Source organism: Variovorax sp. NFACC27, assembly GCF_048301545.1.
Taxonomy (GTDB): Bacteria; Pseudomonadota; Gammaproteobacteria; order Burkholderiales; family Burkholderiaceae_C; genus Variovorax; species Variovorax gossypii.
The window spans coordinates 3,812,341-4,266,206 of the sequence record NZ_CP157613.1 but is presented as its reverse complement, the minus strand read 5'-3'; the positions used below and the strand labels follow the sequence as shown (position 1 = coordinate 4,266,206).

Here is a 453,866-nt window from a genome sequence, read left to right as displayed (position 1 = left end):
ACGAGGCCTACGCCCGCACCACGCCTTTCGGCACCCGCGTGGCCCACGGCCTCTTCGGCCTTTCGATCGCCGACGGCCTGAAGACCAGGAGCGACATGCGCTTCGTGCCCGGCATGTCGCTGGGCTGGGAATGGAGCTTCGTCGTGCCCATCAAGCTCGGCGACACGGTGCGGGTGAGATTCCGCGTCGAGTCCAAGCGCGAATCGAAGAGCAAGCCCGGCTGGGGCATCCTGGTGCTGCCGTCCGAGCTGATCAACCAGCGCGACGAAGTCGTGCAGAAGGGCGAGCATCGCGTGATGGTGCCCAGGAGGCCGGCATGAACGCGGCGGCACGGCAGGCATTGCCGCTGGCGGGAATCCGCGTCATCGACTACAGCCACTTCCTCGCCGGGCCCTATGTGGGCCGGTGCCTGGCCGCGCTGGGCGCCGAAGTCATCAAGGTGGAGCGCCCCGGCTCCGGCGATGCGGGGCGTCAGCACGCCTGGTTCGTCGGCGACCACAGCGGCTACTTCCTGCAGCAGAACATGGGCAAGAAGGGCCTGTCGGTCAACACCAAGGACCCGCGCGGCCGTGCCCTGATGAAGAAGCTGGTCGACAGCGCCGATGTGTTCGTCGAGAACTATCGCCCCGGTGCGTTGGACAAGCTGGGCCTGGGCTATGCGGAGCTGGCCGAGACCAATCCAGGCCTCGTCTACTGCTCGATCTCCGCGTACGGCCATACGGGGCCGGACTCGCACCGCGCCGGCTTCGGTCTCATTGCCGAGGCCAAGAGCGGCATCATGCAGATGGTCGGCAATCCCGGCGAGGCGCCGCCGCTGCTGCGCATCTCGCTCGGCGACATGTACACCGGCATCCACGCCGTGGCGGCGATCAACGCCGCGCTGCTGGGCCGCGTGAGGTCGGGCCGCGGGCAGCACATCGACATGGCGCTGTACGACACGCTGGTGTCGATGCACGAATACGCGGTGCAGTGCTACACGCTGTCGGGCGGCAAGGAAGTGCCGGTGCAGACCGGCCACGACATGCCCAATTCGACCCTGTACGGCGTGTTCCGTGCACAGGACGGCGACCTGGTCATCGCCGCGCAGGTCGACGATGCATGGAAACGCTTCGCCGCCCTGGTCGAGCGCAACGGCGGACCCGCCGGCTTCGGAGGCGACACGCGCCTGCACGATGCGGCCGGGCGCAACGCGAGACGCCTGGAAATCCTCGAGGTGGTCCGCCCGTGGGTGGCGCAGCGCCCCGTGGCCGAGATCCTGGGGATGCTCGACGGCATCGACGTGCCCTGCGCCAAGGTGCAGCGCATCGACGAAGTGCTGGCCGACCCGCAGATCCAGGCGCGCGGCATGGTGGTGGAGCAGGAGCACCCGGTGCTGGGCAAGATCCGCCTGCCCAACCTGCCTTTCCGCATGTCGAGCTGCGACACCTCGATCACGCAGGTGGCGCCCGAGCTCGGCGAGCACAACGCCGAGATCGCCGCGAGCCTGGGCTACGACGCCGCCCAGATCGCCGAGATGCAGGCCGACGGCGTTCTCTACAGCGCATGAGGAGGAGGGCCGCATGAGCGATCGCTACGCCGTCATCGGCAATCCCATCGGCCACACCAAGTCGCCGCTGATCCACCGCAGCTTTGCGAAGGCGACTGGCCAGGACATCGAATACGGCGCCATCGAAGGCTCGCTCGAGCGCTTCTCGGACGACGTGCACGCGTTTCGCAAGGCGGGCGGGCTGGGCCTGAACGTGACGGCGCCGTTCAAGCTGCAGGCGCTGGCCCTGGCGACCGAGCGGCTGGAACGTGCCGAGTTGGCCGGTGCCACCAATGCGCTCAAGTTCGAGGGCGACCGCATCATTGCCGACAACTTTGACGGCGTGGGGTTGACCAGGGACATTCAGAGCAACCTGGGTTTCTCGCTGAAGGGCGCGCGCATGCTGGTCCTCGGCTCGGGCGGTGCGGTGCGCGGAGCCCTGTTGCCCTTTCTGGCACAGCAGCCGGCAGAACTGGTGCTCGCGAACCGCACCTTGTCGAAGGCGGACGATCTGGCTGCGCAGTTCGCGGTGCATGGCCCCCTGCGCGCCTGCGCCTACGCAGACCTGGCCGGGGAGCGATTCGACATCGTGATCAACGGCACCTCGGCCAGCCTGAAGGCCGAACTGCCGCCGGTGCCGGCGGAGGCCCTCCAGAACGCGACGCTCGCCTATGAACTGGCCTACGGCAAGGGCCTGACGCCCTTCTTGCGCCTGGCGCAGAACGCCGGCGTGCCCAAGCTTGCCGACGGCGTGGGCATGCTGGTCGAGCAGGCGGCGGAAGCCTTCCTGTGGTGGCGCGGCGTGAGGCCCGACACCCGTGCGGTCATCGAGCGCATGACCATCCCGCTGGCTTGAGGCCGCGACAAGAAGGAAAGATCCCATGAAGATCCTCATGCTCCACGGCATCAACCACAACATGTTCGGCAAGCGCGATCCGAAGCAGTACGCCACCACGACGCTCGCCGAGATCAACGCGAAGCTGCAGGCGCTGGGCATGGAACTCGACGCGGAGGTCGAGTGCTTCCAGACCAATAGCGAAAGCGCCATGTGCGAGCGCATCCATCAGGGTTTCGCGGATGGCGTCGACGCGGTCCTGATCAACGCCGGCGCATGGACGCACTACAGCTACGGCATCCGGGATGCGCTGGCGATCCTCACGGTACCAGTGATCGAACTGCACATGTCCAACATCCACGCGCGCGAGGAGTTCCGGCATCACTCGGTGTTCGCGGACCTCGTGAAGGGCCAGATCTGCGGCTTCGGGCTGGACAGCTACCTGCTCGCCTTGCGTGCTGCCGTGTCGGCAGTACGGGGTGCTGGCTAGCGAGACGTCCATGCCGCTTGCGAAACATGAGGCGGGCGGTTGCGAAGAACCGGGGTCGGCAGTGACCCGGGCGGGCAAGAAGACGCGGTGTCTCTGATCGCTGCATGCCCATCTTTCGATGTCATGGCGAGCGTCGTCGCTGCAACGCCGATCGCAAGAAGACGATGCCGTGGCCAGCGAAAGCATCGGCATCGCCGCGCCGTGGAGATGGCATCAACGAAAGCAAGTTGCAGTGCTTTCGGTCATTTGAAAAATGAAATTCAGTCGCTCATTTTTAGAGGCAATTCAACGCTCGTTGTCGCCTCAGTACAGGTCACACTCATGAGTCCTGCCCTGTCGTGCAGCCCGAATCCGTGGAGGCATGGCACAGGGCCGTGACATTCAATGTCGTGTCGCCGGCGTCTCATGTGACAACGAATGTCACTTCTTGCCACTGCGTGTCCCTCGCAACGTGCGCAATGCATCCATCGGTTTTACCGATTTCATTTCATCGAACCATCGAAGCGAATGGCACGCAGCTTGCGGAATCATTTATTTACACATTTGCGATAAATGACACATTCATCGAACGACGACAAGAATGCAGCTCTGCTGGATCGCCGCACCTTCTTCATCGGCACCGCGAGCGCATTGGCCCTTGGCACGACGGCTTGCGGTGGTGGTAGCGGCGGAGGCTTTTCGCCGATAGGGGGATCCACCGCGCAGCAGACACCGGGTGCCACGCCTGATGCTGCCGCCGGTGTCGATACGCCCGCCACCCCGGCGCCCGAGCCGACCGCTCCCGAGCCTGAAGTACGCAAGATCACGCACCCCGGCCTGCTCGTCACCGAGGCCGACCTGCAGCGCATCCGGGACAAGTTGGCCGCCAATGCGGAGCCCTGGGTGGGCGGCTTGAACATGATGCTCAAGACGAACAACACCAACCTCGATGCGAAGCCGCGCCCCCTGGCGTTGGTAACGCGAGGCGTCGATGGCGAGAACTACTGGCAGATGGTCGGCGACATGGTGCGCGCCCTTCACCTCGCATTGCGCTGGAAGATCTCCAACGACGAGAGCTATGCGAAGAAGGCGGTGGAGTTCCTCAACGCGTGGTCGTCGACCTTGACCGAGCTGGGCGGCAACTCCAACGTCTTCCTCGCCTCGGGCCTCTACGGCAACCAGTGGGCCAACGCCGCGGAACTGATGCGGACCTACTCCGGCTGGGCGAAGGAAGACGTCGCGCGCTTCCAGACCATGCTGTTGAACGTGTTCTATCCGAAGGCCCACGACTTCCTGGTCAACCACAACGGCACGGAGACCAGAAAGGTCACCCACTACTGGGCCAACTGGGACCTGGCCAACATTTGCGCCGTCTACGCGATCGGCGTGTTCTGCGACCGGCCCGACCTGGTCGCCGAAGCGAGCAACTATTACAAGAGCGGCCGCGGCTGCGGCGCGAGTGCCAACAACGTCTACTACGTGCATCCCGGTTACCTGGGGCAGTGGCAGGAGAGCCATCGCGACCAGGGCCACTCGACCCTCGGCATCTCGCTGGCGGGGATGCTGTGCCAGATGGCCTGGAACCAGGGCGAGGACCTCTTCGGCTACTGGAACAACCGGCTGCTGGCCGGTGCAGAGTACGTGGCCAAGACGAACCTCGCGGATGCCAACGGCAACGCGCTGTACACGATGCCGTTCGCTCCTTACGAGGGTGTCCATGGAGCGGGGACCGCTGCCGCGGGCACGAACAGCCTGCGACCCAACTGGGACCTCATCTACAGCCACTATGTGAGCCGCAAGGGACTCTCGGCCCCCTGGACCAAGGCGATGCTCGACAAGATCCGGCCCGAGCGCGTCGATGGCGGCGACCAGCCCGGCATCGGCACGCTGCTCTATGCGCGCGATCCGGTTCCCGCCGCCAGGCCCAGCGGTCTGAGCGCATTCCTGAACGAGGGAAAGGTGCAGCTGTCGTGGTGGGGCACCGCAGGCGCTTCCCAGTACCTCGTGCAGCGGGCAGCTTCGCTGAACGGTCCGTTCACGACCCTCGCGCCGGTCACCGAACCGCGCACCTACACCGACGACCCCGACCAGGGCACCTGGTACTACCGGATCGATGCGGTGACCGACGCCGGGGAGATGACCGGCGCAGATACCCTGCGCGTGGCAGTCCCGGGCGAGCTGTGGCTGCACCTGCCGCTCAACGGCGATGCCAACGACGCCAGCGGCCGCGGCCTGCATGCGCAATTGACGGGCGGCACGAGTTGGGGTGAAGGACGCAATGGCGGAAGCGCCGTGCAGCTTGATGGCCGCAGCGGTCACGTCCAGTTGCCAGACGGGGCTGTGTCGGCCTTGGGCGATTTCACTATCGCTGTGTGGGTCTATTGGGATACCGCGTCGGTCATCGCGCGCGTTTTCGACTTCGGTTCCAACGACGTGGCCTACATGATCCTGATCCTTCGCGACGGCAACAAACAGCTGCGTTTCTCAGGTTCTCGCAATCAGTTCTGGAAGGAAGAGTCGGTGGCCGGCGGAGAGACACCCACCGGGCGCTGGGTGCACCTGGCGGTCACGCTCTCGGGCACCGTGGGCACGCTCTACATGGACGGCGCGCAGGTGGCCACCGCGGACGGCATTTGGATCAATCCTTTCCAGCTGGGCAACACCACCCGGACCTGGCTGGGCCGCTCCCAGTACGGCGGCGATCCGTACTTCAAGGGGCGCATGCAGGACTTCCGCATCTACAGCGGTGCGAAGGACGCGGCCTTCATCGCGGACCTCGCACGCTGAGTGCCATCGGGGCATCAGCGCTGTCCGGACCACCCTGAACCCGAACCGGCGCGCGCATGCACAGGCGCGCCGGTGTTTGTTTGACTTCGACCTCTCTCGGACCTCTCTCATGGACATTCTTTCTCGGCGATGCGTTTCCGCGCTGATGGCCTCTTTGCTGCTCTTCGGTTGTGGCGGAGGAGGTGGCGGCGGCGGAGGTACCGGCATTCCGCTGGTTGGCAACCCGACGGGCCAGGCCGGCACCGGCGGTCAATTCGATGCTGGCCAGAACAACGGCGACCAAACGGCCGGCAACACCTCCGGTAGCGGGACCCAGGGCGGAACCGGTGGCAGCGCGCCTGTGCCGGCCACCGTCGCCATGGCCAACAAGCTTGGCAAACCCTCGCGTGTGCTGGTCGGGCTGGGCGCGACCTCCATCGACGACATGAAGAGCCAGGACATCCATCCCGACATCGTCGAGCGCTATCTGGTGGGTGTCGGCCCGGGGTCCTGGCCTACGTGGAACAGCCCCGATGGGGCCTATGTCACCTTCACCGCGCAGGCTGCCGACGCCTATGGTGCAGTTCCCATGTTCACGCTCTACCAGATGACCGCGAACGGCGAGGGCAATCTCAGCGGCATCAGCGATGCGACCTTCATGAGCAAGTACTGGGGGCAGGTCCGGCTGATGTACCAGCGCATCGCGGAGCTGGACAAGCCTGCCCTGGTTAATGTGGAGCCGGACTTCTGGGGCTTCGCCGCGTCGCAGGCGCCTGGCCGCGATCTGACGAAGATGGCCGCCGCAGTGAGCGGCCAGCCCGAATGCGCCACGCTGCCCGACACCGTCGCGGGCCTTGGCCAGTGCTTCGTGCAGATGGGCCGCAAGGTCGCGCCGAAGGCGCTGATCGGGTTTCCGCCCGCCTTCTGGAACGGCACGCCCGTCGAAGTCGCCGCGATGATGCGTGCTGCCGGCGCGAACCAGGCAGACTTCATCGTCGCCCAGACCAGCGACCGCGATGCGGGCTGCCGCGAAGCTGCATCGCCCCCCCCGGAGTGCCAGAACGGAAGCGCCCCGTTCTACTGGGACGCAAGCAACAAGACCAGTCCGAACTTCCACGACAACCAGAAGCAGTATTCGGACTACCGCACGGCGCTCGGCAACGGCCTTCCGATCCTGTGGTGGCAGACGCCGATGGGCGTGCCCTCCGACACGCCCGGCGGCACCGACCAGCACTACCGCGACAACCACGTCGACTACATGCTGACCAACACCCAGGAGTACGGCGACATGCACACCATCGGGATCGTTTTCAGCGCGGGAGCGGGCAGCCAGACCTCGATCAGCACGGACGGAGGCCAGTTCGCGCGCCTCTCGGCGCAGTACCTCGCGCGAGGCGGCGCCGCGTTGAAGTAGCGGTCATGTGCCTTCGCTACCGCGCGGACGCCCCCCATCGACGGGGATGACCGCGCCGGTCATATAGCTGGAAGACGCCGCGCAAGTACGCCTGCCGATGGATCGAGTGGCCCGCTCAGTTTTTCCGATCCAGCACGATGCGATGGATCTGGATCTTCTCGGGCAGCTCGATCAAGAGCTCCTTGTCCCGCGGCAGGTGGTGAACCGCCTGCGGGTCGCCTTTCGTGAACGCGGTCATCGAATCCATGTCCGCCCAATAGGAGATTGTCGTGAACCAGGTTTCGTCTTCCCGGTCCTCCCGCAGGAGCTGGACGCCGAGCGCTGTCTTTTCCAAGGGCGGCACGCCTTCGGCCAGGTTGTAGGCTTCGTATTCGTCGGCGACCTCCGGCCGCGTGCGGCCTCGCCATATGCGTGCGATGGTGGGCTTGGTGGTCATGATGGTTTGGGTTCTCCGTCAACGCAGGGTTCGGGAAAGGAAGTCCTGCACCAGGGCAAGCGCTTCTTCGAAGTGCGTCTCCAGCAGCCAGTGGCCGGCATCCGGGAGGATGTGGAGTTCCGCACCGGGCAGGTCGCGCAGGTAGGCTTGTGCCGCCGCTCGCGGCATGTAGTCGTCCTGCGGGCCCCATACGATCAGCGTCGGGGGCCGGTGCTCGCGAAGGTAGGCCTGGTACCGGGGGAACCAGCCGAGATTGGCCTCCAGCCCCTCCATCAAGCCGACCGCAATGCGGGTCCGCGCCGGCGTGTTCATCAGCGGCCAGTGCAGCTTCCAGAGATCGGGCGGGATGCGGGCCGCCACCTCTTCGGATACCTCGCCCACGAACTCGTCCCGGAATCCTTTCTCACTCACTGCCTCGACCAGCGGCTTGTGCGTGTCAGGTGTTTTCTCGGCCCAGTAGGCCTTGATGTTCTTGTATTTTGGCCCGAGCGCATCTTCATAGATATCGCCGTTCTGGATGATGAGCGCGGAAATCGCCTCGGGTCGCTGGATCGCATGACGCAGGCCGATCTGCGAACCGTAGTCATGGAGCCATAGCGCGTAGCGCTTCAATCCGAAGCTGTCGACAACCCCCGCAAGGATCGACGCATAGGCATCGAAGTCGTAGCCGAACTCGGACGGCTCCGGGGTATCGCTCAAGCCGAAGCCCGGCCAGTCGACGGCGATGGTGCGCCAACGGTAGGCGAGCGCCGGCATCAGTCGGCGAAACTGGAACGACGAACAGGGATAGCCGTGCGGCAGAAGGAGTACGGGCGCATCTCGCGGCCCGGCTTCCCGAACGAAGAGGTCGATGCCGGCGATGGTCCGTATCCGGTGGGTCGTGGCGAGCATGGCGGTGCAGTCTCCTCGCACTGGTTGCTGCTGCTGGTTGCGCGATCCTGCGCATGAGCATCGCTATATCCATGGCACGCCCTGCGTAGGACGACTTTGCATGCCTGTGAAGGAACACCGAGTCCATGGATCGAAGCGGAATCCACTCGCGCATGGTTTTTCTGCACAGCAGTGCCGCGGCGAAGAAGCGCGTCAAGGCCAGCGGGCAGACGCGAAAGACAAGCAGCAGGTCGAACCCAAAGGCGTCATCGATTGACGACTGTCGCTCGCGGCAGGGCGCGCTCACGGAAGCGGTCTACTCATCCGAATAGAACCAGACATTGCGGATAAGCCTATCGCACACTTCATAGAGTGCGATGCCTTCAACCTCCGACTCGCGGATGCCGGTGATCCGTTCGTGATCCACCACCTTGTTACCGACGACCATGCGTTGAAGGGGGGCGGATATTCCGAAGTTGAATTTCAGGCGCTCAATTCCAGAGGCAATTCGATGAGCGTTGCCGCCTCTGTGCGTGTCATCGCGGCGATGCCGTACGCCTCATGGTCAATAGGTGATGCAGATAGATCGATCCTGGCGGCAGGACCAGCCACCAAGCTGGACACTTTCAAAGGTGTCCGGCCTTTTCTCCTTTAGAGAGGGCCATTCGCTGGCGGCCTTCAGCGTACCAGGTCCTGAAAGCGGTAGTAGGCGCCCACGATGGGAAGAAACCACGGCTCGCCGAAATGGCCGGGGATCGCCGGCCAGTCGAAGTCGCGCCATGGATTGAGGTCCGCTCGGCCGCCGCTCAAGTTCGCCCGAGCGCCTCCAGGTGCCTTCTGAGCCCATGGCGATGTCCGTCGGCCGGGAATCAACCAGGGCCGTCGCTCGCAGCCGCGAGGAGCGGCACCAGAACGTCGCTGATGGGTGTGGGAATGCCGTGAGCCCGGCCGCGACGTGAGACCACACCGTTGCGAACGTCCCATTCGAGCGGCCTGCAGGCTTCGCGATCCGTGAGGATGGATGTGCCCATGTCGGCGGGAGACGCCTGGAACTTGTCGAGGATCGCCTGTGGTACTTCGTCGCCAAGTTCGGCGCCCTCGGCACGGGCCACCGCCAGGCACTCCTGCAGATAGCCCAGGGCAAGCCTGGAGATGTCGGGGCGGCCGAACATGCCCGAGCGACGATGCGTGAGCGCCATGAGTCCGGCCGCCGCGTTCTGCAGCAGCTTGCGCCAGGCCAGGGATTCGAAATTGCCTGCCAGCTCGACGAAACAGCGGGTGCCTTGCAGCGCCTCGGCGATCGCGCGGGACTCCGGCGTGTCCGGCAGGCTGAGGCGAGCGTCGCCACGCAGGCGCACTGAGCCGTTGGGCTGCGCCTGCGCAGGAAACCACACGATGGCGGGCACGATCCGCCCCCTTCGGCAATGTGGAGCGACCTTGTCCAACTGCTCGACGCCGTTTTGCAGAACGCACACGACGGTTTCGGGGCCGGTCAACGCACCAAGCCATGCTGCGGCTGCCTCGATCTGTGTCGCCTTGACGGCGAGAAAGACGATATCGACCGGGCGATCGAACTGGGTGGGATCGGTCCGGACCGGACCGGCAATGGTGATGAGGCGATCGCCATCGTGCAGCGCCAGATGATCGCGGGACGTGCGGCCGCACAGCAACGGCGTGCGGTCGATCTCGTGCAGCAGCGCCGCGATCGTGGTGCCGATGGCACCCGGACCCACGATGGCCACGGATGGACTGCTTTCTGGACTCATGCAACGGGACTCCTGCGACTTGTTGCAGAGCACCTGCTCACGCGAGGTTGTCTGCTCTGAATGAGGTGTGTAATATATTCCAAATGAAAGATGAAATTGGTAATGGAGTTTCTTCCGATGAAGGGCGGCTCGGGCAATGGATAGGGAGCATCCAGGCCCGTTGCGGCGATCTGGCCGCCAGCGAAGCGAAGGTCGTGGCTCTGCTGCTCGCTGACCCCTTGTTCGTCGGCGCCAGCACGACCGCGCAGGTTGCCGCTCGTGCCGGCGTTTCGCCACCGAGCGTGGTCCGCGCCGCGCGTGCGATCGGGTTCACCGGGTTCACCGAACTCAAGATCGAGATCGCTCGTGCCCGAGGCACGACCCGGTTCTTCGCGCCTCCCGAAGTGCTTGCTGCGGATGCGACATCGGCCGCGGTGCTCGAAACGTCCATCCGCGCAGGCACCGACGCACTGACCGCGCTCGGCGGGGCCGTTGAACTCCCTGCGCTCGACGAAGCGGTCCGCTCGATCCAGTCGGCGCGACAGGTCATCGCATTCGGTGCCGGCCCGTCGGCGGCAGTCGCCGCCGACGCGGTCTTCCGTCTGCGCGCGGTCGGCGTGACGACCATCGGCATCCCGGACTACTTGTCGGCGATGATCGCGACGCGCCTCCTGGACACCGGCGATGTCGTGATCGCCGTCAGTTCGACCGGACGCACTTCAACCACGCTCGCCATCGCCGATGCAGCGTTGGCCGCCGGGGCCTCGCTCATTGCCATCACCAATCAGTACGGCACACCACTGGCCACCCTCGCGGATACCGCGCTGGTCGTCGGCGGTGCACCACTGCCGGCGCAGATGGCCGCAGCAGGGAGCCGGCTGGCCCAACTCGTCGTGATCGACGCGCTGGTCGCGACGCTCGCCCTGCGCGATCCGGAGCGCAGCCGACGCGCAGAGCGCGCAGGCATCGACCTGCCCGACATCTGCTGATGCACCCCGGCACCGTGGCGCTCGTCCTCGCCGCGGCGGCAGCCCATGCGCTGTGGAACATCGCCTCGAAATACAAGCGCGGAGACACCCTTCTTTTCGTCTGGGCCTATACCTGCGCCTCGGCGCTGCTGTGCGTGCCGATCGGCATGGCCTTCATGGTCACGGGGCAGCAGGCGATCGATTGGCGGCTCGCGGTGGGTTCCGCCGTTTCGGCCGCATTGCACATCGCATACTCCCTGACGTTGCAGGCCGGCTACGACCGCGCGGAGCTGGGCGTGGTCTATTCGGTCGCCCGCGGCACGGGTCCCGTGCTGACGATGCTGTTCGCGGTTCTCCTGTTGGGGGAACGGCTCACCGCGGTCGCGATGCTCGGAGCGTTGCTCATCGTCGCGGGCATCCTCGTCGTTGTCGGCAATCTGTTCAGAAGCGGCAGCGGCCGTCCCGTGCCGGGGATCCTCTGGGGGGGCGCGACAGGTGCCACCATCGCCACATACACCCTCTGGGACAGCTACTCGGTCACCTCGTGGCACTTGGCGCCCGTGAGCTACTACGCAGGCACACTCCTGTTGCAAGGCCTGATCCTGACACCCATCGCGCTGCTGCGGCGGCATCGGATCCCCGGTGTCCTTCGCGCTGACGCCGTGCCGATCCTCATCGTGGCCGTGTTGTCCCCGCTGGCCTACATCCTCGTTCTCACGGCCATGCTGAGTGCGCCGGTGGCTCTGATCGCGCCCCTGCGCGAGTCATCCATCGTCATCGGCGCTTTCCTCGCGTGCTGGCTCTTTCGTGAGGACCATCTCGCACGCCGCATTGCTGGGGGAGTGATCGTGCTGGTGGGAATCGCGGCCATCAGTCTCTGATATTTCGTCGGGCCGGCACTACCGATTCGATCTGCTACGACAAGCCATGTCCGCTCGCCTCCGGCAATGTGAAGCCAAGCGCGGGAACCTCCTGAGGAAAGTCGTGATGCAAAGCGAGCGCACGTCTTGCGTCGGTTGCCTGCGTCGGGCCAGCGGACGTGTCCGATGGCCGGGTGTTCGGTCCGATGTTGTCGTTCGATATGTCGCGCAGGCTTCGCCAGAGGGCGCCAATGCTCAGCGGCCGTTGCCAGTACGGGAGAGCCGCCGGCTTGACGTCGTCGCGCGAGGGGGAGGGCGCTGGTCCTTGCTTCAGAAGGATTCGAGCGCCAGCGCGGTCACGCTCTCCGCGCCGTCGACGATGCTGTCGCGGATGCCCGGCACCTTGTTGAGGATGTGCTCGGCATAGAAGCGCGCGGTGGCGATCTTGGCCAGCATGAAGTCGGTGTCGAAGCTGCGCGAGGCGAGGTCCTGCGCAATGATCAGCGAGCGCGCCAGCTGCCAGCCGGCCACGAGATTGCCCGCGAGCATCAGGTAGGGCACGCTGCCCGCGAACACGGCGTTGGGCGAGGCCTTGGTCTGTCCCGCCACGAAATCGACCACCTCGACGAAGGCAACGCGCGCGGCCTTCAGGCGCTTGAGCACGGCCGCGGCAGCGGGGTTGTCGCTCTTGGCCAGCTCGGCCTCGGTCTTCTCGATCTGCGCGGCGATCGCCTTCGCAGTCTGGCCGCCGTCGCGCGCCGTCTTGCGGCCCACGAGATCGTTGGCCTGGATGGCGGTGGTGCCTTCGTAGATCGTCAGGATCTTCGCATCGCGGTAGTACTGCGCCGCGCCGGTTTCCTCGATGAAGCCCATGCCGCCGTGCACCTGCACGCCGAGCGAAGCCACTTCCAGGCTCATCTCGGTGCTGTAGCCCTTCACCAGCGGCACCATGAACTCGTAGAAGGCCTGGTTCTGCTTGCGTGCGTCCGAGTCGGGATGATGGTGCGCCGCGTCGTAGGCAGCCGCGGCCACACTGGACATCGCGCGGCAACCCTCGGTGTAGGCGCGCATCGTCATCAGCATGCGCTTGACGTCGGGGTGATGAATGATCGGCGCGCTGGTGTTGATGGAGCCGTCCACCGGGCGGCTCTGCACACGCTCCTTGGCATAGGCCACCGCGTGCTGGTAGGCACGTTCGGCGATCGCGATGCCCTGCATGCCCACAGCGTAGCGGGCCGAGTTCATCATGATGAACATGTACTCGAGGCCGCGGTTCTCCTGGCCCACGAGATAGCCGATGGCACCGCCATGGTCGCCGTACTGCAGCACGGCCGTCGGCGAGGCCTTGATGCCCATCTTGTGCTCGATGCTCACGCAGTGCACGTCGTTGCGCTCGCCGAGAGAGCCGTCCTTGTTCACGAGGAACTTCGGCACGACGAACAGGCTGATGCCCTTCACCCCTTCCGGCGCACCGGCCACGCGGGCCAGCACGAGGTGCACGATGTTCTCGGCCATGTCGTGCTCGCCGTAGGTGATGAAGATCTTGGTGCCGAACACCTTGTAGGTGCCGTCGGGCTGCGGCTCGGCGCGGCTGCGCACCATGGCGAGGTCGCTGCCGGCCTGCGGCTCGGTGAGGTTCATCGTGCCGGTCCACTGGCCGCTCACGAGCTTCTCGAGATAGGTGGCCTTGAGCTCGTCGGAGCCGGCCGTGAGCAGCGCCTCGATGGCGCCGTCGCTCAGCAGCGGGCACAGCGCGAAGCTCATGTTGGCCGAGTTGAGCATTTCGCCGCAGGCCGCGCCGATGGTCTTGGGCAGGCCCTGGCCGCCGAAGTCCGCCGGATGCTGCAGCCCCTGCCACCCGCCCGCCACGTACTGCGCGAAGGCTTCCTTGAAGCCCGGCGTGGTGGTGACGGCGCCGTCCTTGAGCGACGAGGGATTGCGATCGCCCGGCACGTTCAGCGGCGCGACCACGTCCTGATTGAAGCGCGCGCACTCTTCGAGCACGGCCTGTGCGGTTTCCAGGCCGGCGTCCTCGAAGCCCGGCAGCTTCGCGATCTCGCCGATGTTGGCCAGGTGTTCGATGTCGAACAGCATGTCCTTGATGGGGGCGGTGTAGCTCATCTCGATTTTTCTTTCGAAGCAGATCCAAGGTAAATGAAAAATTCGGCTCGGCCGGACAGGGGCGCCAGGCAGCCGGCGGGACGAGGCGAAGGTTCAAGCCAGACGGGCTAGCCCTGCTTCTCCATCTTCTCGTGGGCATCCACGAGCTGAGCCAGCAGCTTCATGAAGACGGCGCGATCCTCGGGTGACAGCGGCTCTATCAAGAGTTCCTGCGAGCGGTGGATGCTGTCCTGCAGGTCGTTGATCAGGTTCAGTCCGTCCTTGGTGATCACCGACAGCCTCGACCGGCGATCGTCCGGATTGACGCGGGTCTCGACCAGCCCCTTGTCGACCAGGCGCTTGACCACTTCGGCCGTCGTCGTTCGATCCAGTGAAAGCTCGCGGCCGAGGGCCTTCTGATCGAGCCACGGGTTCATCGAAAGCGCGGTCAACATGCCGATCTGCAGCGGCGTGATGCTCTCGGACTTGCACAGATCGAAGAAGATCGCCTGCCCGATCTGAGTGAGCCGGCGGATCAGGAAGCCCGGACGCCGCCACATGACTTCGCGCAGCGGATTGAATGGCTCTGGACCCTTGGGCTTTGCCGCCTCCACCTCGGTGGTGCCACCTGTCTTCTTCCGGGCGGGAGAACGCTTTGTCATCATCTCGAGATCGCCAATAGTGTCAGCCGGCGAGTGTATCGGCTCCCCCATATGCAAAAGGAACGAGGACGCCAGCCGCTACAGCAGGCCGACCTCGAGGTACTCGCCCAACAGGCGGTGGAAATCCAGCTCGTCGTCCCACGGGATCATGTGGCCGGCGTCGCGGGCCGTGCACTGCCTCAGGTGGGGTGCGAGGGCTTCGATCTCCGCCAGGTCTTCGGCGAGCACCACGCCGCCGCGCCCCGCCGTCATGAGCAGCCCGGGCGTCTGCAACCTCGCCAGATCGGCGTGGATGTCGTCGCCGTGGAAACCTGCATGCGCCTGGACCACCGCCTCCTCGCTGCACGTGTGGAGCCACTCGGCCCGTAGCTGCAACTGCTCGTCCGTCCAGGTCGGCGCGTAGGGACGCAGCCCGTCGGCCGTGATGCCCTGGGTGGCCATCCGGATGGAATCCACATACCACGACAGCGGCACGGGATAGGGGCGGCGGCCGGGGCCTGAGACGGGCGGATCGATCAGCAGCAACTTGTCGAGGCGGCGCGCGTCGCGCGACGCGGCGCGGATCGCGACGCGTGCCCCCATGGAGTGCCCCAGCAGCGTGACGGACGACCACCCCTGCACCTCCAGCAGGTCGAGCACGTCGCCCGCCATGGCATCGAGGCTGGCGTCGATGCCGGGCACGCTGGAGGACAGGCCCCGCCCGCGGAAGTCCAGAACATGAACGTCGAAGTGGCGGGCCAGTCGCTCGGCGACGAAGCCCCATGTGATGGCCGGGCTCGTGATGCCGGGCAACAGGAGCATGCGCGGGCCCTGCCCGCCATAGCGCAGCAGGTGCAGCCGAACCCCGTTGGCGCGCACGTGGTAGCCATGAAGAAATGAACTCAATTGCGACTCCGTGGTGTTTCATTCACCAGCCGCTCCCGCCCCGACTGGCGGCGCAAACGGCATCGACACGAACCTTCGCCGTTGCGCTGGAAGCGATGCGGCACCCGGCACGAACAGTCTCAGGACTGCGACGGCCTCCCGAACCAGCCTCGAATGCGGTTCCATAACACGCTCCACATCATTGCGGCCATGGAGACCGTGGGTTGCGGCTCGTCGACCGAAGCCGCCTGCCCGCTCAGCCGACGCGAGATCTGCTTGCCGAAGTCCGCCACCATGCGGCGTACGAAGTCCTTCACGAGCCCCGAGCGCGAAAACTGCGCGAGCGGCCCCTGAAGCGCGTAGACCATGTCCACGTGGACCCGGGTGTTGTCGGCGGCCAGCGCTTCGAGCCGATAGGTGATGTCGCCCTGGGTGCGCGACTTGCTGAGGCTGTCCTGGCCCGCGCCTCGAAGGACGGCGCGCCTGGCGGCATCGTCGCGTTCCAGCCGCGCCGCGCCGGCGAAGGCTGCGGACATCGGCCCGAACTTGATGGCGATCGTGCCCTTGACCCTTTCACCCTCGTGCGAGTCGATGGTCGCGCCGGGCAGGCACGACGCCACCGCAGGCAGGTCCCCCATGAATGCCCACACCCGGTCGATCGGATGAGGCACGTCGAAATGGACCTCGATGGCGTTGCCTTTCGCCTTGGCCTTGGCCATCGCCACGGGATCGACCTCTGCCATGTCCGCCGCGGCGGCCGGATCGGATGCCGCGGTCCTGCCAGGCGACGGTACCGGCGATTCGGCGGGCGTCGCCGCGGCGACGCGTTTCAGCGCGACCGTTCGCGGTGCGACGAGTCTCTGGCGCAGCTTCTCGAACTGCGCGTCGGGGGTGTCGCGTTGCTGCTGGAGCACGTCCAGGATGGCGTCGACGATGCCCTGGTAACCCGTGCAGCGGCACAGGTTGCCCGACAACTCGAGGCGCACGCGCGCTTCGTCGGCATCGGGCAAGCGAAGCACGATGTCGCGCGCCGTGGTCAGCATTCCCGGCGTGCAGAAACCGCACTGCAGCGCATGGTGGCGCGTGAATGCCTGCCGCAGCCGCTGCATCGCCGCGTCGTCGTCGTAGCCCTCGATGGTGGTGACCTCCCGGCCTTCGCATGCCACGGCGAATGTGATGCACGAGCGCGTGGGCTGGCCGTCGACGAGCACCGTGCAGGCACCGCACACGCCGTGCTCGCAGCCGAGGTGCGTTCCGGTGAGGCGCAGTTCGTCGCGCAGGAAATCGCCCAGATGCACCCTGGGCTCGGCCGGTCGGCAGATGCTGCGACCGTTCACTTGAATGGAAATGGGGTCCAAGTCTTTTTACTCCGCGTGTTTGGCACCGGCCAGGACGCCGGACTGCTCAAGTGCGCGCTCCAGGCAGGCGGTGAAGAGCTTCTGGTCGATGGCGTCGCGTTCAGGGAGCGCGGCGCGTACGGCCGCCCGCAGCGACTCGCGGCCGGCCGCGCCGGCACCGTTGTGCGCGATCTCGGCTGCGAGCGGATGCAGCAGAAGGGGAGGGCCGTCGGCAGCCCCGAGGACGATGCGCGCACGCTCGCGCGAAGCGTCGAAATACACCGCCGCACTGGCCTCCGCGAACTCGCCCGGCTTGCGGCAGACCTTGTGATATCCCCAATGCATGGAGGATGTCTCCGAAGGCACGGCGACCGACACGATCAGTTCATCGGACTCGAGCACGGTGGTGTAGGCGCCGAGCATGAATGTGTCGGCGTCGATCGTGCGTTCGCCGCGCGGCGAACGGGCCACCACGCGCGCGCCGAGTGCCGCCAGTACCACCACCCAATCGGCCGCGGGATCGGCATGCGCCAGGCTGCCACCGATGGTGCCTCGGGTCCGGATCGCGCGGTAGGCGATCCCGCCTGCGACTGGGCGCATGGGGTGCGCGGCCAGCGGCGGGTGCGTGCCGTCCTCGATCTCCGCATGGGTGACGGCGGCGCCGATCTCGATCCAGTCGGCCTTGTGGCTGACAGTGCGCAGGCTGGGAATCTGCGCGACGTCGACCACCTGAGCAGGCCGCGCCAGCCTCAGGTTGAGCATCGGGCCGAGGGACTGGCTCCCGCTCATGGCCTTCGCGGCGCCTGCGCCTGCCGCCAGTGCAGCGATCGCCTCGCCGACATCGAGGACGCGCGTGTATGCGAATTTCGGCGCTTTCATCGGGCGTGCTCCTGTTCGCGATTCGCGCTTTCGAGGGCCGTGAGCAAGCGGCGTGGCGTCAGCGGCGTCATGAGCACCTCGGCAGCACCGGTGCCGCGCAGGGCGTCGTTCACCGCGTTGAAGATCACCGCCGGCGGCGCAATCGCGCCACCTTCGCCGACGCCCTTGGCTCCGAATTCGGTGTGCGGCGACGGTGTCTCGAAATGGTCGATGCGGATGCGCGGCACCTCGGTGGCACCCGGCAGGATGTAGTCCGCCAGGGTGGAAGCCAGCGGCTGGCCCTGTTCGTCGTACGGACTCTCCTCATACATCGCGGTGCCGATGCCCTGTGCGATGCCGCCGATGGTCTGGCCCTCCACGATCATGGGATTGACCATGGTCCCGCAGTCCTCCACGACCACATAGTCGAGGATCTCGACCTCGCCGGTTTCGGTGTCGACGGCCACCACCACCGCATGCGTTGCATAGGTGAAGGTGCCTGTATCGACGTTGGGCTTGTACGCACGGGACACCTCCAGGCCGCCGAGATGAACGTCGGCAGGCAGGTCCTGCGGCGTGAGGTACCACGCGCCCCCGACTTCCGACAGCGGGATTGACTTGTCGCCGGACACGGCGCGTCCCTCGATCAATGCGACGGTCTGCGCATCCACGCCCATGAGGTAGCCTGCGATCGACTGGATCCGCGGCAGCAGTTCCTTGCACGCGACCGAGATGGCGCCTCCCGACATGACGGTGGCGCGCGAGGCGTAGGTGCCCGAAGAAAACGGCGTGAGTGCCGTGTCCCCGTGCACCACCCGGATCCGTGCCACCGGAATGCCCAGCACGTCGTTGGCGATCTGCGCGAAGCTGGTCTCCATGCCCTGGCCGTGCGAGTGCACGCCTACACGCACTTCGAGCCCGCCGTCCGCGGTCATCCTGACGACCGCCTGGTCGAAGCCGGGCACCACTGGCAGGCCCCAGTTCGCGAACACCGTCGTGCCGTGGGCGGACTGCTCGGTGTAGGTGGCGGTGCCGAAGCCGATCAGCCGCCCGTCAGGCTCGCCGCGCGCCTGGCGCTCGCGCACGGCCTGCAGTCCGATCATCTCCACGGCGCGGCGCAGGCTTGCCGGAAAGTCGCCGCTGTCGAAGTGTTTGTTGGCCACGTTCACATAGGGCATGGCCGAGGCCGGAACCAGGTTCTCCAGCCGTACCTCCCACGGCTCACGCCCCACCTCGCGGGCCACGGCGTCCATGAGCAGCTCGATCGCGAAGCAGACGCCGGTGCGCGCGACGCCACGGTAGGCCATGAAGCCGGGCTTGTTGGTCGCAACGCACAGGGTCTCGCACCGATAGCCGCGGAAGCTGTAGGGCCCGGGCAGATTGCCGATCGCCTGGCCAGGCTCCAGGCCGACGAAGAAGGGATAGTAGGAATAGGCGCCGCCGTCGATGGTGATGACGGCATCCAGCGCCAGAAGCCTGCCCGTGCGGTCCGCATAGGCCGTGAGCCGGTAGTGATGCTGGCGCGTGTTGGCGCCGACGATCAGGTGCTCGCGCCGATCCTCGAGGTAGCGAAACGGCGTGCGATACGTCTTGGCCAGCCAGGCGACGCAGAGGTCCTCGGGATAGAGCTGTCCCTTGTAGCCGAAGGCGCCGCCGACGTCCGGGGACACGACCCGCACGGCTTCCTCGTTCATCGCGAGGTGCTGGGCGATGCCCACGCGCAGCAGATGCGGGACCTGGGTGGCGCTGACGACCACGAGCTGGTCGGTCTGGAAATCCCAGTAGGCCAGGACAGATTTGCCCTCCAGCGGCACGATGCATTGGCGCGACAGCTCGACCGTGCGGCTGACCTTCACCTCGGCCTTCGCGGCGAGTGCTTCGAAGTCGCGATCAGTCCGCAGCGTGAGAAAGACGTTGTCCTTCCAGTCAGGGTGCATGAACTCCCCCGTGGCCGCGAGCGCGGAATCCGCGCTGTGGTACACGGGCAGTTCGTCGTACGAGACCTCCACTTCCTCCAGCAGGTCTTCCGCCATGGCGCGCGTCGGTGCCACCGCCATCGCGATGGCCTCGCCGACGTGGCGGACCTTGCCCGAAGCCAGCGGCGGCAGCGCCGAGTACTGATAGGTGGGCACCGAAGACGGCGATCCGATGTCCGCCGCATCCGACATCATCTCGCGCAGGAACACCTTCCCCGCGAGCGCCTCTGGAATGTCGACGCCGGTGACCACCGCGTGCGCGAGCGGGCTGCGCAGGAACGCGACCTCCTGGAGGCCAGGCAGCACGAAGTCGCCCACGAAGTTGCCCTTTCCCACGAGGTGGCGCGCGTCCTCCTTGCGAGGCACCCGGGCGCCGATGCCCTCGCGCTTCAACAGCCTCGCCGGAATGTCTGCTCGGTCCATGCGTTTCCTTTTCCTTGACTGGTTTCCTGGTGCCGGACTCCATCGAGTCCGCCCATGCCCGGCAATGCCCAGGTGATCGGCGCGCAAGAACAAGTCTCTTCGCCGTACCCCGCACAAGGGCTTGATCGCCAACGTGCATTTCGACATTTGATTCGCACGATATGACAGTTCACTTTCACAAGTATATGACCGATGCTGGCGCGATGGAAGCAGCCTGCCGTCGATGCAAACCCTAACTAAGAAACATCTCGAAAGTGGTGCATCTGCATTGGCATAAATCGCTTCTGTGGCGTTATTTGTCCGCCTTTCGGATCCAATCTGGTGCAACGTCGGACAGTAAAAACCCGTACTTGAAATCACATATGAGTCCAACTAATATGACAGTTCACTGACTAATTTTGAAGGGTCCGGAAAATCCCCGGATGGAGCCATGAACTGGATCAAAGTCGCTTCGGCGCGAGAGCTGAAAAACGATGAAGCGAAAACCGTCAACGTCGCGGGCCACGGCGTCGCGCTGTTTCGTATCGACGACGAGTTCTTCGCCACGGACAGCATGTGCACGCATGCCACCGCGCTGCTGTCGGAGGGCTATGTCGAGGACGGCTGTGTCGAATGCCCGCTGCACCAGGGCCGCTTCGACATCCGCACGGGCAGGGCGATGTGCGCGCCGGTCACCGTGGACCTGCGCACTCACGCCGTGAAGCAGGAAGGCGATGACATCTACGTGATGTCGTCGGCCGCGAAATGACTTCGCCCGGCGTCGTCATCGTTGGTGCGGGCCAGGCTGCGGCGGTCGCCGCCCATGCGCTGCGCGAACACGGCTACCGCGGACGCATCACGATGCTGGGGAGGGAGCGCCACAAGCCGTATGAGCGGCCCCCGCTGTCCAAGGCCGTGCTGGTGGCGGCCGAGGAGCCGAGCCTCGGCGTCTTTTCGCAGGACGCATGGGAACTTGGCGACATCGATCTTCGAAGCAGCAGCGATGCGGTGGCCCTGGATCTCTCGAAGCGGCAGGTTCGCCTTGCCGGCGGCCAGGTGCTCCCGTACGAGATGTGCCTGCTCGCCACGGGCGGCGAGGCCCGCACGCTGGCGTCCGCACCGGCGGGCCGACCGCACGTGCACTACGTGCGCACCCTCGACGACGCGCGACGGCTGCGCGCCGCCCTCCAGGGCAAGCCGCGGGTCGCGATCCTGGGTGGCGGCTTTCTTGGCCTCGAGATCGCCAGCTCCGCGTTGTCGGCCGGTGCGGCGGTGAGCGTGGTCGAGCGCGCGAAGTCCTTGCTCGATCGATTTCTTCCGCCGGAAGCGTCGGCGTGGCTCGAATCCGGTCTGCGGCAGGCAGGCGCGCGGCTCCTGCTCGGCACCGCCCTCGAAGGCGTCGACCCTCTGCCCGATGGCCGCATGCGCCTGTCGACCCATGCCGGTGACCTGGAGGCGGACGAGATCGTCGTGGCCATCGGCCTCTCGCCCAACGACGCATTGGCCCGCGATGCGGGCCTGGAGATCGCGGCGGGCGGTGGCGTTCTGGTCGACGCGCAGTGCCGCACCAGCGACGAGCACGTGTTCGCGTGCGGCGACTGCACCAGCCAGCAACGCCCGGGGCACGCGACGCCGACGCGCCTGGAATCCTGGCAGAACGCCAACGAGCAGGCCCGCACCGCCGCGGCCGCCATGCTCGGTGCGACCAGCCCGGCACCGGCGGTGCCCTGGTTCTGGACCGACCAGGGCCGGCACAACATCCAGATGCTGGGCCTGCCGGCCCCCGGTCTCGAATACGTGCGCCGAGGCGATCCGGCCACCGGCAAGGTGCTGTGGATCGGCCATCGCGGTGCCGTTCCGCTGCACGGCGTGGCCATCAACGCCGGTGCCGATCTGCGCGCCATTCGGCCCCTCTTCGAGCAGCGCCAGCCGGTGCTGCTCGACGAATTCCAGCGGGACGCCACCGATCTGCGCGCATGGGCCAAGCAGATGCGAGGCGGCGCCCCTTCCACCGTTCAACCACACCTCAGAGCCTAAGGAGCTTTCATGTATCAATCGCAGGCGGTCATCGGCATCACGAATGCCCGAAAGAACCCGCCCCTGGAACAGTGCGTCTGGCCCGCGGACGCGCTCAACAACATTCCGGACTGGGTCTACACCAGCCAGGCCATCTACGACCAGGAGATCGAGCGCATCTTCCGGGGCGACACCTGGAACTTCGTCGCGCTGGAAGCCGAGATCCCGAATCCCGGCGACTACAAGCGAGGCTACGTGGGCGCAACGGCCGTGGTGATCGTTCGCGCGGAAGACCACACGATCTCCGTCTTCGAGAACCGCTGCGCCCACCGCGGCGCCGAATTCTGTCGCTCCAGCCACGGCAACGCCAAGGAGTTCGTCTGCCCCTACCACCAGTGGTCGTACGACCTCAAGGGCAACCTGCAGGGCGTTCCGTTCAAGCGCGGCATCAACAAGGTCGGCGGCATGCCGACGGACTTCAAGAACGCGGAGCACGGTACCCGGCAGCTGCGCGTGGCCACGCGCAACGGCGTGGTGTTCGCCACCTACTCCGACAAGACGCCGCCACTGGAAGAGTACATGACCAAGGAGATCGTCCAGGAGTTCGACGTTCCGTTCTCGGGCCGCAAGCTCAGGATCCTGGGCTACTGCCGCAACGAGCTTCCGTGCAACTGGAAGATGTACCACGAGAACCTCAAGGACCCATACCACGCAACGCTGCTGCATTCGTTCCTCGTGGTGTTCGGCCTCCTGGTGCCTGGCATCAAGTCGATCGTCTTCGCCGACAAGGAACATGGCCGCCACGGCTACATGGCGTCGTCCAAGCCCGACCAGGTCTATGCCACGGTCGACGCCGACGACAAGGCGCAGATGCGGTCGTTCAGCGACAAGCTCCGGCTGCGCGACGAGCGGTTTCTGGACTACGTGCGCGAGTTCGATTCGCCCTGGTCCGCCAACATGATGACCATGTGGCCGAACCTGATCGTGCAGCGCCAGATGAACACGATGGGTGTGCGCCAGATCATTCCGAACGGCCCGAACAGCATGGTGATGCAGTGGACCATGTTCGGCTACGAGGACGATACGCCCGAGATGACGCGGCACCGCCTTCGGCAGGGCAACCTGATGGGCCCCTCCGGCTTCCTGGGCCTCGAAGACAACGAGGCATTGAAGTTCGTGCAGGAAGGCATCCGCAATTCGTCCACGGACAACAACGTCGTCAAGCTCGATGCAGGCCACCAGGGAACGGCGCGCAACCTGATCTCGGAGTCGTGCATCCGGTCGCTCTACCAGTACTACCGGGACGTCATGGGCATCCGTGTCGCGGAGGTGGCAGCATGAAAGAGCGGCTCGCCTACGCCAGATCCACGATCTCGCCGCGCCGCGCGGCCGAGCTGCGCGCAGAGGTCGACTCCTTCCACGTCGAGTACTGCGCCGCCCTCGATGCCAACGACATCGAGCGCTGGCCCGAGTTCTTCAGCAAGGACGCGACCTACCGGATCACCTCGCGCCAGAACGCGCTGCTGGACATGCCCGTGGGCCTCGTCTACTGCGAGGGCCTGGACATGATCACCGACCGCGCGCTCGCCGTGGCGCATTCGCAGATGTTCGCGCCACGGCACATGCTGCATGTGCTGGGGATCACGCGCGTGCTGCAAGAGACGGGCGAGACGATCAGCTCGCAGACCCCCTTCATCCTGATGCAGACGCTGGTCGAGGGGCCTTCCACCGTGCATCTCGCGGGCATCTACCACGACCGCTTTGTGCGCGACGGCGAACGGCTGCTCATCGCCAGCCGCGAAGTGGTGCACGACACGGAAATTCTCGACACGGCCCTGGCGTACCCGGCCTGAATCCAATGAGGACGACAATGAATCAAACCCCCAAGATCGCGCTCGAAGAGCACTTCTCCGCCCCCGGCTTCGATGCGTACTCCGCCAAATACACGCGCGCGCTGCCGGCCGACTTCGTGGCGCGGCTCGATGCCAGGCTCAGCGATTTCGACGACCAGCGCCTGGCCGAGATGGACGCCGCAAACATCGAGTACGCCGTGCTGTCGCAGACGATGCCCGGCGTGCAGGCCGAGGCGGACGGCGCCGCCGCCGTGCGGCGCGCACGCGAGAACAACGAGTTCCTCGCCGAGCGCGTGGCGCGCCATCCGCAGCGCTTCGGCGCCTTCGCGCACGTCGCGCTCCAGGACCCGGCGGCCGCAGCCCGAGAACTCGAGCGCACCGTCGTCGAGTGCGGCTTCAAGGGCGCGCTGATCAACGGCCACACTCTGGGCCGCTACTACGAAGGCAGCGAGTTCGACGTGTTCTGGGAGCGCGCGGAGGCACTCGGCGTGCCCATCTACCTGCACCCCAACGCGTTCAGCCAGCCGCCGGCGTTGCTGGAGGGCATGCCGGTGCTCCAGGGAGCCACCTGGGGCTGGGGCGTGGAGACGGCGGGGCATGCACTGCGCCTGCTGTTCGGCGGGGTGTTCGACCGCTTCCCGCGGCTGACCCTGCTGCTGGGCCACATGGGCGAGGCCCTGCCGTATCAACGCTGGCGCATCGACAGCCGCTTCGCCGCCTACCCCTCGGGCATCAAGCTGGCACGCAAGCCCAGCGAGTACCTTGGCAGCAACATCCTGATCACGACGTCCGGCGTGTGCTCCGCGCCGGCGCTGCTGGGCGCCATCGGCGAGCTCGGCGCCCAGGCCGTGCTCTTCTCCGTGGACTACCCCTACGAGTCCACCGCCGAGGCCTGCGCCTTCATCGAACAGGCGCCGCTCGACGCGCGCACCCGCGAGCAGGTGTGCCACGGCAATGCCCGCCGGCTCTTCAAGCTGGGCAGCCCGCAGGACCTTGCGCTCCTGCAGATCTGACACTTTCAAACAAAGGACGAAAAATGCCAGTCAGCGATTATCAAATGGTCAAGGCCTGGGACGAGGTTCTGAAGCTCAGCAAGGTGGAGCGCGGACAGAAGGTCTCGATCCTGTGCGGACCCCACACCCATCCGCAGACGTTGCAGACCGCGACGATCGCGGCGCAGGCCGCGGGCGCGGTCGTCACCAGGATCGAGCTGCAGCCCATCAACGCGGAGAAGGCCCCCAGCCGCGACCTGATGAACTACCTGGGGGAGACGCCCCTCACCAACAACCCTGTCGCGCTCGCGGCGATGAAGAACAGCGACATCGTCCTGGACCTGATGCTGCTGCTGTTCTCGCCCGAGCAGATGGAGATCCTCGAGTCGGGGACGAAGATCCTCCTGGCCGTCGAGCCGCCCGAGGTGCTGGTGCGGGCGGTGCCCACCGAGGCCGATCGCGAACGCGTGCTCGCCGCATCGAAGCTGCTCAAGGCCGCCAGGAAGATGCATGTGACCTCGCCGGCCGGCACGGACGTGACTTTCAAGCTCGGCGACTACCCGACCATCTCCGAGTACGGCTTCTGCGAGGAGCCCGGGCGCTGGGACCATTGGCCCAGCGGCTTCCTCTTCACCTTCGCCAACGAAGGCGGCAGCGACGGCACCATCGTGATCGACCGCGGCGACATCCTGCTGCCGCAGAAGAACTACGTCTCGGACAGGATCACCATGCATCTGCGCGAAGGCTTCGTGCGCAGCATCGAAGGTGACATCGACGCCGCCTTGCTGCGCGAGTTCATGGAGGCCTACAAGGACCCCGAGGCCTACGCGATCGCGCACATCGGCTGGGGGATGCAGCCGCGCTGCTACTGGCACACGCTGTCGCTGGTGGACCGCGAAGCCACGTCCGGGCAGGACGCGCGTGCGTTCGAAGGCAACTTCCTGTTCTCGCTGGGCCCGAACAACGAGGCCGGAGGGCCTCGCACCACGCCTTGCCACCTGGACATTCCCTTGCGCAACTGCACGGTGAAGCTCGACGACGTCGTCGTGGTTCGCGACGGCAAGGTCATCGACGAGGCCTTCCAATGAACGCCGATCCGGACATCTACCAGAAGCAGGGCTTCGGCAACGCCGTCGCACCGAAGGCGCCGTACGGCCTGCTGATCATCGATTTCGTCAACGGATTCGCCGATCCGCTCACGTTCGGCGGCGGCAACATCGAGCCGGCCATCGAATGCACGCGCGGCCTGCTGGCTGCCGCACGCGAGCGCCGATGGCCCATCGTCCACACGCGCGTCGTGTACCAGGACGATGGCGCCGACGCCAACATCTTCGCGCTCAAGGTGCCGTCCATCCTGGCCCTGCGGGAGGACGCGCCGCAAAGCCAGGTCGTCGCGCAGCTGCAGCCGCGCAGCGGCGAGCTGGTGCTGCGCAAGATCCATCCCTCGGCCTTCTTCGGCACTTCGCTGGCTTCCTGGTTGTCCCAGCGCGGCGTGCAGACACTGCTGATCGCGGGATGCACCACCAGCGGGTGTGTCCGCGCCAGCGTGGTCGATGCCATGTGTCACGGCTTTCGCCCCCTGGTCGTCACGGACTGCGTGGGCGACCGGTCGCTGCAGGCGCACGAGGCCAACCTCTTCGACATGGACCAGAAGTACGCGACCCTGATGCCCCGCGACGCCGCCCTGCAGGCGACCGAAGCAGCGCAGTCGCACGGCGTCCCGGCCTGAAGCCAGGCCGTGCCCCACGATTCCCGACCCACCTCTCGTCAAAACCCGGGCGCATGCCCCGCCAGCGACCCCACTACCTGGAGAAGAAGATGACCCTCAGACTCATTGCCGCGATCGCGGTCTCACTCGCGACGCTGGCCTTGCAAAGCCGCGCCGACGTCGTCAAGGTGGGTGTGATCGCACCCATGTCCGGACCGTTCTCCGCGGTGGGGCAGACCTGGGAAGGAGCGACCAAGGCCTACCAGAAGCTCAACGGCACCACTGCGGGCGGACACACGATCGAAGTCATCTACCGCGACCTGCCGGACATCAATCCCGCGCAGGCCAAGGCATTGGCCCAGGAGCTCATCATCAAGGAAGGCGCCCAGTACATCGCAGGCCTGTATTTCACGCCCGATACGCTGGCTGTCGCCGCGCTCGCACAGGAGGCGAAGGTGCCTGTCGTGATCTTCAATGCGTCGACCTCCTCGCTTCTCGAGAAGTCCGACTACCTGCTGCGCACCTCCTACACGCTGCCGCAGATGGCCGTGCCGGTGGCCAAGTACGCGCTCGAGAAGAACATCAGGAACGTCGTGTCGCTGGTCAGCGACTTCGGTCCCGGCCTCGACGCCGAGAAGGCCTTCAACACCGCTTTCGTCGCCGGAGGCGGCAAGCTGCTCGAGGCCATCCGCGCGCCGCTGAAGACGACGGACTTCGGCCCCCTGATGCAGCGCGTGAAGGCGCTCAAGCCCGATGCGCTCTACGTCTTCGGTCCTGGAGGGCCGGCCACCTACGCAATGATCAAGGCCTACAACGAAGCGGGATTGAGGGCCGCGGGCGTGCGCTTCCTGGGCACGGGCGAGACGGATGAAGACCAACTTCGCGCGATCGGCCCCGAGCTGCTGGGAATCGAGACTGGCATGTTCTATTCGGCGACGCACAACTCGCCGCTGAACCATGCCGCGGTCAAGGCCCTGGCCGAAGTGGCGCCCAAGGCCATCCCGACCGTCCAGCTCGCGAATGCGTTCGACGGCCTGCATGTGATCTATCACATGGTCAAGGCGACGGACAGCAAGCGCGACGGGCCCAGGGCTCTTGCCGCCGCCAAGGGCTTTTCCTGGGAGAGCCCGCGCGGTCCGGTGAAGATCGATCCGGCCTCCCGCGAGTTCGTGCAGAACGTCTACATGCGGGTGGTCGAGAAGGATTCCTCGGGGCGCTTCGTCAACCGCGAGTTCCGGACCTTCGAGATGCAGCCCGACTACGGACGCATCCAGGGCGCGGCCAAGTAACGCAGGGACTGCAGCATGTCCTTTGCGCTTCTCAGCAGCATCCTGGTCGACGGCGTCACGTACGCCATGATCCTGTTCATGATCACCGTGGGCCTGTCGATGACCATGGGCCTGATGCGTGTGGTGAACCTGGCCCATGGCGCCTTCGCGATGCTCGGCGGTTTTCTCGCGGCGAGCATTCCTCAGCGCCTGGGCGTGCCCGTCGGGCTGGGCTTCGTCCTAGCGATCGCCGTCGTGGCCTTGGTGGCGGTGCTTTTCGAGCGCACCCTGCTGCGCCGCTTCTACCGCCGCGACGATCTCGACCAGATGCTGGTGACGATCGGACTGATGTTCGTCGCGACCGCGGCGGTCAACCTGATGTTCGGATCGTCGGTGACATCCGTCGCGCTTCCCGAGGCATTCGGCGGCTCGGTGGACCTGGGGTTTCGCTCCATTCCCCGGCACCGGCTCATCGTCGTCGCCTGCGGGCTGGTGGTCGTCTCCGTCCTGTGGCTCGCCGTGGACCGGTCGTCCTTCGGCATCCGGGTGCGCGCCGCGGTCGACAACGCGCCGATCGCCCGGGCCATCGGCATCGACACGACCAGGATCTATGCGGCCACCTTCGCGATCGGTGCGGCGCTCGCGGCGCTGGGCGGCATCGCCGGTGCCGAGATGCTGCCGATGGAGCCGACCTACGCCTCCAAGTACCTGGTGATCCTCCTGGCGGTCGTGGCCGTGGGCGGCAACGGAAATCTGTTCGGCTCTTTCTTCGCAGCGTTGCTGCTCGGCATCGTGGAGACCTCGATGAAATACATGGTTCCGCAGCTCGCATCGGCTGCCTTCTTCCTGACGATGATCGTCGTCCTGCTGTTCCGCCCGCAGGGGCTGTTCGGGAGGCAGGCATGAGCGCGGTGATTCCGCCCATGGCGATGGCTGCGCCGCCCCGTGCTCGCCCGTGGAAGCAGTTGCGCGCCGAGATCGTCCTGACGCTCGCGGGGCTGCTGGCCTTCTTGGTGTTCCCGCAGGACCTCGGGTTGCTGACCAACATGGCGACGATGTCGATCTTTGCACTGTCGCTGAGCCTCGTGCTCGGACAGGCGGGCATCGCGACACTTGGCCAGGCCGCACTGTATGGCGCCGGCGCCTACGTCGCGGGATGGACCGCGCTGTACCTGACGACCGATCCCGTCGCCGGGCTGCTGCTCGGCGGCCTGGGCGGAGGGCTGATCGCGCTGCTCAGCGGTGCCGTCATGCTGCGCTCGACCAAGCTCACGCTGGTCATGCTCACCATCGCCGTGGCGCAGTTGCTGCTCGAGCTCGCCAACTGGGCCAGATGGCTCACCGGCGGCGACGACGGACTTGCCGGCTTCGAGGTCGCCCCATTGTTCGGCCTCTGGGAGTTCAACTTCATGGGGCACACCGGCTATTTCTACGCGCTGGGCGCGCTGGTGCTGGTGTACTTCCTCGTGCGCAACCTGGTCGAGTCGCCCTTCGGCCTGACGGCCAGGGCGATCCGGCAGGACCCGGGGCGCGTCCAGGCACTCGGCGGGCGCGTGTACCTGCACCTGCTGGCCGTCTACACCGTCGGCGGCGTCGTGGCGGGGCTGGCGGGCGCACTGGCGGCACAGACCAGCAAGGTGGCCAATCTCTTCATGCTGGACTTCACGACGTCCGCGGGTGTGGTGGTCATGATCGTCCTGGGCGGCACGCGCCGCCTGGCGGGTGCGGTGCTCGGCACCGTCGCGTACATGACCATCCACCACATCGCGTCGACTTTGAACCCGTATCACTGGCTGTTCGTCATCGGGTCGATGCTGATCGTCGTGCTCATCGTCCTGCCCGAAGGTCTGATCGGGCTCCTGGACCGGGCCGCGGCATACGCCAGGCGTCTGGGCGGCAACGGAGGAGCCCGATGACTCCCCGTCTGCAAACCCGCAACCTGTGCCACTCCTTCGGCGGCCTGGCCGTCACGCAGAACGTCACGCTGTCCCTCCCGCAGGGCGCCCGCACGGCGCTGATCGGGCCCAACGGCGCGGGCAAGACCACGCTGGTCAACCTGCTCAGCGGAGCGATTCGTCCGAAGTCCGGCGACATCCAGCTCGACGGCCGCTCGATCGTGCAGCTGCCGCAGTACGCACGCGTGCGCAGCGGCATCGTTCGCACCTTCCAGATCAGCCGCCTGTTCAAGGACCTGAGCGTGGCGGACAACGTCAGGGTCGCGGTGCTCCAGCGGCTGCGCGCCTCCATGCAGTGGTGGCCTTCGCCGGCGCGTTCCGCGCGCGTGCACGACGAGGTCCACGAGACCCTCGGCATGCTGGGCCTGAACCCCTATGCGAACCGGGTGGTCGGGCGGCTGGCGCTCGGCGAGCAGCGGCTTGCGGAGATCGCGCTCGCGCTCGCCATGAAGCCCGAGGTGCTGCTGCTGGACGAGCCCGGCGCGGGCGTGCCGCAGGGAGAAGGCGGCCGCATCATGAGCGCCATCGAGGGCCTGCCGAAGGATCTGTCGGTCCTGCTCATCGAGCACGACATGGACCTGGTGTTCCGCTTCGCCTCGCACATCATCGTCCTGGTTGCCGGCGCGGTGATGGTGGAGGGGTCGCCGCAGGAAGTCGCGGCCAACGAACAAGTCAAACAAATCTACTTCGGACGAGACGCTCACCATGCCCAGCCCTCCCATTGAACTTCGGTTCGACGACGTCACGACCGGCTACGCCGGCGTGCCAGTCGTCGAGCATCTGAGCTTCAGCGTGCGCGAAGGCGAACGCCTGGGCCTCATCGGGCGCAACGGCGCCGGCAAGACCACCACGCTGGCAACCGCGATCGGCCTGGCGGACCTGATGCAGGGCCGCATCCACTTCGGCGGCAACGACATCGGCGGCGCCACCACGTACGCACGGGCACGGGCAGGGCTCGGCTACGTGCCGCAGGGCCGGGACATCTTTCCTTCGCTGACGGTGGAGGAGAACCTGCTGTCGGGCCTGCAGGGGCGCTCGGCCGGCGTGGCCCTGCCGCCGGTCTATGCACTGTTCCCGCGGCTCAAGGAGCGGCGGCGAAACGGTGGCACGCAGCTGTCGGGCGGCGAGCAGCAGATGCTGTCTGTGGCACGGGCACTCGTTGGCCAGCCGCGCATTCTGCTGCTCGACGAGCCGCTGGAGGGCCTCGCTCCCATGGTGCGCGAGGAACTGATGGACGCCATCGTCCGGATGAGCGACCAGCTCGGAGTCGGCTGCGTCCTCGTGGAGCAGCACGTCGACGTCGTTCTCGACTTCTCCACGAATGTCATCGTGCTGGAGCGGGGCGTTGCCGCTTATGCCGGCTCGGCAGCCGCGCTGCGTGAGGACGAGGAACTCCTGAACCGCACCATCGGCATTCAGAAATGTTGAAGCCGATGTGTGCGAGTGCCGAGGCAGGCAGCTGTCTCTTCAGCCAGCACTGAGTTCTCCGGAAATCTCATCCTGTCATGCAGAACCTTCGCGCGCTCCTGAGCCCGCTGCGGGCGTTCGATGCGGTGTATCGGGCCAAGGGGGTATCGCGAGCCGCCCAGTTGCTCCACGTCACTCCCGGTGCCGTGAGCCAGCAGATCAAGCTGCTGGAAGCGGGGCTGGGCGTGCAACTGTTCCAGAGGGCCGGTCGCGAGATCGAACTCACCGCGGTGGGCGAACGACTCGCCACGCGCGTCTGCGACGCCTTCGATCGCCTGCACGACGCGCTGGGCGACCTGGCCGACAGCCAGCGGGAGAAACGGCTGCGCCTCAAGGTGCCTCCGAGCATTGCCATCCGCTGGCTGGTTCCCCGCCTGAACGGCTTCCATGCGCTTCATCCCGACATCGCCCTGGAGATCGCAACGATCGCACTCGCGGATGACGTCCGGCTCGAAGGCGCCGACTGCGCGATACGGCACGGCATGGGCGAGTGGGCCGATGTCGAGCTCGACCACCTGTTCGACGACGAGTTCGTCCCGGTCTGCGCACCCGCCCTGGCGGGTCAGTTCCAGGTGCCCGGCGATCTGCTGCGGGCCGACCTGCTGCATTCCATGATGCGGCCACAAGCCTGGCCGCTGTGGCTCGGCTCGGCCGGCCTGGCGGACACCCCATGCCTGCCGGGAATCGCGTTGGCGAATGCCGCGTTGTGCTACCAGGCCGCAGCGGACGGCCTGGGCGTGGCAATGGCGCAGCGGGCGTACGTGCAGGAGGACCTGCGCACCGGGCGCCTCGTGGTGGCGGTGGACCACGTCGCCAGGACGGAGCTCGGCTACTACCTCGTCTGCGACCCTTTGAAGGCGGCCACGGCGCCGGTCCGGCTCTTTCGGGACTGGATCCGCTCGGTGCGCTAGGCGGAGCGCGAGGAGCACGTCATCGCGTCATCGCGCTAGTCGGCCTTGAATCCCGAGGCCTTGACGACCGGCTCCCAGAACACGCGCATCTCGCCGAACCTGGCGCGTGCTTCGGCGGGCGAGCTTCCCGTGTTCATGAAGCCGAGCATGCGGACCTTGCTCGCGAACTGCTCTGTGGCTGCCGCCTTGCGCACGGCAGCGCTCCATTCGGAGACGACGGCCGCAGGCGTGCCGGGGGCCATGCAGATGGCCAGCACGCCGACTGCGGTGAGTTCCTTGCGGCCGAGTTCGCCGAAGGTCGGCACGTCCGGCAGCAGCGGCGAGCGTCGTGCGGAGGTGACGGCCAGCACGCGCAGCTTGCCGGCGTTGTGGTGCTGCGCGAAGTCCCCGACCGTGGAGGTGCCCGCCGCGACATTGGCGCCCGTCAGATTCACGATCATCGGCGCTGCGCCCTGGAAAGGGATGTCCTGCAGCGGTGTGCCGATGATCCTGGCGATCTGAAGTCCCAGGAAGTGCGTCGGGCCGCCCGATGCCGCATGGCCGAAGTTGGCTTTCTCCGGATGCGCGCGCACCCATTGGGCGTATTCGCCGAAGGTCTTGACGGGCGAGGAGGAGGGCACGGCCAGTGCCATCGGGAACTCGACCACCGTTGACACCGGCAGGATGTCCCGCTGCGGGTCGTAGTTGAGCTTGTTGAAGACGAAGGGGTAGATCGATGCGAGGAAGTCGGGACACAGCATGGCCACGCTGCCGTCGGCGGGAGCGGAGCGCATCGCATCGATCGCGATCTTCCCGCCGGCGCCCGGCTTGTTCTCCACCACCACGGTGCGATCGAGCGGGCCATGCAATTGATCGGCAAGCGCGCGTGTCACCACGTCGAGCGTGCCACCGGGCGAGAAGCCGACCAGGATCCTGGCGGGTGGGCGGCCGGCTTGCTGCCCGATGGCCGGCGATGCGCCGACGAACGCGGCAACGATGAGTGCGAGGGTGTTCAGCCAGGCGGCAGGCGATTTCTTCACGGGATGCTCCAGGGGAAGGCTCACATCGCTTGTTCGAGCGTCGACTCGTGCGTGCGAGCAGATCGAAGGCTCGCCCGCAAGACGCATCCGTCTTCCGGGCGAGGCATTTCAGCGGCCGCGAAATACCGGAGGACGCTTCTCGGCGAAGGCGCGGCGCCCCTCCAGCCGGTCTTCGCTGTCCCTGAGCAGCCCGAAGGCCTGGCGCTCAAGGGCCAGCCCGCCCGCCAGCGGCAGTTCGCGTCCGTTCATCGCGAGGCGCTTGGCGGCGGTCATCGCCAGCGGGGCATTGGCTGCCATCGCGCCTGCGAGTTGCAGGGCTGCCTGCTTCAGTTCGGAGAAGGGAACCACCTTGCTGACCAATCCGATCCGCAGCGCCTCCGCGGCATCGATGCGTTCACCGGTCAGCAGCATCCACATCGCGTCCGACTGGCCGACTGCGCGGATCAGGCGCTGCGTGCCGCCGGCGCCCGGGATGCTGCCGACCCGCACCTCCGGCAAGCCGAAGCGGGCGTTGTCGGAGCAGATGCGAATGTCCGCCAGCAAGGCCAGCTCCAGCCCGCCGCCCAGGGCGTAGCCATTGATGGCGGCGATGACGGGCTTGTCGGTCTGCAGCGTGCCGAAGTTGAAATGCCCGGTTCCGCAGCGAAAGACCTGCCGCGCCGCGCTGTCGGCGGGCGGCATGGTCTTCTTGAGGTCCGCGCCTGTGCAGAAGGCGCGCTCGCCTGCACCCGTGAGGACGAGCACGCGGATGTCCTCGTCGTTCGACACCTCGTCCCAGATCGCGAGCAGTTGCTCGTTCGACTCCGGGTCGATGGAGTTCATGGCCTCGGGCCGATTCAGGGTGACGACGGCGACGCCGTTCTGGACTGTCTTGACGATGGGCATGGTTGTGCTTCAGTTCTGGGAAGGGCTGGGCGCGATCACCGAATCGATGGCCGCGGCCGGCATGCCGAGCTCGGCCAGCACCTCCCGGGTGTGCTGGCCCAGCGTGGGGGCCGGGCGTCGCGCCCGGGGCCGCTCGCCGACCGCGCCGAGCACGCTGCGTGGCAGCGTCATCGGCCCGGCGACCGGATGCTGCAGCTGCTCCGCGAGCGCCGCTTCGAGGAAGGGCGCGGACTGCGCCACCTCCGCATAGTTGTTGATGGGGCCGCAGATGATGTCCACGGCCGCGAACTTCTCCAGCCAGAAGGCGCGGGGATGCGCGAGCATGCGCGCTTCGAGCAGGCGCAGCAGCGTCTCGCGGTGCTGGAGCCGGCTCTTGTTGTCGGCGAAGCGCGGATCGCAGGCCAGTTCCGGCGCGCCTGTGGCGGCACACAGGGCCTGCCAACGTGCGGGGTGGTAGGCCGCCACCATGATCCATCCGTCGGCGCAGCGCAGGGCCTCGTTCGGGGTCGAATACGGCGCGGCATGCCCCTGCGGCCCTGGCACCTGGGCGTCAGCGAAGTAGGACGCGAAGCTCACGTGCTGAAGCGCGATGGCGCTCGCGAACATGCTGGCTTCGACGTGCTGCCCCAGGCCCGTGCGTTGCCGGTCCGAGAGGGCGGCCAGGACCGCGATGGTTGCCAGCGACCCCGTGACCAGGTCGACCACCGGCACCGGCACCTTGCACGGTTCCCCGTCGCGCGCGCCGGTGACGCTCATCAGGCCGCTCACGGCCTGGAGCACGCCGTCGACTCCGGGAAGATCCCTGCTGGCGCCGTGCTGGCCATACGCCGAGACCGAGCAGTAGATGAGCCGCGGATTGCCCGCGGACACCGCGGCGTAGTCCAGCCCGAGGCGTGCCATCACGCCCGGGCGGAAGCTCTCCACCAGCACATCCGCCTGCGCGACCAGCGCCTGCGCCGCCTGCAGGTGCTCGGGGTGCTTGAGGTCGAGCACGACGCTGCGCTTGTTGCGATTGAGCGCCATGAAGGCCACCCCCTCGCCCTGCACCCAGGGCGAAAGGGCCCGCGAGAGATCGCCGGCAGGCGCTTCGATCTTCACGACGTCGGCGCCCAGGTCGGCCATGCACAGCGTGCAGGTCGGACCGGCCATCACCTGCGTGAAGTCGATCACTTTCAAACCGCTCAATGCGTTGGCGAGCATGCGATCTTCAGTCTTGTTGGATTGCACATGTCGTGAGTTCGACGCGCTATACCGAGGGGCTGCCGAGGCTGCGCCCGCCGCAGACGTACAGGAGCTGGCCGGTCACGTAGCTGGAGCCGGGTTCCGCGAAGAACCGGACTGCACGGCCGATGTCCTGCGGCTGGCCGATGCGTTCCATCGGCACGGTCTTGTGAAGCCCCTGGCGGACCTCCTCGGTCAGCGTCTCGAACAGCGGCGTCTCCACGATGCCGGGTGCGATGGCATTCACGGTGATGCCCTTGCGCGCATATTCGAGCGCCAGCGAGCGCGTCAGGCTCACCACGGCGCCCTTGGAGGCGGAGTAGGCCGCCTGGCCGCGGTTGCCCAGCCATGCGCGCGAGCCGATGTTGATGATGCGGCCGAACCGGTTCTGCGCCATCTGTGCCAAAACCGCCTTGGAGCAGATGAACTGCGAATGGAGGTTGACCTCGATCACTCGGGTCCAGAACGCGAGATCCATCTTGGAGACCAGCTTGTCGCCGCCGATGCCTGCGTTGTTGACCAGGATGTCGATGCGACCATGAGACGCGAGAAGCCGGGCCACGGTCGCCTCCACCTGTTCCACCGAGCTGACGTCGACCTGGAAGGTCCGCACGTCGAAGCCTTCGTCCGAAAGGGTCTGCTCGGCTGCCTGCAGCGCCGCCTCGTCGAAGTCCCACAGCGCGATGCGGCATCCGGCCTGCGCGAGTTCGCGGGCGATGCCCAGGCCGATGCCCTTGGCGCCACCGGTCACGACGGCAACGAGGCCGTGCAGCGAGGCCGGCGTGGTTGTGCTTGTCTGGTTCATGGTGCTTGCAATCAAAGCGAAAGAATGTTGATGGAGCAGGCGGCGTGGTCCACGCCCCAGATGCCGCCGCCGGTCACCTGCGTGAGGCCGATGCGCGCTCCGCGCACCTGCCGTGCGCCGGCGCGGCCTTGCAGCTGCTCGCAGACCTCCACGACCTGCGCGACGCCCGTCGCTCCGGGCGGATGTCCCTTGGCGATCAGTCCGCCGCTGGGGTTGACCGGCACGCGCCCGCCCAGCGTGGTCGCGCCGCTTTGCAGGAGGCTTGCCGCCTCGCCCCGGCTGCATAGACCGAGCGCCTCGTAATAGAGCAGCTCGGAAATGGTGAACGCGTCGTGCACCTCCAGCAGGCTCAGATCCTGCGGTCCGATGCCGGCCTGTTCATAGGCCAGCCTGGCGGCACGCGCGGTGATCTCGGCCTCGGTCATGTCGACCGGTGCGGTCTCGAACAGGCCCGACTGCACCACCGATGCCAGGACACGGACCGGCTTTGCAACGCCCTTGGCAGGCTTGGTGCTGAGCACCAGCGCCGCTGCCCCGTCGACCACCGCTGGGCAGCACTGGAGCAGCGTGAGCGGCTCGGCCACCGGGCGGGACGCCAGAACCTCCTCGCGGCCCGCCAGCTTGGCGAACTTGGCGATGGGATTCAGGACGCCGTGCTTTCGATTCTTGACGGAGATGTCCGCCAGCGTCTCCAGCGTGAGGCCGTGGTCGTGCATGTATCGCCTGGCGCGCATGGCATACAGGGCGGGCATGATCATTCCACGCCGGTTGTTCCAGTCCTTCTGGCTGAGCTGCAGCGGGCCGCCGCCGAGGCTGCTCAGGTGGTCCATGCCGAACACCACCACGGTGTCGTACTGGCCGACCTTGAGCGCCTGCAGCGCGAGATTCAACGCAGTGGCGCCGCTGGAGCAGGCGTTGTCCACGTTGTAGACCGCGCCGCCCTCGGCATGCAGCTCGCGCAATGCACGCTGGCCGGGCAGCATGGCTCCGAGCGCGTTGCCGCAGTAGAACGCCTGCACCTGCGAGAGCTGCGTGCCGGCATCGGCCAGGGCATCGAGAATCGCTGCCTGGGCCATGGCCTCTTCGGTCAGTTCGGGAAAGCGGCCGAAGTCCGTGATGCCGACCCCGGTGATCAGTGGTTGGTTCATCTCGCATCACTCCTGGAAGGCATAGTCGGGCGTGCCGTCCGGCAACGCGAAGGGCACCACCCTCAGGCGGCTGCCGATGGCAGGCGCCTCGGTGCCGAACAGCAGCCGCCCGAACGCACGAACGCCAGGCGCGAAGTCGACCATGGCCAGGCCGTAGGGCTGCTTCTCCTTGCCGGGGTGGACGATCGTGAAGCTGTAGAGGGAGCCGGTCGGACCGAGCTCGATCTCCTCGACCTTCTGGTCGTCGTGAACGAATTCGATCGGCGGGAACTGGGGTGGCTGGCTGGCCACGCGTGTGGCGACAAGCACCATGCCGCCGGGGGTGTCACGGAAGGGGGTTTCCGTTCGCTTGATGATCTTCAAAAGGTGTCTCCTGTTCGTGTGGAGCGGGCCACAGCGACAGCAAGTATCGAGACGCACCTCCTCGTGGTCATTGGATTTCTGCTCGGCATTCTTTAGCTGCGCTAAAGCATGCGAAGCATGCAGCCAGGCTAAAGAGAGGCCAGCCAAACTGAAAGGACGGCGACCCGGGTGCAACCGCATACTGGGCCGATGAAAGAACAAATCAACGTACCGGTCACCTTGATGCGCGGTGGCACGAGCAAGGCCGTTTTCCTCTCGCAGCAGCACGTGCCCGCCGATGCCGAGGCGCGCCTTCGATTCCTGCTGGCCCTGTTCGGCAGCCCGGATGTGCGGCAGATCGATGGGCTCGGCGGCGCAGACATCCTGACGAGCAAGTGCGCCATCATCGGGCCGCCGTCGCGCCCGGATGCGGACATCGACTACACCTTCGTGCAGATCGGCATCGACCAGCCCACGGCCAGCTTCGAGATCGTCTGCGGCAACATTTCGTCGGCCACGGGGGTGTATGCGTTGCAGGAGAAGCTGGTTCCGGTGCAGGAACCCGTCACCACCGTTCGGGTGCACAACACGAACACCGGAAAGATCCTCCGGATGGCCGTGCAATGCGCCGACGGCGAGCCACGCGTGGAGGGCAACAGCGAAGTGGACGGCGTGCCGGGCACCGGTGCAGAGGTGGCACTGGATTACTCCGACACCAGCGGCTCCACGACCGGCAAGCTGCTGCCCACGGGGCAGGCGCGCGATTGGGTCCACGTGTCGAAGCTCGGCCGCGAAATACCGGTGTCGGTGGTCGACGTCGGCACGGCGTGCGTGTTCATCCGCGCGGCGGACCTGGGCATCACCGGCACGCAACTGCCGGGCCAGCTCGGCCCCGAGATCTACGAGATGGCCGAGGAGGTGAGGCGCTGGGTCGTCGAGCGCTGCAATCTTCCGTCGTCGGGAATCCTGACGCCGTACCAGATCCTGATCAGCGAAGCGCAGGACTACCGGACCATTGCCGGCGACCGCGTCGTGCAGTCATCGGAAATCGACTTCGTCGCGCGCATGGTGCTCAACGGTGGCGCCATGCACAAGGCATTCCCCGGTGGCGGCTCGGTCTGCCTCTCGGTCGCGGCGCAGATCGCGGGAACCATTCCAGCCGAAGCGCGGGGCACGCATGCCGGTCCGGCGCGCATCCGCATCGGCCATCCGAGCGGGGTGCTCAAGATCTTCGCGAATGTCGAGCATGCGGGCGAAAACGAATGGACGGTGCGCGAAGTGCACTTCACGCGCACGGCGCGGCGCCTGTTCGACGGAACGGCCTATGTGCGGCGAGCGCGTCTCGAGCTGCCCGCAGAAGAAGGCACGTCCGTGCGTGCGGGTACCGCGGTGACGTCGCCATGAGTGCCCAGGATCTTTTCTCGCTGCAGGGCCGCACGGCGCTCATCACCGGTGGCTCGCGAGGCATCGGCCGCATGATCGCCGAGGGGTTCCTGGCGCACGGCGCACGCGTCTACATCAGCGCGCGCAAGGCCGAGGCCTGCGACCTGGCCGCGCGGGAACTCGCGGGCACGGGCCACTGCGTATCGCTGCCGCACGACGTGTCCACGGTCGCGGGCTGCCAGGCGATGGCCGACGCCTACGCCCGCCATGAGTCGACGCTGGACATCCTGGTCAACAACGCCGGGGCTGCATGGGGAGACGACTTCGACGCTTTTCCGGAGAGCGGCTGGGACAAGGTGGTCGACCTGAACCTGAAGACGCCTTTCTTCCTGACGAAGGCGCTTGCCGGACCGCTGCGCGCGGCGGCCAGGGCACGTGTGGGGAAGATCATCAACATCGCTTCCACCGACGGCATCGGGCTCAACCCACAGGAGAACTACTCCTACGTTGCGAGCAAGGCCGGACTGGTTCACCTGACGCGGCGCATGGCGATGCGGCTGGCGCAGGACAACATCGCGGTCAGCGCTATTGCGCCGGGCGCATTTCCCTCCGAGATGAACCGCAATGCCCGCGACCATGGGCAGGCGCTGTCGGGGCACATTCCCGCCCGGCGCATCGGCACGCCGCAGGACATCGCAGGTGCGGCCATATTCCTGGCCTCGCGCGCGGGAGACTACGTGATGGGTGCCACCCTGGTGGTGGACGGCGGCGTGACCCACGCGCGCCCCTACCGGTAAAGGCTTGAAGCGGACGCCCCTCATCCCCCGGCCATCAGCCGGTCATTGATGTACGTGGCGGGAGGCTTGCCGAACGCCTTCTTGAACATCGTGATGAAGGCCGAGGGCGACTCATAGCCGAGGTCGTAGGCGACCTGCTGCACGGTCGCTCCTCCGGACAGTTCCCGAAGCGCGACCATCATGTGCAGTTGGCGTCGCCAGCGTCCGAAGCTCAGGCCGGTCGAGGCCGTGCACAGCCGGTTCAGCGTCCGCTCGCTCATGCCCAGCTGGTGGGCCCAGTCCTTCTGCGTACGGCGGTCGGACGGGTCGCGCATCATGGCGCGCGACACCTTTCGCAGCCGCGCATCCTCGGGCATGGGCAGGGAAACCTCCTCCTTCGGCATGGCGCAGAGCTGGTCCAGCAGCACATGGGCGAGCCGATCGGTTGACCCGCCGGGCTCGTAGGAGGGTGGTTGTTCCGCCAGGTACTGGATCATCTCGCCGAGCATCGGGCTGATGCGCAAGGTGCAGCAGCTGGCGGGCAGGGGCGCGGCATCGCGCGCAACGAACAGGTAGAAGATCACGGCGTTCGCCGTGCTGTGGTTGCTGTGCGGCGTGCCGCCCGGAATCCACACGCCCGCTTGGGGCGGAACCATCCACATCGCACCGGGCACGTCGCAGGAGACCGCCCCGCGCAGGGCCATCACCAGCTGGCCCGATCGATGCACGTGAATCGGGACCTCGCGCTCGCGCTCCTCGACATCCACGCGATGCGCCATGACGGGCACCGACGGCTCGTAGTCCAGGTCGAGGCTGGCGCGAGACGTCGCACGGACGGAACGGTTCATCCGGGATGACCGAAAAGAGAAATCATTTGTCCAAGTTTACGATTCTTGCCTTGCATGCAGATGCCTAGCATCGATGCATGCAAATGATTCGCAACAAGTTTGAGACCGGATCGACGCCTTCGAGCCCGATCTCCAGGGGCGCCGCATGATCGCGCGGCCTCGTTTCTCCAGGCAGGAGTGGCTCTTTTCGCTCAAGAGCTTTTTCGCGGCCATGCTCGCGCTGTACCTGTCCAGCCGTTTCGGGCTGCCCCGGCCCTTCTGGTCCATGATGACCGCGTACATCGTGGCCCATCCCCTGGCGGGCCATGTGCGCTCGAAGTCGCTCTACCGCCTGTGCGGCACCGTGCTGGGATGCGCGGCCACCGTGGTGCTGATCCCGTCGCTGTCGGGGTCGCCCGTGCTTCTGTCGCTCGCGCTGGCGCTGTGGGTGGGCTCGTGCCTCTACCTGTCGCTGATGGACCGAAGCGCGCGCTCCTATGCCTTCATGCTCGGAGGCTACTCTGCGGCACTGATCGGCTTTCCGCTGGTGGACGCGCCCGCGGCGATGTTCGACACCGCCGTCGCCCGAACCGAGGAGATCGCGCTGGGCATCGTCTGCGCGAGCCTCGTGCACAGCATCGTCCTGCCCGCCAGCCTCGCGCCTTCACTCCTCGGACTGATCGACCGCACATTGGGCGATGTACGCCGATGGGCCGGCGACCTGATGAGCCCTGGTGCCGACGATGAGACAGGCAACCGGCTGGCACAGGACAGGCGGCGCATCGCCACCGACATCACCCAGTTGCGCCTGCTGGCCACCCACGTGCCCTTCGATACCGGCGGCCTGCGTTGGACCCGACATGCCGTGGGCGACCTGCACGACGGCCTTGCGGCACTGACGCCTTCGCTTTCGGCCCTGGAGGACCGGCTGGCAGCCTTGCGCGATGCAACAGGCGGTGTGCCCGACCCGGTCGCCCGAGTCATGGCACAAGGCTGCGCCTGCCTCGATGCCGATGCGCCGCCCGGCGCCTTGGACGGCGTTCGCGCCGCTGCCCGGGCGGAGGGCGCGGACCGGCGGAACTCGTCCTGGGTGCGTGCGCTGAATATCGACGTTGCCGCCCATGTCGACGAACTGGTCGCCGGATGGCGCCGGTGCAACGCGCTTCGCGTCGACATCGCCGCCGGGCTGGCCGGCCACGCGCCGCCTCCGAAGCGGGGAGAGGCTTCGCGACCCGTCCTCCACGTGGACAGGGGCCTGGCGCTGCGCTCCGCATTCACGGTCGTGCTTTCCACCTGCATCGCATGCGCGGCGTGGATATTCAGTGGTTGGCGGGCGGGCTCGTCGATGGCCATGGCGGCGGCGGTCTTCTGCAGCTTCTTCGCCACCATGGACGACCCCGTGCCGGGCATGCACAAGTTCCTGGTCGCTTTGCTGTGGTCGATGCCGGTGTCTGCCTTTTACATCCTCGGCGTCATGCCGCTGGCGCACGACTTCGGCATGCTGGTGCTGTGTATCGCGCCCTTGTTCCTGGTCGTGGGCGGCTACCTCGCTCGTCCGGCAAGCAGCCTCACGGCACTGGGCATGTTTTTCGGCGTGGCCGGCACGCTGGCCCTGCACGACATTGCCAGCGCCGACTGGGTCAGCTTTCTCGAGGGCAATCTGGCCCTCTTCGCCGGTGCCCTGATTGCCGCGCGCGCCACCGCCATCGTGCGCAGCGTGAGCAGCGAATGGAGCGCGCAGCGCATCCACCGGGCCACCTGGCGCGATCTTTCCGAGATGGCAACACGCCCGAAGCGCGCGCTGGCGCGCGACGCGTTCACAGGCCGCATGCTGGACCGCATCGCGCTGCTGGTCCCGCGCACCGCTGGCGGCCCCGCAGACCAGGGTGGCGAGGCGGCGCCGCTCGCCATGCGCGAACTTCGTATGGGCGCCAGCATTGGCGCTCTTCAGCAGCATCGCCACCTGCTGCCCGAAATGCCTGTGCGCGAGCTGCTGGCCGCGCTCGAACGAGCCTTCCTCGCCCGAGCCACGGAATCGCCGCCGCGGCTCGACGCGCTGTTGCCGCAGATCGACCGGCTGCTGGCCCTTTGCCTCGCAAGCACCGCGTGCGAGCCCGCTGTCTCGGCCCTCGTGGGGTTGCGCAGGGATCTCTTTCCTTCTGCGCCTTCGGACCTGCAACCATGATCGAAACAAGCTTCTTCGGCCTCTACGTTCCCGGCCTGCTCCTGCTCGCAGGAGGCGCGATGGCTTGCGCCTGGTGGATTCGCCGCTTGCTGTCGCTGCTCGGTGTCTACCGGTGGGTGTGGCATCCACCGCTCTTCGATCTGGGGCTGTATCTCCTGTCGCTCTATGCGTTGGTCCGGCTGACCGGCGCCATCTCCTCCTGAACTGACCCGTTGTCCCGCTGCTCGACCATGAATACCAAATCCGTCCGTCTTCCCGCCTGGCTGCCGCGCCCGGTACCCTCCCTCTTTCGCATGCTGCTGACCGCGCTGATCGCCGCGGCCGCCTGCTGGGCAGCCCTGCAACTCTGGGACCACTATGAACTGGCACCCTGGACACGCAACGGCCGGGTGCGGGCCGACGTCGTCCAGGTGGCGCCTGATGTTTCCGGCATGGTGGCCGCCGTGGCGGTGCGCGACAACCAGCCGGTCGCGGCGGGCGAGTTGCTCTTCTCGATCGACGCAGCCCGCTTCACGCTGGCGCTGCAGCAGGCCGAGGCTGCAGTCGCCGCCCAGCGGATCGTCATCGGCAATCAACAGGTCGCGCTGGCCCAGGCGCAGCGCGAGCGCCGCCGCAACGACGAACTGGAGGGGCTTGTCGCGCAGGAGGTGCGCGAGCAGTCGCGCCTGCGCGTCGAGCAGGCCAGAGGTGCGCTGCTGGCTGCCGAAACGGCTCTGCGCCAGGCGCAGGTGGCGCTCGAGGTGGCGCGCCTGAACCTGCAGCGCTCAGGAGTGCGCGCGCCCGCGGCGGGACGTGTCACCAATCTCGATCTGCGCCAGGGCGCCTATGCGACCGCAGGCCACCCCGCATTGGCGCTCGTGGCTGACGATTCGATCTACGTCGAGGGTTACTTCGAGGAAAACAAGCTGGCGCGCATCCGGTTGGGCGACCGGGTGCGTGTGACCCCCATGGACGCGCCCGCCCTTGAAGGCGAGGTAGAGAGCATCTCTGCAGGCATCGGCGACCGCGACCGCAGCACCGGTGCCAACCTGCTGCCCAGCGTGAATCCCACATTCAACTGGGTGCGGCTCGCGCAGCGCGTTCCGGTGCGGGTAAAGCTCGACCCGCTGCCGGCCAATGTTCGCCTGGTCGTCGGGCAGACCGTCTCCGTCGAGGTGATGGAGGACCGGGCAGCTTCTGCCGCCGCCGCGGCTCGCGTTCAGGAGCCGCGGTCATGAAGCCGCCTCGCGTCCTCGCTCTCGCAACCGCTGCCGTATGTGCGCTGCTGGCTGGCTGTGCCCATGGTCCCGTCGGCCCCGACTACGTCGCTCCGGCCGCGCTCACCGCAGCGCAGTCTGCTTCGGCCGGGCCGTTCCTCTCCGGCGGCGCGGCCGCATCGGACGCAACGATGCCTGTGCACTGGTGGCGCCTTTTCGACGACCCGCAGCTCGACGGCCTGATCGCCCAGGCCCTGGCGCACAACACCGATCTGCGGCAAGCCCTGGCCACCTTCGAGCGTGCCGTGGCCCTCGAGGCCGAGGCGCACGGGAGCGAACAGCCATCGGTCACTCTCCAGGGCGGCCCGAGTTTCGGTCACGTCTCGGGCTTGTCTGTGCTGCAGCCCGACCATGTGCCACCGAGCCGTCACAACTACAGCATGGGCATGGCCGTGTCCTATCAATTGGATCTCTTTGGCCAGTTGCGCCGCGCCGTCGAAGCCGCCGAAGCGGATGCCGGCGCTGCAGGCGCCGCGGTGGACCTGGTGCGCGTGAGCGTTGCCGGCGGGACGGTGCAGGCATATGGTTCGGTGTGTTCCGCCGGCCTGCAGTTGCGCGTGGCACAGGCGTCGATGCGCCTGCAGGAGGATGCGCTCGGGCTGGCGCTGCGGCTGCAGCGTGCGGGCAGGGCCGGCACCATGGATGCCGCGCGTGCGCGCGCCCAGCTCGAGACCCTGCGCGCCGCGATCCCTGCGCTGGAAGCCCGGCGCCAGCAGGCGTTGTACCGGCTCGCCACGCTCACGGGTGCCGCGCCGCGCGACTTTCCGGAAGCCATCAGCCATTGCGAGCAGCCTCCACGCGTGGCCGGACTGCTGCCCGTGGGCGACGGCGCTGCGCTGCTCGCCCGGCGCCCCGACGTGCGGCAGGCCGAGCGAAGCCTGGCCTCCGCGACGGCGCGAATCGGTGTCGCGACGGGCGATCTCTATCCCAAGGTGACGCTGGGCCTCTCATCGGCGTCCGCCGGCTTTGTCGAACGGTTCGCCAACCGAGAGACTTTCAGCTACAGCGTGGGGCCGCTGATCAGCTGGTCCTTTCCCAACACGGGTGTCGCGCGAGCGCGCATCACCCAGGCTGAAGCAACCGCTCGCGGCGCGCTCGCGCGATTCGAAGGCATCGTGCTGAATGCGCTGCGAGAAGCCGAAGCCGCGTTGGATGCCTATGCCCGGGAGCTCGACCGCCATGCGGCGCTCGCTGCCGCACGCGACCAGAGTCTGACCGTGGCCGATCAGGCGCGGGCGCTGCTGATCAGCGGAAAGGTTGGCCAGTTCGATGCGCTGGACGCCCAACGCACCCTGGCCTCGCACGAAGCCGCGCTGGCTGAGTCCGACGCCCGGTTGGCGGAGTACCAAGTCGGGGTATTCATGGCCCTGGGGGGCGGATGGGAGAGCGGTTCCACTGCGTCGCCCCCGTGAGGGCGAAGGGCAGTCATCTGCAATGGGCCACTTCGCGAGTGACAGGATGAAAGATGGACGGATTCGAGCTCCTCAGGACCTTTGCAGAAGTCGCCTTCCAGGGCAGTTTCTCGCGCGCAGCGGGCAGGCTTGGTATCTCGAAGGCCAGCGTGAGCAAGCACGTCGCGGCGCTGGAGGCTCGCTTCAACGTGCGTTTGCTCAACCGTTCGACGCGTTCGGTCTCCCTCACGGACGCGGGCCGCTTGCTGCAGGCGCGATGTGCGCCGCTGATGGAGATGATCGAGCAGACCACGAGCGAACTGCAGGCACGGGGCTCGCACCCGAGCGGCCGCTTGCTGATCACGGCACCGCACGGGATGGTTCAGACCGCGTTTCCGCGTCTGCTGGGAGACTTCCTCACAAGCCATCCCGACGTGCAGGTGGACCTGAAGCTGAGCAACCGCGTGATCGACCTGGTTGAAGAGGGGGTGGACATGGCCTTGCGGTTCGGGCGGATCGGCGACGAGAACCTGATCGTACGGCGCCTGCGCCGGATGGGACTGACCCTTTGCGCCACACCGCGTTACTGGGCGCGGCGCGGCATTCCGGTACATCCCGATGACATGCGAAAGCACGATGTCCTCGCCTACTCGGTCGTGCCCGGGCCGCCACAGATTGCGTTTGAGGTGGACGGTCGGCCCTATAACGTCCCCGTTCGGGGACGCATGGACGCCAACGACGCGAGTGCGTTGATCGGCGCAGCGCTGGCGGACATTGGTGCGGTATGTGTTCCCGAGCTGCTCGCGCAACCCTACGTGGAAGGCGCCCATCTGGTGCCGGTTCTTCAGGACTTCATGCCCGGCGACATCTGGCTCTATGCAGCCTACGCACAGCGCCGCCAGAACAGCGCCGCGCTGCGCGCACTGCTCGCGATGCTGGAAGTTCGTATGCGGGACAGCGTGCCTTCCCTTGCGGTCTTGACAGGTGCTGCACCTCCTGCATGAGGTAAGGCGCCGAAGTGATAGTCATGCACGCCTCGTGCAGACAGGAGGTACTTCTGAAGCTTGTAGTCCTGACCCTCGACCGACTCTTCAATCAGCTCAATGCGGTTGATCTCGGCGACGTTGTCATGCGACGAGCTTGCCCCCAGGTGGCCTCGCCGATTCGCTTCACCAGTGCCACGCTCGCATCCGAGTACGAGCTCGGCAGACGCAATTCGCCCAGGAGCCTCGCATTCTTGATCTGCAAGAGAAAAGTCTCGAGGCGGGCGATGTTTCCCGCATGCAATACGGCAAGACCAAGTCCTGCAGGAGGTGAAGGTATTCGTGGATGAACGTCGATTCGTTCTGAGCCAGCAGATCTTCAGGCGCCTGGTCGGCATCGATGCGGATGATAAAAAATGCTGGCTCGTAGGCGCTGCCGGTGTTCTTTAGAAACATGGATGCAGTTCCCTCCTGCTCGGGCCAGCGCATCGCTGTGTGCCCGCTCGATGTAGCCTAAAAGTATGTCGCGATATTGCGATTGTCAGTCAGTTCCTACTCAGGTATCTTGATGTTTCAAAAGAACACTCGAGGGATCCCAAATGGGAGTGCTGGAGGCGGCTGTACAGCCGCAGGGGGAGGAAGGGGCACGGCCGCAAGAAGCACCTGATGCAGGGGGTGCTGCAAACCCGTCTCTCGTCGCGCTGTGCACCCTCGCCCGCTTCCACCAGATCGCGGCCGATGCCTCGCTGCTGTCGCATCAACTGGGCCTTGCATCTTCCGAGGTTGTCGACACCGCCACGCTGCTGCGCGCAGCCAAACACCTGGGCCTGAAGGCCAAGTCCTCCCGCACAACACTTGATCGCCTGTCCCTGACGCCGCTGCCGGCATTGGCAGTGCTTCGTGGCGAGGATGGCTCCGAACGCTTCGTCATCCTCGCCCAGTGCGACGCCCAACGCGTCCTGCTCCAAGACCCTTCCTCTTCGAATGGTCGCCCGGTCATCGAACCCCTGGAAGTCTTCGCCTCGCACTGGAGCGGCGAACTCATCCTCATCACCAGCCGCGCAAGCCTGGCGGGTGAACTCGCCAGGTTCGACTTCTCCTGGTTCATCCCCAGCCTCGTCAAGCACAGGAAGCTGCTGGGCGAAGTGCTCTTCATCTCCTTCATCCTGCAGCTGTTCGCGCTGGTCAGCCCGCTGTTCTTCCAGGTCGTCATGGACAAGGTGCTCGTGCACCGCGGCCTCACGACGCTCGATGTGCTCGTCATCGGCTTGCTGGTCGTCGTTATCTTCGAGTCGCTGCTCAATGGCCTGCGCAGCTACGTCTTCAGCCACACCACGAACCGCATCGATGTCGAGCTCGGGGCAAGGCTGTTCCGGCATCTGGTCCAGTTGCCCCTGGCCTACTTCCAGGCCCGGCGCGTGGGCGATTCGGTCGCCCGCGTGCGCGAACTCGAGAACATCCGCAGCTTCCTGACCGGCAACGCCTTGACGGTGCTGCTGGACGTCGTCTTCTCCATCGTCTTCGTGGCGGTCATGCTGTTCTACAGCGTGCCGCTGACGCTCATCGTGCTGGCGAGCATGCCGCTGTACTTCGGGCTGAGCCTGGCGGTGGTGCCCATCCTGCGCCGGCGCCTGGACGAGAAGTTCGCGCGCGGCGCGGAGAACCAGGCCATGCTGGTGGAGACCGTCAGCGCAGTGCAGACCGTCAAGGCCACCGCGCTCGAGCCCGCCTTCGCCCGGCGCTGGGATAACCAGCTCGCGGCCTACGTCTCCGCCAGCTTCCGCACCCAGAACCTCGCGAGCTGGGCGCACGAAGGCGTCAACCTCATCGGCAAGCTCGTCAATGCCGCCACGCTCTGGTACGGCGCGCACCTTGTCATGAACAACGACCTGACGGTCGGCCAGTTCGTTGCCTTCAACATGTTCGCCCAGCGCGTGTCGCAGCCCATCATGCGCATGGCCCAGCTGTGGACCGACTTCCAGCAGACCGGCATCTCCATGGCCCGGCTCGGGGACATCCTCAACACCCGCACCGAGGTGCCGCCGAGCACCGCCGCCCAGCTCCCGGCCCTCAAGGGCCGCGTCACGCTGGACAACCTCACTTTCCGCTACCGCCCCGAGGCAGCGCCTGTGCTCAATGGCGTCAGCCTCGATGTGCGCCCCGGCGAAGTCATCGGCATCGTCGGGCGCTCGGGCTCGGGCAAGAGCACGCTGACCAAGCTCGTCCAGCGCCTGTACACCCCCGAGCAAGGACGCTTGCTGGTCGACGGCATCGACATCAGCCTGATCGATGCGGCGCAGCTCAGAAGACAGGTGGGCGTGGTGCTGCAGGAGAACACCCTCTTCAACCGCAGCGTGCGCGAGAACATCGCCATCGTCGATCCGGCAGCGCCGCTGGATGCGGTGATCCAGGCGGCGCAGCTGGCAGGCGCCCATGAGTTCATCAGCGAGTTGCCCGAGGGCTACGACACCATGGTCGGCGAGCAGGGTGCAAGCCTCTCGGGCGGGCAGCGCCAGCGCATCGCCATCGCCCGGGCCCTGTTCACCCACCCGCGCATCCTGATCTTCGACGAGGCGACCAGTGCGCTGGACTACGAGAGCGAGGCCATCGTGCAGCGCAACATGGCGCACATCTGCAAGGGGCGAACCGTCTTCATCATCGCCCACCGCCTGAGTGCGGTGCGACATGCGAACCGCATCATCGTGATGGACAAGGGCCGGATTGTCGAAGGTGGCACGCACGAGAGCCTGCTGAGCAGGCCCAAGGGCATCTATGCGCACCTGTGGGGCATGCAGGGCGGTGAGCAGCCGACGGAAGCGGAAGGCTCGAAGGGCATGGGAACTCCAGCATGACGCCCGAAGTGTCTACAACGGCTCCTGCGGCCAATGCGCCCAGCGTTCGGCATCCGGTGTTTGAGCTGCTGGGGCGCTACCGTGCGGTCTTCAAGGCGGCTTGGAAGCACCGCCACGAGCTGGCTGGCCCGAAGCGGCTGACTGATGAAGCAGCCTTCCTGCCGGCGGCCCTGAGCCTGCAAGACACCCCCGTGCATCCCGCGCCCAGGCGGCTGGCCTATGCGCTGATCGTGCTGTTCCTCATTGCATTGATCTGGGCCATCTTCGGGCAGGTCGACATCGTGGCGGTGGCGCCGGGCAAGATCATCGTGAGCGAGCGCACCAAGATCATCCAGCCGCTGGAGGTGAGCGTGGTCAAGCGGGTGCTGGTGAGGGATGGGGATCATGTCGAGGCAGGCCAACCGCTGGTCGAGCTCGATCCCACGATGGCCACGGCTGACAGGACGAACGTCAACGAGCAGCTGAAGGCGGCGCAGTCCGAAGTCATGCGTACCCGGGCGTTGCTGAAGGCACTGAATGCCGCGGATGCACATGCGCCGGATCTGGGCAAGGCCACTCCGGCAGGCTGGACCGATGAGGACCTGAGTTCAGCCCGCGCGGAGCTGAATGACGAATGGAGCGACATCACGGCCAAGCTGGCCAGGGCGGCCGCGGAGATCAACCGGCGTCAGGCGGAGATCGCGACTGCGCGCGAGGTGGTCACCAAGCTGGAGACCACGCTTCCCATCGCAAGACAAAGAGAAGCCGACTTCCGCCAACTGGCCGACCAGGGCTTCATGTCCAGCCATGCGAACCAGGATCGCACACGGGAGCGCATCGAGATGGAGCGGGACCTGGCGACGCAGCGAGCGAAGCTGGCGGAAGCCAACGCCACGCTGAGGGAAAGCGAGAACACGAGAACTGCCTATATCGCGGAGACGAAGCACAGCCTGAGGACAAGAGAGACAGCTGCTGAGCTCAAGCGCCAGCAAGGCACGCAGGACCTGGCGAAGGCAGGCCAGCGAGAGCGGCTCACCACGTTGAAGGCCCCAGTGGCGGGCACCGTACAGCAGCTCGCCGCACACACCGAAGGCGGCGTGGTCACGGAGGCTCAGCCCCTGATGGTGATCGTGCCCGATGGGGCGCAGGTGACGGCCGAGGTGACGCTGGAGAACAAGGACATCGGTTTCGTGAGTCCGGCGCAGGAAGCGGCGATCAAGCTGGAGACGTTTCCGTACACCCGCTATGGGACGGTGAACGCGACCGTGAAGACGGTGACGGCCGATGCGGTCAATGACGAGAAGCGCGGGGCGATCTTCCCTGTGACGCTCAGCCTGAGTTCCACCACCATCGATGTGGATGGCATGCCGATCAAGCTCAGCCCGGGGATGAACCTCACGGCGGAGATCAAGACGGGGAAGCGGCGAATCATCGAGTTCCTGCTCAGCCCCGTTCAGAAGGCCACCAGCGAGAGCCTGAGAGAGAGATGACGCCGCGTTCGTCGCGGGCGACTTGCAGAGGACCATGTGCTTGGTGCTGAGATATTGAGAGCGAAAGCAACCGATTGCAAATACTTAAGAGGAGATTGATTCAATGAATTCGAGGATTCCCAAGTCTGGAGGTCGCTGTCTTCGAACCTCCTTAATTTTATTGGCAAGCCTGTTTGCGGCGTCGTTTTTTTTTATTTCAGCTCACGCTTCTTCTACTGCTGCAACCATTGCAACGCCCTGTGAAATGGAGTGGGAGGCGCAGAAGTATGCGCAGCCACAATTGCCGCAAAAAAATGCAAGGCAAAGAGCCTTGGCTGAGCGAGGTGATGCTGACGCACAGTATTTCATGGGTCTGACATCACTCAATGAAGAAGAGCGGATGGCTTGGCTCAAGAAGGCAATTGCCGGCGGATCCAAAGGCGCAGCCGCATACTATGCCTATGAATTAGATGATCGCTGGAAAACACAGCCGATTGATCCTTCGAAACCAAACGGCCCGTATCAACCGGTAAATCGAATATTGCTCGAGAACTTGCTAAAGCCCGTAATTGACGCGGCACAGGCAGGTGACCCGCAAGCAGCAACTCATTTGATGCAGATGACCCGCCAACGATGGGACTATGCGGCACACGGAAATCACCCTTTTCTAAAACTCACGGATATTCCTAAATGGGCCTCTATTGCCGCGCGGGGGGGCAATCCAGCGGCGGCAGAGCTGTTGTGCGTCGCGCACGACCGAGACCATCTCAGTCTCGATGGTCTGGAAAAAAGCGACGAGCAGGCCTTCTATTGGTGCTCGATGGCTGCTCCGAGAACTTGCTCCGTCGCCGCGAAAAGTATCTTGTCAAAGCTATATGCAAGAGGAGTTGGCACACAAAAAAATGAAGGACTAGCGAAGTATTGGTCCGATAGGTTCAAAAAATCTTCTGATGGAATTTTGACGGAGCGCTTGGAAACGACGCCTCTGCCCATGTCGACACGCTAATAACCGAAGGATTGTCATGACTGAAGAAGTGGTTCCAACTTTCGATGAAATTCGAGCTGAAATCATTCGGCTAAGCCCTACTCGACAAGGTATTTCCCCCAATGCAAATATAAAAATCTGCATCTTGACCGATAGCCTGATCGAAGGGCTCTATGAAATTGGGACATTCGAAGAATGGAAGGCCAAGTACTATCCGTTGGGGAATATCTCGGACAAAGAGATTCGAGAAAACTACGAAGATGCAAAAAGCATCAATGCCAGCGTCAGTCGGTCTGCGCTAGATGCCAATGGACAGCCAGTGAAGGTTGCATTTACGGAGGCCGAGAAGGAGATCATCAAGGCGCAAGTCGTGAAGCTTTGGGGCGATGTCACCAACCTAACTTTCACATTTGTTGACGACCCCAGCGAGGCAGATATTCGAATTGGAATCTACGGGGAACGAGCCCCTGGGACTTCGGTCACACCTGTCTCCATGAACTTCGTACCGGGAGGAGGCCGAGCAGATTCCGGATACTCAGGTCCCCAGCGGCCGAATGACGTGTTTCTGCAAGGCTTCAACGCGCTCAACGGCATGGATGCGCGCAATATCAATGATCTTGCGCATGAATTTGGGCACGCCCTGGGGTTGTCTCATCCTGCTCGCGGCCGCCAATCGGATGGAACCATCGATGGGGCACTGGCAAAGAAGTACGACTCGCTTCAATGGGCGCTGATGAGTTACAGCAACAACAGCGGCGGTCGCTTGCAAAGTACCACGCCAATGCTGTTTGACGCTGTCGGGTTGGAGGCGCTGGGGTTGCTTCGCAGTGACATCAACTTGGGTGACACGGAGCACATCATCGATGCTGTCAACGGCGCCAAGATCATCATGGATTCTGGCGGGACCGATACCTTGGCGGCCAAGTACAAGGCTGCCGATGGAAGCATCCAGGTCAGCGACCTTTCTGCGGTCATCGATCTGCGAGCGACAAATTTTGCAGAAGGAAAAACCTATCTCAGTTCAATTCCCACCATCGGTGAGCACTTCAATAACGTTGCAATCTACCAGGGCGTACTTATTGAAAACGCCGTTGGCGGCAATGGCAATGACATGCTGATCGGCAACGATGCCGCGAACAAGCTTGATGGTGGCAAAGGAAACGACAGATTGGAGGGGGGCGCAGGTGCTGATACCTATGTCTTTGGAGCGAACTGGGGGAAAGACACGATCATTGACTCCGACGGTCTCGGCAGCATCCAGATCAACGGTCAGCCATTCGGCGGCCTGGCCAAGGCGAGTGGCGGGGGATGGGTCCTGAAGCTGGGTACAGGCACGTATCGGCTGAAGATCAGAGTGGCGCCGAATGACACAGAACCACAACTGGTCGTTACAAAGGACGGGGATCCCAAGAACAGCCTCGTCATTGAAAAATTCAAACTGGCGGACGCTCTAGGAAATGGCTATCTGGGCATCAAGCTTGCCAAGGGAGTCGTCGTCGCCATGGAGGGAGCAGGTGCCAATCCGCTCGAGGATCCTGACTTCGATCCGGCTACGGTGGCAGGCAGCAGCATCGTTCAAGAAGGCGCGGGCAAGACGGTCTCCTTCTACCTGGGGCGCCCTGCTCGCGCGGGTGAGACGCTGACGCTTTCACTCTCGGAGCTCGCGAGCCAGTTCCAGGTCGTGTTGGGCGACAGTACGGTCCCGATTGGCGACGCGATCATCGTGCTCAAGGAGGGGCAGACCTCGGTTTCTGTTGCACTGATCCAAGTCGGCGACGTCGACGAGGATGGCAGCGGCAATCTCACCGCGACCCTGCACGGACTCGATGGCGATGTCACCTCCAATGTCTGGGGCATTGAGTTGCGTGACGGCGGCGATGCCACCAAGACATACAACGGCGACCAACGGGCCTTGATCAGCGGCATCGAAGCAGACTTCAACGTGCACCCGGGTGATCCTGCTTTCAACACCTACAACTGGGGGGCCACGCAGTGGGCGCCCGATGGAACGCTGATTGGCGGGATCGCGGAGGAGGACTTCAACGACGTCATCTATGGCAGCGACGGCAAGGACCGGATGAACGGCTTGGGCGGCAACGACGCGCTGGATGGCCGAGCCGGTGACGACGTGCTGGACGGTGGCGTGGGCGATGATTTGCTCGCTGGCGGAGCGGGCAGTGACACGATCCGGGGCGGGGCAGGCAAGGATGTGATCCTGAGCGCCACGGGACTGAGTGCTTTTGCTCGTCAGCCAGATGACGAGTGGGCGCCACCGGGTGGTTCGACCGCCTGGACCCAGGGCAGCAACTGGGGCGTCTACTCCAGCGGTGGCAGTGGTCGAACGATCGAGGGCGGCGGTTCCATCTTCATGGACACCGCCGGAGACGTTGTGGACGCGGGCGACGGCGACGACATCGTCATTGCAGGGCGCGGCAACGATCACATCCAGGGCGGCGACGGTGACGATGCGCTCTGGGGACACGGCGGTGATGACGTTGTCCTGGGCGGGGACGGTGCCGACGCGCTCAATGGCGACGGGATCAAGGATTCTGGCTACTACCAGACAGTGGCGGACGCCGAGCACGGCAACGACTTTCTCGATGGTGGCGCGGGGGATGACGACATCACGGGCGGTGGTGCCAACGACGTGCTCTACGGTGGGCTGGGGGCGGACCTGCTTTGGGGTGATACCCGCAGCGAGGACGAGCTCGCTGGCGAGTTCCATGGGGAGGACTATCTGGACGGGGAGGCCGGAGACGACCAACTCGTCGGCGGCGGCAAGGACGACACCCTCTTTGGTGGCATCGGCAATGACAACCTGTGGGGCGACAACGACTCCGAAGAAAAGCTGGCCGGCGAGTTCCACGGGGACGACTACCTGGACGGCGAAGACGGCAATGACCAGCTGATAGGTGGTGGGGGGAACGACACGTTGCTCGGCGGAGCTGGCGCGGACGTCATGTTGGGCGACGACGATGCCAGCCAGCTGGAAGGCAGGTTCCATGGCGTGGACTATCTCGATGGCGAGGATGGGGACGACGAATTGACCGGCGGAGGCTCGGACGACACCCTGCTCGGCGGAGCCGGAGATGACGCGTTGCTGGGCGATTCATACAACGAGACCGACCTGGCGTCTGAGTTCCACGGGGACGACTACCTCGACGGCGGTGCGGGGGATGACCAACTGGTCGGCGGTGGCAAGGACGACGTCCTCTATGGCGGGGCGGGAAAAGACCGCATGTGGGGCGACCACGACAGCACGCAGAAGCTGGCCGGGGCCGCGCACGGCAATGACTACCTGGATGGCGGCGCCGACGATGACCTGTTGTTCGGCGGCGGAAAGGATGACACGCTCATTGGCGGCGACGGTGCCGACGAGCTTGTCGGCGATCTGGTCGAGGCGCAACTGGCCGGCGAGTTCCACGGGAACGACACGCTGGACGGCGGAGAAGGCGACGACCGTTTGTTCGGGTTGGGGAAGAATGACACTCTGCGTGGCGGTACCGGCAACGACCTGCTGATGGGCGACGGGCAAGTGTCGGAGCTCGCTGCGCAGTTCCACGGCAACGACTATCTCGATGGCGGTGACGGGAACGATGCTCTCTTCGGTGGCGGCGGCGACGACGTGCTGATCGGTGGTGCCGGGGATGACTTCCTCTCCGGGGAAGACCAGCAGAGCACGTTCTCGACAACAACGCTGACAGGCAACGATGCTCTCTATGGAGGTGATGGCAACGACACTTTGGTTGCGGGAGCAGGCAACAACTATCTGTCTGGCGATGCAGGCGACGACTATCTGTGGGGGAGCGGGGGAGACGACGTCCTGCTCGGTGGAAGTGGCAACGACTTCATCCGTTCGGGGGCCGGCAACGACACGCTGAACGGCGGAGAGGGCGCGGACTTCTACTATGTCGCCCTGGGCAGCGGTGCGAAGCACATCTCCGATGTGGATGACGACTCGCACAATGTGCTGGTGCTCGAAGGCGGGTTCAACTTCGGGCTTGTCCGACTCTCGCTCGGCTCGCTCGTGATCGGCGATGCTACGGGCACCACCGAGATTCATCTCGATGGTGTCGACTACGACGATCTGGCCGGGACTTCGCCTGTCCAGGAAATCAGGTTCTCCGATGGCGTGACGATGTCCATCGCGCAACTGATCGATGCCGTGCCTGTCGATATCCCGACGACCGAGTTCGCAGACACGGTGCGCGGTACTTCAGGCCGAGAGGTCATCCACGCCCTGGCCGGGGACGACGTGGTCGACGGCCGGGGCGGCAATGATTCCCTCGATCTTGGCGAGGGCAATGACATCGGCCGCGGCGGTGACGGCGACGACATCGTTCTCGGCGCGGGTGGCAACGACCAGCTCTACGGCGATGCCGGAAAGGACCGCTTGGAGGGCGGTGTCGGCGACGATCTGCTGGATGGCGGCTCGGACGACGACAGCCTGATCGGCGGAAGCGGTGATGACACACTCCTTGGCGCAGCTGGCAACGACGAACTGCTGGGCGAAGATGGCATCGATATCCTGAATGGCGGCGACGGCAACGACAGCCTGAGCGGTGGCACGGGCGACGATGCGCTGGAGGGCGGCACAGGAGATGACGTGCTGCTCGGAGGCGCTGGCGCCGACCAGTTGAACGGAGGCGAGGGTGCCGATCGCCTCGACGGAGGCCTGGGTGCCGACGCCATGGTCGGCGGCGCGGGCGATGACGAGTACCACGTCGACGATGCCGGCGACACCGTCAGCGAGGCACAAGGAGAGGGCCGCGATGCCATCTTCACCAGCATCGACTATGTTCTGGCCGAGAACATCGAAGACCTGCGCATCGTCCAGGGCTCCCTGGCCACGCACGCGACCGGCAATGCCGCGGACAACGCCATCGTGGGCAACAACCTCCTTGGCAGCACGCTGCGCGGCATGGCGGGCAACGACACCATCGATGGCGGCGCGGGCAACGACCTGCTGGACGGCGGCGAAGGCGCTGATCTGATGGCTGGTTTTACCGGCGACGATGAGTACCTCGTGGACGACGCCGGGGACCAGGTCAACGAAGCGTTCGCAAGCGGCGTCGACTCGGTCTTCGCCACCGTGAGCCATACGCTCTGGAGCAATGTCGAGAATCTGACGCTGGTGGGCCTCAATGCCCTGGATGGCGCCGGCAATGAACTGGCCAACGTTATCACCGGAAACGCGCTCGACAACACGCTCCGTGGCGAAGGCGGCAATGACACCCTTGTAGGCGGCGCGGGCAACGACGTCCTTGACGGCGGCAGTGGTGTCGACACGCTGGACGGTGGAGATGGCGACGACGTGTACAAGGTCGACAGCGCGCAGGACGTCATCGTGGAGGCTGCCGGCGGAGGCACCGACACGGTCATGAGCACGATCAGCTACGTGCTGGGGGCCGGTCTGGAGAATCTCACGCTGATCGGCCAGGATGGCCGCAACGGCACCGGGAATACCGGTGACAACGTCATCGTGGGCAACGAGTACGAAAACCGGCTGGATGGGGGCGGGGGCGAAGACCATCTGGAGGGCGGCGCGGGTGACGACACCTACGTGATCGACAGCGCCGGCGATGTCGTGGTCGAGCTCGAGGGCGAAGGCCGCGACACGGTGGAGATTGGGCGGAGCTTCTCGGTCTCGGAGATCGCGAACATCGAGAACGTGACGCTGACCGGCACGCTGAACATCAATGCCACGGGGGACGATGGCGACAACATCCTGATCGGTAATGCTGGTGACAACGTGCTCGACGGAGGCCTCGGGGACGACGTCATGGCGGGCGGTGCGGGCAACGACACCTACATCGTCGACGAGTACGACAACCGAGTCACGGAGCATCAGGATGAAGGCACCGACACCATCATCCGCAATTTCGACACGACCTACGTGCTTGAAGGCAACGTCGAAAACCTGACGCTCGCAGGCACCGTCTACCGGGGCAACGGCAACGAACTCGACAACGTCATCACCGGCAACGACGCCGACAACAACCTGCTGGGGCTGGGCGGCAACGACACGCTGATCGGCGGCGGCGGAGACGACGCGCTGTTCGGCTCCGAAGGCCAGGACACGCTGATCGGTGGCACCGGGGACGACTACTACGAGATCGATGACGCGGGCGACACCATTGTCGAGAACGTGGGCGAAGGCGATGACTTCGTTCGCTCCTCCATCAGCTGGACCTTGGGCGCCAATGTCGAGCGGTTGGCGCTGGATGGAACGGACGACCTCTATGCCACGGGCAACAACCTGGCCAACGGCCTTTGGGGCAACGACGGCAACAACCTGCTCACGGGCGGCCAGGGCAATGACTTCCTCTCGGGCGGGGCCGGCGACGACGTCTACGTGTTCAACGCAGGCGATGGCCAGGACACCATCGACAACACCGACGCAATCGATGCGCTCGACACGCTGCGCTTCGGTGCGGGCATTGGCGAGAACGATGTGTTGGCCTTCCAATCGGGAAGCCATATCTTCTTCAAGATCAAGGGAACCTCCGATCAGATCGCGTTCCTCGACTACTACGGCGCGAACACCCAGAGCGGCGGCGTCACGATGGACCACAAGATCGACCGTGTCGAGTTCGCCAACGGCACGGTGTGGGACCAGGCCATGATCCAGACGGTGGTGGACCGGGCCAACAACAATCACGCGCCGACCGTCAACAGCAACCTGCCGACCTTGCGGGCAAGCCAGGGCACCCTGTTCACCTATGTGGTGCCGCTCAACACCATCACCGACCCGGACGCGTGGGACTCGGTGATCTACAGCGCGACCATGCCCAACGGCGATCCGCTGCCGTCCTGGCTGTCCTTCGATGCACAGACGCGCACGTTCTCCGGGACGCCGACATCGGCCAACCTCGGCAGCCTGCAGTTCGTGCTCTGGGGCACCGACAACTACGGCTCCGGCACGGGTTTCTATGTCAACCTGAGCGTCACGCCGCCCAACCAGAGCCCGGTCATCGTCACGCCATTGGCCGACCAGAGCGTGGCCGAGGGCACCGCGATCAACTACACCATACCGTCTGGCTCCTTCACGGACCCGGACGCGGGCGACAGCCTGAGCTATGTGGCCACGCTCGCAGATGGTTCGGCGCTGCCTTCGTGGCTCAGCTTCAATGCCAGCACGCGCAGATTCACCGGCACGGTGCCCATCGGCTCGCTGCAGCCTTTGAGCGTGCGGGTGACGGCAACGGACCAGGGCGGGCTCGCCGTTCAGGACGTGTTCAACATTGCCGTGACGGTGCAGAACCTCACGCTCAATGGCACCACGTCGGCCGAAACGCTGACTGGCCGCTCGGGCAACGACACCCTCAATGGCAGCGGTGGAAACGACACGCTGATCGGCAACGCAGGTAACGACAGACTGAACGGTGGTACTGGCAACGACACGATGAGCGGCGGCACGGGAGACGACACCTACGTGGCGGACTCGACTTCAGACGTCGTGAACGAGAACGCCGGCGAGGGCACGGATACCGTGGAGTCGAGCGTGACGTGGACGTTGGGTGCCAATGTCGAGAGGCTGACGCTCACGGGTACGACGGCAATCAACGGCACCGGGAATGCACTGGACAACCTGCTGACCGGCAACAGCGCCGCGAACACGCTGACCGGCAACGCCGGCAATGACGTGCTCGATGGCTTGGCCGGCGCGGACACGATGAAGGGAGGGACCGGAGACGATACCTACTATGTCGACAACGCCTCCGATGTGGTGACCGAACTGGCGGGCGAGGGCACCGACACGGTGATCTCGACCATCACGCACACGCTGGCCGCCAATGTCGAGAACCTGCGCTTGAGCGCTACGGGTGCCGTCAACGGCACCGGCAACACGCTCGACAATATCTTGTATGCCGGTGCCGGGAACAACACGCTGAACGGGTTGGGGGGAACGGATACGGCTTCGTATCTCTACGCGGCCTCCGCTGTCACAGTCAGTCTGGCCGTCACCACGGCGCAGGCCACCGGCGGCTCGGGTAGCGATACGCTGCAGAACATCGAGAACCTGGAGGGCAGTGCCTTCAATGACACCCTCGCAGGCAACGCAGCTGCCAACGTGCTGGAGGGTGGTGCAGGCAATGACACCCTGACAGGCGGGGCCGGCAACGACACCTACCGCATGGAGAGAGGCCAGGGAAGCGACACGATCGTCGAGAACGATGCCACGGCGGGAAATGCCGATGTGGCCCTGTTCGGCGCCGACATCGCGACGGACCAGCTGTGGTTCCGCCAGGTCGGCAACAACCTCGAGGTGAGCGTGATCGGGTCTTCCGATCAGTTCACCTTGAACAACTGGTACCTGGGCAGCCAATACCACGTAGAGCAGTTCCGGACCAGCGACGGCCGCGTGCTGAGCGACAGCAACGTGCAGAACCTCGTGCAGGCGATGGCGAGCTTCTCTCCGCCGGCGGCGGGGCAGACTACGCTGCCGCCGAACTACCAAAGCAGCCTGAACGCCGTGATTGTTGCCAACTGGCAGTGATGGGCGTGCCTCGGGTGCATCCTTGTGTACCCGGGGCGCTGTTTTCAGGGACTGCTTCGCGCTGTCGCGATTCCGCTGGTTGAGGCAAGCGCAGCAGACCACGATCCGTGGCGGATCGGGATTTTCTGTCCGGTCGCCATGATGCGCTACCGGCACATGGACTGGCGTCTCGCAACTGGCTCAACCTGTTCGTGGAGCTCTACCTGGTGAAGCTGATGCCGGAGGTCAAACTGTATGTGACCTTCCAGCAGGCACGGCTCGCGTTTCTGTACTTTCTGTCAGAAATGGTCAGCTACCGCCGCGGCCCGAAGGCGGTCACAGCAGGACAGGAGGCTCGCTGCTGTCCTGCTGTGACGGTACTGCCGCATCGAGGCCATCCATGCTGGAGGCTTCCGTATCTGTCGGTGATGGTCATGCTGCGCGAGTAGCGCCATGTCGCAGAGACGTCACTGAACACACTGCCCGTGCCAGTGTCCGCTGCAGTACCTGGATGTCTGTTCATCTGAAGGCGGCAAGTGACCGAGGCGCGCTCCTATATTCAAGGGATGTGAACGTGCCCGGGCTCCTCTAGCATCCGGGTGCGTTGATCGGAGGAGAACGTGCCAGGAACAAGGACATATGCCATGCCAGCTTCACGGCTTCTTGGAGCGGTGCTGCTGGCATTCGCTGCCGCGACCGCTCAGGCGGAGACCACGCGCTACGTCGGCATGTGCGACGCGTCGGCGGCCGTCGGCCTCGGCTCCGATCATTTCGTCGTGGGCGACGACGAAAAGCACGTCTTGAATGTGTACCGTGTCGGCGAGCCTGCCGCTGTGAGCCAGGTGGACCTTGGGGCCTATCTCGGTGCCATCACGAGTTCTGGGGAGGCCGAGGAGATCGATATCGAGGGTGCTGCCCGGATAGGCGATCGGATCTACTGGATCGCCTCTCACGGCAGCAACGCAAAGGGGCAGCCGCAGCCTGCACGGCGCAGGTTCTTCGCGACAGCCGCGGTCGAGCACGTCTCGGTGCCGACCGCTCGGCCGCTCGGGACGCCACCCTACGCCCACCTGCTGGACAAAGCGCTGGCAGATCCCAGGATCGCGCCGCTGCTTGAGCGTGCGTCCAGGCTCGACCCTGAATCGGAGGAGGGGTTGAGCATCGAGGGTCTGGCGGCGGCACCGGGCGGAGGGTTGATGATCGGCTTGCGCAACCCCCGACCCCACGGGCAGGCGCTTGTCCTGCCTTTGCGCAACCCTGCAGCAGTGCTGGACAACGGGGCGGATCCCGTGTTCGGCGACGTGATCCGGCTGGATCTCGGCAAGCGCGGCATCCGCAGCCTGGAGTGGAGCGGCACCGAGTATCTGATCGTGGGCGGGCCGCACGGAGACCGCAGCAAGGACCCCAACGCTCTGAGCTTCGAACTCTTCAGATGGAGCGGCCCCGGGGCGCAACCGGTGCTGGTGCCGCAGCGCAAGTTTGCCGACCTTCATCCCGAGGCGCTGTTCAGGGTCAACGGCAATGGCCGCTGGTACGTGCTCAGCGACGACGGCGATATTCCCGTGGGAGACAGGAAATGCAAGAGCAAGAAGGTGCCGGACGAGAAGAAGGGCTTTCGGGGAACTTATCTGGACTGACCCGCGGCCCCCGTCACGGCTGGTGTATCGGCTCTGGGTATCGACATGCAGGAAGGACGGACATCATGAAACCACATCGCCTGACAGGCGCTTTCTTGCTGGCACTGTGCGTGGGCGCCGCTGTGGCTGGTCTTACGGATGCGGCCCACGCCGGCGAATTCGATCGGCCGTGGCGGGAGGAGAGCACCGCGCTGGTCATCGATCCCTATGCGGACAATCCCATCGTGTGGGACAAGCTGCAGACGGAAAAGCGCGTCGTCGCCATCATTCACAAGTCGACCATCGGGACCTCCCGCATCGATGGCAAGTACTTCGCCCGCAAGGCAGAGGCCAAGCAAAGAGGGTACCTCTGGGGCTCCTACCACTGGGGGCTGGCGGGTGACCCCGAGCGGCAGGCCGAGCACTACATCAACACCGTCAAGCCGGGGCCCGACGAACTGATTGCGCTGGACCTCGAGGATGCAACGTCTCACACGTTGATGAATGCGGACGAGGCACTGAGGTTCATTCGTCGCGTCAAGCAGTTAACCGGGCGCTATCCGGTTCTCTACACGAATCATGCGAGTGCCAAGCTCATCTCGAGCAAGTTCAAGAGCACCGAGTTTGCGCAGACTCCGCTCTGGTATGCGCGCTTCAAGGCGAGCGTCACCGATTTTCCCAAGGGGGTCTGGCCCACCTATGCGCTGTGGCAGTTTTCCAGTGAGATCCTGCCGCAGTTCCCGGTCAAGGGAACCAAGTCGGACATGGACGTCAATGTCTACAACGGAACCATCGAGGAACTGAAGGCCAGGTGGCCGCTCACCAAGGCCGTTCCATGAGTACTGTGCAGCTTGAGGGTTGCTTCCGGCGGGCCAGGTCGGAAGTGCCGGAGGAGGGGCGCGCCTGCGGTCCTCGGCCTGTGAGTGCGGCAGGGCTTTGGCGGCGGCACCATCTGGGTGACGAGGGCAGCTACGGTCCGCGGGAGTAAAGGAAAAAGATGCAGCACAACCTGGTCGGTGTCTTGCGCGAACTGAAGCCGCGCAGGGCGCTTTTCACGACCTACACGTTCAATCCGGCCTTCTTCGAAGCCACCATCCTGCAAGCTGCGTTCCGGCCCGACGGATGTCAAATCCATGTGCTGGTCGACGACGGACCGCTGGCGGCATCGGCTATTGGCTCGTATGCGCAGCACATCGGCTCGCGCTATGCCGTGGCGCCCGTGCGCGCTCCCGGCGGCGGAATCTTTCATCCCAAGATCGCACTGCTGGAGAACGATGACCGCCAGGTGCTGTGCGTCGGCAGCGGCAATCTCACCGCCTCTGGTCTGGCGCATCAGCTGGAATGCCTCGACATCACGGATCTTGCCGCGGAGCCCGTCGTTGCTGGGCAACTCCGGTCTTTCCTGCGAGCGCTTGCCGAGCGCTGCGGCTCGACGTCCCCGCGTGCGGCCGACATGCTGGTCTCGGCAGCGGATTCGGTGCGTGGCGAAGAGCCCCCGAGTGACCGGTTGCGACGAGGTGCGACCTTGATCCATACACTGGAGCGTACTGCCGCTGTGCAAATGGAAGAACTGCTGCGCCGTGATGGGCAACGAGCCCGCGTGCTCACCGTCCTGGCGCCGTTCCACTCCAAGGATGGCGCAGCGGTGCGCGCGCTCCGTCAGGCGGTAGACGCTCCCGAGCTGCACATTGCCCACCTGGGCACGGTCGCCTGCAACGCGCAAGCCTATGGCGATGCCGCCTCCTATGTGGTGCCGCGCGATCACCGAAAGGGTTCACCGCTTCATGCCAAGGTGTTCGAATTCGAGACGGACGACGGTGCGCTGGTGGTCAGCGGTTCCGTCAACGCGACCCGCCAGAGCCTTCAATCCACGCAGAACGTCGAAGTCAGCCTCGCGCGCTGGACAACCGTTTCTCCCTTCGAGTGGCAGCCCTGCGAGCCTGACCAGTTCGTGCCGCAGGTGCAGGTCTTCGAGCCGCGCCGCGTCTGGACGATGGAGGCCGTGCTGCTGGGCAGCAGCCGGCTGGAGGCGCTCGTTCTGGGCCAAGGCGCGACACAGGCGCAGGTCGATTGGGTGCTGGCGAGAGCCTCCGGCGAAGTCGAGCGCGGCTGTGCGACGCTGGATGCCAAGGGCCTGCTGAGGATGGATCTCTCGGCGCCTGTCGGAGCGGCTCACGAGGGCCTGACGCTGCATGTACGCGGATCGTCGGGCATCGAGGCGCGTGCCTGGGTGAACGACCAGCGCGCGCTGCGGGCCGTTCGCAACGGCGTCCGGCTCGGCGGGCGCGCTCCGGGTGGCGAGCCAGCGGCTTCCGACTATCGCTTCGCCACCGAGCTGATCCTGCGTGCGCTGGGGGGCCAGCCCATCCACGGGCCGGTGCGCACCGGCGCCAGGCAGCCGGAAGCTGCACAGGTGCAGGGTGAAGCACTCGATGAAGCGTTCAACTACGAGGACTGGCTGCGGTCAGGCCGGCTGCGAACAGCACCCGGCGCAACGCTGGGCCGACGCACGGGCGCATTCCTCGCCCGGGTGCTCGACCTTCTGTTTCCTCATCCCGTCAGCGGGAGCGAGAACGAAAGCGGCGACGCGGAGGCCAACGGCATTGCACTGGACGATGCAAACCCGGCCGATGAAGACGGCGAGCGACGCCAGGGCCAGATGCCATCGCCTCCAAGGCCGCAGCCGGCGCGCACACCGCAGGCTGAGGCGGAGCGGGCGCAGCTGCTCAAGGCCTGCCAGGCTGTGCGGGAGGCGTTCGAAGAAGGGCGCGAAGGAATCGGCTCGGCGGATTTGCTTGTCCTGGCAGTTTGCTCGCTGGACATGGAGCGTGCCCAGCAGCAGTTTCTGATGCATGCCGCTGGAGAGCCAAGCGCATTCGACGGGCATCGCGTCCTGCTGCTCTGGCTGGACTGCGTCAGCCGCTACGACTTTGCGACTGAGATTCGAGAGGACTTGCTGCCGGTGGCATGCGCTGTCGCCGCCGCCGCTGCCGCCATTCCGCCGCGTGCCGATCCCCTGGAGCGCCATCTGTCGCAGCTGCGCGATGCCGTCTGTCGCCTGGCGGCCCGGCCGCTTGCGCATGACGAGGTGCAGGAACTCGTGGCACGGGGCATGCGCGAGGAACTCATGCTGCGGATGGACCGCCGTTTCCGTGCAGCAGCGATGGCGAGCACGGCGGACGTGGCGCAAGCCGAGCCGCTCGACGGGCTGTTGCTGCGTGCGATCGGACTGCCTGCCGACCCGCTCGTGCCGGCGTCCATGGCGCCCATGCTTTCGGCGCTGGACCGGTGGTCCGATCGTTCGCGTGGCTTCGAGGTGCTGAGGCCGGCCCAGGTGCGCGCGGGCGGATGTCCCATCTGCTACCTACAGTTCAATCGCACGGAGCGCAGAGACCTCGCGTACCGGCGCTGGATGCTGCACGGAAAGGAGCGGCAACATGTGCTGCTCTATCCCGACGACGTCGACCGGTTCCGCCAGACCAGCGAGAGGACAAAGCCATGATCGAATGGAACGGCACCCGCTATGCCGAACCACTGGAACTCATGCACGGCCAGGGTGATCCCCTGGACCTCGCTTCCACGAACGAGAGGCTCTACAACACAGTGTTCCCTGGTTTCAACAACGTGGTGCGCTACATCTGCGTGTATTCAGCGCTGTGCTGGATGGCGCTGCAGGTGCAGCGGCACCTGGAGTCCGCACTGGGCCTGAGCAAGCCGGCGGCCGAGGAACTCCAACTGCTGGCCATGGAGAAGATGGAGCTGGCGCTGCTCTGGGCCAACGGTCTGGAGGCGGAGCTGGCAGGAAAGACCCGGCCCTTCGCCGCGAACGGCAAGCTCCAGAAGCTGACCATGGACCAGTGGGACATGAACGCGCGCCTCATGTCGGCGCCTCAGTACCTGCCCAGCATGACCAACGGCCTGAAGTTTCTGGACGACCAGTGGATCTGCACGGACCGGGGACGGTTGCTGGCCGATGCCTTCGAGCAAAAGATGGGCGGGCCCCAGGCCCACCGGTGGCTGCGGGACGTGACCTGCCTAGAGGCCAAGGCGGAGCAGGTCGGTCGCGCCGAGCCGGCGCTGTCGGTGCTCACACAACCTAGCCACCAAGAGCAGCAGGCCTTCCTGGCATCGTTCTTCCCCGAAGATCCACGCAAAACCGGGAAGATCCGGGACCCGCGGGACCTGCAGCGGTGGGAAAGTCTGCATCTGGTGCTGCATACCCTTGGGCAGCTCGCTGGAGGTGGCCATGCTCTGGATGAGCAGTCTCTGCGCGCCGCGATGACAAGTGGTGTGACACCCGCGGGTCAAGCCGTGACGCGGCCTGGCCTGGAGAAATGCCAGGCCCTCTGGGCCGTTTTGCAGGTCCGTCTGCTGCAGCGGATGGCGCTCGAAACCCTGCTCGCCTTCGTCATCGATTGGGTCAGCGCGCATGATCGCTCGGGCCGTCGCGTGACCGACTGCGCCGATGCCGTCGGCCTCGTGGTGGGGCAGAGCTTCGCCGAAGCCGGATTTGTCACGTGCGGGGATCTGCACGCAAGCTTGATGCGCTCGCAGGGCGGTCGGGCGACGCTTTCGCTCGCGGCCGCGACCACGGGAGACGACGCGTCGGACCTGTTCTTCTACCTTGGGGAACTGGCAAAGCTCAAAGCCGCCCTGTGGCACGAACGTCCCGGCGACTGGCTGCGGCTTGCGGTCACGGCCTTGGCGGTCTGTGCCGTCGAGACCGAAAACTTCCTTCAGCCGCAGCTCGCGCATGCCGCTGCACTGCGTTCAGTCCCGTCCGAACGGACCTCCCTTGTGGCGCTGCATGCGTCGTTCGCACGCTTCCAGAATCAACCCTTGTCCAGCTGGACTCGCGAGCTGGTCACGGACTGGGTGTTCTCGCGATATGGCGAAGCGGCCTCGCAGCGCGCCATGGCAAACGGCGGAAAGCTGCGGTTCGACTTCATCGAAGGAGAGTACGGTCTGGAGCTCGGCCCACCGCGTACGCGGCCGTTTCAGGCGACGTGGCAGGCCGACAAGCTGTACACGGCGCTCGTGCTGCTGGAGCAGTGCGGTCTGATCCATCGCGGTGCGGCAGGCTGGCAACTGACATCGGCCGGTCAGCGCCGCTTGCAGCGGTACCGTGGCTCTTCGATGGCCTGAGATCCAGCCTTCCGGGAGATCCAGGACCATGCGGCTGTATGACCATGTCGTCCCGCCCTCGCGACCTCGGACGCGTCATGCGATATCGGTTGTCGCGCAATCGCTGGCGGCATGCACACCGGCATCACCGCATGTGTGATGCGCTTGCCATCATCGCGCCGACCTGCCGGCGCGAGCCGCATCCGTTGAATCCGTACGCGGAGCACGAGGAATTCGACGGGAAATGCCGAGCGACGGACTTGGAGCGCAGCCTCGGGCCGGCTGTCATTGCGATGCAAGGGCACCGCGCCGCGACGACTGCATTGTAAGAAGCGGAGCAACCTCTCAGTCACGTCCTCGAGCCTCGCTGCAGACACAGGGTGGAAAAAGGCTCATGGCATCCTGGGGACTGCACCCATTGCCCCTGGGCAGTGAAACACCGTGCCCGTGTCTACGGGGGCTTCGGGCCACCGCTGCACAGGGAGCCCGTGAAAATTGATGCGGACCATGGCTTCGTCCTCGATGGCAGAAGATAGCAATGGATCCAGGCGGTCATACGGAATGCACCATTCGGGCGGCTCATCCAGAACGAAGAAGAAGCTCAAGGGATAGAACTTCAGCAGGCTGAATACTGCGAAGGCATTCCAATAGTGCAAGCTCAGTCCTGCACCCTTCACGAGCACTTGGTCGTTGTAGGGGTAGATCCAGTAATACAGCTTGAGACCGGCCGGGAATGCCGTACTTTCGTCGAGAAAGTAGTTCGTCAGCTCATCCATCATGGTGCCGGCTCTGTGTTCGCCGACGCCGTGCGCCAGGAGATGCCCCACGACACTTCTGACCAGCCGATTCACCTTCGATGGGACGTACATCGTCGGGGGAAGATGCAAGGCCGATTCAAGATACGAGCGAATCTCCCGGGTAAACGAAATGAGTGTCGGGTCGTAGTGGATTCCGAGGCGTTCGTTGTTGCACTTGGCGCAAAGGGTGCGGAATTTCACCCCGTTCTGGGAAATGCGTCCTGACTTCTTGGGCCTCTCGACGCCGAGCAGGTCGGTGAGGTTGAGCATCACGACCTGGCTCAGTCGGGACACACCTTTGGGTGGAATGTGATCTTCGGTCAACGCTTGCGTGATTCCGCAGATGTTGCATGGACCAATCCTCGCTCCTCGGGTGATGATGCGCATCCGCCCAGTGTCCCCCAGAATTGCCTCGGGCTGCGTCGTCGGTGCAAGGAGCGATGCGCGCATCGGTGCGCCCGGGATGCCGCAAGCATGGGGGGTTGGCACTGCTCCCTTCATCGCCAGAACATGGGATGGCGGAAGAGTAACCAAAGATTACATTCAACCGCATGAAGCTGCTCCTCCAACCCCGGTTCGTGCTCGTGCTCTGCGCCATCATGCTGACGACCGCCTGCGGGCGGGCGACGCTCCCGGCGCTACCTTACCCAGCGGTCCAAAGCTCCAGCCTGTTGAATCAGTATCTGCTTGCGCTGCGTGCGGCAGAGAAAAGGCAGATCGCCTACCCCGACGAGCCGCTGTGGCTGCGCGACGAAGGCGGCAGGAGCGTCGACACGGTCCTGAATGCGGACAATGCGGCAATGGTGTTTTACGGGCTCTCTCACGGCGCCGGCAACGAGCGCATCATGAGCGAAGTCCTGAACTCGCTGGCGCCGATGCTTCAGCGCTACGAAGCGGCTTTCGCAAAGAGTCAGGGCAAGTGGTACCAGGACGAGTATGTCGAGACGATCGGCGTGCAGCTCGCTATGTTGTCTGCATTCCAGCCAAGGCTCACGAGCATCCTGCCCGGTCCGCAAGAGATGGTTCCCACGAGTCTGTCCACGCCCGTTCCTGCCGCGGTTTCGGACAGCGCTCAGCAACTCCTGCAGTTCTACAAGGCGTCGCAAGTCGCATTCAAAGACAAGATCATCGCGAGTGCCACCGAGCTCGCAAACTCGGATCGGCTGAAGGCACCGTCAAGACAGAGACTCAAAGTGCTTCTCGACAGATATCGCTAGTGGCTCGCCATAGTGGCGGGGCAGCACGGGAAAGATGGATCGCTGCTTCCAGCAGTGGTGCTTGTGCCCATTGCAGGCCCCGCCTGCACCGGGCGATCTCTCGAGTAGGCAGTTGCTCACGCAATACCCAACGTCTAATGATACTCAGTGTTGCCACGTCAATCACTCCTGTGTTCCTGCCGCTAAAAGCAGCAGGTTAGGGTTACTACGTGGGTCAGTTTTAGATGGAAATTGGAGTGAACCCCTGCGGCTGGACCACCGAGAGTCAGATCTAAGCCGCTTGCTGGACCAGTTGATCTTCGAACGCGTTGGGTGGTACGCGGTCAATTAATCACGCCCTTGTTCAGTGAACGATGAGCTGTGAGGCTACGTGCCCATGTAGAGCAACATGGACATGTAGACATGACAGAGCAGTACGCAGAGTTGAGAGGCCGGCTGGTTGTGGGGCGCAAGAGTGACGGTCGCAGCGTCTACGACGAGGCCGCCAAGAAGGAGTTGATCGTTGCCTGCCTGAAGCAAGGAGTTTCGGTGGCACGCATGGCGATGGAGCACGGTGTCAACACGAACTTGCTGAGAACGTGGATCACGGCCTACCAGCGACGAAGCGCTCAGGTATCAGCGGGCGACATCGCGCGAGCGCAGGATGCGCCATTCGTTGCCGTACACGTAGAGGGCGAACAAGATCCGAGTGAACGAGTGCCTCAGCGCGAGTGTGCGGTGACGGTTCCCGCGGTCGCCCACACACCAGCTACGGCGGTGGCGGTGATCTCGGATGAAGGCCCCTTGGCAGCACCGCCCCCGATGGTCGGATTGCAGGTGCGACTGCCCAACGGCGTGCAGCTCGATCTCGGTGAGACGACTTTGAAGGAATTGCCCACGCTCGTGCAGATGCTGAGCCGACTGCCATGTTCCGCTTCGACGAAGGGCTGAAGGTCTACCTGCACCGCGAGCCCGTGGACTTCCGGCTGAACATCAACGGCCTGGCCGTGTTGGTGGAGCAGGCGCTGGGCTTGGACCCGTTCGCCTCCTGCGCATATGTATTCAGCAATCGCCGACGCGACCGAGTGAAGATCCTGGGTTGGGAGCGCAACGGCTTCTGGCTGTTGCTCAAACGCCTGGAGAAGGACAGATTCATCTGGCCCTCGGCCGAGGCGGTTCCCACGCTGACGCCCGAGCAGCTGCACTGGTTGCTGGAAGGCATCGACATCGCGGTGGTGCGACGCCACCATCATCGGCGCTACACCAGCGTGGCCTGAAGGAACGATGATGAGGCATGCCGATCCAATCGGGCGTGTCGTCGCCTGCCACCATCACCGCTGAAGAACTCGCCGCGCTCATTGCTGAGCGCGATGCGTTGGCCGGCGCGCTTCGAGTGGCGACTACCGAGCGCGACCTCGCGCTGGAGCGGCTGAAGGCGCTGCAGCGTCAGCTGTTCGCGGCCAAGAGCGAAGCCCGCGGCACGGACCAGAAGGACCTGTTCCTCAACGAGGCCGAGGCACTCGCCCCCACCGATCAGACGCCGCAGGCCGAGGTCGAAGACATCGACGAAGAGGAGTCGACACCGGTCGCTGGGCATCAGCGCAAGAAGCGTGGACGCAAGCCACTGGACCCCGCGCTGCCGCGCGAGATCGTGCGCCACGAGCTGCCCGAGGCCGAGCGTGTGTGCGCACATGACGGGCACGCGCTGGTGGAGATCGGCGCCGAGATCAGCGAACAGATGGACGTCATACCCGAGCAGGTGCGCGTGCTGCAGCACCACCGCATCAAGTACGCCTGTCCCTGCTGCGATCAGAGCCTGAAGGTTGCACCGACGCCGGCGCGCATCATCCCGCGCGGGCTGCTCACCGAGCAGGCGCAGGCCTGGGTCATCACCGGCAAGTACCAGTTCGGCATGCCGCTGTATCGCACGGCCGTATTGCTACGCCGCTTCGGGGGCGACATCGCGAGCAACACGCTGGCTTCGGGCATCGTGCGCGTCGGCCAGGCTGTGCAGCCGGTCATCAACCTGCTGCGCGACCACCTGCTCGACTCGGACCTGATCTACGGCGATGAGACCACGGTCCAGGTGCTCAAGGAGCCGGGACGCAAGGCCCAGACGAAGAGTTTTATGTGGGCGCAGATGAACGGCACCGGTCCACCAGTGCGGCTGTTCGCCTACGCGCCGGGGCGCGGCGCCGTGCATGCCGAGAAGCTGTATGCCGGCATCCGCCCCGGGACCACGCTCATGAGCGATGGCTACGAGGTCTACAACGGCATCGCGAAGGCCGGCGGTCTTACGCATCTGGGATGCTGGGTTCATGCACGTCGACCGCTGATCAAGGCCGAGGACGCTATCCCGAAGGCGGCGCGCTCGCCTGATCAGATCGCGACCCGGCTCGTGCGGCTGATTGCCAAGCTGTATCGTGCGGAGACCTTGGCCAAGGACTGGACGCCCGCGCGCCGGCTGCGGCTGCGCTCGCGCTACAGCGCCGCCGTTGTGCGCGAGATCGAACGGCTGCTGCTCACGCACCTGCACGCCGTTGCACCATCGAGCCTGCTGGGCGAAGCGCTGCACTACCTGCACGGGCAGTGGCCCAAGCTCGTGCGGTTCCTGGACAACGGCACCTGGCCGCTGGACTCCAACCCGGTGGAGAACGCGATCCGCCCCTTCGTTGTTGGAAGGAAGGCATGGTTGTTCGCCGACACCGTCGGCGGCGCCAATGCGAGCGCCAATCTCTACTCGCTGATCGAAACGGCCAAGGCCAACAACGTCGAGCCCTACCGCTACCTCGTCGCCTTGTTCAAGAAACTGCCGCTGGCGCAGACGGTCGACGACTACGAGGCGCTGCTGCCCTGGAACATCGAGCTCGACGCACTTTAGACCGCGCTGCGCACGTCGCTTCCGGCACCACGCGCAAGGGCGTGGTTTATTGACGGCTTACGGTCGGACGGCATGAGCCGGCGGCGCGTTTTGTGATCGTTGCGTCGGATGGTGACTACGATCCGGCGATCGTGCATGCGCGATCGAAAGGTCAGCGGGTCGAGCGCGTGGAGGACTTGGGGCCAACGCCCGCCCGAGCCCGATCCCTGTCTGCTCAGCAGACGCCGTCATTGCCGTCGAAGATCGCGACGGACTCTCCGGTTGTCGAATCTGCTCGGTCTGCCACGAGGAACAAGAAATCGAAATCGATCGACCAGATCTATTTGGAGATCCTCAAGGACTTCAAAAACGCAGGGAAACCCAAGACGTTGACCTCATTAGAGAAGAGAATTCAATGGCGCTTTGGACCTGAACCCGCGCCGGAGAAAGTGGCCGATGTGTTGGCGGCTCTCGAAAGGGAGGGGGAAATCAAGATTGCCGAGGGGACGATACAGTACCGGGATTGCGTAGTTCTGAACTGAGAGGCCGGTGTAGACTGATCACAGACGGTCAAGCCCTACGGTTGTCTGACAGCTAGTGTGCACAGAGCGGACGGTCATGCCACGGGTGGGCTCGCACGCAATGCCTTTTATCGACGCGTGTCGATGACAGCATGCCTTGTCAACTAGTGCATGGCGAACGAGTTCCTAACGCTTCCAGACTTGCATGTCCGCCTCTGAGTGGAGTCAAGTCCGACCCGGCGTGTGTGCGACTTGAAGTGCCGCCAAGATGATTGCCGCCTCTGCGACAGGTAATGTCCTCAAGTAGCTAAGAACACGGGATCTCGCGGGTTTCCAGAGTCTGGCAAACCACTCGGCCGGCTCTTTCGCGTCATCAACCTCGTCGAACCATACTTCGGCTTCGCTCTCTTGAATAAACTGGGGAATACGGTCAAGGTATACCCGCAACGATATCGACTCCACCACTGCTGGGAGGGGCAGGGCTACCATAGCGTCTGCCATTGATACCACTATCCTGGTCGGAAAGCTTTGATCTTGGAGTCCGGCCAAACGGCGCAACACCGAGTCGACCAGCGTCCTCGCATAGACATCGAACGGCGAAAGATTCGCATCCAAAATTGCTAAAGCTGTTGGAGCTCCGCCAAGAGCAGCTCGAACGGTGTAGTCATCGGTCTCACCAAAACCACATTCGAGCACCGTACCGGGTTGCTCTCCCTCGCCAACCCACGCCTCAGCGGCTATTCTTCCCGCAAGACCATTGACAATCAGCATGAGCCCGCATTCGCGAGCCATCACTCCCACCGCTTCAATCGCGCGCGCCGCTTTCGGCATTATCCCAAAAGCTCGTAGCGTCTCTGTTATCGGTCCATGCCCACCAATCGATGGACGAACGATGGATGCTGCGCACCGGCGGTCTGTGGGGCTTAGCCTTGATGAGGCAACTTCGGCCACCGGTGATGGAGCCGGCCGTTCGATTAGTTCATCTATCAGTGTTTTAAATACAGCTACTTCCCCGAGCGTGCCCACCGCATCAGCCCGTGCCCTATCAAAAGCGCCACGAATCGTCTTTGCGATCGTTGGAGCAATTGCCTTTTGCTCCTTTTCCGCCTGCCGCCGCAGTTCCAAAAGTTCGGCCTGCTTCTGTTCCAGTTGCTGAACGCTTTTGCGGAGCTGCTCCTTCTGCGCAACGAGCACATCCACCTTCGCTTCCACCAGCTTGTCGACCTGTGCGCCGATCCGCGGATCGCGCATGATCTCTTCCAGCAAAACAGACATTGCCCCTTCGTGCTCTTCGATGGTGGCAAGTTCCGCACGCAATCGTGCTGCGCGCTCGGAACCAAGCTTTGGACTGCCGGATGCGATCAGATCCTGCAGCTTTCTTGTCAGCGCTCTTGTGGGCTTGTCGGTATCCCAGTATTCACCCGCAAATAGCTTGCGCAGACTCGACGCAAGCGCTTCGCACTCATACAACTCAGATGGTGGCAGCGGCCCCGGAACAAAGGCTCGCCCTTCGAAACGAAATGCCGATAGCGTGCGCCAGCAAGGTAGGCCGGCGTCGAATCCCTCGTCCCGAGCCAAGTCCTTGCCCGGGGGACAACCGATGATCAGTTGATCGCGCAGCAGGAATAGCAAAGGCATGACGACCATTCCGCGTTCCCCGAACGCGTGCTTTATGTACTCCCGAACCGCATCGTGGTTGGATGAGTCGAAAGGTACATCGCGGACTTCATAGACCGGGGTTTTTTCAGACGCGATGTGGAAGTTCGTGCGATGCCCTGTGTTGGAGCCCTTGTTTTCGGCAACCCGCCAGATGCCAATTTCGCCGCGCTTGGGCTGCCGCGGGATGTCTCGCACCCCTGGGAAGGCTATCAGGTCGCCTGACGAATAGAAGAGCTTTTCGCGATATGCGTTGCTTGACAGGTCAAGCCAGGATCCATCTGCCGCTCGAATCGCGGACGGATGCAAGAAAACCTTCGTCTCCGGAAAGTCTCGTGTGCAGACGGCGAGAACCTCATCTCGATCAAAATCGAAGCTGAAGGCATCGTCGGGACGAGTGAAGTTCAGCATCTGCAGACCGCTCGCCGCTCCGCTGGAGCGCGCGGAGTTTCTCCGGGTAACGTATTCGGCGAGCAAGGCTCGCGCTGCTTGCTGATGATCAAGGGCCTCCATCGCTACCCGGGCATCTTCGTAGCGGTCACTGCGCACCGCCTGAACACCGGCTACGAATGCTGCCGTCGGTGGGGGTAAGGACGATAAGAACTCATCCGGATCTCGTCCTTCGGCGAGGGCTACGATCGTCCGGCCAAGGGCCTCCGAGAGAGCATCGCAACTCTGCACGCTCGCCGATGGAGTCGACGCTTCCTTTACTTCAGGCGGTTCGACCGCTGCTCCTGCTTGCGCAGGGCGGAGGAACGACATGAGATCGGCAGGCTGAGTACTTGAAAAAAGGTGCACGAGGCACGAGCGAGCGAGCCGTTTCGCCTCGTCCTCCGGTGGGCTCTCTCCCGCCTCTTCGTACAGCCTCAAATCCTCCAGCAACTTCTCGACTGGCTTCGGATCGAGCATCTTCAGATTTTCGCTAAACCACTTTTGGACAACTCGATCGGTCGCTTCAGGCATTCCCTGAGCCAGCATTCGAATACGTGCAGGCTTGCCATGTGGAGGATTCTGTACTTTGGCACCCTTCTGAACCAGTTGTAGCCGAGTCTCCGCGAAAAAGCGCCGAAGCTCGTCGTCATCGGCGCCCCATTCGAGCAACTGCGCGAATCGTCTTCTATCTATCCCCAGATAGGTCATAGCTCTTCGTCTCCCTCCGTCCGATTGCGCTGTTGATGCCTGGCCGCCCGGATGTAAGGTATCAGGCGGCTCGTCATGATGGGCCCGAGGCGATACAAGTTTTCCGGGCTGGGGTTGGAGAGATAGCGCTTGACGTTACCAGCTCCTTCGGCGCCGTAGTCTCGAACTACCAATTGCTCAATCCAGCGATTTACGCTGATCGGACGCGTTTGGCGTGCCGCAGGCTTAGCGACGACGTTCTCTTCGGATGTTTGCAGCGAAGCGGGCACGATGCCACGAAGTTCCCCAAAACTTCCCGCGTACAGGTGTTTTGCTGATCCGCCTGGTAGCGAAAGCCGTGTCTCTTCAAGGACCCAACCATCGTTCAAGTGCGCGAGATGTGCCGCGATCCGAGCACTGCCGCAGTCGACGTTGACAGTGCGTGCAGCGAGTGTTTGTGCGTCAAGCGGCGCATCGGCACAAAGGTCCCACGAGAGATCCTCGCTAACAACACTGACTCCGGCGGGACAAAACAACTCGCAGGGTTCGACCCGGAAGATCACCTGCTCCCTCCCGTCGATCGCGATGGTGTATTCACATGCGTCCGCCCACAGCCCCTCCGCCCGGACCCATTCATCCCCGTGCCTGCTGATGTCTGTTGCCACCGTACCGGTTGATGTCGTCACGGAGATTTCACCGCTTCCGCTTCTGCGAAGGAGCAGTGACTCAGGTGGCACGGGGTACACATATGCCCCACCGATTTCGACGTGGTGTGGCAGGGGGTCAACCACATAGAGCCGCGGTCGCGGGCTGCGAATGCGATGCCCCAAGAACTCGGCAATCCCTCTAGGTAAGTCTGGCTTCGATCCAACGAAGGCCGAGGGCAGCGCAAGTTCGTAACTGTGCCAGCCGCCGAATTTTCCTTCCGGCTTCCAACTTAGAACCAAACCGAGCTCCAGCGGTGGAGCGATTTCAAGCAGCGAGAGCAGGCGATAGCGTGCTCCCCACTCCAACTGTTCGTCGCTGAAGATGAAGCGTCCACCCTTCTCGTCGGCATAGAAGAGATTGCGATCCGCGGCAAATGCGCCGACTTGTCCCGCGAGCTCGGCAGCAAGCGGCAGGAGATCTCCAAACCCGGCGATGGTCGCCAATGGGACCTGCGGCACCATAGGTACGAGGCGCGCAGCGGAGAGATCGGTAAGCTGGTAGGTGCGGTGCCCGAGGCCCGACTGGACTTCCACCCGCCCCACGGCGGTTTCCCCAAGATTCATGGGGGGGATTCGCAGCCATAGCGTCAGCGATGTCCGTCCCGCCTCAGCGGCCAGGAACAGTCCACAGCTCAATGACTCCCTCTTCCATTGGCTTGGCGGCACTTGGACGCCCGTCCCCAATCCCATCAGGCCAGCACTGCCTTGGGTAGGAAAGTAGTTGTCGCAGTTGGGGTTGGCGCGATGACTGTAGTGCGCAAAGTGCGGCCGGCGCTCTCCGCCTGCGCGCCGACGCACGGGCTCGCCGCAGGATGGGCATGTCAAACCGAACCCCGACATGCCGCCTCGCCATGCCGGCACATCATTGCCCAGATGATCGCGTGCCCAGTCCACTATGCGACCTGTTCGCTGCGCTTGCGCTTGAGATGCGCATCGGTGCCGTCGAGCTCCCGAAGAAACTGCTCACTGCGCCACGCCCGAAACTCAGGCATTCGCTCTGCTCGTGGAATGACCCAGCGCTCCTTAGCGGCCTCTCCCATCTGCTCTACCGTCGGTAAGCCATCGTACCTAGCGCGCTTGTGCTCTCCCCGGAGAAACTGGAGGGCGTTGCTTGCGAGCGAGCAGAAGAACACCTCTCGCACGAGGCCATGCTTTGCCATGTCTGGGTCAAGACCCAGAAGTCCGAGCGCTTTGCGTATTAGCCTAAGCCGATAGTTAGGCCCTTGCCCGTAACCGTGCGAGTCGGCGTAGTGATGGCCGACCGACCGGAGATGCTCCCGCAAGTCATCGAACAGTTCGTCAGAAATATGGAAATGACCCCAGCCCGAGGTCGAACCGATTGGGCTGAAGATCGGCTGGTGGTCGATTTTCAGGCGGTTATACAAAGACGAGCGCCCGAGTGCTGAAGTCGTCGTGACCGCGACGAGCTTGGCATGCTTGGTTTGCCCCGAGATCACGCCAACGGAGTCGTGGTACTTAGCTTTAAAGGTGTCGACGACATCCTGGCTACGAATAAGTGACGCGACTACCTTGCCGCCGAGCAACATGTTGTATGGCGGCACAGCTCCGAGCGCGTAGGCATCCATGAGGTTCACCATCGCGTCTACCCGACGATGATGGTCCCAGCCGATGAATTCATCCCGGGCTCGCAGGTTAAACACGGCGTCTCCCAATGCGAACAAACCGATGAGTTTCTGGTGATGCTCATCCCAGACCAAGAATCTCAACCGCCGGCCGTAGCCTTCGGAGATCGGTATCCTCCAGTAGTAGCTTGCGAATCGAAAAAGATCGCTTTGCCATGTGCCGGAGCGGACGACTTCAATGCGTGGACGAATGCGGTCGACATTTAGTTCAGCCCCTGAAGCGAAGTGCTGGCTCAGGTGCTTAGATCGCTCGACGATCCATTTGCGATTTTCTTCAAGGCGAGAGTCCCGCTGATGCGCATGCATATCGCGGTAGCTCTGTTTGTCAAGTTTGGGAGGTATCAGCGTACCGTCGGCGGCCTTCAAAAATCCGAGCCGCTTGAAATGAGCACGAATCTTCCGCTTTAGCCGAGCCTCTTCACCCGGAATCGCTATGACTACGCCCTTCTTCACGCGATCTCTCCATAGGCACCAGGCAAGTCACGCCCAAGTTCAAACGCCGAGAACGCAAAGCGCCGTGCTCCCGGCGCGAAGCCGTAGTGAGCCGGATGGACCAGTGACGGGAATGAGAAGAGCAGCGCGCTTCGACCCTGATGTGTGAACGTATAGGGAGCTTCACGCGAAGGATCTTCAGACCAGCCTGCGAGCAGCATCATGTCCTTCAATGGCTGTAGCGTGGCCCGTTGCTCATCATGTGATGGCACTGCCGGTACGATTCCATCGCGCGCGTAGCGCAGCAGGTCAAGCGCCAGGCGCCGATCCAGTATCGAGTGATGGAAACGATTCGCATAGTGACGCAGGCACTTGTCGCAAGAGGCCGAGCACGTGCAATGGCTCAGCAGAGCCTCAGCTCTCGTCATAACCGTCTCAAAGATTTCCCCTGCCTGGGTCGCATAGCCAGCACCGCCGGACAGCGTGTCGTACACGAAGATGTCGGCAAAATGCTCATCACGCACGCGTGCGAACCGGAAGCCTGCGTTGATTTCGCGGATGTCGATGTCCAGTTCCTGGCTTATGCCAAGCACGAAGGCCTCGGCGAGCGATTGCAGCGCGCCTGAAATGGGCTCGCGTTCGGTCGTTCGTATGGGGTCGAAACGGAGCGGCCTCGACAAAGGAAGCCGCACGATCAGCACATCGGATGCGAAGCCATAGCCAAGGTACACCTGTTCGAACTGTCCCGTGCAGCGTCCTGTCCCGCGCGTCGAAAGGTAGTAGTCGCGCTCATGCGGGCCGACGCGCTGCGGATCGGATGCCGCTTTTCCGCAACGATTGCAAATTAGGAAGCCAGGATACTGGCCGGCATCTTCTTCTCCCTTATTGACCATCACGAGCTGCTGATCGCGTGCGAACCCTATTTCGCAGTTTTCACCCAACTTCCGCAGGTCGAACGCAGGGCTTCCAGCCGGCACGGACAGTTGTGCGCTCGTGGCATTCGTGAAGGTCTGCTCATCGTCGAACTCATCGACCTCCCCGCGCCCTTCGGGAAAGACGACCTGCGGTTCGATGACCGATGCAGCCTGCAGCACGGCAGTGCCGCAAAGTGGGCATTGCTCATTTGCCTGAGTCGTTATGCTGAAGCCGGAGGTGTACTCGCATTCCGGGCAATGAACGTAGTAACGGCGCTCGTCGAACAGTCGCTCAGCCCGATCGACGACGGCGGTCGAGCCGTTTGCGGCGACCGTTCCAACGCGGTAGGTCTTCTTGTCGACAACGACAAGGCGACCGGGTGCATATTCAGACAGCGCGACATGCAGCCCTTGTTGAGGGCGCTGAAGGATCTTCGGCTGCGTGAAGTTTCCGCGTCTCTCCAGCCCTTCGATTTGCAGTGCGCACAAGTCGCGTGGGAAGGCATAGGACGGCAGGAAGCCCTTGGCAAAGAGGAACTCAATTAGCCTCTCCTCTGCGGGGTCCAACTCATGGACATCTTTTGGTTGCACTCTCTGCAGCCCTGCGATGAATTCGCTCGCTACATCAACAGGCGACTTGCTGAACGATGCCGGCAACCACTGACCCATGGCGGTGTAACAAGCTTGTGCCGCCTGAGAACCTGAAAGCCACTCGGCGAACGCAGGCAGGCTGAACGGGCCTGTGCCGCCATAGAAATCCATCGTCTCACCCAGTACCGAAAACACGTCTCCACTCGCGGAGTTCAACGGCTGCGAGTGGAAATACGCTTGAATGAGTTGGGCACGGATGTGCCGCTCAACGATTTTGGGATTCGCGATATCGATACCAGGCAGAGTCGGCTCACCGGAGATGATCGGCTCGGGATTTCCGAAATAGTGGTTGTCGTGAGGACTGTTCTGAGCATAGGTGACGACAGTCGATACGGCCGAGCCCCTTCGCCCAGCGCGTCCGGCGCGCTGTTGGTAGTTTTGTCGCAGCGGCGGCACGTTGCGCAGCCCCACCGCGACCAGGGAGCCGATGTCGATGCCGACCTCCATCGTTGTCGTGCTGCTGAGCACGTCAATTGACGTGTCGCTGCGCTCGACCAGAATGTCCCGGAAGCGGCGCTCGAATTCCTCGATCGTTGTCGTGGAATCGTCCACGTCCCGGTAAGAGAGCTGAGCAGTATGTTCTTCCACCGATAGGTTAAATGGGCTCGCCTTTCCCTCCAGGATGTCGTTAACCGGATCTCGGAAGAACGCCTTGCGGGCGCGCAGATACTGGGTCGCCCCGGGGCGAACGGCGGTCACTCCATCAGCTAGACAGTTGGGACAGTGTCCCCACCACTCGACCGGCGATACAGTGGCGCATCGCCCGCATTGATACCAATCGTGCTGTTCCGACGCGAGTTCGAGGGCGAGTCGTCCCGGGACGACGAAGAAGCCGGGACGCCCCGGATGAGCCTGGCAAAGGGCTGCAGTCAGCGTATCGAAGATCAGGTCAAGGTCCGGCAAGCGGGCACGCAAGAACGCCTGCTGTCTCGCCGAGAAGCCGCCGTTCCGGTCCAGGCCTCCGCCGATAGGATAGCCTGCGGCCTGTGACCTGACGCCTTGGGGCAGGTCCGCATCCACTGCGAAGTCGCTTGCAAAGCTTTGAATCCATGCAGTCCACACGGCACGCAAGCGCGCCTCGTCGATGCCTGGCAGCTCCGCGAGAATCTGCCGACGTACCCGACTGATGGGAATGACATGCGCCAGCGTCAGCGCACTCAGTGAGTAAAACGGCGACCCCAGATGTCGCAGAAGGAGCGAGGAGAATCGCGGCGGTTTGGCCGGGGGTGACTCTTCGAGCGCATCGCGAAGCTCTCCCAGATAGTGGCGACGATGATCAAGCACATCTCGCTGCAACCGCTCGCGGTCGGCGCCGTCGAACAACAGTAAAGCGTTCTTGGCAAGCACGTGCAGGAGGGCAACGTATATGTGATCGCCGAGCGTGGCTTCGCGCCCGAGTGCGCGCAGTTCCCTGGAGGCGAGGAGCAGCAACTGCCGGAACACATCGTTCTCAATTTCGCGCGGGATGTCTCGCGCCAGGCGTGCTGCCTTTTGCCGTCCGTCGGAGAAGAGCAGCGATTTGCGGCCGCCATTGGGGGAGCTATCGGTTTTTCGCTGCGTAATTGGCTGTAGTTCGACCTGCGTGCGGATCAACTGTGCGAACGGTGCTTCACCCTTCGTCGCCAGATCCATGATCTTGGTCGAGCCGGCCCGCCAACGGCGCGTGCACACAGGGCACTCGCGGTTGAAGGACAGCGCCTGCTGTCCAGAAATCGGCACGGGACCGTCTGGCCGGACGAGCGCAAGGTATTGGTCAAGTTCCGCTTCGGCAGGCGGTGCCTGAACGAGTCTCCCAGTGGTCGTGTGTAGCCACATTTGAGAGCCTTCCATTCGCCCCGTTGTACCGGCTGCGCGGCGGTCAACTTCAACCAGGAAATGCGCCTCCATCAGCCCGCCCGCTCCCCATAGGCCGCTGGAGGGCTGGTGCCAGAGGAACATTCCGAACTGGTCCTGAACGTATCCTCGAATGAATGCCGCTCCGCAATCGCGATGCGTCAGCACCTCGTACACGCGAGCGCCGCACTCGCATCGGAGCATCGGCTCCGAATAGAGCTTTCCGAGCCGCCCCGAAGAAACCGAAGAATCCCTTGCACTGCAGCGCGCATCGGCGCAGGCATAGATGCCCGCGATCCCGCGGAAGAACAAGTGGGCGCGCACTGGGGCGAACACGCGTCCACTATCTCGCTCTTTGGCGAACGACATGAGGGCCAGCGTTGCCTCTATTGCCCCCTCGGCATCGAGCGCTCCGGGAAACGCCAAGGTTGCGACGGCCCGCAGCTTCTGCGGATGTGCCGTCGCCAAGTTCGCAACGAGTGCGGCCGGGCCAAACGACTGGAGCCATTGATAAACGGCCTGTCGAAGTGCAGCCTGATTGCCCCCGGGGGGCTTCTCAGCTTCTTGACCCAGTGCAACTAGCAGCGCGCCGACCCCCTCTATCGCCTTGCTCGGATTGATCGCGGAATCGTGCAGGGCCGCGATGTCGAATCGTGCCAAGGCGGCCGCTTCTTCTCGCGTGGCCGGTCTTTCCCCTGACTTCGTCAGTTGCTCGCCTCGGATGAGCGTGAACTCGCGCTGACCGGCGTTAAGACCGCTCAGATCGGCGGCGAAAGACTTCATCCGTGTGATCGCCTCGGCCGACTTGCCAAGGCTTGCGCTGGTCAGGATGTACCGCACTCGGTCCCGACCGACACCAAGGCGCGAATGAAGCCTCCGAAGGAGGTACGCAACTTCGGCGCCCCCCGAGCCGCGATACATGTGAGCCTCGTCGAGCACGACGGTGAAATAGTTCGATTGGTCGGCAGCCAGCCACGCCGCCGTTTGATCAAACATGCTCCGCTCGATCGGCCGCAGCAGCATGTACTCCAACATCGAGTAGTTGGTGACGAGCAGGTCAGGGCAACGGGCCTGCATCTCGCCGCGCGACAGCATTTCCGAGTCATTGGCGCCTGTAGCGAAGGAGGAAGCCACGAAGGCATCAAGATCCTTGACCGGCCACTTGCCTTCCCGGTCGAGCCGCTCCCTGGCCTCCGGGGGAAGGTCGACATAAGCATGCTGTACCAATGGCCGCAGGCGCGATTGATCGCGTGCCCTGCTCGTCACGCCGGGATACGGGGTTCGGCTCGTGTACATCCCGAACGTTGCGCGGCCGGGCCGCCTGCCGCGAATGTGTTCAGCAACGTCTTGCTGGCCCATTAGACGCCGCAGCCGCGAAAGCTGATCGTTGACCAGTGCATTCATCGGATAGAGCAGCAGCGCCCGGCAGCCGGGCTTCAGCCACGAATCTGGCCGCTCGGAGGACTCGACGGCGAGCGATCCGAGGATGGGCATGAGAAAACACTCGGTCTTGCCGGAGCCGGTGCCGGTGGCGACGATGATCTCTTCACCACGACCAAGGAACGATTCAAGCGCGTCCGCTTGGTGTTTGTAGGGCCGCTCGGGAATTCCGGTTCCGGCCTGCCCGGCAGCAAGCTCGAGCACGGCCTTGGCTGTCGCAGGAATCTGCATCTCGGCGTAAGTGTTCCCCGCGACGTAGAAGGGTGTCGCCTCGATACGGGGCTCCTGAAATGTGACGCCCTCGGCCTCCAGAAGCCGTTTTCGTCCTTCAATCAGACTTTCATTCCAGATGTGATACTGCGCTTCCAAATACCGATGCAATGTCCCCTTCATCCCATCAAAGACAGCGCGGGCAGAGTAAGTCTTGGGGTCACTCATGGTGTTTTGTCTCGCAACTGAGTTCTTGTAGGGCTTCTAGTAGTATCGGCACATAGGCCGGGACACAACATGTCCAGACGCGCCCGAACGATCTTGGATCTGCTTCGCAGAGCGCGACGAGCAGGCGTCTCACGGATCGTGGCGGAGCCACCGGCAAGGAAATCGAAGTCGTACCCGGGATAGCTGTAATGGTGGCCGTCAATGGCTGGCTCTGCAGAGCGGCGAGTCCGCATTGAACCCGGGCCGCGTCGAGGACCGCGGGTCCCTCCAGAAACTCCGTGCCCGCCTCGTGCTTCCCCAGGAAATAGCGATAGCGCGTCGCGCCAGTTCGTGCACGGAAAAGCCCGACGCCGCGCCATTCGCATGGAGGACTGTTCCCCACCGAAACCCAGACCGGCTCGCGACGCCTTCCGCCAGCCTGCCGGACAGCGAAAACCTGCAAGTTGTCAGCGACAACCGACGGCGCAAGTTGCTTCATTGCCGAATTGATGGCGGACTGCGTCCACGCGCGTGCATCGCTTCCGTCGCTACCCCGCCAAGCCGCCTGCGATTGCCTGGGCAACGCCGCAGTGCTGGCACGATTTATCACGCGTCCCGCCCCGGCCCGCCGCAAGCCGGCAAAGTGCCGCTGTAGCTCCGATGTGGGTTGAGGTCCGACCAAGAGATGGCAATCGGGGGCGAGCTCAACAGCGCGGACGGGAGCAGCCGTCCAATATCCGCCGCCCAATGGCTCGGCCTCGCGCAGGAACTGCATGGTTCCGAGGGCGACCTCCATTGACGGCGCCAAGCCCGCTCGCTCGAACAAGCTGTGAAGCTTCGCAACGTGCGTTTCGCGCGCGGCGTCAGCAGCCATGAAGGTCGCCGCGCAAAGCGCGCCACGGGCAAACTCAAGCGGATCGAGTGCTGGCACAACGGGCAGGCTCGAATTGAGGGACGTGGAGGTCGCGCGAACGTTCATGGGTGTCCCTGATCGTAAGGGAAGGTATCAACGGTATTCTGATGACCTTGAGATGATCTGCAAAGCCAGTTTGCATCTAAGTCGCGGCTGAGCTCTTGTCAGCGCTCACTCGATTGTTCGATGGCAGAGGGCTTCCACATCGGCTACCAGGGCGAGTTCACGAATCGCGGAGAACGGCTTGGCCTCCCGGTACTTTCGATGGGAAAGCGCGGAGACGCATGTCGTCCAGCCGCCCCTCAGAGGAAAGTCTGGTGGGCTCCTTCGCTTAGTCTCACCGGTCGCTCGCCCTTGGACGACTACATGAACAGCCGGTACGGATAGACGCTTTTCGGCAGGTCAGGTACGTTTGCGATGGTGCGAGCGAGACGTTGCGAGTACCTGATGCTGACGGGCACCGGGTCGTATAGCGCGTCGTTGTTCCAGTCCATCTTGGTCAGCGCTAGCGCCTCATGGGCGATGAGCTCCAGCGACCCCTTGCCCGCATGCCGGATGAGTTGCAGTGGCTTCGGAATGCTCTTGCCACCCTGGTAGTAATCGCCCTTTGTTGAGGCCCCCGGCGCATTGCCAGCCACCCACACCAGGACTGAGCTGCCCGAACGGATCACGGTGGTGCCCCGCGGCACTGGGTACATCGCAGGCTTGTAGGGCGGGTTCCCGCGCCCAGACTCAATGAGCCAGACGCCCCGCCAGCATGTCGCCGCGCCCACCTCGATGCATTCAATCTCGGGTACACCGCTCAGCGCGTCGAATGCGCCGTCGATTTCCCCCTGCTTGAACGCCGTGGTCTTGTGGATCACTAGGCGCTTCGGCAGCACACCGCCATTGCGACTTTGATAGAGCTCCAGACTTCGAGCCAGGACCGCGCGCATGTCATCGCGGCTGAGGAACGGGTTGTGCTTCGCCTCTGCGACATCCTCGACCGGATCACGGGCTTCGAACGCCACGAACTGCATACCGCCGCCGTCGATATCGAACACCTGCGAACAGCACGTCACGTAGTGGGCGTTTCGGGCATCACCGCGCAGCGCGTATGCGAGGCCGATGTACGCCGTGCCATCGGGCACGCCCTTCAGCGGGGCAAGCTTCCAGGGTGTTCCTGCGGCCTTCACGTAGAGCGCTGTCGAGAGCCGCCAGGCGAGCGACGCAGCATGACCGAACGTGAACACGCGGTCGTTCAATACCTGCGTCGGAATGTTGTACTTGGCCCCGAGCGCCTTCAAGGTGTCATGGGCGTCGAAGTGCTTGCCGCGAGTCGCGGGCTCCCACGCATCGGGGAAATGCACTAGCACCACGTCGAACTCGCCGCGCATGGTGTCCAGGCGCCGCAAAGCCCCCTCCATTGCATGGAACAGACGCTGGTGGATGTCGCCGTCCCCGGGAAGGTCATTCACGCGGTCTGGCCACCGCACATGCGCCGCCGCAACTGCCGATTCGAGCTTCACGCGATACAAGGCCTCGAAGCCCGGATACAGCGGTACATATTCGGATTTGTCCTGCGGCCGGTGCTGGTCGCGCAGCGAGGCCATCAGAACGCCGCGGCGCCTGAAGGCGCTAATTGGGCCGATCGTAGCGATGCGGATGGAGGACGTGTAGCCGCCGAAGGACCCTTTCGAAAACGGGCCATGAGACAGCAGGCCGCGCAGCGGATGTATCGACGTCTGCTTAAGGTCTGAAGGCGAGAATGCCAGCAGCGGCTCCTCGAGCAGTTCGAAAGGAGGCAGTTTTGACGACGCCATCACTTGGTCCTTTCGAAGTAGGTGTGGTGATGGCCAGGTCGGCTCCATCCGGTCTGCGTGGAAATCGTGAACGAGGCGTCGACGCCCACCTGGTCATCTATTCCAAATGCGCGCACAGTGCCGTCTCTGGTCGAGGTCAGCATCGCGGCCCAGGCGTCGATGATGGCGGCCCAATGCTTGTTGTACTTGGTCGCCCAGTGCTCCCGGCGCCAGTCACCTGCCGGATCGCCTCCACGGCGCCCGTACTGCACCCCCAGGGCCTCCTGAACACTCGCTGCCTCCCTGGTAGGCGCCTGGTCCAGTTGTTCTCGGGGCACGTCCACGAAGGTGTACGGCTCAAAACCGCACCACCAGCGGTCCTCGATCTGTTCCAGCTTCAAGTAGACACCCTCGTGGAACGGGAAGCCGAGCTTCTGCACCTGGCCGGTCAGGTTGGCCTCGTATGCAGCGCGGAGCCGCGCGAGGTCCTGAGCGCGTTTGCGAGCCCAGTCTTGGTCCTCGCCTTCCCTCGGCCCGGCAACCAGAAGCGAATGACCCGAGCGCTTGTACCGTGGGATCAGCGGCCTGTGCCGCGACAACGCCTTCGTCAGTGCGTCATACAGTAGGCCCAGCGCCCAGCTGTCCTGCTTCGGGTTCAGGTCCACCGTGCCGGCGAGCTGCCCTCCGACCGATACGAGAGCCGCCATTACCTCCTCGTCTCTGCCAAACACGGCCAGTTCGCGGCCGTAGGATGCGACAACCGCCTTGCAGTGCTGTTCCCTCAGAAGCCCACGAGCCACCGGCGTCGTCAGCGGCTGGGCCAATGTCACCCTGCGCGCCATCCGCGGCATCGATTCGATGAGCAGCGCCGAGAACCGAAGCATCGGGTACTGCCGGGTCGTGTTCGAAGGAAGCTCCACGGGCACAAGGCGGGGCGTAGGTCGCCCTTGGGTGACCATGTTGAAGAGCGGCGCTGGAAGGTCTATCTCCTTTATCAGGTCCGCCGCCACCTCGTCAAAGGTTGAGCACTCGACCACCGCGACATCCACGCCGGCATGATGGGCGATGGTCAAGAACTCGGTGACTGCGGGTAGCAGCTTGGAGGCCGAACTGGTGACCCAATACAGCCCGTTCGGGAACGGCGTTTTCTCCTTCAAAACCGAGGTCAGCGCCTCCATGACGGACTCGTCGCGGCCGCTATAGCCAATGAACACCATCCCAAAGCGCTGGCTCGCCTCAACCAGGACGTGCCGCATGGTTTCGTCCTGCTTCTCCAGTTCGGACCCGGTGTTCTTGATCCGCATGGAACGGTAGTCACCGTGGAGCTTGGCCACCAGTGGCCAGCTCGACTCCTTCAGGCAGAGCATGGCGCGCTCACCCGAGTCGATGGCCGCAACGGTGGGGCGCTTCTGGTCCACCACCTGCAGCAACCCGTTGGCGGACAGCGCGGTGTCCTCGATCAGCGTGTCGAAGTTTGTGGTGAACACGCAGTCCACCTTGCCGGCCGCCATCAACGCGGAGAGCACTTTGTGACCAAAGCAGGGAACGCCGTTCTTAACCGCATCTTCGATGTACTGGCGGCGATGGCGTTCCTGCGGGTAGACCATCTCGAAGGCCGCCGCGTATTCGTTCGGATGGCCATCGGGCGGCAGCATGGACGTTCGCAAGAAGAAGTCATTCATCCGGTCGACCCAAACTTGGTCGCCGGCGTCGATTTCGCGGCGCGGGATGTCGTTTTGGGCGCAGAAAATCTTGGTTTTGAAGTCCCGGATCATGGCGTAGCCTGTCGGGATGTTCGAGGCGGCCGAGGCGCCAGCGCCCAGGAACCAGCTCACCAGGTTCGGCCTCAGGGCAAGCGCCGTCGCGAACGCCCGCGACGTCATCGTCGGAATGGATTGCGTCACAATGCTCCCTCGTGTGCTAGGTGTGCGCTTTTCCGCGCTGTACTTGTACTTCTTACATCTCGGGTGAAGCTCCAATATAGCGCGACCCCGGAGCCCGAATCGGTAGCAGCTGTTGGCATCCCGCCAATCCCAGGTTCAGCCGAAGGGCGTCACGCCTATGCCAAGCGTCCAATGCGCGCAAGGAGGCAGTGAAGATGGCAAAGGAAGAATTCGACGACACCTGGACTCGGGAGTTGAAGATGCATGTCGCTCAACGCCCCATCGTCATCCTGAAGCTGCAGGACCGAGAGCTTCAGGGACTGAAGGAGACCAAAGATGGGGTGCGGCAGTTCTCGCTGACGCGGGCGCACGACGAAGCCAGGGGAACACCCACGCCATGCATCTGCCTGTTCTTCGCAGAGAAGTCACGGCCGGTCGGACACCAGGTGGATCCACCCGCGGCCTACGCTGCGATCTTCAAGTCTAAGGCTGCGGCGGCGACGTTCGATTCCCGTCTGACCTTGCGCCGTGGCGTGGAAATCCAGCCAAGCACGCCGTCGGGCATGGTTGAGCTCTTCAAAGGCGAGAAGTTCGAACAGGACATCAGGAAGCGCCTGGATAAGGCCGCCTCGCTCGTCCGCCTTGGCCCCAAGGAGAGCATCAGACTGATCGAGAAACTCCTGAACGTAGAGGCCAACCGCGGGCCATTGCGCACCTTGACGGGCGGGTTGACCAAGCCCAAGCCGGAATCCAATGAGCGGCTCCAACTGGACGCGTTCAAGTTGGCGCTGCGTGCGTTCGGCCTTCAAGAGGAAGCGCCGGCCGCGACGATGAATCTGGCGCGCGGCTCGAAGACCGGTCTCACTAGGTTAAACGTGCACGAGGATGGCGTCATTGAGCACGATGCGCGCGTGGTGCCCGGGTACGAGTTCATTTCCAGCCACGTCCGCGGCCAAGCCACGTTTCGCAAGGGTGAGCAGACATTGGAGGTCTACACAGCGAATCGACGCAAACTCGAGGAGGCGTTCGGTGTTGACCTCATTTACTTGAACCTTTTCCATCGCAACGCGGTACTCGTTCAGTACAAGATGCTTGAACCTCGGGGTAGCAGGGACGAACCTACGGATTGGGTGTACAGCGAGGACGACCACCTCCACAAGCAATTGACGACCATGCGCCTCTTCCGCCCGCGCGGCAAGAAGCACGACGGTTTTAGGCTGAGTAGAGAGGCGTTCTATTTCAAGTTCGTGAGGCGGCACGAGCCGGAGGCTTCGAAGAATGTCCTGCTGCCGCTTGGGCACTTCGAGGAGCTCTTGAACGACAAGAAACATCGAACCGCCAAGGGCAACGTCCGCGTGGGCTACAAGGGGCTCGATGGCAGATACATGCGTCAGACGGCGTTCATCGATCTGCTTCGGGCAGGCTACATCGGCAGCGACGCGTCGACTACCGAGAACTTGCGCACGCTGATCGCCAGCGTTCTGACCGGGAATGAATCGCTGGTTGTCGCGGTGCAGCGCCTAACCCACCCGCACGAGAAGGAGAGCGACGATCAGCGCCGGATGCGCGAATGGGAGGTGGGCACCATGCTGCCCCTCTAGCAGCCGACCTTCAATGCTTTCGGCTGTGCCGTGGGGCTGCTCAATGGAAGCCAGCGTCCATTGGACCCACGCAGGCGAGCGACCGGAATCGCTGCGAAGCGGACTTTGACGCTTAGAAGCAGCTATCCGTGATGAGCTTGAGTACGGCGTGCGGCGGTTCCTTTCAGGTAACCCTTAGTCGCGAACGTGGCGTAGCTGCACGACGCGTGCTTCGTGGCTAGGATGTGGAGATTTGCGCAGCAGAAAGGATGGGAGATGCGTCTGTTGATCGCCTTGATTTTGCCGTGGCTGGTGTTCTTCACAATCGGTCGACCGATCGCCGCCATCATCTGCTTGATTCTCCAGCTCACCTTGATTGGATGGTTGCCGGCGACGATATGGGCGGTGTACGCGTTGGGTCAGTACAAGACCGACAAGAAGATTGAGAAAGCACTCGGCCAAAGGGGATGACGGAGGCGGTTAGCGCGGAGGGCGGTCCGTACTCATTCAGCGCTGGCCGTACATGTTGCCTGAAACTTGATCAGTACACGGCTGGCCTGTAGCAAGTCCTGTGTTCCCAGGCCATTGCCCGTAGTCCTGCTGGTGGAGCGCTTCTGCGTTGGCGGTGCGATGCCACTCTCACTTCCTCCCCTGATGTTCGGCATGCCGAACATCAGGAAATTGCGCGCGGGAATCCGTGCCTTTCACTACGGTGGTGGACGACTTCAGCAGCGAGTGCGTGAAAATTGCAGTGGCCCACGGCATGGGCGCTAGTCCCGTCGTGCGCTTGCTGGACCAGGAAGCGCAGTTTCGCGGTTACCTGCGAGTGATCCGCACCGACCAGAGGCCGCTAGGCTCCAGCCTTGGTCAAAGCCATGATCGCGGCCTCAGGCGGCTGCTTGCAAGCGCGGCACCAGTCTAAATAAAACAGGATGTCCATGTATCGTTCGCCACGTTCGACCTTGGATACATGGGACTGGTCGACCTTAAGTCGGACTCCGAGTTCTGCCTGCGTCAGTCCAACCGACCGCCGAAGGGTACGCAGGTGCTTTCTGAGCACCTCGTATCGGCGGTGGTGGATGGACGGCGGCATCCTTCGATGCTCCGAGATGAGTAAATAAAGGCCATTTCGGCCTTTCAACGCGTATCATCGGCCGTGGAGAAAATGCCGTTTCGGCCTTTGTTGAGGAATCCTTGGCTGCCAGATCCACATGACGCGTCGACAAGTTGCTTCGCCGCTTCCAATGCCCCGGCCACTGCGTTTGCCGATCTCGGTGACGCGTGTGCGGCCGCGGCGGCCAGCGCCCGTCGCTCGAAGCTCGTCTGCGTCGCGCATCGGTGCGCAGGTGAGGGCGCTGCGCATGGCAGCAGGAATGTCTGCCGGTGCGCTGGCGCTGTTATCGGGCATCTCTGCTTCAATGCTCTCGCGGATTGAGCGCGGGCTGGTCTCGCCCTCGGTGGAGACGCTGGAGCGGCTCGCGCACGGGCTGCACGTGCCGGTGTCGCGCTTCTTCGGCGATCAGGCCCGGCGAACGGACTTCTGCCACGTGCGCGCAGGGCAGGGGCTCGTGGTCGACCGGATTGGGGCTGTGGCGGACTACCGCTACGAGTTGCTGGGGCACTCGCTGTCGGGCAACCTGTTTGTGGAGCCCTATCTGGTGACGTTGCTGCCGGAGGCCGGGCCGTACGTGACCTTCCAGCATCCGGGGCTCAAGTTCCTGTACTTTCTGTCAGGGTCGGTCACCTATCGCTACGGCGCGAAGGTGGTCGAGGTGGGGGCAGGGGACACGCTGCTGTTCGACGCCACGGCGTTGCATGGCATCGAGGCCATCCATTCGGGGCCGGTGTCGTACCTCTCGGTGGTTTTCACGCTGAGGGAGTAGGGGCGCTGGCTGTCCTCCTGGCGAAGGCGGCATGCGCCTTGTGTCGGCTGCGGGGGGGCGTGTGGACATCTGCTTTCGGGGGGCTTCTTGGCCGACGCATCGCGCGCTTCGGGGCGCGGTCGGTTTGAGGGAGAGCGGGACTACTCTCGGGCTTCAAGCCTTCGAGAAACTCGTCGAGCGCGGCGTTGAATCTCCGTGGCGCTTCGAGCGCCGGCAGGTGTGCGGTGCCCGTGAGGATGGCGGACCGGGCACCAGGGATGCGGTCTGCGAGCGCCTTGCATCGTTCCTGCAGGTGCGGCAGGTCGAGATCGCCCCACATGACGAGCGTCGGGACCCGGATCTGTTCGAGGCGTTCCCATGCCGACGGCTCCTCCAGCGACGGGCCCGGGTCGATGGCGCGCAGCGCGGTGTCGTTCATCGCCAGGAAGAGCTGGCGCGTTTCCCCTCCCACCCGTCCGGGTGCACTCGCTAGCCCATCCAGCCACAGGCGCGCCCGGAGCTCCTTCACTCCTTCGAGGTCGCCCAAGGTCGAAGCAGCGTCGATGGCGTCCATCAGCGTCTTCACCGGGCCGTCAGGTTGCGCGGGCAGTGCACCGCTCACGCCGGGGGTGACGACCACCAGCCCGCTGACCCTGTCGGGCTGCGCGAGGGCAGCATCGATCGCGACCCGGCCTCCCAAAGAGCAGCCGACCAGCACCGCCCGGTCGCACTGCCAAACATCCATCGCCGCCCAGAGGTCGGCCACGCGCGAATGCGGCGTCGCGGCGATCGGTCGCGATTCACCGAAGCCCCGGCGGTCGTAGCTCAGCACCGGGTGCCGTGTGACCAGTGCATCTTGCTGGCCCCGCCACATGCGCCGGTCGGCGACGTTGGCGTGCAGGAAAAGAAGTGACGGGCCGCTCGCGCCGTCGGTCGCTTCGTACTCCGCCGCCAATGCGGCTCCTGCGACATCGATCCATTTCATGGCTTGCATGCTTCACCTCTTGAGCGGTCATGAGAATCGAAGGCCCGTCGTGTCCGGTCCGAGTCCCATGGCTGAGAACTTCCGGTCAGGGGGCGCCGCCCTTCCTGCGCTTTGGCGTCTGCAGCTGCGGTGTCTTCTTCTTCGTCTTCGCTATCGCGGTTGTTGTCGTTGCAGCCGTGGGGTCGGACGCCGCTTCCGGCGCGCTCAGGGCATAGAACTCGTGCAGCTTCTCGGCGAGCATGCGCTTGTCCGGCAGCTGCATCTGGTACTGGGCCACGAGCGCGGGCGAAAGCGAGCGGCTCAGCGCGTACTCCACCACCTCGGCGTCCTTGCTCGCGCACAGCAGCAGGCCGATGGCCGGGTTCTCGTGCGGCTTCTTCACCTGGCGGTCGAGCGCCTCGAGGTAGAAGTTCAGCTTGCCCAGGTGCTCGGGTTCGAAGGCGGTGACCTTGAGCTCGATGGCCACGAGGCAATTCAGGCCGCGGTGAAAAAACAGCAGGTCGAGCGCGAAGTCCTGGCCGCCCACCTGCACGGGGTACTCGCTGCCGATGTAGCAGAAGTCGCGTCCCAGCTCGGTGAGGAAGCGCCCCAGGTTCATCAGCAGGCTGCGGTGCAGCTCGGCTTCGGAGTGCGGCTCGGGCAGGGCCAGGAAGTCCAGCAGGTAGGCGTCCTTGAAGTGCTGCGCGGCCTGGGGCTGCATGTCTCGCAGCGCCGTCGAGACCTTGGGCGGCTGGAGCAGGGCGCGCTCGAACAGGCCGCTGTCGATCTGCCGGGCCACCTCGCGCACCTGCCAGCCCTGCTGCGCCGTCATGCGCAGGTAGAACTCGCGCTCCTCTTCGCGCTTGGCGCGGCTGAGGATGTGCAGGTGCGAGGACCACGGGACTTCTCTCAACAGTGTTGAGAGTTTCGAGTCCGGCGGATAGGCCAGGAAGAACTGCCGCATACGCCACAGGTTCTGGGCCGAGAAGCCGCGCCGGCCCGGCTCTCGACGGGCGATGTAGGCGGCGAGCTGCTCCACGGTGCCCATGGCCCAGCCATCGGCCTCGATGCGCCGGTGCAGGTACTCGCCGATGCGCCAGTAGAGTTCGATCACTTCGGCGTTGGCCACCCGGGCCACGCGCTGGCGTGCGCCCTGGATCAGCGCGAGCACTTCGCCGAAGGCGGCTTCCGAGGTCGTTGTTGCCGCTGCTGCGCGGCGTGCCGGTCCGACGGTCTTGCTCATGCCTGGTCCCTGTTCATCTGGAGGGCGGGGCGTGCGCTGGTCGTTTTCCGCGCAGGCCGTGCGAGAAGGTCCTGCGCGGTGCAGCTCTCGCGAACCTGGCGCATGCGCCAGGGGCTCGCGGCGCCAGCTTCGCGAGATCGGGGGCAGGGCGCCTGGGGATGGCACTTCAGCTGGTCGACCACCGCAGTGCCGCGGCCGCGGCGTGCCTGTAGCGCGCGGATGGGCTGTCCGATGTTCCGGGACCGAACCATCGGTTCGCGGTTGATGGCGTGCGCGACCGGCCGCTGCTTGCCGTCGACTCGGGGTTTCAGGTCCTTGGTGAAGCGCAGGTCATGGAGCAGGGTGGGGGTGATGGAGGCAGGCACCGGGCAAATGTAGTGCCTCGATGGTGCTTGCCCGTCCCACGGTCGCCGCTGCGCGGCATCCGGGCCCGGCCGTCCGAATCGAGCCGCGCGGCAGCCCGGCGCGTGTCCGTGGGTTTCCGGTTCTTTCTCTCAACGGCGTTGAGAGTTTCGCGCCCGCCGGACTGGCAGGGCAGACAGGCCCTTGCAGACCGCCTCGGCTCCGTGTCGTCGTGTTCATGCAGTTCTTGTCGCTCGGATATACCTTTTTGACCCTGCGGTTTTCATGCGGGTTCGGCATTGGAAATGCAATACGAATTACCGAGGGCACGGAAATTCTGAGGCGATGTCTTGCCGCTTCGGGTCGATTTTAGATCGTCGATCGCTGTAATTTTGGAGCTGGCCTCGGCAATTCGAATTAACCAGTCTTCGGGATTGACTTCAGCGAATTGGTCCTTCCGTTTTCAAATTAAAAGCCCCAAAAATCAAGATCGACGTGCAGCTGCACCATGCTGGTGAAAACCGCCCTCCGCAGCCCGCTGCGGCGCGGTCCCGGTGCCTTGTGATGCGAAGGGATTAATCCAAAGATTCTGCTTCGGTGGTCGGTATTGGTTGTAATGCCGTGAAATTGATTTTTCCTGAATTAATGGATTCTGGATGTCTTCATTTTTTGGCCTAAAAGGGAAATTAATTCCTTGTGCCTAATTGAAAAATTAATTCGCCAAATCCGTTGGCGCTGGCGAAATAAATTGATAGGCTGCGCGGGCCGGTTGCATGCAGTTACAGCAAATAACCGGCGCATTCCATGGCCAGCTTTTGCGGGCGATGAATCACAGCCCGCTCGAGATGGTTTCCAGCTTCCCCAAGGAGAGAACCATGTTCACAGGACTTACAGGACACCCGCCGCGCGGGCATGCCCGGCGCCCGTCGGGCGCCGCCCGGCCTTCCGCGGCTGCGTCCCTGCCCGGCCACTTCGCCCTGGCGCTGCAAAGCGAGGAGAGCGCGGCCGCCATCCAGGAAGCGCTCGCGCGCTGCGACGCGGCGCGCGACATCGCGCCGGTGTCGCTGAGCGTCGAGCGCGGCCAGCAGCGCGTGCTCAGCAGCGACCCCGCCGATGCGTCGGCGGTGGCTCCGCTCATGCTCACGACCACGGATGTCGATCTCTTCAAGCGCTGGATCGGCGCGCCCGACGAGAGCTGCCGCGCGCATGCCGCGACCCACCAGTACTGGCCACTGCCCACGCGGGCGTGGTCCGGGCGCTCCGTGTCCTCGCGCCGCGACTTCACCGCCGAGGAGGCCGCCGACATCGAGCGCGCGGGCCGCGTCTACCTGTTCGGCGATTCGACCCTGGTGCGCGACTACCGCGATGTCATCGGGCTGTACCACGGCACCTTCGAGGCCGCCATCTACGCGATGGACGAACTCAGCGTCATGCCCGGCGCGCGCCTGAGCGTGGTCGGCGCCCCCGCGGTCCTCCTGTGCAGCAAGTTCGATCTGCACGCGCCCGGCCAGCTCGTGCTGCACACGCCCTGCCACGCCCATTTCGGCAGCGTGCGCAAGTTCTGCGGCGCCCCCTCGCTCAACTGAACGGAAGGACCCGCCATGGCAACCAAGACCCCCCAATCCCAGCCCGCCGGGATGACCGATTTCGCCGAAGGCGATGTGCGCATCGTGACGCCGGACAACCCGCTGGTCGTGAACGAGGACCCGGCGAACTTCGGCGCCGTGCAGATCGCGGGCGGCGAGGTCATCGTGCAGGTGAAGTCGACCGTGACCTTCGCTTCGCTCGAGAAGACGAGCTGAGCCCACATCCCACGCAAGCACGCAAGGAGTACACACATGTTGATCGACGACGTCCCCCTGGGCGATATCGTGGTGCTCGGCTACTCGGGCACCAAGGGCACGGCCGGCACGGCCGGCCCCAAAGGCAGCGACGGCTCCAACGGCCGCAACTGCGACTGCAACTGGGCCAGCGGCTGCCGTGACAGCACCGCCGGCGGCAACGGCGACACCGGCGGCAACGGCAGCAACGGCACCGACGGCGCCGACGGCAAGCAGGCCTTCCCGGCGACCATCACCGTCACCAAGCTGCTGGGCGACGCCAGCCACAACATCGTCGTCTTCAGCGCGGGCGGCAATGGCGGCTCGGGCGGCGACGGCGGCGGCGGCGGCGATGGCGGCTCGGGCGGCCAGGGCGGCAAGTCGGACAAGGACGGCGCCTACAAGTGCACCGGCAGCGGCGGTGGCAACGGCGGCACGGGTGGCAACGGCGCGAACGGCGGCTATGGCGGCAACGGCGGCGACGGCACCACGGTCACCGTCCGGTACTCGCTCGACAGCGGCGCCTCCGCCGCCATGGTCGGGCGCACCGCGCAGTCGCAGCCGGGCGAGGGCGGCGGCGCCGGCGGCGCCGGCGGTCCGGGGGCGGCGGGCAGCCCGGGGGGCAGCGCCGGCAAGAGCGGCAGCCCGGGGCGCGCGGGCAACCGCGGCAGCAAGTCGGGGGCGACCTCGACCTTCTCGATCACCAAGGTCTGAGCGCCCGGGCGCCGATCCGCATGACGAACGTGCAGCAGTCCGCGCTGCGCACAGGCGTCGAGCGCCTGTGGCAGGAGGGCGCGCGCCTGGCCGGCCTCGACGCCCGCGAGGTGGCCGCCACCGGCTGGGCGCTGCTGTCGCCGCCCTCAGGCGGCGACGGCCGCCGGGGCGGGTTTTCCGAGCTCAACAACGACGGCAGCCCGGCCCAGCTGTGCCTGTCGCAATCGCGCGAGGGCACGGGGCTGCGCATGCTGGTCGACCCGGCATGGCACCTCGCCGACGCACCGGCGCGGCTGGTCGCGAGCCGCGAGGCGCTGGCCCTGGCGCTCGAGCGCGGCGGCGCCGGCGATCTCGCACCCGCGTGCGAGGCGCTGCTGGATGCGCTGTTGCTGGAAGAGCCGGCGCTGCACGCCTACCCGAGCAGCCTGCTGTGGATCGGCACGGGCCTGGGCCAGCCCGGCTGCGCGGTGTACGTGGACGTGCGGCCGCTGGGCGACGCGGTCTGGACGCGCACGCGCGACTGGCTGCACGGGGTCCTGCCCGATGCCGCGGAAGCCCTCGGCACGCTGGAGCGCCTGCGCCCGCATGTGCAGCTCTCGAGCATCGGCATCGAAGGCCTCTCCCGCCAGCGCGCGCGGGCCAAGCTGTACTGGCGCCTGCGCACGCCCGTGGGCCTTGCGGCCCTCGGGCTGCCGCTGCTGGACGATCCCGGGCTGGCGGCCTTCCTGGCCACGGCCGTCGGGCTGCGCGAGTTCCCGCTGTCGGGGCTGGTGATGAGCGCGGGCTTCGACTTCGCCTCGGGGGCCCTCGAGGACACCAAGATCGACCTGTGCGGGCACTGCATGCCGCAGCCGGCCGCGTCCTGGCTGGACCTGGTGGCGCGCGTGTCGCACGGGCTGGGCCTGCCGGTGCCACCCGTGCAGGCGGCCCTGGACGCGCAGCACTGCGAGGTGGCTTTCCTGGGCGCCGGCGTCGACCGGCGCGGCCAGCATCGCCTGAACATCTACCTCAAGCCGTCGGGCCCGGACCTGCCGGGCGCACTCGACCGCCGCGCGCTGCGCGCGTGCATCGCCTCGGCCTGCGCCTACCTGTGCGACCTGCAGGCCGCCGACGGCGGCTTCGCCGACTACCGGCTGCCCGTGGGCGCCTCGACCCAGTGGGTGAGCGCCTTCGCCGGCCTCGCGCTGGCCGAGGCCGCGTGGGTCGCGGACCTGCCCTGGGCCTTCGCGGCCGCTGGGCGGACCGCCGACCGGCTCACGCGGGACCGGCCCTATGCCGCGGGCTGGGGCTACAACGAGACGACGGGCATCGACGCGGACTCCACCGGCTTCGCGATCCGCCTGCTGCGCGCCCTCGGCCGCGAGGTGGCCCCGGCGGACCGGCGCAGCCTCCTGCGGCACTGGCGGGAGGAGGGCGGTTTCGCCACCTACGACGATGGCCCGCAGGCCTGGGGGCAGGCGCATCCCTGCGTGACGGCCGCCGCCGGCCTGGCGCTCGACGACGAGGCCCGCCGGGCGCTGTCGAGCGCGCTGCAGGCCTGCGTCGCGCGCACCGCCCTGGCCGACGGCAACTGGCCGGCCTACTGGTGGCGCACGCACCACTACAGCACCTGGCACCACCTGCTGCTGCTGCGCCGCCTGGGGCAGGGCACGCGCGGCGCGGCGCCGGCACAGGTGGGCATGGGTGCGGGCACCGGCGTGGGCGCGGGTGCGGGCAAGGGTTCGGGGGGCGTCCATCCGTCTCCGGGGGCCTTCGAGCTCGCCTATGCCGCGGGCATCGCGCATTTCCGCGACCCCGGCTCGGCCGAGGCCGACCGGCTGCTGCGCGACCTGCTGTGCGCCCAGCGCGTGGACGGCGGGTGGACCGGCGGCTTCAACCTGCGCGTGACCGACCCCGCCTGCACGGCGCCCTGGCAGCGGCCCGCGGGCGAGTTGTACCGGGACCAGGCCGGCACCATCACCACCGCCAGCGCGCTGTTCGTGCTCACGGAGGTCCTGCGTGGATAGCGCGCTGCTGCACGGCCGGCGCGCCGCCTTGCTGTTCTTCAAGCGCCAGTGCCCGCCCTGTGTGGTCCTGTCCAGGCTGGCGGTGGTCCTGTCGCTCGGGGCCGTGCGCCGCGTGCCGCTGGACGCCGCGCAGGCGCGGGACTTCTACGCGCAGCACCCGGCGCTTGAGGGCATGCCCGTGCTGGTCCACGGCGAGCGCGTGGCCGCGGGGCCGGCGGTCTTCCTGGCCCTGCCGCGCGTGGTGGCCGCGCGTGCGTGGCAGCGCCTGCGCGCGCTGGGCGGGGCGCGCGACGGCCGCAGGCCGACCGGGCCATGACGGGCGCACCCGCCGGGTCGCCGCCGCGCGCGGCGGCGACCGTGACCCTGAGCGATGCCCGCGCCGAGGCGGACTTCGCGCGCGACGGCTACGCGGTGGTCGGGCTGCTGTCGCCTGCCGAGCTGGACCGCCTGCAGGCGGCCTTCGCCCGGCATGCCGTCCTGCACGAAGGCCCCTTCGCGGCCAGCCTGCTGATCCCCGATGCCGCTGCGCGCGGCGCGGTCCACCACGCCGTGCAGGCGGTGCTCGCGCCCGCGCTGGCGCGCGTGCTGGCCGGCTACCGGTCGGTGTTCTGCGGCTTTGCCGTCAAGGCGCCGTGCACCGACGGCGGTGAGATGCCGCTGCACCAGGACATCAGCTTCTCGCGTCCCGAGGGTCGGCCCGCCGTGAGCGTGTGGGCGCCGCTGGTCGACGTCTCGGGTCTCAACGGCTGCCTCGTGCTCGTGCCGGGCAGCCACCGCGTGAACACCGGCGCGCGTGCGCCCGGCTCGACGCCGGCGGCCGACAGCCTGCAGGCCTACGCGCAGGCGGGCCTGCTGCGCGAGCTGCCCATGCGCCGCGGCGAGGCCGTGGTGATGGACCAGCGGCTGCTGCATGCCTCGCCGGGCAACCGCTCGCAGGCGGTGCGCGCCGTCGCGACGGCCGTGGCCGTCCCTGCCGAGGAGGGCCTGCGCTACTACCACCGCAGCGTCGTCGACGGCGTGGCCCTGCTCGAGGGCTTCGCCGTGGAGGACGACTTCCATCTCGGCCACCCGCTGGGCAGCCGCCCCGCGCGCGGCGCGCGCCTGGGCGTGGCGCCCGAGCGCGTCGACTTCATCCACCCGCGGACCCTGGCCCCCCGGCCGGGGTCCGCCTGCGCAGTCCCTTGATCGAGGAACCTTCCATGTCCGGCTCCAACACCACCGACACCCAGGGCCTCGGCGCCCAGGCCCAGACGCCCGCGGAGCGCGTCTTCCAGATCGACCCCAGCGGCCTGGGCGGCATCGCCCAGAGCGTGAACCTGTTTCGCGGCGACGTGAGCGTGCCGCTGAGCGTGGTGTCGCTCGCCAGCCGCAGCGGCATCGACGCGAGCCTGGCGCTGATCTACAACAGCAACACCGGCGAGCAGGTCGACACCTGGAACCTGACGGCGCCCACCGGCCCCGTGGGGATGGGATGGTCGCTGGGCTACGAGTTCATCGCGCGCGACGCGGCGCTCGCGGCCAAGCCCATCGACGGGGTGTGCTACCTGGTGGCCGGCGGCAGCTCCAACCGGCTCTTCCGCACCGCGGTCACGTCCACCTACTGGGAGTACGAGGCCGAGAACTACCTGTTCTGGCGCATCCGCTACTACCCGCAGAAGGAGCAGTGGGAGCTGGTGCAGGAAGACGGCACGCGCCGCCTGTACGGCGGCGACGACGGCCCCGTGCAGTACGGCGTCAAGTGGGTCGGCGCCGAAGGCAACTGGAGCGATGCCACGGTGGTGAGCTCCGGCCAGAGCCGCTACGCGGTGGGCTGGAACCTCGCGGCCATCGTGCCGCCCTGGGGCGACGGCGTGCGCATGGAGTACGAGAACACCCTCGCCGTCATCGGCGACAACGCGGGGCTGGCCTACACCGTGTCCTCGCGCCTGAAGCGCGTGGTGGTGCCGATGGTGCGCACCCTCGTCTTCAACTACGCGCCCAAGCGCAACGACGACACGGCGCGCGAGTACCAGGTGCCGCACCTCGACCCGAACACGCCCTCGCTGCACGCCTACCAGGACCGCTACGAGACGCACTTCCTCGCCTCGGTGGAGGTGCGCAACGCCGACGACGCGCCGTCCGCGCCTGGGGCGCTGATCCAGCGCGTGGGCTTCGAGTACGCGCTGGTCAACATGTCGCTGAACCACCAGGACGACCCCGACTACGTCAAGCGCTACCTCACGGCCGTGACCTACATCACGCCGCAGGGGCTGGCGATGCCCGACGTGCGCTTCGACTACTACAACGACCCGTCGCAGCAGCTGAGCGCCGACTTCAACCGCGGCGCCCTGCGCAGCATCCTCTACCCGCAGGGCGGACGCATCAGCTACACCTACCGCCACACGCTGCTGGCCGGCACCGACCGCGCGCTGCCCGTGGCCTCGCGCGGCACGCCGCGCGTGTGGTTCGGCGCGGACTACGCGGTGCTCGTGAACTACGAGGGCGCGAGCAGCGGCCTGGACGTGCGGATCTTCTCGTGGAACGGGCAGTGGGTGGAGGCCCCCAGCACCTACAACCTGTCGCAGGACATCGACCTGGCGACGCTGCAGGTGTCGGTGCAGCCCGAGTTCTTCGCGCTGGCGTGCCGCACCGCGGGCACCAGCGCCGACTTCCTCGTGCTGCTGTTCCACAAGCAGAAGGGGCGCTACGGCCAGTGGATCGCCGAGCAGGGCTTCACGAGCCTGCCGCTGCAAAACGGCGAGCAGGCCCAGCTCGCCACCGGCACGGACTTCGCCGTGGCGCTGAGCTCGGGCCCGAACCTCATGGCCAAGGTGTGGGACGAGCGCACCGGCCGCTGGATCGACGAATCGGGGGCCTTCGCCGTGCCCTCGAACGCGAGCTACGCGCTTTGCGCGAGCGCGGACTACGTGGCCCTGGCGTCGGCCGATGCCGCGTCGCGCCGCGTCTCGCTGCAGCTGTGGTATCGCGTGCGCCAGGGCTCGGGCTTCGCCGCCGCGCAGATCGACCAGAGCACCCTCAGCGATGTCGACTGGCAGTCCGACAGCACGCCCTCGAACTTCTGGAGCCTGGGCTCGTGCTTCGCCTCGATGACCTACGTCAACGGCGGGGACGACCGCACGATCCGCTACACGGTCAAGGTGCTGCAGTGGGACGACAGCTTCTACGCGCGCACCGTGCTCGACGAGCGCCTCACGATCGACGCGGACACCGAGCTGCCCTACGCGCAGTCGGTGGTCAGCGGCAGCGTGCTGGGCAACGTGGCGAACCTGTTTCGCTACGACGGGCAGACCTGGCAGCCGGGTGCGCTGCCGGTGCCCGGCGGTACAGGCGACCCGCCGCGCTTCGTCTACGGCAGCGACGTCGCGGTGGTCTCGGGCAAGGAGGAGGCGGCCATCGCGCTGTTCAACCCCTACCAGCCGAGCTGGGAGGCGGCCGTCCAGATCCCGATCTCGCAGCTGGGCATCACGCCCACCGCGAACGGCGACTACGTGTCGGTCGACCGGCAGGTCTACTACCGCGACCCGGCGAACGTCCTGCAGCCCGTGTACGTGCTGGACTCGAACATGGTCGCGCAGAGCCTGGTCAACCGCGCGCCGTACTTCATCGCCTACGAGGACCAGAGCGGCAACACGCACGTGCTGCCGCTGAGCAACGGCACGGTCGACGCGGCCGCGGAGGTGGTGCTGGCGAACGAGCGCATCCATGTGCCCGACGGCGGCCAGGGCACCTCGCTCGCGGGGCCGAGCGCCCTGATGACCTACCAGGGCAGCTTCGACAACCCCAGCGCGCTCAAGCTCTACCAGTTCGTGCAGCACGGCATCGAGGGCCAGGTCGGCGGCTACCCGGTGGAGGCCCTGCGCATCGACGACGGCTACCCCGACGACTGGGGCGGCGTGTGGGCGGCGGCAAGCAAATGCTCGCGCTTCTACTACGACTGCGACAACGTCACCGTCTCGCCCGAGGGCACCGTCACCGAATTCGCGGCCGCCACCGTCGTCTATGGCGCGGACGCAGGCACCGCGGGCGTGGCCTACCCGCCCCCGGTCGACACCCTGTTCGGGCGCTCCGAGTACCGCTTCCACAACAACCGTTCGCCGCGCACGAGCGGCCTGGTGCCGGACGACGCGATGCTCGATCCGTCGGCGACCACGTACTACAGCTTCCTCAACGGCATGCTGTTCGACCAGACGGACTACGACGCCGAGGGCATGCCGGTGGAGCGCACCTACAACGTCTACGACGTGCGCACCGAGATCGCCTCGATCGACGACGCCTCGACGCGCCTGCCGATCATCGGCGGCTACGTGAAGCGCCCGCGCACCGAGATCAGCCAGTACGAGCAGGCGATCGAGGTGCCGCAGGCCGGCCTCGCGCTCGCATCCGTCTCCGCGTCCTCGTCCGCTTCCTCGTCTGCCTCCACCCGCGGCCGCGCGCCGCAGCCCGTGGCCGTTCCGCCCGCGCTGGTCCGGGCGCTCGGCGAACGCGACGTGGCGCTGCCTGCCGAGGCCCTGCTGGTGCCGGCGCGCGACGGGGGCCACTGGCGCCTGCATCCCGATCCGGCCTCCCCGCGCTACCTGCCCGTGGCGGTGCGCGACGGCAACCTGGTCGCCTCGGTGGCGGTCACGCGGCAGGTGGGCTCCGACTACTCGTGGCAGACCGGCCTGCTGGGCAGCGACTTCGTCGACAACTACAACAGCCAGGGCAAGCACGAGATCCTGTCGCGCGCGGTCTACTACGCGTGGCAGGTGAGCGCGTACGCGCAGCTCAAGGCCGCGCACATCTGGGCGCCGGTGGCTGTCTCGATCCGCTTCTGGCGCGAGGACGGCATGGCCGAACCCGGCCTGCCGCAGACCGTCTCGCTCAACACGCTGGCGCCGTGGTTCGACGACCCCGAGGGCGCGGGCGAGCGCTGGGCGCCCAGGCGCAGTTTCGTGGCCGCAAGCGCATCGGTCTATGACCCCACGCTGCCGATTCCCGTGCGCTTCGACGCATGGGACAACGCCGCGCTGCCTTCGGACGACCTGTGGCGCCTGAGCGGCGAGGTCACCGTGCGCGACAGCGGCGGCACCACGATCGAGGCGCGCGATGCCTTCGGCCGGCCCACGGCCACGCTGCTCAACCGCTGCGGCACCGCGCGCGTCGCCGAGTTCGCCAACGCGACGACGGCGGAAACGCTCTACAGCGGCTTCGAAAGCTACGAGGACCTCGCGCGCTGGCGCCTCGGCGGCCAGCCGCTGCCCGGCGACCTCGTGGTGCCCGGCGACGCGCACACCGGCAGCCGCGCGCTGCGCCTGGCGGGCGACGCCTCGCAGGTGCTGTCGACCGGGCTGTCGCTGGAGGGCGGCAAGACCTACATCCTCGCCTGCTGGGTCAAGACGCCGGCCGGATTCGACGGCGTGGCCGGCAAGGCGCAATGGCAGGTCGTGGCCGGCGGCCAGGCGACGCTGAGCCTGGAGATCGCGGGCTCGGACGGCGCCTGGGCCTACCGCCACTGGCCGGTGGTGTGGCCGGCCGGCGGTGGAAGCAGTGGAGGCGGTGGTGCGTCGGCGAACGCGGTGTCGCTGCAGCTGTGCAACGCCAAGTCGGGCGCACAGGGCGTGCTGCTGCTGGACGACGTGATGTTCGCGCCGCTGGTGGGCAGCGTCGGCGTGAGCGTGTACGACGAGCTCTACGGCGCCGAGACGGCCACGCTGGCGCTCAACGGCAACACCGCGCGCAGCGTCTTCGACAGCCGCCAGCGCGTGGCGGCGCAGGCGGGCGCGAGCGGCCAGGTGCACGGCGGCGGCATGGCCTACCTGGTGCGCGAGAACGATCCGCGCGCCGACTTCGTGTTCGCGCCCACCGATCCCAATGCCGTGACGCAGGTGGCGTCGGCCGGCGGCGGCGTTCTTGCCGACTTCATGCAGGGCAGCGACTGGACATCGCAGTGGGACATCGCGAACACCGCGGCCTGGCAGGTGATCGACGGCGTGCTGACCCATGCCGGCAGCGGCACCGACAGCATCGCATTCCGTCCCTCGAACGACCTCGCGGACTACGGCGTGATCGTCACCGTCCGCCTGCCGCAGGACACGGACGGCGCGCCGATCCCGCCGGCGGGCGCGACGGGGGTGGACATCGGCGCCGACCTGAGCGTGCGCTGGGAGCCGGCCACCGGCTGGCGCCTGACGCTGGCGGGCACGACCCACGATCTCGGCGCGGCCCGCTTCGCCAACGACTGGGCGCTGTTCGTGCCGGTGGATCCGGCCAGCGGCACGAACTCGGTGCACTTCTACGCCGGGGGGCGCCTGCTGTTCGCGCAGACCGGCGGCGCGCTCGTGCGCGGCGCGGCCAGCCTCGTGCTCACGGGCACGGGTGTCGGCGTCTCGGCGCTGGCGATGCTGCGCGCGCCGGCGCTCTCGGCGGTGTTCCTCGACGGCTCGGGCAAGGAACGCCAGCAGCAGTCGTTCACGGGAGAGGGCAGTATCGTCTCGGGCTCGCTGTACGACCCGATCGGGCGCGCCGCGATCGGCGTGAAACCCGCGAACGCGCCGGGCCGGGGCCTCGCCTACGACGCGGACTACGTGCTGAGCTTCGATCCGACCAGCGGCGTCATGACGGGGCGCGCCGCGTCGGCCTACCCCGACGACGAAGGCTTCCCGTACGTGCGCACCGAGTACTTCCGCACCGCGCAGTCGCTCGCCTCGCGCCAGGGCGCGCCGGGCAAGGCGCTGGCGATCGCCTACGGCACAGGCGGCACCGGCGCAGGCGTCGACCTCAACCCGCACATCCAGCAGTTCAGCTACGGCACCAACGTGCAAGGGCAGTTCGGCGGCGACACCTGGCCGTCGAACCAGTACTTCGTCAAGAAGATCACGGACCCCAACGGCAACCCGGGCTTCACGCTCACGAGCCAGACCGACCAGGCGCTGGCCAGCCTGAGCCTGACGGACGACGGCGGCCTCGCCGTCACCCAGTACTTCTACGACGGCAGCGGCCGCCTCGTGAAGACGCTGCCGCCCGCGGGCGTCGATGCGCAGCGCGCGGGCGACCCGGATGCCGGGCGCTGGGCGAGCACCACCACCTACAACTTCCTGGGCGAGGGCATCGAGTCGAGCGAACCCGATGCGGGCCTCACGCGCTCGGTGTTCGGCCCCGGCAGCCAGCTGCGCTTCGCGGCCGGTCCCGACGACAAGGATGGCCTGGCGACCATCCGCTACGTGAAGTACGACGCCATCGGCCGCGACATCGAGGCCGGCGTCGTGCGCACCGAGTGGAACCGCGAGGCGCTGCAGCGCATCGCGCTGGACGACCCGGCCTGGCCGGGCGCCGCGCAGGGCGCGGTCGTGAACCGCAGCTACGCCTACGACGGCGACGGCAGCGATCCGACGCAGTTCGGCCGCCTCGTGCGCAGCACCGAGCAGGCGCCGGACGGGCTCACGCAGGTCGATCAGCGCTATGCCTACGACACGGGGGGCCTGGTGCGCGAGGAGACGCAGACCGCCACGGCCTTCGACGCCACCGCGCGCACGACGCGCTATGCCTACGATGCGCTGGGCCGCGTGGTGGGCCTGACCTACCCGCAGGACAGCGAGATCGCGCAGATCAGCTATGCCTACACGCGCCTGGGCCAGGTCTTCGAGGTCGGCACGCCGCAGCAGCCGGACGCCTTCGCCACCTTCTCGTACAACGCGGCGGGCCAGGTCGAGCGCTCGGTGGTCCGGCTGGCCGCGGCCCTGGACCTGCTGAGCCAGTGTCGCTACGGCCCGCCGGGATGGCTGCAGGGCACCACCACGACCACGAGTGCGGGCACCACCATCTGGGAAGAAGGGCTGAGCTACACCGAGGGCGGCTACCAGGACGCGGGCTACTTCGACGGCAAGATCGCGAGCGTGGAAACCGTCTCGGATGCCGGCGACGCACAGCGCTTCGCGTACGCCTACGACACGCAGTCGCGCCTTCTCATGGCGCAGCGCAGCGAGAACGGCCAGGACAGCACCGACGCGGCCCTGAGCTACGACGCCAACGGGAACTTCGCCACGCTGGAAACACTCGGCGTGTCCCGGACCTACGCCTACCAGCCGTACACCGACCGCGTCGACACCGTGGACGCTGTAGGCACCACGCTCGACGCCTTCCGTTACAACGCGCAGGGCGCGGCCATCGCGGCGCAGCGTCTGGGCCTGAGCGACATCGCGTACAGCCCGTCGACCGGCATGACCGACACCATCACGCTGGACAACGGGCACAAGGTGATCTTCGGCTACGACGCCAGCCAGGCGCGCAGCGTGAAGCGGCTCACCGATGCCGCGGGCGCCGAGATCAGCGCCAAGCAGTACCTGCGCGACAGCAGCGGCAACCCGCTGCTGGAGCTCAGCCGCACGGCGGGTGCCGAGGACACCAGGGCGCAGTACCTCTACGGCCCTTCGGGGCTGATCGGGATGCAGCTCGGCGGGCAGCGCTACGCGGTGGTGCGCGACCACCTCGGCTCCGTGCGCTGCGTGGTCGACGCCACCGGCGCGGTGGTGGCGCAGTACGACTACACCGCCTTCGGCGTGACGGTCACGCGCGCCGGCTCCAGCCGGCCGGACATCCTGTTCTACCGCTACACGGGCCAGGAGTTCGACGCCGAGACGGGCCTGTACAACTACCAGGCGCGCTTCTACGACCCGGAGCTGGGCCGCTTCGTCGCCGTCGACCCGCGGCGCCAGGGATCGTCGCCCTACGTCTACGTGCTGAACAACCCCATCGGCCTCGTGGACCCGGACGGCGAGGAGGCGCTGACGGCCTTCCTCATCGCCGTGATCGTCAGCGCGATCATCGGTGCCGTGGTCGGCGCGGTGACCTACGCCGTCACGCACGAGGGCAACTTCGATGTCGGCAAGTTCTTCCTCTACGCGGCCGCCGGCCTGGTCGCGGGGGCGGCGGGGGGCGCCGCGGCGTTCGGCGGGGGCCTGATGGCCACCGCCGCGCTCGGCGCCATCGGGGTGTCGACCTCCACCTCCATCGGCAGCGGCATCGTGGTGGGGGCCGTGGCGGGTGCTGCGGACGGGGTGGTGGCCGGGACCATGAACCAGGTGGGCGTGAACCTCATCGAAGGCCGACCGCTGAACGAGGGCGTGGGCCAGGCCGCGTGGATGGGCGCGGCGATCGGCGCTGCGTCCGGCGCGGTGCTGGGAGGCATCACGGGCGCGGTCAACTACCGAACCGCCTCCCGGCTCGCCCGGCCGAGCAGGGTCATCACCAATCGGCCTACCGGGCGCCTGAATGCAACCCTGCATGGCGCCACTGTCGTGAGCGAAGGCAACATCGGCCCTGGCGTGGCGGGCATTGGCCGGCGCGACGTGGTGGGGCTGAACGCGCATGGGGGCGCGCGCAACACCAGGCTGGATTTCACCAACGGACCTGTGGGCCCGGTCGGGCAGGGATTGCCCAACCAGGACATTTCGCATGTGATCGCCGACCTGGGTGGGGCGAACTTCGCCGGCGGTGGCCTGGACCTGTCGGGGGTTTGCTACGCGGGCACATCCGGCGTGGCCCGGACGGCGGCGCGTGACCTGGGGCAGCCGGTGCGTGCCGCGACCGGATCGACCTGGACCGCCGGTAACGACTTTCCCAGGCGAGGGTTTCGGATCGTACCTGCAGGCGAGAACTTTCTTCGGGTCTCGCAGTCGCTGCAGGGCATCACCTTCCGGACCTACTACCCGAGCCAGTTGCGCACCGGCTGGAACTACCTCTTCGGCTATTGATGGCGATGGACGCGACCTTGCTCGATCCGTTCTCGCCGCAGGCGCTGGCCGATCCCTACCCGGTCTACCGGCGCCTGCGCGAACAGTCGCCCGTGCACCCGGTGGCGCCCGGGCGCTGGATCGTCTCGCGCCATGCCGATGTGCTGGCCCTGTTGCGCGATCCGCGCTGCGCGCACTGGGGCCACGCGCCCGAGCTCGATGCCTTGCGCTCGCCGCACGAGCGGGCGCTGGCGCAGGCCCTGCGCCTGTTCGCGCCGTCCGACCCGCCCGGTGCGCTGCGCCGCCAGATGAGTGCCGTGTTCAACACCCAGGTGCTGGAGCGCATGCCGCAGCGCCTCGCGCCGCTGGCCGACCGGCTGCTCGACGGGCTTGGTGGACACGGCGGAGGCGGCGGACTCGATGGACTCGATGGACTCGGAGAAGGCCGCAGCCACGACGTGCTGGCCGCCTATGCGCACCCGCTCACCATGCAGGCGGTGGGCGACATGCTGGGTCTTTCGGATGCGCAGACGCTGGCACTTGCGCAGGCGATGGGCGGCCTGGACGGCTCGCTGTTCGAGGGCCTGCGCGGCGCGGGCATCGCGGCGCCCGCTTCGGGGCCGGTCGCCCGGTTGCAGGGCTGCATGGATGCGCTCATCGACCAGGCGCAGGACAGGCCCGACGCGCTGATCTCGGGCCTGCACGCGGCCGTCGACGCGCAGGGCCCTGCGGCGGATCGACGCGACCGGCTGCTCAACGCCTTGCTCGTGCTGGTCTACGCCGGGCACCACAACATGCTCAACTTCATCGGCAACGGATTGCTGGCGCTGGCGATGCATCCGCAGGCGCAGGCCCGGCTGCGCCAGGAGCCGGCGCTGGCCGACCGGGCGATGCTGGAGCTGCTGCGCCACGACAGTCCGCTGCAGTACATCGTGCTCGTGGCGAGCGAGCCGCTCGCGCTGCACGGGCGCGAGATCGCGCGCGGCGACGAGGTCCTCGTGTGCACGGGGTCGGCCAACCGCGACGAGACCGTCTTCGAGGATCCCGACGGCCTGGACTTCGCGCGGGCCAACCCCATGGACTCCCTGTCCTTCGGCAGCGGTGCGTGGCGCTGCATCGGTGCGCGCCTGGCGCTGCGCATCGGGGCCACGGCGTTCTCGAAGATCGTGGCGCGCGGCTTCGCGCTCCCCGCGAACATGCCGGCCCTGCGCCGGGTCCGGGGGCCCCTTGTGCAGCGGGGACTGGCCGCCCTGCCGCTCATGCTGCTGAGCCAGGAGGAGGGGCGCCATGGGTGACGCCGCATTCGTCGAGCGCTACGACCGCATGATCCTCGACGCGCAGATGCGCGCGTTCTACGGTGGCGGCGACTACTACAACGTCGGCCACTGGGACGCCGCGACCGGCAGCCTCGCGCAGGCCTGCGCCGCGCTGGTACGGCGCGTGGCCGCGCCGGCCGTCCCGGTGGGCGCGCGCGCCCTGTGCCGCCCGGGAGACCTCGTGCTGGACGTCGGCTGCGGCCTGGGCGCTTCCACCGCGCAGCTCGCGGCCCTGTTGGCGCCGTCGCGCGTGATCGGGGTGAACCTGTCGCCCGCGCAGCTCGCGCATGCGCGGCAGCGGCATGACGGTCCGACCTTCTGCGCGATGGACGCCACGCGGCTGGGCTTTGCGGATGCGAGCGTGCGATGCGTCGTCTCGGTCGAAGCGGCGTTCCATTTCCGGTCGCGCTTCGATTTCCTGGTGGAGGCCGCCCGCGTGCTGCAGCCGGGCGGCATGCTGCTGATGAGCGACATGCTCTTCAATCCCGTGGTGGAACCGCCGTGGTGGGTCCCCCCGGAAAACGCCCGGCAGGACGCGGCGGGCTACCTGCGCGACTGCCATGCCGCCGGCTTCGTCGTCGAAGCGATGGACGACCTCACGGCCACGACGCTCGAGCCGTTCTGCGAGCACCTGACGAAGCGCTATCCCGCCACGGGCGTTGCGCAGGCGTTGCGCGAGGAGGTCGATGCTTACGTCCTGGTCGCCCTGAGGAAGGCCTGAGCGGCATGCGCGTCACCGAGCACGAGGCCGGTCGCCACGACTGAGCCTCGTGAACGGCGTGGGCATCGACACCCTCGTCGATCTCTACGAGAGCGACGGGGCGAAGCTCTTCGAGCCCAACGGCTGGCTGCTGGATGCGCAGTCCAAGCAGCAGGACCGGGCGCCGGCGCAGTCGCCCGAGGAACTGCTGGGCAGCGGTCCGGGCATCTTCAAGTGCCAGTACGTCAACACCGGCCTGCAGTCGGTCGCCGAGACGCTGGTCGGCAACGGCGCGCTGTCCTCGGCGAGCCGCTTCGTGGCGGTCAACTCCGCGCGGCTGTGGGACGCGAGCCAGAACAGCTGGGAGCCGTGCACCATCTCCAACGGCCCGAGCAACGCCTATCGCGGCATCAGCATGGTGGAGGCCGCGCTGGCCACCTCGGCTGCGCCGACCTACTTCCCGCCTTACCAGGTGGGCGACTTCGGCTACTTCGCCGACGGCGGCACCTTCGCCAACAACCCTTCGATGACGGCGATCGTGGAAGCCATTTACCAGGGCTACGCCAGCGCCACGTCGGACATCGTGATGCTGTCGCTGGGCACCGGCGCCAACCCGGTGGGCGTGCCGACCAGCGCCGTGCCGAATCCGCTCGACTGGGGCGTCACGCATTGGCTCTGGCCGTTCAGCAATGGCGTGGTGCCGGCCACGGCACTGCTCAATCTCACGATGGACGCCACCGCGGAACTGGCGGCGACCCAGGCCGCCCAGCTGCTCGGCGACAACTACATGCGCGCCAACCTGCCGCTCGCCCAGCCGTTCGGCCTGGACGACTACAAGAACGTGGGCGAGCTGGTGAATGCGACGCAGGACTACATCGAGAACTCGCTCGAGTGGGCCGCGGTGCGCAGCTGGGTGGGGACGAACTGGACGTGAGCGAGGGGCGGCGTGGATGTCGATCCGGTTCGGGCCGATGGCCGGGGGTGGCGCTGATCGCGGCCTTGCGTGTGGCCGGCATCTATGGCGGCAGGCTCTGAGCCCTCCCGGTGTTCACAGACGCTGCGCGGGTCCTTCCGTACGCGGCTTGTCCGTGCTCCGCGGCGCGCGGTCCGGACTCACCTCATCGATGGAAGTCAGGGGGCTCCGGCGTCGGCGGGGGCGTCAGTTGCTCAATGACCCGAATACGGCGGACCACCAGCTCGTCAATCTCCAGCCGGCGGATTCGAGCCCGGCCCACAAAGAGTCGACCGATGGCCAAGGCCCCGAAGGCCATGGCGCCCAAGGCCGCTGCGCCCATCAGGATGGAGCCGAACGCGGCCGTCCCGATGGCGTGCGCGCCCGTCGCGACCGCCGGCAGGGCACGTGCAGACTTGGATGGCCTCCAGTTCATCGAAACTCCTGGTGGAATCGTGAGCTCGCTCTGAGCGGGCAATTATGTGCCCGCTTCTAGTCGAGACACTGGTCGTCCTGCACCGTCGATGCCCGGACGGTGCGCGAGCGTGCGAGCACCGCATCCCGCCCTGCCTGCTGGTGAGGTAGCACCTTATCCGATTGGATTTCACTTCACTTGAATAAAAGTAGTGTGAATATTAAACTCGGTGCCCGATGAACCAGTCTGATCACATCCTCGAACTGGCCGGGCACCGACACGTGCTGCGGGCGGCGGATGTGCGCGAGCACGGTTGGTCGCCGCAGCTTTTGATCCGGCTGCACCAAGCCGGTAAATTGCAACGATTTGCCCGCGGTCTGTACGGGCTGCCCGGTGCCGAGGTCACCGAGCACCAGACGCTGATCGAGGTTTGTCAGCGTGTGCCAAAGGCAGTGCTGTGCCTGCTGAGCGCGCTGCAATTCCACGAGATCGGCACGCAAATGCCTCATGAAGTCTGGATTGCACTGCCCGAGGCGACGCAAACCCCGACGCTGAGCTACCCGGCGCTACGGATCGCTCGCCTGCGCGGCGCTGCATACAGCGATGGCATTCAGACGGTGACCGACCACGGCGCACCCATCCGCGTATACAGCCCCGCCAAGACAGTGACCGACTGCTTCAAGTTTCGCAACAAAATTGGCCTGGACGTGGCGCTGGAGGCGCTCAAAGATGCTTGGCGCAATCGCAAGGTCACGATGGCTGAACTGGGTCACTTCGCCAGGATCAACCGTGTCGAACGTGTCATGCAGCCCTACCTCGAGGCGGTGACGCAATGACCAGCAATCTCTCCGCATCCATCCTGAACCGGCTGCTGACGCTCGCCAAGCAACGGGGCGACGACTACAACCTGTTGCTCAATCAATTCGGAATGGAGCGTCTGCTGGCGCGCGTCAGCCTCTCATCGCATGCTGGCCGCTTCTTGCTCAAGGGCGCGCTGCTCTTTGCACTGTGGTACGACACCCCACATCGCCCGACGCGTGATGTGGACTTGCTGGGATTTGGCCCCGACGATCAGGCGAACCTGATCGCCACGTTCCGGGAGGTCGCGGCCATGGACTTGGGTGACGGCATCGTGTTTGACCCCGAGTCCGTGAAAGCCGAGGCCATTCGCGAAGACAACATCTACGGCGGGATCCGTATCACGCTGATCGCACGCATAGGTTCCGCGCGTTGCGCGCTGCAGATCGATGTGGGCTTTGGTGACGCGGTGACTCCTGGGCCACAAACCGTGGCCTATCCCACCTTGCTGAGCGACTTCCAGCCCCCCACGCTGCGGGTGTACCCGGTCTATACCGTGATCGCCGAGAAGTACCAAGCCATGGTGATGTTGGGGCAAGCGAACAGTCGCATGAAGGATTTCTTTGACCTCGCAGTGATTGCACGGCGCACGGAAGTCGATGGTGCCATGCTTGCTACAGCCATTGCCGCCACCTTTGCCCGGCGCCAGACCGCGCTGCCTGCCGAGCGGCCTTTGGCCCTGACGAAGCAGTTCAGCGAAGATGCAGCCAAGCTGCGCCAGTGGCAGGCCTTCTTGAACAAAAACCGCATTGAAGCTGCCAGCCTGGGTGCCACCGTGGCGCTTCTGGACGACCTGTTGTGGCCGCCCACGCAGGTGGCGGCTAGCAGAAGTCAAGCGACGGCGACTTGGCGCCCAGGTTCTTTGCAGTGGGTTTGAACAGCATTCTTTGCATCCGCAAACCGGATCCGCGATGAGTCGCCTCAGGCTCACCCAGCACAGGAAGGATCACCTTACTCACCTGAGCGGCGAGCCCGGCATCGGCAGAGCCACCCCACAGGCCCGCCAACCCCGACTCGCGATCTGCTGCTGTCTCCAAGTTCAAAGCCCAGAGCGCGGCTTGGCCGGTCGATCTGGTATTTCTTGATGCAGATGTCGTGGTCCGTGCGCTATCGCCATGACCCAGCGCATGTCTGGGCGCACCTCAGGCGAAGCGTGCTGGTGCCGCCGGAGCGTGCCACGCAAAACAACCTTGTGCCGGTCAAAAAGCGTGACTCACGCATTCCGAGTAAGCGTACGGTCTGGGCCGGATTGCAATGAGGGCTTGAACAGGCGAGCACGTGTCCGCAATATTGAACAGCGGACGCACCCCTGAGTGGACGGCCCGACCGTGGAGCGGGCCAGCTGCGTCTGGGGTAAGGGGAGGCTCGCCCTGAATCCAGGTTACGCAACAGCGCCCATCAGCGATGCTTGCTCAAAGCGGGTCTGCGATTCAGGTCAGATGCTTCCCGCGGCCCGCGCCTCAGGCAAGGACGGCCTTCGCCGGACTATTACAGAGTTTCGCGCCAGCCGAACAGAGGAAGGGGCGGGAGGGTAGGCAGGCCGTTGCGGACCGCCTCGGCATATCGGCACAGCGTCGTCGTGCGAGTCGCTCCTGCAGCGAGCGCCCCAGGGTTTCACCGGCGTCAGGTTCGTGCAACACGCAGTCGCCGTGTCGCAAGGCACGTCGACTGCGAAGTGCAGCGCAAACGTCAAGCTCTGACCGAGCGTTAAGGTGGCCCCGGTCTTTGGCTTTCGTCAGCGCTGCAGATAGGCACTGAGCTTGTCGATGATCTCGCGGCTGCCTCGCTCCCGGCTGCCGTTGTCATCGAAGCCATCGAGGAATGCGCCCTGTTCCGTCATGATCAGTTGGGTCCCCGTACCCGATGCCTTGAACTCGAGGGTGGCCAGCGAGATCGAGATCTTGCGTCCGTCGAGGTGCATCTCGTAGGCGTAGACGATCCGCTCTCCAGGAATGATGTCGAAGTAGGTCGCGTCGAACTCGGTCACCATGCCGGTTTTCCATTTGCCCTTCAGTCGCTCGCGGCCGCCGACCTTGAAATCCATGGTCCGCTCGACGATGTCCCAGTTGTCATTGGGCGCAGTGAACCAGCCGTTCTTGCCCTCGATGCTCGCGAATGCGTCGAACACCCGCTGCGGCCTCACGTCCGCATAGGTGCGTTCGATGGTGAAGACCCCGTGGGACACGCTGCGGTTTTGTTCGGTCTGATTTGTCAATTTGATTCTCCGTCTGGGAAGTGCTTGAGGTGTTCGCCGAGGCGGTCGAGACGCTGGTCCCACTCCGCCCGACGCCGGTTGAACCACAGCTCGGCAAGGCTGAGCGTGGCGGTATCTATGCGGCAGGTGCGTACCCGTCCGATCTTCTCGGAGCGCACCAGGCCGCTGGCCTCCAGCAGCGCCAGGTGCTGGACGACGGCCGGCAGCGACATCGCGTAGGGTTCGGCGATCTCGCTGACAGTGGCCTGGCCGCGCGACAAGCGCTCCACGATGTCGCGCCGCGTCGGGTCCGCGAGCGCCTGGAACGTCAGGTCGAGATTGGCGGTCGCGTGTGGCATCAGCCGTTCCTCAGGGGGAAGTACTGGAAGTAGGGTTCGGCCTCGGCCAGCACGCGGGCCACGCTGGGTCGCGCCTTCAGGCGACCGAGGTAGGCCGCGAGTTCGGGCCATTCGGTCAGGCCGACGGCGTAGTCGGCGTAGAACAGCGCCGGCAGCGCCGCGCAGTCGGCCATGGTGAAGGACTCGCCCATGGCCCAGGGCCCGCTGCCGCTGATCATGGGGGCGACGAGGTCATAGCCCGCTCGGATCTGGCGACGCGCCTGTTCGACGCCGAAAGGATCGTGCTGACCATCGGGGCGCAACCGTTCGGCAACGACCTGTTGGAATGGCGCGTGGATGTAGCTGTCGATGAGTCGATCGAGCAGGCGGGTCTGCATCGCCAACTCGGGATCGCCCGGCACCAGGGACGCGGCGCGGGGCTCGGTGCGCGCCAGGTAGTCGATGATGACGCTCGACTCCGGGATCGTCTTGCCTCGCGTGTTGTCGCGCAGCACGGGGAACTTGGCCAGCGGCCAGATCGCCTGGAAGGCGGCACGGTCGGCTGGATCGCCGAGATTCACCAGCCGCGCCTCGAAGGCGATGTCGGCTTCATAGAGCGCGATCAGCGCTTTCCAGCAGAAAGAAGACAGCGGGTGGTAGTAGAGGGCAAAGGACATCGCCGGTCTAAAACTTAAGAAGATGCTTAAGTATCTGGGCTGGCCGGCGAAGCGTCAAGCGGTTTGCGGGTGGCACAGAACGGGCCAGCATGTTCCGTGGCCTGGTGTGCCTGGTCGCGGACGTGGCTGCGTCTCCACGGCTGAGAGGGCGGTGCCGGCTCTCCACCGGATGTGGATGAAGTTGCACTCGGGATGTGGGACACCCGAACTAGCATGTGCCGAGGTGGTGACCGTACGGGCACCACCGATGCGTCGTCGCCAGATCGTTGCGACTCCAGCGCGCCCATTCGGCGTGAGGGGTGTAGGGCCCTCTCTCAACATGCGCACACAGGAGTGCGACTCGTTGAGAGGGCGCTTGCCACCGCGCCAAGCCGGCAATTCTCCAAAGCAGGAATCTTGCGATTCGCGTTCATAGCGTGTGTCTGACTGGTCGGTACCCACAGGTTCTCGTTGGCCTTGGCTCTGGCGAGCCATGGGCTCACCAACGAACAACGACATCGACGGGCGCTCTGCAGTCGGGATATCGAACGCGACATCGAAAGAGTTGGCGCCGGGCCTCACCGGCCGTCGTGGCGGCGTTCGAGGCGGACTGGCTGCAGGCTGAAGGAGCGGGGCAGGCTGGACTCTTTCGTCGTTTCAGCGGCAGACACGCATCCACCCTGGCGGCGTGCAGCACCGAAATGGCGGCACGCAACCTTTGCCTCTGACGAGGCCCATCCAAAGAGAAGTCCCATTCAAGGAGGTTCGAAGATATGAAGTTGAAACTGGTTCTTACCGCTGTCGCGGCCGCGGTCCTCGTCGCTTGCGGTGGCGGGGGAGGAGGCGGCGGCGGATTTTCCTCACTGCCCATGGGATCCGTTGCGCCGCCGGATTCTGGCAGTACGCCAGCGCCTTCTCCGGCGCCGTCTCCCGCCCCCGCACCTGCTGCGGCAGCACGCACGTACATGTACGAGGCGCTGTCGCCCGCTGCCGACAAGGATGCGTTCCTCGGTCATCTCAATGCCGAGGGCGCACGGAGCTTTCGCTTTCTCACATCCCTGGCTTTTGTGTCCGGGCAGAACGTCAGTACCGTCGAGACCTATGTGAAGGATGGGAGTGCAAGCTACGTCTACGAATTGCTGGATACCACCACCAATCGCAGCGCGTTCCAGGCGCAGCTCGATGCACAAGGCGCACGGGGATTCCGCTGGGCCGGCTCCTATGCGGTGGGCGGTGCGAGCGTCACGCTCTACAGAAAGGACGACGCCGGCACCTATTCGTATGTTCTCACCACCGCTTCCTCGAGCAGTGCGGGCTTTCTTCAGGAGGCCAATGCACAGGGGGCAAACGGCTACCTGAACTTGGCGCCGGGCTTCATGGTCGGCACGGAAACCGTGGCCATCTACGAGAAGGGCAGCGCCGGCGGTGCGCGCTACGCCTACGAATTTCCCTCCTCGCCAGGCAGCGATGCGGATCTGTTGGCCCAGCTCAATGGGCAGGGCGCACGTGGCTTCCGGTTCCGTTCTCCGTACAGCTTCTCAGACCGCAGCGGCCTGCTGTATGTGCAAGACGGCAGCCAGTCGTCCACTTTCAGCTTCTCTGCGCTGGATCCGGCTGAGGCCAGTGCCAAGTGGATGGAGCAGGTCAATGCGCAGGGGGCGCAGGGCCATGGACTGATCGGGGACTACATGATGCCAAGTGGTCAGGCCAAGAACCTTTTTTTTGCGGCCGCCAATTGCGCCGGCGAACTTTGCAATTCGACTTCTCTTTTTGGTCGATAGGCTCAGCCAAGTGATTCCTGGGGAGCGCGCCTTCCCAGGCATCGGCGGGGCGATCCCTCTGCTGCCGGTGGTGTGATTTCCATCCAAAACTGACCCACGTCGTAACCCCGGCCTGCCGCTTTCAGCGGCGGGAGCACAGGAGTGATTGACGTGGCGACACTGAGTGTCATCAGACGTTGGGCCTTGCTGGGCCACGGCGTTGTTGAGCTCGCGCACTGGGCGGCTGCTGCCCTTTTGGGGATTTGGGGTGACCTGGGAAATGACAACGCCCTTCAGGTGTTCGTATGCCAGCCGTTGCGACAGTTGCTCGATGCCCGCTCCCGAGTACGCGAAGAGCGGCGCGGTGCCGCCGCTGATGCGATTGGCCTCGACGAAAGCATCTGTTGGAGCGCCGAGGCGATCAGCGCAAAGACGCACAGCGTCATCGCGGAGGCGCCGCCCCACGGAGCGTCGATGGCCGCGGACGTCATCAGGCGCTCGCCTGGTCTACCGCATCTAGCTTCCCTTGGCCTTGCGACCGCGCGCGGTCGACTTCACGGGGACGCTCTTTCCATGCTCGTTCCACCAGGCCGTGAGCGCCTGCATCGTCGGACCGAGTCCCCGGGCCTTCGATGTGATCTCGTATTCGACGCGGGGCGGCACTTCCGCGAAGACGGTGCGCGACACCAGGCCATCCGCCTCGAGCTCGCGAAGCTGCGCCGTCAGCATGTGTTGAGTGATGCCGGGAATCGCCTTTCGCAGTTCCCCGAAGCGGTAGATGCGCTGATTGAGCAGCCACATGATTTCCAGCTTCCATTTGCCCGAGAGCAGCGCGAACGCGCGGCGCATTTCCTCGTGCATGTTGATCTCGGCATTTCCCTTGGTCTGCTTTTCCATACTAGGCATCACTTTTTCATCCTACTTGTGGTTTTCGATGTTAGGCGACATCCTTGCTGCGGATCGATGCAATGACGCTCGATCAGGAAAACCTCATGACTGGAAACTACACATACTGGATCAGCACCGCGTTGCTGTCGCTTCTCTATCTGGCTTCTGCCGCCGCCTACGTAGCCAAGAGGGACTGGGTTCGCCAAGCGCTGGCCGATCTTGGCTACCCTGGCTATCTCGTGCCGGTCCTCACTGTCGTGAAGATCCTGGCTGTGGCCGCGATCCTGTCGCGCATCAGCGTACCGCTGAGCGATCTCGCCTACGCGGGCATGTTCTATCACCTGCTGCTCTCCGGGCTTGCGCACATTGGTGTGCGCAAGCCCGGCGGCGCCCTGCCTGCAGCGGTGGGCCTCGTGTTGCTCGTCGCTTCGTTCGCAACGCAGAACCTTGCCCGCGATATCCCGTCGCCTGATGCCCTGGCCATGGCGGCGCAGCAAGCAACCCTCAACTGATGGAATTCATCATGACTCGACTGAATGGAAAAGTTGCCCTCGTCACCGGCGCCGGTCGCGGCATCGGCCGCGCCACCGCGAAGCTGTTTGCGGCCGAAGGCGCGAAGGTGGCCGTTGTTTCACGCACTGCCGAAAACGTCGATCGTGTCGTCTCCGAGATCCGGGCGGCAGGCGGCGTTGCGCTTGGCGTGGTCTGCGACATTGCCGACCCCGATCAGGTCAAGGCCTCAATCGACAAGGTGGCGGCCACGTACGGCGGGATCGACATCCTCGTGAACAACGCCTTCGATCCGTCGTCCGTCTCGTCATCGATCCTCGAGTTGTCAATCGAGCAACTGCAGCGCAATTTCGAGATGGGCCCGATTGCCTATCTGCGCACGATGCAAGCCTGCTATCCCCACCTCAAGGCCAGCGGTGAAGGCCGCGTCATCAACTTCGCCTCGTTGGCTGGCGTCCTTGGCTCGGTGGGCTATGGCCCTTACAACATGGCGAAGGAAGCCGTGCGCGCTTTGACCCGTTCTGCCGCACGCGAGTGGGGTGCCGACAAGATCACCGTGAACAACGTGCTGCCGATCGCGGACACCTGGGGCGCGGCGAACGTTCCTCCGCCGGCCAATGCGCTGGCCCGCTACGGATCGCCGGAGGAAGACGTCGCGCCGGTCGTCCTGTTCCTTGCCAGCAAGGATGCACAGTACCTGACAGGGTACAGCCTGACGCCTGACGGTGGCCAGATCATCGACAGCGCCCGTTGAACCCATTCATTCAAAATCGATCTTCAGGGCGGGAGTTCCCGGCTTCGTCTTGCGAAGGACCGGTCCGCGCAACGCCGATGATGGACTTCCGTGTCTCCTCCCTGCACGCACGCCTGTGCGTGACGGCGCAAGGCTTTTCCGCTCGGCCCCTGGAGGTCGAGCGGATTTCCTTCAATCTCTGCTCTTTCCTTTCAGGGATTCATGAGGCAACTCGCTCGGCCTGTGATCGCGTCTGGAGGCGTCCAGCATTCTTCATGACGACCGTCAAAAAACCATTTCCTCAGCGTCTGAATTGGTGCGTTCGGAACTTGCGGGTATGTTCATCCCTGCCTGTGCCCACACCGAGCCATTGATGCGGGATCGCGCGCCCGCGCAGAGTCACGAGGTGTGTCATGAATGAACAGACTTTTATTCACGAAACCCGCTCGGGGCCATGGACCTGCACCATCTATCTATTGAAAAGCAACGAGGGCGACTTCTCCGCAGTGGGGGACATTGCCTTGCGCGGTCGGCATCGATGCAAGCTCGTGCTTTGCCGTCCCGACATTTCCACCAAAGCAGGCATCGCCATCCTGAAGCAGCAATGTATCTCCTGGATAGAGCAGACCGAGCAGGCAGGCAAGCCGACGCCTCCGGCGTCTCCTGAGCAGATCAGGAAGTCCTCTCCAACCGACCAGCCGTGAAGCCGGCCCAGTGCTCCCGGATCACCGCCTTCAACGTGCGCATGCCTTCCGGATCGCCCTGCCACAGCGCCGAGGAACAGGCCCTGGCTTGCGCCAGCGAGACATCGGGTAGCACCGCAGCATCGGTCACCATCTCGAGAGCAGCATCGGCCTGTCGGCGGCAAAGGCCACAGTCGCCAACTCGGCCACAAGCGGAAGTCCAACGCGACGGGCCATGGGCGAGCGGTGAGCGGCGTATTCACCCGAACTCAATGTTCATCCAGCCACTCGCCGGGTGGCCAGCCTTGTTGTGCTTCTTCGATGAGGTGTCGGCCGGACATCGGTGCTCCGAAAAAGAAAACGAAAGCAGTTTCTTGCCCGTTGGAAGCCCTCTGCATGCGGGAGCAGACTGACCTCGAATATCGTCCCGGGCTTGCGTAGAGGGCGCGTGAACAGGTGCCGCCCGGTGTGTCATGTTGGGCGCACTCGGACGAGAGCGAATGAGCCCGGTCTATGCCGCCGTCCGCACTGGTTCCCCGAGCGCCTCGCGAGGCAACTCGTAAAGGAAAAAGGGTGGCGCGTCGGGCCGCGTGCGCTGCAGCAGCGGCCTGGCGACGTTGTAGACCGGCACGTCGTTGATGGTGCGCGCCTCGAAGGTGCCGCGGTGCGCATGGCCGTGGAAGACCGCGTCCATCGGATAGCGCAGCAGAGGCTCTTCCAGCCGGCTGCTGCCCAGGAACGGGAAGATTTCCGCCGGCTCGCCTTGCACCGTGCCGACGACCGGCGAGTAGTGCAGCAGCGCGATCCGGCGCCGGGTGCGCAGCTTGGCCAGCGCCGACTCCAGCTTCATCGCCTCGTTGAGCGCCTCCTGCACGAACAGCTTGATCGCCGGCTCGCCCCAGGCGCCCAGCGACCCGCGTCCGAAGCCCTTGACGCCGGCGATGCCCACACCCTCGATCTCGCAGATGGAGCCATCGAGCACGCGAACACCCGCCTGGTTGAGCGCCGAGACCACCAGCTCGGGCGTGCCGGACTCGAAGTCATGATTGCCCAGCACGGCCACGACGGGGATCGATACGACGCTCAGCTCCTCGGCCAGGACCTTGGCTTCCTCCGCGGTGCCGTAGTCGGTCAGGTCGCCGCACAGCAGCAGCGCGTCGGCCTGGTCGGCAGCCTGCGCGAAGAAGTCGTGCAACTGGCCGGCGGCGTCGCTTTGGACATGGAGGTCGCCGACCGCGGCAAACCGGATGTGGGAAGAGGATTTCGGCTGGGGCATGGTGATCCGGTGGTCCGAAGGAAAAAAGGCACAGCCAGACTGCGCCCCTGCGCGATTGGCCGTCATCGGCTTCATCCCGCTGCGGCTGTAGGCGCCAACCGACGCCCGATGAGGCCGTTTGCGCCGGCCCGAGGCTCGCCCGCCGAACCTACGCTGCGCGCATGAGGCCTTCCACCGTTCTTTCCGATCTCGCGCCTTCGCTGGAAAAGGAAGTCGAGCCTCGTGTCGCCGCCTTCTACAGGAAGACCCTGCGCGCACTGAACGGCGCGGACATCCCGTTTCTCGTGGGCGGCGCCTTCGCCCAGGCTTGCTACACCGGCATCCGCCGCGCGACCAAGGACTTGGACCTGTTCATCCGGCGCGAAGACTACGAGCGCATTGCACGGCTGATGCGCCGGCACGGCTGGCATGTCGAGCTGAGTCATCCGCACTGGCTGGCCAAGGTGCATGACGGCGAGGAATTCATCGACCTCATCTTCAATTCGGGCAACGGCCTTTCGCCTGTGGACGAGCGCTGGTTTCGCGGCAACTGCCGTGCGGAGATCCTGGGCGTGCCGGTGCTCGTCGCCAATGCCGAGGACTGCGTGCTGTCCAAGGCCTTCATCATGGAGCGCGAGCGCGAGCGCTACGACGGCGGCGACATCGCGCATCTGCTGCTGGCCCGCGCCGAGCGGATGGACTGGGCCGACCTGCTGGAGCGCTTCGGCCCGCACTGGCGGGTGCTGCTGGCCCATGTGACGCTGTTCGGGTACGTCTACCCCGGCGAGCGCCATCGCATCCCCGGCTGGCTGCTCGCTTGCCTGATCGATCGACTGGCCGGCGAGATGCGCGAGGCGCCTCATCCGGAGGGCCATGTGTGCGCGGGAACCTTGCTGTCGCGAGAGCAGTACCTGCACGACGTCGAGAAGATGGGCTACGTGGACGGGCGGCTTACGCCGGTGAGCGGGATGACCAGGCAGGACGTGGTCGCGTGGACCGAGGACATTCAGGCCAGCAAGCCGAAGGAGCGGGGCGGCTAGGGCATGCCGGCCGCGGCTTGGCTCATGGCGTGCTCTTCGTGGGTGGTTGTCCCTTGGGGACGGCGCGCAGAGACGCATCGATGTCGGCCATGCCCTTCGTTCTTTCTGCTTCTGCCTGTGCCGTGCAGGCGGACTTCCGAGCGTCCTTCAGGGGGTCGCATCTCTTCATGGCGGCGGCGTAGTTTGCCTCGACCTTCGCTTCGGCTGCCTTGCGCGCGGTGTCGTTGGCCGTCGGCTCGTCCTTCACGGCCCCGTGGGCCGAACCCGTTGCATCGATCTCCGCCGGCAACGGCAGCGACACCTGCGTTCCTGCCTGCACTGCGAGCAGGCAGCCTGCGACAAAGGTCGCGGCCTTCAGGATTCTGAGAAGAGGTCGTGGCATGGTGCTGTCCCCGACGCCTGCGGCTCGCGGGCTCCAGCGGCGCTTTCGTGCGCAGCGCTTCGGCGCCCTCAGCCGTGGCGCTTGAAGTACTGCACCTCGCGCTCGTGCTGTTGCGCCTGTTCCCGCGAGCTGAATGTGCCGAGGTTGCGGCGCTTGCCGGTTCTCGGATCGGTCTTGCGCGAATAGAGGCGGTATTCCCCCGAGGCGAGTTTTCGGATCATCGCAGCCTCCTTTCCTAGGGAAGGTCTGATCAAGTCGTAAATTGGCTTGATGGCGAGCGCGCGTATTTGGTCGTTGCGCTCACAGGCTCGTCTCACCGAGCATCCCATGCGTTTGAGAGGCCCTGCGGCCCTTCATGCCGTCTGCAGACGCACCTGTCCCAGCATCGCGATCAGTTTCTTCCTGGCCATCCACAGGTTCGACAGTGCAAACAGCGTGATCACATGCGCCGTGTTCTTGGCCAGCCCCCTGAACCTCACCTTCGCCAAGCCGAACTGCCGCTTGATCACCCGGAACGGATGCTCCACCTTTGCCCGGATGCTGGCCTTCTGGTATTCCTGCTTGCGCGCTCTGGCTTTGGCTCGGCCCTCGGGCATCTTCGCCATGTCGCTGGGCCTGCCTGCAATGTGCCACTGCACGCTGCGCTTCACCCGACTCTGTGCTCCGCGATAGCCCGAGTCTGCCCACACCTCGCTCTCCTTGCCGTGCAGCAGGTCGCTCACCTGCTCCACGTCTGCCTCGTTGGCGGCCGTGGTCGTCACCGTGTGCACCAGCCCCGAGTCCGCGTCCACGCCGATGTGCGCCTTCATCCCGAAGTGCCACTGGTTGCCCTTCTTCGTCTGGTGCATCTCCGGATCTCGCTCGCCGCTCTCGTTCTTTGTCGAACTGGGCGCCGCGATGATCGTGGCGTCCACGATGGAGCCTCTCTTCAGAAGCAGCCCCTTCCTGGCCAGGTGGGCGTTGACCTGCTTGAAGATGTCCTCCGCCAGATCGCTGGCCTCCAGCAAGTGGCGGAAGTTCAGGATCGTCGTCTCATCGGGAATCGACTCCATGCCCAGGCCTGCGAACGTGCGCAGCGAGGTGATCTCGTACAGGGCTTCCTCCATCGCCGGATCGCTCAACGCGAACCAGTTCTGCATCAAGTGCACACGAAGCATCGCTTCGAGCGGATACGGTCGGCGTCCTCGCCCCGCCACCGGGTAGTGTGGTTCGATGACTTTGAGTAGCGCCTTCCAAGGCACGACCAGTTCCATCTCGGCAAGGAAGACTTCCCGGCGCGTCTTCTTCCTCTTGCCTGCATGCTCGGCATCCGAAAAACTGATCTGGCTCATCGTTGGTCCTCCTTCAGCGTGCGTGTTCAACGTTCAGAGCGGCCATCCGTGGACTTGATCAGACCTTCCCTAGGGCTTGGGTGTTGGCAGAAGAGCTTCACTCTCGGCCGCAACCGCGAGAGAGCATGTCGGACGATTTCACTTCGCGCTGACAGAGCCAGAATTGGAGCCAGAATTCCGAAGGAGTTCAGGTCATCTTCCCGGAGCGGGAAGATCTCCTGCAGAACGAGACTGCCGCAACCGATTCGTGCGTTTGGTGCCATGCACGAAACAGACGAATCCAGGCGGACGGCGATGGAATCCGTGGCGCCGGCAGTCAGCACCTTTGAGAAAGTCGACGCCTGGTGGCGCGCTGCCAACTCCCTGTCCGTCGGACAAATCCATCTGTTCGGCAACCCGCTGCTGCACGAGCCGCTATCACTCGCGCACAGCAAGCCGCGCCTGGTGGGTCATCGGGGAACCACGCCCGGGCTGAACTTCATCTGCGCCCACATGAGTCGCGCACATGAAATGAATCGCGTGATCATGGACAGAAGTCCCTCTTGTCGCCACCGGATTCCGGTCCGCGCGAGCCGAAGCCCCGCACAGGCCCCCGGGGCTTGGTGCTGCCGAGAACGCTGTCTCGCCGTCTCTGTCTATTTGTTCGATGGGGCTGCGGGCACCTCGCCGCCGGGAGCACTCTGCGCAGGCGGCATCTCAATCGGCACTTCGAAGCGCTGCTGGAGCGCATGGAAGTATGCAAGTGCGCCAAGCAAGACGACGACGACCGCCGGGATGCCCTATGTGAAGGCATGGCGGCTGTCATCCCGCTCGTCGCTCCGGGCCTGCTGCTCCTTCATGGTCGAGTTTCCTTTTTTCGGTTCCTCGACCTACTTCTTCATCGCCTTGACCTCGGCCTTGCCCTTCTCTTCGTCCGCCTTGGCCTGCTTCATGCAGGCGGATTTGGCATCGCCCTTCTGGTCGTCGCACTTTTCCTTCGCGATGGAGTAGGCGACGTCCACCTTGGCTTCCGCGACCTTGCGGGCGTTGCCGTCGCTGGGCTTCAGCTTCTGGTCGAGTTCGGCCTTGGCGATCTTTTCCTTGCCCTTGGCCTCTTCGACGCACACGTCCTTGGCGTTGTCCTTCATGGCGTCGCAAGCTGCCCGATCGGCCTTGTAGTCGGCCGCAATCTTGTCGCGCCCAGCCTTGAGTTCGGCGACGGCCGGGTCGACGGTCGCCGCAGGCGGAGCCATCTGCGCATGAGCCGACAGCATCGTGAGAGAGGATGCGACGGCGCAGGTCCATATAAGCTTCTGCATGGTCATCTCCTTTGGGGGGCGCCGAGGACTTTCGTTGCACAAGATGTCCCGCGCCTGTCACCCAGACTAGGAGCCACGGCTGGAGCGTCGATAGGACGGTGCACGAACCGGCCGTAAGTGCATGCCGACGCCGTTGCGGCGGATGCTCGGGCGCACGGACTTGGCCGGGATGAAAGGTGTGCAGGAGGGCCCGTGAGGCCTCAGCCGGCCGTCTCGCCGTGCAGCAGGGCACGCCGGGCCAGCAGAAGGGCCGCGGCATTCCAGCTCTGTCCGGCCATGCCCATGGGTGCCAGCGTCCGCCCGTGGAACCACTCGGTGAAGCGCCAGTCGTCGAGTGCGTTGACCTGCGCGAGTTGCACGAGCTCGGACCAGGCCAGCTCGCGCGCACCCAGCCTGGCGAGCGCCATCACCCAGAAGCCGTCGACGAAGGGCCAGATGCCGCGTTTGTGATATCGATGCACGATGTTCTCTGCTTGTGGTGGCCCATGTAGGCCCGCCACACGGCGGGCTGGCGCGGGCCAGGCTTGCCGGTGGCGCTGACCAGCGGTCATAGCCACGTGCTTGCGAACGACCGCAGCCGGGAATTCGAGCTTCTGTACAAGCCATATCCTGCGCTGGAGCTTCAGGCGTCGTTCGACCGGGCGTTGAAAACAACAGGACGGTGCGAACAGGTCGAGCGGGCATCGGTACAGCCGTCGTAGCCGGGTCGTAGGAAGCAACTGACCCTAACTCTGCGGGTGACCTTGCATCACGGAGTCTGTTGCGACGCGATCGTTGCCCTCCCCAAAATACCAGGAGACGTACGTGCAAGACAACAGCCGCGAGCTCTTCGCTCTTGAAAAGAAATTCTGGCAGTCGATGGTGGACACCGACACGGACACGGCCATCGAGTTGCTGTGTGAACCAGCCTTCATGGTGAGCTCCCATGGCTCGATGAAGTTCGACCACGCTGGCTATCGAAAGATGGCAGAGCAAGGGGCCATGACAATCGAGTCGTTCGAGCTGAGCGATATGGAGGCCACCTTCCCCGGCGATAGCACCGCCGTGCTGAGCTACAAGGTCCATCAGATTCTGTCGCCGAGAGGAAAATCGGACAGGGTGGAGCAGCACATGGCGGACACGTCCACGTGGGTCCGTGACGGTGGCGCTTGGCGCTGTGTCATGCACACCGAAGCGCCTGTGTCAGGGTAACGATGACGCGGGTCAGCGGATGCCCTCGCGCTCAGCCACCGAGCGGCCATCGCGTGTCCAGACCTGGAGCACGAAATCTGCTTCCTCATGGAACGCCAGGCGCGCCAGGCCGAGCGAAGCCAGCGCGTCGTGTACCTCCTGTGTGGGGAGCCTGCGCTGTGCGAAGTCTGGCCGCCAGTCGCAGGCCACCAGAGCGCCGTCGGCCGCCAGCGTGTCCTGGCAGCAGGCGGCCAGCAGGTGCATGTCGTTGCGGTCGAGGAAGTAGCCCAGCTCGCTCAGCACGACGAGGTCGAAGCAGCCGGCCTCGCGCGGCCAGTCGGCGGGGAGCACGTGGTGCGCGACGTGCACATGGGTGAGCCCACTGGTGCGCTTGCGTGCAATGTCCACAGCATGTGCTGAGAAGTCGCTTGCCAGCAGATGGTCGCAGCGTTGCGAAAGGGCAAGCGTGAGTTCGCCGGCTCCGCAGCCGGGCTCGTAGGCACTCCGGAAGCGCTCTCGCGGCAACGCGGCCAGCAGCAGTGCCCGTTTGCGCGCCTCGTACCAGCGGTGGCGCAGTGCGTAGGGGTCTTCGCTCGCCGCATAGAGCGATTCGAAATAAGGCCGCTGGTCATTCATTGCCGCTGCTCAAAGGAAGGCCACTTCGAAGGGGCGCGCCGCGCGCTGGACGGTGGTGGCGCGAAGCACCGGGCCCGAGCCGGTGGACGCATCGCGCCGCAACTGGCTGGTGAATGCCTTGACTGCCATGCGCTTGCGCCGCACGGCCTCTTCGCTCAGCGGGAGCCGAAAGGCGCGCTGCCAGGGCATGCACGCATCGCCGGGACGGGACCAGTGCCAACCCCAGACGGGCACTTCCACCAAGCGGGCGCCCGTGCTCGCAGCCGCCAGCGCGCAGGCCTCGCCGGTCGCCTCGTGGTCGGGGTGGCCGTCCTGGCGCCATGTGGTGAACACCACGTCACCGGGCAGGAGCAAGGAGACGAGCTCGGCCGTGAGCATGGCGCGCAGTTCCTTCAGGCCGCCGTCGGGCAGGCCCAGTCTTGCGGGCTCGATGGCCAGGCCCAGGCAGTGCAGGGCCTTTCGGCTTTCCCGTGGCCGGGTGCGCGCGAGCCGTTCGACGGGCCATTCGGTCGAGCCCCGATGACTGGCAGTGCCGTCGGTGACGGCGATCACTTCAACGGGCCTGCCGCAGTCGGCCAGCAGCGCGAGAAGGCCACCAACCGAGAGCACCTCGTCGTCGGGATGCGGCGCGACAACCACGGCGCGGGCACCCGCCGGAACCAGCTCTTGCGGCTCGATCACAGGCAGTCGCGCGATGCCGGGCCAGCGGCTCCACTCGATCTCGGTCGTGCCTTCACCCCGGATGGCGCGGCGCGCTACAGCGTCCATGACGAAGGCTCTTCTTTCTCGTTCGCGGCGAGCTGGCCCAGCGCCGCAAGATCGCGCTCGGCGTGGCTCTGGCGAAGGAACACGGGCAGATCCGCCATCGCGTGGGCGAAGTGCGGGTCGCGGCACAGCGGGCCGGCGCCGACCGCGCGGCCGGCGTGGTGCATGACGTCGTTGGCCGCCTGCTCGACGGCGAGGCGCGCGCGCAAGGCGATGCGCTGTGCGTTGTCTTGGGGGTGCCGGTCGATCCAGGCTGCGGCCTCTCGCAGTTGCGCGGCGGCCGCGGTCAAAGCCACTTCGATGGCACCAATGTGCGCGAGGCGATGGGCGTCCGGTGCCGGTCCCGCGCGTTGATGAGCCGCGCGCGCAATGCCGAATGCACCGCCGAACCAGCATGCCGCAATGCCGGCACCACCCTGCCAGAAGCCGGCGCGGTTCACGTAGTCGCCGGGCCGCCCGATCTGCGTGGCCACCGCGCGGTCGAAGCGCACATCGACACTGGCGCTCGCTGCCATGCCGACGGCATGCCAGCCATTGCCGGTCACTCGTACACCGGGCTGATCCATGGCGACAGCCGCAAGGCACGGTTCGCCGGCCGCGTTCCAGCAGCTCACGACGGCGTGAGTCACGCTCGCGGCGCCCGAGCACCAGGCCTTGGTGCCGGTGAGACGAACGCGGTGGCCTTCTGTCGCGTCGAGCATCACGCGCGCGTCGGGCGGCTCCGCGCACCAGGTGCCCCAGCGCGCAAGCGCAGGTGCGGCCGGCGCAGCGCCGAGTTCGGCAAGGATGGCGAGCGCATCGGTGTGCCCTTCGAACAGCTTCACCAATGAAAGGTCATGGGCCGCCACATCGGCCAGCACACGCCAGCGCGCCAGGGTCCGGCCGGCGCCCGGCTTTGGAAGCGCGTCGATGCCCGCGTCGACCAGGTGCTTCAGCGCGAGGTCGCAACCGTAGCGAAGCTGCAGTTGCCGCAAGGCATCGGCGAGCGCGGGTTCGGACATGTGAAGCAGCGGCTGTCGCGCGGGCCCCTTGGCACCACCAGCCGGCGTCAGGCAGTCACCGGCGAAGCGGCGACCAGGTGCTCGGTCAGGAACCACACCTGCAGTTCGTTGGTGCGAAGCACGTTGCTGACGAACACGTCGTTGCTGCCGGCGTCCCCGGACTTGTCGACCTGCTCAGCCGCATCACGCGCCGAGATGATGATCTGCTCATGCGCCTCGGCCAGTCGGCGCAACTGCACGGCAGCCGGTTCGCGTCCACGGGGCGGTCGTGCGATCTGCGTGGTCTCGGCGATGTCGGGCGCCATGGCGAGCGCGACACCGCCAAGCAGCTGAATTCGTTCGGCGACGATGTCCACCAGCAGCACTTGGCCTTCGTAGTGCTGGTCGTACATGAGGTGCAACTGGTTAAAGGTCGGCCCCACCACCTGCCAGTGGTGCTTCTTGTACATGTCGCGCAGCGTGATCGTGTCGGCCAGGCACTGGTTCAGCAGCGCCACGCTTTGCTTGCAGACCTTCTCCGAGAGTCCATTCGGAAGCTTGATGATCTCGCCGTACCGTTGCGTCTCGTGGCTCTGCTGATGCAGGTTCGGCTTCACCTCCTTTATCGACGACGACGGTGAGGTAGAGGCCGACTTTGACTTGCCGTCTTTCGATGCTGCCATGGGCGTGCTCCTGAGTTTGGAAGTTCAACTCTTCTAGCACCCGTGCCGTGACCCGCGCGTAGTCCATGCGGCCGCGTCGCCCGGGTGTTTTCCTTTCCCTGGATGCCAATCGCCTACAGGGCCCCCGCGCGTCGCCTGACGCGGCATAGCGGGGCCGATCTCTATCTTGGGTACTTGGCAATCCGACCCCGAAACGCACTACGGCAAGAAGGCTCCACCATGCTAGGTATCGTCATCCCGGCGCACAACGAAGAACAACTGATCCGCGGATGCCTGTCCTCGGTGCGCCTCGCATCGCAGCACGCCGCACTGATGGGCGAGCCCGTCGAGACGATCGTGGTGCTGGACGATTGCACGGACGCCACCGGCATCCTGGCGGCCAGTTGCGGCGTCATGACCGTGACCATCCGCGCACGAAACGTCGGCATGGCACGCGCCGTGGGTGCGAAGGCGCTGCTGGCAAGAGGGGCGAGGTGGCTGGCTTTCACGGATGCCGATACGCTGGTTTCCGAAGACTGGCTGGCGGCTCAACTCTCTCTTCAGACAGAGGTCGTGTGCGGAACGGTGTCCGTGCGGGACTGGTCGCCTCACGGCCGCCACGCGGCATTGCTCCAGGCGCATTTCCAGGAGACCTATTCGGACTGCGAATCCCACACCCACGTGCATGGCGCGAACCTTGGCGTCTCGGCTGCGGCGTACCGCCGCGTCGGCGGGTTCCGGCATCTCGCGTGCAGCGAAGACGTTGCGCTGGTGAAAGCGCTGGTCGACGCGGGCTGCAGCGTTTCATGGAGTTCGTTGCCACGGGTTGTGACCAGCGCTCGCACCGATGCCAGGGCGCGCGGCGGCTTTGCGGGCGCCCTGCTGAATGCCGTGGCGCAACGCCTGGCCGAGTCGGCGGGTGCGGCGGCGATGCAACCGGCGATTGCTGCCGGCGCGTGACGCCATGGGCGAAGTCCTTGATCTCGTTCAATGGCCGGCGTTCGTTGCCTCCCTCTCCGCGGCTTGGTTGATCGCATCAAGCGCGAAGCCGCGCAGGAACGTGGGCTTCTGGACTTTCCTGCTCAGCAATGTGCTGTGGACCGTCTGGGCCTTGCACACTTCCGCCACGGCCCTCGTTGCCCTCCAGGTCTGCTTGGCCGCGCTCAACGTTCGGGGCCTTTTCAAGACGGAACCACCGCCTTAGGCCGGCCAGTTTCCGACCTTGGCGCAATCCCGGTAGCGGCGGCTTCCCCGCCTACCCGGCAAAAGCTTCACCGCCGACCCACGGGGCGTCTGCCGCTGCGCAGTGTGTTGCCTTATTTCAGGAACAGGAGAAAGCAATGGCCGAACTGACCGATCCTCTGCGCCGCAGTCCATTGGGGTCCGTATCCCTCGACGACGAGGCGTTTGCAGTGCGAGCCGCAAGCGGCGTCTCGTGGGGGGCGATCTTCGCGGGCGCAGTCGGCGCATGTGCGCTGTCGCTGATCCTGTTGCTGCTTGGCACCGGACTGGGTATGTCTTCGGTGTCTCCCTGGTCCGGGCAAGGCGCGAGCGCCACGGCCATTGGTATCTCGGCCATTGCCTGGATCACTTTCACGCAAATTGCCTCCTCCGGCATGGGCGGCTATCTGGCGGGCCGGTTGCGAACCAAGTGGGCCGGCGTGCACACCGACGAGGTGTACTTCAGGGACACGGCGCACGGCTTTCTCGCGTGGGCCGTGGCCACGCTGATCACGGCAGCGCTGCTCACTTCGACGATCGGAGCGATCCTGGGCACCGGAGCGCAAGCGGGGGCCACGGTCGCGGGAGGGGCTGCGTCCGCAGCCACCTCCGCCATGACAGGAACCCCTGGCGCTGGCGCAGGGAGGGAAGAGTCGGCTGGTAGGAGTGCCTACTTCATCGACGCGCTGTTCCGCAAGGATCCGAACGCCGCGGCGGCGCCGGCCGACGGCGCGGCCGCAGCGCAGCAGGCCACGACGGAGCGATCCGGTACCGCCGCGTCGGTGGAGGTGGGGCGCATCTTCGCGAACGGCATCCGCGCCGGCAGCCTTCCGCCCGAAGACACGCGCTATGCCGGCCAGCTGGTGGCGCAGCGCACCGGCTTGAGCCAGCAGGATGCGGAGAAGCGCGTGAACGACACCTTCACCCGGGCCCAGGCCGGGCTCAAGGATGCGGAAGACAAGGCAAGGGCGGCCGCCGACACCGCCCGCAAGGCGTCCGCGTACAGCACGCTGTGGATCTTCATCTCGCTGCTGATCGGTGCCTTCGTGGCCAGCTTGAGTGCCACCTACGGCGGTCGTCGCCGTGACCTCTGAACCTCTTCTCACCCCAAACGGAGATGAACCATGCGCTCACTGCTTCTGTTTTTCCTCGGCGTGCCAATTCCCATCATCATCCTGATTGCCGTGCTCTTCCATTGATGGTTTCGCACGGGCGCGATCCCTAGCCGGAATGATCCTCCGCTCGGGCGGCGCAATAGGTCAGGAATTCGTTGACTTCGGCCGCCTTGTCGAAGACCGCATCGGCGCCGAGGCGCAGGCACTCTTCCCGGTTGTCTTGCGAGGCCGCGTTGGTCAGCGCCACCACCGTGCCCTTTTGCGGGCAGTGGGCCAGCGATGCGAGCACGCCAAGCCCGGACCCTTGCGCAAGCAGCAGGTCCACCACGAGCAGGTGCCAGCCTCCTTCGTGCGCCTGAAGCCAGGTAACGGCCTCGGCCTCTGTCTGGACCGCCCCGATCACCTCGGCGCGCAGAAAGCCTTCGATCACGACCTTGAGACTGTCCTGTACCTGAGGCTCGTCCTCCACCAGGAAAACGCCAAACGTCATGGTTGCTCGGTCCTGCGGATGTTGAGATCTGCAGACGGTCTCCTGTCGGCACGGTCGCCGCTGTAGGCCGACATCGTGTCGTCGTGTTCGACAAGAAGTATTTGTGGGCGGCTGGCGCATTGGCTTCGGCTGCCAGGCAGGAAGCGGCCGGTGTGCGTGTGCGCGAACGCCGCCTCGTCGGACAACCGGCTGCGCGCAGGGAGGAATTGCTTGAAGAGCTTGGCACCACGACCTGAGTTTCCGTCGATCAAGGTTGGCAAGGCGGCAGCAAAGAGGCGTGGCCCCCACGGTATCGAATCTGCTGCGGCGTCCTACAAGAGGGGGCGGTGTCGAGCTTTACGTTCTGCCTCTCCTCGAACCAACCCGGATGAGAGACCATGGCCAAACAACCCGGTACGAGCGCCCAAGCTTCCTCCGTGCTCGTGGATAAGGCGGGTGACTTGGCGCCGCCCGATGCAACGCAAGAGGAGGAACCGTCCACGCAATACAAGCAGGCGTTCTGGAACAAGCTCGGCCCCGGCCTCATCACCGGCGCGGCCGACGACGACCCGAGCGGCATCGCCACCTATTCGCAGGCGGGCTCGAAGTTCGGCTACGACATGGGGTGGACGCTGCTGCTGACCTATCCACTCATGGTCGGTATACAGCTCGCCAGCGCGCGCATCGGCCGTGTCAGCGGCCGCGGCCTGACGGAAGCCTTCCTGCGGCTGTGGCCCCGCTGGGTGGTGTGGCTGCTCGTGGGCTCGCTGGTTGTCGCCAACGTCATCAACCTGGGTGCTGACCTCAACGCGATGGCCGACGTCGCCGCGCTGGTGGCGGGAGGCCCCAAGGTGGGCTATGCCATCGGTTTCGGAGTGCTGTCGCTGGTACTGCAGATATGGCTGCCCTACGAGCGCTACGTGCGCGTGCTCAAATGGCTCACACTGTCCTTGCTTTCCTACGTGGCGGTCGCTTTCACGGCGCACGTCGACTGGGCCGCTGCGGCCAAAGGGGCGCTGCTGCCGCACCTGCAGTGGAACAAGGAGTTCATCACCACCGGGGTCGCGATCCTGGGCACCACCATCAGCCCGTACCTCTTCTTCTGGCAGGCCTCGCAGGAGGTGGAGGAGATCAGGCGCGTGCCGCAGGACCAGGCGCTCAGGCGCGCCCCCGCCCAAGTCCCGGGACAGCTGCGCCGCCTGAAGATCGACACGTGGGTGGGGATGGGCTTTTCCAACGCCATCGCCTTCTTCATGATCCTCGCCACGGCTGCCACCTTGCACGCGCATGGACAGACTTCCATCGAGACGACCGCGCAGGCGGCCCAGGCGCTCAAGCCGGTCGCGGGGGAGGCCGCTTTCGTGCTGTTCGGCATGGGCATCGTGGGTACGGGCCTGCTCGCGCTGCCGGTGCTGGCCGGGTCGGCCGCCTACGCGCTCGCCAGCCTGCTCGGCGTGCGCAAGGGGCTGGACCGAGCGCCGGGCAAGGCGCCGGCCTTCTACGCCATCCTCGCCGCCGCGATGCTGATCGGGTTGGTCATCGATCGGGTTGGTCATCGGCCTGTCGGGCATCAGCCCGATGACGGCGCTGGTCTATGCCGCCATCATCAACGCGCTGGCGTCGGTGCCGATCATGGTCGGTGTGATGCTGGCGGCGGCCAGCCGCAAGGTGATGGGCGAACTGGTGATCGCGCGCCGGCTGAAGGTCGTGGGCTGGGCGGCCACCGCCGTGATGCTGATGGCGGCCGTCGCGACGCTCGTGACGGCCTGGTCCTGAGCCGATCGGGGAGTGCCGCTGCGCCGTCGGCGCCTGTCTTGGCCTCAGGCCATCACTTCCATCTCCGCCATCAGCTCTTCCTTGCGCTGCGCGAGCTGCTGGCGCATGGCGACGAGGTCGAGCCCGCGTGCCGCGCGTGCCTTCACGAAGATCTCGTTGCGCTCTTCCTTCACGTGATGGTCGATGTATTCGCCGAGCACTTTCACCTTGGCATCGAATTTCTCGTCGATCTCGGTGGCGTCCTGGAGCTGCGCAATCAGATCCTTGGCGCTGGCGTGCTCCACCTCGGCTTCATCGAGCAGATCGGTCTCCTTGATGGCTTCTCGCAAGGCCGGATAAAAGATTTCTTCCTCGAGCCGTGTGTGCACCTGCAGCTCCGTGCAGATCTGCATTGCGAGCTCGCGCTTCCTGTCCGGCGCGCTCGCGGCCCGGGAGTGGGCGAACTCGTCGTAGGCCGTGAAAAGCTTCTTGACGTTCTTGTGGTCGGTGTCGAGAAGGCTGCAGGCATCGGGTGTGGCGCGATGGGTTGTTGGCATCGTGGGCTCCATGGTGTTGGACAGGGTTGAAGAAAAGGAAGAAGGGAGTCCGGAAGATGGAATGCGCGCCACTCGCGCGGCGTAGGAAAGCATCGGGCTCAGCTGGCGGCGCATGTCCACCTGCGCAACAAGCTGCAACACCCGGCTGCACCGAAGCACCGACCGGGAGGGGAATCGACCCGACGCGGCGCTTGAACGGTCAGTGGGTCGTCAAGGTCGGACGGCCGTCAGGCAAGTCGCTCTCCCACAAGGAAGCTTCCCGCTCGGGCAGAGAAAGAAGATCTCTTCAATCAACACGCAAGGATTCACCATGCAAGACGCAAGCCAATCACCGGACAACGACAAGCTGCTGGACCACCAGCGCACGCCGACTCCCACGCCCCAGGACGTGAAGCGTAAGGCCCCTGGGCAGCGACGCGACCGTCAGCCCGATGCGGGGCGCGCCCCCCACACGCAGCACCAACGCGGGACGGGCGAATGATGCCCAGGACCGATCACGGGCGTGACTTGGCGCACTGTGCCTCGCAGTCGCCGGCCGTTCGGGATGGTCGGATTTGGAATGGGCGGATTTCCTACACCCCTGCGGTACCGCAACTGATGCCCATGTGTTCGCACCGGAGGGAAACCCGCTGCCTGGGCTTTGCAAACAGACGTCGGCGTTTTCCCAGCGATGCCGGCAAGGATGATTCATCATGCAATCCACTTCCATTGCCAACGTGATCTCGTCGGATCGCGTTGAAGGGACCAAGGTCTACAACCCCTCCGGTGACAAGCTCGGCACGATCGACGACCTCATGATCGACAAGCTCACCGGCCAGGTGCGCTACGCAGTCATGGAGTTCGGCGGTTTTCTCGGCATGGGCACCGATCGCTACCCCATTCCCTGGAACCTGCTCAAGTACGACACCTCGCAGGATGGCTATGTCGTTCCGATCGACAAGACCATGCTCGAAGGCGCACCGCGCTACGCGCAAGACCAGATTCCGGACTACGACGACCGTTACAGTACGACCATCAACAAATACTACGGACTCTGAGGTGCGGGGGCCGCTTAGGTCGGATCACATGCCGGACACCTCAACAGCAAAGCGTGGCGTGCAGCAAGCGTCAGGAAATCCCGGTTCCAGCATTCCCGCTTCCCCCAGCGACACCGACCTCGACAACGTGGCCGAGCGGCTTCTGACCTTTGTCTACCGCGGCTGGCTGGTTTCCTGTGGCACCCGTCGACTGAACGGAGGGTGCCACGAACCTGTCGTGTCCTGCCGGCCGAGCAATTCGGACGGGCAGAGCACCAGGTTGCCCGCCGACACCGACAACTCCGCTTACGCAACCGAAGCGGAAGCGTTGCGCCATGCCGAGCAGCAAGGCATGCGATGGGTTCAGGAGCGCACCGACCGGCAAAGCGATTTCTGATCGCGTCCAGAACGCGCTGCATGCGTCTGACGCAATGTCTTGACGCTAAGGTCGCGTGTGGACGAAGCAGAGCTTGTGGCCTTCCGGATCTCGGCAGTAGGCTGCGTAGAAGTCCGAGGCGTAACAGGGCCGCAAACCTGGTGGGCCTTCATCGCTGCCGCCCAGGGCCATGGCGGTGTTCCACGCGGCCTCGACTGTGGCGCGCCGATCAGCCAGAAAGCTTACCTGTGAGCCGTTGCCGACGGTGGCCTCCCGGCCGTCAAACGGGTGGTTGATCACGAACTGGGGCCAACGCTGTCCCGGCCGGCGCCAGTACACGCCTGCAGGTCCCACCTTTTCCAGCGCCGTGATTCGCTCCAGACCGAAGTGAACGAGCACACGGTCGTAGAAGTCGCACATGAGGACCAGGTTGCGAACGCCGAGTTGAATGTGTGCGTACATGGTTGGATGCCTGCCGAGGCTCCGTCACTCAGATGAAGGGAACGCCTCCGGTCACAGCCACGGTGGCTCCGGAGATGTAGCTCGCCTGATCGGAGGCGAGCAGCACGTACACCGCCTGCAGCTCCGCCGGCTGGCCGGGCCGCTTCATCGGCGTTTGCATGCCGAAGTTCTTCACCTTGTCGGGCGGCAGGGTCGAGGGGATCAGGGGCGTCCAGAATGGGCCCGGCGCCACGCAGTTCACGCGGATGCCTTTCTCAGCCAGCAGCTGCGCCATGCTGCCCGACATGTTCTGGATCGCGCCCTTGGTAGCGGCATAGGCCACGAGCGTGGCGTTGGGCTTGTCGGCATTGACCGACGCGGTGCTGATGATCGCGCTGCCCGGCTTCATGCATGCGGCGGCCGCCTTGCAGAGGAAGAAATTAGCGTACACGTTGGTGCGGAAGGTGCGGTCGAACTCTTCCGCCGTGATCTCTGCCAGTTCCTTGTGCGCCATCTGGAAGGCCGCGTTGTTCACCAGGATGTCGAGCTTGCCGAAGCGCTCCATCGCGGAGGCCACCAGTTGCCTGCAGTGCGATTCCTCACGGATGTCGCCGGCCACGGCGACGCAGGTGCGACCTTCTTTCTCGATGAGTTGCGCGGTGCGCTGTGCGTCGGATTCCTCCTCGCCAAGGTACGAGATCAGCACATCCGCGCCCTCGCGCGCGAAGGCCAGTGCCACGGCGCGGCCGATGCCGCTGTCTCCGCCGGTGATGAGCGCGGCCTTTCCGATGAGCTTGCCGCTGCCGACGTATGAGGATTCGCCGAAGTCCGGCGGTGGCTCCATTCGTGATTCGAGACCCGGCGGGTTTTGCCCGGGCGTGTTGAAGGGGGGGCGCGGGGTGGCCGTAGTGGGATGTGTCATGGGTTTCTCCAAACAAGGGAACAAGCAGGAACAGGGATGGATCAGGACCTGTGCGCCCCCGCGGCGGGCAGGCGGATGCGCGAGCCTGAAGTGGTCGCGATGCCGAAGACCGTCGCGCACTGCTCGAGCAGCATCGCGTGGCGCCGTGCCGTCTGCGTGGCGGTGCAGTCCTTCGGAAGCACCACCTCGAAGTCGCGCATGCGGGCATCGGTGGCCGTGCTCAGCACGCACTGGTCGCTCGCCACGCCGGTCACGATGAGCCGGCGTGCCTGCAGCACGCCCAGCAGTTGCTCGAGCGGGGTGGCGACGAAGGCCGACTGCTGAGGTTTGAGCACGAAGTAGTCGTCATGGTCCGGCGCGAGGCTGGCCGTGACTTCCGGACCCTGACCGCCCCCGGTCATGGACAGGTCGACCAGCGCGCTGAAGTCGGAACGCCAGCGCCCGCGGTTGTCGTTGGCGTAGATCACCGGCACACCCCTTGCCTTGCACCGCCGCTTCAGCGCGGCGATGGGCGAGGCGACCTCCACTGCCGCGGGCAGCAGCTTGTCGGCGTCGGGAAAGTCCCAGCAGCTGATCATGTCGATGATGAGCAGGGCGGTTTCGCCATTGGCCGCCTCGACGGCCAGCGCGCCGCGCGGTGACGACGAACTGACGGAGAGGCGACGGGGCACAGCCATGCCGAAAAAAAGGGATCGTTCAGCCCTGGCCGGGTTCGCGATGGGTCTGGGGCGTGAGGTCCTCGGTCAAGCCGAAGGGCGCGGAGTCGTCGTGCTTCGTGGCCGCCACGTCCTTTTTCTTGTCCTGCATGCGTTCGCGTGGCGCGGGGCCTGCGACGTCTTCGCCGGCATTGGTCTTGCGCGCGGTGAAGGACTCGGCGCCGCCGATGTTGTCCACACCGCCGCTGGTGGTGGGTCGGCTGCCGTCTCCAGTGCTGGCGATGCGGGTGTTGCTGCTCATTGCGTTCTCCTTGCCTTGGGATGAGAGGGAAGTCGGCAAGGCCTAGAGTGCTCTCGGTGGTTGCCTCCGCGAGTGAAGCAATCGCCGTTGCTGCGGGTCGGCGCTTTCTTACGCGGGAACGGAGAAAGGAGGCTCAGTCAGGGCCGCCGCTTGACGATGCTCAGCTTGCCGTCGCGCTCGAGTACTGCGCGCTCCACCTCGTCCAGCGGCACGCCGCCGGCCTGCTGGCGCAAGGCCTCGTCGAGGTCCTTGGGGGACACCAGCGCGTGGCGCATGGCGTTCTTGTCCATCCGGCCGTCGCGCACCAGCGTGATCTCGTGGCCGTTGACCAGGTCTTCGAAGCCTTGCCAACGCATGCTGGCCAGGGCTACCAGCCGGTGCGTGACGACAAGCGCCGCACCGGCGGCCATGGTGCTCCAGAAGGGCGATGCACCGACTACCGCGCGGCTCAGCACCGCGCCAAGGAGTACCGTGATGCAGGTGTCGAACGGACTCTGCTGCCCGAAGGAGCGACGCCCCGATGCGCGAATCATCACCAGCGCGAGGAAGAAGACCGCCAGCGCCCGTGCGGCCATCTGCCAGGGAGCGAGTTCCGACCCCTCGCCGAAGAGCCAGTCGATGAACTGCATCGGCGTTGTCATCATTGGGCTGGCGGCTTGGAGGCCTTGGGTGGCTGATGGCGGTCGGAGGCTTGCTCCTTCTTCTCTTTCTTAAACACGCTGAGCGTCCCGTCGCTCTCCAGCCGCGCGATGCGCACCTCCGAGAAGTCTGCGATGCCTTGCTCGCGCAGCTTGCCGCGCAGTTCGTCCGTCTTGATCATCTCGCGCCTCAGCGCACGGCGGTTCAGCCTGCCATTGCGGATGAGCACCTCGGGGCGAGGCTCCAGGAAGCGGGCGACGCAGTCGAAACGAAAGCTCAGCCAGTCGAGCGCGAAGTTCCACGCGACCAGGGTTGCGAGCAGCACGAGGCCGTCGTCGACGGACTTGTATTCGCCCTGCATCGCATTGCTCGATGCATCGGCGACCAGCACCACGAAGAGCAGGTCGGCCACGCCCATGGAGCCGATGTCGCGCCGCAGCACGAAGCGGAACACGAGGAGCAGAAACCAGTACACGACCGTGCCGCGCACCACCATGTGCCACACGGGGAATTCACGGGCGAAAAGATTCGCGACTTCGCTCATGGCTGCTCGTTGACTTGGGAATCGATGCTCAACCTAGAGCCAACCGCATCGGCGCTATGTCAGCAAGGACTTCAGAGGCCTGTAGGCGCCAGAGATGCAAGCGACCGACTAACAGGGCCTTGTGCATGCATCTTCGAGCAGCGTCAGGACATGCGCCGGCCGAAAAAACACCACCGCGCCTGGCTCTGCCTACGCGACACGACAAGGATATCCAGCAAGGCCAGTCCGGGCTGCCGCTTTAAGGTTGAAAGCTGTTGTCCGGGATCGGGTCTATTCTTCGCGAATGAGCACCGAGTTGAAGGCTATCAATTTGCCCGAAGGATGGACTTGTTTTATGGAGGTGAAACCGACGGCCGAAGGAACGTTCTCTGGCAGGGTCCAAATACACCAAGGGCACCATACCCGGTGTGTACTGATCCTGACCCAGTGCCCGACAAGGGAAGCTTTGGTTGACCTCTTTCAGCATCGGGTGGAAGGGTACATTGCCAGCTTGAATGGCCCGCGAGGCAACGATGTTTCGCAGCCATGAATGAGCTGCCTCAAAGGGGTTGCCGTGCTGCGAGTCTGCGCAGTCGCGCAAGCAACGTGAGAAGCTCGGGTCGGAGCTGGCGCGTTGAACAAGTGACGAACGACCCCTGCGCTCAGCATGCGCGAGTCGCTCTCACGGAGCCTTCGTCATGAAAAAACCGCCCGAAGTCGGCCTTTTTCTCCCACGCCGTAGCCAACCTAACGGCGCCGCCAGGGAGAAAGGGTGATCAGCACTATCAGTGCTTCAACCCGATAGAAAAATTTCCATCTTGAAATCGGCGAAGCATCGCCTATCTTCTCCTCCGTCGGAAACTGGTCGACCGAAAAGGAGGTACTGCAATGACCATGAACTTGCTCAAGCAAATCGCCGGCTCTCGCCTACCTGTCACGTTCTATCGCAGCGGGGACATTGATCAGGTCCGGATACTTCGGGCCGCCGGGCTTGTCGTAGCCCTGGTGCCATCGCCCTCGGATCCGCTGTCCATGTCCGGTTCCGCCTCGGCCGCGCAAGTGCTGGCCATCACCCAGAAGGGGCGTGAGGAACTGGCGAAATTCAACTATCCGGAATCGCGACCTCCGCGCTGGCGATACCGCTCGCCGCGCTTCACGGCACGGGCTCGCTCCTACGCGAGCGGGCCTCCACAGTCGAGCAGTTCGCAACATCTGCCCCATTAAGGACCTCGGTCCGTTTTCAGGTCGTATTCGTTCCAGATATTTGGAGGCTTAGCCATGTACCGATCTTTCTTCCCGCGCGACATGCTCGCGGAAATGGATCGCCTGCAGCGGGACATGCAGCAGGCGTTCGACCTGGCCCCCACCATCCGGGGCTTCGGCAGCAACGGTTTCCCGGCACTGAATGTCGGCGCGACTGCTCAGGCTGTGGAAATCTATGCCTTTGCGCCTGGCGTCGACCCGGCCACCCTGGAGGTCCACCTCGAGCGCGGTCTGCTGACGATCGCCGGCGAGCGCAAGAGCGTGCTGCCCGGGGCGGACGCGAAGGCAGCCGTGCACATCAACGAGCGCTTCGAGGGAGCGTTCCGCCGCATGCTCACGCTGCCCGACGACGCAGACCCCGAAGCGGTCGACGCCAAGCTGCGCGACGGCGTACTGCACATCACCGTTCGCCGCCGCGCGTCGGCGCAGCCGCGACGCATCACCGTCCAGTGAAATCAAGGAGATGAACACCATGAACAACGACATCCAGACTCGTTCTTCCGGTGCTCCGGCCAGCACCGATCCCCGGCAGAAGGCGTCGCGCTACGGCAACGCCGCACTCACGCCTCCCGTCGACGTGGTCGAGGACGCGGGCGGTATCACCCTCTATGCCGACCTTCCGGGCGTCTCGCGCGAGAACCTGAGCCTGCATGTGGAAGCGGAGACCCTGACCATCGAAGCGGAGTCGAGCCTGACCGTGCCCGATGGCCTGAAGACCAGCCACACCGAGGTCGGGCTCGGGCGTTTCCAGCGCGTCTTCACGCTCAGCAAGGAACTGGACACCGAGAAGGTGGCCGCTGAACTGGTGCAAGGTGTGCTCAAGCTGCGGATACCCAAGGCCGAGCACGCGAAGCCGAGGCGGATCAACGTCGAAGTGGCCTGAGCGGCATCAGCGCCGAGGCGCATAGATGCGCTTCGGCGCTGGTTAGCACCGGATGCCTCAGACCTCGTCCCGACGGCCGTGTCTGCACCTGGCCGGGGCGAATCCCGACGTAGCTTGTCACCACGACGAAAGCGAAACGCTCAACGACATTTCGCCCCGGGGGAAGTCTCGCGCGCTCAAAAGACGGCAATGTCGACCTTTGCTGCGCGAGTTGATGGGCGTTCCGGGCCAACGAAAAGACCGTCCCCGATGCGCAACGCGGACGTGACCGGGTCATGCTCTGGCCTGTCTACCTCGGGATCGAACATCTTCGGCGTCTGTTTCACGTCGAAGGTAGGCCGGACGCGCGGATTGATTTGTCAGTAGGCGGTCAGCCGCCACGAACATCCCGACGCGCGTGGTTGAGGAATCGGCAGGCCATCGGATGACTCAACCGGACCTCGGCTCCTGCAGAAGCAGTTCATGACGGACGGCTTGCGCCAAGCCGAGAAGCGCCGGTCCCAGGTCCTGCGCGATCGCAGCAATCGACTCCCGGGTCGAAAGGCTGACGTTCAGTACGTAGATGGTGCCTTCCACCTGCAGCGGCGTGGCCAGCGCGACGACCTCGGGTTGCCAGGCCGCGGCGCAAAAGCCTTTGGTGCGCACATCGGCGCACGCTTGCCCGATCTCGGTCTCGATTTGCTTCCAGCGCACGCGGCGTTGTGAAAGAAGCCGCATGAGCTGGGCCCTGTGCTGCGGCGCGAGCACAGCCAGGTATGCGCGTCCGAGCGAAGTCAGTTCCATCGGCACGCGTTGGCCGGAGACCACGTGGCGCAGCGCCGCACGCTTGGCATAGCGAATGGATTCCAGGTAAACCATTTCCTCCCTGTCGGGCGCGGCCAGTCCTACGTTGATATGGCGATGCCTGGCCAACTCCAGCATGAGCGGGGCCGCTGCCTGCAAGACGCGCGACGCGGTCCGCATCGCATGAGAAAGGCTCAGGACCGCTGGCGCCAACCGGTAGGCCCGTTCGGCTTTGTCGAGTTGCAGCATGCCGCTGCCCACCAGCGTTTGCGTGAGCCTGCTCACCGTGGCCTTGGACAGGCCGGTGCGCTCGGCCAGTTCGCCATTGCCCAGCAACTCGGAGCCGGGACGGAATGCGCGAAGGATCTCTATTCCCCGTTCCAGCGAGCGGTTCGTGGGTGATCGACCGGGCTTTTGGTCGAGGAAATGGCGAGCTTGGTCAGTCATGTCGTGAGATGCAGCGGCTTTGCGAGGCCGGCTCATGCCCCGCTCTCCTTGATCACATGGTTCCGAGCCGAGCGAGCTCTTTCCGGCGTGGGCCATCTTAGGATAATTCCAACCAGTGGAATTGGGCTGCCCTGAATGAATCACTTCCTCCTAAAGTTCATGAACCCACCCGCGGCGTAGCCAAGAACGCTCGCGACCACAAGGGATTCATTGCTTGGCTCTGGAGACATCAGATCATGGTTGCCTATGGCTTGCGCCGACTGCGCGCGCTTTTCTTTCTTTTCCTCGGCCTCGCCGCGTTCGGCGTGGCATTCGCCTATCCGGACAAGCCCATCCGCATGGTCGTGCCCTTCGCGCCGGGCGGAGGAACCGACCTGATCGCCCGGACGCTGGGTGCGGAGATGTCCAAGGATCTCGGCCAGCCCGTGATCGTCGACAACAAGCCGGGCGCCGGAACGCTGATCGGTACGGACAACGTGGCCAAGAGTGCGCCTGACGGCTACAGCGTCGTGGTCGCCTCGTTCGCCCATGCCGTCAACCCGGCGCTGCAGCCCAGGCTTCCCTATGGCAGCAACAATGCCTTCGCGCCCGTCCTCCTCATCGGTCGCGGACCCAACGTGCTGGTGGTGCGCCCCGACAGCCCCTACAAGTCCGTGGCCGACCTGCTCGCCGCCGCGAAGGCCAATCCCGGCAAGCTGACCTTCGCATCGCAGGGCGCTGGCACCTCCGCCCACCTGGCCGGCGAGATGTTCGCCAACCTCGCGAAGGTCAAGCTCTCGCACATTCCCTACCGGGGCGCGGGTCCCGCACTGACCGATCTGCTGGGCGGGCAGGTCGACATGATGTTCGCCACCGCGGCGGCGGTGTCCACCTTCGTCGACACCGGCAAGCTGCGCGCGCTGGGCGTGACCACGGCCGAGCCGTCGCCGGCATTCAAGGGCGTTCCGGCCATCGCCGCCAGCGTGCCTGGCTACCTGGTGGAGAGCTGGTACGGCCTGTACGTGCCGGCCGGTACGCCGCCCGCGGTCATCGAGCGCCTCAACGCAGCCGGCCGCAAGGCCGCCCGCGCACCCGACTTCGTGCGGAAGATCGAGCACGAAGGTCTTGCGATCAATGCCGGAGCGCCGGCGGAACTCGACAGCTACGTGCGAACCGAGGAAGAGCGGTGGGCGCGCGTCATCAAGGAAAACGGCATCAAGCCCGATTGAACGGCTGACTCGGCCAGCCCAGGAAAACAGCAAATGACCTACACCCTCATCGACTTCCAGGTGACGGACGCCATCGCGACCGTGACATTCAACCGCCCGGACAAGCGCAACGCCATGAGCGACGACATGCGCACCGAATTCATCGACGTGCTGGAGCGCGTGACCGCCGACAAGGCCATCCGGGCGATGGTGCTGACCGGCGCGGGCAAGGGCTTCTGCGCCGGCGGCGACATCAGCGGGATGCAGAAGCGCATGAACGCGCCGGCGGGCGAGGTTGGTTTCAACGGCTGGCATCGCCAGCAGCGCGTGCACCATGTGCAGGCACTGCTCCACACCATGCCCAAGCCGGTGATCGCGGCAGTCAACGGCGCTGCTTCCGGGCTTGGGGCGGACACCGCGATGGCCTGCGACTTCGTCATTGCCAGCGAGTGGGCCAGCTTCGCCTGGAGCTATGTGCTGCGCGGCATCATTCCCGATGGCGGCGGCATGTACTTCCTGCCGCGCCGCGTGGGCCTGCCCAAGGCGAAGGAACTGATTTTCACCGGCCGGCAGGTGAAGGTGGACGAAGCCCTCGCGCTGGGCATCGTCGATCGCAAGACCAGCGGCGAGACCCTGCTGGCCGACGCGCAGGCATGGGCGCGCGAACTGTCGTCCGCGTCCTCCACCGCGCTGGCGCTGACGAAGACCATCCTGAACCAGAGCTTCGAGCTCTCCTCGCACGACGTGTTCGCGCAGGGCAGCCAGGCGCAGGGCATCTGCTACACCAGCAGCGAGCACCGCGCGTCGGTCGAGGCCTTCCTGGCCAGGACGGCTTCGAAGGAGTGAGGCCATGAACGAAGCCATCGCCAAACTGCTTTCCCCGCGCAGCGTCGCCGTCATCGGCGCCTCGGCCGATCCCAAGAAGACCACGGGCCGGCCCGTGGCCTACCTGCAGAAGCACGGCTTCGCGGGGCGGATCATGCCGGTGAACCCCAAGGTCGAGCGCATCGGCGAGCTGCCGTGCTATCCCGACATCGCGTCGCTGCCGGAAGTGCCGGACGTCGCCGTCGTGCTGCTCGGCGCCGAGCGCGCGCACCTGGCGGTGAAGGAGTTATCGCAGCGCGGCTGCGCCGCGGCCATCGTGCTGGCCAGCGGCTACACCGAGACCGGCGAGGAGGGCGCGCGGCGCCAGCAGCAGCTGGTCGAGGCGGCGGGGCCGATGCGCATCCTGGGGCCCAATACCATCGGGCTCGTCAACCTCACGGACAACATCGTCCTGTCGCCGTCCGGTGCGCTGGAGATGGACGAGTTCCAGGCCGGCGGCATCGGCGTGGTTTCGCAAAGCGGAGGCATCCTGGGCTCGCTGCTGTCGCGTGCCGCGGCGCGCGGCATCGGCCTGTCGAAGCTGATCTCCACGAGCAACGAAGTCGACCTCGAACTGGCCGATTTCATCGACCACCTGGCCGAGGATCCGGCCACGAAGGTGATCGCGCTCTATGTCGAAACCGTGCGCGACCCCGGCAGGTTCCGCGCCGCATGCCTGAAGGCCGCGCGACTCGGCAAGCCGGTGGTGGCCTTCAAGATCGGTCGCTCGGAAGCGGGCGCCAAGGCCGCCGTGTCGCACACCGGCGCGATGGCGGGCGCCGACAGCATGTACGACGCGCTGTTCAGGCAGGTCGGCGTGATCAGGGCGCAGAGCTTTTCCGACCTGCTGGATATTCCGGCTGCGCTGTGCACGGGCCGCAAGCTGCGCGGCAGGCGCGTCGCCATCCTTACTTCCACCGGCGGCGCCGGCACGCTGGTGTCGGACGACCTGGGCGTGGCGGGTTTCGACACGCCCGCGCCCGACGTTGCCACCGCCGATACGCTGCGCGCGCTGCAGACCGGCAGCGAGGCCGTGCTGGACCGCAACCCCATCGACGTGACGCTCGCCGGCCTGCGACCCGACCTGCTGCGCGGCGCCATCGATGCGCTGCTGTCGAGCCCGAGCTACGACGCGCTGGTGATCATCGTCGGCTCCTCCAGCCTGGCCATGCCCGAACTGCTGGCCGGCGCCATCCAGGAGTGCCTGCCGAACTCCGACAAGCCGGTGATGGCCTACGTGAGCCCGCATGCGCCCGAAGTGGGCGCACTGCTCACGCGGCGCGGCGTGCCGGCATTCACCGCCGCCGAGAGCTGCACCGCCGCTCTGGCGGGCATGCTGCGCGTGCAGCGCTTCGTGGCGTCCATGGAAGACGTCGCGGCCCTGCCGCCGGTGGAGGCCGGTGAGCTGCTCTTGGGTTCGCTCGACGAGGCGCAGGCCAAGCAATTGTTCTCGCGCTTCGGCGTACCGTGCGCCGCGGAACGCGTGATCGCTTCGCCCGCCGAGGCGCAAGCCGCCGCGCGCGAGCTGGGCGGGCGCGTCGTGCTCAAGATCCTGTCGTCGGAGATCACGCACAAGAGCGACGTGGGCGGCGTCGCGGTCGGGCTGACCGGCGACACCATCGGCGAGCGCATCGGCCGCATGGCGGCCGAGGTGAAGGCCCGCACCGGCGTGCATCCGCAGCGCTTCCTCGTGCAGGAAATGGTGTCGGGCGGCACGGAGCTGATCCTGGGCATGCACCGCGATGCGCTGGGCACCGCCATTCTGTTGGGCATGGGCGGCGTGACGGCGGAGCTTTTCAAGGACACCACCATGCGGCTGCTGCCGCAGGACGCGCAGGGGCTGAAGCCGCTGGGCCGCGCCGAGGCGCTGTCGATGGCGCACGACCTCAAGACCTGGCCGCTGCTGGATGGCTTTCGGGGCAGGCCGAAGGCCGACGTCGAGGCGTTGGTCGATGCGATCGTCGCCTTCTCGGGGATGGCGGCGCAGCTTGGCGAGCGCCTGGTCGAGGCCGAGATCAATCCCGTCTTCGTGCTGCCGCAGGGGCAGGGCGTGCGCGCCGCCGACGGCGTGGTCGTGCTGGCCTGAGCGGCAGGCCGGCAGCGTGCGCCGCTACTTTCCCCTCTTCCTTTTCTCTTCTTCTCGAACCGATCGGACATCCCGTGTACGTCACCGAAGTATTCGCCCGCTACGCCACCGAATTCCGCCAGGCCCGGCTGGACGACGAGGTGCTGCATCACGCCAAGCGCGCGGTGATCGACTGGCATGCCGCGCTGTTCCCCGGCCTGGAAGTGGCGCCCATGCCGCAGCTTCGCGCGCTGCTTGCCGACGACATCGGCCGTGGGCGCGCCCGCCTGCCCGACGGCCGCCTCGCGACACCTCGCGCGGCCGCCCTGCTCAACGGCACCGCCGCCCACGCAGCCGAGGTGGACGACAGTTTCCGCGATGCCATGTACCACCCCGGCGCGGCCACGGTGGCGGCCGCGCTGGCCATCGCGCAGGATCGAGGCGCCAGCGGCCTTGAATTCCTGCGGGGCGTGGTGCTCGGCTACGAGGTCTCGACCCGCATTGGCGTGGCGATGGGGCGGGCGCACTATCGCCATTGGCACAACACCGGCACCGTGGGCACCTTGGGCGCGGCCGCTTCGGCTGCCGGCCTGCTGGGGCTGCACGGCGCGTCCTTCGCCCATGCGCTGGCCACGGCCGCCACCTTCGCGGCGGGGCTGCAGCAGGCTTTCCGCATGGATTCGATGTCCAAGCCTCTGCATGCGGGGCGCGCTGCCGAAGGTGGTGTGCTCGCCGCGCAACTGGCCGCGCAAGGCGTGACGGGCTCGCTCGATGTGCTCGAGGGCGAGGCGGGCTTCGGCCGCGCCATGAGCGACGCTCCGGACTGGTCGAAGGCGGGCGACACGCTGGGGCGCGACTTCCACATCACGCGGCTGACCTTCAAGAACCACATCGGCTGCGGCCATACCTTCGCCGCCATCGACGCCGCGCTCGAACTGGTGCGCCGGCATGGCCTGCGGCCCTCGGACATCCAGCGCGTTCACGTGGCCACCTATGGTCCCGCGCTGGACATCGCCTGCTACGAGGACCCGCGCACGGAGAACGAAGCACGCTTCAGCATGCGTTTCGTGGTGGCCACGGCGCTGGTGCATGGCAGCGTGCGGCTCTCGGCGTACACGCCCGAGCGGCTGGTGGATGCAGATACGCGCGCCATGATGGCGCGCGTCGCGACCGCGGTCGATCCCGAACTCGATGCTGCCTTCCCCGGGCGCCGTTCGGCGCGCGTGGAGATCGAGACGGTCGACGGCCAGCGCCACGTCTGGCTGCAGCCTGACCGCAAGGGCGACCCCGAGCTGCCGCTGTCGGACGCGGAGCTCGAGGACAAGCTCCTGGAGCTGGCGGCGCCGGTGATCGGCATCGAGCGCGCGCGCACGCTGCTGCGCAACATCTGGTCGCTGGACCGGGCGGGTGAACTGCAGGGACTGGGTGGATGAACGCGTGCAAGCCGGCTTCGCTGCCGCGCATCGGCAAACGGCGATGAATAGGCGAAAAACATGGCTGCCATAGGCGCCATGTGCTTACCCTTGGTCCGGGTCCCGGAAAGACTTCGGGCATGGAGACACAAACACCACTGCACAGGCTGCGACGCGGGCCCGCGTGGCCCCGAAAGCTGATCACCTACCCTTCGGCGCGCGACGGTACCGAAGTCCACATCGAGTACGCCGACGAAGGCCGCGGGCCAGCGACCGGCATCCTTCCTGTTGATTTCCATCTCGAAGTGCCCCAGCTTTCCGTGAGGCGTTGATCCGCATGCAGAGCTCAGCCTGCCTGATGAACAATGATCAGGAAGGACATGTCAATGGAGCAACGCTCGATGGAAGTGTGGGTCGATCGCGCGCGGGAATCCACAGCTGGCCTGCAAGGCGTCGGTCACACCGCTGCCGTCGTTGTCCGCCACCGGCAGGCTGGCCCGAGGGGAGCAGACAGTCAGATCAGGAGGCCCGCGCCGTCAGCCACTTGTCGGCAGTCAGGGGCACGCCGACGATGCGCATCTCGCCGATGCTTCCCAGGAAGCCCGTCGACATGTTGCCGGCCCACTGCCCGCAGCCGATCGCGAGCTGCTGCGTGGGGGCCACGAACTGGATGCCCTGCATGTTGGTGTTGTTGCGCAGGACGGGCGCACCCTCCACGTACATGGTGGTCGCATATGAAGCTGCGGGGTCGTTGACGATGGCGACGTGCAGCCATTGGCCGGCCGACACGCCGCCCGACCAGCAGGTCAGGTTGGTCGCCTGGTTCACCGGAGCGACCTCCCACTGGAATTCCATCAGGTTCGAGAAGGCGAACATCAGCGCGCAGTCGCCATCGTCCGAGGCGAAGCCAGGCAGGTTCGACCGCGCCCCCAGGCGGTACAGGATGCCCATCCAGCCGTTCTTCGTCGCATCGAAGCCCGGGTCGATGTACACGAACGCCTCGATGGTGTAGCCCTTGGGGAAGGTCTCCACGTTCAGTGCCGAGGCCTGGTCGGTGGTGAAGTAGGTGAACCTGGTTTTCGTGGCGTTCAGGAAGCGCAGGCTGCCGGGCGCGGCCGACAGCGGGTGATGGCTTTTCGACCAGACCAGGTCGCCTGATTGTCCTGCCCACGTGTTCACCGAGACGGGGTTCTTGCCTCCGGCGGAGACGTCCTGGATCAGCTGTCCGGGCTGATAGGGGAAGAGATCGCCCTCCGCGGCCGTCGCGTTGAAGAAGCGCCAATGGGCGAGCGTGTTGTCGACCTTCGGATAGTCGTCGGGGCCCGACGGCAGCGCGGCCGCCTTCTGCGGAGGCTGGCTGTAGTTCGTCAGGATGAGCTTCTTGGCCGCATCGGTCAGGCTGCCGTCCATCGACCCCGCGGGCACGGAGAAGCCGGGATTGAAGGCAGAAAACCGCTGTGCGAAGTCCATGTCCAGCGTGAACGACTGGTTCGAATCGGACAGCCACGCGGCGTCGAACTCGTTGAGCGTCGCGGCCGGCTTCAGCGGCACCCAAGGCGAGAACGAGCTGGCGACGATCTTCTTGTTGGTCAGGTCGAACTCGAACATGCGCATCAGGCCGTTGCCGCCCATGTAGGCCATCTGGTAGTCCACCACCATCAGGTGGACATCGTTGCCGCGGGAGTTCTTCTTCGTGCCGATGCACGAGCCGTGGTAGTGGCCGCTGACGGCCATGAAGATCTGGTCGTTGTCCTTGATCAGCTTGTCCCACATGTAGTTCGAGTAGGCCGTGTCCGCCGCGGTCCTGCCGTCGCTGCCGATGCCGACCAGCTGGTGATTGACCAGGATGACGGGGATCGTCTTGTTGGCCTGGATGACCTGGTTGGCCCAGGCGATCGCGTCGTCCGACGCCCGCCACGACATCGAGAGCACCAGAAACTTGTTCCCCTCGGCTTCGAAGACGTGGTATTCGTGAAAGCCGGATGCGTGCCGTCCCCCGAAGGTGGCCTGCCGCTTCGCGCGGTCCGCGGGAAACACCTGCAGGTAGGGCTCGAACAGGCCCACGCGGTGGCTGCCGCCGTCCTGGTAGCCGTCGTTGTTGGCGAAGCCCGTGACGCCGACGCCCCAGTCGGGTCCCCACTGCATGTCCGAGCCGATGGCGCCCACGTCATGGTTGCCGGCGCAGATGGAGTAGGGGCACTTGGCGGCCTCGAGCACCTGCATCGCCTGGCTTGCAAGCTCCCATTCCTTCGTGACCTGCCCGTTGCCGATCTGGCCGTTGCCCACGAGGTCGGTCGTGGCGCTCCAGGGCGTCGAGCCCTCGGCCTTGTAGTACCAGGACTGGTCGACGATATCGCCCAGATGGATCGTGAACGGCATTTTCAGCTGGCTGGCGTTCTGGGCGATCCATTGCGTCTGGGTCTTGAAGGGGTTGTCGTATTTGGGATCAATTCCCGCATAAAGCTTCTGGTAGAGCTCGCCCATCTTTTCCGACGCATAGCGGGGATAGAACTGGGTATCCGGAAGCACGGAAATCGTGAAGCTGGATATTTTCTGGGGCGTGGCACCCGGTGAAGCAGGCGGGGCGCTGGCAGGCGAGTTCGTGGGCGATGTGCCGCCGGTCCCTGTCGCCGGAAATGGAAATACGCCGGCGCCATTGCTGCCGCCGCCACCGCAGCCCGGCAGCGCGGCAGCCGCCACGCCCGTGACAGAGCCAGCCAGCATCAGCTTCAGCAATTCGCGGCGCCTGTTTTCGGGGACGCGTGCCAATTGATGGAGATCTATGTTCTTGCTATCGAGGGATATGTGTTTTGTCATGGCATCTGAATTCGGAATGCATCAAATTCTTTTTCCGGTGCTTGGTGAATCCGGAAGGCGCAAACTTTATGGATTGAATATGATGCTTTCGTGAATTTATTGCCGCATAAATTCGCGTATTCAAAGGCCATTGCCTCAATATTCCGGGTAATCGGCAAATTGATTTTTGGCAATTAAGGAATTGATCTGACGCGTGGCTGACCGGATGGCTCGGATCGGTCAATTCAGCCGCTTTCGGGGCACCGGCGCCACACGATGGGGCGCCGTGCGTCGGCGTTCATGGGAATGACTTCTTGCGTCCCTAGATTGCCGGGGCCGCGGGCATCGCCCGCTCTGCGCAGAGCCTTCACTTCTCCCTCCATTCATTTCTCCATGGCCCATCTCCTGCCCTCCGCCCGTCCCTTTGCCATCACCCTCGTCGCAGCCCTGTGCCTCTCGGCCTGCGGTGGTGGAGGCGGCAGCGGCGTCTCGTTCCCGATCGCCGCAACGCCACCGGCTGCGACCAATCCGCCCGCCGTCGTCGTGGCAGGTCCGCCGAAGGACCTGGGCTTCACCGACACGGCGCCCGTTCCCGATGCCGTCGCCGTGCCGCCCTTCGTCGACAACGTCGCGACCAACCAGCGCGGCGATGCGCGCTACGCGACCAAGGAAACCAATGCCGGCGTGCGCGTGGTCGCCGGCTTCCTCGACTTCTGGCAGCCCAGCACGCTGCTGGTCGACGCAGGCGTGTCGGCCCCCGCGCAGGGAAGCTTTCCGGCGGTCGTCGCCTCCACATGGAGCGGCGTCCCGGGCGACGCCACCGATGGAAAGATGCTCAACACCGATGTGCTGAACCGCAACATCCAGTACGTCGTCGACGCCACCAACGCACGCACCAGTGCGCAGGAACTGGCCGCCTATCTCGACGACCGCCGCGGCAAGGGCTACAGCATCAGCGACGGCATGGGCCCGCTCACGAGCGCCTGGCGCACGGCCACGCAGCAGGTCACCACCATCACCGGCATCGCAGCGGACGCCACCACGGTGCTCTACAACGACGGCGGCAACGACGTGGGCGTGGCCGGCGCCGCGAACCCGGGCTTCGGCACGGTGGTCGACCTGCTCAAGAACATCGGCGAGAACGGCTCCACCGAGCCCGCCAAGCGCTTCTACAAGTACGCACGGCCCTGGCGCTGGAGCAGCAGCGTGAAGGTGGTGCCCGCGCTGGAGCCTGCCAAGAGCGGCACTCCGGCCACGGACGGCGGCTTCGTCAGCGGCCACACGGCCGAGGCCGTGCGCGACGCCATCGCCTCCGCCTACGTCGTGCCGCAGCGCTTCCAGGAAATGGTGGCGCGCGGCCTCGAGCTCGGCGAGAACCGCATCCTCGCGGGCATGCATTCGCCGCTCGATGTGGTCGGCGGACGCCTGCACGGACAGGCCGTGGCGACCGCGAGCCTTTCCACCGGCGCCAACGCCGCGCGCAAGGCCGCGGCCTATGCCCAGGCGCAGAGCGTGCTGACGGCCGCGGTGGGCGCGGGCGATGCCGCCGCCTTCAACGCCTTTGCCCATTCGCAAGGCACCGCCACCGACCGCTTTGCGGACCATGCCGCGAGCAAGGCCGACTACCTGCGCCGGCTGACCTTCGGCTTCAAGCCGGTGGGCGACACCACCAAGCCCGCCGTGGTGCCCAAGGGAGCCGAGGTGCTGCTCGAAACGCGCCTGCCTTACCTCGACGCGACGCAGCGCCGCGTGGTGCTCAAGACCACGGCCGTGGCCTCGGGCTATCCGGTGATGGACGATCCCGAAGGCTGGGGCCGGCTGAACCTGTTCGACGCAGCCGATGGCTACGGCGTCTTCAACGGCGATGTGGTCGTGACCATGGACGCCGGCCTCGGCGGCTTCAACGCGCTGGACAGCTGGCGCAACAACATCTCCGGCGCCGGCAAGCTCACGAAGAAGGGCAGCGGCACGCTCGCGCTCGGCGGCAGCAACAGCTACACGGGCGGCACGCAGCTCGTGGCGGGCACGCTGCAGGCGGATGCCGCTGGGGCCTTCGGCCAGGGCAACGTCTATGTCGGTGGCGGCACGCTGGTCTGCAACGCGCCCTCGACGATCACCATGGCGGGCGCCTACACGCAACTGGCGGGCACGACGCTGCAACTGAATCTGGGCGGCAACGGCGCCGGCAGGCTGAACGTGGCCGGGGTGGCCGCCCTGGATGGCACGCTGAACCTGAGCTTCAAGCCCGGCTTCGCGCCCGGCGCAGGCGACACGCTCACGGTCATCAGCAGCGGCGCCCTGACCGGCCGCTTCTCGGCCATCAATGCGCCGGGCTTCAAGGTCACGCCGACTTACACGGGGACTCAGCTCATCGTGCGCTTCGACGCATGAAGGCAAGCGTCTCGCAGGCCCGTCCTGACGGTCTGCGAGACGCTCGCGCTACCGTCGATTGCTTTGAAAAATGAGTACCTGCATTCCATTCTTCAGGGCTAGTAGAAAGCACGCAGTCCGCAAATAATCGCCGCGCACTTCTCGATGACGCATGCAGGCGGAACTCGACACGCACTCGCGGCCGAGCGTCCTCCCGCTGGACGGGCCGAGCCCATAGATACCCGTTGAGGTTCTCGCAGTCCCTATGTACTTTTCCCCCATGCATGTGGTGCGTGCCACGATGATTCCGCTCGTTGTCGCGCTGGCAGCGTCGCCGGCACAGGCTGCTGGCGACACGATGAGCAAGATTCGTGAAACGCGCACGATCGTGCTCGGTGTGCGCGAGGCCGTGCCACCCTTTTCGTTCGTCAATGCACAAAAGCAGCCTGCTGGCTATTCGATCGACTTGTGCCTGAATGCCGTCGAAGAGATCAAGCGCGAACTCAAGCTGCCCGACATCAAGATCCAGTACAAGCTCGTGACCGGGCCGGAACGCATCCCGAAGCTGCTCGCCGGCGACATCGACCTGGAGTGCGGCTCGACGACCAACACCGTGGCTCGCCAGGAGAAGGTCGACTTCAGCTACACCTTCTTCGTGGCCGGGATGCGTGTGCTCACGGGCAAGGACCTGCATGTGGCGGCCGTGAAGGACCTCAATGGCCTCTCGGTGGCGCTGAGCAAGGGCTCGACATCCGAAAAGCTCTTCAAGCAACTCGCCGGTACAGATCTGCGCGAGGCGAAGCTCATCACCTACGAGAACAACGGCGAAGCCTACAAGGCGCTCAAAGAAGGCAAGGTGCGCGCCTTTGCGCAGGATGATTCGCTGTTGCAAGGCCTGGCCTCGAATGACAGGACGCTCGACAAGCTGAACTTGAGCAGCCTCGCCCTGTCGGTCGAACCCTATGCGGTGATGGTGCGCCATGGCGACACCGCGCTCTTGGCGGCCGTCGATCGCAGCCTCGCGCAGTTGTATGCGAGCGGCCAGATCAACGCGCTTTACGACAAGTGGTTCAAGACCGATACGCTCACGATCAAGATGGGGCGCCTGACGCGCGACAGTTTTGTCCGGCCGAACAAGCAGGCCGGCATCGCGATGGTCCTCGGCTATTCGATCTGAGGCACCGTCTGGTGTGCGCACCAGCAGTTCGTCCGCTCAGCAGTGGATGTGGCCGCGCACAGCGACGAAGTCGCCTTCAGTTCAGGCCGGGTTCGGCGCAGACGGGTTCGCGGTAGAGGGCCTGCGACCGCTCGGCGACCGGCGCCTGCAATGCATCCCGGCCCTTCGTTCCCGCTCGGATCATCCTGCGTTGCCTGGCGCCGGCGTGTTGAGCAACTGCTGTTCCCACAGGTACGCGATACCGCTGCCGCCAACGTGCTGCTTGAGCACTTCGGTCAGCTCTGCGACATGTTCCGTCCTGGCCCAGTCACGCTGCCACTCCGAGACCACCGCCAACCACGTCATCATGTTCGCGCCCGCGCGGATCATGCGCTGGATCGCGACCTCGTGGGCCTCCACCGAAGTGCCGCCCGACGCATCCGTGACCACCGTCACATCCCAGCCCTCGCCCAGCGCCTGGATCGCCGGCATCGCGACACAGACCTCGGTCCACAGGCCGGCGATGATCAGTTGCTTGCGCCCCGTTGCCTTGACCGCATCGACAACCTTCCGATCCTCCCAGGTGTTGATGAAGGTCCGGTCGATCACTTCCTGATCGGGGAACACGTCCGTGACGTGCGGGAAGATCAGACCACCTCGAGCCGCGATCACGCTGGTCAGGATGGTGGGGACGCCGAAGGCCTTGGCGGACTTGGCCAAGGCGGTCGTGTTGTTCACCACCGCCTGCGGGTCGTGGCTGTTCAGATTGGCGAGCTGGTAGGGCTGGTGGTCGATGAGAACGAGTACCGAGTCTTCGGGACGAAGAAGCGAAGCAAGGCCGTTGCGAAAAGTCATGGATGGATCCTTTGTGCCGGTGTGAGCGGAATTGCTCTTCGGGAAACATGCGCCGGCGGCGACGTGGCCCGAGCTCAGGATTGTGTTGTTCCCCTTTTTGACGCGGTAGTACCATCCCGCGGCGAGCTGTGTCGCAGAAAGAGGAACACCGAGTTGGACATCGAAGAGCTGCGGACGTTCGTGGAAGTCGCCGATGCCGGCGGGGTTTCGGCCGCCGCGCTCCGGCTCGGCGTGTCCAAGTCCATCGTCAGCCGTCGCCTCTTTCGGCTTGAAGCGGAACTCGGTGTCCAGTTGCTTGCGCGATCCACCCGCGGCGCTGCGCTCACTGAAGCCGGGACCACGTTCCGGGACCACGCAGCCAGGGTCTGCGCCGAGATCGACGCGGCCCGGGAAACGATCCTGCCCGCCGGTGAACTTCGTGGCCGCCTGCGTGTTGCCGTGCCGTTTTCTCTGGGCCCGACTCACTTCGCTCCCATCCTTGCGGAAATGGCACGACGCCACCCTCGGCTTCATATCCAGACCTGCTACAGCGATCGCTTCGTTGACCTCATCGCGGAGGGTTACGACTGTGCGATACGGGTTGGCTATCTTCCGGACTCCAACTTGATTGCAAGACGCATCGGCCCGATCCACGGGAAGCTCGTCGCGAGTCCGGACTATGTCAAGGCGCATGGATCGCCCGAGACACCGGAGGAACTCGTCGCCCATCAGGCTCTCATGCAGGGAACCGAGGCCTGGCAACTCATGGACGGCGACAAGGTCATCACGGTCCGTCCGCAGGGGCGCTTCAAAGCCGACAACGGCACTGCTTTGGTTGCCGCAGCCACAGCAGGACTCGGGATTGCCTACCTGCCCGATTGGCTCACCCATGAACATGTGGCTTCCGGGGCACTCGTGCCGGTCATGACACGTCATCCACCACCTCCGGCCGGTGCCTATGTCATCCGCCCGCCAGGTCCGCATCCCGCGCGAAAGGTGCGGGTCCTCACCGAGCTCCTGATCGAGTATTGCGACCGGTCTGCGCACCCGGCAAGCGCTGAATCTGCCTGAGGGGTGCGTCGACACTGACCGTGGTGGTGTGCCGGGGTGAAACTGGCGGCACCCCCTCCAGCGAGTCATGGCAGGTCAACGGATCGCCCGGCGCGCTGATGGCGCTGATGTACCTGGACATCGACGGGTTCAAGCGGATCAACGACCAGTTCGGGCACCAGGCGGGAGACGAACTGCTGCGGGGCTTTGCGGGCAGGCTGTCGCAGGCGCTGCGCGCCGGCGATGTGCGCGCACGCCTGGGCGGGGACGAGTTCACGGTGATCATGGAAGGCCTGCCCGACCCGAATGGCGCGGTGTCCGCAGCCCAGAAGCTGATAGGGGCCATGCAGGCACCGTTCGCCGTCGAGCAGCGCACGATCGCCATCAGCACGAGCATCGGCCTGGCGTTCTACCGGGGCGGCGCCACGACGGCGGCCGCGCTCGTCAAGCAGGCCGACGAGATGCTCTACCAGGCCAAGGGAGCGGGGCGCACCAACGTGCAGGTGGCGCCTGGGCTGATCGGAGAAGCACCGCCACGCTCAGATCCTGGCCCATCGCCCATGGGCGCGCTGCACGGTCCTTCTTGAGAGGCCCCAGGGAAGGGGATGTTGCTGCTCCCCGAATGGCGCGGCTGTTGATTTCCATGGAATCCTGAGCCCGGCGGGGATGCCAGTTGGCGAACCTGGCTGGCCGGGTGCGGCCCAGCGAAATGTGGGGCCGCTTCTCGTTGTAGTCGCGCCGCCGCCGGGTGACCTTTCGCTGGCCTGCGCAAGCGATTCGAGTCACTGCTTGTTAGACCCTCGTCGCGGACCTTGCCGTTGAACTTCTCGATGTCGGTGTTCTGGGCGCAGACGGCCCGCGTCGTTGAACAGATGCCGAACGCTGCGTGCAACAGCCCAAGCCATGAAGGCCCCGCTCGAGAACTCCGCCCCTGGTCGGTCAACCAGCCACAGCAGCGCCTGGAGCCCTGATCTGGCCCTGCAAAACGCATCCTCTGAGCAGGTGGTCCGTGTCGGACTGCAGCCCATCAGAGGCACCCAAGCTTCTCGAATTCGCGACCGTGAGGCAGAGGCAACGGCGCGTGAAATTAAATAAATTGATTTCTTTCGGGCATGCATCGTGAGTGGCTTAACGGGATTTTTGATTCTTGGTTTGTGGTTTTTTATTCATATCAAAATTGACATTCACCAATTCATTTTTCGATGTAATCGCTGCGCTGCCCCTTGGTTGCGAGAGCTTTACCGGAAGTCGTTGCGTAAGAGCAACGGCTTCCGGGGAGATATTGATCGAAAAAGCCCTTGAATATGGCGCGCCATGCCTTGCAAGGCGGATCCATTTGGTGCTGGCTGCCGCCGAGGTAATTTGAGAAGGTAGGCACCCGCAGAAACATCCAGGTGATCGCGAAATGCCGTTGCAGGAACTGCGTTCAGCCACTTCAAGCTCTTGCCGGGCGGTCACGACTTCGCGCCGGGCGCCCTCCATCCTGGCGATCGCTGGAGGAAACACATCCCGTGCGGGCTGGGGCGCTTCGCGGGTGACCCCACTCCATCGAGGCAACCGGCCTGCCGCAGAGTGTCAGCGGGCGTCAGGGCCTGCAGGCCCATGTGGCAGGTGGTTCGCTGACGCGACTTCGCGCCGAGGAGGGTGTCCCAGCAACGCAGGCGCCTCTTCCAGACCGCCAGCGCGGGCGTTTCTCCGTCCGCCGTCACCTCCCGGCCGCAACTTTCCTGCAATCGCGGCAATACACCACGAAAAGCGGCAGCTATTCATCGGGTCTTCGATAAAAGAACAAAAAAATGACAAGGAAGTCACATCTTGAAGAGCCAAAAATGAGGTAAGAAATAGAATTAATTAGTAACTTTATATTACTATTGGTTTTTGATTTTTACATGGAAATCTAAATCGGTTCGACCAAATTCCTCCGAAAAGCAACAAGCCAAGTTGCAATCGTTAACTCCGTCGTCAATAGTTGTAAACAACAGTTAATAGAGCAATTTCCAGGGAGACGCGCTTTGAATCGAACGGACGGAGCCTCATGAATACGACTTATTGTTCAATTTGGAATGAATCCCTTGGCGCCTGGGTCGCGGCGTCGGAAAACACCCGCGCCCGAGGCAAGCGGGGCGGCAGCCGCGTGGCGGCTGCGCCCGGCGCGCTCACGTTGCTCGCCTCCGGGCACTTGCGCGCGGGGCTCATGACGGCGCTGATGACGCTGGGTGGCATGGCCGTGCCGTCGCTGGCGCAGGCGCAGTCGGTCGACTGCTCGGTATCGCCCTACAACGCGTACAACAGCACCGCCTCGTGCATGGGCCTGCAGTCCAAAGCCTCGGGCATCGGGGCCACCGCGCTGGGCTCTCTCGCGCAAGCCCAGCAACTCGGCGGGCTCGCCGTGGGCTACAACGCCCTTAGCTCCGCACAGAATTCCATTTCCCTGGGGTTTCAGGCCTACACCACGGGCGTCAACTCCATCTATCTGGGCGCGCGCACGGGCCCCACCACGGGCGCACTAGGCGGGGGCTCCATCGGGATCGGCACGGACGTGACCGCGAGTGGCGGCAACGCTGTTGCCGTTGGCAGTCTGGCCCTGGCCAGCGGGGACAACGCCACCTCCATCGGCGTGACTGCGAGGGCGACCGGGTTGCGCAGCCTTGCACTTGGATTCCAGGCCAATGCGGCCGCATTGGATACCGTCGCGCAGGGCAACACCGCGACCGCGACCGCCCAGAATGCCATCGCCGTGGGCTTCCAGTCGGTCGCGACCCAGCTGAATTCGGTCTACATCGGCTCGCGCACGGCGGCGGGGACGGGGGCCACGGGCGTGGGTGCCGTTGCCATTGGCACGGATGTGACGGCGTCGCAGGACAACGCCACCGCCATCGGCTTCCAGAGCAAGGCAACCGCGCAAAGCTCGGTCGCCGCCGGTCCGAATGCGGCGGCCTCGGGCGCCGCAGCCATGGCGCTGGGTTCCGGCACTGTCGCAAGCAGCATCAATGCGGTGGCGCTGGGCGCGGCCGCCACTGCCACCGCAGCCGGTGCCAGCGCCTTGGGTACTTTCTCCGCTGCCACGGGAGCGAACTCCACCGCCGTCGGCAGCGCCGCGGCCAGCGGCGACCGTGCGTTCGCCGGCGGCCGTTCGGCCAATGCCGCAGGGTCCGACTCCGCAGCCATCGGTACATTCGCCAACGCGACGGGCATCAGCTCGGCAGCCCTCGGCAACCTCGCCAATGCCTCGGCCGACTTCGCGCTGGCCATGGGCAATCAGGCGGTCTCGAGCGGCGTCGGCGCGGTCGCGGCAGGGTCGGGCGCCAACGCCGCGGCTGTCGGTACCGTCGCGATGGGCAACAACGCCACGGCAACCGTCTCACGCGCCACTGCGCTGGGATTCGGCACGGCGGCCACCGGCCAGAACGCCACTGCGGTGGGCGCACTCGCCGCGGCATCCGCGGCCCAGGCGATCGCACTCGGCAACAGCGCCAAGGCTTCCGCGCTCAATGCGATCGCGATGGGCAACAGCGCCGTCGCCGATGCCGGCGATGCGGTGGCGATCGGCAACGGTTCGACAGCCACGGGTGGCAAGGCCGTCTCGATCGGCTCGGGCAACACCGCCTACGGCAACGGCGCGGTCGCGATCGGCGATCCGAGCTATGCGAGCGGCACCGGTGCCTTCACCGGCGGCGCCGACAACATCGCCAACAGCGACGGCACGGCCTCGGCCACGGCAGCCAACCAGGCCAATGGTGCGGTCGCGATCGGCAACGGGAACAAGGCGATCGGCCAAGGCTCTGTGGCGCTGGGCAACGGCTCGACGGCCGGCGCGGTGGGCAAGGCGGGCGGCGTGGCCATCGGCGATGCGGCAACGGCGAGCGCCAATGCAGGCGACGTCGCGCTGGGCTCCGGCTCGGTCACGGCCACGGCCGTGGGCACGCCCAACGTGACCATCGGCGGCACGACCTACAACTTCCAGGGCACCAACCCCACGAGCACGGTGAGCGTGGGCAGCGTGGGCAACGAGCGCACGATCACCAACGTGGCGGCCGGCCGGATCTCCGGGACCTCGACCGACGCGATCAACGGCTCGCAGCTCTTCGCCACCAACCAGGCCGTCGCGGCCATCGCCGCCAGCACGCCCACCCACTACTACAGCGTGAACGACGGCGGCACGCAGCAGGCGAACTACACCAACAACGGTGCGACGGGCGCGAATTCGCTGGCGGCCGGCGTCGCCGCCTCGGCGTCGGGCGACCAGGCCCTGGCACAGGGCTTCCAGGCGAGCGCGTCGGCCGGCGACGCCATCGCGATCGGCACCGGCACCAAGGCGTCGGCGGTCAGCAGCACTGCGATCGGCGTCAACGCCACGGCATCGGGGGTCAGCGGCTCCACCGCGGTGGGCGCCTTCTCCAACGCCAGCGCCACCAACAGCCTGGCGGTCGGTGAATTCGCCAGTGCGTCCGGCGAGGGTGCCTCGGCCGTTGGCCCCGGTGCGAACGCTGCGGCGGCGCGCGCCACGGCGCTCGGCAACGCCTCGTCCGTCACGGCCGCTGGCGGCGTCGCCGTGGGCGACACGGCCAGTGCCAAGGCGGCGAACGGCGTGGCGCTGGGCTCGAACTCGGTCGCCAACAACGCCGGCGACGTGGCACTGGGCTCCGGCTCGACCACGACCACGGCCGTCGGCACGGCCAGCACCGTGATCAACGGCAAGACCTACAACTTCCAGGGCACCACGCCGGCCTCGACCGTGAGCGTGGGGGCTTCCGGCGCCGAGCGCACCATCACCAATGTCGCGGCCGGACGGATCTCCGGGACCTCGACCGACGCGATCAACGGCTCGCAACTCTTCGCCACCAATGCTGCGATCGACGACGTGGCGGCCACGGCCGGCAAGGGCTGGAACGTGACCACGGCGCAGACGGGCACGGGCACCGTGACGGGCACGAGCGTGCAGAACATCGCCCCGGGCGGTACCGCCACCTACACGGCGGGCAACAACATCGCGATCACGCAGAACGGCTCGGAGGTGCAGATCGCCACCAGCGCGACACCGAGCTTCACCAGCGTGACCGCGGGCGGCACGGTCATCAACAACGCAGGCCTGACGATCACGGGCGGCCCGAGCGTGACGACCACCGGCATCAACGCGAACAACACGGTGATCACCAACGTGGCGCCTGGCGTGGCGCCCACCGATGCGGTGAACGTGGATCAGTTGACCAACACGGTGGCGGCCAGCAAGACCAAGTACTACAGCGTGAACGACAACGGGGTGGCTGGCGCCAACGTCAACAACGACGGGGCCAAAGGCATCAACTCCGTCGCCGCGGGCGTGGGGGCCAGCACCACGGTGGCTGCCACGGGCGGCGTGGCCATGGGCAACAACGCCGCCGTCAGCGCCGTGAACGGGGTGGCACTGGGTGCCGGCGCGGCGGCGGGCGCCAATGCGGGTGACGTGGCACTGGGTTCGGGCTCGACCACGGCGGCCGTGGTCAACACCCCGAGTGCAACCGTCAACGGCACGGTCCACACCTTCCAGGGCACCGCAGCGACGAGCACCGTGAGCGTGGGCAGCGTGGGCAATGAACGCACGATCACCAACGTGGCGGCCGGCCGGATCTCCGGGACCTCGACCGACGCGATCAACGGCTCGCAGCTGTTCGCCACCAACACCGAGCTCGCCAACATCGGGGTGACGGCGGGCAAGGGCTGGAACGTGACCACGGCGCAGACGGGCACGGGCACCGTGACCGGTACGAGCGTGCAGAACATCGCCCCGGGGGGCACCGCCACCTACACGGCGGGCAACAACATCGCGATCACGCAGAACGGCTCGGAGGTGCAGATCGCCACCAGCGCGACACCGAGCTTCACCAGCGTGACCGCGGGCGGCACGGTCATCAACAACGCAGGCCTGACGATCACGGGCGGCCCGAGCGTGACGACCACCGGCATCAACGCGAACAACACGGTGATCACCAACGTGGCGCCTGGCGTGGCGCCCACCGATGCGGTGAACGTGAGCCAGCTGACCACCCAGGTGAACGGCGCGAAGATCCACTATTACGCCGTGAACGACAACGGCACGCAGCAGGCGAACTATGCGAACGACGGCGCCACGGGTGTCAATGCCCTGGCCGCCGGCGTGAACGCCTTGGCTGCGGGGACCAGCGGCGTCGCCATGGGCAATGGCGCGCGCGCCAGCGCCGCGGACACCATCGCGATCGGCAGCACCGCGACGGCCGATTCCGCGGAGGCGGTGGCCATCGGCAAGGGTGCGACAGCCACGGGGGGCAAGGCCATCTCGATCGGCTCGGGCAACACCGCCTACGGCAACGGTGCCGTGGCGATCGGCGATCCGAGCTATGCCAGCGGTACCGGTGCCTTCACCGGTGGCGCCAACAACATCGCCAACAGTGACGGCACGGCCTCGGCCACGGCTGCGAACCAGGCCAATGGTGCGGTCGCGATCGGCAATGGCAACAAGGCGATCGGCCAGGGCTCGGTGGCGCTGGGCAACGGTTCCACGGCCGGCGCGGTGGGCAAGGCGGGCGGTGTGGCCATCGGCGACGCGGCAACGGCGAGCGCCAATGCGGGCGACGTCGCGCTGGGCTCCGGCTCGGTCACGACCACGGTCGTCGGCACGGCCAGCACGGTGGTCGGTGGCACGACCTACAAGTTCGCCGGCACCACGCCGACCTCGACCGTGAGCGTTGGCGCGCCGGGTACCGAGCGCACCATCACCAACGTGGCGGCCGGCCGGATCTCCGACACGTCGACCGACGCGATCAACGGTTCGCAGCTGTACGGCACGAACCAGCAGGTCACGAAGAACACGACCGACATCGCCAACATCAACGCCGGTGCAGGCATCAAGTACTTCCATGCGAACTCGACCCAGCCCGACTCGCAGGCGCTGGGGACGGACTCCGTCGCGATCGGGCCGAACGCGGTGGCCAACAACGCCGGTGCGGTGGCGCTGGGCTCGGGCTCCACCACCGATGTCGCCGTCGGCACGGCCAGCACGGTGATCAACGGCACGACCTACAACTTCGCGGGGACCGGGCCGACGAGCACGGTCAGTGTCGGCGCCGTCGGCGCCGAGCGCACGATCACCAACGTCGCGGCCGGCAGGCTCTCGCAGACCTCCACCGACGCCATCAACGGCTCGCAGCTCTACGCGACCAACCAGTCGATCGCGAACCTGAGCACCACGGTCACCGCCAACAAGATCAGGTACTTCAGCGTCCAATCCACCGGCGGCGGCAACGAGGACAACCTCGGCGCGCAGGCGGCCGACGCCGTCGCCGTGGGCAAGGATGCCAGCTCGACCGTCAACGGCGGGATTGCCCTCGGCGCGAGCTCCGTCTCCGACCGCGCGGTCGCAGGCAGCACCGGCAACATCCCCGCGGGCAGTTCGCTGATTCCCTTCAACACGACCGACCGAACGCTGGTGGGAGCCCTCTCGGTCGGCAGCGCCACCACCTACCGCCAGATCACCAACGTCGCCGACGGCACGCAGGCGCAGGACGCGGTCACGGTGCGTCAGCTCAGCGGCGCGCTGCAGTCCTTCGCGGTCACGCCGATCCAGTACTTCCACGCCAACTCCACGGCGGCCGACTCGCTGGCCATCGGCACGGAGTCGGTGGCGGTCGGCCCGCAGACGGTGGTCAACGGCAACAACGGCGTGGGCATCGGCAACGGCGCCGTGGTGCAGCAGAGCGCGCCGGGCGGCATCGCGATCGGCCAGGGCGCGACCTCGCACCTGGCCGACTCCATCGCGCTGGGCACGCAGTCGTCCGCAGCCGCGGTGCAGGGCGTCGCACTGGGCGCCGGCACGAGCGTGACGCAGGCCGGCGGCGTGGCGCTGGGCGCGGGCTCGGTGGCATCGACGGCCGCGGGCGTGGCGGGCTACGTGCCGCCCACCGCGACCGACGCGCAACGCATCGCCATCGGTGCGACCACCAGCACGCTGGCAGCGGTGTCGGTGGGCAATGCCGCCAGCGGCCAGTTCCGCCAGATCACCGGCGTGGCCGCGGGCACGGCCGACAGCGACGCGGTCAACGTCTCGCAGCTGCGGGGCGTGCAGGGCACGGTCGCCGCCATCGACCAGTCGACGGTGAAGTACGACACCAACGCGGACGGCTCGGTCAACTACAACAGCGTGACCATGGGCGGCAGCAATGCCACCGCGCCGGTCACGGTGCACAACGTGGCGCCGGGCGTGGCCGGCACCGATGCCGTCAACGTCAACCAGCTCAACGCGACCAGCGCCGGTCTCAACAACCGCATCAATGCCCTGGGCGACAAGGTCGATGCCAACACGCGGATGCTCTCGGGGGGCATCGCGGCCTCGGCAGCGATGGCGGTGGTCACGCCGGTGGAGCCGGGGCGCTACCACGTGAGCGGTGCGGTCGCGGGCTACAACGGGCAGGCCGGCATCGGCTTCAACCTGCTCAAACGCTCGGAGAACGGGCAGACCACCCTGCATGCGGGCGTGGGCTGGGCCACCGGCGGCAGCAAGGCCATCGTGCGCGTGGGCTTCGGGTTCTCGTTCGACTGAGCGCAAGAGGAACAACATCCATGAAAACACACACTACATTCCATTGCCTCGCACTGACCGCCCTGGTGGCGATGCTGGGAGGCTGCGCGACGGGCACCGCCGTGCCCGAGCAGACCGGTGCGGCGCCTGCCGCCACCGACTCCGTGCACTTTCCTGAGGCGGGCAGCGCCTGGCTCAAGGGCGGGACCTTCGTCAATGTGGAGCAGCTGCGCCGCGTCGGCCGGGGGATGACGAAGAACCAGGTGCGCGAGCTCATCAGCTATCCGCACTTCGGCGAAGGCCTCTTCGGCCCCAAGGAGTGGGACTACCTGTTCAACTTCCGCACCGGCCGAGGCGACGAATTCGTCACCTGCCAGTACAAGGTGGTCTACAGGGAGGGCCTCTCCGATGCGATGTACTGGAAGGACCCGGCCTGCGCGGGTTACCTTTCGCCGAAGGTCGATGCGGCGGCGCCGGTGCCGGCGGCTGCCGCCGCCTCCGCGCCGCAACGCTTCAGGATGGCAGCCGATGCGCTGTTTGCCTTTGACAAGTCGGGCACGGCCGACATGTCGGCCGACGGACGCGAGCAGCTCGACCAACTGGCCGCCCAGCTCAAGGGCCAGTACAAGCGCTTCGACGCGATCACCGTGATCGGCCACACGGACAGGCTGGGCAGCGACGCGTACAACCAGGCGCTGTCGGCTGCGCGGGCTGCGACCGTGCGTGACTACCTGATCGCACGGGGCCTGCCGCCGTCGGCACTGCGCGCCTTCGGGGTCGGCAAGACGCAGCCGCTGGTTTCGTGTGTCGACGGCCGGCAGCGCGCCCAGCTCATCGCCTGTCTGCAACCCAATCGACGCGTCGAACTCGAGGTCACCGGCGAGCGATAGGCCGTCGTGGTCTCGCGGCGCGGCTGGCGGGATCTCTGTCCCGCCGGGGTCTCACCACTTCATGCGCACGCCGACCGATCCGTTGATCGAGCTCTTCACCCTGGCGTTGCCGCCGCTCGCCCAGAGCTTGCCGACTTCGCCGTAGAGGCTGGTCGACGGGCCCAGCGCGAGCGTGAAGCCGCCCGCGAGCTCGGTGCTCGTGCCGCCCGTCGGCGCGGAGATGTCGGTGGTGGTCGCGCCGTTCACGAAGCGGGCGACGTCCGCGCCGCTCGATGTCCGGTAGACGTTGAAGCGGCCGTACGGCTGCAGCGTGCCGACGCCCGTCGCGATCTCGCCCTTGACCCGCACGCCCGCGCGGGCGATCCAGCCGCTGTCGGCCTGCGGCTGGACGACGGCGCCGACGATGGCGGAGTTGTTCAGGTCCATGTGCTGATGGATCAGCTGCAGCTGCGGCTCGATGCTCCAGCCGCTGCCGCCCAGCGCGAAGGACTGCCCCACTTCGATGGAGCCCAGCAGGCTGTTGCCCTTGCCGCTCGTGCCCGGACTCGCCAGGGGCTCGACCGTGTAGCGATGGCGGCCCGACTGCACCACCGCGTCGGCATAGAAGCCGCTGTCGCTGGTGTAGGTGCCGTACACGCCCAGGTACTGGCTGCGCAGGTCATTGCGGCCGACGCCCAGGTTCTGGATGCCGCTGGCAAAGCCCCTCACGCTGGCATCGCCGTCGAGCTGGCCGACGTAGACGCCCACGCGCCAGTTGGGCATGGCCAGCAGGTCGGTGCCGGCCTGGAAGCCGGTGAGACGGCCCTTGCTCGACGGCGATACCGCGCCGCCCTGCTGGATGTCGATGTCGGTGGAGAGCACGCGGGCCCAGGCACGGCGGTGGGACGGGAGGGAGGACTGCGCATCGGCGCCGGCCCTGGCATCGTCGTCGCCCACCCGCAGATGAAGGTTGCCGAGCATGGCGAGGTTGCCTTGGCGCAGCTGGCCCGGGAGGGCCGCATAGAGCGGGACTTCGGTGCGATAGGTGGGAACCTGTACGGTGGCCGGGATGCCTGCATGGGGCGCGTTGGCCGTGCTGCCTGTGCTGCTCGTGGCGGTCGTTGCCGTGGTGGTCGATCGCAGGTACCAGTTCTCGCCGGCGCCGCTGGCATCGGCCGCGTACAGGCGGTACTCGTAGGCGCCCGCGTCGACGTGGCCGCCCGCGAGCGAGAACGCGTCCTTGGTGGTCTGCGCGGTGGTGGTGGCGCCGTTGAGCGCCGAGACCACCTCGATGCCGTTGCCCGTGGTCAGCGCGCCCAGGCCACCGAGCTGGATGATCTGCACGCTGGTCTTGCCGCTGGCCGAGGCGCTTGCACCGTTGAGCACCAGCCGGTCGCTCACGCTGGTGCTGTCGCCCAGAAATGTGCCCAGCCGCAGCACGCCGTTGTTGCCCACATAGGCGCCGTTGACGGTGAGGGTGGTGCCCGGTGCGGTACCCACCAGCGAGACGGTGCCGCTGTTGGCGAGCGAAGCGACCGTCTGGCTGAAGCCCGCAAGGTCGAGCGTGGCGCCGCTTCGCACGGTGTGCGCCGAGGCTGCGCTGAAGGTGCCGGTGGCACCCGCCTTCAGGGTGCCTTCGGCCACGTCGGTCGCGCCGGTATAGCTGTTGGCGCCCGAGAGCGTGAGCGTGCCGCTGCCGATCTTGGTGATGAAACCGCCACCGGTGATGTTGCCGCTGAGCGTCGCGCTGAAGCTGCCGGTGTCGATCACCGGGTCGTTGTTGCCGGTCAGCGCCACCGCGTTCGCGAGGTTCAGGCCGTCGGCGGCGAAGCCGAGCGTGGTGCCGTCGTCCATCGCCAGCGCGCCGGTGCCCAGCGCCAGGCTGTTGCCGACGTTCAGCCGGCCTTGCTTGAGCGCGGTGCCGCCGCCATAGCTGTTGGCCGCGGTGAGCGTGGTGGTGCCGGCGCCTTCCTTGATGAGCGAGCCAGTGCCGCTGATCGTGCCCGACAGCGTGAGCGCGTCAGAGCGGTTGATGGCCAGCGTCGCGTTGTTCAGGACGTTGCCCGCGATGCTGCCCGAGGTGCCGCCGTTGCCGAGCTGCAGCGTGCCGGCACTGATGACGGTGCCACCCGCGTAGCTGTTGTCGGCGGTGAGGATCGTCGTGCCCGGGCCGGACTGCACGAGCGCGCCGGTGCCGCTGATGGTGCCTGATAGCGTGAACGCGTCCGAGCGGTTGATGAGCAGCGTCGCGTTGTCGACGATGTTGCCTTTCACCGAGCCGCTGGCGCCGCCATTGCCAAGCTGCAGCGTACCGGCGCTGACCGTGGTGGTGCCGGCGAAGGCCTGGTCCTGCGTCAGCGTGAGCGTGCCCGCGCCGGTCTTCTCGATGCCGCCCGTGCCGCTCACGAGGCCGGCATAGGTCGCGTTGTCGGGCTGGGCGAAACGCACCAGCCCATTGTCGGTGATCGCTGCCGGTGCGAATTGCGCGCTGCTTTGCAGCACGCCACCCGAACCGACCGTCATGCTGCCTGCGTAGGCGCTGTTGTCGACACCCAGGATCAGCGTTCCACCCGAGACCGTGGTGCTCGTGATGCCTGCCGGCGCCAGTGCAACATGGAAGTTCCAGGTGCCGCTGTTGTTGACCAGTGTCTCGAAGCCGGTGAGAGACAGCGGCGCAAAGGTGTCGCTCGCGTTGTTGTCGCTGTTCAGCGTGAGCAGGTCGGTGCCCGCCCCGCCGCTGATGTTGCCGGTGATCGAGCCGCCCGTGTACCAGCGCAACGCATCGCTGCCGCCCGCGAAGGCCAGCGAACCGGTGAGGCTGCCCCTGTTGGTGAAGTCAACGGCCATCGTGCCGCTGGCGCCGATGACGGTCGTCGTGGTCGAGCCCGTGCCGGCACCCGCAATGATCGCGCCGGTGTTCACGACGGTGTTGACGCCGCTGCTCGCCTGGAACCAGATCGCCGTGTGGGCGGAGCTGATGGTTCCGTGGTTGGTGATGGTGTTTCCGCTGCCCACGGGATTGATGGCCTCGGAATTGGTGCCCGCACCGTTGGCGGTGACAGCGCCTCCAGCCTCGACGGTGATCGTGCTGTTGTTGTTGACCTCGATCGTGTTCGCGCCGATGCCCGCGTACGGGGATGCTCCCCCGTTGGAGGCGTTGTTGCTGACCGTGGCGCCACTCTGCACCACGATGCTGGCCGTGTTGCCAAGGCTGATGCCCGAACTGTTGCCGGTGCTGACCGTCGCGCCTGACGTGACGGCTACCGCCGTACCTGCCGGGGTCGCCAGTCCGGCTCCCACTGTGGTGCTCTGGTCAGCTCCCGTGCAGTTGATCGCATTGGCGTTCGTGTCGGTCGTGCATGCGGCGGAGGCGGGCAGAGAAGCTGCCGCGAGCACGGCTGCAGCGAACAGGGTTGCGCCCTGGGTTGCCGCCGTCGATCTCGCCTGGCCGCGCCCGAATTCGGAGGCAACGCTCCAAACAGCGAGTGCGTCATTCCAAATGACGCGAAAAATCTTGTTCATGTGTTGTCTGTCCTGGCAATGGCGCGTCCGCAAGAGCTGCGGGCGCGTGGACGCCGGTATGCCGGCGCTCCGTGCCTCCCTGTGCGAGGGGTGGACTCTAGGTGCAAACAAACGTAAATAAAATTGCCATATATGAATTGTTTGCGTGAATGACAATTTGTTCACAAACCTGATTTATTGTGGAAAGTGCGCTTCATGTAATTGCGTCGATATTTGGCATGGTGAATTTCATTTTTGATGGTAATTGGGGGTTTTTTAAACAAATCCATTGAGAACGTGATCGGGCGCGGCATCCTTCCGTCAAAAAAATCGGGAATCCCACATACCGCTGGATGGGCTGACGCCGCAGTGAACAGGCGTGGAGCGGTGTGTACCGTTGGGTGAACCAGGCGCAAGCTCGGCTGGGGCACTGGCCTCTGCCCAGCAGGCAACAGGGCACGCAGGCAGTGCCGATGGCGCGTGATCCAGTCATGGCGCATGCATCTGGAGCATCAGTTCCGTCCTGGCGTTGTAGCGGTGCCCCCGGCGCCGATGAAACCGTCCGACCCTGGGGTCGTGCCTGCGGGGCGTGCGAGCGGGCCCGCACGCGGTGAAGGCGACCGCGGCTGTCGGCGGCGCAATGACCTGGGCAACTCGCAGCCGCGGGGCGAGCGAGGTCCGCTGGCGCCAATGCCCGTTCCATGGATGGACGCTCGCCGTTTCTTGCGGCAGTGGTTCGGGCCATGTGGTGCGTCCGTGGCGAAGATGTGCCTCGAAGCGCTGCGGCCTGCACATGGCGGGCTTGTCCCGTCCGGCCAAGGAGGCGGCGTGATCTGCGTTGGATTGAGCGGTCACAGATCCGCGCGGGCGTCGCTATCATCCAGAAATGCAGCCATGGCCACCCCCGGTGGCGAAGGAGACCCAGTGCGGCTCAAGCTGAGAACGAAGACAGCGCTGCTGATTACCTCGCTGGTCCTTGTGTTGGTCGGCTTGACGGGCGGGTGGCAGTACCGGTCCCTCTCCGCCGAGTATGTCAATCTGATGCGTGAGCAGCAGCAGGCGCTGACCGACAGCGCCGCAGCCGATCTCGACTACAAGCTCGGTGTCCATCTGGCCGCGCTGGCGCGTGCGGCCCGGGAGCTCGGCAAGGACGGCTTCGCGGATCCCGCGGCGCAGCAGCGTTTTCTTGCGGACAGGGACCTGCGCGCGATGTTCGACAATGCCGCGCTGGCGACGCTGGACGGCACACTCGTGGCCAGCAACCCGCCCGCGTCGCGGGCTTCGAGCGTCTCCGATCGCGACTACTTTCGGCGCGTACGCGATCGGCGCGAGCCCGCGATCTCGGCACCCTTGCTCACCAAGGGCGGCCAACAGCCCGTGGTCGTCATGGCCGTTCCCGTCGAAGGCCCGGACGGCCGTCTCGCCGGCGTGCTCGGCGCGGCGCTGAACCTGCAGCGCCCCAACATGCTCGGCGACCTCAGCCGGGCCACGGTCGGACAGGGCGGTTACTACGTGATCGTCACCCGCGGCCCATCCCCGCAGATCGTCATGCACCCCGATGCGGCACTGCTGCTCAAGCCGGCGAATGCCGCGCCCGTCGCCTTCACCGGCGATACCGGAACGGACCTGGCAACGCATGCTGCCGTGCGCACCGCCGACTGGGAGCTGCGCCTGATCGTGCCGGCGCGCATCGCCTATGCGCCGCTGGAGCAGGCGAGGCGAAACCTGCTGCTGCAGTTGCTCTGGCTGGGCCTGGGCTGCGCGGTCCTGGTCTGGCTGGGAACCACCTGGCTCATGCGTCCGCTGGAAGCGCTGAGCAACGCGATCCGCACCCTGCGCCATTCGCCGGGCAGCCAGGTGAAGCTTGACGTCGTCGCCAACGACGAGCGCGGGGATCTGGCGCGCGAATTCGACGCACTGATGGCCGAGCTGCGCGAGCAGCGGCTGGAGATGGCGGCCGTCACCGACGCCTCGCCCGTGGGATTGTTCCGCTGCGACAGCGAAGGGCGCATGACCTACGTGAACGACGAGTATCTGGCGATCCACGGGCTCGCGCGCGAGGCTGCGCCAGACGGCTGGCTCGCGCTGGTGCGCGAGGAGATCCGGGAGACGGTTCGCCAGGAATGGGTCCGCACCGTCAGCGCGGCTGCACCGCTGAACGCCACGCGCCGGCTCTATCGCGCCGACGGGACCCAGGTGCTGGTGGCGCTGAGAAGCCGGCCCGTGCTCGCGGAAGGGCGCGTCCTCGGCCACGTGGGTACGGTGACCGACATCACCGAGCGCACCCGGGCCGAGCGGGCCCTGCGCACGCTGACCGCCATCTTCGACATGACGACCGACTACATCGTCCAGCTGGATGCAACGGGGCGGCTCATCTACATGAACCCGGCCGCGCGCCGCCGCACGGGGCTGGCCCTCGACGCATCGATCGAACAGCTGAGCGCGGCCGATTTCAATCCGCCGCAGACGATGGAAAGATTCAGGACCGAGGTGGTGCCCACCGCGGCCAAGGCCGGCGTCTGGGTGGGCGAGTCGATGGTGTGGGACGCCGAGCAGCGGGAGTTTCCGGCGAGCCACATGGTGATCGCGCACCGTGACAGACACGGCAAGGTGGAGTATTTCTCGGGGCTGATGCGTGACATCTCGCAAGCCAAGGCCGCGGAGCGGGCACTGCGCGAGAGCGAGCATCGCCTGCGCATGGTGACCGACCATCTGCCCGCGCTGATTTCCTACCTGGACCGCGATCTGCGGTTCCGGTTCGTCAACAAGGCCCATCAGGACTGGTTCGGGATCCCGACCGAGCAGATGCTGGGCATGGGCTTGTGGAAGTTCTACGGCGAGGAAGCGTGGGCGCAGATGGCGCCGCATCTGCACGCGGCGCTGGCTGGGCGCCAGGTCACCTACGAGCGCCGCTTGGTGACGCCCAGCGGGCGCCGGGACGTCCAGGCGACGGTGGTTCCGGAGCGCGATGTGAATGGCGAGGTGGTCGGCCTCTATACGCTGGACAGCGACATCACCGCGCACCACGAGGCGGAAGAAGCCCTCCAGGAAAGCGAAGCCCGCTTGCGCACGGTGGCTGATGCGCTGCCGATGCGCGTGGCCTACATCGATGCGGAGGAGCGCTATCGATTCAACAACCTGGCCTACGAACGCGGCTTCGGCCTGTCCCGGGACCAGATCCAGGGGCGTACGGTGAAGGAACTGCTGGGCGAGCCGGCCTACCAGAGCGTGCGGCCGCACATCCGTGCGGCGCTGGCCGGCGAGGTCGTCACCTTCCAGAGCGAGATCTCCAAGAGCGACAGCTACTACTGCTACGAGGCCCAGTACATCCCGCAGCCGGCGGTGAACGACGAGACCATCGTCGGCTTCCACGCCGTGATCACCGACATCACGCGGCAGAAGCTGGAGGAAAAGCGCCTGGTGGACCTGGCGCAGATCGATCCGCTCACCGGTCTTGCCAATCGCGCGGGGTTCGAGGTGCGCCTGGCGCAGGCCATGGAGCGCGCCCGGGAGGCCGGCGAGCTGATGGCGCTGATGTACCTGGACATCGACGGGTTCAAGCGGATCAACGACCAGTTCGGACACCAGGCGGGAGACGAACTGCTGCGGGGCTTTGCGGGCAGGCTGTCGCAGGCGCTGCGCGCCGGCGATGTGCGCGCACGCCTGGGCGGGGACGAGTTCACGGTGATCATGGAAGGCCTGCCCGACCCGAATGGCGCGGTGTCCGCAGCCCAGAAGCTGATAGGGGCCATGCAGGCACCGTTCGCCGTCGAGCAGCGCACGATCGCCATCAGCACGAGCATCGGCCTGGCGTTCTACCGGGGCGGCGCCACGACGGCGGCCGCGCTCGTCAAGCAGGCCGACGAGATGCTCTACCAGGCCAAGGGAGCGGGGCGCAACAACGTGCAGGTGGCGCCTGGGCTGATCGGAGAAGCACCGCCGTCGTGAGATCGCAGCCGGCCGCCCATGGGTGAGCCCTCCCGGCGTCGATCGCCGTCGCGAATACTTGCATCTCTGGGAGTCTGTCCATTGCTCTCTTTGAAGGAACCGAATCGCCCCGGGTCTTGCGGAGGATGATTCGTGCCCGCCTCGGGCGCAGGGGCGGCGACGTCTGCTCGCTGCATCGCTGCATCGCTGCATCGCTGCAACTCGACTGACGAGGCCTAAAGTGTGCGCTCGTTCGCAGTGGGGCCAGCGATTGCGTCGAGAAGTGAGCGGTTGAATTTCAATTTTGACGCTGGTCGGGCGCACTCAAAGTCAAAAACAATAGAGCTGGTTTGCTTCCCGGAAGCCGGCCCGACGTTGTCCCTCGACGGGCATGCCATCCAGCCAGACAGTTCTCCCCAATGCACTTACCCGGCGCGCCCTGCTGGCCTTCCCCGAAAACAAGAACACACAAGATCCCGCGCGACCTGCACAGAGACGGCGAGCCTGCACTGCGCGAATCTCCAGGATTGCATCTGGCGTCGCTCCTTGCCCGGATCCTGTTCGTGGTCGCGGTGGTGCGCCCAGTCACCGGGCTTGCAGCCACGACCTACGAAGGAACGGTCACCGGCGTGCAGACGAACGACCAGGCAGGCGGAACCGGCAACTATTCGCCAGCCTACGTCATCACGGCATCTCAGGGCACGTTGCACTACGCCTTTGCGGCGGATGACAGCATCAGCGTGCAGGCGACCGGCGGCGACGTGTATGGCGTCCTGCTGACTTCGGCCTCCGGCTCATCACCCGTGGTGCTGGATTCCGCCGGCGGCACGTTGAACATCTCCTCGGCCAGAGGCACGGCGGATTCGACCTTGGGGCTGTCCAGGGGCATCAGCGTCGATGGCGGGAGTCTCGTGGTCAACGGCAATGCCTCCATCTATGCCCAGTCCGACAACAAGGAAAGCATCGCCATCGGCGTGTACGCATCCCAGAGCACGGTCACCTTCAACGGCGATACAACGATACGCACCAGCACGCCGGGATACTCGCGTGGCCTCTGGGTCTACCAGAGCACGGTCACCTTCAACGGAGACACCACGATCGTGGTGAGCGGCAAGCGGGAGAACTCCGATGGCGTCCACAACTCCGGGGGCGGCAGGAGCAGCATCACCTTCAACGGCAACCTGACGATCTCGGCGACAGGCGCGTACCCGAGCGACAACGCGCACGGCATCTACAACGACAACCAGAACAGTCGGCTGCATGTGACGGGCAACCTGGATCTCACCGCCGCTGCCAACGGATCGACGGTCTTCGGCATTCGCAATCAAGGGGTGCTCACCATCGATGGATCCAGCAGCATCACGGCCACCGGGAGTCGGTCCGCATACGGTATTGCCAACACACACCGGACCGCTCGAATGACCTTCGGAGGCGACGTGGACATCTCGGTGGTTAGCACCACCGGCTACGTGCCGTTCGGCAATCCAACGGGGATCGGTAACAGCTATCCGGGCACGTCCTCCATCAATTTCGGCAAGGCGGTCACGGTCAGCGTCTCTGCCGCGGCGGAGGCCTACGCCGTCAACAACGCCAGCACGCTGAATTTCAACTCGACGACGGACAACGTGGCGCTGCAGGTCGCGTCGTCATGCAGCGGCTGCGACGTCTACGGCATCCGCAACGACGGCGGAACCCTGACGGCCGCGGGTGGCTTGAGCATTTCGACGTCGCCCACCGGCACGGGCAATGGCTATGCCATCTGGAACGTGGCGGCGGACGGGCGTGATGCGACAGTCACGGTCAACGCTTCGGGCGGGCAGCCCGTGAAGCTGCAAGGCGACCTGGTGACGGGCAGTGTGACGAACGCCGCCGGCACGAAGTACACCGGCATCTTGAACGTGAACCTGGACACCTCGGACTCGTACCTGCGCGGACCCGTCAGCGGTTTTGCGGACCCCGACACCTCGGACACCACGGTCTACACCGCCGGCTCGCCAAACCTGTCGTTTTCCAAAGGGGCCTCCTGGATTCCCACAGGTACCGGCACCGTGACTGCCGACTTCGGTTCGGGCACCCTGACGCTGACCAACGGCGGTGCGATCGACATGGCCGCCAGCTGGGGAAGCTTTCTTGCGGGAAGCATTCCAACCTACTCGCTGCGCGTTCTCAGTATCCAAAGCTCGACAAACGCGGCAACGGTCAATCTGGGGGATGGCGCCACGTTTCGCATCCTCAGCGATGTGCGCAACGGTGCGGCCGACAGCATTCAATTCGGTAGCGGCGTGACGAGCTTTAACGCAACCGGAACGCAACGGGTCAGTGTCGTGTACGACCCTGCGCTCAACGACACGAGCTGGGTCAATGCCTCGACGATCAAAACCGGTACGGTGATCCCTGCGAGCAAGGCCATCGTCGTGATCGACGCCTCGGCTGCTGGCGGCGGCACAGCGCGACTGCAGGCCGTTCAGGGCGTAACAAACCAATGGAGCTACGAGAACGACCTGGTGCGGTTCTCGTATTCGCCCAACGTGACGCTCAGTACGGACGCAAGCAAGGTCCTGTTGACCGGCCTGAGCATCTTGGGCGAGGACACCGGCACGGCGACGGGCACCACAAGCACGACCTCGAACAGTACAAGCAGCGCAAGCAGCACAAGTGCCACAAGCAGCCAGTCCGCAGTCCCGACGAGCGTCACTCCCTCGGAGACCGTGAAGACGGCCGCCGACGCAGGCGACAGCCTCCGCAGCCTCTGGGCCTTGCGCGCAAACGGAATTGCCCGCCGGACCGAGTCGTTGCGAAGCGATGCAAGCGCCCAAGGTTCCGGGATCTGGGCCGAAGTGGATGGCGGTGGCTTCGACGCCAGGACCGACTACGCGAGGACGTACCGTCAGACCTATGGCGGTCTTTCCATCGGGTTCGATCGGAACCTGGGGTACTTCGATGGATGGAGAAGCCATGCGGGCGGCTCCGCCAGCTTCATCAACTCCAGCGCCACCTATGAGCGAGGCAACGGCAAGGCGTCTGCCGTCGAGCTCGCGGGTTATGGCCTCTGGGTCCACGACGGCGGAACGTATCTGCAGATCGGCGCACGGACCGCCGCACTGGAAAACAAGTACGCGTCGTTCGATTCGCTGTCGCGGCATGTCACCGGCACGTACCGCATGCAGGGATACGAAGTCAGCGCGGAGGCCGGGCATCGCTTCCCTCTGCCTCAGGACACCTTCGTGGAGCCGCAACTGGCGGTGACCGCGAGCCGCCTGGCGGCCAACAAGCACGTGGCGAGCAACGGCGTGACCATCAGCCAGGACAACGACGACGCTGGCTCGGTCAGGGCCAGCGTGCTCCTGGGCAAGGCTGTGCGGTTGCTCGACCTGAGCGGTGACATCTATCTGCGGTTTTCTGCGATCAACTATTTCGGCGATGGGTTGTCGATCACTGCCGCCAAGGGGAGCGGCAGCCTTCCTGTTGAAACCGAAAGCCGCAACGGCGCGGGCGGTGAAGTGAGGGTAGGCGGCCGCTTCGCGTTCCTGCCGCGGCGAGGCTTTGTCTATTTCGAGGCTTCCAGCCTGGCCGCCAAAGGCATCCGGCGGACATGGAGCCTGCGCTCGGGCTTGCGCTACGAGTGGCAATGATGGCAACAAGTCCTCTGTGCTGGCTGGCGCGTTGGCTGAACGAGCGCGGCGCTTGGGCTGCAATGGTGGTGGTTGCCGGCCTGGCCTTCGCGCCACTCCTCGCAATGGCCGGGGATGGAGAAAGAAAGAGCTTCGCCTGGGGCACGCAGGTGACGCGGGACAACGTCGCCTTTGAGTTTCAGGAAGCCCGGTACGCCAACCTCGTCGTGGACAGCAGCGCCGCCGATTCACCGAAGCAGTACAAGGGCGACTTTGTCCTGCTCCAGGTGAAGATCACGAACATGGCAGAGCAGCCACTTTTCGTGAGGTTCCAGCCCGTGTTCAGATTGGTCGATGCGGCCGGTGCGTTGTACGAGCCCCATGAGATGCTGACTCGGCTGGTCAACCCGCCAGAGGCAGGTCAGACACCGTTCGGCGAGCCGCTCGCAGCCGGTCGATCCATGCAAAGACGCGTGCTTTTCTCCGTGCCGAAACAGCCCTACAGAGCCGTCGTCATCGTTCCACGCAGCACCGAGAAAGCCGACGATGGGGTCGTGACATATTCGGGGCCATACTTCTTCTACGACCTGGCACCCCTTCGCGCTTCGTTGACGGCAAAGAGCGCCAGGACCGCTGGGAAGGGCCCGTGAGGCAACTGTGTCTGCGAACGCCCGACCGATCCATCTGAAGATGCAACAGGTCTTGAAACCCGCAAGTTCGTGGAGCTGCACCTGGCCAACAAGAGCACGCTGGCGGCCGCGGCCATCGAGTTCATCTGTCAGCTCTACGGCATCGAGCGGGAGGCAAAGGACTTGCCTCCTGAGGAGCGCTTGCGAGAACGACGAACGCGCGCGGCGCCGATCGCGCAGGTCCTGCACAGCAGGTTGCTGGATTTCCGGCCGAAGGTGCCCGATGGCTCGGCGACCGCAAGGGCCGTGGACTACAGCCTGAACCGCTGGGCGGCGCTCACGCGCCACCTTGGCGACCCGGCCTTGCCCATCGACAACGATTTCGACGAGCAGCAGATCAGGCCATGGGCCACGGGACGCAAGAATTGGCTGTTCGCCGGGACGTTGCTGGCCGGGCAGCGAGCCGCGGCCATCATGAGCCTCATCCAAACGGCGAAGCTCAACGGCCACGATCCTTCTGCATACCTTCGTGACGTGCTGATGCGTCTCCCGACCCAACGGGCGCGCGACCTTGCAGACCTGCTGCCCCATCGTTGGATGCCCTCAAGCTCACAATGACAGCACACCGTTCCTGAGCGGTCGCCAGGAATGCTGAGCGCGAACGCCAGAATCATCGTTATGAGACGGTTTGCGATGCTGCTCAGCCTGATGGCCACGGCGCTGCTTCTTCCGCGCGAAGCGCCAGTTGATGCCAACGTCTTCTTCGGACCTCGACTTGGTGATCACTTCGTCCACTCAGGCCGATGAGGCCCGGCGCTGCAGGTACCCTTGGAGCAAGGCGACCACCTCTTCGCGGAACTGCGGGAGGCCGAGCACTTCAGGCCGATGCGTCGCCGCGCCGTTGATCACGGCCCGCGCAGCGACCACGCCGATCTCTATCGCGACCTCGGGATTCGGCACGTTCTTCATGAACGGCCGCAGCGCCTCTAGCGCCTGGCGCCGGAGCGCCGCTTCATCCTCCGTGGGGCACTTCACCGACCGCGGCAGCTCCTCGGCGAAGGCGCGATGAAGGGCGGGCGCGACGCGATGCTCGTCCACGATCGCGCCCACCAGCAGCAGGAGCGCATCGCGCAAGGAGCGCTGCCCGGCCAGCCGGGGCAGCGCCTCCACCAACTTGCGGCGCGTCTGCTCGATGTGGCGGCGCTGCAGCTCGGCGACGATGGCCTCCTTGTTGGGGAAGAACTGATACAGGGAACTGATGTTCACCCCGGCGCGCTCGGCGATCGCATTGGTGGTGAAACCCTCCCAGCCACGCTTCACCAAAATGTAAGCCGCAGCTTGCGTAATGGCGTCCACCGTGGCCCGCGAGCGCGCCTGCCGAGGCTGTTTCCGGGGGGATGTGGTCGGCCGCACGGTTTTCATGGGCGCGAAGCTCCAAATGCAAGTTTCAAAAAAACAAGTCAAAGCTTACTATTTCAGCATGCAAAAGCAAGACACATCGCCGCTCTGGGCTGCCTTCCAGGACGTGAATCGACGCCGACGCGCTATCCGGGAATTCGCACCGGCGGCGCTGCCCGACGCCGACGTTCGCGCCGTGCTCGAGGAAGCCGCCCGGGCGCCTTCGAGCGGCAACCTACAGCCCTACCAGCTCCATTGGGTGCGCGAACCCGCATTGAAGGCGCGCCTGGCCGAGGCCTGCAGCGGGCAGCGTGCCGCGGTCTCCGCACCCACGCTGGTGATCGTCGCAGCGAGCCGCGAGATCGCGCTGCGGACGGCGAGCCAACAGCTTTCCTACGTCGAGGCCTCCAGCAGCCTGCCCCAGCGCTCGAAGGACTACCACCGCGGGCAGGTGAAGATGTTCCGGCGCGTCCTGGAACTCGGCTCGTGGGCCCTCTGGACGCCGCTCGCAGCGCTCGCCGCGCTCGCGCGACCCAGCCTGGCGCTGCTCCCCATCGGCCACCTGGGGAGCCGCTCGTGGGTCGCAAGGAACGCGAGCTTCGCGGCGCAGACCCTGATGCTGGCCGCGGCCGCCAGAGGCATCGACTCCTGCCCGATGGAGGGCTTTTCGGCACCCAGGATCTGCCAGATCCTCGGGCTGCCGCGAGGCACCGTCATCCCTGTGGTCATCGCCCTGGGCCACCGCGCAGAGAAGGCGCGGCTCGAGCACCAATGGCGGCGGGAATGGCCGGACCTGGTCGTGGAGCATTGAACCCGCTCGCCGGACGGCGCCACTGGCGGCATTCGGTCTGTGCGCGCCCAGCGGGCTCCTGGATCACTTCAGGTTCGACTTGAAGAATTCGGGTCAACGCGCACGTCACGGGCCGGCTCGTATTCGACTCGAGTGGCATGGTCGTCGCCGGGGCACTTGGCGGGCGCGGTCTGGCCTGGTTGCCCGACGATGCCGTTGGCGAGCACCTCTCATCCGGGCGCCTGGTCGCTGTGCTGGAGGACTGGTCGCAGACCAATACCGGATACCACGCCCACTACGCCACTCTTCCCCTGCGATGGGTGTCGTGGTCAAGGCTTGGCCTCAGGTCAGTCGCGGCGACTGACTGCTCGGGCGACCTACGAGTTTCTGCAGTGGGTCGTTCACCGTCTTGAGACCAGTGCCGCCGGGCGCCCCCCGTTGAGCCGCAAGCGGTCGTCGAGCCGGCGCCGCGCCCACCGTCAACACGACTTCGCCGTGCGCTTGCGAAAAATCGGCCGCAACAGTGCCGCTCCAACGCGCGCATCCCCCAGTGCTCATGTTCTTCTCCCAAGGCCGCATCGGGCCTGTTGTTGGTTCGTGCCAGCCGCGCAGGAAGCGGCGTGGGCTGCAATGAGGAAACTAATAGGGGGTCGAGGAGGAGCTTGGTGGTTTTGTCTCTATTTCTTCGCCAGCTGTGCTGCAGGCACTGCACGTGCGCAGATCGACCGCGGGATCTCGACTCTGTCTGCGTCGACTCCGAACTCGTCGTGAATCGATCATGGAGGGCGTGGGGTCATGCTGGGCGGGCCCGGGGCTTCGTGCTCGATTGCGCGAGTGCCTGCTGATGCCCGAGCGCGGCCGCGTCGTCATGCAAGCGGATGCTGATCAACTGCGTGACGGGAAAGGGTTGTCGGCTTCGTCGGCTTCGGGTCGCGTGACCGAGCCGGTCCCGACGGTTCGCGATGCATGGGAAGTACTGCGCCTTCGTGACCATGGCCATGGCCATGGCCATGGGGTTCCAGCCTGCAGGGGGCGCGAAGTACCCGGTGGCGGGGGCGGGCAGGAGGGCGTGTGCTCCGCCGAGACCGGTGATTGGGCCCGCATGTGCCTAACGAGGTGTTTTGACCCCCTGGGCCGCCAGTGCCCGGTACTGTGAAGGCGAGTGGCCGGTGGCGCGAGTGAAGAACTTGCTGAAGTAGGCCGGGTCCTGGTACCCGATGGTGTCGGCCACCTCTGCCACGGACATGGGGGTATAGGCGAGCAGTCGACGTGCTTCCAGCATGAGTCGCTCGTGCAGCAGCTGCAGGGCCGACTGCTGCGTCGCATTGCGGCAGCTGCGGCTCAGGTGGTCGGGTTTCACGCCCAGCTGCTGGGCATAGAAAGGAAGGCCGCGGTGCTCGCGAAAGTGCTGCTCTGCCAGTGCACGGAAGCGCTGGAGCAGCGCATCGCGCGCACCGGGCGCCTGCGTCTTCTGGATGTATGCGCCGTGCAGGCGCAGCAGCAGGACGGCAAGCAGGGTGGCGGTGGCCAGCAGCGCAGGCACCCGGCCAGCATCGTGGCCGTGGAACTCGCGCCCCAGCATGGCGAAGAGCGTGGCGCATTCGGCGTGCGCCGGGGGCGCCAGCTCCGTCAGCAAGAAGGAGCTGCCCAGGCTCGTCTCCGCCAGCTGTGTGCCGGCCAGGAGTTGCTGCAGCGTGGCGCTGGGAATGGTGAGCTGATGCCCCGAAGTGTCGCGTGTGTGGTGAAAGCCGTGCACCGAGCCCGGGGCAATCAGCAGGATGGCCGGGGCGTCGGCCTGCACCGCTCGCCCATCCACCGTGCCGCTGATGCGGCCCCGCTCCAGGAACTGGATCTGGTGCAGGCCCTCGTGGCGATGCGCCGGAATCGTCCAGTCCATCTCCCGCCCGCGCACCGCCACCAGCTCGTAGTGCAGGCAGTCGTCGGGCTGCTCATGACGGACTTCACGGAAGGGGACGAGGAGGAGGGGCCTGGCAGCGGATTTCACGGCGTGCAGATCGTGCAGATGCGATCGAGGCCGGAAAACTACCTGCCATGGTGCGATTTGTCCATTCGCGGCAGCCCTCGGTGGCCTCACGATCGATGCATCGACAGCCAAGGGCCCCAGACCCAGGAGACATGCCATGGACCGCAGAGACTTCCTTCATCTTCTTCAGGCGGGCAGTGCGCTGGCCGCGCTAGCCCCCTGGGAACGCGCGCTCGCGCAGCTCAACGGCAATGCCTCCATCGTCTCGGGCTTTCCCGCCGGCGGCATGGGCGACCATGTGGCACGCCCGCTCGCCGAGAAGCTGCGCGGCAAGTACGCCGCCAGCCTGGTGGTGGAGCCGAAGACAGGGGCGGGCGGGCGCATCGCGGTGGAGTACGTCAAGCGTGCGGCGCCCGATGGTCTGACGATCCTGCAGATTCCCAGCTCGCCGATGACGCTCTATCCGAACACCTACAGGAAGCTCAACTACGACCCGATCGCCGATTTCGTGCCGGTGACCAGCACCGTCAACTATGCGTTCGTGCTGACAGCCGGGCCCGGTCTGCCGGCGGAAGTGAGGACGGCGTCGGAGTATGTGAAATGGGCCAAGGCCCATCCGCCGCAGGCCAACTACGGCGTGCCGGCGGCCGGCTCGGCGCTGCACTTCGTCGGCATGATGCTGCAGAAGGCCAGCGGCGCGGAGCTGACGGCGGTGGCCTATCGGGGCGGCGCGCCGCTGCTCAACGACGTCCTGGGCGGTCAGGTGCCGGTGAGCGTGAGCGTGCTCGGCGAGGTGATGCCGTACATCCGCGCCGGCAAGCTGCGGGGCCTGGCGGTATCGAGCGCGCAGCGTTCGCCCTTCCTGCCGGAGGTGCCGACCTTCGTCGAGCAGGGCTTCGCCGACATCGTGGTGCAGGAGTGGCTGGGCTGGTTCCTGCCGGCGCGCGCATCGGCCGAGACCGTGCAGCGCCTCAACGCGCTCGTGCGCGAGGGCCTCGCAGCGCCCGAATTCGTCGAGGCATTGGCCAAGGTGGGACTGCAGCCGATGCACCAGAGCGCCGACGAGTTCGCCCGCATCGTGCGCGCCGACCGGCAACGCTGGGCCCCGATCGTCAAGGCGGCCCATTTCACGGCGGAGGACTAGGACATGGCGCTGCAAATCAACGGCGCGCAGGCGTTGGTGCGGCTTCTGCTCGCAGAGCAGGTGCGGGAGGTTTTCGGCATCGTCGGCGGCAAGCTGGGGCCGTTGCTGCACGCGATCTCGCATCAGGAACAGTTGCGCTTCCTCGGGGTGCGGCACGAAGGCGCAGCCCCGATGATGGCGGCCGGTGTCCATGCCGCGTCGGGGCGGATCGCGGTGGCGCTGGGCGAGATGGGGCCGGGCGGTCTCAACCTGGCCTCCGGCCTGGGCGTGGCCTTCAACAACAACCTGCCGCTGCTGGCCATCACCACCAACCAGCATCGCGCCGCCTGCTATCCGCACAGCGGCATGTTCATGGACCTGGACACCGTGGCGCTGACGCGGCCGATCACCAAGTGGAACGCGGTGGCGCATGATGCGCGCCGCCTGCCGGAGCTCGTGCGCCGCGCCTTTCGCGAGGCGCTGAGCGGACGGCCCGGCCCGGTGCACCTGGACATTCCGCAGGACGTGCTGAGCCAGTCCTGCAGCTTCGAGGAGGCGGAGTTCGACGTTGCGCCGGCGAGCTATCGCTTCGTGGGGCGTGTCCGGCCGCATGCCGACGATGTGCGCCGCGCGGCGGCCCTCATGGCGCAGGCCAGGCGCCCGCTCATCGTGGCCGGCGGCGGCGTGGTCGCGAGCGGCGCGGCCGCCAGCGTGCGTGCGCTTGCGCAGCGTTGGCAGGCGCCGGTGCTTCCCACGCAGATGGCGCTCGGCGTGGTGGCCTCGGACAGCCCGCATTTCATCGGCCATGGCGGCCTGATCGCCGGGGAGCCCGTGCGGCTGGCCTTCGAGCGCGCCGATCTCGTCCTCGCCGTGGGATGCCGCTGGTCGTCCTGGATGTGGGACGCGCACGGGCCGCTGGCGCGGCGGCCGCAGCGGCTGATCAGCATCAACATCGATCCGTCGGCATTGGGGCACCCCGCCTTGCACGAACTCGCACTGCAAGCCGATGCAAGCGCCGCGCTCGAGGATCTGCTCGCAGCCGGTGATGCCGACCTGGAGCGTGCCGTCGACAGCGGCTGGCTGCGCGACCTGCGGCAGGCGCGCGAGGCGTACGCGTCGCGCCTGGCGGCACTGGGGGAGGAGGGCGAACCGGGCGAGGCCATGCACCCCGCGGCGCTGGCGCGCGCGATCGGCGAGGCCTTGCCGAAAGACGGCCTGGCCGTCTTCGACGGCGGCCACACCAGCTTCTGGAGCAACGACCTGACGCCGGTGCTCGACGTGCGCACGCGCTTTCACGAGCCGGGCATGAGCCACCTCGGTTTTGGCCTGCCCTATGCCATCGCGCTGCAGGCGCAGCAGCCTGAGCGGGCCGTCACGCTCATCACGGGCGACGGCTCCTTCGGCTTCACGCTCAACGAACTGGACACCGCGCGACGTCACCGCCTGCCGGTGCTCGTCATCGTCCACAACAACGCCGCCTGGGGCATCATCCGTGCCGGTCAACGCAATGCGCTCGGTTTCGAACTGGGCACCGCGCTCGACGGGACAGACTATGCAGCCATCGCGCGGGGTTTCGGTTGCCACGGCGAACGTGTGACGGCCCTGGCCGAGGTCGGGCCCGCCATCCGCCGCGCGCTGGCCTCGGGTCTGCCGGCCGTGCTCGACTGCCGCACACGCTTCGTGCCGCACCCCGCCATGCCTGCCTTCGCCAGCATGAACCGCTATGGCTTCGAGGCTGTCGCCGGCCCCGGGGCGGCCGCTCATTGAATGAATGAAAGAAAAGGAAAGCCCGTGTCCAGCCTGACCCTGCAGCAAGCCCGCACCATCATCGATGCGGCCCTCGCGAAATCGAAGGAAGCCGGCTACCAGCCCATGGGCATTGCGGTGCTCGATGCCGCCGGCCATCTCAAGGCCTTCGTGAGCGAAGACGGTGCCAGCATGTTCCGCTTCGACATCGCGCGTGCCAAGGCATGGGGTGCGGTGGGCATGGGCGTGGCCAGCCGCAAGCTGGCCGAGCGCGCGAGGGACAACCCCAACTTCTTCGTCGCGCTGGCCGCCACGGCCGAGGGCAAGTTCCTGCCTCAGACCGGTGCGGTGGTGATCCGCGATGCGGCTGGCACGCTGCTGGGCGCGGTAGGTGCCAGTGGCGGCACCGGCGACGAGGATGAAGCCATCTGCATCGCCGGGGTGCAGGCGGCGGGGCTGAGCGCCGGTTGAAGCACCTTCAGCCGGCGGCCTGCCAGTCGGGCAGGCGTGCGTTGGCGTCGCGCCGGTTCACTTCGTAGAACAGGCCGCGCAGCCAGCGGTTGGATGCATCGTTCTGCATGCGACGGTGCCAGTACTGCTGCACCTGGAGCTGCGGCGGCTTGAAGGGCAGTTCGATGGTCTTCACCGCGATATGCCGCTGCACCACGGTGGCGATGTCGTCGGGCACGGTCGCCACCAGGTCGCTGCCGGGCAGCAGCGACAACAGGCTCATGAAATGCGAGAGCTCCAGCGTCACGTGCCGGTGCCAGCCCTTGTCCTCCAGGAAGCGGTCCAGCATGTGCTCGCGCCCGTCGGGCCGCACGACGATGTGCCGCGCCGCCAGGTACTGCCGCGCCGTCATGCGCGAAGGCGCTGCCGCATTGTGCGCGCAGGCGATGCAGGTGTAGGACGTCCTGAACAGCGCCTGGCGGAAGTAGCCCGCCTTCTGCAGATCGGGAAAGAAGCCCACGGCCAGATCGGCCTCGCCGGCCTCCAGCGCATGGGCGGCCGCCGTGCGCGGCATGGAAAGCGCACGCAGCCGCACCAGCGGCGCTGCCTGCCGCAGGCGTCGCAGCACCCCGGGGAGAAACGCCACCTCGCCGATGTCGGGGGTGAGCAGCGTGAAGCTGCGCTCCGCGCTCGCCGGATCGAAGCCAGCCGGTTGAAGGATCTCCGCCTGGATCGCCTGCACCACACGTTGCACCACGGGGCTCAGTGCCTGCGCGCGCGGCGTGGGCTCCATCTGCGCGCCGGCGCGCACGAACAGGTCGTCGTCGAAGGTTGCGCGCAGCCGCGCCAGGGCGGCGCTGGTGGCGGGCTGGCTCAGCCCGATGGCTTCGGCCGCGCGGCTGACGCTGCGCAGCCTGGCCATCGCATCGAACAGCACCAGCAGGTTGAGGTCGACCGATCGAATATCCATGAAATGGATTTTATGTATCTGCGTCATCGACTGTTCAGATGTTGGGAGGCTTCCTAGCATCCAGGCTCCAAGAACAAAGGAGACTCCATGCAACGCAGAGATTTCGTCCGGACGGCGACGCTGTTTCCGCTGGCGGGCAGCGGGCTGCTTCGCGCACAGCCCGACTGGCCGCAGCGCCCCGTCAAGTTCATCCTTTCGCAGCCCGCGGGCTCGGGGCCCGACATCCTCGCGCGCTACGTGGCCGACCGGCTCGCGCGAAGCTGGGCCCAGCCCATCGTGATCGAGAACAAGCCGGGCGGGCAGAACGTGATCGGCGCGCTGGCGGCGGCGCGGTCGCAGCCCGATGGCTACACCTTCTACTACGCGACCACCGCGGCGATGGTGACCAATGCCTACACCTTCAAGGCCCTGCCCTACGACCCGGCGAAGGATTTCGCGCCGGTGCGGCTGGTGGGGCGCAGCCCCTTCGTGATCGCTGCCGCGGCGAACTTCCCGGCCAGGAATCTGAAGGAGGCGCTGGCACTGGCCAAGGCGCAACCGGGCAGCGTCGCGATCGCCACCGAAGGCCCGAAGACCTTCTCCGGCATGCTGGCCGACAGCGTGGCCGGGATGGCCGGCGTGCGTTTCAACCATGTGCCCTACACCAAGGCGCCCGATGCACTGCAGGATGTGATCGGGGGGCGGGTGCCGCTGGTGTGCCTGCCCGATGCGGCCCTTACTGCATACCTCTCCGCGGGGAAGGTGCGTGCACTGGCCGTGAGCACTGCCGGACGGCAGCCGGGCATGCCGGACGTGCCCGCGCTGTCCGAGACCTTCCCCGGTTTCGAGTACACGGGATGGAACGGTCTCTTTGCGCCGGCAGGTACGCCCACGGAGGTGATCGCGCGCGTCAACCGCGACCTGGAAGCCGTCATGCAGCAGCCCGAGGTGCTGCAGCGCCTGCAGACCCTCGGCTCGCAGGCCGAGCAGCGCATGTCGGTGCCGGAGTTCGAGGCCTTCATGCACAGCGAGCGCGAGCGCTGGGCCAAGCTGGTCAGGCAGCTCGACATCCGGCCCGAATAGCCCTGCGCCGGAGAAAAGAAATGACCCGTTGCCGCTGCGGCATCGATGTGCATGCGCATGTGGTGCCCGAGCACTTCCCGAGCTACATCGGCTCCAGGCTGCCGGCCGACTGGCCCTCGATGGCGCCCGCCCACGCCTGCCATCGCCACGTGATGATCGCGAACAAGGTGTATCGCACGGTGTCTGACCGCTGCTGGAGCACCGCACGCCGGCTCGAGGATCTGCCGGGCATGGGGCTCGCACTGCAGGTGATCTCGCCCATGCCGGAGCTCCTGTCGTACTGGATGGCCGCCCACGACGCCCACCAGTTGCTGCGCTACACCAACGATTGCATGGCCGGCATGGTGGCGCAGGGCAACGGCCGCATCGCGGCGCTCGGCGCGGTGCCGCTGCAGGACATCGACCTGGCGATTGCCGAGCTCGAGTACGTCGTGGGAACGCTGGGGTTCGCGGGCGTGGAGATCGGCAGCAATGTCAACGATGCGCCCGTGGGTGCCGCGCAGTTCGATGCCTTCTTCGAAGCCTGCGAGGCCCTGGGGGCCGCGGTGTTCGTGCACGCCTTGCGCCCGGCCGGCATGGACCGGCTGGTGGGCCCCGCGCCCTTGCAGCAGGTGCTGGCCTATCCGGGGGACGTGGGCCTGGCGGCCGCGTCGGTCATCACGGCCAACCTGCTGCTGCGCCGGCCGCGCCTGCGCATCGCGTTCAGCCATGGCGGCGGCACGCTGGCCACGTTGCTGCCTCGCCTGCAGCAGGGCTGGGAAGTGTTTCCCGCGCTGAAGGAGAGCATCACGGCCTCGCCCGCGGAGCAGGCGCGGCGGCTGTTCTACGACACGCTCGTGTTCGACGAGCCCCTGCTGCGCCACCTGGTGCATCGCTTCGGCGCCGGCCAGTTGATGGTGGGCACCGACTACCCCTTCAATTTCCATGACCGCACGCCGGTGCAGCGCATCGAGGCCGCCGGCTTCGATGAAGCCACGGTGGCGGCCCTGGTGCATCGCAACGCCGAGCGATTCCTCGGCCTTCCCAAGAAAGAGACGACCCTATGAGCTCCCCCTGGATCCAAGGTCTGCGCAGCGTGGCGCTCGAGGTGCCCGACCTCGCGCAGGCCGAAGCCTTCTACACCGGCACCTGGCGGCTGGAAGTCGCCCACCGCGGCGACTCCGTGCTGTACCTGCGCGGCACGGGCGGTGACGGCCACCTGCTGGCGCTGCACCAGGGCACGGAGGTCCCGCGCATCCGCCAGGTGACGCTGCGCGCGCGCAGCCGGGAGGCGCTCGATGCCGTGGCCGCCCGCGTCGTGGCCGCCGGCGGCACCCTGCTGGCGCCGCCGCACGAACTCACGCGCGATCCCGCCGGTGGCGTCGGTCTGAAGTTCAGGGACCCGCACGGGCGCATCTTCCAGGTGGTGCACGGCGACAGCCGGCAGCCCGAGGGACCCGCGGTCAAGGACCGGCCCATCCGCCTGACCCACGTGGTGCTCAACAGCCACGCGGTGGACGAGACGCAGGTCTTCCTGCAGCAGGCGCTGGGCTTTCGCCTGGCAGACCGCACCGGGATCATGGCCTTCATGAACTGCGATCGCGATCACCACACCATCGCCATCGGCATCTCGGACAACGATGCGCTCAACCACATCGCCTTCCTCATGCCCGACTTCGAATCGGTGATGCGCGGCGGCGGCCGCATGAAGGACGCGGGGTTTCCCATCCAGTGGGGCCCCGGCAGGCACGGCCCGGGCAACAACCTCTTCAACTACTTCATCGATCCCTTCGGCGTCGTCATCGAGTACACGGCCGAGGTGGAGCAGATCGACGACGGCTACGAGGCGCACGGCCCCGAGCACTGGAAGTGGCCGCCGGGCCGCGTGGACCAGTGGGGCATCTCTGCCGCCCCCGGCGCCGCCCTGAAGGACGCACAGCGGCGCATCTTCTTCGCAACGAACCCCTGATTTTTCCAACCGAGTGACATCCCGATGAAATTCACCACCTACCTGCGCCAAGGCGCACCGCGCCTGGCCCTTGTCGACGCCCAGGACCTGATCGATCTGAACGATGCCGACGCGCTGGTGCCGGCCGACCTGCGCGCCGCGCTGAGCGCCGGCGTCGACCTGCAGGCCGCGGCGCGGCAAGCACTGAGATCGGGTCAGCGTCAGCCCCTTGAAGGCGCGAGGTTGGCGCCGCTGGTGCCCGAGCCCGGCAAGATCGTCTGCCTGGGCCTCAACTACTACGATCACGCCAAGGAAGGCGGTCGCGAGAAGCCCGACTACCCCTGGTTCTTCTTTCGTGCGCCCTCGTCGCTGTTGGCCCATGGGGAGGCCGGATGGTTGCCCAAGGTGTCGACACGCTTCGACTACGAGGCCGAACTGGCGGTGGTGATCGGCCGCAAGGTGCCTCGGCACACGCCCCAGGCCCAGGCGCTGGCTTATGTCTTCGGCTACAGCTGCTTCAACGACATGAGCGTGCGCGATTACCAGAAGCGCACGCCCCAATGGACCATCGGCAAGAACTTCGACCGCACCGGCGGCTTCGGACCCGTGCTGGTCACCGCCGACGAATTGGCGCCGGGCGCCGCGGGCCTGCGCATCCAGAGCCGCCTGAATGGCCAGGTGATGCAGGACGCCAATACCGACGACATGATCTTCAGCGTCGCCGAGACCATCGCCTTGCTGGCACAGGTGCTGACCCTGGAGCCGGGCGACGTGATCGTGATGGGCACGCCCGCCGGCGTGGGCCAGGCGCGCACTCCACCCGTATGGATGCGCGCGGGCGACACCATCGAGATAGAGATCGATGGCGTCGGCCTTCTCTCCAACCCCATTGCGGATGAGGCGGCGTGAGCACGAGCGACATCTACGACGTCGCGATCGTCGGATACGGCCCGGTGGGGCAGGTGGCCGCAGGGCTGTTGGGACAGCGTGGATTCAAGGTCTACGTGTGCGAGCGCATGCCGGATGTCCACCAGATTCCCCGTGCCATCTCGCTGGACCACGAGATCATGCGCGTGTTCCAGCAGCTGGGCGTGGTCGAGGCTGTCGAGCCTTACATCGAGCCGTTCACCAACTCCGAGTACCTCGGCGCCGACGGTCAGCTGATCCGGCGCATGACCATGGTGGCGCCTCCCTATCCGCAGGGGTACACGCCTTCCATGGTGTTCACGCAGCCGCCCGTGGAGCGGGCACTGCGCGCGCGCGTGGCGCAGTTGCCCAACGTGACGGTGGACCTGGGCGTGGAGATGGGCGCGCTCGCGCAGGACCCGGAAGGCGTCATGCTGCAGATCGGCTCCGGGGGACAGGCTCGCACCGTGCGTGCGCGCTACTGCATGGCCTGCGACGGGGGCAGCAGCGGCGTGCGCACCCAACTGGGCATCGAGATGCAGGACCTGGACTTCGACGAGCCCTGGCTGGTGGTCGATGTGCTGGTCAACGAGCGCGGCCTTGCCAAGCTGCCGAAGGTGAGCGTGCAGTACTGCGAGCCGCAGCGCCCGTGCACCCTGGTGATCGGTCCGAAGAACCATCGTCGCTGGGAGATCTCGATCCTGCCGGGCGAAGACCCCGTGCAGGTCGCCACGGCCGAGCACACCTGGCAGTTGCTGTCGCGTTGGCTCACGCCCGACGACGGTCAGCTGTGGCGCCAGGCGAGCTACCGCTTCCATGCGCTTGTTGCCCAGCAGTGGCGCCATGGGCGCGTCTTCCTGGCCGGAGACGCTGCGCACATGCAGCCGCCTTTCCTTGGACAGGGCATGTGCCAGGGCGTGCGTGATGTGGCCAACCTGAGCTGGAAGCTCGCGGCCGTGCTGCAAGGCGAGGTGCGGGGCGACGCTGGCGAGGCGCTGCTCGACAGCTATGGCACGGAACGCCGGGCCCACGTGCGCGAGCTCACCAGCCGCATCAAGGGCGTGGGAGCCGTCATCTGCGAGCGGGACGTGGCCAAGGCCAGAGCGCGCGATGCTCGCCTGCTGGAGGAGTGCGCAGGCCAGGTGCAGGACACGCCCCGCCAGGACATCCTGCCGCGCCTGGAAGACGGGTTCCTGTCGGGGCAAGCCAGCGCGGCACGCGGCGGCCTGTTTCCCCAACCGTGGCTGACTGGTGCAGCGGGAGCCCGCCAGCGCATGGACGAGCTGGCAGGCCATGGCTGGCGGCTCGTGCTTGCACCGGGCGTCGAGCGGGCTGGTGACGCTTCGATACCTGGCCTCACCGTGGTCGCGCTCGGCAGCGCGGACGATGTGGAGGGTGTTGCGGCCCACTGGTTCCAACGGCACGGGTGTGTCGCCGCGCTCCTGCGGCCTGACAACTACGTCTATGGCGTGGCCGGGGCCGCCGCCGAAGCGGCTGCCCTGTGCGAGGAGGCTGCGGCGGCTCTTGGAGCGTCGGCCTGCATTGCGTGAGGGCATCGCGCAGTGAGCGAAAGAGGAGGCCGAGGCGCGAGGGACGCCCTGTTGCGGCGCGTGCCCCGGTTCGTTCGCGTGTTCCACCGCATGGGGGTGTCGATGGCATGCAGGCCGCGCGACAGCCATCGCTGCCAGCCCGGCGTGCATTCGGGCGCCAGCCGGGCAAAGACTGCGACGAACAAGGAGCCCTCAAGGGAATCCTCGTGAGGCAGGGCGCACGGCCTTCCTGTTGAAGGATGAAGCCGTAGGAGAATCTCCCGTTGCTCACGCCCGCCATTCGCCGGCGGCAGGTCCACAGGTTCCAACGGGAAGGATGCCACGCCATGGGATGCAGCATTTCGCGCAAAGAGGGTTCACAGGGCTCACGCATCGGACTTCGTGCTGCCACGGTCATGGCGCTCGCCCTGTCGTTGGCGCCCATGCTGGCGGCCGGCCAGGACCCCGACATGAGATGGTCGCAGGACCCCGCGACAGGGTGTCGCTTCGTGGCACCGGCCTCGCTGGGTGCGGCGCCTACCTACTGGAGCGGAAGCTGCCAATCCGGCAAGGCATCCGGGATCGGCATGCTCCGCACCCGCGTCGGTGCGAATGCGGGCTATGCGTTCTACGGCGAATTGCGCGACGGCATGCCGGTGATCGGTGCCGTCGATCTGGAGGGCGGCTTTCGGGTGGGGCGGTTCGTTGCTGGAGACATCGGAACGCGCGACACCGAATGGCAGGAGCGGCACGATGGCTTCGAGGCCGCCTTGCGCGCGGCACGCGCGGTCAGCGCGCACTATGCCGGGCAGAAGAATACCGCTTCGGCACGGCACTACAGTGCCGTCGCGAAAAAGCTGGAGACGCAGCTGGAGGGAGATTGACCGCGGGCTTCGCCTGCGGCGTTCGCAGAACGGCCTGCGGGCGCCAGTTGCATTGACGACGCTGATGCCAGAACTGCGCTGGGAGGCGACGAACCAAGCGACTGTGCATCACAGCTCCTGAAGAGTCTTGGTCAAGTTGTCTCCCCGTTGCGCTCGCTCCAAGAGGGGGTGTCTACCTGGCCGGAACATGCGACATGTGTGGGAGCCGGCCTGAAGGCTGTCAGCCCACTCCACACCGTGGCCCCGCATGGATGGGATGACTTGTTGCCCTTCGGGTCAGACGCAATCCCGTCCGAGCGGGCGCTGCTGCTGCCCGCCGCGACCTGTCAACGAGCAGCGGAACCTGGTGGGTCAGTGCATCTCTGCCAAGGCTTCCTTGACGCCCTGTTCCTGCAGCGGTGTGTCGGCGCCTGCTAGATGCAGCGCGGCATGCGGCGGCACGGGCGTGGCGCAGTCCTTGTGGACCACGCCGTCCTTCATCACCAGCTGCACCTTCGCCGGGTCCGTCAGCAGCGACAGGTCCTGCAGCGGGTCGCCATCGATCAGGACGATGTCTGCGAGAAATCCCGCTTTCAGCTGTCCCAATTCATCGGGACGTTGCATGATCTCGCCACCCAGCCGTGTCGCGGCCATCAGCGCCTCCTTCGGTGTCATGCCGATGTAGTCGACAAAGTACTGGAGGTCGTTGGCATTGGTGCCGTGCGGCATCCAGGCAAAGCCGTAGTCGCCGCCCGGCAGGATGCGAATGCCGCGCCTGTGCATCTCGCGCAGCGAAGCCGAGGCGATTTCCAGCTCGCGCTTGTATCCCATCTGAGTGGCGACGGCTTCCGTGATGCCGTACTCGGCCGCGTTGTAGGTGGTGCGGATGAGCCAGCCGATGCCCGGCGCGACAAAGTGCCGGTCCTTGGCCGCCTCGAGCATGTCCAGCGCTTCCGAATCGGCAAAGCTGGCGTGGTAGACCATCTCGATGCCGTGGCGCACGCACTGCTTGACCGATTCGCTGGAGCGCGCGTGCGCGGCCATGCGCTTGCCGTAGCGCTTGGCTTCCTGCGCCAGCATGGCGACCTCGTCTTCCGCAAACGGCGACATTTCCGCGGGCAGGCCGGCGATGTACTCGCCCGACAGATTGATTTTCAGGTGATCGACGCCGTACTTGATGAAGGTGCGGGCCGATCTTCGGATGTCTTCGGGGCCGCTGCAGACGCTGCCGAAACTGAGTTCTTCGAACTTCATGTGTGGCAGCGTGTTGTCGCCCAGCGCGCCGATGGTGGTGATCTCCTGGCTGCCGGCCAGGTAGCGCGGGCCGGGGAACTCGCCCGCATCGATGGCGTTGCGCAGGACCACGTCCAGGCGCGGCTTGGCCGCCGCCGCGCCGATCGCGCAGGTCCAGCCCATGTCGAGGTAGCGCTTGGCCACGCGCACGCACCAGAGCATGTGCTCTTCGGGCGGCATGAACTGAATGGCCGCGAGAGACGGCTGGTCGTTCCACGAGAAATGCGTGTGGGCCTCGGTCATGCCCGGCATGAGGAAGCGGCCCTTGCCGTCGATCACGCGCGCGTCGTCGGTGCTCACGCGCTTGGGAAGGCGCGCCACTTCGACGATGCGCTTTCCTTCCACGAGCAGATCGCCGGTGTAGGGGTCTTCGCCCGAGCCGTCGAAGATGCGGACATTGGTGAATGCAATACGGGTCATCGTTGTCTCCTTCGGCCTGTACGGCCGGCCATGGGTGGTCGAATGGAATCCGGCGCCGCCTCAGTGCAGTGCCGCGTAGAAGGCTTCGAGCTCTTGCGTGCAGCGCTGCGGCTGCTCGAAAGTCGTCCAGTGGCCGCATCCGTCGAGCACGACGAGGCGGCTGCCGGCGATGCGTTCCTGCATGACGCGGACGCTGGCCGGCGGGGCCACACCGTCCTGGTCGCCGGTGACCAGCAGCGTAGGGACGTCAAGGCGTTCGAGTGCGGCCGGCTGCGCATCGGCCAGCGCCGCACAGCTCTGCGCGTAGCCCTCGGGCGACTGGCGCATCACGCTCTCCCGCACCAGCGCGAGCACCGCCGGCTGCAACTCCTTCGTCTGCGCGCTGGTCGCGCCCTTCACGATGGCATCGGCGATCTCCTGCATGGCCGCCGCGCCGCCGCGCGCCGCGTGGGCACGGGCTGCGATGCTGGGGCGCGCGGCATCCGAGGGCGCAGCCAGCGGCCCGAAGAGTGCCAGCGATCTCACCGTCCCGGGGCGGCGCAGCGCCAGATGTTGGGCGACGATCGTGCCCATCGAGTGCGCCATCACATGCACCTTGCCGATGTCGAGCACAGAGAGCAGGCTCACCATCGCGTCCACGTAGCGCTCGATCGACAATGCCTTGCCGTCCGCGGGCAGCGGTGACCTTGCGCTGCCCGGCAGATCGGGCCGGATGCGCCGAAAACCGCCGAGCGCCGGCAACACGGGCGTCCAGGCGTTCGAGGAGCCGCCGAGCCCGTGGATGCACAGCAGTGCCTCGCCGTCACCGTCGATTTCGACGCTCAGATCGTTCAGTACTTGAGTGGTCATGCACAGCCCCTCAGACGAACTTGTTTTCGATGGCGCCGAGCCGGTCGATCTCCACACGCACGACGTCGCCGGCGCGCAGGTAACGCGGCGGGCTCATGCCCATGCCCACACCGGCTGGCGTGCCGGTCGCGATGACGTCGCCGGGATAGAGCGTGATGCCGCGCGAGATGGTCTCGATCAGCGTGGGGATGTCGAAGATCATGTTCTCGGTCGGGCCGTCCTGGCGCAGCTCGCCGTTGACCCAGCAGCGCACGCGCGTCTTGGTGCCGTCGAACTCGTCGGCGGTGACGATCCACGGCCCCATCGGGCAGAAGGTGTCGAAGGACTTGCCCATGTCCCACTGCCCGTGGCGCACCTGCACATCGCGCGCGGTCACGTCGTTGACGACCGTGTAGCCAAACACATGCGACATCGCGGCGGCGCGTGTGATGTTCTTGCCGCCCTTGCCGATCACGACGGCCAGCTCGGCTTCGTAGTCGATCTGCGTGGACACCTCGGAAGGCACGAACACGTCGTCGTGCGGGCCCACGACGCACTCGGGTACCTTGGTGAAGACGATGGGCCATTCGTCGGTCCTGGCCGCGTTGTCCTTGAACACCGAGGTTGCCAACTCCTTGGCGTGCGCATGGTAGTTGCGCCCCACGCACCAGAGGTTGCGGCGCGGCTTGGGCAGCGGCGCGTCGAGCACCACGCTGTCCAAGTCGATGGCGGGACCGGCGACCTCCGGAAGCGAGCCGCCATCGGCCAGCGACTCGATCAGCGTCAGCACGCCGCCCTCGGCCTGGGCCTGCGTGAGCTGCAGTGGGGTGACGGTCATTCCGTCGGTGGAGACGAGGCCGACCTTGCGGTGGCCTTCGCTCGTGAAAGTGGCGATTCGCATGAAGAGTTGCTCCTGTGTTCCAGCGATGCGGCAACTCTAGAAATTGCGAGCCGACCCCGCTTATCGGCCGGTCCGGCGGCATATCAAATCGTCTGGTGTGCTCCTAAGGACTTACCCGGGGGCGCCATGCCGGCCAGGGGGCGGGGGAGGAACAATCGCGGCAAACCACCTCGATGAAGCACGCAGATGCAGGAAGCCTATGCACTTCACGAAGGCGCGTTCGGCACGGCGATCGTCCTGGAGGCGAGCGCCAATCTGGTGTCGCACGCGCACTCGGAGACGCAGCTCGCCCTTTGGCTGGGCGGAGCGCGCGCGTGCGCGCATGTCGGCGCGGAAACCGTGCCCTACAGCGAAAGCGTGGCGCTGGGCGTGAACGCGTTCGAGGCGCACGACATGGTCCGCCTGGACGACAGCGGCTCGAGCCTGTTCATCGTCTTCATGATCAAGAAGGAGTGGCTCGACGAGCTTGGCCAGGCGAAGGACCGCAGCTTCCGGTTTCCCTCGCCGCGCGTGCCCATCGGCGCTGCGCTGCGCCGTTCATGCTGGCGCGTACTGGACCTGATGATCTCCGCGGGCAGTGGACGCGAGCGGATCGACCAGGAAGTCGAGCGCTTGCTGGAGGCGGCCATCGCGGCCTCCACGGCCGGCGGCGTTGATGCGCCCGTTGCGGGCGGCATCGGCGTTGCGCTGGACCATCGCCTGCGCGCCGCCATCGCCCACATGCGTGCCCATGTGTCCGAGAAAACGACCATCGACGAGATCGCGGCCAAGGTCGGTCTTTCGCGCGCGCACTTCTTCGCCTTGTTTCGCGACCAGTTGCACACGACGCCGCAGGTGTTCTGGAGCGGGGTGAGGGTCGAGGAAGCGATGCGACGCGTCAGTGAAGGCGGCGAACTCACGGACGTGGCGCTCGACCTGGGGTTTTCAGCGCCCGGCAACTTTTCGCGCTTCTTCAAGGAACACACCGGGATTTCGCCCTCGATTTTCAAGCGGGCCACACGTGCGCCTTCGCCAGTCACTGTCACGGGAATACCGCGTGAAGGCCAGCCGTCCTAGGCACGTGGAGGCGCTGCGGCGTTGCCTGCCACCGGATCAAAGTCAAACGCCCCATCGCCGTCAATCGCTGAAGAAACACCAAGCAGCATCAATGTGGGCGTCTGTGCGCGGGTGGCTGCCTTCGCGTCCGAAGCGGCCATTGCCCGTCGCGACACGAACGACGGCTGCTGGCCGAGGCTGTGTGGAAACGGCCTGACTTGCGAGTATGCCGAACCGGCGACTGATTCATCCAGTTGTTGTGGGCCGCTGGACGCGCAGCGTGGCACGCCCGAGGGGCAAGAAGGCAAGCAAAGGGGGCTCATGCCCCGATCAATCTCATCGCCTTCATCGTTCTGCTCATGCCCAGTATCGAGATCACCCGCTTCATGTTGTAGGCCAGCACGTGCAGGCTCATCTCAGTGCCCACGTTCGCCAGCGTTTTGGTGAGGAAGTGGGTCGAACCCATCCAGTGTTTGAGCGTGCCGAAGACGTGCTCGACGGTGCGCCGTCGTAACGTCATTGCATCAGGCTTGCGATCCAGTCGCTGCTGCGCGCGCTCGAGCACCGCTTCGTGCTCCCATCGCCGCACTCGCCGATAGGCACTGGGTGTGCACTGAGGCTTCAGCGGGCAACTGGGGCAGGCGCTGGTCCAATATAGGTGTGCATGCAGGCCGCTCTTCTCCACAGTGCTGAACCTGAAGATGGCCCGTTGTCCTGCTGGGCATAGGTACTCGTCGTCCTTCGCGATGTAGATGAAGTCGCTCTTGTCGAAGCGACCGTCCGCCTTGGCGCCGGAGGTCATCGGCTTGGGCACGTAGGCCGCGATGCCCGCATCCTCACAAGCCTTGAGTTCCGTGCCGTTGAAGTAGCCGCGATCAGCAAGTGCTTGCAGCTTGGTTTTGTTCATCGCTTCGCGCGCAGCGTTGGCCATCTTGCTCAGCTGCGCGCGGTCGTTGCCGACGTTGGTCACCTCGTGCGCCACGATCAAGTGGTGCTTCGCATCGACCGCCGCCTGCACGTTGTAGCCCACCAGGCCCGAGCCCGTGGCCTGTGAGTTCATCGAGCGCGCGTCAGGGTCAGTGAGCGAGCGTTGGCCGTCGGGCTCGTCCTTCAGCTCTTCTCGGGTGTCGTCGAGCTGCTTCATCTGATTGCGCAGCTTCTTGATCTTGTCCTGCAGTCGCTCGGTCTTGGCTTCAACCTCGGCAGGCTGGGTGCGATCGGCCGTCTCCAGGGCGTCTAGGTAACGCTGGATGCTCTGCTCGATCTGCTTCTGGCGCCCGTCGATCTTGCCGGGTGTGAAGTTGCGGTCTCGACTGTTGACTGCCTTGAACTTGCTGCCATCGATGGCCACCACAGCGCTGGTGAACAGCTTGAGCTCGCGGCACAGGATGATGAATTGACGGCACGCGTTGCGGATGCCCTGGCCGTTGTCCCGACGGAAGTCTGCGATAGTCTTGAAGTCAGGCGCCAATCGGCCGGTGAGCCACATCAGTTCCACGTTGCGCTGCGCTTCGCGCTCCAGGCGCCGGCTCGACTGAATGCGGTTTAGATAGCCGTAGATGTAGAGCTTAAGCAGCACCGATGGGTGGTACGAAGGTCGTCCGGTTGCTGCTGGCTCGACACCTTGGAAGCCCAACGCGTGCAGATCAAGCTCCTCGACGAAGGCATCCACGACTCGCACCGGGTTGTCTTCGCCGATATAGTCGTCCAGGCACTCTGGCATCAAGGTCACTTGCCGCCGGTCCTCGCTCTCGATGAATCGCCTCATGAGCCACCACCTTGTTCAGACGGGTTGGCTCAATATAGGTGACCATCGAGGGTGTTTCCACACAGCCTCGGCCGTGAGCAGATTTGTCGCTAGAGGCACATAAACAGCAGGAGGCTCTTGCCCTGACCAATCGCCTGCCGAGCAAATCCGCTCATCGCCTCTACGACCGGCTCAACGCCAGGGCCGTCGGCGCCCATATGCACCAGTTCATCGTGCTTGGCCCAGGACATTGCGACTTCCGCGACGGCGCCGGACTGCACCGCAGAAAGCCTTTGCACGAAGTCCTGCGGAAATTCAAAGACCCATCGCTCCTCCGTGTGCGCAAGGAGGTACTTCTCACCCTCAAAATCCACCGCGCCAGTTCCGCCGAGAGCGGACCAAAGTCCGGCGAGCGCCATGTTGTCCAAAGAGTTGAACTGCAAGCGAGGCCAGCTACCAGAAGCAGCGGAAAGAATTTCGGGTGCATCGCCAGTCGAGGCAATCAGGATGTCCGTGAGCATGCTTGATAGATTTTGAGCGTTGAAATCGTATGACTGCTCGTGGCCGCCTGTATCGGATGCGCGTTTTGGACTTGCTCGTCCACGAAGGATTTGAATGTGTGGAACAAAGGAAATGTTCAACGTGCTCATCGATCGATTGCCGCGACTCATGTGTGTCACCTTTCGTGTCTGCGTCGTCTCCGCCTGCTCGGGCGATTCGGCTGCCGACGCTTCTTGGGATCGCTTGCATATGGCAACATCAACCCGGCAAGCTGGAGGAAAAGCCGCGCTCAGGTATAGCGGCCGAGAATGCTCCAGGACCACCTTGGCCAGTACTGGAAGAACATGGCAAAGAGCGCGCGCGTCAAGAAAAACGACGAACACATTACCCTTGATCAGATCAAGAAACTGGCTGTCATGGCCATGTTTTCCGACGACGACCTCATGGATCAGCTGGTGCTGAAAGGTGGCAACGCGATGGCCCTTATCCACAAGTTGACCTCGCGTGAATCTGTCGACCTCGACTTCTCGATGCGCCATGATTTTCCGGATGGGCCCGAAGCCGTGCAGGACCGCATTGAGCTTGCATTGCAACGCACATTTCGGCTTGCGGGCTACGAACCCTTTGATCTCAAGATGGAGGAGCGGCCGGCCGAAGTCAGCCCGGATCTCGCCGGCTTCTGGGGTGGCTACGGCGTCGAGTTCAAGATGGTGCCGCATGCCCAGTTTGCGGCGCTGAAAAACGAACTTCCGAGGCTGAGGAACGCAGCGCTCAGCATTGGGCAGGGCCGCAAGTTCTTCATCGACATCAGTCGCTTCGAGTACGTCGATGACAAGGAATCCACCGAGCTGGATGGCTACCGCATCTACGTGTATTCGCCGCTGATGATCGCCTGTGAAAAGCTGCGAGCCATCTGCCAGCAGATGAACGAGTACGCCCCTGTCGTCAAGCGCAACAACCGCGCTGGTTCGCAGCGCGCCCGCGACTTTCTCGACATCCACACCCTGGTTGAAGGACTGGCACTGGACATGCTCTCGCCCAAGGCCCTGGACATCACACGCCAGATGTTCAAACTCAAGCATGTCGACCTGGACTGGCTCGGCAATATCAACAGCTATCGCGAGTTCCACCGCCAGGGCTTCCCTTCGGTGAAGGCCACCGTCAGCCGAGACTTCGACCTGCAGGAGTTTGATTTCTATGTGGACTATGTTGTGAAGCTGGCCAACGATGTCTTGGCTAAGGCCCGCGCGGCGCCGGCCTAAAAGCCTTCGGGTACGTGCAGCCGCCAAGCCTGCACGTACCTGGTCGCGCTCATCTCGTGGGTGAGATAGAAATCAAACTCCATTGGAAACCGGCGCATCAGATCCAGCGAACTGGCACGGTAGCCCGCACGCTCCAGATAAAAGCCGATGGCCTGGTGATAGGGGTAGGTGAACCGCAGCTTACCCAGCATCGCGCCCATCGTGTTCACCGAAACAACGTCCTTCGCCAGTTCGAAGGCCTTGGCCACCTCGAACACTCCGCCACAGTATGCGGGCCGCACGGCTGCATCGATCAATGTGCGCTCGATGCTGGTGGCCGGCACGCTCACGCGGCTCTCCGAACTCAGCTGGGCCTCGTGTTCCAGCACGCCCAACTCGCCCGTGTTGGCACTGTTGATCAACAGCACCTGCCAGTTCTTGAAATCGACGGAATTGTTGCTGATGCGGGCCGGCTGCTGAAACGCGTCGTCAATCGCCGACTGGGTGAGAGGGGTGCTCCACTGCGTGTCGCTGGATCGCTCGTGGCTGAGACAGAGAACCTTCGGAACCTGTTCCGTCAAGCCATGGAGCCGCATGGCGGTGTAGTGGCTGTAGTAGCTGCGCGGTTTCAAATGAAGCAGCAGTTCCATCGTTGGCAGATCCCCCCAGACATACAGCGTCTCCGCTTGATGGGGGAATGCGAACCTGTGTTCCCGAAGCTTGCCTTGCTTCTTGAGGAAGGCGATGAAATCGCTAAGGGTTGTGCGTTGAGCCAGACGCCAATCCGCTCGCTCGCGCGCAAGAATGCCCATCATCTGCTTGGGTCTGATCACGGGAGGGCGTGCCGCGAAGTACGCCAGGATGTCTGGTTTGGCGATCTGGAGACGAGAACGATCGGTGACTGAGTTTGCCGTGCTACGTGGCATATATGCCACGTAGCATATCAAATTCGCGGACGAATTGCAAGTCAAGCAGGTTACTGCCTATGGCAGTTGACAAAGGTGATCTGCATGTATATGCTAATTGGCATATATGCCAATTAGCACGATGAACGATTGATGACGCATTTGACGTAGCTGCTTCCCTGGTAATCCCCCGAATAATGCATCGACAAAGAGGTAGTGCATGAGATAGGCTCGAAAGCCTATAGGCTTTCGAGCCTATCTCAGCCTCCTGCCCTCCTGCCTTTGTGTGCGAGCTTCACCTTCTCGTCAGCCATGGGGCGTTGGATTGCACCGATCTCTGCCCCTGGATTTGGAGTGGCTCCCCTCGTCGGGATAGTCACTCCATTCAGAGGATCAATTTTCGGTGGCATTCAACAGCAAGGGGGCATCACCGAGTCCCTGGAGGCGGAACAGATTCTTCTTGCCTGGTTCGGCCACCTCCCGATTGCAGTTCAGGCGTCTCAGAACGGAGGTCAAGGCAAGGCAGGCCTCGATTTGTATTTAAAAATTTGCTCTACGAGTCGGTTCTATAAAAAATCTGAGCTATGTATGAGAAATCTGGGGCATTGGTGATTGGCTGCGAATTCCTCCTGAGCCGCATCCCCTTGCGCATGGTGCCGTTGCGCCGGCCCGCTCGGATCATGCCCGTCACCCGGATCGAGCAGATGACCGAGATGGAGATGGTCGCCGTGCCCCGCGGCGCGGCAGTGCCAGAAGGCTTTCGCCCGAGGCCTTGCCCCGATTTTTCTTCGGGTTGGAGTTGCTTCCCCGGGTGAGACGAATCAGCCGATCGCCCAGATCGTCTCGAACTACTGGCCCTCTTCTCGACTTGATGCGGATACGACCTTGTGTGGCAAGGTCCCGGTAGTTCTGCTCGACGATCCGTGAGCGTGCTCTTCGGGGGCCATGTTGCATCGTTCAGGTCGGTCTGTGCGGTGTCGCGGGTGCAGGGTGCGGCGTTCGTGTGGCCGATGCAGGTGAAGGGACGCAACATAGGGCGCACGCGTGGTGCTGATCGATGTCGCAACCTGCGCCCCGCTTTTGGCGAAGAGTCGCCAGGCAGTCCACCTTGGGGACCGACTAGGAAACTGTGCTCCCGGGGGCCGGCTGCAGCATGCCGCTCGTTCTTGGGTCTGCCTCGGCCAGGCGCAGGACATGGTCGCTGTCCCACTGATAGTGAAGGCAGGGGATACGTTGCTGTTCGACACCACGGCGCTGCACGGCATTGAGGTCATCCACTCGGGACTGGTGTCGTACCTGTCGGCGATTTACACGCTGAGGGAGTAGGGTGGGCGCTGGCGGTCCTCCTGGCGCGGGGGAAGGGTGGTGGCATGCGCTTTCTGTCGTGGGCTGTGCTGCATGTGGACATCTGCTTTCGGGGCCGCCTCCTTGCCGACGCATCGCGCGCTTGTGACCGCTGTCCAGGGCGAGGGCTTCGCCACCGTCCTCACCCGGTCCTCGCACTGCTCGGCTGCGGCTTCCGGGCGGTCCCTGGACATCGGTCCGTTCGCGCGCGGACCCCGCGTCGAGGCGGCTCCGAAAGCAGATCAGATGTCCAGTTCACGCACCGCGGCACATCCCGCAGAAAGGCCCTGCCATGCACGCCATTCCTTCATCGCCGATGTCGTCGTCGATTCCGTTTCTGCGCGCAGTGGCCATCCGAACTGCCGCGGGCGTTCCCCCCGTGCCCCCCGAGGGCTCACCACCAGCAGGCCGTTCTGAAGGCAAGGGCCAATGGTCCTCCGGGAGGACGTTTCGCCAACGCGCCGACATGGATGTGCGACGGGCTGTGTCCGACCGGGTCGCTGCGATGCTCGCGCGAGGGGAGTCGGTGTTCCGCGAACGGTGGGCGCGCGCGGCGGCACATGGAATGCCGTGCAATGGGCACACGGGCGTGCCGTATCGCGGGGTCAATGTGCTGTTGCTGCTGGACGCCCTGGCCGCGCAGGGCTATGCCTCCAACGTCTGGCTCACCTACCGGCAGGCCGCCGGGCTTGGCGCCCAGGTGCGCCGGGGCGAACGGGCGGTGCTGTGCGCGCAGTTCGAGCGTGGCGCGGGGGATGGGGCTTTGTCGCGAGGCGGACTGCGGTGCGAGCCATTCTGGCTCTTCAACGTCGCACAGATCGAGGGGCTTCCCCCAGAAGTCCTCGCGCGCTGCGCTACGAAGGAGATGCCGCTGTCGTCTTGTTTGCCTGTCGAGCGCACGCTGCGTCTGCTGTGCGGCTGCGATGCGCGCATTCGCTACGGTTATGAGCATGTGGTGTACGTGCCGGGGCCCGACGAGATCCGGATGCCGTGGCCCGCGACCTTTGCGAGCGCGCAAGCCCACTGCGCGGCCGTGCTGCGCGCGCTGGTGCACTGGAGTGGTCATGCGAGTCGGATGGACCGCGGCTTCGGCCATCGGGTGGGCGATGTGGCCTGGGCGTTCGAGGAACTGGTGGCCGAGCTCGGCAGCATCTTCCTCATGGGCCATTGCAGCCTGCCCGGTGTGGCCATGAAGGGGCATGCGGTCGCCTGTCTCGATGCGTGGCTTCGGCTGCTGCGCAGCGATCCCACCGCCGTCTTCGCGGCCGCGCGCCATGCAAATGAGGCCTTCGCGTTCATCGTGGCGAGGGCGATGCCGAGGCTGGATCCGCTCGAGCCGTTCGGCCATGGCTGAGGGGCCCGGACCTCGTTGGACTTGCGATCGGGCGGCACCCGTGGACGAATCTTCGTGAGCCTGTGGTGGTCGGACTCCTTGTCGGGATGCTTCACGCCTGGTGTGCGCGCACCGAGGCTGTCTGCCTGAATCCACTCGGCGTTCCTGACATGTCGTCTTCTGCGCAGAGACCTGGCGAGCAAGCGCGATCTTCGCGCCATGGCGTGATGAGGGAGGTGCCTCAGCGGGGGTATTTACCCCTTTTTATAGAAAAGCAATGGCCAAGGAGTAAATCGGCCCAAAACCGGTGCCAAATCTAGGAGGTGCAAATGAAGCTGCCGCGAACCTCCGACACTGCCGCTAAGCAGATCCTGGATGCCACAAGGGTGTACAGAGAGTACGCCCGCGTGCGGAAGGAGTCGCAGCGGCTGAAGGGCAGCCTCTTCTGGAAGAAGGTCGGCTCCTACGAGTATCTTGCCCATAAGGTGCACGGGAAGGTGACCTATGTCGGTCCTCGAGGTGCCGAGACGGAGCGCGAGTTCGAGGAGTTCAAGCAGAAAAAGGCGCAATTGCAGCAGCGGGCTCGAACGCTCAAGGAAAGTGTGGAGACGTGCGAGCGAATGAACAAGGCGGTCAGGGCCGGCGCCGTCCCCACCCCCGTCGTGGAGGTGCTTCGCCAACTCGAAGACGCCGGCCTTTCGGAAGGCAGTGTGGTGTTGGGGACATCGGCGCTCTTCGCGTATGGTCAGCCCTCGGGCGTGCGAGTCGAGGAGGTTGCCTCGCCCGTTCACGGCAGCGTCGTCGAAGACGCGAAGCAGCACCTGCAGGTGCTGCTCGAAGCCCCGGAGAGTGCCATCAAGGCTGCGCTGCTGAAACTGCGGCAGGCCGCCGATGCGATCGTGGAAGTTGCCCCCGCAGGAGCGAGTGGCGAGCGAACTTATTTCCTGGTCGAATTCAAGTTTGGCCGCCAGCGCGAGCTTTCGAAATGCTGGGCCGAGAACGCCTACTGGCGAACCCTGGCCACCGAGATGGCCACGGAGATCCGGCATGCGGGCAAATTCGAGCAGGTCGTCATCGGCAAGACCGGGACGATGGCCACGATGCGCACGCTCGATCCGCAGTTCTTTGCGATGATCAATCACGCGCTCGCTGAAGCCCGACCGGCGACGATGCAGGAGCCTCACGTGGCGCAATGCCAGGCCGTGCTGGTGGACTCGTTGATCGCCGACCATCGGGTGGTGTCCAAGCCTCCAGCGGTCGAGTGCCGCCGCGCTGTAGAGGGCATCGCGCAGCGCGTCTTCGCGCATGGTTGATCATCAATGGCATACAGTGAACGAGAGGGCCCTTGCCGAGCATCGGCGCGCTGAAGATGCGGTTCGTGCATTCGAGATGGATTCCTGCTCGACAGGCGTCTGCGCCAGAGCATGAAGCGCCATACCGTGACGGGCTGGAACCTGTGCGATGCGCACCGAAAGCTGTTCGACGAGGGCTTCGTCACGCTGGTCGAGTGCGACCCAGACCGCAGTGGCGTGCCGGTGGACCAAGACCCCGTGCGGCCGGAGCAGGCCTGGCGCACCAGGTGGCTTGCGCACTTGACCTGAGCAAGGTTGTCCACGTTGCGCCGGCGCCCGATGTGCCCTGCGTCTTCGTCGACCCGGCGTGATCGAACGGCTGCAGGCGATGATGGGGCCGGCGGATTGATGCCGCGCTGAGGCCTTTGATGCGCCGCCTTGCTGAGTTCGGGGCGATGCATTTCGGTTCTTGCAGCGGTTGCGGGGTTGTGGGGCTGGCCGCCAGACTGGCATTCACAAGAAACCTGACGCAGCCGCCCCGAAGACCGATGGGCGTCGTCTTTCCCAGAGTGAAGCTGGCAAAGTTGCCTCCCGCTTCGACGCGCAGGAGCTTGCCGATCTTTCTGGCGACATCGCTCGCTCCACGCGCCGGTGGCGTGCCATTGGCGCTGGCGATCGGTGCTGTTCTCAGTCGAACGTACGCACGACGAAGGACGCCTTGGTCGCTATCAACCAGCGCCCCTCTATCTTATGCATGACGAAGTGGTCGTTGAAGAGCTTCGTCCCGATCCGTACCCTCACTGTTGCTGTCGAAAGAATGTCCGAGATGTTTTCCATGGAGAGAATTGCCTCATCTCTGGGCGCACCAGTCGATTGAGGACTCGGCCTCCCTTTGATGAGCTCCGCATAGGCCGGTGACGACATGGTGTTCAGTTGACTGTCCTGAACCCACTGGATGAGACAGTTCGGGTGAAAGATCTTGTTGAAGTCACGGCTCTTGGGCTCATAGGCTAAATTGAAGTAGTCCTCGATCAAGGCGACGATGGCTTGGGTTTGGGTCATTGCTGGCTTCTTGGATAGTCGAAGGGCTCGTATGGTGAAAGATCTGCGCACCGCCGGATACTGCGAATCGGTCATCGCAGCCATTACAGGAACACATAGATCATGGAAGACCTCGATGGAGGCCTCGTCGGCGGCTTGCTTGCACTTGCAGCCGTGGTCGAATTCAAGAGCTTTGGTCGTGCCGCATCTCGCCTGGGAAAGACGCAGCCTGCGGTAAGTCGTGCGATCCAACGGTTGGAGGATCGCCTGCGTACGAAGCTTGTGCATCGCACCAGCCGACACGTTGAAGTGACGGACGCAGGGCATGAGCTGTTGTCGAAGGTGCTGCCTTTGCTTCAGGGGATCGAAGAGGCGACTAACAGTGCCTCGGACCAAAGCTCGGTCGTCAATGGAACACTCCGTGTGGCGTGCGATGCCGTGTTCGCCCGCCTTGTGTTAGCGCCGGAATTGACCCAGTTCCTGAAGGACCATCCCGCGCTTCAGCTGAAGTTGGAGACCAGGAACGACCTCTCGGACCTGGTGAGTGACGGATTCGATCTCGCCATACGGTTTGGTCCGCCATCCGTTTCAGCCTTGGTCTGTCGCAGGCTCTACAGTCCGCGCGTCTTGACTGTGGCCGCGCCGTCCTACTTGGAGCGACGCGGTCGACCGCAGTCACCGAAGGACCTGGTCGACGATGGCCATGAATGCATTCTCGCCATCGATCCGGCGACCGGCAGGCCGTTCGAATGGGAGTTCTGGCGCGACAACGAGAAGGTGAAGGTGGCCGTTCGCGGGAATCTGACAGTCACGGATGCGGGAACCAAGATCGGGGCCTGCCTTGCGGGCTACGGGATCGCCCAGGTGATAGACCTCGGGATCGACATGCACCTGCGCGCGGGCACGCTGGAGCCGGTTCTGGCGGGCTGGCCTGACGAGACGTTCCCTCTCTACGTCTACTACCCCAGCCGGCACCACGTTCCGGCCAAGGTTAGAGCGTTCATCGACTTTGTGGCTGGCATGATGCCCGGGTCGCCATCGCAGGCCCGGGGCGCTTGCCGGAATCCGGCGCTTGGCGATCGCTTACCCAGCGAGCTCGAAGATCAACTGCTCCGGAAAGCGGCCTAGATCCGACTCTCAGTGGCCCCGTCGAGGGTTTCCATGAAGGTCTCTGCTGGACGCAAGCAAGGCGCGCACCAAGGCGACGAGTCGTGCGCCTTGCCCATGCGCGTCGAGACACCCGGCCGCAGTTGACGCCTCGTCGCGACTCGCAGGCTTTCGCAGGCCTGCTCAGTGCCCTTGGCGTCCAGCCACGCGGAACGAAGGCAGCGCGAAGAAAACGGCCAGCGCGCACAACAGTGCCGCGAGACCGGCGAACGGCAGCGATCGATCGATCTCATACAGCGCGGTGCTGGCGGCCGGCGTCACCACCAGCGCTGCGCCCTGCATCGCGGCGATCAGGCCCGCGACGGCGCCTTGCCGGTCGGAGGGCACGGCCAGCGATGCGCCGGCCATCGACCCGGCCACTAGGAAGCCCGCACCCGCGCCAAGCAGCGCGAAGGCCGCGACGTAGGCGCCCATCGTGGCCGTGCCCAGCAACGCCAGCAGGCCGGCCACCCAGAAGGTGCTGCCGGCGACCACCATGCGGCGTGCCGGCCATCCGAGGAACCTGGCCTGCAGCATCTGCGTGCCGAACAGGGCCAGCCCCGTCGTCGTGAGTGCCGTGGCCAGCTTCGGGCCGACCTGTGACGTCTCGAGACCGAGGCGGTCCTGGAAATAGAAGCCCGCGATGATCTGGATGGTCACGATGGCGATCCATGACATCAGGCTCGCGGCCATCCACGGCCGCAGCTGCGGCGCGAACGGGCTGACCGACGGGGGCTTTCCGCCCGCGGGCGGCCCGATGCCTTTCGGCACCGTCGCCCACACGACGAAGAAGCCCAGCAGGCACAGCGCCCCGGCCACCACCAGCGGCCAGGCCACACCGCGGACCGCGAGCAGTCCGCCGATGGCGGGCCCGAGCACCAGGCCTACGCCGCTGGCCGCACCGATCAGCGCCATGCCACTCGCGCGCTCGCTCGCCGCGGTGTGGTCGGCCATCAGTGCCTGCGCCGCCGCCGGCACCGCGGGCAGGAACGCCACCAGCAGCGCACGTGCGCCGGTGGCCAGCAGCAGCAGCCATGTGCCTGCGAGCAGGCCCGACAGCCCCTGCAGCACGATCGCCGTGAACAGCACGTACGCGCCGAACATGCCGGCAAAGCCGGCGAGCATCACGCGGCGCCGGCCCCACCGGTCGCTGGCCAGTCCCCAGGGGCCGGCCATCACAGCCATCGCCAGCGAGCTGATCGACAGCATCCATCCGCCTTGCTGCACCGACAGGTGCAGCGAGCGCACGAGCGGCGCGAGGATCGGCAGGATCACCGCCGTGGTGAGCCCCGAGAGTGCGACGCTGGCAAAGACCACGGGCTTGATGTTTCTCATGCCGGCTGCTCCTGCCGGTCGTCGGTGGCCGGGCGGATGCCGCGGTACAGCGAAATGGAACCGGTCGGTGTCGGGATCACCGTGGTCTCCTCGACCTCGGCGAAGCCGGCCTCGCGCATCAGCGCCGGCACGATGCCGTCCGCGTTGGGCTGCGTGTCCTGCACGCCGTCGACCGCCTGCACCAGCTTGAACAGCCAGCGCATGGCGCGCGTGCGCTGCAGGCCGTAGTCGGCCATGTGCAGCTCGCCGCCGGGCCGCAGCGCCGCGTGGATGGCCGCCAGACCCGCGCGCTTTTCCGCAAGGGGCACCTGGTGCAGGACCAGGCTCGACACGATCTTGTCGGGCCGCAATGGCGCGAGCAGGCGCGCCGCGTCGCGCAGGTAGCCCTGGCGCAGTTCGCAGGCGACGCCGGCGTCGGCCAGCTTCCTGCGGGCGCGCTCGAGGATGCGTTCGTCCGGATCGATGCCCACGAGTTGGCCGGGGGCTGCGTCCTTGCCCAGAAGTGCCAGCAGCACCAGGAAAGAGCCGGTGCCGCAGCCGATGTCGGCAATCACCTCGCCGGGCTTCGGCGCGAGTTGCGACAGCAGCGCCGAGCGCCAGCGCCGCTCCTGCGTGAAGAGGGACACGATGGGGTCGTAGGCCCCGAGGACCGGCACGGCCGGAGTGAAATCGCGCGACGGGCGCAGCGTTCTGTTCATTGCGTTTCCTTGCATGGATCGAATGTCGAAAGGGGTTCGAGACGAAAGAGCGGGCGGGCGGCGGCCGCTCGCACCGCCCCGGGGTTTCGATGCATCGCGGTAGCGGTCATAATCTGAGCAATTACTCGCAATGTCTACTCGCATTCGAAAACCAACCAAGGCCGCCGCCGCGCGCGCGCCGGCCCTCAACCTCAGGAAGCAGGCGTCGCAGGAACGCTCGCGCGCGACCGTCGACGCACTGATCGAGGCCACTGCTCGCGTTCTGGTGCGCGAAGGCTTCGAACGCGCCAGCACCAACCGCATCGCCGCGGAGGCGGGCGTGAGCATCGGCTCGCTCTACCAGTACTTCCCGACCAAGGAGTCGCTGGTGGCCTCGGTCATCGAGCGGCACAAGAGCGAGATGCTCGGCATCCTGCGCGATGCGCTGGCCCGGGTCGCGCAGAGGCCGGTCGGTGAGGCCATGCGCGAGATCGTCGACGTGATGATCCGCGCCCATCGGGTCGACCCGCAGCTGCACCGCGTGCTGGTCGAGCAGATACCGCGCACCGGCCGCTTGGCCGAAGTCGAGGGGTTCGAGCGCGAGGCCAACGAGCTGGTGCGGGCCTTTCTCGAGGCGCATCGCAGCGAACTGCGCCGCGCCCTGGACCTGGAGCTGGCCACCTTCGTCTGCGTGTCGACCGTGGAGACCCTGGCGCACGGCGCCGTGCTGCATCAGCCGCAGCTTCTCGCGGACGACCGGGTGGAGAGCTTCATCGACGAAGTGACCCGGCTCGTGCTCCAGTATCTGACCTAGGTTGCCGGCCTGTCGGTGCGGCCTTTATCGGTCTTCGAGTCAGGACCGCGAGACTGCCGCGTGCCGGGTCTTCTGCGGCCTCTGCGGATCGCTTTACCGGAGTCGCCCGATGTTGTCGTTGATTCGACCTTGAATCGCGCGCATGGTGTCCTGGGTGATCTGGCCAGGGTAGGTGTTCCTGGCCATCACCGAGAATCCGGCCGCCGCGTCGCAGATGCCGTCAATGAGGCTGCCTGCGTCGTGACCCGAGAGCTCCGCCTCTTGCTGGCCGAGCAGCAGCAGGTGCTTGCGCTCGACCTCCAGAGCCTCGCCCATCACGTCCATCTGGTGATAGCCGCCCGGTCCTTCGCAGAAGGTGACGTCATAAGCCGGCGCCAGCCGCCATTGCCCGGTCGAGGACATGACGTACGCGAAATTCTTCGAGTGATCGTCCCGGTTGTTGAAAGCAACATTGAAGACAGCGCGCTTGAAGGCGGCGGATTTCTCTCGCACATCGTTGGTGCAGATCTGGGTGGCGCGCAAGAAATTGGCGTAGTCCAGCGCTCCTGGGGTCTGGAAGTCCGCGCCGGTGAAGGCGGCGAGGCTTTGCATCGGCACCCGCACCTCCCCTTGCCGATCGAAGCGCCTGGTCGCGAAGGCGGCCTGGCCGTTCGGGAGTTCGCTGTACCCTGTCTGCGGCGTCTCGATGCCGCATTGGCGCAGGCAGTCGGCGTAGACGGCTTCGATCGCACACACTTCGGGGTGTTCATGCTGGCCCGGGAACTTCACCAGCCATGCCTCCAGGCCGGGCGCACTTGCGGTGGTCAAGGCGCCGGTGCCGGGGTCGCGATAAAGCAGTGCCTTGGGCCTGGCTCCCTGCGGCGAGCCGCCCATGCGCAGCAATTTCTGCAGGAATTCCCCGCCTTCGCCATTGAGGACCTCCCGGACCTCGGCGGCCAGCTGGGCAAGGGGGATTCCCTCGTTCGGCGCAAGCACTTCGGCGGCCACGGGCTCGAAGGACATGGCTCCCATCGCATGGGGTCCGATGTACGCCAGCCGCTCCAGAGGACCGATGCGTGCGGCATTGAGGCCGCGGCGCTTGAACAGGCGGTCCATCAGCAGCATGCCCCAGCCGTCGGGCAAGGCGTCATAGATCGGCCCGGGAAGTCCCAGTTGATGCGCAGGGAAGTCCCTGCGCAGCTTCGGGCCCTTCAAGGGGAGGGTGTAGGCCGACAGTTCCAGCCCCCTGCTGCGTGCTTCATCGCTGTATTCGAATGCGATGAGGGGACGTCCGGTGATGGCGGTGGAGGACACGAGCGTGCCCCATCGCCAATGCTCGCCCCAGCCGTCATAGAAGACGTCGACTTGCCTAGGCATTCCCGGTCTTCCTTCTGACGCGGTGTCGCGTGGCGCTGTTTTCGTAGCGGAGGATGTCTTCCACGCTGTCGAGCTTCGGTTTGAACAGCTCCTCCAGCTCCTGCGCGCGTCCGAGCAGCATGGCCACGCGAATCACGTTCTCGAACGTCACGTTTCGGCCGGCCTCCAGGTTGGACACCGTGTTGACCCCGAGGCCGGCGCGCGCGGCCACATCGACCTGCGTCATCTGCTGGGTCAACCGCTCCTTGCGAAGACGCTCGCAAAGTCGCTTGAGCAGCTCCTCGGGAGTGCTGATTTGTAAATCCATTGTGTTGTAGATTATCTCGGTTTTTATTAATTAAGCTATGTAATAGGGGAATTAAATATGGATGGTCCGCCGTTGCCGACGCCAAGGGAGAGAGGACGGGGCTGGCTGCTGCGTTCAGCGTGCGCGCTGTTCGCGGACCTCGCGGTCTTCTTCGAAACCCGACCGCAGTACTGCGGCGTGCTGGCGCCAGTGTCGAGCATCCCGCCTGCAATGGACGCGCGCTCGCCGTGCGGCGGCGAATGGGATCGCACGCGGGTACCTTCGTGACCGGTGTGTGGGTTGGGGAGGGCTTGCCTGTGATCCCTGAGGCTACCCCCTCGTTCTCGCGTTCAAGGCCCTGCGCGCGCACCGTGGGTGCGTGCTCGGCGCGTGCCGCACGCCTGCGGCGGCCTTGAGCGCTGCGCTGCGACGGGGTGGCGGGGTCTCGCAGGCAATCCCGCCTGTGTCACCCACAGGAGTTCGTCATGAACGCACTTTCCTCTTCCTCGTCTTCCTTCGTTGTTTCGTCTTCCCCGGCTTCCTTTCATGGACCGTCGGCCTTCACGGCCCGCGAGCTTCAGGTGCTCGATGCGCTGCGTCCGTTCCTCGGCGCCGAAGCCGAGGGGCTGTACGCGGCGCAGGGCCGTTCGCTGCACAAGCTGGTGTGCTTCGCGCGGGAGTCGTCGCTGCCGGGGTGCGCGCAGCTGCTGTGCGGGCTGCGCCTGGCGCGGGAGCTGCTGGCCGAGGAACTGCGCCCGGGCGAGGCGTTCCGGTCGCTGTACGCCGTCTCGGACTACCTCAAGCTGCACTTCGCGGGGCAGGCGCACGAGAGCTTCGCGGTGCTGTTCCTCGATGCGCGGCACACGTTGCTGGCGTTCGAGGACCTGTTTCGGGGGACCTTGACGCAGACGGGGGTCTATCCGCGCGAGGTGCTCAAGCGCGCGCTGCAGCACAACGCCTCGGCGGTGATCCTGGCGCATAACCACCCGTCGGGGGTGGTGGAGCCGTCGCCCGATGACCTGGCGGTGACCGAGGCGCTGAAGTCGGCGCTCGCGCTGATCGACGTGCGGGTGCTCGACCACATCGTGGTGGGCGCGGACCGGGTGGCCTCGATGGCCGAGCGCGGCCTGCTTTGAGCGCGGCCGCGGGGGCGCTGCGGCGCCCCTGAAGGGATCCGGTCCGGGCGGGTCGCGCGGTGCGCGTGCTGCCCGGATCCCGGGGAGCCAGAAAGCGGGGGGAGCAGAGGGGGAGAAGAGGGTGGGGGCGGTCTTGCTGGTGCCTTCAGCGTTGCACGGCGTTCTCGCCGTCAAGGGCTGCGCGCAGCGGCTGGGCGCGGCGCTGGCGGCCTGGCGGCCGTCTTCGACCCCTGACTGCTGCGCTGCGCCGTGCGGTCCCGGCGGCGGGCAATTCCGCCCGGACAACCGGAGATCGTCATGGACGAGAAATCACACGTTTCAATGGAACAGCACCTCTGCCTCGTATGCGGCCTGGGCTTCGACACCGGCGGCATCCTGTTCGACAGGCGCCTGCGCCAGAGCATGCAGCGCCACACCGTGACAGGCTGGGGCCTGTGCGCCGAGCATCGCAGGCTCTTCGAGGAGGGCTTCGTCGCGCTCATCGAATGCGACCCGCAGCGCAGCGGCGTGCCCGCGGACCAGGACCACATGCGGCCCGAGCAGGCCTGGCGCACGGGGCGGCTGGCGCACCTGAAGCGCGAAGTCCTTGTGCGCGTGGCCGACGTGGCGCTGGCGCCCGATGTGCCGTGCGTCTTCGTCGAGCCTGGCGTGATCGAGCGGCTGCAGGCGATGGTCGGACCCGAGGAGGACTGAGGATCCGTTGAGGTCCTTCGTGCGCCGCTTCGCGAACCGCGGGGCGGTGCACTTCTTTTCTTTTGCGACGGTTGCAGGTCGCAGGACTGGCTGGCAGACTGGCCCTCACGAAAACCCAAGCAGGTGCTGCCGTAGGCCGTCGAGAGACCCGGACATCGTGACGGCCGGTTCTATTTTTCATTACCGACTCGATCAATGCCGAAGTCGGCTAATGGATTCGCATGCTTCCAAGTACCAGTGGAACTGGCGGATGTTTCGACATGGATCGGGCGCCCCTCGTAGTCAACGATTTCGCAATTCGGCTGCGTCAGTGCAGCCCCGACCACGATGTCGATTTCGCCTGCGGGCAGTTGAAGCTTGATGAACTCTGCGTTTTCCTCGTACTCGCTGGCGAGTTCCTCTGCGGGGCCACCAAGGCGAGGATTCACGTGTCCCAGGTACTGGAGGTCGGGTACGAAGAGATCGATGTCCTTGCTGAAGCGGTGGTCGAAGCGAAGCATGAGCACGGTGCTGCCGCCGAAGGTCCATTGCGGATCGACTGTGACTCTCTCCAGATGCGACATGAGGCCGAGTGCCTTGGGCCAAAGGCTGCGCCACGGGCCTTCGCGCGTGAAATCGACCTTCGTCATTGCCACATGGGCCTGAAGCACTGCAGTTCGTGCGCCAGGTGCCGCATCCGGTCCCAGACCCGGGCCTTCGCCATGCCTTTTTCGGCATGGATTTCGTCCACCACCTTCGCGAGCAGCGAGACAGGCGCTTCGTCCAACAAGACCTGCAGATGCGGCCGGATTCGCAGTGGGGCGTCATCCGTGACGAGCGCCGTTTCCAATTGCCTGGCGGTCATCGCCGACTGGTAGCTCACGCCGGCCGTGGCTGCAGCGCGTTCTAGCGCGGACCTGGCCGGAGCAACTTTCCTATGAGAAGACGAAGCATGGGTCGCGCCGGTCGTCGTGACGCTCATCGACAGGCCGATGGATTCGAGCAGGGCGACGGCTTTCGAGATGCTCAGGTTGCCGATGGATTGTTTCTCCACGGCATTGACGGTCGAACGCGAAAGCCCGCTGATGCGGGCGAGGGTGTCTTGGGTGAGCCCCATCTCCATCCTGCGGGTGCGCACGGCGTTGCCGATTTCGTGAAGGGTGGACATGTGTGCATTTCTGTCGAACTAAAGGGCAAATGTCCAATATATTCGACATCTAGGTGATCCACATATGGTGCTGCCTTGGGATTGCCCATGTCGGCTCGCCGCGCGGCGGGGAGGGAGGAGCGCTGACGGTGACGGGATCGCCATGGTGGCGGTGCCAACGCTGCATTGAATGAAAGCGGTGAGAAGCCTCCGTGAAACGCAAGAGGTCAACCAGAATGCTGCAATGCCTGCATGAGACAGGATTCCATCAATCTCCCTGGCGGATCTCACTTCGGCGCGGCAAAGATCAAGCACGCGCGTGTTGCGCCTGACGTAAGGTCTTGACTGCGACAACCGTTGCAGTAACTGCTATCCACCACATATTGCGGGGCAGGTGCGAGCGAGGTGTCGCTGGAAGAGCTACTGGGAATTTTCGCGGCTTGCACCAGCTCACGGTGCGCCGCGCGAGACCACGATCGAGGCGTTCTCGAGCATGTTGACCTCGCCCAATAGAACGCCGGCGGCCTGCGCAGCCATCTCCTCGGCGGCGCGTGCCTTGCTGGCGATTTCCGCCAACTTGCGCACGCGTTCACGGGGAGGCAGATCGACTTCACAACTGAGCAGGTCCAGGCATGCCTTCAAGGCCTGACTGGCCGACATGAGGCACATATGGGTCGCGAAGCGGGTGCGATTGCCCAGCTCCGTGTCCTCCTTGACCCTGAGCTCAGACTCCGTCGGCGGCAGTCCACCCAGATTGGTCGGCTCGAAGTAGTGCGCTGGCGTGGCTCCAAGCTCCGTTTCCGCGAGCACGAAATTGACGGCTTTGCTGGCTGCAGCAATGGTTGAAAAGTTCCGAGCGGTCATCGCGATCTCCCTCAGAAAGCCCAATTCAGAGTGAACTTGAATCCGTGGTCCTGCAGTTCGTTGCGGTACTGGCCCGCGCAGGAGGTCTCTCGCTGCGGGCGCAGGGTCGGTGTCGCGAACCTCGCATTGATGCTGCCGCCTTCGCTGTCGAGGGCAAGCCGGGATAAAGCCAGTTTTGACTCATAAGCCCTGCGGTTATTTAGTCAGAACCTTTTATGCGATTCCGTCACTCAATCGCGAGGCTGAAGGCTCTCCAATGGTTCGATCAGTTCCACCCACCTTTGCAGCGTAGAGATCGTTTGCAGAATCTCCGCAGTCGCATCGAAGGCTAGCTCCGGCAGACTCCCCTGGCTCGTTGAGACCGACAGCCCTGCGCCGTTGATCACGGCGTGAGCCATGCCGTGCAGCCGCAGCAGGATGTCCCGAAGGCCATCCTGCCCTCGCGCACGCCCAACAATCCTGTCCAACTCTTCGACCGCGCTCAGAAGCGCTGTGGTGTCGTAGCTGCTTTGCGCACGCGTCAGCGCAGCCCGGTCCAGCCGGCCGTAGGCCGTGACGATGGTGGCGTCTGGATCGCTCATGTCCCTGCTCCTTTCTGCCCGGCGCGCTGCGCCTCTGCGGCAGCAGCTCGCGCGCGCTTGGCCGCCTCCCGAAACTGCGACTCCTTGACCCAGGGCTCTGGTGGCCGCTTCAGGTCGAGGTGGTAGTTGCCGAAACGCTTGATGCCCGAGGTCATGTACGGACTCAGGTATTCGACATCGGCCGCAGTCACCGGCTCCCCGTCGGCGTACATCTCCTGCAGCACTCGCATCATGTCCACCGTGTTCTGCAGGATCACCGACGACGCCACCAGGTCGATGAAGCGCACCCGCTTCTGCTGCTCGTTGGGATCGTTCTCGTTGATCACGTCGCCCCCAAAGTCCAGCCACTTCGTGAATGCGTGGTACGACTCGATCTTGTTCGTCGTGGCACTGACTTCCTGGCGCATCTCCTTGCTGGAGATCCAGCGCAACAGATAGACGGTGCGCAGCACGCGGCCGAGTTCGCGAGCCGCGGCAAAGAGCCGGTTGTGCCGCCCTTCCTGGCTGAGCTTGCGCAGCAGCATCGGCGAGGCGATCCGTCCGGCCTGGATCGAGATGGACACCTGCATGAGATCCCGCCAGTGGTCGCGGATCAGCTTCCAGTCCACCACGTCGCTGAACAGGCGGTCGATATGGCGATAGCGCGTGCCCTTCTCGGGTCGATAGAAGCGCAGGTCCTTCCAGTTCCGGATGCGAGGCATCAACTGAATGCCGGCCAAGTGCGTGAAGGCGAAGACCGTTTCCGACTGACCATGGGTGTCCGAATACACCGTGTCAGCCTGCACGCTCAGGCCCGCCTTCATCAGACCCTCGATGACATAGACCGCTTCGAGCACCCCTGGTGGTATGAAATGACGGAACACCGCGATGTAGTTGTCAGCCACATGCCGATAAGCCACCGCCCCCATGCGCCGGTACCGGAAATGCATGCCTACCAGCAGGTTCTGGTCGTAGAAATCGTACTGCGTGCCATCGGCCGCCACCTTCTTGCCCTCGCCCCATAGCTTGGGCAACTCGAGCCGCAGGTACAGCTCGGTCAGATCCCGGCAGGCGTTGTCCAACTGGTCCAGGCTCATGTGCCGCTGGTTGGCATAGGACAGCTGATGCGGTGTCACCCCATTGGACAGGTGGCGCGCGGCCTGGTTGGGCCCGAGGTTGCAGCCCATCGCGAACACGGTCAGCAAGTAGCGCTCGCGTGCGTTGCGAAGTTTGGGATCGTCGCCTGACTGCGGACCAAAATTCCGCGTAAATCCGGTCCAGTGCTCAATGTTGGCCAGAACATCCAGCAGGTTGCGCGGCACCGTGCGATTTTCGATAGCGGCGTGCAAAGCGATGGCTGACGCTGGCACTTCGCGCGCAACGACACGCCGCAAGGTCGGCTCGCCGGTGCTGCCGATCACCACGTCTCCTGCATGCTGCGGGAACTCTTCATCGACTTTTTCGGCTGTCTCGGTGAGCAGCTGCTTGAGACCGTCGACGAAGTCACCCGCGGTGGCTGGTATGCCGATCCGGTCGCAGTAAGTCGGCAGAAGCGCTTCGCACTCCTTCCAAGGCAATAGCTGCGCGCGATAGTCGGCAAAGGATTCCGAGCCTTCGATGCACACATCGCCGGAGCGAAGATCGCCGCTCAGATAACTGAACACGCACACCTCCAGGTAGCGCCGGTTCGTCGGGGGTCCCAGGCCATGCGAACGGCGCACCAGCTTGCGCCAGCGCTCGGAGGCGAACGACAGCGTCAGGTCGTCTGAGATCCACTCGACCTTGCGGTGTTCGTTGGCCAGCACGACCTCCAGGGCATCGAGCAGATTGCGGTCCTGGGTGGCCGCCTCGAAACGCAGCGCCTTCGCCATCCGGAACATCGCCGCGCGCCAGCTGCTGAAGGCCTTCCAGATCAACGGCAGGTGGTTGCCGCCGCTCCACACGCGAATTGCTTCGCAGTCCGTCCTCAACTGATCGAGGTTGCCGTGCGGCGCAAGCAGATCGCGCACGCGTTGCCCGGTACTGGCGTCATCCAGGTTTTCTGCAAGGATCTCCAGCACCTGCTCCAGCGTGGCCACCAGTTCCTCGCTCAGTTCGCGCTGGCGCGCCTGGATCACCTGCAGCTCCTCCTTGGCGGTTTTGTGAATGGCTCCGATGCGGCGAATGAACATTTCGGCCACGTCGTCGCGCGCTCTCACGCGCATCTGACGGATCAAGGCCAGGATCAGTGTGTAGCGCTTGGCGGGCAACAGATCCTTCATGTCGCCCGCATCGAGCGCTGATGCCATCTCGGCCATGTGCTTGAGTTTGGTCGCCGGCACACCGTCGAGCAGCGCATCGCTGTCGGGCAAGGACTCGAGCCAGGTCAACTGGTCCAGCAGCAAATCGAGATGCTTGCGCGAGGCCTTTTTCGCAGACCTCTTGATCTGGTTGTACAGCGTGCGCCGGGCAGGCAGTTCGGCGGCCAGCAACCGATCAAGCCAGTTTCGCTGGGCCAGCGTCAGGCGTTGGGTGATGCGCTTGTGCAAGGCGGCCTCGGCGGCCGTATGCGCTTGCTCGGCTATTTCGTCGAGTGTGCGAAACACCGGCAGCTCGTAACCCAGTCGCACCAATTCCTCGATCGTGATGTTGATGATGTCGACGCGGGTTTCCACGATGCTGCCGGCCTGTTGGGCAAGCTGAATGGTCAGTTTGCGTGTCTGCCCATCGGTATAGGGCTTCACACCAAGCAGTTCGCGTATCGCTTTGTGGTGCCGATACAGCGTGGCCAGCGATGCGAACTCGATCTTCTCGGTAGGCGCCACGCCCAAGGTAGCTGACACATGCTCGACGAGCTCGACAGGAATGGCTTCGATCGCTGGAAAGTGGCACAGGAACTCGAAGCATTTGAGCAGCACGAGCAACGCCAGGCGACGTTCCGGCGTTCTCGAATGCCGCTGCGCCCACTCGATTTCCTCAGGCCTTGGCGTGAACGACGCCTGTAAGTCCTTGAGCGTCAACGTTCGAGGAAATCGAGGGTAAGCAGTACGTTCAATGCTCGCCATGGCGCAAAACTCCCACAAGGCAGGGTCGATCTGGACACGCAGCGTAGCCGATGGCGGTTGCTACTATTTGCGCATGTCTCGGCTGACGCCAATCCTCGCATTGATCCCCGCGCTGCTGTGGCTGCCTGCCGCGGCGCAAGTGCCGGGCATGGCTGTTCGCGATGCGGGCAGCTATCAAGGCTTGGAATCCGACGCGTAGCTCAACACGCTCAGGGCAATCCTGGCGCAGCCAGAGTCGATTATCGATCTGGCCCGCGTGAAGCTGACTGTCGATCACATGCTCGATCCCAGCATTGACGTCGAAGGCACTTCTACTTCGGCGCGGACAGCTGGTGGGCTCGAGGTCTGGTGCGAGCAAGAAACGCGGTCGCCTGACGACGCGCTCCGCTGCCGCGAGCAAGCTTCTTCAGTGCGATGCCATGACGTTGACCTGATCGGACACGTCCAGCAGCTTTCCTTTTTGCGCGTAGTAGCGATCGAGTCTCCACTCCGTCAGGATGTCCATCGCAAGGGAGAAAGTCCCAAGTTTCAGCGCATAGAGACTCGCGAGAGGAAAATCGCTTTCGGATTCCAGGGCCAGGACCAAGCGGGCGAGAGTCCGGGACTTTTCGCTGCTGGGGTCGGCGGTGATGATCCGGCGGGCTTCTTTGATCGCGTTCATGCTATTCCTTTTGAAAAGCAGATCAGGGGCGGCTGTCACAGCCCCGAAACGCAGTGCTGGCCTACTCAGCGCCATGTAGGTAATTATTGCTTTTCAGGCAAGGAGTGCCAAGGTTCTCCGGTCGGCGCCGCCGTCTAGCACCGGTCACTTGTCGAGGCATGTGTTTTGCAGGCTTGAAGGCTCATGCGCCATTCGTTCGTATATCGTGGGGTTCGGGTTGACGTGTCGCTCCAGAAGCAGGGCGATACGTGTCGCTGGCGTTGCGAGCTGGGCGATGGGTCAAGGCTTCGAGCTGCAGATGGCGGCTCAAGCTCGATCAGCGAAGAGTTGCACTTGGCATGCGCAGCGGCGCGCCGCGAAATCGACCGGCGTAGCCGTAGTTTTGGCGCCCACCATGAGTGATTCCATTCTGAGCCTTAAAGGTCCAACGAGTGACATTCAGCAACAGATTTGTCTGGGTGATTCTGAAGCGACGGCCTCTCGATGAGGCGTCGAGATGGCGGCCTCATTCTGGACCTGTCTTGCAAAAGTCAGAGCGGAGCAATCAGGGTACATAGCCGGCCGGTCAATCTTGACGACCCGACGCGGGCTGAGGAAGGATCAGCAGGTATAGGGCTTCACGCCGAGCAGTTCGCGTATCGCTTTGTGATGTCGATCTTGGCCCGACTTCCCCCAAATTGACAAGCCTTTATGCGATCGCGCTGGGACTGCCAAAGAAGGCAGAAAGAAATGGACATCGCTCACGTGCGACTTGGGTGCCGTGGTATCCCCAGCCAAATTTTCCTATACCAAAAAGAGGTGCGCACCCACGACACCTGAGACGGACCTTCCTTTGCCTAGAAGCTACTATGATTTCGGGTTAGTCGTCTGGCTTGATGTTATCGCCCGCGTCTTCAGGCTTCAGTTTGCCAAGCCCAAAAAGAACGAGGAAGTTTGCGAGCGCGAGCACGAAGCCGATGTCGTAATAGCCAAAGCCGACCGCAGCGCCGACCACGCCAGTGTTCAGGATGCTCGCTGCGGTCGCGGTGCCGTGGGTTGATGCGCCAGCCTTGAGGATGGCACCGCCACCGATGAAGCCGATGCCGGTTATCACCCCTTCGAGGATTCGGGCTTGGCCAACTGAACGCTCGCCGAGTACTTCGATCGCCAACAGTACGAAGCCGCAACTGGCCAGGGCGACGATCGGAAAAGTACGAAGGCCGGCGCTCCTTGAGCCACGCTCGCGATTCCAGGCGATCGGAAGGGTAAACAGAAATGCCAATGTCATACGCACTAAATGATTGGCAACGTCACCCCACGTCCCCCACATCGAGTTCGTCATCGCAACTTTGTTGCTAATTGAAGTTGGTGCGGCAAGTGGTGATTCATGAATCCGCCGAGGGCCCAAAATTCAGCATGCAGTACCACCACGCAATCAGCTGCTTGGATCCCGAATATCGAGTGCCGTGCCGAAGCGCGTGGACGGAGGAAGGGGGACAGATCCGATAACGATCAAGGCGCGTCTTGACGCAAATAACGAGCATTTTGTTGCAGGGCATGATTGTTTCAATTTCGGCAGTTGGATACGAATAGCGCCTCCTTGGCAATCCTTCCCAATCTTGTTTGACGCTCATCTCGGCGAGCAAGTGCTTGATGGCCTCGGTGTAATGCTCGAACTCTTCGGCCGATTCTGAAACTCCAAGCCGTTCCTTCATCGATTGGAGGATCAAATGATACTTAGCCCAACAAAAATCTGCACGGGCACCCACAAGGGTGCTTGGAGCGAGGGCGCCTTCATGATGAGATGGTCCGCCGGCTCTCCAACACATAGCCCATGCCCCGCACCGTATGCAGGAGCTTATCGTCGAAGCCGTCGTCGATCTTGTCGCGCAGTCGTTGGACGGCCACATTCACAACATTGGTCTCGCTGCCGACGGTCATACCCCACACCTGTTCGGCCAACACTGTGCGTGGCACCACACGGCCTTGGCGCTGAGCCAGCAATGCCAGCAAGGCGAATTCCTTTGTGGTGAGTTCCAGGCGCCGCCCGTTGCGTGTTGCCTCGCGCGCGACGAGATCGAGGGTCAAATTTCCCACGGCATAGTGCGTGGCATCCTGAAGTTTTCCGATACGCAACAATGCCTGAATCCTTGCCAACAACTCCGCAAACGCGAAGGGCTTCGAAAGATAGTCGTCTGCACCACTTTGCAGGCCCCCAACCTGGTCAGCCACCTCGTCACGCGTCGTCAGCATGAGAACAGGAACGTCTTTGACTCTTCTTAAATTCGCGAGTTCGGCGAAGCCATCAACGCCCAGCAGCATCACGTCAAGCACCAGGGCGTCGTAGTCGCCATTAATCGCCAAGTCACGGCCTTCGATGCCTGTGCACGCCAAGTCGACCGTGAAGCCGCTTTCCGAAAGCCCTTTGCCGAGGTAGTCGCCTAGTTTGAGCTCATTTTCGATCAAAAGAATGCGCATTGGGTGGAATGGTACGGTGCGCAACGTTGCCTGTGGATTACATCTTCGTAATCAGCTCGTCGGTTGTTTGGTGGATTGGCGTTCTAGAGTCACCTTGATGTTCACTTGGTCACTCGCCAATGGGCATTCACCGAGTCGCATGCCGTCTCGACGGAAGAAGCTGCGAGCTACCATCCCAATCTATGAGCAACAACAAGACCCGGGCGCAGTCGGTAGCCGAATACAACAAAGCGAGCAAGCATCCCGCATGGACGTCGGCGAGCCGCAGCGCGCCATGGCCGACTGTCGAGCTCGGCCCGGGCAAGTCCCGCAGGGAGGCCGATAGGGTTGAAATGCGTGCGGGCGCCATCCCTTCTGGCCAAAAATGACTGCGGCTCCCAACGCGCAAAGCGTCGCAGCGAGTTCTTTGCGCAGGCCAGGAATTTCCGCCACTTGGGCATCCATCGCGGCGGCGAGCTGGATCGTTGCGGTCGACAATTGGTCGTTCTGGAAAACATTCCTTTTGGCCCAAGAGAATGCCTCGCTCTCTATGGGCGTGGTCGCATTGTCACTGGGCCTCGTGCTCGTCGCCATGTTCGGAACAGTTCTGCGTGCGTTCTGCATCCAGCGGCTCGGTACGAGCGTCCTTGCAGGGGTGCTCATCGCATCGGCCGCCGTTGCTCACTACGTCGACAGCTGGGGCGTGTTGTTCGACAAGGCCATGATTCGCAACATCGTCGAAACAGATTTTCGTGAAGCGACCGAGTTGCTTTCCTGGCCGGCGTTCTTGGATCTTGCTGTGCGTGGGGTGCTGCCGGCCAGTGTGCTTTGGTATATCGGTGTTCGTCGAAGTTCAGTGATGCAAACCGTCTCACAGACAGCGATTTTTGCTGTTGGCGCCGCGGCGCTGGCCGCAGTGGTTGCTTTCCTGTTCTACGGAACTTTCGCCGCCACCTTTCGAAACCATCGCGAGTTGAGGTTTCAACTGGTGCCAAGTAACTCTGTGAACGCGGTGTACGGCTTCCTTAAAAAGCAGGACAGTTCGCCTGCAACGTTTGCAACGATCGCTCCAGACGCTATCCGGACGCCAGCGCAAGGACAAAAGCCGTTCGTCCTGATTTTGGTAGTCGGTGAGACGGCGCGCGCCGCGAATTTCTCCTTGGGAGGCTATGTGCGGGACACCAACGCCGCTTTGAACAAGGCTGATGTCAGTTACTTCAACAACGTGACGGCTTGCGGGACGGATACTGCGACTTCATTGCCTTGCATGTTTTCCGATCTCGGTGCGCGAAACTTCTCGGTGGACAAGGCGCGAGCGCGGGAAAATGTTCTGGATATCCTCCATCGGACGGGTGTTGGTGTAGTTTGGCTCGACAACAACTCCGGCTGCAAGGGCGTATGCGATCGCGTGCCCTCGCTTCAAATGCCCACCATCGGGCAGCCAAGTCTCTGCGGCGACGGCGTCTGTCAGGACGAGATCCTGGTCGACGCTCTCAAGGACAAACTTTCCGGCCTCACGCAGGATACAACGATCGTTTTGCACCAAATGGGCAGCCACGGTCCCTCGTACTTCAAGCGCTACCCGCCGCCGGGGCGCTTTCAGCCCACATGCGACACGAACCGGATTCAGACGTGCTCACGCGAGGCGCTCGTCAACACCTATGACAACTCCATCGACTACACGACGCAAGTGCTCGCAAAAGCGATCCGAGTGGCTCGCGAGCGACAAGGCGCATTCGATATTGCGTTTCTCTACGTGTCCGACCATGGAGAAAGCCTGGGCGAAAAGGGCATCTACCTTCATGGGCTGCCTCCCATGCTCGCACCGTCCGAGCAGCGCCTCGTTCCGATGCTCGCGTGGCTCTCGCCGGGCGCGAATGAACGGCTGAGTCTGCCTGACCGCTGTCTTGCGGCGGTCACCAAGCAGTCGTACTCTCACGACAACCTGTTCCATACCATGTTGGGAATGTACGGCGTACGCACCGCGGCGTACCAGGCAGATCTGGACGTCTTTGCGCGCGCACGTTCGCAACCGCTTTGCGCGGTCGCCGATTCAAGATAAAGCAAGGCTCACTTCTTTTGGCTACACTTCGTCCCATGCGCAAGTGCCTGTTCCTGCTGCTGCTGGCGATTTTGCCGCTTCAGTTTGCTTGGGGTACGGCCGCTGCCTATTGCAGGCATCCTGCTGGAACGGGCAAAGCTCATTTTGGGCACCATCAGCACCAGCAAAAGTCCGGATCCGCAGCCAAATCGATTGACCTAAAGCTTAATACCGCCGGTGCGGCTGACGACGATTGCGTGATTTGTCACTTTCACCCCGTGCACCCAGCACCGGACGTTCTGCCGGAGTTCTCGGGGTTCGCGGTTGATTCCCCCAGTTTGGACGACCTGTCCAACTTTCGCTCCCGCGTTCCGATAGGGCTCGAACGCCCTGATCGAATGACTCGCTTTCAGTCGGCGAGCCTACCCTTGATGTTCATCGGATGAATTGAAGCTGGCTCGCCGAATTTCCCACAGTTTTTTTGACTAGGAGAATTCGATGCGAATCAAGACGCTGGCGCTCGCCAGCGCATGGGCGTTGGCTTCATTGCCAACCCTTGCGCAAGAAGCGCTGCCCGTCGCTGGGCCTGCGATCACGCCCCAAGCATCTCAGACACCCCAAAGCCTGCAGGCGCTGAGTCTGGCGGAGGTGTGGCGCCTTGCCGAAGAGGCCAATCCCACCCTGAGGATCAAGCGGGCGGAGATCACAGCCGCCGAGGGAGCGCGAACAGACGCGCGTGCCTTGCTCTACAACAATCCCGTTCTGGATCTGGGCGCCACGCGCCGCCAAGTGCCTCAGGACGGTTTGCCGTCCGCGCGGACGCGGGAATGGGCTGCTGGCGTCCAGCAAACCCTCGAGATTGCCGGCCAACGCGGCCATCGACGCGATGCTGCCGAGGCAGCTCTGCGGGCGCTCCAGGAAGAAATCACGGACGTGCGCACGCAGGTCCGGGTGGACGTCTCGCAGTTCTACTTTCGCGTCTTGGCCCTCCAGCAGCGCATCGAACTCGAACAGGAGGCGCTCGGCCTCTTCGAACGCACAGCGGCGGCAATTCAGAAGCGCCGCACCGCGGGCGAGGACACGAAGCTCGATGCGAACGTGGCTGCCGTCGAAGCCGAGCGTGCGCGCAACCAGTTGGCGCTCGCCCGTGAGAATCTGCTCGACGCACGGGCCGAGCTTGCTGCCAGGCTGCAGCTCCCGCCGGAGCGGCTGCCGCAGGCAAGCGGCGATCTCGGGGTGGCCACTACGCCTGCGCCCTACAGTCTGGCGGACCTTCTTTCGCAAGCCGAGACCCAACCACGCCTGCGCGCACTTGGCGCGCGAGAGGCGTCCGCGCGCTCCAGGCTGAAGCTCGAAAATGCCCGGCGCTACCCTGACCTCACCGTGGGCATCAGCACCGGCCGCGAGGGCATGACGGCGGCACGTGAACGGCTCAGCACTGTAACTTTGACGGTACCACTGCCCCTGTTCAACCGGAACGCGACAGGAATCGGCCAGGCGAGCACCCAGCTAACCCAGGCCGAAATCTCCCGCATCGCCGCCGTGCGCGATGTGCAGGCCCAGGTTCAGGCCCTGTGGACCAAACTGGAAAGCCTCCGCACGCGCGTCAGCCGCCTCCAGGACGTGGTGCTTCCCGCCCTTCTCGATAACCAGCAGCTGTCCCTCAAGTCCCGGCAGGCTGGCCAAATCGGCTTGCTCGAACTGATCGTCGTCAATCGACAAGCGCTCGACGCGCGGCGCGACTTGAACGACGCACTCATCGACTATCAGATTACTCGGCTCGCGCTGGAACTGGCCGCCGGCTGGTCCCCCGAAGGAGTCACCCCATGAACCCAATCCACTCGTCCCTTACCTGCATGACTCCTGCAACCCCGCTCACCAGCACGCTGACCGTGAGGCGTTTGATCGCGGCCACCGCTGCTTCCGTTGTGATTGCCCTGCTGGCCGCTTGCAGTGGCTCGAACACCGCGTCTGCAGAAAAGCCCGCTGCGGCGGAAAAGTCCAAGGAGCAAGAAGGAATCAAGCTTTCCAAAGAAGAGGCCGATCGCGCCGGCATTGTGCTGGAGGAACTGAAGGCGCAAATCCTCACCGACACAGTCAGGGTTACGGCAACGATTCGTCCGAACCAGGATCGCATCGCCCGCATCGCCCCTCGCGTGGAAGGTCGCATTGCCACGGTGTCGGCCAACCTTGGGGACATGGTTCGCGCGGGGCAGACATTGGCCACGCTGGACAGCCTTGCCGTGGGCGAAGCCTCCTCGGCGCTCAGTCAAGCCCGATCGGCCGATCGTGTCGCGGAGGCCGACTACAAACGAGCGGCTTCACTGCAGGCCGAGGAAATCATTTCGCAGAAGGAATTTCTGCGGTCGAGAGCGGAGTACGAGAAGTCCAGAGCGTCGCTGAGAGCGGCCGAAGATCGCCTGAAACTGCTCGGCGTGACTACCGGCGAAGGCAAAGGCATGGCGTCCGTGTTCCCGCTTGCCACGCCTTTCGCGGGCACGGTGATCGAGAAAAAGGCCACAGTTGGAGGGCTGGCAGGTCCTGCCGATGCCCTCTTTGTGGTGGCTGATCTGTCGACAGTATGGATCGAGGCGAACCTCGCTGAAGCCCAACTGGCCAAGGTTCGTGTAGGGGCACAAGCCGCGGTCACCGTAGGCGCCTATCCCGGCGAGCGTTTTGGCGGTCGTGTGACTTACGTCGCAAGCGTCCTCGACAAAGACACGAGAACCGTCCCGGCACGCATCGAAGTCGAGAACAAGGACGCGCGCCTGAAGCCAGAGATGTTCGCGACGGCCACCATCGAGGGGGGCCAAGGCGCGCAAGCAGCGGCACCAGCAAAGGTGCTGACCGTGCCGGACAGCGCCATCGTTCTGATGCAGGGCCAGGCCAATGTGTTCGTGTTCGAAAACGGCGGCTACGAGCAACGCGCCATCGATCCCGGCGAGCGGTTGGGCAATCGAACCATCGTCAAGTCCGGGTTGAAGCCAGGTGAGCAGATCGTGAGTGCGGGTACCTATGCCCTGAAGGCACGCATTCTGAAGTCGCAAATCGGCACCGAGTGACCACGGGGATAAAACATGCTCAACGCTATCGTAGACGCATCGCTTCGTTACAAAGTCCTTGTCCTGGTTGTCTTCACGGTCCTCATCGGCCTTGGCATCCAAGCGTTTCGCGACGTGCCAGTGGACGCGTTTCCTGACGTCACGCCAATTCAGGTCAACATCTACACCGAGTCGCCCGGTCTGGCTGCCGAGGATGTGGAAAAGCTGCTCACCACGCCGATCGAAGGGGCCATGGCCGGGCTGCCCAATGTCGAGGAAGTCCGCTCGGTCTCGCTCTTCGGACTGTCCTACGTTGGCATCTACTTCAAGGACAACGTCGACATCTACTTCGCCCGGCGTCTGGTAGGCGAGAAGCTCCAGGACGTCAAAGGGCGCCTGCCGCAGGGTTACGGCGAGCCGGTGCTCGGCCCCAACAGTTCAGGTTTGGGCCAAGTCTTCTGGTACACGGTCGAGTCGGCCGACAAGAGCCTGAGCCTGATGGATCTGCGCACGTTGCAGGACTGGACAGTGCGGCTGATCCTGCGCACCACGCCTGGTGTCGATGACGTGGTGTCTTGGGGGGGCGACCAGAAACAGTACCAGGTACAGATCGATCCTCGCAAGCTGATCCAATACGGCCTGAGCTTCAAGGAGGTCATGGAACGGCTCACCGCCAACAACAAGCAGGTCGGGGGGCAGTCGATCAGCCTCGGTGCCGAGCAGTATCTGGTGCGGGGCCTGGGCCTGGTGACCACGAACAAGGACCTCGAGCAGATCGTGATTGCTGAGCGCAACGGTGCGCCGGTCTACGTGCGCGACGTCGCCCAGGTCAAGCAGGCGCCGGCACCGCGCTTTGGCGCAGTGACCCGCGATGGCAAGGAAGCTGTGCTCGGTATCGCTTTGGCGCGCGTCGGCGAGAACGCCAAGAACGTGGTCGATGCGGCGAAGGCGAAGCTGGCAGTGGCGCAGGCTGCGTTGCCCAAGGGCGTTACCTTGCAGCCCGTCTATGACCGAACCGAGCTCGTGAAGAAGGCGTTAGCCACCGCGGAAAGTTCGCTGGTTGAAGGTGCGATTCTGGTAGCGGTAATCCTCTTCTTGTTCCTGGGCGAATTCCGTTCCGCAATCGTGGTCGTCATCACGTTGCCGATGGCCATGCTGATCGCTTTCATCTTGATGCAACAGTTTGGCGTGTCTGCCAATTTGATGTCCCTGGCGGGACTGGCGATCGGTACCGGAATGATGGTCGACGGTGCAGTGGTGATGGTCGAGAATGCATTTCGCCTGCTCGCCCACGCAAAAGAGGCGGGCAAGCCGATCAACAAGACTCATCTGATCTTGGAGGCTGCGCGCGAGGTCATGAATCCGATCGCCTTCGCGATCCTGATCATCATCGTGGTATTTCTGCCGTTGTTCTCACTGACGGGCCTGGAGGGCAAGCTCTTCAAGCCGATGGCCTTCACGATCACCTTCGCAATGGTGGGCTCGCTTGTGCTGTCGATGACTTTGGTGCCAGTGCTGGCGGCCATGATTTTGAAACCGAAGGAAGAGCGCGACACGTTCCTGGTGCGGCGCGCCAAGCGTATTTACTTGCCCTTGCTCGATTGGGCGCTTGAGCGCAAGAAGCTGGTCGTGGGCTCTGCCATCGTGCTGCTATTGGCATCGCTGGCGCTATTTCCTTTCCTCGGCAAGGAGTTCATGCCTCAACTCCAGGAAGGAACCATTCAGTTCCGGGTCACAGGCATCCCTTCAACGTCGTTGGATGAATCGATCAGGGTGTCACACACAGTGAGTGCAGAACTGCACAAACAGTTTCCGCAGATCCGATCGGTATTGGCAACCATCGGTCGCGCTGAGGGAGGAGAAACCACAGACGTGAACTACATGGAATTCAATCTCGACACGAAGCCACCCAAGGAATGGCCAGAGCAGATTTCCTACGGAAAACTTGCGTCCAACATGCAGGAGGCACTGGAGAAAGTCGTTCCCACGGCGGTGTTCGGCGCGACTCAGCCCATCCAGTCGCGCGTGGAGGAACTGATCTCGGGAGTGCGTGCGACGTTGGCGCTGAAGCTCTATGGAGAAGACTTGGCAACGCTCGATCGACTGACCGCGAAGATACAAGGCGTGCTCGGCAAAGTGCCTGGCGTGGCCGACCTGTCGGCTGAGGCGAACAAAGGAAAGCCGCAGCTCATCATCAAGGTCAATCGGGAAGCAGCCTCGCGCTTCGGCATCAACGCCGACGAAATCCTGGAAGTGGTTCAGTCGGGAATTGGTGGCAGCGCGGTCTCCACGCTGATCGACGGCACCAGGCGCTTTGAGATCGCCGTGCGGCTGTCCGACGATTTTCGGCTGAGTCCTGCCGCAATCGCCAGCATACCCATCCGCACCAAAGAGGGCGCTTTGGTGCCTTTCTCCCAAGTCGCCTCGATTGAACTGGACGAAGGCTATTCGTTCATCCGCCGCGAGTCGCTGCAGCGATATTCGGTTCTACAGATGGATGTCAAGGGCCGCGACGTGGACAGTTTCGTCAAGGAAGCCAATGAGCAACTGAAGCAGCAGGTCGAAATGCCGACCGGCTATTGGGTCGAATGGGGAGGCTCCTTCGAAAACCAGCAGCGCGCCATGGCACGGCTTGCGGTCATCGTGCCGCTCACGATCGGCCTGATCTTCATCCTGCTCTATACCGCCTTCAACTCGGTACGCCACGCAACGATCATCATTGCGAACGTCCCGTTCGCCATCATTGGAGGCATCGTGGGCCTGTTTATCAGCGGCCAGTACCTCTCGGTGCCATCTGCCATCGGTTTCATCGCGGTATTTGGCGTGGCGATGTTGAACGGCATTGTGATGATGACCTTTCTTAACGACCAGCGACGCCAGGGCCTGTCAATACGGGATGCGGTTCGGCAGGGAGCAGCGCTGCGGCTGCGACCCGTGTTGATGACAGCCTCAGTCGCGATCCTGGGCCTGATCCCGATGCTGTTGTCGACCGGTGTCGGAGCGGAAACGCAACGCCCCCTTGCCACGGTGGTCGTGGGAGGCCTCTTCACGTCGACCGCCTTGACGCTGCTGATCTTGCCGCTTATCTACGAGTGGGCAGAGCAGCGCGCCGACCGGCGCAAGGCAGCAGCCCAGCAATCCAGTCAACAAGGAGACGCACCATGAAGGAAATCAAGGCCTACGTACATAGCAACCGCGTGGCTGCGGTCATTGCCGCGCTCAAGAACTCGGGGGCCTGGGGCGACGATGCCACCGGGCGGCGCCATAACCTAACCCTGTACATCGTCAAGGGCTCGTTGACGCCGCTTTATGAGGCCGAACGTCGCTACTCCATTGAACTGGGCGACGAAGTGGTGAACGAGTACAAACTGGAGCTCCATTGTGACGACGTGCAGGTCGACGAGTTCGTGGAAATCATTGCGACCGCAGGACGAACCGGGTCGCCAGGCTCGGGATGGATCTATGTAATGGATGTCCAGAGCGAGCGTGCCATCGCCTGATCCACGGTTGGTTCTGCTTGCGCCTTGGCGGCGCGACCGCCGGAGGCCGCTCTCCAGGCATGCCTTGCAGGCGAGGCATGATGATTGCCCTTGGCATGAATGCTCTGCCCAGCATTGCCGGCTGCGCGTCATTCCTGCAGGACGCGGGGATTTTCAGCAGGGGGGCGCACTGTAGAGGTGATCGAGGTGGGCAAAGCGACTATCTCGATTTTCTGTACTACTCGTTTGTGGTCGGCATGATGTGCCAGGTGTCGGACGTTCAGGTCACTTCCAGAGAGATGCGGCGCCTGACGCTGGTGCATGGCGTCCTCTCATTCGCATTCAACATGCTGGTGCTGGCGCTGTCGATCAATGTGGTGGCGAGCACCACGTAGAAGAATATCGCCCGAGCGCTTGCGACTCAGGGCATGGGACGACGCGGCAACGGACCACTTTCACTGCAGCGCTGCGCGCTCTCTCTGGAGGGCATTCAACGCTTGCCGCGCGCGCTGCACTTCGTTGGCGAGCATTTGCTGGCGTTGCCAGAACGGCCCCACCAGTCTGCGGCCTTGCCGGTCGCCTTCCTGGACGTTCCGGGCTTGCTCTTGTCGTGCTTGCGCGTCCCGTAGCTGGCCCGCAGCACTGGCAATGTCCCTGTCCAATTGCTGCCCCCGAGCTGCACGCGCATCGGCGTCGCGCAAAAGCTGCTCTCGCATGGCAGTCAGATCGCGCTGCGCGGCTTGAGTTGCCTGCGCGTTGGGCGGATGCGGCTCGACGAGCAGTTCGTCCGTGCGCTTGGCACCTGGTTGTGGCGAATCAGCGTAGACGACTTCCCCGCTGGGCAGCACCGACTTGTACAGTGTTCGCTGGTCTCCCATGGCCGTGCACGCTGCCGTCAGCGCAAGGACGGTTGCAGCGGTCCGTACCAGAGCCAGAGGCCAAGGGCGGGCGGCCCTGGCGGACGCGCAAGCATCAGTGGTGCCCACCGCCATGATGGCCTCCATGGTGCATGGGTGCATACCCCCCCGGGTAGCCGTGCTGCGCTCTCTCACCATAGCTGCGACCGTAGTAGCTCCCACCGTAGTAGTGCTGGCCTGCATGGTATCCGAGGTAAGAATAGCCTAGGTAAGAGCTGCCGTAGTAGGCGGGGACGGGGTACCGTCCAGACAGGATGCGGGCCCGGAGGGCCTGATCGCCGTCGCTGCGGCCCTGAACATAGCGCAGCACGCCATCGCTGACTCCGGCTGCGCGCTGTTGCGCGAAGTCCTGGGGCGTCAGCACGAAGGCAGCGCCCCGCTGTTGGATCTGGGCAATGATTGCTGCATCGCTGTCTCCTCGCGTGCTCATCGCCACCACCTCGTCGATCCGCAGGGGCAGGGGCGCCGCCAGACCGGGCTGAGCGACGGCACACCCGGTGATTGCCGCGGCCACAAGCAGCGCAAAGGCCAATGAAACCCATCTCATCGCAGCTCCAAGTCGATCTGTGGTCAGGTTCGAGTCAGATCTTCGGGGAACGTTCCGACAACTCGCCGCTCCGATTGAGAGGGATGCGAGGCTTGAAACCAGGCGCACAATTGCGCAGACAAGGTCGCCCGTGGCAAAGCCAAGGCCATCGCGGCTGTCTTACCGATGCGTTGAACTAATGGAGCAGATTTATGGGACTGTTGAATAGAATTTTAGGCGGGCATGGCGGTGGTCATCACGGCGGAGGTCATGGTGGCGGCCACGGCGGCTATGGGTATGGTGGCTATGGCGGCGGAATGCCTCCAGGCGGCGTTCCGCCTCCACCCCCTGCTGCGCCGCCGGTCGTGGCGTGCCCGGCGTGTCGCGCTGCCAATGCGCCGGGCGCGCGGTTTTGTCAACAATGCGGTGGGTCGTTGATTGCCACTGCCTGTACCCAGTGCGGTACCGCTGTACAGCCCGGGGCGAAATTCTGCGCGCAGTGCGGAAAGGCGACCGCCTGATTCTGGCGTGGCAACTGGATCGCGCCTGGTGTGCTTTGCCGCATCTCCCAACTGCGAAGGCTACATTGTCATCTTGAGCTGGCCCCTTGAATGACAGGACACGGTCTATCGCTTATCTTTAAAGATAGGAGTAGGACTGTGAGTACGACTAGGAATACGGATACCGTCGAAGTGATCATGAGGGACCAGCGCCGCAGGCGCTGGTCCCTTGCAGAGAAGGCCGCACTGGTTCGTCGAAGCTACGAACCTGGCATGAGCGTGTCGCTCGTCGCACGTCAGGAAGGCGTTGCCGCCAGCCTGCTGTTCCAGTGGCGCAAGCTGGAGCGGCAAGGGGCGCTGACGGCTGTATCGGCGGGCGAGGCTGTGGTGCCGGCTTCGGAACTGGCAGCCGCTCGTGCCGAGATCGCCAAGCTACAGCGCGTGCTTGGCAAGAAGACGGTGGAGAACGAGATCCTCAAGGAAGCTGTGGAGTACGCCGCAGAAAAAAAGTGGATTGCGCGCTCGCCCTTGCTGGACGGGGACGGCCAGTGAAGGCCGTCTGCCAGGCCCTTGGGTTGGCGCGCTCGAACATTCATCGCTTGCAAGCTCGCCCCGAGTCCTGGATCGACGCCCGGACACGACGCACGGCGCCTGCAAGCGACGTGGCCTTGCTCGACGAGATCAAGGCCCAGATCACCGAGTTGCCGACCTATGGCTACCGGCGTGCCTGCGCATTGGTGAACCGGCATCGAGCCACCACCGGTGCGCCGCGAGTGAACGCCAAGCGCATCTACCGCGTGATGGGGGCTCATGCATTGCTGCTACCGAAGGCGCCGAGACGGCGCCAGTCCAGCCGGCCCCATGAGGGCAAGGTGGCCGTCGCGCACAGCGACATGCGCTGGTGCTCGGACGGCTTCGAGATCAAGTGTGATTCTGGGCAGACCGTGACCGCGACCTTCACCAAGGACTGCTGCGACCGTGAGATCCTGGCCTATCGGGCATGGGAGGGCAAAGGGCTGCCGGGCGAGCCGGTGCGCGAAATGCTCATCGAGGCCGTGGAGAAGCGCTTCGGCAGCGTCGAGGGTGTTCCCAGTACCCACGCCTTGGAGTTCCTCTCGGACAACGGGGGCGCCTACATCGCTGCCGAGACCCGGCAGATCGCTCGACAGCTGGGCCTGAGCCCAGTCAACACACCCGTGTGCAGCCCCCAGAGCAACGGCATCGCCGAGAGCTTCGTGAACACGTTCAAGCGCGACTACGTCAGCCGCATGGACCTTGCCGATGCGAGAACGGTGATGGCGCAGATGGCCGCAGCCTTCGAGCACTTCAATGAGGTGCATCCGCACTCGGCATTGAAGATGAAATCACCCAGGGAGTTCAGGCAGCATCGCGCTGCCCACCAGCGTCTTGCTCAGATCGAGCAGACGCTACATTGCGAATAGCCCGTGTCCTGAAATACGGGGGCAAGATCAATCTTGAGGTTTGTATATGTAGTTGCGTGCCTGAGCAGCGCAGATGCCCACCGCGCACGGCTTGGCAGGCAGCGGTTTGGCAGCAGGCGCATTCGCCTACTCGCCCAACCGTTGTCTTCGCGCGGCTAACTGCCTCCGCGGTCGGGCACGGCACCGCTGGCGACGAAACAAGCGATTGCGATTGCCATCGCAGTTTCGCTTGCGTTTAGGCAGCCTCGAATGTTTGCGTTCAGGGCGGGGCTGAGCCGCAGCGGCAGCGGCAGCCGGCAGCGGCAGCCGGATGCGTTATCGCAAAATCCACGCTGCCAATGGATCGAAGAATGGCTGCAGCAACTGTTCAGTGACTAAGAAATGTTGATTTCTCATCCATGGTTCGGCCCCGGCGTGGCGGCGTTGATCGCGGCACCGCTGGCGCTCTTGATCCAGCGTGCTGGCACTATGGTGCTGCGACGGGTGACCCGCGGGGCACCTGTGCTTCACACAATGCTGCTCCATGTGCAGCCAGCCGTGCGGTCGGCCCTGCCACTCGCCGCATTGCAACTCGTATGGCAGGTCGCCCGGCGCTCGCCAGATCGGCGCCAGCCTTCTGGCCTCCGCGGGCTTGATCGGCATCGTCGCAGGCCTGGCCGCCAAGCCTGTATTCAGCAACCTGATCGCCGGCCTGCAGATCGCGCTGGCGCAGCCAATCCGCATCGGCGACGTGCTGGTCGTCGAGGGCGAATGGGGCCAGGTCGATGAAATCGCCGGCACTTTCGTGAGGCTCAAGATCTGGGACGACCGACGGCTCATCCTTCCCCTCAGCTACTCCATCGAGAAGCCGTTCCAGAATTGGGCGTGCAGGGCTGCGCAACTGCTGGGCTCGCTCTCCATCAATGCCGACTACGGCCTGCCGCTCGCGCCGCTGCGCGAAGAGGTCAAGCGCCTGGTCAAGGCCGCGCCCGAATAGGACGGCCGCTTCTTCAACCGCGAGCGGACTGAGCGTTCGCGCGGTCTACACCGAGACATTGAAACGCTTTTTTGTTTCGGTGTCGTGAAGCGGGCTCCAGTCACGATGCGATGGCATCATTGATAGGTCTACTCCAACCAGAATACCGATGAAACGATTCCTTCTTCTGCTCGGCATCGCCGTGGCGGCCATCGTGCCGGCGGCAATCTTCCGTTACAGCGGGTTTCGCCCCAATCCGGTACTGGACACCGCAGTCTTCGGTGTTGCCGTATTAGCCGCAGGCTTCATGTTGTCCTGGGGGGCCGAGGCGGCTGAAAAACGAATCTCGCAAGGCCTGGTGCTGGCCCTGGTGGCCTTGGTTACCGTGCTGCCCGAGTATGCGGTCGACATGTACTACGCGTACCAGGCGGGCAAGGCTCCGGAATCCAACTATGTCCACTACGCGGCCGCGAACATGACGGGAGCGAACCGGCTGCTGGTTGGCGTGGCATGGCCGCTGATGGCGATCCTTCACTGGTTTCGAACGCGCGAGCGCAGTATCAGGTTAGCGACGGTCAACGTCGTGGAGATAGGTTTCCTGCTGGTTGCAAGTCTCTACGCGTTCGTGATCGTCCTCAGGAATCGGATCAGCCTCGTCGACACGGTCGTGCTGATCGGTATTTTCGGGGCCTACCTGTGGGTGACAGGGCGCATGCCCAAGGTTGAGTCTGGCCTGGAGGCCGACGACGAGCCCGGACCGGCCGCGGCGCTGGCGACCCTGTCGCCTGCCCGTCAATGGACCTGGATGGGCGGGCTCACGATCGTGGCCGCCGCGGTGATCCTTGCTTCGGCCGAACCGTTCGCCGAATCGATCGTCGCCTCGGGACGGGTGCTGGGGATCGACGAATTCCTGCTCATCCAATGGCTCGCCCCCTTGGCCAGCGAGGCGCCCGCCGTCGTGATCGCGGTGCTGTTCGTGCTCTCGGGCCGCGCCGAGGGCGGCCTGACGACGATGATCAGCGACAAGATCAATCAGTGGACGTTGCTGGTCGGCATGCTGCCGCTGGCGATGAGCGTGGGCGCAGGTGCGCTGACGTCGATGCCACTCGACGCGCGACAGCACGAGGAATTCTTCCTGACCGCGGCGCAGTCCTTGTTCGGCGTGGCGTTGCTGCTGCGCCTGCGTTTCAGCTTGGTGTCGGCAATCACGCTCGCGGCGCTGTTCTCGGTTCAGTTGGTGGTGGCCTTCATTTTTCGGGAGGATGCGCAACGCGCCATCGATGCGCTGACCATGCTCGCCTGGGTCTACCTGGCGCTGGCGGCGGTGATCTTTGTGACTGGTGCGCCGAGCGCGTGGCGTGTAGTCGGCGCGTTGCGCACGGCGGCAACTCGTCAGAGGCTTGAGGCAGCCGCTCCGGCAGGCTCCGGGGCGACGGCCGCCGCACCAAAGAAATGAGAGCCCTACTTGCCGATTAACGGGAGCTGCCATGACGCACGAGGCCACTTCGATGATCTCCCGCCGGCATCAACTGGTCTTCCTGTGCGCGTACATAGCTCCAGGGTTCGGAGGCCGCATTCATGCGCAGTCCTCGGCCAATGACTTCATCGCTGGGGAAATCGTCAAGATCGATGCCGAGCGCGGCGAGGTGACGCTGCGCCACGAACCGATCGCACACCTTCACCTACCCGCAAGGACGACGATCTTCCGCTACGTGGATGCCAGGGTGATCCTTCGGGCCAAGGCGGGCGACAAGGTCCGATTCCGGGCCGACCGCTTCGAGGGGACGCTGCGAGTGACGGCAATCCTGGTGCCGGGTACGGGCGTGCCAGGGGCGGCACAATCGAGTCCAACCTTCAGAAAATGAACCGAATATGAGCGAGCCCGGGAAAGTTCGTCTGGACCTCCCGCTGGTGCTGCCCGATGTCGACGATGCGAATGACCGCAGACTGAGGCCCTACGGCGTGCGCCAGCCAACCCGGTGCCCAGCGGCCGTCGCGTCGTGACGGATATCGTCCTCGGTGTGCAAATAGATGCTGGTCGTGCTGATGTTGGCATGGCCCAGGTTGTCGCGGACCACTTTCAGGTCGACTTTCTCGCTTAGATGGCTTCCGGCGGTGTGGCGAATCCAGTGGGTCGATGCCTGCTCCAAGTGGGATGCGGCCGCCTCGAAATCGGGACCACGCCGCCGCAGTGCGGCCGCGCTGGTATGCATTACCCCCTTGACGAGTTCGTGGATGGCGCTCCGCGCCATCGGCTTGATCGGAGCGATCAGCGTCATCACCAGCGGCGTGCCTTCGCCCTCCAGTGGAAGCGGGTTCAAGGCGTGGGCCTTGCGGTAGCGCATCAACTCGGCCATCAATTCGCCCGTGGCCGGCACCAGGCGGGTCTTGCTGCCCTTGCCGGTGATTTCGAGCCACCAACGCTCGCGCCCATCGGCGCCGCGCCGGCTGAAGAAGCCACTCATGCTGCCATCGCAGATCTCGGACACGCGCAGCCCACCGATGTAGAGCAAGGAAAACAGCCATCGGCAGCGCGATGCGTGCAGCCTTTCGCGCTCGCTGCTCACGGGCATCGCCTCGATCGCGGCCTTAACCAAGTTCCAGTGTTCCTCTGGCAGAAAACGGCTCACACGAGGTGCTGCCTGCCGGCGCTTGCGCCGGCTCAGCGCCAGCGGATTGCCGGCCAAGTGTCCGGCCTCCACAAGCCACGAGAACATGGCGTTGAGGATCGACAAAGCCTGGCGCAGGCTCGAGGCCCCCAGCGGGCCGGCAAAGGGGCGCCAGCGCGGCGAGTTGCGCCCCGGTTTTTGGCCTGGCGCCATGACCCAGCGCTCGGCCGGCTGCGGATCCCCAAGGAAGCGCTGGTAGAGCAGAAGGTCTTCGTGCGTGAGGTCCGAGAGGGCTACGCCGCGCTGCAGGACGCACCACAGCAGGAGGCGTTCGGCTTCCTTGCGATAGCTGGCGAGCGTGGCAGGTGAATCGGCGTAGCGGGCCAGCCAAGCCAGAACAGCCGAGCGGTCGTCGACCGCGGCCAGTTGCGAGCGCGTGCTGGCGCGATTGCGGCCACGGCTGCCATCCAGATGGGCCGGCACCGTCATTTGATCCAGGCTGACGAGGGCATTCATGCGGAGCTACGCGCAATAGAGGGACATCAGCAAGATTGTGGACATTAGAAAACTTATGTCCATAGACTGAGAATTAATTCAATGAATTGAACGTATTACGTTGTATTATTTATTCATGAATACCGAAATTGAACTCCAGAGCGACATTGAAACCCTCCGGGGGCGATTTACGGAAACAAAAGACCTCTATCGTGAGGTTTGCGCGTTGCTGTTCTTCCGCTATGGCATCACCCCCACGGCAAGCAAGCTGTACCAGTTTGTGCGCAAGGGCTCGATGAGTGCGCCGGCGGAGGCGCTGGCCAAGTTCTGGGAGGATCTGCGCAGCAAGGCGCGCGTCGAAATCGACCATCCGGATCTGCCGCCCGAACTCAAAACGAGCGCGGCGGAGGTCATCGCCGAGTTGTGGCGGCAGGCCACGGCCGCTGCGCGCCACGAACTCGCGGCGCTGCGCCTGGAGGACCAGGCCGCGGTCGAGCAGGCTCAGGGCGAGGAAGCTCGGGCTCGCCAAGCGGCAACCGAGGCGCTGGCCACCGCCGATACCCTGCGTCAGCAGCTGAGCGCGACCCAGGAATCGCTCCAGCAACGGCAAACTGACCTGGAGGCAGAGCGGCGCGCCCATGCCGGCGCCGTGGCCAGGTTGCAGGAGTTGCAGCGCCATCTCGAGGAAGCGCGCCATCAGCAGGAGCGAGTGCGGGTGGATTTCAGCGCCGAATTAGCCAAGGCACGGGAGGCCGTGGACGCGGCGAACGCTCGTTCGGACGCCGCCGAGCGGCGCGCGCTGCTGGAGATCGACCAGGAGCGCCAGGCCCGGATCAAGGCCGACAAGCAGCTCGAGGCGCTGCGTGGCCAATTGGCGCAGGCCGAAGGCCGCCATCGCGAGAGCTTGCTGGCGCAGGCCGACGCCGTTACGCGGCTGCAGGTCAAGGCCGATGCGGCCGAGGTGTCGCAACGAGAACTGACGGCCAGCAATCGCGGCCTTGTTGACGATCTTCAGGCGACGAGGGAACGACTCGCGGTGGCCCAACAAGAAGCGACGCAATTCAAAGCCGAAGCACAGACGCTTCGCGCGCTGCTGGAGCGGCTCTCGCCGCCGGAACCGGTGCCGCCGCCGCAAGAAGTGCCAGCCTCAAAGGCCGCCAAGACCGGTGCGCGAAAGGTTCGATAGCTCGGTAAGTGCGGTGTGTGCGGCACGTGTCCCCAACTCATGGGTCAGCAGCTCCGGCCGCCTTGCGCAGGGCGCGCAGTTCCAGACGCGCAGACTCGCGGATCTCTTCGCGGTCTAGTTCGACAGCGGTGTCGTCGACCCAGGTTTCCCAGAGGCTTTCGAGCCAGGCCTGCCGGGTGCTGAACGCCTCGACTGCGTAGTCGAGCCAACTGGCGTAGCCGGCGGGCGGTGGCAATGGCTTTTGAATGGTGAAGAGAATATCTCCTGAAGATGAAGTGCGATCATCCGACACAGAGCGCCATCCGACAAATCGAGCAGGCACTTCAGGCTCGTTGTGCATGGGATTGGCCAGCAACGAAGGAGCAAACGATGATCGGCTGGTGGATAGTTGTTGCAGCTCAGACACCCGAGGAGCGTGACCAGGCGGTGGACCGAAGGGCGGCCGTTCTCGCGAACTGGGAGGTCGGACCCGGCGGCATCGAGTGGCTGCATCAACTCGTGAAGGCGGGGTCGGCGATCCAACTCTCCTTCAGCGGCTACCCGAACCGCTACACCGCCAAAGCCAGCGATGTGCTGCCGCTGCTTGCTGACGGACCGCCGGTGCACAGGGGGCCTGCCATCATTGGCGATGACTATGTGATGCCCCCGAACTGGAAGGGCAATTTGATCTTTCACGCAGAGAAGATTGCCGCTTGTCCTCCCAATCAACTATTGACCATCGACGCTTGGGATCAATCGTGATCGTCCAGCTCGGAGCCAAGGCCCGGCACGGACTTTTCTGATCACGGCATTTCGCTCCCAGGTCCCGTCGACGAGACGACCGTTCGCATTGTGCGGCGTGACGTTCCAGGAGGAAAATCATGAGCATGACCAAGAAAGCAAGTCAGATGAAGGTGCCTCGCCCCGTTTCGCTGCCGCGGGGGCGCGGCATTTCTTCCCGGCCACGGATCGAGGAGCACGCACTGGAGAACCTGCTTAAGCGGTTCGATCCGAAGCTGCACGGTGGAGAGGTGATGGCTTGGCGTCCTGTTGGGGTTGAGGTGTTGCCGTGACCACGAAGGAGGTGCGCGGCGATGCAATTGCCCAGGCCCTTGCAAACACGCGGATTGCGGGCCATGAACCCAAGCCACGATTTCTGGCGGACGTTGCAGCGGTGGTTGCCGGCACGATGACATATGACCAAGCTGTACGTGCCAGCGCGGCAAGGGCTCGAGGTCGCAATGGATCGGAGCCGCTCCCGGCCCTCCGAGGTATGGAGAACCGATCACCCGAGTGATCGGCAGGGGGGGCCGATCCCGCGTGATCGGAGCAGCCTGCATAAGCAAGACGTCTTTAATGACTTTGAGGCTTATGAGCTAAAACTGGCCGTATCCCGGCTTAGCCTCTCCTTGCTCAGGCCGGGGTTGCGGTTGGCGTTGAGCACGCAGCTCTCGGTGATGATGGCCGTGCCTTGTCCATCGACCTCGATGCCGCCGCCCTCCAGCACGAGCTTGGTACGCAGCCGCTGCACCCCGGCCGCGCCCGTCACGTACTCGGCGACCTCGGCGTCGGCCTCGTGCTCCTGCTTGCGACCCCAGCCGTTGAAGTTGAAGTCGACCCCGGCCCACTGGCCCGAGGCGCCGTTGCGCACGAAGACGGGGCCGGTGTCGCGCATCCAGAGGTCGTCGACCGGCTGCACCTCGAGCTGCACCCGGTTGCCGCACAGGCGGGCCGCGAGGTCGTGGTCTTCCTCGTTCACCAGCATGCGCACGGGCTCGAAGGCCGCGATCGTGCGCGCGACGAGCGCCAGGTGCTCGCGCACCGGCTTCAGCAGGCGCCGGCCCCAGACGTCTTCATTGGGGCCGAAGGACATCCAGGTGGCACGATGCGGGTCGCCTTCGTCGGGCATGTGCCAGGACTCGGGTGCCGCCGCCATCGACGGCACGGCCAGTCCCAGCGGCGCGAGGCTCAGGCCGCCCAGCAGGCGGCGACGGGTCAGGGGAGGGGGCATGCGCATGTCGGTGTCCTGCTACACGGGTTCCTGCTGCGTCGTGCAGTGGATGCCGCCACCGCCCGCGGCGATGGCGTCGATGTTCAGCTGCACGATCTGGTGGCTGGGCAACTGGGCCGCCAGCGCATTGCGGGCCGCCGAGTCGGCGACAGCATCGCCGAATTCGGGCAGGAAAAGGGCCTTGTCGGTGATCAGGAAATTCACGTAGCCGGCGGCGAAGTCCTTGCGGGCGAACTCGGGTCGCACCTTGCCAGGCGTTTCCAGCACGACGATCTGCAGGGCACGGCCGCGTGCGTCGGTGGCCGTGCGCAGCAGTTCCAGGTGGCGCCGTGTCACCTTGTGGTCGAAGGAGGTGTCGTCGTTTTCCAGTGCCGCGACGATCACGCCCGGCTTGATGAAGCGGGCATAGAAGTCGGTATGGCCGTCCGTGATGTCGCGGTTGGCGATGCCCGGCAGCCAGATGATCTTTTCCAGGCCCAGCAGTCGCTTGAGCTCGACTTCGGCGTCGGCCTTGCTGACGCCCGGATTTCGGTTGGCGTTGAGCACGCAGCTCTCGGTGATGATGGCCGTGCCTTCGCCGTCGACTTCGATGCCGCCGCCTTCCATCACGAGCCGGCTGCGCAGCAGCGGAACACCGGACAGTTCGGCCATGCGCGCGGCCACCGTGGCGTCGCGAGCGTGCGGCTGCTTGTTGCCCCAGCCGTTGAAATTGAAGCTCACCGCGGCGCGCTCGCCGCGGGCGTTGCGAACGAAGACGCAGCCGGTGTCGCGCATCCAGAGGTCGTCGATCTCATGCTGGATCAGTTGCACATTGGAGCCGCAGAGCTGCCGGGCCGTGGCGAAATCGTCCGCGCCCACAAGCATCTTGACCGGTTCGTAGACGCTGATCGCGTTGGCGATGCGCGCCAGGGCCTGCTGCACGGGCTGGCGCATGGGCGCGGTCCACACGGATTCGCGGGCGGCGAAGGCCATCCAGACTGCGCGGTGCGGAGCGCTTTCGTCGGGCATGCGCCAGGCTTCGGCGGGCTGCGGGGAGGGCGAAGGGGCGTTCGGGGAGGGTGTTGGAAAAGGAGCCGGCATGGGGAACAAGGCTTGGGAGCCGCCACCGCCACTACCGCCGCCGCCGCATGCGGCAAGGATGCCGCTCATGAATCCGAGGCTGCCAAGGCCCATCAGGGCACGTCGAGTCGTCATTGAAAAAATCTACGGGTAACTACTGAGGCATCGGATTCTGTCGACCTTTACTCATTTGAAAAACTGATCTTTTCTGGACTGATTGGGCAATCCAGCTCATGAATTGGATGTCAGCCCTTGGAATACGCCAGCAGGCTGTCGAATACCTGCCGAACGAGCGGCAGGCGCGGCTCGCCCTCGGTGCGCGAGATCCAGAGCGTGCCGAGCGGCAGGCTCGGGTATGCGGCGAGGTGCCGCAACTGGCCGCTGCGCAAGGCTTCGTCGGCCAGCAGGCGCGACAGGAGCGTCACGCCATGGCCGCGCAAGGCGGCATCGAGCAAAAGGCGCGGATCGTCGTAGATCGCGAGCTTGCGCAGGTTGCCGAAATGCTCACGGATGAAGGGGCCGATGCGGTCGCTCGTGAGGTCGGTTTCCAGGCAGAGCATTCCCGGGGGTTGTCCGTCGGAGTCCGGGCGCACGACGGCCACGAGCTCGTCGTCGAGCAGCGGGACTTCGAGCACGCCGCGCTGCTTGAGCGGTTCGCGCGTGATGGCGATGTCGACGTCCATCTCGTCGATATAGCGCGCGGTTTCGTCGATGGAAATGATCGGACAGAGCGCCGGATGCTCCTGCAGCAGCCGGTCGACGCGCGGTTGCAGCCAGCCCTTGACGACCGGCGCCGGACAGACCAGCGTGACGAGGCTGTCGTCCATGTAGGTCTCGATGCGGCTCAGGCCGCTGCGGATCTGGTCGAGCGATTTGCCCACGCTGTCGAGCAGCAGTCGGCCGGAGACGGTCAGCTCGACGCCGCGACCTTTGCGCCTGAACAGCGGCTGGCCGACTTGCTCCTCGAGTTGCGCGATCTGATGGCTCACGGCGGACTGGGAGATGCAGAGTTCTTCCGCGGCGCGCGAGTAGCTTCCCAGGCGGGCGGCTGCTTCGAAGCCGATCAGGAATCTGAAGGAAGGCAGTCTGGCGTTCGACATGGTGCGGGGGATCCTTTGGGGGTGATTCGATGCTAATGCTCGGTGGACGGGAGTCTGCTTGGATGCCTCCATATCGCACACAATGTGCATTATGTTAAATAAAATGAAGACTCGAATCTATGGACGATTGCCGGCAGCCCCCGCTGCCGGCTGCCTGGTTCAAGGCTGGAAATACAGATCCGAGAAACTTCCCCGGATGTGCTCCCCCGTCGGCGCATAGTCGCGCACCTTCTTCGCCACGACCGTGATCGCCGGATTGGCCCCCAGTTCGATCGACGGAATGTCCCGGTGCACGATCTGCTGGAAGTCGGTGAACAGCTGCCGGCGCCTGCCTTCATCAACTTCGACCGCAGCCGCCTCCAGCAGACGATCGACTTCAGGATTCACGTAGTGCGGCGCATTGGAGAACGGCAGCCCGATCTTGAAGTTCTTCGACCAGAACACCCGCTGCACGCCCACAGTGGGATCGAAAAGATTCGTGAGGCTTTCCAACGTCAGGTCGAAGGCGCGATCCGTATAGGCCTTGGTGACGTAGGTCGCGAAGTCGTAGCTCTCGACTGCCGCATCGATGCCGACTCGCCCCAGCGACTGGCGCACGAAGTCCGCCGCGCGCCGTTCCTGGAAGGGGTTGAAGAGCACCCGCAGCTTCAGCCGCGTACCGCCGGCACCGCGCTTGAAGCCGGCCGCGTCGAGCGCCGCCTCGGCTTCCTTCGGATTGAACGGATACGGCTGGATGCTCGCATCGTGATAGCGCGAGATGCCCTTCCCTATCGGCGATGCCGACGGCGTCCCGTAGCCGTACCACACCGTCTTCGCGAACGCATTGACGTCGATGGCCTGCGCGATCGCCTTCCGCACCTCGAGCTTCTGCAGCGCGGGCGTGTCCAGGTTGAAGTAGATCTGCTGATGGCTGCCCAGGTACGGCGAGATCCGCGTGTCGATCTCGATCCCGGCCAGCTTCCTGAACCGCTCCACGTCCGACAGCGGAATGCCGCCCGTCCCGTTCGCGAGATCGGCCGCGCCCGACTCCAGCGCCGCAGCGCGCGCCGCGGCGTCGAGCAAGAAGCGCACCACGACGCGGTCCAGGTATGGCTTGGGCTTGTCCCAGTAGTTCGGATTGCGCTCCAGGATGATGTGGCTGCCCTGCACCCACTCCTTGAACACGAAGGGCCCGGTGCCCACCGGCGCGCTGTTGTACTTGCTGGCGGCGATGTCCGTGCCTTCGTACAGGTGCTTCGGCACGATCGGCGATTCGGTCGAGGCCAGCGCCGTCAGCAGGAACGGCGACGGTTTGCTCAGCACGATGACTGCCGTGTACGGGTCGGGCGTCTTCACCTCCACCACGTTGGCGAAAGTGCCGCGTCCTCGCGGGTGAACCTGCTTGAGCGTCAGGATCGAGAAGGCCACGTCGGCCGACGTGAAGTCCTTGCCGTCATGCCATTTCACGCCCTTGCGCAGCTCGAAGGTGTATTGCAGGCCGTCCTTGCTCTGCGACCACGCCGTGGCGAGCAGCGGTTTCGGCTTGAGCTCGTAGTCGTAGGTCAGCAGGCCCTCGACGATCTTCGGGCCGATCTCGGCGTTGCCGCCGGCGGTCGTTGTCAGAGGAACGATCGAGGAAGGAACGGGATTGATCAGCCAGTTCAACGTGCCGCCTTGGCGCGGCTGGGCCGCGGCAGTCAGCGCCGCGAAGGCGAAAGCGGCGGCCACGGCCGTTGCCGCACGGTGCGGGGTCGACCGCGTGTGATTCCGGAACGTCATGTCTTCTTGCTCAGAAAGCCGGGATCACCGCGCCCTTGTATTTGTCCTGGATGAACTTGCGGACTTCCGGTGTGTGCAGCGCGGCCACCAGCTTCGTAACGGCCGGCGAGCTCGCGTTGTCCTTGCGCGAAGCGATGAAGTTGGCATAGGGCGACTTCTGGCCGCTCTCGATGAAGAGCGCGTCCTTGCCCGGATCGAGCTTCGCCTCGAGCGCGTAGTTGGTGTTGATCAGCGCCAGGTCCACGTCGGGCAGCGCGCGCGGCAGCTGGGCCGATTCGAGCTCGCGGATCACAAGCTTCTTCGGGTTGGAGACGATGTCGCGTGCGGTCGACTTGATGTTGGACGGGTCCTTCAGCTTGATCAGCCCTTCCCGCGCCAGCAGCGACAGCGCGCGGCCCGAGTTCGACGGATCGCTCGGACTCGCGACCACGGCGCCCTCGCGCAGCTCCGAAGTCTTGCGGATCTTCTGCGAGTACGCGCCGAAGGGCTCGATGTGCACGTCGCTGTTGGGCACCTCCACGATGTCGGTCTTGCGGTCCTTGTTGAAGGACTCTAGGTACGGCCGGTTCTGGAAGAAATTGGCGTCCAGCTGCTTGTCGCTCACCGCCAGGTTCGGCTGCACGTAGTCGTTGAATACGCGCACCTGCAGGTCGACGCCCTGCGCCTTGAGTTGCGGCCGGATGAACTCGAGGATCTCGGCGTGCGGCACCGGCGAAGCAGCCACGCGCAGCACCTCCTGTGCGTGTGCGGCGGCACCGAGGCCTGCAAGGGCAGCAAGCGTCATCGCGGAGAAAGCGCGTCGGGATGAAAGCAACATGGTTCGGGGTTCCCTCGGGAAATATGAAATAGGTTTTGTCGGAGGCCTTCTTCACGCATCAAGCGAGAAGGCCGGGGCGCCGCAGGTTAGCCGCGCAGCCCTTTCGCTCAAACAACGGATGGGCGCTTCCATATCTGTTTTTCGCATGCACGAGCTTGCAAGCCCGTGCCGCCGCTTCTTATGCATGCACCGGCTAAGCAATCCCAAAAGCCTTCTTTGGCGAGCGTGCAGGCCGCGCGTAGCCTGCGCCGTTCCTTCCTTTTCCCACCGAGGAATCCGCAGATGAACGATCGTTTGAACCGCGTGCACGCATCGCGCTCCGCCGCCGTGAAGGCCGGCCTCGACCATCCCGTGATCGACACGGATGTCCATGTCAACGACTACGCGCCCGTGCTCGAGGACTACGTCGCGCAGTACGGCGGCAACAAGCTCGTCGATGCGCTGCGCAAGGCGCTGGGCGGGCGCTTCGTCACGCGCAACGGCGGCGGCAAGGACTGGTACCAGCAGACGCCCGAGGAGCGCCAGTTCCACCGCACGCTGCGCGCGCCCTGGTGGGCCCGCGTCACGCGCAACACCTACGACCTCGCCACCTACACGCTGCCCGCGCTGCTGTACGAGCGCCTCGGCGAGCAGGGCTCGGACTACTCCATCCTGTTCCCCAACGACGTGCTCTCCCCCGCCGCTGCCGGCAGCGAATATCGCCAGCCGCTGCACCGCGCCATCAACCACTTCCACGCCGACCAGTACCGCCCCTACGCCGACCGCCTGACACCGGTGGCGGGCATTCCGCTGCACACGCCGCAGGAAGGCATCGAGGAGCTGGAGTTCGCGGTCAAGACGCTCGGGCTGAAGGTGATCAACATCGCCGGCGGCGTGCGTCGCCCGATCCGCGCCATCGCCGAGAAGTACCCGGCCGCCGAGCACCCCGAGATCGCCAGGCAGGTGGGCTACATCGACTTCTACGGCATCGACAGCGAGCACGACTACGACCCGTTCTGGGCCAAGGTGGTCGAGCTCGGCGTGCCCGTGACCACGCACTACGGCAGCCAGGGATGGACGGGCCGGCAGTCGATCAGCAACTACATGAACAACCACATCGGCCATTTCGCCGACGGCTCGCAGGCCTTCGCCAAGGCGTTGTTCTTCGGCGGCGTGACGCGGCGCTTCCCGGGCCTGCGCGTGGGCCTGCTCGAAGGCGGTGCCGACTGGGGAGCGCATGTCTACACGCACCTCGTGGACCGCTGGGGGAAGCGCAACAGGCATGCGGTGCGCAACTACGATCCCGCCGAGGCCGACGTCGAGCTGCTCGCATCGCTGTTCGAGCGCTACGGTGCCGACTTCCTCAAGGGCCGCACGCTCGACAAGTCGAAGCTGCTGCGAGACAGCCTCGGTATTTCCGCGCTGCCGCACAGCCGCGAGCCGAACGAATCGGAGATCGACGACTTCGCGCTCGCCGGCATCGAGAAGGTCGAGGACATCCGCGACCGCTGGGTCGACAACTTCTACTTCGGCTCCGAGGCGGACGACCGCACCGTGGCCGCGGCCTTCAACGACCGCGTGAACCCGCTGGGCGCCAAGATCAACGCGATCTGGTCGTCCGACGTCGGCCACTGGGACGTGCCCGAATTCACCGAGCCGCTGGCCGAAACATGGGACCTCGTGCAGCAGGGCGTGATCTCCGCCGCCGACTTCAAGGCCTTCGTCTTCGGGAACCCGTATCGCTTCTACACCGAGGCCAACCCGCGCTTCTTCGACGGCACCGAAGTCGGCCGCAAGCTCGGCCTGAAAGGCAGCAAGTGAACCGGGTGCATCCTTTCTTCGCCAACCTGCGCCGCTGGGCCGCCCCGCCCCTCGCCCTGGTCTTCGCCCTGGCGCTCACGGCGGCAGCCGTCTCGCCCGCACAGGCCGCACCGGACACCATCCGGATCGGCGTCGCCACCGCGGGCGGCGGCGATCCCGTCACCTGGGGCGGCTCGCCGGGCGGCGTCGCGCGCGTCAACAACTGGCTGGAGGACGAGTTCAAGGCCTCGGGCATCAAGGTCGAGTGGCTGTTCTTCAAGGGCGCCGGCCCGGCTGTGAACGAAGCGCTTTCCAACAAGCAGATCGATTTCGCCTACCAGGGCGACCTGCCGCAGATCGTCGGCCGCTCCAACGGCCTGAAGACCAAGCTGCTGCTGGTGAGCGGCGCACGCAACAACCTCTACCTGGTGGCGCCGCCGAAATCGGACATCAAGTCGATCAAGGATCTGAAGGACCGCACCGTCTCGATCTTCCGCGGCACCAACGGCCATCTCGTCGCCATCAACGTGCTGGCGGCCAACGGGCTGGCCGAACGCGACATCAAGGGCGTGAACCTCGACACCGGCAGCGCGCAGGCCGCGCTGGTGTCGAACGGCGTCGAAGCGGCCTTCGGCGGCTACGAGTGGTTCAAGGTGCGCGACCAGGGCCTGGCCAAGGTGGTGTATTCCACGCAGGGGCAAGACCCGGCCTTCACGCGCCAGGCCTCGCTGCTGGTTCGCTCCGAGTTCGAGCAGGCCAACCCGGCCGAGGTGCAGCGCGTGGTCGACGTGTTCGTGCGCGCGGCGCGCTGGTCGTCCGACGAGAAGAACCGCGACGAGCTGTTCCGCATCTGGGCACGCAGCGGCACGCCGGTCGCGTCGTGGGCGGCGGAGTTCGACCAGCAGCAGCTCGCCGCGCGCAACTCGCCGCTGGTCGACGACTTCATCATCGGGCGCTACAAGGCCGTGGTGGCCGATGCGCTCAAGCTCAAGCTGATCCGCCGAGAGGTGTCGATCGACGACTGGTTCGACACGCGCTACCTGAAGAACGCGCTGAAGAAGCAAGGGCTGGAGAACTACTGGACGGCCTACGACGCCAAGGGCAACCCCAAGGCTGGTTCTGCCGCATCGGTCGCGGCCAGATGAGCGCCGAAGCCGAACTGACGGCCGTCCTGCAACCGTGTGACGACACACCCGCGTCCGGCAGGGCGCGAGCTCTCGCCCCGTCGCTGTCCTGGCGCCGCATCGCCCGCCTCGGCGAGAGCGCCCTCCCCTGGCTCCTGCCCATCGCGCTGCTCGCGCTCTGGTACACGGGCGCCGAGCAGGGCTGGATCTCTCCGCAAGTGCTGCCGCCGCCCCGGTTCGTCTGGGAAACCCTGCGCGACCTGGCCACCAGCGGCGATCTCTGGCTGCACGTGAGCACCAGTTTCGCGCGCGTGGGCATCGGCTTCGCCGTCGGCACGCTGCTGGGCTTCGTGCTGGGCACCGCCATGGGCCTGTCGCGCAGCTTCGAGGCCTATGTGCTGCCCACCTTCAATGCGCTCGTGCAGATCCCGGTGCTGGCCTGGCTGCCGTTCGTGCTGCTGATCGTGGGCATCGGCGAGCCGCTGAAGTACATCCTGATCGCCAAGGCGGCGCTGGTGCCGGTGGCGCTGAACACGCTGCAGGGCTTCCGCCAGACGCCGGTTTCGCTGCGCGAGGTGGGCGAGGTCTACGGCTACGACCGGCGCCAGCAGGTGCTCGAGATCGTGCTGCCGCACGCCGTGCCCACGCTCTTCACCGGCATACGGCTGGGCTTCACCAAGGCCTGGCTCTCGCTGGTCGTGGTGGAACTCGTGGCCTCAAGCGAAGGGCTGGGCTATCTCATCGTCTACGGACGCCAGCTGTTCCAGCTCGACCTGGTGATGGCGGCCGTGATCGTGGTGGGCGCCATCGGCTATGCCATCGACCGCCTGCTCGACAGGCTCGAGGCCGCCGTGCGCCGGCGCCAGCCCGGCGGAGCCGCGCGATGAGCACCTCCACGCAGGATGCGGCCGAGCTGGCCGTGGTGCAGCCGCTGCGCCCCGAGCAGCGCGGCCGCTGGCGCGGCTTCGTGCTGCCCGTGGCGGCCGTCGCGTTGTGGTGGCTGCTGTCGTCGCTGGACGTCGTCAACTCGGCGCTGCTGGTCTCCCCGGCCAAGGTGTTCGGCACCGCCGTCGACCAAGTGGCCAGCGGGCGCCTCTGGCGCGCATTGAGCGCCAGCCTGGCGCGCGAGGCCACGGGGTTCCTGATCGGCACCGCCTCGGGCCTGGTGCTCGGCGCGCTGCTGGGGCTGTCGCCGCTTTTCAACCGCATCGTCGGACCGAGCTTCAACACCTTCAAGCAGATCTCGCTGTTCGCCTGGATTCCGCTGATCTCGGTGTGGTTCGGCCTCGGCGACGTGGCCAAGGTGGTATTCCTCTCGCTGGCCGCGCTGGTGCCCGTGGTGGTCAACACCTGCGACGGCATCCGCACCACGCCTGCGCCCTTGCTCGAAGTGGCGCGCGTCTACGGCTACACGCGCTGGCAGACCGTCACGCAGGTGGTGCTGCCGGCCGCCCTGCCCTCGATCTTCACGGGCGTGTACCTGGCGCTCATCTATTCCTGGCTCGCGACCATCGGAGCCGAATACCTGCTGGTGGCCGGCCGCGGCATCGGCAACACGCTGATCGAAGGCAGCGAGCATTTCCAGATGGACCTGGTGATCTTCGGCATGTTCGTGATCGGCCTCGTCGGCTGGCTCATGAACGCCTCGGCCCGCGCGCTCGAGCGCAGGCTGGCGCGCTGGACGGGCCGCAGCAGCTGAAACCGCACAACCGCACGCAACGAACAAATGAGCAATGCCACCACCCCGACCGTTTCGTCGAACGCACTCGACATCCGCGCCCTCGGCAAGCGCTACGCGAGCACGCAGGCCGACGGCGGCGAGCTGCAGGTGCTCGAAGGCATCGACCTGCACGTGCCCGCCGGGCGCTTCGTGAGCATCGTCGGCGCGAGCGGCTGCGGCAAGTCGACGCTGCTGCGCCTCATCCTCGGGCTCGACGCGCAGTACGAAGGCCAGATCCTGCTCGGCGGCCAGCCCATCTCGGGCACCGGACGCGAGCGCGGCATCGTGTTCCAGGACCATCGGCTCTTTCCGTGGTTGACGGTGGCGCAGAACATCGCGGTCGGCCTGCGCAACGCGCCCTTCACCGCGAAGGAAAAGGCCGAGCTCGTGGCCGAGCACGTCGCGCTCGTGGGCCTGAACGGCTTCGAACGCTCGTGGCCGCATCAGATCTCCGGCGGCATGGCCCAGCGCGTGGCGATCGCGCGCGGGCTCGTCAACCGCCCGCGCGTGCTGCTGCTCGACGAGCCCTTCGGCGCGCTCGACGCGCTCACGCGATCCCGGCTGCAGAACGAGCTGCAGCGCATCTGGCAGAAGGAGCGCATCACGATGCTGCTGGTCACGCACGACGTGGAGGAAGCCGTCTTCCTCGGCGACCGCGTGGTGGTGATGCAGCCTTCGCCGGGGCGCATCCGGCGCATCGTCGACGTCGAGCTGCCCCATCCGCGCAACCGCAGCGATCCGGAATTCATCCGGCTGCGCGACGACGTGCTGAGCGACTTCCTGGACACCGAACCGCGACCGCGCGCCGAGCCGCCTGCCAGGGGCGGGCTCGCCACGGGCAACGTCACCCTGCCGCAGCTGCAACTCGCCTGGTAAGCCCTCCGCCGGTCCTGTCCGGCGGTTTTTCTTTCTTCGAGGAACACATCCCAATGACCCAACGCAAGGGCTTCCTGAGCCTGGGCGCCTTTCTCTATCCGAGCGGCCACCACATCGCCGCCTGGCGCCATCCCGAGGCCAAGGCCGATGCCGGCATCGACTTCCGGCACTACATCGAGCTCGCGCAGGCCGCCGAGGCCGCGAAGTTCGACCTGATCTTCCTGGCCGACGGCGTGGGCACGCGCGGCGACAACGTCGACTTCCTGAGCCGCACCGCGCACAGTTACCAGGCGCAGTTCGAGCCCATCACCCTGCTTTCCGCGCTGGCCGCGGTGACGCAGCGCATCGGCCTCGTGGCCACGGCCTCCACCAGCTTCAACGAGCCATATCACATCGCGCGCAAGTTCGCCTCGCTCGACCACATCTCGGGCGGCCGCGCGGGCTGGAACCTGGTCACTTCCTCGAGCGCCCACGAAGCGCGCAACTTCAACCGCGAGGAGCACTTCGCGCATGCCGACCGTTACGAACGCGCCGGCGAGTTCGCCGACGTGGTCGCAGGCCTGTGGAACAGCTGGGAAGACGACGCCTTCGAGCGCGACAAGACCGGCGGCCGCTTCTACGACCCCGACAAGCGCCATGTGCTGCATCACCGCGGCAAGCATTTCTCGGTGCAGGGGCCGCTCAACGTGTCGCGCCCGCCGCAGGGCCACCCGGTGGTCGTGCAGGCAGGCTCCTCCGAGGCCGGCAGGGAGCTTGCCGCGCGCACCGCCGAGGCGGTGTTCACCGCGCAGCAGACGCTCGAGGATGCGGTGGCTTTCTATGCCGACATCAAGGGGCGCCTTGCCAGGTACGGCCGCGATGCCGGCGACCTGAAGATCCTGCCCGGCGTGTTCCCGGTGGTGGGCCGCAGCGAAAGCGAGGCGAAGGAAAAGTTCGAGCAGCTGCAGTCGCTGATCGATCCGGTCGTCGGCCTCGCGCTGGTGTCAGGCCTCACGGGCGGCTTCGACCTGTCGGGTCATCCGCTCGACGGGCCCATTCCGCCGCTGCCCGAGACCAATGCCAGCAAGAGCCGCCAGCAGCTGATGATCGACCTGGCGCGTCGCGAGAACCTCACGATCCGCCAGCTCTACCAGCGCGTGGCCGGCGCGCGCGGCCATTGGCAGCTGGTGGGTACGCCCGGGCAGATCGCCGACCAGCTCGAGGAGCGCTTCGTGCACCACGGCGCCGACGGCTACAACATCATGGCGCCGACGCTGCCCGGCGGGCTCACCGACTTCATCGCGCTGGTGCTGCCCGAGCTGCGCCGCCGAGGGCTCTTCCGCAGCGAGTACGAAGGCCGGACGCTGCGCGAGCACCTCGGCCTGAAGCGGCCGGCCCACCCTGCCTCGGCCGCCCGAAAGGCGATCGCCGGGGCGAGAGAGGCAACGCCGCTCAGCGTGCCAGCAGCTGGTTGAGCTTCTGCTGGGCGTACTCCTCGTTGGTGGTGCCGTCCGGTGCCTTGGCCCCCCAGAAGTCGGCGTTCCACTTGATCGCCTTCTTCTCCACTTCGGGGCTGTTGGTCCAGTAGTCGCGCAGCTTCGGGTCGGCGGCCGCGTACACGCGCGGCGACGGCAGCGCGACGCTGGTGGCTTCGGCCAGGCGTGCCGCGCGCTCCGCGTCGAGGCGGAACGACAGCAGCTTGAGCGCGGCATCGTGATGCGGCGCGTCTTTCGGGATCGAGAAGAAGTCGTAGTAGGTGAAGGCCTGGTCCCAGGTCAGCTCCAGCGGCGCGTTGGCGTCTTCCTTCTTCAGGCGGGCGACCGGGCCGGTGTACGAGAGGCAGGCCGAGGCCTCGCCGTCCAGCAGCAACTGCGGTGCCTGCGAGTTGGTCAGCCACCACTTGACCACGTGCGGCTTGATCTCCGCGATCTTGCGCAGCGCGCGTTCGAAGTCGACCGGGTAGATCTTGTCGGCCGGCACGCCGTCGGCCAGCAGCGCCGACTCGAACACGAAGCGCGACCACTGCGGCAGGCAGCGCTTGCCCGGAAAGTCCTTCACGTTCCAGAAGTCGGCCCAGGTCTTCGGGTACTTCTTCGACGGGAAGGCTTCCTTGTTGTAGACCAGCGCCACGCCGATCACCTGCAGCGCCACGCCCTTGGGCCGCACGGCTTCCTTCGGCAGCGAAGCGACGGTCTTCTGCGCCTCGGGAGACAGTTTCTTGTAGTCGATCTCGGCGAGGTAGGGATCGAGCAGGCGGACTTCCTGGTCGAAGATGAAGCTCAGGTCCCACTCGGTGCGCTTCGCCTCCACCTGCGCCTTGACGCGCGGTCCGCCTCGGGCCTCCTGCACGGTCAGCACCTTGATGCCGGTTTCCTTGGTGAACGGGTCGTACACCAGCCGGCGCAGGTTCTCGCCATAGGTGCCGCCGGGGTCCTGCGTGACGACTTCCTTCGCCTGGCTCCAGGCCGGACCGACGCCACAGATGCTGCCCAGCGCGATCGTGAGCGCGGTCAGGGCCTGCAGCGGACGGGGGCTTCTCTTTCTCTGCTTCATGCGGATGCTTTCTTTCTGCGAATGACAAACAAGGGGAACGAAAGGAATTCGGCGGTCAGCGCCGCTGGCGCGCGGCCCATGCGGAGCGCGCGAAGAACAGGCCGACGACGATCAGCGCGACCTCGAAGGTCGCCACCACCGCCGGCACCGGGTCGAGCTTGTAGTTGACGTTGCCCCACAGCCGCAGCGGCAGCGTCGTCATGCGTGCCCCGCTCAGGAACATGGAAAGCACGAGGTCGTCGAAGGAATGCAGGAACGCGAAGAACGACGCGGCAAGCACGCCTGGGCGAATGGCCGGCAGCGTGACGAAGCGGAACACCCGCCACGGCGAGGCACCGTGCACCGCCGCCGCCTGCTCCTGGCGAGCGTCCACCGCCTGCAGACTCGCCGCGACGATCACCAGGACCAGCGGTATGCCGCCGATGGCGTGCGCCGCCGCGAGCCCGGTCACGCTGCCCGCGAGATCGGCCCGCAGGAACAGGCTGTAGAGCGACAGGCCGAGCACCACGCCGGGCACGATCATCGGGCTCACCAGCAGCGTCATCCAGGCCGACTTGGCCGGCAGCGAGGAGCGCACGAGCCCGAACGCAGCGGCCGTGCCCAGCACGACGGAAATCGCTGTCGCGAGCAGCCCGACCGCGACGGATGTGCCGAGCGAGGACATCCAGGCCGAATCGGACAGGAACTTCTCGTACCACCGCAACGAATACGCCGGCGGCGGAAAGCGCATGTAGGCCGAGTCGCTGAACGAAATGAGAGCCGCCACCACGATGGGCAGCAGCAAGGTCGCGTAGGCCACGACCGCCAGCCCGCCCGACAGCAGCCGTCCGAGCCACGACGGCACGAGGCCGAGCGCGCGCAGCAGCGGCCAGCCGAACAGGTCGGCCGCGCGTTCGAGCACAGCGCGCCGCCACGACGACCGCCGTCCGCGCGCCGCTTCACGCGGCGACTTGCCCGCGTGCTGGCCGCCCCAGATGAATTCCAGCCCGAGAAAGCGAGCCGCGACCACGACAACCAGCAAGGTCACCGCCAGCAGCACCGCCGCCAGCGCCTGCAGGAAGCCGCCGCTGGCCAGGAAGTCGGCCTGCTGCGTGATGTGCATGGCGAACATCTGGTCGGCCGGGCCGCCCAGCAGCGAAGGCGTGATGAAGAAGCCCAGCGCCGAGATGAAGACCAGCAGCACGCCCGCGAGCAGGCCGGGCAGCGTCTGCGGGAAGAGCACGCGCCAGAACACCGCGAGCGGCCCTGCCCCGCTGGCCGTTGCGGCGCGCTGCACCAGCGGGTCGATGCGCGCCAGGCTGCCGCCCACGGTGAGCACCAGCAGCGGCAGCAGCACCGCGCTGATCGAGATCAGCACCGAGGCGCGGTTGAAGATCAGCGGCAGCGGCGCGTCGACCAGGCCCAGTGCGAGCAGCAGTTTGTTGATAGGCCCGTTGCGCCCGAGCAGCACCATCCACGAGTAGGTGCGGATCAGCACCGAGATGAAATAAGGCAGCACCACGGCCGCCGTCAGCACCAGCTTCCAGGTGCCGCGCGCGCGGTGGATCAGCAGCGCCGTCGGGTAGCCGAAGAGCGCGCACAACGCGGCCACCGCGGCGGCGATGCCGAAGGTGCGCAGCAGCGAGTCACGGTACAGCGGCACCTCGAACACGCGCGCGTAATACGAGAGCCCGGCCTCGCCCGTGACGCTCAGGTGCAGCAGGTCGACCAGCGGAAGGATGTAGAAGAACGCGAAGAACAGCAGCACCGGCGCGAGCAGCCATGCCGGGTTGCGCAGGTCGAGCCGCGCGGACAGGGCCGGCCGGGCCGGGGCTGCCGCCGCCGTGCTCACGCGAGCACCCACGCGTCGCCCGCATGCCAGGCCAGGTGCACGGCTTCGCCGGCGAGCGGCAGCCGGGCATCGCGCGGATCGAGGCAGCGCACCTGCACCTTGTCGCCCGAGGGCAGCACGGCATCGATGCGCAGGATCTCGCCGAGGAACACTGTCGATTCGACCGTGGCGGCCGACGCGCCCGGCGTGCCCGGCGCCACCAGAGCCACGCGTTCGGGCCGCACCAACACCTTGACCTGCTGGCCGGACGCCAGCGCGGCGCCGGCATGGCGCGCCTCGAACAGGTGCGCATCGCCGGACTGCAGCACGACCTCCTCGCCCTGTATCCGCAGCACGCGGGCGTCGAGCATGTTGGATTCGCCGACGAAGCGCGCCACGAACTCGCTGCCCGGCTGCCGGTACAGCGCGCCGGGAGTGCCGACCTGCACGATCCGGCCCTGGTCCAGCACCGCGATGCGGTCGCTCAGCGCCAGCGCCTCGCCCTGGTCGTGGGTGACGAAGACGATGGTGGTGCCGAGCGTGCGATGAAGCGCGCGGATCTCGATCTGGATCGCCTCGCGCAGGCGCCGGTCGAGTGCGCTCAGCGGCTCGTCCATCAGCACCACAGGCGGCCTTCGCACGATGGCGCGCGCAATGGCCACCCGCTGCTGCTGCCCGCCGCTGAGCTGCGCGGGCAAGCGTTCGGCGTAGTCGCCCAGGTGCAGCAGCTCGAGCGTTTCGCCGATTCGCCGTGCGCTTTCCGCGCGGCCGAGGCCCGCCATGCGCAACGGAAAGCCGACGTTCTGCGCCACCGTCATGTGCGGGAACAGCGCGTAGTGCTGGAACACCATGCCGAAGCCGCGCCGGTGCGGCGGCACTCCGCGTACCGAGCGGCCGTCGACCAGGATGTCGCCCGCGTCCACTTCGGCGAAGCCCGCGATGGCGCCCAGCAGCGTGGTCTTGCCGCTGCCGCTCGGGCCCAGCAGCGTGATGAACTCGCCGGGTTCGATCTGCAGGTCGACGTTGTCCACCGCGGTGAAGCGGCCGAAGCGCCTGCTCAGGCCGCGGATCGAGATGGCGCTGCCGATGGAGGCCGCGCGCGCGGGCGCACCGTCGCGCGCTGTTGCGGTTGCGGTGCGCAGGGTTTGGCCGCGCAAGGGAATGTCGGTGCCGATGGAACTCATGAAGACTGTGCCTGCAGGAAGGAATGGCCGTGGACCGCGCGCCCGCCGACCAGCGTCAGCTCCGCGCGGATGTGCGCGAGCGTGTCCACGGGCGCGGTGAGCGGATCGGCATCGAGCACTGCGAGGTCGGCCCAACGGCCCGGTGCCAGCGTGCCCTTGCGGTCTTCCTCGAAGCTGAGGAAGGCGCCGTTGCGCGTGACGGCCTGCAGCGCCTGCAGCCGCTCGAGCGCCTGGCCGGGGCCGATGGCGCGGCCCGTGGTGCGCTCCTGCCGCGCGACCGAAGCCCAGATTGCGGTGAACAGGCTCACCGGAATGTTGTCGCTGCCGGCCGCCAGCGGCAGGCCGGCTTCGAGCAGTGCGCGCTGCGGCAGGAACTGCTCCTGCCGCGCCTCGTCGGAAAGCCGCGAGGCGCCGTTCTTCCACAGCATGTAGAACGGAATGCTCGTGACCATGAGCCCGAGCCGCCGCACGCGCGCGATGTCCTCGGCGGTGACGTAGCCCACGTGCTCGACCACCCAGCGCCGCCCCGCAAGCGGAAAGCGCGCGTCGATGGCCTCGAACACGTCGAGCACCTCGGCGAGCCGGTCGACCACCACGCTGTGCACGCGCAGGTCGTGCTCGGCGGCGAGCCATGCGTAGTCGCTGAAATCCTCGATGCGGTTGGCCCACTCGACGAAGCCCATCCAGCCTGTGTTGGGCAGCGCGCGACGAACCGCGCCGGCGGCGGCCTTGTCTCCGCCCAGCCCGATGTAGACACCGCTGACCGACAGCATCGGGTCGCCCGTGCCGCGCCCGCGCGCATACGAGAGCCAGTCGCGCATCGCGAGGCGGGCCTCCTGCACGTTCGACCAGGTCGGGCTCACGCACAGGCGCGTGCGCATCGTGAGGCCGCCCTCCTCCCACAGGCGGCGGTACACCGCGATGGTCTCGGGCGAGGAGCCGTGGCCCTCGTAGATGCTGGTGGTACCGAAGGCGTGATAGAGCGGCAGCGAGCGCCTGAGCCCTTCGAGCCGGTCCTCGAAGCCGAAGGCCGGCACCTGCGTGAGGATGGCGAACTCGACCAGCGGGCGCTTGTTGGTCTCGACGATCACGCCGTTCGGCTGTCCGTCGGCACCGAGTTCGATGGTGAGTCCGCTGCAGTCCGGGCAGGTCGCGTCGTCGATGCGGTGCAGCGCCAGCGCGCGGCTGTTGAGCGCGCTGTGCCCCGGCGGCACGCCCCAGTTGCCGAACAGGCCCGGGATGTAGACGAGATGGTCCGGCGCCACGGCATCGAGCTCGTGGCGATCGGGCATGCGCCCCTCGGCCAGGTTTGACGGACCGCCGAAGTAGAACGGCGGCTGCCCCACTGGCATGGTGACGATCCAGCTGCCCGGCGGCTTGCGAGCGGCCTCGGCTGCGACCACGGCCAGCACGTCCGCGATGCTGCGGGCATGCGCGAGGCTCGGCCGCAAAGTCTTGAGCCCTTCGCGCTCCATGTGCGCGTGGGCGTCGATGAGGCCGGGCGCCAGCGTGCGGCCGTCGAGGTCGATCACGCGGGTTTCCGGGCCGCGTGTGCGCGCCACCTCCGCGTTGCTGCCGACCGCGAGCACGCGGTCGCCCGAGAGCGCCACGGCCTGCGCCGGCGCCGTGCCGGGCACCATGGTGAGGACCTGTCCGCCCTCGAGGATCAGGTCAGCGCCGGGCATCGGCGCCATACCACGGGAAGAAGCGATGCAATAGCCAGGCGAAGAGCTGGTCCGCCAGGAAGCCGATGGCGCCCAGGAACAGCAGGCCGACGAACATGATGTCGACGCGGAAGACCAGGTGCGCGAACGAGATCAGGAAGCCCAGCCCCTGCTCCGCCCCCACGAGCTCGGCCGCCACCAGCACCACGAAGGAGACGGCCGTGGCCTGTCGCAGCCCCGCGAAGACGAAGGGCAGCGCCGCCGGCAGTGCGACCTGCACCATGGTCGCGAGCGGGCCGGCCCCGAGCGCCGCGGCCGAGCGCAGGTAGACCACCGGGATGTCGCGCACGCCGATGAAGGTGTTGACCCAGACCGGAAAGAACGCACCCCATGCGATCAGCATGACCTTCGACAGGTCGCCGAGCCCGAACCACACGATGGCCAGCGGCACGATCGCAATGGCCGGAATGGCGCGCAGCCCGTGCAGCACCGGATCGGTGAGCTGCCGCAGCGTCGCGCTGCGCCCCGTCAGCACGCCGGCGACGATGCCGCAGGAGGCGCCGAGCAGGAACCCCCACAGCGCCCGCAGCAGGCTCGCGCCCACGTGCGGCCAGATCTCGCCGGTGCGGAAAGTCATCTCCACGAACACGCCGGCCACCTGCGACGGCGGCGGGAACATCTTCGTGTTGATGCCGGGAACCACGCGCGGCGCGATCTCCCAGGCCGCGAGGAAGGCGATCACGCCGATCACGCCCAGCAGCAGTTGCCGGCGGCGCCCGCGACGGCGCTGCGCGAGTTGCTCGCGCCGAAAGTCGCGCTCGATGGCGAGCTTGCGCGCGTCGGTGGCGGCGTGTGTCGTCGCGCCCTTCTCCTCGCTCGGGCCGAGCTCGCGCAGGTCGTTCAGCGCGGCGCTCATGCCGTTGCCTCCTCGTTCTGCGCAAAGGCCGCGCTGATGCGCTCGTACAGGGCGCCGAAGGCCGGGTCGGCCCGGTTGCGCGGGTAAGGCAGGTCGATGTCGACGATCTCGCGGATGCGGCCCGGATGGGCGCTCATCACCACCACGCGCTGCGCGAGGAACACGGCCTCCTCGATGTTGTGCGTGATGAAGAAGACCGAGAGCCGCAGTTCCTGCCAGATGCGAAGCAGCTCGCGCTGAAGGCTGGTGCGGGTGAGCGCGTCGATGGCGGCGAAGGGCTCGTCCATCAGCAGCACCCTGGGCTGCGTGGCGAGCGCGCGTGCCACCGCGATGCGCTGGCGCATGCCGCCCGAAAGCTCGAAGGGATAGCGTCCGGCCGCGTGCGAAAGGCCGGTGAGCGCCAGCAGTTCCTCGGCACGGGCGCGCCGCGCCGGTGCGTCCAGGCCCTGCATCTTCAGGCCGAACTCGATGTTGCGGCGCGCGGTGAGCCACGGGAACAGCGCGTATTCCTGGAACACCACGCCACGGTCGGCGCCGGGGCCGGTCACGGGCTGCCCGCCGGCCACGACCGAGCCCGTGGTCGGCTGGATGAAGCCCGCGATGGTGTTGAGCAGCGTGGTCTTGCCGCATCCGCTCGGGCCGATGGCGCAGACGAACTCGCCCTCGCCGATATCCAGGTTCACGCCGGTCATCGCCCAGTTGAGCTCACCGCCCGAAGACGCATAGAGCTTCGACGCGTCGCGGATGCTCACGGCCGGGCGGCCCGCCGCCCCCGTTTCCTTCACCGATGCATTCATCTCCGGCTCAGCCCAGCGTCACGCGCTCGGGGGCCGCCGCCTTCAGCGCATCGGCGTAGATCAGCTTGCGGTAGAGCGTGCGCAGGTCGTCCTTCGGCTGCGTTGCAAGACCGGCCTCGACGGCCCACTGTGCGTTCAGCACCAGATCGTCGAGCAGGCGGTTGTCCAGCCGCACGCCGACGGAGACGGTGTCCAGCCCGGCCTTCGTGACTTCCACCGTGGCCTTGGTGCGCTCCGCGACCAGCGCGATCGCGTCCGTCGTCTGGGCGCGGTAGAACTTCTCGGCGTCCAGCAGGCTGCGTACCGCGGCTTCGACCAGCTTGGGCTTGCCCTGCACCAGCGCTTCGCTGGCCGTGAGCACGTAGTGGCTCAGGAACACCTTCTCCAGGCCGGTGTCGTCCAGCAGCCTGACCTTGCCGCCGCTGTCGGCCACCGCTTTCTGGCCGGAGTCCCATCCCCAGGCGAAGGCGTCGATGTCGCCGCGCGTCACGGCGGTGACGGCATCGGGGCCGCGCAGGTTGACCAGCGTCACGTCCTTCAGCGCAAGGCCGTGCAGCGAGAGAAAGCGGCTCAGGAAGTAGTGGCCGCTGGTGCCGATGGTGGTGGCCACGCGCTTGCCCTTGAGCTGCGCGCCGGTCTGGATGCCGCGGTCGGTGCGGGCCGCGACCACCATGCCGCTGGACAGCCGCGAGAACTCCGCCACGATGACCGCCGGCACGCCGTTGGCGCCCGCCAGGCCCACCACGCTGTCGGTCGAGGTGGCGAACTGCGCCTTGCCGGCCACGGCCGCGTCGAAGGCCAGCCGCCCCGAGGTGAACTGCAGCGTGGTCGCCTCGATGCCATGGTTCTTCCAGTAGTTCTTGCTGGAGACGAGGTAAGGAATGGCCCAGCTGAAGCCCTGGCTTTCGGCGACCACGATCTTCTCGGCGCCGGCCTGCTGGGCCCAGGTGGAGGAGCCGAGCGCCAGGCCTGCGAGGCCGAGGCCGAACTGGCGGCGGTCGATGAAGTGCGAACGTGTCATGCGGATATCCGGAAAGAAGCGGAAGAAAACGGGAGAAAAAGGAAAGAGAAACTGTGCAGCGCCCCGTCAGCCGTAGCCGTACGGGTTGGGCGCCTCGCCTGCCAGCAACCATGCGCCGATGCTCTGGTGCCGGTAGTCGAGTGGGTCGTGCAGCGTGTGGACGCGCACGTTGCGCCAGTAGCGGTCGAAGCCGTGGCGCGCTGCTGTGCCGCGCGCGCCCACGAGTTCGAAGATCTGCGAGGTCACCTGCAGCGCCACGCGGCCGGCCTGGGTGCGCGCCGAAGCCACCTCCACGGCCAGCGCGGCGCGCTCGCCGGCTGTCAGTTCGCTGCCGCGCTCCCACGCCTGCTGGAAACGTTCGTTGGCCAGGTTCGAAAGCACCGTGGCGGCCCGCAGGCTCGACCACATCTCGCCGGCGCGCAGCTGGAGCATCCGGTCGTCCTCGGCGCGCGTCACGCCGGCCATGGGCCACGGCTGCGTCTGCGTGCGCAGGTAGCCGATGGCCTCGCGCAGCGCGCCGAGCGCATTGCCGAGATAGATCTCGGTGAGCACGATCTGCCCGATCAGGTTTCGCAGCGTCGCGCGCGGGCTCGACGCCACGCCGGGCGGGCCGAGCACCTCGTCGTGCGCAATTTGCACGCGCTCGAAGGAAACGCTGCCGCTGTCTGTCTGGCGCTGGCCCATGTTGTCCCAGTCGTCGTGCACGCGGATGCCGGCGCGCGAGGTCGGCACCACGGCGAAGACACGGTCGGTGGGCTCGGGGCCGAGGGTGACGGAGACATTGAGCACGTCCGAATCGGAAGCACCCGAACAGAAGCCCTTGATGCCGTCGATCTCCAGCCCCTGCGGCGTGCGCGTGGCAGTGAGCCGCGTGTCGCGCGCATTCACGGCGTTGCCCCAGAACCAGCGATGTTCCACCGCCTGGCCCAGGTAGCGCGCCTGCTGCTCCTGCGAGCCGAACAGCAGGACGCTCGCCACCTGCAGGTGCTGGAAACCGAACAGGTGCGCGAGCGAACTGTCGGCCTGCGCGAGCCGCCGCAGGATGCGGAAGATCAGCGGCCACGCCGCCTGCTGCCCGCCGAAGGCCGAGGGAATGGCGAGCGTCAGCAGCCCGCTTTGCCGCAGCTGCTGCCGCTCGGCCAGCGCGGTGCCGCCGGCCCGGTCGCGCACGGCGGCCGTTGCTGCCAGCGAGGCGACGAGCGCCTGGACGGTCGGGGTGAGATCACCGAAGTCTTCATCGAAGGGGTCGGCGGGAGATGGGGAGGGAGAAGATGACAAGGGATTCCACCCGGCTTCAAGAAGCGAGGGAACCGCTCGACAAGGGAGCTATCGAGTCTAGGAACGAAGGTTCGCATGCAGAACGAAGGAATCCGCATGACCAAATGCGAATCCCGTTATTGCGCCGGCCCCGTTCAGGGGGGCTTCGTGCAGCCTCTGCCTGCGACGGGACGAAGCTGTCGCCGTCACGCGACCTTCCGCCCCTTCACGGAGAACTGGTTGACGGGCCGCTCCAGCCCGAGGTTCTCGCGCAGGGTGCGGCCTTCGTACGCCGTGCGGAAAAGGCCGCGGCGCTGGAGTTCGGGGATCACGAGGTCCACGAACTCTTCCAGCGATTCAGGCAGCACCGGCGGCATGACGTTGAAGCCGTCGGCCGCGCCGTTCTCGAACCATTCCTGCATCCTGTCCGCGATGGTCTGCGGCGTGCCGACAACCACCCAGTGGCCGCGCGCGCCGGCCAGGTATTCGTAGAGCTGCCGCACGGTGAGCCTGTCGCGCCGGGCAAGCTCCAGCACCACGTGGGCGCGGCTGTTGCGCCCCGGCGGCGGCTCCGGGATGTAGGGCGGCGGCGCATCGAGGTCCCAGGTCGACAGGTCCTCGCCGGGCCAGAAGGTGTGCAGCGTGTTCAGGCCCACGGATGGATGGATCAGGCCCTGGAGCTTCGCCCACTTGGCCTCGGCCTCCTCCTGCGTGCGGCCGATCACCGGCGATATGCCGGGCAGCACCAGCAGCTGCTCGGGCCTGCGGCCGTACTTGGCCAGCCGCCCCTTCACGTCGCGATAGAACGCCTGCGCCTCCGCCAGGCTGGTCCAGGCGGTGAAGATGGCCTCGGCCGACGCGGCCGCGAGTTCGCGCCCGGGTTCCGACGAGCCGGCCTGCACGATCACCGGATAGCCTTGCGGCGGCCGCTCCAGGTTGAGCGGGCCAGCGACCTTGAAGTACTTGCCCGAATGGTTAAGGGCATGCAGCTTGGCAGGGTCGAAGTACTTGCCCGAGACCGGATCGCGCTGGAACGCGTCGTCCTCGAAGCTGTCCCACAGGCCCTTGGCCACGTCGATGAACTCGTGCGCCTGCTCGTAGCGCGAGGCCGGGTCGGGGTGCCTGTCGAGGCCGAAGTTGCCGTGGACGTTGTCCGCGCTGGTGGTCACCACGTTCCAGGCCGCGCGCCCCTTGCTGAGATGGTCCAGCGAAGCGAACTTGCGGGCCAGGAGAAAGGGATCCTCGTAGGTGGTCGAGGCCGTCGCGACGAAGCCGATGTGCCGCGTCACCGCCGACAGCGCCGCCCACAGCGTCACTGGCTCGAAGTAGGACACCCTCCCCTGGCGGCTGAAGGCTTCCTCGTCGCCGTGGAAGCCGACGCCGGGCGTGTCGGCCACGAACACCTGGTCGAACAGGCCGCGCTCGGCCGTCTTGGCGACCTCGATGTAGTGATCGATGTTGACGCCCGAATCGACCTGCGACCCCGGATGGCGCCATGCGGCCACGTGATGGCCGGTGGCCATGATGAAGGCGCCGAGGCGCAGCTTGCGTTGACTCATGAGATGCCGTGCTGGAATGAACGGCATCTGGCGTGCCGCAAAGCACGCCACGTTAGACCGCCGCGGCGGCCGCGCCAAAGAAGAATTCCGCGCTTCCTTATTCGCGCGGCACCGGCACTACCAGGAAGCCGCCTCGCCGCTCGCCTGCAGGTGCCGCACGACACCTTCCCTGCCGCTGGGATCGAACATGTAGCCCACGCCCCAGACCGTCTGGATATAGGAAAACGCCCCGTCTTCCAGAAGCCTGCGCAATCTGGAGACCTGCACGTCCAGGCTGCGATCGTAGGCGCCGAGCTCGCGTCCGCGCGCCACCTGGGCGATCTTCTCCCGCGATAGCGGCTGCCCCGTATGCCGCACGAGCACCTTGAGAATCGCGATCTGGACGGTCGTGATGCCGAGGATCCGGTCGCCCTTGCGGAGCGTGCGCGTGCCAAGGTTGAACTCGAAGGGCCCGAACCGCACAATCTCGTTCGCGATCGAGGGGCCGCCCGGTTCTTCCCTCGGGGAGCTGCGCCGCAGGATCGCCTGGATGCGTGCGCGAAGCTCCCGGGGATTGACCGGCTTGCAGACATAGTCATCCGCGCCCATCGTCAGGCCGGCGATCTTGTCCGCGTCCTCGCCCTTCGCACTGAGGATGATGATCGGCGTGCGTACGCCCACGGCGCGCAGCCGCCGGCAGACCGACAGGCCGTCCTCGCCCGGCAACAGCACGTCGAGCACGATGAGGTCGATGGCACGGCGAAGCAGGATCGACGCGAGCGACCTGCCGTTCTCGGCCTCGAAGACCTCGTAGCCCTCCTGGGAGAGATAGCCGCCGATCAGTTGCCGCAGTCGGGGGTCGTCGTCGACGACCGCTATCGCGTCGGGGCGATGGTGGCTTGTCATCGAAGCGCCTCCTTGCCGCACCGGATGAGGCGGCATGAACCTCGATGGCACTGGCTTCCCGAGCCCGTCTTCTCCCCTTCCACCCCGGCAGACCCCTCGGTCTTGCGTAAAATCAAATGCAAAATCATGGAAACCGGCTCGATTCATCAAGTTCGGCATCGGCCACAAGGCCATGCGAAGAACTTTGATTTATAGGGCCGGCTGCATTGATTGATCTAATCCATTAACGGCCACAAAAGCGCCAGCCTGAGTGCTTTTCTCGCTCTCGCTCAGTCGAAGATTGCCCCGCCTCAGTGGCGTCTATCCGGAGGATTAGCGACGGGCAGCATCACGCAAGGCGCCGCCGATTCGCAACGTGCGGCTGCCCATCTTCCCGCACGGCAGAGACGATCAGAGCGCTCCGGCACTCTCCGGAAGAATGCCGTTGAGCAGGTGGTCGCCCACCACGGTGTACTTGTGCCGCACCGGATCGTGCAGCGTGTGCACCCTTGCATTGCGCCAATGCCGGTCGAAGGCGTACGGCGATTGCGCCGAGCGCGTTCCGCACAGTTCGAAGAGCTTGCTGGAGGCAAGCAGCGCCACCTCCGAAGTGAGCACCTTGGCTTCGGCCACGGCCAGCGACGCAGCCGCCCGAAGCGCCCTGTCGGGCCCGGCGATTGCCGCATCCACCGCCAGGCCCGCCCGCTGCGTCATGGCTTCGGCGGCATGGATGCGGATCTGAATCTCCCCGGCCTGCGCGATGACCAGCGGGTCGACTACCGCGCGCGGCGAGCTCTCTGGCTGGCTTATCGACGAGTGCCCGCGCAGGAAGCGCACCGTGTCGTCCAGCGCCGCCTGCGCGATGCCCAGGTCGATGCCCACATGGCTGAGCTGCGAGACGGCGCCCATGGCCTGTTCGCTGTAGGCGCGGTGGATAGGCAGCACGCATAGGTCCGGCAGCTCGACCCGGTCGAGCCGCACGCGGCCGCTCGCGGTGGTGCGCTGGCCGAAGCTCTGCCAGTCGTCCTCGATCGAGAGGCCGGGCGTACCGGCGGGAATGACGGCGACCGTCTTCTCGCCTGCCTCGTTCTGGCCGATGACGGTGACGTAGTGCGCGAAGAGCGCACCCGTGGCGTAGATCTTCTCCCCGCTGAGCACGTGGCCGCGCGCGGTGCGGGCGATGACGGTCGGCTGCACGCCCTGCTTTCCAGGCGCATCGGTGTTGGCATTGCCGAAGCGGCAGCCGCGCAGGATCTCGCCCAGGAAGAAGTCCTTCTGCGCGGCGGTGCCTATGGTCGAGAGCCAGAACACCGCGCTGTTGTGGTTCTGCTGGATCTGGCCGATGGACGCATCCGCCGCGGAAAGAATCGAGAACACCTGCGCCACCGTGGCATAGGAAACGCCCGCGCCGCCGTGTTCGCGCGGCACGTTCATGGCCCACAGGCCAGCGCCCGAGACCAGGTCGAGCTCCGGCTCGGGCAGGATGCGGTCGCGGTCCCGCTCGGCCGAGCCTTCTGCTATCAGGCCGGCGATGCGGCGCGCGGCCTGGAGCACTTCCGCATCGGAGCGCAGCACCTGCGCCGCCTGCACGGCGCGCGCGGTGCGGTGGGCGGGCTGCTGGCGCTTGGTCACCGAGGCGAGCACGGCGTTCATGAGGCCGCCACGCGATGCCGCGGCAGCCGCCCGAAGAAGGGATGGCTCGGATCGTTGAAGCCCGGCAGCGACGAATGGCCGGTGGTCACCAGCGCGTCGACCAGCGCCTCGTCTTCGTCGCTGAAGCGGTACTGCAGCGCCGGCACGTAGTCTTCCCACTGCTCCAGCGTGCGCGGGCCGGCAATGGCGGACGTGATCAGCCGGTTGTTCAGCACCCATGCGAGCGCGAACTGGCCGGGCGTGATGCCCCGCCCCTCGACGTGCTCCTTCACGCGCTGGGCGATCTGCAGCGACTCGGCGCGCCACTCGGTCTGCAGGATGCGCTTGTCGTCGCGGCCGGCACGCGTGCCGGGCGGCGGCGCCTTGCCGGGCTCGTACTTGGCGGTGAGCACGCCGCGCGCGAGCGGGCTGTAAGACACCACTCCCACGCTGTAGTACTCGGCCGCGGGCAGGTGCTCGGCCTCGACCTGCCGGTTGGCCAGGTTGTAGAGTGGCTGGCTCGCCGCCGGCCGGTCCACGTTCAGGGCGTCGGCCGTGCGGCTGAACTCCGCGATCTTCCAGGCACTGTGGTTCGACAGGCCGTAGCTGCGCAGCTTGCCCGCGCGGATCAGGTCGCCCAGCGCGCGCACGGTCTCGGCCACCGGCGTGGCGCGGTCTTCGCGGTGCAGGTACAGCAGGTCGATGTGGTCGGTGCCCAGGCGCTTCAGGCTTGCCTCTACCGACTGCACGATGCCGTGTCGCCCCGTGCTCCTGTTGTTGGGGCCGGCGATGTCCGGGTCGGGGTTCGCGAACTTGGTCGCCAGCACCCAGCGGTTGCGGTTGGGCGCCACGAGCTGGCCCACCACCGTTTCCGACTCGCCCTTGTTGTAGGCATTGGCGGTGTCGATGAAGTTGATGCCCTGCTCGAAAGCCCGGTCGGCAATGCGCTGCGCGGTGGCGCGGTCGGTCTGGCCGCCGAACATCATGGTGCCGAGCGTCAGCGGCGACACGAGGATGCCGCTGCGGCCGAGGGGGCGGTAGTCGATGGTGCTCATGAAGGAAGTTCTCTGGTATCGGGTGAGAAAAGAAGCGCCTACAGGCGCAGCCCCGCCTGCTTCATCAGCGGCAGGATGCGGTCGCCGAAGAATTCGAGGTCGGGCTTGAAGTCGAAGAAGCTCAGCTGCAGGCCGTCGATGCCCGCGCGCTTGAGCTGCACGAACTGCTCGACCACCTGCTCGGGCGTGCCGATGACTTCGATGTTCCCGCCGATGGCGCGGCGCTTGGGCGCGTCGTTGCCGACGCGGCCGCGCCAGGCGTGCGCGTCGCTGTCGAAGCGGTTGAAGCTGGTCTTCGGATCGGCGTCGATGTGCGCGACGATGGCGTCGTGGTAGTCCCAGGTCTCGCGCTCGGTCTCGCGGCTGATCACCATCGGGTTGAGCAGCGTGCGCACCTCGCGGCCCACGTCGCGCGCCGCCTGCTTCACGCGCGCGGCGTGCGCCGGCAGCGCCTCGATGGCGCTCGCGAAGCTGGAGCCGCTGGGGCTGGTGATGAACACGATGTCGGAGTAGCGCGCCGCGAAGCCGATGCCAGCATCGGAGCCGGTGGCGTTCACCAGCACGGGCCGTCCGAAGCGCGGTTTGGGCGAGACGAACGCGCCGTCGAGCTTCCACGGCGATTCGCCCTTGAACGACCAGTTCTCGGTGTCGGCCCACAGCCGCTGCACCACTTCGAGAAACTCGGCCGCGAGTTCGTAGCGCCGGTCGTGCTCGATGCGATGAGAGCCGAACATCTCGTGCTCTACCGCGCGGTGGCCCGTGACCACGTTGATCCCCCAGCGCCCGCCCGAGATGTGGTCGAGCGTGGCGGCGTACTTGGCCAGGTGCAGCGGATGCAGCGGGCCGTAGAGCACGTGGATGGTCGAGATCAGCATGATCCGGCTCGTCAGCGCGGTGAGCGCGGCCGTGGTCATGAACGAGTCGAGCGCGTTGCCGTTGAAGACGCCGCCGTAGCCGCCCTTGGGCAGCCATTGCGAAAGCGCGAACACCAGGTCGAAGCCCAGTCGCTCGGCCTTCAGAACGAGGTCGCGGTTGTAGTCGAAGCGCCAGTCGGTGGTGCGCGGCAGTGTCGACGCGCTCCAGCCGCCCGCCTGTATCGGCAGGAACAGCCCCAGCAGCACGGGCTGCCTGAAGGCCTGGGAGATCGGGCTTTCGCTGAATTCGGTCGGAGCGGCAAAGCGCTCCCATCCGGCAATGGCGCCGGGCCGTTGTGGCAGGGACATTTGAAATTACCTTCCGAGGTCCGGGATTCTGGTCAGCCGTACCCGAATTGGCACGCCCGGAATCCGCATATCCAAATTCGCAGGATTCATCATCGGGCTCAGAAGACCTTGCCTTCCTCCAGATGCTTCGTGGTGCCGTTGAGGTGGTAGTCGCCGATCACGCGCGCTTTCTGCAGCAGCGGGTTGTGGCTGAAGATGGTGCGCAGGTTGCGCCAGTGGCGGTCGAAGTTGTGCCTGCGCGAAGTGGCCGAGGCGCCGCCGGCCTCGAAGAGGCGCTCGGCGGCCTGCAGCGCGATCCGGCTCACCGCCAGTTGCGTCTTGGCCGTGGCGAGCGCACCGTCGAGCACCAGTTGCTGCACGCCCTCCTCATCCGCGTCGCCGTTCGCGGCGCCGCGCCTCAGGGCCTCGGCCGACCGGTCGAGCTGCCGCGCGTTGTCGGCGATGAGCGCATCCACTGCATGCGTGTACGTAGCCAGGTCGCCCAACACCCATTGCGTGAAGTGGTCTTCCGCCGCCGAGGACGCCGGGCTGTGCGCCGCGGGACGGGCGTGATAGCGCACGTAGTGCACGGCGTCACTGAACACATTGCGCACGATGCCCGCCGCGACGGCCACGAGGTAGAGCTGCCGCAGCGAGGAAGCATGGCGCCGCTGCAGGCTGCGCGGCGAGGTGAGCACGATCTCGTCGGGCCGTATCTCCAGCCCGTCGAACTCCAGGCTGCCGCTGGCCGTGAGCCGCTGCCCCATGCCGTCCCAGTCGTCCTTCACGTGAAGGCCTTCGCGGCCGGTGGGCACGATCACCGTGGCATCGCGGCCTTCCTCGTCGCGCACCGCGATGCTCGCGAAGTCGGAAAACGCGGTGCCGGTCGCGTAGTACTTGCTGCCGTTGAGCACGAGCCTGTCGCCCTGCCGTTCGAGCGCGGTGGTCACCGTGCCCGAGCGCGGCGTGCCGAGTTCGGTGAAGGCGCCGCCAAACAGGGCGCCTTCGAGCACGCGGGCCAGTTGGCGGTCGGCATCCGCATTCGGCGGCGCGGAAGTCCACAACTCGATGGCGTTGTAGTGCGTGCGCAATGCGTGCGCCACGTTGGAGTCTGCCGCGGCCAGCGTGGCGACGACCTGCACGAGGTCTTCGATCGAGCCGCCGGGGCCGCCGCGATCGGCTGGGATGCGCAGCGCGCCCAGCCCCGACGCGCGAAACAGCGCGAAAGCCTCGAAAGGCAACGTGCCTTCGCGTTCGCGCTGCGAGGCGCCTTCGGCAATCGCCGCGGCCAGCGCAGGCAGCCGCTCGAGCAAGGTTCTGAGTTGGGCACCTGGCACGGCGCGATCGACGGCATTCATTGCTTGCATTTCCCGTAAGCGGCAGAGGCTCGGGAATATAGGCCGCGGCACTCATCGGTTTGCGCATAAGCAAACTCGGTTTTCGGCTCGGCGCGCAGCATGCCGGGCACCCGTCGCGACTGCATTTCGATGATCGAAAAAATGCTAAGCGCAGGGACGGATTTCCAAGACCATCGTCAGCCTTTCGAGCCACTCGCGGACACGGTGATCCATCCCATGCTTTCATTTCTTCTCCTCGTAAAACTGAAGTTCGACCGGCGGCTGATTCACCTCGCGCTGGCCGCCCTGCCCTTCACCGCAAGCGCGCAGAACGCCGCCGCGCCCACGCCGGTGAGCGGCGGAACGCTGACCTACGCGGTGTCGCAGGAGCCGACCTCGCTGGTGTCCTTCCTCGACACGAAGACGGACAACCGAAACATCAGCGCCAAGGTCACCGAGGGCCTGCTGCGCTACGACGCGAAGTTCAACCCGCAGCCGCTGCTGGCCACCTCGTGGCAGGTCAGCGCCGACGGCCTGAAGTACACCTTCAAGCTGCGTCCGGGCGTGAAGTTCCACGATGGGCGCGACTTCACCGCCGAGGACGTGCGCTACTCGGTGCTGGTCCAGAAGAAGCAAGGCCCGCGGGGACGCATCACGCTGGCCAACGTGGAGCGCGTGGACGCGCCCGATCCGCTCACCGCGGTGATCGTGCTGGCCAAGCCGGCGCCCTTCCTGCTGAAGTCGCTGTCGTCGGCGGAGCTGCCGATCGTGCCGGCCCACCGCTATGCCGACGGCGAACCGCTCTCCAGCCCGAACATCTCGGCGCCCGTAGGCACCGGGCCGTACATCTTCGAGCAGTGGGTGCGCGGCAGCCACCTGGTGCTGCGCAAGAACCCGGGCTACTGGCGCAAGGACCGCCCGTACATCGACCGCGTGATCGTGAAGTTCGTGCGCGACCCGGCCGCGATCTCCACCGCCATAGAGACCGGCGAAGTCGACGTGGCTCAGGGCGTGAGCCTGGCCGACCTCGAGCGGCTGTCGACGAACCCGAAGCTCAAGGTCGACGACGGCTACGACGGCTTCCTCAACAACGCCTCGTTCCTCGAGTTCAACGTGGAGAACCCGGTCCTGGCGAACGCCAAGGTGCGCCACGCCATCGCGCAGGCCATCGACCGCAACTTCATCCGCAACACGATCTACTACAAGCGCGTGGAAGTCGTGAACTCGCCGATCCCGCGCGTACTGTCCGACTACTACGACGACAGCACCTTCCGCTATCCCTTCGACGTCGCCGCGGCCAACCGCCTGCTCGACGAGGCGGGCCAGCCCAAGCAGGCCAACGGCCAGCGCTTCTCGCTGCGGCTGAGCTACATCCCGGGCGCGGAGTTCAAGCGCACGGCCGACTACCTGCGCTCCGCCCTCGCCCGCGTGGGCGTCAGGGTCGAGATCGTGGACGGCGACCTTCCCACCTTCCTCAAGCGGGTCTACACCACGCGCGATTTCGACATCAACATCAACGGCCTGGGTCGCCTCTTCGATCCCACGGTGGGCGTGCAGCGCATCTACTGGGGCGACGGCGTGCGCAACCCGCTGATCTGGGTGAACGCCGCCCACTACGACAACCCGCAGGTCGACGAGCTGTTCCGCCAGGCCGCCGTCGAGCTCGACGCGGGCAAGCGCGCGGCGCAGTTCAGGCAGGTGCAGCAGATCGTCGGCCGCGAGCTGCCGGTGCTTCCGATCGTCGCGGTGCCCTCGATCGTGGTGCACAGCGCGCGCCTGCACGACTTCCACAACAGCATCGACCTGATGTCGGGCGACCTGGCCGACGCATGGATCGAACCGCGCAAGTGACCACCCGAAAGCCCACATGACCACCCAGGACCTTCATCACACCCTTCTGGATTCGCTGACCTTCGCGAGTGCCCGCGCGCAGGCCGAGGCGCTGGCCGCCGGCCGCGTGTCGGCAGTCGATCTGCTGGAGCATGTGCTCGCGCGCATCAGCCGCTTCGACAACGACCTCAACGCAGTGGTGGTTCGCGACGACGAGGCCTCCCGCGCGGCGGCCCGCGAAGCCGACGCAGCCCTGGCGCGCGGCGAGCGGCGGCCGCTGCTCGGCGTGCCGATCACGGTGAAGGAATCGTTCGATGTCGCCGGCTACGTCACGAGCAGCGGCAACCCGGACTATGCGAACAACGTGGCCGCGCAGGACTCCCTGGCCGTCGCGGCGCTGCGCGGCGCCGGCGCGGTGATCGTCGGCAAGAGCAACGTGCCGCTGGCCCTCGCCGACCTGCAGAGCTACAACGACGTCTACGGCGTGAGCAACAACCCTTGGGACACCGCGCGCACGCCGGGCGGCTCCTCGGGCGGCTCGGCCGCCGCGCTCGCGGCAGGCTACGTGGCGCTGGAGCTGGGCACCGACATCGGCGGCTCGATCCGCATTCCGGCGCACTTCAACGGCGTGTACGGCCACAAGCCGACGGCAGGTCTCGTCGCGCTGCGCGGCACCGGCGTGCCCTCGGGCCGGCTGGCCGATCGCGACCTCGCCGTGGCCGGCCCGCTGGCGCGCACCGCGTCCGACCTCGGGCTCGCGCTGGACCTGCTGGTCAACCTCGAGCCGCTGGCCGCCAAGGCCTGGAAGGCGACCCTGCCGCCGGCGCGCCACGCCAAATTGAGCGATTTCCGCGTGCTGGTGATCGACCAGTGGCCCGGCAGCGCGCGCAGCCTGCACGAGGCGCTGGTGGTCGATCGCGTGGTGGAGCGCCTGCGCACGCAGGGCGTGAAGGTGACGCGGCCCTCTGAGCTGCCGGCCGGCCTGCTGCCCGACCTCACGCAGTCGCACCGCGTCTACCGCAGCCTGCTGGGTTCATCGCTGGCCACGCCGCCCACGCTGAGCAAGTCGGCGCAGAAGCGACTGGAAGCTCTCTCGCCCGACGACGACAGCGCCGATGCCGCATGGCTGCGCGCGCCCACGCTGCGCCACGGCGAATGGCTGAAGGACAACGAGCGCCGTGTGGCGCTGCGCCACCAGTGGGAGCGCTTCTTCGAGAACTTCGACGTGGTGGTGACACCGGTCGCGCCGCTTCCGGCCTTCCGCCACAACCACACCGAGCCGAAGGACGAGCGCACCTATCCCGTCGCTTTCGAGAACGGCACGCGCGAGGTTCGCTTCCTGGACCTGTTCCACTGGGCTGGCCTGCCGGTGCTGCCGGGCCTGCCGGCCACCAGCTTCCCGGTCGGGCTCGACGAAGACGGCCTGCCGGTGAGCGCACAGGCCGTCGGCCCCTATCTCGAGGATCGCACGACCATCGCCTTCGCCGAGCTGCTCGAGCAGGTCTACGGCGGTTTCATCGCACCGCCCGGTTTCGGAGGGAGCGGCGCGGCATGAAGCCCACGCTACCCATCAGCCGACGGCGCTTTCACCGGCGCATCCTCGGCGGTCTCGGCCTGCCCTTGGCTGCACCGGCACTGGCGGCCACCGCCGCAACCCCGGCCGATGCGCCGCGCCGCGCGCAGGGCGGCGTCGTCACCCTGCTCACGGCGCTGGAGCCGCCCACGCTGGTCGGGCTTGTCAACTCCGCCGCGGGTACCTTCCTGGTCTCGCCCAAGGCGGTGGAAGGCCTGCTGAGCTACGACTTCGAGCTGCGCCCGCGCCCACAGCTGGCGGTAGCGTGGGAGGTGCAGCCCGACGGCCTGCAATACACCTTCCGGCTGCGGCGCGGCGTGAAGTGGCATGACGGGCGCGACTTCACTTCGGCCGATGTCGCATTCTCGATACTCGCGCTCAAGGCCTCGCATCCGCGCGGCAGGGCCACCTTCGCGAGCGTGTCCGAGGTGCGCACGCCCGATGCGCACACGGCGGTGCTGGTGCTCAGCCGCCCTGCCCCGTTCCTGCTCACCGCGCTCGCGGCGGCGGAGTCGCCGATCGTTCCGCGCCATGTGTACGAGGGCAAGGACCTGGCCACCCATCCGGCCAACAACGTGCCCGTGGGCACCGGCCCCTTCGTCTTCAAGGAATGGGTGCGCGGCAGCCATGTGATCTACGAGCGCAACCCGAACTACTGGGACCCGGGCAAGCCGTACATCGACCGCCTGGTGGTGCGCTTCATTCCCGACCAGGCGGCGGCCGCCGCCGCGCTCGAGAGCGGCACGGTCGACCTTGCCGGCGCCACGCCCGTGCCCATTCCCGACCTCGACCGCCTGAAGGACCAGCCTCACCTCGGCCTGGACACGCGCGGCAACGAGTACTTCAACAACTCCACCACGCGCATCGAGTTCAACCTCGACAACCGCTACTTCAAGCACGCGAAGGTGCGCCAGGCCGTGGCGCATGCGATCGACCGCGAGGTGATCCTGAAGACCGTGTGGTACGGCTACGGCATCGCCGCGCCCGGGCCGATCTCGCCGGTGCTCAAGGCCTTCCACGACCCGACGGTGGCGGTGCCGCGCTTCGACCGCAAGCGCGCCGAGGCACTGCTGGACGAGGCCGGCTTTCCGCGCGGCGCCGACGGCGTGCGCTTTCGCGTGAGTCACGACGTTTTCGACGGCGGCGGCAACCGCGTGGGCCAGTACATCCGCCAGGCGCTGGCGCGCGTGGGCATCGACGTGACGGTGCGCACGCAGGAGTTCGGCAGCTACATCAAGCGCGTGTACACCGACCGCGACTTCGACTTCAACAACCAGGGCATGAGCCAGATGTTCGACCCCACGGTGGGCATCCAGCGCTTCTACTGGTCGAAGAACTTCCGCCCCGGCGTGCCGTTCTCGAACGGCGCGCACTACGACAACCCCGAGGTCGACCGGTTGCTGGAGGCCGCGGCGGTGGAAAACGACCCTGCGAAGCGCCGTGCGCTCTTCAGCGAATTCCAGCGCGTGATCGCCGCCGAGCTGCCGACCATCGGGCTCGTGGCCGTGGCGCAGGTCACGGTTGCGAACCGGCGCATCGGCGACCACACGGTCGGCGCCGAAGGGCTCTCGGGCAACTTCGCCGACATCTACATCAGGGCCTGAGAACATGAACGACAACGCCATCCACCGCCGCCTCTTCCTGCAGGGCGGCGCGAGCCTGGGCCTGGCAGGCCTGGCGCCCGCGTGGGCGCAGGGGCTGCCCGCGGCCACCACCACTACCGGTGCTCCGGTGCGCGGCGGCACGCTCACCGTGCTGATCGACCCCGAGCCGCCCACGCTCACCACCATCGCGCATTCGGCGGGCTCGTCGGTGCTGATCTCGGCCAAGGTCACCGAAGGCCTGCTGAGCTACGACTTCGACCTCGCGCCGCAGCCTCAGCTGGCCACCGCCTGGGCCGTGAGCAGCGACGGCCTGCAATACACCTTCAGCCTGCGCCGCGGCGTGAAGTGGCACGACGGCCGGCCCTTCACCTCGGCCGACGTGGCGCACTCCATCGGCCTGCTGAAGCAATACCACCCGCGCGGGCGCGCCACCTTCTCCAGCCTGGCCGAGGTGCGCACGCCGGACGAGTTCACGGCCGTGCTGGTGCTGTCGAAGCCGGTGCCCTACCTGATCACCGCGCTCTCGGCCTCCGAGTCGCCCATCGTGCCGAAGCACCTGTACGAGAGCGGCAAGGCCGATGCCAACCCCGCCAACAACGCGCCCGTCGGCACCGGCCCCTTCGTGTTCAAGGAGTGGGTGCGCGGCAGCCACGTGACCTACGAGCGCAACCCGAACTACTGGGACAACCCCAGGCCCTACGTCGACCGGCTGATCGTGCGCTTCATTCCCGACGCGGCGGCCCGCGCCGCCGCCATCGAGAAGGGCGAGGTGCACCTGAGCCCGGGCACGCCGGTGCCGCTGGGCGACGTCGAGCGGCTGCGCGCCAAGCCGAACCTGGTGTTCGAGCCCAACGGCTACCAGTACATCAACAACGTCTCGCGCGTGGAGTTCAACCTGGAGAACCCCGCCCTGCAGGACCTGCGCGTGCGCCAGGCCATCGCGTACGCCATCAACCGGCAGGTGGTGCGCAAGACCGTGTGGTACGGCCAGGGCACGCTGATCCCGGGGCCGGTGCATCCGGCGCTGAAGAAGTTCTACGTGCCCGACCTGCCCGTGCTGCCCTACGACCTGAAGCAGGCCGAGGCGCTGCTCGACGCGGCGGGCCTCGCGCGCGGCAGGGCCGGCGGCAACCTGCGGCTGAAGCTCGGCCTGGTGCCGATTCCCAACGAAGGCGGCCAGCGCACGGCCGAGTATCTGAAGCAGAGCCTGGGCCGCATCGGCATCGAGGTCACCATCAACTCGCAGGACTTCGCAACCTACGTGCGCCGCGTGTACGCCGACCGCGCCTTCGACCTGCACGTGAGCGTGATGAGCAACACATTCGATCCGACCGTGGGCATCCAGCGCCTGTACTGGTCGAAGAACTTCAGGAAGGGCCTGCCGTTCTCGAACGGCTCGGGCTACAGCAACCCCGAGGTCGACCGCCTGCTCGAGGCAGCGGCCGTCGAGGTGGACGAGGGCCGCAGGCGCCAGGCCTTCGCGGAGTTCCAGCGGCACATCGTGCGCGACCTGCCCGACATCACGCTGCTGGCCATCGACAACTACACCATCGCCGACCGCCGCGTGCACGGCCACACCGTGAGCGCCGACGGCATCGCCGGCAACCTGGCCGGCGCGTGGATCGGCGCCTGAACCCGAGGAACACACTCAATGACTTCGCCTTCGTCCCCCGCCGACACCGGCACCAGCCCCGGCGTGCTCTGGTACACCCGCTGCCCCGTGCCCTCCCCCCTTGGCATCGCCGCCCGGCAGGGCTGGCTGGCCGAGTCCTTCGCCGAGGAAGGCATCGCCATCGAATCGATCATCGACTCGAAGGACCGCAGCATCCGCGAGAGCCATTTCGACCATCACCTGGCCTGGTCCTTCCGCCAGGGCGGCAACATCCCGCCGATCTGGGCGCGCGCCAACGGGCGTGCCACGCGGCTGGTGGCCATCACCTGGACCGACGAGTTCCAGGCCATCGTGACGCTGCCGGGCAGCGGCATCGCATCGGCCGAAGCGCTCGCGGGCCGGCGCCTCGCGGTGCCGCGCCGCGTGAACGACCTGATCGACTTCCACCGCGCGACGGCGCTCAAGGGCATCGTGTCGGGCCTGTCGCTGGCCGGGCTCTCCACCGGCGACGTGACGCTGGTGGAGCTGCCGATCGAAGAGTCGGTCATCGTCGCGCAGGGCGACCCGAGCCTCTTCGGGCTGCGCCGGCGCCATCCGTACTTCCGCGAGGTCGAGGCACTGGTGCGCGGCGAGGTGGATGCGATCTTCCTCAAGGGCGCCGAAGGCATCGTGGTGGCGAACCTGATCGGCGCGCAGGTCGTCGCGGAGTTCGGCAACTATCCCGATCCGAAGATCCGCATCAACAACGGCACGCCGCGGGTGCTCACGGTGGACGACGCGCTCTCGCGGCAGCGTCCCGACCTCGTGGTGCGCCTGCTCGACGTGGTCGCGCGCGCGGGCCGCTGGGCCGAGGCTCATCCCGACGAGACGCTGCGCTTCGTCGCGCGCGAGATCGCCACCAACGAGGAAGCAGTGCTCGCCTCCAACGGCCCCGATGTGCACCGGCACCTGGGCATCGGGCTCGATGCGCCGCTGGTCGAGGCCATCGGGCATTTCAAGGATTTCCTGCTGGAGTGGGGCTTCCTGCCGGCGGACTTCGATCTCGACGCCTGGGTCGACCATGCGCCGCTGCGCGCGCTGCATGCGCAGGTGGGGCACGCCGAACCCGTGGCGCTGGCGGCCGCCGCATGAGCTCACCACCTCGCATCCTGGTAACGGGCGCCACCGGCCGGCTGGGGCAGCTGCTGGTGCCGCGCCTGCTCGCGCGCGGTGCCGGGGTGCGCGCCCTCACGCGCCATCCCGCGCGGGCCAACGGCCTCAGGGCGCAAGGCGCCGAAACGGCCGTCGGTGATTTCGACGACGGCGACACCCTGCGCCGTGCGCTGGAAGGCGTGTCCCATCTCTTCCTGCTCTCCCCGATCACGCCCACGCTGGCCGATCAGCAGATCGCGGTGATCGAGGCGGCCGCGGCGGCGGGCGTCGAACGCATCGTGAAGCTCTCGGGTTCGCACTGGACCGTCGAGCCGCCCGGGCGCTCGCTCTCGGGCGACGCGCACCGCGAGATCGAGGCCGCCTTGCGCCGCTCGGGCATCGCCCACCGCGTGCTGCGCCCGAACGCATGGATGCAGGTGATGCTCGCGCGCGTGGCATCGGAGCTCGCGGCCGGCGACGAACTGCATGCGCCGCCGGGCGATCCGAAGGTCGCCTTCATCGACGCGCGCGACATCGCGGACGTGGCGGTGGAGGCGTTGTTCGAGCAGCCGGCCTCCCGCGAGGCCTCGACCGAGCCATGGGTGCTCACGGGCGGCAGCGCCCTTGGGTATGACGAGATCGCGAGCATCGCGTCGCGGCTCACGGGGCGCCGGATCGTCGCCACGCCGCTGTCCGCGCAGGCACAGCAGCAGCGGCAGGCGGCGAATGCGCCCTCGCCCTACATCGCCCGCGTGCACGCCCAGTTCGCGGCGCTGATCGTCGCCGGCGAAGCCGAGCCAGTGAGCGACACCGTGGCCGATGTCCTCGGCCGCCCGCCGCGCACGGTGGAAGCCTTTCTCGCGGAGACTGTCGCGGGCCGCGTGCCGGCCTGAAGATCGCGGGGCGGGCCATCCCGCCTCGCCATGCCCAACCCAAAAGCCCGCGAAAGGCGCATCATGGTGGCTGACGAACCCACGGTGCAGACTGTTCGCGAGGCAGAGCATGGCATGGTTCAAGAAGCTCTTCTGGGTCGGCGCAGGGCTCGCCGTGGGGGGAGTTTTTGTCGTGTTCGTGGCGGACGAGCTGAAGACCTCGCGGCTGCAATCGGCCTTCTGGCGCGACCTTGCCAGGGACGCCCGCTTCAGCGTCGACGCAGGCCCCAGCGACGCCATCCGCTTTCCCCGCACCGGGCCGCATGACGAGCGGCTGGGCTACCGGCAGCTTCCCGACTTCATCGACCGCCTGCAGCTCCATGGCTATGCCGTCACCCGCCAGGCGCGCATGTCGCCGCGGCTGATCGAGCTGCAGGAGCACGGGCTCTTCGCCCCCTACCGCGAGAAAAACCAGGCTGGCCTGAGCGTGCGCGACTGCCGCAACGAAGCGCTGCTGCACACGCGCGTGCCCGGGCGCGCCTACGAGCGCTTCGAGGACGTGCCCCCGCTGCTGGTGAGCGCCCTGCTCTTCGTCGAGGACCGCCACCTGCTGGATGCGCAGCCGGTGCAGCGCAACCCTGCCATCGACCCGGAGCGCTTCGCGAAGGCGGTGCTCGAGCAGGCTCTGCGAACGGTCAGCCTGGGCCGGACGGCGAGCGGGGGCAGCACGCTGGCCACCCAGATCGAGAAGTACCGCCATTCGCCGCAGGGCCGCACCGGGTCGGTCGGCGAGAAGCTGCGCCAGATGGCGTCGGCCTCGCTGCGCGCCTACCAGGACGGCGAGGACACGCAGGCGCGGCGGCGCCAGATCGTCGTCGACTACCTCGACACCGTGCCGCTGGCCGCGCGCCCGGGCATCGGCGAGGTGCACGGCCTGGGCGACGGCCTGTGGGCCTGGTACGGGCGCGACTTCCGCGAGGTCAACCGCCTGCTGGCCGACGACGCCGAAGGCGCCGCGCCCACGCCCGAGGCGCTCGAACGCCAGGCCGGCGCCTTCAAGGAAGCGCTGTCGCTGATGATCGCGCAGCGCCGCCCCTCGCAGCACTTGCTCGGCGACGGCGAGGGCCTGGCCCGGCTGACCGACAGCTACCTGCGGCTGATGGCCGAGGCCGGCCTGATCACGCCTACCCTGCGCGATGCGGCACTGCCGCTTCCCCTGCATCTGCAGCCCGAGCTGCCGCCGACGCCCCGGCCGGATTTCGTGCAGCGCAAGGCCACGACCGCGCTGCGCACGCATATCTCCACGCTGCTCGACGTGCCGCGCGCCTACGACCTGGAGCGCCTCGACCTCGAGGCCGAAACCAGTCTCGACAGCCAGGCGCAGGCCGTGGCGGCCCGGGTGCTGGCCGGCCTGCGCACACCCGCCGCGGCCAGGGCGGCGGGACTGTACGGCTCGCACATGCTCGACCCGGGTGCGGACCCGGGCCCGCTGGTCTACAGTTTCACGCTGTTCGAGCGCGGCGCCGGGGCCAACCTGCTGCGCGTGCAGGCCGACAGCATCGACCAGCCGTTCGACGTGAACCAGGGCGCCCGGCTGGACCTGGGCTCGACCGCCAAGCTGCGCACCCTGGTGAGCTACCTGGAGCTCGTGGCCGAGCTGCACGCGAGCTGGTCTGGCCTGAGCACGGCCGAGCTGTCGGCGCTGGCGCCCAGCCCGCGCGACCCGCTGGGCACCTGGGCGCGGCAATACCTGCTGCGGGCCAAGGACCGCCGGCTCGCGCCGATGCTCGAGGCGGCCATGGAGCGGAAATACTCCGCGAATCCGGGCGAGGCCTTCTTCACCGGCGGCGGGCTGCACCAGTTCGAGAACTTCGAGCGCTCGCGCAACGGCAGCTCGATGACGGTGCGCGAAGGCTTCAAGCACTCGGTCAACCTGGTGTTCATTCGCCTGATGCGCGACCTGGTCCGCCACCGCATGTTCGGCGGCGCGACGGACCCCGAGCGGATGCTGAAGGACCCCGCCGACCCGCGCCGGCGCGAGCTGCTCGCGCGCTTCGCCGACCGCGAGGGCTCGGCCTTCCTCGTCCGCTTTCATCGCAAGTACCAGAACCGCAGCGCCGCGGAAGCCGAGGCGCTGCTGCTGCGCGGCCTCAGGCCTTCGGCGCCGCGCCTGGCGAGCGTGCTGTTCACGATCGAACCGGATGCCAGCGAGGCACGGCTCGACGAGCTGCTCGCGCGGCAGCTCGGCCGGGGCGCGGCCTCGCCGCGCGAGCTGAAGGCGCTGCGCACCACCTACGCCGGCCTGTCGCTGGCCGATCGCGGCTACGTCGCCCGCGTGCATCCGCTGGAGCTCTGGCTGGTGGGATTCCTGCGGCGCCACCCGGGCGCGACGCTGGCCGATGTGCTGGACGCGAGCGCGGGCGAACGCCAGGAGGTCTACGCCTGGCTCTTCAAGACGCGCCACAAGAGCGCGCAGGACAGGCGCCTGCGCGAGTTGCTCGAGCTCGACGCCTTCGCACAGATCCATCGCTCATGGCAGCGCCAGGGCTACCCGTTCGCCTCGCTGACGCCGTCGTACGCCAGTGCCATCGGCGCGTCGGGCGACCGGCCGGCCGCCCTGGCCGAGCTGATGGGCATCATCGTGAACGACGGCGTGCGGCTGCCCACGCAGCGGGTCGAGGCACTGCACTTCGCGCGCGACACGCCCTACGAGACACGCCTGGAGCCGCGCAACGCGAAGCCCGAGCGGGTGCTGCCGGCGGAAGTGACGGCGACGCTGCGCCGGGCACTCTTCGAGGTTGTGAACGACGGCACGGCAAGGCGCCTGAAAGGCGCGCTCGCGGACGCGAACGGCCGCGCGATCGACATCGGCGGCAAGACCGGTACCGGCGACCACCGCTACGAGCGCACCGGCCGCGGCGGCCGGGTGATCTCCGAGCGCAAGATCGACCGCTCCGCCACCTTCGTGTTCATGATCGGCGAGCGCTACTTCGGCACCGTCATGGCCTATGTGCACGAACCCTATGCCGCCCGCTACCGGTTCACGAGCGCGCTGCCGACCCAGCTGCTGAAGTCGCTGGGGCCGCAACTGCTGCCCGTGCTCCAGCGCAGCGGGTGCGGAGGCGACTGATTTTTTCGGCGGCCGGCGGCTCAGGCCGCGTTGCCTTCGCGCCTACAGGCCGGAGCCCGGCCTACCCGTTTTCGGGTATGGCCGCGGCGCCATCGCCTCCCTACGATCCGCGCTGTCGATGGTTCAAAAAGGGTCGCGGACATGCCCAAACGCGCTATACAGCCGACGCCGGCCTTCCGGCAGGCGGTGGACGACATGCAAGCCAAGGCCGGGCCGAACACGGTGGGGCTGGTCATGCGTTTCAACGAGGACGACAGCACGCTTCGCGATCTGTGGTCGGAGGGCTCCAATGCCCCGAAGCACAAGTACAACCCTCACCCTGCGGATCGGCCCGAGATGTGGCGCTGCGACCTGCCGGATGGAGGCTCGCGCCGAGCCAACAAGGTCAACGACATTCGCGGCTATCACGCAGAGGAGATATTCATCGCCTGCTGGCCGGCCCTGCTGCGAGGTGCCGACCTGCAGGAAAACCAGCTGCGTTGTGTCGAGCTGGCGCTCTCGAAGAGCCCTTGCTATGGCGACTCGGGATCGTCGCTGCTGCGCCTCGCCAACACGCCGAGGTACATGCCGGTCGGCTGTTCCTCGAAGCTTTACGAGTTCGTGCTGGCGAAGGACATGCGCATCGAATGGCGCATCGCATTCCTCTCGCTGAATGGCTCGGACGCGACAAGCTACGCCCCCATCGGCGGCATTGGCGTCGACCGGCTCATGAGTGCAAGGGAGCGACAGATCGCCGACGCAGCCGTTCAACAGGTCAGATACCAGGCAGTCGACGCGCCGCGGGCACTGGAGTTTGCCCGGCTTCAAGCCAATATGTCCACGTTGATGCGGCAGCGGGCAAATCAACTGAACGGTCACGACAAAGGCCTGCTGATGAATGAGGCTAGGGCAGAAAACCAGGCAGCCATCGCTTTGAGAGCCAGGGTGCAACAGCGATCCACGGCCTTGCAAACCCAAGCCAGAACCCTTTCCGTCGGTGTTGCGCAGCAAGGCATCGCGCTGCTCGAAGGCCTGCCCAATGTCGACGTCAGGCGGTGGATCTGATCCGCCCTGAACGCCCGGAAGCAAATACTCAGGCCGCCTTGCGCTGCTCCGCCCCCGGCACCGCCGCGATCAGACTGCGCGTGTACGGATGCTGCGGCCGGTCCCAGATGTCCCGGTGGCTGCCGGTCTCGACGATCTTTCCCTGGCTCATCACCATCACGCGGTCGGCGATGTAACGCACCACCGAGAGGTCGTGCGAGATGAACAGGTACGAGAGCCCGAAGTCCTCCTTCAGCTCCACCAGCAGGTTCAGGATCTGCGCCTGCACCGACACGTCGAGTGCCGAAACGGGCTCGTCGAGCACCACCAGCGAAGGCCGCAGCACCAGCGCGCGCGCTATGCCGATTCGCTGGCGCTGGCCGCCCGAGAACTCGTTGGGAAAGCGGCGTGCCGCGTCCGCCGGCAGGCCCACGCGCTCCAGGATGGCCGCGATGCGGCTGTGGCGTTCCGCGCGGTCCGACACGCCGTGCACCTTCAGCACCGATTCGAGGATGTCGAACACGCTGCGCCTCGGGTTCAGCGAGGCATACGGATCCTGGAACACCATCTGCACGCGGCGGCGCCACGGCTTGAGCGCCTTCTCGGACAGCCCGGCGATGTCGGTGCCATCGAACACGATGCGGCCGCCTGCCGGGTTCACCAGTCGCAGCAGCGTGCGCGACAGCGTGGACTTGCCGCAGCCCGATTCCCCCACCAGGCCCACGGTCTCGCCGGCGCGGATGTCGAAGGACACGCCATCCACCGCATGCAGCACGCCGCCGCCGCGCCTGGGGTAGTCGGTGCGCAGCTCCTGCACCGACAGCAGCGGCTCGCCCCCCGCCGCGCGAACCGGCAGGGCCCGTACCTTCGAAGCGGGTTGCGGCACATGGAGCGTGAAGTCGCGCACGCCGGTGACGGGGTCGAGCCGCGTCTGTATCTCGGGCAGCCTCGCGTCGGCATGGTGCAGTGAGCTGCCGGCGTGCAGCGACGCGCCGAGCAGGCCCTTGGTGTAGGGGTGCGACGGTGCGGCGAAGAGCCTGGAGGTTGGGGCCTCCTCGACCTTCTCGCCGCCGTACATCACGGCCACGCGGTCGGCCCACTGCGCGACCAGGCCCAGGTCGTGCGTGATCAGCAGCAGCGCCATGTCGAGCTCGCGGCGCAGGCCGTCGAGCAGCTCGAGGATCTGCGCCTGGATGGTCACGTCGAGCGCGGTGGTCGGCTCGTCGGCCACCAGCAGGCGCGGCCTGCAGGCCACGGCCATCGCGATCATCACGCGCTGGCGCTGGCCGCCCGAAAGATTGTGCGGATGGTCGTCGATGCGCTGGTGCGGCTCGGGAATGCGCACCAGGTCGAGCAGCTCGATCGCGCGCTTGCGGGCCGCCGCGGGAGAGAGCTTCTCGTGCCGGCGCAGCGTCTCCTCGATCTGCGCGCCGATGGTGTGCACCGGGTTCAGCGAGGTCATCGGCTCCTGGAAGATCATCGCGATCTCGCGCCCGCGCACTTCGCGCAGGGCCGCTGGCGACAGCGAGAGGATGTCGCGCCCGTCGAAGCTGATGCTGCCGCGCAACGCGGTGCCGGGTGCCAGAAGCCGCAGCAGCGCGAGCGCGGTGGTCGACTTGCCGCAGCCCGACTCGCCCACCAGCGCCAGCGTTTCGCCGCGCTGCAGCGTGAGGTCGAGCCCGCGCACGGCCTGGATGGGTCCGTTCGATCCGTGGAAGAAGACATCGAGGCCGCGCACGTCGAGCAGCGGCGCGGTGGTGCTCACCTGTTCGAGCGTCATTTCAGCGGCCCCTCAGGCGCGGGTTGAAGGCGTCGTTGAGTCCGTCGCCCACGAGGTTGAGCGCGAGCACCGTCAGCACGATGGCCGCGCCCGGCAGCGCCGTGAGGTACCACGCGGTACGCAGCAGCTCGCGGCCCTGCCCGATCATGCTGCCCCACGACACCGCATTGGGGTCGCCCATGCCGAGGAAGGACAACGCCGACTCGATGAGGATCGCGCTGGCCACCAGCACCGAGGTGGTCACGATCACGGGCGGCAGTGCGTTGGGCAATATCTCCTGGAAGATGATGCGCGCATGGCTGAAGCCCTGGCTGCGCGCGGCCAGCACGAACTCTGTCTCGCGCAGCGCGCGGAACTCGGCGCGCACCAGCCGGGCGATGACCGGCCACGAGGCGAGCCCGATGGCGAACACGATCACCGGCACCGAGGGCTGGCCGATCGCGACCACCACGATCACGAACAGGAACGAAGGCATGGTCTGGAACAGCTCGGTGATTCGCACCAGCACGTCGTCGATGCGGCCGCCGAAGTAACCCGCCGTGGCACCCACGAGGACGCCGATCGCCAGGCTCAGCACGGCCGCCACCACGCCCACCGAGAGCGAGATGCGCGCGCCGTGCGCAATGCCGGCGATGACGTCGCGGCCCAGCGAATCGCTGCCCAGCGGGTAGTCGGCGTCCTGCCCCGGCCACAGCAGCGGCTGCGCCACCATGTCCAGCGGGTCGCCCGGATAGAGCAGCGGCGCGACCAGCGCCAGCACGAGCATGAAGGCCAGCAGCAGCAGGCCCGCCATCGCCGCCGGGTTGCGCACGAATGCGCGCAGCGCAGCATGGCGGCTGGAGAGCGGCTTGACATCCACCGCGGCCTTGGCCGTGACGGCGGGCCTGGTTGCGGCCTTGGGAGCCGGCGCCGGGGCCGGCGGGTGCGCGATGGCGGTATCGAGTGGGAACTGTGCGGACATCGGGGATCGCAGTCGGGAAGATCGGAAATGAAGCTCAGCGCACCTGGATGCGCGGATCGAGCCAGGCATGCAGCAGGTCGACCAGCATGTTGGCCACGATGACCAGCATCGAGGACATCAGCAGCACGCCCAGCAGCACCGTGTAGTCGCGGCCCGCAACCGAATCGAAGGCCAGGCGGCCCAGGCCGGGCCAGCTGAAGACGGTCTCGACCACCACGGCGCCGCCCAGCAGCGTGCCGAAGTGCATGCCGGCGACGGTGGTGACCGGAATCAGCGCGTTGCGCAGCACGTGCCGCAGGTTGACGGTCCACGGGTGCAGGCCCTTGGCCTCGGCGGTGCGCACGAAGTCCTGGCGCGTCACCTCGAGCATCGCCGCGCGCGTGAGGCGCGAGAAGATCGCGATGTAGAAGCCCGACATCGCCAGCGCCGGCAACACGAGGTGCCGCGCCACGTCGACCGCGTGCCGCCAGCCGGTGTAGCCCGCGCCGATGCTTTCGCTGCCGCCGGTGGGCAGCCAGCCCAGGTGCACCGAGAACAGCACGATCGCCATCAGGCCGAGCCAGAAGCCCGGCGTGGAGTACAGCAGCAGCGCGAGCACCGAGAGCGTGCGGTCCTGCCAGCGCCCTACCCGCGTGGCCATGATCGTGCCCAGCGCGATGCCGATGGCCAGCGCGAAGGCCAGCGCCGTGACCATCAGCAGCAGCGTGTTGCCCAGCCGCGCGCCGATCAGCGACACCACCGGCATGTTGTAGCGCGGCGAGACGCCGAGGCTGAAGTGCGCGAGGTTGTTGAGGTAGGCGCCCAGCTGGTGCAGCACGGGCAGGTCGAGCCCGAAGTGGCTGCGCAGCTGCGCCATGCTCTCGGCGGTGGCCGAGCCAGATTCGGCGGCCACCACGTCGGCGGCGTCGCCCGGAATCCACTGCATCAGCACGAAGTTGAGAAGAATCACGCCGACGACGGTCGGCACGGCCTGCCACGCCGTGCGCGCCAGCGTGCGGCTTGCGCTGCGCAGGTTCATAGAGGGTTCTGGAAGGAGGCGGTCAATCGGGCCGTCAGGCTATACGAGCGGCTTCACGCATCGAAGGAAGCTTTCCTTCTACGCATATCCGATTTGCTTCGTTGGCCAGGCGTCGCGCGCGCATCTAGATTGCGGTCCGACTTCCAGGGCCCCACGAAGATGATCCAGACCGTCACCATCCACAAGGCGCTGCTCGCGCTGGCCTTGCTCGCGACCCACTACGCGCTCCAGGCCGCCCCGCAGGCGGGCGGCACGGTCACGCTGGTGCTGCAGAACGAGCCGCCCACGCTGGTGTCGATCGCGCATTCGCACTCCTCCACGCTGGCTGTCAGCGCGAAGGTCACCGAGGGCCTGCTGAAGTACGACCAGGACCTGAAGCCGCAGCCTCAGCTCGCCACGGCCTGGCAGGTGAGTCCTGACGGCCGGACCTACACATTCACCCTGCGCCGCGGGGTGAAATGGCACGACGGGCGCGACTTCAGCTCGGCCGACGTGGCCTATTCGATCCTGCTGCTGAAGGAACACCATCCGCGCGGCCGCAGCACCTTCGCGCCGGTGGAGCGCGTGAAGACGCCCGACCCGTACACGGCGGTTCTCGAGCTGTCGCGCCCGGCGCCCTACCTGCTGAAGGCCTTCGTCGCGTCGGAAGCGCCCATCGTGCCGAAGCATCTCTACGAGAACGGCGGCGACGTGCTGCGCAACCCCAACGGCTCGGCGCCCGTGGGTACCGGCCCGTTCAGGTTCAAGGAATGGGTGCGCGGCAGCCACATCGTGTACGAGCGCAATCCCGACTACTGGGACAGGCCCAAGCCCTACATCGACAGGCTGATCGTGAAGATCATTCCCGACGCGGCCTCGCGCTCCATCGCCTTCGAGACCGGCGACGTGGACATCGGCTACCGCACGCCCGTCTCGCCCGGCGACATCGAACGGCTGAAGGCGAACCCGAAGCTGGCTTTCGAGACCAAGGGCAACAGCTATTCCTACAACGTGACGCGCCTGGAGTTCAACCTGCGCCAGCCGCAGCTCAAGGAGCTGAAGGTGCGCCAGGCGATCGCGCATGCCGTCAGCCGCGAGGTGGTGCGCGACAACGTGTTCTACGGCTACGGCGTGATCTCCTATTCCCCCATCGCGCCCGGCCTCAAGGAATTCCACGACACGCGCCCCACGCCCTACCCCTACGCGCCGAAGACAGCCGAGCGCCTGCTCGACGAGGCGGGCTTTCCGCGCGGCGCCGACGGCACGCGCTTCACGCTTGCGCTCGACTTCAACCCGAGCGACGTTCACAAGCGCCTGGCCGACTACGTGAAGCAGGCGCTGGGCCGGGTCGGCATCAGGGTCGACATTCGCGCCACGGACTTCTCGCAGTACGTGAAACGCATCTACACCGAGCAGAACTACGACCTGGCGATCAACGGCACCAGCAACCTGTTCGATCCCACGGTGGGTTCGCAGCGCCTGTACTGGTCGAAGAACATCCGCCAGGGCGTGCCCTTCTCGAACGGCACCTTCTACGACAACCCGGTGGTCGACAAGCTGCTGGAAGACGCCGCGGTCGAGATCGATCCGGCTAAGCGGGTGGCCCTCTTCAAGGAGTTCCAGCGCATCGTCGGCGTCGAGGTGCCCGACCTGAACCTGCTCTCGCCCACCTACTTCACCATCTACAACCGCCGGGTGCACGACCATTCGCTCACGGGCGACGGCGTGGAGGCGAACTTCGCGGACGTCTATATTCGCTGACTGCCTTTCCTTTCACCTGTCGCGAAGAAGATGCCGCTGAATGCCCACGAACTGAAACAACTCGCCGAAGCCGGCGACCGATCCGGGGTCTCCCCTTGCGGCTGCTGGCTGCATCGGGCCGATGCATGGGAAAGCTTCGCCGAAGACCGCTGGCCCGCCGACCTGCTGCAGCGCGTCGACACGCTGCGCGCCGAAGGCGTCGACGAACCGACCTTCGAGGAGTTCCACCCCGGCGGCACGCGCTACGACTCGGCCGAAGCGCCGATCTCGGTGGCGCACTTCCCGTTCAACCGCTGCGACGTGTACCGGTGCACGGCCTGCCAGCGGCTGGTGCTGCGCTACACCGAGTTCGGCGGCTACTACGTCGACCACCGCGCGCGTCGGGTGGATGCCGCGCTGGTGATCGCCTGACGCAGCTGACGCAGGCTCAGGCCAGCAGGCCTTTCCAGTAGAGCCGCGCCGCGGCCAGCACGGTGCGCATCTGCGTCGTGTGGGCAAGCCGGAAGGCGGCGCCGCGCACCGTCTCGTCGGGAAACTCCGTCACGAGCGTGAACGGCACCGTCGAGCGCTCATCGGTCGTGACGAGGCACGGAATGCCGTTGATCCGCTCGAACGGCAGCTCGCCCACATGGGCATGCCACATCCGCTGCTGCAACGCGTTGAACTCGGCCAGCTCCGGTGAACCGGAATGCAGCTCCTCGGTGAGCGCATGCAGGAACCGCATGCCGTCCAGTCCGGGGTGGCGTCGGAAGATCAGGAAGAAGCCCTTGGGCACGGTCCACAGCTCGCCGCCCAGCGGCACGTAGCCCGCGCGGGGCCGCGTCCATTCGTGCGCCGGGTAGCCGTGCAGGCTCAGATGCAGGCGCGCGCCGGTGCGGGCGATGGCCTCGAGCCGCGCAGCCTTCTCTCCGAAGGGCGGCTTCGTGCGGGCCTCCAGGTCGTCGCCCAGCGCCGTATAACGGGCCGCGTGCGCCATGTGATTCGGATGCGTGGCCTGCAGGCGGTAATGCAGCGCGGCGCCGTCGGGGTTCTCGAGCGGCACCAGTGCGTAGTGGGCGTCGCGGTGGGTGTTCAGGTGGCGGGCCGCGCGCAGTGCGCCGACGACGCCCGAACTCTCGTTCGCATGCTGCCCGGCCGTGATCGCCAGGCCCGGCAGCGCGCCGCGCACATGCACGCCGGCGACCTTTCGGCCCTGGAACGAGGTCACGGAAAACGGCTTTCCCGGCAACTGCGCGACGATGCGGTCGACCTCCACGGGCGCGAGCGATCGCCCGGCTTCGTCGAGCACCAGCGCGGCGTCCACGGGAGGATCGACGCGGCGGTGCCGTGCGAGCCGCACCCTCACCCGCGTGTCGCCGTCGGCCTGCGAGACCAGCGGCACGATCTGCCCCGGCTGCAGCGTGCGGTCGGCCTCGGGCAGGCCTGCGCGTGCCTTGAAGAATTCCAGCACGCCGTAGTAGCTGTCCTCGTGCAGCGCCTCGAAGGTGCTGATAGTCTCCTCGCCGAACGGCAGGCGCCGCTCGATGCCGGTGGTCGCGATGTCGATCTCCAGCATGTCGAACAGGGGCAGCGTGGCCGGCCACTCGTGCTTTCGCACGGCGTCGAGCGCGGCCTCGCAGGCGATCTCGAACTCTGTTCGCAGCGGCGCGTCTTCCACCAGCGCGTCGCCCTGCCAGACGCGCAGCCATCCGCAGGGCGATGCGGTGCCGTCGTTCGGCGCGAACACCTGCCAGCGCCTGCCGCCGGCCTCGATGATGTAGTCCGACTGGAGCTCGTCGCCTTCGACGAAGCGCAGCGTGTTCCTCTTGCCGATCAGCCCGGCCAGCGGATAGGCCTCGAGCCGGAAGCGCTGCCCCTTGCCGGCGGGCGTGCGTACCACGATCTCGCGCGCGCCGGGACTTTCGCCTTCGAACTCCTCGATAAAGAAATGCACCAGCGGCTTGTACGCGCTGCGCAGCACCGCCGTGACACCCGCTGCGGCCAGCGTCTTCTCCGCCCCGCGGCGCGCCGCCTCGTCCTCGAACAGCCAGGCCTCCACGCGCGTCGCCGGCCTGGCGGTGAAGCGCTCCACCAGCTGCGTGAGGGTTCGAGGGACGATGGTGTCGAGCAGCGAAGTCATGCAGCGAGCGTTTCGGGGTCGGAGAAGAAGCTGTGCTCGATCTGGCGGATGGATTTCCAGTCGGCCGTGAGCCGGTCGAACTGGGCATCGAACAGGCCCACCATGCCCAGCGCCGTGCGCAGGTCGGTGGTCACGTTCAGGCGGTCGCCCGTTTTTACCCACCGCTTCACGCTGACGCAAGACGGCAGCCGCTCGATCGAATCCCAGGCGAAGTCCCTGGCGAGCACGCCCGCCTTGGGCGAGACCAGCAGGATGTGGCCGCAGAAGCCGCTGAAGCGCGGCTGCTCGTTGAGCGTCTGCTTGAAGAGCTGCGGATTGACGAAGGCCTCGACCGTCACCGAGATCTGGTTCTCGCCGGTCACGGCCGTCGTGAGGCGCGGGTCGAGGCTGCCGTGCAGGCGGGAGTTCAGCTCGACGATGGTCGGCCCCTCGGCCGTCACGATCAGCTCCAGGTGGGACGGTCCGTAGTGCAGCCCCACGGCGTCGAGCACCTGCACCGCGTAGGCGATGACTTCCGCGTACTGCGGTCGCGTGTGGTCGACCACGAGCATCTTCTCCAGCCGGGGCGAATGGCTGCGGTCGCGCTCCACCTCCCAGAGGCTGACCACCTTGTGATGGCCTTCGAAGGAGACGGAATCAACGATGTATTCCTGCCCCTCGCTGTACGACTGCACGAGGATGTCCTCCTGCACCTCGTCGTACGAGGACTTGATGGCCAGCACGTTGCGGGCGGCCTCCTCCACCTGTTCCTGCGTGCGGCAGATCTTCACGCCCTTCACGCCGGAGCTGCGCGTGGGCTTGATGACCACCGGCAGGCGCGCATGGGCCCGCGCCCAGTCGGCGATCTCCTGCGGCGAGCGCGACTGGAACTGCTGCGGCGTGCGCACGCCGGCGCGCCGCAGCGCCTCGATCTGCTCGAACTTGTCGCGCCGCGCGGCAGTGAGTTCCACCGGGTTGCGCAGCGGCACCTCGAGCGCATCGGCCAGCCTGGAGGCCAGCTCGACGCCGCTGTCGACGCCCGGCAGCACCACGCTGATGCCCAGGTCTCGCAGCGCATCGGCCGTCTGGCGCAGGTCGCCGCGATGCACCACGCTGCGCACGTAGTCGGCCGGGTTGATCTGCGTCTGCAGGCGCTGCGGCAGCGACTCGCTGCTCAGCACGTGCACGCAGCGCACGCCGTACGAGCGGAAGGCGGGCGCCAGGTGCGCGCTGGTCGAGGCGCCGTCGACGATGGCCACGGTATCAAGCAACTGCTTCTTCATGGAGTCTCTTCTCTGCGGTGGGTTGAAACAGGCGGCGCACGTAGATGTACGCGCGCCGCTCGCGATGGACCAGCCGTTGCGGTCCGTAGGTGATGTGGAGGTCGGCGTTGCGCAGCTCGCCGGGCGACGAGAAGTCCCACGGCAGCGGGTCGCTCGCCAGCAGGAACTCGACGTGCGCGTACGAGCGCGGCGCGAAGATGTCGGGCACGTCCACGCCGCGGCCCGTGAGCTTGTCGAGCAGCGCGGCGACGATGTCGAAGCCGTAGCCGTCGCGCACGATGTCGCAGATGAAGCTGCCGGCAATGCGCGGATTGAGTTCGATCACGTAGGGCACGCCGTCGCGCACGATGCAGTCCAGGTGCACGGGGCCCCACGAGAGGCCGGCGAGTTCGATGGCGCTGGCGCCGGCGTCGATCAGCCGGCGCAAGGCGGTGTCGTCCAGGTCGAGCTCGGAGGTGTAGCCGCGCTCCAGGAAACCCTCGCCGCGGCGCTTGAGCTTGCGCATCGCGCCCACGTACCGTCCGTCGAAGTACTCGACGCAGTATTCGGCGCCCTCGAGGAATTCCTCGACGATCACGCTGTCGGTCAGGCCGGTGCGCCGGTTGGCTTTCAGCTCGTCGGCCAGCGCCTCTGCGTGCCGCCTGGCCTCGCCCGCATCGGCGCAGCGCTTCACCCCGTGGCTTGCCGAGCCTTCGGACGGCTTCACCACCACGGGGAAGCGCAGCGCGCCCACGCGGTCCCAGAGCGCCGGCAAGTCGGACAGCGTGCCGTCGACGAACTTCGCGGTCGGCAGGCCGCTCGCAGCCAGCAGCGCCTTCTGGCTGGCCTTGGACACGCTGCGCGCCACTGCGGCGGCGTCCGGCCCCGGCAGGCCGAGCTGTTCGGCCACCTGCGCCGCGAGCCGCGCGTAGACGTCGTTGGCCGTGGTAACGCGCAACCGGCGATCAGGATCGGGATGGCGGTCGCGCAGCCAGGCGACCACCGCGTCGGCCTCGGTCTGCAGGTTGACGATTTCCACCTCCGGAGGAAACACGCCCTGCAGCAGGTCGTTCGGCCCGCTGATCACCGTCACCTGCAACTGCCTGTCGAGTGCCGCGCGCACCAGCGCGAGGCTGGTGCCGGTCTTGCGCGCACCGATCACGATGAGTCGTGTCATTCGATACCCCGGAAGAAAAAGGAACGCCGGCCCTAGAGGCACAGCACGGCGATCAGCGCACCGGCCAACCGCAGGAAGGCCGACAGGTCGAACGCGAACACCGCCCCGGCCGCGACCTGCGCGGGTAAGCCGACCAGCAATGCCCCGAACAGGGCCACGCCGATGGCGCTGCCGACCTGGCGCGCCGCGCCGAAGATCGCCGACGCCGTGGCCGACAGCGACGAGGCCACGCTGCCGATCACCAGCGACGTGAGGGCCGGCGTGCCGATGCCCGCGCCGATGGCCAGCAGAAGCAGGCTGGGCAGGATGCGCAGGTACGGCGTGGCGGCGTCCACGCCGTGCAGCAGCGCGAACGCCAGCGCGGAGAGCAGGAAACCCGCGATCACCGGCGTGCGCTGCGAGAAGCGCCTGGCCAGTCGTCCGCTCGCGAGGTTCGCCAGCATGATCACGGTGAAGGGCAGCAAGGCAAGGCCGGTCTGCGTGGGCGTGTAGCCCTTCGAATGCTGGAAGTACAGGCTCAGCACGAAGATCGACCCGTAGAAGGTGATGTTCATCAGCACGCCGAGCACGATGGCGGCGGAGAACGCCCTGCTGCGGAAGATGCCGAGCGGGATCATCGGCGCCGGCACGCGTGCCTCGTTGCGCACGAAGGCGGCGACGGCCAGTGCGGCGACGGCGAAGCCCGCGAGCACCGTCCAGTCGGTCCAGCCGAGCACGCCGCCCTCGATGACCGCATGGGTGAGGAAGAACAGCGCGACGATGGCCAGCAGCTGCCCGCCCACGTCCAGCCGGCCGGCCGCCGCGCGAACCGTCTCGGCGACGTAGCGGCGCACCGCCCACAGGCCCAGGGCGCAGATCGGCAGGTTCACGAAGAAGATCGAGCGCCAGCCCAGGCCGGTCGTCAGCGCGCCGCCGAGCACGGGCCCCGCGGCACTCACCACGCCGCCGATGGCGCTCCACCACCCGATGGCGCGCGTGCGTGCCACCGCGTCGCCCGCGCAGGCATGCGACAGCAGCGACAGCGAGGTCGGCAGGATCAGCGCCGCGCCGACGCCCTGCGCCGCGCGCGCCGCGATCAGCACGCCGATGGAAGGCGCGACCGCGCAGCCCAGCGAGGCCAGCCCGAACAGCACCAGCCCGACGCTGAAGACGCGCCGGCTGCCGAAGCGGTCGGCAAAAGAGCCGGCCGTGAGCAGCAGCGCCGCGAAGGCCAGCGTGTAGGCGTCGACGATCCACTGCAGGCCGGTCACGCCGGCACCGAGGTCCTTGCCGATCTGCGGCATCGCCACGTTGACGATGGTCACGTCGAGCTGCACCACCACGAAGCCGAAGCTGGTCGCAGCCAGGGTCCAGCCGATGCCGGAGGCGCGCCGCTCGTCGGGTGCGAGTTCGGCCAGTGAAGTGCTGCCTGCGGTGCTCATTCCGACGCCCTCAGTTCGCGTGCGCTCCTGCGGCGCTCGCTGAGCGCCTCCAGGCGCGGCACCAGGCTCTGGATGATGCGCGGCAGCAGGTAGATCGGCAGCTGCGCGCAGGCGAAGAACAGCGCGATGGCGGGCGTCGCCGCGGCGCCGAGCGCGGCCCACAGCAGCCCGACGTTGCGGTTGCCCATGAGCAGCGCGACATTCAGGCGGGTGCGCACGCTGCCCGGCGTGAGCAGGTAGGCGATGCATTGCACGCCGACGTTGGCGGCGAACGCCAGCGCAATGGCCGAGATCACGAGCGCCGGCTGGTCCACGATGGCCCGCTGCAGGCCGGCCATCGTGCCGACGGCGAAGACCAGCAGCGCGACCACCACGACGCCGTCGATCGCGCCCGCGTGGGCCGCGAGGCGCTCCTTCGCGAACCGGCGCACGAGGATCGCCGCGCCCTCGGCCGTGCCGACCAGCAGGATCAGCCGCAACGCGAGGCTCGAAGGCTGGATGGCCACGCCCGGATCCCGCCCGAACCACTGCGCCAGCAGCGGCGCGGTGAGCGGCACCAGCGCCATCGCCGCCAGCGTGGCAACCAGCGCGACGGCCGCGTCCAGCCCCAGCATGCGGGCCACGGCCGAGGTGCCGCTGGCCGGCGGCGCGCAGAAGGCGAGCACCAGTGCCAGGGTCCATGCCGGCGGCAGGCCCAGCGCGTGGCCCGCCAGGCCCGCGACGACGGGGCACACGACGATCGCGCACAGCGGCAGCGCCAGCGAAACCGCCGGCCGCCGCGCGACCGCCAGCACGGTGGCCGGGTCGACGCGCAACAGGGTGCCGAGTACGAAGATGAACACGGTCACCGGCATCAGCGGGCGCGCCGCGTCCGCGAGCGCCGGCACGAGCAGGCCCAGGAAGACGCCGGCGGCCAGCACGCTCGGGCCGTTGCGGGTCAGGACGGCGAACGGCCCCGGCATCGGCTCAGGCCTGCTCGCTCAAGGCGGGTTGGCGCGCATCCGCGTTGCGCGAGCGCACCGGCTCGCTGGCGCGCGGCAGCAGGAAGGGATCGAACACCCGCTCCTGCCGCTTGCCGAAGGAGCGGAAGTTCCACAGGTTGGTCGTGACCATGATGCGCTGCACCCAGCGATAGGCGCGGTCGTTGGAGTCGAAGCTGGGCACGAAGCTGTCGCGCGAGTGCAGCGCGAAGCGGTTGTTGACGAAGACCAGCCGGCCCGGCTTGATGTCGATGGCCTCGGAGACCGCCCTCACCTCGCGGTGGAAGTTCTCCAGCGCCGTCCTGGCGCGCTGGTTCACCGGCAGCACCATGTCGGGGTAGAAGGCCACGGTCACGCGCGGCAGCTCCAGCGGGCCCGACAGCACCGGGCTCAGGTCGGTGTTGTCGCGCGGCGTGGGCGTGGCGCCGCGCCAGCGGTACGGCACGCGGATGATGAAGTTGCGGCCGTAGAGCGCCTCCAGGTCCTCGTCGCTCAGGCGGGCCAGCGCGAGCCGCGCGTCGGCCACCCGCGTGAACGGCCCCCGGCCCTCGCCCTCGGGCGCGGCGCGCAATCCGAGCAGCAGCAGCGCGAGCGGCGAGGTGTCGCCCTCGGGCATGAAGGCCTGGGCGGCGTTCTCGATGTGGAAGTCGAGCTCCACCTCGGAGCCCAGGCCGGTGTAGTCGTTGCGCGTGTGCTTGTGCGGCGTGAGGTTGTTGACCAGCTCCAGCCCTTCGTGCGAGATCGAGTACGGCTCGCCGATGGCAGCGCCGAGCGCCGCGAGCAGGTTCTCGCTGAGCACGCCGTCCTTGAACTGGCGCCCGGTCTCGCCGAACTGCGGGCTGCCCCTCACGCCGGAGTCGATCGGCAGGTTGTCGACCACCAGGTAGGCATAGGCGGCGCTGTTGGACGATTTGATGACTTCCAGCAGCCGCACCAGGCGTTCCGGAAAACCGGAATAGACGCGCCGGCGAAGCTCGCCGATGTAGGCCGAACTCCCTGCCGGGTCGTAGTCGAGGTCTCCGAGCACCTGACGGATCTGCTCGGCCTCGCTGGCGGTGATGCTCACTTCGGCTCTCGAACCTTGGTCTGACATGAAAACTCCTTGAGTGTGTCGACAGGCGCGCGGCAAGGCGCGTCACGATGGGACAGCGGTTGGGTCTGCTGACGCTGACGCGAGGCTATTGGCGATTTTTTATCTCAAAAACGAATCAATTTGATATTTCATATCCGATAATCAGATTTATTACTTTCCGCTGAATCTGGAGAAAAGAGGTCACCCATGGACCGTGTATTGCTCGAAACCTTCAAGGCCGTGGTGGACGAAGGCGGTGCCCTGAAGGCGGCCAACGTGCTCGGCTGCGCCCAGTCCAACGTGACGACGCGGCTCAAGCAGATGGAACAGCGCCTGGGCGTGCCGCTGTTCAACCGCCAGGGCAAGCGGCTGCAGCTCAGCGAGGCCGGGGAGCGCTACCTGCCCTACGTGACGCGCATCCTCGATCTCATCGACGAAGCGGCAGCCAACGCACGCGCCGAGGCCCCCGCGGTGCAGCGCCTGCGCGTGGGCACCATGGAAAGCACCGCCGCCATGCACCTGCCGCACGCACTGGCCGCCATGCGGCAGGCCTTCCCCGAACTCGAGCTCCAGCTGGAGGTGGAAGCCGAGCCCGCGCTGTCGCAGATGCTGCTGCAGCACCGGCTTGACCTCGCGGTGACCGCGCGCGTGAACGAACGTGCGGGCCTGATCTACGAGGCGGGCTTCGACGAGCCGCTCGTGGTGGTGGCGCAGGAAGACCCGGCGGAACTGCTGGCGCAGGCGCCCGTGTATGCGCCGACGCTGATCGCCTTCCGCGAAGGCTGCCCCTATCGCACCATGGCGCAGCGCTGGCTCGAATCGCGGCGCATCGCCTGCGCCCGGGTGCTGTCGTTCAGCACCTATGGAGCGGTGCTGGGCTGCGCGGCGGCGGGCATGGGCATTGCGGTGGTGCCGCGCAGGCTGGTGGAGAACCAGGCGCAGTCCTACCAGTTGCAGGCCTACCGCCCGCGCGACCTGGCACCGGCCACGAGCTACTTCGTGTACCGCGAGGAATGGCAGCCCGGCGTCGAAGCCCGGGCGCTGATGCAGGAGCTGCGCCGCTCGGCACGCCAGCCGGTCACGCCGCTCTGAGGCGCGACAGTCCTGTTGTCTCCGGGCAAGCCGGGAACATCGGCGGGCCTCAGGCCGCGAGCCGCTGCCTCGCGCCGGCCTGCCAGATCGCGCTGGCGTAGAGCGATTCGTCGAAGTCCGGCGGCACCTCCGCGCGCGTGCGTTCCTCGTGCAGGGCGAAGTCGGCCAGCAGCAGGTCTTCGCTGATGCGACGCACCACCGCGGGCACATAGCCGCGGATGCTCGGCACGTCGCCCAGCGGCAGGCCGGTGCTGGCGAAGCCGCCCGGGTTGTAGATGTGGATGTCGCGCAGCCAGGGCGCGGTGCCGGGCGTCTTCTCCAGGAGTTCGAGTCCCGCGCCCAGGTACGGCGCCGCACCGAGTTCATCGTCGCGCTCGTGCGCGGGCGGCTCGAAGCGGTCGCGCCAGCGCAGCACCAGGTCGGCGATGCCGGCCAGTTCGGGCCGCTGCGAGAGCTCGTGCGTGTAGCCCGTGCCGGCGATGGCGAAGTCGAAGCGGAAGCTCTCGTCGTTCACCGAAGCGACCACCTTGCCGTCGCGCACTTCCGCGCCCTGCCAGGGCGAGGACAGGTGCAGGTGGAAATGCGGGAACTTCAGCACGCGCTGCACCGAATCCGGTGGCGGCGTGGTGCCCAGGCGGCGATAGCGCGCCGCATGGTGCCAGCGCGTGGCATCGGGCAGCGCGAGGTAGTTGTCGTAGAGGCCCGGATAGCCGCGCACGCGTGCCACGGGCGTGGCCGCCAGCCGGTCGCGGCGGGCGAACAGGTGCACGGCTGCCGCGCCGCTTTCGAGGGCGACCGCTGCCGCGTCGAAGGCCGATGCGGCGGCACCGATCACGGCCACCGTCTTGCCGGCGAGCGCCCCGAAGTCGATCGCATGGCCTGTGTGGGCCGCGAGGCCCTGGCTCACGGCCGATGCCAGCAGGTCGGGAATGAAAGGCGCGCCGCTGCCGGCCACGCCGTTCGCGAAGATCAGCTTGCGCGCGGTCTCGATGCGCGGCTCGCCGTTCACTTCGAGATGCAGCCGGAAGTGCGGCACCGCCCCACTCTCCACCGGCTCGAAGCGGACCAGCCGCGTCCCGTAGCGCACCGAGGTGCCCGTGATGCCCCGGAACCAGTCCAGGTACTCGGCCCAGGCCGTGCGCGGAATGCGGTCGATGGCGGCATACGCCTCCTGGCCGTGCCGCGCCTCGTACCAGGCCTGGAAGCCCAGCGCCGTGACCGGCCCCTCGGGACCGACAAGGTTCTTCAGCGTGCGCAGCTTGTGCATGCGCGCCCGCGTGAGCCACACGCCGGCCTGCGAGGTCCCGGCGGCGGCATCGATGACGCTCACGCCGCCAATGCCAGCGCGCTGCAGCGCGAAGGCGAAGGCACTGCCGGTCTGGCCGCCACCGACGACGAGCACGTTGTGGTCGATGCCCGCATGGGCCGGCACCCAGTTGGCTGGCGCGGGGCCGAGCAGGCGCAGCGCTTCCTGCGCGGCGTGGTCAGGGTTCGCGGCGTTCGCGAGGGAGGATGAAGAGCTCATGTGCGGTGCTTTTCGTTGTGAAGCTGTTGCATGAATTCACGATGCACCCGCGCGCAAAAAAACGGGCCCCGAAGGGCCCGTTGAACGTCGCTTCGGGTACGACGAGGAGACACTCACCTCGAAGGCAAGACACCCCATTCTTCAGGCGTGGCCACGAAAAGCGAAGCACGGAATCCGCATACGTTGATCCGTTTTTGTTCTTTGGGCTGCGAGCCTATGCCGCTGCGGCAGAGGCGCCGGCCACCGGCGCACGACGTCGCCAGGCATCGATGCTCCAGGGGCCCGCGCCGGCTGCGGCGATGAACAGGAGGACGAACGAGAACAGCACCGCGGCCTCGCCCTGGTTGAGCGAAGGAGCCAGCACGAAGCCCTTGGATGCATGACCGATGAAGTACGCGAAGGCCGCCAGCCCCGACAGCACGAAGGCGACCGGGCGCGTGAACAGCCCGATCAGCAGCAGGATGCCGCCGAAGAACTCCAGCACGCCCGCCGCCCCCAGCAGCGAGACGAGCTGCAGGTTGTCGAAGAAGGCCACGTGCGGAAAGCCGAACAGCTTCGCCGAGCCGTGCAGGATCAGCAGGTAGGCCGAGACGATGCGCAGCACCGAGAGAGCGGGCGGAACCAGGCGGTCTGTGTTGGGAATGGTCATGGCGGTGAAAGCGATGGAAGGTTGAAGGAAAGAAAGGAAAAAGAAGAACAGGAACGCTCTGAAATTCTGTGATGGCGCCACTCGCATCCAAAGCTCGAAATTCGCACTTCGACCCTCGCTTTCTTTCTTCAGACCTCCTTCACGCCTCCCTGCCCTCGCCGCGAACGGAACCCGCAGACGCCCGAGCCGCGGTCCAGCCCACACGGCGAACAGCGCGGCGGCCCACTCACGGGCCTGTCACCAATGAAGCGTTCTCGATAAGGCCATAACCAAGGCATCTGAGTGCGCCTGGCGATGTCGGCATAGACCGACAGCGCAGCGCGCCGTCTGTCCTCAATGCATTCGGCGCGCGCGATCTAGGCTCTGCCCCATACGAAGAAACCGCGTTGCACGTTCGTTGTACGCACGCAAGCACGCCGCACCGCAGGAAATCAACCTAGTGACGACAGCCTCCACCACCCCTGCAATCCCCGCCGGCGTGCCCGGCACCGAGACCGAGACGCCGCCCCGGCAGCCGCACAGCTGGCAGTTCATCCGCGCGGGCGGCGTGGACCAGGTGGTGTTCCGCAGCGGAGAAGACATCGCCCGCATCGCCGAACTCGACCAGAAGCTCTGGGTTGCGCTCGCCTGCCCCACGCGCGGCATCGACTTCGACCCGCGCACGCTCGACCTGATCGACTCCGACGGCGACGGCCGCGTGCGCCCGCCGGAGGTCATCGCGGCCTGTCAGTGGGCCTGCGAGCGGCTGCGCAGCGCCGACGTGCTGCTCGCGGGCGGCGGCGCGCTGTCTCTCGACGACCTCGACAACACAGGCTCTCCGGGCTCGGACCTTGCCAGGGAGGGCCGGCGCATCCTCGACCTGCTCGGCAAGAAGGATGCGAACACGCTGACGCTCGCCGACATTTCCGATCGCGGCGAGTGGCTGGCGTCGATGCGCTTCAACGGCGACGGAGTGGTCACGCCCGAAACGGCCGGCGACGACGGGCTGCGCGCGACCATCGAGGAAGCGATGCGCACCCACGGCAGCACGCCCGACCGCCACGAGAGCAGGCCCGGCCTCGACCGCGCGCGTGCCGAGGCCTTCATGGCTGAAGCGAAGGCGGTCCACGATTGGTACGCCAAGGGCGACGAGGAAGCGCTGCTTCCTTTGGGCGAGCGCACCCTGGCCGCGACCGAGTCCATGCGGGCAGTCGCGGCCAAGGTCGATGACTTCTTCGCGCGCTGCCGCGTGGCCGCCTACGACGTGCAGGCGGTGGCGGCGCTCAACCCATCGGCCGATGCCTACGACGCGCTATCGAGCCATACGCTCGACGTGGGCGCGCCGCCGATCGCCGAGCTGCCGCTGGCACCCGTCACGCCCAGCCGTTCGCTGCCGCTGCACGGCACCAGCCTGAACCCTGCCTGGACCGATGCGATGGCCGTGTTCGCGCGCGATGCGGTGGCCTCGCTGCTGGGCGAACGCGATGCGCTGGAGGAAGAGCAATGGCAGGTGCTGCGCCGCCGGCTGGCGCCCTGCGAAGCCTGGATAGAGGCACGCCCGGCCAATGCACTGGCCGGCCTTTCGCGCGATCGCGTCACCGCGCTGCTCGCGACACGCGACGCACTGTTCGCGCTCATCGCCGAAGACGAGGCGGCCGAGCACCACAACCGGCTGCTGGTCGACCTCGAGAAGCTCCTGCGCCTGCAGCGCGACCTGCGGGTGCTGCTCCACAACTTCGTGTCCTTCAAGGCGTTCTACCAGCGCGAAGGCGCCATCTTCCAGGCCGGCACGCTCTACCTCGACGGGCGCAGCTGCGAGCTCACGGTGCAGGTGCAGGACACGGCCCGGCACGCGGCGCTGGCAGGGCTGGCCAAGACCTGCCTCGCGTACTGCGACTGCACGCGCCAGGGGCAGAAGATGAGCATCGTCGCGGCCTTCACGGCGGGCGACGTCGACTTTCTCTTCGCCGGGCGCAACGGCGTGTTCTACGACCGCCAGGGCCGCGACTGGGATGCCACCATCACCAAGCTCATCGAGAACCCCACCAGCGTCGCGCAGGCCTTCTTCGCGCCGTACAAGAAGTTCGTTCGCCTGGTCGAGGAACAGGTGGCCAAGCGCGCGGCGGCGAGCGAGGCCGGTTCGCAGAGCGCGTTGCAGTCGCTGGCGGGCCGGGTCGCCACGGCGGATCAGGCAGCGGCCCCGGACGCCTCGAAACCGCCGGCGCGGCCTGGCGTGACGCCGGCCGCAAGCCGCATCGACGTCGGCACAGTGGCTGCCATCGGCGTGGCGCTGGGCAGCATCAGCGCGGTGCTGGTCGGCATCTTCGGCAAGTTCATCGACCTGGGGCAGTGGATACCGGTGGCGCTCGCCGGCATCGTGATCGCGATCTCGGGGCCGAGCATGCTGATCGCCTGGCTGAAGCTGCGCCAGCGCAGCCTGGGGCCGATCCTCGATGCCAGCGGATGGGCCATCAACGGGCGCATGAAGGTGAACGTGCGGCTCGGCGGGCTGCTGTCGCAGACCGCGCGCGTGCCGCCGGGCGCGAAGCGCATCGCCGCCGATCCTTACCGCGAGCGGCACGGCCTTGCGGGCGTGCTGGCCGCGGTCTGCATCGTCGGCATGGGCGTGGTGCTGGCGTGGCGCATGGACTGGCTCGACGACCGGCTGCCGCCGCGGCTGCAGCACGGAACGACCATTTCGGGGCAGTAGCCGGAGGCGAGCGCGTGATCGGGAAGACCGCCGCCCTAGTCCTCGTCGCGCACCCGGTACTGGTCCGTCAGCGTCTGCTGGACGCTCGGCGGCACGGCCTCGTAGTGCGACAGCGCGATGGTGTAGCGCCCCTGGCCGCTGGTCATGGCATTGAGCCGCGATTGGTAGTTGGCCAGCTCGGCCATCGGCACCTGCCCGCCGACGGCCACGGTGCCGGCGCCCAGGGTGGATGTTCCGGTCACCAGCCCGCGCCGCGACGACAGGTCGCTGGTGACGTCGCCCACGGCATGCTCGGGCACGTCGATCTCGATCTGCACGATCGGCTCCAGCACGACGGGCCGGGCCTCGCGGATCGCGGCCATGAAGGCCTTGCGGCCGGCGGTCGCGAAGGCGATGTCCTTGCTGTCGACGCTGTGGTGCTTGCCGTCGTGCACGACGACGCGGACATCGACCACGGGGTAGCCGGCGATCGCGCCGCACACCAGCACCTCGCGCACGCCCTTCTCGACCGCGGGAATGAACTGGTTCGGTATCGCGCCACCCCTGACTTCGTCGTCGAACTGGAAGCCTGCGCCGCGCGCCAGCGGCTCGATGCGCAGGAAGACCTCGCCGAACTGGCCCGCGCCGCCTGTCTGCTTCTTGTGGCGGTGGTGGCCCTGCGCGGGCGCGGTCACGGTCTCGCGGTAGGCAATGCGCGGCGGGCGCGTCTGGACCTCGAAGCGGTACACCTCGCGCAGGCGCTCGAGCACGATGCGCAGGTGAAGCTCGCCCAGCCCGTAGAGCACCGTCTCGTTGGTCGCGACCACGTGCTCGATGCGCAGGCACGGGTCTTCGGCCGCGAGCTTGCCGAGGATCTCCCAGGCGCGCTGCTCGTCTCCACGGCGCTTGGGCTCCACGGCCAGGCCGTGCACCGGCACCGGGAACGCCAGCGGCGCGAGATGGACGTGGCTGTCTTCCGCGGCGTCGTGCAGCACGGCGTCGAAATGGACCTCCTCGACCTTGGCCACCGCGACGATGTCGCCGGGCACGGCGCGCGATACCTCCACGTGGTCCTTGCCCTGGAGCATGAACAGGTGGCCCACCTTGAAGGGCTTGCGGCCGTCGCCGATGTAGAGCTGGCTGTCGCGCGTGACCGTGCCCTGGTGCACGCGGAAGATGCCCATCTTGCCGACATAGGGGTCGATCGTGACCTTGAACACGTGCGCCAGCACGTGCAGCGCCGGGTCGGGCCTGGCCTGCATGGGCTTCGCCTCCGCGCCCTCGCCGACGAGGAAATCCGGCGGGTTGGCTTCGGTCGGGTCGGGCAGGAGCTTGACGATCACGTCCAGCAGCTCGGCCACGCCGGCGCCGCTGCGCGACGAGACGAAGCACACCGGGATCAGGTGGCCTTCGCGCAGCGCCTGCTCGAGCGGCGCGTGCAGCTCGGACGGACTCACGTCGCCCTCCTCGAGGTAGCGGTCGACGAAGGCCGCGTCGACCTCGACCACCTGCTCCACCAGCGCGCGGTGCGCCGCTTCGACGGGGCCGAAGTCGGACTGCCCGAAGCGGTTGAAGAAGCAGTCCACCACCTGCCTGCCCACGCCGTCGGGCAGGTTCAGCGGCAGGCATTCGCGGCCGAATGCGGCCTGGATGTCGGCCAGCAGGCCCGCCAGCGAGACGCCCTGCGAGTCGATCTTGTTGACGATGATCATGCGGGCGAGGTGGCGCGAGGCCGCGTACTCCATCATGCGCACCGTCATCGGCTCGATGCCGGTGGCAGCGTTGATGACCACCGCCGCCGTCTCGACCGCCTCCAGCGCCGGCAGGCTCTGGCCGAGGAAGTCGGCGCCCCCGGGCGTATCGATGAAGTGGATGCGGGTGCCGGCATGGGTGAGGTGCATCACCGATGCGTTGAGCGAGTGCTGCATGCGGCGCTCGAGCGGGTCGTGGTCGCTGACGGTGCTGCCCCGCTCGACGCTCCCGCAGGCCCCTATGGCACCCGCCTTGTGCAGCAGGGCCTCGGCAAGAGAGGTCTTGCCCGAGGCGGCGGCGCCGACGAGCGCCAGCGTTCGCACTGCTTCCATTTCGGCCGCGAGGCCGTTCGATCGGCTTGGCATGGCTGGACTCCTTGGCGTCCGGAAGGCCGGCCCGGCGGTCCCGGCTGCTGTGCGTGGACGCCGGGCCAGCGTACGGGATTGAAGGGGCTGTTGCAAGCAGGCCACGGCGCGCGCCCTCGCCTTTCGGGCCGACATAAGGCGTTCGGCCGACGGATCGTGCGCCGCCTAGGGCTTAAACAGTAGTCCAAAGCTTTCACATGAACGCTGTTGCGCAGGACAATAGTGTGCAAACTGTCCGTTGGCGGCAGGCGCCGCGGACCCCTTTTCAAACGTACCTTATGGAATAGCGCTCGCTTTCATGGAACGCCGGCTGGATTGGGCCCTCGCTGCTTGTGCCCGCATTCTTCGCCCGGTGGTAAGGCTTGCCCTCGCGATGGGGGTCAAGCATCCCCACCTGGAGGAGTTGCTGCGCGACCTGCTGATCGAGGAGGCGCAGCGGAGCTGGCGTGCCCAGGGTGTGCCCAGGCCCAACCTGAGCCAGCTTTCCATCACGACCGGCCTGAACCGCAAGGCGGTGACCGCCAAGGTACGGGCCACTTCCGACCCCCTGCCCCACACCGAGCTGTCGGCTGCAGCCAAGACCTTCACGTTGTGGTTGCAGATGCTTACGCAGAATGACTCCTTCCGGCGCCTGCCCATCACGGCAGGCAGCGCCACGCCCTCCTTCGAGGCCGTGGCACGCATGAGCAGCCGCGGCGACGTGCATCACCGCACCATCCTCGACGAGCTGGTGCGCCTGAACATGGTGAGCGAGGAAGAAGGCGTGGTCGAACTCACGACCGACGGCTTCGTGCCGGTGGAAGACCTGCAGTCGATGCTCGCCTTCCTGGGCGACAACGGCCGCGACCATCTGCTGGCGGCCGTCTCCAACACACTGGGCGACGAGCCCAGGATGCTCGAGCGCGCGGTGTACGCGCGCGGGCTCACGCTGCAGGAATGCGAGCAGATACAGCGGCTGGTCAGGGAGCGGTGGGCCGCCCTGCACCATGAGCTGGCGCAGGAAATGACACAGGCGGTCGACCGCGCCCCCTCCGGCTCGACGGGGCGCATCAGGGTCGGCATCTACACCTACTACCAGGACGAGAACGTCGAGAACGTGCCGGCGCCACCTCCCAGACCACCTGACTGAAAGCGAGCCACGCCATGAACAAGATCAAGACACCCTGGCGGCGTTTCATGCTCGGCCTCCTGTCCGCAGGCTTCATTGCGCTGCTGCTGTCGTGCGGCGGTGGCGGAGGCGACGGCAGCAGCGCCGGCGGCCTGTCGGCTGGTCTTGGGGTTGCAACGGGGAATGCGGCGGTGGCAGGCACCGGAGGAGATGCCGCTGCGGGAACGGGAACGGGCTCTGACGGGGCGGGCAGTGGCGGCAGCACTGGCGGCAACGGTGGCAGCGGCGGAACCGGTAGCGCGGGCGGCGGAACGAGCACCGCCGGCAACAGCGGCACCGACGGCTCCGGCGTAGGCTCGGGCGGAACCGGCGTGACAGCGGACGCCGCCGGCATCGGCGCGGCGGACGGCCTGGGCAGCATCATCCTCAACGGGCTGCGCTACGACACCGACAGCGCCACCTTCACCATCGAGGACGCCAGCGAACTGCAGATCGGCATGAGCGCGCGCGTCGCCGGCAAGGTCGACGCCAACTTCACCAGCGGGGTCGCCACGCAGGTCCAGTCGGCGGCCGAGCTGCGGGGCGAGGCCTCGGGCATCGACACCTCGGCCGGCAGCTTCGTGGTGATGGGTACCGTCGTCAGCATCGATTCGGCCACCGTCTGGGGCGATGCGGACGGGCTGACGGACGTGCGCGCGGGGAGCATCGTCCAGGTGTGGGGCCTGCCCAGCGCACCGGGCGCGCTGCGCGCCACGCGCATCCAGGTCGCTCCCACGCTGAACGCGCCCCTGGTGACAGGGACCGTGCAGAACCTCGACACGCTGCACCAGACCTTCACGCTCGGCCAACTGACGATCGACTACGCAACGACGGCCTTCTCGGGCATGAACGCTTCGGCGCTGGCCAACGGCGTCATCGTGCGCGTCCGGGGTACCGCCGCGCCTGCCGCCGGCGTGCTCATCGCGACGACCGTGCAGGGCTGGTACGCGATTCCGGTGAGCGACGGCATCGCCGTCCAGCTGGCGGGTGTCATCACCGACTTCGTCTCGCGCGGCTCGTTCAAGGTGCTGGGCACGCCTGTCGACGCGACCAACGGGCAGATCACCGGCGGCCCCGCGAACTCGCTCGGTAATGGTGTGAAGGTCGAGGTTGACGGTTTCATGTCGGGCGGCGTGCTGGTGGTGAAGAAGCTGCGCATCCGCAATGTGCCGGGCACTGGCGGGCCGGCGTCGTTCACGCTGATCGGGGCGATCGGGGCATACCACTCCGCCGCCGACTTCAGGGTGCGCGGCCAGCCGGTCGACGCCAGTGGCAGCGGCGTCCTCTTCGAGAATGGCACCGTCTCCGACCTGGCCAATGGCCGGCGCGTGACCGTTGTGGGAGACCGCGTGGTCGACGGCGTACTGATCGCTCAGCGGGTGACGTTCACGCCCTGACCTGGCGCGTCACAGGGGGCGCCCGCATTGCTCGGGCGCCCTGTTCCGCTCTCCATCCACCCGGAAATTTCGTTCGCGGAGCATGTCCTCTCGACAAGGGCATGCGGTTGATGTACAACGAAATCACTAAAGTGAAAAATTCACATTTCAACCGCAAATGGCTCCCGAACCTCGTGGCGAACAGGATCCGTACCGCTGCGGCTTTCAGCCCGCAGTGTCGTCACACGCCTTGAAGCGGCGTCCAGGAGGTGATGCGAACCCGGGGCCCCGGCGGCATTTTCAGCTGGTTTCTCCTCCCCCACGGGCTCGACGTGCACATACGGTGCAGATAGGAGCATGTATGCCGCTCAACCTCCTCCTCCAGCTTCTTCATGAGAAGTTTCCGGTCACGCTGACTTCCGACCCGGACATCAGGAATGCCTCGGTCCTGCTGGCGACCGGGCTCGTCGAAGCCGAATTCCATCTCGATCACTTCGGTTACCAGCAGTACGAGAGCGCCGTGGTGTTCGCCATCACCGATGAGGGTCACGCGGAGATCGCCAGCCTGAGAAGCGGCCATGCCGCGGCCGCTTCCGACGAGCAGGAGTGGCCGGTCATGCCGCTCGACTACCTGCGCAAGATCGGCAACTCGGTCTTTCCGCTTCGCATCGACGACCCGGCCGGGATCAATTCCGTGGCCGTCCTGAACGCGGCCGGTATGGTCGAAGCCACGCTTCCTCCGCCCTGCCGAGCCCGCCAGGCCCAGCAGAAGTTCAGGCAGGCGGTCGTCCTGCGAGTTACACCTCTGGGCCGCACGGCGCTCGTCGGGCGGCGGGTGTAACTCCGGTAGCACGGCAACGGCCTTGCGGCATCGCACTGACCGGGTACCCGCAAATCTCGCGCGTCGCCCCGACTGAAGGATGGCCGCCCCTCGACAAACGCCCTCGGTAGCGGTGCAAACCCAAGATATGTTACTCAATGCAACAAACGTCACAAGGTGGTCAGATGCGGTCGCCCCCATTGTTTTCGACTACCAAAGTAGTAATGTGAAACCTTCACATACGTTGCTTTCAGGTGCGAAGAAAGTATTCCAAAATGACACCGTCGAGCCGCCCCTCCCACCTCCGCCTGGTCGGCCTGGCGTGACACGCCTCATGCCAAGGAATCTTCCCCATGCTGGCCCGCTCCACTGCCCCCGACGTCGACGCGAGTGTCGGCGCGGATGCGCTCATGGTGGCTCGCATGCGGCTGGTGCTGTCGGTTTCGGCACTGCTGGCCGTTGTCGTTGACGCCGGGGAGTACCGCCAGCAGATCCAGAGCGCCGTCTGGCTGGCCTTTTCAGGGTACGTCCTGCACAGCCTGCTGGTCTATGCGTGCACGCGCATGGGCCGCCCGTACTTCCGGGGCAAGGTCATCCACTGGTCCGACGTGCTGTGGTTCACGCTGATCATCTTCGTGACCGACGGCGTACAGAGCCTCTTCTTCCTCTTCTACTTCTTCGCGATCCTCACCTCCTCGTTCCGCTGGGGTTTCGAGGAAGGCGCCCGGGTCACGGTCGCCTCGGTCGCCTCGTTCGCCGCCTGCGGCCTTGCCACCAGCACCGGTGACGAAGCACCGCAACTGCTGATGCGCAGCACCTTCCTGCTTGCGCTGGGGCACATGATCGTGCACTGGGGCGGCTCGAAGCTCAGCCTGCAACGGCGCCTGGCCCTGCTTGGCGACGTCAGCCAGCTGTCGAACCCGCGCTTCGGCGCCGGCCGCACAATCGCCCGCACGATGGAGAAGACGCTGGCTTTCTTCAGGGCGAGCCACTGCATCCTGCTCACGCGAGACACCTCCACCGGCAACTGGACCCTGCGTACGCTGCGCAAGGACGACACCTGCGAGCACGTCAGCGTGGAGACGATCGGCCGCATCGCCGAGTCCCCGCTGATGACGCTGCCGGCCGACTGCACCGTGCTCAGCAATCACCTGCCCTGGCCCCTGAGCCAGCTCTACGCCCAGAGCCATGCCTTCGAAGCCGGTGAGGACGGCTGGCGTCCGGAGGACGAGGACGGCGCCCAGCGTTGCGAGGCCATCGCAGACATGCTCGAAGCCCGCGCCTTCATCAGCGCCCCGCTGCCGATGCGGCTGGGAGAGGGCCGGGTCTTCGTGTCTTCGCGCGACGGACTCTTCAACAAGTCCGACGCCCTGTTCCTCTCGCACCTCATGGAGCAGATCTTCCCGACCATCGAGACCATCGAGGTGCTCGACCGGATGGCCTCCGAGGCCGCTTCGGCCGAACGCCTGAAGTTCGCGCTCGACCTGCACGACACGGCGGTGCAGCCGTACATCGGCCTGCGCATGGGCCTGTGCGCGCTGCGCAGGAAGGCGGCCGCCGACAACCCTCTGAGCGAAGACCTCGACAAGCTCGCGAGCGTGGCCGAGGGCGTCATCGCCGACCTGCGCCGCTATGCCGGCGAGGTCCGGCAAGGCGCGAACAACTCCTGCGGCCTGGTGCTGCCCCAGTTGCACCGCCAGGCTGCGCGGATCAAGGGGCTCTACGGCATCGACATCGCCGTGGCCGTCGACGGCCCGCTCCAGCTGGACGACCGGGTGAGCGCGGAAGTCCTGCAGATGGTCGGCGAAGGCCTCAACAACATCTGCAAGCACACCCAGGCACGCCACGGCAGCGTCCACATCGCCTGCAGGAACGGGCGGCTGCAGCTGAGCATCGAGAACGAGGCCTGCGAGGAGAGCTTCACGCAGTTCCGTCCCCATTCCATCACCGAACGCGCCACGGCCCTCGGCGGGCGCGCGCAGGTCCGCCAGTGCGAGAGCGGCGGCACCGCGGTGCTGGTCGAGATTCCCATCTGAGAAAAAACAGCATCCCCGTGCAGCAAGCACTGCATTGACGAAAAGACAAGTCAAGGAGCCCACCATGCAACCAGTTGCTCATCCCATCGGCGTCCTGCTCGTGGACGACCACCAGACCATGCTGTGGGGCCTGTCCAGGCTGATCGATGGCGAGCATCCGCGCATGAAGGTGGTGGGCACGGCCCGTTGCTGCGAGGACGCGGTGGCGACGTCGGAAAGCCTCGCGCCCGACGTCATCGTGCTCGACCTGGACCTGGACGGCCATTGCGCCCTCGACATCCTGCCGAAGCTCGTGTCGAACGAGGTGTCTCGCGTCGTGGTGCTCACCGCGGAGCGCGAGCAGCGCACGCTCGACCTCGCGGTGCTGCACGGCGCACGCGGCGTGATGCGCAAGGACGCCCCGGCCCAGCAGGTGATCGACTCCATCGAGCGCGTCTACAACGGCGAACTCTGCGTCGACGCCCAGTCCATCGGCCGCGTCTTCTACGAGCTCACGGCGGTGAAGAAGCCGCAGAAGGCCGATCCCGAAGCCTCCAGGCGAGCGAGCCTGACGCAGAAGGAACGCGAGATCATCAACACCGTCGTCGCCGGCAGTGGCGCCTCCAACAAGGCACTGGCCGCGAAGCTCTTCGTCACCGAGCACACGCTGCGCAACCACCTCACCTCGATCTACCAGAAGCTCGGTGTTTCGAACCGTCTCGAGCTGTACATCTACGCGGTGAAGCATCAGCTCGACGCCGTGCAGCATTGAAACGAAAACGCCGCGCCGGATGCCGGCGCGGCGTGATGAATCCGGAAAGCGCCCCGAAAGGCGCTCAGTTCCTGCTCAAGTCCCGCTCAGCATCGGCATGATCATCCGCACCACGCGGATCGCCGCAGGCGTGAGGATGACCAGCGAGATGCACGGGAAGATGCACAGCACCAGCGGCACCAGCATCTTGGTCGGCACCTTTGCGGCCAGTTCCTCGGCGCGCACATGGCGCTTGTGGCGCAGGTCGTCGGAGAAAACCCGCAGCGACTCGCCGATGCTCGTGCCGAAGCGGTCCGCCTGGGTCAGCATGGTCGCGAAGGTTCCGATCTCTTCCACGCCCGTGCGCAGTGCCAGGTTGCGCAGCGACTTCTCGCGCGTGCCGCCGGCGCGCATCTCCAGGTTGGTCCAGTGCAGTTCCTGCGCCAGCGCCCTGCTCTTCACCTGGATTTCGTCCGTGACCTTGACCAGCCCGGCATCCAGGCCGAGCCCGGCCTCGACGCACACCAGCATCAGGTCGGCGGCATCGGGAAAGTTCTCGAAGATCTCGCGCCGGCGCGCGCGGATGAGCAGGCGCAGCACCAGGTTGGGCAGGTAGCAGCCGGCGAGCGCCGCCAGCGCGAGCAGCAGCATCAGCACCGTGCCGTCGTCCGCCGTTCCGGTTGCCCGCAGCCCGACGAAGGCGAGCGCGGCAAAGCCCAGCGGCAGCAGCGTCTTCATGCCGAAGTAGACGAGATAGGCGTCCGGATAGCGGATGCCCGCGTTCAGGAAGCGCACGCGCAGCGGCGACAGCTCGGCGTCGTTGGTGGGCGAGGACAGCTGCGCGAAGGGACCGACGAGCTTGACGGCGGTCTCGGTCCAGGCCGACTTGCCCGCCGGCCCCGCCATCGCCTGCAGGCGCTGCTCGGTACGCGTGGGAGATAGCCACACCGCCAGGCCGATGATCGCCAGCGACACGGTCAGGAAGACGAGGATGGGAAACAGCATGGTCATGACTTTCTCCTTCAGACGCGGATCTTCACGATCTTGCGCAGCAGCACGATGCCGATGAGCATCACCACCAGCATGTACTTGAGCACCGTCTGGCCGATCGGGTCAGTCCACAGCGGTGCCATGAATTCGGGATTGAAGATGTTCACCAGCGCCGCGAGGGCGAACGGCATCAGGCTCAGGATCCAGGCCGACAGCCGCCCCTCGGACGACAGCACCCGCACCCGCGCGAGCAGCTTGAGCCTGTCGCGGATCAGCCGGCTGAGGTTGGTCAGCACCTCCGTCAGGTTGCCGCCCGAATCGCGCTGGATCAGCACCGACACCACGAAGTAGCGCAGGTCGGTGAGCGGCACGCGCTCGCTGAGATTGGTCAGGGCCTGCTGCAGCGAGACACCGAAGTTCACCTCGTCGGCGACCATGCGGAACTCGCTGGCGATCGGCTCGGCCATTTCCTCGCCGATCATCTGCACGCCGCTGGCGAACGAATGCCCCGCGCGCAGGGCCCGCGTCACCAGGTCCAGCGCCTCGGGCAGCTGCTTTTCCATGCGAGTCAGCCGCCGGCTGCGCTGGCGCTGCAGGTAGATCGCGGGAAGCATCGCCGCGCAGCCGCCGGCCACGAGCGCGAACAGCAGCGACTCGCGCACGACCAGCATCAGCACGAAGAACACGAACACGCCCAGCACGCAGGAAACCAGCAGGAAGCTGGAAACCGTCCAGTCCAGGCCCGCCTGCAGGATGAAGCGATCCAGCCGGTGCGCCCGCGGCAGCGTCAGCAGCATGCGCTGCATCCACGGCACCTCGCTGAGCATGCGCTCCTTGACCAGGTGGGCCTGCGGCGTGTGGTCGGTCGCTGCCGAGAACGCCTGCAGCCGCTTTTCGATCTTGCGCGCCTCGGGCCCCTTGTAGGAGCGCCACAGCATGTAGAGGCCCTCGAGCATGAGCAGCACGGTCACGAACACCAGCACGGTGACGGTGATGAGGGTATTGCCCCCAAGGTTGTTGAGCATGGCGGCCTCCTGTTGGCTCTATGGTTGTTCCTGGTTATTCGTAGTGCTTGTCGGGGTCGAAGATCGTGTCGGGCAGGTCCACGCCGTAGGCATGCAGCCGCTCCGCGAACTTCGGCCTGACACCTGTCGCGTGGAAATACCCGCGCACCTGGCCGTCGGGCCCCATGCCGGTCTGGCGGAAGCTGAAGATCTCCTGCATGGTGACTACCTCGCCTTCCATGCCGGTGATCTCCTGGATGCTGGTGACCTTGCGCCGCCCGTCCACCAGCCGCAGCACCTGCACGACCACGGTAATGGCCGATGCGATCTGCTGGCGCACCGTGCGGTGCGGCAGGTTCAGGTTGGCCATGCCGATCATGTTCTCCAGCCGTGCCAGCGCGTCGCGCGGCGTATTGGCGTGGATGGTGGTGAGCGAGCCCTCATGGCCGGTGTTCATGGCCTGCAGCATGTCGACAGCCTCGGCGCCGCGCACTTCGCCGATCACGATGCGGTCGGGCCGCATGCGCAGCGCGTTGCGCACCAGCGCGCGCTGCGTGATCTCGCCCTTGCCCTCGATGTTCATCGGCCGCGTCTCCATGCGCGCCACGTGCGGCTGTTGCAGCTGGAGCTCCGCCGCGTCCTCGATGGTGATGATGCGTTCGGTCGGCGGAATGAAGCCCGAGAGGATGTTCAGCAGCGTGGTCTTGCCGGCGCCCGTGCCGCCGGAGATGAGCATGTTGACCTTCGCCTGGGACAGGCCCTCGAGCATTTGCGCCATCTGCGGCGTCAGCGTCTTGAGCTCGTTCACGAGGTTCTCCATGCGCAGCGGGATCTTCGCGAAACGCCGGATCGACATCATCGGCCCGTCCAGTGCCACCGGCGCGATGACCGCGTTGACGCGCGATCCGTCTGGCAGCCGAGCGTCGACCATCGGGCTCGACTCGTCGATGCGACGCCCCACCAGCGAGACGATCTTGTCGATGATGCGCAGCAGGTGCTTCTCGTCGGTGAAGCTGACGTTGGTCAGCTCCAGCCGGCCCCGGCGCTCCACGTAGATCTTCTCGTGCGAGTTGACCAGGATGTCCGAGACCGACGGGTCCGCCATCAGCAGCTCGATCGGCCCGAAGCCGAGCATCTCGTGCTGGATGTCGCGGATGAGCGTGCGCCGCTCGATGTCGTTGAGCGCCTCGGGCTCCTCCTGCAGCAGCCGCGTGGTCATGGTGGAGATTTCCTGGCGCAGCACGTCGGGTTTCAGCGTCTCGAGCGCCGCGAGGTCGAAGCGCTCGAGCAGCTTCAGGTGCATGCGCTCCTTCAGCAACTTGTAGGTATCCGAGGCGAAGGGCGACACGGGCTGCTCTACGGCCGGCCCTCCCGGGCGCGTGTCGATGTCGGCTTCGATGGCATTGAGCTGTTCTCTGAATGACATGGGGAACCTGCCTTGCTGTTGAATGGGGTGATCGATGCCTGCTTACGCGCGGCGGAACAGCCGCCCGATGAAGCCGGGTGCCGCCTCCTGACGCGGGCTGAGCGCGTGGGCGATGTCGGCGAGCTTCCTGGCGAGCGCACTGCCGCGCGACATTTCCGCCAGCGGCACACCGCGGTTGATGGAAGCATCCACGTCCTTGCCGCCGTCGGGCACGATCGTGAGCGACGCGCCCACCAGCGAGCGGCGCATGTCCGAAAGGCCGATCTCGCCGCCACCGGCGCTGCGGTTCACCAGCAGCTCGACCTTGGCGGGCGGATAGCCCAGCGACTTGAACACCTGCATCAGCCGCGTCACGTTGCGGATGTGGGGCAGGCTCGGCTGCAGCACGGGGAAGATGCGATCGGCGCGGTCCAGCACGCGGATCGAGAGCGTGTCGATGCGCGGGCCGAGGTCGAATATCACGAAGTCGTACACGCCCAGCGCAACCTGCAGGATCGCGTCGATGTGCTCGGCCTTCACGTCCATCGCGCGGGAAAGATCCTCCGGCGCCGGAAGAATGCTGAAGCCCGGCGACACCGCCACCACGCTCGCCGCGAGCAGCGAGGCGTCGAGGCGGCCGATGTCACGGGCAACGTCCGCCATCGTGGAGCTCGGCCGAAGGTCGCTCACGTACGACAGCGCGTCGCCGAACTGCAGGTTCAGGTCGATCAGCAGCACCGAGCGCTCCCTGGAGAGCTGGTAGGCGATGTTTGTCGCGAGAAAGGTCGAGCCGCTGCCACCCTTGCACGGCATGAAGGCCACCACCTGCCCGGGGGCGCGCGCCTGGGCCCCGGCCATCTTGAGCGCGATGCGCTCGACGGCGGCTTCCAGCGCCGTGGTGTCCGCGGGCGACGGCAGTACCTCGCGAACTCCCGCGCGCATTGCGTGGATCAGGAATTCCGGCGTCTGCATCGCGCAGAGAAGCACCACCGCGATCGCCGGGTGTCGCAGCGTGAGCTTCTCGATCAGCGCCAGCTCCTGGAGGTCGCAGCACATGCCGTCGACCAGCACGAGGTCGGGCGAGGCTTTCTCGACGGCCCACTGCATCCGGCTCTTGCCGCCCTCGAAGAGCGACACGGTGTGCGAGCGCGCCTCCAGCACCTTGCGCATGTCCTGCAGGTGGTTGGGGTTGGGAGAGATGATGGCGATCTTCATGGTGTGTCCGTTGCGTTGATGGCTAGGAGCAGATGGCCGCGCTGTTCGGGTCCTTGCGCATGACCTCGCGTGGCAGGTAGGTGGAGAAGCCCGGCATCGGGATCAGCGGAGCGGTCGCGCTCGCGATCGGCGAGATCCACTGGTAGTTGAGCCCGGTGATGCTGACGGTGACGCCCTGGCAGGTGGCGGCGGTGCAGCCCGAGGGCGCCCATGCCACCGACACGGTGCTGATCTGCGGCAGCAGCGCCTTCATGCGCGCGAGCACGAGCGCCTGCTGGGCGGTGTCGTCGCACACCACCGCGTACCTGGCCCCGGCGCGCGTCGCCTCCTGGGCCGCATTCCATGTGAACAGCATGCGGGCGAAGTCCACGATGCCCAGCAGGAACATGAGGAAGATGATCAGCCCGAGCGCGAACTCGACCGTGGTCGCGCCGGTGGTGCGGTTTCTTCTCATGATGGCGCCCTCATGCTGGCGGTGATGTCGCTGAAGACGATGTTGCCGCTGGAGTTGGCGAAGACCACGCCGATCACCGAGGGAAACAGCGAATGGAAGGTGTAGCCGGTGACGCGCACCGTCACCGTGGTGATGATCGGATTCGCGCCGGCCGACTGCCAGGTGCAGCAGCTTCCGGCCGGCACGTTCGACAGGCTCAGCCCGCGCGCCACCGGCGATCCGGTGCCGGCCGTGTTGCCGTACACGATCAGGTTCTGCGCCTCGGTGATGTGAGTGCCCTGCGTCTGCACCGACAGGTAGCGCACCGCGTCGCGCGTCGACTTGACCACCGCGTTGTACTCGTACATCGCGCGGCCGAATTCCGTGGTGATGAAGGTCAGCAACAGCAGCAGCGGAATGATCAGCGCCAGTTCGACCAGCGCTACGCCTTGCTGTACGCGACGAGATGGCTTCATGGCGTGCCTCCTGTCCTTATCTCACCAGGACCGGAACCAGCGGCCCGGCCGATCCGCCCGCGAGCCCGCTGGTGGTGCAGGGGCTGCCGGTGGCACCGGCGTTGCCGAGGAACTCGAGCTGCACGTCGGTCATCGGGATGCTCAGCGGCTGCAGCATCAGCATGCAGAGGTAGTCGATCACGTGGTTGCCGCCATCGATGACCGGCACTGTCACGAAGCGGCGGTCGAGGCCGTACTGCATGTGGCCCCCGGCGACATTGCCCGGGTTGGCCAGCTTCTGGAAACTGTTGAGCGACAGCCCGGTGATCGATTCGCAGCTGTTCGCACCCTTCACCTTCGTGCCGGTGTCGGCGCACGACGCGAAGGAGGCCCGCTTGGTCACGAAGTTCTGTGCGCTGGCGGGTGCTCCGGCGCCTGGCGTGCCGTTGTAGGCATTGAACTGCGCAGGCCAGTTGAGCGAGGTGTAGGCATAGCCGGTGTAGTCGGGCCGCCCCACGCTCGGATCGCCGCTGTTCTTGTAGATGCCGAAGCGCTGGTTCCAGACATCGGCCACCGAGGTCTGCACACCAGGAGTGCCGATGGTGTCGCCGACCCTGGCGCCGCAGCGGCCGTTGAGTTCGGCTTCGGTCTCCGAGGCGCTGTTGCTGCCGTCGAGGTTGGCCCAGCCGATCTGGCCACCCGCGGCTGCGTTCTGCGCCATGATGAGCGTCACCCATTCGCCGGTCACGAAACCGTAGTTCGGCGCGGTACCGCCCGCCTTGGGCTTCGCCGCGACCGGAATGGGGCACGCGGTCTGCGCGCTGGCGCGAGTGGCGACCGCTCTCGCGGTGACGCTGCGCGTGGCGGGGTTGCCGGCGGTATCGCCCGAGAAGGCGCCCATCGCCTTCATGAGCCAGATGTTGATGTTGGGTTGCGTGTGCACGCACTGGGCATAGCGCGCCAGGGCGGGCGTCGTGGTGACGGCGTACGAGGCGTCGCGGAAGGTGATGTCGGTCGCGACGATCTGGCCCTGTCCGCTCCAGGTGCTCGACTGCATGTTCACGCGGTTCGCATTGCCTGCGGTCTGGCCCGCGCTAGTTGCACGGGTGATCGCCGTACCCTGCCCGTCGAGCTCACGCGCGGCGGACAGGGCGCAGCTGTCGACAGCTGTCTGCAGCTCGGTCTTGACCACGAACAGGTGCCCGAAGTCCAGGGCGATGCCCATGAACCCCATCAGGAACAAAAGGATCAGCGCGGCTGTGACGATCATCGCGCCGCGCTGGCGGCGGGGAGAACGGCGTACATGCATGATCGGCTCCTGTGCAACAGAGGTGGTCCGGCAGACGCGGGCTCAGGTGCAGCTCGTGCCACCGAGGCAGGTGGCGACGCGGGAGATGAACGAGCTGAAGCTGTTGCCCGTCGTGAGCACCTGCAGCGCGATCACCAGCGCGATGGAAACGACGGCGATGATCAGTGCGTACTCGACGACCTGGGCACCGCTTTCGTCTTTCAGAAATGACTTGAACATGGGTTGCTCCTTTTTTCCGTATGGCGAGGAATGCGAACGCGACGACTGGCGGGCAATGGGCCGGGCCCGAAGGCCCGGTCCGCCCGGCCGGCCACTCACGTGCAGGTCGTCGTGGTGAGGCAGTTGGTCACGCGGGTGATGAAGCTCGAGAAGCCGCCACCGTTGTTGGTGAGCGCCTTCAGCGCAACGACCAGGGCGATCGAGACGACCGCGATGATCAGCGCGTACTCGACGACCTGGGCGCCCTCTTCTTCGCGCAGGAAGCCTTGGGTCGATTGGCCGATGGCCTTGAGAAAGTTTTTCATGGTTCGTTCCTTTCAAGGTTTGAACGGTTGGAAATCAGGTTCGAGAAAACATGAGTGAGGGAAGAAAGTTCGTTTCGATTCGTGTCACTCTCCTTTCCGCGTGAGTCCCGAGGAAGCGGGCCTGGCTAATGCAATGTGTGGTGCGTGCATCACTTCGAGTTGCCGGCGCTCTGTCCGCCGATCTGTCCACCGATGTTGATGACGTTGACCGCCGGCGGCGGCGTCTTGTACGACTCCTGGTACTGGTGCATCGCCTCGCGCGAGGCGCGACCGTCCATGCCGGTGACGGGGTCGCCGTTCTTGCCGGCGTTCGGGTTGATCGTCATCTTCTTCTTGGCGTCGCGCACCGCGTCGCCGAAGCGCGCGTCGTAGTTGGGCGTGACGGTCGAGCAGCTGGCGCCGAGAAGGCAGACGAGCGCGACGGTGGTCGATCTGATGATGAACATGACGGTGCTCCTCACGGGGTTTCGCTGGCGGGGGCGGCCGGGGCCGGGGTGGAGCTCTCGAGGGCTCCGTTGAGATAGACCTCGGCGCGGCTGGGAACGACATGGTTGTCCGTCGGCACCCTCGGCGATTCGGCAAGCGGCTTCACCAGGCGCGGCGTGATGACGAACATCAGCTCGGTCTGCTCGTTCTGGAATTCGGTGCTTCGGAACAGCGCTCCCATCACCGGCACTTCGCCCAGGCCCGGATAGCGCTTGATCGTCTCGTTCACGTTGCTCTTGATGAGCCCTGCGATGACGAAGCTCTGTCCGTCGTTGAGCTGCACGGTTGTGTCGGCGCGCCGCACCGTCAGTGAGGGCAGCACGGCGGTGACGCCCGAGACGGTGGTGAAGGGAGAACCGGTCTGCGTCAGGTCCGACACCTCGGACACCAGCTTGAGGTTGACCCGGTCGCCATTGAGCACGGTCGGAGTGAACTTGACCCCGATGCCGAACTCCTTCTCTTCCAGCGTGATGTTCGTCCCGCCGCCGCCGGCGGCGTTCTGCGCCACCGGAATGAAGATCTTGCCGCCCGACAGGAAGCTGGCCTGCTGCCCGCTGATGGCCATGATGTTGGGCTCCGCAAGGATGCGCACCAGGCCGTCGTCCTTCTGGCCGTCGATGGTCAGCGAGGTGCGCCCGATGCGCAGCGCCTGCGCCAGGCCGGCGCCGGTGCTCAGGAAATTGGAGATCAGCGAGTAGTTGTTCAGTCCGCCGTTGCCGGTGCGCGCAATGCCGACGCGCGAACCCAGCCGGTCGAGCAGCGTCTTGCTGACCTCGGCGATCTTCACCTCGAGCATCACCTGCTGCGGCGTTGCGACGCGCAGCAGGTTCACCACCTTCTTGCCGTCGGCGCCGTAGGCCGAGGCCAGGTTCATCACGTCGTCGAGCTTGAGCGCGTCGCTGATCTCGCCGGTGAGAACGATGGACTTCTCGGCACTGCGAACGCGGATGCGGCGCTCGTCGGGCATCAGCTCGGCCAGCTTGGCCTGCAGCGCCAGCGGATCGATGGTGACGATCACGTCCTTGATGTAGCAGGTGCCGTCGGCGCTTTGCAGCACCACGTTCATCGAGCCTGCCTGGCGGCCGCGGAAGAACAGGTCGGTCGGGCTCAGCAGCGTCACGTCGACGTCCGCGATGCCGTCTCCGGCGTTGGCGTTCGCGGCCTGGGCCGGCGGGGGCTGCATGCCCGCCGGCACGGCGGCTGCCGCAGCGGCTGGCACGGCAGCCCGGGCCGGCGGCTGGCCGCTGACCACGATGCGCACAACGCGCGCCTTCAGTGGAATGACGACCGACTTGCCCAGCACCGCCTGTGTAGGCTGGTCGTCGGGAATGATGGCCGTGCAGCGGCGGCTGCTGCCCGGCCCGGTGTTGCCGGACGCAGCCGCGGCGGCGGCTGACGTCGAGGCGACTGCTGCCGTGGGCATGGCGCCCGTGGCGGCGGCGGTTGCCGCGACCTCCGCGGCCATGGCGGGAGTCGCCGCGGTCGCGATGGTCGCCAGCAGGCTGGCGAGTTTTGTGGAGATATGGCGCACTTGGTGTTCCTCCTGTCGTTTGGGGTCAGAAGCAGGTGAGCGAACTGCCCGAGTGCTGGATGACCTCCACGCACTGGGAAGCCGGCTGAGCGGCGGGGCCTGCGTGACGAACACGCGGGCGGGCGGGAGTCGGCGCTGCGGCGGTGGAGACCTGCACGATCTCCTTCGCGCCGAAGAGTTGGCCCTTGGTGATGCCGTCGGTGGCGACGGTGGTCTTGTCCATCTGGTTGCGAAGCACCAGCGACAGGGTTCCTACGCTGCGGGCCAGGTCGAGCTTTTCGGAGTCCTCGAGCGAGAGCTCGAGCGTGACGGCGCTCACGACCTTGGGCTTGGTATCGTCGCGGTTGGCTTCCTGCGCCACCGCCAGCACCAGCACCTTCTCGAGCACGGTCTTGCTGATCTGCAGCGCTTCTTCGCCGCGGCCCTTGTCCTGCTGGGCGTTGACCATCACGTCGACGTAGTTGCCCGGCAGCGCGAAGCCTGCGACGCCGACCACGTCGTTGACGCGCACCGTCATGGCCCGTTTGCCGCTGGCGATCACCGCCGAGAGCCCGCCCTGCGTGCCCACCGGTGCCAGCTTGCCCTCCATGAGCGCCTCGCCGCGCAGCACGCCGACTTTCACGACGCGGTCCTGCAGCGCCTTGATCTCGCCGAACGAGCCGTTCGGCACCGAGCCGCTGGGCCAGTCGACCGTGGTGAGCATCTGCGCGTTGACGCGGCTGCCCAGTTCGATGTCGACCGCCGCCACCACGACCTTGTTGGACGCGATGCCGCCTTGCCTGGAGATCCAGCCGGCCGCGTAGACGGCTGCCGCCAGGCCCGTAAGCAGGGCCAGAAGGATCAGCCCGATCGCCTTGATGTTCTTCATGTGAACCTCCGTCGCAGGTAAGAGATGAGAGGGCTAGACGTAGCCCAGCTGGTGCGCGAGCACTTCGATCGCCGTGCCCGCTGCGATGCAGATGCCGTAGGGCAGCTTCCCCACGGACTGGCTGGCATCGATGCGCCCCGAGGGGCGAATTCCGGCGATGCTGGAGAACATCACGCCCTGTGCGGCGTCCTTGACGTTGGCCAGCATGTGTCCGACGCGGCGGCGGTGGATGGCGAAGCCCATGGCCGCCACGCCGCCCGCAATGAATGTGAAGAGCACGGCCATCAGCGTCTGCTCGGGCCCGATGAAGGCGCCCGACATCGCCATCAGCTTGACGTCGCCTGCCCCCATGACCCCGATGACGTAGAACGGCACCATCGCCGCGAAGCCGACGCCCAGTCCGCCGAAGGCGCTCGCCGCCCCGGCCATGGGCGTACGCGCGGCCAGCGTGCCGTAGACCAGCGCGAAGAGCGCGCCGCCGAAGGTCAGCCAGTTGGGAATACGGTAGAAGCGCCAGTCGCTGACCGCGGCCACGGCGAGCAGCGCGAGCAGCGCGACGGTGCGAACGTCGGTGACCAGCATCGCCAGCAGTTCGAGAACGGCGTCGAGTTCCTGCATGATGGGCTCCACGGGTTCAGGCGCTGCGCCGGATGGCGAGCAGCAGCAGGAGGCACACGACCATCACCAGCGCTCCGATCAGCGCGAACTCCATGAACGACATTCCTGCGTCTTCGCGCAGAAGGTTCATGAAGGTCGTCGGCAGCAGTGCGAGCGGTTCCATGCAAATCCCCCGGTTGTCGTTGCCGGCCTGGAGCACCTGTTGCCCGGCATGGGCAGAGGCGTTGGGCCTTGGGGGTGACTGTAGGAATCGCGGCGTTTCCGCACATGAGCGGAGCGCCCCTTTTTGAGGGAGTCAAATCCCCCGTGGGCGCGGGCTTGCGGGCATGACAAAGCACCCGGAACGCGGCGTGACAAGCGGCCGATGGCCGAATGGCCTATCGCCGCCTGCCGTGCCGCAGGAGGGAGTTCAGGGAATGCTGCGCGCGACCACGCCGAGATCGCGCCATGCCTCGGGGTGGCAGCTGAAGATCAGTATCTGGTGGCGGGCCGCCGCGTCGTACAGCACCCGCTTCATCTGCCGCAGGCGCTCCTCGTCGGTGTTCACCAGTGCGTCGTCGAGGATGAGCAGGGTCGGCTTGCGCGCTTCTCTCAGCAGGTCCGCGTAGGCCAGCCGGGCGACGACGCCCATCTGCTCGCGAGCGCCCACGCTGAGCTCTTCGAAGGCGCCGCTCTGGGCGCCGCGCAGCCCTTGCCGCGTGATGCGGCCCGGCGAGAGATCTTCTCCAACCTCCACCTGCGCGCCGGGGAAAAGAATCTGCAGGTAGTGGTCGAGATGCTTCTGCAGCGGCGCGCGCAGGCGCTGCGCCAATGCCGAGCGCTTCTCGCGCAGCAGCTTCAGCAGATGGTCGAGCGCCCTCGCCCGCCGTTCGAGTTCCGCGCAGCGCCGCGTGGCGTGCTCGAGCTCGCGCTGCGTCTCCGAGGCTGCCTCCTCCTGGCCCAGGGCGCCCCGGGCCTCGAGTTCGGCTTCCAGCCGCGTGATCTCGGTGGCACGCTGGTTGTGCGCGGCTTCGGCCTGCCTGATGCTGCGGTCCAGCCGTTCCACGTCCTGCGCGAGCACCGGCAGGTTGATGGTCTGCAGTCGTTGGGCCAGCTCGGCCACCTTGTCCTGGATGGCCGACTGCTGCGCAAGCGCGTCGGTCAGTGCGCCGCCGGCTTCCGTCTTCCTGCCGGCCCGTGCGGGGTCGTCCAGCGTGGCCTTGACCGCCGCGAGTTCGTCCTGGGCGGCCTTGACCTGTTCGCGTGCGTTCCCGGCCGCCACCTTCGCGTCGTTGAGCGCGGCGGAGGCCGTTTCCAGCGCGGCGCGCGCGGCGACCTCCTGCGACTCGGCCTGCGCGCTCGAGAGCGACGCCGCATCGCTCGCGGGTGCGGGCGGCATGTCCTGCAGCACCTTCCTGGCTTCCGCGAGCCGGGCCTCGCGCGTCGCCATGTCCGCGGCGAGCGCGCCCAGCCCCTTGGGCGCCAGCGCAGCCAGCACGGCTTCGGCCGCGGCGGCTTCGCTCTTGCGCAGAGCCTCCTGCCGCACGCGCTCCTCGACGGCAGCGACGCTTTCCGCGCGCAGGCCCTGGAGCAGCGCAGCGAGTTCGTCGCGTGCCTGGTCACGTTCGATGGCGAGGCTTTCGAGATCCGCGCCGCCCGGCAACACGGTGATGCGGCCTACGCCTTCGATCTCGATGTCGGTTCGCGCGATGACGGTCCGCCGCGTCGAGCCGGACAGTTCCTCGCCGGCCACGCACACTCCGGCCGATGGCTGAAGTTCGAACTCCAGGGCCGTAGCCACTGCGTCCAACCTGGCTTGCGCCGTGCGGAGCGCGTCCGCGCAATGCCGCAATCGCCTGAGTTCGCCGTCCGGCACTGCGAGCGCCTGCGCCTCGGCCTGCAGGCGCGTGACCTTCTCCTGTTCGGCCTTCGCCTTCTCGTGGCTCTGCGAGAGAACGGCGAACTGCTCGGCCAGGCCCTCGACGGTTTTCTCCTGCGCAACGCGTGATGCGGCCTGCCGTGCCAGGCGAAGGGCTTCACGCGCCGCGGCATCGGCCTTCGCCGCCGCCGCATGACGGGGTTCCCAAGCCTGGAGTTCGCCGATCGCCCTGGCGAGACCTTCCTGCGTCGCCTGCAGGTTCTTCTCCCGCTGGCCGAGCGTCGCTTCCTCGCGCTCCATCGCCTGGAGCTGGGTGCGCCATGAGCTCACCTGTGCGCCGATCTGCTTCAGCGCGGCCTCCTGCGCGGTCTTCTTCTGGTCCAGTCCCTTGGCCTCGTCCAGCCGCTGCTGCGCGACGACCAGCTGCTCGCGCAATGCCGTCCATGGCTTGGCCGCCTCGTCGCGCTGGTGATCGCGGCGCAGGCCGGAAAGGCGGTCCACGCCGGAGCGGTAGGACTCGACGTCGGCAAGCAGTTCTTCCAGCCTCTCTTCGAGTTCCCCCCGCAGCTTGTTGGCGTCCGCGTAGGCACCGCGCGGCGTGCCGGTGGAGGGTGTGAGCAACTCGTTGCGCTCGGCCTCCACTGCCTTCAGCACCGCGTCGCCGTTGCTGGCGGCCAGTTCGCCCAGCGACTCGCCGAGCGCGTTGCGCAGGTGGTCGCTGGCGAAGCCCACCGCGCTGGCGATGTCGTGTGAAGTGCCCTGCCTGATCCACAGCAGGCCCGGAATGCCCATGTGCTCGGGCGTGCTGGCGCCCTTGCCCGGAAAGCGGAAGCCCAGCAGCGCCGCCAGGTGGTCTTCGGCCACCGCGCCGTCCATCGGCCTGCCGTCGATCACCAGCTCGCAGCGCTTCTTGCCGAGGAAGGCCTTGGTGAGCCGGCAGGGCTTGCCGTCGAGTTCGAAATCGACTTCCACCATGGGCGTGGCCGAGCTCTCGCCCCATGGCCGCAGATGCTCGACGGCGCTCGATCGGTGCCGCTCGAAGAAGGCGGCGCGGATCGCCTCGGCGACGGTGGACTTGCCCGATTCGTTGGGGGCCGCGAAGAGGTTCAGCCCGTCCGTGAGGCCGTCGATCTCGAACGGCGCGCGAAACAGCTTGAAGTTCTCGATGCGAAGCCGCTGCAGCTTCATGCTCATGCGCCGGCTCCCGCGTACGAGGAGCTCTGCTGCGCGCCGAGGATGCGCGCCAGCGTGAGCAGCGCGTCGCGGGCCAGTTCCGCGTCTGTGTCGCCCTGTTGCTCGCGCAGTGCCTGCAGCGCCTCGCCCACGAAGCCGTCGGCGTGCAGCGCCTGGATGTCCTCCTCGGTCGGTTCCAGCCGCAGCGCCTCGCCTTCCCACACCAGCGCCCGGGCCCGGGCGCGGGCCGCATCGAGTGCGGCGCCCAGCCGGTTATGGCCGGCGAGGTCGCAGGTGCCCTGGGCGCGCAGCTGCAGCACGTCGCCGCTGCCGATCTGCTCGAGCTTTCGCACCAGTTCGTCGATGTCGGAGGGCACAGCGAGCCGCGGTTCCCATTGCTGCCAGTCGAACTGGCCGACGCGCACGGGCTCGACCGCCGGCACCGCGCCTGCGCCGTCGATGGCGACGAGCAGCGCCTGGCCCGAATCGTTGGCGCGGAAGCGATCGGTCTCGGGCGTGCCCGCGTACCAGGTGCGATCGTCGATCTGCCGCGTGCCGTGCCAGTCGCCGAGCGCGAGGTAGTCGAGCCGGGCCTGTGCCGCGCGACCGGCGGCGATGGGGTTGGCCGAGTCGATGTCTTCCGACAGGATGCCCTGCACGCAGCCATGCGCCAGTCCGATGCGGGGCAGGCCCTCCTCGTCCGGTTCGGCGGCGAACCAGTCGGTGAGGTCGCCATAGGTGTGGCGCTGCGTGAGGGGCGCGGGCAACAGCGTGAACTTGCCCGCCACCTTGTGGGGCCTGGGCTCCAGGCAGCAGACGATGTTCGGCGCGACGGCGCCCAGCCGCTGCGCGCGGCTCCAGACGGATTCGCTCAGTGCCGAGTCGTGATTGCCCGGGATCAGCAGCCAGGGCCCCGCGAAGCCCTGCATGGCGTTGAACATGCGCCGGATGGTCTTGTCCGACACGGTCTGCAGGTCGAACACGTCGCCCGCGACCAGCACTGCGTCGACCTTGCGTTCGGCCGCGATGGCGGCCAGCCGTTCCACCGCCTTGAAGCGCGCCTCGAACAGCGCGGCGGCATCGTCGGGTTCGAATTGGGAGAAAACGCGGCCGATCTGCCAGTCCGCGGTGTGGAGCAAAGAAATCATGCGTCGTGGCCCCCTTTGCCTACCGCGTCTGCATACGTCATTCCAGAAGAGTGCGCATCTTAGATGGCGCGCGCTCCGGTCCGACGTCGACCGCCGCCCCGTGCGGGGTGCGGACGGCTAGGCGGTCGAGTCGGCCGTGGCGGCGCACTCTTCGAGCAGCGCGGCCGCCTGAGTGACCTGCACGACGATCTGCGCGCGCAGCGGTCGCCAGTCCAGGCTGAACGGGGCGATCAGGAACCACTGCGTGGTCAGAGCCAGCGCGCTGCCGAGAATGAGGAACACCCAATGCACGACTTCCATCTACGCCCCCTTGTACAGAATCAGGAGCGGAAGTCTGCGTACTTCGCAGGCGTTGCGGTATCGCCAATTCGGGGGATGTCGTTCGCCAGAGAGAAAGAACAGAACGCGCGGGAACGCGTCCTGCCCTGGCCTTGCCTACCGTGCCGGCAGGTACTGGCGCGGATCGACGGCATTGCCGCGGTAGCGGATCTCGAAGTGCAGCTTGGCGCGTCCGCCGTCGGGGCTGCCGATCTCGGCGAGCTTCTGCCCCTGCTTCACCTGCTGGCCCTGCTTGACCTGCACCGAGCGCAGGTTGGTGTAGACCGACATGTAGGAGCCGCCGTGGTCGACCATCACCACGCTGCCGTAGCCGCGCAGCGTTTCCGTCACCGCCACCTTGCCCGCGCCGATGGAGGCCACCGGGTCGCCGGTGTTGCCGCCGATGTCGACGCCCTTGCTGCTGGTGCCGTTGAAGCCCGCGATCACCTGGCCCGGCGCGGGCCAGGCCCAGTCGCTGCGCCTCGACGCGGGCGGCGCGGCCGGCTCCGGCGCCGCGGCCCTGGGCGGCCTCGCGCGCTCCGGGCGTTCGGGACGCTCCGCACCCGGGCTCCTTCCCGGGGACGGCTCGGGCGATGCGCCGGAAGAAGCGCCGCCGCCCGGCGGCACCACGCGCAGCACCTGCCCTGCTTCCAGCTTGTCCGGATCCTGCAGGTTGTTCCAGCGTGCGATGTCGCCCGGCGAACGGCCGGCCTTCGACGCGATGCGGTAGAGCGTGTCGCCCGGCTGGACGACGTATTCGCCCGGCCCCGCCACCGGTGCCTTGGGAGAGGTGGAGCACGCCGCCACCATCAATGCCGCGGCCAGCACCATGCCGGCACGCCAGTTCCTTCCTGTCACAACAACCACTACCGGATTCCTTCCTGGATGACCTGAATCTTGCGCGCCCCGGTGCCCGGGACCGCGCTCGAAGAATCCGGGAGGCTACCAGCAGTGGCCGGGCGTTCAGCCGACCGCGGGGTTTTTCGCGCCCGTGCGCCTCGCGATGCACATCAGAGAAAGCGCACTCGAGGGCGCGCCGGGGTCGCGGCCCGACAGCAGGCTGCCCATGCGGTACTTCCATTGCATGGGGCCGGCTTCCCCGCGAAGGACGCCGGCTCCTGCCTGATGGTTGTGCGGATGCACGCGGACCTCGAAGCCCAGCGGCATCAGCGTGGACTCGAAGAGCTCCCTCGTCACGCCGTCGCCGGGCCGGTGATGTATTTCGGTCCGCAGCCCCCGCGACTGCTGGCTGCCGGTCTTGTGGAAGCCGCGCCCCATCACGCGGTAGACCCACAGACGCGTGTTCCACAGCATGCGGGCCAGTCCCCGGTAGTCCCACGCCGTCAGCTGCGGATCGTGGTCGGTGATCAGCAGGCCGTCGGGCTTCACCAGGCGGGCGCCCTCCTCGAGCACCGCCTTCATGTCGTCGCAGTGGTGCAGCGTGGCATTGATGGCCACGATGTCCGCCACCTGCGAGCGGAACGGCGTGTGCGCGGCGTCCGCCAGCACCGCGATGTAGCCCTCGAACGCGGCCAGCTCCAGCGAACCCGCGGCCACGTCGACGCCGACGAGCAATTTCGGCCTGCCGCCCAGCGTTGCGAAGACATTGCCCGGGCCGCAACCAAGGTCGATGACGACCTTGTCCGTCCAGTCGCCGCCGGCGGCCAGCCAGCGGTTTCGGAAGTGCCCGTCGCGGTGGCAGGAAGCCAGATATTCCCTCGCCCAGGCCTCATTACCGAAGTAGATCGCGTTGGCGGTCAATGCATCTGAATTACCGGGAAGAATTGATTCCAGATAGTTGCCGCGGCGCTCCAGAACTACATCGGGTAATAGGATGTCGCTGAGCATTTACGGGTTCCGGTGAATTGGATTTTGCGCAATCGGAGCGCTCTCACCAGTTTTTTCGATTTCTTGATTTTGTACAGATATTTCTTATACGGTTACAGGCATCGGCAATTCATAACAGTCGGCTCCGGGAGGATGTTTCATTTTTCGACACACTTCCGCGTGCACTTTCCGCATGGCCCGCAGGCGAAGCGAGGCCCGCACCCGAAGCAGTGGTGCGGTGGCCGGTCGATGCGGTTTCCCCCTTGTTTCCCCTGAGTTCTCCCCAGGAGTACCCCTCCTCGAACGGGCCTTTCGGGCATCCGGAGCGGGCCGCCGGGCCGCTTTTTCTCCTCCGATCGCTCATCAGTTACCTCGTACTGGACGATTCGGGTAGTACGTTTCAGAAATAACCTTATCCAGTTGTAACCGGGGCCTAAAGTACACACATCGGCTGCGGGAAACACCCTAGGATGAAGACACGAAAAAACAGCTTTCTGCTTCTTCATTCTTAATTGAGCGAATGGATTTTCCATTCGCCCAATTGCTTTTGGCGTATTTCTTTTGGGATACTTACGTGGAAATTCAAACTGTTTCGCAGGCAGGCCAAGGCGATCCGGAGCTCTCTCTGGAAGACCTGTTCGTGTCGCGATCCAATTCGAAAGGATCGGCCAGCCGCCACGTCGCCTCCACCACGCTCTCGCCCCATTTCGCCCGCAAGCTGGCCGGCTCGCCGGCCGTCGGCGGCCAGTTGCCCGACACCCTCTTCGCCGGCGCATGGCTGCTCCTGCAGGCTCGCTGGCTCGGAAGCCTCTGGCCCGTGCTGGATGAAGCAGGCGCCGGGCAGGACGCACCCGCGTACTTCTCGACCACCGTCGCGTTCGACACCACCATGGCCGCGGGCCCCTGGCTGGCGGAGCTGGACCTCGGTCGCCGCGGCGCGCCGAAGACCGCGCATGCCGCCCCGTCGCCCGCCTCGCTCTGGCTGCGCGAGGACGCAGGCATCGAAAGCGCCGACGCCCCGCTGCGGCTGCGCTTCGACGCCGCCTCTGCATCGCTGCACGCCGACGCGGCGCCCGGCCTGATGGACCCCGCCGCGATCGCTGCGCTGCTCGCAACGCTCATCGACGCCGCCGAAGACCTGCTCGACCGCCCCGATGCAGCACTCGGCGACATCCACACGCTGCCTCGAGCCGACAGCGCCGACCAGCTCGCTGCCTGGAACATCGCCCTCTCCCCGATCGATTCCGCCCTCACGGTGCCCGCTGTGTTCGCCCTGCAGGCCGCTGCAACGCCCCAAGCCATCGCCCTCGCCCAAGGCGAGGCGCAGATGAGCTACAGCGAACTCGACCAGCGATCCGACGATCTCGCCCGGCGCCTCCAGACCCTGGGCGTCCACGCTGGCGACAGCGTCGGCATGCTGCTCGACCGCTCGATGGCAGCCATCGTCGCCCAGCTCGGCATCCTCAAGGCCGGCGCCGCCTATGTGCCCGTGCCCACGGACTACCCGCCCGAACGCATCGCCTACATGCTCGACGAGGCCGGCGCGCACCACGTGCTGGCCGTGCAGGAGCACCGCCACCTCATCCCCCCCAATCACGGCGTTTTTCTGGTCGACGAGTACCAAGACAACGAAAACCGTGGTTCATGGAATTTGCCGGCCATCGACGCGGAATCGGTGGCCTACGTCATGTACACCTCGGGCTCGACGGGCACGCCCAAGGGCATCGAGATCTGCCATCGCTCGATCCTGCGGCTCGTCGTGGGCGTGGACTACGTTTCGCTCGACCCCGGCCTGGCCATGCTGCACGCGGCCCCGCTGGGCTTCGACGCGGCCACGCTGGAAATCTGGGGCCCGCTGCTCAACGGCGGCCGCTGCGTGATCCATGACGAGCGCGTGCCCACCGGCGCCGGGCTCGCCCGCACCATCGCGCGCCACGGCGTGCACACGGCCTGGCTCACGGCCGCGCTCTTCAACGCCGTCGTCGACGACGACCCGGCCCATCTTTCGGGTTTGCTGCATCTCTTCACCGGCGGCGAGGCGCTCTCCGTGCCGCACGTGCGCCGCGCGCTGGCCGCACTGCCCGACCTCGCGCTGAGCAACGGCTACGGCCCGACCGAATGCACCACCTTCGCGGCCACGCACCGCATCGCGTCGCCGCTCCCGGAAGACCTGCGCTCGGTTCCGCTCGGCCGCCCGATCAAGGACACCGTGCTGCGCGTGCTCAGCCCCTCGATGGCGTTGCTGCCGACCGGCTTCGTCGGCGAGCTCTGCATCGGCGGCCACGGGCTGGCCCGCGGCTATCTGCGGCAGCCCGCGCTCAGCGCCGAGCGCTTCGTGGCCGACCCCTTCGGCGGCCCCGGCGACCGGCTCTACCGCACCGGCGACCTCGCGCGCTGGCTGCCGGACGGCACCATCGAATTCATCGGCCGTCGCGACGGCCAGGTGAAGATCCACGGCCACCGCATCGAGACCGGCGAGGTGGAGGCGGCGATCCTCGCGCATCCCGGCGTGCAGTCGTGCGCGGTGGTAGCCCGGCCCGACGGCAGCGGGCAGCTGCGCCTCGTGGCCTATCTGGTTTCGCACTCTGGAGAAGAGAAGCTCTCCTGGGAGGCCCTGCGCGCTCATCTCGGCGAGCGCCTGCCCGCGGCCATGGTGCCGGCCGCCCAGGTGTGGCTCGAACGGCTTCCCGTCACGCCCAACGGCAAGCTCGACCGCAAGGCTCTGCCCGAGCCGGCCGGCGAGCGCCCCGAGCTCGCGCAGCCTTTCGAGGAAGCGCGCGGCGCCATCGAGCAGCAGGTGTGCGACGCCTTCGCGCGCGCGCTGCGCATCTCGAAGGTCGGCCGCAACGACAACTTCTTCGATCTCGGCGGCGATTCGCTGCTGGTGCTGCAGGTGCTGGCCGATCTCCGGCGCGGCAGCGGCACGCCGCTGTCGACCAATCTTTTCTTCCGCAATCCCACGCCAAAAGCAATGGGTGCGCGGATGCAGCCGGCGGGTGATCGGCCCGCCACGGCCGCTGCGGCCGGTTTCAAGGATCGATCGACCGCAGCGGCCACCCTTCCCCACGACGCGCTTCATGATGCGGTCGCCCTGATCGGCACCGCCGGCCGCTTCCCCGGCGCGGCCGACGTCGAGCAGTTCTGGGACAACCTCGTCGCGGGCCGCGACACCATCAGCTTCTTCGACGACGCCACGCTGGACGCCGGAATCGGCGAAGCCCTGCGCAACGATCCGGCCTACGTGCGTGCGCGCGGCGTGATCGACGGCATCGAGAACTTCGACGCCGCCTTCTTCGGCATCGGCCCGAAGGAAGCGCAGCTCATGGACCCGCAGCAGCGCGTGTTCCTCGAGATCTGCTGGGAATGCCTGGAGCGCGCCGGCTACGTGCCGGACGCCGCGCCGGGCCCGGTGGGCGTGTACGCCGGCATGTACAACGCCACCTACCACCAGCGCCACGTGAGCACCCGGCCCGACCTGGTGGAGCCGGTGGGCGAGTTCCAGGTGATGCTGGCCAACGAGAAGGACTACATCACCACGCGGGTGGCCAACCGGCTCAACCTCACGGGCCCGGCGGTCAGCGTGCACACCGCCTGCTCGACCTCGCTGGTGGCCGTGGCCCATGCCTTCCATGCGCTGCGCACCGGCCAGTGCTACATGGCGCTGGCGGGCGGCGCTTCCGTCACCTGCCCGCCGCGCAGCGGCTATCTCTACAACGAGGGCTCGATGCTCTCGCCCGACGGCCACACGCGCAGCTTTGACGCGCAGGCCCGGGGCACCGTCTTCAGCGACGGCGCGGCCGTGGTGCTGCTCAAGCGACTGGCCGACGCGCAAGCCGACGGCGACACCATCTACGCCGTGCTGCGCAGCGCCTGCGTGAACAACGACGGCGGCGCCAAGGCCAGTTTCACCGCGCCCAGCGTCGACGGACAAGCCGCGGTGATCCGCGCCGCGCTGGCGGCGGCCGACGTGGACGCGCGCAGCATCTCCTACGTCGAGGCGCACGGCACCGCCACGCCGATGGGCGACCCGATCGAGGTCGAAGCGCTGGCCGTCGCCTATGCCGAGCACACCGATGCGCTCGGCTACTGCACGCTGGGCTCGGTCAAGAGCAACGTGGGCCACATGGTCACGGCGGCGGGCGCGGCCGGGCTCATCAAGACGGCGCTGGCGCTGCATCACGAGCAGATTCCGCCGACCGTGCATTTCAGCGCGCCGAACCCGTCGATCGACTTCGCGCGCACGCCTTTCCACGTGACCTCCAGCCTGCAGCAGTGGCCACGCGCCGCGCAGCCGCGCCGCGCGGGCGTCAGTTCCTTCGGCGTCGGCGGCACCAATGCGCACGTCATCGTCGAGGAGGCTCCGCCCCGGCCGGTCTCGCCGCCCGCCACGGGCGAGCAGGTGCTGCTGCTTTCGGCACGCTCCGAGACCGCGCTCGCCGCAGCCGCCGGGCAGCTCGCATCGCACCTCGAAGGCCATCCGGAGCTTCCGCTTGCCGACGTGGCCCACACCCTCGCGGTCGGCCGCAAGGCACACGCCTTCCGCCGCGCGGTTGTGGCCGGCAGCACGGCCGATGCCGTGGCCTCCCTGCGCGACACCGGTTCGACCGGCACCGTCAGCGGCCGCGCCGCCTCGAGCGAACCCCAGCTCGTGCTCATGTTCCCCGGACAGGGCGCGCAGTACGCCGGCATGGGTCGCAACCTGCATGCGAACGACCCGGTGTTCGCCGCCGCCTTCGACGACTGCATGGCCGCCCTCGAGGGCGTGACGGATTTCGACCTGCGCGAGCGCATGTTCTCGGACGACCCGCAAGCGCTGTCGCCCACCGCCGCCACGCAGCCCGCGATCTTCGCGCTCGAATACGCGCTCGCCCGGCGGCTGCTGGCGCTGGGCGCTCGGCCGCATGCGCTGATCGGCCACAGCGTCGGCGAATTCGTCGCGGCGGTGATCGCGGGCGTGATGCGCCTCGAAGACGCCGCCCGGCTCGTGGCTCGCCGCGGTGCCCTCATGCAGGCGCAGCCGACCGGCGCGATGCTGTCGGTGCGCCTTGGCGCGGCCCAGCTCATCGAGAGGCTGGGCCCGCAGCTTTCGCTGGCCTCCGAGAACGGCCCCACGGCCTGTGTCGCGGCCGGCCCCTTCGATGCCATCGCGGCGCTGCAGTCCGCGCTGGAAGCGGACGGCATTCCGAGCCGCCCGCTGCAGACCTCGCACGCCTTCCACTCGGCCATGATGGACGCGGCCGTCGCGCCCTTCGAAGGCCTGGTGGCCAATGTGGCGCTGAGCGCGCCGCAGACCCGGATCTATTCCACGCTCACCGGCAAGCCGCTCGGGGATGCCGAGGCCACGAGCCCGTCCTACTGGGCCAGGCACCTGCGCGGCACCGTGCGCTTCTCGCCGGCCGTGCGCTGCGCGATGGCGCAGACGGCGAACCCGCTGTTCGTCGAGGCCGGTCCGCGCAACACGCTTTCCACGCTGGTGCGCCAGCACGGCGCGAGCAACGCATTCGCACTGCTGCACGTGGAGCCCGGCGGCATGGCCGACGAGGCCCGCACCCTGCGCCTGGCCCTCGGCCGTCTCTGGACCTGCGGCGCGGAAATCGAACTCTCGCGCCTGACGGCCCGCGCCGGCGCCCAGCGCGTACGCCTGCCCACCACGCCCTTCGAACGCAAGCGCTGCTGGGTCGACATCGCTGCTGCCGTTACCTCTTCCCCCGACGTTTCCGTCGCCACCGCGCCCGCCGCCGCGGCGACGCCCTCGCCCTTCGTCCCACCCGTTTCCCTGGAGCCGATCGTGACCGCTGCAACGCCCTCGCCTCTTCCTCCTCCCTCCGCCGGTTCGTCCGTCGACACGCGCCTGCGTGCGCTGTTCGAGGACATCTCGGGCCTCGACATGGCGCAGGCCGAGGGCCAGGCGCCCTTCGGCGAACTCGGCCTTGACTCCCTCACGCTGACGCAGGCGGCCACGCAGATCAAGAAGCACTTCAAGGTGAACGTCAGCTTCCGCCAGCTGATGGAGAACTATCGCGGCTTCGACGCGCTCTCGGCCTTCCTGCGGGAAAGCCTGCCGCCTGAAGCCGCTCCGGCGCCGGTCGCCGCACCGACTACCTCGATGACTGCTGCGATGACCGCTGCAACGGCAGCTCCGGTGGAAAGCGCGGTCGCCATGCCGCTGCGCATGCCGCAGGCGCTGCCCGTGTACATGCCCGCACAAGGCGTCGTCGCGGGCGAAGGACAGCTGTCTCAGCTGATTTCGCAGCAGATGGAATTGATGCGCCAGCAGCTTGCATTGCTGTCCGGCGCGGTTCCCGCCGCGCCGCTCGCGACGCTGCAGGCCGTGCCGGTGCAGACGGTCCCGGCAGTGGCCGCGACCCCGGTTGCAGCCACCGCGCCCACGCCCACGTCCGCCGAAGAGCCCGCGCAGCCCGTGCGCTACGACGTGAGCAAGGCCTTCGGCGCCATCGCCCGCATCCACACGCAGCGCACCGCCGAGCCCAGCGGCCGGCAGAAGGCGCGGCTCGCGGCCTTCGTCCGCCGCTACGTGGAGCGCACGCGCAAGAGCAAGGAATTCACCGAGGCCAACCGTCCGCACATGGCCGACCCGCGCGTGGTCAACGGCTTCAGGCCGATCACGAAGGAAATCACCTACCAGATCGTCATCGAGCGCTCCAAGGGCTCGCGGATGTGGGATCTCGACGGCAACGAGTACGTCGACGCGCTCAACGGCTTCGGCATGAACATGTTCGGCTGGCAGCCCGACTTCGTGCTCGAAGCGGTGCGCCGCCAGCTCGACGCCGGCTACGAGATCGGCCCGCAGCACCCGCTGGCGGCCGAGGTCACGGCACTGGTCTGCGAGCTCACCGGCAACGACCGCGCGGGCCTTTGCAACACCGGCTCCGAGGCCGTGATGGCTGCGCTGCGCATCGCGCGCACCGTCACCGGCCGCAGCACGGTGGTGGTGTTCACCGGCTCGTATCACGGCACCTTCGACGAGGTGCTGGTGCGCGCCGGCAAGGGCGGCAAGGGTCTTTCGGCCGCGCCGGGCGTGATGAGCGGCATGTTCGGCGACATCCGCGTGCTCGACTACGGCACGCCCGAGGCGCTGGACTTCATCCGCGACAACGCGGGCGACCTCGCCGCCGTGCTGGCCGAGCCGGTGCAGAGCCGCCGCCCCGACTTCCAGCCGCGCGAGTTCCTGCACGAGCTGCGCGAAATCACCGGGAAGAACGGCTGCTGCCTGATCTTCGACGAGGTCATCACCGGCTTTCGCACCGCCCTGGGCGGCGCGCAGGAGCTTTTCGGCGTGCGCGCCGACCTCGCCACCTACGGCAAGGTGATCGGCGGTGGCTTCCCGGTGGGCGTGATCGCGGGCAAGCGCGAGTTCATGGATGCGCTCGACGGCGGCGCCTGGCAATACGGCGACGACTCGATCCCCGGCGTGGGCGTGACCTACTTCGCGGGCACCTTCGTGCGCCACCCGCTCGCGCTCGCGGCGGCGAAGGCCTCGCTCATGCACCTGAAGGAAGCCGGGCCGGCGCTGCAGGCCGGGCTCAACGCCAGCACCACGGCCATGGCCGCGGAACTCTCGGGCTGGTGCAGGGAAGTCGGCGCGCCCATCAAGGTCCGCCACTTCGCCTCGCTGTGGCGCGTGAGCTGGCTCGAAGACCACCCGCTGCAGGACCTGCTCTTCGCCATGATGCGCAGCCGCGGGGTCCACATCCTGGACAACTTCCCGTGCTTCCTCACCAGCGCGCACAGCGCCGAGGACATCGCCTTCATCCAGCGCGCGTTCAAGGAATCGGTCGCGGAGATGCAGGAGTCCGGCTTCCTGCCGCGCCGCGCGATTCCCGTCACCGGCTTCGACATCCACAAGCCAGCCGAGGAAGGCTCCGTGCTGGCCCGCGACATCGACGGCCAGCCCTTCTGGTACGTGCCCGACGCGGCACCCGCCAGTCACTCCCTCGTCAATGGAAAGGCCGCAGCATGAACGCCGTTCTCAAGCCCACCGCGAGCGGTGGGGTCGTCGAATCCATCATTGCGACCACGGAATCGCAACGCGAAGTCTGGCTCGGCGCCACGCTGGGCACCGAGGCCTCGATGGCCTACAACGAATCGGTGGTGCTGCGCCTGCGCGGGGAACTCGACCAGACGGCCCTCTCGCGCGCCATGGACCGGCTGCTCGCGCGCCACCAGGCACTGCGCTCCACCATCTCGCCCGACGGCACCTGCATGCTGGTGAGCCAGCCTCGCGCGAACGTCATGGTCGGGCACGACCTGGCCGCGCTGGAGCCCGAAGCCCGTGCGCAGGCGCTGCGCGACGCGCACGAGGACGCGGTCTGCACACCCTTCTCGCTGGAGCACGGCCCGCTGTTCAGGGCGGTGCTCTACCGGCTCGGCAGGGCCGAGCACGAACTGGTGATGTCCGCGCACCACGTGGTGTGCGACGGCTGGTCGTGGGCGGTCATCACCGAGCAGCTGGGCCACCTGTATGCCGAGGAAACCGGCACCGGGCTGAAGCTCAAGGCGGCGCCGCTCTTCGCCGACTTCGCCGCCGAGGAGGCCGCCGCCGCGACGCACCCCGACATGCAGGCGCACGTCGACTACTGGCTGGGCCGCTTCCCCGGCAGCACGCTGCCGGTGCTCGACCTCCCGCTGGACCGCCCGCGCCCGGCCGCGCGCACCTTCAATTCGCTTCGCGCCGAGCGCCTGCTCGACAAGCGCCTGGTCGGCGCGGTGCGCACGACGAGCACCAAGGCCGGCGTCAGCCTCTTCACCGGCCTGCTCAGCGGCTTCGTCGCCACGCTGCACCGCCTCACGGGGCAGGAAGACATCGTGGTCGGCATTCCCGCCTCGGGCCAGCTCTCGCACGACATGCCCGGCCTGGTCGGCCACTGCGTGAACCTGCTGCCGCTGCGCCTGGCCGCGCGCGCCGGCATGCGCTTCGATGCGCTGATGGACGAATGCAGCACCGCCGTGCTCGACGCCTTCGACCACCAGGCGCTCACCTACGGCGCGCTGCTGGGCCAGCTCTCCCTGGAGCGCGACCCGAGCCGTCTGCCGCTGGTGAGCGTGGCCTTCAATGTCGACCCCGACGTGGCCAGCAGCGCGCAGGCCTTCACCACGCTCGACGTGGTGCAGGACACCATCGCCCGCCGCTACGAGAACTTCGAGCTGTTCGTGAACCTGCGTCCGCTCGACGGCGGCCTGATGGTGGAGGCGCAGTACAACACCGACCTCTTCGACGAGGTCAGCGTGCAACGCTGGCTCGATATGTTCGCGTGCGTGCTGCAGTCGGCCTCGCACGAGCCCGACGAAACGGTCGGCAGGCTCGAAGTGCTGTCGGCCGACGCCGTGCATGCGCTGCTCGCATTGCAGCCCGCGCGGGTGCCACTGGTGGGCGCGCCGCTGGCGCATGCCGGCTTCGTCGCGCGCGCGCCGCTGCAGCCCGACCGCCCCGCGGTGCGCGACGGCGCCCGCAGCTGCAGCTACGGCGAGCTCGAGTCGCTCTCCAACCGCCTCGCTCGTGCGCTGCGTGCGCGCGGCGTGGGCCGCGGCCAGCGCGTGGGCCTGTGCCTGGAGCGCAGCCTCGAGATGGTCGTCGCCATGCTCGGCGTGCTGAAGGCCGGCGCGTCCTACGTGCCGCTCGACACCGCCTTCCCGCAGGCGCGGCTGGACCACTACGCCAGCGACGCGAAGCTCGCGCTGATGCTGACCTCGTCGGACATCGCGGTCGCGCCCCGCGACTGGCGCGGCGACGCGAGCCAGCGCATCTTCGAGATCGACCGCGACACCGAATGGCGGCAGCTCTCCGGCGAGGCCCTGCCTCCCGGCGCCGACGACCCGCAGTCGGAAGACGCCGCCTACGTGATCTACACCTCCGGCTCGACCGGCCTGCCCAAAGGCGTGATCGCGCATCACCGCGGCGTGGCGCACCTGCTGCAGTGGATGCAGCGCGAGTCGGGCATCGGCCCGGCCGACCGTATCGCCGCCGTGACGACGCTGTCCTTCGACATGGCCGTGCCCGACCTGCTGCTGCCGCTGGCCGCCGGCGCCGAGCTGGTGATGGTGAAACGCGAGGTCGCGATGGACGGCAACCGCCTGTCGCGCGCGCTCGACGAGGAACAGATCACCCTTCTGCAGGCCACCCCCGGCATGTGGCAGCTGCTGCTCGACGCCCAGTGGGCCGGCGGCGCTCCGGGCTTCCGCGGCTGGACCGGCGGCGAAGCGCTGCGCCCGAGCATGGCGCTGGCGCTGTGCGAGCGCATGGAAGGCCTGTGGAACGGTTATGGACCGACCGAGACCACCGTGTACTCCACGGCCTGGCACGTGCGCCCGAACGAGATCGCCTCGCGAGGCGTGTCCATCGGCAGGCCCGTGGACAACACCGAGATCTGGATCCTCGATGCCGACCTGCAGCCCTGCCCCATCGGCGTGCCCGGCGAGATCTGCATCGCGGGCGAAGGCGTCTCGCTGGGCTACCTCGACCGGCCCGAGCTGACCGCCGAGCGCTTCGTCACGGTGCGCATCTTCGGCACGCCGAAGAAGATGTACCGCTCCGGCGACCGCGGCCGCTGGCGCAACGACGGGCTGCTCGACCACCTCGGGCGGCTCGACTTCCAGGTGAAGGTGCGCGGCTACCGCATCGAGCCCGGCGAGATCGAGGTGCGCTGCTGCGAGGTGGAGGGCGTCTCGCGTGCGGTGGTGATCGCCCGGGAGGACAACCCCGGCGACGTGCGCCTAGTCGCGTACCTCGCGCTCAAGCACGACACCGGCTTCGACCTCGAGACCCTGATGGTGCACCTGCGCAAGCACCTGCCCGCCTTCATGCTGCCGCAGCACGTGGTGACGCTCGACATGCTGCCCAAGCTGGCCAACGGCAAGATCGACCGCGTCGCGCTCCCGCCCCCGCAGGCGGTGGCACGCGACGAGATGCGCCGCGGCGCGGGCCCGCGCAACGAGCACGAGCGCAAGGTGCTCGCGCTCATGGAGAAGGTGCTGAGCCTGCCCGGCCTCGACATGCACGACGACTTCTTCACCATGGGAGGCCATTCGCTGCTGGCGGCGCGCCTCACCACGCTGCTGAGCCGGGAGTTCCAGGTCACGCTGCCGCTGCGCTCGCTGTTCGAGTCGCCCACCGCCGAAAAGCTGGCCGCGGCCATCCAGGCCCTGCAGGGCGCGGGCGTCGGGCTGCAGGCGCCGATCGGACGCAGCGCCGGACGCACCACCGCGCCGCTGACGATGGCGCAGGAGCGCATCCGCTTCATGGAGCAGCTGCATCCGGGCCGCTCGGTCTACAACGCGCCCTCGGCGCAGCGGCTCACGGGGCAGCTCGACGCCGCGCGCTTCGAGGAAGCGCTGCGCCAGATCATCCGCCGCCAGCCCTCGCTGCGCACCCGCATCGACATCGACGCCGACAGCGGAAAGCCGGTGCAGGCGATAGCGGAGTCTGCGGAATTCACGCTGCCGCTGGTCGACCTGCGCGACCTGCCCGCCGACCAGCGCGAGGCCGAGCTGGCCGAGCGCATGCAGGAGCTGGCCGACCGGCCCATCGACATCCACGCCGCGCCGATGATGCACGCGACGCTGTTCCGGCTGGACGACAACGAGCACGTGTTCCAGTTCGTGCCGCACCACCTGATCTGGGACGGCTGGTCCTTCGACCTGATGCAGCGCGAGCTGGCCGCGTTCTACGACGCAGCCGAACGCGGCCGCCCGCACAACCTGCCCGCGCTCATGACCACCCAGGGCGACTACGCCCAGTGGCTGGAGAAGTGGCTGACCGAGCCCGCCTGCGAGGAGCAGCTCGCCTTCTGGCGCGGCCGCCTCGAAGGCGCCAGGGCCGTGCGGCCGCCGGTGACCGACATGCCCCGGCGCGCCGGCAAGAGCGGCCAGGGCGGCGCGCACTGGATCCACATCGACCTGCAGAGCACGCAGCGGCTGCGCGAGATCGCCCGCGACATGGACGTGACGCTGAGCATGCTCACCTTCGGCGTCTACGCGCTGACCATGGCCCAGGTGACCGGCAACGAGGCGATCGTCATCGCCAACCCGGTGCGCGGACGCCAGCAGGCCGAGACCGAGGACGTGATGGGCTTCTTCAACAACGTGCTGCCGGTCTCGCTCACGGTCGACCGCTCGCTGGCGCTGCCCGCCTTCATGCGCTACGTGAAGCAGGAACTGCTGTCGATGATGAACAACCAGCAGGTGCCGTTCGAGCGCCTGATGGCCGAGCCGGGCTACGCGGGGCAGATCAAGACCTCGGGCCCCTACCAGTCGATGTTCTCGTTCCAGGACGCGCGCGAACGCACGCGCTCCATCGGCAGCCTGCAGACCCGGCAGATGCACGTGATGCAGCACGGCGCCACCGACGACATCGGCGTGTGGCTGATGGACAAGCCGCACGGCCTGGAAGGCGCGCTCATCTACAACGCCGACGTGTACCTGCGCGAGACCGGTGCCCAGCTGCGCGAGCGGTACCTGGAGGTGCTGCGCCGCGTGGCCGAGGAACCCGGCGCCACGCTCGAGCGGATCGCCGACGCCGAGGGCTCGACCAGCGCGGCCTACCTGCGCAAGCTGGCCGCGAGCGACACGGGCAGGAGCGCCGCAACAGGAGCCGCCAACGGCGAAGCGCCCAAGGCGAAGCAGAGCCAGCTCGAGCCCGAGCAGGCGCAGCTCGCCCTCATCTGGGCCGGCGTGATCGGCATCGACGTCAACGAGATCCGCGCCAGCGACAACTTCTTCGACCTCGGCGGCGATTCGCTGCTGGTGCTGCGCGCGGTGCAGCAGGCCGCCCAGACGCTGGGGCACCGCGTGGAGCCGCGCCGCTACCTGTTCGAGAACCTCGGGCAGATCGCCTCGTCGCCGCGCGACGCCGGCGAAGGCGTGCCTTCGGATCTCGCGGAGCTGGCCGCCGGCTCCGCTGCGCATGCGCCGCGCGGCGGACTGCTCGGCGCCCTCGGCGGCTGGCTGCGCAAGGGGTGACCAGCATGACCGCCAGCTCCCTCTACGCGCTGTCCATCGACGCACCGGTCTGCCGGTACGTCGACCTGGACAGCTTCACCGACCTCCCGTCCGAAGACCTTCTCTCGGAGGAGGAACGCGCCCGCGCCGACGGCTTCCGCTTCGAGCTGGACCGGCAGCGCTACGTGGCCTCGCATGTCGCGCTGCGGCAGGCCCTGAGCGAGTACACCGGCCTGCATCACGCCGAGCTGCACCTGTCCAAGGGCTCCTTCGGCAAGCCGTCGCTCACGGGCCATGCGCGTACGCAGTTCTCGCTGAGCCACAGCCAGGGACTGGCGCTGATCGCCATCGGCGGACGCGGCCCGCTGGGCGCCGACATCGAGCTGCTGCGCCCGGTGCCGGACGCGGCGATCCTCGCGGCCGAGCATTTCACGCGGCGCGAACAGGAAGCGCTGGCCGCCCTGCCCGCACAGGAGCGCGACCGCGCCTTCCTGACCTGCTGGACCCGCAAGGAGGCCTGCCTGAAGGCCATCGGCGTGGGGCTGCTGGTGTCGTCGCAGAGCTTCGAGGTGGGGCTGGAAGCCGACTGCCGCAGCGTCGAGCTCTCGGTGGCCGGCCGCATCCTGTGGCTGGTGCTCGGGCCCGCGCCCGCGCGGCTGGACTGCGTGGGCGCGATCGCCGAGTGGCGCCAGACGGAGGCGCGCGCGAACCGGCTCGGCGCGGCCGGTTCGGGCGACGCGGGCGACACGGGCGGGTATGCGAACGGCCCGTCTCTCCCGCCTAAAGCGGGCGCCCCGGCGCGCAGCATGGAGATCGCCCCATGACCCGCTTCGAGCCGATCATGTTCGGGCCGGCCTCGCGGCAGGTCTTCGGCGTGTTCCATCCGGCCGAGGAAGACCGCGGCGGGAACGACACCGCCGTGCTGCTGTGCCCGCCCTTCGGCCAGGAGGGGCTGCGCACGCACCGCTTCTTCAAGGTGCTGGCCGAACGGCTCTCGCGTTCGGGCATCGCCACGCTGCGCTTCGACTTCTACGGCTCGGGCGATTCGCCCGGCGAGGAGGTCGAGGGCGAACTCGACGGCTGGCGCCGCGACCTGTGTTCGGCGCACGAGGAGTTGCGGCGGCGCGTGCCCGCAGCCTCCATCGTGTGGATCGGCGCGCGGCTCGGCGCCACCGTGGCCGTGCTGGCCGCGCGCGGCGGCCGCTGCGATCCGGTGCGGCTGGTGCTGTGGGAACCCGTGATCGACGGGCGCCGCTATGCGCGGCTGCTGCGCGAGCAGCACGTGGCGGCGATCGACACCACCTTCTGCATCCCCGACCTGGCCTGGCGCCGCGACCTCGTGCAGGAGCCCGAGGCCATCCCCCATGAAGCCCTGGGCACCCTGCTCTCGCCCGCGCTGCGCGCGCAGCTGGCGGCGCTGGTGCCCGAGTCGCTGCCGCTCACCGCGCTGCACGACACGCTGGTGCTGGCCGGTCCCGACGACGAGCGCACCGCCCAGTGGGCCGCCGACCAGCAATCGCGCCACATGCCGGTGCGCCTCGCGTACTTCAGCCACCAGCTCGACTGGACCTCCGACCCCTATCCCAACAGCGCGATGGTCCCGGCCGACGCGCTCAACCGCCTCCAGGGGGCGCTTCATGAATGACGCGAAATACGACGTGAAGGCGGCCGCGAAGCAGACGCCGCTGCTGTTCGGCCCGGGCGATGCGCTGATGGGCATGCTCACGGCGCCCGCGCGGCCGGCGCCGGGCGGCGTTGCCTGCCTGATGTTCAACATGGGCGCCAACCACCGCGTGGGGCCGCGCCGCATCAACGTGAAGCTGGCGCACCTGCTGGCCGAACGCGGCGTGGGCAGCCTGCGCTTCGATCTCGGCGGCATCGGCGACAGCGACGCGCTCGACACGTCGCCCGACCTGCAGATCCGCGCCGTGCACAGCCTGAAGGCGGCCATGGACGCCGCAGAGCGCATGCTGGGCGCACGCCAGTTCGTGATCGTCGGCATGTGCTCGGGCGTGCAGCACGCGATGTCGGCGGCCCTGGCCGACAAGCGCGTGGTGGCGGTGTCTCTGTTCGACGGCTTCGCCTTCCCCGAGCTGCGCGCGCGCCTGGAGCGCAACCTGCGCCGCGCGATGGCCGCACCCGCGCACCCCTCGTTCCCGGGCAAGGCCCGGCGCTGGCTGCAGCGCCGCTTCCTGCGCAGCCACTCGACGGTGCCGCTGCCGGGCTTCTTCGCCGAAAGGCGCGCGCCCGAGGCGAACGCGATCTGGTTCGGCGCGGCGCTGGAGCGGCTCGTCGAACGCAACGTGGCGGTGCAGCTGCTGTATTCGGGCTCGCTGCATGTCTGCGACCGCGGCCGCGACCAGCTCGGCGCCTTCGCCCGCAAGCCCTTCGCGCAGGGAGTTCAGTACGAGTTCATCGGCGAGGTCGACCACACCGTCTGCACCGAGAAGGGACAGCAGCTGTTCCTGCGCTCGGTGGGCGACTGGGTCACCGAGCGCTGTTTCGGCGCCAGCACGGAACGGCGCAGCCAGGGCAGCCGGGCGCCGTCCGGCGCGGAGCAGTCCATGCCCACCACCTGGGCCGCGCCCTGAGGCGAGGCCTTCACCCATTGCAACCACTGTCGACAAGCCAACAACCAGCCCCTCACCAGCCAACAACCGACCGTCAAGGAGTTCACCATGCAACGCCACGATCCAGCGACGCAATCACGCGGAACGCGCCCTCTCGCAGTCCTGTCCCGGACGGAGGCCGAGTCCCGCCTGCGATGGCTCGGCCTGGCCCTGCTGCTGTCGCTCGGACTGGTGGCGCTGTCGGGCTGCGCGCCGGGCTTCGGCACGGTAGGGCCGCTCGGCTACGGCAAGACCAACGGCGACAGCACGGCCTCGGCGGACAGCGGAAAGATCATCCCGATCACGCCCGACCTGATCCGCACGCAGCTCGCGCAGAAGCCCAAGGGCCCGCCGGAGAACATCAAGCGCCTCTTCGCGACGGCGCCGGTCTACACCATCGGGCCGGGGGACGTGGTCGGCATCATCGTGTACGACCATCCGGAGCTGCTGCCGAACGCCGGCGCGGTGATCGCGCAGCAGTCCGACCCGACCGGCGTGACGGTGGCGCCCGGCTTCATCGTCGACGCCAAGGGCGAGATCTTCTTTCCCTACATCGGGCGCACCAAGGTGCAGGGCCTGACCGAGAGCGGCGCCTCGGAGCTGATCGCGCGGCGCATCAAGGCCTTCATCAAGGACCCGCAGGTGACGGTGCGCATCCAGTCGTTCCGCAGCCAGCGCGCCTACGTGCAGGGCGAGGTGCGCACGCCGGGCCTGCAGATCTTCACCGACGTGCCGATGACGCTGTCGGAGGCCATCAGCCGCGCCGGCAGCTTCACCCAGGCCGGTGACCGCGCGCGCATCACGCTGACGCGCGGCGGCGTCTCCACGGAGATCAACCTGCCGATGCTGCAGTCGCTGGGCGTGGACGGCAACGGCATCCCGCTGCGCAACGGCGACGTGGTGAACGTCGGCACCCGCGAGGACAGCCGGGTCTACGTGATGGGCGAAGTGCGGGCACCTTCCGCGCTGCAGATGCGCAACAACGGCCGGCTGAGCCTGAACGAGGCGCTGGGCGACGCGGGCGGCCCCGACCTGGCGACCTCCGACCCCGGCCAGATCTATGTGGTGCGCAACGCGCCCGACAACCTCGACGTGCAGCAGGTCTTCGCCCTCAACGCGAAGAACCCGGTGGCGCTCGCGCTGGCCGACCGCTTCGAGCTGCAGCCGCGCGACGTGGTCTACGTGGACCGCGTGCCGCTGGTGAGCTGGAGCCGCGTGTTCAGCCTGATCCTGCCGGCCGCCCAGGTCGTCAACCTCGCCCGCGACACCGCCCGCCGCTAGGCACCCGCGTATCCGGACCAGGAAAGCAACAGCAAGAGGTGACACACATGAACGCGCGCTGGCAACCTACGCTTCCCGCCCCCGCGGCGGCTCCCGTGACGGTGCTCGAAACCACCGCCTGGACCCGGGAATCCCGGTTCCACGAGTACCTCGACATCCTGATCGACAGCCGCTGGCTGATTGCCGGCATCGCCGCGCTGGCGCTGCTGGCCGGCGTGGGCTATGCGCTGTTCGGCACCCGCGTCTACGAGGCCAACATCCTGATCCAGGTCGAGGACCCGGACCGCTCGGGCGGCAACTTTCCCGGCGATGCCAACGGAGGCGGCGGCATCAACGTGAAGACGCCGACCGCCGGCGAGACCGAGATCCTGCGCTCGCGCATGGTGCTGGGCCAGGCGATGGAGAACACCCTGCTCTACATCGACGCGAAGCCGCGCTACATCCCGGTGGTGGGCGAGTTCCTCTCGCGGCATTCGAGCCAGCTTTCCTCTCCCGGCATCTTCGGCTACGGCAACTACGTCTCGGGCACCGAGAGCATCGCCGTCGCACGGATGGACGTGCCCCAGGCGCTCGAGGGCAAGAAGTTCACGCTGGTCGCCGGCGCCGACGGCAACTACGCGCTGACCAACCCGGCCATCGAGTCCCCGCTGCACGGCAAGGTCGGCGTGCCGCTGGACGCCACCGTGCCCGGCGGCTCGCTGCACCTGCTGGTGGGCTCGATCGACGCCCGCCCCGGCGGCGCCTTCGAGCTGGTGCGCCACTCGAAGCAGCTCACGCTGCTGGGTCTGCAGAAGGACCTGCGCGTGGTCGAGAGAGGCAAGCAGTCGGGCGTGATGGACGTCAGCCTCCAGTCGGGCAACCGCAACCAGCTCGCGGCCGTGCTCAACGAGATCGCGGGCCTGTACGTGCGGCAGAACATCGACCAGAAGACGGTGCAGGCCGAGCGCGGCCTGGCCTTCCTGGGCACCGAGCTGCCGAAGTTCAAGCAGCAGCTGGAGCAGTCCGAGGACGCCTACAACCAGTACCGCAACCAGAACGGCACCGTCAACCTGGACGACGAAGCCCGCAATGCGCTGTCGCAGAACGTGGACCTGCAGGCCAAGCTGTTCGACGCGAAGCAGAAGCGGCTGGACCTGGTGGGCCGCTTCACCTCCGAGCACCCGATGGTGAAGACGCTGGACGCGCAGATCGCCTCGCTCAAGAGAGAGCTGGGCACCGTCGACGGCCGCATCCGCCGCATGCCGATGCTGCAGCAGAACGCCCTGCGCATGCAGCGCGACATCAAGGTCAACACCGAGCTCTACGCGACGCTGCTGAACAGCTCGCTGCAGATGCGGCTGGCCAAGGAAGGCAAGGTGGCCAACGTGCGCGTGCTCGACCAGGCGCTGGTGGCCGAGAAGCCGGTACGGCCGAAGGCGCTGATCGTGGTCGCGCTGGCGCTGGCCGGTGGTCTGTTCGCAGGCGGCGCGGCGGCGATGGCGCGCAAGAACCTGAAGCGCTCCATCGGCAACCCCGAATCCATCGAGGCCGTCATCGGGCTGAACGTGTACACCACCATTCCGCTGAGCACGCAGCAGCGCGTGCTCGACCGCGCCGTGCGCGACGGCAAGCCCGGCATCAAGGTGCTGGCGGCGCTGCACGTGGAAGACCCGGCGCTCGAGGGCCTGCGGCGGCTGCGCACCGCGCTGAAGTTCGTGATGATGGGCGCGCCCAACAACCGCGTGCTGATCTCCAGCGCCACGGCCGGCGCGGGCAAGACCTTCGTGTCGTCGAACTTCGCGACGCTGCTGGCGGCATCCGGCAAGCGCGTGCTGCTGATCGACGCCGACCTGCGCCGCGGCAGCCTGAGCGAGGAGTTCGGACTGCAGCGCAAGGACGGGCTGTCCGACGCCATCGCCGGCGGCGTGCCGCTGGAGCAGGCCATCCACCACCACGTGCTGCCCTACCTGGACGTGATGTCCGCGGGCACGCTGCACCCGGACCCGGCCGGCCTTATGACCAGCGACGCCTTCGCGCATGCGCTGTCGACGCTCTCGACGCGCTACGACGTGGTGGTGGTCGACGCGCCTCCCACGCTGCTGGCCTCCGAGACCGCCGCGATGGCACCGAGCATGGGCACCCTGCTGCTGGTGGCCCGTGCCGACAACAGCGAGATGGGCGAGCTGCTGGAAAGCACCAAGCGCCTGGCCCACGTGGGCGCGGCCTTCCACGGCGTGGTGTTCAACGCGGTCGACACCTCTCGCCGGCGCAACCGCAGCTACGGCTACGGCTACTACGGCTACGCCCCGGTGGCGCGCCGCGATCCTCCATTCGCGCTGGACACGGCCGACACCGTCATGCCCAAGCGAATCCTGCCGGAGCACGCCGAATCATGAACACGCTGCGATCCACCTCTTCCACGGGAACGGGGCGGGGCCCCGGCAACTCGGGCATCGGCGCCGCCGCCAACACGGCCCCGTACATGCCGATGGGCGGCGCGCCCTGGCTGCGCCGCGCCAAGCGCGCGGCCGACATCCTGATGGCCGGCTCGTTCTTCGTCTTCTTCGGCTGGGCCTACCTGCTGATCTGGCTGGGCGTGCTCTACACCTCGGGCGGCCCGGCCATCTACATGCAGCCGCGCTACGGCCGCAACGGCCGCGTCTTCAAGTTCTACAAGTTCCGCTCGATGGTGGCCGACGCCGACGCCGTGCTGGCGCGCCACCTGCGCCAGAACGAGGCCGCGCGGCGCGAGTGGGCCGTCTACCAGAAGCTGGAGCACGACCCGCGCATCACCCGTTTCGGCGCCTTCCTGCGCAAGTACAGCATCGACGAGTTTCCGCAGTTCTGGAACGTGCTCAAGGGCGACATGAGCATGGTCGGCCCGCGCCCCTGCATGTTCGCGCAGAAGGAGCTGTACGGCGACTACTGGGGCCACTACTGCGCCGTGCGCCCGGGCATCACCGGCCTGTGGCAGATCAGCGGCCGCAACGAGATCAGCTACCGCCGCCGCGCCGCGATGGACGCGGAGTACGTGGCCCACCTGTCGCTGTGGCGGGACTTCGTGATCCTGCTGAAGACCTTCGGGGTGGTGACCGGTGCGCGCGGGTCGCGCTAGCCGGGGCCCCAATACCTGCTCCCCTCTTTTCCGACGACTCAACCACATCAACCACTTCACCGAAAGCTCATATGCGAATCTTTGTTGCAGGTCATCGCGGCATGGTGGGTCAGGCGACGGCACGGCGCCTGCGCGAACTGGGTCACGACGTGGTGACGCGAACCCATGCCGAACTCGATCTTCTCGACCAGGCAGCCGTGGCCCGCTTCTTCGCGACGGAGCAGATCGACCAGGTCTACCTGGCGGCGGCCAGGGTCGGCGGCATCCACGCCAACATGACCTATCCGGCGCAGTTCATCTACGAGAACCTGGCCATCGCCACCAACGTGACGCACCAGGCCTTCGTCTCTGGCGTGAAGCGGTTGCTGTTCCTCGGTTCCAGCTGCATCTACCCGCGCATGGCCGAGCAGCCGATCCGAGAGGAATACCTTCTCAACGGCAAACTAGAGCCCACCAACGAGCCCTATGCCATCGCCAAGATCGCCGGGCTCAAGCTGTGCGAGAGCTACAACCGCCAGTACGGCGCCACGCACGGCATCGACTACCGCAGCGTGATGCCGACCAACCTGTACGGTCCGGGCGACAACTATCACATCGAGAACAGCCATGTGGTGCCAGCGCTGATCCAGCGCTTCCACCTGGCCAAGATCAGCAATTCCCCGAGCGTGCTGATCTGGGGCAGCGGCCGCGCGCGGCGCGAGTTCCTGTATGTCGACGACATGGTCGAAGGCTGCCTCGCGGTAATGAACCTGTCGCGCGCCGAGTACGACCGCCAGACCGATGCGATGCGCGGCCACATCAACCTCGGTACCGGCGAGGACGTGTCCATCGCCGAGCTCACAGAGTTGATCCGCGACGTGGTGGGCTACACCGGCACCATCCGCTACGACCTCGCCCAGCCCGACGGTGCTCCCCGGAAGCTGCTGGACGTCTCGCGCGCCAACAGCCTCGGCTGGCATGCAACGGTGCCGCTGGCCGAAGGGCTGCGCCGCACCTACGCCGACTACCAGGAGGCGATCCGCCCGGTAGAGGAAACCGAGCCGGTCCAGGCACACGCCCACGCCTGAAACAGCCACCCACGGCAGACCCGCCATGCGCCCCCTCTCCTTCTGGTCCGGCATCGTCTGCGCCATGCTTTGCGGCCTGGTCGATCCGGCCTGGGGCTACGCGGCGGTGGCGGTGCTGTCGCTGGTCCAGCTGGCGATGCTGGGCGGCTCCGGCGGCAGCGTGTTCCTGCTGATCCACTACACGGCGATCCTCACCTACTTCTCGATCGCGCCGGCGATGCAGATCTCGCACGACCTGGAGTTCTGGGACGCGGGCGTCATGCGCACGGAGTCGCACACGCTGGCGCTGACGCTGCTGGTGCTGTACATGGCGGGCGTGGAGGCGGCGCGGCTGGGCGTTCCCGACGGGCCCGTTCACCAACCGGGGCGCCACGACAAGCAGCTGGTCGGCGTGGCCCACCCGCTGCTCCTGCTGCTGAGCTGCTCGCTCGCGGCCTTCGCCTCGCTGTTCATCAAGCCCGAGCTCAACTTCGTGGCGCGCGGCATCGTGGGCGTGGGCGGCGAGGACAACGTGCCGATCGACTTCATCTTCTATTCCACGCTGCCCAAGCTGGTGGTTCTGCTGTGCTTCGTGGCGCTGGCCATCCATGCGGCGCGCCGCAGGACGCTGTGGTCCTGGTGCGCAGCGGGCATGGCCTTCGCGCTGGCGCTGGCGGCGGCCAATCCGGTGAACACGGCGCGGCAGGTTTTGCTGATCGGACTGCTGCCACTGCTCATCCATGCACTGGGGCGCGGCCGGCGCTGGCTGCTCGCGGGCACGATCTTCGGCGCCATCGCAGGCCTTGGGCCGATGCTGAACCTGATCTCGCGCGGCAGCATGTGGGGAGAGGAGCTGCGGACCTTTCCCTTCAGCCAGGACTTCGACGCCATGTTCGTGGTGGCCGGCATCCTGGAGCGCGCGCCCATCCCGGACCTCGGCTGGGGCCGCTACCTGCTGTCGGCGTTCTCGTTCTTCCTGCCGCGCGACCTGAAGATGTTTCCCGACTTCGACCCGCTCGGCTGGTCGGCCATCCTCGGCAACTTCTCGCAGAGCAACCTGTCGCTGCCGCCCTTCACCACCGCCTACTTCGACTTCGGACTGGCCGGGCCCGCGCTCTTCGGCTTCGCGATCTCGGCCGCGTTCCGGGCGGTCGACCGCGCCGTCGATCCGAACCGCCCGGTGTCGAGCACCTACCTGGCGGCGCTGGTGCTGCTGGCCGCCTACGTGCCGTTCATGCGCGGGCCGATCCTGGGCTGGGGGCCTTTCATGGTCTCGGGCCTGATCGCCGCCGCCATCGCAGGCGCACTCAGCTCCCGAGCGCGCCGCGTGCCCGCGCGCACCCTGCGGCACGGCCTGCCGGGCGCCTGAAGAGCCCGCAAGGAAAGAAAAGAAACATGGCCACGTTCCTCTACTACGACACCATCCGCTTCAACAAGGCGGCCGGCGGCGTGCTCAACGTGTCGGAGGTGCTTCTGCGTCACATGCGCCTGTCGCCGGAGGACCGGGTCGAGCCGGTGAGCGAGCGGCATCCGCGCCTCTTCGCGCTGGCGCAGCGCCTGAAGATCAGCCGCTTCGTGCTCGACACGCTGCTCTACAACTTCCATCGCCTGCGCGTGCTGCTCACGGGCGAGCAGCTGTTCTCGGTCTTCCCCAACTACTACCTGCCGCTCACGCCGCTGGGCCGGCACCGCGACTCGATCGTCGTCGTCCACGACCTGCAGTACAAGGCCTATCCCCAGTACTTCGGGCGCGGCAAGCGCCTGTTCCTGGACTGGAACCTGTGGCGCGCCGCGCGCAGTGCCGCGGACGTGGTCTTCATCAGCCGCAGCAGCCAGCGGGACTTCGAGCGCCACTTCGGCCGCTGCGGACACTCGACGGTGATCTTCAATCCGGTCGATGCGCCCCGGCCCGCCGCGGCCCCGGCCGCCACCGCCGCCGGCGAGCGCTACCTCATCGCGGCCTACCACTACTACCCGCACAAGAACTTCGACGGCATCCTCGCCCTCTTCGAGCGCATGAAGACCGCCGGCCTGGTCGACTACCTCGACATCACGGGCAACGGCGCGGACGCGGTCGGGCGCATGGTGTCCGTGCTCGCGCCGGAGGTGCGCTGCTGCGTGCGGCACCGGGGACTGGTGTCGCGCGACGAGCTGCTGCGGCTGTACCAGGGCGCGACCGCGTTCATCTCGCTGTCCACCTTCGAGGGTTTCAATCTCTCGGCGGCCGAGGCGGCGACGCTGGGCGTGCCGCTGCTGCTGTCGGACATCCCGGTGCATCGCGAGCTCTTCACCGACTACGCCTTCTTCGTGGGCGCCGACGACGGCGATCCGCAGCCGCTCGCCCGGTATCTCGCGCACCACGAGCACGCGCGCCCGGCGTGGGCGCATGCCGCCACCTGCGCGCCCGCCAACGTCGCGGGGCGCTATCTCATGCTCAAGCGCGGCGCGCTGTCGCTCGCGGGGGCCATGTCATGACGGGGCGCCTGCTTTCCGCCGTCCGCCTTCTCGCGGCGCTGCCATTGCTGGCGGCACTGCCGCTGGCAGGCCATGCCCAGCCCTCGACCCTTCCGGTGCCGGGCTTCGGCGTGATGGTGCACTACCTGCCCGACAAGCAGTCGATCGGCGAGATCAAGCGCTTCGACGTGGAGGCCTTCGCGTCTTCGCTGGCGGAAATGCGCGCCTCGCACCTGATCCTGACGCTCGGGCAGAACAACGGCCAGTACATCGCGCCCAATGCCGCGCTCGAAGTGCTCTGCCCGTCCAGCGCCGCCAACCGCCCGCCGCGCGATCTTCCGCTGGAGATCGGCCGGGCGCTGCGCAGCCGGGGCATCACGCTGATCCTGTACCTGCCGTTCCGCGCGCCGCAGGGCGACCGCGCGCTGATGGATTGCCTGGGCGACGTGTCGGAGCAGGAGCCGCCGCCCGCCCGCTTCATCGCCGCATGGTCGAGCGTGATCCGCGACTGGTCGGAACGCTACGGCGTGCTCGCCAGCGGCTGGTGGTTCGACGGCACCTACAACACCAGGGGCATCACGCCCGCCGGTTGGGAAATGCTCTGCGGCGCGGCGCGCACCGGGGCGGCCAGCCGGCTGCTGGCCTTCAACGCGGGCGAAGGCGCGGAGCGCTTCAGCGCCAAGTCGGCACCCTGCCAGAACCTGATGGCCGGCGAATACATGCAGCCGCCCGCGCACCTGACCAGCCCGCCGTCGGAGCTGACCTTCCATGTGCTGACGCCGCTCGGCGCCTCGTGGGGCCGCGAGACGCCGGCGCGCTTCACCGCCGCGCAGCTGCGCGACTGGATCTCGGAGGCCGCCGCCGCGAACGGGCTCTTCACACTGGACATGCCCATCGACGCCACGGGGCGTTTTCTTCCCGCGCACGTGGCGCTCATGAAGAGCGTCACGGCGCGCAGCAAGCCCTGAAGTCCGCATCAACGAATCGCTGTCACATCCCGCCAACCCTTCATCAAGCGCCATGAAATCTTCCTTGCCCTTCATCGTCGTCGAAGACCGCCAGAACAAGACCCTCGCGCTGTGCCGCGAGTCGGCGGAGCTGGCCGGCGAGTTACTCTTCGTGCTGTCGGACACCGACGCGGGCCCGGCCTACGAGCGCTTCTGCCGCTCGTACGTGCACCTGTCGAGCAATCCTCCGGAATTCGAGAAGATCTGCTTCCGCCGCTACTTTCTCCTAGCGCGGTTTCTGGAATCCCACCCGGAAGTGCAAGATTTCGTGCTGGTCGACAGCGACGTGCTGCTCTTCCAGGGCGCGGGGGCCCACATCAGGCGGCTCGCGGGCAAGGCCGATTTCTCGGGCTCGCGCATGCAGTCGGCCGACGGCTGGAATCCCTGCCAGATCTCGCCGCACGTGAGCTACTGGACCTCGAACGGCCTGCGCCGCTTCGTGGCCTACGTGCTCGACAGCTACTCCACACCCTCGGGTCGCAGGAAGCTGCGCGAGATCGCGGCGCGCTTCGCCGCGCGGGGCGTGCGCGGCGGCGTGTCCGACATGACGCTGCTGTACCTCTGGGCACACGCCACGGGCAACGACGACCCGATCAACCGGGTGCTCGACGGCACGGTCGTCGACCACAACATCAACGGCATGCACAACCTGCACCGCGGGGAGTTCAAGGTGCTGGGCGGCGCCAAGCGCATCGCCTGGCGCGAAGGCAAGGCCTGGCTGACGAGCACCACCGGCGACATGACGCGCGTGGTGGCGCTGCACTTCCAGGGCAGCGCCAAGATGGCCATGCCCTATGCGCTGCGCGGCCACATGCTCACCGTGGCGGCCGTCACCTACGCGCTGCAGATGGCGCGCCGCGCGAAGAACAACGCCTTCCGCGCCGGCGCATTCGCGCGCCGGGTGATCGACACCCGCCGCGTGCACCGCGTGCCGGCCGGCAAATAGCCGAACGAGAAGCGAGCCCGCGCCATGAAGCACTTCAGCCTGCCACTCACGCCGCCCGGCGCGCGCATGGCCTGGCTGTCCGGGCTGGGCGCGCTCGCCTCGCGGCTCTATGTGTACCTGTCGGGCTTCCTGGCCATCTTCCTGATGGCGGCGAGCATCCCGCCTGCGCGCTTCGGCGAGTACTCGATCTACCAGTCGGTCATGGAGGTGGCGCTGGTGGTCGGCACGCTGGGCAGCTCGCTGCTCTTCTCGCGCCACGCGGCCACGGTGCCGCCGGGCGTGACGCGCGGCGACGTGGTGCGCACGCTGGCCATCGGCCTGCCGCTGGCCACGGTGCTGGTGACGGTGATCCTCACGGTGCAGCGCATGCCCGTGGGCGACGCGCCCTTCGCCATCCTGGTGGCGACGCTGGCCGTGTTCGCCTTCAACAGCCTGCGCCTCTCCTTCAGCCGCGGCCTCGGGCACGCGGGGCTGCTCAACCTGGAGGCCGGCATCCGCGCGACCGTCCTGGTCGCGGGCGTGAGCCTGTGCGTGGCGGTGCGCTTCGATCTCGGCGTGGCGCACCTGCTGCTCATCAACCTGATCGCCGTCGTGATGGTGTGCCTGGCGGTGGGGCTGCCGGCCAACGGTGCCGCGCCGCCCATCGGCCGTGCCGCGCTGCAACTAGGCTCGCAGGCTAGCGCGACGGTGTATTCGCTGCTCATGTTCCTGCTGCGCAAGTCGGACCTGCTCATCGTGGCGTACTTCATGCCGCTGAGCTACGTGGGCGCCTTCAAGCTCGCCTTCCTGCTGGCGGAGGCGCCGTCGCAGTTCGTGCAGTCCTTCCTCTTCACGAAGACGCCGGCCATGCTGGAGACCGAGGCCGGCAACTTCACGGCGGCGAAGCTGCGCCTGGCGAAGCACTCCTTCCTGCTGGGCTGCGCGCTCTTCGTCGGGCTGGCGGCCCTCATCACGGCCGCGGCGCCGCTGCTCAAGCTGGGCAACGAGGCGCGCTCCATCTTCCTGTGCATCGCGCCGTACTTCCTGCTGCGCACCTACACGATCCACCACGAGATGGTGCTGTCGCTGAAGACCTCGATGGGCTCGCTCGGCCGGTGGGCGCTGCTCGAAGTGGCGCTGCGGCTGGCGTCCTACGGCGCGGTGGCGGTGCTCTTTCCGGGCAAGCCGCACTACGTCTTCTTCATTGCCTGCGTGACCGACTTCGTGCTGTGCGAGACGCGCATGCGCCTGCACTTCGGCTTCTTCCCCATCTTGCGCCTGCTGGCGCGGGGATGGGCGTCATGAAGATCCTCGTCTATTCGATGAACTTCGCGCCCGAGCTGGCCGGCATCGGCAAGTACTCGGGCGAGATGGCCGAATGGCTGCAGGCGCGCGGGCACGAGGTGCGGGTGATCGCGTCGCCGCCCTTCTTTCCGCAATGGGCCGTGTCCGAGGGCTACTCGGCATGGGCCTACCGCAAGGACGACTGGAACGGCGTCAAGGTCTGGCGCGCGCCCACCTGGGTGCCACGGAAGCCGCGCGCACTGGGGCGGATCGGGCACCTGCTGTCCTTCACGCTGTCGAGCATTCCGCTGCTGCTGGCGCAGCTGCGCTGGCGGCCCGACGTGGTGTTCGTGGTGGAGCCGCCCGTCTCCTGCGCACCGGCCGCGCTGTGCCTGGCGAAGCTGCTGCGCGCCAGTTCGTGGCTGCACATCCAGGACTACGAGGTGGACGCCGCCTTCGGCCTGGGCTGGGTGCGCGGCGAACGGGTGCGCCGCTTCGCGCTGGCGGCCGAGCGCTGGCTGATGCGCAAGTTCGACCGCGTCTCGACCATTTCGTCCACGATGCTCGCCAAGGCCCGGGAGAAAGGCGTGGACGAGTCCAGGCTGGTGCTGTTCCCGAACTGGGTCGACGTGGAAGCCATACGCCCCGTCGAGCGCCCCGCGCTGGCCACGGGCGCATTCGCGCAGGGCTATCGGGCCGAACTGGGCATCCCGGCCGAGGCGGTGGTGGTGCTCTATGCCGGCAGCCTGGGCAGCAAGCAGGGCATCGAACTGCTGGCCGATGCAGCGCGGCTGCTGGTGTGCTCGCACGACATCCATTTCGTGTTCTGCGGCAACGGGCCGAGCCGCGCCTCGCTGATGGATGCCTGCGTGCGGCTGGGCAACGCGCACTTTCTCGACCTGCAGCCGGCCGAGCGGCTCAACGAGCTGCTGGGCATGGCCGACATCCACGTGCTGCCGCAGCGCGCCGACGCGGCCGACCTGGTCATGCCATCGAAGCTCGGCGGCATGCTCGCCAGCGGCCGCGCCGTGATCGTGACCGCGCACGCCGGCACCGCGCTCAGCGAGGCCGTGTGGGGCCGCGGCGTGGTGGTCGAGCCCGGCGACCCCGCCGCGCTGGCCGATGCCATCGAACAGCTCTCGATGTCGCCCGCCACGCGCGAGCTGATGGGAGCGATCGGCCGGCGCTTCGCCGAAGCCGAGCTGGACCGCAACGTGATCCTGCAGCGCCTCGAAGAGGAACTGCAGCGCAGCATCGCCGCGTGAGGCGAAACCGTCGCGAGGACAAGCCACCATGCCAGCCCCCGGAATCCTCGTCACAGGCGGCGCCGGCTTCATCGGCAGCCACACCTGCGTGGCGCTGATCGCGGCGGGCTACCGGCCGGTGGTGCTCGACACGCTGGTCAACAGCGACGCGCGCTCGCTGAAGCGGGTGGCGTGCATCACCGGCATCGAGCCCGTGCTCGTGCGCGCCGACGTGCGCGACGCGGCGGCGCTCGACCGCGCGTTCGCGGCGCACCCGGTGCGGGCGGTGGTGCACCTGGCTGGGCTGAAGGCGGTCGGCGAGTCGGTGGCCGATCCGCTGGGCTACTACGACGTCAACCTGGCCGGCACGCTCTCGCTGGTGCAGGCCATGGGCCGCGCCGGGGTGCGCACGCTGGTGTTTTCCTCGTCGGCCACGGTGTACGGCGACTCGCATCCCTCGCCCATACCGGAGTCCGCGGCCTGCAACGCGGTCAATCCCTACGGCCGCACCAAGGCCATGGTGGAGAGCGTGCTGGCCGACCTCTCGCGCTCCGACGGGCGCTGGGGCATCGCCTGCCTGCGCTACTTCAACCCGGTGGGCGCGCACGAGAGCGGCCTGCTCGGCGAGCTGCCGCACGGTCCGCCCAACAACCTCATGCCCTACGTCGCGCAGGTCGCGGCCGGCGAGCGCGACTGCCTGGTGGTGCACGGCGCCGACTACGACACCGCCGACGGCACGGGCGTTCGCGACTACGTGCACGTGATGGACGTGGCCGAGGGTCATGTGGCGGCGCTGCGCCATGCGGCGCGCCGGCCGGGTGTTCTGATGACCAACCTCGGCACCGGCCATGGCGCGTCGGTGCTTGAAGTGGTGTCGGCCTTCGAGCGCGCGAGCGGCCGCCGCATCGCGCTGCGCATCGGGCCGCGCCGACCCGGCGACGCCCCCGCCTACTGGGCCGATGCGCGCGGCGCATTCCTCGCCCTCGGCTGGCGCGCGCGCCGCGACCTCGACCAGATGTGCGCCGACAGCTGGCGCTGGCAAGCCGCCAACCCGCACGGCTTCGACGACCCGGCACCGGCCTTCGCCGCGAATCTTCCGCGCTTCCAGGACAACAGCGGTGCCGACACCGACGCCAATATCAACTCCAACGTGGGACATAGCCATGCCTGACAACGCTTCTCCCCCGCCCGGCGAGCAAGGCACCGGCCGACCGGGATATCCACCACCGGGCGTCTGCGCGCCCGCCGCGCCCCTGTGGCCCGGCTTCCTGACCGGGCAGGAAGACTCGCCCGTGCGCGTGCTGCTCGTCGAGGACGACGAGTTCATGCGCCGCGTGATTGCCCAGGAGCTGCTGTCGGACCTGCGCATACAGCTCGAAGGCCAGGCCGGCAGCCTGCGCGACGGCCGGCGGCTGCTGGCCACGCACGAGTTCGACGTGCTGATGGTCGACCTGCGGCTTGGCGACGGCACCGGCTTCGACCTGATCCAGGAAGCGCGCGAGCACCATCGCGCCGGCGAGATCATCGTGATCTCCGCGCTGGAAGACGAATCGCACGTGCTGCGCGCCTTCGAACTCGGGGCCACCGGCTACCTGCTGAAGGACGCATGGCTGCAGAGCTTCGCGCAGGCCGTGCTGCAGGTGGTGAACGGCGGCGCGGCCATCACGCCGCGGCTGGCGCGCAGGCTGCTTTCGAGGCTGAGCTACCGGCCTCCCGGCGCGCTGCCGCCAGCGGAGCCGCTGCAGCGCGAGGCGACGCTCACGGCGCGCGAGTGCGAGATCCTGCGCTTCGTGGCGCGCGGCCATGTCACCGAAGAGATCGGCAACAAGCTGGGCATCTCGGGGCAGACCGTCAACGCGCACATCAAGAACATCTACAAGAAGCTGCACGTGCATTCGCGTGCGCAGGCCGTGAGCTACGCGGCCTATACGGGGCTGATCTGAGCGCCCCGATCCACCCGGTTTCAACACACCCGACGCTGGCGATCATGAACACCCTCCTTTCCATCCATCCCGTGGTTCTTTGCGGCGGCAGCGGCACCAGGCTGTGGCCGCTGTCGCGCAAGGCGCTGCCCAAGCAGTTCGCGCCGCTGGTCGGCGGCAAGAGCCTGCTGCACCTCACGCTCGAACGGCTGGCGCTGCTGAACTCCGCGATCACCTGCGTCACGTCGGAAGACCACCGCTTCCTGGTGAAGGAGACCATGGACAACGCCTGCGCCACGGGCCGGCAGATCCTGGAGCCGGTGGCGCGCAACACGGCGGCCGCCATGGCTTCGGCCGCGCTGGTGGCCGAAGCCGACGACCTGCTGCTGTTCGCGCCTTCCGACCATCACATTCCCGATGCCCCGCTGTTCGCCCGCACGGTGCGCTCCGGCATCGAGGCCGCGCTGTCCGGAAAGATCGTCACCTTCGGCGTGGCGCCGAGCTTTCCGAGCACGGCCTACGGCTACATCGAGGCCGGGGCGCCGCTTCCCGACGGGCACAGCCAGGCCGTGGCACGCTTCGTGGAAAAGCCGACGGCGCCCGTGGCCGAGATGCTGATCCTGCAGGGCGGCTACAGCTGGAACGCCGGCATCTTCCTCGTGCAGGCTCGCACGCTCATCGCCGCGCTGCGCGAGCATGCCCCCGAAATCCTGCAGGCCTGCGAGCGGGCCACCGCCGGCGCGACGCGCGACGGCAGCTTCATGCGGCTGGAAAGCGCCGCCTTCTCCGAATGCCGCTCCGAGAGCATCGACTACGCCGTGCTCGAGAAGCACCGGCACATCGCGGTCGTGAAGTTCGAGGGCATGTGGAGCGACGTCGGCAGCTGGAACGCGGTGGCCAGCCTGCACCCGGCGGACGACGCCGGCAACCGGCTCAGCGGCAAGGCCAGCGCCCTGAATTCGCGCAACACCTTCATCCACGCACCGCACCGGCCGGTGGTGGCGCTGGGCACCGAGAACCTCATCATCGTGGACACGCCCGACGCTGTGCTGGTGGCCGGCGTGGGTTGCGCCGAGCAGGTGGCCGACGTGGTGCGCAAGCTCTCGCAGGAGGGCTGCGCCGAGGCCACCGAGCACCGTCGCGTGGTGCGGCCATGGGGCGCCTACGACAGCATCGACCTCGGCGAGCGCTTCCAGGTGAAACGGCTGACCGTGAAACCCGGCGCCAAGCTGTCGCTGCAGATGCATCACCACCGCGCCGAGCACTGGGTGGTGGTGAAAGGCACGGCGCGCGCCACCTGCAACGGCGAGGTCACGCTGGTGCACGAGAACGAATCAATCTACCTGCCCTCGGGCGCCATCCACCGCCTGGAGAACCCCGGCCGGACGGTGCTCGAAGTGATCGAGGTGCAGACCGGCGGCTACCTGGGCGAGGACGACATCGTGCGCTTCGACGACACCTACGGTCGATGCGCGCCGGCCGAGCAACAGGTCATTGCGGCAGATACGGCTTGATGTTCTTCAGCGCGTTGGCCACGTAGGCCTCCTTCTCGCCCACCGGCGCCACGTAGTGCAGCGCCGCCTCCGCGGCCTCGATGCCCTCGGTGCGCGCGATGATCCAGCCGGCGAGGTAGGGCGAAGCGAAGCAGCCGCCCGCCGTGGCGACATTGCCGTGCGCGAAGAAGGGCTGGTTCAGCACCTCGACGCCGGCCTCCTGCACCCAGGGCTTGGTGGTGAGGTCGGTGCAGGCCGGAACGCCTTCGACGAGGCCGAGCTTTGCCAGCACCAGCGTGCCGGAGCATTGCGCCGCGATCAGCTGCCGTGCCGGGTCGAGCGACAGGCGCCCCATCAGCTCCGGGCTGGCGACCACCTCCCGCGTCTTCACTCCGCTGCCGACGACCACCGCGTCGGCGGAGCGCGCCTCTTCCAGCAGCGACTGCGCGCGAATGGTCACGCCGTTCATCGACGTGACTTCCGGCGTCGGGCAGCAGATGCTCACGCGCCAGTCCAGCTTCTTGATGCGGTTGAGCACGCCCAGCGCGATGAGCGAGTCGAGTTCGTTGAAGCCGTCGAAGGTGAGGATGGCGATGTGCATGGTGTCGGTTCGTGGGGATGCGAAAGGGAAGCGGGAGGGACGCACCCATCGTAGTGACGACGATCAATACAATCAAAAAATTGTCATGGATACATCCGACGCACGATGGCCGAAGCCCGATACAAGCAACTGGTGGATGAACTCGCCGCCCAGATCCGCACCGGGCAGCTGAAGCCCGGCACCCGCCTGCCCACGCACCGCCGGCTGGCCGAGCGCCACGGGCTGGCCCTGGTCACGGCCTCGCGCGTCTACGCGGAGCTGGAGGCCATCGGGCTGGTCAGCGGCGAAGTCGGCCGCGGCACCTTCGTGCGCGAGACCGCCATGCCCGGCGGCACGGAAGCCGACCAGCGGGCGCTGCCCGCCGACATGCTCGACCTGAACTTCAACTACCCCGCCCTGCCCGGACAGGCCGAACTGCTGCGCGGCGCGCTGCGGCAGCTCGCCACCGGCGGCGAGCTGGAGGCGATGCTGCGCTATGCGCCGCATGGCGGGCGCATGCACGAACGCGCCTGCTTCGCCCGGCACCTGCTCGAGTCGCGAGGGCTGGCCGCAGAACCGTCGAGGGTGCTGCTGGTCGACGGCGCGCAGCACGGCCTCGCGGTGACGGTGATGGCACTGCTGCAGCCCGGCGACGTGGTCGCGATCGACGCCCTCACCTACCCCGGCTTCAAGGTGCTCGCCGAGGCGCACCGGCTCGAAATGGCACCCATACCCGCCTCGGGCCAGGGCCCCGACCTCGACGCGCTGGAGCGCCTGTGCGAGCGGCGTCGTGTGCGTGCCGTCTACGCCATGCCGACGATGCACAACCCGCTGGGCTGGGTGATGAGCGCGAGCCGCCGCCGCCGTCTCGCGGCCATCGCAAGAAAGCACGGCCTGCTCGTCATCGAGGACGCGGCCTACGCCTTCCTGGCCGAAGACCCGCCGCCGCCGCTGGCAACGCTGGCCCCCGAAACCACGGTGTATGTCTCCGGCCTTTCCAAGAGCGTGGCGACCGGCCTGCGCGTGGGCTTCGTCGCCGCGCCGGAAGCCTTCGTGCCGAAGCTCGAACGCGCGATACGCGCCACCACCTGGTGCACGCCGGGCGTGACCACGGCCATCGCCTGCGGGTGGCTGGAAGACGGTACGGTCGATCGCCTCGAGTCGCAGAAGCGGCAGGATGCGGCGGCGCGGCAGATCATCGTCGGCGAAGAGCTCGCGGGGCTGAAGTGCGTGCGGCATGCCTTGTCGTACTTCGCCTGGCTGCCTCTGCCCGAGGAAACGCGTGCCGATCGCGTCGCGACGGCGCTGATGCGCGAAGGGGTTTCGGTGTCCACCGCAGAGCCCTTCGCCACGTCGAAACATGTGCCGCATGCGCTGCGGCTGGCGCTGGGGTCCGTGGGGCTGGATGGGTTGCGCGGTGCGCTGCGGACTGTGCGGCGGGTGGTTGGGGAGCAGGCGTTCTGAAAGTGCCCGCGCGGGCGACCATCCCGGCCTCGAAAAGGATGCTCCACTGCGAGGCACGTCCCATGCCCGCACCACGGCGCAACGAGTCGCAACATAAAAGCCGTCGCGGCGCGCCCGTGTGCGTCAGAATTGCCGATCGACGTGGGCGTGCCCGTGACGTGGCCGCCCGGCGAGGAGGTTGCCATGCCGTACGACCGCGACTTACTGCTCTTTGGCGCCAAGCGGCACGCAGTGCTCAGACTGGATGAGATCCAGCAGTACGGCGTCGACAGCTATCAGGATCAGGACTACGTCTCCATTTACGGGCTACGCCCTCCGCAGGCTCATGCGATGGGAGTTCGCATGCTCGGGCGCACGGCGGTCGAATGCACGCGTGACGACCTGGCCGAGGCCATTGCCAGCGATGTCGCAGCCTTGGCGAACCGGTGCGCTTCGACATCTCGACTTGTCGTCGACCCTTTTGCCGGCTCAGGCAACACGATCTTCTGGTTGCTGCGCAAGCTCGAGGGGGCACGCGCGGTCGCCTTCGAGAACGACCCCCTGGTCTACAACGTCAGTTCGAAGAACCTCGCGCTCCTGAATCTGCCTTTGCGCCTCGAGTGCATCGATTTCCCGCCCGGCCTCGAGCATGTGCGCGCAGCGCCGGGCGAACTGGTGGTGGCCTTCATCGCGCCCCCATGGGGCCGTGCTCTGGATGTTCGGCGGGGTCTGGACCTGAGACGCACAGAACCACCCGTCGTGAGCATCGTGAAGGAGTTCGTTCGTCGATTTGACGGGAACCCCATGCTCTTTGCGATCCAGGTCCACGAACGGGTGGAACCCGAGTCACTGACGGACCTCGTTTCACACTTCGATGCCTTCGAACACAAGGTCTACGAGTTGAACAGCGCAGGACAGAACCACGGGGCCCTGATCGGCTGTGTCGGTTGGTCGCCTTGACCGACCTGCGGCGAACAACTGAAGGAAGGCGCCAGTGCTCCGGAGCCAATCTCCGCTCAACCCAGTTCCACGACGACGTTGCCGATCAATTTTCCGGCCTCGACCGCTTCGTGCGCCGCAGCAATCTCGTCGATCCCGAACTTCGCTCCGATCGTGTGCGACAGGACTTTCCCCGCCGTCATCCGACTTATCCGGTCGATGGCGATGCGTCGGTCTTGCGGAGCAAGGTCATAGACGAGAAAGAAGTGCAGGCTGAACGAGTTCCACAGTAGCGCGCGATAAGGAACGGCGATGTCCTCATACACGTTCGAGCCATATGAAACCAATGCGCCATGCGGGGCCAACCCTCCGCCGGCAAGCAGCTGGACCGTGGTTGAAAAGTCCATGTCGACGATGGCATCCACTCCGCGGCCTGCCGTAAGTTGCTTGACGCGCTCTGCTAGCGGCTCGGTCTTGTAGTCGATCGTCGCGTCGACACCGGCAGCAAGCGCGTGTTGGGCCTTGCTTTCGGAACCGACTGTCCCGATTACGCGCGCGCCGCCGATGACCGCGAGCTGTGCGGCGTAGTGGCCGACAGCCGATGAAGCTCCTATCACGAGGACCGATTTGCCTGCGATGTCGCCGAGGCGCTGTACGGCGTGAACGGCCGTCATGAGCGGAATTCCGAAGCACGCTGCCACCGCGAAATCCATCGACTCGTGGAGTCGCACCGCCTGCACCTCCGGCAGGACGATGAATTCGGCAGCGGTACCCATCGGGCGCTGCCACTGCCCGTTCCAGATCCATACGCGTTCGCCCAACCGCCCGGGCGACACGCCGTCGCCAACTGCGTCGATCACGCCGGCACCATCGCTGTGCGGTACCACGCGTTCCGCTCCGAGCGGGCGGGCACCTCTTGCCTTTACATCGGATGGATTGACGCCCGAGGCCACGACCTTTACCCGGACTTCCCCAGGCCCTGGTGTCGGCACGGGCAATTCACCGACAACAAGAACGTCCCGGGCATCCCCGTTTTTCGAGTACCAGGCTGCACGCATACCGACCTCGCTTTTTTTCCGAGAGAGATTTGGATCGATGGCGAGAAATGCAGAGGCTACGCCTGGGCGGGAGATACGGCAACGGCCATGCGCGCCACGTACGTCATTCGTCCAAAGTGTCTCGTTCGGGTGTTCAATCGGACTGAGACGAAGAGCGATTCATCGAACCCGGGTGGAGCCGTGTCATTCGCGCAGCTTCGTCCGCCTGCGTCGCCGTGAACCGGAGATTCAAGATGCCAGACGTGATTTCCGATGGGGTATCGATCCACTACGAGGTCAGGGGGCATGGCTCGCCCGTGCTTCTCTTGGCGGGACTGGCGGGAGTGGGCTCATCCTGGGGGCCACAGATCGATCTTTTCGCAAAGTGTCATCAGGTGATCGTTCCCGATCATCGGGGCACCGGCGCCTCCGAGCACACCGCACGCGCCATGACGATTGCGCAACACGCGCGCGACATGGCGCGAGTGGTCGAAATGGTCGGGTGCGGGGCGGCTCACGTGGTCGGCTCGTCGACAGGAGGCGCCATCGCGCAATTGATGGCGATCCGTCATCGGGACCTGCTGCGCAGCGCAACGATCGTCTCGTCCATCGCACGCGCGGACGCGTACTACCGACGTCAGTTCGAGATGCGCAGGCGCATGCTGACCGATTCCGGCCTGCGCGCATCCACGGAAGCCAATGCCCTGTTCCTCTTCGCCCCCGGATTCCAGCGTGAGCATCCGGAGCGGGTGCAGGCATGGGTGAACGCCACGTCGGCCGGCACGTTCGAACCCGAGATCGGCTTTGCCAGGATCGACATGATCGTGGGGCACGACGCATTCGATGAATTGCCGTCGGTCTCCACGCCGACGCTGGTGCTGGTGGGAGATTGCGATTCCTGCGCGCCGCCTTACTTCTCCGCGGAACTGGCCACGCGGATTCCCGGCGCCGAGCTGGCCATCCTGGAGGGTGGTCACTTCATCTTCCTGGAGAAGCCGGAGCTGCTGCACGCCACAGTCGAGGCATTCATCGCGAAGCATGAGTAGGCAGTTTTGAACGCACGACAAATGGAACCCTGCGTCCGTCCCGAAGCCGCTGGCACACCGCGCCGCGATGCACCAGCCCGCCACTCCCGGCCTATCGATCCGGCGCCATCCACGAGCCTTGACGTACATTGGCGCCGCCCCCTCAAAACGCCCGCCGTTCCACAAGGAGATTCGATGAACATGAGACCGTCAAAGTCCGTCCGCGCGTCGCCAGCCACCGCAACCGGCGCACACGCCATCGGTACAGCCGCAATGGGCTCCATCGTGATCGGCGCCGCAGCCCTCGGTGCCCTGGCCATCGGGGCCCTGTCTATCGGTCGACTCTTTGTGGGCCGGGCTCGGATTCGCCGGCTGGAGATTGATGAGCTCGTTGTTCGTCGCATTCGAGTCATTGAACAGCTGACGCCGCCGGCAGCGTCGATGCCCGGTAGCGTTCTTGGAGATTCGGAACTCGGTGTCGAAGCGGTGAAGACGCGGGTTGAGATGTCAAAGTCGTTGTGACGGCTATCGGCTAGAAGCGGTCATTCGGTCCTGAGATCGAGCATGACCAGCGGACACTCCGGGCGTGGCAGCACAAAGCCAAATACGGTCATCCGGGTAAAGTTCGGAGCTGCAACACATTCAACCTTGCATGCAGGGGACCTGTGGTCACATTCTTCATCGTTGCTTGCGGCGTAATGTCGGCGGTCTTGTTATTCGTTGGCGTTCTTGTCCCCAGTTCGCCTTACGTTCTATTTTTCGGGTTGGTGATTGGAAGCATTTCGGCCATCTGGGCGCTGATGGCGAAACACGCTGCGCTGAAACTGCAGGGCGACGCCCTTCGCACGGAGTGCCTTGTTAGCACCGAAACCCAGGAGGATGGGCGTCGCTTCGCAAACGGGCAGTGTTCGGGCTGCATAGATCAACACCTATTCTCGGCGAAGCTCGCTGCACTTGGCCTCGCAGTCCAAGAAGGGAAATACAGCATCAATGTGTCAGAGTTTGAGTGTCTGACGTTCGAGTTCGAATGGGATACGGATGATCGGGCGACCATCGAAGGCACTGCGGCTACGGATGTAGTTTTGCGAGCGAACGCGTACCGGCTTCACGAGGTGCTTACCCTGGGAGGAGTACGACACTGGATCGAGATCACCGACGAGGTTCAGAACCCGCTTGAATACTTGCACCACCGTTGGCCGGCCGAAGTCTAAGGGGCCAGCTGACTGACCGCCGGGGGGCCGTGGCCTCGGCCTCCTTTCGACTACAGTCGGCCACAACCAGTCGTTCGCTGCAGCAACACGATGCAGCCAGCGATCGATACTCAGACGAACCCTGAATAGAGCACCAACTATGAAATGTTCGCAATGTGGTGGCGTCGACTTTGAACGGCCTGTTGAGTTCAGTGCGCTGGAGATCTGGACGTGCGAAGGCTGCGGCTCCGAGATGGCCGTCCATTGCCACTACCTTCCTGACATCTCAAGGTTTCCCAAGCAAGATTGGTTCACCGGCAAGTTTCTGGTTAGGGAGGGACCTAACGCTACCAAAAGCTACCTCAAGCTAAAGCGTTTTCTCAGCGGTTGCGAGCGCTTCGACCCGAGCAGACTTCAGAAGCAGTTTCTTAGTGAAGCTCTCGAGTGGGATTTGGGACTATTCCCTGACTTCGAGGTCAAACGCCTCACAAAAGAATCGGTGGCGGTAGGAATTCAGATCGAATTCGACAAAGTTCCCGAATAGAGGTGGCCAGAATTGATCCTTGGCTCGTTAGGGGCAATCGGCTGACCGTGCTGTCGAGGAATTTGACGGGGCCCCGTACGACGCCTTGCTCAGACGTTGACGATCGAAATAGTCCTCTCTGCGACGATGGCGTGGCCGGCTACAGTCGGCCAACACCAGACGCTCGACCACGCCCCAAGACTGAAGAACAGGAATTTCGATGCAATTTGCGTCAGCCGACGAGTTCCGGGTGGAAAAGGAACCTCTCACCAAGCTTCTTGGGGTGCTGTCTCAATGTGGCGAGGTCGTTTCGAAGTTTTTAAAGCCAAAACCCTCCATCCGGGGTCGCGATGACGCTCAGCGGCTGGCCGAGTTTCTGGAGCGCTTCAGCGACCTTGCGACGCAGACACCACTCGGGCATGTTGAGCGAGAGTTCGGACCCTTCTCAGTTCTGAATCGGTTCGAGTTCGAGGGCTCATTGGTGTCGGTTGTTCTTGACGGGGGATGTCACCGGGCGACCGCCGGGCTGACTGTGGAGGATGCCCGGAGGCTTGTCGTCCAGGCCCTGGACGCCACGTTCCCCGCTCCGTTCTCAGACCTGCTTGCATACCGTTTCGACAGCCTCGATTGGTGCGAGTTGACGCGAACGTCGACCCTCTCCTCTGCATACGTGGTCTGGCAGAGCCCGCGGAACCTGTGGTGGGTGCTTTGCGTTTCCGACATTGACTGAATCTGCATGCGCCGGACCGCTGGTTCAGGCCGCAGGAGGAATGCCGGTCGTGTGGCACAGTTCGGCCACAACCAGTCATTTGCCTTGCCAAGCAAGATTCGGTCAGGAGCATCCAGCAATGAGCAATCAAGAAGAGCCAACGAGCGAATCGACTGCCTTCGAGCGTATTGGCGGAAAGCTGCTGCTGCTCTCGCTTGCGGCGCTTTCGAGCGGAACGGGCTTCGTTGCGTTGCTCACGGGCCGCCTAACTGAACGAGGGCCACGTACAGCCCCACTTCATGTTTCGGAGTTGAGCGGCCTTGCGGCGGATACAGGAGGCGTCTTTCTCGTACTCGTTGGACTTACTCTTGCCTTGCTTGCCTTTAGAGGGCTACGTTCTCAGAGGATATTGAGAGTCTTGCTTGCTAGTGACGCGCTGGCATTCGCCGCCGCCATCGCGACTCGCGTTTAGTGCTGAATGTGTGTTTCGGCTCCGGTAGCGACGGCTTGGCTTCGGCAACAGTCGATCACAACCGGGCGCTGACGAGAAACTTCCAGCAAGGACGACGATGCCTTTTGATGTTGGCGAACGATTCGTAGGGGCTGCTGAGCATGCGCTCGGAGTCCAGTTTCGCTCCTCATGCCGCGAAGCGATGAAGTACAGCAACGGTGGGACTATCGATGTGGTGGACCATGACTGGGAGCTATATCCCATCACGGATGATTCGGACCGGAGAAGGCTTGCGCGAACCGCGAATGACGTGCTTCAAGAAACGCATCGCATGCGCGGCTCGCGGAAATTTCCAGTGAACGCGGTGGCTCTCGGGGCGAACGGTGCGGGTGATGCACTTGTCCTGGTGGGCGACGATAGGCAACTCGGAAAGGCCGTCTTCGTCTGGCTACATGAGACGGGTGAGCTTGTGCGAATTACTGATGAACTTGCGGACCTTACGGCCACGTGATACTTGCAGCCGGCGAGGCAGATTGCGGGTCAATACCGAAAACGCGCCGTAGCTGATGCTTTAGTGCTCCGTCTTGCAGATCAAGTCGATAGCTTTACGCCTGCAGGCAGTTCGCCGCGCAGAAACTGCTCTCGCTGCTGGCGGTTGGCCAAGTCCATCTCGAAGTACATCCACTTTCCGTCGATGAACAATCCCATCCACCAAGGGCCTGAAGCTCGTTCTGAGAATTGCCAGACGATGTGATACCCATCCTCGTTTGAGAAGCCTTCACTGTCGGCTTGAAAAATGCCACCAAGTTTGTTCCATAGCAAGGCCTTGACGGAACCAAGCTTGGACCAGCCATCCGCCTCGTCGGCTCCCGAGAGAACCTGAAATGCGTAGATGGTCTTCACTCTTGGTAGGTAATCTACAAGCCATCTGGATCCCGACGCTGGTTGGGCTTCCTGCAATTCGTCAATAAACTCTTCGATCTCTTCCGCCGCCATCGAACCCTTGGACACAGGATTGCGCTCAATCACAGCAATTTCCTGCCCGTTCTCGTGCGCAAGCAACAACTGATCCCACTGTTCATCTGTTCCAGCCTCGACAGTGAGCGTTGAGGTCTTGAGTGAATGCGCTAGTTCGCTCGCCGAGATGATGCGGTCCGAAACGGCAAGAACACGTATGTAGTAGGGCATGTTTGGAATGTTGGGTTCGGACCAGTCAATGATGGGATTTTGACAGCGGCAATCGTATCTCGCCACAATCTGCATGCTGCCAAGTGGGAAGGCCGAGTAGCGATGTTGCGCAATGTTGCGGGGTATTGAGTCAGGTGGCGAGCCGGTACAGGTATGGCAGGATGCGGCCGAGGCTGTGTGGAAACGGCCTGACTTGCGAGTATGCCGAACCGGCGACTGATTCATCCAGTTGTTGTGGGCCGCTGGACGCGCAGCGTGGCACGCCCGAGGGGCAAGAAGGCAAGCAAAGGGGGCTCATGCCCCGATCAATCTCATCGCCTTCATCGTTCTGCTCATGCCCAGTATCGAGATCACCCGCTTCATGTTGTAGGCCAGCACGTGCAGGCTCATCTCAGTGCCCACGTTCGCCAGCGTTTTGGTGAGGAAGTGGGTCGAACCCATCCAGTGTTTGAGCGTGCCGAAGACGTGCTCGACGGTGCGCCGTCGTAACGTCATTGCATCAGGCTTGCGATCCAGTCGCTGCTGCGCGCGCTCGAGCACCGCTTCGTGCTCCCATCGCCGCACTCGCCGATAGGCACTGGGTGTGCACTGAGGCTTCAGCGGGCAACTGGGGCAGGCGCTGGTCCAATATAGGTGTGCATGCAGGCCGCTCTTCTCCACAGTGCTGAACCTGAAGATGGCCCGTTGTCCTGCTGGGCATAGGTACTCGTCGTCCTTCGCGATGTAGATGAAGTCGCTCTTGTCGAAGCGACCGTCCGCCTTGGCGCCGGAGGTCATCGGCTTGGGCACGTAGGCCGCGATGCCCGCATCCTCACAAGCCTTGAGTTCCGTGCCGTTGAAGTAGCCGCGATCAGCAAGTGCTTGCAGCTTGGTTTTGTTCATCGCTTCGCGCGCAGCGTTGGCCATCTTGCTCAGCTGCGCGCGGTCGTTGCCGACGTTGGTCACCTCGTGCGCCACGATCAAGTGGTGCTTCGCATCGACCGCCGCCTGCACGTTGTAGCCCACCAGGCCCGAGCCCGTGGCCTGTGAGTTCATCGAGCGCGCGTCAGGGTCAGTGAGCGAGCGTTGGCCGTCGGGCTCGTCCTTCAGCTCTTCTCGGGTGTCGTCGAGCTGCTTCATCTGATTGCGCAGCTTCTTGATCTTGTCCTGCAGTCGCTCGGTCTTGGCTTCAACCTCGGCAGGCTGGGTGCGATCGGCCGTCTCCAGGGCGTCTAGGTAACGCTGGATGCTCTGCTCGATCTGCTTCTGGCGCCCGTCGATCTTGCCGGGTGTGAAGTTGCGGTCTCGACTGTTGACTGCCTTGAACTTGCTGCCATCGATGGCCACCACAGCGCTGGTGAACAGCTTGAGCTCGCGGCACAGGATGATGAATTGACGGCACGCGTTGCGGATGCCCTGGCCGTTGTCCCGACGGAAGTCTGCGATAGTCTTGAAGTCAGGCGCCAATCGGCCGGTGAGCCACATCAGTTCCACGTTGCGCTGCGCTTCGCGCTCCAGGCGCCGGCTCGACTGAATGCGGTTTAGATAGCCGTAGATGTAGAGCTTAAGCAGCACCGATGGGTGGTACGAAGGTCGTCCGGTTGCTGCTGGCTCGACACCTTGGAAGCCCAACGCGTGCAGATCAAGCTCCTCGACGAAGGCATCCACGACTCGCACCGGGTTGTCTTCGCCGATATAGTCGTCCAGGCACTCTGGCATCAAGGTCACTTGCCGCCGGTCCTCGCTCTCGATGAATCGCCTCATGAGCCACCACCTTGTTCAGACGGGTTGGCTCAATATAGGTGACCATCGAGGGTGTTTCCACACAGCCTCGGCCAGGAGCGGACGCTCAAAACAACGGCCCCGCTCGGGTCGTCATGCGGCCGAAGAGTGACACTAACTGACCAGCCGAATGAATTCCCGACATAAGCACTTTATTTCTCGAGTGGAGCTCCACTTGCTTGAAAGCCGTACCCTTGAGGAACTCACTCAAGCCGAGTTTTTGAGCCTTTTCCGAAGTTACAACGCAGTTGGAGCATGCGAAGAGGCTTTCACGACGGCTTTGGTAGCAACTCGAAAATTTCCGCACGACGCGCATATGCTGCGTTGGCACCGTGACGCAGCGCGTGGGTGGCTAGCAGAACCGGCCAGCATAGCTACCGAATTTCTGCGTTGCATCAATGAGAACGTTGGCCCAATCAGTTTTTGGCGCTTGGCCCTGGCTGAGCACTACGTTGGTACAGCCTGGGCAGAAGACGAAGAAATGTTGGGTTCGTTTCCGCCGTGCCCAGAGTGGCTTTCGCTCGCAGCAGAGCTGCTTGAATCAGCACAGGCTACGGCTTTTGACTTCGATCGGTATTGGGGTCGCACGACAGACAACATCCAAGCGACATATGAGGCAGTTTTCGATGGCTTGCTACGGTACGAAGAGTTCGCTCAATTGCGCCGGTTGCGGGCATAAATCATAGAAATCACCTGCCACAAACTTAAGGCATTGTTCATGGTCATGCAGTGCCCGCGCACCTCTTTACGTCCGCTTCAGGGAAGCCTGTATAGCCGCTTCGGGCCCAAAGCGGAAGTGGCATGTTCTCCAAAGCTGCCTTTAAATTCAACTTGGCTAGCGCAAGCCAAGAACATTCAGCATCGCTGAGATCTGACAACCTCAACGCCTCCTCGAGGCGCTACATACTCAAAGTTCATGGCCGTCTCGACTCTCAAACCACTTCTCGTGATCTTCCAAGTGACAGCGCATGAAGTTCTCGAAGTCGTCGTCGCGTAGATATATGTCGGAGGGATCGAACTCCTGTTTGTACTCTCTCTCAAATTCCTCGGGAGTCGCATACAGGGCGCCAAGATAGAGATCGTCGGCCCAGACAATCTCGTGATTCGACCGGCCAGGCGCGACGTGAAGGAAGTAGAAGTGGCAGTACTGCTGATCGGAAATGAAGGGCACCAGAAAGCCGTCGCTGATCGGGCATCTGGCAGGGTCTTTTCTGATATCAAAGTATCCGGCATTCACGCTCCTGAATTTCCCCCACATCTGCGGCGTTTCCATGAAGAACAGGAAGCCGCTAGGAAGAACCAACTCCAGTCGCGCGCATGCCATCTCAAGACGGGCCAAGTCGGACGGCATGGCGCTGGCGCGTTGCAGCCCCATGTGTATCTCATGCGTTGGTCGGCCCTCCAACCATGAGAACGGTGGCCCTTGCGTTGAGCTCAACCTTCTGTTGTGGCGCATGCCAGTCTTGAAAGGGGTTGGCTTGTCGGTGTGCTGCTTCGGACGGGGATCAGTCAAGGTGCTGCTTTCCTTGTTGGATGGCATGGTCGCCGGGAGCGGTGCCGCACGGTACTTCTACCGCTGAGGCGTGCTCTGGCGGCAAGGCGCCGATTGCATCCAGCACATCAACACTAACGAACCCCTTGATCGGACTCTCCGCGTGGCGCTCGGATTTGATGTCATTTATAAAAGGTGACGGATGTCTGGTTGCGGCCGATAGTACCCATTCGCGCGAAGCCAAGAGATGCCACTCAATACCTCCCAAAGGAGCTGGCACACCGCAACGCGACGTGCCAGCCCTCCCCTCACCGTCTACCGATCCGGCGCCACCCACTGCTTGCCCAGCGCCCCTGCGCATTCCTGAAGCAACGCAGTCGCATCCCGCGCCATCTCCCAAGCAAGCCAGAAAACGTTGTCGAGGTTCTGCAGACCCTCGTCCTCGCTCCATCGGGCGCCGTCGCCGTGGCATGCCCATAGCAGCGACTTCAGTTGCTCCAGCTTGTTTTCGAGGAGGTCCTGGGCTGCGGGTGCCGTGGCAGCCGCGGCTTCGGGTGATGCCGGCGTTTTGGGCCGGGCCATAATTCGATCAGCCATTTTGTCGTGCGTCCTTTCCGAGGTGTTGCACTTCACTTGGTTAGACGGCTGGGGTGTTTGCGCACCCCGGCCGTCGCCTTTTGTGCCTCGCGTTCGCATCGATGTATCTGCGTCGATGGCTCGCCGCGAGGCGTGCGGTCTGTTCGCTTCTGGTTGCTGCTTGCTGGTGTTGCCGTCCTTGCCCACTAGGTGGGGCGTTGAGTGACAGGGGCATCCAATGTAGAGAGGAGCGGCGCGGTGCGGGGTGCGATGCACGAGGAAGTCTCGATTCGTGCGAACAAATGCAGCATTCGGCACTTGCGGGCCGGTGAGTCGAAGCGCAGGCGCTCCGAAGCGCGCCCGGCAAGGCCCCGAAGGACACCGACGTTTCTTCAGTAGGACCCCGGCGGCGGCGTGTGCTTGAAGCGCTGCGACGAGGTCATGTTTCTGAACTTGGCACGCGCGGCACCCAACCGGGCACGCCCGGCGCCAACCAGGCCTCCCACAGCCGACTTGACCGCATCGGCGGTGCGCGACTCCCTCGGGTACCTGGGTGAGAGGCCGCACTTTCGCATCACCCGGTTCACCTGATGGATGCGGGCCACCTCGCGCGTGGCGGCGGTGTAGAAGGTCACGCCGATCGAGATCGACAGGCGGCTCTCCGGCGCGGCGGCCGCGTCGACCCTGGACCTCGTCATGTGGGGCGATGTGCTCGGGAAGTAGATGGCGTCTCCCGGCTGCGCGTTGAACTCCAGCCCGCGCGGCAGGAAGGCTTCGTCGAAGCGCACCTTCTTGAGCGACTGCGTGACGATGAAATCCTCCACGGCATCGGCCGACACGATGCTGCGGTCGCGGTGGTCCCAGACGTTGAGCGTCTTGCGCCCGTGCAGCTGCAGCCAGAAGTTGTTCTCGCGATCGATGTGGAAGGGCGTGACGGAAGGCGGGGCCGAGAAGAAGACGAATCCGTTCACCAAAAAGATGTCGGGCTGCTCGCGTTCGACCAGGGAGCGCATGGAGTCGACCACCGACATCAGCAAGGCCCCGTAGCGCGGGATGACTTCGATGTTGTAGAAGGCGACCGAGGAACCCGGCTCCTCCATGCGCTCGAAGAACTCCTCGATGCTGCCCCCGCCGGGAGGCCGTCCGTCATGCGCAAGCGAAGACGAGATCGTCCTCTTCGGGTCCATGAACCTGCACTGGTCGAGCTTGGAAAGCTCCAGCCCGAGGTTCACGAGTTCGGGCACCTGGAACAGCGGATGCTCGTGGAAGTTGTGGTGCATCGGCGTGATCCTGAGGGTCGAGAAGCCACCGGGATCGTCAGTCCAAACCCGATACGTCGTTTTCGAAGATCCGACGGAACTCAAGCTGGTTGCTCGCATGGCACCCTCCAGATCGCTTTCGGACTGGCACCGGCGCGAGGTCGGGGCCAAGCCCACGAACAGAAGTAATACTTAGAGAGTAAATTTAAGCCGGAGTTCTGAACCGAACCTGACCGTGGAAGGCCTGCGCGATGGCACTTCACCAGCCGTGGAAACGGCTCCAGGTCTTCAGCTCGCCCTCTTCCGACAACGCCTGGTATTCGGGAAACTGCGCGCCCGTCGCACAGGCGTGGTTCGGCAGGATGCGCAGCCGCGTCCCGATGGGAAAGCGCGCCACGATGCCCGCATCAGGCTCGCCTTCGCGCGAGAGGATGCTGTGCTCCTGGTTCGCGCCGCCGAGCACGTAGCCGCCGAGTACCCGGCCGTCGAGATCGCAGACCTGCCCGTAGCCGAAGTCGCGCTTCTGCTTCTGCGTGCCGCGGTCGCGGCTCATCGCCATCCAGCCCGCATCGACGATGGCCCAGCCCTTTTCCGCCTGGTGGCCGATCACCGTGGTGAGCACGCTCAGGGCGATGTCGTCCTCCGTGCACACGCCGATGTTGCGCATCACGAGGTCGAAGAACACGTACACGCCGGCGCGCACTTCGGTGACGCCCTCCAGCGCCCCGGCCATCAGCGCCGTGGGCGTGGAGCCCACGCTGACCACGGGGCACGGCAGGCCCGCCTCGCGCAGCCGCTGCGCGGCGTGCACGCAGCCCGAGCGCTCCTGCTCGGCCATGGCGCGCAGGGCTTCGGGGGTGTCGAGCTCGTAGCTGGAGCCGGCATGCGTCATCACGCCGCCCAGGCGCATGCCGCCTTCGTGCAGCACGCGGGCCACTTCGAGCAGGCTGTCTTCCTCGGGCCGGATACCGCTGCGGTGGCCGTCGGTGTCGACCTCGATCAGCACGTCGAACGCTTCTCCGTTCGCACGGCCGAACGCAGCGATCGCGCGCGCCGATTCGACGCTGTCGGTGAGGATGCCCAGCTCGCAGCCACGCCGGCGCAGCTCCAATGCGTGCGGCAGCCGGTGCGGCGCCATGCCGACGGCGTAGAGGATGTCGGTGAAGCCTTCGGCGAAGAACTGCTCGGCTTCCTTCAGCGTGGAGACGGTGATGCCCTGGGCGCCCGCCTCGCGCTGCGCCTTCGCGACTTCGATGCACTTGCTGGTCTTCACGTGCGGGCGAAAGCGCACGCCGAGCTCGTTCATGTGCCGCTGCATGCGCTCGATGTTGCGCTGCATGCGCGTGCGTTCGATCAGGGCCGCGGGCGTGTCGATGGTGTCAAGGGTGTGGGTCATGAGCGGGCTTTCATTTGGAGAAGGATTGCAGCCATGGCAGCGCGGGCTCGAGCGTCGCCGCCTGCAGCTCGGGCAACGGCGCGCCCTGCGGCAGCCCGAGGCCGACGCGGTTGTGCCAGAACGTGCGCAGCCCGACCGCCGAGGTGCCGAACATGTCGTAGCCCGAGCCGGCGACGAAGGCCGCGTCTTCCGCCTTCACGCCCAGCCGGTCGAGCGCCATGCGGTAGGGGCGCGGGTCGGGCTTGTAGAAGCCGGCCTCCTCCGAGGTGACGACCACGTCCCAGTCGATGCCCAGCCTCGCCGCCGCGCGATGGCCGAGGCGGCAGGAGCAGTTGGTGACCACGGCCAGCCGGCAGTGCGGCTTCAGCGCGAGCAGCAGTTCGCGGGCGCCGCTCCACACGGGCAGCGTGTCCCACTGCGCCTCGAGCGAATCTGGGGCGGAGTCGTCCATGCCGGTGTTGCGCGCGGCGTCTTTCACCAACTGTTCGTAGGGCTCGTAGGCGCCGCAGCCGTAGGTGAGGCGCAGGTACTCGGCGCGCCAGGCGCGGCCTTTCTGCTCGGAGCCGGCGGCGGAATTCCAGACGGTCCAGGAGTCGAGCAGCGCCGTGAGCAGATCGAACAGCACGGCGCGCGGATAGGAGGCGTTCGGGGATTGCATGGACAGCGACTGTACGTTCCGAAGCCATGCTTGTGCTTCAATGCAGCGTCATCAATCGTTAAGCACAAGTTAATGACGACGATCCAGATCGAAGACATGCAGCTCGCCGCCGCCCTGCTGCGCGAGCCCTCGCTGAGCGCGGCGGCGCGGGCGCTCGACGTGACGCCGCCCGCGCTCTCGATGCGGCTGCGCAAGCTCGAGGCCGCGCTGGGCCTGTCGCTTGCCACCCGCACCGCGCGCAAGCTGAGCCTCACGCCCGAGGGCGAGCGCTTCGCGCGCGAGGCGGCCGCGCTTCTGGGCCAGATCGAAGGGCTGCGCGAATCGATGCAGCGCGACGACCGGCGCCTTACCGGCACGCTACGCATCGCCGCGCCGTTCGGCTTCGGCCGGCAGTACATCGCGCCGATGCTGGCGCGCTTCGCCCGGCTGCATCCGGGGCTGGGCGTGCAACTCGACCTGCGCGAGACCCCGTGGCCCGACCGGCACGACGCCGACGCGGTGATCCACATCGGCACGGTGCGCGACTCCTCCTGGGTGGCGCGCACGCTGAGCGCCAACGAGCGCTGGCTGTGCGCCAGCCCGGACTACCTGCGCCAGCGCGGCGCCCCGCGCGTGCCGCGCGACGTGATGCAGCACGACTGCATCTGCATCCGCGAGAACGACGAGGACGTGACGCTGTGGCACCTGCGCCCGGCCGGCCGCGCGGCTACCGCCAAGGCCCGGCGGGAGACCCTGCGCATCTCGCCCGCCTACGTCACCAACGACGGCGGCGTGGCCCGCCAGTGGGCCGAACAGGGCCTGGGCCTCGTGCTGCGCTCCGAATGGGACGCTGCCGACGCGGTGGCGCGCGGCACGCTGGTGCGCGTGCTGGCCGACTGGCAGTTCGACAGCGCCCCGGTCACGCTGCTGGTGCCCAGCCGCAAGGGCCGCACGGCGCGGGTGCAGGCCGTCGTCGAGTTCCTCGTCGAGAGCTTCGGCCCCAAGGTAGCCTTGGTAGCCAAGGGCGCAACGGGAGCAAAAGGAGCAAAGGGAAAGTAGCTGCGCGCATATCCATAGCCGCATTCATTCGTTGGCCGCGCGCGCGTCGCGAGCCAACACTCGCAGCTTCCAAATTTCCGGTGGAGAAGCCTGCGATGACCGTTCCCCTCGATCACTTACCGCCCTCGCGCCGCAGCGTGCTGCAGGCCGGAGCGGCAGCCGCCCTGGTCGGCTCCGCGGGCCTGCTGGGTGCCTCGGCATGGTCCCAGCCGCGCAAGCTGACCTTCGCGTGGAGCCAGGCGGGCTTCTGCCTCGCGCCGGTGCCGGTGGCGCTGGAGCGCGGCTTCTTCGAGAAGAACGGGCTCGACGTCGAACTGCTCAACTGGGCCGGCTCGTCCGACCAGATGCTGGAGGCGCTGGCCACCGGCAAGGCCGACCTGGGCGTGGGCCTGATCCACCGCTGGGTGAAGCCGCTCGAGGCGGGCTTCGACGTCAAGGTGGTGGGCAGCGTGCACGGCGGCTGCCTGCGGCTGGTGGGCGCCAAGGCCGCGGGCGTGACGACCGAGCTGGCCAGCCTCAAGGGCAAGACCATCGGCGTTTCGGACCAGAACAGCCCGGCCCGGCAGTTCTACGCCATCCACCTCGCCAAGAAGGGCATCGACATCGAGAAGGACGTCGACTGGCGCGTCTACCCGGCCGACCTGCTCGACGTGGCGGTGAAGAAGGGCGAGATCCAGGTGATCGCCGACGGCGATCCGAACGTGTTCCTCATCGAGAAGCGCAACCCCGGCGTCTTCACCGAGATCGCCAACAGCGCCAAGGGCGAGTACGCCGAGCGCCTGTGCTGCATCGTCGGCGCGCGCGGCGAGCTGGCGCGCAACGACAAGCCTCGCGCCGCCGCCGTGGTGCGCGCGCTGGCGCAGGCCTCCGACTACGTGGCCGAGAACCCCAACGAGGCCGGCAAGATCTATTCGAAGTACGCGCCCAAGGTGCCGCTCGAAGACCTGCAGAGGCTGCTGGCCGAGCTCACCTACAAGCACCACCCGGCCGGCAAGGCGCTGCGCAACGAGGTCGAGGCCTTCGCCACCGACTTCCGCAACGCGGGCATCCTGAAGAAGAGCACCGACGTGGTCCGCTTCGCCAACCACGTGTCGCTGGACGTCCTGGCATGAGCACGGCTGAACAGATCCTCGACGCGCCGCTCGGATTGCAGGGCAGCGCGCACGCACCGGCCTCCGCCGCGCCCCGGGCACCCAAGGCGCCGCCCGCACCGCAGGCGACGACGCTGCGGCCCGCCGCTCCCACGGGCATCTGGCCCACGGGCCTGCTCGCTTCGGTCGCCTGGGTCGTGCTGGGCCTGCTCACGCTGCTGTGGCCGAACAAGGAAGTCGGCTTCAGCGACTGGGCCTTCACCCGCGAGTTCGGCATTGCCACGCTGGTGATCGCCGCCCTGCTCTTCGCCGTCGCGCTGCTGGGCAGCCGTGCCGGCAGACTGGCGCGCACGCTGCGCCCGGCCGGGCAATGGCTGGTGGCGCTGGCCGTGGGCCTTGCGCTGTGGGAGATCTCCACCGCCAAGCTCGGCGTGCTGCCCTCGCCCTTCTTCGCGCCGCCGCAGAGCCTGATCGACGTGGTGCACGAAGACTGGCAGCGTCTGGGCCTCTCGACCGCGCATTCGCTGCGCCTGCTGGCCAACGGCTTCGTGCTGGGCGCGCTGGTCGGCTTCCTCACCGGCGTTGCCATCGGCTGGTCGCGCATCGCGGGGTACTGGGTGCATCCGCTGCTGCGCTTCCTGGGGCCGGTGCCCGCGTCGGCGCTGCTGCCGCTGGCCTTCTTCTTCGCGCCGTCGAGCTATTCGGCCGCCGTGTTCCTCGTGGGCCTGGCCACCTTCTTCCCGGTGGCGGTGCTCACCTGGTCGGGCGTGGCTTCGGTGCACAAGAGCTACTACGACGTGGCGCGCACGCTGGGCGCGTCGGAGCGCTTCCTGGTGCTGCGGGTGGCGATTCCGGCGGCGCTGCCGCAGGTCTTCGTCGGCCTGTTCATGGGCCTGGGCGCCTCGTTCTCGGTGCTCATCACCGCCGAGATGATGGGCGTGAAGGCCGGGCTGGGCTGGTATCTGCAATGGGCCCAGGGCTGGGCGGCCTACGCCAACATGTACGCGGCGCTGCTCGTGATGGCGGCGCTGTGCTCGGGCCTCATCACGCTGCTTTTCAAGGTGCGCGACCGCGTGCTGTCGTGGCAGAAAGGAACCGTGAAATGGTGACGAATACCGTGCTTCCTCCCGCGCCCCCACCCACTGCCAAAGCCGGCGGCGCCCAGATCGACATCCGCGGCGTCAGCCACTGGTTCGAGGTGTCCGGCGGCGTGCTGCAGGTGCTCGACGGTGTCGACCTGCAGGTGCGCCCCGGCGAATTCGTCGCGCTGCTGGGGCCCAGCGGCTGCGGCAAGTCGACCCTGCTGCGGCTGGTGGCCGGCCTCGAGCCCGCGACCACCGGTGCCATCACGCAGAACGGCGAAACCATCACCCGGCCCGACCCGTCGCGCATCGTCGTGTTCCAGGACCCGACGCTCTACCCGTGGCGCAGCGTGTGGGACAACGTGGCGCTGGGCCTGCAGGCGCGCGGCGTGCTGAAGGAACAGCGCGCGCGCGTGGACGAGGCTCTCAGGCTCGTTGGCCTTACCGAGTTCGCGAAGGCCTTTCCGCACCATCTTTCCGGCGGCATGGCGCAGCGCGTGGCGCTGGCGCGCGCGCTGGTCAACGACCCGCAGCTGCTGGTGCTCGACGAGCCGCTGGGCAAGCTCGATTCGCTCACGCGCATCGCGATGCAGAGCGAGCTGGTCAACCTGTGGCAGCGCGCCGGCTTCTCGGCGCTGCTGGTGACGCACGACGTGGAAGAGGCTCTCTTCCTGGCCAACCGCGTGATCGTGCTGAGCGATCGCCCGGCGCGCATCGCGGCGGAGCTGGTGGTCGACCTGCCCTATCCGCGCCATCGCGGCGATCCGAAGCTGGCCGAGCTGCGGCACGAGGCGCTCAAGCACCTGGGCCTCGACGCCACGTGGTGAGGAGGTAGATGAGCGATCTGCCCGAGGCCGGTTGGCTCAACCTGCTGATCGGCCTGCTGCAGGGCGCTCAACTGCAGCTGCTGCGCCTGCTCGACGCGCTGGGGCTGGCCGGGCACGCGCACGGCCAGCCGGCGTGGCCGTGGGCGCTGCGGCTGTCGGGAGAGAACCTGCTGATCGATCTCGGGCAGGCGCGAAGGCTCGGGCTCACGGTAGTCCTGCTGGCGGCGGTGCTGCTGGTGCTGCTGCTCGCCCTGCTCTGGCGCCGCCGTCGCGAGTGGCTGGTGGTGCTGGCTGCGCTGCTCGTGGTGGCGACGCCCTGGCCCGAAGCCAACGTGGTGCTGGTGCCGGCGTATCCGACGAGCTTTCAGGCATCGCGCACGGGCTTCACGGCCGACAGCATCGAGCGCGGGCGCGTGCTCTTCGCGGCGCAGTGCGTGGCCTGTCACGGCACCGACGGACGCGGCCAAGGACCACAGGCTTCGTCGCAGCCGGTGTGGCCGCCGAACCTCTCCGGCCCGCTGCTTTGGCGCCGCGCCGATGGCGACCTGCTCTGGCATGTGCTGGACGGCATGCGCGACCGGCGCGGCAACACGACGATGCCCGGCTTCGGCACCAAGCTGAGCGACGCGGACGCCTGGGCGCTGATCGATTTCATGAAGGCCCAGGGCGCGGGCGAGAGCCTGCGCGCGGCCGGACTTTGGACACAGCCGATAGCGCCGCCCGACGTGACCGTGCAATGCGGCAGCAAGCCGCCGCGCAGGCTGGCCAGCTGGCGCGGGCAGCGCGTGCGGGTCGTGGCGGCGGGTGACGGTGCGTCGCCGCTCGACGATCCGCGCCTCGTCACCGTATTCCTCGCACCCGACGCCGGAGCAGCCGCGCGGCACGCCGGCGACTGCGTCTCGACCTCGCCCGCCGCATGGACCGCCTTCTCGCTCGTCGCCGCGACCACGCAGCTCGCGGGCACCCAGTTCATCGTGGACCGCGACGGCTGGCTGCGCGCACGCGGCGAGCCCGGCAAGGGCGCGTGGAGCGACGACGACCTGCTGTGCCGCACCGAACAACCCCCATCGTCCGGCGTCCGTCCGCTGGCGGCGGACGGCCTCGGCGCCCTCATCGCCCGCATGGACGCCGAGCCGGTGCGCTTCGTCAAGGGCGGGTACGTCCACTGACATCGCAGGCCGCAACGGGACTGCGATGTTTTTCCGGGGCTCCTGCCATCCATCGACTCAGTTCATCAACCCTGAAGGAGACAGACACCATGTCCAGCCACGTCTACAAGACACTAGAACTCACGGGCTCTTCGCCGACCGGCATCGAGGACGCGGTGCAGACCGCCATCGCCAAGGCGCACGAGACGGTGCGCAACATCCAGTGGTTCAACATCACCGAGACGCGCGGGCACGTGGTCGACGGCAAGGTGGCGCACTGGCAGGTGACGTTGAAGATCGGGTTCACGCTGGAGTAGGCACGCTTGCAGCCGGCGCCTCAGCAATTGATGCTGTGGCGTGCCCAGTAGGCGACGTGCGTGCCTTCGGTGGTCATGTAGTCCACGCACATGTCGACGAACCGGTCGGCACCGTGGTTCTTGTCCGACCACAGGCGCTTGGCTTCCAGGTCATGGTTCAGCGCTGCCAACGCATGCGCGTAGCACAGGGACGTCCAGACAATCAGCTGTACCTGGGCCCTGCTCAGGCCCAGCACGTTGCCGGCGCGGGTGCGCAGCTTGACGATCAGCGCCACGGCGACGTTGGCCGCGAACTGCGGCAAGTCGGTAACGCTGGCGAGAAATGCCGCGAGCTGGGTCCGGTTGCTGGTGTTGAAGTTGATGGTCCATACGAACGCGAGGTCATGAAAAGCCAGGCCCTGCCCGTGCGGCCTTCTGTAGACGGCGATAGCGCCTCCAGTGGATCGCACGGGCATGAAGTCGTTCAAGGCTTCGATGCCGGCCATGATCATGCCGATGCCTTCGGGCGGCCGTGCGGCCGGCGGCAGCGTATTGCTGATGTCCGTGTAGCGGGCCAGCGTGGCGAGCGTCCTTTCGGGATCGCCCTGGAGCTTCATGTCGGTGCCGAAACCGGCCGTGCTGCACATGGCCGAACCAACGATCATCAATGAACCATCGCCGGTGCCCACAGCCAGCAATGAAGGCCGGGAGCTGATGGCGAGGTTGCGGTCGTAGTAGGCCACCAGCTGCGCCTGCGTATCGCGGTCCAGCATTGCACGAATGCCGGTGTCCCTGGTGTGTGCGGCCCCGAGCGCGTAGACCAGCAGATCCACCGGGAGCCTGATGACCTGCTCCATCTGATCGACGAACTCGAGCCCCAGGAACGGCGAGCCGACATGCGGCCGAATGATCTTGATGTTCGTCAGCTTCAGTACCGCGCGCTGGTCGCGGGTGCTCTCCCTGACCTCGGTGTTCCTCGAACCCGCCGGGAAAGCCGCCTCGAAGCGGACGTCGACGTTCCAGGCGTCCCCGCCGTTGCCGGGGCGAGTGAACCAGCGCACCACATTCATCCCGCGCATCTTCGCCAGCTCGACGACCCATGCCGCGGTAGCGGAGCCTCCATACACGGCGATTGTCTTGCCGCGCGTGTCCTCGTCCCGTGGCATCTTCCAGTGGGGCGACATGAATTCCGTGCCGCCGACGACATACCCGTCGAGATTCCGCACGTCCACGCCGATGTCACCGTTTTCACCGACCATCAGCGGACGCGCAGGGCCGGGTCCGACAGCAATGATCACGTTGTCGCAGAAAATGGTCAGCTTCGCGCTCCACACCTTCCCGCAAACTTCATACTGCCCGTTCGGCAGGCGCCTGATGCTGTCCACCAGCGAGCCCGGAAACTGGAAGTGGGTGTTGCTTCTGAAGTGATATTCCACCAAGTCTGCAAAATTGCCCGCCAGCATGAAGGGCGTCGCGCCCGGCTGCGGTGGCGCATTGAAGCCCCGCGGCCCGCTCAGCAGGTTGCCCGTCAGCAGCGGAGCAGGCTGCCCCATCTTGTGCGTAGGGGCGATCTGTTTCCATAGATCCGGCCCGCCGACACCGATCACGGTGCCCAGAGTGCGGCTGGCCGACATCAGGTACGCGGCAGCGGAAATCCCACAGCCGATGACGACAGTTCGAGGCATGTGTTTCCAGTTCGAGGAAGTGACAAATCTCCAGCCTTCACCTGGGTTGCTGCTTCATTTCCCCTCTTTGGACTGCCCACCGATGTCGTCGGGTATCGATGCGACCTGTGGGTATCAAAGACCGAAGAAGTCCCGAGTCCGATTCTTCTGACGCCCCGATTCGCGGCGCACATCGAATTCTTCGATTGGCTGACAGTTCGTAGTTTTCTGCGACTCGTCCGAACTGCACATCCCCGGAACGGGTGAACTCAAAAGTTCCTGCGCCGCTGCGCGCAGTGGTTCAGATGATATTCGGCCTGGCTTGGTGCCGCGAACGCGCGCGTGTCAGCATTTGCGGGAAATCCGCGATATGCCGTCGTTCGAAAGAATCCCGAGCGGACGCTCGAAGCGCGCATCGGCGATACCAAAAGGCAGCGAATGGACGGAACGCTCGGCGCCTGTCGATCCCGCCGCGCTCTCTTGGGAAAAGCCGTCGCCAGTCGCTAGCGCAGATACCCCAGGTCGCGCACATCGGACCGCACGGCCGACCGGTCCGCGCCCTGCATCGGCAGGCTCACCAGCAGCTCGAGCCTGCGGCGCAGCGAGAACAGCGTCTGAACCGCGTCGTGCGTGACCTTGTCGGGATCGGCGCCGCCGGCCACGTCGGGGTATTCCCACAGCGCCGCATCAGGCTGGCCGGGCCAGCGCGGCTGGCGCAGTTCGGTGGCGGTATCCAGCGTGATGACGAAATCGGCCACCGGGGCATTCGACCGCGCCAGTTCGTCCCAGCTGCGCGGCAAACGGTTGGGAACGGGAATGCTCGCGCTCTTCAGCGCGGCCACGGCGGCGGGATGGAATTCGCGGGCGACCTGCCCAGGCTGGCCGCAGGAAGACGCCGAGAACCGCTTCGGGTCCAGGTGCGCGAGGCACGCTTCGGCCAGGATGCTGCGCAATGAATTTCGTCGCGAGACGAATATCACGCCGATACGTTTTTGCATGGAAGCTTGAATATAGCCACGCGCGCTGACCACGTCATGACTTAGGTCAACACTCCCTCGACACTACGTCTTGCCGTCGCCGAAAGGCGCGGAACGGTGCAGACTCGGGGGTCATGGACAAGCATTTCCTGACCCCGCTCTTCGCGCCCGCCTCCATCGTGGCATTCGTAGGCAATGCCGACGACCCGGGCGGGCAGACGCCGGCCGGCCGCACGCTGCGCGAGGCCTTCCGCGCCGACCGCTTCGACGGCACCCTGCGCTTCCTGGACGTGCGCACCAAGGGCACGCTCGAGGAACTGGCGCAGACCCATGCCGACCTCGCACTGATCGCGCTGGCGCCGCGCGACGTGGCTGCCGCGCTTGAAATCGCCGGACGCATCGGTTGCAAGGCGGCGGTGGTTCTTTCAAGTGGTATCGGGGCCGACGAGGCGGCGCAGTGGCGCAAGATCGCGCGCCGCGAGGGCGTTCACCTGCTGGGGCCGAATTCGCTGGGCTTCCAGCGCCCGCTGCTGCATCTGAACGCCAGCGTGGCCGGCCCGCTGGCCCGGAGCGGGCCGCTCGCGCTGGTGGCGCAGTCCGGCGCGCTCACGGCCTCGATGCTCGACTGGGCGCGCCAGAACGGCGTGGGCTTTTCCAGCGTGGTGTCGCTGGGCCCGCACACCTCGGTTGACATTCCACAGGTGCTCGACTTCCTGGCCAACGACCAGGCCACGCACAGCATCATCGTGTACCTCGAGGGCATCGCCGACGCGCGCCGCTTCATGAGCGCGCTGCGCTCGGCCTCGCATGCCAAGCCGGTGGTGGTGCTCAAGGCCGGGCGCAAGCCGGCGGGCAACGAGGCGGCTCAGACGCACAGCGCGGCCATCGTGGGCAGCGACGACGTGTTCGACGCCGCGCTGCGCCGCGCGGGCGCGGTTCGCGTGCGTTCCTTCGTCGAGCTGTTCTCCGCCGCCAAGTGCCTGGCCTCGCGCTACCGCCCCGTGGGCAAGCGGCTGGCCGTGGTCACCAACGGCGGCGGGCCCGGCGTGCTGGCGGCGGACTGGATCAACGAGATAGGGCTGCACCTGGGCAAGCTCTCGGCGCCCGCGCAGAAGGTGCTGCAGCCCGCCCTGCCCCCGCTCGCTTCGCTGGCCGACCTGGTCGACCTGTCGGAAGAGGCGCAGCCGGCGCACTACCGCGCCGCCATCGACGCCGCCTCGGCCGACAGCCAGGTCGACGGCGTGCTCGCCATCTTCTCGCCCAAGGCGGGCGCCGATGCCGCAGCCACGGCCAAGGCGCTCGCGGACATTCCGAGGCCGATGAACAAGCCGCTGCTGGCCTGCTGGATGGGCGATTCGTCGGTAGGCAAGGCGCGCACGGTGCTGGCCGACGCGACCATTCCGAGCTTCCGCACGCCCGAGGCCGCGGTGGGCGCCTTCGGCAACATCGCGGCCTTCTACCAGAACCAGCAGCTGCTGCAGCAGACGCCGCCGCCGCTGTCGGCGCTGGCCAAGCCCGACATCGAGGGCGCGCGGCTGCTCATCGAGAGCGTGCTGGCCGAGCGGCGCCATGTGCTGACGGAGATGGAATCGAAGTCGCTGCTGTCGTCCTTCCACATCCCGATCACGCGCACGCTGCTCGCGCGCAGCGCCAGCGAGGCGATGATGATCGCGACGCAGCTGGGCTTTCCGGTGGCGCTGAAGATCGACTCGCCCGACATCCCGCACAAGTCGGACGTGGAAGGCGTGGCGCTCAACGTGCTCAACGGCACCGCCGCGCGCGACACCTACGTCGAGATGATGGAGCGCGTCGCCCGCCTCGCGCCCGAGGCGCGCATCAACGGCGTGACGGTGCAGAAGATGGTGCGCGCGCGGCGCGGCCGCGAGATCTACGTGGGCATGGTCACCGACGAGCCCTTCGGGCCCGTCATCGTGTTCGGCGCGGGCGGCACCATGATCGAGCTGATGAACGACCGCGCCATGGAGCTGCCGCCGCTCAACCAGTTCCTGGCCCACCGGCTCATCGAGCGTTCGCGCGTGGCCGAGACGCTCGGCGAATGGCGCGGCGCGAACGCCGTGGACATGGAGGCGCTGGAAGACCTGCTGCTGCGCGTGTCGGAAATGGTGTGCGAGCTGCCCGAGCTGCGCGAGATGGACATCAACCCCATCATCGTGGACGAGAACGGCGCCATCTCGGTCGATGCGCGCATCGTGGTGGGCAGCAGCACGCAGGCGGTGGCGGCCCACGTGGGCAACGCAGTCAACGGCTACCAGCACCTGGCCATCATGCCGTACCCCGCGCGCTACCGTCGCGAATGGCCGCTGCCCGGTGGCGGCACCTACATCGTGCGGCCGGTGCATCCCAACGACGCGCAGATGCTGCAGGCGCTGGTGCAAGGCCTGTCGCCCGAGAGCCGCTGGTTCCGCTTCGTCTCGCGCTTCCACGAGCTGCCGCCGTCGATGCTCTCGCGCTTCACGTTGATCGACTACGACCGCGAGATGGCGCTGGTGGCGGTGGTGATGGAGCGCAGCGTGTCGCCCGAGGGCACCGTGCTCGAGAGCGAGCGCATCGTGGGCGTGTCGCGCTACGTCACCAACCCCGACCAGACCAGCTGCGAGTTCTCGCTGGTGGTGGCCGACGAGTTCAGCGGCAAGGGCATCGGCTCGCGGCTGATGGAAAGCATCATCGACGTGGCGCGGGACAAGGGCCTTGCCGAGATCGATGGCCTCGTGCTGACCAACAACCCCGACATGCTGAAGCTGGTGCGCCGGCTCGGGTTCACGGTGAAGTCCTTCCCGGAGGATCCGGACTTCAAGCTCGTGACCTACATGCTCTGAGAAAGCCTGATCGGGCTTTTCAGGCCTTCGGCATCCCGTCGCTGCCGCTGCCGCACAGCACCACGGCGATCTTCTCGTCGTCGCGCCGCTCGAAACAGCGGTGGCTCACGGCCGCCAGCGCGGTGGCCGCGCCGAGCTCGATCGCCAGGCCGACGTACTGCCAGGCCGAGCGCGCCGAGTCCTCGATGACCTCCTCGTCGACCAGCACGATCTCGTCGACGTACTTCTCGATCAGCTCGAAGTTCAAGGGTTCGGTCGAGCGCGCGGCCAGGATGGGCACGCGCGTCTTCACGTTCTCCAGCTTCACGATGCGGCCTTCCTTGCGGCAGGTGTACAGCGTGGGGCAACCCGTGGCCTCGACGCCGATCACGCGGATCGACGGCTTGAGCAGCTTGGCCGCCTGCGCGATGCCCGCGAGCAGTCCGCCGCCGCCGATGGAAACCACCAGCGTCTCGACCTCGGGCCACTCGTCGATGATCTCCAGCGCGGTCGTGCCCTGCCCGATCACCACGTCGCGGTCGGCGTACGGATGCAGCAGCGCACCGCCGTGCTCGGCCACGTTGGCGCCGGCGGCGTCCCAGCTCTGGTCCCAGAAGTCGCCGTGCACGGTGAGCTTGGCGCCTTGGCTTTCGATGCGGGCGCGGGTGATCGGCGTGCTGGTGTTCATCACGAACACGTTGGCCGGCAGGCCCAGCGTCTTGCCTACGTAGGCCACCGCCGCGCCGAAATTGCCTCCCGAGGCGGTCGCCAGCCCCTGGCGTCGCACTTCCTCGGGCAGGTTCAGCACGCGATTGAAGGCGCCTCGCGCCTTGAAGGAGCCTGTGACCTGCTGGCACTCGGCCTTGAAGCGCACCTGCGCCGCGCCGTCGGGCACCCACGGGTGGGCCTCCACCAGCGGCGTACGACGGATGTAGGGCTTCACGCGCTCATGCGCCGCGCGGTAGTCGTCGAGGCCAATGGGTTGCATCGCGTCTTGCCCGCTCATGCCTCGTCCTCGACCAGCACGCACAGGTTGTTGCCCTGCTTCACGACGCCGAAGGTGCGCTGCGAATACACCGTGCCGCCCTTGGCGAACCGAACCTCGCGCGGCACCTGTGCCGGCTCGTGCAGAAGATGCAGGTAGCCGGCCAGTTCGCCGGCCTTCACCGTATCGCCCAGCTCGTGCAGCGGCTCGAAGTAGCCGTCGCCCGGCGACAGCAGGTTGCCGCCGTTCGGCACGATGCGCACGCGACGGCTCGGCGGCGGCGCATCGGGCAGCGTGCCCGGCACCACGCCCAGCCGCGCCAGCACGCGCGACAGGCATTCGCGCGTGCGCTTCACGCCCTTGGGCGAAACGCTGCCGTTCTCGCCCATCTCGGCCGCAATCGCCGCCAGCCCGAGGTGCGCCGCCGCGCCGCAGCTGGTGCGCGGGTCGCCCATGTTGTCGGTAATGACGGTGAACTTCGCGCCGAACCAGCGCGCCATGTCTTCCGCACGCTCGCGCACTTGGGGCGCCAGCGTCGGCGTGACGACGACCTGCGCGCTCTCCTCGATGAAGAGCGAGCTGCCGCCCGCGTGAAGGTCGACGTAGGCATCGCACTTCGGGAACAGCACGTCGTGGATGAAAGCCGCGATCTGCTCCGTCGGCGTGCCGAAGGGGTTGCCCGGGAACACGCGCGCCAGGTTCTTGCCGTCGAGCGGGCTCACGCGCGAGGCCGCGCGCATCGCCGGGGCGTTGGCCGCGGGCATCAGGATCAGGCAGCCCTTCACCTGCGAGGCGTCGAGCGTGCGGATCAGCTCGTTGATGACGATCGGGCCTTCGTACTCGTCGCCGTGGATGGCCCCGGTGACCAGCACCGTCGGGCCGTCGCCGTTGCCGATGACCGCCAGGGGCAGCGCCACCGCGCCCCAGGCGTCGTCATGCCCCGAATACGGCAGCCATGCATGGCCGACCTGCTTGCCGGGTTTCGCCCAGTCGATGTCCGTGAAAACGGTGGAGGGACGCGGTTCGCTCACTTCACTTCTTTCTGCTCGTCCTTGAACCACTTCAGGCGCAGCGCCGCGAGGCTGCCGTCGGCGGACTTGGCGTCGATGATCTTGTTCATCTCGGCCAGCAGCGCGGTCTCGCCGGGCTGCACGGCCATGTAGGCGGGGCTGATGCGGATCAGCGACTTCATCTCGATGCCCTTGGCCGGGTTCTCGTCGGCCACCTTCTGCGCGATGAAGTTGTTCTCGGCGAACAGCGGCGCCTGGCCCGACAGGAAGGCCGAGATGGTGGAAGCCGTGTCTTCCAGGCGAATCAGCTTGGCGCCGGGAGCGAGCTCGCTCAGCGACAGGTCGGGCGTGGAGCCCTTGGGCACCGCCACGGTCTGGCCCGCGAGGTCGGCCACCTTGGCGAACTTCGGCGTGCCCTTGCCACCGTACACGCCGAGGTACACGGCCGCATACGGCTTCGAGAAGGCGACCTGCTTGGCGCGCTCGGGCGAGCTGCCCAGCGCGGCGATCACCACGTCGACCTTGTTCGACAGCAGGTACGGAATGCGGTTGGCGCCGGTCACCTGCTGCAGCTCGAGCTTCACGCCCATGGCCTTGGCCACGTTCTCGGCCAGCTCCACGTCGAGGCCGGTGGCCTTGCCTGCCGAGTCGGTGAAGCCCCAGGGCGCGGCGTCGATCGTGGTGGCGATGCGGATCGCGCCCTTGGCCTTGATGTCGGCGAGCTTGTCGGCGTGCGCGAGCAGAGGTGCTGCGCAGACCAGCGCGGCGGCGAACAGGGTTTTCAGTTTGAACATGGAAGCTCCTTGAGACGAAGGGACGACGAAGGGAGAAAAATGAAGAATCAGACGACGGACTGGACGAACTGCTGGAACTCGGGGGTCTGCGGGCTGCCGAACATCCGCTCGGGCGTGCCGCGCTCCCAGATGCGCCCCTGGTTCATGAAGAGCACCTCGGAGGCCACGCGGCGCGCGAAGGCCATCTCGTGCGTGACGACCATCATGGTCATGCCGTCGCGGGCGAGGTCTTCCATCACGCGCAGCACTTCGCCGACCAGTTCGGGGTCGAGCGCGGAGGTGGCCTCGTCGAACAGCATGAGCTGCGGCGACATCGCCAGCGCCCGCGCGATGGCCACGCGCTGCTGCTGGCCGCCCGAGAGCTGCGAGGGCATGGCGTCGAGCTTGTGACCGAGGCCCACGCGCTCCAGCATGCGGCTGGCGAGCTCGCGGGCTTCGTCCTTGGCGATCTTCTTCGTGAGCACGGGCGCCAGCGTCACGTTGGCCGCGGCCGACAGGTGCGGAAACAGGTTGAAGCTCTGGAACACCATGCCCACGCGGCGGCGCAGCAGGGCCAGATCGGTGTCGGGCGATTGCACGTCGACGCCGTCGACCACGATGCGGCCGGCGCTGATGGTCTCCAGCCCGTTCACGCAGCGCAGCAGCGTGCTCTTGCCCGAGCCGCTGCGCCCGACGAGCGCCACGATGTCGCCCTTGGCGACCTCGGTGGACACGCCACGCAGCACATGGTTGTCGCCGAAGTGCTTTTCGACCGAATCAATGAGCACGAGCGGCATTCATGCGTCCTTCCAGATTGAGTGCCAGGCGAGCCAGCGGATAGCAGATGGCGAAGTAGCACAGGGCCACGCCGCAGAAGACAGGCAGGTGCGCCAGCGTCGATCCCGCCACGATCTGGCCCGAACGCGTGAGTTCGACCAGCCCGACGAGCGCCGCGAGCGAGGTGTTCTTGATGAGCTGCACCAGGTAGCTCACCGTGGGGCCCAGCGCCACGCGGAAGGCCTGCGGCCACACCACGTGCCGCATGACGTGCCAGCGACGCAGCCCCACGCAGGAGGCGGCCTCCCACTGCCCCTTGGGCACCGATTCGATCGCGCCGCGCCAGATGTCGCCGAGGAAGGCGCCCGCCGACAGCGAGAACGCGGCGGCAGCGGCCGTGAAGGCCTTGATCTCGATGCCCAGCAGCATCGGCACGCCGAAGTACAGGAGAAACAGCACGCCGAGCAGCGGCGTGCCCTGCACCAGTTCGACATAGACACGCGCCAGCACGCGCAGCCAGGTCAGCCGCGAGGTGCGCGCCACCGACACGCCGAGGCCGATGACGGCACCGATGGCGAAGGCCGTGACGGCGAGCGCGGCCGTCCAGCGGATGGCGCCGAGGATGAGCCAGAGGTCTGCAATGGAAAGTCCGCGCATCTCAGCGGCCCTCCTTGCCGAACAGCCTGCGCTGCACGAAGCCCAGCAGCACGCGCAGCGCCTGCACCGTGACGAAGTACATCGCGCAGATCACCACGTACACCTCGAAGCTGCGGAAGGTGCGCGAGTCGATGAAGCTGCCGGCATGGAAGATGTCTTCCACGCCGATCTGCGAGATGAGGCTGGTGCCGATGAGCGTGAGCACCATCTGGCTGGCCAGAGACGGAAACACGTTGCGCAGCGCGGGCACGAACAGCACGTGCACCAGCACCTGGCGCGGGCGCAGCCCGAGCGCGGCGCCGGCTTCCGAAAGACCGCGCGGCACCGACATCAACCCCGAGCGGAACACCTCGACCATGTATGCGCCGCAGTACAGCGCGAGCGAGACCACGCCGGCCACGGGCGCCTCCAGCCGGATGCCCAGGTTGGGCAGGCCGAAGTAGATGAGGAAGAGCTGCACCAATGCCGGCGTGTTGCGGAAGAACTCCACGTACACCCGCGTCACGCCGCGCAAGGGCTTGTTGCCGTAGACCAGCGCCAGCGAGCCCGCCACGCCGATCGCCATGCCCAGCACGATGCTCGATGCGGCATAGCCCAGCGTGTGCAGCAGGCCTTCGGCCAGTTGCCCGGCATAGGGCGCGAGCGCCTCGAACTGGAACTGGTAGGCCATCGCTCAGTCCACTTCCAGGATGGCCTCGACCTCGACGGTCTGGTGCCCCGGCAGCGAACCCGCGCCGATGGCCGAGCGCGCGCCCCGCCCCACTTCGTCGCCGAACACCTCGACGAACAGGTCGGAGCAGCCGTTGATGACCTTCGGGTGCTGCGCGAAACCGGGCGCGCCGTTCACGAAGGCCAGCAGCTTCACCACGCTGCGCACGCGCCGCAGGTCGCCCAGCGCCGACTTGGCCACGGCCAGCAGGTTCAGGCCGGTCAGGCGGGCGTGCTCGTAGGCAGCCTCGACACTCACTTCCTCTCCGACGCGCCCCACGTGCAGGCGGCCATCGGCTTCGAGAGGACCCTGCCCCGAGAGATACAGCAAGGGGCCGCTGCGGCGCCAGGGCACGAAGTTGGCGACGGGCGCCGGCGGCGGCGGGAGCTTCAGGCCGAGCGCGGCAAGCCGTTCTTCCGGGCCGGGGCCCGTGGCGGCCGTTGCCGTGTTGGAATCCAGGGTCATTGAGAACACATCACCGTTGCGCAGCGAGGGGCGGCGCCCGGTCAACCTTTCGACGAAAATCAACGGATTCGGAAGGATTGGTCAACCAATCCACGACCACGCAGAACAGGCTTATGTGACTGCGTAATGAATTCATTCTAAGATTGTTAATTGAGATTGGTCAACCATTTTGGCGAGCTATCCAACCATGAATGCAAAGCCCGTGCCGCAGCCGCTCCAGCCGCTGATCGAGGTCACGGATCTCTCGGGCCGCATCGCCGCGCAGGACAAGGCGACCGCCTCCAAGGTCTACCGGGCCATCCTCCAGTCGATCCGCGACGGCGTGCTCAAGCCCGGCGACAAGCTGCCAAACGAGCGTGACCTGTCGGAGCAGTTCAAGACATCGCGCAGCACCGTGCGCCATGCGCTGGCCATGATGAGCGCACAGGGCCTGCTGGAGCGCAAGGTCGGCAGCGGCACCTTCCTCGCCGAAGGGCTGATGCAGCTGCTGAGCGAGTCCGACCTGCCCGTGGCCGCGCACCACCGCGACGTGCCGACCTACACCGAGATCCTCGAGGGCCGGCTGCTGTTCGAGCCGGCCATGATGGCGCTGTCGGCCCAGCGCGCCGACGCCGAAGACTTCGCCCTCATGCGCCACCACCTCGCCGTGGTGCGCGACGCAGACCAGTGGCTGCAGTTCAAGGAAGGCATCTACGGGGTGCACCAGGCGATCTTCCGCGCCACGCGCAACCGCTTCCTGATGCAGGTGTTCGATGCCGTGGTGGCCGACCGCCGCGCCGTGCAGTACGACGGCCGCTCCAACCTCAACGGCCCCGTCGGCGCTGTGGTGCGCGAGCAGACGCTGCGCGAGCTCACCGCCATCGTCGATGCGCTGGAGGCGCGCGACGCCAAGGCCGCCACCAGCCTGGCCGATGCGTACTTCACGCGCATCCTGGCCTCGCTGAGCGTGTACGGCTAGAAGAGAAGATCTGGAAGCGCCGCACCGATGATCCGGGCCATTCTTCGTTTCCTGGGCCGCTTCGCGCTGACGCTGGCGGTACTGCTGAGCTCCCTGTGGGCCTGCCTCGCGCTCTGGTACCAGTTCCCCGGGCCGGCGGCCGTGAAGGTCGGCGCGGGCGTGCTGTGGGCCGCCTTCGGCCTTGCGGCCCTCGCGCTGCTGTGGCGCGGGCGCCTCGCGCGCGCCCTGCTCTCTTATGTGGTCGGCTTCGCGCTGCTGCTCGGCTGGTGGAGCACCGTCCTGCCGTCGCAGAACCGCGTATGGGCCGACGACGTGTCGCGCCAGCTGCACGCCCATATCGACGGCAGCATCGCCACGCTGGACAACGTGCGCAACTTCGAATGGCGCAGCGACACCGACTACACCCAGCGCTGGGAAACGCGGCAGTACGACCTCGACCGCCTGCGCTCGGTCGACGTGTCGCTCTCGTACTGGACCGGCCCAGCCATCGCGCACACGCTGGTGTCCTTCGGCTTCGACGACGGCCAGTTCGTCACCTTCTCCATCGAGATCCGCAAGGAGCGCGGCGAGAGCTTCTCGTCGGTGGGCGGCTTCTTCAAGCAGTTCGAGACCAGCCTGATCGCGGCCGACGAGCACGACATCCTGCGCGTGCGCACCAACGTGCGCGGGGAAGACGTCTACATGTACCGCGTGCGCCTGCCGCAGCCCGAGATGCGCTCGCTGTTCCTCGCCTACCTGGGCGAAGGCGCGGCGCTGGTGCGCGAGCCGAGCTTCTACAACACGCTCACCGCCAACTGCACCACCATCGTGTACGCGCTGGCCAAGCGCATCGTGCCCGGCCTGCCGATGGACTGGCGGCTGCTCGCCTCGGGCTACCTGCCCGACTATCTGTTCGACGTGGGCGGCCTCACGCCCGGCTACAGCATGGAAGCGCTGCGCGCCGCGGGCCGCATCACCGACCGCGCCATCGCCACCGACAAGGCGGCACCCGGCACGAACTTCCCGAAGGCGATCCGGCAGGGCCTGCCGGGCGTCGAGGCAACAACCCAGGCACCCACGGCGGCAAAGTGATACGCGCGCGTCTTCTCGTTTCCCTCTCCTCGCTGCTGTGCGCAGCCGCGCTGTTGTCCGGCTGCGCGGGCGTGAAGGTCGGCTCGATCTCGCCGGCCGAATACCTCGCGCAGCGCCGCGGCGACGTGCTCACCACCGGCCGGCTCAGCACCTCGGCCGAAGAAGTGCTGCGCGTGATCGGCTCCGACGCCGACCTGTGCCGCAAGGACGGCCAGGCCTGCCGCAACGCGCTGGCCGACTCCTCGGGCCTGAGCGACGAGCAGCGGCTCTCCGCGCTGTCGGAAGTCTGGCTGCAGGTGGCGCTGGCGGCGGAGAAAGGCGGCACCGCGACCGACGCCACAGCCATCGAAGCCTGGTTCGAGACGGCGCGCCATGCCTACGCCTACCTGTTCTTCACCGCCCGCAAGCCGCGCGACCGCGCCTTCGAAGATCGGCAGACGCAGGTGCGCGACTACTACAACTACGCGGTGCAGCAGGCCATCACCGGCCTGTACCACGGCATCCGGCGCAACGGCTCGCGCAGCGCCGCGCAGCCCGAAGTGCCGAAGATCGGCGATTGGCGCATCGAGACCGACGTCTCGGGCCTGCGCCTGCCGGCCGACGCGCCCCTGCCCGACGAGCTGATCCCCGCCGCCTCGCTGACCTTCTCGGGCCTGCGCAACACCTACCGGCGGGACGGCTTCGGCGCCGAGCTGGTGGCGGCCGACAACAAGCGCACGGACGACGAGGCGCCGCGGATCGTTCCCTCTGGCCCCGCCGATCAGGCCGGCAGGAACCCGCCCCGGCCGCCCTATCGCGAGATGCCCTTTCCCGCAGTCACCGCCCTGCTGCTGTTCGACGGCACCAGCCTCGCCGAGGTGCTGGGCACGCGCACGCTGCGCATCGCGGCCTACGACCCGTACCGCACGGCCAACGTGCAGCTCGCCGGCCAGGAAGTGCCGCTGGCCGCCAACTTCACCTCCGGCTACGGCCTGTGGCTCGCGCGCTCCGACTTCGCGCTGCAGGCCCTGCGCAGCCTCTTCGGCGGGCGCGACGGACTCACCGAGCCGCGCATCTACCTGATGCAGCCCTACGACCCGAACCGCCGCACGGTCATCATGCTGCACGGCCTGGCGAGCAGCCCCGAGGCGTGGATCAACGTGGCCAACGAGGTGCTGGGCGACGAGACGCTGCGCCGCCGCTACCAGATCTGGCAGGTCTACTACCCGACCAACGCGCCGCTGCCGATCAACAACTTCGCGATCCGCGAAGCCGTCACGCAGACGCTGACGCACTTCGATCCCACGGGCAAGGCCCCCGCCTCGAACAACATCACGCTGATCGGCCACAGCATGGGCGGCGTGCTGTCGCGGCTGATGGTTTCGTCGTCGGAAGACAAGCTCTGGGACGCGCTGCTCGCCAGCTACCCGATGCAGGGCGCGCAGCAGCGGCGCATGGAGGAAAAGCTCGCGCCCTACCTGCGCTTCGAGCCGCTGCCGCAGGTAAGCGACGCGATCTTCATCGCCTCGCCGCACCGCGGCACCGACTTCGCCAACAACCGCATCTCGCGCTGGGTGGCCAACCTCATCACGCTGCCGGTGGCGATGCTCGGGCAGCTCAGCGACATCTCGCGCGAGCTGGTCCGCATCGCGCCCACGCGCCAGGACCAGGGCACGCTGCGCATTCCGAACAGCATCGACAACCTGAGCGACCGCGATCCGTTCGTGCGGCTGTCGTCGGGCCTGCCGATGAATCCGCGCGTGCGCTTCCACTCGATCATCGGCAACGACACGCCCGGCGTGGCGCAGGCGCTGTCGAGCGACGGCATCGTGCCCTATGCCAGCGCGCACCTGGACGGCGCGGCGTCGGAGCTGGTGATTCCATCCGCGCACAGCGTGCAGGAGAACCCGCTGGCCATCCTGGAGATACGGCGCATCCTCAGGGAACAGCTGCGCGCCGAGCCCGGGCCCGCGCGCTGACAGCAAGCTGATTGCGCGCGGATGTGAAGCAGAACACATCCGCGCCTCGAAACAGGCTGCGCGCGGCGATCGCAATTAATACGATTGGCTTCGCTTTGATCGGTGCGTGCACCGGCTCCCCGATTGCCACCTGCATCGAAGCACCCTTGCTTCAAGATGCCCACCTCTCTTTACTTCGAAAACCCCGCCGCGCACAGGCCGCTGCCACCCGAACTCCATCTGGTGGCGGAACACGACGAACCCGATGCGCGCGCAACCAGCGCCGCTGCCGTCGCGAGCGCGTTGTGCCATCTGTTCACGAAGGCCAGCGAGCCTGAGCTCGCGTCGCTGCTGCGCTCCATCGAACAGGGCAATGCATCGGCAGCCGCGCGGCTGGCGCACGAGATCCTCAGGCCCATCGCCTTTCCCGCACAGGCGACGGCTGCAGCACCCGCCACGGTGGATGCCGACGTCGAGGCCATGCAGCACTTCGCGCCAGCAGAGGCCAACGCACTGCTGTCCGCACGCGAGCTCAAGGTGCTGTGGCTCATCTCGCGCGGCTGGAGCAACCGCGAGATCGCCGAGGCCACGCACCGCTCCATCAACACCATCGAGGCGCAGCTCAAGAGCCTGTACCGCAAGCTGGGCGTGAAGTCGCGCACCCAGGCGATCCGCGAGGCGATGAAGCACGGCTTGCTGAACTGGCGCCCGAACGGCGGCGCGCCGCAGGCGACAGCGATGAACGACGCGGAAGCAGGCCCCATCGGCCTGCGGGCTTGAGAGCCTGAGGGCTTCGCCTCGCGCTAAGATGCGGCCCGCGGTTGCAAGCCGCGCCTGGGCCCGCGGGAAGGGTTGAACCCACTTGCCTTCATTTGACGATCCACACGCCTTTTGTGCAGCCGGATTTGCGGGTCATCGGCGTCTGATGCACGGAGGTTCACATGAAGCGCATGCCCGCCCGGCCCGACCAGGGCCATCTGAAGAAGCAAGCCAAGGAGCTGCTTGCTCTCTACCGAAGCAACGACCCCGCCGCCACCGCGCGCTTTCGCGAGGCCCTTCCGGCCGCCGCGGGCAAGAGCGATGCGGAGATCGCCGCGATGGGACTGCGCCTGCACGACGCCCAGTCGTGCATTGCACGCGAATACGGCTTCGCATCCTGGGCCGACCTGCAGGGCTTCGTTCTCGCGCGACGGTCGCAGGCCGAAGACCCGGCGAAGGCAGTCCTCTACTGGCTGCGCCTCGTCTACGCGGGCGACATAGCCGGCGGCAACAATCGCGCACGGCCCGCGGCGGCCCTTCGCCTGCTCGAGGAAAGCCCCGGCCTCCTCGGCGACGACCCGAGCCTCGCCTGCGCGATCGGCGACGAAGCATCGCTGCGCCGCGCCATCGCGCATGACCCCGCCTGGGTGAACCGGCCGGGCGGCCCGCTGGCCCTGCCGCCGCTCGTGGCCGTGGCCCATTCCGGGCTGATGCAGCTGCCCGCATTTCGCGAACGCCTGCTCGCCTGCGCAAGGCTGCTGCTCGAGGCGGGCGCGGACCCGAACCAATCCGTCGGCAACCGCTGGCCTCCCGCATCCGTCGAGGCTCCCGCCGAGAACGAACGGCTCTCCGCGCTCTACGGTGCCGCCGGCCCGAACCACGACGCCGCGCTCACCAGGCTACTGCTGGATGCTGGCGCCGACCCGAACGACGGCGAATCGCTGTACCACTCGCTGGAGAACCCGGTCTGCACGAAGCTCCTGCTCGAGGCCGGTGCGCGCATCGAAGGCACGAACGCGCTCTATCGCGTGCTCGATCTCGACGACGTCGAAACGCTTCGGCTGCTGCTCTCGCACGGCGGCAATGCCAACGAACCGCCCATGGGTTCGCCCACCGCCGACTGGGGTTCGCTGCTGCTGTGGGCGATCCGGCGGCGCAAGTCTCCCGCGCACATCGAGGCCCTACTGGCGGCCGGCGCGGACGCTTCCGCCACGACGAGCGACGGCACCGGCGCCTACACCGCGGCCCTGCGCTTCGGGCTGCCGGAAGTCGCGCGCCTTCTCCAGCAAGCCGACGGTGCCGCCACGCTTCCGGCGGACGAAGCCTTCGTCGCAGCCTGCGCGCAGGGCGACGAAGCCACCGCGCGCCGCATCCAGGCGGCCCACCCGGGCATCGTCGGAACGCTTTCCGAAGCGCAGCTGCGCCAGTTGCCGGAACTCGCGGCCCAAGGCTGCGCCGACGCCGTGAAGCTGATGGTCGAGCTCGGCTGGCCCATCGCAACTCGCGGCGGCGACTGGGACGCATCGGCGCTCAACAAGGCCGTGTTCCGCGGCGACGCCGGGCTCGTCCGCTTCCTGCTGGAGCACGGTGCAAGCTGGCAGGAACAGCACGGCTTCGGTGACAACGCCTGCGGCGGCCTTTCATGGGCCTCGTGCAACGAACCACCGGACGGCGAAGGCGACTGGCTCGGCTGCGCCCAGGCGCTGGTCGCCCACGGCATGCCCGCCGCGCGGCCCGATCCCACGAGTCCTGACTGGCTGCTCGTCGGCGGGCGCCGGTACGTGTTCTCGGACGAGGTGACGGACTACCTGCTCGGCGCCTCCGCCGCGCAGGGCTGAAAAAAAGCGGGCACCAGGGCCCGCCAAAAGCCGTCCATCGGGTTGCGAGAAGCACGCAACCCGACTCCGACTCACCTCGAACTCAACTCCTTGCTCCTGCTTCCTCTCACTTCCTTCTCCGATCAGGTCAAGACGCGCGCCAACCGAGCTCCGGCGCGATGCGGCGGGACAGGTCGGTCAATATCTGCTCGTATTCCTCGCTGCTGAAGTTGTAGGGCAGCTCCACCCTCAGCTCGCTCACGTGCGGCAGCACGGGGTCGTTGTGCAGCCGGTCGAGGATTTCGCCGGAGGTGCCGACGAGATCGCCCGCGAACAGCGTGCGCCGCTCGCCCTGCGGAGCCAGCGTGCGCTCGACACGGCCGGCCGCGAACTCGCGGTAGCGCTTGCGCGTGGCCGTATCGGCGCTGTCGAGCGGAACGATCACGCGGCCGAGCGCCACCCTGCCCTTGCGCCCGTCGGTCTCGCTGGACCGGTAGCGTTCGATCAGGCCCAGCTGCGCCTGCAGGAAGTCGTCGGTGGTCTCGCCCGACAGCACGTTGCCCAGCAGCAGGTTGAATCCGTTGCGCCCGGCCCATTCGACCGAACGCAGCGAGCCGCCGCCATACCAGAGCCGGTCGACCAGGCCCGGCGCATAAGGCTGCACGCGCGGTCGCACGCGTCCGCCGGCTGACTCGACGAAGGTCTCCTCGTCGCCCAGCAGCACGTCTTCGAGGTTGGCCTTGAGCCGGCCCACGCGCTTGTGCGTGAAGTCGACGGTGTTCGGCGCCGCGTCGTGGAAGCGGTTGCCCAGCAACGCACCGTGCAGCGGCGCGCCCGCGCTCAGGCCCACCTGCAGCCTGCCGCGCGAAAGCACGTCGACCGTGGCCAGGTCCTCGGCGAGGCGGAACGGGTTCTCGTAGCCCATCTGGATCACCGCCGCGCCCAGCTCGATGCTGCGCGTGCGCTGCGTCGCCGCGGCCAGGAAGGTCGCGGCCGAGGACACGCCGCGCTCCAGGTGGCGCTGGCGCACCCAGGCCCCGTCGAAGCCCAGCTTCTCGCCGAACTCGAAGAGCTTCAGCGCGGCCTCGATGCCGGCCAGCGGATCGCCCTCGGCGTAGTTGCCCGGTGTCAGGAACGCGAGGTGACGGATGCCGGAGCTGCTCATGGAGCGAACTTCGGCAGGCCTGGCGGGTTGACCTCCGACTTCGGCAATGCCTCTTCCGTCAGGCTCCAGCGCGCGAGCGCCTTGGCGTAGGTTCCGTTGCGGATCAGGTTGTTGGCCGCGGCGGTCAGCGCCACCGCGAGGCCGCTGCCCTTGCGCGTGGCGATGGCCACGTCCGACTTCAGCGGCCAGCCCGCGTTGACCGTGCCGACCAGCCTGATCTGCCCGTTCTTCGCGGCCTCGTAGGCCTGCGGCGCGTTCGGGTTGAAGTTGGCGTCGACCCGCCTGGTGACCACGGCCAGCGTGCGCGTCACGTCATCGTCGTAGTACTGGATCTCGACGGGCTTCAGGCCCGCGGCAACGTTCTGCCGGTTCCACTCCAGCAGGATGCGCTCCTGGTTGGTGCCGGCGCCGGTCGTCAGCTTCAGGCCCGCCACGTCCTTCGGCTCGCGGATCGACTTGATGGCGCTGTCGGTGCGCACGTAGAAGCCGTGCAGGCCGAGGCGATAGGTCGAGAAGTCGAACTTCTCCTTGCGCTGCTCGGTCACGCCGACGTTGGAGATCACAGCGTCGTACTTGCCCGAGCTCAGGCCCAGCGGCCAGTCGGCCCAGGCGATGGGCTGCAGGTCGAGCTTGAGGCCCAGTGCGTCGGCGATGAGCAACGCGAAGTCGGGGTCGAAGCCGACGACCGTCTTCGCGTCGGAGGCATAGGTCGAGATGGGCGGCGCGAACGGAGCGATGGCGACCGTCAGCACGCCTTCCTTCACGAACTTGAAGTTCGGCGGAATCGCGTTGACGGCCTCGGCGTCCTTGCCTGCGCGCAGGCGGCCGCGCTGCTCGGGGCCGAAGTCGAACTTGTCGGCCGCATGGGCCGCGCCGGCCACTAGCGTGAGCGCGACGAGGCCGCGGGCGATCCAGGTGCTTTTGAAGAGATTCATGGCCATCGTCAGTTCTTCGGCAGGCCCGGCGGGTTGGTGCGCGAGGCCTCGATGGCCTCCGACTCCAGGTTCCAGCGCGACAGCGCCTTGGCGTAGTTGCCGTTCCTGATCTGCGTGTTCAGCGCCAGCGTGACGGCGTCTGCGAGGCCCGAGCCCTTGCGCGAGGTGACCGCGATCTCGGCATTCAGCGGCCAGCCACCCGAGAACAGGCCCGCGAGCTTCGTCTTGCCGTCGCGCGCCTCGTAGGCCGCGATGGCGTTCGGGCCCAGGTACGCATCGGCACGGCCCGACTGGAGCGCCAGGCGCTGCACCACATCGTCGTCGTAGTACTGGATCTCCACCGGCTTCAGGCCGGCAGCCAGGTTCTGCTTGTTCCAGCGCAGCAGGATCTGCTCCTGGTTGGTACTGGCGGACACGATCACCTTCAGGCCCGCGATGTCCTTCGGTTCCTTGATGGCTCCGAGCTTGCTGTCCGACTTGACGTAGATGCCGAGCTGGTCGTTGCGGTAGGTCGAGAAGTCGAACTTCTCCTTGCGCTCCTCGGTCACGGTCACGTTCGAGACCACCACGTCGAACTTGCCCGACTGCAGGCCCAGCGGCCAGTCGGCCCAGGCGGTGGACACCAGCTCCAGCTTGCGGCCGAGGCTGTCTGCAACAAGCTGCGCGATGTCGGGAGCGTTGCCCACCGGCGTCTTGGTGTCGGTGGCGTAGGCGGCGAACGGCAGGCGACCGGTGGTGGTACCGACGACGAGCACGCCCTCCTTCTGGAACTTGAAGTCCTTCGCGAGCCGGACGGCCTCTTCGATCTTCTGCGCGCGCGGGCGGCCGGGCTGCTCGGGGCTCAGGTCGGGCGCGGGCTGCGCCGATGCGGCGAGCGGCATCAGCAACGCGACCAGGAAGGCGGACAGGATGTTTCGGCGATGGTTCATGTGGGATGCAATGCAGTGGACGGAAAGAAGATCGATCAGAGAACCTTGGCGAGGAACTCGGCGGTGCGCGGGTGCTCCGGTGCGTTGAACACCTTGTCGGGCGAGCCGGTTTCAAGGATGCGGCCGCGCTCCATGAAGACGATGGTGTCGGCCACCTCGCGGGCGAAGCCGATCTCGTGCGTGACGATGACCAGCGTGGTGCCCGAGCGCGCCAGCTCCTTGATGACAGCCAGCACCTCGCCCACCAGCTCGGGGTCGAGCGCCGAGGTGGGCTCGTCGAACAGCAGCACCTTGGGCTTGAGAGCCAGCGCGCGGGCGATGGCCACGCGCTGCTGCTGGCCGCCGGAGAGCTGCCGCGGATAGGCGTGCGTCTTGTCGCCCAGGCCCACGCGCACCAGCAACTCCGAAGCCAGCGCCTCGGCCTCGGCGCGCGGCAGGCCGCGCACGGAGATCGGCGCCTCGACGATGTTCTCCAGCACCGTGAGATGCGGGAACAGGTTGAAGTTCTGGAACACCATGCCCACGTCCACGCGGCGCTTGAGAATTTCCTTCTCGTGCAACTCGTAGAGCGTGTCCGCGTCGCGGCGGTAGCCGATGAGTTCACCGTCGATGGCGATGAAGCCGTCGTCCACGCGCTCCAGGTGGTTGATGGCGCGCAGCAGCGTCGACTTGCCGGAGCCCGACTGGCCGAGGATCACCGTCACGCTGCCGCGCGGCACGCCCAGCGTCACGTCGTCGAGCACCTTGAGCGCGCCGAAACTCTTCGAGACGCCGTGGATCGTGACTTCGCCGCCCTGCGCGAGCTTCTCGGTCCAGCGCGGCACCTGCGCGGGAGCGTCTGCAACAGGCGCTTCTACAGCCGCGGGCACGGCCGGCGCCTTCGCGCGCCGCAGCCCCCGCAGCAGGCCCGCCAGCCTCGAGCCCGGCGGATGATTGCGCAGCGCGCCGCGCGAGAAGTGCCGCTCCACGTAGTGCTGCACCACAGACAGCACCGTGAGGATGATGAGGTACCACACCGTCGCCACCATCAGCAGCGGAATCACTTCCAGGTTGCGCCGGTAGATGATCTGGATCGTGTAGAACAGTTCGGGCAGCGCCAGGATGTAGAGATTCGACGTGCCCTTGGCCAGCCCGATGATGTCGTTGAAGGCCGTCGGCAATATGGTGCGCATCGCCTGCGGCAGCACGATGCGGAACGACTGCCGCCCGCGCGACAGCCCCAGCGCCGCGGCCGCCTCGAGCTGCCCCTGCTCCACCGAGAGAATGCCGCCGCGCACGATCTCCGAGGCGAATGCCGCCTGGTTCAGCGTGAGGCCAAGCAGCGCCGCCACGAAGGGGCTGATGAGCTGCGTGGTCGGGTACGAGAAGAAGGTGACGTCGGTGCCCGGAATGCCCAGCGTCACCGTCTCGTACAGATAGCCGAGGTTGTTGATGATCAGCAGCAGAACGATCACCGGCACCGAGCGGAAAAGCCAGGTGAACACCCACGCGAGCCGCGCCAGCAGCGGCGAACGCGACACCCGCGCCAGCGCCAGCGCGGTGCCGAAGAAGAAGCCCAGCAGCGCGCCCAGCGCCGTGAGCAGGAGCGTGCGGCCCAGGCCCTGCAGCACCGGTTCGGCGAAGAACCACTGCGCGAACACGCCCCAGCCCCAGCGCGGGTTGGTGAGCGTCGAGTGCAGCACGATGCCGATGACCAGCACCGCGAAGATGGTGCCTGCCGTGCGCGCCGGGTAGCGGGCGGGCACGACGCGGAAGTGCGAGTAGTCGCCGTTGGCGGGTGCCGGCGCGGGCGCGGCGCGCTGCGGGTGCGGCTGCGGTGCGCGAACCGGCGCGGGGCTTCGCGGCTCGGTGCCGGCGTCGAGGACGGTCGTGTTCATCGCTGCACCGCCTCGATCTGCTGCGCCACGGGACGGACGTGACCGTGGGCACGGCCGGTGTCCAGGTATTTCTCGAAGGGCAGCTTGCGCGGCGTCTCGGGATCGATGGGCGGATCGAACAGCGCGGTGTAGCCGTGGCCCAGGTACAGGCCCACGGCTTCGGGCTGGCGGAAGCCCGTGGTCAGGTAGATGCGCTCGTAGCCCTGGCGAAGCACCTGCGCTTCCAGTTCCGCGAGCACCTTGCTGGCCAGACCTTGCCGGCGCAGGTCCGCGTGCGTCCATACGCGCTTGAGTTCGGCCGTGCGCTCGTCGTGGCGCATGAACGCGCCGCCGCCGATGGCCACGCCGTCGCGCAGCAGCAGCACGAAATTGCCGCCGTGCGACGGAGCGAACGCCTCGGCCGGATAGCGCTCCATCTCGCGCGGCTGGCCCGGCTCGCGCATCACGTCGCCGTAGCGGCTGTCGTACTCGAAGGTAAGGCCCTCGATCAGCGGCTTCGCTCGCGGATCGAGCGGCGTGGTGTAGAGGAACTGTTCGCTCATCAGGCAGCCTTCTGCACTGCGGGCGCGACTTCCTGCGCCGCGTAGCGGCTCGCCTTGCGCGGCAGTCCCAGGTGGTCGCGCAGCGTCTGGCCGGGCAGCTCGCGCTGGTAGCGCCCGCGCGCCTCCAGCACCGGGATCACGAACTCGATGAAGTCGTCCAGGCCCTGCCCCAGCACCGGGAAGCCGAGGATGAAGCCGTCGGCCGCACCCTCGTCCACCCAGCGGATGATCTCGTCGGCGATGCGCTCGCCGGTGCCCACGAACTGCGTGCGCGGCGTGGCCACCTCGAGCGCCACCTCACGCAGCGTCTGACCATTGGCCTTGGCGTTCGCCTTGATGCGGTCGGTGGTCGATCGGAAGCTGTTGCGGCCGAGCTCGCCCAGCTCGGGGAACGGCGCGTCCAGCGGGTACTGGCTGAAATCGTGGTGGTCGAAGAAGCGGCCGAGATAGGCCAGCGCCTCCTCCACCGTGAGCAGTTCGCGGATGGCGCGGTACTTGGCCTCGGCTTCCTCCTCGGTGGCCGCGACCACTGGGCCGATGCCGGGAAAGATCTTCACGTCACCGGCCTGGCGGCCCTGCGCGACGGCGCTGGCTTTCACCTGCCGCAGGAAGCTGCGTGTGTCCTCCAGCGAAGGCGAATGCGTGAACACCGCGTCCGCGTACTTGCCGGCCAGACCGATGCCCGCATCCGACGAGCCGGCCTGGAAGATCACCGGCTGGCCCTGGGGCGAGCGCTGGATGTTCAACGGACCCGACACCTGGAAGAAGCGCCCCTTGTGGTCGAGCGTGTGCAGCTTGTCGCGGTCGAAGAAGCGGCCGCTCTCGCGGTCGCGCACGAAGGCGTCGTCGTCCCAGCTGTCCCACAGGCCCTGCGTCACGGCCAGGTATTCGTCGGCGATCTCGTAGCGCAGCGCGTGCTCGGGGTGCGCACGGCTGTAGTTCCTGGCGCTGCCTTCGAGCGGCGTGGTCACCACGTTCCAGCCCGCGCGACCGCCGCTGATGAGATCGAGCGAACCGAACTGGCGCGCCACCGTGAACGGGTCGCTGTACGAGCTGGAGACCGTGCCCGCGAGGCCGATCTTCGAGGTCACCGTGGCCAGCGCAGAGAGGATCGAGATCGGCTCGAAGCGATTGAGGAAGTGCGGGATCGACTTCTCGTTGATGTAGAGCCCGTCCGCCACGAACGCGAAGGCGATGCCCGCTGCCTCGGCCTTCTGCGCGGTGCGGATGAAGAAGTCGAGGTTGACGCTGGCGTCGGCCGGCCCGCCCGGATGCTTCCAGGAGTTCATGTGGCTGCCGGCTCCCTGCAGCATGACGCCGAACCTGATGTTGTTGCTGTTGCTCATGACGGTCGCTCGCTCGATGGAGAAGAGAAGGAAAGAAAGGAAGGCTCAGGCCGGCAGCGCTGCCGGTTCGCGCGCCCTGGCCAGCAGCTCGACGGACGCATGGCGCTCCGCGAAGCCGGCCACGGGGATGTCAATGACGAACTCCTCGATGCCGTACTGCTCGCTCAGCGCATCGAGCGCATCGCGCACCTCTTCGCCGGTGCCGGCGATCACGTGGGGGCGGCGTTCTTCGGTCCGGTAGTCGCTCGCGCCGGCCTGCCGTGCGAACTCGGCCGCGGCTTCGAGGCTGGGCAGGTTCACGCTCTGGCCGGTAGGCAGGTGCACGCGGAAGCTGCGCAGTGCGCCCACGAGTTCGGCGGCCTTCTCATGCGTTTCCGCCGCGAATGCGAAGAGCGCGAGCAAAGGGGCGCGCCCCGTCTCCGCGCGATAGGCTTCGATCGATCGTGCGAGGTTCACCGGGTCGCCGTTGAAATGACCCGCATAGGCGAACTGCCAGCCCAGCCGGGCCGCGAGCACCGCGCTCTCGGGGCTGCCGCCGAGCAGCACGCGCTGCGGCAGCTGCGGCGGATTGGGCGTGGCGACCGCTCCGGCCAGCGCATGCCCCGAGGCGATGCCCTCGTGCAGGAAGGCGTCGAGCTCGGACAGCCGGACGCCGAAGTCCTCGCCCTTCGTCTTCGCTGGGTCGTGCAGCCATTGAAGCGCCTTGCTGGTCAGCGGCAGGCCGCCGGGCGCCTTGCCGATGCCCAGGTCCACGCGCCCGGGCGCCAGCGAGGCCAGCACGCGGAAGGCCTCCGCCACCTTGAACGGGCTGTAGTGCTGCAGCATGACGCCGCCGGTGCCCACGCGGATGCGCGATGTCTTCGCGAGCACGTGCGCGGCCAGCACCTCGGGCGCCGATCCTGCGTAGTTCCGGTTGCCATGGTGCTCGGCGAGCCAGTAGCGCCAGTAGCCCAGCCGCTCGGCGCTCTGCGCGAGCGAGACGGTGTGCTGGAACGCCTGTGCGGCGTCGGCACCTTCGGGAATCAGGCTCTTGTCGAGCAGGGACAGCGAATACGACACGATGTGCGGCGGGACATGCCCTTGAAAGAATTCCGTCAAATTCTCTTGGGCATCGCGCGCATCGTTTGCGCCGAATTTCTATATCGATATCTGCTGAATGCTCAGTCGCGTGTGTGCGAAAGAATCAATTTCGCGGCCTCGTGCGCACCGAGGGCAGCTGTGTCGACGACGAGATGCGGCGTGCCCCACGGCACGTAGTCGTGCCGCTGCACGGCCTCCCAGGTCGGCGGCACGAGGCCCGGCACGTCGATGCTGCGCTGCTCGACGCGGCGACGGTGCTCGGCAGCATCGGAGCACACGATCTCGACCTCGACGATGCGCGAAGAGGTGTCCGCCGCGACCACGCGCCATGCCTCGCGAGTGACCGGGAGTGGATTGACGCAATCGGCCAGGACCGTCTGCCCGAGCGAGAGATTTGAGCGGGCCAGCGCATAGGCCGCGACGTAGCCGGCCGGCCCTACGTCCGCGCCGGTCGAGCGCAGCGCCTGCTCGATGGTGTCGATGCGCAGATACGCGCAAGGAATGAGCGCGGCGATCTCCCGCGCAATGGTGGTCTTGCCGGTGCCCGGCAAGCCGCCCAGGACGATCAGCATGGCCTCGCCTCCATCCGGGCCCGACGGCCCAACATGGCGCTCACCACGAATGCGGCAGCAGGGTCAGCATCGTGGCCGCGCGCAGCCGGCGCAGCGCCCTCAACGGCACATAGCCGTGCGGTGCGCGGCGCGCCAGCGCATGCGGTGAACTCGGGGGAATGCGCCATGCCTTCGCCGTCAGGTCGATCACATGGCGAGCCTGGGCGGCCGGGGAAACATGGTGGGTGCGCAGTTGCATGGCAGTGAATCGCGAAATGCTTTCTTGCGCCGATTCTGCTGGGCACCACCGCTCCTGCCAAAGACGGATTCCAAGTTTCCTGATTCGATTCGTGAATCGTGACGCGCACATTCAGGCGAAATCGGTCGAAGGCTTCTCCCACAGATTGACGCCGCCTTCCACCGCGTACTTGTCGATCTCGGCGAGCTCCTCGGCGCTCAGCGGCGCATGCGAGAGCGCGGCCACGTTGTCGACGATCTGCTCGGGCCGGCTCGCGCCGATCAGCGCCGAGCTGACGCGCGGATCGCGCAGCGTCCAGGTCAGCGCGAGCTGCGCGAGCGTCTGGCCGCGGCGTCTTGCGATCTCGTTGAGCGCGCGGGCACGCTCGACATTGGCCTCCGACAGGTGCTCCTGCTTCAGCGATCCGCCGCCGGGCCGGTTGATGCGTGCGTCGGGCGGGATGCCGTTGAGGTACTTGTCGGTGAGCAGGCCCTGCGCGAGCGGCGTGAAGGCGATGACGCCGGCGCCCAGTTCGTCGGTGGCGTTGAGCAGGTCTTTCTCGATCCAGCGGTTGAACAGGTTGTAGGCCGGCTGGTGGATGAGCAGCGGCACCTTCCACTCGCGCAGCAGCGCGGCGATCTCGCGCGTCTTGCCGGCCGAGTAAGAAGAAATGCCGATGTAGAGCGCCTTGCCCTGCTGCACGGCCTGGGCCAGCGCGGAGGCGGTTTCCTCCAGTGGCGTGTGCGGATCGAAGCGGTGCGAATAGAAGATGTCGACGTAGTCCACGCCCAGGCGCTTCAGGCTCTGGTCGAGGCTCGCGAGCACGTATTTGCGCGAACCGCCGCCCTGGCCGTAGGGGCCGGGCCACATGTCCCAGCCGGCCTTGCTCGAGATGATGAGCTCGTCGCGGTACGGCTTGAAGTCTTCGCGCAGCAGCCGGCCGAAATTGGTCTCGGCGCTGCCGTAGGGCGGGCCGTAGTTGTTGGCCAGGTCGAAGTGGTTGATGCCGAGGTCGAAGGCGGTGCGCAGCAGCTGGCGCTGCGTGGCGATGGAGGTGGTGTCCCCGAAGTTGTGCCAGAGCCCGAGCGAAATGGCGGGCAGCACGAGCCCGCTGCGCCCGACGCGGCGGTAGGGAATGGCGTCGTAGCGCTTGGAGTCGGCGTGGTAGGTCATGGGCGTGTCTTGTCCTGACGATGGATGAGGATGGAAAGGAGCCGTCGAGGATGCCCCCGCAGGCCCGGCGGGGCAAGCATTTCCACGCCGCTGTCGCACTTATCCGTCGTCGCATATGCATAGGCGGTTTTCTTCGTTGGCCCGGCGCGGGGCGCTTCCTAGCATCGGCGCTCCGCCAACTTGCAGAAAGAGCGCTCCCCCGCGGGAGCGTGCCGCCATGCCCATCGAGACCCCCGCCCTTCCTTCGCGCCGCCACGCGCTCAAGACCTTCGCCTCGCTCGCCGCCGTCGGAGGCCTCGGCGGCGCCCTGCTCGCGGGCTGCTCGCGCGAGGAAGGCGGCAAGACCGCATCGGCTGGCGGCGCCCCGGCCGTGGTGAAGAAGACCGGCGACAAGGTCGCCTTCAAGTACCCGAACAACCCCTCGTTCGATCTGATCTATCTGGCCGACGAGCTGGGCTACTTCGAGGGCACGAACACCCGCCCCGACTACGTCGGCAAGATCGCCGCACCGCAGATCATTCCGCTGGTGGGCACGGGCGAGATCGACTTCGGCAGCCGCATGGTGCCGCTGGTGATCTCCGCCATCGCCTCGGGCGCCGACCTGAAGGTGGTGGCCGCCGGCGGCAAGACGCTGCAGGAAGCGCCGCACATGAAGTACTTCGTACGCAAGGACTCGGGCATCCGCGAACCGAAGGACCTCGAAGGCAAGACCATCGGTTTCAACAGCTTCGGCGCATGCGCCGAGTTCGTCACCAAGAAGTACCTGCGCCAGCACGGCGTGGACGTGAACAAGATCAACTTCGTCGTCATTCCCGACGAGCAGGCCGAACAGACACTGGTGACGCGCAACACCGACCTGGCGATCATCCACGCGCCCTTCTCCGGCCGCGCCGACAACGCCGACCAGCTGGTGCGCCTGTGGAGCGACTACGACCTGGACGGCGGTCTCGGCGGCATGGCGCCCTACAGCGCGCACGGCCAGTTCATCCGCCAGCACCCGGAAGCCGTGCGCGACGTGGTCGCGGCGCTGGCCAAGGCCGGCAACTGGGTCAACGCCAACACCGAGGAAGCGCGCAAGCTGGTGGCCAAGCGCATCAACATGGACCTGAAGAACGTCGACCGCTATGCCTACGTCGACGACCTGGTGGTGACCGAGCCGCCGATCCAGTACTACATCGACATCCTGCAGTCCGAGGGCAAACTGGCCGCCGGCAAGGTGTCGGTGAAGGACGTGTACACGAACGAGTTCAACCCGTTCGCCACCAAGACCTGAGCACCCGCCGATGAGCATCAAGATCTCTGCCCGCGACGTGCGGATGGACTACGCGGCGCGCGGCGCGAGCGATCGCGTTCGCGTGCTCGAAGGCTTCGACCTCGACGTGCACGAGGGCGAGTTCCTCTCGGTGCTCGGGCCCTCGGGCTGCGGCAAGTCGACCTTTCTCGGCATCCTGGCCGGGCTCACCGAGCGCACCGGCGGGCGCATCGCCATCAACGGCCAGCCGCTTTCGGGCATCAACCGCAACCAGGGCGTGGTGTTCCAGGGCTATGCACTCTTTCCCTGGCTCTCGGTGCTGGACAACATCGCGGTCGGGCTGGAGATACGCGGCATCGGCAAGACCGAGCGCCGCCGCACCGCACACGAATACCTGGAGCTGGTCGGCCTGCACGGCTTCGCCGACCGCTACCCGCACGAGATCTCGGGCGGCATGAAGCAGCGCGTGGCCATCGCGCGCTCGCTGGCCTACAAGCCCGACGTGCTGCTGATGGACGAGCCCTTCGCCGCGCTCGACGCGCAGACGCGCGAGATCCTGCAGGGCGAGCTGCTGCGCATCTGGGAGCAGTACCGCAAGACCATCGTCTTCATCACGCACAGCCTGGAGGAAGCCGTGTACCTGTCGGACCGCGTCGCGGTGATGACGCAGCGGCCCGGGCGCATCAAGGACATCATCGACATCCCGCTCGCGCGGCCCCGTTCGGCGGAGCTGCGCCACACGGCCGAGTTCGCGGCGCTGCGCCAGCGCGCCTGGGAAGTGCTGAAAGACGAAGTGCAGATAGGCCTGCGGCCCAGGTCGCTCGAAGGAGTCGTGTCGTGAGCGCGGTGCTCGGCGCGCCGGTGGTCCGGTCGCCGAACCGGCTCCTGAAGCTCGCGCGCGGCTTCGGCCGGGTGGCCGAGCGCGGCATCGGCATCGTGATCTTCCTGGCGCTGTGGGAGGCCTTGCCGCGCCTGGGCATCGTGAGCGACGCCTACCTGAGCCCGCCCTCCGCCGTGATCGCGAGCATCGCGCAGCTCGTCGACACGGGCCAGCTCTGGAAGCACCTGGCGGCCAGTCTGCAGCGCTCGCTGTGGGGGCTGGTGCTGGCGAGTTTTTCGGGCGTGGTGCTGGGCCTGCTGATCGGCAGCTCGAAGCGGCTGGCCGCCATCGTCGATCCGGTGCTGCAGCTCTTCCGGCAGACCTCGGCCTTCGCGCTGTTCCCGGTGTTCATCCTGTTCCTGGGCATCGGCGAGCTGTCGAAGGTCGCGATCATCTTCTGGGCCTCGTTCTGGCCCGTGCTGCTGAGCACCGTGGGTGGCGTGAAGCAGGTCGACCGGCTGCTGGTGAACTCGGCGCTGTCGATGGGCGCGTCGCGGCGCTTCATCTTCTTCAAGGTGGTGCTTCCGGCCTCGCTGCCGTCGATCTTCACCGGCGTGAGGCTGGCGGGCGCCTACAGCATCACGGCGCTGGTGGCGGCCGAGATGATCGGTGCGCACTCGGGGCTGGGCTTTCTCACGCTGAACTCGCAGGAGACCTTCCAGATACCGACCATGTACGCGGGCATCCTGCTGCTGGCTGTGGTGGGGCTGGTGCTCAACTACCTGCTCGCGCTGCTGGAGCGGCGGCTGCTGCGCTGGCGGCGGGGGCTGAGCCTCGATGAGTGAAGCCGCCGCCCCTTCCGCCCCCGCCTCGCGTCGTCGCCGGCTCGCGCTGGCCGGCGTGTCGCTGGTCGCGGCCGCCGCGCTTGCGGGTCTGGGTGCTTCCTGGGCCTCGGGCAGCCGGCTGAGCGAACTGCCCAAGGGGCCGGTGCTGGCCAAGGCCATCGAACGCGGCACGCTGGTCGTCGGCGTGCGCCGCTACCCGCGGCCAGCGCCGCCCGAGGCACCCACGCCGCCGGAGCCCGATGGCTTCGACGCCACGCTGGCGCGCGAGCTGGCCCGCTCGCTGAACCTGAAGCTCGAGCTCGTGGGGCTGGACGTCGCCGCGCAGGAAGCCGCATTGCGCGAGGGCCGCGTCGACCTGCTGGTCGCCGGCGTGCCGACGACGGCCGCGCCCAAGGGCATCGACGCGGCACCCGGCAGCTACGACACCGGCAGCGGCCTGGTGGTCGCGCTGCGCAAGGGCCGCGTGCAGGATGCCGAAGCGCTGCGCGGCGCATCGGTCTGCGTGGGCGAAGGCTCTGGCTATGCCGGCGCGGTGTCGCTGCGCTTCGGGGCCGAGCCGCACAGCTACCCCTCTTCCGTGCACGCGGTGTCGGCCTTCATGGCCGGCGAATGCACGGCGCTGGCCGAAGACGCGGAAGTGCTGGAGCGCCTGCTCAAGAACGACGAGTGGCGCTTCTACAAGCCGCTGGCGAGCGGCCTGCGCCCGCCGTCGGATGCGGCCATCCGCCTGCCGCAGGGCGACGCCGCCTCGCGCGACTACCTGGCCGCCGCGCTGCGTCAGTGGCGCGCCGACGGCACGCTGGCCCAGGCACGCGGCGCGCGGGCGGGCAACCTGCAGTTCGAGATCACGCTGCTCAAGGACGGCTTCATCTGCCATTCCTGAGCAGCCGGGGAGCGCCTCAGGCCTGCGGGGCGCGCCATTCGGCCAGCGCGAAGTCGCGGTTCACGAGGTTCTCGGCCAGCAGGAACTTCTTCACCTCGTCGAGCAGCGCCAGCCCTTCGGGCGGATACGCAGCTTCGGGAAAGTGCGACAGCGGATGCGAGATCTTCACGATCTCCAGCGGAAAGCCGCTCACCTCGGAGTGGAAGGCGTAATAGTCGGCGCTGTTGCGGTGAATCTCCTGCAGCGCGGTCCGCCGGGCGCGCGTCCAGGCTGCGGGCAGCCCCGGCGCGGCGGCCAGCAGCTTGCCCGAAGCGACGATCACCGATGTGCCGCGCAGCGTCGGATGCTTCTCGGCCTCGTCGATCACCGGATAACCGCGCGAGGCCAGCAGCGGCCCCACGTCGATCTGCGCCGCGAAGGCCGCGATCGAGCCCTGGTCGAGCGCAGCTTCGCCGTCGCGCGGGAACATGTGGATCACCTTCACGAACTTCTGCAGACCGTTCTCGCGAAGCAGGCCCAGCACGTAGCGATGCATGTAGGAGCCGCGCGCCACGCCGATGGACTGGCCCTCGAGTTCCTTCACGCTGCGCACGCCATTGCGCGGCGTGAGCAGCCAGACGTTCATGCCCACCGCGTCGAAGCCGATGAGTTGCCCGTCGAGCCCGCGCGAGCGCGCCACCACGGCGGGCGTGTCGCCGTAGATGCCGACGTCGAGCGCGCCCGAGAGAAACGCCTCGTTGAGGTCGGGCCCGTTCGGGAAATTGCGCGTCGTCACTTCCCTGAAGCCCAGCGGCGCCAGCTCGCGCAGCAGGTGTCCTTGCCGCAACGCCCAGCCGGTGGCGTTCGCGGGCTTCTTGCCGGGGCCGATGTAGCCCAGGCGCAGCACCTGGCCGCTGCCTTGTTGCTGCTGCGCGATGGAGAAGACTGGCAATGCGCTCGCGGCGGCAGCGGCAGTCGCGGCGACGGCGCCGCGCAGCACGCGGCGGCGGCTTGGAAGATCGGACATCGAAAAGACTCTGGAGAAGAAAAACAGATTCAGTGCGCGCGCCGCAGCAGCTCGAAGCTCGCGTCGGCCGATGCGGTCGATTGCCGGCCGCGGCCCCAGCCGACGGCGCTGCGGTAGCTGCCCATCAGGGCCGCGGCGGCGGCATCGCGCTCCTCGGCCGTGGCGCTGCGGTCGGCGATGGGCGCGACGTAGAGCGCGTCTTCCGGGCAGTACAGCTCGCACATGAAGCAGGTCTGGCAGTCGTCCTGCCGTGCAATGCGAGGCGGGCCGCCCTCCACCGTCTCGAACACATTGGTCGGGCAGGCGTTCACGCAGATGTTGCAGGCGGTGCAGCGTTCGGCGCTGATGACTTCGATCATGCGGCCACCTCTTCCTTTACCGCATGCCGCTGCACCCAGACCTCGTCGAGCCCGCCGCTGAGCAGCCGGTGGCGCTGCGACGGATCGAGCTTGCCGTGCTCGCGCCGGCGGTGCATGCCGCGCGTCTCGGTGCGTTGCAAGGCGCTGCGGTACATCCAGCGCGAGGTGACGAGCATGGCTGCGGCCTCACGGGCGCGCACGGCTTCCGTCGCGGTTGCAGCAGGCGCGCTGGTGCGCAGGCGCTCCCAGAGGGCATCGAGCCGCGAGAGCGAATCGCGCAGCGCGTCGCCTTCGCGAAACCAGTTGCGCTCGTAAGGGAAGACTTCGGCCTGTACGGCGCGGACCACTTCCTGGCTATCGAAGGTCGAGGCACCGCGCGACGAGAGCGCCACGCCGCCAGCTCTCAAGACGGTGCGCTGCGATGACCGGGCACGCGCATCGCGCCCGAAGGCCGCCGCGCCCGCACCGGCCCAGAAGCCCGAGGACAGCGCCCAGGCCGCGTTATGACTGCCGCCGCCCGTGAAGCCGCCGCAGATCAGCTCGCGCGTCGCGGCGTCGCCCGCCGCGTAGAGGCCGGGCACTGAGGTGGCGCAGCTGTCGTCCACCAGGTGCAGGCCGCCGGTGCCGCGCACCGTGCCTTCGAGCCGCAGCGTCACCGGGAAGTGCTGCGTGAACGGGTCGATGCCCTGCCGGTCGAAGGAGACGAAGAAGTTGGGCTGCGCGGTGCGCATCCACGCGCGGATCTGCGCGTCGGCGCGGTCGAGGCATGCGAACACCGGTTGCGACTGCAGCGTCTGCGCGATCACGCCGCGCCCCTTCGAGGAGCCCGCGCCCTCGATCGCCACGCCGTCGGCCGTGTAGAAGGTCGCCCAGTTGTAGAACAGCGATTTGGTGACCGACGAGAACGCAGGCCCGAGCCCATAGGCGTTCGAGAACTCCATGCCAGAGAGCGCCGCGCCCACTTCGGCCGCCATCAGCTGGCCGTCGCCCGTGAGCACGTTGCAGCCCAGCGCGCGGCTCAGGAAGGCGCAGCCGCCGGTGGCGATGACCACGGCGCCGGTGCGCGCCACCCAGCTCTCGCCCGTCTGGCGGTTCACGCCGGTGGCGCCGCAGACGGTGCCGTGCTCGTCCACCAGCAGCTCGAGCGCGGGGCTGTGGTCGAGGATGCGCGCACCCGACTCCTTGACCCGCTTGCGCATCAGGCGCATGTATTCGGGGCCTTGCAGCGAGGTGCAGCGCAGCGCGCCCTGGTCGTCGGCGGGAAAGGGATAGCCCCAGTCCTTGAGCCGTTCGACGTTGACCCAGGTCTGCTCGAGCACGCGGTCCATCCATGCGTGCTCGGCGAGATGGCCGCCCATCGCGAGCCGGCTGGCCTTGGCCTCCTCGCGCGCCTTGCCTTCGGGCGACACGTGCCACAGCCCCGTGCCCGAAGGCGCGGTCGCGCCCGAGGTGCCGCAGAAACCTTTGTCGGCGAGCAGCACGCGCGCGCCCTGCGCGGCGGCGCTCACGGCGGCCCATGCGCCGGCCGGGCCGCCGCCGATCACCAGAACGTCGGCCTCGTGCCGCGCGGAGCCGTCCGCCCCGGAAAGAAGATGCCGCTCGAAATCCCTCGCGCCCATGGTCGATCGCCTCGCAGTGCAAAGACCGAGACCGTATCAACGGGCGCCGCCGCGCACAAAGAAGGAAAGCGCGCATCGATATGCGGCTTGTGCGGGCGCGGGCAGAATGCCGCCTCCGCAAGACCGAGGCAGCGACCGCCATGAACATCACCATCTCGCCCGCCACCGACGAGGAACTTCGCTCCGGCGAGCTCGGCCGCAAGCTGCGCCACTACAACTACGGCTTCGTCGGCGAGTATCCCGAGCAGAAGTACATCCGCCTCAACGCGAAGGACGAAAACGGCCGCCTGCTGGGCGGGCTGCGCGGCTTCGTCTTCCTGTACTGGCTCAACATCGAAGTGCTGTTCGTGGAAGAAGACGCCCGGGGCGCGGGTCTCGGCAGCCGGCTGCTGGCCGAGGCCGAGCGGCAGGCCATCGCGCTGGGCGCGACGAATGCGAAGCTCGACACCTTCGAATGGCAGGCGCGCGGCTTCTACCTGAAGCAGGGCTACGAGGAATACGCCCGCATCGACGACTACGCGCCCGGCTTCTACCTGGCGCTCATGAAGAAGTCGCTGCAGGCGCCCTGAAGGGGGCTACTTCGGCGCGGCCTCCCCAGCCGCCACCGCGCGGCTCTCCACCAGCCCTTCCCTGGGCAGCAACAGGGCCAGCGCGATCACGCCCAGGCTCACGACCAGCATCATCACGAAGGTGAGATGCAGCGAGCCGCCCAGCGCGAGCCGGATGCCGGCGTCGCCCGCGACCGAGCCGTGCACGCCCTGCAGCAGCATGCGCAGCTGCTCGTCGCTGAACATCGGCCGCCCATCGCCGTGTGTAAGCCCGAAGTTGAAGACCGCGCCGAAGAAGGCCGCGCCCAGTGCGCTGCCGAGGTTGCGCGAGAACACGTTCGAGGCCGTGGCGACGCCGCGCTGCGCGAGGTCGACGCCCTCCTGGATCAGGATGAGCGAACTCAGGCTCATCACGCCCATGCCCAGTCCGATGATGAAGGAGCCGACCGCAGGCAGCACCGGTGAGCTCCCCGTCCCCAGCAGCACGAACGTCGAAGTGCCCACCGGGATCAGTGCCGCGCCGGCGACCACCATGCGCCACAGGCCGATGCGATGGAAGGTGCGCGAGGTCAGCGTCGCGCCGATGGGCCAGCCCAGCATCACCATCGTGAGCGTGAGGCCGGCCGTGACCGAGGAGCGCTCCAGCACCACCTGCACGTACATCGGCAGGAAGGTGGTGATGCCGATCAGCACCATGCCGGCGAGCATGGCCGCGCCGTTGACGGTGGCGATCATGCGTGCGCCCCACAGGCGCAGCGACACCATCGGGTCGGCCGCGCGACGCTCCTGCGCGATGAAGAGCACCAGCGTGACCACGAAGAGCCCGGCCCACGCGAGCGCCACGCCCGAGTTGCCCACGCCGAATTCGGTGAGCGAGATCATCAGCGCCGCGATGCCGATGGTGAAGAGCACCGCGCCCACCATGTCGATGGACGAGCGCCGCACCGTCGGCGCCTCGTGCAGGAAGAGCCAGAAGCCCGCCGCGGCGGCCAGCCCGATGGGCACGTTGACCCAGAAGATCCACGCCCACGAGAGCTTCTGCACGATGAGCGCGCCGATCATCGGCCCCACCACCGCCGACACCGCCCACACGCTCGCGAGCCAGCCCTGCACCTTGCCGCGCTCGCGCACCGGGTAGAGATCGCCCACGATGGTGAGCGACACCGGCTGGATCGCGCCCGCACCGATGCCCTGGATGAGCCGGAAGCAGATCATGGCCGGCATCGACCACGAGAAGCCCGCCAGCACCGAGCCGATGACGAAGACCGCGATGCCCACGAACATGATGGGCTTGCGGCCGTACAGGTCGGAGAGCTTGCCGAACACCACCGTCATCGCGGTCTGCGCCAGCAGGAAGGAGGCGAACACCCAGCTGTAGAGATGCAGACCTCCCAGCTCGGAGGCGATCTGCGGCATCACGGTGGAGACGATGGTGGCTTCTATGGCCACCATCGCCATGGAGGCCATGATCGAGGCGATGACCAGTGGGCGGCTTGTTGTTCTTTGGGGCGTGGAGGTCATGAGCCGTGCATGCTATAGACGGCATGAGCCCCTGTCCCCCGCTCGGGCTCTCGGGCGTGGCCCGTTCCTCAGGCTGGGCTAAGACTGGCCTCCGGCAGACTCTTCGCTTCGGCCTTCGCGGCATCGCGATAGCGCTTGGGCGACACGCCCACGCTGCGCTTGAAGGCGTTGCTGAACGCGCTTTCCGAGGTGTAGCCGAGCGACAGGCCCAATGCGAGCAGCGACGTTGTGCCCTCGCGCAGGCCCTGCTCGGCCAGGCGCATGCGCCAGTTGTGCAGGTAGGTCAGCGGCGGCACGCCGGCCGCGGCCTTGAAGCGCGTGGCGAAGGTGGTGCGCGACATGGCCACAGCATGCGCCAGCTCTTCCAGCTGCCAGGCCCTGGCCGGATCGCCGTGCATCAGCCGCAGCGCGGGCGCGATGCGCGGATCGCCGAGCGCGCGCAGCCAGCCGGCGGGCAGCGCATCGGGTTGCGATTGCGCCATGTGCGCGCGCAGCAGCTGCACGAACATCAGCTGCGCGAGCTGGGCCGACGCGACACCGGCACCGGGCAGTTCGCCTTCGCGCTCGCGCACGATCTGGTCGAGCAGCCATTGCAGCACCGGGGCCTGCGGCGACGAGGCCCTTGCGTGGATCCACGGCGGCAGCATGTCCGCCAGCAGCGCGCCGGCGTGCGGGTCGAGCCTGATCTTTCCGCCGATCTGTACGTGGTCCTCGCCTTCCCCGAAACGCGCGATGCCGCTGAAGCCGCCGGTCAGCAGGCTGGCCGCCTCCACCGGAGGCAGGTCCGGGTCGCTCGCCACCACGAAGGGCCTGCACTGCGAGAACAGCACCACGTCGCCGGCCTCCACCCGCAAGGGCTCCTGCTCGCCCTCGGCCATGAACCAGCACACGCCCTTCACCACCGCGAAGAACTTGATGTAGTCGAAGGCCGGGAAGCGCACCGACCACGGGCCGCCCATCGAGAACACGGCCGAGACGACGGTCTGCGCCTTGGTCAGCCGGATGATTTCGGAAAAGGGGTCTGCGCTCATTTCCGGACTATCGCGCAAAAAAAGCGCACTGGAGCGCATTCATCGTTTGATTCCTCGAGCCTAGAGTCGGGGCCAAGGAAGAACACGCCCCATAGAACACGACCCATGAATCCATCGCCCCTCGCACCTTCATCGACCGTTCTCGTCACCGGCGGAACCGGCTTCGTCGCCGGCTGGTGCATCGCCGAGCTCCTGCGGCGCGGCTACACGGTACGCACCACCGTTCGCAGCCTTTCGAAGGAAACCGGCGTGCGCGCCAGCGTCGCATCCGTCGTTGCCGGCGCCGACGACCGCCTGAGCTTCCACGTTGCCGACCTCACCAGCGACAGCGGCTGGGACGCGGCCGTCGCCGGCTGCGACTACGTGCTGCACGTGGCCTCGCCGCTGGGCAACGACTCGCCCTCGGGCACCGATGCGCTGCTGGCGCCCGCCCGCGACGGCACCCTGCGCGTGCTGCGCGCCGCGACCCGTGCCGGCGTGAAGCGCGTGGTAATGACCTCGTCGCTCGCCGCTGCCACGCCCTCGCGCAGCAACGAAGGGGCCGTAGCCGACGAGAACGTCTGGACCGACCTGAACGACACCGGCAAGACCAACGCCTACCGGATGTCCAAGGCCATCGCCGAGCGCGCGGCCTGGGACTTCATGAAGGACCATGGCGGCGAGACGACGCTCTCCACCGTGCTGCCCGGCGCGGTGTTCGGCCCGGTGATGGGCTCGCAGAACCTCGGCTCGGTGCTGGTGATCGGCCGCATTCTCGGCGGCAAGCTGCCGGGCAATCCGCGCATCGGCTTCAGCATCGTCGACGTGCGCGACCTCGCCGACCTGCACGTCCGCGCCATGACCGCGCCCGAGGCAGCGGGCCAGCGCTTCATCGCCATCCGCGACTTCATGTGGATGGCCGACATCGCGGGCGAACTGCGCGCCCGGCTCGGCGAGCAGGCCCGCAAGGTGCCGACGCGCACGCTGCCCGACTTCGTGCTGCGCCTTGCCGCGGTGTTCGACAAGGCGCTGCACAACGTCACGCCGCTGCTGGGCCGCAAGCTGAGCTTCAGCTCGGCGAAGGCGCAGCAGGTGCTCGGCTGGGCGCCGCGCCCCGCGAAGGCCACGGTGGTCGACTGCGCGCGCAGCCTGATCGAGGCCGGCGTCGTCGCCTGAAGCTCAGGCCAGCGCCGAGGTGCCGTCGTAGATGTAGCGGCGCGACCAGGGCAGCGTCTTCGCCGCCCTGCCCGCCTTGCGCCCGACGATCTGGTAGATCGCCACGTCGTCGTTCTCGAAGGCATAGGCGCAGCCCGCGAGGTACACGCGCCAGATGCGGAACTTCTCTTCGTCGACGAGCGCGCGCGCCTTGTCGCTGTTGGCCTCGTAGGAATCGCTCCAGCAGCGCAGAGTCTGCGCGTAGTGGCGACGCAGGTTCTCCACGTCGAAGGCCTCGAGGCCGCCCTGCTGCATGGCCTGCAGCGCGAGGCTTATGTGCGGCAGCTCGCCGTTGGGGAACACGTAGCGGTCGATGAAGTCGCCGCCGCCGTACGACACGCCGCCGCCCTCGGGGTCGGACGAGGTGATGCCGTGGTTCATCACCACGCCGTCGTCGGCCAGGAGCTCCTGCACGTGCCTGAAGTACGTCTGCAGGTTCTTGCGCCCCACGTGCTCGAACATGCCGACGCTGGTGATGCGGTCGAACTGGCCGGTCACGTCTCGGTAGTCCTGCAGGCGGATCTCGATGCGGTCTTCCAGGCCCGCGGCGCGCACACGCTCGGTCGCGAGGTCGAACTGGTTCTGCGACAGCGTCACGCCCACGCAGCGCGCGCCGAACTTCTGCGCCGCGCGGATCACCAGCGCACCCCAGCCGCAGCCGATGTCGAGCAGGGTCTGGCCCGGCTTCAGCTCGATCTTGGTGAGGATGTGGTCGATCTTCTTCAGCTGCGCGGTGGCGAGGTCTTCGTCGCCGTTCTCGAAGTAGGCGCACGAGTACACCATGTTCGGGTCGAGCCAGAGCTGGTAGAACTCGTTGGAAACGTCGTAGTGATACTGGATGGACTTCTTGTCCGAGGACTTGGTGTGCGTGAAGTAGCGCGCCATGTTCTGCAGCGCGCCGCCGGGCTTTTCCATCGACGTCCTGGCCAGGCCGTAGGCGATGTCGATCACGTCGCTGAGCTTGCCTTCGATGTCGATCTTGCTCTTGACGTAGGCCTCGCCCAGGTTGTCGAGCGTGGGCTGCAGCATCAGCGACAGCGCCGCGGGCGACTTCACGTGCAGCGTGACGGAAGGTCCGCTGAAGTTGCCGAAGTCGAAGGACTGGCCATCCCACAGGGTGAGCCGCGCCGGCAGGTTGGCGCGTTCGCGCACGCCGGCGCTCCACTGCGCCAGCTTCTTTTCCCAAAGCATGCATTTCTCCGTGTTGTTGAGTTCTCCCGTCCGGACGGGTGCGTCGCTGCAGCGGGCAAAACAATAACGAAGTTCCGCCGAACGTGCATGGTCACGTCAGCGCAAGAAATCGCAGCAAGTGCTAGAAGGGGGCGGCACGCAATGCCCGAATTTCAGGCGGCTTCCATCGACGCCGCGCCCATCGCGTCGTTGCCCGCCTCGCCCAGCCAGCGGCGCTTGTCGCGCAGCGGCGGCGCACCGAACATGCGGCCGTACTCGCGCGCGAACTGCGAGGTGCTTTCGTAGCCCACGCTGTGCGCGGCGCTCGCCACGTCGGCGCCGGCGATCAGCATCTGGCGCCGCGCCTCCTGCAGCCGCAGCTGCTTCTGGTACTGCAGCGGGCTCATCGCGGTCACGGCCTTGAAGTGATGGTGGAACGACGACACGCTCATGTGCACCGCCCGCGCCATGTCTTCCACCCGCAGCGACTGGGCGTAGTTCATGCGCAGCGCGCTGATGGCCTTGGTGATGCGCTGCGTGTGGCTGTCCTGCAAGGCGATCTGCCGCAGCCGCGCGCCCTCTCCGTTGACCAGCAGGCGATACATGATCTCGCGCTTGATGAGCGGCGCAACGATGGGCACGTCCTCCGGCGTGTCGAGCAGCCGCAGCAGGCGCAGCACCGGCTCCAGCACGGGCATGGCGATGCGGTTGACGTACATGCCGCGCGAGGCCGGCGCGTTGGCCTTGGCGGGCAGCTTCTCGTCGCCGATGAGGTCGCCGATCTCGTCGAGGGCCAGTTCCAGCCTCACGCCCAGGTAGGGCTCGCTCTCGCTCGTCACGCAGACCTGGCCGCACACCGGCAGGTCGACCGAGGTGACGAGGTAGTGCATCGGGTCGTACACGTAGATGTCGTCGCCCACGATGATCCGCTTGGAGCCCTGCGCGATGAGCCCCAGCGCCGGGGACGCGAAGCCGTGCTTGGGCCCTTCGGGCTTGCGGATGCAGAACACCTGCAGGCCGGGCACGGCCGTGACGACCGTGCCCTCCTGGCCTCGGGTGATGTGCTCGATGAGCGCCACCAGTTCCTTGCGGGCGTCGTCGAGTTCGGGTTCCAGCGGCATCGGCTGGGCGATGGCGGCTGCGATTTCGGGTGTTTCGTCGGACATGTTCGGGCACCTTGTCACGATGGGGCCGGCAGGAACCGGCAGGCAGGGGCGGATTGCCCCCTGGAGGAATGAGCGGATCGGAGCTTAGCGCCGCTCTCCCCGCTTCGCACGCGCCGCGGGGGAGGTCTGGAGAAATAGGCAAGACCTTTGCAGGAACGCGCGCGCCGGCGGCCGGGCCGCGGCGGGATACTTTTTCAGGCCTTCCGTGCTCCTGCGGCATCTACCGGACCGGGCACGGACGCCTCCATCGCAAAGGAACATTTCTCCATGCAGTACCGCAAATTCGGCCGCACCGGCCTTTTCGTTTCCGAACTGTGCCTCGGCACCATGACTTTCGGCGGCTCCTCCGGCATCTGGGGCCAGATCGGCAACCTCCAGCAGTCAGAAGCCGAGGGGCTGATCGGCCGCTCGCTGGACGCCGGTATCAACTTCATCGACACGGCGGACGTGTATTCCGAAGGCCAGTCCGAAGTCATCACTGGCCAGGCGCTGAAGAACCTCAAGGTGCCGCGCGACAGCTTCGTGCTGGCCACCAAGGTGCTGGGCGAAACCGGCAGCAAGGGCGTCAACTCCGCCGGCGCCTCGCGTTTTCACATCATGGACGGCGTGAAGGCCAGCCTGCAGCGCCTGCAGCTGGACCACATCGACCTGTACCAGATCCACGGCTTCGACCCCGTCACGCCCATCGAGGAAACCGTGCACGCGCTCGACAACCTGGTTCGCCAGGGCCACGTGCGCTACGTGGGCGTCTCGAACTGGGCGGCCTGGCAGATCGCCAAGGCGCTGGGCATCGCCGAGCGCGACCGGCTGGCGCGCTTCGAGTCGCTGCAGGCCTACTACACCATCGCCGGGCGCGACCTGGAGCGCGAGCTGGTGCCGCTGCTGCGCAGCGAGAACGTCGGCCTGATGGTGTGGAGCCCGCTGGCGGGCGGCCTGCTGAGCGGCAAGTACGGCCGCGACACCGAAGCGGAGAAAGGCAGCCGCCGCACCACCTTCGACTTTCCGCCGGTGAACGTCGAACGCGCCGACGACTGCATCGACGTGATGCGCCAGCTGGCGGAAGCACGCGGCGTGTCGGTCGCGCAGATCGCGCTGGCATGGCTGCTGCACCAGCAGGTGGTGACCAGCGTGATCATCGGCGCCAAGCGCGCCGAGCAGCTGGACGACAACATCGCGGCCACCGCCATCAAGCTCACGGCCGACGAGCTCGCCACGCTGGACAAGGTGAGCGCGCTGCCGGCCGAATACCCCGGCTGGATGCTCGAGCGCCAGGGCGGCGTGCGCGGCAAGCGGCTGGAAGAGTCAGGCCGCCGCGGCTGAGGCCGTCGTCTCCGACGTCTCCCGCATCGGGTGACGCGCGGCATGCGCCGCCGTCGCCCGCAGCGCGCGCAGGTCGATGTGGCGGGCGGCGCCGGCCGCATCGGGCCGCTCCAGGTGCGGCACGATGCCGAGCAAGGGCGCGCCGATCCGCGCGCGCAGGGTCTGCAGGTTGGCCTGCGGCGCGAGCATCGACGGATCGACCATGCTCGCCACCCAGCCCGCCAGCACCAGCCCTCGGGCGCGGATGGCCTCGGCGCTCAGCAGCGCATGGTTGAGGCAGCCCAGCCGCAGGCCGACCACCAGGATCACGGGCAGGCCCAGTGCCACGGCCAGGTCGGCGCTGTCGAGGTCGTCGCCAAACGGCACGCAGAAGCCGCCCACGCCCTCCACCACTACGGCATCGGCACGCGCCGAAAGCTCGTCGAACGCCGAAAGCATCGGCTGCAGCTCGATGCGCACGTCTTCCTGCCGCGCCGCGAGGTGTGGCGACATCGGCGCGCGCAGCAGGTACTGGCAACGCAGCGCCAGCGGGGCATCGACGTTGCCGGCGGCGCGCAGCTGCTCCACGTCTTCGTTGCGCCATTCACCGTCGATTTCTTCCAGCCCCGCCGCCACCGGCTTCATGCCGACCGCGCGCAGGCCCGAGCCGGCCAGCAGGCTCAGCATGGCGCTGCTGACGAGCGTCTTGCCGATGCCGGTGTCGGTGCCGGTCACGAACCACGCCCGGTGCGTCATGCGGCTTCCTTCGCAGGCCGGAACAGGGCCTCGCCCAATGCATCGACCAGCCGCGCGACATCGCCTTCGCCGTGGCTGGCCGACAGCGCGATGCGCAGCCGCGCGGTGCCTGCCGGCACGGTGGGCGGGCGGATCGCTCCGACGCGCAGGCCGTGGCCGTCGAGCTGCGCCATGATCCGCATCGCGCGTGCGTTGTCGCCCACGATCAGCGGTTGGATCGCAGTGGGCGACTCGGCCAGCCATGCGCTGCCGTCCGCCGGCAGCACCGCCTTCAGGCCGCTGCGCAACTGCGCGATGCGCGCCAGCAGCCGGGCGCGACGCTCAGCGCCCTCCTCGCCCTCGATGAGCGCCAGGCTCGCAAGCAGCGCATGCGCAACCGCCGGCGGTGCGGCCGTGGTGAAGATGTACGGCCGCGCGCGCTGCACCAGATAGTCGACGACGGTGCGGTGCGCCGCCACGAAGGCACCCGACACGCCCGCCGCCTTGCCCAGCGTGCCGACCAGCACCAGCCGCTCGGAGCGCAGGCCCAGGGCTTCGGGTACGCCGCGCCCCGTGGCGCCGAGCACGCCGAAGCCGTGCGCGTCGTCGATCACCAGCCATGCGTCGTGCCGCTCGGCCAGCGCGAGCAGTTCGGGCACCGGCGCGATGTTGCCGTCCATGCTGAACACCGCGTCGCTCACGATGATCTTCACCGGCGCATCGCAGCTGGCGAGCTGGGCGTCGAGCGCGGCCACGTCGCAATGCGGATAGCGCTCGACGCGCGCCTTGGCGAGCCGCGCGCCGTCGATCAGCGAAGCGTGGTTGAGCGATTCCGAGAAGATGACCGCATCGGCCCCGCCCAGCGCCGACAGCACCGCGAGGTTGGCCATGTAGCCGGTGCAGAAGAACAGGCTTCGCGCCTGCGGGATGAAGGGCGACATCCAGTCCGCGAGCCTTTCCTCGAGCTGCGCGTGGGCGCGCGAGTGGCCGAGGATCAGGTGCGAGCCGCCGCTGCCCGTGCCGTAGAGCGCGGCGCCTTCGGCCCATGCCTTGGCGAGCGCCGGATGCGCCGCGAGGCCGAGGTAGTCGTTGCTGCTGAAGCCGAGCATGGTGCGCGGCGCGGCGGCGCCTGCCAGCGTGAGGGTCTGCTCCGGCGCGCAGGCTGTTTCGGCAATCTGCCTCCTGCGGCGCAGCGACATGGCATCGAGCGCGTCGATCTCTTCCTGCAGGCGGTCAAGCAAGCGCGACATCGTGGGTTCCTTCCTTCGGGTTGTTTTCCATGGTGGCCTTCAGCGTGGCCAGCGTGCCGTCGACCAGCCGGTCGATCTCGCCGTCGCCTATCGCGTAGGGCGGCATCAGGTACACGGTGTTGCCGATCGGCCGCATCAGCAGCCCCTGCGCGCGCGCTGCCAGGTGGAAGCGCTCGGCGAAGCGCGCACCCGGCTCGCGCACGTCGAAGGCGGTGATCATTCCGCGCTGCCGCAGGTGGTCTACAGGCTGGCCTTTGAGCCCGTCGCGCAGCCGCTGCAGCAGCCGGGCCGCGCGGTCGCGGTTGCGTCGCAGCGCGTCTTCCGACTCGAACAGGTCGAGCGTGGCCAGCGCAGCACGGCAGGCCAGCGCGTTGCCGGTGTATGAATGCGAATGCAGGAAGCTGCGCGCCGCGTCGTCGTCGACGAAGGCGTCGTGAATGGCGTCGCGCGTCATCACCAGCGCGAGCGGCAGATAGCCGCCGCTGATGCCTTTCGACAGGCAGAGGAAGTCGGGCCAGATGCCAGCCTGCTCGCAGGCGAAGAAGCTGCCGGTGCGCCCGCAGCCCACCGCGATCTCGTCGGCGATGAGGTGCACGCCGTGGCGGTCGCACAGGGCGCGTACGAGCCGCAGGTACTCGGGATCGTGCATCGCCATGCCGGTAGCGCACTGCACCAGCGGCTCGACGATCACGGCGGCGATGGTGCCGTGCTGTTCGGCCAGCAGCGCCTCGAGTTCGGCGGCCGCGCGGCGTGCGACATCGGCCGCGCCCTCGCCCGCACGTGCGTTGCGCGCGTTGGGCGAGGCGACCAGGTGCGCGTTCGCGAGCAAGGGCGCATAGGCGTCGCGGAACACCGGTACGTCGGTCACGTGCAGCGCGCCCAGCGTTTCGCCGTGATAGCCCTGCTTCAGCGCGACGAAGCGCCGCTTGCCGCTACGACCCGCGTTGCGCCAGAAGTGGAAGCTCATCTTCAGCGCGATCTCCACCGCCGAAGCGCCGTCTGACGCATAGAAGCAGTGGCCCAGCGCCAGCCCCGTGAGCGCGGAGAGCCGCTCGGCCAGCTCCACCGCGGGCGCGTGCGTGCAGCCGGCGAGCATCACGTGCGACAGCGTGTCGAGCTGCTGCTTCAGTGCGTCGTTGATCGCGGGATGTGCGTGCCCGAAGAGATTGACCCACCACGAACTGGTGGCGTCCATGTAGCGCCGGCCTTCCTGGTCGAAGAGCCACACGCCCTCGCCGCGCGCGATGGGCAGCGGCGGCACCGCTTCGAGCCGGATGCTCTGCGTGCACGGATGCCAGACGTGGAGCCGGCTGCGCCGCTGCAGATCGGCATTGGAGGATGAGGAGAAAGCAGTCTTCGGAGGCACCCGCGCAGTCCTTTCGTGAGGGCAAGGCGCGGGATCGTATAGACGCGTTCACGGGGCGGCAAACCACCGCGCCGCGCGTGAAATGACGGGCCGATCAGCGACGTTCAGCGGCGTAGCGCCCGCGTTGGGAGCAACGTCGCGGAACAAGCCGGCTTCCTGCGTTCGCGGCTGCGTGGCGGGAAAACGCAAGTTGTCCGGCTGGCGCCAGAAACAGGTCATGAATGTCCGGTTTCCGGGCCTTCGCGGCGAAGCAAGCGGATTTCGGACATGCACGATGGCTGGTTTCAGCAGCCCGCGCCAGGCAGCTCAGCCCGAGCTCTTTCTAACCAGTGCCACGATGTAGTCGCGCAGCGGAATCTCGCCTCGCACGGGCTTCACGGGCGGCTCGTAGTGCTCGTCCAGCGTGGCGCGCGTCATGGCGGCGTACGACCTGGCGGCGGCACCGGAAAAACCCAGCGACTCGAACGCCTGCTCCAGTTGCGCACGCGGCGTCTCGACCAGTTCCACCGGCTTTCCCAGCGCCTCCGAAAAAGCCCGCGCCACGTCGCCGGGCGAATAGCGCTGCGGCCCTTCGACATGGTGCGGCCCGGAGGATTCGGCCGGGCCGAGCATCAGCTTCGCGGCGAACTGGCCGAGATCGTGCGGCGCCACCATCGGCAGCCTGAAGTCGGCGGGGAACATGCTGTAGACCTTGCCCTCCTTGCGCGCGGTGTCCAGCGAGGCGTCCCAGTTGCTCATGTAGTAGGCGGCGCGGATGGCGCTGAACGGCACCGGCCCGGCACCCAGCGCCTGTTCCATGTCGTACAGCACGCCCAGGTCGCCAAGGCCTTCGCCGGGCTGCGCTCCGTAGGTCGACTCTGCAACGATCTTCTCGGGCCTGCAGCCTTCGAGCGCCGAAAGAATGGCGCGCAGGCTCCTGTGCTCCTCGGCCACCGTGTCGGTGGCCGGCGCCGCAGGCGGGTTCAGCACGAAGACGCGATGTCCGCCCATGAAGATGCGGTGCAACGCGTGCGTGTCGAACACGTCGGCCTGCACCACGTGCGCGCCCTTGGTACGCAGGGCCTCGGCCTTGTGCGCGTCGCGCGTGACCACCGTTACCGGCTCGCTGCGCTCGAGCAGGGCCTGAGCCAGCGCCGAGCCGACGTGGCCGGTCGCTCCGAGGATGATGTGCATCGGCGGCTCCCGTCGGTTCAGCCGCGCTTCTCGGCGTTGCGCTTGCGCGTGGCGGCGGCCTTCTTCGCCGAGGCCGACCGCTCGGCCGCCGTGCGGTGCGCCGCTGCCGCGCCGCCCAGCCTTCCGCCCTTGCGCGAAGGCCCGTGGTTCTCGGCCTTGCCTCGGCCGGAGCCGCTCTTCTTGCCGCCGCCGGTCTCGGCATTCACCGTGGCCCAGGCGCGGCGCTCGGCCTCGCCCTTGCCCACGCCGCGATGCTCGTAGCCTTTCTCGATGTGTTCGGCCTGTCGCTTCTGCTTGTCCGTGTAGGACGACTTGTCGCCTCTGGGCATGCCTTGCTCCTGCGGTTGGTTGAGGAGCTTCCATGCTGGGCGCGCCGCGCGCGCCGTGGGTAAGAAGACGCGCGCGCCGGGCGTCAGCGTTGTCCGGCGTTCCCCTGCACTCAGGAGCTCGGCTTCATGCGCCGCAGGTGCGCCAGCATCTCCTCGCGGACCACGCCGGTGATGTGGCTGCGCCGCCCGTTCTCCAGCATGCCGACGCGACGCGCCACCGGCCTGCCGGGCAGCTGCAGCACGCTCAGCGCCGGATCGCTCTCCCAGTCGAAGTTCTTCAGCAGCGGCACCATGCTGAAGCCGACGTTCTTGCGTACCAGCTCGGCAATGGCCAGCAGCGAGTTGAGCTCCAGGAACTCCTTGGGCACCAGCTGCAGGCGCCGCAGGATGCGGTCGATGCGCGCGCCGGTGGGCGTGCGCCGGTCGAAGCGGATGAAGGGCTGGGTCGCGAACAGGGTCGCGATGCTCGCGTCCGGCGAGGCGATGCTCGAGTTGGCAAGTACCGTGAGCGTCTCGTCGTAACACGGCGTCCACAGCAGGCCCGGCGCCTCGGGCCATTGCCGCTCGACGACCACGGCCGCATCGAGCTCGCCGCTCACCACGTCCTGCATCAGCTGGGTCTGCTCCCGCACGCGCAGCTCGACTTCGAGGTTCGGATGCAGCGACTTGAGCTGCGCCAGCGTGCTCGACAGCAGGCCCATGGCGGTGATGAGCGAGCCGAGCTTGATGGTGCCCGCGATCTGCCGCTGGTCCTGCAGGTCGCGGCGCATGGACTCGTACTGCGCGAGCAGCTCCTCGGCGCGCGGCAGCAGCAGATGCCCCGCAGGGCTCAGCACCATGGTGCGGCCCGTCTTGTCGAACAGCGTCTTCTTCAGCTCTGCCTCGAGCGCGCGCATCTGCTGGCCCACGGCCGCCTGGGTGAGCGCGACCTGGTCGGCCGCCGCCGCGAAGGAACCGCCGCGGGCCGCGGCGACGAAGGTGCGAAGGAATCGGATGCTGCTCATGCCCGGGCACGCATTGGCGAATAAGAAAGAATTTGTTTATTAATTCTAAATATTTTTTAAATTTATTTTTTCCTGTGCTTGCAAAACAATGCGGGCCAAGGTCGTCGCCTTAGCGCCTTCAGGCGGCAGGCAGATGACAGGATCACCCCGAAAAGCAAGCACTCCATGACCGCCCTCCAATACTTTCCCCTTGTCGATGTTTCCGGTACGCCACGCGAGCGCGGCCTGCAGCACGGCCGCGCCGTGCCCGAGCGCGTGGCCGGCGGCGTCGCGCTCTACCGCGCGCAGCTCGGCCGCCGCGGCCTGGACGACGCCACCATCCGCCGCCTGGCGCAATCGATGCTCCCGCTGATCGAGGCCTACGACGCGAGCTACCTCGAGGAGATGCGCGGCATCGCCGAAGGCGCGGGCGTGCCGCTCGAAGACATCGTGATGATCAACTGCCGCACCGAGATGCTCTTCGGCTACGCCGACATGAAGCGCTCCCCCGAACCCGCTGCGGATGCGCCCCCCTCGGAGGACGGTGACTGCACCGGCCTCGTCGTGCTGCCCGCGCGCTCGGCCACCGGCCGCCTGATGCACGCCCACAACTGGGACTGGCGCCAGGAATGCGTGGACACCGGCATCGTGCTGCGCATCCGCAACGCCGGCGGCCCCGACATGCTCACCTTTACCGAGGCCGGCGCGCTCGCGCGGCACGGCTTCAACAGCAACGGCGTGTCGCTCACCGGCAATTCGCTGACCTGCCATGAAGACTTCCAGAAAGGCGCCGGCGTGCCGCTCGTGCTGCTGCGCCGCCGCGTGCTGGAAGCCGCGAACCTCGCGCAGGCGATGAAGACCATCTGGGCTTCCAAGCGCTACTGCGCCAACAACATGATCCTGGCCCAGTCCACCGGCAACGACGGCTCGGGCATCAGCCTCGAGACCTCGCCCGGCGAGATCTTCTGGACCTTGCCCGAGAACGACCTGCTGGTGCACGCCAACCACTGGATGTCGCCCGCCGCCGTCGTGAAGCTGCGCGACCCCGGCCTGCCGCAGCGGCCCGACAGCATCTACCGCCAGCACCGCGTGGAGAACGCCCTGCGCCGCGCCGGAGACCGCATCGACTGGAGCCACGTCAAGGCCGCGCTGGCCGACGAGTTCGGCAAGCCCGACGGCGTGCTGCGCACACCGAAGCCGGCCGACTTCAGCAGCATCTCGGCCACCGTCGCCACCACGCTCATGGACGCGGCCAACCGCGTCATGTGGGTGGCGCGCAAGCCCTACGAAGCCCGCAATTTCCAGGAATACACGCTCTGATCGCCCCGCACTCCATGAACACCAGCACTCCCGCCGAAGCACCCACGGCCTTTGCCGACCAGCGCGCCCGCGCCATCTACGACCTGGGCCCCAGCACCATCTACGCCTCGCGCAGCGACCCGCGCTTTTCCTACTGCACCTACGTGCCCGAGCACGTCGGCAAGCCCGGCACGCGGCCGATGCAGCTGGTGGTGGTGGTGCACGGCACCGGCCGCGCCTTCGTCAACTACCGCGAGGCCTTCAGCGGCTTCGCCAGGTGGAACGACTGCATCGTGCTGTGCCCGCTGTTCCCGGCCGGCGTGCGCGGCGACGGCAACCGCGACGGCTTCAAGCACCTGATCGAGGCCGACATCCACTACGACCGCATCCTGCTGGACATGGTCGAAGAAGTGGCGGAGAAGTTCGGCTGCGACTTCAGCCGCTTCGCCCTCTTCGGCTATTCGGGCGGCGGCCAGTTCGCCAACCGCTTCGCGATGCTGCACCCCGAGCGCCTGTGGGCCGTGTCGATCGGCGCGCCGGGCTCGGTCACGCTGATCGACCCCGAGCAAGGCTGGTGGGTGGGCACGAAGGATTTCGCGGACCGCTTCGGCAAGCCGATGAACCTCGAGGCCCTGCGCCGCGTGCCGGTCCACATGATCGCCGGCAAGGCCGACATCGAGACCTGGGAGATCACGCACCGCGAGGGCGGCAAGTACTACATGCCCGGTGCCAACGATGCCGGCCGCACCCGGCCCGAGCGGCTGGAAACGCTGCGCCGCTCCTTCGAGGCGGCGGGCGTCAAGGTGAGCTTCGACCTGCTGGACAACGTGCCGCACAACGGGCTGGCCTGCGTGGACCACGTGCAGGACTTCTTCGCCCAGGCGCTGCAGGCGGTGCGCGCAGCGCCGTCCCCGGCCTGAGGCCACCGCAGGCAACGACCAAGGAAGACTGCACATGTTCCGCTTCGCAGCCTCCCGCATCGCGATGGCGATCCCCACACTGCTGATCGTGGCGGTGTCGGTGTTCGTGCTGATACGGCTGATTCCCGGCGACCCCGCGCAGCTGCTGCTGGGCGACCTCGCCACGCCCGCCAGCCTGGCCGAGCTGCGCGAGCGCCTCGGCCTCGACCGCTCCGTGCCGGCGCAGTTCGGCATCTGGTTCGGCCACGTGCTGCAGGGCGACCTGGGCACGTCCATCAACACCGGGCAGGACGTGCTCTCGCTCGTGACCGACCGCTTTCTCATCAGCGGCCGCATCGTGCTGGTGGCCGTGGCGCTGGCCGCGATGGTGGCTGTGCCCGCCGGCATGATCGCCGCGTGGAAGCAGAACCGCTCGCCCGACCTGCTGCTGGTGGGCGCGGCGACGCTGCTGGTGTCCATTCCGACCTTCTGGCTCGGCCTGCTGCTTCTGCTGCTGTTCGGCCTGAAGCTGGGCTGGCTGCCGGTGGTGGGCTACGTGGGCATTTCCGAAGACTGGAAGAACGGCCTGCTCTATCTGGTGCTGCCGATACTCACGCTGTTCCTGCACGAGATCGGCGTGCTGATGCGCATGGCGCGCGCCAGCACGCTCGAGGTGCTGCGGCTGGACTACATCACCCATGCGCGCGCCAAGGGCCTGTCGGAGCGTGCGGTGCTGATGCGCCATGCCTTCCGCAACGCCTTCGGCCCGACCTGGACGCTGATCGGCCTGGTGCTGGGCAACCTGCTCGGCGGCATCGCGGTGGTGGAGACGGTGTTCACCATTCCGGGCCTGGGCCGGCTGCTGGTCGACGCGATCTTCGCGCGCGACTACCCGGTGATCCAGGGCTGCCTGCTCTTCGTGGCGGTGATCTACGTGGTGGTGAACCTCGTCATCGACCTTTGCTACCCCTTCTTCGACCCTCGAGTGGCCGTCGAATGACAACGATGAAACGCAAGAAGCGCATTCCCCTCAACGCACTGATCGGCATCGCCATCGTCGGCCTGATCGTGGCCGCGGCGCTCGTCAGCCTCGTGTGGACGCCGCACGATCCGCTGCGCATCAACTTCGGCTCGCGCCTGAAGCTGCCCGGCGGCGCCTTCCCGCTGGGCACCGACGAATTCGGCCGCGACGAGCTCTCGCGACTCATGGCCGGCGCCGCCACCAGCGTGTGGATCGCGACGCTGACGGTCGGCTTCTCGATCGTGATGGGCAGCATCGTCGGCGTGCTGACGGGCTTCCTGCGCGGCTGGACCGACCGCATCGTGATGGCCTTCAACAACGCGCTGCTGGCCTTTCCGGGCCTGCTGCTGGCGCTGGGGCTGCTCGCGGTGGTGGGCGCGAACCAGTACGGCATCGTGCTGGCGCTCGGGCTGGCCTACACGCCCTCGGTGACGCGCATCGTGCGCGGCACGGTGCTGTCGCTGCGCGAGAAGGAGTTCATCGAATCCTCGCGCGTGCTGGGCAACTCCGAGCTCTACACCATGGTGCGCCACGTGCTGCCCAACTGCACCGCGCCGCTCACGGTGCTGGCCACGTCGATGTTCGGCTGGGTGATATTGGCCGAGAGCGCGCTGTCCTTCCTCGGTCTGGGCGTGCCGCCGCCGGCACCCACCTGGGGCAACATGCTCGCTTCTGCCCGCCCGTTCATGGCGCAGGCCAGCTATCTCTCGATTCTTCCGGGCCTGTGCATCGCGCTGACGCTGCTGGGCATCAACCTGCTGGGCGACGCGGTGCGCGACTGGCTCGATCCGCGCATGAAGGGCGTCCAATGAGTTCACAGGCAACCCCACTGGTCAGCGTGGAAGGGCTGACGATCACCGTCGGCGCCGGCGGGCGAGAGATCGTGCGCAACGTGTCCTTCGACATCGCGCCGGGCGAGATGGTCGGCATCGTCGGCGAATCGGGCAGCGGCAAGACGCAGGCCGCGCGCGCCGTCATGGGACTCACGCCCCCGCCGCTGGTGCGCGCCGCCGGGCGCATCCTGTTCGAGGGCGAAGACCTGGCACAGGCGAAGCCGGCGCGGCTGCGCGAACTGCGCGGCGCGCGCGTGGGCATGGTGTTCCAGGAGCCGATGACCTCGCTGAACCCGTCGATGACCATCGGCAGGCAGCTCGGCGAAGCGCTCGCGCTGCACCGGCGCAACCTGTCGCCGGCAGTACGGCAGGAACGCATCCTCGACATGCTGGCGCGCGTCGGCATCCGCGACCCCAAGGGCACGCTCGATGCGTGGCCGCACGAGTTCTCGGGCGGCATGCGGCAACGGATGATGCTGGCCTCGGTGATGCTGCTGGAGCCCGCGCTGCTCATCGCCGACGAGCCCACCACCGCGCTCGACGCCGTGGTGCAGCGCGATGTGCTGGAACTCATGGTCGGCCTCACGCGCGAACACAGCACCGCCGTGCTGATGATCAGCCACGACCTGCCGATGGTGGCCCGCTTCACCCAGCGCATGGTCGTGATGCGCCACGGCGAGGTGAAGGAAACCGGCCGCACCGACGAGATGCTCGAACGTCCGAAGCACGAATACACCCGCGAGCTGCTGCAGGCCATGCCCCGCCGCCTGCCCGCGCGGCAGGTGACCGACCAGGCACCGGTGGTCGAGGTGCGCAACCTGGTGGTCGACTACGCGGGTCATCGCCGCCTGTTCGCCAAGGCCACGCCCAAGCGAGCGCTGCACGGCATCGACCTCGTCGTGCGGCCGCGCGAGGTGGTCGCGGTGGTCGGCGGCTCGGGTTCCGGCAAGACCACGCTGGGCCGCACCATCGCCGGGCTGCTCAAGCCCAGCGGCGGCGAGATCCTCTTCAACGGCCGGCCCATCCTGCGCTCCGACGCCGGCTGGTCCGACTACCGGCTGCAGTGCCAGATGGTGTTCCAGGACCCGTACGCCTCGCTCGATCCGCGCATGACCATCGGCCAGCTCGTGGGCGAAGGCCTGCGACTGGTCAAGGGCATGCCGGCGCCCGACAAGGCCCGCCGCGTGCAGGAGGTGCTCGACGAAGTGGGCCTGGGCACGGGCTTCGCGCAGCGCTACGCGCACGAACTCTCGGGCGGGCAACGCCAGCGCGTGGCCATCGCGCGCGCTATCGTGCGGCGGCCGAGCTTCGTCATTGCCGACGAGCCGGTGTCGGCACTCGACGTGACGGTGCGCGCGCAGGTGCTGGAGCTGTTCGCCGAGCTGCAGAAGCGCCACGGTTTCTCGTGCCTCTTCATCAGCCATGACCTCGGCGTGGTCGAGCAGGTCGCCGACCGTGTGATCGTGATGCAGGACGGCCGCATCGTCGAGCAGGGCTCGCGCGACACCGTGTTCGATGCGCCGCAGCAGGACTACACGCGCAAGCTGCTGTCCGCCATTCCGGCGCTGGAGCCGACAACCGGCGGCGGCGTGCGGCTGCGCTGGCGCTTCGGGGCCGAGTCCCCTGCCCCGGCCACCGTTACGGCCTCTCCGTCCGCCCCGGCCTTCGCCTGATTTCCTTTCTTGTCATCGCACCGCAGGAGTTCCTCATGTCCCGCTTCTTCAACTTCCGCCACGCCGCCATCGCGGCAGCCTGCCTTGCCGCATCGGGCGCCTTCGCGCAGACCAGCATCACCGTGGCCCAGCCCGCCGACATCCGCTCCACCAACCCCGGCGTGAACCGTGACAACACCACCGACGGCGTGGTGCTCAACATCGTCGAGGGGCTGGTCGGCTATCGCATGGACGGCAGCGTGGGCCCGCTGCTGGCGCAGTCGGTCGACGTGTCGAAGGACGGCCTGACCTACACCTTCAAGCTGCGCAAGGGAGTGAAGTTCCACAACGACGCCCCGCTGACCTCCGCCGACGTGGCCTGGAACTGGAAGCGCTACATGGACCCGAAGACCGACTGGCGCTGCACCGCCGAGTACGACGGCCGCAACGGCCTGAAGGTGGTGGAAACCACCACGCCCGACGACAGCACCTTCGTGATGAAGATCAACAAGCCTTCGGCCGTGTTTCTCGACACGCTCGCGCGCACCGACTGCGGCATGACGGCCATCCTGCACAAGAGCTCGGTGAAGGCCGACGGCAGCTGGGACAAGCCCGTGGGCACCGGCCCCTTCAAGTTCGTCGAGTGGAAGCGCGGCGAATACGTCACGCTGGCGGCCTTCAAGGGCTACACCTCGACGCCCGGCGCCACCAAGTCCGACGGATACGTCGGCCTGAAGGCGCCGCTGGTGGACTCGGTGAAATTTCTCGTCGTGCCCGACGCGGCCACCGCGGCGGCGGGCCTGAAGTCCGGCGCCATCGACGCCGGCCAGATCACGGCGAGCGACGCGCAGGAGCTCAAGAACGACCGCAACCTCACGGTGCAGGCACCGCCCCAGGCCGTCAAGAACGTGCTGTTGATCCAGACGCGCGACCCGCTGCTGAAGAACCAGAAGCTGCGCCAGGCGATCGCGGCCTCGCTCGACATCGAACAGATCGCGGCGGCCGCTTCCGAGGGGCTGGGCTCGGTCAACAACTCCGCCATCCACAAGGGCTCGGCCTTCTACAGCGCCGCCCAGAAGAAGGGCTGGCGCTACGACCCCGCGCAGGCCGCGAAGCTGCTGCGCGAGGCCGGCTACAAGGGCGAGAAGATCACCATCCAGACCAACAAGCGCGCCCACGTGCCCAGCTATACGGTGGCGGTGCTGGCGCAGGCCATGATGCAGTCGGTGGGCATCAATGCGCAGATCGAGGTGCTCGAATGGGCCACGCAGCTCGACCGCTACAACAGCGGCAACTACCAGATGAGCTCGTTCAGCTATTCCTCGCGCCTCGATCCGGCGCTGAGTTACGAGCAGTTCTCGGGCCCGAAGGACAAGCAGGCGCGCAAGGTGTGGGACGACCCGCAGGCGCAGAAGCTGATCGACGAGAGCTTCGCCGAGTCCGACCCGAAGAAGCGCCAGGTTCTCTTCGACCAGATCCACGCGCTGATGATCCAGCAGGTGCCGATGGTGATGCTGTTCAACGACCTCGACGCATGGGCCGTGCGCAAGCGCGTGAGCGGCTTCGCGGTGTGGGAAGGCAAGCCGCGCCTCTGGGGCGTTTCGGTCGCCGCTGCGCGCAGCTAGCGCGCTGCCGCTCAGGCCGGCAGGACCTTGGCGAGGTCCGCCTTCAGGCTCGTGGCGCGTTCCGGCGCGCGCGCCAGGCCGGCGTCGACCAGCGCCTGCGCCCGCTCGCGGTCGCCCAGGTGCACCGCGATGCGCGCGAGATGCAGCGCCGTTCGCGCGTGGATCTGGCCCGGATCGGTTTCGCGCAGCATCTGCTCGAAGCTCTGCGGGTAGCTGCCATGCCGGGCGAAGAAGGCACGGCCCGGGCCGGCCCATTCGCTCACGATGAATTCCACGTTTTCCTCGGCCTGCTCCTTCGACGTGCCGTAGGCCCAGCCGAAGGCCGGTCCGGGCGGCGGCTCCATGCGGTCGCGGAAGACGCAGCCTGCCTCCTCCATCTCCTCGGGCGCCACCGTGCCGCCGCCTTCGCTCGGCAGGAAGGCCAGGTGCGCGCCGAGGTTGAGGTAGCAGGCCTTGCCGCCGCTCGCGCCCTGCACGTTGAACACATGGATCAACGGCCCGTCGATGCGGCGCAGCGTCTGGCCGGAGCCCTGGAAGCCTTCGGCCTTCAGCACGGGATACAGCTTCTGCGAGAGCAGCTTGAGGAAAGTGGTGCGGTTCATGTGCGGGACAGCCTCCGGGTACGCAAGGTGATCGAGTATCGCAAGGCCTTCGTCGGCGCGATGGCGTGCTGCCACTCCCAGCGAGCCGGACCGCGCAGCAGGTACACGGAGCGCGGCTCGATCAGGAATTCGAGCGTGGCGGGCCCCGATGCCGGCGCGCCGCGCACGTAGGGCCGGAACTGCATCACCGCGTCGTCTTGCAGCGAGACGCCGATGATGTCCTCGAAGTCCGGCACGTCGCGGTGCCAGCCCAACGGCGTGCCGGGCCGGTACTCGGCGATCAGCATGTGGGTGAGTTCCTCGGGCGCCATGCCGGCCCACGCCGCTGCCTTCGCCCGCAGCGGATGCAGCGCTTCGGGCAGCGGCGCGCCGGGCTTCAGGCGGTTGGTGTCGAAGTCGTAGCTGCCGCCGAAGCTGGTGCCCCGGCGCCGCGCCGTGTATTCCTTGTAGCGCATCTCCTTGAGCGGCAAGGCCTGCACGATGCGCAGCAGCCCGGCTTCTTCCTCGCGCGACAGGAACCCGCTTTCATAGCGCAGTCCCTCGATGGCGGCCACCGGCGCCTCGCCGAACAGATCGGGTTGGCCGGCATGTTCGAGGCGTCTGGTGGCGCGCGTCATCTGGTCTGTCTTCTTACCGTCAAGCCGCTACGGTCGCCACACGCGAACCCAGTCGACTTCCATGGTCGCGTTGGTGCTCGCGCCCAGCGGGCCGTAGCCGCCGGGCGGAATGAGGCCCGCCCAGCCGCCGTTCTTGATCTCGCAGGTGAGCTTGATGTATTCGTCGTTCAGGGAAATGCCTTCCTTGATGGTCGCGTACGGCGTCTCCGCGCCGTCGAGGTAGAACTGGTATCCCTCCGGCGTCCAGAGCACACCCACCGTGTGCCAGCTGGAGAACGACTGCTTTTCCGGCAGCCGCTGCGGACCGCTGCCGCGGGAGATCGTCTTTCCGTTCTCGTAGCCGTTCCAATGCACCGCGCTCGAGAACTCGTTGCTGATGTCCGCTGCGTTGTCCTTCGAAACCGCCCGGTGCTCGATGATGTCGACTTCCACGCCGGCGGCCGGATTCGGCGGCTCGGCCGCCCTGTTGGCCTGGGACATCAACCAGACCGCTCCCCACTGCCCCGGCCTGGATGCGAAACGGACGCTGGCCTCGATGTATCCGAAGCGGAATTCGTAGAGACCTCTGGTGATCAGCCACCCCGTGTGGTGCCTGCCGGTCGACGAGTCCGTGTAGGTCGAGATCTTCAGGACGCTGTTCTCGACTTTCACGGCTTCGACCGTCTGGAATGCGTCGTCGCGAACGTTGGTGCCCAGGCTCCACCTGGCGCGGTCTACGGCACTGCCCTCGAACTCGTCGTGCCATGCGAGCTTGTAGCCATCCGCCGACTTGGGCGCATGCGACACCACCAACTGAGTGCTTGATCGCGCCGTTCCTCCGGCCGTCCGGACGGAGATCTCGCCGGTCTTGGCCGACTCGGGCACGGTCGCTGAAATCTGGCTCACGGAGTCGACGCGGAGCTTCGTCGCAGGCACCCCGCCGAAACTGACGAAGGTATTCGAGTCGAATTCGGCACCCGTGATGACAATTACGTTTCCTCGTATTGCAAGGGCCGGAGAAAAAGAATGGATGACCGGATTTTTTGCCAGAGGCGGTGGTGGCGGCGATGTGGCCAAGGTTTGCGTTGATGCGGTCGAAGATGTGTTTTCTGCAGCCGGATTTGTTACTGGAAGCGAAAAACTCCCGCCGTTTACGCTGCCGCCAGAATTCCCTCCTCCGCATCCGGCAACAACTGAAGTTCCCAATAGCGCCGTCGCAGTTCGCGCCCCCGTTTGCAGAAATTGCCTGCGTGATTTCTCCGCGGCCACCGGTTGCTCAATCGAGCGATTTGATTCCATGGAAAGCTTTCCTCCTTGCGTGAATTTGCCTTCCAATTTTAATTTCCCCTCAAACCTCCCAATAAGATAACAATTCAATTTGTCATTTAGGCCTGCACACCCTCTTGAATTAATTCCGGCAAGCGGCACGCAAACCTTCAATAGTTTGCAATTGCGCCCGATCCGAATCGGATTCGACCTAAAGGTACGCATCGTCTTCGTGCCTCGCCAGCCGCACATGCCACCAGCGCGGCAGCAGTTCGCGGATCTCCGCGCGTGCGAAGCGGTCGTCGAGCAGGTGCAGCACGCCCCGGTCTTCCTCGGTGCGGATCACGCGGCCGGCGGCCTGCACCACCTTCTGCAGGCCCGGGTAGAGATAGGTGTATTCGTAGCCCTTGCCGAAGCGCGCCTGCATGCGCTCGCGCGTGATCTCGTTGAGCTGGTTGTATTGCGGCAGGCCGAGGCTGGCCACGAAGGCGCCGATCAGCCGGCTGCCCGGCAGGTCGATGCCCTCGCCGAAGGCACCGCCGAGCACCGCGAAGCCGACGCCCCGGCCGCCCTCCTCGAAACGCGCCACGAAATCCTGGCGGTCGGCCTCGCGCATGCCGCGCGTCTGCGTCCACACGGGCACGCCGGGGTGTCGCCGCGAAAAGGCGGCGCAGGCTTTCTCCAGGTAGTCGAAGCTGCTGAAGAAGGCCAGGTAATTGCCCGGCAGGCGCTCGAACTGCGCGCCGATGATGTCGGCCACGTCGCGCAGCGAGCCCGCCCGGTCTCGGAAGCGCGTCGACACGTGCGTTGCCACTTCGACGCGAAGCTGGGTGCTGTCGAAGGGCGAGGCGACGTCGAGCAGCGCGGTGTCTTCGGGCAGGCCCAGCGCGTCGCGGTAGAACTCGAAGGGCGACAGCGTGCCCGAGAAGCAGGTGACCGACACCGCGTCGCCGAAGCGCGTCTGGAGGAACGGCGCGGGCACCAGGTTGCGGATGGCGAGGCCGCGGTCCTGCTGGGTGGCGCCCAGCGTGCGCTCGAACACCGAATGGTCGCCGAAGGCCTCGGCCAGCCGGGCGAAGTGCAGCGCGTCGAAGAAGAAGCGCTGCAGCGGCCCCTGCGAGGCTTCGGGCGTGGCCGCGAAGTATTCGGCCATGGCGGTGTTGGCGGCCTGCAGGGTGCGCAGGAACCGCTCGGGAATCTCGTCGGCGGTTTCGTAGTCGGCCACCTGCGACTGCTGCACCGTGTCCCATTCGCGGAACAGGCGTGCCAGCGGGCCGCGCAGCGCGGCCGGCGCCGCGCGGTGCGCTTCCTCGAGCGCGCCGCCTTCGAGCTGCGCGGTGTACATGCCGCGCGCGCGCTCCAGCAGGTTGTGGGCCTCGTCCACCAGCACGGCCGCGCGCCAGTCGGCATCGCGCATGGTGGCGTAGAGGAAGGCGCTGCCGTCGAAGTAGTAGTTGTAGTCGCCGACGATGGCGTCGGCCCAGTGCGCCATTTCCTGCGCGAGGAAATAGGGGCACACCTCGTGCGTGAGTGCGATGTCGCGCAGCGCCTCGCGATCGAGCCATGCCACCTGCGCGGCCTGCTCGCGCGCGGCCGGAAGGCGGTCGTAGAAGCCTCGCGCAAGCGGGCAGGCATCGCCGTGGCAGGCGCGGTCGGGGTATTCGCAGACCTTCTCGCGGGCCGCGAGCTCGAGCACGCGCAGCCTGCCCCGCCCCTGGCCCCTGTCGAGCACGCGCAGCGCATCGAGTGCGACCGGCCGGCCGGAAGTCTTGGCCGTGAGGAAGAAGAGCCTGTCGATTCTTCGTGCCGCGCGGGCCTTGAGCATCGGGAAGATCGTGGCCAGCGTCTTGCCGATGCCCGTGGGCGCCTGCGCCATCAGGCAGCGCCCGCCCACGGCCGCGCGGTAGACGGCCTCGGCCAGTTCGCGCTGGCCGGCTCGGAAGGCGCGGTGCGGAAATTCGAGCCGCTCCAGCGTGGCGTCCAGCGCCTCGCGATGGGCGGCTTCTCTTCTCGCCCAGTCGCTGTAGCGGCCGCAAAGCTGCTCGAAGTGCTCCTTCAGCGCTTCGCGGGTGTGGTGCTCCTCGAGCACGGTCTCGTCGCCGGTGGCGAGGTCGAGGTACACCAGCGCGACCGTCATCGCGTCGTGGCCGTGCTGCTCGCAGAGCATCCAGCCGTAGGTGCGGGCCTGGGCCCAGTGCAGCGCGCGATGGTTGCCGCGGATGGCGTCGAAGTCGCCGCGGAAGGTCTTGATTTCCTCGACGCGGGCGCTGCGCGCCTCGTAGCCGTCGGCCCGCCCGCGCACGCGTAGCGCGCCGCAGCTGGCTTCGAGCCCGACCTCGCAGGCGTAGTGCTCGGGGTCGCGCCGGTGCTGCACCAGCGCATGCCCCGCCATGCCTTCGAGCGCGCTGGGCGCGGGCACGAAGCGCAGGTCGAGGTCGCCCGCCTTCGCGCCGAAGGCGCACAGCGCCTTGACGGAAACTACGTGCTCGGCAACAACGGGGGCCGCGTCTCGCGGACGGGAGGGTTCGGAGCCCATCTGGCATCAACTGTATGAAATTACAGTATAGCGACGCGAGCCGCGTCCCCGCGTCTGCCCGGGTGCCCTGACGGGGTCTTCTCCGACAGGGACACGCGTATTTATCGGCAAGACTTCATGAGTTTTGCTTACAGTTTTGCTTACGAACAGCGCCAATGAAAACTCCAACCGCGATCGACCCTGACGATTTCGAGCGTCTGCTGAGCCGCAACATCAAGCTCCCTCTGATCGGCGGTCTGTTCGGGGCGGTGGTGTTCGTCGGGCTGATCCTGTTCCTGCTATCGACCATCGGCTGGGTCGAGCACACCGACCGCGTCACCCGCGCCGCCAGCGAACTGCAGCGCCAGAGCATCGACATGGAAACCGGCATGCGCGGCTTCCTGATCACCAGCGACGAGAGCTTCCTGGAGCCGTACCAAAGCGCCCTGCCCCGCGTCAAGGCCGATACGGCCGCGCTGCGCGAGCTGGTGTCGGACAACCGGCAGCAGGTGGATCGTGTCGACCGCATCGCCGCAATCCAGAGCAGCTGGAACGAATACGCCGCCGAGCTGATCGCGGCGCACCGCAAGGGAGAGAACGCCCAGATGGTGGTGCGCCTGGGCCGGGGCAAGCGGCTGACCGACAGCATGCGCGCCGAGTTCACCGCCTTCATGGAAACCGAGCAGGCCCTGCGCTTCCAGCGCAACAACGAGGCCAACCGCACCGCCTGGTGGGTCGTCGGGCTGTTCCTGCTGTTCACACTGAGCTTCACCGGGCTGGTGGCCTACTTCGGACGGCGCCAGCTGATGCTGCTGTCGGAAAGCTACGACGTGGTGCTCAAGGAGCAGTCCGACCACGCCGACCGCCTCGCCCACGAGGCCTGGCTGCGCGGCGCGCAGACCGAACTGGTGGGCGAGCTCGTCGGCGAGCTCAGCGCACCGGACATGGGCCGCAAGATCCTCGCCTTCTTCTCGCGGCACCTGGGCACGTCGGTCGGCGCCATCTACGTGCGCGAGCGCCACGGCCCGCTGCGCCGGGCGGCCAGCTACGGCTTCTCGAGCGCCGCCGAAGCCACGCCGCAGGTCTTCTCGCCCACCGAGAGCCTGATCGGCCAGGCGGCGGCCGAACGGCGGCGCATGCTGCTCGACCCGGTCGACGCCGACTACCTGAAGGTCAACTCGGGCCTGGGCGAAATGGCACCGAAGGCGGTGCTGCTGCTGCCCGTGGCGAGCAGCGGCATGGTCAACGGCGTGGTCGAGCTCGGCCTGCCCGGCGCGCTGGACGAGCGCGGCAACCAGCTGGTCGACCTGGTGGCCGACGACATCGGCACCTCGCTGGCCGCGGCGCGCTACCGCGAGCAGCTGCAGGACGTGCTGGCCGAGACCCAGCAGCTCAACGAGGAGCTGCAGGTGCAGCAGGAAGAGCTGCGCACCGCCAACGAGGAACTGGAAGAACAGTCGCGCGCGCTGCGCGCCTCGCAGGCCATGCTGGAGAACCAGCAGGCCGAGCTGGAGCAGACCAACAGCCAGCTTTCCGAGCGCACCGAGGCGCTCGACCAGCGCAACACCGCGCTGCGACGCGTGCAGCGCGACCTGGAAGACCGCGCCGACGAGCTGCAACGCGCCAGCCGCTACAAGTCCGAATTTCTCGCCAACATGTCGCACGAGCTGCGCACGCCGCTCAACAGCGCGCTCATCCTCGCCAAGCTGCTGGGCGACAACCCGCAGGGCAACCTCACGAGCGAGCAGGTGAAGTTCGCGGAGTCGATCTATTCCTCGGGCAACGACTTGCTGGTGCTCATCAACGACATCCTCGACATCGCGAAGGTCGAAGCCGGCAAGCTCGAAGTGGTGCCCGAAGACGTGACGCTGGCCAAGCTCGCCAACGGCCTGGAAAGCACCTTCGGCCCGCTCGCCATGCAGAAGAGCCTGCGCTTCAGGCTGGAAGTGCGGCCCGACGCGCCGGTCACGCTGCTCACCGACCGGCAGCGGGTGGAGCAGATCCTGAAGAACCTGCTGTCGAATGCGATCAAGTTCACCGACAGCGGCGAAGTAGCGCTGGTCATCTCGCCGGCCGCCGGCGGCGGGGCCGCGTTCGCGGTGTCCGACTCGGGCATCGGCATCGATCCGCAGCAGCACGAGCTGATCTTCGAGGCCTTCCGCCAGGCCGACGGCACCACCAGCCGGCGCTACGGCGGCACCGGGCTGGGCCTGTCGATCTCGCGCGACCTCACGCAGCTGCTGGGCGGCACGCTCACCGTCGAAAGCACGGCGGGCCAGGGCAGCACCTTCACGCTGCAGTTGCCTGCCGTGGCTCCGCAGGCATCGGCGACGCAGCAACAACCGCAGCAGCCGGCGATCTACACGCCGAGAGCCGCACACTCGCCCGCGCATGCAAACGCACATGCACACGCGCAGGCTCCGCTGGCCCCCAAGCCCCCGTCCCCGGTACCCGCGCCGCAGTTCGCCGACGACCGCGCACTGCCCCGCGACCAGGTGCGCCGCGTGCTCGTGATCGAGGACGAGCCCCAGTTCGCGCACATCCTCTACGACCTGGCGCACGAGCTCGGCTACCGCTGCCTCGTGGCGCACGGCGCGGCCGACGGCTTCGACCTGGCCACGCAGTTCCTGCCCGACGCCATCCTGCTGGACATGCGCCTGCCCGACAGCACCGGCCTGGACGTGCTGCAGCGGCTGAAGGATTCGCCGCACACCCGGCACATTCCGATCCACGTGGTCTCCGCCGCCGAGAGCGCACAGGGCGCGGCGCTGCAGATGGGCGCCGTCGGCTATGCGCTGAAGCCTGCCACCCGCGCCGAGCTGATGAAGGTGTTCGGCCGGCTGGAGGAAAAGCTCACGCAGAAGGTCAAGGTCGTGCTGCTGGTGGAAGACGACGAGCTGCAGCGCGAGAGCGTCATCAGGCTGATCGGCGACGACGACATTGAGATCGTCGCCGTCGGCTCCGGCGAAGAGGCGCTGGAGCTGCTGCGCACCCGTGTGTTCGACTGCATGATCACCGACCTGAAGCTGCCCGACATGCAGGGCAGCGAGCTGCTGAAGGCCATGGCGGCGGAAGAGATCGTGTCGTTCCCGCCGGTCATCGTCTACACCGGGCGCAACCTCACGCGCGACGAAGAGACCGAGCTGCAGCGCTACTCGCGCTCGATCATCATCAAGGGCGCGCGCTCCCCAGAGCGCCTGCTCGACGAGGTGACGCTGTTCCTGCACAAGGTGGAGGCCGAGCTTTCGAGCGAGCGCCAGGGCATGCTGAAGACGGCGCGCGGGCGCGACCGCATCTTCGAGGGCCGCACCATCCTGCTGGTGGACGACGACGTGCGCAACATCTTCGCGCTCACCAGCGCGCTGGAGCAGCGCGGCGCCATCGTGGAGATCGGCCGCAACGGCCGCGAGGCGCTGGAGAAGCTCGACCAGGTGAGCGAGATCGACCTCGTGCTGATGGACATCATGATGCCGGAGATGGACGGCCTCGAAGCCACGCGCCGCCTGCGCGGCGATCCGCGCTTCGAGAAGATGCCGGTGATCGCCATCACCGCCAAGGCCACCAAGGACGACCGAGAGCAGTGCCTGGCCGCCGGCGCCAACGACTACCTTGCCAAGCCGGTGGACCTGGAGCGGCTGTTCTCGTTGCTGCGCGTGTGGATGCCGAAGATGGAGCGCCTGTGAGCCGCCCTGCCCCTCCGCCCCCCTCGCCCAGGCCCACGCCTGCGCCGCTGCAGCCGCTGAGCGACACCGAGATCGAGCTGCGCCTGCTGATGGAGGCGATCTACCTCAAGTACAGCTACGACTTCCGCAACTACACGGTGGCCTCGCAGAAGCGCCGCGTGATGCACGCGCTCGACCAGCTCGGGCTGCCCAGCATCTCGGCGCTGCAGGAACGCGTGCTGCGCGACCCCGCGCTCTTCGGCCGGCTGCTGCAGTTCCTGACGATCCCGGTGAGCGAGATGTTCCGCGACCCGGCCTATTTCCTGGCGCTGCGGCAGCACGTGGTGCCGATCCTGCACACCTACCCTTCGGTCAAGGTGTGGGTGGCGGGCTGCAGCACCGGCGAGGAAGTGTTCTCGCTGGCCATCCTGCTGCGCGAGGAAGGCCTGCTCGCGCGCACGCAGATCTACGCCACCGACATCAACCCGGCCTCGCTCGAGAAGGCGCGCCAGGGCATCTTCCCGCTGGAGGCCATCCGGGGCTACACCACCAACTACCAGCGCGCGGGCGGGCGCAGCGCGTTCTCCGACTACTACACCGCCGCCTACGAGGCGGCGCGCTTCGACCCCACGCTGTGCGCCGACGTGATCTTCGCCGACCACAGCCTGGCGACCGACAGCGTGTTCGCCGAGACGCAGCTCGTGTCGTGCCGCAACGTGCTGATCTACTTCAACCGCGAGCTGCAGGACCGGGCGCTGGGCCTGTTCCACGAGTCGCTGTCGCATCGCGGCTTCCTCGGGCTTGGGTCGAAGGAAAGCATCGACTTCTCAGGCTACTCCGACCGCTTCGACACGCACGCGCGTGCCGAGCGCATCTACCGCAAGAAGGCCGCATGACAGGCCAGATGAAGCGCCACCTGCGCTCGCCCGTTCGCAAGCGCGTGGATGCCGTGGTGCTGGGCGCCTCGGCCGGCGGCATAGACGCGCTCTCCACGCTGCTGCACGACCTGCCGGCCGGCTGGCACATCCCGATGGCGGTGGTCCTGCACCTGCCCGAGGAGCACGAGAGCCATCTCGCCGAGATCTTCGCGCAGCGCCTGCCGATTCCGGTGCGCGAGGCCAACGACAAGATGCCGCTGACCGACGGCAGCCTGTACTTCGCGCCGCCCGGCTACCACCTGTCGATAGAACGCGAGCGCTCGTTCTCGCTGAGCTGCGAGCCGCCGGTGCTGTTCTCGCGGCCGTCCATCGACGTGCTGATGGCCTCCGCCGCCGATGCCTACGGCCCCGCCCTCGCCGGCTTCCTGCTGACCGGCGCGAACGACGACGGGGCCGAGGGCCTGCACCGGATCCACCTGGCCGGCGGGCTCACCGCCGTGCAGGAACCCAAGGAGGCCCAGATTCCCACCATGCCCCTCGCCGCCATCGCGCGCCACATTCCCGACTACGTGCTGCCCTTGCGCGAACTGCGCAACCTGCTGCTCCAACTGGAGGCCGTCCGTGAACATTGACATCGAAAGCAAGCTGCTGCTCGTGGACGACCTGCCGGAGAACCTGCTGGCACTGGAAGCGCTGATCCGCGCGCCCGGGCGCACTGCCTACCGTGCCGGATCGGCCGACGCCGCGCTGGCGCTGCTGCTGGAGCACGAATTCGCGCTCGCCATCGTCGACGTGCAGATGCCCGGCATGAACGGCTTCGAGCTGGCCGAGCTGATGCGCGGCACCGAGCGCACGCGGCACATCCCGATCATCTTCGTGAGCGCCGCCGGGCGCGAACTGAACTACGCCTTCCAGGGCTACGAGAGCGGCGCGGTCGACTTCCTGCACAAGCCGCTCGACCCGCACGCGGTGGTCAGCAAGGTGAACGTGTTCGTCGATCTCTACCAGCACCGCAAGGCGCTTCGGCACGAGATGGACTCGCTCGCCGCCGCACACAAGAAGCAGGAAGAGCTGGTGCAGCAGCTGCAGCAGACGCAGCACGAGCTGGAGCACGCGGTGCGCATGCGCGACGACTTCATGTCGATGGTGTCGCACGAGCTGCGCACGCCGCTCAACACGCTCTACCTCGAGGCGCAGCTGCGCCAGCTGCACCTGTCGAAGGGCAAGCTCGACAGCTTCGCGCCCGAGCGGCTGCCCGCGATGATCGAGCGCGACCAGCGGCAGATCCGCAACATGGTGCGGCTGATCGACGACATGCTCGACGTCACGCGCATGCGGCGCGACGCGCTGTCGATCAAGCCGCAGCCGGTGGATCTCGCTGCGCTCGCGCAGGCGGTGGTGGAGAACCTGCACCAGCAGGCCGAGTCCGCCGGCACGGTCATCACGCTGTCGGCGCCGGCCGAGCTGCGCGGCGCGTGGGACGAATTCCGCATCGAACAGGTGCTGACCAACCTGCTGACCAACGCGCTGCGCTACGGCGGCGGCAAGCCGGTCGAGATGGTCGTGCAGCAGCTGGGAAACAGCGCCCAGGTGGCCGTGCGCGACCAGGGCATCGGCATTGCGCCCGAGGACCAGGGGCGGATCTTCGAGCAGTTCGAGCGCACCGACGTCAGCCGCAAGCACGCGGCGGGTCTGGGCCTGGGGCTCTACATCACGCGCAAGATCGTCGACCTGCACGGCGGGCGGATCGCCGTGGAGAGCGCGCCGGGCGAAGGCTCGCGCTTCGTGGTCGAGTTGCCGCTGCGCGCGCCCGACGCCGCCGATGGCGCGGGCCATGGAACATAGCCGTGCCCGGCCTGATCCGACCTTACCGATTGACCTGAAAGAAGACTTCCCGTGAACGTGCTGATCGTCGACGACAACAAGGCTTCGGCCGACCTGCTGCAGGAGCTGCTGGGCCTGCACGACCACACGGCGCGCTGCACCTACTCGGCGCAGCAGGCGCTGGACGCGGCCGCCGCCGAGAGCTTCGACGCCGCGCTGATCGATCTCGGCCTGCCCGACATGCCGGGCACCGAGGTGGCCCGCCGGCTGCGCGAGAGCAAGGCCGAGGGCACGCCGAAGCTGCTGGTTGCCGTGACCGGCTTCTCGGCGCAGGACATGGCCGGCCAGTCGGCCGAGGGACTGTTCGACCACCACCTGCAGAAGCCGATCGACATCGAGAAGCTCGAGCGCATCCTCGCGCAGCGCTGAGCCGGCTCCGTCCGGCTGCCCGCGTGCAGCCTAGTGGTAAACCACTATCGGGAAATTGGTGAACCACTTCTAAACTGGCTCACCACATGGCAACCATCCACGAACTCCCACGCCTGCCTGCGAGCGAGCCGGATTCCGACCGCTCGTACCAGAAGCTCGCGGCCGGCATCGCCGCCCTCATCACCGAGGGTGAATTCAAGGTGGGCGACCGCCTTCCGTCCGAGCGCGCGCTGGCCGACCGCTTCAACGTGAGCCGCACGCTGGTGCGCGAGGCGATCATCGTCCTGGAGATCCAGGGCAACGTCGAAGTGCGCGGCGGCTCGGGCATCTATGTCTGCGCGCCGGCGCCCGGCGCTGCCGCGCCGCCTTCGGCCTACACCCTCTCGCCCGGCCCGGGCCCCTTCGAGCTGCTGCGCGCGCGCTGCCTGATCGAGGGCGAGATCGCGGCGGTGGCCGCCGAGAGCCGCAAGGACAGCGACCTCGACCGCATCTACGGCGCGCTGGCCGAGATGCGCGAGAAGATGCACGACAAGGAAGCCAACGAGGCGGCCGACCGCCTGTTCCACCTGCGCATTGCCGAGTCGACCGGCAACAGCGTGCTTCTGCAGATGGTGACCGCGGTGTGGGACCACACCAAGGCGCCGATCTGGTCCCAGCTGGAAGCCCACTTCCACACACCGGCCTTGCGCCGCGCCTCGCAGGACGACCACCAGCGCGTTTTCAACGCGCTGCTGGAACGCGATGCGGACGGCGCCCGCAAAGCGATGCGCGCGCACATCGAGCGCGTGATCAGCGAGTTCGCGCAAGCCTGGCGCTGAGAGCAGGCACCCGGTGACCGGCCTGGGGCCGGAGCCACCCCGAAAACCACGGAGACAAACCATGAGATCGACTGTCAATCGGCGATGCCGCATCGCCGCGCATTGCTTCGCCCTGACTTTGCTGGCCGCCGCCGCAACCGGCGCATCTGCCCAGCCCGCCCCCGGCGCCAGCCCGCGCATCGACGCGATCCGCAAGGCCGGCGAGCTGCGCGTGGGCGTGCTGCAGAACGCGCCCTGGCTCATCGAGAACACCACCGGCCAGGGCGAGCCCTGGAGCGGCCCGGCCTGGCTGCTGGCCAACGAATACGCGAAGCAGCTGGGCGTGAAGCTGCGCACCGTGCCGGTCTCGCACGAGACCAAGGTGCCGGTGCTCGCGGCCAACCAGGTCGACATGACCATCAGCCCGCTGGGCGAGACGCCGGAGCGGCTGAAGGTAGTCGACTTCGTCATCTACTCCTCCACCAGCGTGTGCATGTTCGGCCGCGCCGACAACGCGAAGCTGGGCAAGGCGAGCTCGGTGGACGAGCTGAACCGGCCCGACGTGACCATCGCCTACTTCACCGGCGGCGCCGAAGAGGCCTGGGTGAAGCAGCGCTTTCCGCAGGCGAAGCTGCGCGCGGTCGCAAGCTCGGGCGCAACGGCACCGGTCGAGGAAATCATGGCCCGCCGCGCCGATGCCGCGCCGATCAACCGCGTGCCCTGGGTCACGCTGCAGCACAAGGTCAAGGGCCTGGCCGTGCTGCCGAAGGAAAACAACTGCCAGTCGAGCACCGAGAAGGCCTCGCCCGTGGGCCTGGCGGTGGACAAGAACCAGCCCGCCTACCTGAACTGGCTGCGCGATGTCGCCAAGGCACAGAAGGCGCGGCTCGATGCCGACGAGGCGCGCATCGTCGGCGGGCTCCAGTGAACGGCCGCGCCGCCCTGCACGAACACCAGCAACTCCGAAGGAAGACCGTCATGAAGATCGCTACTTTCCTGGCCCGCTCCGTGGTCGCCGCGACGCTCCTGGCCCTGGGCCCGGCAGCACTGGCCCAGACTCCGCCCGCGCCCGGCGCCAGCCCGCGCGTCGATGCTATCCGCAAGGCCGGCGTGCTGCGCGTGGGCGTGGTCAACAACCCGCCCTGGCTCGTGCAGAACACCAGCGGCGACGGCGAGGACTGGTCCGGCCCCTCGTGGCTGCTCGGCAAGGAGTTCGCCAAGCTGCTCGGCGTGAAGATGGTGCCCGTGGCGGTGAGCCACGAGACCAAGGTGCCGGCGCTGGTGGCCAACCAGATGGACATCATGATCGGCCCGCTGAACCAGACGGCCGAGCGCGCGAAGATCATCGACTTCGTGACCTTCTCCAGCACCGGCGTGTGCATGTTCGGCCGCGCCGACAACCCCAAATTCACGAGCGCCAAGACGCTGGAGGATTTCAACAAGCCCGAGATCACCGTTGCGTATTTCTCCGGCGCCGGCGAGGAGCCGCTGGTGCGCCAGCAGTTCCCCAAGGCCAGGCTGCGCGGCGTGGCCAATTCGGGCTCGGTCGCGCCCATCGAGGAAGTGCTGGCCGGCCGCTCCGACGTGGCGCCGCTCAACCGCATGCTGTGGCCCAACATCAGCAAGAAGGTGAAGGGCCTTGCCGCGTTCCCGAAGGAGAACGACTGCCAGGACAGCAAGATCTTCGAGATCCAGGCCGGCATGGGCGTGGCCAAGGACCAGCAGGTGTACCTCGACTGGCTGCGCGCGGTGGCGCAGCGCATGCAGCCGGCGGTGACCGCCGAGGAACGCCGCATGACGCAGAACCTGAAGTAAGCCGGGCGCCCCCGCGAGGCGCACCGCATTTCCCCGACAGAGCCTTCCGGGCCGCCGCCATCGGCGAGCCCGTGGGCCACGCTTTGCCCATCATTTCATCGAGGTTCCCAACATGTTGAATTGCCAGATCCACGGAGCCCGCGACCTTCGCGTGGAAGACGCTCCCGTCGAGGCGCTGTCTCCCACGCAGGTGCGCGTCGGCATCAAGGCCGTGGGCATCTGCGGCTCCGACCTGCATTACTACCAGCACGGCCGCGTCGGCGACTTCCTGATCCGCGCTCCACTCACGCCGGGCCACGAGGCCTCGGGCCAGGTGCTGGAGGTGGGCTCGCAGGTGACGTCGGTGCGCGCGGGCGACCGCGTGGCGGTCAACCCATCGCGCACCTGCGGCCAGTGCCGCTTCTGCCGCATGGGTGCCTCCAACCACTGCGAGAACGTGCATTTCTTCGGCAGCGCCAGCAAGTGGCCCCACATGCAGGGCGCGATGCGCGAGCAGGTGGTCGTCGAGGCGAGCCAGTGCGTGCCGGTGCCCGAGGGCCTGCCCTTCGAACTGGCCGCCTTCGGCGAGCCGCTGGCGGTGGCGCTGCACGCAGTGCAGGAGGCCGGCTCGCTACTGGGCAAGACGGTGATGGTGGTCGGCGCGGGGCCCATCGGCGCGCTGATCCTCATGGCAGCGAAGCTGGCGGGCGCGAGCCGGCTCATCGCGGTCGACATCGTCGACCAGACGCTCGCAGCCTGCACCCGCGTGGGCGCCACCCAAACCATCAACGTCGCGAAGGATCCGGCAGCGCTTGAAGCACTCGCCGAAGGCAAGGGCCAGGTCGACGCGAGCTTCGAGGTCTCGGGCAACTACGCGGGGCTGGCCAACTGCATCCGCCTCACGCGCCCGCGCGGCACCATCGTGCAGGTGGGCACGCTGAGCGGAAACAGCAAAGCCTGCCCCTTCAACCAGATCATGGTGAAGAGCCTTTCCTTCGTGGGCAGCTTCCGCTTCGTCGACGAATACGCGTGGGCGGTCGACTACCTCAGCCGCGGCGTGCTCGACGTATCGCCGCTGCTCACCGACGCCGTGCCCGTGGCCCGCGTGCACGAAGCCTTCGCGCTGGCGGCCGACCGGCAGCGCGCGATGAAGGTGATGGTCACGTTCTGACGATGGCCGCGCCCTTCCCTTCCAACTGACGGAGCTTCCTCGCATGGACTTCGATTTCTCCCCCATCGTGGACAACTGGCGCTTCTTCGCCAGCGGCCTGGGCATGACGGTGCTGCTGAGCATCGTCAGCGCGGTCACGAGCCTGCTCGCGGGCCTGGCGATCGCGCTGCTGCGGCTGTACGGCCCGCGCTGGCTGCGGCCGCTGCTGGTGTTCTACATCGACTCGATGCGCGCCATTCCGGTGCTGGTGGTACTGATCTGGATCTACTTCGCGTTCCCGATCATCGCGAACGTGACCTTCCCGCCCTTCTGGGCGGCGCTGGTCGCACTCACGCTGCACATCGCGGCCTACGCGGCGGAAGTGATCCGCGCCGGCATCGAGTCGATCCGCCCGGGCCAGACGCGCGCCGCGCTGGCGCTGGGCATGTCGCGCGCGCAGATCCTGCGCAAGGTGCTGCTGCCGCAGGCCATCGTGCGGATGTTGCCGGCCTTCGGCTCGATCCTCACGATCGCCATCAAGGACACGGCCATCGCCACGGTGATCGCGGTGCCCGAGTTGATGCACCGCGCCGAGACCGTGGCCGGCCAGAGCTACCGGCCGGTGGAGGTGTTCACCGCGGTGATGGTCGCCTACTTCTGCATCCTGTTCCCCGTGACGCGGGGCGTGGACCGGCTCTACCGCCGCTTCGCGCACCTCGGCCGCTCCTAGACGAAGGACCCCGACATGAATTTCGACTGGTCCGTGATCTGGACGCACCGCGCCGCGCTGCTCGAAGGCGCCGCGCTCACGGTGGGCCTGACGATCGTCACCATGCTGCTGGCGGTGCCGGGCGGCATCGTGCTCGCCCTGATGCGCCTGTCGTCCAACAGGCTGCTGCAGTCCGTCTCGCTCGCGTTCGTGGAGTTCTTCCGCAACCTGCCGCTGATCCTGGTCATCTATTGGGCCTTCTACGTGATGCCCATGGCCTTCGACGTGCAGTTCTCGCCTATCACCACCGCGCTGGTGGCTCTGGTGCTGAACATCGCGGCCTACAACGCCGAGACCTTCCGCGCCGGCATCAACTCGATCCGCAAGGGGCAGATGGAAGCGGCGCTCGCCATGGGCATGTCGCGGCGGCAGGCGATGTTCAAGGTGGTGATCCCGCAGGCGGCGCGCCGCATCCTGCCGGTGATCGCGAGCACCTGGATCTCGCTGTTCAAGGACACCTCGCTGGTCTCGGTCATCGCCGTCGGCGAGCTGGCCTACACATCGATGCAGATCCGCGCGCAGACCTTCCGCGTGCTGGAGATGCTCACCGCCATGGCCGCCATCTACTGGCTCATGGGCTATCCCCAGGCAAAGCTGGTGGACTGGATTCACCGCAAGTACGGAGTCAAGGAATGAACGCAATCGCCCCAACCGCATCCCTCTCGCCCGCGCGCAAGAACGCCGACCAGCCGCCGGTGCTGGTGTACGAGAACGTCCGCAAGATGTACGGCGACTTCGTGGCGCTGCGCGGCGTGTCGCTGCAGGTGCACAAGGGCGAGGTGATGTGCCTGATCGGGCCTTCGGGCTCGGGCAAGTCCACCCTGCTGCGCTGCACGAACGCGCTGGAAAGCATCGACGGCGGCCGCGTGCTGGTCGACGGCGTGCCGTTGCCCGCCCAGGAATCGCAGGTGCGCAAGGTCCGCCAACGCATGGGCATGGTGTTCCAGAGCTTCGAGCTGTTCCCGCACAAGTCGGCGCTGGACAACGTGGCCATGGGCCCGGTCACCGTGCTGGGCATGCCCGAGGACAAGGCCCGTGCCCGCGCGATGGTGCTGCTGGAGAAGGTCGGCCTGGCCAACAAGGCCGGCAACTTCCCGGCCAATCTTTCGGGCGGCCAGCAGCAGCGCGTGGCCATCGCACGCGCGCTGGCGATGGAGCCCGAGGTGATGCTGTTCGACGAGCCCACT

At 66.6% G+C, this 453,866-nt stretch carries 394 protein-coding genes and 6 pseudogenes (2 of these 400 only partly in view); 219 read left to right on the top strand and 181 right to left on the bottom strand.

The genetic code is table 11. From position 1 onward, the window contains the following. The 6 genes from ABL840_RS19895 to ABL840_RS19870 all read left to right on the top strand — a co-directional run. On the top strand, positions 1 to 320 hold the 3' portion of the coding sequence (locus tag ABL840_RS19895) for a MaoC family dehydratase (protein WP_093210042.1). 142 nt of this gene lie to the left of the window's left edge; 320 of the gene's 462 nt are visible here — the last part of the coding sequence; the start codon falls outside the window, past its left edge; it ends in the stop codon at positions 318 to 320. Then, positions 317 to 1,546 (top strand): CaiB/BaiF CoA transferase family protein, encoded by a 1,230-nt coding sequence (locus ABL840_RS19890; RefSeq protein ID WP_093210044.1) that lies wholly within the window; start codon positions 317 to 319, stop codon positions 1,544 to 1,546. Before ABL840_RS19895 ends, ABL840_RS19890 begins: the two co-directional genes overlap by 4 nt. Before the next feature lie 13 nt (positions 1,547 to 1,559). Beyond that, a complete protein-coding gene (aroE, locus tag ABL840_RS19885) occupies positions 1,560 to 2,381 on the top strand; it encodes a shikimate dehydrogenase (RefSeq protein ID WP_093210045.1) in 822 nt (273 codons plus the stop codon). A 25-nt stretch (positions 2,382 to 2,406) separates the two neighbouring features. Continuing rightward, positions 2,407 to 2,850: a type II 3-dehydroquinate dehydratase gene (gene aroQ, locus ABL840_RS19880; RefSeq protein WP_093307869.1), complete on the top strand. Its 444-nt coding sequence runs from the start codon at positions 2,407 to 2,409 to the stop codon at positions 2,848 to 2,850. 552 nt (positions 2,851 to 3,402) lie between these two features. Further along, complete coding sequence (locus tag ABL840_RS19875; protein ID WP_093210049.1) at positions 3,403 to 5,616, top strand: LamG-like jellyroll fold domain-containing protein; 2,214 nt, start codon at positions 3,403 to 3,405, stop codon at positions 5,614 to 5,616. Between the two features lie 109 nt (positions 5,617 to 5,725). Continuing rightward, positions 5,726 to 7,009 carry a hypothetical protein gene (locus ABL840_RS19870; RefSeq protein WP_240652203.1) on the top strand — a complete coding sequence of 428 codons (1,284 nt, stop codon included), beginning with the start codon at positions 5,726 to 5,728 and terminating at the stop codon, positions 7,007 to 7,009. A 115-nt stretch (positions 7,010 to 7,124) separates the two neighbouring features. On the opposite strand, the gene ABL840_RS19865 is transcribed toward ABL840_RS19870, so the two are convergent. Further along, positions 7,125 to 7,445, bottom strand: coding sequence for an antibiotic biosynthesis monooxygenase family protein (locus ABL840_RS19865; RefSeq protein ID WP_093210052.1), 321 nt, complete (start codon positions 7,443 to 7,445; stop codon positions 7,125 to 7,127). Between the two features lie 18 nt (positions 7,446 to 7,463). Then, entirely contained in the window at positions 7,464 to 8,336 is an 873-nt protein-coding gene (locus ABL840_RS19860) for an alpha/beta fold hydrolase (protein ID WP_093307867.1), read from the bottom strand. A 100-nt stretch (positions 8,337 to 8,436) separates the two neighbouring features. Between ABL840_RS19860 and ABL840_RS19855 the strand changes: the two genes are divergently transcribed. Further along, complete coding sequence (locus tag ABL840_RS19855; RefSeq protein ID WP_176947679.1) at positions 8,437 to 8,592, top strand: hypothetical protein; 156 nt, start codon at positions 8,437 to 8,439, stop codon at positions 8,590 to 8,592. Positions 8,593 to 8,993: 401 nt separating this feature from the next. Here ABL840_RS19855 and ABL840_RS19850 read toward each other — a convergent pair whose 3' ends face one another. Together ABL840_RS19850 and ABL840_RS19845 are read right to left on the bottom strand one after the other, a co-directional pair. Continuing rightward, the gene (locus tag ABL840_RS19850) at positions 8,994 to 9,125 is read right to left on the bottom strand and encodes a hypothetical protein (RefSeq protein ID WP_256230713.1); all 132 of its coding nucleotides are present in this window, start codon (positions 9,123 to 9,125) and stop codon (positions 8,994 to 8,996) included. Positions 9,126 to 9,184: 59 nt separating this feature from the next. Beyond that, positions 9,185 to 10,081, bottom strand: a complete 897-nt coding sequence (locus ABL840_RS19845; protein ID WP_093210055.1) for an oxidoreductase — start codon at positions 10,079 to 10,081, stop codon at positions 9,185 to 9,187. A gap of 83 nt (positions 10,082 to 10,164) precedes the next feature. Between ABL840_RS19845 and ABL840_RS19840 the strand changes: the two genes are divergently transcribed. Both ABL840_RS19840 and ABL840_RS19835 read left to right on the top strand, forming a co-directional pair. Continuing rightward, complete coding sequence (locus tag ABL840_RS19840) at positions 10,165 to 11,049, top strand: MurR/RpiR family transcriptional regulator (RefSeq protein WP_093210057.1); 885 nt, start codon at positions 10,165 to 10,167, stop codon at positions 11,047 to 11,049. After that, on the top strand, positions 11,049 to 11,909 hold the full coding sequence (locus tag ABL840_RS19835; protein ID WP_093210058.1) for a DMT family transporter: 861 nt from the start codon (positions 11,049 to 11,051) through the stop codon (positions 11,907 to 11,909). Before ABL840_RS19840 ends, ABL840_RS19835 begins: the two co-directional genes overlap by 1 nt. A gap of 309 nt (positions 11,910 to 12,218) precedes the next feature. On the opposite strand, the gene ABL840_RS19830 is transcribed toward ABL840_RS19835, so the two are convergent. The 6 genes from ABL840_RS19830 to ABL840_RS19805 form a co-directional block, all read right to left on the bottom strand. Then, on the bottom strand, positions 12,219 to 14,009 hold the full coding sequence (locus ABL840_RS19830) for an acyl-CoA dehydrogenase (protein ID WP_418115938.1): 1,791 nt from the start codon (positions 14,007 to 14,009) through the stop codon (positions 12,219 to 12,221). A gap of 107 nt (positions 14,010 to 14,116) precedes the next feature. After that, positions 14,117 to 14,701, bottom strand: coding sequence for a MarR family winged helix-turn-helix transcriptional regulator (locus ABL840_RS19825; RefSeq protein WP_418115937.1), 585 nt, complete (start codon positions 14,699 to 14,701; stop codon positions 14,117 to 14,119). Between the two features lie 27 nt (positions 14,702 to 14,728). Further along, positions 14,729 to 15,535, bottom strand: coding sequence for an alpha/beta fold hydrolase (locus ABL840_RS19820; RefSeq protein WP_093307818.1), 807 nt, complete (start codon positions 15,533 to 15,535; stop codon positions 14,729 to 14,731). Positions 15,536 to 15,654: 119 nt separating this feature from the next. Next, positions 15,655 to 16,872 carry a xanthine dehydrogenase family Fe-S subunit gene (locus ABL840_RS19815; RefSeq protein ID WP_093307820.1) on the bottom strand — a complete coding sequence of 406 codons (1,218 nt, stop codon included), beginning with the start codon at positions 16,870 to 16,872 and terminating at the stop codon, positions 15,655 to 15,657. 6 nt (positions 16,873 to 16,878) lie between these two features. After that, entirely contained in the window at positions 16,879 to 17,730 is an 852-nt protein-coding gene (locus tag ABL840_RS19810; RefSeq protein WP_093307822.1) for an FAD binding domain-containing protein, read from the bottom strand. Next, positions 17,727 to 20,108 carry a xanthine dehydrogenase family protein molybdopterin-binding subunit gene (locus ABL840_RS19805; RefSeq protein WP_093209847.1) on the bottom strand — a complete coding sequence of 794 codons (2,382 nt, stop codon included), beginning with the start codon at positions 20,106 to 20,108 and terminating at the stop codon, positions 17,727 to 17,729. The genes ABL840_RS19810 and ABL840_RS19805 overlap by 4 nt, the downstream gene beginning before the upstream one ends. A 430-nt stretch (positions 20,109 to 20,538) precedes the next feature. Between ABL840_RS19805 and ABL840_RS19800 the strand changes: the two genes are divergently transcribed. The 13 genes from ABL840_RS19800 to ABL840_RS19740 all read left to right on the top strand — a co-directional run bounded on the left by ABL840_RS19800 (position 20,539) and on the right by ABL840_RS19740 (position 32,257). Beyond that, positions 20,539 to 20,856, top strand: coding sequence for a non-heme iron oxygenase ferredoxin subunit (locus ABL840_RS19800; protein ID WP_093209849.1), 318 nt, complete (start codon positions 20,539 to 20,541; stop codon positions 20,854 to 20,856). Next, positions 20,853 to 22,124 (top strand): NAD(P)/FAD-dependent oxidoreductase, encoded by a 1,272-nt coding sequence (locus ABL840_RS19795; protein WP_093307824.1) that lies wholly within the window; start codon positions 20,853 to 20,855, stop codon positions 22,122 to 22,124. The genes ABL840_RS19800 and ABL840_RS19795 overlap by 4 nt, the downstream gene beginning before the upstream one ends. Positions 22,125 to 22,133: 9 nt before the next feature. Beyond that, on the top strand, positions 22,134 to 23,444 hold the full coding sequence (locus tag ABL840_RS19790; protein WP_093307826.1) for an aromatic ring-hydroxylating oxygenase subunit alpha: 1,311 nt from the start codon (positions 22,134 to 22,136) through the stop codon (positions 23,442 to 23,444). Next, complete coding sequence (locus ABL840_RS19785) at positions 23,441 to 23,956, top strand: aromatic-ring-hydroxylating dioxygenase subunit beta (RefSeq protein ID WP_093307828.1); 516 nt, start codon at positions 23,441 to 23,443, stop codon at positions 23,954 to 23,956. The genes ABL840_RS19790 and ABL840_RS19785 overlap by 4 nt, the downstream gene beginning before the upstream one ends. Before the next feature lie 17 nt (positions 23,957 to 23,973). Further along, a complete protein-coding gene (locus ABL840_RS19780) occupies positions 23,974 to 24,969 on the top strand; it encodes an amidohydrolase family protein (protein WP_093307830.1) in 996 nt (331 codons plus the stop codon). Positions 24,970 to 24,992: 23 nt separating this feature from the next. After that, positions 24,993 to 26,036: a 2,5-dihydroxypyridine 5,6-dioxygenase gene (locus ABL840_RS19775; protein ID WP_093209858.1), complete on the top strand. Its 1,044-nt coding sequence runs from the start codon at positions 24,993 to 24,995 to the stop codon at positions 26,034 to 26,036. Then, a complete protein-coding gene (locus tag ABL840_RS19770; protein ID WP_093209860.1) occupies positions 26,033 to 26,677 on the top strand; it encodes an isochorismatase family protein in 645 nt (214 codons plus the stop codon). Before ABL840_RS19775 ends, ABL840_RS19770 begins: the two co-directional genes overlap by 4 nt. 89 nt (positions 26,678 to 26,766) lie before the next feature. Next, positions 26,767 to 27,945 carry an ABC transporter substrate-binding protein gene (locus ABL840_RS19765; protein ID WP_093307832.1) on the top strand — a complete coding sequence of 393 codons (1,179 nt, stop codon included), beginning with the start codon at positions 26,767 to 26,769 and terminating at the stop codon, positions 27,943 to 27,945. A gap of 15 nt (positions 27,946 to 27,960) precedes the next feature. Further along, positions 27,961 to 28,830, top strand: coding sequence for a branched-chain amino acid ABC transporter permease (locus tag ABL840_RS19760; RefSeq protein ID WP_093307834.1), 870 nt, complete (start codon positions 27,961 to 27,963; stop codon positions 28,828 to 28,830). Then, complete coding sequence (locus ABL840_RS19755) at positions 28,827 to 29,840, top strand: branched-chain amino acid ABC transporter permease (RefSeq protein WP_093307835.1); 1,014 nt, start codon at positions 28,827 to 28,829, stop codon at positions 29,838 to 29,840. Before ABL840_RS19760 ends, ABL840_RS19755 begins: the two co-directional genes overlap by 4 nt. After that, positions 29,837 to 30,604: an ABC transporter ATP-binding protein gene (locus tag ABL840_RS19750; protein WP_093307837.1), complete on the top strand. Its 768-nt coding sequence runs from the start codon at positions 29,837 to 29,839 to the stop codon at positions 30,602 to 30,604. Before ABL840_RS19755 ends, ABL840_RS19750 begins: the two co-directional genes overlap by 4 nt. Then, positions 30,585 to 31,307: an ABC transporter ATP-binding protein gene (locus tag ABL840_RS19745; protein WP_093209870.1), complete on the top strand. Its 723-nt coding sequence runs from the start codon at positions 30,585 to 30,587 to the stop codon at positions 31,305 to 31,307. Before ABL840_RS19750 ends, ABL840_RS19745 begins: the two co-directional genes overlap by 20 nt. A gap of 161 nt (positions 31,308 to 31,468) precedes the next feature. Next, positions 31,469 to 32,257, top strand: a complete 789-nt coding sequence (locus ABL840_RS19740; protein WP_240652318.1) for a LysR substrate-binding domain-containing protein — start codon at positions 31,469 to 31,471, stop codon at positions 32,255 to 32,257. Positions 32,258 to 32,292: 35 nt separating this feature from the next. Here ABL840_RS19740 and ABL840_RS19735 read toward each other — a convergent pair whose 3' ends face one another. The 6 genes from ABL840_RS19735 to ABL840_RS19710 all read right to left on the bottom strand — a co-directional run bounded on the left by ABL840_RS19735 (position 32,293) and on the right by ABL840_RS19710 (position 37,698). Beyond that, positions 32,293 to 33,276 (bottom strand): Bug family tripartite tricarboxylate transporter substrate binding protein, encoded by a 984-nt coding sequence (locus ABL840_RS19735; protein ID WP_240652319.1) that lies wholly within the window; start codon positions 33,274 to 33,276, stop codon positions 32,293 to 32,295. A 108-nt stretch (positions 33,277 to 33,384) separates the two neighbouring features. After that, a complete protein-coding gene (locus ABL840_RS19730) occupies positions 33,385 to 34,161 on the bottom strand; it encodes an enoyl-CoA hydratase/isomerase family protein (protein ID WP_093209875.1) in 777 nt (258 codons plus the stop codon). 9 nt (positions 34,162 to 34,170) lie between these two features. Further along, positions 34,171 to 35,361: a CaiB/BaiF CoA transferase family protein gene (locus ABL840_RS19725; RefSeq protein WP_093307841.1), complete on the bottom strand. Its 1,191-nt coding sequence runs from the start codon at positions 35,359 to 35,361 to the stop codon at positions 34,171 to 34,173. A gap of 46 nt (positions 35,362 to 35,407) precedes the next feature. Beyond that, a complete protein-coding gene (locus tag ABL840_RS19720; RefSeq protein WP_093209879.1) occupies positions 35,408 to 36,187 on the bottom strand; it encodes an SDR family NAD(P)-dependent oxidoreductase in 780 nt (259 codons plus the stop codon). An 11-nt stretch (positions 36,188 to 36,198) separates the two neighbouring features. Continuing rightward, positions 36,199 to 37,335 (bottom strand): thiolase family protein, encoded by a 1,137-nt coding sequence (locus tag ABL840_RS19715; protein WP_093307843.1) that lies wholly within the window; start codon positions 37,333 to 37,335, stop codon positions 36,199 to 36,201. A gap of 6 nt (positions 37,336 to 37,341) precedes the next feature. Beyond that, on the bottom strand, positions 37,342 to 37,698 hold the full coding sequence (locus ABL840_RS19710) for a Zn-ribbon domain-containing OB-fold protein (RefSeq protein WP_093307845.1): 357 nt from the start codon (positions 37,696 to 37,698) through the stop codon (positions 37,342 to 37,344). A 189-nt stretch (positions 37,699 to 37,887) separates the two neighbouring features. On the opposite strand from ABL840_RS19710, the gene ABL840_RS19705 reads away from it, so the two are divergent. Next, positions 37,888 to 39,081, top strand: coding sequence for a PrpF domain-containing protein (locus ABL840_RS19705; RefSeq protein WP_093209884.1), 1,194 nt, complete (start codon positions 37,888 to 37,890; stop codon positions 39,079 to 39,081). Further along, the gene (locus tag ABL840_RS19700) at positions 39,078 to 39,857 is read left to right on the top strand and encodes an SDR family oxidoreductase (RefSeq protein WP_093307847.1); all 780 of its coding nucleotides are present in this window, start codon (positions 39,078 to 39,080) and stop codon (positions 39,855 to 39,857) included. The genes ABL840_RS19705 and ABL840_RS19700 overlap by 4 nt, the downstream gene beginning before the upstream one ends. 20 nt (positions 39,858 to 39,877) lie before the next feature. Here ABL840_RS19700 and ABL840_RS19695 read toward each other — a convergent pair whose 3' ends face one another. Further along, positions 39,878 to 40,684, bottom strand: coding sequence for an AraC family transcriptional regulator (locus ABL840_RS19695; RefSeq protein WP_218153046.1), 807 nt, complete (start codon positions 40,682 to 40,684; stop codon positions 39,878 to 39,880). 211 nt (positions 40,685 to 40,895) lie between these two features. On the opposite strand from ABL840_RS19695, the gene ABL840_RS19690 reads away from it, so the two are divergent. The 14 genes from ABL840_RS19690 (at position 40,896) to ABL840_RS19625 (ending at position 67,003) form a co-directional block, all read left to right on the top strand. Next, a complete protein-coding gene (locus ABL840_RS19690) occupies positions 40,896 to 42,848 on the top strand; it encodes an FUSC family protein (RefSeq protein WP_418115936.1) in 1,953 nt (650 codons plus the stop codon). Next, entirely contained in the window at positions 42,845 to 43,051 is a 207-nt protein-coding gene (locus ABL840_RS19685; RefSeq protein WP_093307851.1) for a DUF1656 domain-containing protein, read from the top strand. The genes ABL840_RS19690 and ABL840_RS19685 overlap by 4 nt, the downstream gene beginning before the upstream one ends. Positions 43,052 to 43,078: 27 nt before the next feature. Continuing rightward, on the top strand, positions 43,079 to 44,065 hold the full coding sequence (locus tag ABL840_RS19680; protein ID WP_093307853.1) for an HlyD family secretion protein: 987 nt from the start codon (positions 43,079 to 43,081) through the stop codon (positions 44,063 to 44,065). Beyond that, a complete protein-coding gene (locus tag ABL840_RS19675; protein ID WP_093307855.1) occupies positions 44,062 to 45,516 on the top strand; it encodes an efflux transporter outer membrane subunit in 1,455 nt (484 codons plus the stop codon). Before ABL840_RS19680 ends, ABL840_RS19675 begins: the two co-directional genes overlap by 4 nt. Before the next feature lie 53 nt (positions 45,517 to 45,569). Further along, entirely contained in the window at positions 45,570 to 46,499 is a 930-nt protein-coding gene (locus ABL840_RS19670; RefSeq protein ID WP_093209896.1) for a LysR family transcriptional regulator, read from the top strand. Between the two features lie 578 nt (positions 46,500 to 47,077). Next, positions 47,078 to 49,330, top strand: coding sequence for a type I secretion system permease/ATPase (locus tag ABL840_RS19665; RefSeq protein ID WP_093307857.1), 2,253 nt, complete (start codon positions 47,078 to 47,080; stop codon positions 49,328 to 49,330). Then, positions 49,327 to 50,799 (top strand): HlyD family type I secretion periplasmic adaptor subunit, encoded by a 1,473-nt coding sequence (locus tag ABL840_RS19660; protein WP_093307859.1) that lies wholly within the window; start codon positions 49,327 to 49,329, stop codon positions 50,797 to 50,799. The genes ABL840_RS19665 and ABL840_RS19660 overlap by 4 nt, the downstream gene beginning before the upstream one ends. 103 nt (positions 50,800 to 50,902) lie before the next feature. Continuing rightward, the gene (locus ABL840_RS19655) at positions 50,903 to 51,784 is read left to right on the top strand and encodes a sel1 repeat family protein (RefSeq protein ID WP_143043043.1); all 882 of its coding nucleotides are present in this window, start codon (positions 50,903 to 50,905) and stop codon (positions 51,782 to 51,784) included. 16 nt (positions 51,785 to 51,800) lie between these two features. Beyond that, the gene (locus ABL840_RS19650) at positions 51,801 to 60,263 is read left to right on the top strand and encodes a putative Ig domain-containing protein (protein WP_093206060.1); all 8,463 of its coding nucleotides are present in this window, start codon (positions 51,801 to 51,803) and stop codon (positions 60,261 to 60,263) included. 107 nt (positions 60,264 to 60,370) lie between these two features. Further along, positions 60,371 to 60,691, top strand: coding sequence for a hypothetical protein (locus tag ABL840_RS19645; RefSeq protein WP_093429425.1), 321 nt, complete (start codon positions 60,371 to 60,373; stop codon positions 60,689 to 60,691). Positions 60,692 to 60,886: 195 nt separating this feature from the next. After that, on the top strand, positions 60,887 to 61,879 hold the full coding sequence (locus tag ABL840_RS19640) for a DUF3616 domain-containing protein (RefSeq protein WP_143043044.1): 993 nt from the start codon (positions 60,887 to 60,889) through the stop codon (positions 61,877 to 61,879). Positions 61,880 to 61,944: 65 nt separating this feature from the next. Next, positions 61,945 to 62,697, top strand: coding sequence for a glycoside hydrolase family 25 protein (locus tag ABL840_RS19635; protein ID WP_176947677.1), 753 nt, complete (start codon positions 61,945 to 61,947; stop codon positions 62,695 to 62,697). A 158-nt stretch (positions 62,698 to 62,855) separates the two neighbouring features. Next, complete coding sequence (locus ABL840_RS19630) at positions 62,856 to 65,360, top strand: hypothetical protein (RefSeq protein ID WP_093206068.1); 2,505 nt, start codon at positions 62,856 to 62,858, stop codon at positions 65,358 to 65,360. Next, positions 65,357 to 67,003: a hypothetical protein gene (locus tag ABL840_RS19625; RefSeq protein ID WP_093429426.1), complete on the top strand. Its 1,647-nt coding sequence runs from the start codon at positions 65,357 to 65,359 to the stop codon at positions 67,001 to 67,003. Before ABL840_RS19630 ends, ABL840_RS19625 begins: the two co-directional genes overlap by 4 nt. 371 nt (positions 67,004 to 67,374) lie before the next feature. Here the strand turns inward: ABL840_RS19625 and ABL840_RS19620 are convergent, their stop codons facing one another. Beyond that, positions 67,375 to 68,166 (bottom strand): hypothetical protein, encoded by a 792-nt coding sequence (locus ABL840_RS19620; protein WP_418115935.1) that lies wholly within the window; start codon positions 68,164 to 68,166, stop codon positions 67,375 to 67,377. A 164-nt stretch (positions 68,167 to 68,330) separates the two neighbouring features. Here ABL840_RS19620 and ABL840_RS19615 point away from each other — a divergent pair, with 164 nt between their 5' ends. The 5 genes from ABL840_RS19615 to ABL840_RS19595 all read left to right on the top strand — a co-directional run bounded on the left by ABL840_RS19615 (position 68,331) and on the right by ABL840_RS19595 (position 72,377). Beyond that, the gene (locus ABL840_RS19615; protein WP_093307864.1) at positions 68,331 to 68,996 is read left to right on the top strand and encodes a hypothetical protein; all 666 of its coding nucleotides are present in this window, start codon (positions 68,331 to 68,333) and stop codon (positions 68,994 to 68,996) included. Positions 68,997 to 69,398: 402 nt separating this feature from the next. Beyond that, entirely contained in the window at positions 69,399 to 69,926 is a 528-nt protein-coding gene (locus ABL840_RS19610; protein ID WP_418115934.1) for a transposase, read from the top strand. Further along, positions 69,902 to 70,252, top strand: coding sequence for an IS66 family insertion sequence element accessory protein TnpB (tnpB, locus tag ABL840_RS19605; protein ID WP_093308108.1), 351 nt, complete (start codon positions 69,902 to 69,904; stop codon positions 70,250 to 70,252). Before ABL840_RS19610 ends, tnpB begins: the two co-directional genes overlap by 25 nt. Before the next feature lie 17 nt (positions 70,253 to 70,269). Continuing rightward, positions 70,270 to 71,856 carry an IS66 family transposase gene (tnpC, locus tag ABL840_RS19600; RefSeq protein WP_093308107.1) on the top strand — a complete coding sequence of 529 codons (1,587 nt, stop codon included), beginning with the start codon at positions 70,270 to 70,272 and terminating at the stop codon, positions 71,854 to 71,856. A gap of 92 nt (positions 71,857 to 71,948) precedes the next feature. After that, the gene (locus tag ABL840_RS19595; protein ID WP_093429438.1) at positions 71,949 to 72,377 is read left to right on the top strand and encodes a hypothetical protein; all 429 of its coding nucleotides are present in this window, start codon (positions 71,949 to 71,951) and stop codon (positions 72,375 to 72,377) included. Positions 72,378 to 72,581: 204 nt separating this feature from the next. Here ABL840_RS19595 and ABL840_RS19590 read toward each other — a convergent pair whose 3' ends face one another. From ABL840_RS19590 to ABL840_RS19560, 7 genes are all read right to left on the bottom strand, one after another. Continuing rightward, entirely contained in the window at positions 72,582 to 75,152 is a 2,571-nt protein-coding gene (locus tag ABL840_RS19590) for a hypothetical protein (protein WP_143043059.1), read from the bottom strand. Then, entirely contained in the window at positions 75,149 to 76,402 is a 1,254-nt protein-coding gene (locus ABL840_RS19585; RefSeq protein ID WP_093429437.1) for a hypothetical protein, read from the bottom strand. The genes ABL840_RS19590 and ABL840_RS19585 overlap by 4 nt, the downstream gene beginning before the upstream one ends. 329 nt (positions 76,403 to 76,731) lie before the next feature. After that, on the bottom strand, positions 76,732 to 77,934 hold the full coding sequence (locus ABL840_RS19580; RefSeq protein WP_093307956.1) for a Druantia anti-phage system protein DruA: 1,203 nt from the start codon (positions 77,932 to 77,934) through the stop codon (positions 76,732 to 76,734). Then, positions 77,931 to 83,189 carry a DEAD/DEAH box helicase gene (locus tag ABL840_RS19575; protein ID WP_093307955.1) on the bottom strand — a complete coding sequence of 1,753 codons (5,259 nt, stop codon included), beginning with the start codon at positions 83,187 to 83,189 and terminating at the stop codon, positions 77,931 to 77,933. Before ABL840_RS19575 ends, ABL840_RS19580 begins: the two co-directional genes overlap by 4 nt. Then, entirely contained in the window at positions 83,182 to 84,147 is a 966-nt protein-coding gene (locus tag ABL840_RS19570; RefSeq protein ID WP_143043058.1) for a hypothetical protein, read from the bottom strand. Before ABL840_RS19570 ends, ABL840_RS19575 begins: the two co-directional genes overlap by 8 nt. 296 nt (positions 84,148 to 84,443) lie before the next feature. Continuing rightward, a complete protein-coding gene (locus ABL840_RS19565; protein WP_093307953.1) occupies positions 84,444 to 85,883 on the bottom strand; it encodes an argonaute/piwi family protein in 1,440 nt (479 codons plus the stop codon). Continuing rightward, complete coding sequence (locus ABL840_RS19560) at positions 85,883 to 87,766, bottom strand: SIR2 family protein (protein ID WP_418115932.1); 1,884 nt, start codon at positions 87,764 to 87,766, stop codon at positions 85,883 to 85,885. Before ABL840_RS19560 ends, ABL840_RS19565 begins: the two co-directional genes overlap by 1 nt. A gap of 194 nt (positions 87,767 to 87,960) precedes the next feature. Here ABL840_RS19560 and ABL840_RS19555 point away from each other — a divergent pair, with 194 nt between their 5' ends. Both ABL840_RS19555 and ABL840_RS19550 read left to right on the top strand, forming a co-directional pair. Next, positions 87,961 to 89,346 (top strand): hypothetical protein, encoded by a 1,386-nt coding sequence (locus tag ABL840_RS19555; RefSeq protein WP_093307952.1) that lies wholly within the window; start codon positions 87,961 to 87,963, stop codon positions 89,344 to 89,346. Between the two features lie 255 nt (positions 89,347 to 89,601). Next, positions 89,602 to 89,796, top strand: coding sequence for a YqaE/Pmp3 family membrane protein (locus tag ABL840_RS19550; protein ID WP_093307950.1), 195 nt, complete (start codon positions 89,602 to 89,604; stop codon positions 89,794 to 89,796). A 379-nt stretch (positions 89,797 to 90,175) separates the two neighbouring features. Here the strand turns inward: ABL840_RS19550 and ABL840_RS19545 are convergent, their stop codons facing one another. Next, positions 90,176 to 90,418, bottom strand: coding sequence for a helix-turn-helix domain-containing protein (locus ABL840_RS19545; protein ID WP_093307948.1), 243 nt, complete (start codon positions 90,416 to 90,418; stop codon positions 90,176 to 90,178). A 268-nt stretch (positions 90,419 to 90,686) separates the two neighbouring features. Here ABL840_RS19545 and ABL840_RS19540 point away from each other — a divergent pair, with 268 nt between their 5' ends. Then, entirely contained in the window at positions 90,687 to 91,208 is a 522-nt protein-coding gene (locus ABL840_RS19540; RefSeq protein WP_418115931.1) for a helix-turn-helix domain-containing protein, read from the top strand. Here the strand turns inward: ABL840_RS19540 and ABL840_RS19535 are convergent. The 3 genes from ABL840_RS19535 to ABL840_RS19525 all read right to left on the bottom strand — a co-directional run bounded on the left by ABL840_RS19535 (position 91,192) and on the right by ABL840_RS19525 (position 93,759). Continuing rightward, entirely contained in the window at positions 91,192 to 92,181 is a 990-nt protein-coding gene (locus ABL840_RS19535; protein ID WP_418115930.1) for an alpha/beta fold hydrolase, read from the bottom strand. The two genes, ABL840_RS19540 and ABL840_RS19535, sit on opposite strands and share 17 nt — an antisense overlap. Positions 92,182 to 92,257: 76 nt before the next feature. Next, positions 92,258 to 93,394, bottom strand: a complete 1,137-nt coding sequence (locus ABL840_RS19530; RefSeq protein WP_093307945.1) for a PDDEXK nuclease domain-containing protein — start codon at positions 93,392 to 93,394, stop codon at positions 92,258 to 92,260. After that, positions 93,391 to 93,759 carry a hypothetical protein gene (locus ABL840_RS19525; RefSeq protein ID WP_093206203.1) on the bottom strand — a complete coding sequence of 123 codons (369 nt, stop codon included), beginning with the start codon at positions 93,757 to 93,759 and terminating at the stop codon, positions 93,391 to 93,393. Before ABL840_RS19525 ends, ABL840_RS19530 begins: the two co-directional genes overlap by 4 nt. Before the next feature lie 852 nt (positions 93,760 to 94,611). Here ABL840_RS19525 and ABL840_RS19520 point away from each other — a divergent pair. Genes ABL840_RS19520 through ABL840_RS19475 form a run of 10 tightly spaced genes read left to right on the top strand, consistent with a single transcriptional unit; the run spans position 94,612 to position 110,933 of the window. Then, entirely contained in the window at positions 94,612 to 95,322 is a 711-nt protein-coding gene (locus ABL840_RS19520; RefSeq protein ID WP_093307944.1) for a hypothetical protein, read from the top strand. A 15-nt stretch (positions 95,323 to 95,337) separates the two neighbouring features. Then, positions 95,338 to 95,538, top strand: coding sequence for a hypothetical protein (locus ABL840_RS19515; protein ID WP_126473795.1), 201 nt, complete (start codon positions 95,338 to 95,340; stop codon positions 95,536 to 95,538). A gap of 36 nt (positions 95,539 to 95,574) precedes the next feature. Further along, positions 95,575 to 96,270 carry a hypothetical protein gene (locus ABL840_RS19510; RefSeq protein WP_170217254.1) on the top strand — a complete coding sequence of 232 codons (696 nt, stop codon included), beginning with the start codon at positions 95,575 to 95,577 and terminating at the stop codon, positions 96,268 to 96,270. A gap of 20 nt (positions 96,271 to 96,290) precedes the next feature. Next, complete coding sequence (locus tag ABL840_RS19505) at positions 96,291 to 98,276, top strand: hypothetical protein (protein WP_093307942.1); 1,986 nt, start codon at positions 96,291 to 96,293, stop codon at positions 98,274 to 98,276. Continuing rightward, positions 98,269 to 98,592, top strand: coding sequence for a hypothetical protein (locus ABL840_RS19500; protein WP_093307941.1), 324 nt, complete (start codon positions 98,269 to 98,271; stop codon positions 98,590 to 98,592). The genes ABL840_RS19505 and ABL840_RS19500 overlap by 8 nt, the downstream gene beginning before the upstream one ends. Continuing rightward, the gene (locus ABL840_RS19495) at positions 98,589 to 99,461 is read left to right on the top strand and encodes a phytanoyl-CoA dioxygenase family protein (RefSeq protein WP_093307939.1); all 873 of its coding nucleotides are present in this window, start codon (positions 98,589 to 98,591) and stop codon (positions 99,459 to 99,461) included. Before ABL840_RS19500 ends, ABL840_RS19495 begins: the two co-directional genes overlap by 4 nt. 14 nt (positions 99,462 to 99,475) lie before the next feature. Further along, positions 99,476 to 108,004, top strand: coding sequence for an RHS repeat domain-containing protein (locus ABL840_RS19490; protein ID WP_093307937.1), 8,529 nt, complete (start codon positions 99,476 to 99,478; stop codon positions 108,002 to 108,004). 5 nt (positions 108,005 to 108,009) lie between these two features. After that, positions 108,010 to 109,278: a cytochrome P450 gene (locus ABL840_RS19485; protein ID WP_176947688.1), complete on the top strand. Its 1,269-nt coding sequence runs from the start codon at positions 108,010 to 108,012 to the stop codon at positions 109,276 to 109,278. Beyond that, a complete protein-coding gene (locus tag ABL840_RS19480) occupies positions 109,271 to 110,020 on the top strand; it encodes a class I SAM-dependent methyltransferase (protein WP_093307934.1) in 750 nt (249 codons plus the stop codon). Before ABL840_RS19485 ends, ABL840_RS19480 begins: the two co-directional genes overlap by 8 nt. A gap of 49 nt (positions 110,021 to 110,069) precedes the next feature. Then, the gene (locus tag ABL840_RS19475; RefSeq protein ID WP_418116344.1) at positions 110,070 to 110,933 is read left to right on the top strand and encodes a patatin-like phospholipase family protein; all 864 of its coding nucleotides are present in this window, start codon (positions 110,070 to 110,072) and stop codon (positions 110,931 to 110,933) included. Positions 110,934 to 111,117: 184 nt separating this feature from the next. Here the strand turns inward: ABL840_RS19475 and ABL840_RS19470 are convergent, their stop codons facing one another. Then, complete coding sequence (locus tag ABL840_RS19470; RefSeq protein WP_093308048.1) at positions 111,118 to 111,387, bottom strand: hypothetical protein; 270 nt, start codon at positions 111,385 to 111,387, stop codon at positions 111,118 to 111,120. A gap of 215 nt (positions 111,388 to 111,602) precedes the next feature. Between ABL840_RS19470 and ABL840_RS19465 the strand changes: the two genes are divergently transcribed. Beyond that, positions 111,603 to 112,202, top strand: a complete 600-nt coding sequence (locus tag ABL840_RS19465; RefSeq protein WP_093308049.1) for a type IV toxin-antitoxin system AbiEi family antitoxin domain-containing protein — start codon at positions 111,603 to 111,605, stop codon at positions 112,200 to 112,202. After that, positions 112,199 to 113,101: a nucleotidyl transferase AbiEii/AbiGii toxin family protein gene (locus ABL840_RS19460; protein ID WP_093308050.1), complete on the top strand. Its 903-nt coding sequence runs from the start codon at positions 112,199 to 112,201 to the stop codon at positions 113,099 to 113,101. Before ABL840_RS19465 ends, ABL840_RS19460 begins: the two co-directional genes overlap by 4 nt. A gap of 858 nt (positions 113,102 to 113,959) precedes the next feature. Here ABL840_RS19460 and ABL840_RS19455 read toward each other — a convergent pair. The 3 genes from ABL840_RS19455 to ABL840_RS19445 are packed head-to-tail and all read right to left on the bottom strand — an operon-like array spanning position 113,960 to position 115,433. Then, positions 113,960 to 114,409: an SRPBCC family protein gene (locus ABL840_RS19455; protein ID WP_418116343.1), complete on the bottom strand. Its 450-nt coding sequence runs from the start codon at positions 114,407 to 114,409 to the stop codon at positions 113,960 to 113,962. A 26-nt stretch (positions 114,410 to 114,435) separates the two neighbouring features. Next, positions 114,436 to 114,777, bottom strand: coding sequence for an ArsR/SmtB family transcription factor (locus tag ABL840_RS19450; RefSeq protein WP_093308052.1), 342 nt, complete (start codon positions 114,775 to 114,777; stop codon positions 114,436 to 114,438). After that, positions 114,777 to 115,433: a glutathione S-transferase family protein gene (locus tag ABL840_RS19445; protein ID WP_093308053.1), complete on the bottom strand. Its 657-nt coding sequence runs from the start codon at positions 115,431 to 115,433 to the stop codon at positions 114,777 to 114,779. Before ABL840_RS19445 ends, ABL840_RS19450 begins: the two co-directional genes overlap by 1 nt. Before the next feature lie 752 nt (positions 115,434 to 116,185). On the opposite strand from ABL840_RS19445, the gene ABL840_RS19440 reads away from it, so the two are divergent. Beyond that, positions 116,186 to 117,193 (top strand): hypothetical protein, encoded by a 1,008-nt coding sequence (locus tag ABL840_RS19440; RefSeq protein ID WP_093308054.1) that lies wholly within the window; start codon positions 116,186 to 116,188, stop codon positions 117,191 to 117,193. A 495-nt stretch (positions 117,194 to 117,688) separates the two neighbouring features. Here ABL840_RS19440 and ABL840_RS19435 read toward each other — a convergent pair whose 3' ends face one another. Next, a complete protein-coding gene (locus tag ABL840_RS19435) occupies positions 117,689 to 118,069 on the bottom strand; it encodes a winged helix-turn-helix transcriptional regulator (RefSeq protein WP_093206243.1) in 381 nt (126 codons plus the stop codon). A gap of 71 nt (positions 118,070 to 118,140) precedes the next feature. Between ABL840_RS19435 and ABL840_RS19430 the strand changes: the two genes are divergently transcribed. The 3 genes from ABL840_RS19430 to ABL840_RS19420 all read left to right on the top strand — a co-directional run bounded on the left by ABL840_RS19430 (position 118,141) and on the right by ABL840_RS19420 (position 120,007). Beyond that, positions 118,141 to 118,572: a DoxX family protein gene (locus ABL840_RS19430; protein ID WP_240652321.1), complete on the top strand. Its 432-nt coding sequence runs from the start codon at positions 118,141 to 118,143 to the stop codon at positions 118,570 to 118,572. Then, a complete protein-coding gene (locus ABL840_RS19425; RefSeq protein WP_418116342.1) occupies positions 118,572 to 119,324 on the top strand; it encodes an SDR family NAD(P)-dependent oxidoreductase in 753 nt (250 codons plus the stop codon). Before ABL840_RS19430 ends, ABL840_RS19425 begins: the two co-directional genes overlap by 1 nt. A 392-nt stretch (positions 119,325 to 119,716) precedes the next feature. Further along, the gene (locus ABL840_RS19420) at positions 119,717 to 120,007 is read left to right on the top strand and encodes a hypothetical protein (RefSeq protein ID WP_143043073.1); all 291 of its coding nucleotides are present in this window, start codon (positions 119,717 to 119,719) and stop codon (positions 120,005 to 120,007) included. A gap of 490 nt (positions 120,008 to 120,497) precedes the next feature. Here ABL840_RS19420 and ABL840_RS19415 read toward each other — a convergent pair whose 3' ends face one another. Further along, positions 120,498 to 121,262 carry a metallophosphoesterase family protein gene (locus ABL840_RS19415; RefSeq protein ID WP_093308055.1) on the bottom strand — a complete coding sequence of 255 codons (765 nt, stop codon included), beginning with the start codon at positions 121,260 to 121,262 and terminating at the stop codon, positions 120,498 to 120,500. 161 nt (positions 121,263 to 121,423) lie between these two features. Here ABL840_RS19415 and ABL840_RS19410 point away from each other — a divergent pair, with 161 nt between their 5' ends. Next, entirely contained in the window at positions 121,424 to 122,281 is an 858-nt protein-coding gene (locus ABL840_RS19410; RefSeq protein ID WP_093308056.1) for a nucleotidyltransferase, read from the top strand. A gap of 22 nt (positions 122,282 to 122,303) precedes the next feature. Here the strand turns inward: ABL840_RS19410 and ABL840_RS19405 are convergent, their stop codons facing one another. The 3 genes from ABL840_RS19405 to ABL840_RS19395 all read right to left on the bottom strand — a co-directional run bounded on the left by ABL840_RS19405 (position 122,304) and on the right by ABL840_RS19395 (position 123,994). Continuing rightward, the gene (locus tag ABL840_RS19405) at positions 122,304 to 122,663 is read right to left on the bottom strand and encodes a hypothetical protein (RefSeq protein ID WP_143043074.1); all 360 of its coding nucleotides are present in this window, start codon (positions 122,661 to 122,663) and stop codon (positions 122,304 to 122,306) included. Positions 122,664 to 122,731: 68 nt separating this feature from the next. Then, positions 122,732 to 122,884: a hypothetical protein gene (locus ABL840_RS19400; protein WP_093308058.1), complete on the bottom strand. Its 153-nt coding sequence runs from the start codon at positions 122,882 to 122,884 to the stop codon at positions 122,732 to 122,734. 132 nt (positions 122,885 to 123,016) lie between these two features. Next, positions 123,017 to 123,994 (bottom strand): IS5 family transposase, encoded by a 978-nt coding sequence (locus ABL840_RS19395; protein WP_418115967.1) that lies wholly within the window; start codon positions 123,992 to 123,994, stop codon positions 123,017 to 123,019. 294 nt (positions 123,995 to 124,288) lie between these two features. On the opposite strand from ABL840_RS19395, the pseudogene ABL840_RS19390 reads away from it, so the two are divergent. Then, positions 124,289 to 124,498: pseudogene (locus ABL840_RS19390) on the top strand (hypothetical protein); the annotation flags it as partial. Positions 124,499 to 124,863: 365 nt separating this feature from the next. Here the strand turns inward: ABL840_RS19390 and ABL840_RS19385 are convergent. Further along, the gene (locus ABL840_RS19385) at positions 124,864 to 125,292 is read right to left on the bottom strand and encodes a hypothetical protein (RefSeq protein ID WP_093307623.1); all 429 of its coding nucleotides are present in this window, start codon (positions 125,290 to 125,292) and stop codon (positions 124,864 to 124,866) included. Between the two features lie 200 nt (positions 125,293 to 125,492). Continuing rightward, positions 125,493 to 125,815: pseudogene (locus tag ABL840_RS19380) on the bottom strand (glycoside hydrolase 100 family protein); the annotation flags it as partial. Positions 125,816 to 126,096: 281 nt separating this feature from the next. Here ABL840_RS19380 and ABL840_RS19375 point away from each other — a divergent pair. Further along, a complete protein-coding gene (locus ABL840_RS19375) occupies positions 126,097 to 126,483 on the top strand; it encodes a nuclear transport factor 2 family protein (protein ID WP_093307571.1) in 387 nt (128 codons plus the stop codon). Positions 126,484 to 126,495: 12 nt separating this feature from the next. Here the strand turns inward: ABL840_RS19375 and ABL840_RS19370 are convergent, their stop codons facing one another. The 4 genes from ABL840_RS19370 to ABL840_RS19355 are packed head-to-tail and all read right to left on the bottom strand — an operon-like array spanning position 126,496 to position 129,526. Continuing rightward, a complete protein-coding gene (locus ABL840_RS19370; protein WP_093307573.1) occupies positions 126,496 to 127,098 on the bottom strand; it encodes a class I SAM-dependent methyltransferase in 603 nt (200 codons plus the stop codon). Positions 127,099 to 127,107: 9 nt separating this feature from the next. Further along, a complete protein-coding gene (locus ABL840_RS19365; RefSeq protein ID WP_093307575.1) occupies positions 127,108 to 127,866 on the bottom strand; it encodes a PIG-L deacetylase family protein in 759 nt (252 codons plus the stop codon). Then, positions 127,854 to 128,864 (bottom strand): acyl-CoA/acyl-ACP dehydrogenase, encoded by a 1,011-nt coding sequence (locus ABL840_RS19360; protein ID WP_093307576.1) that lies wholly within the window; start codon positions 128,862 to 128,864, stop codon positions 127,854 to 127,856. Before ABL840_RS19360 ends, ABL840_RS19365 begins: the two co-directional genes overlap by 13 nt. 47 nt (positions 128,865 to 128,911) lie before the next feature. Further along, the gene (locus ABL840_RS19355; protein WP_093206248.1) at positions 128,912 to 129,526 is read right to left on the bottom strand and encodes a Dps family protein; all 615 of its coding nucleotides are present in this window, start codon (positions 129,524 to 129,526) and stop codon (positions 128,912 to 128,914) included. Positions 129,527 to 129,745: 219 nt separating this feature from the next. On the opposite strand from ABL840_RS19355, the gene ABL840_RS19350 reads away from it, so the two are divergent. Together ABL840_RS19350 and ABL840_RS19345 are read left to right on the top strand one after the other, a co-directional pair. After that, a complete protein-coding gene (locus ABL840_RS19350; protein WP_093206249.1) occupies positions 129,746 to 130,465 on the top strand; it encodes a glycosyltransferase in 720 nt (239 codons plus the stop codon). Between the two features lie 380 nt (positions 130,466 to 130,845). Beyond that, the gene (locus tag ABL840_RS19345; protein WP_093307578.1) at positions 130,846 to 131,820 is read left to right on the top strand and encodes a hypothetical protein; all 975 of its coding nucleotides are present in this window, start codon (positions 130,846 to 130,848) and stop codon (positions 131,818 to 131,820) included. Between the two features lie 127 nt (positions 131,821 to 131,947). Here ABL840_RS19345 and ABL840_RS19340 read toward each other — a convergent pair whose 3' ends face one another. Then, entirely contained in the window at positions 131,948 to 132,331 is a 384-nt protein-coding gene (locus tag ABL840_RS19340) for a response regulator (protein ID WP_093206251.1), read from the bottom strand. A gap of 83 nt (positions 132,332 to 132,414) precedes the next feature. Here ABL840_RS19340 and ABL840_RS19335 point away from each other — a divergent pair, with 83 nt between their 5' ends. Beyond that, a complete protein-coding gene (locus tag ABL840_RS19335) occupies positions 132,415 to 132,567 on the top strand; it encodes a hypothetical protein (RefSeq protein WP_176947661.1) in 153 nt (50 codons plus the stop codon). Positions 132,568 to 132,708: 141 nt separating this feature from the next. Next, a pseudogene (locus ABL840_RS19330) lies at positions 132,709 to 133,788 on the top strand (NRAMP family divalent metal transporter); the annotation flags it as partial. 342 nt (positions 133,789 to 134,130) lie between these two features. Here the strand turns inward: ABL840_RS19330 and ABL840_RS19325 are convergent. Continuing rightward, positions 134,131 to 134,622: a hemerythrin domain-containing protein gene (locus tag ABL840_RS19325; protein WP_093307579.1), complete on the bottom strand. Its 492-nt coding sequence runs from the start codon at positions 134,620 to 134,622 to the stop codon at positions 134,131 to 134,133. A gap of 310 nt (positions 134,623 to 134,932) precedes the next feature. On the opposite strand from ABL840_RS19325, the gene ABL840_RS19320 reads away from it, so the two are divergent. From ABL840_RS19320 to ABL840_RS19310, 3 genes are all read left to right on the top strand, one after another. Continuing rightward, positions 134,933 to 135,103 carry a hypothetical protein gene (locus ABL840_RS19320; RefSeq protein ID WP_176947662.1) on the top strand — a complete coding sequence of 57 codons (171 nt, stop codon included), beginning with the start codon at positions 134,933 to 134,935 and terminating at the stop codon, positions 135,101 to 135,103. Positions 135,104 to 135,314: 211 nt separating this feature from the next. Next, positions 135,315 to 135,659, top strand: coding sequence for a PRC-barrel domain-containing protein (locus ABL840_RS19315; protein WP_093206253.1), 345 nt, complete (start codon positions 135,315 to 135,317; stop codon positions 135,657 to 135,659). Positions 135,660 to 135,687: 28 nt separating this feature from the next. Further along, positions 135,688 to 136,035 carry a hypothetical protein gene (locus tag ABL840_RS19310; RefSeq protein ID WP_418116341.1) on the top strand — a complete coding sequence of 116 codons (348 nt, stop codon included), beginning with the start codon at positions 135,688 to 135,690 and terminating at the stop codon, positions 136,033 to 136,035. Between the two features lie 45 nt (positions 136,036 to 136,080). Here the strand turns inward: ABL840_RS19310 and ABL840_RS19305 are convergent, their stop codons facing one another. The 6 genes from ABL840_RS19305 to ABL840_RS19280 form a co-directional block, all read right to left on the bottom strand. Continuing rightward, entirely contained in the window at positions 136,081 to 136,476 is a 396-nt protein-coding gene (locus ABL840_RS19305) for a VOC family protein (protein WP_093307581.1), read from the bottom strand. Between the two features lie 28 nt (positions 136,477 to 136,504). Next, positions 136,505 to 137,377 (bottom strand): glucose 1-dehydrogenase, encoded by an 873-nt coding sequence (locus ABL840_RS19300; protein WP_093307582.1) that lies wholly within the window; start codon positions 137,375 to 137,377, stop codon positions 136,505 to 136,507. A 41-nt stretch (positions 137,378 to 137,418) separates the two neighbouring features. After that, complete coding sequence (locus ABL840_RS19295; protein WP_093206256.1) at positions 137,419 to 138,054, bottom strand: isochorismatase family cysteine hydrolase; 636 nt, start codon at positions 138,052 to 138,054, stop codon at positions 137,419 to 137,421. 19 nt (positions 138,055 to 138,073) lie between these two features. Next, positions 138,074 to 138,334 (bottom strand): hypothetical protein, encoded by a 261-nt coding sequence (locus ABL840_RS19290; RefSeq protein WP_093206257.1) that lies wholly within the window; start codon positions 138,332 to 138,334, stop codon positions 138,074 to 138,076. A 137-nt stretch (positions 138,335 to 138,471) separates the two neighbouring features. Further along, positions 138,472 to 138,978, bottom strand: coding sequence for a DUF421 domain-containing protein (locus tag ABL840_RS19285; RefSeq protein WP_418116340.1), 507 nt, complete (start codon positions 138,976 to 138,978; stop codon positions 138,472 to 138,474). Next, a complete protein-coding gene (locus ABL840_RS19280) occupies positions 138,975 to 139,517 on the bottom strand; it encodes a DUF421 domain-containing protein (RefSeq protein ID WP_093206258.1) in 543 nt (180 codons plus the stop codon). The genes ABL840_RS19285 and ABL840_RS19280 overlap by 4 nt, the downstream gene beginning before the upstream one ends. A gap of 867 nt (positions 139,518 to 140,384) precedes the next feature. Between ABL840_RS19280 and ABL840_RS19275 the strand changes: the two genes are divergently transcribed. The 3 genes from ABL840_RS19275 to ABL840_RS19265 are packed head-to-tail and all read left to right on the top strand — an operon-like array spanning position 140,385 to position 141,642. Next, positions 140,385 to 140,720: a hypothetical protein gene (locus ABL840_RS19275; RefSeq protein ID WP_093206259.1), complete on the top strand. Its 336-nt coding sequence runs from the start codon at positions 140,385 to 140,387 to the stop codon at positions 140,718 to 140,720. 54 nt (positions 140,721 to 140,774) lie between these two features. Next, the gene (locus ABL840_RS19270) at positions 140,775 to 141,212 is read left to right on the top strand and encodes an Hsp20/alpha crystallin family protein (protein ID WP_093206260.1); all 438 of its coding nucleotides are present in this window, start codon (positions 140,775 to 140,777) and stop codon (positions 141,210 to 141,212) included. Between the two features lie 19 nt (positions 141,213 to 141,231). Next, positions 141,232 to 141,642 carry an Hsp20/alpha crystallin family protein gene (locus tag ABL840_RS19265; RefSeq protein ID WP_093206287.1) on the top strand — a complete coding sequence of 137 codons (411 nt, stop codon included), beginning with the start codon at positions 141,232 to 141,234 and terminating at the stop codon, positions 141,640 to 141,642. Positions 141,643 to 142,071: 429 nt separating this feature from the next. On the opposite strand, the gene ABL840_RS19260 is transcribed toward ABL840_RS19265, so the two are convergent. Continuing rightward, complete coding sequence (locus ABL840_RS19260; RefSeq protein WP_093206261.1) at positions 142,072 to 142,872, bottom strand: IclR family transcriptional regulator; 801 nt, start codon at positions 142,870 to 142,872, stop codon at positions 142,072 to 142,074. Between the two features lie 236 nt (positions 142,873 to 143,108). Between ABL840_RS19260 and ABL840_RS19255 the strand changes: the two genes are divergently transcribed. From ABL840_RS19255 to ABL840_RS19240, 4 genes are all read left to right on the top strand, one after another. Further along, positions 143,109 to 144,080 carry a tripartite tricarboxylate transporter substrate binding protein gene (locus ABL840_RS19255; RefSeq protein ID WP_093307584.1) on the top strand — a complete coding sequence of 324 codons (972 nt, stop codon included), beginning with the start codon at positions 143,109 to 143,111 and terminating at the stop codon, positions 144,078 to 144,080. Between the two features lie 33 nt (positions 144,081 to 144,113). After that, complete coding sequence (locus ABL840_RS19250) at positions 144,114 to 144,905, top strand: enoyl-CoA hydratase/isomerase family protein (RefSeq protein WP_093307585.1); 792 nt, start codon at positions 144,114 to 144,116, stop codon at positions 144,903 to 144,905. A 4-nt stretch (positions 144,906 to 144,909) separates the two neighbouring features. Further along, the gene (locus tag ABL840_RS19245) at positions 144,910 to 147,009 is read left to right on the top strand and encodes an acetate--CoA ligase family protein (RefSeq protein WP_093307587.1); all 2,100 of its coding nucleotides are present in this window, start codon (positions 144,910 to 144,912) and stop codon (positions 147,007 to 147,009) included. A 74-nt stretch (positions 147,010 to 147,083) separates the two neighbouring features. Beyond that, on the top strand, positions 147,084 to 148,421 hold the full coding sequence (locus ABL840_RS19240) for an MmgE/PrpD family protein (protein WP_093307588.1): 1,338 nt from the start codon (positions 147,084 to 147,086) through the stop codon (positions 148,419 to 148,421). A 498-nt stretch (positions 148,422 to 148,919) separates the two neighbouring features. Here ABL840_RS19240 and ABL840_RS19235 read toward each other — a convergent pair whose 3' ends face one another. Then, complete coding sequence (locus ABL840_RS19235; RefSeq protein ID WP_418116339.1) at positions 148,920 to 150,929, bottom strand: LamG-like jellyroll fold domain-containing protein; 2,010 nt, start codon at positions 150,927 to 150,929, stop codon at positions 148,920 to 148,922. A 7-nt stretch (positions 150,930 to 150,936) separates the two neighbouring features. Here ABL840_RS19235 and ABL840_RS19230 point away from each other — a divergent pair, with 7 nt between their 5' ends. From ABL840_RS19230 to ABL840_RS19220, 3 genes are all read left to right on the top strand, one after another. After that, positions 150,937 to 151,173 carry a hypothetical protein gene (locus ABL840_RS19230; protein ID WP_418116338.1) on the top strand — a complete coding sequence of 79 codons (237 nt, stop codon included), beginning with the start codon at positions 150,937 to 150,939 and terminating at the stop codon, positions 151,171 to 151,173. A 416-nt stretch (positions 151,174 to 151,589) separates the two neighbouring features. Beyond that, on the top strand, positions 151,590 to 153,587 hold the full coding sequence (locus tag ABL840_RS19225) for a phosphatase PAP2 family protein (protein ID WP_093307592.1): 1,998 nt from the start codon (positions 151,590 to 151,592) through the stop codon (positions 153,585 to 153,587). 259 nt (positions 153,588 to 153,846) lie between these two features. Then, entirely contained in the window at positions 153,847 to 154,743 is an 897-nt protein-coding gene (locus ABL840_RS19220) for an amino acid ABC transporter substrate-binding protein (protein ID WP_093307629.1), read from the top strand. Between the two features lie 180 nt (positions 154,744 to 154,923). On the opposite strand, the gene ABL840_RS19215 is transcribed toward ABL840_RS19220, so the two are convergent. Continuing rightward, on the bottom strand, positions 154,924 to 155,577 hold the full coding sequence (locus ABL840_RS19215; protein ID WP_093206267.1) for a hydrolase: 654 nt from the start codon (positions 155,575 to 155,577) through the stop codon (positions 154,924 to 154,926). Between the two features lie 153 nt (positions 155,578 to 155,730). On the opposite strand from ABL840_RS19215, the gene ABL840_RS19210 reads away from it, so the two are divergent. Both ABL840_RS19210 and ABL840_RS19205 read left to right on the top strand, forming a co-directional pair. Beyond that, entirely contained in the window at positions 155,731 to 156,627 is an 897-nt protein-coding gene (locus tag ABL840_RS19210) for a LysR family transcriptional regulator (RefSeq protein WP_093307594.1), read from the top strand. 26 nt (positions 156,628 to 156,653) lie between these two features. Continuing rightward, positions 156,654 to 157,193 carry a diguanylate cyclase domain-containing protein gene (locus ABL840_RS19205; protein WP_418116337.1) on the top strand — a complete coding sequence of 180 codons (540 nt, stop codon included), beginning with the start codon at positions 156,654 to 156,656 and terminating at the stop codon, positions 157,191 to 157,193. Positions 157,194 to 157,734: 541 nt separating this feature from the next. On the opposite strand, the gene ABL840_RS19200 is transcribed toward ABL840_RS19205, so the two are convergent. Beyond that, positions 157,735 to 158,064 (bottom strand): hypothetical protein, encoded by a 330-nt coding sequence (locus tag ABL840_RS19200; protein ID WP_143043031.1) that lies wholly within the window; start codon positions 158,062 to 158,064, stop codon positions 157,735 to 157,737. A gap of 577 nt (positions 158,065 to 158,641) precedes the next feature. Between ABL840_RS19200 and ABL840_RS19195 the strand changes: the two genes are divergently transcribed. Next, complete coding sequence (locus tag ABL840_RS19195; protein ID WP_093429457.1) at positions 158,642 to 165,157, top strand: ESPR-type extended signal peptide-containing protein; 6,516 nt, start codon at positions 158,642 to 158,644, stop codon at positions 165,155 to 165,157. Between the two features lie 20 nt (positions 165,158 to 165,177). After that, positions 165,178 to 166,026 carry an OmpA family protein gene (locus ABL840_RS19190; RefSeq protein ID WP_093307599.1) on the top strand — a complete coding sequence of 283 codons (849 nt, stop codon included), beginning with the start codon at positions 165,178 to 165,180 and terminating at the stop codon, positions 166,024 to 166,026. A gap of 51 nt (positions 166,027 to 166,077) precedes the next feature. Here ABL840_RS19190 and ABL840_RS19185 read toward each other — a convergent pair whose 3' ends face one another. Further along, positions 166,078 to 169,527: an autotransporter outer membrane beta-barrel domain-containing protein gene (locus ABL840_RS19185; RefSeq protein WP_418116336.1), complete on the bottom strand. Its 3,450-nt coding sequence runs from the start codon at positions 169,525 to 169,527 to the stop codon at positions 166,078 to 166,080. A 161-nt stretch (positions 169,528 to 169,688) separates the two neighbouring features. Beyond that, entirely contained in the window at positions 169,689 to 170,006 is a 318-nt protein-coding gene (locus ABL840_RS19180) for a hypothetical protein (RefSeq protein ID WP_143043032.1), read from the bottom strand. Positions 170,007 to 170,400: 394 nt separating this feature from the next. Between ABL840_RS19180 and ABL840_RS19175 the strand changes: the two genes are divergently transcribed. From ABL840_RS19175 to ABL840_RS19160, 4 genes and pseudogenes are all read left to right on the top strand, one after another. Then, positions 170,401 to 173,454, top strand: coding sequence for a PAS domain-containing protein (locus ABL840_RS19175; RefSeq protein WP_418116335.1), 3,054 nt, complete (start codon positions 170,401 to 170,403; stop codon positions 173,452 to 173,454). Between the two features lie 398 nt (positions 173,455 to 173,852). Further along, positions 173,853 to 177,065: an autotransporter outer membrane beta-barrel domain-containing protein gene (locus ABL840_RS19170; protein WP_093307604.1), complete on the top strand. Its 3,213-nt coding sequence runs from the start codon at positions 173,853 to 173,855 to the stop codon at positions 177,063 to 177,065. After that, positions 177,026 to 177,694, top strand: a complete 669-nt coding sequence (locus tag ABL840_RS19165) for a hypothetical protein (RefSeq protein ID WP_143043033.1) — start codon at positions 177,026 to 177,028, stop codon at positions 177,692 to 177,694. The genes ABL840_RS19170 and ABL840_RS19165 overlap by 40 nt, the downstream gene beginning before the upstream one ends. Before the next feature lie 60 nt (positions 177,695 to 177,754). Next, positions 177,755 to 178,291, top strand: a pseudogene (locus ABL840_RS19160) (IS66 family transposase); the annotation flags it as partial. 177 nt (positions 178,292 to 178,468) lie between these two features. Here ABL840_RS19160 and ABL840_RS19155 read toward each other — a convergent pair. Next, complete coding sequence (locus ABL840_RS19155; protein WP_093208558.1) at positions 178,469 to 179,095, bottom strand: TetR/AcrR family transcriptional regulator; 627 nt, start codon at positions 179,093 to 179,095, stop codon at positions 178,469 to 178,471. A gap of 58 nt (positions 179,096 to 179,153) precedes the next feature. Between ABL840_RS19155 and ABL840_RS19150 the strand changes: the two genes are divergently transcribed. Beyond that, positions 179,154 to 179,882 carry a nitroreductase family protein gene (locus ABL840_RS19150; RefSeq protein WP_093307607.1) on the top strand — a complete coding sequence of 243 codons (729 nt, stop codon included), beginning with the start codon at positions 179,154 to 179,156 and terminating at the stop codon, positions 179,880 to 179,882. A 137-nt stretch (positions 179,883 to 180,019) separates the two neighbouring features. Then, positions 180,020 to 180,274 (top strand): hypothetical protein, encoded by a 255-nt coding sequence (locus ABL840_RS19145; RefSeq protein ID WP_093307609.1) that lies wholly within the window; start codon positions 180,020 to 180,022, stop codon positions 180,272 to 180,274. 380 nt (positions 180,275 to 180,654) lie between these two features. On the opposite strand, the gene ABL840_RS19140 is transcribed toward ABL840_RS19145, so the two are convergent. Both ABL840_RS19140 and ABL840_RS19135 read right to left on the bottom strand, forming a co-directional pair. Then, entirely contained in the window at positions 180,655 to 180,873 is a 219-nt protein-coding gene (locus tag ABL840_RS19140) for a hypothetical protein (protein ID WP_093307610.1), read from the bottom strand. Positions 180,874 to 180,969: 96 nt separating this feature from the next. Continuing rightward, the gene (locus ABL840_RS19135; protein WP_176947664.1) at positions 180,970 to 181,866 is read right to left on the bottom strand and encodes a helix-turn-helix domain-containing protein; all 897 of its coding nucleotides are present in this window, start codon (positions 181,864 to 181,866) and stop codon (positions 180,970 to 180,972) included. A gap of 136 nt (positions 181,867 to 182,002) precedes the next feature. On the opposite strand from ABL840_RS19135, the gene ABL840_RS19130 reads away from it, so the two are divergent. From ABL840_RS19130 to ABL840_RS19120, 3 genes are read left to right on the top strand one after another with little or no spacing between them, the layout of a single operon-like run. Next, positions 182,003 to 182,989, top strand: a complete 987-nt coding sequence (locus ABL840_RS19130) for a Bug family tripartite tricarboxylate transporter substrate binding protein (protein WP_093208564.1) — start codon at positions 182,003 to 182,005, stop codon at positions 182,987 to 182,989. Between the two features lie 3 nt (positions 182,990 to 182,992). Then, complete coding sequence (locus tag ABL840_RS19125; protein ID WP_093307613.1) at positions 182,993 to 184,735, top strand: thiamine pyrophosphate-binding protein; 1,743 nt, start codon at positions 182,993 to 182,995, stop codon at positions 184,733 to 184,735. Between the two features lie 24 nt (positions 184,736 to 184,759). Beyond that, positions 184,760 to 185,185 carry a GlcG/HbpS family heme-binding protein gene (locus ABL840_RS19120; RefSeq protein ID WP_218153033.1) on the top strand — a complete coding sequence of 142 codons (426 nt, stop codon included), beginning with the start codon at positions 184,760 to 184,762 and terminating at the stop codon, positions 185,183 to 185,185. Positions 185,186 to 185,192: 7 nt separating this feature from the next. On the opposite strand, the gene ABL840_RS19115 is transcribed toward ABL840_RS19120, so the two are convergent. Then, complete coding sequence (locus ABL840_RS19115; RefSeq protein ID WP_170217196.1) at positions 185,193 to 186,134, bottom strand: LysR family transcriptional regulator; 942 nt, start codon at positions 186,132 to 186,134, stop codon at positions 185,193 to 185,195. An 87-nt stretch (positions 186,135 to 186,221) separates the two neighbouring features. On the opposite strand from ABL840_RS19115, the gene ABL840_RS19110 reads away from it, so the two are divergent. The 7 genes from ABL840_RS19110 (at position 186,222) to ABL840_RS19080 (ending at position 192,859) form a co-directional block, all read left to right on the top strand. Continuing rightward, positions 186,222 to 187,196 carry a Bug family tripartite tricarboxylate transporter substrate binding protein gene (locus tag ABL840_RS19110; RefSeq protein ID WP_093208572.1) on the top strand — a complete coding sequence of 325 codons (975 nt, stop codon included), beginning with the start codon at positions 186,222 to 186,224 and terminating at the stop codon, positions 187,194 to 187,196. A gap of 20 nt (positions 187,197 to 187,216) precedes the next feature. Continuing rightward, entirely contained in the window at positions 187,217 to 188,242 is a 1,026-nt protein-coding gene (locus tag ABL840_RS19105) for an amidohydrolase family protein (protein WP_093208574.1), read from the top strand. Further along, positions 188,239 to 189,144 (top strand): VOC family protein, encoded by a 906-nt coding sequence (locus tag ABL840_RS19100; protein ID WP_093307615.1) that lies wholly within the window; start codon positions 188,239 to 188,241, stop codon positions 189,142 to 189,144. The genes ABL840_RS19105 and ABL840_RS19100 overlap by 4 nt, the downstream gene beginning before the upstream one ends. A gap of 24 nt (positions 189,145 to 189,168) precedes the next feature. Next, the gene (locus ABL840_RS19095) at positions 189,169 to 190,032 is read left to right on the top strand and encodes a fumarylacetoacetate hydrolase family protein (RefSeq protein ID WP_093208579.1); all 864 of its coding nucleotides are present in this window, start codon (positions 189,169 to 189,171) and stop codon (positions 190,030 to 190,032) included. After that, positions 190,029 to 191,579, top strand: coding sequence for a bifunctional 3-(3-hydroxy-phenyl)propionate/3-hydroxycinnamic acid hydroxylase (locus ABL840_RS19090; RefSeq protein WP_418116334.1), 1,551 nt, complete (start codon positions 190,029 to 190,031; stop codon positions 191,577 to 191,579). The genes ABL840_RS19095 and ABL840_RS19090 overlap by 4 nt, the downstream gene beginning before the upstream one ends. Before the next feature lie 326 nt (positions 191,580 to 191,905). After that, positions 191,906 to 192,442 carry a hypothetical protein gene (locus ABL840_RS19085; protein ID WP_418116333.1) on the top strand — a complete coding sequence of 179 codons (537 nt, stop codon included), beginning with the start codon at positions 191,906 to 191,908 and terminating at the stop codon, positions 192,440 to 192,442. A 168-nt stretch (positions 192,443 to 192,610) separates the two neighbouring features. Then, positions 192,611 to 192,859 carry a hypothetical protein gene (locus ABL840_RS19080; protein ID WP_170217195.1) on the top strand — a complete coding sequence of 83 codons (249 nt, stop codon included), beginning with the start codon at positions 192,611 to 192,613 and terminating at the stop codon, positions 192,857 to 192,859. On the opposite strand, the gene ABL840_RS19075 is transcribed toward ABL840_RS19080, so the two are convergent. From ABL840_RS19075 to ABL840_RS19065, 3 genes are read right to left on the bottom strand one after another with little or no spacing between them, the layout of a single operon-like run. Then, positions 192,794 to 194,134, bottom strand: coding sequence for a metal-dependent hydrolase family protein (locus tag ABL840_RS19075; protein ID WP_093307617.1), 1,341 nt, complete (start codon positions 194,132 to 194,134; stop codon positions 192,794 to 192,796). The genes ABL840_RS19080 and ABL840_RS19075 overlap by 66 nt on opposite strands. 60 nt (positions 194,135 to 194,194) lie before the next feature. Next, the gene (locus ABL840_RS19070; RefSeq protein WP_093307619.1) at positions 194,195 to 194,983 is read right to left on the bottom strand and encodes an alpha/beta fold hydrolase; all 789 of its coding nucleotides are present in this window, start codon (positions 194,981 to 194,983) and stop codon (positions 194,195 to 194,197) included. 10 nt (positions 194,984 to 194,993) lie between these two features. Beyond that, positions 194,994 to 195,863 (bottom strand): fumarylacetoacetate hydrolase family protein, encoded by an 870-nt coding sequence (locus ABL840_RS19065; RefSeq protein WP_093307621.1) that lies wholly within the window; start codon positions 195,861 to 195,863, stop codon positions 194,994 to 194,996. 186 nt (positions 195,864 to 196,049) lie between these two features. On the opposite strand from ABL840_RS19065, the gene ABL840_RS19060 reads away from it, so the two are divergent. Then, positions 196,050 to 196,919, top strand: a complete 870-nt coding sequence (locus ABL840_RS19060) for a helix-turn-helix domain-containing protein (RefSeq protein ID WP_093208587.1) — start codon at positions 196,050 to 196,052, stop codon at positions 196,917 to 196,919. Between the two features lie 298 nt (positions 196,920 to 197,217). On the opposite strand, the gene ABL840_RS19055 is transcribed toward ABL840_RS19060, so the two are convergent. After that, a complete protein-coding gene (locus tag ABL840_RS19055) occupies positions 197,218 to 198,666 on the bottom strand; it encodes an IS1182 family transposase (RefSeq protein ID WP_093308116.1) in 1,449 nt (482 codons plus the stop codon). 89 nt (positions 198,667 to 198,755) lie between these two features. Then, on the bottom strand, positions 198,756 to 199,316 hold the full coding sequence (locus ABL840_RS19050) for a hypothetical protein (protein WP_143043071.1): 561 nt from the start codon (positions 199,314 to 199,316) through the stop codon (positions 198,756 to 198,758). Between the two features lie 138 nt (positions 199,317 to 199,454). Here ABL840_RS19050 and ABL840_RS19045 point away from each other — a divergent pair, with 138 nt between their 5' ends. After that, positions 199,455 to 200,408 (top strand): nucleotidyl transferase AbiEii/AbiGii toxin family protein, encoded by a 954-nt coding sequence (locus ABL840_RS19045; protein WP_418116332.1) that lies wholly within the window; start codon positions 199,455 to 199,457, stop codon positions 200,406 to 200,408. Here ABL840_RS19045 and ABL840_RS19040 read toward each other — a convergent pair. After that, a complete protein-coding gene (locus tag ABL840_RS19040; RefSeq protein WP_256230329.1) occupies positions 200,405 to 201,220 on the bottom strand; it encodes a type IV toxin-antitoxin system AbiEi family antitoxin domain-containing protein in 816 nt (271 codons plus the stop codon). The genes ABL840_RS19045 and ABL840_RS19040 overlap by 4 nt on opposite strands. A gap of 1,287 nt (positions 201,221 to 202,507) precedes the next feature. On the opposite strand from ABL840_RS19040, the pseudogene ABL840_RS19035 reads away from it, so the two are divergent. The 4 genes and pseudogenes from ABL840_RS19035 to ABL840_RS19020 form a co-directional block, all read left to right on the top strand. Beyond that, a pseudogene (locus tag ABL840_RS19035) lies at positions 202,508 to 202,618 on the top strand (XRE family transcriptional regulator); the annotation flags it as partial. Positions 202,619 to 202,928: 310 nt separating this feature from the next. Next, on the top strand, positions 202,929 to 203,990 hold the full coding sequence (locus ABL840_RS19030; RefSeq protein WP_418116331.1) for an ArdC family protein: 1,062 nt from the start codon (positions 202,929 to 202,931) through the stop codon (positions 203,988 to 203,990). Between the two features lie 308 nt (positions 203,991 to 204,298). Beyond that, positions 204,299 to 205,282, top strand: coding sequence for a GSU2403 family nucleotidyltransferase fold protein (locus ABL840_RS19025; protein ID WP_093208612.1), 984 nt, complete (start codon positions 204,299 to 204,301; stop codon positions 205,280 to 205,282). A gap of 111 nt (positions 205,283 to 205,393) precedes the next feature. Then, on the top strand, positions 205,394 to 205,570 hold the full coding sequence (locus ABL840_RS19020; RefSeq protein WP_176947698.1) for a hypothetical protein: 177 nt from the start codon (positions 205,394 to 205,396) through the stop codon (positions 205,568 to 205,570). 378 nt (positions 205,571 to 205,948) lie between these two features. Here the strand turns inward: ABL840_RS19020 and ABL840_RS19015 are convergent, their stop codons facing one another. After that, entirely contained in the window at positions 205,949 to 206,323 is a 375-nt protein-coding gene (locus ABL840_RS19015; protein WP_176947697.1) for a nuclear transport factor 2 family protein, read from the bottom strand. Between the two features lie 102 nt (positions 206,324 to 206,425). On the opposite strand from ABL840_RS19015, the gene ABL840_RS19010 reads away from it, so the two are divergent. Continuing rightward, positions 206,426 to 207,430 (top strand): LysR family transcriptional regulator, encoded by a 1,005-nt coding sequence (locus tag ABL840_RS19010; RefSeq protein WP_093208618.1) that lies wholly within the window; start codon positions 206,426 to 206,428, stop codon positions 207,428 to 207,430. A 162-nt stretch (positions 207,431 to 207,592) separates the two neighbouring features. Here ABL840_RS19010 and ABL840_RS19005 read toward each other — a convergent pair whose 3' ends face one another. Beyond that, complete coding sequence (locus tag ABL840_RS19005) at positions 207,593 to 208,783, bottom strand: MFS transporter (RefSeq protein ID WP_093208621.1); 1,191 nt, start codon at positions 208,781 to 208,783, stop codon at positions 207,593 to 207,595. Further along, a complete protein-coding gene (locus ABL840_RS19000) occupies positions 208,780 to 209,481 on the bottom strand; it encodes a class I SAM-dependent methyltransferase (RefSeq protein WP_093308045.1) in 702 nt (233 codons plus the stop codon). The genes ABL840_RS19005 and ABL840_RS19000 overlap by 4 nt, the downstream gene beginning before the upstream one ends. A gap of 130 nt (positions 209,482 to 209,611) precedes the next feature. Here ABL840_RS19000 and ABL840_RS18995 point away from each other — a divergent pair, with 130 nt between their 5' ends. Further along, complete coding sequence (locus ABL840_RS18995) at positions 209,612 to 210,274, top strand: TetR/AcrR family transcriptional regulator (protein WP_093208626.1); 663 nt, start codon at positions 209,612 to 209,614, stop codon at positions 210,272 to 210,274. 93 nt (positions 210,275 to 210,367) lie between these two features. Here the strand turns inward: ABL840_RS18995 and ABL840_RS18990 are convergent, their stop codons facing one another. Both ABL840_RS18990 and ABL840_RS18985 read right to left on the bottom strand, forming a co-directional pair. Next, positions 210,368 to 211,630, bottom strand: coding sequence for a type II toxin-antitoxin system HipA family toxin (locus tag ABL840_RS18990; RefSeq protein ID WP_093308044.1), 1,263 nt, complete (start codon positions 211,628 to 211,630; stop codon positions 210,368 to 210,370). Beyond that, entirely contained in the window at positions 211,623 to 211,937 is a 315-nt protein-coding gene (locus tag ABL840_RS18985) for a helix-turn-helix domain-containing protein (RefSeq protein WP_093208631.1), read from the bottom strand. The genes ABL840_RS18990 and ABL840_RS18985 overlap by 8 nt, the downstream gene beginning before the upstream one ends. A 464-nt stretch (positions 211,938 to 212,401) precedes the next feature. Here ABL840_RS18985 and radC point away from each other — a divergent pair, with 464 nt between their 5' ends. Together radC and ABL840_RS18975 are read left to right on the top strand one after the other, a co-directional pair. Beyond that, entirely contained in the window at positions 212,402 to 213,052 is a 651-nt protein-coding gene (gene radC / locus ABL840_RS18980) for a RadC family protein (protein WP_093308043.1), read from the top strand. Between the two features lie 297 nt (positions 213,053 to 213,349). After that, on the top strand, positions 213,350 to 213,745 hold the full coding sequence (locus tag ABL840_RS18975) for an ATPase (RefSeq protein ID WP_418115972.1): 396 nt from the start codon (positions 213,350 to 213,352) through the stop codon (positions 213,743 to 213,745). 170 nt (positions 213,746 to 213,915) lie between these two features. On the opposite strand, the gene ABL840_RS18970 is transcribed toward ABL840_RS18975, so the two are convergent. From ABL840_RS18970 to ABL840_RS18950, 5 genes are all read right to left on the bottom strand, one after another. Further along, positions 213,916 to 214,374 (bottom strand): nucleotidyl transferase AbiEii/AbiGii toxin family protein, encoded by a 459-nt coding sequence (locus tag ABL840_RS18970; RefSeq protein ID WP_418116330.1) that lies wholly within the window; start codon positions 214,372 to 214,374, stop codon positions 213,916 to 213,918. After that, positions 214,371 to 214,892: a helix-turn-helix domain-containing protein gene (locus ABL840_RS18965; RefSeq protein WP_093308082.1), complete on the bottom strand. Its 522-nt coding sequence runs from the start codon at positions 214,890 to 214,892 to the stop codon at positions 214,371 to 214,373. Before ABL840_RS18965 ends, ABL840_RS18970 begins: the two co-directional genes overlap by 4 nt. 429 nt (positions 214,893 to 215,321) lie before the next feature. Beyond that, positions 215,322 to 215,735, bottom strand: a complete 414-nt coding sequence (locus ABL840_RS18960; protein WP_126472297.1) for a hypothetical protein — start codon at positions 215,733 to 215,735, stop codon at positions 215,322 to 215,324. A 230-nt stretch (positions 215,736 to 215,965) separates the two neighbouring features. Continuing rightward, the gene (tnpC, locus tag ABL840_RS18955; protein WP_093306769.1) at positions 215,966 to 216,316 is read right to left on the bottom strand and encodes a Tn3 family transposase post-transcriptional regulator TnpC; all 351 of its coding nucleotides are present in this window, start codon (positions 216,314 to 216,316) and stop codon (positions 215,966 to 215,968) included. After that, entirely contained in the window at positions 216,313 to 219,339 is a 3,027-nt protein-coding gene (locus ABL840_RS18950) for a Tn3 family transposase (RefSeq protein ID WP_093306768.1), read from the bottom strand. The genes tnpC (ABL840_RS18955) and ABL840_RS18950 overlap by 4 nt, the downstream gene beginning before the upstream one ends. On the opposite strand from ABL840_RS18950, the gene ABL840_RS18945 reads away from it, so the two are divergent. Then, a complete protein-coding gene (locus ABL840_RS18945) occupies positions 219,329 to 219,538 on the top strand; it encodes a hypothetical protein (RefSeq protein ID WP_093308084.1) in 210 nt (69 codons plus the stop codon). The genes ABL840_RS18950 and ABL840_RS18945 overlap by 11 nt on opposite strands. A gap of 207 nt (positions 219,539 to 219,745) precedes the next feature. Here ABL840_RS18945 and ABL840_RS18940 read toward each other — a convergent pair whose 3' ends face one another. The 4 genes from ABL840_RS18940 to ABL840_RS18925 all read right to left on the bottom strand — a co-directional run bounded on the left by ABL840_RS18940 (position 219,746) and on the right by ABL840_RS18925 (position 222,457). Beyond that, positions 219,746 to 220,000, bottom strand: a complete 255-nt coding sequence (locus ABL840_RS18940) for a hypothetical protein (protein WP_093306766.1) — start codon at positions 219,998 to 220,000, stop codon at positions 219,746 to 219,748. Positions 220,001 to 220,859: 859 nt separating this feature from the next. Then, positions 220,860 to 221,321 (bottom strand): MgtC/SapB family protein, encoded by a 462-nt coding sequence (locus tag ABL840_RS18935; protein WP_093307194.1) that lies wholly within the window; start codon positions 221,319 to 221,321, stop codon positions 220,860 to 220,862. A gap of 43 nt (positions 221,322 to 221,364) precedes the next feature. Then, positions 221,365 to 221,694, bottom strand: coding sequence for a hypothetical protein (locus ABL840_RS18930; RefSeq protein ID WP_143043010.1), 330 nt, complete (start codon positions 221,692 to 221,694; stop codon positions 221,365 to 221,367). 79 nt (positions 221,695 to 221,773) lie between these two features. Further along, a complete protein-coding gene (locus tag ABL840_RS18925) occupies positions 221,774 to 222,457 on the bottom strand; it encodes a winged helix-turn-helix domain-containing protein (protein ID WP_093307193.1) in 684 nt (227 codons plus the stop codon). 182 nt (positions 222,458 to 222,639) lie between these two features. Between ABL840_RS18925 and ABL840_RS18920 the strand changes: the two genes are divergently transcribed. The 8 genes and pseudogenes from ABL840_RS18920 to ABL840_RS18885 all read left to right on the top strand — a co-directional run. Further along, positions 222,640 to 222,825: a hypothetical protein gene (locus tag ABL840_RS18920; protein WP_143043009.1), complete on the top strand. Its 186-nt coding sequence runs from the start codon at positions 222,640 to 222,642 to the stop codon at positions 222,823 to 222,825. Further along, positions 222,822 to 224,498 (top strand): phosphoethanolamine--lipid A transferase, encoded by a 1,677-nt coding sequence (locus tag ABL840_RS18915; RefSeq protein WP_093307192.1) that lies wholly within the window; start codon positions 222,822 to 222,824, stop codon positions 224,496 to 224,498. Before ABL840_RS18920 ends, ABL840_RS18915 begins: the two co-directional genes overlap by 4 nt. Positions 224,499 to 224,533: 35 nt before the next feature. Beyond that, a complete protein-coding gene (locus tag ABL840_RS18910) occupies positions 224,534 to 224,923 on the top strand; it encodes a hypothetical protein (protein ID WP_143043008.1) in 390 nt (129 codons plus the stop codon). A 52-nt stretch (positions 224,924 to 224,975) separates the two neighbouring features. Further along, positions 224,976 to 226,307: a TolC family protein gene (locus ABL840_RS18905; RefSeq protein WP_093307191.1), complete on the top strand. Its 1,332-nt coding sequence runs from the start codon at positions 224,976 to 224,978 to the stop codon at positions 226,305 to 226,307. Further along, positions 226,304 to 227,539 (top strand): efflux RND transporter periplasmic adaptor subunit, encoded by a 1,236-nt coding sequence (locus ABL840_RS18900; RefSeq protein ID WP_418115977.1) that lies wholly within the window; start codon positions 226,304 to 226,306, stop codon positions 227,537 to 227,539. Before ABL840_RS18905 ends, ABL840_RS18900 begins: the two co-directional genes overlap by 4 nt. 15 nt (positions 227,540 to 227,554) lie before the next feature. Continuing rightward, a complete protein-coding gene (locus ABL840_RS18895; protein WP_093307190.1) occupies positions 227,555 to 230,683 on the top strand; it encodes an efflux RND transporter permease subunit in 3,129 nt (1,042 codons plus the stop codon). After that, a complete protein-coding gene (locus tag ABL840_RS18890) occupies positions 230,680 to 231,018 on the top strand; it encodes a P-II family nitrogen regulator (protein ID WP_093307189.1) in 339 nt (112 codons plus the stop codon). The genes ABL840_RS18895 and ABL840_RS18890 overlap by 4 nt, the downstream gene beginning before the upstream one ends. 191 nt (positions 231,019 to 231,209) lie before the next feature. After that, a pseudogene (locus tag ABL840_RS18885) lies at positions 231,210 to 231,392 on the top strand (DUF1345 domain-containing protein); the annotation flags it as partial. 60 nt (positions 231,393 to 231,452) lie between these two features. Here ABL840_RS18885 and ABL840_RS18880 read toward each other — a convergent pair. Both ABL840_RS18880 and ABL840_RS18875 read right to left on the bottom strand, forming a co-directional pair. After that, positions 231,453 to 231,989: a DUF4124 domain-containing protein gene (locus ABL840_RS18880; RefSeq protein WP_093307188.1), complete on the bottom strand. Its 537-nt coding sequence runs from the start codon at positions 231,987 to 231,989 to the stop codon at positions 231,453 to 231,455. Then, complete coding sequence (locus ABL840_RS18875) at positions 231,970 to 232,461, bottom strand: hypothetical protein (RefSeq protein WP_093307187.1); 492 nt, start codon at positions 232,459 to 232,461, stop codon at positions 231,970 to 231,972. Before ABL840_RS18875 ends, ABL840_RS18880 begins: the two co-directional genes overlap by 20 nt. 191 nt (positions 232,462 to 232,652) lie before the next feature. Here ABL840_RS18875 and ABL840_RS18870 point away from each other — a divergent pair, with 191 nt between their 5' ends. The 5 genes from ABL840_RS18870 to ABL840_RS18850 all read left to right on the top strand — a co-directional run bounded on the left by ABL840_RS18870 (position 232,653) and on the right by ABL840_RS18850 (position 237,202). Next, positions 232,653 to 232,961 (top strand): double zinc ribbon domain-containing protein, encoded by a 309-nt coding sequence (locus ABL840_RS18870; protein ID WP_093307186.1) that lies wholly within the window; start codon positions 232,653 to 232,655, stop codon positions 232,959 to 232,961. Positions 232,962 to 233,138: 177 nt separating this feature from the next. Further along, positions 233,139 to 234,382 (top strand): IS3 family transposase gene (locus ABL840_RS18865; RefSeq protein WP_093307205.1). Its coding sequence is split into 2 segments (ribosomal slippage): positions 233,139 to 233,436 and positions 233,436 to 234,382, totalling 1,245 coding nucleotides; the frame shifts between segments, so codons are not numbered across the junction. A gap of 631 nt (positions 234,383 to 235,013) precedes the next feature. Next, on the top strand, positions 235,014 to 235,358 hold the full coding sequence (locus tag ABL840_RS18860) for a mechanosensitive ion channel family protein (RefSeq protein WP_418115976.1): 345 nt from the start codon (positions 235,014 to 235,016) through the stop codon (positions 235,356 to 235,358). 148 nt (positions 235,359 to 235,506) lie between these two features. After that, entirely contained in the window at positions 235,507 to 236,793 is a 1,287-nt protein-coding gene (locus ABL840_RS18855) for a sodium:proton exchanger (protein ID WP_093307185.1), read from the top strand. A 31-nt stretch (positions 236,794 to 236,824) separates the two neighbouring features. Then, entirely contained in the window at positions 236,825 to 237,202 is a 378-nt protein-coding gene (locus ABL840_RS18850; protein WP_418115975.1) for a copper-binding protein, read from the top strand. A 90-nt stretch (positions 237,203 to 237,292) separates the two neighbouring features. Here the strand turns inward: ABL840_RS18850 and ABL840_RS18845 are convergent, their stop codons facing one another. Then, positions 237,293 to 238,462, bottom strand: coding sequence for a tyrosine-type recombinase/integrase (locus ABL840_RS18845; protein ID WP_093307184.1), 1,170 nt, complete (start codon positions 238,460 to 238,462; stop codon positions 237,293 to 237,295). A 115-nt stretch (positions 238,463 to 238,577) separates the two neighbouring features. Between ABL840_RS18845 and ABL840_RS18840 the strand changes: the two genes are divergently transcribed. Next, positions 238,578 to 239,627: a DNA-binding protein gene (locus tag ABL840_RS18840; RefSeq protein WP_093307183.1), complete on the top strand. Its 1,050-nt coding sequence runs from the start codon at positions 238,578 to 238,580 to the stop codon at positions 239,625 to 239,627. A gap of 37 nt (positions 239,628 to 239,664) precedes the next feature. On the opposite strand, the gene ABL840_RS18835 is transcribed toward ABL840_RS18840, so the two are convergent. Next, positions 239,665 to 239,982: a hypothetical protein gene (locus ABL840_RS18835; RefSeq protein ID WP_143093992.1), complete on the bottom strand. Its 318-nt coding sequence runs from the start codon at positions 239,980 to 239,982 to the stop codon at positions 239,665 to 239,667. Positions 239,983 to 239,996: 14 nt separating this feature from the next. On the opposite strand from ABL840_RS18835, the gene ABL840_RS18830 reads away from it, so the two are divergent. From ABL840_RS18830 to ABL840_RS18820, 3 genes are all read left to right on the top strand, one after another. Then, positions 239,997 to 240,368 carry a hypothetical protein gene (locus tag ABL840_RS18830; RefSeq protein ID WP_093307182.1) on the top strand — a complete coding sequence of 124 codons (372 nt, stop codon included), beginning with the start codon at positions 239,997 to 239,999 and terminating at the stop codon, positions 240,366 to 240,368. A gap of 119 nt (positions 240,369 to 240,487) precedes the next feature. After that, the gene (locus ABL840_RS18825) at positions 240,488 to 240,679 is read left to right on the top strand and encodes a hypothetical protein (protein ID WP_013397101.1); all 192 of its coding nucleotides are present in this window, start codon (positions 240,488 to 240,490) and stop codon (positions 240,677 to 240,679) included. After that, positions 240,676 to 240,903, top strand: coding sequence for an antitoxin VbhA family protein (locus tag ABL840_RS18820; RefSeq protein WP_158307678.1), 228 nt, complete (start codon positions 240,676 to 240,678; stop codon positions 240,901 to 240,903). Before ABL840_RS18825 ends, ABL840_RS18820 begins: the two co-directional genes overlap by 4 nt. A 72-nt stretch (positions 240,904 to 240,975) precedes the next feature. Here ABL840_RS18820 and ABL840_RS18815 read toward each other — a convergent pair whose 3' ends face one another. The 5 genes from ABL840_RS18815 to ABL840_RS18795 form a co-directional block, all read right to left on the bottom strand. Next, the gene (locus ABL840_RS18815; protein WP_418116329.1) at positions 240,976 to 241,617 is read right to left on the bottom strand and encodes an agmatine deiminase family protein; all 642 of its coding nucleotides are present in this window, start codon (positions 241,615 to 241,617) and stop codon (positions 240,976 to 240,978) included. Positions 241,618 to 241,635: 18 nt separating this feature from the next. Further along, positions 241,636 to 242,625, bottom strand: a complete 990-nt coding sequence (locus tag ABL840_RS18810) for an agmatine deiminase family protein (protein ID WP_093195120.1) — start codon at positions 242,623 to 242,625, stop codon at positions 241,636 to 241,638. A gap of 296 nt (positions 242,626 to 242,921) precedes the next feature. Beyond that, a complete protein-coding gene (locus tag ABL840_RS18805; RefSeq protein WP_093307181.1) occupies positions 242,922 to 243,776 on the bottom strand; it encodes a LysR family transcriptional regulator in 855 nt (284 codons plus the stop codon). A gap of 159 nt (positions 243,777 to 243,935) precedes the next feature. After that, entirely contained in the window at positions 243,936 to 245,534 is a 1,599-nt protein-coding gene (locus ABL840_RS18800; protein WP_093307180.1) for an ABC transporter substrate-binding protein, read from the bottom strand. 10 nt (positions 245,535 to 245,544) lie between these two features. Continuing rightward, positions 245,545 to 246,351 (bottom strand): MetQ/NlpA family ABC transporter substrate-binding protein, encoded by an 807-nt coding sequence (locus ABL840_RS18795; RefSeq protein ID WP_093307179.1) that lies wholly within the window; start codon positions 246,349 to 246,351, stop codon positions 245,545 to 245,547. Positions 246,352 to 246,633: 282 nt separating this feature from the next. Between ABL840_RS18795 and ABL840_RS18790 the strand changes: the two genes are divergently transcribed. The 6 genes from ABL840_RS18790 to ABL840_RS18765 are packed head-to-tail and all read left to right on the top strand — an operon-like array spanning position 246,634 to position 253,304. After that, entirely contained in the window at positions 246,634 to 248,151 is a 1,518-nt protein-coding gene (locus ABL840_RS18790) for an amidohydrolase family protein (protein ID WP_093307178.1), read from the top strand. A gap of 26 nt (positions 248,152 to 248,177) precedes the next feature. Then, positions 248,178 to 249,275 (top strand): ABC transporter substrate-binding protein, encoded by a 1,098-nt coding sequence (locus ABL840_RS18785; protein WP_418116370.1) that lies wholly within the window; start codon positions 248,178 to 248,180, stop codon positions 249,273 to 249,275. Beyond that, positions 249,272 to 250,141, top strand: a complete 870-nt coding sequence (locus tag ABL840_RS18780) for an ABC transporter permease (RefSeq protein WP_093307177.1) — start codon at positions 249,272 to 249,274, stop codon at positions 250,139 to 250,141. The genes ABL840_RS18785 and ABL840_RS18780 overlap by 4 nt, the downstream gene beginning before the upstream one ends. Further along, complete coding sequence (locus tag ABL840_RS18775) at positions 250,138 to 250,953, top strand: ABC transporter permease (RefSeq protein WP_093307176.1); 816 nt, start codon at positions 250,138 to 250,140, stop codon at positions 250,951 to 250,953. Before ABL840_RS18780 ends, ABL840_RS18775 begins: the two co-directional genes overlap by 4 nt. Positions 250,954 to 250,980: 27 nt before the next feature. Further along, positions 250,981 to 251,850: an ABC transporter ATP-binding protein gene (locus ABL840_RS18770; protein WP_093307175.1), complete on the top strand. Its 870-nt coding sequence runs from the start codon at positions 250,981 to 250,983 to the stop codon at positions 251,848 to 251,850. Positions 251,851 to 251,903: 53 nt separating this feature from the next. Beyond that, positions 251,904 to 253,304: an LLM class flavin-dependent oxidoreductase gene (locus tag ABL840_RS18765; RefSeq protein WP_093307174.1), complete on the top strand. Its 1,401-nt coding sequence runs from the start codon at positions 251,904 to 251,906 to the stop codon at positions 253,302 to 253,304. Here ABL840_RS18765 and ABL840_RS18760 read toward each other — a convergent pair. From ABL840_RS18760 to ABL840_RS18695, 14 genes are all read right to left on the bottom strand, one after another. Next, entirely contained in the window at positions 253,282 to 254,382 is a 1,101-nt protein-coding gene (locus tag ABL840_RS18760; RefSeq protein WP_093307173.1) for an extracellular solute-binding protein, read from the bottom strand. The genes ABL840_RS18765 and ABL840_RS18760 overlap by 23 nt on opposite strands. A 55-nt stretch (positions 254,383 to 254,437) precedes the next feature. After that, the gene (locus tag ABL840_RS18755) at positions 254,438 to 256,213 is read right to left on the bottom strand and encodes an ABC transporter permease subunit (RefSeq protein ID WP_093307172.1); all 1,776 of its coding nucleotides are present in this window, start codon (positions 256,211 to 256,213) and stop codon (positions 254,438 to 254,440) included. Beyond that, the gene (locus ABL840_RS18750; RefSeq protein ID WP_093307171.1) at positions 256,210 to 257,376 is read right to left on the bottom strand and encodes an ABC transporter ATP-binding protein; all 1,167 of its coding nucleotides are present in this window, start codon (positions 257,374 to 257,376) and stop codon (positions 256,210 to 256,212) included. The genes ABL840_RS18755 and ABL840_RS18750 overlap by 4 nt, the downstream gene beginning before the upstream one ends. Continuing rightward, entirely contained in the window at positions 257,373 to 259,061 is a 1,689-nt protein-coding gene (locus ABL840_RS18745; RefSeq protein WP_176947634.1) for an amidohydrolase, read from the bottom strand. Before ABL840_RS18745 ends, ABL840_RS18750 begins: the two co-directional genes overlap by 4 nt. Beyond that, on the bottom strand, positions 259,048 to 259,956 hold the full coding sequence (locus tag ABL840_RS18740; RefSeq protein WP_093307170.1) for an ABC transporter permease: 909 nt from the start codon (positions 259,954 to 259,956) through the stop codon (positions 259,048 to 259,050). The genes ABL840_RS18745 and ABL840_RS18740 overlap by 14 nt, the downstream gene beginning before the upstream one ends. After that, positions 259,953 to 260,753 (bottom strand): ABC transporter ATP-binding protein, encoded by an 801-nt coding sequence (locus ABL840_RS18735; protein ID WP_093307169.1) that lies wholly within the window; start codon positions 260,751 to 260,753, stop codon positions 259,953 to 259,955. Before ABL840_RS18735 ends, ABL840_RS18740 begins: the two co-directional genes overlap by 4 nt. 7 nt (positions 260,754 to 260,760) lie before the next feature. Next, positions 260,761 to 261,774: an ABC transporter substrate-binding protein gene (locus tag ABL840_RS18730; protein ID WP_093307168.1), complete on the bottom strand. Its 1,014-nt coding sequence runs from the start codon at positions 261,772 to 261,774 to the stop codon at positions 260,761 to 260,763. 66 nt (positions 261,775 to 261,840) lie between these two features. Continuing rightward, complete coding sequence (locus ABL840_RS18725) at positions 261,841 to 263,052, bottom strand: acyl-CoA dehydrogenase family protein (protein ID WP_093307167.1); 1,212 nt, start codon at positions 263,050 to 263,052, stop codon at positions 261,841 to 261,843. A gap of 185 nt (positions 263,053 to 263,237) precedes the next feature. Continuing rightward, complete coding sequence (locus ABL840_RS18720; RefSeq protein WP_093307166.1) at positions 263,238 to 264,590, bottom strand: LLM class flavin-dependent oxidoreductase; 1,353 nt, start codon at positions 264,588 to 264,590, stop codon at positions 263,238 to 263,240. Between the two features lie 117 nt (positions 264,591 to 264,707). Next, on the bottom strand, positions 264,708 to 265,475 hold the full coding sequence (locus tag ABL840_RS18715; RefSeq protein WP_093307165.1) for a response regulator: 768 nt from the start codon (positions 265,473 to 265,475) through the stop codon (positions 264,708 to 264,710). Positions 265,476 to 265,865: 390 nt separating this feature from the next. Then, positions 265,866 to 267,107: an SfnB family sulfur acquisition oxidoreductase gene (locus ABL840_RS18710; RefSeq protein ID WP_093307164.1), complete on the bottom strand. Its 1,242-nt coding sequence runs from the start codon at positions 267,105 to 267,107 to the stop codon at positions 265,866 to 265,868. Then, positions 267,104 to 268,132 (bottom strand): aldo/keto reductase, encoded by a 1,029-nt coding sequence (locus ABL840_RS18705; RefSeq protein ID WP_093307201.1) that lies wholly within the window; start codon positions 268,130 to 268,132, stop codon positions 267,104 to 267,106. Before ABL840_RS18705 ends, ABL840_RS18710 begins: the two co-directional genes overlap by 4 nt. 47 nt (positions 268,133 to 268,179) lie before the next feature. Further along, complete coding sequence (locus ABL840_RS18700; protein ID WP_093195139.1) at positions 268,180 to 269,364, bottom strand: LLM class flavin-dependent oxidoreductase; 1,185 nt, start codon at positions 269,362 to 269,364, stop codon at positions 268,180 to 268,182. A 98-nt stretch (positions 269,365 to 269,462) separates the two neighbouring features. Next, positions 269,463 to 270,701 (bottom strand): acyl-CoA dehydrogenase family protein, encoded by a 1,239-nt coding sequence (locus tag ABL840_RS18695; RefSeq protein WP_176947632.1) that lies wholly within the window; start codon positions 270,699 to 270,701, stop codon positions 269,463 to 269,465. Between the two features lie 216 nt (positions 270,702 to 270,917). On the opposite strand from ABL840_RS18695, the gene ABL840_RS18690 reads away from it, so the two are divergent. The 8 genes from ABL840_RS18690 to ABL840_RS18655 all read left to right on the top strand — a co-directional run bounded on the left by ABL840_RS18690 (position 270,918) and on the right by ABL840_RS18655 (position 283,476). Then, a complete protein-coding gene (locus ABL840_RS18690; protein WP_418116328.1) occupies positions 270,918 to 272,531 on the top strand; it encodes an ABC transporter substrate-binding protein in 1,614 nt (537 codons plus the stop codon). A gap of 16 nt (positions 272,532 to 272,547) precedes the next feature. After that, positions 272,548 to 274,065, top strand: a complete 1,518-nt coding sequence (locus ABL840_RS18685; protein WP_093307162.1) for an amidase — start codon at positions 272,548 to 272,550, stop codon at positions 274,063 to 274,065. After that, positions 274,062 to 275,687: an ABC transporter substrate-binding protein gene (locus ABL840_RS18680; protein ID WP_093307161.1), complete on the top strand. Its 1,626-nt coding sequence runs from the start codon at positions 274,062 to 274,064 to the stop codon at positions 275,685 to 275,687. The genes ABL840_RS18685 and ABL840_RS18680 overlap by 4 nt, the downstream gene beginning before the upstream one ends. 4 nt (positions 275,688 to 275,691) lie before the next feature. Beyond that, a complete protein-coding gene (locus ABL840_RS18675) occupies positions 275,692 to 277,320 on the top strand; it encodes an ABC transporter substrate-binding protein (RefSeq protein WP_093307160.1) in 1,629 nt (542 codons plus the stop codon). 18 nt (positions 277,321 to 277,338) lie between these two features. After that, a complete protein-coding gene (locus ABL840_RS18670) occupies positions 277,339 to 278,430 on the top strand; it encodes an ABC transporter substrate-binding protein (protein ID WP_093307159.1) in 1,092 nt (363 codons plus the stop codon). After that, positions 278,427 to 279,323 (top strand): NmrA family NAD(P)-binding protein, encoded by an 897-nt coding sequence (locus tag ABL840_RS18665; protein ID WP_093307158.1) that lies wholly within the window; start codon positions 278,427 to 278,429, stop codon positions 279,321 to 279,323. Before ABL840_RS18670 ends, ABL840_RS18665 begins: the two co-directional genes overlap by 4 nt. Before the next feature lie 109 nt (positions 279,324 to 279,432). Then, positions 279,433 to 282,432: a transglycosylase domain-containing protein gene (locus tag ABL840_RS18660; protein WP_093307157.1), complete on the top strand. Its 3,000-nt coding sequence runs from the start codon at positions 279,433 to 279,435 to the stop codon at positions 282,430 to 282,432. 141 nt (positions 282,433 to 282,573) lie between these two features. Next, entirely contained in the window at positions 282,574 to 283,476 is a 903-nt protein-coding gene (locus ABL840_RS18655; RefSeq protein ID WP_093307156.1) for a hypothetical protein, read from the top strand. A 28-nt stretch (positions 283,477 to 283,504) separates the two neighbouring features. Here ABL840_RS18655 and ABL840_RS18650 read toward each other — a convergent pair whose 3' ends face one another. From ABL840_RS18650 to ABL840_RS18640, 3 genes are read right to left on the bottom strand one after another with little or no spacing between them, the layout of a single operon-like run. Continuing rightward, positions 283,505 to 285,235, bottom strand: coding sequence for an ABC transporter ATP-binding protein (locus ABL840_RS18650; protein ID WP_093307155.1), 1,731 nt, complete (start codon positions 285,233 to 285,235; stop codon positions 283,505 to 283,507). A 1-nt stretch (position 285,236) separates the two neighbouring features. After that, positions 285,237 to 286,196 carry an ABC transporter permease gene (locus ABL840_RS18645; protein ID WP_418116327.1) on the bottom strand — a complete coding sequence of 320 codons (960 nt, stop codon included), beginning with the start codon at positions 286,194 to 286,196 and terminating at the stop codon, positions 285,237 to 285,239. Positions 286,197 to 286,230: 34 nt separating this feature from the next. Next, the gene (locus tag ABL840_RS18640) at positions 286,231 to 287,214 is read right to left on the bottom strand and encodes an ABC transporter permease (protein WP_093307154.1); all 984 of its coding nucleotides are present in this window, start codon (positions 287,212 to 287,214) and stop codon (positions 286,231 to 286,233) included. Positions 287,215 to 287,373: 159 nt separating this feature from the next. Between ABL840_RS18640 and ABL840_RS18635 the strand changes: the two genes are divergently transcribed. Further along, positions 287,374 to 288,954 (top strand): ABC transporter substrate-binding protein, encoded by a 1,581-nt coding sequence (locus ABL840_RS18635; protein WP_093307153.1) that lies wholly within the window; start codon positions 287,374 to 287,376, stop codon positions 288,952 to 288,954. A 30-nt stretch (positions 288,955 to 288,984) separates the two neighbouring features. Beyond that, positions 288,985 to 289,365 (top strand): hypothetical protein, encoded by a 381-nt coding sequence (locus ABL840_RS18630; RefSeq protein WP_093195151.1) that lies wholly within the window; start codon positions 288,985 to 288,987, stop codon positions 289,363 to 289,365. A gap of 16 nt (positions 289,366 to 289,381) precedes the next feature. On the opposite strand, the gene ABL840_RS18625 is transcribed toward ABL840_RS18630, so the two are convergent. The 6 genes from ABL840_RS18625 to ABL840_RS18600 are packed head-to-tail and all read right to left on the bottom strand — an operon-like array spanning position 289,382 to position 296,985. Then, a complete protein-coding gene (locus tag ABL840_RS18625) occupies positions 289,382 to 291,073 on the bottom strand; it encodes a hypothetical protein (RefSeq protein ID WP_093307152.1) in 1,692 nt (563 codons plus the stop codon). Beyond that, positions 291,070 to 292,335, bottom strand: coding sequence for an ATP-grasp domain-containing protein (locus ABL840_RS18620; protein ID WP_093307151.1), 1,266 nt, complete (start codon positions 292,333 to 292,335; stop codon positions 291,070 to 291,072). Before ABL840_RS18620 ends, ABL840_RS18625 begins: the two co-directional genes overlap by 4 nt. Continuing rightward, the gene (locus ABL840_RS18615) at positions 292,316 to 293,491 is read right to left on the bottom strand and encodes an ATP-grasp domain-containing protein (RefSeq protein ID WP_093307150.1); all 1,176 of its coding nucleotides are present in this window, start codon (positions 293,489 to 293,491) and stop codon (positions 292,316 to 292,318) included. The genes ABL840_RS18620 and ABL840_RS18615 overlap by 20 nt, the downstream gene beginning before the upstream one ends. A gap of 32 nt (positions 293,492 to 293,523) precedes the next feature. Continuing rightward, the gene (locus ABL840_RS18610; RefSeq protein ID WP_093307149.1) at positions 293,524 to 294,912 is read right to left on the bottom strand and encodes an MFS transporter; all 1,389 of its coding nucleotides are present in this window, start codon (positions 294,910 to 294,912) and stop codon (positions 293,524 to 293,526) included. Continuing rightward, positions 294,909 to 295,874, bottom strand: coding sequence for a hypothetical protein (locus ABL840_RS18605; RefSeq protein ID WP_093307148.1), 966 nt, complete (start codon positions 295,872 to 295,874; stop codon positions 294,909 to 294,911). Before ABL840_RS18605 ends, ABL840_RS18610 begins: the two co-directional genes overlap by 4 nt. 4 nt (positions 295,875 to 295,878) lie before the next feature. After that, a complete protein-coding gene (locus ABL840_RS18600) occupies positions 295,879 to 296,985 on the bottom strand; it encodes a TauD/TfdA family dioxygenase (RefSeq protein WP_093307147.1) in 1,107 nt (368 codons plus the stop codon). Between the two features lie 186 nt (positions 296,986 to 297,171). Between ABL840_RS18600 and ABL840_RS18595 the strand changes: the two genes are divergently transcribed. Continuing rightward, entirely contained in the window at positions 297,172 to 298,056 is an 885-nt protein-coding gene (locus ABL840_RS18595) for a LysR family transcriptional regulator (RefSeq protein ID WP_093307146.1), read from the top strand. A 49-nt stretch (positions 298,057 to 298,105) separates the two neighbouring features. Here ABL840_RS18595 and ABL840_RS18590 read toward each other — a convergent pair whose 3' ends face one another. Then, a complete protein-coding gene (locus ABL840_RS18590; protein ID WP_093307145.1) occupies positions 298,106 to 299,581 on the bottom strand; it encodes a SidA/IucD/PvdA family monooxygenase in 1,476 nt (491 codons plus the stop codon). Between the two features lie 214 nt (positions 299,582 to 299,795). Beyond that, positions 299,796 to 300,230, bottom strand: a complete 435-nt coding sequence (locus tag ABL840_RS18585) for a DoxX family protein (RefSeq protein ID WP_093307198.1) — start codon at positions 300,228 to 300,230, stop codon at positions 299,796 to 299,798. A 439-nt stretch (positions 300,231 to 300,669) separates the two neighbouring features. Between ABL840_RS18585 and ABL840_RS18580 the strand changes: the two genes are divergently transcribed. Next, entirely contained in the window at positions 300,670 to 302,919 is a 2,250-nt protein-coding gene (locus tag ABL840_RS18580; protein ID WP_093307197.1) for a hypothetical protein, read from the top strand. A 35-nt stretch (positions 302,920 to 302,954) separates the two neighbouring features. Here the strand turns inward: ABL840_RS18580 and fusA are convergent, their stop codons facing one another. Further along, a complete protein-coding gene (gene fusA / locus ABL840_RS18575; RefSeq protein WP_093307144.1) occupies positions 302,955 to 305,015 on the bottom strand; it encodes an elongation factor G in 2,061 nt (686 codons plus the stop codon). 298 nt (positions 305,016 to 305,313) lie between these two features. Here fusA and ABL840_RS18570 point away from each other — a divergent pair, with 298 nt between their 5' ends. From ABL840_RS18570 to ABL840_RS18550, 5 genes are all read left to right on the top strand, one after another. Next, positions 305,314 to 306,144, top strand: coding sequence for a DUF6502 family protein (locus ABL840_RS18570; protein ID WP_093307143.1), 831 nt, complete (start codon positions 305,314 to 305,316; stop codon positions 306,142 to 306,144). A 14-nt stretch (positions 306,145 to 306,158) separates the two neighbouring features. After that, positions 306,159 to 307,559, top strand: coding sequence for a DUF5666 domain-containing protein (locus ABL840_RS18565; RefSeq protein ID WP_093307142.1), 1,401 nt, complete (start codon positions 306,159 to 306,161; stop codon positions 307,557 to 307,559). Positions 307,560 to 307,899: 340 nt separating this feature from the next. Further along, positions 307,900 to 308,379, top strand: coding sequence for a hypothetical protein (locus ABL840_RS18560; RefSeq protein ID WP_093307141.1), 480 nt, complete (start codon positions 307,900 to 307,902; stop codon positions 308,377 to 308,379). Between the two features lie 332 nt (positions 308,380 to 308,711). Further along, the gene (locus tag ABL840_RS18555) at positions 308,712 to 310,394 is read left to right on the top strand and encodes a sensor histidine kinase (RefSeq protein WP_093307140.1); all 1,683 of its coding nucleotides are present in this window, start codon (positions 308,712 to 308,714) and stop codon (positions 310,392 to 310,394) included. Positions 310,395 to 310,458: 64 nt separating this feature from the next. After that, positions 310,459 to 311,145 (top strand): response regulator, encoded by a 687-nt coding sequence (locus tag ABL840_RS18550; protein WP_093195165.1) that lies wholly within the window; start codon positions 310,459 to 310,461, stop codon positions 311,143 to 311,145. Positions 311,146 to 311,220: 75 nt separating this feature from the next. On the opposite strand, the gene ABL840_RS18545 is transcribed toward ABL840_RS18550, so the two are convergent. From ABL840_RS18545 to ABL840_RS18455, 19 genes are all read right to left on the bottom strand, one after another. Continuing rightward, entirely contained in the window at positions 311,221 to 312,135 is a 915-nt protein-coding gene (locus tag ABL840_RS18545) for a type II secretion system F family protein (protein ID WP_093195166.1), read from the bottom strand. An 11-nt stretch (positions 312,136 to 312,146) separates the two neighbouring features. After that, a complete protein-coding gene (locus ABL840_RS18540) occupies positions 312,147 to 313,139 on the bottom strand; it encodes a type II secretion system F family protein (RefSeq protein WP_093307139.1) in 993 nt (330 codons plus the stop codon). 34 nt (positions 313,140 to 313,173) lie between these two features. Continuing rightward, on the bottom strand, positions 313,174 to 314,544 hold the full coding sequence (locus tag ABL840_RS18535) for a CpaF family protein (RefSeq protein ID WP_093195168.1): 1,371 nt from the start codon (positions 314,542 to 314,544) through the stop codon (positions 313,174 to 313,176). Between the two features lie 42 nt (positions 314,545 to 314,586). Next, complete coding sequence (locus tag ABL840_RS18530) at positions 314,587 to 315,738, bottom strand: AAA family ATPase (protein WP_093195169.1); 1,152 nt, start codon at positions 315,736 to 315,738, stop codon at positions 314,587 to 314,589. Between the two features lie 22 nt (positions 315,739 to 315,760). Continuing rightward, positions 315,761 to 316,192 carry a TadE/TadG family type IV pilus assembly protein gene (locus ABL840_RS18525; RefSeq protein WP_093195170.1) on the bottom strand — a complete coding sequence of 144 codons (432 nt, stop codon included), beginning with the start codon at positions 316,190 to 316,192 and terminating at the stop codon, positions 315,761 to 315,763. After that, positions 316,189 to 316,647 carry a TadE/TadG family type IV pilus assembly protein gene (locus tag ABL840_RS18520; protein ID WP_093307138.1) on the bottom strand — a complete coding sequence of 153 codons (459 nt, stop codon included), beginning with the start codon at positions 316,645 to 316,647 and terminating at the stop codon, positions 316,189 to 316,191. Before ABL840_RS18520 ends, ABL840_RS18525 begins: the two co-directional genes overlap by 4 nt. 16 nt (positions 316,648 to 316,663) lie before the next feature. Continuing rightward, positions 316,664 to 317,935 carry a pilus assembly protein TadG-related protein gene (locus ABL840_RS18515; protein WP_093307137.1) on the bottom strand — a complete coding sequence of 424 codons (1,272 nt, stop codon included), beginning with the start codon at positions 317,933 to 317,935 and terminating at the stop codon, positions 316,664 to 316,666. A 42-nt stretch (positions 317,936 to 317,977) separates the two neighbouring features. Further along, complete coding sequence (locus ABL840_RS18510) at positions 317,978 to 318,154, bottom strand: Flp family type IVb pilin (RefSeq protein WP_093195173.1); 177 nt, start codon at positions 318,152 to 318,154, stop codon at positions 317,978 to 317,980. 95 nt (positions 318,155 to 318,249) lie between these two features. Then, complete coding sequence (locus ABL840_RS18505) at positions 318,250 to 318,459, bottom strand: Flp family type IVb pilin (RefSeq protein WP_093195174.1); 210 nt, start codon at positions 318,457 to 318,459, stop codon at positions 318,250 to 318,252. 149 nt (positions 318,460 to 318,608) lie between these two features. Beyond that, entirely contained in the window at positions 318,609 to 318,905 is a 297-nt protein-coding gene (locus tag ABL840_RS18500; protein WP_093307136.1) for a hypothetical protein, read from the bottom strand. An 11-nt stretch (positions 318,906 to 318,916) separates the two neighbouring features. Then, positions 318,917 to 320,410 (bottom strand): type II and III secretion system protein family protein, encoded by a 1,494-nt coding sequence (locus ABL840_RS18495; protein WP_371287125.1) that lies wholly within the window; start codon positions 320,408 to 320,410, stop codon positions 318,917 to 318,919. A 91-nt stretch (positions 320,411 to 320,501) separates the two neighbouring features. Further along, complete coding sequence (gene cpaB, locus ABL840_RS18490) at positions 320,502 to 321,344, bottom strand: Flp pilus assembly protein CpaB (RefSeq protein WP_093307135.1); 843 nt, start codon at positions 321,342 to 321,344, stop codon at positions 320,502 to 320,504. Positions 321,345 to 321,377: 33 nt separating this feature from the next. After that, positions 321,378 to 321,962, bottom strand: coding sequence for an A24 family peptidase (locus ABL840_RS18485; RefSeq protein ID WP_093307134.1), 585 nt, complete (start codon positions 321,960 to 321,962; stop codon positions 321,378 to 321,380). A 16-nt stretch (positions 321,963 to 321,978) separates the two neighbouring features. Continuing rightward, positions 321,979 to 322,125 carry a hypothetical protein gene (locus ABL840_RS18480; protein ID WP_170217031.1) on the bottom strand — a complete coding sequence of 49 codons (147 nt, stop codon included), beginning with the start codon at positions 322,123 to 322,125 and terminating at the stop codon, positions 321,979 to 321,981. A 246-nt stretch (positions 322,126 to 322,371) separates the two neighbouring features. Next, positions 322,372 to 325,014, bottom strand: a complete 2,643-nt coding sequence (locus tag ABL840_RS18475) for an AAA family ATPase (RefSeq protein WP_418116326.1) — start codon at positions 325,012 to 325,014, stop codon at positions 322,372 to 322,374. After that, complete coding sequence (locus ABL840_RS18470; RefSeq protein WP_093307132.1) at positions 325,011 to 326,141, bottom strand: metallophosphoesterase family protein; 1,131 nt, start codon at positions 326,139 to 326,141, stop codon at positions 325,011 to 325,013. The genes ABL840_RS18475 and ABL840_RS18470 overlap by 4 nt, the downstream gene beginning before the upstream one ends. 117 nt (positions 326,142 to 326,258) lie before the next feature. Next, positions 326,259 to 326,441, bottom strand: a complete 183-nt coding sequence (locus ABL840_RS18465) for a hypothetical protein (RefSeq protein ID WP_093195181.1) — start codon at positions 326,439 to 326,441, stop codon at positions 326,259 to 326,261. 135 nt (positions 326,442 to 326,576) lie between these two features. Continuing rightward, on the bottom strand, positions 326,577 to 327,326 hold the full coding sequence (locus ABL840_RS18460; protein ID WP_418116325.1) for a peptidoglycan DD-metalloendopeptidase family protein: 750 nt from the start codon (positions 327,324 to 327,326) through the stop codon (positions 326,577 to 326,579). 96 nt (positions 327,327 to 327,422) lie between these two features. Then, entirely contained in the window at positions 327,423 to 328,307 is an 885-nt protein-coding gene (locus ABL840_RS18455; protein ID WP_093307131.1) for a class I SAM-dependent methyltransferase, read from the bottom strand. Positions 328,308 to 328,926: 619 nt separating this feature from the next. Here ABL840_RS18455 and ABL840_RS18450 point away from each other — a divergent pair. From ABL840_RS18450 to ABL840_RS18365, 18 genes are all read left to right on the top strand, one after another. Further along, positions 328,927 to 336,267 carry an amino acid adenylation domain-containing protein gene (locus ABL840_RS18450; protein ID WP_418116324.1) on the top strand — a complete coding sequence of 2,447 codons (7,341 nt, stop codon included), beginning with the start codon at positions 328,927 to 328,929 and terminating at the stop codon, positions 336,265 to 336,267. After that, complete coding sequence (locus tag ABL840_RS18445) at positions 336,264 to 341,261, top strand: non-ribosomal peptide synthetase (protein ID WP_093307129.1); 4,998 nt, start codon at positions 336,264 to 336,266, stop codon at positions 341,259 to 341,261. The genes ABL840_RS18450 and ABL840_RS18445 overlap by 4 nt, the downstream gene beginning before the upstream one ends. A 5-nt stretch (positions 341,262 to 341,266) precedes the next feature. Then, positions 341,267 to 342,064: a 4'-phosphopantetheinyl transferase family protein gene (locus tag ABL840_RS18440; protein ID WP_093307195.1), complete on the top strand. Its 798-nt coding sequence runs from the start codon at positions 341,267 to 341,269 to the stop codon at positions 342,062 to 342,064. Beyond that, positions 342,061 to 342,885: a serine aminopeptidase domain-containing protein gene (locus tag ABL840_RS18435; protein ID WP_093195185.1), complete on the top strand. Its 825-nt coding sequence runs from the start codon at positions 342,061 to 342,063 to the stop codon at positions 342,883 to 342,885. The genes ABL840_RS18440 and ABL840_RS18435 overlap by 4 nt, the downstream gene beginning before the upstream one ends. Further along, on the top strand, positions 342,878 to 343,831 hold the full coding sequence (locus ABL840_RS18430) for a hypothetical protein (RefSeq protein WP_256227960.1): 954 nt from the start codon (positions 342,878 to 342,880) through the stop codon (positions 343,829 to 343,831). Before ABL840_RS18435 ends, ABL840_RS18430 begins: the two co-directional genes overlap by 8 nt. Before the next feature lie 87 nt (positions 343,832 to 343,918). Beyond that, positions 343,919 to 345,130, top strand: coding sequence for a polysaccharide biosynthesis/export family protein (locus ABL840_RS18425; protein ID WP_093307128.1), 1,212 nt, complete (start codon positions 343,919 to 343,921; stop codon positions 345,128 to 345,130). Positions 345,131 to 345,177: 47 nt separating this feature from the next. Then, positions 345,178 to 347,505: a polysaccharide biosynthesis tyrosine autokinase gene (locus tag ABL840_RS18420; RefSeq protein ID WP_093307127.1), complete on the top strand. Its 2,328-nt coding sequence runs from the start codon at positions 345,178 to 345,180 to the stop codon at positions 347,503 to 347,505. Next, positions 347,502 to 348,224, top strand: coding sequence for a sugar transferase (locus ABL840_RS18415; protein WP_093195188.1), 723 nt, complete (start codon positions 347,502 to 347,504; stop codon positions 348,222 to 348,224). Before ABL840_RS18420 ends, ABL840_RS18415 begins: the two co-directional genes overlap by 4 nt. A 71-nt stretch (positions 348,225 to 348,295) precedes the next feature. Then, the gene (locus ABL840_RS18410) at positions 348,296 to 349,291 is read left to right on the top strand and encodes a GDP-L-fucose synthase family protein (RefSeq protein ID WP_093195189.1); all 996 of its coding nucleotides are present in this window, start codon (positions 348,296 to 348,298) and stop codon (positions 349,289 to 349,291) included. A 25-nt stretch (positions 349,292 to 349,316) separates the two neighbouring features. Continuing rightward, on the top strand, positions 349,317 to 350,639 hold the full coding sequence (locus tag ABL840_RS18405; protein WP_093307126.1) for a hypothetical protein: 1,323 nt from the start codon (positions 349,317 to 349,319) through the stop codon (positions 350,637 to 350,639). 26 nt (positions 350,640 to 350,665) lie between these two features. Further along, the gene (locus ABL840_RS18400) at positions 350,666 to 351,745 is read left to right on the top strand and encodes a glycosyltransferase (RefSeq protein ID WP_093307125.1); all 1,080 of its coding nucleotides are present in this window, start codon (positions 350,666 to 350,668) and stop codon (positions 351,743 to 351,745) included. Next, entirely contained in the window at positions 351,742 to 352,692 is a 951-nt protein-coding gene (locus ABL840_RS18395; RefSeq protein ID WP_093307124.1) for a hypothetical protein, read from the top strand. The genes ABL840_RS18400 and ABL840_RS18395 overlap by 4 nt, the downstream gene beginning before the upstream one ends. A gap of 52 nt (positions 352,693 to 352,744) precedes the next feature. Next, a complete protein-coding gene (locus ABL840_RS18390) occupies positions 352,745 to 353,677 on the top strand; it encodes a hypothetical protein (protein WP_093307123.1) in 933 nt (310 codons plus the stop codon). Between the two features lie 24 nt (positions 353,678 to 353,701). Next, positions 353,702 to 354,961 (top strand): polysaccharide biosynthesis protein, encoded by a 1,260-nt coding sequence (locus tag ABL840_RS18385; protein WP_093307122.1) that lies wholly within the window; start codon positions 353,702 to 353,704, stop codon positions 354,959 to 354,961. Beyond that, positions 354,958 to 356,205, top strand: a complete 1,248-nt coding sequence (locus tag ABL840_RS18380; RefSeq protein WP_093195195.1) for a glycosyltransferase WbuB — start codon at positions 354,958 to 354,960, stop codon at positions 356,203 to 356,205. The genes ABL840_RS18385 and ABL840_RS18380 overlap by 4 nt, the downstream gene beginning before the upstream one ends. Positions 356,206 to 356,233: 28 nt before the next feature. Further along, positions 356,234 to 357,355, top strand: coding sequence for a UDP-glucose 4-epimerase GalE (gene galE, locus ABL840_RS18375; RefSeq protein WP_093307121.1), 1,122 nt, complete (start codon positions 356,234 to 356,236; stop codon positions 357,353 to 357,355). Next, positions 357,348 to 358,127: a LuxR C-terminal-related transcriptional regulator gene (locus ABL840_RS18370; protein ID WP_093195197.1), complete on the top strand. Its 780-nt coding sequence runs from the start codon at positions 357,348 to 357,350 to the stop codon at positions 358,125 to 358,127. The genes galE and ABL840_RS18370 overlap by 8 nt, the downstream gene beginning before the upstream one ends. A gap of 44 nt (positions 358,128 to 358,171) precedes the next feature. Then, on the top strand, positions 358,172 to 359,620 hold the full coding sequence (locus ABL840_RS18365) for a mannose-1-phosphate guanylyltransferase/mannose-6-phosphate isomerase (RefSeq protein WP_093307120.1): 1,449 nt from the start codon (positions 358,172 to 358,174) through the stop codon (positions 359,618 to 359,620). On the opposite strand, the gene ABL840_RS18360 is transcribed toward ABL840_RS18365, so the two are convergent. Continuing rightward, entirely contained in the window at positions 359,598 to 360,200 is a 603-nt protein-coding gene (locus tag ABL840_RS18360; protein ID WP_093307119.1) for a DJ-1/PfpI family protein, read from the bottom strand. The genes ABL840_RS18365 and ABL840_RS18360 overlap by 23 nt on opposite strands. Positions 360,201 to 360,305: 105 nt before the next feature. Here ABL840_RS18360 and ABL840_RS18355 point away from each other — a divergent pair, with 105 nt between their 5' ends. Further along, a complete protein-coding gene (locus ABL840_RS18355; protein WP_093307118.1) occupies positions 360,306 to 361,643 on the top strand; it encodes a PLP-dependent aminotransferase family protein in 1,338 nt (445 codons plus the stop codon). Between the two features lie 183 nt (positions 361,644 to 361,826). Further along, positions 361,827 to 362,582, top strand: a complete 756-nt coding sequence (locus ABL840_RS18350) for a hypothetical protein (RefSeq protein WP_143043006.1) — start codon at positions 361,827 to 361,829, stop codon at positions 362,580 to 362,582. Between the two features lie 56 nt (positions 362,583 to 362,638). On the opposite strand, the gene ABL840_RS18345 is transcribed toward ABL840_RS18350, so the two are convergent. Next, positions 362,639 to 363,619, bottom strand: coding sequence for an NADPH:quinone reductase (locus tag ABL840_RS18345; RefSeq protein ID WP_093307116.1), 981 nt, complete (start codon positions 363,617 to 363,619; stop codon positions 362,639 to 362,641). 233 nt (positions 363,620 to 363,852) lie between these two features. On the opposite strand from ABL840_RS18345, the gene ABL840_RS18340 reads away from it, so the two are divergent. From ABL840_RS18340 to ABL840_RS18310, 7 genes are all read left to right on the top strand, one after another. After that, complete coding sequence (locus tag ABL840_RS18340; protein WP_093307115.1) at positions 363,853 to 364,644, top strand: alpha/beta fold hydrolase; 792 nt, start codon at positions 363,853 to 363,855, stop codon at positions 364,642 to 364,644. Between the two features lie 252 nt (positions 364,645 to 364,896). Beyond that, complete coding sequence (locus tag ABL840_RS18335) at positions 364,897 to 365,145, top strand: hypothetical protein (protein ID WP_418116323.1); 249 nt, start codon at positions 364,897 to 364,899, stop codon at positions 365,143 to 365,145. A 143-nt stretch (positions 365,146 to 365,288) separates the two neighbouring features. Next, the gene (locus ABL840_RS18330) at positions 365,289 to 365,834 is read left to right on the top strand and encodes a hypothetical protein (RefSeq protein WP_093307114.1); all 546 of its coding nucleotides are present in this window, start codon (positions 365,289 to 365,291) and stop codon (positions 365,832 to 365,834) included. A 139-nt stretch (positions 365,835 to 365,973) separates the two neighbouring features. Beyond that, on the top strand, positions 365,974 to 366,357 hold the full coding sequence (locus tag ABL840_RS18325) for a hypothetical protein (protein ID WP_093307113.1): 384 nt from the start codon (positions 365,974 to 365,976) through the stop codon (positions 366,355 to 366,357). A 199-nt stretch (positions 366,358 to 366,556) separates the two neighbouring features. Then, positions 366,557 to 367,066 carry a hypothetical protein gene (locus ABL840_RS18320; protein ID WP_093307112.1) on the top strand — a complete coding sequence of 170 codons (510 nt, stop codon included), beginning with the start codon at positions 366,557 to 366,559 and terminating at the stop codon, positions 367,064 to 367,066. Positions 367,067 to 367,184: 118 nt separating this feature from the next. Then, complete coding sequence (locus ABL840_RS18315) at positions 367,185 to 367,517, top strand: hypothetical protein (protein ID WP_143094001.1); 333 nt, start codon at positions 367,185 to 367,187, stop codon at positions 367,515 to 367,517. Positions 367,518 to 367,698: 181 nt separating this feature from the next. Then, on the top strand, positions 367,699 to 368,007 hold the full coding sequence (locus tag ABL840_RS18310) for an SMI1/KNR4 family protein (RefSeq protein ID WP_093429430.1): 309 nt from the start codon (positions 367,699 to 367,701) through the stop codon (positions 368,005 to 368,007). 80 nt (positions 368,008 to 368,087) lie between these two features. Here the strand turns inward: ABL840_RS18310 and ABL840_RS18305 are convergent, their stop codons facing one another. Next, positions 368,088 to 368,684 (bottom strand): hypothetical protein, encoded by a 597-nt coding sequence (locus ABL840_RS18305; protein WP_093307110.1) that lies wholly within the window; start codon positions 368,682 to 368,684, stop codon positions 368,088 to 368,090. A gap of 294 nt (positions 368,685 to 368,978) precedes the next feature. Continuing rightward, a complete protein-coding gene (locus ABL840_RS18300) occupies positions 368,979 to 370,427 on the bottom strand; it encodes an IS1182 family transposase (protein WP_093308116.1) in 1,449 nt (482 codons plus the stop codon). A gap of 148 nt (positions 370,428 to 370,575) precedes the next feature. On the opposite strand from ABL840_RS18300, the gene ABL840_RS18295 reads away from it, so the two are divergent. Further along, entirely contained in the window at positions 370,576 to 371,124 is a 549-nt protein-coding gene (locus ABL840_RS18295) for a hypothetical protein (protein WP_143042941.1), read from the top strand. Positions 371,125 to 371,352: 228 nt separating this feature from the next. On the opposite strand, the gene ABL840_RS18290 is transcribed toward ABL840_RS18295, so the two are convergent. From ABL840_RS18290 to ABL840_RS18270, 5 genes are all read right to left on the bottom strand, one after another. Beyond that, positions 371,353 to 371,820, bottom strand: a complete 468-nt coding sequence (locus tag ABL840_RS18290; protein WP_093303261.1) for a hypothetical protein — start codon at positions 371,818 to 371,820, stop codon at positions 371,353 to 371,355. 432 nt (positions 371,821 to 372,252) lie between these two features. Further along, the gene (locus ABL840_RS18285; protein WP_176947503.1) at positions 372,253 to 372,534 is read right to left on the bottom strand and encodes a hypothetical protein; all 282 of its coding nucleotides are present in this window, start codon (positions 372,532 to 372,534) and stop codon (positions 372,253 to 372,255) included. Positions 372,535 to 372,905: 371 nt separating this feature from the next. Further along, positions 372,906 to 373,793, bottom strand: coding sequence for a JmjC domain-containing protein (locus ABL840_RS18280; RefSeq protein ID WP_418116322.1), 888 nt, complete (start codon positions 373,791 to 373,793; stop codon positions 372,906 to 372,908). 238 nt (positions 373,794 to 374,031) lie between these two features. After that, a complete protein-coding gene (locus ABL840_RS18275; protein ID WP_093303256.1) occupies positions 374,032 to 375,168 on the bottom strand; it encodes a DSD1 family PLP-dependent enzyme in 1,137 nt (378 codons plus the stop codon). Between the two features lie 10 nt (positions 375,169 to 375,178). Beyond that, entirely contained in the window at positions 375,179 to 375,826 is a 648-nt protein-coding gene (locus ABL840_RS18270) for an HAD family hydrolase (RefSeq protein WP_093303253.1), read from the bottom strand. Positions 375,827 to 375,898: 72 nt separating this feature from the next. Here ABL840_RS18270 and ABL840_RS18265 point away from each other — a divergent pair, with 72 nt between their 5' ends. From ABL840_RS18265 to ABL840_RS18240, 6 genes are all read left to right on the top strand, one after another. Next, positions 375,899 to 376,864 (top strand): LysR family transcriptional regulator, encoded by a 966-nt coding sequence (locus ABL840_RS18265; protein WP_093303251.1) that lies wholly within the window; start codon positions 375,899 to 375,901, stop codon positions 376,862 to 376,864. A 95-nt stretch (positions 376,865 to 376,959) separates the two neighbouring features. Then, positions 376,960 to 377,976, top strand: a complete 1,017-nt coding sequence (locus ABL840_RS18260) for an ABC transporter substrate-binding protein (RefSeq protein ID WP_093303248.1) — start codon at positions 376,960 to 376,962, stop codon at positions 377,974 to 377,976. After that, complete coding sequence (locus tag ABL840_RS18255) at positions 377,973 to 379,064, top strand: ABC transporter permease (protein WP_093303246.1); 1,092 nt, start codon at positions 377,973 to 377,975, stop codon at positions 379,062 to 379,064. The genes ABL840_RS18260 and ABL840_RS18255 overlap by 4 nt, the downstream gene beginning before the upstream one ends. Then, the gene (locus ABL840_RS18250; RefSeq protein ID WP_093303243.1) at positions 379,058 to 379,864 is read left to right on the top strand and encodes an ABC transporter ATP-binding protein; all 807 of its coding nucleotides are present in this window, start codon (positions 379,058 to 379,060) and stop codon (positions 379,862 to 379,864) included. Before ABL840_RS18255 ends, ABL840_RS18250 begins: the two co-directional genes overlap by 7 nt. Before the next feature lie 8 nt (positions 379,865 to 379,872). Then, positions 379,873 to 381,033 carry a c-type cytochrome gene (locus ABL840_RS18245; protein WP_093303240.1) on the top strand — a complete coding sequence of 387 codons (1,161 nt, stop codon included), beginning with the start codon at positions 379,873 to 379,875 and terminating at the stop codon, positions 381,031 to 381,033. An 89-nt stretch (positions 381,034 to 381,122) separates the two neighbouring features. Continuing rightward, a complete protein-coding gene (locus tag ABL840_RS18240; RefSeq protein WP_093195216.1) occupies positions 381,123 to 381,329 on the top strand; it encodes a dodecin in 207 nt (68 codons plus the stop codon). A gap of 20 nt (positions 381,330 to 381,349) precedes the next feature. Here ABL840_RS18240 and ABL840_RS18235 read toward each other — a convergent pair whose 3' ends face one another. Both ABL840_RS18235 and ABL840_RS18230 read right to left on the bottom strand, forming a co-directional pair. Further along, positions 381,350 to 382,993: a hypothetical protein gene (locus ABL840_RS18235; RefSeq protein WP_093303237.1), complete on the bottom strand. Its 1,644-nt coding sequence runs from the start codon at positions 382,991 to 382,993 to the stop codon at positions 381,350 to 381,352. Between the two features lie 482 nt (positions 382,994 to 383,475). Then, positions 383,476 to 383,970, bottom strand: coding sequence for a low molecular weight phosphatase family protein (locus ABL840_RS18230; protein WP_093303235.1), 495 nt, complete (start codon positions 383,968 to 383,970; stop codon positions 383,476 to 383,478). 113 nt (positions 383,971 to 384,083) lie between these two features. On the opposite strand from ABL840_RS18230, the gene ABL840_RS18225 reads away from it, so the two are divergent. Next, positions 384,084 to 386,786 carry a bifunctional acetate--CoA ligase family protein/GNAT family N-acetyltransferase gene (locus ABL840_RS18225; protein WP_093303232.1) on the top strand — a complete coding sequence of 901 codons (2,703 nt, stop codon included), beginning with the start codon at positions 384,084 to 384,086 and terminating at the stop codon, positions 386,784 to 386,786. A 19-nt stretch (positions 386,787 to 386,805) separates the two neighbouring features. Here the strand turns inward: ABL840_RS18225 and ABL840_RS18220 are convergent, their stop codons facing one another. The 7 genes from ABL840_RS18220 to ABL840_RS18190 are packed head-to-tail and all read right to left on the bottom strand — an operon-like array spanning position 386,806 to position 392,141. Next, a complete protein-coding gene (locus ABL840_RS18220) occupies positions 386,806 to 387,771 on the bottom strand; it encodes a threonine ammonia-lyase (RefSeq protein WP_093303230.1) in 966 nt (321 codons plus the stop codon). After that, entirely contained in the window at positions 387,768 to 388,781 is a 1,014-nt protein-coding gene (locus ABL840_RS18215; protein ID WP_093303228.1) for a succinylglutamate desuccinylase/aspartoacylase family protein, read from the bottom strand. The genes ABL840_RS18220 and ABL840_RS18215 overlap by 4 nt, the downstream gene beginning before the upstream one ends. Next, positions 388,778 to 389,554, bottom strand: a complete 777-nt coding sequence (locus tag ABL840_RS18210) for a transporter substrate-binding domain-containing protein (protein WP_093303226.1) — start codon at positions 389,552 to 389,554, stop codon at positions 388,778 to 388,780. The genes ABL840_RS18215 and ABL840_RS18210 overlap by 4 nt, the downstream gene beginning before the upstream one ends. 47 nt (positions 389,555 to 389,601) lie before the next feature. After that, positions 389,602 to 390,330: an amino acid ABC transporter ATP-binding protein gene (locus tag ABL840_RS18205; protein WP_093195223.1), complete on the bottom strand. Its 729-nt coding sequence runs from the start codon at positions 390,328 to 390,330 to the stop codon at positions 389,602 to 389,604. Continuing rightward, positions 390,311 to 390,967, bottom strand: coding sequence for an amino acid ABC transporter permease (locus ABL840_RS18200; protein WP_093303224.1), 657 nt, complete (start codon positions 390,965 to 390,967; stop codon positions 390,311 to 390,313). Before ABL840_RS18200 ends, ABL840_RS18205 begins: the two co-directional genes overlap by 20 nt. A 1-nt stretch (position 390,968) precedes the next feature. Continuing rightward, positions 390,969 to 391,637: an amino acid ABC transporter permease gene (locus tag ABL840_RS18195; protein ID WP_093303221.1), complete on the bottom strand. Its 669-nt coding sequence runs from the start codon at positions 391,635 to 391,637 to the stop codon at positions 390,969 to 390,971. A 3-nt stretch (positions 391,638 to 391,640) separates the two neighbouring features. Continuing rightward, positions 391,641 to 392,141 (bottom strand): RidA family protein, encoded by a 501-nt coding sequence (locus tag ABL840_RS18190; protein WP_093303218.1) that lies wholly within the window; start codon positions 392,139 to 392,141, stop codon positions 391,641 to 391,643. A 187-nt stretch (positions 392,142 to 392,328) separates the two neighbouring features. On the opposite strand from ABL840_RS18190, the gene ABL840_RS18185 reads away from it, so the two are divergent. From ABL840_RS18185 to ABL840_RS18165, 5 genes are all read left to right on the top strand, one after another. Continuing rightward, complete coding sequence (locus ABL840_RS18185) at positions 392,329 to 393,099, top strand: FadR/GntR family transcriptional regulator (protein ID WP_240652014.1); 771 nt, start codon at positions 392,329 to 392,331, stop codon at positions 393,097 to 393,099. Positions 393,100 to 393,126: 27 nt separating this feature from the next. After that, on the top strand, positions 393,127 to 394,170 hold the full coding sequence (locus tag ABL840_RS18180) for a DUF4105 domain-containing protein (RefSeq protein WP_093303216.1): 1,044 nt from the start codon (positions 393,127 to 393,129) through the stop codon (positions 394,168 to 394,170). Next, the gene (locus ABL840_RS18175) at positions 394,167 to 396,128 is read left to right on the top strand and encodes an esterase/lipase family protein (RefSeq protein WP_418116321.1); all 1,962 of its coding nucleotides are present in this window, start codon (positions 394,167 to 394,169) and stop codon (positions 396,126 to 396,128) included. The genes ABL840_RS18180 and ABL840_RS18175 overlap by 4 nt, the downstream gene beginning before the upstream one ends. 156 nt (positions 396,129 to 396,284) lie before the next feature. Next, complete coding sequence (locus tag ABL840_RS18170) at positions 396,285 to 396,887, top strand: response regulator transcription factor (protein ID WP_093303213.1); 603 nt, start codon at positions 396,285 to 396,287, stop codon at positions 396,885 to 396,887. Between the two features lie 161 nt (positions 396,888 to 397,048). Further along, the gene (locus ABL840_RS18165; RefSeq protein ID WP_093303212.1) at positions 397,049 to 398,704 is read left to right on the top strand and encodes an ankyrin repeat domain-containing protein; all 1,656 of its coding nucleotides are present in this window, start codon (positions 397,049 to 397,051) and stop codon (positions 398,702 to 398,704) included. A gap of 127 nt (positions 398,705 to 398,831) precedes the next feature. Here ABL840_RS18165 and ABL840_RS18160 read toward each other — a convergent pair whose 3' ends face one another. From ABL840_RS18160 to mgrA, 10 genes are all read right to left on the bottom strand, one after another. Beyond that, positions 398,832 to 399,848 carry an LLM class flavin-dependent oxidoreductase gene (locus ABL840_RS18160; RefSeq protein WP_093303209.1) on the bottom strand — a complete coding sequence of 339 codons (1,017 nt, stop codon included), beginning with the start codon at positions 399,846 to 399,848 and terminating at the stop codon, positions 398,832 to 398,834. Continuing rightward, entirely contained in the window at positions 399,845 to 400,783 is a 939-nt protein-coding gene (locus ABL840_RS18155) for an ABC transporter substrate-binding protein (RefSeq protein ID WP_418116320.1), read from the bottom strand. The genes ABL840_RS18160 and ABL840_RS18155 overlap by 4 nt, the downstream gene beginning before the upstream one ends. 8 nt (positions 400,784 to 400,791) lie before the next feature. Continuing rightward, entirely contained in the window at positions 400,792 to 401,712 is a 921-nt protein-coding gene (locus tag ABL840_RS18150; protein ID WP_093303204.1) for an ABC transporter substrate-binding protein, read from the bottom strand. 35 nt (positions 401,713 to 401,747) lie between these two features. Beyond that, a complete protein-coding gene (locus tag ABL840_RS18145) occupies positions 401,748 to 403,589 on the bottom strand; it encodes an amino acid ABC transporter permease/ATP-binding protein (protein ID WP_093303202.1) in 1,842 nt (613 codons plus the stop codon). Continuing rightward, the gene (locus ABL840_RS18140; RefSeq protein WP_093303200.1) at positions 403,586 to 404,131 is read right to left on the bottom strand and encodes a GNAT family N-acetyltransferase; all 546 of its coding nucleotides are present in this window, start codon (positions 404,129 to 404,131) and stop codon (positions 403,586 to 403,588) included. Before ABL840_RS18140 ends, ABL840_RS18145 begins: the two co-directional genes overlap by 4 nt. Continuing rightward, entirely contained in the window at positions 404,131 to 405,477 is a 1,347-nt protein-coding gene (locus tag ABL840_RS18135; protein WP_093303198.1) for an LLM class flavin-dependent oxidoreductase, read from the bottom strand. The genes ABL840_RS18140 and ABL840_RS18135 overlap by 1 nt, the downstream gene beginning before the upstream one ends. 45 nt (positions 405,478 to 405,522) lie before the next feature. Continuing rightward, the gene (locus tag ABL840_RS18130) at positions 405,523 to 406,536 is read right to left on the bottom strand and encodes an LLM class flavin-dependent oxidoreductase (protein ID WP_093303196.1); all 1,014 of its coding nucleotides are present in this window, start codon (positions 406,534 to 406,536) and stop codon (positions 405,523 to 405,525) included. Positions 406,537 to 406,637: 101 nt separating this feature from the next. Then, on the bottom strand, positions 406,638 to 407,129 hold the full coding sequence (locus tag ABL840_RS18125; protein ID WP_093303193.1) for an AAA family ATPase: 492 nt from the start codon (positions 407,127 to 407,129) through the stop codon (positions 406,638 to 406,640). A gap of 40 nt (positions 407,130 to 407,169) precedes the next feature. Further along, on the bottom strand, positions 407,170 to 407,367 hold the full coding sequence (locus ABL840_RS18120) for a hypothetical protein (protein ID WP_093303191.1): 198 nt from the start codon (positions 407,365 to 407,367) through the stop codon (positions 407,170 to 407,172). A gap of 111 nt (positions 407,368 to 407,478) precedes the next feature. Beyond that, positions 407,479 to 408,519 carry an L-glyceraldehyde 3-phosphate reductase gene (gene mgrA, locus ABL840_RS18115; protein WP_093195240.1) on the bottom strand — a complete coding sequence of 347 codons (1,041 nt, stop codon included), beginning with the start codon at positions 408,517 to 408,519 and terminating at the stop codon, positions 407,479 to 407,481. Positions 408,520 to 408,736: 217 nt separating this feature from the next. Here mgrA and ABL840_RS18110 point away from each other — a divergent pair, with 217 nt between their 5' ends. Genes ABL840_RS18110 through ABL840_RS18095 form a run of 4 tightly spaced genes read left to right on the top strand, consistent with a single transcriptional unit; the run spans position 408,737 to position 412,319 of the window. Next, complete coding sequence (locus ABL840_RS18110; RefSeq protein WP_093303188.1) at positions 408,737 to 409,792, top strand: ABC transporter substrate-binding protein; 1,056 nt, start codon at positions 408,737 to 408,739, stop codon at positions 409,790 to 409,792. A gap of 10 nt (positions 409,793 to 409,802) precedes the next feature. Beyond that, on the top strand, positions 409,803 to 410,612 hold the full coding sequence (locus ABL840_RS18105; RefSeq protein ID WP_093303185.1) for an ABC transporter ATP-binding protein: 810 nt from the start codon (positions 409,803 to 409,805) through the stop codon (positions 410,610 to 410,612). Further along, positions 410,609 to 411,436, top strand: a complete 828-nt coding sequence (locus ABL840_RS18100) for an ABC transporter permease (RefSeq protein WP_093303183.1) — start codon at positions 410,609 to 410,611, stop codon at positions 411,434 to 411,436. The genes ABL840_RS18105 and ABL840_RS18100 overlap by 4 nt, the downstream gene beginning before the upstream one ends. Next, complete coding sequence (locus tag ABL840_RS18095) at positions 411,429 to 412,319, top strand: substrate-binding periplasmic protein (RefSeq protein ID WP_093303180.1); 891 nt, start codon at positions 411,429 to 411,431, stop codon at positions 412,317 to 412,319. The genes ABL840_RS18100 and ABL840_RS18095 overlap by 8 nt, the downstream gene beginning before the upstream one ends. A gap of 16 nt (positions 412,320 to 412,335) precedes the next feature. Here the strand turns inward: ABL840_RS18095 and ABL840_RS18090 are convergent, their stop codons facing one another. Genes ABL840_RS18090 through ABL840_RS18080 form a run of 3 tightly spaced genes read right to left on the bottom strand, consistent with a single transcriptional unit; the run spans position 412,336 to position 415,303 of the window. Further along, positions 412,336 to 413,325 carry an ABC transporter substrate-binding protein gene (locus tag ABL840_RS18090; protein WP_093303176.1) on the bottom strand — a complete coding sequence of 330 codons (990 nt, stop codon included), beginning with the start codon at positions 413,323 to 413,325 and terminating at the stop codon, positions 412,336 to 412,338. A 29-nt stretch (positions 413,326 to 413,354) separates the two neighbouring features. Further along, complete coding sequence (locus tag ABL840_RS18085) at positions 413,355 to 413,684, bottom strand: 4Fe-4S dicluster domain-containing protein (RefSeq protein ID WP_093195245.1); 330 nt, start codon at positions 413,682 to 413,684, stop codon at positions 413,355 to 413,357. Further along, positions 413,681 to 415,303, bottom strand: coding sequence for an FAD-dependent oxidoreductase (locus ABL840_RS18080; RefSeq protein WP_093303173.1), 1,623 nt, complete (start codon positions 415,301 to 415,303; stop codon positions 413,681 to 413,683). The genes ABL840_RS18085 and ABL840_RS18080 overlap by 4 nt, the downstream gene beginning before the upstream one ends. Before the next feature lie 140 nt (positions 415,304 to 415,443). Between ABL840_RS18080 and ABL840_RS18075 the strand changes: the two genes are divergently transcribed. After that, positions 415,444 to 415,872, top strand: coding sequence for a GNAT family N-acetyltransferase (locus ABL840_RS18075; RefSeq protein ID WP_093303322.1), 429 nt, complete (start codon positions 415,444 to 415,446; stop codon positions 415,870 to 415,872). Positions 415,873 to 415,878: 6 nt separating this feature from the next. Here ABL840_RS18075 and ABL840_RS18070 read toward each other — a convergent pair whose 3' ends face one another. Together ABL840_RS18070 and ABL840_RS18065 are read right to left on the bottom strand one after the other, a co-directional pair. Further along, the gene (locus ABL840_RS18070) at positions 415,879 to 417,372 is read right to left on the bottom strand and encodes an MFS transporter (protein ID WP_093303170.1); all 1,494 of its coding nucleotides are present in this window, start codon (positions 417,370 to 417,372) and stop codon (positions 415,879 to 415,881) included. 68 nt (positions 417,373 to 417,440) lie between these two features. Then, positions 417,441 to 418,403 (bottom strand): AraC family transcriptional regulator, encoded by a 963-nt coding sequence (locus tag ABL840_RS18065; RefSeq protein WP_093303167.1) that lies wholly within the window; start codon positions 418,401 to 418,403, stop codon positions 417,441 to 417,443. Positions 418,404 to 418,508: 105 nt separating this feature from the next. On the opposite strand from ABL840_RS18065, the gene ABL840_RS18060 reads away from it, so the two are divergent. Continuing rightward, positions 418,509 to 419,558, top strand: a complete 1,050-nt coding sequence (locus ABL840_RS18060; RefSeq protein ID WP_093303164.1) for an SDR family oxidoreductase — start codon at positions 418,509 to 418,511, stop codon at positions 419,556 to 419,558. 3 nt (positions 419,559 to 419,561) lie between these two features. Here the strand turns inward: ABL840_RS18060 and ABL840_RS18055 are convergent, their stop codons facing one another. Together ABL840_RS18055 and ABL840_RS18050 are read right to left on the bottom strand one after the other, a co-directional pair. Continuing rightward, the gene (locus tag ABL840_RS18055; protein WP_093195250.1) at positions 419,562 to 420,788 is read right to left on the bottom strand and encodes an SAM-dependent methyltransferase; all 1,227 of its coding nucleotides are present in this window, start codon (positions 420,786 to 420,788) and stop codon (positions 419,562 to 419,564) included. 152 nt (positions 420,789 to 420,940) lie between these two features. Then, positions 420,941 to 421,933, bottom strand: a complete 993-nt coding sequence (locus tag ABL840_RS18050; RefSeq protein WP_093195251.1) for an AraC family transcriptional regulator — start codon at positions 421,931 to 421,933, stop codon at positions 420,941 to 420,943. 267 nt (positions 421,934 to 422,200) lie between these two features. Between ABL840_RS18050 and ABL840_RS18045 the strand changes: the two genes are divergently transcribed. Next, entirely contained in the window at positions 422,201 to 423,253 is a 1,053-nt protein-coding gene (locus ABL840_RS18045) for an aldo/keto reductase (protein WP_093303161.1), read from the top strand. Here the strand turns inward: ABL840_RS18045 and bioD are convergent. From bioD to ABL840_RS18015, 6 genes are all read right to left on the bottom strand, one after another. Further along, positions 423,236 to 423,988, bottom strand: coding sequence for a dethiobiotin synthase (gene bioD / locus ABL840_RS18040; RefSeq protein WP_093303158.1), 753 nt, complete (start codon positions 423,986 to 423,988; stop codon positions 423,236 to 423,238). The two genes, ABL840_RS18045 and bioD, sit on opposite strands and share 18 nt — an antisense overlap. After that, entirely contained in the window at positions 423,985 to 425,217 is a 1,233-nt protein-coding gene (gene bioF / locus ABL840_RS18035; protein WP_093303155.1) for an 8-amino-7-oxononanoate synthase, read from the bottom strand. Before bioF ends, bioD begins: the two co-directional genes overlap by 4 nt. Further along, positions 425,201 to 426,583, bottom strand: a complete 1,383-nt coding sequence (bioA, locus tag ABL840_RS18030; RefSeq protein ID WP_093303152.1) for an adenosylmethionine--8-amino-7-oxononanoate transaminase — start codon at positions 426,581 to 426,583, stop codon at positions 425,201 to 425,203. The genes bioF and bioA overlap by 17 nt, the downstream gene beginning before the upstream one ends. A 306-nt stretch (positions 426,584 to 426,889) precedes the next feature. Further along, complete coding sequence (locus ABL840_RS18025) at positions 426,890 to 427,756, bottom strand: NmrA family NAD(P)-binding protein (RefSeq protein ID WP_093303149.1); 867 nt, start codon at positions 427,754 to 427,756, stop codon at positions 426,890 to 426,892. Between the two features lie 17 nt (positions 427,757 to 427,773). After that, complete coding sequence (locus ABL840_RS18020; RefSeq protein ID WP_093195257.1) at positions 427,774 to 428,085, bottom strand: plasmid stabilization protein; 312 nt, start codon at positions 428,083 to 428,085, stop codon at positions 427,774 to 427,776. 110 nt (positions 428,086 to 428,195) lie between these two features. Then, positions 428,196 to 429,089: a LysR substrate-binding domain-containing protein gene (locus ABL840_RS18015; RefSeq protein ID WP_093303147.1), complete on the bottom strand. Its 894-nt coding sequence runs from the start codon at positions 429,087 to 429,089 to the stop codon at positions 428,196 to 428,198. A 165-nt stretch (positions 429,090 to 429,254) separates the two neighbouring features. On the opposite strand from ABL840_RS18015, the gene ABL840_RS18010 reads away from it, so the two are divergent. From ABL840_RS18010 to ABL840_RS17985, 6 genes are read left to right on the top strand one after another with little or no spacing between them, the layout of a single operon-like run. Beyond that, entirely contained in the window at positions 429,255 to 430,388 is a 1,134-nt protein-coding gene (locus ABL840_RS18010) for a C45 family autoproteolytic acyltransferase/hydolase (RefSeq protein ID WP_093303144.1), read from the top strand. A gap of 14 nt (positions 430,389 to 430,402) precedes the next feature. Beyond that, the gene (locus ABL840_RS18005) at positions 430,403 to 431,287 is read left to right on the top strand and encodes a hydrolase (protein ID WP_093195260.1); all 885 of its coding nucleotides are present in this window, start codon (positions 430,403 to 430,405) and stop codon (positions 431,285 to 431,287) included. 34 nt (positions 431,288 to 431,321) lie between these two features. After that, on the top strand, positions 431,322 to 432,266 hold the full coding sequence (locus ABL840_RS18000; RefSeq protein ID WP_093195261.1) for an ABC transporter permease: 945 nt from the start codon (positions 431,322 to 431,324) through the stop codon (positions 432,264 to 432,266). A 5-nt stretch (positions 432,267 to 432,271) separates the two neighbouring features. Next, the gene (locus ABL840_RS17995; RefSeq protein WP_093303141.1) at positions 432,272 to 433,099 is read left to right on the top strand and encodes an ABC transporter permease; all 828 of its coding nucleotides are present in this window, start codon (positions 432,272 to 432,274) and stop codon (positions 433,097 to 433,099) included. Continuing rightward, positions 433,096 to 434,793, top strand: coding sequence for an ABC transporter ATP-binding protein (locus ABL840_RS17990; RefSeq protein WP_093303139.1), 1,698 nt, complete (start codon positions 433,096 to 433,098; stop codon positions 434,791 to 434,793). Before ABL840_RS17995 ends, ABL840_RS17990 begins: the two co-directional genes overlap by 4 nt. A 35-nt stretch (positions 434,794 to 434,828) precedes the next feature. Beyond that, the gene (locus ABL840_RS17985; protein WP_093303136.1) at positions 434,829 to 436,397 is read left to right on the top strand and encodes an ABC transporter substrate-binding protein; all 1,569 of its coding nucleotides are present in this window, start codon (positions 434,829 to 434,831) and stop codon (positions 436,395 to 436,397) included. An 11-nt stretch (positions 436,398 to 436,408) separates the two neighbouring features. Here ABL840_RS17985 and ABL840_RS17980 read toward each other — a convergent pair whose 3' ends face one another. Genes ABL840_RS17980 through ABL840_RS17970 form a run of 3 tightly spaced genes read right to left on the bottom strand, consistent with a single transcriptional unit; the run spans position 436,409 to position 438,672 of the window. Further along, entirely contained in the window at positions 436,409 to 436,999 is a 591-nt protein-coding gene (locus ABL840_RS17980) for a DUF4304 domain-containing protein (RefSeq protein ID WP_093303134.1), read from the bottom strand. Beyond that, positions 436,996 to 437,616 (bottom strand): alpha-ketoglutarate-dependent dioxygenase AlkB, encoded by a 621-nt coding sequence (locus ABL840_RS17975; RefSeq protein WP_093195266.1) that lies wholly within the window; start codon positions 437,614 to 437,616, stop codon positions 436,996 to 436,998. The genes ABL840_RS17980 and ABL840_RS17975 overlap by 4 nt, the downstream gene beginning before the upstream one ends. 27 nt (positions 437,617 to 437,643) lie before the next feature. Then, positions 437,644 to 438,672, bottom strand: coding sequence for a family 16 glycosylhydrolase (locus tag ABL840_RS17970; RefSeq protein WP_176947502.1), 1,029 nt, complete (start codon positions 438,670 to 438,672; stop codon positions 437,644 to 437,646). Between ABL840_RS17970 and ABL840_RS17965 the strand changes: the two genes are divergently transcribed. Further along, positions 438,575 to 438,964: a hypothetical protein gene (locus ABL840_RS17965; RefSeq protein ID WP_418116393.1), complete on the top strand. Its 390-nt coding sequence runs from the start codon at positions 438,575 to 438,577 to the stop codon at positions 438,962 to 438,964. The two genes, ABL840_RS17970 and ABL840_RS17965, sit on opposite strands and share 98 nt — an antisense overlap. Before the next feature lie 108 nt (positions 438,965 to 439,072). On the opposite strand, the gene ABL840_RS17960 is transcribed toward ABL840_RS17965, so the two are convergent. Continuing rightward, entirely contained in the window at positions 439,073 to 441,397 is a 2,325-nt protein-coding gene (locus ABL840_RS17960; RefSeq protein ID WP_093303130.1) for an ATP-dependent DNA helicase, read from the bottom strand. A gap of 155 nt (positions 441,398 to 441,552) precedes the next feature. On the opposite strand from ABL840_RS17960, the gene ABL840_RS17955 reads away from it, so the two are divergent. The 12 genes from ABL840_RS17955 to ABL840_RS17900 form a co-directional block, all read left to right on the top strand. Continuing rightward, the gene (locus ABL840_RS17955) at positions 441,553 to 445,059 is read left to right on the top strand and encodes a response regulator (protein WP_093303129.1); all 3,507 of its coding nucleotides are present in this window, start codon (positions 441,553 to 441,555) and stop codon (positions 445,057 to 445,059) included. A gap of 89 nt (positions 445,060 to 445,148) precedes the next feature. Continuing rightward, entirely contained in the window at positions 445,149 to 445,934 is a 786-nt protein-coding gene (locus ABL840_RS17950; RefSeq protein ID WP_176947511.1) for a CheR family methyltransferase, read from the top strand. Beyond that, positions 445,931 to 446,548, top strand: a complete 618-nt coding sequence (locus tag ABL840_RS17945) for a chemotaxis protein CheB (RefSeq protein WP_240652017.1) — start codon at positions 445,931 to 445,933, stop codon at positions 446,546 to 446,548. The genes ABL840_RS17950 and ABL840_RS17945 overlap by 4 nt, the downstream gene beginning before the upstream one ends. Then, on the top strand, positions 446,538 to 447,761 hold the full coding sequence (locus ABL840_RS17940; protein WP_093303127.1) for a hybrid sensor histidine kinase/response regulator: 1,224 nt from the start codon (positions 446,538 to 446,540) through the stop codon (positions 447,759 to 447,761). Before ABL840_RS17945 ends, ABL840_RS17940 begins: the two co-directional genes overlap by 11 nt. A gap of 51 nt (positions 447,762 to 447,812) precedes the next feature. Further along, positions 447,813 to 448,169 (top strand): response regulator, encoded by a 357-nt coding sequence (locus ABL840_RS17935; RefSeq protein ID WP_093303126.1) that lies wholly within the window; start codon positions 447,813 to 447,815, stop codon positions 448,167 to 448,169. Positions 448,170 to 448,255: 86 nt separating this feature from the next. Further along, a complete protein-coding gene (locus ABL840_RS17930; RefSeq protein ID WP_093195272.1) occupies positions 448,256 to 448,987 on the top strand; it encodes a FadR/GntR family transcriptional regulator in 732 nt (243 codons plus the stop codon). A gap of 61 nt (positions 448,988 to 449,048) precedes the next feature. Beyond that, complete coding sequence (locus ABL840_RS17925) at positions 449,049 to 449,894, top strand: substrate-binding periplasmic protein (protein ID WP_093303123.1); 846 nt, start codon at positions 449,049 to 449,051, stop codon at positions 449,892 to 449,894. A 50-nt stretch (positions 449,895 to 449,944) separates the two neighbouring features. Continuing rightward, positions 449,945 to 450,781: a substrate-binding periplasmic protein gene (locus tag ABL840_RS17920; RefSeq protein WP_093303121.1), complete on the top strand. Its 837-nt coding sequence runs from the start codon at positions 449,945 to 449,947 to the stop codon at positions 450,779 to 450,781. A 112-nt stretch (positions 450,782 to 450,893) separates the two neighbouring features. After that, complete coding sequence (locus ABL840_RS17915; RefSeq protein ID WP_093303119.1) at positions 450,894 to 451,931, top strand: L-idonate 5-dehydrogenase; 1,038 nt, start codon at positions 450,894 to 450,896, stop codon at positions 451,929 to 451,931. A 43-nt stretch (positions 451,932 to 451,974) separates the two neighbouring features. Beyond that, entirely contained in the window at positions 451,975 to 452,640 is a 666-nt protein-coding gene (locus ABL840_RS17910) for an amino acid ABC transporter permease (protein WP_093303117.1), read from the top strand. A gap of 15 nt (positions 452,641 to 452,655) precedes the next feature. Further along, on the top strand, positions 452,656 to 453,315 hold the full coding sequence (locus ABL840_RS17905; RefSeq protein WP_093195277.1) for an amino acid ABC transporter permease: 660 nt from the start codon (positions 452,656 to 452,658) through the stop codon (positions 453,313 to 453,315). Further along, on the top strand, positions 453,312 to 453,866 hold the 5' portion of the coding sequence (locus ABL840_RS17900) for an amino acid ABC transporter ATP-binding protein (RefSeq protein WP_093195278.1). The gene runs 240 nt beyond the window's last position; only the first 555 of its 795 coding nucleotides appear in the window; its start codon is at positions 453,312 to 453,314; its stop codon lies off the right edge, out of view. Before ABL840_RS17905 ends, ABL840_RS17900 begins: the two co-directional genes overlap by 4 nt.

What these genes read in the sequence shown, in the direction of transcription:
- ABL840_RS19890 (WP_093210044.1), top strand. Translation starts at nt 317, where the DNA reads ATGAACGCGGCGGCACGGCAGGCATTGCCGCTGGCGGGAATCCGCGTC.
- aroE (WP_093210045.1), top strand. Translation starts at nt 1,560, where the DNA reads ATGAGCGATCGCTACGCCGTCATCGGCAATCCCATCGGCCACACCAAG.
- aroQ (WP_093307869.1), top strand. Translation starts at nt 2,407, where the DNA reads ATGAAGATCCTCATGCTCCACGGCATCAACCACAACATGTTCGGCAAG.
- ABL840_RS19875 (WP_093210049.1), top strand. Translation starts at nt 3,403, where the DNA reads ATGACACATTCATCGAACGACGACAAGAATGCAGCTCTGCTGGATCGC.
- ABL840_RS19870 (WP_240652203.1), top strand. Translation starts at nt 5,726, where the DNA reads ATGGACATTCTTTCTCGGCGATGCGTTTCCGCGCTGATGGCCTCTTTG.
- ABL840_RS19865 (WP_093210052.1), bottom strand. Translation starts at nt 7,445, where the DNA reads ATGACCACCAAGCCCACCATCGCACGCATATGGCGAGGCCGCACGCGG.
- ABL840_RS19860 (WP_093307867.1), bottom strand. Translation starts at nt 8,336, where the DNA reads ATGCTCGCCACGACCCACCGGATACGGACCATCGCCGGCATCGACCTC.
- ABL840_RS19855 (WP_176947679.1), top strand. Translation starts at nt 8,437, where the DNA reads ATGCCTGTGAAGGAACACCGAGTCCATGGATCGAAGCGGAATCCACTC.
- ABL840_RS19845 (WP_093210055.1), bottom strand. Translation starts at nt 10,081, where the DNA reads ATGAGTCCAGAAAGCAGTCCATCCGTGGCCATCGTGGGTCCGGGTGCC.
- ABL840_RS19840 (WP_093210057.1), top strand. Translation starts at nt 10,165, where the DNA reads ATGAAAGATGAAATTGGTAATGGAGTTTCTTCCGATGAAGGGCGGCTC.
- ABL840_RS19835 (WP_093210058.1), top strand. Translation starts at nt 11,049, where the DNA reads ATGCACCCCGGCACCGTGGCGCTCGTCCTCGCCGCGGCGGCAGCCCAT.
- ABL840_RS19830 (WP_418115938.1), bottom strand. Translation starts at nt 14,009, where the DNA reads ATGAGCTACACCGCCCCCATCAAGGACATGCTGTTCGACATCGAACAC.
- ABL840_RS19825 (WP_418115937.1), bottom strand. Translation starts at nt 14,701, where the DNA reads ATGGGGGAGCCGATACACTCGCCGGCTGACACTATTGGCGATCTCGAG.
- ABL840_RS19810 (WP_093307822.1), bottom strand. Translation starts at nt 17,730, where the DNA reads ATGAAAGCGCCGAAATTCGCATACACGCGCGTCCTCGATGTCGGCGAG.
- ABL840_RS19805 (WP_093209847.1), bottom strand. Translation starts at nt 20,108, where the DNA reads ATGGACCGAGCAGACATTCCGGCGAGGCTGTTGAAGCGCGAGGGCATC.
- ABL840_RS19800 (WP_093209849.1), top strand. Translation starts at nt 20,539, where the DNA reads ATGAACTGGATCAAAGTCGCTTCGGCGCGAGAGCTGAAAAACGATGAA.
- ABL840_RS19795 (WP_093307824.1), top strand. Translation starts at nt 20,853, where the DNA reads ATGACTTCGCCCGGCGTCGTCATCGTTGGTGCGGGCCAGGCTGCGGCG.
- ABL840_RS19790 (WP_093307826.1), top strand. Translation starts at nt 22,134, where the DNA reads ATGTATCAATCGCAGGCGGTCATCGGCATCACGAATGCCCGAAAGAAC.
- ABL840_RS19785 (WP_093307828.1), top strand. Translation starts at nt 23,441, where the DNA reads ATGAAAGAGCGGCTCGCCTACGCCAGATCCACGATCTCGCCGCGCCGC.
- ABL840_RS19780 (WP_093307830.1), top strand. Translation starts at nt 23,974, where the DNA reads ATGAATCAAACCCCCAAGATCGCGCTCGAAGAGCACTTCTCCGCCCCC.
- ABL840_RS19775 (WP_093209858.1), top strand. Translation starts at nt 24,993, where the DNA reads ATGCCAGTCAGCGATTATCAAATGGTCAAGGCCTGGGACGAGGTTCTG.
- ABL840_RS19770 (WP_093209860.1), top strand. Translation starts at nt 26,033, where the DNA reads ATGAACGCCGATCCGGACATCTACCAGAAGCAGGGCTTCGGCAACGCC.
- ABL840_RS19765 (WP_093307832.1), top strand. Translation starts at nt 26,767, where the DNA reads ATGACCCTCAGACTCATTGCCGCGATCGCGGTCTCACTCGCGACGCTG.
- ABL840_RS19760 (WP_093307834.1), top strand. Translation starts at nt 27,961, where the DNA reads ATGTCCTTTGCGCTTCTCAGCAGCATCCTGGTCGACGGCGTCACGTAC.
- ABL840_RS19755 (WP_093307835.1), top strand. Translation starts at nt 28,827, where the DNA reads ATGAGCGCGGTGATTCCGCCCATGGCGATGGCTGCGCCGCCCCGTGCT.
- ABL840_RS19750 (WP_093307837.1), top strand. Translation starts at nt 29,837, where the DNA reads ATGACTCCCCGTCTGCAAACCCGCAACCTGTGCCACTCCTTCGGCGGC.
- ABL840_RS19745 (WP_093209870.1), top strand. Translation starts at nt 30,585, where the DNA reads ATGCCCAGCCCTCCCATTGAACTTCGGTTCGACGACGTCACGACCGGC.
- ABL840_RS19730 (WP_093209875.1), bottom strand. Translation starts at nt 34,161, where the DNA reads ATGCCCATCGTCAAGACAGTCCAGAACGGCGTCGCCGTCGTCACCCTG.
- ABL840_RS19725 (WP_093307841.1), bottom strand. Translation starts at nt 35,361, where the DNA reads ATGCTCGCCAACGCATTGAGCGGTTTGAAAGTGATCGACTTCACGCAG.
- ABL840_RS19720 (WP_093209879.1), bottom strand. Translation starts at nt 36,187, where the DNA reads ATGAACCAGACAAGCACAACCACGCCGGCCTCGCTGCACGGCCTCGTT.
- ABL840_RS19715 (WP_093307843.1), bottom strand. Translation starts at nt 37,335, where the DNA reads ATGAACCAACCACTGATCACCGGGGTCGGCATCACGGACTTCGGCCGC.
- ABL840_RS19705 (WP_093209884.1), top strand. Translation starts at nt 37,888, where the DNA reads ATGAAAGAACAAATCAACGTACCGGTCACCTTGATGCGCGGTGGCACG.
- ABL840_RS19700 (WP_093307847.1), top strand. Translation starts at nt 39,078, where the DNA reads ATGAGTGCCCAGGATCTTTTCTCGCTGCAGGGCCGCACGGCGCTCATC.
- ABL840_RS19695 (WP_218153046.1), bottom strand. Translation starts at nt 40,684, where the DNA reads ATGAACCGTTCCGTCCGTGCGACGTCTCGCGCCAGCCTCGACCTGGAC.
- ABL840_RS19690 (WP_418115936.1), top strand. Translation starts at nt 40,896, where the DNA reads ATGCTCGCGCTGTACCTGTCCAGCCGTTTCGGGCTGCCCCGGCCCTTC.
- ABL840_RS19685 (WP_093307851.1), top strand. Translation starts at nt 42,845, where the DNA reads ATGATCGAAACAAGCTTCTTCGGCCTCTACGTTCCCGGCCTGCTCCTG.
- ABL840_RS19680 (WP_093307853.1), top strand. Translation starts at nt 43,079, where the DNA reads ATGAATACCAAATCCGTCCGTCTTCCCGCCTGGCTGCCGCGCCCGGTA.
- ABL840_RS19675 (WP_093307855.1), top strand. Translation starts at nt 44,062, where the DNA reads ATGAAGCCGCCTCGCGTCCTCGCTCTCGCAACCGCTGCCGTATGTGCG.
- ABL840_RS19670 (WP_093209896.1), top strand. Translation starts at nt 45,570, where the DNA reads ATGGACGGATTCGAGCTCCTCAGGACCTTTGCAGAAGTCGCCTTCCAG.
- ABL840_RS19665 (WP_093307857.1), top strand. Translation starts at nt 47,078, where the DNA reads ATGGGAGTGCTGGAGGCGGCTGTACAGCCGCAGGGGGAGGAAGGGGCA.
- ABL840_RS19660 (WP_093307859.1), top strand. Translation starts at nt 49,327, where the DNA reads ATGACGCCCGAAGTGTCTACAACGGCTCCTGCGGCCAATGCGCCCAGC.
- ABL840_RS19655 (WP_143043043.1), top strand. Translation starts at nt 50,903, where the DNA reads ATGAATTCGAGGATTCCCAAGTCTGGAGGTCGCTGTCTTCGAACCTCC.
- ABL840_RS19650 (WP_093206060.1), top strand. Translation starts at nt 51,801, where the DNA reads ATGACTGAAGAAGTGGTTCCAACTTTCGATGAAATTCGAGCTGAAATC.
- ABL840_RS19640 (WP_143043044.1), top strand. Translation starts at nt 60,887, where the DNA reads ATGCCAGCTTCACGGCTTCTTGGAGCGGTGCTGCTGGCATTCGCTGCC.
- ABL840_RS19635 (WP_176947677.1), top strand. Translation starts at nt 61,945, where the DNA reads ATGAAACCACATCGCCTGACAGGCGCTTTCTTGCTGGCACTGTGCGTG.
- ABL840_RS19630 (WP_093206068.1), top strand. Translation starts at nt 62,856, where the DNA reads ATGCAGCACAACCTGGTCGGTGTCTTGCGCGAACTGAAGCCGCGCAGG.
- ABL840_RS19625 (WP_093429426.1), top strand. Translation starts at nt 65,357, where the DNA reads ATGATCGAATGGAACGGCACCCGCTATGCCGAACCACTGGAACTCATG.
- ABL840_RS19620 (WP_418115935.1), bottom strand. Translation starts at nt 68,166, where the DNA reads ATGCGCATCATCACCCGAGGAGCGAGGATTGGTCCATGCAACATCTGC.
- ABL840_RS19615 (WP_093307864.1), top strand. Translation starts at nt 68,331, where the DNA reads ATGAAGCTGCTCCTCCAACCCCGGTTCGTGCTCGTGCTCTGCGCCATC.
- ABL840_RS19610 (WP_418115934.1), top strand. Translation starts at nt 69,399, where the DNA reads ATGACAGAGCAGTACGCAGAGTTGAGAGGCCGGCTGGTTGTGGGGCGC.
- tnpB (WP_093308108.1), top strand. Translation starts at nt 69,902, where the DNA reads ATGTTCCGCTTCGACGAAGGGCTGAAGGTCTACCTGCACCGCGAGCCC.
- tnpC (WP_093308107.1), top strand. Translation starts at nt 70,270, where the DNA reads ATGCCGATCCAATCGGGCGTGTCGTCGCCTGCCACCATCACCGCTGAA.
- ABL840_RS19590 (WP_143043059.1), bottom strand. Translation starts at nt 75,152, where the DNA reads ATGACCTATCTGGGGATAGATAGAAGACGATTCGCGCAGTTGCTCGAA.
- ABL840_RS19585 (WP_093429437.1), bottom strand. Translation starts at nt 76,402, where the DNA reads ATGAATCTTGGGGAAACCGCCGTGGGGCGGGTGGAAGTCCAGTCGGGC.
- ABL840_RS19575 (WP_093307955.1), bottom strand. Translation starts at nt 83,189, where the DNA reads ATGAGTGACCCCAAGACTTACTCTGCCCGCGCTGTCTTTGATGGGATG.
- ABL840_RS19570 (WP_143043058.1), bottom strand. Translation starts at nt 84,147, where the DNA reads ATGAACGTTCGCGCGACCTCCACGTCCCTCAATTCGAGCCTGCCCGTT.
- ABL840_RS19565 (WP_093307953.1), bottom strand. Translation starts at nt 85,883, where the DNA reads ATGGCGTCGTCAAAACTGCCTCCTTTCGAACTGCTCGAGGAGCCGCTG.
- ABL840_RS19555 (WP_093307952.1), top strand. Translation starts at nt 87,961, where the DNA reads ATGGCAAAGGAAGAATTCGACGACACCTGGACTCGGGAGTTGAAGATG.
- ABL840_RS19550 (WP_093307950.1), top strand. Translation starts at nt 89,602, where the DNA reads ATGCGTCTGTTGATCGCCTTGATTTTGCCGTGGCTGGTGTTCTTCACA.
- ABL840_RS19545 (WP_093307948.1), bottom strand. Translation starts at nt 90,418, where the DNA reads ATGCCGCCGTCCATCCACCACCGCCGATACGAGGTGCTCAGAAAGCAC.
- ABL840_RS19540 (WP_418115931.1), top strand. Translation starts at nt 90,687, where the DNA reads ATGGCAGCAGGAATGTCTGCCGGTGCGCTGGCGCTGTTATCGGGCATC.
- ABL840_RS19535 (WP_418115930.1), bottom strand. Translation starts at nt 92,181, where the DNA reads ATGCAAGCCATGAAATGGATCGATGTCGCAGGAGCCGCATTGGCGGCG.
- ABL840_RS19530 (WP_093307945.1), bottom strand. Translation starts at nt 93,394, where the DNA reads ATGAGCAAGACCGTCGGACCGGCACGCCGCGCAGCAGCGGCAACAACG.
- ABL840_RS19520 (WP_093307944.1), top strand. Translation starts at nt 94,612, where the DNA reads ATGTTCACAGGACTTACAGGACACCCGCCGCGCGGGCATGCCCGGCGC.
- ABL840_RS19515 (WP_126473795.1), top strand. Translation starts at nt 95,338, where the DNA reads ATGGCAACCAAGACCCCCCAATCCCAGCCCGCCGGGATGACCGATTTC.
- ABL840_RS19510 (WP_170217254.1), top strand. Translation starts at nt 95,575, where the DNA reads ATGTTGATCGACGACGTCCCCCTGGGCGATATCGTGGTGCTCGGCTAC.
- ABL840_RS19505 (WP_093307942.1), top strand. Translation starts at nt 96,291, where the DNA reads ATGACGAACGTGCAGCAGTCCGCGCTGCGCACAGGCGTCGAGCGCCTG.
- ABL840_RS19495 (WP_093307939.1), top strand. Translation starts at nt 98,589, where the DNA reads ATGACGGGCGCACCCGCCGGGTCGCCGCCGCGCGCGGCGGCGACCGTG.
- ABL840_RS19490 (WP_093307937.1), top strand. Translation starts at nt 99,476, where the DNA reads ATGTCCGGCTCCAACACCACCGACACCCAGGGCCTCGGCGCCCAGGCC.
- ABL840_RS19485 (WP_176947688.1), top strand. Translation starts at nt 108,010, where the DNA reads ATGGACGCGACCTTGCTCGATCCGTTCTCGCCGCAGGCGCTGGCCGAT.
- ABL840_RS19480 (WP_093307934.1), top strand. Translation starts at nt 109,271, where the DNA reads ATGGGTGACGCCGCATTCGTCGAGCGCTACGACCGCATGATCCTCGAC.
- ABL840_RS19470 (WP_093308048.1), bottom strand. Translation starts at nt 111,387, where the DNA reads ATGAACTGGAGGCCATCCAAGTCTGCACGTGCCCTGCCGGCGGTCGCG.
- ABL840_RS19465 (WP_093308049.1), top strand. Translation starts at nt 111,603, where the DNA reads ATGAACCAGTCTGATCACATCCTCGAACTGGCCGGGCACCGACACGTG.
- ABL840_RS19460 (WP_093308050.1), top strand. Translation starts at nt 112,199, where the DNA reads ATGACCAGCAATCTCTCCGCATCCATCCTGAACCGGCTGCTGACGCTC.
- ABL840_RS19450 (WP_093308052.1), bottom strand. Translation starts at nt 114,777, where the DNA reads ATGCCACACGCGACCGCCAATCTCGACCTGACGTTCCAGGCGCTCGCG.
- ABL840_RS19445 (WP_093308053.1), bottom strand. Translation starts at nt 115,433, where the DNA reads ATGTCCTTTGCCCTCTACTACCACCCGCTGTCTTCTTTCTGCTGGAAA.
- ABL840_RS19440 (WP_093308054.1), top strand. Translation starts at nt 116,186, where the DNA reads ATGAAGTTGAAACTGGTTCTTACCGCTGTCGCGGCCGCGGTCCTCGTC.
- ABL840_RS19435 (WP_093206243.1), bottom strand. Translation starts at nt 118,069, where the DNA reads ATGGAAAAGCAGACCAAGGGAAATGCCGAGATCAACATGCACGAGGAA.
- ABL840_RS19430 (WP_240652321.1), top strand. Translation starts at nt 118,141, where the DNA reads ATGACGCTCGATCAGGAAAACCTCATGACTGGAAACTACACATACTGG.
- ABL840_RS19425 (WP_418116342.1), top strand. Translation starts at nt 118,572, where the DNA reads ATGGAATTCATCATGACTCGACTGAATGGAAAAGTTGCCCTCGTCACC.
- ABL840_RS19420 (WP_143043073.1), top strand. Translation starts at nt 119,717, where the DNA reads ATGAATGAACAGACTTTTATTCACGAAACCCGCTCGGGGCCATGGACC.
- ABL840_RS19415 (WP_093308055.1), bottom strand. Translation starts at nt 121,262, where the DNA reads ATGCCCCAGCCGAAATCCTCTTCCCACATCCGGTTTGCCGCGGTCGGC.
- ABL840_RS19410 (WP_093308056.1), top strand. Translation starts at nt 121,424, where the DNA reads ATGAGGCCTTCCACCGTTCTTTCCGATCTCGCGCCTTCGCTGGAAAAG.
- ABL840_RS19405 (WP_143043074.1), bottom strand. Translation starts at nt 122,663, where the DNA reads ATGCCACGACCTCTTCTCAGAATCCTGAAGGCCGCGACCTTTGTCGCA.
- ABL840_RS19400 (WP_093308058.1), bottom strand. Translation starts at nt 122,884, where the DNA reads ATGATCCGAAAACTCGCCTCGGGGGAATACCGCCTCTATTCGCGCAAG.
- ABL840_RS19395 (WP_418115967.1), bottom strand. Translation starts at nt 123,994, where the DNA reads ATGAGCCAGATCAGTTTTTCGGATGCCGAGCATGCAGGCAAGAGGAAG.
- ABL840_RS19385 (WP_093307623.1), bottom strand. Translation starts at nt 125,292, where the DNA reads ATGCAGAAGCTTATATGGACCTGCGCCGTCGCATCCTCTCTCACGATG.
- ABL840_RS19370 (WP_093307573.1), bottom strand. Translation starts at nt 127,098, where the DNA reads ATGAATGACCAGCGGCCTTATTTCGAATCGCTCTATGCGGCGAGCGAA.
- ABL840_RS19365 (WP_093307575.1), bottom strand. Translation starts at nt 127,866, where the DNA reads ATGGACGCTGTAGCGCGCCGCGCCATCCGGGGTGAAGGCACGACCGAG.
- ABL840_RS19360 (WP_093307576.1), bottom strand. Translation starts at nt 128,864, where the DNA reads ATGTCCGAACCCGCGCTCGCCGATGCCTTGCGGCAACTGCAGCTTCGC.
- ABL840_RS19355 (WP_093206248.1), bottom strand. Translation starts at nt 129,526, where the DNA reads ATGGCAGCATCGAAAGACGGCAAGTCAAAGTCGGCCTCTACCTCACCG.
- ABL840_RS19350 (WP_093206249.1), top strand. Translation starts at nt 129,746, where the DNA reads ATGCTAGGTATCGTCATCCCGGCGCACAACGAAGAACAACTGATCCGC.
- ABL840_RS19345 (WP_093307578.1), top strand. Translation starts at nt 130,846, where the DNA reads ATGGCCGAACTGACCGATCCTCTGCGCCGCAGTCCATTGGGGTCCGTA.
- ABL840_RS19340 (WP_093206251.1), bottom strand. Translation starts at nt 132,331, where the DNA reads ATGACGTTTGGCGTTTTCCTGGTGGAGGACGAGCCTCAGGTACAGGAC.
- ABL840_RS19325 (WP_093307579.1), bottom strand. Translation starts at nt 134,622, where the DNA reads ATGCCAACAACCCATCGCGCCACACCCGATGCCTGCAGCCTTCTCGAC.
- ABL840_RS19320 (WP_176947662.1), top strand. Translation starts at nt 134,933, where the DNA reads ATGCAAGACGCAAGCCAATCACCGGACAACGACAAGCTGCTGGACCAC.
- ABL840_RS19315 (WP_093206253.1), top strand. Translation starts at nt 135,315, where the DNA reads ATGCAATCCACTTCCATTGCCAACGTGATCTCGTCGGATCGCGTTGAA.
- ABL840_RS19310 (WP_418116341.1), top strand. Translation starts at nt 135,688, where the DNA reads ATGCCGGACACCTCAACAGCAAAGCGTGGCGTGCAGCAAGCGTCAGGA.
- ABL840_RS19305 (WP_093307581.1), bottom strand. Translation starts at nt 136,476, where the DNA reads ATGTACGCACACATTCAACTCGGCGTTCGCAACCTGGTCCTCATGTGC.
- ABL840_RS19300 (WP_093307582.1), bottom strand. Translation starts at nt 137,377, where the DNA reads ATGACACATCCCACTACGGCCACCCCGCGCCCCCCCTTCAACACGCCC.
- ABL840_RS19295 (WP_093206256.1), bottom strand. Translation starts at nt 138,054, where the DNA reads ATGGCTGTGCCCCGTCGCCTCTCCGTCAGTTCGTCGTCACCGCGCGGC.
- ABL840_RS19290 (WP_093206257.1), bottom strand. Translation starts at nt 138,334, where the DNA reads ATGAGCAGCAACACCCGCATCGCCAGCACTGGAGACGGCAGCCGACCC.
- ABL840_RS19285 (WP_418116340.1), bottom strand. Translation starts at nt 138,978, where the DNA reads ATGATGACAACGCCGATGCAGTTCATCGACTGGCTCTTCGGCGAGGGG.
- ABL840_RS19280 (WP_093206258.1), bottom strand. Translation starts at nt 139,517, where the DNA reads ATGAGCGAAGTCGCGAATCTTTTCGCCCGTGAATTCCCCGTGTGGCAC.
- ABL840_RS19275 (WP_093206259.1), top strand. Translation starts at nt 140,385, where the DNA reads ATGACCATGAACTTGCTCAAGCAAATCGCCGGCTCTCGCCTACCTGTC.
- ABL840_RS19270 (WP_093206260.1), top strand. Translation starts at nt 140,775, where the DNA reads ATGTACCGATCTTTCTTCCCGCGCGACATGCTCGCGGAAATGGATCGC.
- ABL840_RS19265 (WP_093206287.1), top strand. Translation starts at nt 141,232, where the DNA reads ATGAACAACGACATCCAGACTCGTTCTTCCGGTGCTCCGGCCAGCACC.
- ABL840_RS19260 (WP_093206261.1), bottom strand. Translation starts at nt 142,872, where the DNA reads ATGACTGACCAAGCTCGCCATTTCCTCGACCAAAAGCCCGGTCGATCA.
- ABL840_RS19255 (WP_093307584.1), top strand. Translation starts at nt 143,109, where the DNA reads ATGGTTGCCTATGGCTTGCGCCGACTGCGCGCGCTTTTCTTTCTTTTC.
- ABL840_RS19250 (WP_093307585.1), top strand. Translation starts at nt 144,114, where the DNA reads ATGACCTACACCCTCATCGACTTCCAGGTGACGGACGCCATCGCGACC.
- ABL840_RS19245 (WP_093307587.1), top strand. Translation starts at nt 144,910, where the DNA reads ATGAACGAAGCCATCGCCAAACTGCTTTCCCCGCGCAGCGTCGCCGTC.
- ABL840_RS19225 (WP_093307592.1), top strand. Translation starts at nt 151,590, where the DNA reads ATGGCCCATCTCCTGCCCTCCGCCCGTCCCTTTGCCATCACCCTCGTC.
- ABL840_RS19220 (WP_093307629.1), top strand. Translation starts at nt 153,847, where the DNA reads ATGCATGTGGTGCGTGCCACGATGATTCCGCTCGTTGTCGCGCTGGCA.
- ABL840_RS19215 (WP_093206267.1), bottom strand. Translation starts at nt 155,577, where the DNA reads ATGACTTTTCGCAACGGCCTTGCTTCGCTTCTTCGTCCCGAAGACTCG.
- ABL840_RS19195 (WP_093429457.1), top strand. Translation starts at nt 158,642, where the DNA reads ATGAATACGACTTATTGTTCAATTTGGAATGAATCCCTTGGCGCCTGG.
- ABL840_RS19190 (WP_093307599.1), top strand. Translation starts at nt 165,178, where the DNA reads ATGAAAACACACACTACATTCCATTGCCTCGCACTGACCGCCCTGGTG.
- ABL840_RS19185 (WP_418116336.1), bottom strand. Translation starts at nt 169,527, where the DNA reads ATGAACAAGATTTTTCGCGTCATTTGGAATGACGCACTCGCTGTTTGG.
- ABL840_RS19180 (WP_143043032.1), bottom strand. Translation starts at nt 170,006, where the DNA reads ATGCGCCATGACTGGATCACGCGCCATCGGCACTGCCTGCGTGCCCTG.
- ABL840_RS19175 (WP_418116335.1), top strand. Translation starts at nt 170,401, where the DNA reads ATGGCCACCCCCGGTGGCGAAGGAGACCCAGTGCGGCTCAAGCTGAGA.
- ABL840_RS19170 (WP_093307604.1), top strand. Translation starts at nt 173,853, where the DNA reads ATGCACTTACCCGGCGCGCCCTGCTGGCCTTCCCCGAAAACAAGAACA.
- ABL840_RS19165 (WP_143043033.1), top strand. Translation starts at nt 177,026, where the DNA reads ATGGAGCCTGCGCTCGGGCTTGCGCTACGAGTGGCAATGATGGCAACA.
- ABL840_RS19155 (WP_093208558.1), bottom strand. Translation starts at nt 179,095, where the DNA reads ATGAAAACCGTGCGGCCGACCACATCCCCCCGGAAACAGCCTCGGCAG.
- ABL840_RS19150 (WP_093307607.1), top strand. Translation starts at nt 179,154, where the DNA reads ATGCAAAAGCAAGACACATCGCCGCTCTGGGCTGCCTTCCAGGACGTG.
- ABL840_RS19145 (WP_093307609.1), top strand. Translation starts at nt 180,020, where the DNA reads ATGGTCGTCGCCGGGGCACTTGGCGGGCGCGGTCTGGCCTGGTTGCCC.
- ABL840_RS19140 (WP_093307610.1), bottom strand. Translation starts at nt 180,873, where the DNA reads ATGGCCATGGCCATGGCCATGGTCACGAAGGCGCAGTACTTCCCATGC.
- ABL840_RS19130 (WP_093208564.1), top strand. Translation starts at nt 182,003, where the DNA reads ATGGACCGCAGAGACTTCCTTCATCTTCTTCAGGCGGGCAGTGCGCTG.
- ABL840_RS19125 (WP_093307613.1), top strand. Translation starts at nt 182,993, where the DNA reads ATGGCGCTGCAAATCAACGGCGCGCAGGCGTTGGTGCGGCTTCTGCTC.
- ABL840_RS19115 (WP_170217196.1), bottom strand. Translation starts at nt 186,134, where the DNA reads ATGGATATTCGATCGGTCGACCTCAACCTGCTGGTGCTGTTCGATGCG.
- ABL840_RS19110 (WP_093208572.1), top strand. Translation starts at nt 186,222, where the DNA reads ATGCAACGCAGAGATTTCGTCCGGACGGCGACGCTGTTTCCGCTGGCG.
- ABL840_RS19105 (WP_093208574.1), top strand. Translation starts at nt 187,217, where the DNA reads ATGACCCGTTGCCGCTGCGGCATCGATGTGCATGCGCATGTGGTGCCC.
- ABL840_RS19100 (WP_093307615.1), top strand. Translation starts at nt 188,239, where the DNA reads ATGAGCTCCCCCTGGATCCAAGGTCTGCGCAGCGTGGCGCTCGAGGTG.
- ABL840_RS19095 (WP_093208579.1), top strand. Translation starts at nt 189,169, where the DNA reads ATGAAATTCACCACCTACCTGCGCCAAGGCGCACCGCGCCTGGCCCTT.
- ABL840_RS19085 (WP_418116333.1), top strand. Translation starts at nt 191,906, where the DNA reads ATGGGATGCAGCATTTCGCGCAAAGAGGGTTCACAGGGCTCACGCATC.
- ABL840_RS19075 (WP_093307617.1), bottom strand. Translation starts at nt 194,134, where the DNA reads ATGACCCGTATTGCATTCACCAATGTCCGCATCTTCGACGGCTCGGGC.
- ABL840_RS19070 (WP_093307619.1), bottom strand. Translation starts at nt 194,983, where the DNA reads ATGACCACTCAAGTACTGAACGATCTGAGCGTCGAAATCGACGGTGAC.
- ABL840_RS19065 (WP_093307621.1), bottom strand. Translation starts at nt 195,863, where the DNA reads ATGCGAATCGCCACTTTCACGAGCGAAGGCCACCGCAAGGTCGGCCTC.
- ABL840_RS19060 (WP_093208587.1), top strand. Translation starts at nt 196,050, where the DNA reads ATGCAGGAAGCCTATGCACTTCACGAAGGCGCGTTCGGCACGGCGATC.
- ABL840_RS19055 (WP_093308116.1), bottom strand. Translation starts at nt 198,666, where the DNA reads ATGAGGCGATTCATCGAGAGCGAGGACCGGCGGCAAGTGACCTTGATG.
- ABL840_RS19050 (WP_143043071.1), bottom strand. Translation starts at nt 199,316, where the DNA reads ATGAGTCGCGGCAATCGATCGATGAGCACGTTGAACATTTCCTTTGTT.
- ABL840_RS19045 (WP_418116332.1), top strand. Translation starts at nt 199,455, where the DNA reads ATGCTCCAGGACCACCTTGGCCAGTACTGGAAGAACATGGCAAAGAGC.
- ABL840_RS19030 (WP_418116331.1), top strand. Translation starts at nt 202,929, where the DNA reads ATGCACGCCATTCCTTCATCGCCGATGTCGTCGTCGATTCCGTTTCTG.
- ABL840_RS19025 (WP_093208612.1), top strand. Translation starts at nt 204,299, where the DNA reads ATGAAGCTGCCGCGAACCTCCGACACTGCCGCTAAGCAGATCCTGGAT.
- ABL840_RS19020 (WP_176947698.1), top strand. Translation starts at nt 205,394, where the DNA reads ATGAAGCGCCATACCGTGACGGGCTGGAACCTGTGCGATGCGCACCGA.
- ABL840_RS19015 (WP_176947697.1), bottom strand. Translation starts at nt 206,323, where the DNA reads ATGACCCAAACCCAAGCCATCGTCGCCTTGATCGAGGACTACTTCAAT.
- ABL840_RS19010 (WP_093208618.1), top strand. Translation starts at nt 206,426, where the DNA reads ATGGAAGACCTCGATGGAGGCCTCGTCGGCGGCTTGCTTGCACTTGCA.
- ABL840_RS19005 (WP_093208621.1), bottom strand. Translation starts at nt 208,783, where the DNA reads ATGAGAAACATCAAGCCCGTGGTCTTTGCCAGCGTCGCACTCTCGGGG.
- ABL840_RS19000 (WP_093308045.1), bottom strand. Translation starts at nt 209,481, where the DNA reads ATGAACAGAACGCTGCGCCCGTCGCGCGATTTCACTCCGGCCGTGCCG.
- ABL840_RS18995 (WP_093208626.1), top strand. Translation starts at nt 209,612, where the DNA reads ATGTCTACTCGCATTCGAAAACCAACCAAGGCCGCCGCCGCGCGCGCG.
- ABL840_RS18990 (WP_093308044.1), bottom strand. Translation starts at nt 211,630, where the DNA reads ATGCCTAGGCAAGTCGACGTCTTCTATGACGGCTGGGGCGAGCATTGG.
- ABL840_RS18985 (WP_093208631.1), bottom strand. Translation starts at nt 211,937, where the DNA reads ATGGATTTACAAATCAGCACTCCCGAGGAGCTGCTCAAGCGACTTTGC.
- radC (WP_093308043.1), top strand. Translation starts at nt 212,402, where the DNA reads ATGAACGCACTTTCCTCTTCCTCGTCTTCCTTCGTTGTTTCGTCTTCC.
- ABL840_RS18975 (WP_418115972.1), top strand. Translation starts at nt 213,350, where the DNA reads ATGGACGAGAAATCACACGTTTCAATGGAACAGCACCTCTGCCTCGTA.
- ABL840_RS18970 (WP_418116330.1), bottom strand. Translation starts at nt 214,374, where the DNA reads ATGACGAAGGTCGATTTCACGCGCGAAGGCCCGTGGCGCAGCCTTTGG.
- ABL840_RS18965 (WP_093308082.1), bottom strand. Translation starts at nt 214,892, where the DNA reads ATGTCCACCCTTCACGAAATCGGCAACGCCGTGCGCACCCGCAGGATG.
- ABL840_RS18960 (WP_126472297.1), bottom strand. Translation starts at nt 215,735, where the DNA reads ATGACCGCTCGGAACTTTTCAACCATTGCTGCAGCCAGCAAAGCCGTC.
- tnpC (WP_093306769.1), bottom strand. Translation starts at nt 216,316, where the DNA reads ATGAGCGATCCAGACGCCACCATCGTCACGGCCTACGGCCGGCTGGAC.
- ABL840_RS18945 (WP_093308084.1), top strand. Translation starts at nt 219,329, where the DNA reads ATGCTCGCCATGGCGCAAAACTCCCACAAGGCAGGGTCGATCTGGACA.
- ABL840_RS18950 (WP_093306768.1), bottom strand. Translation starts at nt 219,339, where the DNA reads ATGGCGAGCATTGAACGTACTGCTTACCCTCGATTTCCTCGAACGTTG.
- ABL840_RS18940 (WP_093306766.1), bottom strand. Translation starts at nt 220,000, where the DNA reads ATGAACGCGATCAAAGAAGCCCGCCGGATCATCACCGCCGACCCCAGC.
- ABL840_RS18935 (WP_093307194.1), bottom strand. Translation starts at nt 221,321, where the DNA reads ATGACGAACTCGATGTGGGGGACGTGGGGTGACGTTGCCAATCATTTA.
- ABL840_RS18930 (WP_143043010.1), bottom strand. Translation starts at nt 221,694, where the DNA reads ATGAAGGAACGGCTTGGAGTTTCAGAATCGGCCGAAGAGTTCGAGCAT.
- ABL840_RS18925 (WP_093307193.1), bottom strand. Translation starts at nt 222,457, where the DNA reads ATGCGCATTCTTTTGATCGAAAATGAGCTCAAACTAGGCGACTACCTC.
- ABL840_RS18920 (WP_143043009.1), top strand. Translation starts at nt 222,640, where the DNA reads ATGAGCAACAACAAGACCCGGGCGCAGTCGGTAGCCGAATACAACAAA.
- ABL840_RS18915 (WP_093307192.1), top strand. Translation starts at nt 222,822, where the DNA reads ATGACTGCGGCTCCCAACGCGCAAAGCGTCGCAGCGAGTTCTTTGCGC.
- ABL840_RS18910 (WP_143043008.1), top strand. Translation starts at nt 224,534, where the DNA reads ATGCGCAAGTGCCTGTTCCTGCTGCTGCTGGCGATTTTGCCGCTTCAG.
- ABL840_RS18905 (WP_093307191.1), top strand. Translation starts at nt 224,976, where the DNA reads ATGCGAATCAAGACGCTGGCGCTCGCCAGCGCATGGGCGTTGGCTTCA.
- ABL840_RS18900 (WP_418115977.1), top strand. Translation starts at nt 226,304, where the DNA reads ATGAACCCAATCCACTCGTCCCTTACCTGCATGACTCCTGCAACCCCG.
- ABL840_RS18895 (WP_093307190.1), top strand. Translation starts at nt 227,555, where the DNA reads ATGCTCAACGCTATCGTAGACGCATCGCTTCGTTACAAAGTCCTTGTC.
- ABL840_RS18890 (WP_093307189.1), top strand. Translation starts at nt 230,680, where the DNA reads ATGAAGGAAATCAAGGCCTACGTACATAGCAACCGCGTGGCTGCGGTC.
- ABL840_RS18880 (WP_093307188.1), bottom strand. Translation starts at nt 231,989, where the DNA reads ATGGCGGTGGGCACCACTGATGCTTGCGCGTCCGCCAGGGCCGCCCGC.
- ABL840_RS18875 (WP_093307187.1), bottom strand. Translation starts at nt 232,461, where the DNA reads ATGAGATGGGTTTCATTGGCCTTTGCGCTGCTTGTGGCCGCGGCAATC.
- ABL840_RS18870 (WP_093307186.1), top strand. Translation starts at nt 232,653, where the DNA reads ATGGGACTGTTGAATAGAATTTTAGGCGGGCATGGCGGTGGTCATCAC.
- ABL840_RS18855 (WP_093307185.1), top strand. Translation starts at nt 235,507, where the DNA reads ATGAAACGATTCCTTCTTCTGCTCGGCATCGCCGTGGCGGCCATCGTG.
- ABL840_RS18850 (WP_418115975.1), top strand. Translation starts at nt 236,825, where the DNA reads ATGACGCACGAGGCCACTTCGATGATCTCCCGCCGGCATCAACTGGTC.
- ABL840_RS18845 (WP_093307184.1), bottom strand. Translation starts at nt 238,462, where the DNA reads ATGAATGCCCTCGTCAGCCTGGATCAAATGACGGTGCCGGCCCATCTG.
- ABL840_RS18840 (WP_093307183.1), top strand. Translation starts at nt 238,578, where the DNA reads ATGAATACCGAAATTGAACTCCAGAGCGACATTGAAACCCTCCGGGGG.
- ABL840_RS18830 (WP_093307182.1), top strand. Translation starts at nt 239,997, where the DNA reads ATGATCGGCTGGTGGATAGTTGTTGCAGCTCAGACACCCGAGGAGCGT.
- ABL840_RS18825 (WP_013397101.1), top strand. Translation starts at nt 240,488, where the DNA reads ATGAGCATGACCAAGAAAGCAAGTCAGATGAAGGTGCCTCGCCCCGTT.
- ABL840_RS18815 (WP_418116329.1), bottom strand. Translation starts at nt 241,617, where the DNA reads ATGCCCCCTCCCCTGACCCGTCGCCGCCTGCTGGGCGGCCTGAGCCTC.
- ABL840_RS18810 (WP_093195120.1), bottom strand. Translation starts at nt 242,625, where the DNA reads ATGCCCGACGAAAGCGCTCCGCACCGCGCAGTCTGGATGGCCTTCGCC.
- ABL840_RS18805 (WP_093307181.1), bottom strand. Translation starts at nt 243,776, where the DNA reads ATGTCGAACGCCAGACTGCCTTCCTTCAGATTCCTGATCGGCTTCGAA.
- ABL840_RS18800 (WP_093307180.1), bottom strand. Translation starts at nt 245,534, where the DNA reads ATGACGTTCCGGAATCACACGCGGTCGACCCCGCACCGTGCGGCAACG.
- ABL840_RS18795 (WP_093307179.1), bottom strand. Translation starts at nt 246,351, where the DNA reads ATGTTGCTTTCATCCCGACGCGCTTTCTCCGCGATGACGCTTGCTGCC.
- ABL840_RS18790 (WP_093307178.1), top strand. Translation starts at nt 246,634, where the DNA reads ATGAACGATCGTTTGAACCGCGTGCACGCATCGCGCTCCGCCGCCGTG.
- ABL840_RS18780 (WP_093307177.1), top strand. Translation starts at nt 249,272, where the DNA reads ATGAGCGCCGAAGCCGAACTGACGGCCGTCCTGCAACCGTGTGACGAC.
- ABL840_RS18775 (WP_093307176.1), top strand. Translation starts at nt 250,138, where the DNA reads ATGAGCACCTCCACGCAGGATGCGGCCGAGCTGGCCGTGGTGCAGCCG.
- ABL840_RS18770 (WP_093307175.1), top strand. Translation starts at nt 250,981, where the DNA reads ATGAGCAATGCCACCACCCCGACCGTTTCGTCGAACGCACTCGACATC.
- ABL840_RS18765 (WP_093307174.1), top strand. Translation starts at nt 251,904, where the DNA reads ATGACCCAACGCAAGGGCTTCCTGAGCCTGGGCGCCTTTCTCTATCCG.
- ABL840_RS18760 (WP_093307173.1), bottom strand. Translation starts at nt 254,382, where the DNA reads ATGAAGCAGAGAAAGAGAAGCCCCCGTCCGCTGCAGGCCCTGACCGCG.
- ABL840_RS18750 (WP_093307171.1), bottom strand. Translation starts at nt 257,376, where the DNA reads ATGAGTTCCATCGGCACCGACATTCCCTTGCGCGGCCAAACCCTGCGC.
- ABL840_RS18745 (WP_176947634.1), bottom strand. Translation starts at nt 259,061, where the DNA reads ATGCCCGGCGCTGACCTGATCCTCGAGGGCGGACAGGTCCTCACCATG.
- ABL840_RS18740 (WP_093307170.1), bottom strand. Translation starts at nt 259,956, where the DNA reads ATGAGCGCCGCGCTGAACGACCTGCGCGAGCTCGGCCCGAGCGAGGAG.
- ABL840_RS18735 (WP_093307169.1), bottom strand. Translation starts at nt 260,753, where the DNA reads ATGAATGCATCGGTGAAGGAAACGGGGGCGGCGGGCCGCCCGGCCGTG.
- ABL840_RS18730 (WP_093307168.1), bottom strand. Translation starts at nt 261,774, where the DNA reads ATGACACGTTCGCACTTCATCGACCGCCGCCAGTTCGGCCTCGGCCTC.
- ABL840_RS18720 (WP_093307166.1), bottom strand. Translation starts at nt 264,590, where the DNA reads ATGAGTCAACGCAAGCTGCGCCTCGGCGCCTTCATCATGGCCACCGGC.
- ABL840_RS18715 (WP_093307165.1), bottom strand. Translation starts at nt 265,475, where the DNA reads ATGACAAGCCACCATCGCCCCGACGCGATAGCGGTCGTCGACGACGAC.
- ABL840_RS18710 (WP_093307164.1), bottom strand. Translation starts at nt 267,107, where the DNA reads ATGAACGCCGTGCTCGCCTCGGTGACCAAGCGCCAGCAGCCCGCCCAC.
- ABL840_RS18700 (WP_093195139.1), bottom strand. Translation starts at nt 269,364, where the DNA reads ATGTCCCTGCCACAACGGCCCGGCGCCATTGCCGGATGGGAGCGCTTT.
- ABL840_RS18695 (WP_176947632.1), bottom strand. Translation starts at nt 270,701, where the DNA reads ATGAATGCCGTCGATCGCGCCGTGCCAGGTGCCCAACTCAGAACCTTG.
- ABL840_RS18690 (WP_418116328.1), top strand. Translation starts at nt 270,918, where the DNA reads ATGCTTTCATTTCTTCTCCTCGTAAAACTGAAGTTCGACCGGCGGCTG.
- ABL840_RS18685 (WP_093307162.1), top strand. Translation starts at nt 272,548, where the DNA reads ATGACCACCCAGGACCTTCATCACACCCTTCTGGATTCGCTGACCTTC.
- ABL840_RS18680 (WP_093307161.1), top strand. Translation starts at nt 274,062, where the DNA reads ATGAAGCCCACGCTACCCATCAGCCGACGGCGCTTTCACCGGCGCATC.
- ABL840_RS18675 (WP_093307160.1), top strand. Translation starts at nt 275,692, where the DNA reads ATGAACGACAACGCCATCCACCGCCGCCTCTTCCTGCAGGGCGGCGCG.
- ABL840_RS18670 (WP_093307159.1), top strand. Translation starts at nt 277,339, where the DNA reads ATGACTTCGCCTTCGTCCCCCGCCGACACCGGCACCAGCCCCGGCGTG.
- ABL840_RS18665 (WP_093307158.1), top strand. Translation starts at nt 278,427, where the DNA reads ATGAGCTCACCACCTCGCATCCTGGTAACGGGCGCCACCGGCCGGCTG.
- ABL840_RS18660 (WP_093307157.1), top strand. Translation starts at nt 279,433, where the DNA reads ATGGCATGGTTCAAGAAGCTCTTCTGGGTCGGCGCAGGGCTCGCCGTG.
- ABL840_RS18655 (WP_093307156.1), top strand. Translation starts at nt 282,574, where the DNA reads ATGCCCAAACGCGCTATACAGCCGACGCCGGCCTTCCGGCAGGCGGTG.
- ABL840_RS18650 (WP_093307155.1), bottom strand. Translation starts at nt 285,235, where the DNA reads ATGACGCTCGAACAGGTGAGCACCACCGCGCCGCTGCTCGACGTGCGC.
- ABL840_RS18645 (WP_418116327.1), bottom strand. Translation starts at nt 286,196, where the DNA reads ATGTCCGCACAGTTCCCACTCGATACCGCCATCGCGCACCCGCCGGCC.
- ABL840_RS18640 (WP_093307154.1), bottom strand. Translation starts at nt 287,214, where the DNA reads ATGAACCTGCGCAGCGCAAGCCGCACGCTGGCGCGCACGGCGTGGCAG.
- ABL840_RS18635 (WP_093307153.1), top strand. Translation starts at nt 287,374, where the DNA reads ATGATCCAGACCGTCACCATCCACAAGGCGCTGCTCGCGCTGGCCTTG.
- ABL840_RS18630 (WP_093195151.1), top strand. Translation starts at nt 288,985, where the DNA reads ATGCCGCTGAATGCCCACGAACTGAAACAACTCGCCGAAGCCGGCGAC.
- ABL840_RS18625 (WP_093307152.1), bottom strand. Translation starts at nt 291,073, where the DNA reads ATGACTTCGCTGCTCGACACCATCGTCCCTCGAACCCTCACGCAGCTG.
- ABL840_RS18620 (WP_093307151.1), bottom strand. Translation starts at nt 292,335, where the DNA reads ATGAAGAAGCAGTTGCTTGATACCGTGGCCATCGTCGACGGCGCCTCG.
- ABL840_RS18615 (WP_093307150.1), bottom strand. Translation starts at nt 293,491, where the DNA reads ATGACACGACTCATCGTGATCGGTGCGCGCAAGACCGGCACCAGCCTC.
- ABL840_RS18610 (WP_093307149.1), bottom strand. Translation starts at nt 294,912, where the DNA reads ATGAGCACCGCAGGCAGCACTTCACTGGCCGAACTCGCACCCGACGAG.
- ABL840_RS18605 (WP_093307148.1), bottom strand. Translation starts at nt 295,874, where the DNA reads ATGCCGGGGCCGTTCGCCGTCCTGACCCGCAACGGCCCGAGCGTGCTG.
- ABL840_RS18600 (WP_093307147.1), bottom strand. Translation starts at nt 296,985, where the DNA reads ATGTCAGACCAAGGTTCGAGAGCCGAAGTGAGCATCACCGCCAGCGAG.
- ABL840_RS18595 (WP_093307146.1), top strand. Translation starts at nt 297,172, where the DNA reads ATGGACCGTGTATTGCTCGAAACCTTCAAGGCCGTGGTGGACGAAGGC.
- ABL840_RS18590 (WP_093307145.1), bottom strand. Translation starts at nt 299,581, where the DNA reads ATGAGCTCTTCATCCTCCCTCGCGAACGCCGCGAACCCTGACCACGCC.
- ABL840_RS18585 (WP_093307198.1), bottom strand. Translation starts at nt 300,230, where the DNA reads ATGACCATTCCCAACACAGACCGCCTGGTTCCGCCCGCTCTCTCGGTG.
- fusA (WP_093307144.1), bottom strand. Translation starts at nt 305,015, where the DNA reads ATGCCAAGCCGATCGAACGGCCTCGCGGCCGAAATGGAAGCAGTGCGA.
- ABL840_RS18570 (WP_093307143.1), top strand. Translation starts at nt 305,314, where the DNA reads ATGGAACGCCGGCTGGATTGGGCCCTCGCTGCTTGTGCCCGCATTCTT.
- ABL840_RS18565 (WP_093307142.1), top strand. Translation starts at nt 306,159, where the DNA reads ATGAACAAGATCAAGACACCCTGGCGGCGTTTCATGCTCGGCCTCCTG.
- ABL840_RS18560 (WP_093307141.1), top strand. Translation starts at nt 307,900, where the DNA reads ATGCCGCTCAACCTCCTCCTCCAGCTTCTTCATGAGAAGTTTCCGGTC.
- ABL840_RS18555 (WP_093307140.1), top strand. Translation starts at nt 308,712, where the DNA reads ATGCTGGCCCGCTCCACTGCCCCCGACGTCGACGCGAGTGTCGGCGCG.
- ABL840_RS18550 (WP_093195165.1), top strand. Translation starts at nt 310,459, where the DNA reads ATGCAACCAGTTGCTCATCCCATCGGCGTCCTGCTCGTGGACGACCAC.
- ABL840_RS18545 (WP_093195166.1), bottom strand. Translation starts at nt 312,135, where the DNA reads ATGACCATGCTGTTTCCCATCCTCGTCTTCCTGACCGTGTCGCTGGCG.
- ABL840_RS18540 (WP_093307139.1), bottom strand. Translation starts at nt 313,139, where the DNA reads ATGCTCAACAACCTTGGGGGCAATACCCTCATCACCGTCACCGTGCTG.
- ABL840_RS18535 (WP_093195168.1), bottom strand. Translation starts at nt 314,544, where the DNA reads ATGTCATTCAGAGAACAGCTCAATGCCATCGAAGCCGACATCGACACG.
- ABL840_RS18530 (WP_093195169.1), bottom strand. Translation starts at nt 315,738, where the DNA reads ATGAAGATCGCCATCATCTCTCCCAACCCCAACCACCTGCAGGACATG.
- ABL840_RS18525 (WP_093195170.1), bottom strand. Translation starts at nt 316,192, where the DNA reads ATGAGAAGAAACCGCACCACCGGCGCGACCACGGTCGAGTTCGCGCTC.
- ABL840_RS18520 (WP_093307138.1), bottom strand. Translation starts at nt 316,647, where the DNA reads ATGAAGCCATCTCGTCGCGTACAGCAAGGCGTAGCGCTGGTCGAACTG.
- ABL840_RS18515 (WP_093307137.1), bottom strand. Translation starts at nt 317,935, where the DNA reads ATGCATGTACGCCGTTCTCCCCGCCGCCAGCGCGGCGCGATGATCGTC.
- ABL840_RS18510 (WP_093195173.1), bottom strand. Translation starts at nt 318,154, where the DNA reads ATGTTCAAGTCATTTCTGAAAGACGAAAGCGGTGCCCAGGTCGTCGAG.
- ABL840_RS18505 (WP_093195174.1), bottom strand. Translation starts at nt 318,459, where the DNA reads ATGAAAAACTTTCTCAAGGCCATCGGCCAATCGACCCAAGGCTTCCTG.
- ABL840_RS18500 (WP_093307136.1), bottom strand. Translation starts at nt 318,905, where the DNA reads ATGTTCATCATCAGATCGACCACCGTCGCGCTCGTCTGCCTTCTCGGC.
- ABL840_RS18495 (WP_371287125.1), bottom strand. Translation starts at nt 320,410, where the DNA reads ATGGCCGCGGAGGTCGCGGCAACCGCCGCCGCCACGGGCGCCATGCCC.
- cpaB (WP_093307135.1), bottom strand. Translation starts at nt 321,344, where the DNA reads ATGAAGAACATCAAGGCGATCGGGCTGATCCTTCTGGCCCTGCTTACG.
- ABL840_RS18485 (WP_093307134.1), bottom strand. Translation starts at nt 321,962, where the DNA reads ATGCAGGAACTCGACGCCGTTCTCGAACTGCTGGCGATGCTGGTCACC.
- ABL840_RS18480 (WP_170217031.1), bottom strand. Translation starts at nt 322,125, where the DNA reads ATGGAACCGCTCGCACTGCTGCCGACGACCTTCATGAACCTTCTGCGC.
- ABL840_RS18475 (WP_418116326.1), bottom strand. Translation starts at nt 325,014, where the DNA reads ATGAGCATGAAGCTGCAGCGGCTTCGCATCGAGAACTTCAAGCTGTTT.
- ABL840_RS18470 (WP_093307132.1), bottom strand. Translation starts at nt 326,141, where the DNA reads ATGATTTCTTTGCTCCACACCGCGGACTGGCAGATCGGCCGCGTTTTC.
- ABL840_RS18465 (WP_093195181.1), bottom strand. Translation starts at nt 326,441, where the DNA reads ATGGAAGTCGTGCATTGGGTGTTCCTCATTCTCGGCAGCGCGCTGGCT.
- ABL840_RS18455 (WP_093307131.1), bottom strand. Translation starts at nt 328,307, where the DNA reads ATGCTCAGCGACATCCTATTACCCGATGTAGTTCTGGAGCGCCGCGGC.
- ABL840_RS18445 (WP_093307129.1), top strand. Translation starts at nt 336,264, where the DNA reads ATGAACGCCGTTCTCAAGCCCACCGCGAGCGGTGGGGTCGTCGAATCC.
- ABL840_RS18440 (WP_093307195.1), top strand. Translation starts at nt 341,267, where the DNA reads ATGACCGCCAGCTCCCTCTACGCGCTGTCCATCGACGCACCGGTCTGC.
- ABL840_RS18435 (WP_093195185.1), top strand. Translation starts at nt 342,061, where the DNA reads ATGACCCGCTTCGAGCCGATCATGTTCGGGCCGGCCTCGCGGCAGGTC.
- ABL840_RS18430 (WP_256227960.1), top strand. Translation starts at nt 342,878, where the DNA reads ATGAATGACGCGAAATACGACGTGAAGGCGGCCGCGAAGCAGACGCCG.
- ABL840_RS18425 (WP_093307128.1), top strand. Translation starts at nt 343,919, where the DNA reads ATGCAACGCCACGATCCAGCGACGCAATCACGCGGAACGCGCCCTCTC.
- ABL840_RS18420 (WP_093307127.1), top strand. Translation starts at nt 345,178, where the DNA reads ATGAACGCGCGCTGGCAACCTACGCTTCCCGCCCCCGCGGCGGCTCCC.
- ABL840_RS18415 (WP_093195188.1), top strand. Translation starts at nt 347,502, where the DNA reads ATGAACACGCTGCGATCCACCTCTTCCACGGGAACGGGGCGGGGCCCC.
- ABL840_RS18410 (WP_093195189.1), top strand. Translation starts at nt 348,296, where the DNA reads ATGCGAATCTTTGTTGCAGGTCATCGCGGCATGGTGGGTCAGGCGACG.
- ABL840_RS18405 (WP_093307126.1), top strand. Translation starts at nt 349,317, where the DNA reads ATGCGCCCCCTCTCCTTCTGGTCCGGCATCGTCTGCGCCATGCTTTGC.
- ABL840_RS18400 (WP_093307125.1), top strand. Translation starts at nt 350,666, where the DNA reads ATGGCCACGTTCCTCTACTACGACACCATCCGCTTCAACAAGGCGGCC.
- ABL840_RS18395 (WP_093307124.1), top strand. Translation starts at nt 351,742, where the DNA reads ATGACGGGGCGCCTGCTTTCCGCCGTCCGCCTTCTCGCGGCGCTGCCA.
- ABL840_RS18390 (WP_093307123.1), top strand. Translation starts at nt 352,745, where the DNA reads ATGAAATCTTCCTTGCCCTTCATCGTCGTCGAAGACCGCCAGAACAAG.
- ABL840_RS18385 (WP_093307122.1), top strand. Translation starts at nt 353,702, where the DNA reads ATGAAGCACTTCAGCCTGCCACTCACGCCGCCCGGCGCGCGCATGGCC.
- ABL840_RS18380 (WP_093195195.1), top strand. Translation starts at nt 354,958, where the DNA reads ATGAAGATCCTCGTCTATTCGATGAACTTCGCGCCCGAGCTGGCCGGC.
- galE (WP_093307121.1), top strand. Translation starts at nt 356,234, where the DNA reads ATGCCAGCCCCCGGAATCCTCGTCACAGGCGGCGCCGGCTTCATCGGC.
- ABL840_RS18370 (WP_093195197.1), top strand. Translation starts at nt 357,348, where the DNA reads ATGCCTGACAACGCTTCTCCCCCGCCCGGCGAGCAAGGCACCGGCCGA.
- ABL840_RS18365 (WP_093307120.1), top strand. Translation starts at nt 358,172, where the DNA reads ATGAACACCCTCCTTTCCATCCATCCCGTGGTTCTTTGCGGCGGCAGC.
- ABL840_RS18360 (WP_093307119.1), bottom strand. Translation starts at nt 360,200, where the DNA reads ATGCACATCGCCATCCTCACCTTCGACGGCTTCAACGAACTCGACTCG.
- ABL840_RS18355 (WP_093307118.1), top strand. Translation starts at nt 360,306, where the DNA reads ATGGCCGAAGCCCGATACAAGCAACTGGTGGATGAACTCGCCGCCCAG.
- ABL840_RS18350 (WP_143043006.1), top strand. Translation starts at nt 361,827, where the DNA reads ATGCCGTACGACCGCGACTTACTGCTCTTTGGCGCCAAGCGGCACGCA.
- ABL840_RS18345 (WP_093307116.1), bottom strand. Translation starts at nt 363,619, where the DNA reads ATGCGTGCAGCCTGGTACTCGAAAAACGGGGATGCCCGGGACGTTCTT.
- ABL840_RS18340 (WP_093307115.1), top strand. Translation starts at nt 363,853, where the DNA reads ATGCCAGACGTGATTTCCGATGGGGTATCGATCCACTACGAGGTCAGG.
- ABL840_RS18335 (WP_418116323.1), top strand. Translation starts at nt 364,897, where the DNA reads ATGGGCTCCATCGTGATCGGCGCCGCAGCCCTCGGTGCCCTGGCCATC.
- ABL840_RS18325 (WP_093307113.1), top strand. Translation starts at nt 365,974, where the DNA reads ATGAAATGTTCGCAATGTGGTGGCGTCGACTTTGAACGGCCTGTTGAG.
- ABL840_RS18320 (WP_093307112.1), top strand. Translation starts at nt 366,557, where the DNA reads ATGCAATTTGCGTCAGCCGACGAGTTCCGGGTGGAAAAGGAACCTCTC.
- ABL840_RS18315 (WP_143094001.1), top strand. Translation starts at nt 367,185, where the DNA reads ATGAGCAATCAAGAAGAGCCAACGAGCGAATCGACTGCCTTCGAGCGT.
- ABL840_RS18310 (WP_093429430.1), top strand. Translation starts at nt 367,699, where the DNA reads ATGAAGTACAGCAACGGTGGGACTATCGATGTGGTGGACCATGACTGG.
- ABL840_RS18305 (WP_093307110.1), bottom strand. Translation starts at nt 368,684, where the DNA reads ATGCCCTACTACATACGTGTTCTTGCCGTTTCGGACCGCATCATCTCG.
- ABL840_RS18300 (WP_093308116.1), bottom strand. Translation starts at nt 370,427, where the DNA reads ATGAGGCGATTCATCGAGAGCGAGGACCGGCGGCAAGTGACCTTGATG.
- ABL840_RS18295 (WP_143042941.1), top strand. Translation starts at nt 370,576, where the DNA reads ATGAATTCCCGACATAAGCACTTTATTTCTCGAGTGGAGCTCCACTTG.
- ABL840_RS18290 (WP_093303261.1), bottom strand. Translation starts at nt 371,820, where the DNA reads ATGGGGCTGCAACGCGCCAGCGCCATGCCGTCCGACTTGGCCCGTCTT.
- ABL840_RS18285 (WP_176947503.1), bottom strand. Translation starts at nt 372,534, where the DNA reads ATGGCTGATCGAATTATGGCCCGGCCCAAAACGCCGGCATCACCCGAA.
- ABL840_RS18280 (WP_418116322.1), bottom strand. Translation starts at nt 373,793, where the DNA reads ATGCACCACAACTTCCACGAGCATCCGCTGTTCCAGGTGCCCGAACTC.
- ABL840_RS18275 (WP_093303256.1), bottom strand. Translation starts at nt 375,168, where the DNA reads ATGACCCACACCCTTGACACCATCGACACGCCCGCGGCCCTGATCGAA.
- ABL840_RS18270 (WP_093303253.1), bottom strand. Translation starts at nt 375,826, where the DNA reads ATGCAATCCCCGAACGCCTCCTATCCGCGCGCCGTGCTGTTCGATCTG.
- ABL840_RS18265 (WP_093303251.1), top strand. Translation starts at nt 375,899, where the DNA reads ATGACGACGATCCAGATCGAAGACATGCAGCTCGCCGCCGCCCTGCTG.
- ABL840_RS18260 (WP_093303248.1), top strand. Translation starts at nt 376,960, where the DNA reads ATGACCGTTCCCCTCGATCACTTACCGCCCTCGCGCCGCAGCGTGCTG.
- ABL840_RS18255 (WP_093303246.1), top strand. Translation starts at nt 377,973, where the DNA reads ATGAGCACGGCTGAACAGATCCTCGACGCGCCGCTCGGATTGCAGGGC.
- ABL840_RS18250 (WP_093303243.1), top strand. Translation starts at nt 379,058, where the DNA reads ATGGTGACGAATACCGTGCTTCCTCCCGCGCCCCCACCCACTGCCAAA.
- ABL840_RS18245 (WP_093303240.1), top strand. Translation starts at nt 379,873, where the DNA reads ATGAGCGATCTGCCCGAGGCCGGTTGGCTCAACCTGCTGATCGGCCTG.
- ABL840_RS18240 (WP_093195216.1), top strand. Translation starts at nt 381,123, where the DNA reads ATGTCCAGCCACGTCTACAAGACACTAGAACTCACGGGCTCTTCGCCG.
- ABL840_RS18235 (WP_093303237.1), bottom strand. Translation starts at nt 382,993, where the DNA reads ATGCCTCGAACTGTCGTCATCGGCTGTGGGATTTCCGCTGCCGCGTAC.
- ABL840_RS18230 (WP_093303235.1), bottom strand. Translation starts at nt 383,970, where the DNA reads ATGCAAAAACGTATCGGCGTGATATTCGTCTCGCGACGAAATTCATTG.
- ABL840_RS18225 (WP_093303232.1), top strand. Translation starts at nt 384,084, where the DNA reads ATGGACAAGCATTTCCTGACCCCGCTCTTCGCGCCCGCCTCCATCGTG.
- ABL840_RS18220 (WP_093303230.1), bottom strand. Translation starts at nt 387,771, where the DNA reads ATGAGCGGGCAAGACGCGATGCAACCCATTGGCCTCGACGACTACCGC.
- ABL840_RS18210 (WP_093303226.1), bottom strand. Translation starts at nt 389,554, where the DNA reads ATGTTCAAACTGAAAACCCTGTTCGCCGCCGCGCTGGTCTGCGCAGCA.
- ABL840_RS18205 (WP_093195223.1), bottom strand. Translation starts at nt 390,330, where the DNA reads ATGCCGCTCGTGCTCATTGATTCGGTCGAAAAGCACTTCGGCGACAAC.
- ABL840_RS18200 (WP_093303224.1), bottom strand. Translation starts at nt 390,967, where the DNA reads ATGCGCGGACTTTCCATTGCAGACCTCTGGCTCATCCTCGGCGCCATC.
- ABL840_RS18195 (WP_093303221.1), bottom strand. Translation starts at nt 391,637, where the DNA reads ATGGCCTACCAGTTCCAGTTCGAGGCGCTCGCGCCCTATGCCGGGCAA.
- ABL840_RS18190 (WP_093303218.1), bottom strand. Translation starts at nt 392,141, where the DNA reads ATGACCCTGGATTCCAACACGGCAACGGCCGCCACGGGCCCCGGCCCG.
- ABL840_RS18185 (WP_240652014.1), top strand. Translation starts at nt 392,329, where the DNA reads ATGAATGCAAAGCCCGTGCCGCAGCCGCTCCAGCCGCTGATCGAGGTC.
- ABL840_RS18180 (WP_093303216.1), top strand. Translation starts at nt 393,127, where the DNA reads ATGATCCGGGCCATTCTTCGTTTCCTGGGCCGCTTCGCGCTGACGCTG.
- ABL840_RS18170 (WP_093303213.1), top strand. Translation starts at nt 396,285, where the DNA reads ATGCCCACCTCTCTTTACTTCGAAAACCCCGCCGCGCACAGGCCGCTG.
- ABL840_RS18165 (WP_093303212.1), top strand. Translation starts at nt 397,049, where the DNA reads ATGAAGCGCATGCCCGCCCGGCCCGACCAGGGCCATCTGAAGAAGCAA.
- ABL840_RS18160 (WP_093303209.1), bottom strand. Translation starts at nt 399,848, where the DNA reads ATGAGCAGCTCCGGCATCCGTCACCTCGCGTTCCTGACACCGGGCAAC.
- ABL840_RS18155 (WP_418116320.1), bottom strand. Translation starts at nt 400,783, where the DNA reads ATGAATCTCTTCAAAAGCACCTGGATCGCCCGCGGCCTCGTCGCGCTC.
- ABL840_RS18150 (WP_093303204.1), bottom strand. Translation starts at nt 401,712, where the DNA reads ATGAACCATCGCCGAAACATCCTGTCCGCCTTCCTGGTCGCGTTGCTG.
- ABL840_RS18145 (WP_093303202.1), bottom strand. Translation starts at nt 403,589, where the DNA reads ATGAACACGACCGTCCTCGACGCCGGCACCGAGCCGCGAAGCCCCGCG.
- ABL840_RS18140 (WP_093303200.1), bottom strand. Translation starts at nt 404,131, where the DNA reads ATGAGCGAACAGTTCCTCTACACCACGCCGCTCGATCCGCGAGCGAAG.
- ABL840_RS18135 (WP_093303198.1), bottom strand. Translation starts at nt 405,477, where the DNA reads ATGAGCAACAGCAACAACATCAGGTTCGGCGTCATGCTGCAGGGAGCC.
- ABL840_RS18125 (WP_093303193.1), bottom strand. Translation starts at nt 407,129, where the DNA reads ATGCTGATCGTCCTGGGCGGCTTGCCGGGCACCGGCAAGACCACCATT.
- ABL840_RS18120 (WP_093303191.1), bottom strand. Translation starts at nt 407,367, where the DNA reads ATGCAACTGCGCACCCACCATGTTTCCCCGGCCGCCCAGGCTCGCCAT.
- mgrA (WP_093195240.1), bottom strand. Translation starts at nt 408,519, where the DNA reads ATGACCTACCACGCCGACTCCAAGCGCTACGACGCCATTCCCTACCGC.
- ABL840_RS18110 (WP_093303188.1), top strand. Translation starts at nt 408,737, where the DNA reads ATGCCCATCGAGACCCCCGCCCTTCCTTCGCGCCGCCACGCGCTCAAG.
- ABL840_RS18105 (WP_093303185.1), top strand. Translation starts at nt 409,803, where the DNA reads ATGAGCATCAAGATCTCTGCCCGCGACGTGCGGATGGACTACGCGGCG.
- ABL840_RS18095 (WP_093303180.1), top strand. Translation starts at nt 411,429, where the DNA reads ATGAGTGAAGCCGCCGCCCCTTCCGCCCCCGCCTCGCGTCGTCGCCGG.
- ABL840_RS18090 (WP_093303176.1), bottom strand. Translation starts at nt 413,325, where the DNA reads ATGTCCGATCTTCCAAGCCGCCGCCGCGTGCTGCGCGGCGCCGTCGCC.
- ABL840_RS18085 (WP_093195245.1), bottom strand. Translation starts at nt 413,684, where the DNA reads ATGATCGAAGTCATCAGCGCCGAACGCTGCACCGCCTGCAACATCTGC.
- ABL840_RS18080 (WP_093303173.1), bottom strand. Translation starts at nt 415,303, where the DNA reads ATGGGCGCGAGGGATTTCGAGCGGCATCTTCTTTCCGGGGCGGACGGC.
- ABL840_RS18075 (WP_093303322.1), top strand. Translation starts at nt 415,444, where the DNA reads ATGAACATCACCATCTCGCCCGCCACCGACGAGGAACTTCGCTCCGGC.
- ABL840_RS18070 (WP_093303170.1), bottom strand. Translation starts at nt 417,372, where the DNA reads ATGACCTCCACGCCCCAAAGAACAACAAGCCGCCCACTGGTCATCGCC.
- ABL840_RS18065 (WP_093303167.1), bottom strand. Translation starts at nt 418,403, where the DNA reads ATGAGCGCAGACCCCTTTTCCGAAATCATCCGGCTGACCAAGGCGCAG.
- ABL840_RS18060 (WP_093303164.1), top strand. Translation starts at nt 418,509, where the DNA reads ATGAATCCATCGCCCCTCGCACCTTCATCGACCGTTCTCGTCACCGGC.
- ABL840_RS18055 (WP_093195250.1), bottom strand. Translation starts at nt 420,788, where the DNA reads ATGCTTTGGGAAAAGAAGCTGGCGCAGTGGAGCGCCGGCGTGCGCGAA.
- ABL840_RS18050 (WP_093195251.1), bottom strand. Translation starts at nt 421,933, where the DNA reads ATGTCCGACGAAACACCCGAAATCGCAGCCGCCATCGCCCAGCCGATG.
- ABL840_RS18045 (WP_093303161.1), top strand. Translation starts at nt 422,201, where the DNA reads ATGCAGTACCGCAAATTCGGCCGCACCGGCCTTTTCGTTTCCGAACTG.
- bioD (WP_093303158.1), bottom strand. Translation starts at nt 423,988, where the DNA reads ATGACGCACCGGGCGTGGTTCGTGACCGGCACCGACACCGGCATCGGC.
- bioF (WP_093303155.1), bottom strand. Translation starts at nt 425,217, where the DNA reads ATGTCGCGCTTGCTTGACCGCCTGCAGGAAGAGATCGACGCGCTCGAT.
- ABL840_RS18025 (WP_093303149.1), bottom strand. Translation starts at nt 427,756, where the DNA reads ATGCACATCATCCTCGGAGCGACCGGCCACGTCGGCTCGGCGCTGGCT.
- ABL840_RS18020 (WP_093195257.1), bottom strand. Translation starts at nt 428,085, where the DNA reads ATGCCCAGAGGCGACAAGTCGTCCTACACGGACAAGCAGAAGCGACAG.
- ABL840_RS18015 (WP_093303147.1), bottom strand. Translation starts at nt 429,089, where the DNA reads ATGAGCAGCATCCGATTCCTTCGCACCTTCGTCGCCGCGGCCCGCGGC.
- ABL840_RS18010 (WP_093303144.1), top strand. Translation starts at nt 429,255, where the DNA reads ATGACCGCCCTCCAATACTTTCCCCTTGTCGATGTTTCCGGTACGCCA.
- ABL840_RS18005 (WP_093195260.1), top strand. Translation starts at nt 430,403, where the DNA reads ATGAACACCAGCACTCCCGCCGAAGCACCCACGGCCTTTGCCGACCAG.
- ABL840_RS18000 (WP_093195261.1), top strand. Translation starts at nt 431,322, where the DNA reads ATGTTCCGCTTCGCAGCCTCCCGCATCGCGATGGCGATCCCCACACTG.
- ABL840_RS17995 (WP_093303141.1), top strand. Translation starts at nt 432,272, where the DNA reads ATGAAACGCAAGAAGCGCATTCCCCTCAACGCACTGATCGGCATCGCC.
- ABL840_RS17990 (WP_093303139.1), top strand. Translation starts at nt 433,096, where the DNA reads ATGAGTTCACAGGCAACCCCACTGGTCAGCGTGGAAGGGCTGACGATC.
- ABL840_RS17985 (WP_093303136.1), top strand. Translation starts at nt 434,829, where the DNA reads ATGTCCCGCTTCTTCAACTTCCGCCACGCCGCCATCGCGGCAGCCTGC.
- ABL840_RS17980 (WP_093303134.1), bottom strand. Translation starts at nt 436,999, where the DNA reads ATGAACCGCACCACTTTCCTCAAGCTGCTCTCGCAGAAGCTGTATCCC.
- ABL840_RS17975 (WP_093195266.1), bottom strand. Translation starts at nt 437,616, where the DNA reads ATGACGCGCGCCACCAGACGCCTCGAACATGCCGGCCAACCCGATCTG.
- ABL840_RS17960 (WP_093303130.1), bottom strand. Translation starts at nt 441,397, where the DNA reads ATGGGCTCCGAACCCTCCCGTCCGCGAGACGCGGCCCCCGTTGTTGCC.
- ABL840_RS17955 (WP_093303129.1), top strand. Translation starts at nt 441,553, where the DNA reads ATGAAAACTCCAACCGCGATCGACCCTGACGATTTCGAGCGTCTGCTG.
- ABL840_RS17950 (WP_176947511.1), top strand. Translation starts at nt 445,149, where the DNA reads ATGGAGGCGATCTACCTCAAGTACAGCTACGACTTCCGCAACTACACG.
- ABL840_RS17945 (WP_240652017.1), top strand. Translation starts at nt 445,931, where the DNA reads ATGACAGGCCAGATGAAGCGCCACCTGCGCTCGCCCGTTCGCAAGCGC.
- ABL840_RS17930 (WP_093195272.1), top strand. Translation starts at nt 448,256, where the DNA reads ATGGCAACCATCCACGAACTCCCACGCCTGCCTGCGAGCGAGCCGGAT.
- ABL840_RS17925 (WP_093303123.1), top strand. Translation starts at nt 449,049, where the DNA reads ATGAGATCGACTGTCAATCGGCGATGCCGCATCGCCGCGCATTGCTTC.
- ABL840_RS17920 (WP_093303121.1), top strand. Translation starts at nt 449,945, where the DNA reads ATGAAGATCGCTACTTTCCTGGCCCGCTCCGTGGTCGCCGCGACGCTC.
- ABL840_RS17915 (WP_093303119.1), top strand. Translation starts at nt 450,894, where the DNA reads ATGTTGAATTGCCAGATCCACGGAGCCCGCGACCTTCGCGTGGAAGAC.
- ABL840_RS17910 (WP_093303117.1), top strand. Translation starts at nt 451,975, where the DNA reads ATGGACTTCGATTTCTCCCCCATCGTGGACAACTGGCGCTTCTTCGCC.
- ABL840_RS17905 (WP_093195277.1), top strand. Translation starts at nt 452,656, where the DNA reads ATGAATTTCGACTGGTCCGTGATCTGGACGCACCGCGCCGCGCTGCTC.